Source organism: Afipia massiliensis, from assembly GCF_001006325.2.
GTDB classification, from domain to species: Bacteria; Pseudomonadota; Alphaproteobacteria; order Rhizobiales; family Xanthobacteraceae; genus Afipia; species Afipia massiliensis_A.
On sequence record NZ_LBIA02000001.1, the window covers coordinates 1,034,633 to 1,492,373 of the forward strand.

General features: G+C 61.3%; 438 protein-coding genes, 4 tRNA genes, 2 pseudogenes and 1 riboswitch (2 of these 445 cut by a window edge). Of the genes and pseudogenes, 215 read left to right on the plus strand and 229 right to left on the minus strand.

The window, feature by feature from the left end; all coding sequences use genetic code 11:
* Window positions 1–396, minus strand: partial view of a homoserine kinase gene (locus YH63_RS04835; RefSeq protein ID WP_046828584.1) — the 5' end (the start) only. It extends 585 nt beyond the left edge of the window; 396 of the gene's 981 nt are visible here — the first part of the coding sequence; the start codon lies at window positions 394–396; its stop codon lies beyond the left edge, outside the window.
* An 81-nt stretch (window positions 397–477) separates the two neighbouring features.
* Window positions 478–1,449 carry a 4-hydroxy-3-methylbut-2-enyl diphosphate reductase gene (gene ispH / locus YH63_RS04840; protein ID WP_046829750.1) on the minus strand — a complete coding sequence of 324 codons (972 nt, stop codon included), beginning with the start codon at window positions 1,447–1,449 and terminating at the stop codon, window positions 478–480.
* 197 nt (window positions 1,450–1,646) lie between these two features.
* Between ispH and YH63_RS04845 the strand changes: the two genes are divergently transcribed.
* Together YH63_RS04845 and YH63_RS04850 are read left to right on the plus strand one after the other, a co-directional pair.
* Window positions 1,647–2,348, plus strand: coding sequence for a DUF1013 domain-containing protein (locus YH63_RS04845; RefSeq protein ID WP_046828583.1), 702 nt, complete (start codon window positions 1,647–1,649; stop codon window positions 2,346–2,348).
* Between the two features lie 55 nt (window positions 2,349–2,403).
* The gene (locus YH63_RS04850) at window positions 2,404–2,646 is read left to right on the plus strand and encodes a hypothetical protein (protein WP_046828582.1); all 243 of its coding nucleotides are present in this window, start codon (window positions 2,404–2,406) and stop codon (window positions 2,644–2,646) included.
* Window positions 2,647–3,190: 544 nt separating this feature from the next.
* On the opposite strand, the gene YH63_RS04855 is transcribed toward YH63_RS04850, so the two are convergent.
* The 6 genes from YH63_RS04855 to YH63_RS04880 form a co-directional block, all read right to left on the minus strand.
* A complete protein-coding gene (locus tag YH63_RS04855; RefSeq protein WP_083992636.1) occupies window positions 3,191–3,862 on the minus strand; it encodes a DsbA family protein in 672 nt (223 codons plus the stop codon).
* Window positions 3,863–3,896: 34 nt separating this feature from the next.
* Complete coding sequence (locus YH63_RS04860) at window positions 3,897–4,109, minus strand: alkylphosphonate utilization protein (RefSeq protein ID WP_046828580.1); 213 nt, start codon at window positions 4,107–4,109, stop codon at window positions 3,897–3,899.
* A gap of 167 nt (window positions 4,110–4,276) precedes the next feature.
* A complete protein-coding gene (locus YH63_RS04865) occupies window positions 4,277–4,546 on the minus strand; it encodes a hypothetical protein (RefSeq protein WP_046828579.1) in 270 nt (89 codons plus the stop codon).
* Between the two features lie 199 nt (window positions 4,547–4,745).
* Entirely contained in the window at window positions 4,746–4,952 is a 207-nt protein-coding gene (locus YH63_RS04870) for a DUF6494 family protein (protein ID WP_046828578.1), read from the minus strand.
* Between the two features lie 135 nt (window positions 4,953–5,087).
* Entirely contained in the window at window positions 5,088–6,998 is a 1,911-nt protein-coding gene (locus YH63_RS04875) for a propionyl-CoA synthetase (protein ID WP_046828577.1), read from the minus strand.
* Between the two features lie 139 nt (window positions 6,999–7,137).
* Window positions 7,138–7,830: a DUF1850 domain-containing protein gene (locus YH63_RS04880; RefSeq protein ID WP_046828576.1), complete on the minus strand. Its 693-nt coding sequence runs from the start codon at window positions 7,828–7,830 to the stop codon at window positions 7,138–7,140.
* Between the two features lie 361 nt (window positions 7,831–8,191).
* On the opposite strand from YH63_RS04880, the gene YH63_RS04885 reads away from it, so the two are divergent.
* The 3 genes from YH63_RS04885 (at window position 8,192) to YH63_RS04895 (ending at window position 11,550) form a co-directional block, all read left to right on the plus strand.
* Window positions 8,192–9,214 carry a Bug family tripartite tricarboxylate transporter substrate binding protein gene (locus YH63_RS04885; protein WP_046828575.1) on the plus strand — a complete coding sequence of 341 codons (1,023 nt, stop codon included), beginning with the start codon at window positions 8,192–8,194 and terminating at the stop codon, window positions 9,212–9,214.
* A gap of 64 nt (window positions 9,215–9,278) precedes the next feature.
* Complete coding sequence (locus YH63_RS04890; protein ID WP_246658117.1) at window positions 9,279–9,752, plus strand: hypothetical protein; 474 nt, start codon at window positions 9,279–9,281, stop codon at window positions 9,750–9,752.
* 97 nt (window positions 9,753–9,849) lie between these two features.
* On the plus strand, window positions 9,850–11,550 hold the full coding sequence (locus YH63_RS04895) for an MFS transporter (RefSeq protein ID WP_137325115.1): 1,701 nt from the start codon (window positions 9,850–9,852) through the stop codon (window positions 11,548–11,550).
* Window positions 11,551–11,653: 103 nt separating this feature from the next.
* On the opposite strand, the gene YH63_RS04900 is transcribed toward YH63_RS04895, so the two are convergent.
* Entirely contained in the window at window positions 11,654–11,875 is a 222-nt protein-coding gene (locus YH63_RS04900; RefSeq protein WP_083992720.1) for a hypothetical protein, read from the minus strand.
* Between the two features lie 315 nt (window positions 11,876–12,190).
* Between YH63_RS04900 and YH63_RS04905 the strand changes: the two genes are divergently transcribed.
* Together YH63_RS04905 and YH63_RS04910 are read left to right on the plus strand one after the other, a co-directional pair.
* Complete coding sequence (locus YH63_RS04905; RefSeq protein ID WP_246658012.1) at window positions 12,191–12,949, plus strand: thioesterase family protein; 759 nt, start codon at window positions 12,191–12,193, stop codon at window positions 12,947–12,949.
* A gap of 26 nt (window positions 12,950–12,975) precedes the next feature.
* On the plus strand, window positions 12,976–14,091 hold the full coding sequence (locus YH63_RS04910) for a hypothetical protein (RefSeq protein ID WP_083992635.1): 1,116 nt from the start codon (window positions 12,976–12,978) through the stop codon (window positions 14,089–14,091).
* A gap of 150 nt (window positions 14,092–14,241) precedes the next feature.
* Here the strand turns inward: YH63_RS04910 and YH63_RS04915 are convergent, their stop codons facing one another.
* Window positions 14,242–15,069: an MBL fold metallo-hydrolase gene (locus tag YH63_RS04915; RefSeq protein WP_046828570.1), complete on the minus strand. Its 828-nt coding sequence runs from the start codon at window positions 15,067–15,069 to the stop codon at window positions 14,242–14,244.
* A gap of 412 nt (window positions 15,070–15,481) precedes the next feature.
* Between YH63_RS04915 and YH63_RS04920 the strand changes: the two genes are divergently transcribed.
* The 9 genes from YH63_RS04920 (at window position 15,482) to YH63_RS04960 (ending at window position 22,240) form a co-directional block, all read left to right on the plus strand.
* Window positions 15,482–15,844 (plus strand): SPW repeat domain-containing protein, encoded by a 363-nt coding sequence (locus YH63_RS04920; RefSeq protein WP_046828568.1) that lies wholly within the window; start codon window positions 15,482–15,484, stop codon window positions 15,842–15,844.
* Between the two features lie 277 nt (window positions 15,845–16,121).
* Window positions 16,122–16,595, plus strand: coding sequence for an aminoacyl-tRNA deacylase (locus YH63_RS04925; RefSeq protein ID WP_046828567.1), 474 nt, complete (start codon window positions 16,122–16,124; stop codon window positions 16,593–16,595).
* Window positions 16,596–16,898: 303 nt separating this feature from the next.
* Window positions 16,899–17,648, plus strand: coding sequence for a F0F1 ATP synthase subunit A (locus YH63_RS04930; RefSeq protein ID WP_046828566.1), 750 nt, complete (start codon window positions 16,899–16,901; stop codon window positions 17,646–17,648).
* A gap of 97 nt (window positions 17,649–17,745) precedes the next feature.
* On the plus strand, window positions 17,746–18,066 hold the full coding sequence (locus tag YH63_RS04935) for a DMT family transporter (RefSeq protein ID WP_046828565.1): 321 nt from the start codon (window positions 17,746–17,748) through the stop codon (window positions 18,064–18,066).
* 202 nt (window positions 18,067–18,268) lie between these two features.
* Window positions 18,269–19,543, plus strand: coding sequence for an acyl-CoA dehydrogenase family protein (locus tag YH63_RS04940; protein ID WP_046828564.1), 1,275 nt, complete (start codon window positions 18,269–18,271; stop codon window positions 19,541–19,543).
* Window positions 19,544–19,771: 228 nt separating this feature from the next.
* A complete protein-coding gene (locus YH63_RS04945) occupies window positions 19,772–20,065 on the plus strand; it encodes a BufA1 family periplasmic bufferin-type metallophore (protein WP_046828563.1) in 294 nt (97 codons plus the stop codon).
* Between the two features lie 57 nt (window positions 20,066–20,122).
* On the plus strand, window positions 20,123–20,980 hold the full coding sequence (gene bufB, locus YH63_RS04950) for an MNIO family bufferin maturase (protein ID WP_046828562.1): 858 nt from the start codon (window positions 20,123–20,125) through the stop codon (window positions 20,978–20,980).
* Between the two features lie 8 nt (window positions 20,981–20,988).
* Entirely contained in the window at window positions 20,989–21,780 is a 792-nt protein-coding gene (locus tag YH63_RS04955) for an HvfC/BufC N-terminal domain-containing protein (RefSeq protein WP_046828561.1), read from the plus strand.
* Complete coding sequence (locus tag YH63_RS04960; RefSeq protein WP_046828560.1) at window positions 21,764–22,240, plus strand: DoxX family protein; 477 nt, start codon at window positions 21,764–21,766, stop codon at window positions 22,238–22,240. Before YH63_RS04955 ends, YH63_RS04960 begins: the two co-directional genes overlap by 17 nt.
* Before the next feature lie 403 nt (window positions 22,241–22,643).
* On the opposite strand, the gene greA is transcribed toward YH63_RS04960, so the two are convergent.
* Complete coding sequence (gene greA / locus YH63_RS04965) at window positions 22,644–23,126, minus strand: transcription elongation factor GreA (protein ID WP_046828559.1); 483 nt, start codon at window positions 23,124–23,126, stop codon at window positions 22,644–22,646.
* A gap of 251 nt (window positions 23,127–23,377) precedes the next feature.
* Between greA and YH63_RS04970 the strand changes: the two genes are divergently transcribed.
* Window positions 23,378–24,364, plus strand: a complete 987-nt coding sequence (locus tag YH63_RS04970) for a hypothetical protein (protein ID WP_137325116.1) — start codon at window positions 23,378–23,380, stop codon at window positions 24,362–24,364.
* Between the two features lie 272 nt (window positions 24,365–24,636).
* Here YH63_RS04970 and YH63_RS04975 read toward each other — a convergent pair whose 3' ends face one another.
* On the minus strand, window positions 24,637–25,197 hold the full coding sequence (locus YH63_RS04975) for a hypothetical protein (protein ID WP_046828557.1): 561 nt from the start codon (window positions 25,195–25,197) through the stop codon (window positions 24,637–24,639).
* A gap of 933 nt (window positions 25,198–26,130) precedes the next feature.
* On the opposite strand from YH63_RS04975, the gene YH63_RS04985 reads away from it, so the two are divergent.
* Entirely contained in the window at window positions 26,131–27,285 is a 1,155-nt protein-coding gene (locus YH63_RS04985) for a PQQ-dependent sugar dehydrogenase (protein ID WP_083992633.1), read from the plus strand.
* Window positions 27,286–27,494: 209 nt separating this feature from the next.
* On the opposite strand, the gene YH63_RS04990 is transcribed toward YH63_RS04985, so the two are convergent.
* From YH63_RS04990 to YH63_RS05040, 11 genes are all read right to left on the minus strand, one after another.
* Window positions 27,495–28,220: a glutamine amidotransferase gene (locus YH63_RS04990; protein WP_046828554.1), complete on the minus strand. Its 726-nt coding sequence runs from the start codon at window positions 28,218–28,220 to the stop codon at window positions 27,495–27,497.
* Between the two features lie 22 nt (window positions 28,221–28,242).
* Entirely contained in the window at window positions 28,243–29,256 is a 1,014-nt protein-coding gene (locus YH63_RS04995; RefSeq protein ID WP_170978662.1) for a LysR family transcriptional regulator, read from the minus strand.
* Window positions 29,257–29,287: 31 nt separating this feature from the next.
* Complete coding sequence (locus YH63_RS05000; protein ID WP_046828553.1) at window positions 29,288–29,869, minus strand: amino acid synthesis family protein; 582 nt, start codon at window positions 29,867–29,869, stop codon at window positions 29,288–29,290.
* A gap of 33 nt (window positions 29,870–29,902) precedes the next feature.
* Window positions 29,903–30,616: an ABC transporter ATP-binding protein gene (locus YH63_RS05005; RefSeq protein WP_046828552.1), complete on the minus strand. Its 714-nt coding sequence runs from the start codon at window positions 30,614–30,616 to the stop codon at window positions 29,903–29,905.
* Window positions 30,613–31,386 carry an ABC transporter ATP-binding protein gene (locus YH63_RS05010; protein WP_046828551.1) on the minus strand — a complete coding sequence of 258 codons (774 nt, stop codon included), beginning with the start codon at window positions 31,384–31,386 and terminating at the stop codon, window positions 30,613–30,615. Before YH63_RS05010 ends, YH63_RS05005 begins: the two co-directional genes overlap by 4 nt.
* The gene (locus YH63_RS05015) at window positions 31,383–32,390 is read right to left on the minus strand and encodes a branched-chain amino acid ABC transporter permease (RefSeq protein ID WP_046828550.1); all 1,008 of its coding nucleotides are present in this window, start codon (window positions 32,388–32,390) and stop codon (window positions 31,383–31,385) included. Before YH63_RS05015 ends, YH63_RS05010 begins: the two co-directional genes overlap by 4 nt.
* Window positions 32,387–33,277, minus strand: coding sequence for a branched-chain amino acid ABC transporter permease (locus YH63_RS05020; protein WP_046828549.1), 891 nt, complete (start codon window positions 33,275–33,277; stop codon window positions 32,387–32,389). Before YH63_RS05020 ends, YH63_RS05015 begins: the two co-directional genes overlap by 4 nt.
* A 9-nt stretch (window positions 33,278–33,286) precedes the next feature.
* Entirely contained in the window at window positions 33,287–34,522 is a 1,236-nt protein-coding gene (locus YH63_RS05025; protein WP_046828548.1) for an ABC transporter substrate-binding protein, read from the minus strand.
* A 508-nt stretch (window positions 34,523–35,030) separates the two neighbouring features.
* Window positions 35,031–35,801 (minus strand): aquaporin, encoded by a 771-nt coding sequence (locus YH63_RS05030; RefSeq protein WP_349642963.1) that lies wholly within the window; start codon window positions 35,799–35,801, stop codon window positions 35,031–35,033.
* A 90-nt stretch (window positions 35,802–35,891) separates the two neighbouring features.
* A complete protein-coding gene (locus tag YH63_RS05035) occupies window positions 35,892–36,869 on the minus strand; it encodes a pyridoxamine 5'-phosphate oxidase family protein (RefSeq protein WP_046828547.1) in 978 nt (325 codons plus the stop codon).
* 29 nt (window positions 36,870–36,898) lie between these two features.
* Complete coding sequence (locus tag YH63_RS05040; RefSeq protein WP_046828546.1) at window positions 36,899–37,510, minus strand: glutathione S-transferase family protein; 612 nt, start codon at window positions 37,508–37,510, stop codon at window positions 36,899–36,901.
* Between the two features lie 730 nt (window positions 37,511–38,240).
* On the opposite strand from YH63_RS05040, the gene YH63_RS05045 reads away from it, so the two are divergent.
* Window positions 38,241–39,134 (plus strand): LysR family transcriptional regulator, encoded by an 894-nt coding sequence (locus YH63_RS05045; protein WP_046828545.1) that lies wholly within the window; start codon window positions 38,241–38,243, stop codon window positions 39,132–39,134.
* Window positions 39,135–39,169: 35 nt separating this feature from the next.
* Here YH63_RS05045 and YH63_RS05050 read toward each other — a convergent pair whose 3' ends face one another.
* Genes YH63_RS05050 through YH63_RS05070 form a run of 5 tightly spaced genes read right to left on the minus strand, consistent with a single transcriptional unit; the run spans window position 39,170 to window position 43,792 of the window.
* Window positions 39,170–40,450 (minus strand): ABC transporter substrate-binding protein, encoded by a 1,281-nt coding sequence (locus tag YH63_RS05050; protein WP_046829746.1) that lies wholly within the window; start codon window positions 40,448–40,450, stop codon window positions 39,170–39,172.
* Window positions 40,451–40,471: 21 nt separating this feature from the next.
* Entirely contained in the window at window positions 40,472–41,179 is a 708-nt protein-coding gene (locus YH63_RS05055) for an ABC transporter ATP-binding protein (protein WP_046828544.1), read from the minus strand.
* On the minus strand, window positions 41,176–41,928 hold the full coding sequence (locus tag YH63_RS05060) for an ABC transporter ATP-binding protein (RefSeq protein ID WP_046828543.1): 753 nt from the start codon (window positions 41,926–41,928) through the stop codon (window positions 41,176–41,178). The genes YH63_RS05055 and YH63_RS05060 overlap by 4 nt, the downstream gene beginning before the upstream one ends.
* Before the next feature lie 5 nt (window positions 41,929–41,933).
* Entirely contained in the window at window positions 41,934–42,938 is a 1,005-nt protein-coding gene (locus YH63_RS05065) for a branched-chain amino acid ABC transporter permease (protein ID WP_246658013.1), read from the minus strand.
* Window positions 42,938–43,792 carry a branched-chain amino acid ABC transporter permease gene (locus tag YH63_RS05070; RefSeq protein WP_046828541.1) on the minus strand — a complete coding sequence of 285 codons (855 nt, stop codon included), beginning with the start codon at window positions 43,790–43,792 and terminating at the stop codon, window positions 42,938–42,940. Before YH63_RS05070 ends, YH63_RS05065 begins: the two co-directional genes overlap by 1 nt.
* Before the next feature lie 288 nt (window positions 43,793–44,080).
* Between YH63_RS05070 and YH63_RS05075 the strand changes: the two genes are divergently transcribed.
* Genes YH63_RS05075 through YH63_RS05090 form a run of 4 tightly spaced genes read left to right on the plus strand, consistent with a single transcriptional unit; the run spans window position 44,081 to window position 48,292 of the window.
* Window positions 44,081–44,278 (plus strand): hypothetical protein, encoded by a 198-nt coding sequence (locus tag YH63_RS05075; protein WP_046828540.1) that lies wholly within the window; start codon window positions 44,081–44,083, stop codon window positions 44,276–44,278.
* Window positions 44,279–44,320: 42 nt separating this feature from the next.
* Window positions 44,321–45,385 (plus strand): carbon-nitrogen hydrolase family protein, encoded by a 1,065-nt coding sequence (locus YH63_RS05080; protein WP_046828539.1) that lies wholly within the window; start codon window positions 44,321–44,323, stop codon window positions 45,383–45,385.
* The gene (locus tag YH63_RS05085; RefSeq protein WP_046828538.1) at window positions 45,378–46,748 is read left to right on the plus strand and encodes a malonyl-CoA decarboxylase; all 1,371 of its coding nucleotides are present in this window, start codon (window positions 45,378–45,380) and stop codon (window positions 46,746–46,748) included. The genes YH63_RS05080 and YH63_RS05085 overlap by 8 nt, the downstream gene beginning before the upstream one ends.
* 14 nt (window positions 46,749–46,762) lie before the next feature.
* A complete protein-coding gene (locus YH63_RS05090; protein ID WP_046828537.1) occupies window positions 46,763–48,292 on the plus strand; it encodes a malonate--CoA ligase in 1,530 nt (509 codons plus the stop codon).
* Window positions 48,293–48,508: 216 nt separating this feature from the next.
* On the opposite strand, the gene YH63_RS05095 is transcribed toward YH63_RS05090, so the two are convergent.
* The 3 genes from YH63_RS05095 to YH63_RS05105 form a co-directional block, all read right to left on the minus strand.
* On the minus strand, window positions 48,509–49,102 hold the full coding sequence (locus tag YH63_RS05095; RefSeq protein ID WP_046828536.1) for a mobile mystery protein B: 594 nt from the start codon (window positions 49,100–49,102) through the stop codon (window positions 48,509–48,511).
* Window positions 49,099–49,560, minus strand: coding sequence for a mobile mystery protein A (locus YH63_RS05100; RefSeq protein WP_046828535.1), 462 nt, complete (start codon window positions 49,558–49,560; stop codon window positions 49,099–49,101). The genes YH63_RS05095 and YH63_RS05100 overlap by 4 nt, the downstream gene beginning before the upstream one ends.
* 463 nt (window positions 49,561–50,023) lie before the next feature.
* Window positions 50,024–50,911: a LysR family transcriptional regulator gene (locus YH63_RS05105; RefSeq protein ID WP_046828534.1), complete on the minus strand. Its 888-nt coding sequence runs from the start codon at window positions 50,909–50,911 to the stop codon at window positions 50,024–50,026.
* Window positions 50,912–51,015: 104 nt separating this feature from the next.
* On the opposite strand from YH63_RS05105, the gene YH63_RS05110 reads away from it, so the two are divergent.
* The gene (locus YH63_RS05110) at window positions 51,016–52,515 is read left to right on the plus strand and encodes a CoA-acylating methylmalonate-semialdehyde dehydrogenase (RefSeq protein ID WP_137325117.1); all 1,500 of its coding nucleotides are present in this window, start codon (window positions 51,016–51,018) and stop codon (window positions 52,513–52,515) included.
* A 647-nt stretch (window positions 52,516–53,162) separates the two neighbouring features.
* Here the strand turns inward: YH63_RS05110 and YH63_RS05115 are convergent.
* From YH63_RS05115 to YH63_RS05145, 7 genes are all read right to left on the minus strand, one after another.
* The gene (locus YH63_RS05115) at window positions 53,163–53,951 is read right to left on the minus strand and encodes an ABC transporter ATP-binding protein (RefSeq protein WP_046828532.1); all 789 of its coding nucleotides are present in this window, start codon (window positions 53,949–53,951) and stop codon (window positions 53,163–53,165) included.
* Between the two features lie 4 nt (window positions 53,952–53,955).
* A complete protein-coding gene (locus YH63_RS05120) occupies window positions 53,956–54,813 on the minus strand; it encodes an ABC transporter permease (RefSeq protein WP_046829745.1) in 858 nt (285 codons plus the stop codon).
* Between the two features lie 37 nt (window positions 54,814–54,850).
* Complete coding sequence (locus tag YH63_RS05125) at window positions 54,851–56,197, minus strand: CmpA/NrtA family ABC transporter substrate-binding protein (RefSeq protein WP_046828531.1); 1,347 nt, start codon at window positions 56,195–56,197, stop codon at window positions 54,851–54,853.
* Between the two features lie 539 nt (window positions 56,198–56,736).
* Window positions 56,737–58,071 carry an NAD(P)/FAD-dependent oxidoreductase gene (locus YH63_RS05130; protein WP_083992631.1) on the minus strand — a complete coding sequence of 445 codons (1,335 nt, stop codon included), beginning with the start codon at window positions 58,069–58,071 and terminating at the stop codon, window positions 56,737–56,739.
* Window positions 58,072–58,118: 47 nt separating this feature from the next.
* Window positions 58,119–58,442 (minus strand): 2Fe-2S iron-sulfur cluster-binding protein, encoded by a 324-nt coding sequence (locus YH63_RS05135; RefSeq protein ID WP_046828530.1) that lies wholly within the window; start codon window positions 58,440–58,442, stop codon window positions 58,119–58,121.
* Between the two features lie 29 nt (window positions 58,443–58,471).
* The gene (locus YH63_RS05140; RefSeq protein WP_046828529.1) at window positions 58,472–59,785 is read right to left on the minus strand and encodes a (Fe-S)-binding protein; all 1,314 of its coding nucleotides are present in this window, start codon (window positions 59,783–59,785) and stop codon (window positions 58,472–58,474) included.
* 27 nt (window positions 59,786–59,812) lie between these two features.
* Window positions 59,813–60,202, minus strand: coding sequence for a Rid family hydrolase (locus tag YH63_RS05145; RefSeq protein ID WP_046828528.1), 390 nt, complete (start codon window positions 60,200–60,202; stop codon window positions 59,813–59,815).
* A gap of 331 nt (window positions 60,203–60,533) precedes the next feature.
* Between YH63_RS05145 and YH63_RS05150 the strand changes: the two genes are divergently transcribed.
* On the plus strand, window positions 60,534–61,952 hold the full coding sequence (locus YH63_RS05150) for a PLP-dependent aminotransferase family protein (RefSeq protein ID WP_052753853.1): 1,419 nt from the start codon (window positions 60,534–60,536) through the stop codon (window positions 61,950–61,952).
* Window positions 61,953–62,026: 74 nt separating this feature from the next.
* On the opposite strand, the gene YH63_RS05155 is transcribed toward YH63_RS05150, so the two are convergent.
* From YH63_RS05155 to YH63_RS05180, 6 genes are all read right to left on the minus strand, one after another.
* On the minus strand, window positions 62,027–62,992 hold the full coding sequence (locus YH63_RS05155) for a branched-chain amino acid ABC transporter permease (RefSeq protein ID WP_046828526.1): 966 nt from the start codon (window positions 62,990–62,992) through the stop codon (window positions 62,027–62,029).
* Window position 62,993: 1 nt separating this feature from the next.
* The gene (locus YH63_RS05160) at window positions 62,994–63,860 is read right to left on the minus strand and encodes a branched-chain amino acid ABC transporter permease (protein ID WP_433995090.1); all 867 of its coding nucleotides are present in this window, start codon (window positions 63,858–63,860) and stop codon (window positions 62,994–62,996) included.
* Window positions 63,861–63,918: 58 nt separating this feature from the next.
* Window positions 63,919–64,635, minus strand: a complete 717-nt coding sequence (locus YH63_RS05165) for an ABC transporter ATP-binding protein (RefSeq protein ID WP_046828524.1) — start codon at window positions 64,633–64,635, stop codon at window positions 63,919–63,921.
* Window positions 64,628–65,383 carry an ABC transporter ATP-binding protein gene (locus YH63_RS05170; RefSeq protein WP_046828523.1) on the minus strand — a complete coding sequence of 252 codons (756 nt, stop codon included), beginning with the start codon at window positions 65,381–65,383 and terminating at the stop codon, window positions 64,628–64,630. The genes YH63_RS05165 and YH63_RS05170 overlap by 8 nt, the downstream gene beginning before the upstream one ends.
* 297 nt (window positions 65,384–65,680) lie before the next feature.
* Window positions 65,681–66,892: an ABC transporter substrate-binding protein gene (locus YH63_RS05175; protein WP_046828522.1), complete on the minus strand. Its 1,212-nt coding sequence runs from the start codon at window positions 66,890–66,892 to the stop codon at window positions 65,681–65,683.
* A 35-nt stretch (window positions 66,893–66,927) separates the two neighbouring features.
* Window positions 66,928–67,746, minus strand: a complete 819-nt coding sequence (locus tag YH63_RS05180) for an enoyl-CoA hydratase/isomerase family protein (protein ID WP_046828521.1) — start codon at window positions 67,744–67,746, stop codon at window positions 66,928–66,930.
* Between the two features lie 170 nt (window positions 67,747–67,916).
* Here YH63_RS05180 and YH63_RS05185 point away from each other — a divergent pair, with 170 nt between their 5' ends.
* Window positions 67,917–69,548, plus strand: a complete 1,632-nt coding sequence (locus YH63_RS05185) for a long-chain-fatty-acid--CoA ligase (RefSeq protein WP_046828520.1) — start codon at window positions 67,917–67,919, stop codon at window positions 69,546–69,548.
* 57 nt (window positions 69,549–69,605) lie between these two features.
* On the plus strand, window positions 69,606–70,484 hold the full coding sequence (locus tag YH63_RS05190) for a LysR family transcriptional regulator (RefSeq protein WP_046828519.1): 879 nt from the start codon (window positions 69,606–69,608) through the stop codon (window positions 70,482–70,484).
* A gap of 91 nt (window positions 70,485–70,575) precedes the next feature.
* Here the strand turns inward: YH63_RS05190 and acuI are convergent, their stop codons facing one another.
* Window positions 70,576–71,559 (minus strand): acrylyl-CoA reductase (NADPH), encoded by a 984-nt coding sequence (acuI, locus tag YH63_RS05195; RefSeq protein ID WP_046828518.1) that lies wholly within the window; start codon window positions 71,557–71,559, stop codon window positions 70,576–70,578.
* A 123-nt stretch (window positions 71,560–71,682) separates the two neighbouring features.
* Window positions 71,683–72,114 carry a hypothetical protein gene (locus YH63_RS05200; RefSeq protein ID WP_137325119.1) on the minus strand — a complete coding sequence of 144 codons (432 nt, stop codon included), beginning with the start codon at window positions 72,112–72,114 and terminating at the stop codon, window positions 71,683–71,685.
* On the opposite strand from YH63_RS05200, the gene YH63_RS05205 reads away from it, so the two are divergent.
* Window positions 72,104–72,715 carry a hypothetical protein gene (locus tag YH63_RS05205; RefSeq protein ID WP_137325120.1) on the plus strand — a complete coding sequence of 204 codons (612 nt, stop codon included), beginning with the start codon at window positions 72,104–72,106 and terminating at the stop codon, window positions 72,713–72,715. The two genes, YH63_RS05200 and YH63_RS05205, sit on opposite strands and share 11 nt — an antisense overlap.
* A 30-nt stretch (window positions 72,716–72,745) precedes the next feature.
* On the opposite strand, the gene YH63_RS05210 is transcribed toward YH63_RS05205, so the two are convergent.
* Window positions 72,746–74,827 carry an ATP-binding protein gene (locus YH63_RS05210; protein ID WP_046828515.1) on the minus strand — a complete coding sequence of 694 codons (2,082 nt, stop codon included), beginning with the start codon at window positions 74,825–74,827 and terminating at the stop codon, window positions 72,746–72,748.
* Between the two features lie 139 nt (window positions 74,828–74,966).
* On the opposite strand from YH63_RS05210, the gene YH63_RS05215 reads away from it, so the two are divergent.
* The 5 genes from YH63_RS05215 to YH63_RS05235 all read left to right on the plus strand — a co-directional run bounded on the left by YH63_RS05215 (window position 74,967) and on the right by YH63_RS05235 (window position 79,856).
* Window positions 74,967–76,190: a hypothetical protein gene (locus tag YH63_RS05215; protein WP_137325121.1), complete on the plus strand. Its 1,224-nt coding sequence runs from the start codon at window positions 74,967–74,969 to the stop codon at window positions 76,188–76,190.
* A gap of 193 nt (window positions 76,191–76,383) precedes the next feature.
* Window positions 76,384–76,791: a hypothetical protein gene (locus YH63_RS05220; protein WP_046828513.1), complete on the plus strand. Its 408-nt coding sequence runs from the start codon at window positions 76,384–76,386 to the stop codon at window positions 76,789–76,791.
* A 581-nt stretch (window positions 76,792–77,372) separates the two neighbouring features.
* On the plus strand, window positions 77,373–78,485 hold the full coding sequence (locus tag YH63_RS05225; RefSeq protein ID WP_137325122.1) for a PGN_0703 family putative restriction endonuclease: 1,113 nt from the start codon (window positions 77,373–77,375) through the stop codon (window positions 78,483–78,485).
* A 2-nt stretch (window positions 78,486–78,487) separates the two neighbouring features.
* The gene (locus YH63_RS05230) at window positions 78,488–78,829 is read left to right on the plus strand and encodes a DUF2958 domain-containing protein (protein ID WP_046828512.1); all 342 of its coding nucleotides are present in this window, start codon (window positions 78,488–78,490) and stop codon (window positions 78,827–78,829) included.
* Between the two features lie 292 nt (window positions 78,830–79,121).
* Window positions 79,122–79,856 (plus strand): hypothetical protein, encoded by a 735-nt coding sequence (locus tag YH63_RS05235; RefSeq protein ID WP_052753851.1) that lies wholly within the window; start codon window positions 79,122–79,124, stop codon window positions 79,854–79,856.
* 48 nt (window positions 79,857–79,904) lie between these two features.
* On the opposite strand, the gene YH63_RS05240 is transcribed toward YH63_RS05235, so the two are convergent.
* Window positions 79,905–80,141 carry a helix-turn-helix domain-containing protein gene (locus YH63_RS05240; protein WP_046828511.1) on the minus strand — a complete coding sequence of 79 codons (237 nt, stop codon included), beginning with the start codon at window positions 80,139–80,141 and terminating at the stop codon, window positions 79,905–79,907.
* Between the two features lie 236 nt (window positions 80,142–80,377).
* Here YH63_RS05240 and YH63_RS05245 point away from each other — a divergent pair, with 236 nt between their 5' ends.
* The 7 genes from YH63_RS05245 to YH63_RS05275 all read left to right on the plus strand — a co-directional run bounded on the left by YH63_RS05245 (window position 80,378) and on the right by YH63_RS05275 (window position 87,911).
* Complete coding sequence (locus YH63_RS05245) at window positions 80,378–81,403, plus strand: hypothetical protein (RefSeq protein ID WP_137325123.1); 1,026 nt, start codon at window positions 80,378–80,380, stop codon at window positions 81,401–81,403.
* Window positions 81,400–82,221: a hypothetical protein gene (locus YH63_RS05250; RefSeq protein WP_137325124.1), complete on the plus strand. Its 822-nt coding sequence runs from the start codon at window positions 81,400–81,402 to the stop codon at window positions 82,219–82,221. The genes YH63_RS05245 and YH63_RS05250 overlap by 4 nt, the downstream gene beginning before the upstream one ends.
* A 387-nt stretch (window positions 82,222–82,608) precedes the next feature.
* On the plus strand, window positions 82,609–83,292 hold the full coding sequence (locus YH63_RS21990; RefSeq protein ID WP_433995111.1) for a thermonuclease family protein: 684 nt from the start codon (window positions 82,609–82,611) through the stop codon (window positions 83,290–83,292).
* 20 nt (window positions 83,293–83,312) lie between these two features.
* Window positions 83,313–84,776: a hypothetical protein gene (locus YH63_RS05260; protein ID WP_046828508.1), complete on the plus strand. Its 1,464-nt coding sequence runs from the start codon at window positions 83,313–83,315 to the stop codon at window positions 84,774–84,776.
* Window positions 84,757–85,587 carry a hypothetical protein gene (locus tag YH63_RS05265; protein WP_052753850.1) on the plus strand — a complete coding sequence of 277 codons (831 nt, stop codon included), beginning with the start codon at window positions 84,757–84,759 and terminating at the stop codon, window positions 85,585–85,587. The genes YH63_RS05260 and YH63_RS05265 overlap by 20 nt, the downstream gene beginning before the upstream one ends.
* A gap of 2 nt (window positions 85,588–85,589) precedes the next feature.
* Window positions 85,590–86,630 (plus strand): hypothetical protein, encoded by a 1,041-nt coding sequence (locus YH63_RS05270; protein WP_137325125.1) that lies wholly within the window; start codon window positions 85,590–85,592, stop codon window positions 86,628–86,630.
* A gap of 33 nt (window positions 86,631–86,663) precedes the next feature.
* The gene (locus tag YH63_RS05275) at window positions 86,664–87,911 is read left to right on the plus strand and encodes a hypothetical protein (RefSeq protein ID WP_046828506.1); all 1,248 of its coding nucleotides are present in this window, start codon (window positions 86,664–86,666) and stop codon (window positions 87,909–87,911) included.
* Window positions 87,912–88,304: 393 nt separating this feature from the next.
* On the opposite strand, the gene YH63_RS05280 is transcribed toward YH63_RS05275, so the two are convergent.
* Entirely contained in the window at window positions 88,305–90,632 is a 2,328-nt protein-coding gene (locus tag YH63_RS05280; RefSeq protein WP_170978664.1) for a Z1 domain-containing protein, read from the minus strand.
* 116 nt (window positions 90,633–90,748) lie between these two features.
* Here YH63_RS05280 and YH63_RS05285 point away from each other — a divergent pair, with 116 nt between their 5' ends.
* From YH63_RS05285 to YH63_RS05310, 6 genes are read left to right on the plus strand one after another with little or no spacing between them, the layout of a single operon-like run.
* Window positions 90,749–91,009, plus strand: a complete 261-nt coding sequence (locus YH63_RS05285; protein WP_246658014.1) for a hypothetical protein — start codon at window positions 90,749–90,751, stop codon at window positions 91,007–91,009.
* Window positions 91,002–92,144, plus strand: a complete 1,143-nt coding sequence (locus YH63_RS05290) for a DNA cytosine methyltransferase (protein WP_046829739.1) — start codon at window positions 91,002–91,004, stop codon at window positions 92,142–92,144. The genes YH63_RS05285 and YH63_RS05290 overlap by 8 nt, the downstream gene beginning before the upstream one ends.
* Window positions 92,141–93,001: a hypothetical protein gene (locus YH63_RS05295; protein WP_046828505.1), complete on the plus strand. Its 861-nt coding sequence runs from the start codon at window positions 92,141–92,143 to the stop codon at window positions 92,999–93,001. Before YH63_RS05290 ends, YH63_RS05295 begins: the two co-directional genes overlap by 4 nt.
* Window positions 92,998–93,612 carry a GIY-YIG nuclease family protein gene (locus tag YH63_RS05300; RefSeq protein ID WP_205717107.1) on the plus strand — a complete coding sequence of 205 codons (615 nt, stop codon included), beginning with the start codon at window positions 92,998–93,000 and terminating at the stop codon, window positions 93,610–93,612. Before YH63_RS05295 ends, YH63_RS05300 begins: the two co-directional genes overlap by 4 nt.
* Window positions 93,609–94,004, plus strand: coding sequence for a very short patch repair endonuclease (locus YH63_RS05305; RefSeq protein WP_083992627.1), 396 nt, complete (start codon window positions 93,609–93,611; stop codon window positions 94,002–94,004). The genes YH63_RS05300 and YH63_RS05305 overlap by 4 nt, the downstream gene beginning before the upstream one ends.
* Window positions 94,005–94,023: 19 nt before the next feature.
* Window positions 94,024–94,935: an HNH endonuclease gene (locus tag YH63_RS05310; RefSeq protein ID WP_046828504.1), complete on the plus strand. Its 912-nt coding sequence runs from the start codon at window positions 94,024–94,026 to the stop codon at window positions 94,933–94,935.
* Between the two features lie 59 nt (window positions 94,936–94,994).
* Here YH63_RS05310 and YH63_RS05315 read toward each other — a convergent pair whose 3' ends face one another.
* From YH63_RS05315 to YH63_RS05325, 3 genes are all read right to left on the minus strand, one after another.
* Window positions 94,995–95,597, minus strand: a complete 603-nt coding sequence (locus YH63_RS05315; RefSeq protein ID WP_046828503.1) for a hypothetical protein — start codon at window positions 95,595–95,597, stop codon at window positions 94,995–94,997.
* A 61-nt stretch (window positions 95,598–95,658) separates the two neighbouring features.
* The gene (locus YH63_RS05320) at window positions 95,659–97,002 is read right to left on the minus strand and encodes an McrC family protein (RefSeq protein WP_083992626.1); all 1,344 of its coding nucleotides are present in this window, start codon (window positions 97,000–97,002) and stop codon (window positions 95,659–95,661) included.
* Window positions 96,999–99,893 (minus strand): AAA family ATPase, encoded by a 2,895-nt coding sequence (locus YH63_RS05325; RefSeq protein WP_246658015.1) that lies wholly within the window; start codon window positions 99,891–99,893, stop codon window positions 96,999–97,001. Before YH63_RS05325 ends, YH63_RS05320 begins: the two co-directional genes overlap by 4 nt.
* 89 nt (window positions 99,894–99,982) lie before the next feature.
* Between YH63_RS05325 and YH63_RS05330 the strand changes: the two genes are divergently transcribed.
* A complete protein-coding gene (locus YH63_RS05330; protein WP_137325126.1) occupies window positions 99,983–100,330 on the plus strand; it encodes a hypothetical protein in 348 nt (115 codons plus the stop codon).
* Between the two features lie 24 nt (window positions 100,331–100,354).
* Window positions 100,355–100,822 (plus strand): hypothetical protein, encoded by a 468-nt coding sequence (locus YH63_RS05335; protein ID WP_046828502.1) that lies wholly within the window; start codon window positions 100,355–100,357, stop codon window positions 100,820–100,822.
* Between the two features lie 822 nt (window positions 100,823–101,644).
* On the opposite strand, the gene YH63_RS05345 is transcribed toward YH63_RS05335, so the two are convergent.
* From YH63_RS05345 to YH63_RS05415, 16 genes and pseudogenes are all read right to left on the minus strand, one after another.
* On the minus strand, window positions 101,645–102,862 hold the full coding sequence (locus YH63_RS05345; RefSeq protein WP_083992625.1) for a site-specific integrase: 1,218 nt from the start codon (window positions 102,860–102,862) through the stop codon (window positions 101,645–101,647).
* A gap of 139 nt (window positions 102,863–103,001) precedes the next feature.
* Complete coding sequence (locus tag YH63_RS21995) at window positions 103,002–103,178, minus strand: DUF6538 domain-containing protein (protein ID WP_433995091.1); 177 nt, start codon at window positions 103,176–103,178, stop codon at window positions 103,002–103,004.
* Window positions 103,179–103,263: 85 nt separating this feature from the next.
* A tRNA-Phe gene (locus YH63_RS05350) sits at window positions 103,264–103,339 on the minus strand.
* Between the two features lie 164 nt (window positions 103,340–103,503).
* Window positions 103,504–103,698 (minus strand): DNA gyrase inhibitor YacG, encoded by a 195-nt coding sequence (gene yacG, locus YH63_RS05355; protein ID WP_046828501.1) that lies wholly within the window; start codon window positions 103,696–103,698, stop codon window positions 103,504–103,506.
* Complete coding sequence (locus YH63_RS05360) at window positions 103,688–104,311, minus strand: Maf-like protein (RefSeq protein WP_046828500.1); 624 nt, start codon at window positions 104,309–104,311, stop codon at window positions 103,688–103,690. Before YH63_RS05360 ends, yacG begins: the two co-directional genes overlap by 11 nt.
* A gap of 110 nt (window positions 104,312–104,421) precedes the next feature.
* Window positions 104,422–104,874: a low molecular weight phosphatase family protein gene (locus YH63_RS05365; protein ID WP_046828499.1), complete on the minus strand. Its 453-nt coding sequence runs from the start codon at window positions 104,872–104,874 to the stop codon at window positions 104,422–104,424.
* 101 nt (window positions 104,875–104,975) lie between these two features.
* Complete coding sequence (locus YH63_RS05370; RefSeq protein WP_046828498.1) at window positions 104,976–105,485, minus strand: UPF0262 family protein; 510 nt, start codon at window positions 105,483–105,485, stop codon at window positions 104,976–104,978.
* Complete coding sequence (gene hisD / locus YH63_RS05375) at window positions 105,482–106,780, minus strand: histidinol dehydrogenase (RefSeq protein ID WP_046828497.1); 1,299 nt, start codon at window positions 106,778–106,780, stop codon at window positions 105,482–105,484. The genes YH63_RS05370 and hisD overlap by 4 nt, the downstream gene beginning before the upstream one ends.
* A 173-nt stretch (window positions 106,781–106,953) precedes the next feature.
* Window positions 106,954–107,436: a DUF2948 family protein gene (locus YH63_RS05380; protein WP_046828496.1), complete on the minus strand. Its 483-nt coding sequence runs from the start codon at window positions 107,434–107,436 to the stop codon at window positions 106,954–106,956.
* Window positions 107,437–107,512: 76 nt separating this feature from the next.
* A complete protein-coding gene (gene murA / locus YH63_RS05385) occupies window positions 107,513–108,802 on the minus strand; it encodes a UDP-N-acetylglucosamine 1-carboxyvinyltransferase (protein WP_046828495.1) in 1,290 nt (429 codons plus the stop codon).
* A 170-nt stretch (window positions 108,803–108,972) separates the two neighbouring features.
* Entirely contained in the window at window positions 108,973–109,638 is a 666-nt protein-coding gene (locus tag YH63_RS05390; RefSeq protein ID WP_046828494.1) for an NAD-dependent epimerase/dehydratase family protein, read from the minus strand.
* A 185-nt stretch (window positions 109,639–109,823) separates the two neighbouring features.
* Window positions 109,824–110,309: a hypothetical protein gene (locus YH63_RS05395; RefSeq protein WP_046829735.1), complete on the minus strand. Its 486-nt coding sequence runs from the start codon at window positions 110,307–110,309 to the stop codon at window positions 109,824–109,826.
* A 114-nt stretch (window positions 110,310–110,423) separates the two neighbouring features.
* Window positions 110,424–111,353, minus strand: a complete 930-nt coding sequence (locus tag YH63_RS05400; RefSeq protein WP_046828493.1) for an alpha/beta fold hydrolase — start codon at window positions 111,351–111,353, stop codon at window positions 110,424–110,426.
* Window positions 111,354–111,431: 78 nt separating this feature from the next.
* A pseudogene (locus YH63_RS05405) lies at window positions 111,432–111,733 on the minus strand (UBP-type zinc finger domain-containing protein).
* Window positions 111,734–111,786: 53 nt separating this feature from the next.
* On the minus strand, window positions 111,787–113,487 hold the full coding sequence (locus YH63_RS05410) for an FAD-dependent oxidoreductase (protein ID WP_046828492.1): 1,701 nt from the start codon (window positions 113,485–113,487) through the stop codon (window positions 111,787–111,789).
* Between the two features lie 119 nt (window positions 113,488–113,606).
* The gene (locus tag YH63_RS05415; RefSeq protein ID WP_046828491.1) at window positions 113,607–113,807 is read right to left on the minus strand and encodes a hypothetical protein; all 201 of its coding nucleotides are present in this window, start codon (window positions 113,805–113,807) and stop codon (window positions 113,607–113,609) included.
* Window positions 113,808–113,902: 95 nt separating this feature from the next.
* Between YH63_RS05415 and YH63_RS05420 the strand changes: the two genes are divergently transcribed.
* The 6 genes from YH63_RS05420 to hemA all read left to right on the plus strand — a co-directional run bounded on the left by YH63_RS05420 (window position 113,903) and on the right by hemA (window position 120,948).
* Window positions 113,903–114,346 carry a hypothetical protein gene (locus YH63_RS05420; protein WP_046828490.1) on the plus strand — a complete coding sequence of 148 codons (444 nt, stop codon included), beginning with the start codon at window positions 113,903–113,905 and terminating at the stop codon, window positions 114,344–114,346.
* 141 nt (window positions 114,347–114,487) lie between these two features.
* A tRNA-Thr gene (locus YH63_RS05425) sits at window positions 114,488–114,562 on the plus strand.
* A 197-nt stretch (window positions 114,563–114,759) separates the two neighbouring features.
* A complete protein-coding gene (locus YH63_RS05430) occupies window positions 114,760–116,907 on the plus strand; it encodes a methyl-accepting chemotaxis protein (RefSeq protein WP_046828489.1) in 2,148 nt (715 codons plus the stop codon).
* Window positions 116,908–117,234: 327 nt separating this feature from the next.
* Complete coding sequence (gene bioB / locus YH63_RS05435) at window positions 117,235–118,326, plus strand: biotin synthase BioB (RefSeq protein WP_246658016.1); 1,092 nt, start codon at window positions 117,235–117,237, stop codon at window positions 118,324–118,326.
* Between the two features lie 146 nt (window positions 118,327–118,472).
* Window positions 118,473–119,534 carry an MBL fold metallo-hydrolase gene (locus YH63_RS05440; RefSeq protein ID WP_046828487.1) on the plus strand — a complete coding sequence of 354 codons (1,062 nt, stop codon included), beginning with the start codon at window positions 118,473–118,475 and terminating at the stop codon, window positions 119,532–119,534.
* Window positions 119,535–119,721: 187 nt separating this feature from the next.
* Window positions 119,722–120,948, plus strand: coding sequence for a 5-aminolevulinate synthase (gene hemA / locus YH63_RS05445; RefSeq protein WP_046828486.1), 1,227 nt, complete (start codon window positions 119,722–119,724; stop codon window positions 120,946–120,948).
* A 17-nt stretch (window positions 120,949–120,965) separates the two neighbouring features.
* Here hemA and YH63_RS05450 read toward each other — a convergent pair whose 3' ends face one another.
* Window positions 120,966–121,631, minus strand: coding sequence for a response regulator transcription factor (locus YH63_RS05450; protein ID WP_046828485.1), 666 nt, complete (start codon window positions 121,629–121,631; stop codon window positions 120,966–120,968).
* A 236-nt stretch (window positions 121,632–121,867) separates the two neighbouring features.
* On the opposite strand from YH63_RS05450, the gene YH63_RS05455 reads away from it, so the two are divergent.
* Window positions 121,868–125,380 carry a PAS domain-containing hybrid sensor histidine kinase/response regulator gene (locus YH63_RS05455; protein WP_046828484.1) on the plus strand — a complete coding sequence of 1,171 codons (3,513 nt, stop codon included), beginning with the start codon at window positions 121,868–121,870 and terminating at the stop codon, window positions 125,378–125,380.
* A 29-nt stretch (window positions 125,381–125,409) separates the two neighbouring features.
* Here YH63_RS05455 and YH63_RS05460 read toward each other — a convergent pair whose 3' ends face one another.
* From YH63_RS05460 to YH63_RS05475, 4 genes are all read right to left on the minus strand, one after another.
* Window positions 125,410–126,057: an HAD-IA family hydrolase gene (locus YH63_RS05460; protein ID WP_046828483.1), complete on the minus strand. Its 648-nt coding sequence runs from the start codon at window positions 126,055–126,057 to the stop codon at window positions 125,410–125,412.
* Window positions 126,058–126,120: 63 nt separating this feature from the next.
* The gene (locus YH63_RS05465; protein WP_046828482.1) at window positions 126,121–126,795 is read right to left on the minus strand and encodes a response regulator; all 675 of its coding nucleotides are present in this window, start codon (window positions 126,793–126,795) and stop codon (window positions 126,121–126,123) included.
* Between the two features lie 254 nt (window positions 126,796–127,049).
* The gene (locus YH63_RS05470) at window positions 127,050–129,185 is read right to left on the minus strand and encodes a DUF294 nucleotidyltransferase-like domain-containing protein (protein WP_046828481.1); all 2,136 of its coding nucleotides are present in this window, start codon (window positions 129,183–129,185) and stop codon (window positions 127,050–127,052) included.
* 45 nt (window positions 129,186–129,230) lie between these two features.
* A complete protein-coding gene (locus YH63_RS05475; RefSeq protein ID WP_046828480.1) occupies window positions 129,231–129,851 on the minus strand; it encodes a hypothetical protein in 621 nt (206 codons plus the stop codon).
* Window positions 129,852–130,159: 308 nt separating this feature from the next.
* Between YH63_RS05475 and YH63_RS05480 the strand changes: the two genes are divergently transcribed.
* The 6 genes from YH63_RS05480 to YH63_RS05505 all read left to right on the plus strand — a co-directional run bounded on the left by YH63_RS05480 (window position 130,160) and on the right by YH63_RS05505 (window position 135,627).
* Window positions 130,160–130,438, plus strand: coding sequence for a DUF4212 domain-containing protein (locus tag YH63_RS05480; RefSeq protein ID WP_046828479.1), 279 nt, complete (start codon window positions 130,160–130,162; stop codon window positions 130,436–130,438).
* A 12-nt stretch (window positions 130,439–130,450) separates the two neighbouring features.
* Window positions 130,451–132,433 carry a sodium:solute symporter family protein gene (locus YH63_RS05485; protein WP_046828478.1) on the plus strand — a complete coding sequence of 661 codons (1,983 nt, stop codon included), beginning with the start codon at window positions 130,451–130,453 and terminating at the stop codon, window positions 132,431–132,433.
* Between the two features lie 208 nt (window positions 132,434–132,641).
* A complete protein-coding gene (locus YH63_RS05490) occupies window positions 132,642–132,962 on the plus strand; it encodes a hypothetical protein (protein ID WP_046828477.1) in 321 nt (106 codons plus the stop codon).
* Window positions 132,959–133,282, plus strand: coding sequence for a hypothetical protein (locus tag YH63_RS05495; protein WP_046828476.1), 324 nt, complete (start codon window positions 132,959–132,961; stop codon window positions 133,280–133,282). Before YH63_RS05490 ends, YH63_RS05495 begins: the two co-directional genes overlap by 4 nt.
* A 110-nt stretch (window positions 133,283–133,392) precedes the next feature.
* Window positions 133,393–133,761, plus strand: a complete 369-nt coding sequence (locus YH63_RS05500) for a hypothetical protein (RefSeq protein ID WP_046828475.1) — start codon at window positions 133,393–133,395, stop codon at window positions 133,759–133,761.
* Window positions 133,762–133,962: 201 nt separating this feature from the next.
* On the plus strand, window positions 133,963–135,627 hold the full coding sequence (locus YH63_RS05505; protein ID WP_046828474.1) for an MFS transporter: 1,665 nt from the start codon (window positions 133,963–133,965) through the stop codon (window positions 135,625–135,627).
* Between the two features lie 100 nt (window positions 135,628–135,727).
* Here the strand turns inward: YH63_RS05505 and YH63_RS05510 are convergent, their stop codons facing one another.
* On the minus strand, window positions 135,728–136,270 hold the full coding sequence (locus YH63_RS05510) for a hypothetical protein (RefSeq protein ID WP_246658017.1): 543 nt from the start codon (window positions 136,268–136,270) through the stop codon (window positions 135,728–135,730).
* Window positions 136,271–136,308: 38 nt separating this feature from the next.
* Entirely contained in the window at window positions 136,309–136,932 is a 624-nt protein-coding gene (locus YH63_RS05515; RefSeq protein ID WP_046828472.1) for a 2-hydroxychromene-2-carboxylate isomerase, read from the minus strand.
* 278 nt (window positions 136,933–137,210) lie between these two features.
* On the opposite strand from YH63_RS05515, the gene YH63_RS05520 reads away from it, so the two are divergent.
* The 5 genes from YH63_RS05520 to YH63_RS05540 all read left to right on the plus strand — a co-directional run bounded on the left by YH63_RS05520 (window position 137,211) and on the right by YH63_RS05540 (window position 139,848).
* A complete protein-coding gene (locus YH63_RS05520; protein WP_046828471.1) occupies window positions 137,211–137,594 on the plus strand; it encodes an AtpZ/AtpI family protein in 384 nt (127 codons plus the stop codon).
* A gap of 102 nt (window positions 137,595–137,696) precedes the next feature.
* Window positions 137,697–138,446 carry a F0F1 ATP synthase subunit A gene (locus YH63_RS05525; protein WP_046828470.1) on the plus strand — a complete coding sequence of 250 codons (750 nt, stop codon included), beginning with the start codon at window positions 137,697–137,699 and terminating at the stop codon, window positions 138,444–138,446.
* A gap of 63 nt (window positions 138,447–138,509) precedes the next feature.
* The gene (locus tag YH63_RS05530) at window positions 138,510–138,737 is read left to right on the plus strand and encodes a F0F1 ATP synthase subunit C (RefSeq protein ID WP_019195259.1); all 228 of its coding nucleotides are present in this window, start codon (window positions 138,510–138,512) and stop codon (window positions 138,735–138,737) included.
* Window positions 138,738–138,802: 65 nt separating this feature from the next.
* Window positions 138,803–139,360, plus strand: a complete 558-nt coding sequence (locus YH63_RS05535; RefSeq protein WP_046828469.1) for an ATP synthase subunit B — start codon at window positions 138,803–138,805, stop codon at window positions 139,358–139,360.
* A 5-nt stretch (window positions 139,361–139,365) separates the two neighbouring features.
* A complete protein-coding gene (locus tag YH63_RS05540) occupies window positions 139,366–139,848 on the plus strand; it encodes an ATP F0F1 synthase subunit B (RefSeq protein WP_046828468.1) in 483 nt (160 codons plus the stop codon).
* 74 nt (window positions 139,849–139,922) lie between these two features.
* Here YH63_RS05540 and YH63_RS05545 read toward each other — a convergent pair whose 3' ends face one another.
* From YH63_RS05545 to coxB, 13 genes are all read right to left on the minus strand, one after another.
* Entirely contained in the window at window positions 139,923–140,585 is a 663-nt protein-coding gene (locus tag YH63_RS05545; protein WP_083992717.1) for a hypothetical protein, read from the minus strand.
* 261 nt (window positions 140,586–140,846) lie between these two features.
* A complete protein-coding gene (locus tag YH63_RS05550; RefSeq protein ID WP_046828467.1) occupies window positions 140,847–141,434 on the minus strand; it encodes a GNAT family N-acetyltransferase in 588 nt (195 codons plus the stop codon).
* Between the two features lie 103 nt (window positions 141,435–141,537).
* Window positions 141,538–141,936 carry a YbaN family protein gene (locus YH63_RS05555; protein WP_046828466.1) on the minus strand — a complete coding sequence of 133 codons (399 nt, stop codon included), beginning with the start codon at window positions 141,934–141,936 and terminating at the stop codon, window positions 141,538–141,540.
* A 23-nt stretch (window positions 141,937–141,959) separates the two neighbouring features.
* The gene (locus YH63_RS05560; RefSeq protein ID WP_046828465.1) at window positions 141,960–143,249 is read right to left on the minus strand and encodes a M16 family metallopeptidase; all 1,290 of its coding nucleotides are present in this window, start codon (window positions 143,247–143,249) and stop codon (window positions 141,960–141,962) included.
* Entirely contained in the window at window positions 143,246–144,664 is a 1,419-nt protein-coding gene (gene thrC, locus YH63_RS05565) for a threonine synthase (protein WP_046829733.1), read from the minus strand. The genes YH63_RS05560 and thrC overlap by 4 nt, the downstream gene beginning before the upstream one ends.
* Window positions 144,665–144,795: 131 nt before the next feature.
* The gene (locus tag YH63_RS05570) at window positions 144,796–145,563 is read right to left on the minus strand and encodes an SURF1 family protein (RefSeq protein ID WP_046828464.1); all 768 of its coding nucleotides are present in this window, start codon (window positions 145,561–145,563) and stop codon (window positions 144,796–144,798) included.
* Complete coding sequence (locus YH63_RS05575; RefSeq protein WP_046828463.1) at window positions 145,560–145,952, minus strand: DUF983 domain-containing protein; 393 nt, start codon at window positions 145,950–145,952, stop codon at window positions 145,560–145,562. The genes YH63_RS05570 and YH63_RS05575 overlap by 4 nt, the downstream gene beginning before the upstream one ends.
* 113 nt (window positions 145,953–146,065) lie before the next feature.
* Window positions 146,066–146,920, minus strand: coding sequence for a cytochrome c oxidase subunit 3 (locus tag YH63_RS05580; RefSeq protein ID WP_046828462.1), 855 nt, complete (start codon window positions 146,918–146,920; stop codon window positions 146,066–146,068).
* A 57-nt stretch (window positions 146,921–146,977) separates the two neighbouring features.
* Window positions 146,978–147,589: a cytochrome c oxidase assembly protein gene (locus tag YH63_RS05585; protein ID WP_046829732.1), complete on the minus strand. Its 612-nt coding sequence runs from the start codon at window positions 147,587–147,589 to the stop codon at window positions 146,978–146,980.
* A 20-nt stretch (window positions 147,590–147,609) separates the two neighbouring features.
* A complete protein-coding gene (locus tag YH63_RS05590) occupies window positions 147,610–147,792 on the minus strand; it encodes a hypothetical protein (protein ID WP_046828461.1) in 183 nt (60 codons plus the stop codon).
* Entirely contained in the window at window positions 147,789–148,727 is a 939-nt protein-coding gene (locus YH63_RS05595; protein WP_046828460.1) for a heme o synthase, read from the minus strand. Before YH63_RS05595 ends, YH63_RS05590 begins: the two co-directional genes overlap by 4 nt.
* 79 nt (window positions 148,728–148,806) lie before the next feature.
* A complete protein-coding gene (gene ctaD, locus YH63_RS05600) occupies window positions 148,807–150,423 on the minus strand; it encodes a cytochrome c oxidase subunit I (protein WP_046828459.1) in 1,617 nt (538 codons plus the stop codon).
* A gap of 99 nt (window positions 150,424–150,522) precedes the next feature.
* On the minus strand, window positions 150,523–151,371 hold the full coding sequence (gene coxB / locus YH63_RS05605; protein WP_046828458.1) for a cytochrome c oxidase subunit II: 849 nt from the start codon (window positions 151,369–151,371) through the stop codon (window positions 150,523–150,525).
* Between the two features lie 459 nt (window positions 151,372–151,830).
* Here coxB and YH63_RS05610 point away from each other — a divergent pair, with 459 nt between their 5' ends.
* The 3 genes from YH63_RS05610 to YH63_RS05620 all read left to right on the plus strand — a co-directional run bounded on the left by YH63_RS05610 (window position 151,831) and on the right by YH63_RS05620 (window position 154,296).
* Entirely contained in the window at window positions 151,831–152,373 is a 543-nt protein-coding gene (locus tag YH63_RS05610; RefSeq protein WP_046828457.1) for an invasion associated locus B family protein, read from the plus strand.
* 111 nt (window positions 152,374–152,484) lie between these two features.
* Window positions 152,485–153,924 (plus strand): metalloprotease TldD, encoded by a 1,440-nt coding sequence (gene tldD / locus YH63_RS05615; protein ID WP_046828456.1) that lies wholly within the window; start codon window positions 152,485–152,487, stop codon window positions 153,922–153,924.
* 18 nt (window positions 153,925–153,942) lie between these two features.
* Window positions 153,943–154,296 carry an MmcQ/YjbR family DNA-binding protein gene (locus YH63_RS05620; protein WP_046828455.1) on the plus strand — a complete coding sequence of 118 codons (354 nt, stop codon included), beginning with the start codon at window positions 153,943–153,945 and terminating at the stop codon, window positions 154,294–154,296.
* A 69-nt stretch (window positions 154,297–154,365) separates the two neighbouring features.
* Here YH63_RS05620 and YH63_RS05625 read toward each other — a convergent pair whose 3' ends face one another.
* The 7 genes from YH63_RS05625 to YH63_RS05655 all read right to left on the minus strand — a co-directional run bounded on the left by YH63_RS05625 (window position 154,366) and on the right by YH63_RS05655 (window position 159,221).
* Entirely contained in the window at window positions 154,366–155,082 is a 717-nt protein-coding gene (locus YH63_RS05625; protein ID WP_046828454.1) for a cytochrome c biogenesis CcdA family protein, read from the minus strand.
* Between the two features lie 6 nt (window positions 155,083–155,088).
* Window positions 155,089–155,487: a thioredoxin family protein gene (locus YH63_RS05630; protein ID WP_046828453.1), complete on the minus strand. Its 399-nt coding sequence runs from the start codon at window positions 155,485–155,487 to the stop codon at window positions 155,089–155,091.
* A 109-nt stretch (window positions 155,488–155,596) separates the two neighbouring features.
* A complete protein-coding gene (locus YH63_RS05635; protein WP_046828452.1) occupies window positions 155,597–156,088 on the minus strand; it encodes a DUF6644 family protein in 492 nt (163 codons plus the stop codon).
* Window positions 156,088–156,444 carry a DUF6152 family protein gene (locus YH63_RS05640; RefSeq protein ID WP_046828451.1) on the minus strand — a complete coding sequence of 119 codons (357 nt, stop codon included), beginning with the start codon at window positions 156,442–156,444 and terminating at the stop codon, window positions 156,088–156,090. Before YH63_RS05640 ends, YH63_RS05635 begins: the two co-directional genes overlap by 1 nt.
* An 84-nt stretch (window positions 156,445–156,528) precedes the next feature.
* Window positions 156,529–157,101 (minus strand): PAN domain-containing protein, encoded by a 573-nt coding sequence (locus tag YH63_RS05645; protein WP_170978665.1) that lies wholly within the window; start codon window positions 157,099–157,101, stop codon window positions 156,529–156,531.
* 133 nt (window positions 157,102–157,234) lie between these two features.
* Window positions 157,235–158,605, minus strand: coding sequence for a glutamate--cysteine ligase (locus tag YH63_RS05650; RefSeq protein ID WP_046828450.1), 1,371 nt, complete (start codon window positions 158,603–158,605; stop codon window positions 157,235–157,237).
* Window positions 158,606–158,705: 100 nt separating this feature from the next.
* Window positions 158,706–159,221, minus strand: a complete 516-nt coding sequence (locus YH63_RS05655) for a MarR family winged helix-turn-helix transcriptional regulator (protein WP_046828449.1) — start codon at window positions 159,219–159,221, stop codon at window positions 158,706–158,708.
* Window positions 159,222–159,380: 159 nt separating this feature from the next.
* On the opposite strand from YH63_RS05655, the gene gstA reads away from it, so the two are divergent.
* A complete protein-coding gene (gene gstA, locus YH63_RS05660; protein WP_046828448.1) occupies window positions 159,381–159,995 on the plus strand; it encodes a glutathione transferase GstA in 615 nt (204 codons plus the stop codon).
* A gap of 82 nt (window positions 159,996–160,077) precedes the next feature.
* On the opposite strand, the gene YH63_RS05665 is transcribed toward gstA, so the two are convergent.
* The 3 genes from YH63_RS05665 to YH63_RS05675 form a co-directional block, all read right to left on the minus strand.
* The gene (locus tag YH63_RS05665; protein WP_046828447.1) at window positions 160,078–162,291 is read right to left on the minus strand and encodes a 3-hydroxyacyl-CoA dehydrogenase NAD-binding domain-containing protein; all 2,214 of its coding nucleotides are present in this window, start codon (window positions 162,289–162,291) and stop codon (window positions 160,078–160,080) included.
* Between the two features lie 166 nt (window positions 162,292–162,457).
* The gene (locus YH63_RS05670) at window positions 162,458–163,666 is read right to left on the minus strand and encodes an acetyl-CoA C-acetyltransferase (RefSeq protein ID WP_046828446.1); all 1,209 of its coding nucleotides are present in this window, start codon (window positions 163,664–163,666) and stop codon (window positions 162,458–162,460) included.
* Window positions 163,667–163,745: 79 nt separating this feature from the next.
* A complete protein-coding gene (locus YH63_RS05675) occupies window positions 163,746–165,539 on the minus strand; it encodes an acyl-CoA dehydrogenase C-terminal domain-containing protein (RefSeq protein ID WP_046828445.1) in 1,794 nt (597 codons plus the stop codon).
* 353 nt (window positions 165,540–165,892) lie between these two features.
* On the opposite strand from YH63_RS05675, the gene YH63_RS05680 reads away from it, so the two are divergent.
* The 3 genes from YH63_RS05680 (at window position 165,893) to YH63_RS05690 (ending at window position 171,122) form a co-directional block, all read left to right on the plus strand.
* The gene (locus tag YH63_RS05680) at window positions 165,893–169,177 is read left to right on the plus strand and encodes a tetratricopeptide repeat protein (RefSeq protein ID WP_137325128.1); all 3,285 of its coding nucleotides are present in this window, start codon (window positions 165,893–165,895) and stop codon (window positions 169,175–169,177) included.
* A 239-nt stretch (window positions 169,178–169,416) separates the two neighbouring features.
* The gene (locus YH63_RS05685; protein WP_046828443.1) at window positions 169,417–170,343 is read left to right on the plus strand and encodes a sulfite exporter TauE/SafE family protein; all 927 of its coding nucleotides are present in this window, start codon (window positions 169,417–169,419) and stop codon (window positions 170,341–170,343) included.
* Window positions 170,340–171,122, plus strand: a complete 783-nt coding sequence (locus YH63_RS05690) for a TIGR02186 family protein (RefSeq protein WP_046828442.1) — start codon at window positions 170,340–170,342, stop codon at window positions 171,120–171,122. Before YH63_RS05685 ends, YH63_RS05690 begins: the two co-directional genes overlap by 4 nt.
* Before the next feature lie 34 nt (window positions 171,123–171,156).
* On the opposite strand, the gene pdeM is transcribed toward YH63_RS05690, so the two are convergent.
* The 4 genes from pdeM to YH63_RS05710 all read right to left on the minus strand — a co-directional run bounded on the left by pdeM (window position 171,157) and on the right by YH63_RS05710 (window position 176,920).
* Window positions 171,157–171,855 (minus strand): ligase-associated DNA damage response endonuclease PdeM, encoded by a 699-nt coding sequence (pdeM, locus tag YH63_RS05695; RefSeq protein WP_046829730.1) that lies wholly within the window; start codon window positions 171,853–171,855, stop codon window positions 171,157–171,159.
* Between the two features lie 118 nt (window positions 171,856–171,973).
* A complete protein-coding gene (locus YH63_RS05700) occupies window positions 171,974–174,526 on the minus strand; it encodes a ligase-associated DNA damage response DEXH box helicase (protein WP_046828441.1) in 2,553 nt (850 codons plus the stop codon).
* A gap of 71 nt (window positions 174,527–174,597) precedes the next feature.
* Window positions 174,598–175,803 carry an ABC transporter substrate-binding protein gene (locus YH63_RS05705; protein ID WP_433995092.1) on the minus strand — a complete coding sequence of 402 codons (1,206 nt, stop codon included), beginning with the start codon at window positions 175,801–175,803 and terminating at the stop codon, window positions 174,598–174,600.
* Window positions 175,804–175,993: 190 nt separating this feature from the next.
* Complete coding sequence (locus YH63_RS05710; RefSeq protein WP_046828440.1) at window positions 175,994–176,920, minus strand: class I SAM-dependent DNA methyltransferase; 927 nt, start codon at window positions 176,918–176,920, stop codon at window positions 175,994–175,996.
* Window positions 176,921–177,041: 121 nt separating this feature from the next.
* Here YH63_RS05710 and YH63_RS05715 point away from each other — a divergent pair, with 121 nt between their 5' ends.
* From YH63_RS05715 to YH63_RS05730, 4 genes are all read left to right on the plus strand, one after another.
* Entirely contained in the window at window positions 177,042–178,079 is a 1,038-nt protein-coding gene (locus YH63_RS05715) for a ligase-associated DNA damage response exonuclease (protein WP_046829728.1), read from the plus strand.
* Complete coding sequence (locus YH63_RS05720; protein ID WP_046828439.1) at window positions 178,076–179,752, plus strand: cisplatin damage response ATP-dependent DNA ligase; 1,677 nt, start codon at window positions 178,076–178,078, stop codon at window positions 179,750–179,752. The genes YH63_RS05715 and YH63_RS05720 overlap by 4 nt, the downstream gene beginning before the upstream one ends.
* A gap of 66 nt (window positions 179,753–179,818) precedes the next feature.
* Window positions 179,819–180,124: a DUF6460 domain-containing protein gene (locus YH63_RS05725; RefSeq protein ID WP_046828438.1), complete on the plus strand. Its 306-nt coding sequence runs from the start codon at window positions 179,819–179,821 to the stop codon at window positions 180,122–180,124.
* Between the two features lie 57 nt (window positions 180,125–180,181).
* On the plus strand, window positions 180,182–181,471 hold the full coding sequence (locus YH63_RS05730) for an MATE family efflux transporter (RefSeq protein WP_046828437.1): 1,290 nt from the start codon (window positions 180,182–180,184) through the stop codon (window positions 181,469–181,471).
* Here the strand turns inward: YH63_RS05730 and YH63_RS05735 are convergent.
* Window positions 181,446–182,540, minus strand: a complete 1,095-nt coding sequence (locus YH63_RS05735; RefSeq protein WP_046828436.1) for a quinone-dependent dihydroorotate dehydrogenase — start codon at window positions 182,538–182,540, stop codon at window positions 181,446–181,448. The two genes, YH63_RS05730 and YH63_RS05735, sit on opposite strands and share 26 nt — an antisense overlap.
* Window positions 182,537–182,881 carry a DUF952 domain-containing protein gene (locus YH63_RS05740; protein ID WP_137325291.1) on the minus strand — a complete coding sequence of 115 codons (345 nt, stop codon included), beginning with the start codon at window positions 182,879–182,881 and terminating at the stop codon, window positions 182,537–182,539. The genes YH63_RS05735 and YH63_RS05740 overlap by 4 nt, the downstream gene beginning before the upstream one ends.
* Window positions 182,882–183,100: 219 nt before the next feature.
* Between YH63_RS05740 and YH63_RS05745 the strand changes: the two genes are divergently transcribed.
* Window positions 183,101–183,727, plus strand: a complete 627-nt coding sequence (locus YH63_RS05745; RefSeq protein ID WP_046828434.1) for a S24 family peptidase — start codon at window positions 183,101–183,103, stop codon at window positions 183,725–183,727.
* 9 nt (window positions 183,728–183,736) lie between these two features.
* On the opposite strand, the gene ybaK is transcribed toward YH63_RS05745, so the two are convergent.
* The 4 genes from ybaK to YH63_RS05765 are packed head-to-tail and all read right to left on the minus strand — an operon-like array spanning window position 183,737 to window position 187,534.
* The gene (ybaK, locus tag YH63_RS05750) at window positions 183,737–184,210 is read right to left on the minus strand and encodes a Cys-tRNA(Pro) deacylase (protein ID WP_046828433.1); all 474 of its coding nucleotides are present in this window, start codon (window positions 184,208–184,210) and stop codon (window positions 183,737–183,739) included.
* A 25-nt stretch (window positions 184,211–184,235) separates the two neighbouring features.
* Window positions 184,236–185,873: a lysine--tRNA ligase gene (locus tag YH63_RS05755; protein WP_046828432.1), complete on the minus strand. Its 1,638-nt coding sequence runs from the start codon at window positions 185,871–185,873 to the stop codon at window positions 184,236–184,238.
* A 33-nt stretch (window positions 185,874–185,906) separates the two neighbouring features.
* On the minus strand, window positions 185,907–186,560 hold the full coding sequence (locus YH63_RS05760; RefSeq protein WP_046828431.1) for a Pr6Pr family membrane protein: 654 nt from the start codon (window positions 186,558–186,560) through the stop codon (window positions 185,907–185,909).
* Window positions 186,561–186,577: 17 nt separating this feature from the next.
* Complete coding sequence (locus YH63_RS05765) at window positions 186,578–187,534, minus strand: transporter substrate-binding domain-containing protein (protein ID WP_083992623.1); 957 nt, start codon at window positions 187,532–187,534, stop codon at window positions 186,578–186,580.
* A gap of 82 nt (window positions 187,535–187,616) precedes the next feature.
* Here YH63_RS05765 and YH63_RS05770 point away from each other — a divergent pair, with 82 nt between their 5' ends.
* Complete coding sequence (locus YH63_RS05770) at window positions 187,617–189,656, plus strand: glycosyltransferase family 2 protein (protein WP_046828430.1); 2,040 nt, start codon at window positions 187,617–187,619, stop codon at window positions 189,654–189,656.
* Here YH63_RS05770 and YH63_RS05775 read toward each other — a convergent pair.
* Together YH63_RS05775 and YH63_RS05780 are read right to left on the minus strand one after the other, a co-directional pair.
* Window positions 189,640–190,230 carry an SCO family protein gene (locus YH63_RS05775; protein WP_046828429.1) on the minus strand — a complete coding sequence of 197 codons (591 nt, stop codon included), beginning with the start codon at window positions 190,228–190,230 and terminating at the stop codon, window positions 189,640–189,642. The two genes, YH63_RS05770 and YH63_RS05775, sit on opposite strands and share 17 nt — an antisense overlap.
* Window positions 190,231–190,398: 168 nt before the next feature.
* Entirely contained in the window at window positions 190,399–190,860 is a 462-nt protein-coding gene (locus YH63_RS05780; RefSeq protein ID WP_046828428.1) for a hypothetical protein, read from the minus strand.
* 260 nt (window positions 190,861–191,120) lie between these two features.
* Between YH63_RS05780 and YH63_RS05785 the strand changes: the two genes are divergently transcribed.
* Complete coding sequence (locus YH63_RS05785) at window positions 191,121–192,779, plus strand: FAD-binding dehydrogenase (protein WP_046828427.1); 1,659 nt, start codon at window positions 191,121–191,123, stop codon at window positions 192,777–192,779.
* A gap of 27 nt (window positions 192,780–192,806) precedes the next feature.
* On the opposite strand, the gene YH63_RS05790 is transcribed toward YH63_RS05785, so the two are convergent.
* The 5 genes from YH63_RS05790 to YH63_RS21580 all read right to left on the minus strand — a co-directional run bounded on the left by YH63_RS05790 (window position 192,807) and on the right by YH63_RS21580 (window position 196,313).
* Window positions 192,807–193,169 carry a PRC-barrel domain-containing protein gene (locus YH63_RS05790; protein WP_046828426.1) on the minus strand — a complete coding sequence of 121 codons (363 nt, stop codon included), beginning with the start codon at window positions 193,167–193,169 and terminating at the stop codon, window positions 192,807–192,809.
* 209 nt (window positions 193,170–193,378) lie between these two features.
* On the minus strand, window positions 193,379–194,395 hold the full coding sequence (locus tag YH63_RS05795) for a 2-dehydropantoate 2-reductase (protein ID WP_046828425.1): 1,017 nt from the start codon (window positions 194,393–194,395) through the stop codon (window positions 193,379–193,381).
* A 38-nt stretch (window positions 194,396–194,433) separates the two neighbouring features.
* Entirely contained in the window at window positions 194,434–195,612 is a 1,179-nt protein-coding gene (locus YH63_RS05800) for an NADH:flavin oxidoreductase/NADH oxidase (RefSeq protein WP_046828424.1), read from the minus strand.
* 120 nt (window positions 195,613–195,732) lie between these two features.
* The gene (locus YH63_RS05805; protein ID WP_046828423.1) at window positions 195,733–196,146 is read right to left on the minus strand and encodes a group III truncated hemoglobin; all 414 of its coding nucleotides are present in this window, start codon (window positions 196,144–196,146) and stop codon (window positions 195,733–195,735) included.
* Window positions 196,143–196,313 carry a hypothetical protein gene (locus YH63_RS21580; protein ID WP_170978666.1) on the minus strand — a complete coding sequence of 57 codons (171 nt, stop codon included), beginning with the start codon at window positions 196,311–196,313 and terminating at the stop codon, window positions 196,143–196,145. Before YH63_RS21580 ends, YH63_RS05805 begins: the two co-directional genes overlap by 4 nt.
* 96 nt (window positions 196,314–196,409) lie before the next feature.
* Here YH63_RS21580 and YH63_RS05810 point away from each other — a divergent pair, with 96 nt between their 5' ends.
* Window positions 196,410–196,853, plus strand: coding sequence for an RrF2 family transcriptional regulator (locus tag YH63_RS05810; protein WP_046828422.1), 444 nt, complete (start codon window positions 196,410–196,412; stop codon window positions 196,851–196,853).
* 24 nt (window positions 196,854–196,877) lie between these two features.
* Here the strand turns inward: YH63_RS05810 and YH63_RS05815 are convergent.
* A tRNA-Gly gene (locus tag YH63_RS05815) sits at window positions 196,878–196,951 on the minus strand.
* Window positions 196,952–197,088: 137 nt separating this feature from the next.
* Between YH63_RS05815 and YH63_RS05820 the strand changes: the two genes are divergently transcribed.
* The 5 genes from YH63_RS05820 to YH63_RS05840 all read left to right on the plus strand — a co-directional run bounded on the left by YH63_RS05820 (window position 197,089) and on the right by YH63_RS05840 (window position 200,816).
* A complete protein-coding gene (locus YH63_RS05820; protein ID WP_046828421.1) occupies window positions 197,089–197,679 on the plus strand; it encodes a methylated-DNA--[protein]-cysteine S-methyltransferase in 591 nt (196 codons plus the stop codon).
* Between the two features lie 9 nt (window positions 197,680–197,688).
* Window positions 197,689–198,540: a helix-turn-helix domain-containing protein gene (locus YH63_RS05825; protein ID WP_046828420.1), complete on the plus strand. Its 852-nt coding sequence runs from the start codon at window positions 197,689–197,691 to the stop codon at window positions 198,538–198,540.
* A gap of 23 nt (window positions 198,541–198,563) precedes the next feature.
* Window positions 198,564–198,923: a VOC family protein gene (locus YH63_RS05830; RefSeq protein WP_046829726.1), complete on the plus strand. Its 360-nt coding sequence runs from the start codon at window positions 198,564–198,566 to the stop codon at window positions 198,921–198,923.
* 25 nt (window positions 198,924–198,948) lie between these two features.
* Complete coding sequence (locus YH63_RS05835) at window positions 198,949–199,344, plus strand: SRPBCC family protein (protein WP_046828419.1); 396 nt, start codon at window positions 198,949–198,951, stop codon at window positions 199,342–199,344.
* 260 nt (window positions 199,345–199,604) lie between these two features.
* The gene (locus YH63_RS05840) at window positions 199,605–200,816 is read left to right on the plus strand and encodes an EAL domain-containing response regulator (protein WP_046828418.1); all 1,212 of its coding nucleotides are present in this window, start codon (window positions 199,605–199,607) and stop codon (window positions 200,814–200,816) included.
* Between the two features lie 6 nt (window positions 200,817–200,822).
* Here the strand turns inward: YH63_RS05840 and YH63_RS05845 are convergent, their stop codons facing one another.
* The 3 genes from YH63_RS05845 to YH63_RS05855 form a co-directional block, all read right to left on the minus strand.
* Window positions 200,823–202,250: an MATE family efflux transporter gene (locus YH63_RS05845; RefSeq protein WP_046828417.1), complete on the minus strand. Its 1,428-nt coding sequence runs from the start codon at window positions 202,248–202,250 to the stop codon at window positions 200,823–200,825.
* Window positions 202,251–202,348: 98 nt separating this feature from the next.
* A complete protein-coding gene (locus YH63_RS05850) occupies window positions 202,349–204,148 on the minus strand; it encodes an acyl-CoA dehydrogenase family protein (RefSeq protein ID WP_083992622.1) in 1,800 nt (599 codons plus the stop codon).
* 140 nt (window positions 204,149–204,288) lie between these two features.
* Window positions 204,289–205,395: a 2'-deoxycytidine 5'-triphosphate deaminase gene (locus YH63_RS05855; protein WP_046828416.1), complete on the minus strand. Its 1,107-nt coding sequence runs from the start codon at window positions 205,393–205,395 to the stop codon at window positions 204,289–204,291.
* Between the two features lie 98 nt (window positions 205,396–205,493).
* Window positions 205,494–205,573, plus strand: a riboswitch (SAM riboswitch).
* An 84-nt stretch (window positions 205,574–205,657) separates the two neighbouring features.
* Between YH63_RS05855 and YH63_RS05860 the strand changes: the two genes are divergently transcribed.
* A complete protein-coding gene (locus tag YH63_RS05860; RefSeq protein ID WP_046828415.1) occupies window positions 205,658–206,890 on the plus strand; it encodes an O-succinylhomoserine sulfhydrylase in 1,233 nt (410 codons plus the stop codon).
* A gap of 54 nt (window positions 206,891–206,944) precedes the next feature.
* Here YH63_RS05860 and YH63_RS05865 read toward each other — a convergent pair whose 3' ends face one another.
* Genes YH63_RS05865 through YH63_RS05875 form a run of 3 tightly spaced genes read right to left on the minus strand, consistent with a single transcriptional unit; the run spans window position 206,945 to window position 209,849 of the window.
* Window positions 206,945–207,859: an SGNH/GDSL hydrolase family protein gene (locus YH63_RS05865; RefSeq protein ID WP_246658018.1), complete on the minus strand. Its 915-nt coding sequence runs from the start codon at window positions 207,857–207,859 to the stop codon at window positions 206,945–206,947.
* Window positions 207,859–208,629: an SGNH/GDSL hydrolase family protein gene (locus tag YH63_RS05870; RefSeq protein ID WP_046828413.1), complete on the minus strand. Its 771-nt coding sequence runs from the start codon at window positions 208,627–208,629 to the stop codon at window positions 207,859–207,861. The genes YH63_RS05865 and YH63_RS05870 overlap by 1 nt, the downstream gene beginning before the upstream one ends.
* Window positions 208,626–209,849: an OpgC domain-containing protein gene (locus YH63_RS05875; RefSeq protein WP_046828412.1), complete on the minus strand. Its 1,224-nt coding sequence runs from the start codon at window positions 209,847–209,849 to the stop codon at window positions 208,626–208,628. Before YH63_RS05875 ends, YH63_RS05870 begins: the two co-directional genes overlap by 4 nt.
* A 255-nt stretch (window positions 209,850–210,104) precedes the next feature.
* Here YH63_RS05875 and apaG point away from each other — a divergent pair, with 255 nt between their 5' ends.
* Window positions 210,105–210,497, plus strand: coding sequence for a Co2+/Mg2+ efflux protein ApaG (gene apaG, locus YH63_RS05880; RefSeq protein WP_046828411.1), 393 nt, complete (start codon window positions 210,105–210,107; stop codon window positions 210,495–210,497).
* Here the strand turns inward: apaG and YH63_RS05885 are convergent.
* The 3 genes from YH63_RS05885 to YH63_RS05895 form a co-directional block, all read right to left on the minus strand.
* A complete protein-coding gene (locus tag YH63_RS05885; RefSeq protein ID WP_046828410.1) occupies window positions 210,494–211,492 on the minus strand; it encodes an Hsp33 family molecular chaperone in 999 nt (332 codons plus the stop codon). The genes apaG and YH63_RS05885 overlap by 4 nt on opposite strands.
* Window positions 211,493–211,722: 230 nt before the next feature.
* The gene (argF, locus tag YH63_RS05890; RefSeq protein WP_046828409.1) at window positions 211,723–212,649 is read right to left on the minus strand and encodes an ornithine carbamoyltransferase; all 927 of its coding nucleotides are present in this window, start codon (window positions 212,647–212,649) and stop codon (window positions 211,723–211,725) included.
* Complete coding sequence (locus tag YH63_RS05895) at window positions 212,649–213,869, minus strand: aspartate aminotransferase family protein (protein ID WP_046828408.1); 1,221 nt, start codon at window positions 213,867–213,869, stop codon at window positions 212,649–212,651. The genes argF and YH63_RS05895 overlap by 1 nt, the downstream gene beginning before the upstream one ends.
* 553 nt (window positions 213,870–214,422) lie before the next feature.
* Between YH63_RS05895 and YH63_RS05900 the strand changes: the two genes are divergently transcribed.
* Window positions 214,423–214,932, plus strand: a complete 510-nt coding sequence (locus YH63_RS05900) for a GcrA family cell cycle regulator (RefSeq protein WP_046828407.1) — start codon at window positions 214,423–214,425, stop codon at window positions 214,930–214,932.
* A 203-nt stretch (window positions 214,933–215,135) separates the two neighbouring features.
* Here the strand turns inward: YH63_RS05900 and YH63_RS05905 are convergent, their stop codons facing one another.
* The 5 genes from YH63_RS05905 to YH63_RS05925 form a co-directional block, all read right to left on the minus strand.
* On the minus strand, window positions 215,136–216,440 hold the full coding sequence (locus YH63_RS05905; protein ID WP_046828406.1) for an ATP-binding protein: 1,305 nt from the start codon (window positions 216,438–216,440) through the stop codon (window positions 215,136–215,138).
* A gap of 27 nt (window positions 216,441–216,467) precedes the next feature.
* Entirely contained in the window at window positions 216,468–217,523 is a 1,056-nt protein-coding gene (locus YH63_RS05910) for a lysylphosphatidylglycerol synthase domain-containing protein (RefSeq protein ID WP_046828405.1), read from the minus strand.
* Between the two features lie 156 nt (window positions 217,524–217,679).
* Entirely contained in the window at window positions 217,680–218,195 is a 516-nt protein-coding gene (locus tag YH63_RS05915) for a DinB family protein (protein ID WP_170978735.1), read from the minus strand.
* Between the two features lie 12 nt (window positions 218,196–218,207).
* Window positions 218,208–218,507 (minus strand): hypothetical protein, encoded by a 300-nt coding sequence (locus YH63_RS05920; protein WP_046828403.1) that lies wholly within the window; start codon window positions 218,505–218,507, stop codon window positions 218,208–218,210.
* Window positions 218,508–218,714: 207 nt separating this feature from the next.
* Window positions 218,715–220,109 carry an OmpA family protein gene (locus YH63_RS05925; protein ID WP_046828402.1) on the minus strand — a complete coding sequence of 465 codons (1,395 nt, stop codon included), beginning with the start codon at window positions 220,107–220,109 and terminating at the stop codon, window positions 218,715–218,717.
* Between the two features lie 201 nt (window positions 220,110–220,310).
* On the opposite strand from YH63_RS05925, the gene YH63_RS05930 reads away from it, so the two are divergent.
* Window positions 220,311–221,369 (plus strand): polysaccharide deacetylase family protein, encoded by a 1,059-nt coding sequence (locus YH63_RS05930; protein ID WP_046828401.1) that lies wholly within the window; start codon window positions 220,311–220,313, stop codon window positions 221,367–221,369.
* 221 nt (window positions 221,370–221,590) lie between these two features.
* Window positions 221,591–222,394, plus strand: coding sequence for an SDR family oxidoreductase (locus tag YH63_RS05935; protein ID WP_046828400.1), 804 nt, complete (start codon window positions 221,591–221,593; stop codon window positions 222,392–222,394).
* A gap of 170 nt (window positions 222,395–222,564) precedes the next feature.
* On the opposite strand, the gene boxA is transcribed toward YH63_RS05935, so the two are convergent.
* From boxA to YH63_RS05960, 5 genes are all read right to left on the minus strand, one after another.
* Window positions 222,565–223,773 (minus strand): benzoyl-CoA 2,3-epoxidase subunit BoxA, encoded by a 1,209-nt coding sequence (boxA, locus tag YH63_RS05940; RefSeq protein WP_046828399.1) that lies wholly within the window; start codon window positions 223,771–223,773, stop codon window positions 222,565–222,567.
* 12 nt (window positions 223,774–223,785) lie between these two features.
* Window positions 223,786–225,231 carry a benzoyl-CoA 2,3-epoxidase subunit BoxB gene (gene boxB, locus YH63_RS05945; protein ID WP_046828398.1) on the minus strand — a complete coding sequence of 482 codons (1,446 nt, stop codon included), beginning with the start codon at window positions 225,229–225,231 and terminating at the stop codon, window positions 223,786–223,788.
* Window positions 225,232–225,323: 92 nt separating this feature from the next.
* A complete protein-coding gene (gene boxC, locus YH63_RS05950; RefSeq protein WP_046828397.1) occupies window positions 225,324–227,012 on the minus strand; it encodes a 2,3-epoxybenzoyl-CoA dihydrolase in 1,689 nt (562 codons plus the stop codon).
* A 215-nt stretch (window positions 227,013–227,227) separates the two neighbouring features.
* Window positions 227,228–228,046 (minus strand): alpha/beta fold hydrolase, encoded by an 819-nt coding sequence (locus tag YH63_RS05955; protein WP_246658019.1) that lies wholly within the window; start codon window positions 228,044–228,046, stop codon window positions 227,228–227,230.
* Between the two features lie 17 nt (window positions 228,047–228,063).
* Complete coding sequence (locus YH63_RS05960; protein WP_046828395.1) at window positions 228,064–229,605, minus strand: benzoate-CoA ligase family protein; 1,542 nt, start codon at window positions 229,603–229,605, stop codon at window positions 228,064–228,066.
* 159 nt (window positions 229,606–229,764) lie between these two features.
* Between YH63_RS05960 and YH63_RS05965 the strand changes: the two genes are divergently transcribed.
* Together YH63_RS05965 and YH63_RS05970 are read left to right on the plus strand one after the other, a co-directional pair.
* Complete coding sequence (locus tag YH63_RS05965) at window positions 229,765–230,673, plus strand: helix-turn-helix transcriptional regulator (protein WP_046828394.1); 909 nt, start codon at window positions 229,765–229,767, stop codon at window positions 230,671–230,673.
* Complete coding sequence (locus tag YH63_RS05970) at window positions 230,670–231,230, plus strand: hypothetical protein (protein ID WP_046828393.1); 561 nt, start codon at window positions 230,670–230,672, stop codon at window positions 231,228–231,230. Before YH63_RS05965 ends, YH63_RS05970 begins: the two co-directional genes overlap by 4 nt.
* Here the strand turns inward: YH63_RS05970 and YH63_RS05975 are convergent.
* From YH63_RS05975 to YH63_RS06015, 9 genes are all read right to left on the minus strand, one after another.
* Window positions 231,215–232,321 carry a mandelate racemase/muconate lactonizing enzyme family protein gene (locus YH63_RS05975; protein ID WP_046828392.1) on the minus strand — a complete coding sequence of 369 codons (1,107 nt, stop codon included), beginning with the start codon at window positions 232,319–232,321 and terminating at the stop codon, window positions 231,215–231,217. The genes YH63_RS05970 and YH63_RS05975 overlap by 16 nt on opposite strands.
* Window positions 232,322–232,413: 92 nt before the next feature.
* Window positions 232,414–233,124, minus strand: a complete 711-nt coding sequence (locus YH63_RS05980) for an ABC transporter ATP-binding protein (protein ID WP_046828391.1) — start codon at window positions 233,122–233,124, stop codon at window positions 232,414–232,416.
* Window positions 233,121–233,906 carry an ABC transporter ATP-binding protein gene (locus tag YH63_RS05985; protein WP_046829724.1) on the minus strand — a complete coding sequence of 262 codons (786 nt, stop codon included), beginning with the start codon at window positions 233,904–233,906 and terminating at the stop codon, window positions 233,121–233,123. The genes YH63_RS05980 and YH63_RS05985 overlap by 4 nt, the downstream gene beginning before the upstream one ends.
* Complete coding sequence (locus YH63_RS05990; protein ID WP_137325130.1) at window positions 233,899–234,972, minus strand: branched-chain amino acid ABC transporter permease; 1,074 nt, start codon at window positions 234,970–234,972, stop codon at window positions 233,899–233,901. Before YH63_RS05990 ends, YH63_RS05985 begins: the two co-directional genes overlap by 8 nt.
* 105 nt (window positions 234,973–235,077) lie before the next feature.
* Window positions 235,078–235,950: a branched-chain amino acid ABC transporter permease gene (locus tag YH63_RS05995; protein ID WP_046828390.1), complete on the minus strand. Its 873-nt coding sequence runs from the start codon at window positions 235,948–235,950 to the stop codon at window positions 235,078–235,080.
* Between the two features lie 280 nt (window positions 235,951–236,230).
* Window positions 236,231–237,430, minus strand: a complete 1,200-nt coding sequence (locus tag YH63_RS06000) for an ABC transporter substrate-binding protein (RefSeq protein ID WP_046828389.1) — start codon at window positions 237,428–237,430, stop codon at window positions 236,231–236,233.
* A gap of 81 nt (window positions 237,431–237,511) precedes the next feature.
* The gene (locus YH63_RS06005; protein ID WP_046828388.1) at window positions 237,512–239,371 is read right to left on the minus strand and encodes a feruloyl-CoA synthase; all 1,860 of its coding nucleotides are present in this window, start codon (window positions 239,369–239,371) and stop codon (window positions 237,512–237,514) included.
* A 624-nt stretch (window positions 239,372–239,995) separates the two neighbouring features.
* Window positions 239,996–240,676, minus strand: coding sequence for a Fe2+-dependent dioxygenase (locus tag YH63_RS06010; protein ID WP_046829722.1), 681 nt, complete (start codon window positions 240,674–240,676; stop codon window positions 239,996–239,998).
* A gap of 188 nt (window positions 240,677–240,864) precedes the next feature.
* Entirely contained in the window at window positions 240,865–243,132 is a 2,268-nt protein-coding gene (locus YH63_RS06015; RefSeq protein WP_246658020.1) for a TonB-dependent receptor, read from the minus strand.
* 372 nt (window positions 243,133–243,504) lie between these two features.
* Between YH63_RS06015 and YH63_RS06020 the strand changes: the two genes are divergently transcribed.
* The 7 genes from YH63_RS06020 (at window position 243,505) to YH63_RS06050 (ending at window position 250,805) form a co-directional block, all read left to right on the plus strand.
* Window positions 243,505–244,680, plus strand: coding sequence for a PepSY-associated TM helix domain-containing protein (locus tag YH63_RS06020; protein WP_046828386.1), 1,176 nt, complete (start codon window positions 243,505–243,507; stop codon window positions 244,678–244,680).
* A gap of 181 nt (window positions 244,681–244,861) precedes the next feature.
* A complete protein-coding gene (locus tag YH63_RS06025) occupies window positions 244,862–246,973 on the plus strand; it encodes a TonB-dependent receptor (RefSeq protein ID WP_046828385.1) in 2,112 nt (703 codons plus the stop codon).
* Between the two features lie 253 nt (window positions 246,974–247,226).
* On the plus strand, window positions 247,227–248,189 hold the full coding sequence (gene exbB, locus YH63_RS06030; protein WP_046828384.1) for a tonB-system energizer ExbB: 963 nt from the start codon (window positions 247,227–247,229) through the stop codon (window positions 248,187–248,189).
* 4 nt (window positions 248,190–248,193) lie between these two features.
* Entirely contained in the window at window positions 248,194–248,625 is a 432-nt protein-coding gene (gene exbD / locus YH63_RS06035; RefSeq protein WP_046828383.1) for a TonB system transport protein ExbD, read from the plus strand.
* Between the two features lie 19 nt (window positions 248,626–248,644).
* On the plus strand, window positions 248,645–249,376 hold the full coding sequence (locus YH63_RS06040) for an energy transducer TonB family protein (RefSeq protein ID WP_046828382.1): 732 nt from the start codon (window positions 248,645–248,647) through the stop codon (window positions 249,374–249,376).
* Between the two features lie 158 nt (window positions 249,377–249,534).
* Entirely contained in the window at window positions 249,535–250,230 is a 696-nt protein-coding gene (locus tag YH63_RS06045) for a cytochrome c biogenesis CcdA family protein (RefSeq protein WP_046828381.1), read from the plus strand.
* A 17-nt stretch (window positions 250,231–250,247) separates the two neighbouring features.
* On the plus strand, window positions 250,248–250,805 hold the full coding sequence (locus tag YH63_RS06050; protein WP_046829721.1) for a thioredoxin family protein: 558 nt from the start codon (window positions 250,248–250,250) through the stop codon (window positions 250,803–250,805).
* A gap of 50 nt (window positions 250,806–250,855) precedes the next feature.
* On the opposite strand, the gene YH63_RS06055 is transcribed toward YH63_RS06050, so the two are convergent.
* The gene (locus YH63_RS06055) at window positions 250,856–251,392 is read right to left on the minus strand and encodes a methylated-DNA--[protein]-cysteine S-methyltransferase (RefSeq protein WP_046828380.1); all 537 of its coding nucleotides are present in this window, start codon (window positions 251,390–251,392) and stop codon (window positions 250,856–250,858) included.
* Between the two features lie 137 nt (window positions 251,393–251,529).
* On the opposite strand from YH63_RS06055, the gene YH63_RS06060 reads away from it, so the two are divergent.
* Window positions 251,530–251,895 carry a DUF1304 domain-containing protein gene (locus tag YH63_RS06060; RefSeq protein WP_046828379.1) on the plus strand — a complete coding sequence of 122 codons (366 nt, stop codon included), beginning with the start codon at window positions 251,530–251,532 and terminating at the stop codon, window positions 251,893–251,895.
* An 81-nt stretch (window positions 251,896–251,976) separates the two neighbouring features.
* Here YH63_RS06060 and YH63_RS06065 read toward each other — a convergent pair whose 3' ends face one another.
* The gene (locus YH63_RS06065) at window positions 251,977–252,405 is read right to left on the minus strand and encodes a DUF1330 domain-containing protein (protein WP_046828378.1); all 429 of its coding nucleotides are present in this window, start codon (window positions 252,403–252,405) and stop codon (window positions 251,977–251,979) included.
* A gap of 197 nt (window positions 252,406–252,602) precedes the next feature.
* Between YH63_RS06065 and YH63_RS06070 the strand changes: the two genes are divergently transcribed.
* Window positions 252,603–254,885 (plus strand): transglycosylase domain-containing protein, encoded by a 2,283-nt coding sequence (locus YH63_RS06070; RefSeq protein WP_046828377.1) that lies wholly within the window; start codon window positions 252,603–252,605, stop codon window positions 254,883–254,885.
* A gap of 67 nt (window positions 254,886–254,952) precedes the next feature.
* Here the strand turns inward: YH63_RS06070 and YH63_RS06075 are convergent, their stop codons facing one another.
* The 4 genes from YH63_RS06075 to YH63_RS06090 form a co-directional block, all read right to left on the minus strand.
* Window positions 254,953–255,792 carry a M48 family metallopeptidase gene (locus tag YH63_RS06075; RefSeq protein ID WP_046828376.1) on the minus strand — a complete coding sequence of 280 codons (840 nt, stop codon included), beginning with the start codon at window positions 255,790–255,792 and terminating at the stop codon, window positions 254,953–254,955.
* Between the two features lie 251 nt (window positions 255,793–256,043).
* Window positions 256,044–257,369, minus strand: a complete 1,326-nt coding sequence (locus YH63_RS06080; protein ID WP_046828375.1) for a polyhydroxyalkanoate depolymerase — start codon at window positions 257,367–257,369, stop codon at window positions 256,044–256,046.
* Between the two features lie 116 nt (window positions 257,370–257,485).
* The gene (locus tag YH63_RS06085) at window positions 257,486–258,316 is read right to left on the minus strand and encodes an ABC transporter permease (protein WP_046828374.1); all 831 of its coding nucleotides are present in this window, start codon (window positions 258,314–258,316) and stop codon (window positions 257,486–257,488) included.
* On the minus strand, window positions 258,313–259,107 hold the full coding sequence (locus tag YH63_RS06090; RefSeq protein WP_046828373.1) for an ABC transporter ATP-binding protein: 795 nt from the start codon (window positions 259,105–259,107) through the stop codon (window positions 258,313–258,315). Before YH63_RS06090 ends, YH63_RS06085 begins: the two co-directional genes overlap by 4 nt.
* 108 nt (window positions 259,108–259,215) lie before the next feature.
* On the opposite strand from YH63_RS06090, the gene YH63_RS06095 reads away from it, so the two are divergent.
* From YH63_RS06095 to YH63_RS06110, 4 genes are all read left to right on the plus strand, one after another.
* Window positions 259,216–260,538, plus strand: a complete 1,323-nt coding sequence (locus YH63_RS06095) for an ActS/PrrB/RegB family redox-sensitive histidine kinase (protein WP_046828372.1) — start codon at window positions 259,216–259,218, stop codon at window positions 260,536–260,538.
* Window positions 260,539–260,660: 122 nt separating this feature from the next.
* Window positions 260,661–261,215 carry an ActR/PrrA/RegA family redox response regulator transcription factor gene (locus tag YH63_RS06100; RefSeq protein ID WP_046828371.1) on the plus strand — a complete coding sequence of 185 codons (555 nt, stop codon included), beginning with the start codon at window positions 260,661–260,663 and terminating at the stop codon, window positions 261,213–261,215.
* 91 nt (window positions 261,216–261,306) lie between these two features.
* The gene (locus YH63_RS06105; protein ID WP_046828370.1) at window positions 261,307–261,528 is read left to right on the plus strand and encodes a hypothetical protein; all 222 of its coding nucleotides are present in this window, start codon (window positions 261,307–261,309) and stop codon (window positions 261,526–261,528) included.
* Between the two features lie 28 nt (window positions 261,529–261,556).
* Complete coding sequence (locus YH63_RS06110) at window positions 261,557–262,168, plus strand: biliverdin-producing heme oxygenase (RefSeq protein WP_046828369.1); 612 nt, start codon at window positions 261,557–261,559, stop codon at window positions 262,166–262,168.
* Here YH63_RS06110 and YH63_RS06115 read toward each other — a convergent pair.
* Window positions 262,147–262,638, minus strand: a complete 492-nt coding sequence (locus tag YH63_RS06115) for an MmcB family DNA repair protein (RefSeq protein WP_046828368.1) — start codon at window positions 262,636–262,638, stop codon at window positions 262,147–262,149. The two genes, YH63_RS06110 and YH63_RS06115, sit on opposite strands and share 22 nt — an antisense overlap.
* A gap of 147 nt (window positions 262,639–262,785) precedes the next feature.
* Between YH63_RS06115 and YH63_RS06120 the strand changes: the two genes are divergently transcribed.
* The 3 genes from YH63_RS06120 to YH63_RS06130 all read left to right on the plus strand — a co-directional run bounded on the left by YH63_RS06120 (window position 262,786) and on the right by YH63_RS06130 (window position 267,447).
* Window positions 262,786–263,928 carry a vWA domain-containing protein gene (locus YH63_RS06120; RefSeq protein ID WP_046828367.1) on the plus strand — a complete coding sequence of 381 codons (1,143 nt, stop codon included), beginning with the start codon at window positions 262,786–262,788 and terminating at the stop codon, window positions 263,926–263,928.
* 332 nt (window positions 263,929–264,260) lie between these two features.
* Window positions 264,261–266,678, plus strand: coding sequence for an EAL domain-containing protein (locus YH63_RS06125; RefSeq protein WP_046828366.1), 2,418 nt, complete (start codon window positions 264,261–264,263; stop codon window positions 266,676–266,678).
* Window positions 266,679–266,775: 97 nt separating this feature from the next.
* Window positions 266,776–267,447, plus strand: coding sequence for an MBL fold metallo-hydrolase (locus tag YH63_RS06130; protein WP_046828365.1), 672 nt, complete (start codon window positions 266,776–266,778; stop codon window positions 267,445–267,447).
* Window positions 267,448–267,495: 48 nt separating this feature from the next.
* Here YH63_RS06130 and YH63_RS06135 read toward each other — a convergent pair whose 3' ends face one another.
* Together YH63_RS06135 and YH63_RS06140 are read right to left on the minus strand one after the other, a co-directional pair.
* On the minus strand, window positions 267,496–267,672 hold the full coding sequence (locus YH63_RS06135) for a dodecin family protein (RefSeq protein WP_349642964.1): 177 nt from the start codon (window positions 267,670–267,672) through the stop codon (window positions 267,496–267,498).
* A gap of 150 nt (window positions 267,673–267,822) precedes the next feature.
* Window positions 267,823–268,305, minus strand: a complete 483-nt coding sequence (locus YH63_RS06140) for a hypothetical protein (protein ID WP_137325131.1) — start codon at window positions 268,303–268,305, stop codon at window positions 267,823–267,825.
* A gap of 158 nt (window positions 268,306–268,463) precedes the next feature.
* Here YH63_RS06140 and YH63_RS21795 point away from each other — a divergent pair, with 158 nt between their 5' ends.
* Window positions 268,464–268,691, plus strand: coding sequence for a GDCCVxC domain-containing (seleno)protein (locus YH63_RS21795; RefSeq protein ID WP_083992621.1), 228 nt, complete (start codon window positions 268,464–268,466; stop codon window positions 268,689–268,691).
* A 35-nt stretch (window positions 268,692–268,726) separates the two neighbouring features.
* Here the strand turns inward: YH63_RS21795 and YH63_RS06150 are convergent, their stop codons facing one another.
* From YH63_RS06150 to nthA, 3 genes are read right to left on the minus strand one after another with little or no spacing between them, the layout of a single operon-like run.
* The gene (locus tag YH63_RS06150; RefSeq protein ID WP_046828363.1) at window positions 268,727–269,116 is read right to left on the minus strand and encodes a nitrile hydratase accessory protein; all 390 of its coding nucleotides are present in this window, start codon (window positions 269,114–269,116) and stop codon (window positions 268,727–268,729) included.
* The gene (nthB, locus tag YH63_RS06155) at window positions 269,113–269,775 is read right to left on the minus strand and encodes a nitrile hydratase subunit beta (protein WP_046828362.1); all 663 of its coding nucleotides are present in this window, start codon (window positions 269,773–269,775) and stop codon (window positions 269,113–269,115) included. The genes YH63_RS06150 and nthB overlap by 4 nt, the downstream gene beginning before the upstream one ends.
* Entirely contained in the window at window positions 269,772–270,425 is a 654-nt protein-coding gene (gene nthA / locus YH63_RS06160; RefSeq protein ID WP_046829720.1) for a nitrile hydratase subunit alpha, read from the minus strand. Before nthA ends, nthB begins: the two co-directional genes overlap by 4 nt.
* A 136-nt stretch (window positions 270,426–270,561) precedes the next feature.
* Here nthA and YH63_RS06165 point away from each other — a divergent pair, with 136 nt between their 5' ends.
* Entirely contained in the window at window positions 270,562–271,578 is a 1,017-nt protein-coding gene (locus YH63_RS06165; protein WP_046828361.1) for a DUF6925 family protein, read from the plus strand.
* Between the two features lie 51 nt (window positions 271,579–271,629).
* Here the strand turns inward: YH63_RS06165 and YH63_RS06170 are convergent, their stop codons facing one another.
* The 5 genes from YH63_RS06170 to YH63_RS06190 all read right to left on the minus strand — a co-directional run bounded on the left by YH63_RS06170 (window position 271,630) and on the right by YH63_RS06190 (window position 276,726).
* Window positions 271,630–271,833, minus strand: a complete 204-nt coding sequence (locus tag YH63_RS06170; protein WP_019198914.1) for a dodecin family protein — start codon at window positions 271,831–271,833, stop codon at window positions 271,630–271,632.
* 198 nt (window positions 271,834–272,031) lie between these two features.
* Window positions 272,032–273,984: a hybrid sensor histidine kinase/response regulator gene (locus tag YH63_RS06175; protein WP_046828360.1), complete on the minus strand. Its 1,953-nt coding sequence runs from the start codon at window positions 273,982–273,984 to the stop codon at window positions 272,032–272,034.
* 143 nt (window positions 273,985–274,127) lie between these two features.
* Window positions 274,128–275,006: a hypothetical protein gene (locus YH63_RS06180; protein ID WP_046829719.1), complete on the minus strand. Its 879-nt coding sequence runs from the start codon at window positions 275,004–275,006 to the stop codon at window positions 274,128–274,130.
* 87 nt (window positions 275,007–275,093) lie between these two features.
* Entirely contained in the window at window positions 275,094–276,263 is a 1,170-nt protein-coding gene (locus YH63_RS06185) for a DUF3095 domain-containing protein (RefSeq protein ID WP_046829718.1), read from the minus strand.
* Window positions 276,264–276,426: 163 nt separating this feature from the next.
* Window positions 276,427–276,726, minus strand: a complete 300-nt coding sequence (locus YH63_RS06190; protein WP_046828359.1) for a DUF3551 domain-containing protein — start codon at window positions 276,724–276,726, stop codon at window positions 276,427–276,429.
* A 285-nt stretch (window positions 276,727–277,011) separates the two neighbouring features.
* On the opposite strand from YH63_RS06190, the gene YH63_RS06195 reads away from it, so the two are divergent.
* From YH63_RS06195 to YH63_RS06230, 8 genes are all read left to right on the plus strand, one after another.
* The gene (locus tag YH63_RS06195; protein ID WP_046828358.1) at window positions 277,012–277,416 is read left to right on the plus strand and encodes a YccF domain-containing protein; all 405 of its coding nucleotides are present in this window, start codon (window positions 277,012–277,014) and stop codon (window positions 277,414–277,416) included.
* Between the two features lie 106 nt (window positions 277,417–277,522).
* Window positions 277,523–278,437 (plus strand): CHAD domain-containing protein, encoded by a 915-nt coding sequence (locus YH63_RS06200; RefSeq protein ID WP_046828357.1) that lies wholly within the window; start codon window positions 277,523–277,525, stop codon window positions 278,435–278,437.
* Window positions 278,438–278,599: 162 nt separating this feature from the next.
* Window positions 278,600–279,979, plus strand: coding sequence for a cytochrome P450 (locus YH63_RS06205; RefSeq protein ID WP_137325132.1), 1,380 nt, complete (start codon window positions 278,600–278,602; stop codon window positions 279,977–279,979).
* 90 nt (window positions 279,980–280,069) lie between these two features.
* Window positions 280,070–281,671, plus strand: a complete 1,602-nt coding sequence (locus YH63_RS06210; RefSeq protein ID WP_046828355.1) for an AMP-binding protein — start codon at window positions 280,070–280,072, stop codon at window positions 281,669–281,671.
* Window positions 281,672–281,708: 37 nt separating this feature from the next.
* A complete protein-coding gene (locus YH63_RS06215) occupies window positions 281,709–282,890 on the plus strand; it encodes a saccharopine dehydrogenase family protein (RefSeq protein ID WP_046828354.1) in 1,182 nt (393 codons plus the stop codon).
* A 387-nt stretch (window positions 282,891–283,277) separates the two neighbouring features.
* A complete protein-coding gene (locus YH63_RS06220) occupies window positions 283,278–285,425 on the plus strand; it encodes a methyl-accepting chemotaxis protein (protein ID WP_046828353.1) in 2,148 nt (715 codons plus the stop codon).
* A 684-nt stretch (window positions 285,426–286,109) separates the two neighbouring features.
* Entirely contained in the window at window positions 286,110–287,594 is a 1,485-nt protein-coding gene (locus YH63_RS06225) for a sulfatase-like hydrolase/transferase (RefSeq protein WP_170978668.1), read from the plus strand.
* Window positions 287,595–287,758: 164 nt separating this feature from the next.
* Window positions 287,759–287,835, plus strand: a tRNA-Arg gene (locus YH63_RS06230).
* Between the two features lie 20 nt (window positions 287,836–287,855).
* Here the strand turns inward: YH63_RS06230 and YH63_RS06235 are convergent.
* The 5 genes from YH63_RS06235 to YH63_RS06255 form a co-directional block, all read right to left on the minus strand.
* Complete coding sequence (locus tag YH63_RS06235; protein ID WP_046828351.1) at window positions 287,856–288,620, minus strand: slipin family protein; 765 nt, start codon at window positions 288,618–288,620, stop codon at window positions 287,856–287,858.
* Complete coding sequence (locus tag YH63_RS06240; protein WP_046828350.1) at window positions 288,620–290,020, minus strand: NfeD family protein; 1,401 nt, start codon at window positions 290,018–290,020, stop codon at window positions 288,620–288,622. The genes YH63_RS06235 and YH63_RS06240 overlap by 1 nt, the downstream gene beginning before the upstream one ends.
* A 232-nt stretch (window positions 290,021–290,252) precedes the next feature.
* Window positions 290,253–292,103, minus strand: coding sequence for a GGDEF domain-containing protein (locus tag YH63_RS06245; protein ID WP_052753846.1), 1,851 nt, complete (start codon window positions 292,101–292,103; stop codon window positions 290,253–290,255).
* Between the two features lie 280 nt (window positions 292,104–292,383).
* Complete coding sequence (locus YH63_RS06250; RefSeq protein ID WP_046828349.1) at window positions 292,384–292,632, minus strand: DUF3551 domain-containing protein; 249 nt, start codon at window positions 292,630–292,632, stop codon at window positions 292,384–292,386.
* A gap of 98 nt (window positions 292,633–292,730) precedes the next feature.
* The gene (locus tag YH63_RS06255) at window positions 292,731–293,381 is read right to left on the minus strand and encodes a TetR/AcrR family transcriptional regulator (protein WP_046828348.1); all 651 of its coding nucleotides are present in this window, start codon (window positions 293,379–293,381) and stop codon (window positions 292,731–292,733) included.
* A 98-nt stretch (window positions 293,382–293,479) separates the two neighbouring features.
* Here YH63_RS06255 and YH63_RS06260 point away from each other — a divergent pair, with 98 nt between their 5' ends.
* The 4 genes from YH63_RS06260 to YH63_RS06275 all read left to right on the plus strand — a co-directional run bounded on the left by YH63_RS06260 (window position 293,480) and on the right by YH63_RS06275 (window position 295,938).
* On the plus strand, window positions 293,480–294,304 hold the full coding sequence (locus tag YH63_RS06260; protein ID WP_046828347.1) for an NAD(P)H-binding protein: 825 nt from the start codon (window positions 293,480–293,482) through the stop codon (window positions 294,302–294,304).
* 1 nt (window position 294,305) lies between these two features.
* Window positions 294,306–294,791 carry a DUF1772 domain-containing protein gene (locus YH63_RS06265; RefSeq protein WP_046828346.1) on the plus strand — a complete coding sequence of 162 codons (486 nt, stop codon included), beginning with the start codon at window positions 294,306–294,308 and terminating at the stop codon, window positions 294,789–294,791.
* Window positions 294,792–294,862: 71 nt separating this feature from the next.
* Window positions 294,863–295,078 (plus strand): hypothetical protein, encoded by a 216-nt coding sequence (locus YH63_RS06270; protein WP_137325133.1) that lies wholly within the window; start codon window positions 294,863–294,865, stop codon window positions 295,076–295,078.
* The gene (locus YH63_RS06275; RefSeq protein ID WP_046828344.1) at window positions 295,075–295,938 is read left to right on the plus strand and encodes an SDR family NAD(P)-dependent oxidoreductase; all 864 of its coding nucleotides are present in this window, start codon (window positions 295,075–295,077) and stop codon (window positions 295,936–295,938) included. The genes YH63_RS06270 and YH63_RS06275 overlap by 4 nt, the downstream gene beginning before the upstream one ends.
* 203 nt (window positions 295,939–296,141) lie before the next feature.
* Here YH63_RS06275 and YH63_RS06280 read toward each other — a convergent pair whose 3' ends face one another.
* From YH63_RS06280 to YH63_RS06300, 5 genes are all read right to left on the minus strand, one after another.
* Window positions 296,142–298,418, minus strand: coding sequence for a xanthine dehydrogenase family protein molybdopterin-binding subunit (locus YH63_RS06280; protein ID WP_046828343.1), 2,277 nt, complete (start codon window positions 298,416–298,418; stop codon window positions 296,142–296,144).
* Window positions 298,415–298,906, minus strand: coding sequence for a (2Fe-2S)-binding protein (locus YH63_RS06285; RefSeq protein ID WP_046828342.1), 492 nt, complete (start codon window positions 298,904–298,906; stop codon window positions 298,415–298,417). Before YH63_RS06285 ends, YH63_RS06280 begins: the two co-directional genes overlap by 4 nt.
* A 204-nt stretch (window positions 298,907–299,110) precedes the next feature.
* Window positions 299,111–300,028, minus strand: coding sequence for a DMT family transporter (locus YH63_RS06290; protein WP_046828341.1), 918 nt, complete (start codon window positions 300,026–300,028; stop codon window positions 299,111–299,113).
* A gap of 75 nt (window positions 300,029–300,103) precedes the next feature.
* A complete protein-coding gene (locus tag YH63_RS06295) occupies window positions 300,104–300,448 on the minus strand; it encodes an AtuA-related protein (protein WP_046828340.1) in 345 nt (114 codons plus the stop codon).
* A gap of 4 nt (window positions 300,449–300,452) precedes the next feature.
* Window positions 300,453–301,805, minus strand: a complete 1,353-nt coding sequence (locus tag YH63_RS06300) for an acyclic terpene utilization AtuA family protein (RefSeq protein ID WP_046829716.1) — start codon at window positions 301,803–301,805, stop codon at window positions 300,453–300,455.
* 73 nt (window positions 301,806–301,878) lie between these two features.
* On the opposite strand from YH63_RS06300, the gene YH63_RS06305 reads away from it, so the two are divergent.
* Together YH63_RS06305 and YH63_RS06310 are read left to right on the plus strand one after the other, a co-directional pair.
* A complete protein-coding gene (locus YH63_RS06305) occupies window positions 301,879–302,208 on the plus strand; it encodes a hypothetical protein (protein ID WP_046828339.1) in 330 nt (109 codons plus the stop codon).
* Between the two features lie 56 nt (window positions 302,209–302,264).
* On the plus strand, window positions 302,265–302,936 hold the full coding sequence (locus tag YH63_RS06310; RefSeq protein ID WP_046828338.1) for a dienelactone hydrolase family protein: 672 nt from the start codon (window positions 302,265–302,267) through the stop codon (window positions 302,934–302,936).
* A 7-nt stretch (window positions 302,937–302,943) separates the two neighbouring features.
* On the opposite strand, the gene YH63_RS06315 is transcribed toward YH63_RS06310, so the two are convergent.
* From YH63_RS06315 to YH63_RS06325, 3 genes are all read right to left on the minus strand, one after another.
* Window positions 302,944–303,510: a polysaccharide biosynthesis/export family protein gene (locus YH63_RS06315; protein WP_046828337.1), complete on the minus strand. Its 567-nt coding sequence runs from the start codon at window positions 303,508–303,510 to the stop codon at window positions 302,944–302,946.
* A gap of 134 nt (window positions 303,511–303,644) precedes the next feature.
* On the minus strand, window positions 303,645–304,298 hold the full coding sequence (gene msrA, locus YH63_RS06320) for a peptide-methionine (S)-S-oxide reductase MsrA (RefSeq protein ID WP_046828336.1): 654 nt from the start codon (window positions 304,296–304,298) through the stop codon (window positions 303,645–303,647).
* 160 nt (window positions 304,299–304,458) lie between these two features.
* On the minus strand, window positions 304,459–304,776 hold the full coding sequence (locus YH63_RS06325; protein WP_046828335.1) for a hypothetical protein: 318 nt from the start codon (window positions 304,774–304,776) through the stop codon (window positions 304,459–304,461).
* 313 nt (window positions 304,777–305,089) lie between these two features.
* Between YH63_RS06325 and rpsT the strand changes: the two genes are divergently transcribed.
* The 7 genes from rpsT to YH63_RS06360 all read left to right on the plus strand — a co-directional run bounded on the left by rpsT (window position 305,090) and on the right by YH63_RS06360 (window position 315,382).
* Window positions 305,090–305,356 (plus strand): 30S ribosomal protein S20, encoded by a 267-nt coding sequence (gene rpsT, locus YH63_RS06330; RefSeq protein ID WP_046828334.1) that lies wholly within the window; start codon window positions 305,090–305,092, stop codon window positions 305,354–305,356.
* A gap of 1,180 nt (window positions 305,357–306,536) precedes the next feature.
* Complete coding sequence (gene dnaA / locus YH63_RS06335; RefSeq protein WP_046829715.1) at window positions 306,537–308,006, plus strand: chromosomal replication initiator protein DnaA; 1,470 nt, start codon at window positions 306,537–306,539, stop codon at window positions 308,004–308,006.
* Between the two features lie 269 nt (window positions 308,007–308,275).
* Window positions 308,276–309,394: a DNA polymerase III subunit beta gene (gene dnaN / locus YH63_RS06340; protein ID WP_046828333.1), complete on the plus strand. Its 1,119-nt coding sequence runs from the start codon at window positions 308,276–308,278 to the stop codon at window positions 309,392–309,394.
* A 93-nt stretch (window positions 309,395–309,487) separates the two neighbouring features.
* Window positions 309,488–310,627, plus strand: a complete 1,140-nt coding sequence (recF, locus tag YH63_RS06345) for a DNA replication/repair protein RecF (RefSeq protein ID WP_046828332.1) — start codon at window positions 309,488–309,490, stop codon at window positions 310,625–310,627.
* A 251-nt stretch (window positions 310,628–310,878) separates the two neighbouring features.
* Entirely contained in the window at window positions 310,879–313,320 is a 2,442-nt protein-coding gene (gene gyrB / locus YH63_RS06350) for a DNA topoisomerase (ATP-hydrolyzing) subunit B (protein WP_046828331.1), read from the plus strand.
* A 167-nt stretch (window positions 313,321–313,487) separates the two neighbouring features.
* Entirely contained in the window at window positions 313,488–314,897 is a 1,410-nt protein-coding gene (locus tag YH63_RS06355; protein WP_083992620.1) for an MATE family efflux transporter, read from the plus strand.
* Window positions 314,894–315,382 carry a DUF2867 domain-containing protein gene (locus YH63_RS06360; protein WP_046828330.1) on the plus strand — a complete coding sequence of 163 codons (489 nt, stop codon included), beginning with the start codon at window positions 314,894–314,896 and terminating at the stop codon, window positions 315,380–315,382. Before YH63_RS06355 ends, YH63_RS06360 begins: the two co-directional genes overlap by 4 nt.
* Here the strand turns inward: YH63_RS06360 and YH63_RS06365 are convergent.
* Complete coding sequence (locus tag YH63_RS06365) at window positions 315,379–316,134, minus strand: DUF4239 domain-containing protein (RefSeq protein ID WP_046828329.1); 756 nt, start codon at window positions 316,132–316,134, stop codon at window positions 315,379–315,381. The two genes, YH63_RS06360 and YH63_RS06365, sit on opposite strands and share 4 nt — an antisense overlap.
* Window positions 316,135–316,286: 152 nt before the next feature.
* On the opposite strand from YH63_RS06365, the gene YH63_RS06370 reads away from it, so the two are divergent.
* From YH63_RS06370 to YH63_RS06380, 3 genes are all read left to right on the plus strand, one after another.
* Window positions 316,287–317,654 carry an MmgE/PrpD family protein gene (locus YH63_RS06370; protein WP_046828328.1) on the plus strand — a complete coding sequence of 456 codons (1,368 nt, stop codon included), beginning with the start codon at window positions 316,287–316,289 and terminating at the stop codon, window positions 317,652–317,654.
* Between the two features lie 325 nt (window positions 317,655–317,979).
* Window positions 317,980–319,356 (plus strand): malonyl-CoA decarboxylase, encoded by a 1,377-nt coding sequence (locus YH63_RS06375; protein ID WP_046828327.1) that lies wholly within the window; start codon window positions 317,980–317,982, stop codon window positions 319,354–319,356.
* 131 nt (window positions 319,357–319,487) lie between these two features.
* Window positions 319,488–320,405: a pirin family protein gene (locus YH63_RS06380; protein ID WP_046828326.1), complete on the plus strand. Its 918-nt coding sequence runs from the start codon at window positions 319,488–319,490 to the stop codon at window positions 320,403–320,405.
* 165 nt (window positions 320,406–320,570) lie between these two features.
* Here the strand turns inward: YH63_RS06380 and YH63_RS06385 are convergent, their stop codons facing one another.
* Window positions 320,571–321,350: an SDR family NAD(P)-dependent oxidoreductase gene (locus YH63_RS06385; protein ID WP_046829713.1), complete on the minus strand. Its 780-nt coding sequence runs from the start codon at window positions 321,348–321,350 to the stop codon at window positions 320,571–320,573.
* A 260-nt stretch (window positions 321,351–321,610) separates the two neighbouring features.
* Between YH63_RS06385 and YH63_RS06390 the strand changes: the two genes are divergently transcribed.
* Together YH63_RS06390 and YH63_RS06395 are read left to right on the plus strand one after the other, a co-directional pair.
* A complete protein-coding gene (locus tag YH63_RS06390) occupies window positions 321,611–322,402 on the plus strand; it encodes an enoyl-CoA hydratase/isomerase (protein ID WP_046828325.1) in 792 nt (263 codons plus the stop codon).
* A 209-nt stretch (window positions 322,403–322,611) separates the two neighbouring features.
* Window positions 322,612–324,831 (plus strand): SLC26A/SulP transporter family protein, encoded by a 2,220-nt coding sequence (locus tag YH63_RS06395; protein WP_046828324.1) that lies wholly within the window; start codon window positions 322,612–322,614, stop codon window positions 324,829–324,831.
* 13 nt (window positions 324,832–324,844) lie between these two features.
* Here YH63_RS06395 and YH63_RS06400 read toward each other — a convergent pair whose 3' ends face one another.
* Window positions 324,845–325,174 carry a hypothetical protein gene (locus YH63_RS06400; protein ID WP_046829712.1) on the minus strand — a complete coding sequence of 110 codons (330 nt, stop codon included), beginning with the start codon at window positions 325,172–325,174 and terminating at the stop codon, window positions 324,845–324,847.
* A gap of 251 nt (window positions 325,175–325,425) precedes the next feature.
* Window positions 325,426–326,427, minus strand: coding sequence for an adenosine kinase (locus tag YH63_RS06405; RefSeq protein ID WP_046828323.1), 1,002 nt, complete (start codon window positions 326,425–326,427; stop codon window positions 325,426–325,428).
* Between the two features lie 126 nt (window positions 326,428–326,553).
* Here YH63_RS06405 and murJ point away from each other — a divergent pair, with 126 nt between their 5' ends.
* The 15 genes from murJ to YH63_RS06480 all read left to right on the plus strand — a co-directional run bounded on the left by murJ (window position 326,554) and on the right by YH63_RS06480 (window position 340,623).
* The gene (murJ, locus tag YH63_RS06410; protein WP_046828322.1) at window positions 326,554–328,110 is read left to right on the plus strand and encodes a murein biosynthesis integral membrane protein MurJ; all 1,557 of its coding nucleotides are present in this window, start codon (window positions 326,554–326,556) and stop codon (window positions 328,108–328,110) included.
* Window positions 328,111–328,181: 71 nt separating this feature from the next.
* Window positions 328,182–329,219, plus strand: coding sequence for a tryptophan--tRNA ligase (gene trpS / locus YH63_RS06415; protein WP_046828321.1), 1,038 nt, complete (start codon window positions 328,182–328,184; stop codon window positions 329,217–329,219).
* 139 nt (window positions 329,220–329,358) lie between these two features.
* The gene (locus YH63_RS06420) at window positions 329,359–329,853 is read left to right on the plus strand and encodes a universal stress protein (RefSeq protein ID WP_046828320.1); all 495 of its coding nucleotides are present in this window, start codon (window positions 329,359–329,361) and stop codon (window positions 329,851–329,853) included.
* A 174-nt stretch (window positions 329,854–330,027) separates the two neighbouring features.
* Window positions 330,028–330,594 carry a NifU family protein gene (locus YH63_RS06425; protein ID WP_046828319.1) on the plus strand — a complete coding sequence of 189 codons (567 nt, stop codon included), beginning with the start codon at window positions 330,028–330,030 and terminating at the stop codon, window positions 330,592–330,594.
* A 239-nt stretch (window positions 330,595–330,833) separates the two neighbouring features.
* The gene (gene tsaB / locus YH63_RS06430; protein ID WP_046828318.1) at window positions 330,834–331,523 is read left to right on the plus strand and encodes a tRNA (adenosine(37)-N6)-threonylcarbamoyltransferase complex dimerization subunit type 1 TsaB; all 690 of its coding nucleotides are present in this window, start codon (window positions 330,834–330,836) and stop codon (window positions 331,521–331,523) included.
* Window positions 331,524–331,525: 2 nt separating this feature from the next.
* Window positions 331,526–332,032 carry a ribosomal protein S18-alanine N-acetyltransferase gene (rimI, locus tag YH63_RS06435; RefSeq protein WP_046828317.1) on the plus strand — a complete coding sequence of 169 codons (507 nt, stop codon included), beginning with the start codon at window positions 331,526–331,528 and terminating at the stop codon, window positions 332,030–332,032.
* A gap of 48 nt (window positions 332,033–332,080) precedes the next feature.
* Window positions 332,081–332,545: a Fur family transcriptional regulator gene (locus YH63_RS06440; protein WP_046828316.1), complete on the plus strand. Its 465-nt coding sequence runs from the start codon at window positions 332,081–332,083 to the stop codon at window positions 332,543–332,545.
* Entirely contained in the window at window positions 332,542–333,240 is a 699-nt protein-coding gene (locus YH63_RS06445; RefSeq protein ID WP_046828315.1) for an HAD family hydrolase, read from the plus strand. The genes YH63_RS06440 and YH63_RS06445 overlap by 4 nt, the downstream gene beginning before the upstream one ends.
* 173 nt (window positions 333,241–333,413) lie before the next feature.
* Window positions 333,414–334,835 carry a tRNA (N6-isopentenyl adenosine(37)-C2)-methylthiotransferase MiaB gene (miaB, locus tag YH63_RS06450; RefSeq protein WP_046828314.1) on the plus strand — a complete coding sequence of 474 codons (1,422 nt, stop codon included), beginning with the start codon at window positions 333,414–333,416 and terminating at the stop codon, window positions 334,833–334,835.
* A 4-nt stretch (window positions 334,836–334,839) separates the two neighbouring features.
* Complete coding sequence (locus tag YH63_RS06455; protein WP_046828313.1) at window positions 334,840–335,889, plus strand: PhoH family protein; 1,050 nt, start codon at window positions 334,840–334,842, stop codon at window positions 335,887–335,889.
* A gap of 40 nt (window positions 335,890–335,929) precedes the next feature.
* Window positions 335,930–336,436: an rRNA maturation RNase YbeY gene (gene ybeY, locus YH63_RS06460; protein WP_046828312.1), complete on the plus strand. Its 507-nt coding sequence runs from the start codon at window positions 335,930–335,932 to the stop codon at window positions 336,434–336,436.
* A gap of 1 nt (window position 336,437) precedes the next feature.
* Complete coding sequence (locus YH63_RS06465) at window positions 336,438–337,568, plus strand: hemolysin family protein (RefSeq protein ID WP_046828311.1); 1,131 nt, start codon at window positions 336,438–336,440, stop codon at window positions 337,566–337,568.
* On the plus strand, window positions 337,565–339,166 hold the full coding sequence (gene lnt, locus YH63_RS06470; protein ID WP_046828310.1) for an apolipoprotein N-acyltransferase: 1,602 nt from the start codon (window positions 337,565–337,567) through the stop codon (window positions 339,164–339,166). Before YH63_RS06465 ends, lnt begins: the two co-directional genes overlap by 4 nt.
* A gap of 196 nt (window positions 339,167–339,362) precedes the next feature.
* The gene (locus tag YH63_RS06475) at window positions 339,363–339,779 is read left to right on the plus strand and encodes a helix-turn-helix domain-containing protein (RefSeq protein ID WP_024575669.1); all 417 of its coding nucleotides are present in this window, start codon (window positions 339,363–339,365) and stop codon (window positions 339,777–339,779) included.
* Window positions 339,780–339,888: 109 nt separating this feature from the next.
* Complete coding sequence (locus YH63_RS06480) at window positions 339,889–340,623, plus strand: tRNA (guanine(46)-N(7))-methyltransferase TrmB (protein WP_046828309.1); 735 nt, start codon at window positions 339,889–339,891, stop codon at window positions 340,621–340,623.
* A gap of 27 nt (window positions 340,624–340,650) precedes the next feature.
* Here YH63_RS06480 and YH63_RS06485 read toward each other — a convergent pair whose 3' ends face one another.
* Window positions 340,651–341,742, minus strand: coding sequence for a DUF2336 domain-containing protein (locus YH63_RS06485; protein ID WP_046828308.1), 1,092 nt, complete (start codon window positions 341,740–341,742; stop codon window positions 340,651–340,653).
* A gap of 422 nt (window positions 341,743–342,164) precedes the next feature.
* Here YH63_RS06485 and rimP point away from each other — a divergent pair, with 422 nt between their 5' ends.
* The 11 genes from rimP (at window position 342,165) to YH63_RS06540 (ending at window position 356,653) form a co-directional block, all read left to right on the plus strand.
* A complete protein-coding gene (rimP, locus tag YH63_RS06490; RefSeq protein WP_046829711.1) occupies window positions 342,165–342,938 on the plus strand; it encodes a ribosome maturation factor RimP in 774 nt (257 codons plus the stop codon).
* A gap of 3 nt (window positions 342,939–342,941) precedes the next feature.
* Window positions 342,942–344,546 (plus strand): transcription termination factor NusA, encoded by a 1,605-nt coding sequence (gene nusA / locus YH63_RS06495; RefSeq protein WP_046828307.1) that lies wholly within the window; start codon window positions 342,942–342,944, stop codon window positions 344,544–344,546.
* 72 nt (window positions 344,547–344,618) lie between these two features.
* Window positions 344,619–345,302 (plus strand): RNA-binding protein, encoded by a 684-nt coding sequence (locus YH63_RS06500; RefSeq protein WP_046828306.1) that lies wholly within the window; start codon window positions 344,619–344,621, stop codon window positions 345,300–345,302.
* Window positions 345,303–345,355: 53 nt separating this feature from the next.
* Entirely contained in the window at window positions 345,356–347,968 is a 2,613-nt protein-coding gene (gene infB / locus YH63_RS06505; RefSeq protein ID WP_046828305.1) for a translation initiation factor IF-2, read from the plus strand.
* A 179-nt stretch (window positions 347,969–348,147) separates the two neighbouring features.
* Window positions 348,148–348,573: a 30S ribosome-binding factor RbfA gene (gene rbfA / locus YH63_RS06510; RefSeq protein WP_046828304.1), complete on the plus strand. Its 426-nt coding sequence runs from the start codon at window positions 348,148–348,150 to the stop codon at window positions 348,571–348,573.
* On the plus strand, window positions 348,573–349,691 hold the full coding sequence (gene truB / locus YH63_RS06515; RefSeq protein ID WP_046828303.1) for a tRNA pseudouridine(55) synthase TruB: 1,119 nt from the start codon (window positions 348,573–348,575) through the stop codon (window positions 349,689–349,691). Before rbfA ends, truB begins: the two co-directional genes overlap by 1 nt.
* Before the next feature lie 2 nt (window positions 349,692–349,693).
* On the plus strand, window positions 349,694–349,963 hold the full coding sequence (rpsO, locus tag YH63_RS06520; RefSeq protein ID WP_019199072.1) for a 30S ribosomal protein S15: 270 nt from the start codon (window positions 349,694–349,696) through the stop codon (window positions 349,961–349,963).
* A 316-nt stretch (window positions 349,964–350,279) separates the two neighbouring features.
* The gene (gene pnp / locus YH63_RS06525) at window positions 350,280–352,424 is read left to right on the plus strand and encodes a polyribonucleotide nucleotidyltransferase (protein ID WP_046828302.1); all 2,145 of its coding nucleotides are present in this window, start codon (window positions 350,280–350,282) and stop codon (window positions 352,422–352,424) included.
* A 263-nt stretch (window positions 352,425–352,687) separates the two neighbouring features.
* Window positions 352,688–353,446: a superoxide dismutase gene (locus YH63_RS06530; RefSeq protein ID WP_046828301.1), complete on the plus strand. Its 759-nt coding sequence runs from the start codon at window positions 352,688–352,690 to the stop codon at window positions 353,444–353,446.
* A 274-nt stretch (window positions 353,447–353,720) separates the two neighbouring features.
* Complete coding sequence (katG, locus tag YH63_RS06535; RefSeq protein WP_046828300.1) at window positions 353,721–355,925, plus strand: catalase/peroxidase HPI; 2,205 nt, start codon at window positions 353,721–353,723, stop codon at window positions 355,923–355,925.
* A gap of 131 nt (window positions 355,926–356,056) precedes the next feature.
* Window positions 356,057–356,653, plus strand: coding sequence for a glutathione S-transferase family protein (locus YH63_RS06540; protein WP_046829710.1), 597 nt, complete (start codon window positions 356,057–356,059; stop codon window positions 356,651–356,653).
* A 184-nt stretch (window positions 356,654–356,837) separates the two neighbouring features.
* On the opposite strand, the gene fabI is transcribed toward YH63_RS06540, so the two are convergent.
* From fabI to fabA, 3 genes are all read right to left on the minus strand, one after another.
* A complete protein-coding gene (gene fabI, locus YH63_RS06545; protein ID WP_046828299.1) occupies window positions 356,838–357,656 on the minus strand; it encodes an enoyl-ACP reductase FabI in 819 nt (272 codons plus the stop codon).
* A 150-nt stretch (window positions 357,657–357,806) separates the two neighbouring features.
* The gene (fabB, locus tag YH63_RS06550; RefSeq protein WP_046828298.1) at window positions 357,807–359,030 is read right to left on the minus strand and encodes a beta-ketoacyl-ACP synthase I; all 1,224 of its coding nucleotides are present in this window, start codon (window positions 359,028–359,030) and stop codon (window positions 357,807–357,809) included.
* A 111-nt stretch (window positions 359,031–359,141) separates the two neighbouring features.
* Window positions 359,142–359,672, minus strand: a complete 531-nt coding sequence (gene fabA, locus YH63_RS06555) for a 3-hydroxyacyl-[acyl-carrier-protein] dehydratase FabA (RefSeq protein ID WP_046828297.1) — start codon at window positions 359,670–359,672, stop codon at window positions 359,142–359,144.
* A 233-nt stretch (window positions 359,673–359,905) separates the two neighbouring features.
* On the opposite strand from fabA, the gene irrA reads away from it, so the two are divergent.
* The gene (gene irrA, locus YH63_RS06560) at window positions 359,906–360,394 is read left to right on the plus strand and encodes an iron response transcriptional regulator IrrA (protein ID WP_046829709.1); all 489 of its coding nucleotides are present in this window, start codon (window positions 359,906–359,908) and stop codon (window positions 360,392–360,394) included.
* Between the two features lie 175 nt (window positions 360,395–360,569).
* Here irrA and YH63_RS06565 read toward each other — a convergent pair whose 3' ends face one another.
* Window positions 360,570–361,103: an SH3 domain-containing protein gene (locus YH63_RS06565; RefSeq protein ID WP_046828296.1), complete on the minus strand. Its 534-nt coding sequence runs from the start codon at window positions 361,101–361,103 to the stop codon at window positions 360,570–360,572.
* Window positions 361,104–361,407: 304 nt separating this feature from the next.
* On the opposite strand from YH63_RS06565, the gene YH63_RS06570 reads away from it, so the two are divergent.
* Window positions 361,408–362,412: a 2-hydroxyacid dehydrogenase gene (locus tag YH63_RS06570; protein ID WP_046828295.1), complete on the plus strand. Its 1,005-nt coding sequence runs from the start codon at window positions 361,408–361,410 to the stop codon at window positions 362,410–362,412.
* 188 nt (window positions 362,413–362,600) lie between these two features.
* Here the strand turns inward: YH63_RS06570 and YH63_RS06575 are convergent, their stop codons facing one another.
* The gene (locus YH63_RS06575; protein WP_046828294.1) at window positions 362,601–363,401 is read right to left on the minus strand and encodes a HesA/MoeB/ThiF family protein; all 801 of its coding nucleotides are present in this window, start codon (window positions 363,399–363,401) and stop codon (window positions 362,601–362,603) included.
* 172 nt (window positions 363,402–363,573) lie between these two features.
* Between YH63_RS06575 and YH63_RS06580 the strand changes: the two genes are divergently transcribed.
* Window positions 363,574–364,962 (plus strand): peptidoglycan-binding protein, encoded by a 1,389-nt coding sequence (locus YH63_RS06580; protein ID WP_046829708.1) that lies wholly within the window; start codon window positions 363,574–363,576, stop codon window positions 364,960–364,962.
* A gap of 351 nt (window positions 364,963–365,313) precedes the next feature.
* Here the strand turns inward: YH63_RS06580 and mutM are convergent, their stop codons facing one another.
* Window positions 365,314–366,195 carry a bifunctional DNA-formamidopyrimidine glycosylase/DNA-(apurinic or apyrimidinic site) lyase gene (gene mutM / locus YH63_RS06585; RefSeq protein ID WP_137325135.1) on the minus strand — a complete coding sequence of 294 codons (882 nt, stop codon included), beginning with the start codon at window positions 366,193–366,195 and terminating at the stop codon, window positions 365,314–365,316.
* 9 nt (window positions 366,196–366,204) lie between these two features.
* A complete protein-coding gene (locus YH63_RS06590; protein ID WP_046828292.1) occupies window positions 366,205–366,585 on the minus strand; it encodes a glyoxalase superfamily protein in 381 nt (126 codons plus the stop codon).
* Between the two features lie 298 nt (window positions 366,586–366,883).
* On the opposite strand from YH63_RS06590, the gene ubiE reads away from it, so the two are divergent.
* The 11 genes from ubiE (at window position 366,884) to trxA (ending at window position 384,151) form a co-directional block, all read left to right on the plus strand.
* Window positions 366,884–367,645, plus strand: coding sequence for a bifunctional demethylmenaquinone methyltransferase/2-methoxy-6-polyprenyl-1,4-benzoquinol methylase UbiE (gene ubiE / locus YH63_RS06595; protein ID WP_046828291.1), 762 nt, complete (start codon window positions 366,884–366,886; stop codon window positions 367,643–367,645).
* The gene (gene ubiB / locus YH63_RS06600) at window positions 367,642–369,210 is read left to right on the plus strand and encodes a 2-polyprenylphenol 6-hydroxylase (protein ID WP_137325136.1); all 1,569 of its coding nucleotides are present in this window, start codon (window positions 367,642–367,644) and stop codon (window positions 369,208–369,210) included. Before ubiE ends, ubiB begins: the two co-directional genes overlap by 4 nt.
* A gap of 75 nt (window positions 369,211–369,285) precedes the next feature.
* Window positions 369,286–370,704, plus strand: a complete 1,419-nt coding sequence (gene coaBC / locus YH63_RS06605; protein ID WP_137325137.1) for a bifunctional phosphopantothenoylcysteine decarboxylase/phosphopantothenate--cysteine ligase CoaBC — start codon at window positions 369,286–369,288, stop codon at window positions 370,702–370,704.
* Window positions 370,701–371,159: a dUTP diphosphatase gene (dut, locus tag YH63_RS06610; RefSeq protein WP_046828288.1), complete on the plus strand. Its 459-nt coding sequence runs from the start codon at window positions 370,701–370,703 to the stop codon at window positions 371,157–371,159. The genes coaBC and dut overlap by 4 nt, the downstream gene beginning before the upstream one ends.
* A 315-nt stretch (window positions 371,160–371,474) precedes the next feature.
* The gene (locus tag YH63_RS06615; RefSeq protein WP_046828287.1) at window positions 371,475–373,991 is read left to right on the plus strand and encodes a PAS domain-containing sensor histidine kinase; all 2,517 of its coding nucleotides are present in this window, start codon (window positions 371,475–371,477) and stop codon (window positions 373,989–373,991) included.
* The gene (tsaE, locus tag YH63_RS06620; RefSeq protein WP_046828286.1) at window positions 373,988–375,511 is read left to right on the plus strand and encodes a tRNA (adenosine(37)-N6)-threonylcarbamoyltransferase complex ATPase subunit type 1 TsaE; all 1,524 of its coding nucleotides are present in this window, start codon (window positions 373,988–373,990) and stop codon (window positions 375,509–375,511) included. The genes YH63_RS06615 and tsaE overlap by 4 nt, the downstream gene beginning before the upstream one ends.
* Before the next feature lie 138 nt (window positions 375,512–375,649).
* The gene (locus YH63_RS06625; RefSeq protein WP_046828285.1) at window positions 375,650–375,973 is read left to right on the plus strand and encodes a pilus assembly protein PilZ; all 324 of its coding nucleotides are present in this window, start codon (window positions 375,650–375,652) and stop codon (window positions 375,971–375,973) included.
* A gap of 172 nt (window positions 375,974–376,145) precedes the next feature.
* A complete protein-coding gene (locus YH63_RS06630; protein WP_046828284.1) occupies window positions 376,146–376,868 on the plus strand; it encodes a nucleotidyltransferase family protein in 723 nt (240 codons plus the stop codon).
* Window positions 376,869–376,949: 81 nt separating this feature from the next.
* Window positions 376,950–380,108 (plus strand): double-strand break repair protein AddB, encoded by a 3,159-nt coding sequence (gene addB / locus YH63_RS06635; protein WP_046828283.1) that lies wholly within the window; start codon window positions 376,950–376,952, stop codon window positions 380,106–380,108.
* The gene (gene addA, locus YH63_RS06640) at window positions 380,105–383,623 is read left to right on the plus strand and encodes a double-strand break repair helicase AddA (protein WP_046828282.1); all 3,519 of its coding nucleotides are present in this window, start codon (window positions 380,105–380,107) and stop codon (window positions 383,621–383,623) included. Before addB ends, addA begins: the two co-directional genes overlap by 4 nt.
* Before the next feature lie 207 nt (window positions 383,624–383,830).
* Window positions 383,831–384,151: a thioredoxin gene (gene trxA, locus YH63_RS06645; protein WP_046828281.1), complete on the plus strand. Its 321-nt coding sequence runs from the start codon at window positions 383,831–383,833 to the stop codon at window positions 384,149–384,151.
* An 890-nt stretch (window positions 384,152–385,041) separates the two neighbouring features.
* On the opposite strand, the gene YH63_RS06655 is transcribed toward trxA, so the two are convergent.
* From YH63_RS06655 to trpA, 3 genes are all read right to left on the minus strand, one after another.
* Entirely contained in the window at window positions 385,042–386,286 is a 1,245-nt protein-coding gene (locus YH63_RS06655; protein ID WP_349642977.1) for a bifunctional folylpolyglutamate synthase/dihydrofolate synthase, read from the minus strand.
* Window positions 386,287–386,396: 110 nt separating this feature from the next.
* Entirely contained in the window at window positions 386,397–387,311 is a 915-nt protein-coding gene (gene accD, locus YH63_RS06660; RefSeq protein ID WP_046828279.1) for an acetyl-CoA carboxylase, carboxyltransferase subunit beta, read from the minus strand.
* Between the two features lie 362 nt (window positions 387,312–387,673).
* Window positions 387,674–388,510: a tryptophan synthase subunit alpha gene (gene trpA, locus YH63_RS06665; protein WP_046828278.1), complete on the minus strand. Its 837-nt coding sequence runs from the start codon at window positions 388,508–388,510 to the stop codon at window positions 387,674–387,676.
* Between the two features lie 72 nt (window positions 388,511–388,582).
* Here trpA and YH63_RS06670 point away from each other — a divergent pair, with 72 nt between their 5' ends.
* Window positions 388,583–388,927 (plus strand): endonuclease domain-containing protein, encoded by a 345-nt coding sequence (locus YH63_RS06670; RefSeq protein WP_046828277.1) that lies wholly within the window; start codon window positions 388,583–388,585, stop codon window positions 388,925–388,927.
* A gap of 88 nt (window positions 388,928–389,015) precedes the next feature.
* On the opposite strand, the gene trpB is transcribed toward YH63_RS06670, so the two are convergent.
* From trpB to sppA, 5 genes are all read right to left on the minus strand, one after another.
* Window positions 389,016–390,233 (minus strand): tryptophan synthase subunit beta, encoded by a 1,218-nt coding sequence (gene trpB / locus YH63_RS06675; protein WP_046828276.1) that lies wholly within the window; start codon window positions 390,231–390,233, stop codon window positions 389,016–389,018.
* Window positions 390,230–390,910, minus strand: coding sequence for a phosphoribosylanthranilate isomerase (locus YH63_RS06680; protein WP_046828275.1), 681 nt, complete (start codon window positions 390,908–390,910; stop codon window positions 390,230–390,232). The genes trpB and YH63_RS06680 overlap by 4 nt, the downstream gene beginning before the upstream one ends.
* 74 nt (window positions 390,911–390,984) lie before the next feature.
* Window positions 390,985–391,386, minus strand: a complete 402-nt coding sequence (locus YH63_RS06685) for a lipopolysaccharide assembly protein LapA domain-containing protein (protein WP_137325138.1) — start codon at window positions 391,384–391,386, stop codon at window positions 390,985–390,987.
* Window positions 391,387–391,469: 83 nt separating this feature from the next.
* The gene (locus YH63_RS06690) at window positions 391,470–391,778 is read right to left on the minus strand and encodes an integration host factor subunit beta (protein ID WP_046828273.1); all 309 of its coding nucleotides are present in this window, start codon (window positions 391,776–391,778) and stop codon (window positions 391,470–391,472) included.
* Between the two features lie 171 nt (window positions 391,779–391,949).
* Window positions 391,950–392,930, minus strand: a complete 981-nt coding sequence (sppA, locus tag YH63_RS06695) for a signal peptide peptidase SppA (RefSeq protein WP_046828272.1) — start codon at window positions 392,928–392,930, stop codon at window positions 391,950–391,952.
* Here sppA and YH63_RS06700 point away from each other — a divergent pair.
* Window positions 392,929–393,123 carry a hypothetical protein gene (locus YH63_RS06700; RefSeq protein ID WP_137325139.1) on the plus strand — a complete coding sequence of 65 codons (195 nt, stop codon included), beginning with the start codon at window positions 392,929–392,931 and terminating at the stop codon, window positions 393,121–393,123. The two genes, sppA and YH63_RS06700, sit on opposite strands and share 2 nt — an antisense overlap.
* Here the strand turns inward: YH63_RS06700 and mtaB are convergent.
* Both mtaB and dapF read right to left on the minus strand, forming a co-directional pair.
* Window positions 393,096–394,346, minus strand: a complete 1,251-nt coding sequence (mtaB, locus tag YH63_RS06705; RefSeq protein WP_046828271.1) for a tRNA (N(6)-L-threonylcarbamoyladenosine(37)-C(2))-methylthiotransferase MtaB — start codon at window positions 394,344–394,346, stop codon at window positions 393,096–393,098. The two genes, YH63_RS06700 and mtaB, sit on opposite strands and share 28 nt — an antisense overlap.
* 1 nt (window position 394,347) lies before the next feature.
* Complete coding sequence (gene dapF / locus YH63_RS06710; RefSeq protein WP_046828270.1) at window positions 394,348–395,223, minus strand: diaminopimelate epimerase; 876 nt, start codon at window positions 395,221–395,223, stop codon at window positions 394,348–394,350.
* Between the two features lie 165 nt (window positions 395,224–395,388).
* On the opposite strand from dapF, the gene YH63_RS06715 reads away from it, so the two are divergent.
* Both YH63_RS06715 and YH63_RS06720 read left to right on the plus strand, forming a co-directional pair.
* The gene (locus YH63_RS06715) at window positions 395,389–396,228 is read left to right on the plus strand and encodes a GyrI-like domain-containing protein (protein WP_083992619.1); all 840 of its coding nucleotides are present in this window, start codon (window positions 395,389–395,391) and stop codon (window positions 396,226–396,228) included.
* Between the two features lie 48 nt (window positions 396,229–396,276).
* A complete protein-coding gene (locus YH63_RS06720) occupies window positions 396,277–396,981 on the plus strand; it encodes an SIMPL domain-containing protein (RefSeq protein ID WP_046828269.1) in 705 nt (234 codons plus the stop codon).
* A gap of 179 nt (window positions 396,982–397,160) precedes the next feature.
* Here YH63_RS06720 and YH63_RS06725 read toward each other — a convergent pair whose 3' ends face one another.
* Window positions 397,161–398,219 (minus strand): MBL fold metallo-hydrolase, encoded by a 1,059-nt coding sequence (locus YH63_RS06725; RefSeq protein WP_046828268.1) that lies wholly within the window; start codon window positions 398,217–398,219, stop codon window positions 397,161–397,163.
* Window positions 398,220–398,499: 280 nt separating this feature from the next.
* Here YH63_RS06725 and ffh point away from each other — a divergent pair, with 280 nt between their 5' ends.
* From ffh to rplS, 5 genes are all read left to right on the plus strand, one after another.
* The gene (gene ffh / locus YH63_RS06730; protein WP_046828267.1) at window positions 398,500–400,014 is read left to right on the plus strand and encodes a signal recognition particle protein; all 1,515 of its coding nucleotides are present in this window, start codon (window positions 398,500–398,502) and stop codon (window positions 400,012–400,014) included.
* Window positions 400,015–400,059: 45 nt separating this feature from the next.
* The gene (gene rpsP / locus YH63_RS06735; RefSeq protein ID WP_046828266.1) at window positions 400,060–400,392 is read left to right on the plus strand and encodes a 30S ribosomal protein S16; all 333 of its coding nucleotides are present in this window, start codon (window positions 400,060–400,062) and stop codon (window positions 400,390–400,392) included.
* Window positions 400,393–400,401: 9 nt separating this feature from the next.
* On the plus strand, window positions 400,402–400,935 hold the full coding sequence (gene rimM, locus YH63_RS06740) for a ribosome maturation factor RimM (protein ID WP_046828265.1): 534 nt from the start codon (window positions 400,402–400,404) through the stop codon (window positions 400,933–400,935).
* A 16-nt stretch (window positions 400,936–400,951) separates the two neighbouring features.
* Window positions 400,952–401,680 (plus strand): tRNA (guanosine(37)-N1)-methyltransferase TrmD, encoded by a 729-nt coding sequence (trmD, locus tag YH63_RS06745; RefSeq protein WP_046828264.1) that lies wholly within the window; start codon window positions 400,952–400,954, stop codon window positions 401,678–401,680.
* Window positions 401,681–401,782: 102 nt separating this feature from the next.
* Window positions 401,783–402,181: a 50S ribosomal protein L19 gene (rplS, locus tag YH63_RS06750; RefSeq protein WP_046828263.1), complete on the plus strand. Its 399-nt coding sequence runs from the start codon at window positions 401,783–401,785 to the stop codon at window positions 402,179–402,181.
* An 81-nt stretch (window positions 402,182–402,262) separates the two neighbouring features.
* On the opposite strand, the gene YH63_RS06755 is transcribed toward rplS, so the two are convergent.
* The gene (locus tag YH63_RS06755; RefSeq protein WP_046828262.1) at window positions 402,263–402,676 is read right to left on the minus strand and encodes a VOC family protein; all 414 of its coding nucleotides are present in this window, start codon (window positions 402,674–402,676) and stop codon (window positions 402,263–402,265) included.
* A gap of 138 nt (window positions 402,677–402,814) precedes the next feature.
* On the opposite strand from YH63_RS06755, the gene leuC reads away from it, so the two are divergent.
* A complete protein-coding gene (gene leuC / locus YH63_RS06760; protein WP_046828261.1) occupies window positions 402,815–404,227 on the plus strand; it encodes a 3-isopropylmalate dehydratase large subunit in 1,413 nt (470 codons plus the stop codon).
* A gap of 80 nt (window positions 404,228–404,307) precedes the next feature.
* Here leuC and YH63_RS06765 read toward each other — a convergent pair whose 3' ends face one another.
* From YH63_RS06765 to YH63_RS06775, 3 genes are all read right to left on the minus strand, one after another.
* Complete coding sequence (locus YH63_RS06765; RefSeq protein ID WP_046828260.1) at window positions 404,308–404,712, minus strand: hypothetical protein; 405 nt, start codon at window positions 404,710–404,712, stop codon at window positions 404,308–404,310.
* Window positions 404,713–404,927: 215 nt separating this feature from the next.
* Entirely contained in the window at window positions 404,928–405,212 is a 285-nt protein-coding gene (locus YH63_RS06770) for a hypothetical protein (protein WP_052753845.1), read from the minus strand.
* Window positions 405,213–405,575: 363 nt separating this feature from the next.
* Window positions 405,576–405,848 (minus strand): hypothetical protein, encoded by a 273-nt coding sequence (locus YH63_RS06775; RefSeq protein ID WP_433995093.1) that lies wholly within the window; start codon window positions 405,846–405,848, stop codon window positions 405,576–405,578.
* Window positions 405,849–406,068: 220 nt separating this feature from the next.
* On the opposite strand from YH63_RS06775, the gene YH63_RS06780 reads away from it, so the two are divergent.
* Both YH63_RS06780 and leuD read left to right on the plus strand, forming a co-directional pair.
* Entirely contained in the window at window positions 406,069–406,467 is a 399-nt protein-coding gene (locus YH63_RS06780) for a metallopeptidase family protein (protein WP_046828258.1), read from the plus strand.
* Window positions 406,468–406,585: 118 nt separating this feature from the next.
* Window positions 406,586–407,191 (plus strand): 3-isopropylmalate dehydratase small subunit, encoded by a 606-nt coding sequence (gene leuD / locus YH63_RS06785; protein WP_046828257.1) that lies wholly within the window; start codon window positions 406,586–406,588, stop codon window positions 407,189–407,191.
* A 122-nt stretch (window positions 407,192–407,313) separates the two neighbouring features.
* On the opposite strand, the gene YH63_RS06790 is transcribed toward leuD, so the two are convergent.
* Window positions 407,314–408,195 (minus strand): HpcH/HpaI aldolase/citrate lyase family protein, encoded by an 882-nt coding sequence (locus YH63_RS06790; RefSeq protein ID WP_046828256.1) that lies wholly within the window; start codon window positions 408,193–408,195, stop codon window positions 407,314–407,316.
* A gap of 184 nt (window positions 408,196–408,379) precedes the next feature.
* Between YH63_RS06790 and YH63_RS06795 the strand changes: the two genes are divergently transcribed.
* Window positions 408,380–409,039 (plus strand): carbonic anhydrase, encoded by a 660-nt coding sequence (locus YH63_RS06795; RefSeq protein ID WP_046828255.1) that lies wholly within the window; start codon window positions 408,380–408,382, stop codon window positions 409,037–409,039.
* A 45-nt stretch (window positions 409,040–409,084) separates the two neighbouring features.
* Here the strand turns inward: YH63_RS06795 and YH63_RS06800 are convergent, their stop codons facing one another.
* Together YH63_RS06800 and YH63_RS06805 are read right to left on the minus strand one after the other, a co-directional pair.
* Window positions 409,085–409,666 (minus strand): TIGR00645 family protein, encoded by a 582-nt coding sequence (locus tag YH63_RS06800; RefSeq protein ID WP_046828254.1) that lies wholly within the window; start codon window positions 409,664–409,666, stop codon window positions 409,085–409,087.
* A gap of 33 nt (window positions 409,667–409,699) precedes the next feature.
* Window positions 409,700–410,734 (minus strand): aspartate-semialdehyde dehydrogenase, encoded by a 1,035-nt coding sequence (locus YH63_RS06805; RefSeq protein ID WP_046828253.1) that lies wholly within the window; start codon window positions 410,732–410,734, stop codon window positions 409,700–409,702.
* Between the two features lie 209 nt (window positions 410,735–410,943).
* Here YH63_RS06805 and YH63_RS06810 point away from each other — a divergent pair, with 209 nt between their 5' ends.
* The 3 genes from YH63_RS06810 to YH63_RS06815 all read left to right on the plus strand — a co-directional run bounded on the left by YH63_RS06810 (window position 410,944) and on the right by YH63_RS06815 (window position 412,483).
* Complete coding sequence (locus YH63_RS06810; protein WP_046828252.1) at window positions 410,944–411,765, plus strand: hypothetical protein; 822 nt, start codon at window positions 410,944–410,946, stop codon at window positions 411,763–411,765.
* A gap of 25 nt (window positions 411,766–411,790) precedes the next feature.
* Window positions 411,791–411,967 (plus strand): hypothetical protein, encoded by a 177-nt coding sequence (locus YH63_RS21585; RefSeq protein WP_170978637.1) that lies wholly within the window; start codon window positions 411,791–411,793, stop codon window positions 411,965–411,967.
* 138 nt (window positions 411,968–412,105) lie between these two features.
* Complete coding sequence (locus tag YH63_RS06815; protein WP_046828251.1) at window positions 412,106–412,483, plus strand: hypothetical protein; 378 nt, start codon at window positions 412,106–412,108, stop codon at window positions 412,481–412,483.
* Between the two features lie 322 nt (window positions 412,484–412,805).
* Here YH63_RS06815 and leuB read toward each other — a convergent pair whose 3' ends face one another.
* Window positions 412,806–413,918, minus strand: a complete 1,113-nt coding sequence (leuB, locus tag YH63_RS06820) for a 3-isopropylmalate dehydrogenase (protein WP_046828250.1) — start codon at window positions 413,916–413,918, stop codon at window positions 412,806–412,808.
* Window positions 413,919–414,118: 200 nt separating this feature from the next.
* Here leuB and YH63_RS06825 point away from each other — a divergent pair, with 200 nt between their 5' ends.
* Window positions 414,119–415,264, plus strand: coding sequence for a YbfB/YjiJ family MFS transporter (locus YH63_RS06825; protein WP_046828249.1), 1,146 nt, complete (start codon window positions 414,119–414,121; stop codon window positions 415,262–415,264).
* A 156-nt stretch (window positions 415,265–415,420) separates the two neighbouring features.
* Here YH63_RS06825 and YH63_RS06830 read toward each other — a convergent pair whose 3' ends face one another.
* The 7 genes from YH63_RS06830 to YH63_RS06860 form a co-directional block, all read right to left on the minus strand.
* Window positions 415,421–418,609 carry an efflux RND transporter permease subunit gene (locus YH63_RS06830; protein WP_046828248.1) on the minus strand — a complete coding sequence of 1,063 codons (3,189 nt, stop codon included), beginning with the start codon at window positions 418,607–418,609 and terminating at the stop codon, window positions 415,421–415,423.
* A gap of 268 nt (window positions 418,610–418,877) precedes the next feature.
* Window positions 418,878–420,092 (minus strand): efflux RND transporter periplasmic adaptor subunit, encoded by a 1,215-nt coding sequence (locus YH63_RS06835; RefSeq protein WP_046828247.1) that lies wholly within the window; start codon window positions 420,090–420,092, stop codon window positions 418,878–418,880.
* Window positions 420,093–420,613: 521 nt separating this feature from the next.
* Window positions 420,614–421,399, minus strand: coding sequence for a molybdopterin-dependent oxidoreductase (locus tag YH63_RS06840; protein WP_046828246.1), 786 nt, complete (start codon window positions 421,397–421,399; stop codon window positions 420,614–420,616).
* 13 nt (window positions 421,400–421,412) lie between these two features.
* The gene (locus tag YH63_RS06845) at window positions 421,413–422,051 is read right to left on the minus strand and encodes a cytochrome b/b6 domain-containing protein (protein WP_046828245.1); all 639 of its coding nucleotides are present in this window, start codon (window positions 422,049–422,051) and stop codon (window positions 421,413–421,415) included.
* Window positions 422,052–422,342: 291 nt separating this feature from the next.
* Window positions 422,343–422,651, minus strand: coding sequence for a hypothetical protein (locus YH63_RS06850; RefSeq protein ID WP_246658023.1), 309 nt, complete (start codon window positions 422,649–422,651; stop codon window positions 422,343–422,345).
* A gap of 100 nt (window positions 422,652–422,751) precedes the next feature.
* Complete coding sequence (locus tag YH63_RS06855) at window positions 422,752–423,348, minus strand: fasciclin domain-containing protein (RefSeq protein WP_046828244.1); 597 nt, start codon at window positions 423,346–423,348, stop codon at window positions 422,752–422,754.
* A 294-nt stretch (window positions 423,349–423,642) separates the two neighbouring features.
* Window positions 423,643–424,398, minus strand: a complete 756-nt coding sequence (locus YH63_RS06860; protein ID WP_046828243.1) for an SDR family oxidoreductase — start codon at window positions 424,396–424,398, stop codon at window positions 423,643–423,645.
* A 78-nt stretch (window positions 424,399–424,476) separates the two neighbouring features.
* Here YH63_RS06860 and YH63_RS06865 point away from each other — a divergent pair, with 78 nt between their 5' ends.
* On the plus strand, window positions 424,477–426,003 hold the full coding sequence (locus YH63_RS06865; protein WP_046828242.1) for a malonate--CoA ligase: 1,527 nt from the start codon (window positions 424,477–424,479) through the stop codon (window positions 426,001–426,003).
* Window positions 426,004–426,048: 45 nt separating this feature from the next.
* Here YH63_RS06865 and YH63_RS06870 read toward each other — a convergent pair whose 3' ends face one another.
* The gene (locus tag YH63_RS06870) at window positions 426,049–426,318 is read right to left on the minus strand and encodes a PepSY domain-containing protein (protein ID WP_046828241.1); all 270 of its coding nucleotides are present in this window, start codon (window positions 426,316–426,318) and stop codon (window positions 426,049–426,051) included.
* Between the two features lie 85 nt (window positions 426,319–426,403).
* On the minus strand, window positions 426,404–427,264 hold the full coding sequence (locus tag YH63_RS06875; protein WP_046828240.1) for a sulfite exporter TauE/SafE family protein: 861 nt from the start codon (window positions 427,262–427,264) through the stop codon (window positions 426,404–426,406).
* A 277-nt stretch (window positions 427,265–427,541) separates the two neighbouring features.
* Between YH63_RS06875 and sdhC the strand changes: the two genes are divergently transcribed.
* The 7 genes and pseudogenes from sdhC (at window position 427,542) to YH63_RS06910 (ending at window position 432,843) form a co-directional block, all read left to right on the plus strand.
* On the plus strand, window positions 427,542–427,937 hold the full coding sequence (gene sdhC / locus YH63_RS06880) for a succinate dehydrogenase, cytochrome b556 subunit (RefSeq protein ID WP_046828239.1): 396 nt from the start codon (window positions 427,542–427,544) through the stop codon (window positions 427,935–427,937).
* Window positions 427,934–428,341 (plus strand): succinate dehydrogenase, hydrophobic membrane anchor protein, encoded by a 408-nt coding sequence (gene sdhD, locus YH63_RS06885; RefSeq protein WP_046828238.1) that lies wholly within the window; start codon window positions 427,934–427,936, stop codon window positions 428,339–428,341. The genes sdhC and sdhD overlap by 4 nt, the downstream gene beginning before the upstream one ends.
* Before the next feature lie 3 nt (window positions 428,342–428,344).
* On the plus strand, window positions 428,345–430,171 hold the full coding sequence (sdhA, locus tag YH63_RS06890; RefSeq protein ID WP_046828237.1) for a succinate dehydrogenase flavoprotein subunit: 1,827 nt from the start codon (window positions 428,345–428,347) through the stop codon (window positions 430,169–430,171).
* 115 nt (window positions 430,172–430,286) lie between these two features.
* Window positions 430,287–431,069: a succinate dehydrogenase iron-sulfur subunit gene (locus tag YH63_RS06895; RefSeq protein ID WP_046828236.1), complete on the plus strand. Its 783-nt coding sequence runs from the start codon at window positions 430,287–430,289 to the stop codon at window positions 431,067–431,069.
* Window positions 431,070–431,241: 172 nt separating this feature from the next.
* Window positions 431,242–431,498 (plus strand): annotated as a pseudogene (locus tag YH63_RS06900) (adenylate/guanylate cyclase domain-containing protein); the annotation flags it as partial.
* Between the two features lie 28 nt (window positions 431,499–431,526).
* Window positions 431,527–432,342 (plus strand): FkbM family methyltransferase, encoded by an 816-nt coding sequence (locus tag YH63_RS06905; protein ID WP_046829704.1) that lies wholly within the window; start codon window positions 431,527–431,529, stop codon window positions 432,340–432,342.
* A 111-nt stretch (window positions 432,343–432,453) separates the two neighbouring features.
* Window positions 432,454–432,843: a VOC family protein gene (locus YH63_RS06910; protein ID WP_046828235.1), complete on the plus strand. Its 390-nt coding sequence runs from the start codon at window positions 432,454–432,456 to the stop codon at window positions 432,841–432,843.
* Between the two features lie 146 nt (window positions 432,844–432,989).
* Here the strand turns inward: YH63_RS06910 and YH63_RS06915 are convergent, their stop codons facing one another.
* On the minus strand, window positions 432,990–433,367 hold the full coding sequence (locus YH63_RS06915; protein ID WP_046828234.1) for an MAPEG family protein: 378 nt from the start codon (window positions 433,365–433,367) through the stop codon (window positions 432,990–432,992).
* A 209-nt stretch (window positions 433,368–433,576) separates the two neighbouring features.
* On the opposite strand from YH63_RS06915, the gene YH63_RS06920 reads away from it, so the two are divergent.
* Window positions 433,577–433,816 carry a hypothetical protein gene (locus tag YH63_RS06920; RefSeq protein ID WP_246658120.1) on the plus strand — a complete coding sequence of 80 codons (240 nt, stop codon included), beginning with the start codon at window positions 433,577–433,579 and terminating at the stop codon, window positions 433,814–433,816.
* A gap of 148 nt (window positions 433,817–433,964) precedes the next feature.
* Here the strand turns inward: YH63_RS06920 and YH63_RS21945 are convergent, their stop codons facing one another.
* Window positions 433,965–434,915 (minus strand): hypothetical protein, encoded by a 951-nt coding sequence (locus tag YH63_RS21945; RefSeq protein ID WP_349642965.1) that lies wholly within the window; start codon window positions 434,913–434,915, stop codon window positions 433,965–433,967.
* Window positions 434,916–435,031: 116 nt separating this feature from the next.
* Between YH63_RS21945 and YH63_RS21950 the strand changes: the two genes are divergently transcribed.
* Window positions 435,032–436,105, plus strand: a complete 1,074-nt coding sequence (locus tag YH63_RS21950) for an OmpA family protein (protein WP_349642966.1) — start codon at window positions 435,032–435,034, stop codon at window positions 436,103–436,105.
* A 74-nt stretch (window positions 436,106–436,179) separates the two neighbouring features.
* Here YH63_RS21950 and YH63_RS06930 read toward each other — a convergent pair whose 3' ends face one another.
* On the minus strand, window positions 436,180–437,136 hold the full coding sequence (locus YH63_RS06930; protein WP_046828233.1) for a homocysteine S-methyltransferase family protein: 957 nt from the start codon (window positions 437,134–437,136) through the stop codon (window positions 436,180–436,182).
* Between the two features lie 250 nt (window positions 437,137–437,386).
* Here YH63_RS06930 and YH63_RS06935 point away from each other — a divergent pair, with 250 nt between their 5' ends.
* Window positions 437,387–438,004 carry a TetR/AcrR family transcriptional regulator gene (locus YH63_RS06935; RefSeq protein WP_046828232.1) on the plus strand — a complete coding sequence of 206 codons (618 nt, stop codon included), beginning with the start codon at window positions 437,387–437,389 and terminating at the stop codon, window positions 438,002–438,004.
* Between the two features lie 48 nt (window positions 438,005–438,052).
* On the opposite strand, the gene YH63_RS06940 is transcribed toward YH63_RS06935, so the two are convergent.
* The 3 genes from YH63_RS06940 to YH63_RS06950 all read right to left on the minus strand — a co-directional run bounded on the left by YH63_RS06940 (window position 438,053) and on the right by YH63_RS06950 (window position 440,716).
* A complete protein-coding gene (locus YH63_RS06940; RefSeq protein WP_046828231.1) occupies window positions 438,053–438,292 on the minus strand; it encodes a hypothetical protein in 240 nt (79 codons plus the stop codon).
* Window positions 438,293–438,329: 37 nt separating this feature from the next.
* Entirely contained in the window at window positions 438,330–439,667 is a 1,338-nt protein-coding gene (gene argG, locus YH63_RS06945; protein ID WP_046828230.1) for an argininosuccinate synthase, read from the minus strand.
* A gap of 254 nt (window positions 439,668–439,921) precedes the next feature.
* Window positions 439,922–440,716: a phosphatase PAP2 family protein gene (locus YH63_RS06950; RefSeq protein WP_046828229.1), complete on the minus strand. Its 795-nt coding sequence runs from the start codon at window positions 440,714–440,716 to the stop codon at window positions 439,922–439,924.
* A gap of 124 nt (window positions 440,717–440,840) precedes the next feature.
* Between YH63_RS06950 and YH63_RS06955 the strand changes: the two genes are divergently transcribed.
* The gene (locus YH63_RS06955) at window positions 440,841–441,440 is read left to right on the plus strand and encodes a 2-hydroxychromene-2-carboxylate isomerase (protein ID WP_046828228.1); all 600 of its coding nucleotides are present in this window, start codon (window positions 440,841–440,843) and stop codon (window positions 441,438–441,440) included.
* Window positions 441,441–441,444: 4 nt separating this feature from the next.
* Here the strand turns inward: YH63_RS06955 and YH63_RS06960 are convergent, their stop codons facing one another.
* The 3 genes from YH63_RS06960 to YH63_RS06970 form a co-directional block, all read right to left on the minus strand.
* Window positions 441,445–441,918 (minus strand): hypothetical protein, encoded by a 474-nt coding sequence (locus YH63_RS06960; protein WP_046828227.1) that lies wholly within the window; start codon window positions 441,916–441,918, stop codon window positions 441,445–441,447.
* Between the two features lie 4 nt (window positions 441,919–441,922).
* Complete coding sequence (gene rlmN / locus YH63_RS06965; RefSeq protein WP_046828226.1) at window positions 441,923–443,119, minus strand: 23S rRNA (adenine(2503)-C(2))-methyltransferase RlmN; 1,197 nt, start codon at window positions 443,117–443,119, stop codon at window positions 441,923–441,925.
* A gap of 114 nt (window positions 443,120–443,233) precedes the next feature.
* Window positions 443,234–443,887: an invasion associated locus B family protein gene (locus YH63_RS06970; protein ID WP_246658024.1), complete on the minus strand. Its 654-nt coding sequence runs from the start codon at window positions 443,885–443,887 to the stop codon at window positions 443,234–443,236.
* Between the two features lie 335 nt (window positions 443,888–444,222).
* Between YH63_RS06970 and YH63_RS06975 the strand changes: the two genes are divergently transcribed.
* Entirely contained in the window at window positions 444,223–445,197 is a 975-nt protein-coding gene (locus tag YH63_RS06975) for an NADPH:quinone oxidoreductase family protein (RefSeq protein ID WP_046828225.1), read from the plus strand.
* Between the two features lie 97 nt (window positions 445,198–445,294).
* On the opposite strand, the gene YH63_RS06980 is transcribed toward YH63_RS06975, so the two are convergent.
* Window positions 445,295–445,678, minus strand: coding sequence for a YkvA family protein (locus YH63_RS06980; protein ID WP_046828224.1), 384 nt, complete (start codon window positions 445,676–445,678; stop codon window positions 445,295–445,297).
* A 159-nt stretch (window positions 445,679–445,837) separates the two neighbouring features.
* Entirely contained in the window at window positions 445,838–446,131 is a 294-nt protein-coding gene (locus tag YH63_RS06985) for a 4a-hydroxytetrahydrobiopterin dehydratase (RefSeq protein ID WP_046828223.1), read from the minus strand.
* Between the two features lie 253 nt (window positions 446,132–446,384).
* Here YH63_RS06985 and YH63_RS06990 point away from each other — a divergent pair, with 253 nt between their 5' ends.
* The gene (locus tag YH63_RS06990) at window positions 446,385–447,794 is read left to right on the plus strand and encodes a TAXI family TRAP transporter solute-binding subunit (protein ID WP_046828222.1); all 1,410 of its coding nucleotides are present in this window, start codon (window positions 446,385–446,387) and stop codon (window positions 447,792–447,794) included.
* Between the two features lie 8 nt (window positions 447,795–447,802).
* On the opposite strand, the gene YH63_RS06995 is transcribed toward YH63_RS06990, so the two are convergent.
* Window positions 447,803–448,207, minus strand: a complete 405-nt coding sequence (locus YH63_RS06995; protein WP_046828221.1) for a response regulator — start codon at window positions 448,205–448,207, stop codon at window positions 447,803–447,805.
* A 175-nt stretch (window positions 448,208–448,382) separates the two neighbouring features.
* Here YH63_RS06995 and YH63_RS07000 point away from each other — a divergent pair, with 175 nt between their 5' ends.
* The 4 genes from YH63_RS07000 (at window position 448,383) to YH63_RS07015 (ending at window position 452,878) form a co-directional block, all read left to right on the plus strand.
* Window positions 448,383–449,162: a Crp/Fnr family transcriptional regulator gene (locus tag YH63_RS07000; protein WP_046828220.1), complete on the plus strand. Its 780-nt coding sequence runs from the start codon at window positions 448,383–448,385 to the stop codon at window positions 449,160–449,162.
* 172 nt (window positions 449,163–449,334) lie between these two features.
* On the plus strand, window positions 449,335–451,158 hold the full coding sequence (gene typA, locus YH63_RS07005) for a translational GTPase TypA (RefSeq protein WP_046828219.1): 1,824 nt from the start codon (window positions 449,335–449,337) through the stop codon (window positions 451,156–451,158).
* A gap of 237 nt (window positions 451,159–451,395) precedes the next feature.
* Window positions 451,396–452,637, plus strand: coding sequence for a flavin monoamine oxidase family protein (locus tag YH63_RS07010; protein WP_046828218.1), 1,242 nt, complete (start codon window positions 451,396–451,398; stop codon window positions 452,635–452,637).
* A 10-nt stretch (window positions 452,638–452,647) separates the two neighbouring features.
* Window positions 452,648–452,878, plus strand: a complete 231-nt coding sequence (locus YH63_RS07015) for a hypothetical protein (protein ID WP_046828217.1) — start codon at window positions 452,648–452,650, stop codon at window positions 452,876–452,878.
* Between the two features lie 14 nt (window positions 452,879–452,892).
* On the opposite strand, the gene YH63_RS07020 is transcribed toward YH63_RS07015, so the two are convergent.
* Window positions 452,893–453,795, minus strand: coding sequence for an HNH endonuclease (locus tag YH63_RS07020; RefSeq protein WP_083992617.1), 903 nt, complete (start codon window positions 453,793–453,795; stop codon window positions 452,893–452,895).
* Window positions 453,796–453,873: 78 nt separating this feature from the next.
* Complete coding sequence (locus tag YH63_RS07025; protein ID WP_046828216.1) at window positions 453,874–454,800, minus strand: alpha/beta hydrolase family protein; 927 nt, start codon at window positions 454,798–454,800, stop codon at window positions 453,874–453,876.
* 167 nt (window positions 454,801–454,967) lie between these two features.
* Here YH63_RS07025 and YH63_RS07030 point away from each other — a divergent pair, with 167 nt between their 5' ends.
* The 3 genes from YH63_RS07030 to YH63_RS07040 all read left to right on the plus strand — a co-directional run bounded on the left by YH63_RS07030 (window position 454,968) and on the right by YH63_RS07040 (window position 457,632).
* A complete protein-coding gene (locus YH63_RS07030) occupies window positions 454,968–455,477 on the plus strand; it encodes a GNAT family N-acetyltransferase (RefSeq protein ID WP_046828215.1) in 510 nt (169 codons plus the stop codon).
* 108 nt (window positions 455,478–455,585) lie between these two features.
* Window positions 455,586–456,116, plus strand: coding sequence for an inorganic diphosphatase (ppa, locus tag YH63_RS07035; protein ID WP_046828214.1), 531 nt, complete (start codon window positions 455,586–455,588; stop codon window positions 456,114–456,116).
* A gap of 34 nt (window positions 456,117–456,150) precedes the next feature.
* Window positions 456,151–457,632 (plus strand): M20 family peptidase, encoded by a 1,482-nt coding sequence (locus YH63_RS07040; RefSeq protein WP_046828213.1) that lies wholly within the window; start codon window positions 456,151–456,153, stop codon window positions 457,630–457,632.
* An 89-nt stretch (window positions 457,633–457,721) separates the two neighbouring features.
* Here YH63_RS07040 and folD read toward each other — a convergent pair whose 3' ends face one another.
* On the minus strand, window positions 457,722–457,741 hold the end of the coding sequence (gene folD, locus YH63_RS07045) for a bifunctional methylenetetrahydrofolate dehydrogenase/methenyltetrahydrofolate cyclohydrolase FolD (protein WP_046828212.1). 865 nt of this gene lie beyond the right edge of the window; only the last 20 of its 885 coding nucleotides appear in the window; its start codon lies off the right edge, out of view; the stop codon is at window positions 457,722–457,724.

Sequence of the window (457,741 nt, forward strand, 5' to 3'; positions counted from 1 at the left end):
GCCGGCCAGATGCATCTTTGCGAGCGCCGCACCGACACCGGCGCAATGCGCCACGTTCGGACGGCGCGGCCACATTCCCTCGAGAAAGGTAATGATCGCGGCCGGGCGTCCGGCCAGCATGCCCAGCGCCTCGCCCTGCCTGTTCACGACAGGCTGCGGGCAGGTGATGTTGTGGGATGCGAGATGACCCATCAGCCCGAGAAAAAACGGCAGATCGTTCTTGGCGACGCGCTTCTCGTACAGCGTCAGGATGAAAGAGCCCTGGCTGGTGTGCACAAGATAGTTGGAATTCTCCACGCCCTCGGCGATGCCCTTGTAGGACAACAGATCGCCGATCCCGTAAGGGGCGAGAAATTCGGTCAGTTCTTCGGCGGTGACGTCGGTGTAAACCGCCATCTGGGGTCTCGATTCCGCTAGTGGTCTGATTTGAGATTTCTAGACGAATTCGCGACCAAGCGACAGACCCGTTGGCGCGGCTTACTCCGCTGCGTCGTGCCGCAGCGGGCGCGGCAGCGGGAAGAATTCGTTTTCCTGCGCGGCGGATACGGTTTCGACGCTCAGTTTGTAGTGAGCAGCGAACGCATCCATGATCTCCTCGACGATGACTTCCGGCGCGGACGCACCCGCCGTGATGCCGAGGGTCTTGATGCCTTCGAATTTCGACCAGTCGAGTTCGGACGCGCGCTGCACCAGCACCGAGACCTTGCAGCCCTCGCGCTCGGCGACCTCGCGCAGGCGCTGCGAATTCGACGAGTTCGGCGAACCAACGACGATCATGGCTTCGACCTGCGGCGCGACCTTCTTCACCGCAAGCTGGCGGTTGGTGGTGGCGTAGCAGATGTCTTCCTTGTGCGGTCCGTCGATGTCCGGGAAACGCTCCTTCAGCACGGCGACGATTTCCGCGGTGTCGTCGATCGACAGGGTGGTCTGCGTCACGAACGCCAGCTTCGACGCATCCTTCGGCTCGAAGGTCCGCGCCGCGTCCATGGTCTCGATCAGGACGACTGCGCCCTTCGGCAACTGGCCCAGGGTGCCGACCACTTCCGGATGACCGGCGTGGCCGATCAGGATGATTTCGCGGCCGCGCTTGAAATGGATCGCCGCTTCGCGGTGAACCTTGGTGACCAGCGGGCAGGTCGCGTCCAGCGTGAAGAAATTGCGCTTGACGGCCTCGTTGGGGATCGCCTTCGGCACGCCATGGGCGGAAAACACCACCGGAGCGTCGGTCTCGGGAATTTCGTTCAGTTCCGCGACGAAAATGGCCCCTTTTTCGCGCAGGCTCTCCACCACATAGCGGTTATGCACGATTTCGTGACGGACATAGACCGGCGCGCCGTAGAGCTTCAGGGCGCGTTCCACGGTGTCGATAGCCCTCACGACGCCGGCACAGAACCCCCGGGGGGAACAAAGCACGACTGAAAGCTGCGGTTTTTGAGCGTCAGGGGTCATTTTTGAGCCGGAATCAAGCATTTTGGGAGCTAAGGATGGGACTTGGGGCCGCAGTCCCCGTTCTGTCAAGGGCGATCAAAACCATTGAACGGTCTGCCCTCCGCAGACTATATAGGGACGAATTCCCGTCATCACCGATGACCAGACGGCTTTACCCCCCAAAAAATCTGGCGGGCGAAGCGTAAAGGAGATTTGCCATGAGCAACGCACCGCTGATGCCGAAGGCGACTGCCGTATGGCTGGTTGATAACACCGCGCTGACCTTCGACCAGGTCGCCGAGTTCACCAAGATGCACCCGCTGGAAATCCGCGCCATCGCGGACGGCGACGCGGCGCAGGGCATCAAGGGCATGGACCCGATCTCGACCGGCCAGCTCTCCCGCGAAGAAATCGAAAAGGGCGAAGCCGACCCGGACTATCGCCTGAAACTCGGCGAATCCAAGGTGATCCTGCCGTCGCCGGCGAAGAAGAAGGGCCCGCGTTATACCCCGGTGTCGCGCCGCCACGAGCGGCCGAGCGCGATCCTGTGGCTGGTGCGCAGCCATCCCGAATTGAAAGACAGCCAGATCATGCGCCTCGTCGGCACCACCAAGACGACGATCGCCAGCGTGCGCGACCGCACCCACTGGAACGCCTCGACCCTGACGCCGATGGACCCGGTGACGCTCGGCCTGTGCTCGCAGATCGAACTCGATTTCGAAGTGCAGCGCGCGGCCAAGGAAAAGCCCGCGGCCACGCAGTACGGCGGCGCGACCCTGCTGCCGGCGTCCGAGACCACCCGCAAGGAAGCCGAGCACGAGATCGCCACGACCACCGAAAAACAGCGCGACGACATGAATGTCGATGCCGTGTTCGCCAAGCTGAAGACCATCGGCGGCAAGAAGGCCGAAGACGAATAGCTTTCGCCCCAAACGGGGTATGACGTCACCGCTCAAGGAGTGGTACAGGAGTGTGATGCGCCACCGCGTCACGCTCCTTTTTGTTGCTGCGACCCTAACCGGCCTTGCGGCCGCGACCGTCCCGGCGCGCGCCCAAAAGATCGTGGACCCCAAGACGGTCGCGCCCGAATTTCGCGAGGCTGCCGAAAAGCGCCAGGCCGAACAGCTCAAGCTCAACGAATGCAACAACGCCGCGAAGGTCGCAAAAATTCAGAAGCGCGACATGGCGCAGTACGTGGCGGAATGTTTCGATAAGTAGGCTGAGAAACTGCAGTAATCGCTCCCAACAAGCTACATTCACATCGTCGTCCCCGCGAAAGCGGGGACCCATACTCCCTACGCCGTCGATCCTGACGAAGACTTCGTCACTACATCCTACCGACCCAGAACATTCAGAGGTTATGGGTCCCCGCTTTCGCGGGGACGACACTAAGGTTGTATCTGGGGCGTGTGCTCACGCCGAAACCATCTCGCGGCGCGATTGAACGCGTCCGAGTTGTGATGGGCTCCGCGCCGATGCGCGAAGGCGATGGAGCCTCGGGAGGCGCCGGGGTGTTGGCGAGACACCCGTAAGGCGAGCCTTGCGATCGGCCCGCCTGCGCGATCTTGCGAGGACCGCGCGCGCCAAATGACTTTGGCGCTGCACCTCCCGGCGCTCCACCGTCGTCACTTCGCGTGTCATTCCCGCCGTTCATGAGACGGCGGGAGACAACGAAAACGACAATAGGAATATAGTCCAGATCGGATTTTGTCAAGCGACCCGCAAGCCGACGCTCACGGTGGCCGGCGCCAGATGCAGAGAATTACTTCCCCTTCGCGCCACCCTGTTTCGCCGCCTTGCGCGCATCCGCAATCGCCAGCTTGAACTGCTCCGCGGTCAGCCCGCCCGGCACGCGGAAGGTGCCGACCACGAACGCGGGCGTGCCGCGAAAACCGAACTCTTCCGCTTGCGCGTTGTTGCGCTTGAGCAGACCATCGATCGCGGGCTTGTTGGCCGCAAGATCGGCCTTGGCCTTGGCAAGGTCGACACCGGCCGTCGTCAGGGCTTCATCGATGACAGCTTCGGTCAGGCGGCCGACCTTTGCCATCAGCGCACGGTGGGCGGCCTCATACTTGTTCTGATATTTCGCGGCCAGCACCAGCCGCGCAGCATATCCCGACGGTTCGCCGAGGATCGGCCAGTCCTTAAATATCAGCCTGATCTTCTTGTCCTCGTTCACCACCTGATCGAGCACCGGCGAGATCTTCTTGCAGTACGGACACTGGTAATCGAAATACTCGACAATGGTGATGTCGCCCTGCGGGTTGCCCAGCACCGGATTTTCAGGGTCGCGCAGCACCGCGTCCTTGCTCAGCACATCGGAGGCAGCGCCCTGCTCCTGCGCCGGCGCGGTTTGCGCGGACTCGAAAGCCAGCAGCATCACCGCAAGCGCCATGACGGCGAAGCTAAGGGCATGTCGTGCGACAAGTTTCATCAGGATCAGCTTTCAAAGTTCAAAGCGCGGGACGTTACGCCTTCTTGAGGAATTCCGTGCGCAACACGAGGCCCTTGATCTTGTCGGTGCGGCCCTCGATCTCGTCTTCATTGTCCGTGAGGTGAATGTTCTTCACTACCGTGCCGCGCTTGAGACCGCTGGATGAGCCCTTCACCTTCAGATCCTTGATGACCGTGACGGTGTCGCCCTCTTTCAGCTCGGTGCCGTTGCTGTCCCTGACCGCCATGATGTCTCCCTTGATAGGCGCGGCATCAGTGCGGCGCTGGTGTCCCGTATCCGACGTTCGCTTGCCTCCGCAGCGCCTTCCGAGCGAACGTCGGATACGGAAGGACACCAGCAAACTATAATTCCAGTGATCCTTTGCGAATGTCAGAACCGGATCACTAGCCAGCCTTATCGCGGATTGTTGAGCATGTCTTCCGCGAGATTGCGGTGAGCGCGCTCGATCCGCGAACCGCCTCCGGACGCCCGGCTGCTCTGGACATCGCGGTCTTTCCGGCACGCCGCATAGGCGGATGAGCCGGGCTCGCCGCTGTTGGCGCGGCAATACGCATCGTCATCCACGGTTGCCTGTGGCGACGTGTTTCGTTCAAATTGTGCGCAGGCCGAGAGCAGCAGGGCCACGGTGGCGAAAGCCATCATCATACGGAATTTTGTCTGCATCAGGCGACCACGAACAGGTTTTCAGGTTTCGTCATGGCCGGGCTTGTCCCGGCCATCCACGTCTTTGACCGCCACAACCGGCAAAAGCAAGGCGTGGATCACCGGGTCAAGCCCGGTGATGACGATTGTGATTGCCTCACGCTCTGAGGCCCATCTCGCAACAATCGTCCAAAATTCCGAAGAAACTGCGTCCGGTCGCCTACGCGAGTTCAAGGTCACCGTCGACAGTGAACGTCAGATCGACGCCGCCGACCGTGAGCACCATCTTCGCAGGCAGCTTTTCGCTGCCCTTGAGACGGCCGGAAGCGACCGCATCGCGGACCGCCTTCTCGATCTCGCGCTGCGAGGTGACGCCGACCTGCTTGAGAAACTTTCGCACGCTGGTGTTGAAGACATCCTCGTTCATGGTGATCTCCTGGTGTGGTTCATCTCGCGAAACGATTCCATTTCCGCTCGTCCCCGCGAAAGCGGGGACCCATGCTCTAAAATTCTGGATTCCCGCTTTCGCGGGAATGAGCGGAGAGAGCATTGAACCTGATTGCTAGGTTCGGCCCTGCAGCGCCGTTGTGATTTCATCCAGTACCGCGGGGTCTTCGATGGTCGCGGGCATGCTCCACGGTTCGTGGTCGGCGATCTTCTTGATGGTGCCGCGCAGGATCTTGCCCGAGCGCGTCTTCGGCAGCCGCGCCACGGTGATCGCAAGCTTGAACGCGGCCACCGGGCCGATCTTCTCGCGCACCAGCGCGACGATCTCCTTCTCGATTTCCGCCACCGGGCGCGTCACGCCGGCCTTCAGCACGAGCAGGCCGCACGGCACTTCGCCCTTCACCGCGTCTTTAATTCCAAGCACGGCGCATTCGGCGACATCCGGATGCGACGCCAGCACCTCCTCCATGCCGCCGGTGGAGAGCCGGTGCCCCGCGACATTGATGATGTCGTCGGTGCGGCCCATGACGAAGATGTAGCCGTCCTCATCCTTGTATCCGGCGTCGGAGGTTTTGTAGTAGCCGGGGAATTCGTTGAAGTAGGCTTCCTTGCAGCGCTCGTCCTGCTGCCACAGCGTCGGCAGGTTGCCGGGCGGCAGCGGCAGCTTGATGACGATCGAGCCCATGGTGTTCGGTGGCAGCGGCTTCGCCGCTTCATCGACAACGTCGACCTGATAGCCAGGCATCGGCACCGTCGGCGAGCCGTGCTTCACCGGCAAAGCGCCGAGGCCGACAGGATTGCCGGCGATGCACCAGCCGGTTTCGGTCTGCCACCAGTGATCGATCACCGGCACCTTCAATTGTTTCTCGGCCCAGTCCACCGTCGGCGGATCGGCGCGCTCGCCGGCGAGAAACAGCGTGCGGAATTTCGACAGATCGTATTTGCGGATGAACTCGCCGTTCGGATCTTCCTTCTTGATGGCGCGGAAGGCGGTCGGCGCCGTGAAGAACGCGACGGCGTTGTGCTGCGAGATCACGCGCCAGAACGCGCCCGCATCCGGCGTGCCGATCGGTTTGCCCTCGTACATGATCGAGGTCGCGCCATGAAACAGTGGGCCGTAGATGATGTAACTGTGGCCAACCACCCACCCGATGTCGGAGCCGCACCACCACACCTCGCCGGGCTTGACGCCGTAGAGATTGAACATCGACCATTTCAGCGCGACCAGATGACCGCCGTTGTCGCGCACCACGCCCTTGGGCTTTCCGGTCGTGCCAGACGTGTAGAGAATGTACAGCGGATCGGTCGCCAGCACGGGCACGCAGGCGGCGGTTTTCTTCGCCTTGACGGCCGCGTCGCGCAGTTCGTTCCAGTCGTGATCGCGGCCCTTGACCAGATCGCAGGTTTCTTGCGGGCGTTGCAGGATGATGCAGGCCTGCGGCTTCATGCTGGAAAGATTGATCGCCTCATCCAGCAGCGGCTTGTACTTGACGATGCGGCCGGGCTCCAGGCCGCAGCTTGCGGACATAATGAGTTTCGGCTCGGCGTCCTCGATGCGGGTTGCAAGTTCTTTCGCCGCGAACCCGCCGAACACCACGGAGTGAACCGCGCCGATCCGCGCGCAGGCCAGCATCGCCACCATCGCCTGCGGCACCATCGGCATATAAAGAATGACGCGATCGCCCTTCACCACGCCGAAATCCTGCATCACGGCACTGAGCGTCTGCACCTCATGCAAGAGTTCAGCGTAGGTGAACCTGGTGACGGTGTTGGTCAGCGGCGAGTCGTGAATCAGCGCGGTCTGGTTAGCCCGCCCGCCTGCAACGTGACGGTCCAGCGCGTTGTAACAGGTGTTGACCACGGCGCCCGCAAACCAGCGGCCATAGAGACCTTGCGATGGATCAAAAACCTTCTTCGCCGGTTCGATCCAGTCGATCTCGCGCGCCGCTTCAGCCCAAAATCCTTCCGGATCGCGCAGCGAACGCGCATGGGCTTCGGCGTAACGGCTATTGGAAATAGTGGTCATTGAACGGTCTCCGGGCGCGACACCTTCGTCATGGCCGGGCTCGTCCCGGCCATCCACGCCTTGTTTTCGTCAACGTAGAAGACGTGGATGCCCGGAACAAGTCCGGGCATGACGAACTTTGATCGTTCGTTCGCCGCACCTATTTGGCGGCGTCTTTCCCCTTCAGCGGCATCTGTGCACCGGCGCGTTCGATCTCGCTGAAAAGGTTCTTGCGATTGGCGCGCGCGACCTCATAGTCCGGCTTCAGCTTGAGCGCGGCGTCGAAATCCGCCAGCGCCCGGCGGCGGTCGCCCTTGGCGCGCCAGGCCATACCGCGGCCGTTGAGCGCCTCCACCAATGCCGGCTCGACCTTCAACGCCGCATCGTAATCGGCGATGGCGCGGTCGAGTTCGCCCTTGACGTTGAAATCGTCGCCGCGCGCCAGCAGCGTTTTCGCGTCCACCGCCTTCGCGGCCTGGTCCGGCTTGCACACGCTCATCGTCGCGACGCTCACGCCGACAGGCCGTCCGAGAACCGCAGACAACTCCCGGCACGTCCCATCGATACAAAGCCGCCGCTCGCCTGCGAGCCCGGATTTTCCCAGCGCGACCTCCGGCAACATCGGCAATTGCGGCTTCCAGCGAAACCAGCCGTCAACCAGCCGCGCGTCGGGCGGCGGCTCCATGCCCGTGCCTGCCCCGTTGACGCGCACCTCGACGATTTCGAGACCCTGCGGCGTCACGCGCCAGTCCTCCTGCCATTCGATCTTCTCGACCGAATGGGTCCATGTCAGCATGAACGACGCCATCGCCAGCGATTTGACGACGCCCGCGGTGGCGAGACACAGGCTCACATCATCACCTCAGAGCTCACTTTTCCTTTTTGAATTTTGCGGGAAATTGGACGGATGAGCGGGCCCGGTCAATCCGAAGCACGCGAAAGAAAGAACGACGAATGCGTCACCGGGACATAGACGTTCGTCTAGGGGAAGGCCGCTCGGAGAAATGCTTTGCTGCACCGCGATGGGGAACCCCGTCATGCGGCCACAACACCGTACCCCGGGAATAAGGTTGCCATAAGGTTGCGGCCGATCTGTCATCATCGCTCGCATGGTCAAGGTGACCGGCTTGCTCTAGAAAGCAGATAGCGTCGAAACATATGGCGCAACAAGCAAGGCCCGTACGACAGACGGGCGGGATGGAGACTCAAAGAATATGACTAAGCGACCGACTTCCGTACTTTCTCATTCAGCATCGCGTATCACCCGCCGCTCCGTTCTCGCAGGCGGTGCCGCAGCACTCGCCGCGACGCCCTTCCTCAGCAGTACGTCAAAGGCCGCCGCGTGGCCGGAACGCCCGGTGAAATTCGTTGTGCCTTTCGCCGCAGGCGGCACCACCGACATTCTCGGACGGCTTGTGGCACAGAAGCTGTCGGAAGAGTACGGCCAGCAGTTCATCATCGAGAACAAGACCGGCGCGGGCGGCAACATCGCCGCCGACTTCGTGGCGAAGTCCGAACCCGACGGATACACCTTCATCGTGGGCACGCCCGGCACTCATTCGATCAACAAGTTTGTTCAGAAGAACATGCCTTACGATCAGCTCAAAGACATCCAGCCGGTCACCATCATCGCGCGTGTCCCGAACCTGATGTCGGTCAATCCCGAAGTCCCGGCGAAATCGGTTGCCGAATTCATCGCGCTGGCGAAATCGAAGCCCGGCCAGTTGTTCTACGGCACGCCGGGGCTCGGCAGCACCGCGCATCTGTCGACCGAGCTGTTCAAGTCGATGACCGGCATCGACATCGTGCATGTTCCCTACAAGGGCAGTGCGCCGGCGCTCACCGATCTCGTGGCAGGCCGCGTGCATGTCATGATCGACAACCTGCCGGCGGTGCTTCCCTTCGCCGAGAACAACAACGTGCGCCCGCTGGCGGTGAGCACCGCGGAGCGCTGGCCGCTGCTGCCGAACATTCCGCCCATCGGCGAAACCGTGAAGGGCTATGACGCCTCCTCGTGGTTCACCGTCGCGGCGCCAGCCAAGGTGTCGAAGGACATCGTGATGAAGCTCAACGCGAGCATCATCAAGTACATCAAGTCGCCCGAAGGAATCGAGCGCATCCGCAAGCTCGGCGGCGAGCCGATCGGCAACACGCCCGAGGAAATGCAGGCATTTTGCATCTCGGAAATGGAAAAGTGGGGCAAGGTCGCCCAGTTCGCGAAGATCGAGCCTCAGTAACGCCCCGGTTCCGGGCGCCGCGGCGGTCATTGTCCGCCGCGGCGTCGGAACATTCTTGCCGGCAGTGCGTATCACAACCTTCGCAGGCACCCGCGCCGAGTTCATGTCGCAACCGGACCGAGCAGAAGCTGTTACGCTGACCCGGCTTATCTGGCCGGTTCTGAGCAGCGTTGTCCTTGTCGCGCTGATCGCGGCGGCGGCGATCCTGATGTCCTATAAAATCGAAACGCCGCCCGACCATGCGCGCGTCATCGCCGACGAGCAGCGGCTGACCTATGCAAGCACACCGTGCGTGCTGTTCAACAAGCTGGACCGCGAAGTGATCGCCAACCGCACCGAGATCAGCGATCCGTCGAAACCGCTTCAGCTCTTTTCCTACGCCAGCGAGAAAACCATCGCCGACGTCAAGGCCGACAAGAAATGGTCGCGCGACACGGCCTGCGACTACGTTACCGGCTTCGACCAGATCGTCACGGTGTGGATGCGCCTGATCGGTTACCGCTCCCGCTGGGCCGACGACGGACAATGGCGCTGGTAGCAAATCTCTTTCCAACACGCTCCGATTGGAACACATTCGTGTTTCATATCGCGATTCAGCCAGCCCGTTTTCAGATGATGCCCATCAAAGGACCCCTGTGAGCACGACGACCGACAAACACGCCAAGCGATCGCTGCTGTCGGCCGACGGGATCACCGCGCCGCTGCGTCATGCGGTGTTCCGGCGAATCTGGCTGGCAAGTCTGCTCACCAATCTCGGCCTGATGATCAATGGCGTGGGTGCGGCCTGGGCGATGACCCAGATGACGTCGTCAGCCAGCATGGTGGCGCTGGTCCAGACCGCCCTGATGCTGCCGATCATGCTGCTGTCGCTGGCCGCGGGCGCCATCGCGGACATGTACGACCGGCGCCTCGTCGGCCTGATCGCGCTGCTGCTCGGACTCGTCGGCGCAGTGACGCTGGCCGTCCTCGCCTATTTCAACGCCATCACCCCCAACAGCCTGCTGCTGTTCTGTTTCATGATCGGCAGCGGCATGGCGCTGTTCGGCCCGGCATGGCAGGCCTCGGTCAGCGAGCAGGTGCCCGCCGAAACGCTGCCCGCCGCGGTCGCGCTCAACGGCATCAGCTACAACATCGCGCGCAGCTTCGGCCCGGCGCTGGGCGGCATCATCGTGGCGGCGGCCGGCGCGGTGGCGGCCTTCGTCTGCAACGTGCTGCTGTATATTCCGCTGATCGTCGTGCTTTATCTCTGGCAGCGGACGCTGGAGCCCTCGCGGCTGCCGCCGGAGCGATTGCGCCGCGCTGTCGTGTCCGGCGTGCGCTACATCGTCCACTCCCCGCCGATCCGCATCGTGCTGTACCGAACATTGGTGACCGGAATCGCCGGCGGCTCCGTGCTGGCGTTGTTGCCGCTGGTGGCGCGCGACATCCTGCATGGCGGCGCCCAGACCTACGGCATCATGCTCGGCTGTTTCGGCATGGGCGGTGTTCTGGGCGCGCTCAACATTTCCAGTGTGCGCACCCATCTGAGCGGCGAGCATGCCGTCCGGTTGTGCGCGCTGACCATGGGTCTGGCGATCGGCGTTCTTGCGCTCAGCCGCTGGCCGGCGCTGACCGGCGCAGCGCTGGTCGTGGCCGGCGCGTCATGGATGATCGCGGTGACGCTGTTCAACATCGGGGTGCAGCTCTCGACGCCGCGCTGGGTCGCCGGCCGCGCGCTGGCGGCGTATCAGGCGGCGATTGCCGGCGGCGTCGCGATCGGAAGCTGGCTCTGGGGATATGTCGCCAACGGCGTCGGCATCGGCAACGCGCTGCTGATCGCGGGCGCGGTCATGTTCGTTTCGCCCGTGCTGGCGATCTGGCTGCGCATGCCGTCAACCGAAGGCGCCAACAACGACGCGGTCGATGCGCTTGAAGAGCCCGAGGTGAACCTTTCCATCTCGCAGCGAAGCGGGCCGATCGTTGTCGAGATCGAATACCGTGTGAGCCAGCAGAAAGCCCGCGCGTTCTACACGACGATGCTGCAGCTCCAGGCGATCCGTCAGCGCAATGGCGCCTATGACTGGTCGATCGCACGCGACATCGCCGATCCCGAACTGTGGATCGAGCGCTATCACTGCCCGACATGGCTGGACTATCTGCGCCAGCGCAACCGCTCGACCCAGTCCGAGCGCGAGATCCAGCTCAGGGCCATCGGATTTCATCTGGGACCGGAGCCGATCAAGGTTCATCGCATGCTGGAGCGGCCGCTCGGATCGGTGCGCTGGAAAGACGAGACGCCGGACCGCACCAAGACAAGCGACGTTCCGATTGAGACGCCAGCCAGCAGCGGCGTTTGAGCGTCTCCGCGAAGCAATCTAGCTTTTTTTGAAAGCAAGGACTGGGTTGCTTCGTCGCTTCGCTCCTCGCAACGACGAGTTGAACGTCAGTCGTCCGAGAGCGTCAGTCGTTCGACGAAGACGACTGGCTTTCGTGCCAGCGGTTCGCGCGCTCGAACATGCGCCAGTGGATCGCCTCGGTCTCCGCGAACTTCTCCGGGCTCAACCACGGCTTCAGCGCCTTGAGTGTCTTTTCCCATTCGGCGCGGTCCGGCTTCGGAACATCGCCGAACAACTTCGACAACTCACTCGAAACGATACCTTTCGGCGAAACAATTTTGTTCATGATCGTCGCCCCGCACGCGAACGCCACAGTCACGCAAGCTTCACATTTGAAACGATCTCGTAGCGTGAAGCGAGAATGATTCGAAAGTGCCTATCAAACGCCTGTTGATAACTCGATTCGGTCAGCTTTACTGACGGATTGAGTCCGCGGTGAGTCAAAGAAAATCAGCGCGCGGTCCGCAGTGTGATGCGCACGCGAGTCTGGCATCATGGGAGCCATGACTAGGACGCCAGTGACTTGCGCGGGTATACCTCGTCAGCAAATTTCGGGAACGGGTCCAATACGATGATTGATTTCACTGCACTGATGGCAAGCATGAGCGCCGACGGCGAGACCAGCTCCGTCACGGCGACGGAGGACTGGCTTCAAGGCCGCACCATCTACGGCGGCCTCACCGCCGCCTTCTGCCTCGAAAGCGTGGCGCAGCATCTCGGCGACCTGCCGCCGTTGCGCTCTGCACAATTCAGCTTCGTCGGACCGGCCGCCGGCACGGTCATGATCCGCCCGACCGTGCTGCGCAGAGGCAAATCGACGGTGTTCGTTGGCGTCGATCTGTTCGGCGAAGCCGGTCTGGCGACGCGAGCCACGCTTTGCTACGGCACGGCCCGCGCCTCCTCTGTCGGATACGGCAGCCTGGCCGCGCCGACGGTGCCGGAGCCGGAGACCTGTCCGCCATTCTTCCGCAAAATCCCCGGACTGAATTTCATCCAGCACTTCGAAGGCCGGTTCGCCGGCGGCAATCCGCCCTTCAGCCAGGGCCAGCATCCGAACTTTTCGATCTGGCTGCGCCATCAGGATCCCGCGAAACCGGCATCGACCGCGGCACTGGTGGCGCTCACCGATGCGCCGCCACCCGCGGCGCTGGTGCTGTTCGAGCGGCCGGGGCCGATCAGCACCATGACCTGGGCGATCGACCTCCTGACCGACAGGCTGGAAACCAACGACGGCTGGTGGCTTCTGCAGACCAAAGCCGAGAACGTCGTGGGCGGCTATTCCAGTCAGGCGACGACCCTGTGGAATGCCGATAGACAGCCGGTGCTGGTCAGCCGGCAAAACGTCGCGGTGTTCATGTGAGATGTCTGCGCTGGACGATGTCATGCATGACGGCCGCCGCGATCGCGGCAACGCTGTCGTCCGTAGCCCTCGCCCAGACACCGCAGCAGATCGCGGAATATCGCCGCAAACTTGCCGAGTACAATGCCGTCCGCCAGCCGTTCGATGAGGCCGCCTCAAGCTACTGGACCGCGATCGGCGACAAACGACGCGCGCGCAACGCCAAGCGCCGCAACGGCGAGGCCATCATTGCCGAGGACTATGTCCTGACCCAGCCGCCGGTCTATACCGGCCCGCCGAAGCCGGTCGATCCTTCGCCGCCGGAGAAGCCGCCGAAACCCCGCGCGCCGTTGCCGGTGGTGGCGGATTTCCTCAGCCAGGCGCAGGAGCATTTTCACTTCACGCCGCGCAAGCCCGCGACCGAGATCGACTACAAGCGCGCTTACGCGCGCGTTGCATCGAGTTACGGCCTGACCCGGGACCAGGCCGTGCGAATCTACAGCTTCGAATCCGGCGGCAACGGCAAATACGACGTGCAGGCGGGGCTTGAGGGCAACCGGCCCGGCGCCCGCGCGATCTCCACCGCGCTCGGCTACAACCAGCTTCTGACCACCAACACCATCGGTCTTCTCACCGAACATGGCGGCATCATCCTCAAGGCGCTGCACGAGAAGACCCATCAGGCCAGCGGCGCGCAGAAGGCCGAACTGCAGCGCAAGGCCGCCGTCGTCCAGCAGATGGTCGCGTTCTGCAAGACCGTGCCCAATCAGTGGAGCGCGCATGAAAAGCTCGGCGTCACGCCGCGCGGCATCGCGGTTCATGCGCTGAATCTCGACATCGATGTCGGGCCGCTGCTGCAGACGCTGAAACTGATGGACTCGGTGAACTTCGCCAAACGCAAGGGCTACCATGCGCCGCTCACCGCCGCCGAGTTGGAGATGATGAACCTGACCGGCGACGGCAACGGATTCGACATGGTATCGATGCCGCAGGCGATGCGCGCCGTGGTGCCGACGTCGAATTTCTTCCAGCGCAACGGCTATGAGCGCAATCCGGTGGCGATCCGCAACAACACCGTCGCGAAGCTGCTGGCGGCGACGGATGCCCGGATGGACAACCAGATCAATCTTCAAGGCGCGAAGGATCTGGCCGCGGCGTTTTAGGTTTGTCTGCGCTTGAGCAGCGACAAATCCCAATCGTCATTGCGAGCGAAGCGAAGCAATCCAGAGCCACAACAAAGACTGGATTGCTTCGTCGCTTTGCTCCTCGCAATGACGAGATGGACCCCGCCGTCATGAACCTCGCCAGGCGGGTCACACACCATCCAGAACAATCACCGTCGGCTTCTTCGGCAGCGTGTCGCGTGAGATCGTGAAAGATCGTTCGGGACGGATATCCATCTCGAACTGGCCGTTCATGCGCGCGATGAAATCGCTCAGCGGTGTCGCGAACCGATGCATCGGCAGCACGATCGAAGATCGCAGCCGCCGCGTGATTTCCGACATGCCGTCCAGCGACAGCGTGAACGTGCCGTCGATCGGCACCATGACGATATCGAGGCGGCCGATCGCGGCGTAGTGCGTCTCATCCAGCGGATGATGCAGGTGGCCGAGATGTCCGATGCACAGGCCAGCGACTTCGAAAATGAAGATCGAGTTGCCGTCCTTCTGCAGAGCTTCGGAGTCGAAACGGTAAGCGCGGATGTCCGTGGTGACGTTCCGGATCAGCACGTCCCCGATCATCCTTGCGTGCCGGGCCGGCTGACCGCCCTCGCCCCAGCCGTGCAGGACGTGAGCGATGCGCGGATCGGGATTGAGTGTGTAGTGCGTGGAATGCGCCCGGTTCATGGTCACGACATTGGGCGACTTCCCGGCGGTGTAGGCGCCGCTGAAATCGGTGGCGATGGTGACGTTGCGGGGCGTCTCGAGGATGTAGGTCGAGTGGCCGGCATAGGTGATGGTCACCTCGCTCTTTTCCGCCGCCACGCGCGACAGGCTGGCGAACATGACGCGCGGTATCGACTGCGCGATCGCCAGACATTCACTCGGCGGCGGTTTGTCCTGCGCTGCGCCGAAACCGGCCGACAGCATGACGCCGGCGCATGCAACACCCAGCCCGACGACAAGGCGCAACCGAGACATCGAAAGCTCCCGCGAAATGACACGGCGGCGTGCCCGCTGACCGCCGGCTCCGCACCGATTGTCTCAGGGCATGCGCGTCGCGGCAATGACCAACGCGCCCGCGGCGGGATGGCCTTCCGAATGTTGGATTTCGCATACGTCATTGAAACTGCTGCGAATTATTCCGCGCGCGAATGCGCGACCCGTCATGAATGATGGACGCCCCGGCACAGATGCAGCGAGGACGGCCCGCGCGCGAGCGTTTGCGATCAATTCGACTTGACGCGGAGCTGGCGAGCAATCCTTCCTGCGACACAGCGACACGGACTGCGATATAGATGCCGACAGTGAGGGCCGGCGCTAGGGGCGCCGGAAGTGATGACTATCTTTGAATGATGGAAAGGAGTTTGCGCAGCGAGAGGAGGTGAGCATCATGCGTATTCGTCATTGGCAAGATATCGCAAGCCTGACGCTGGGCGTGTGGCTGGTTGTGTCGCCGTTCGTCCTGGGCTTCTCCGGGGCGGCGACATGGATAACCATCGCGCTTGGGTTCTTCGTCATTCTGTTTGCTGTCGAAGGGCTCATCATTCCGTCCTATCTGGAGGAATGGGGAGAGATTCTCCTCGGTCTGGCGCTGCTGGCTGCCCCTTGGACAGTCGGTTACGATTCGGCGCCGGCCACGGTCAGCAGCGTGGCGTCGGGTCTGTTGGTGATCCTGTTTGCGATCTGGGAACTGATGACCGATCGCGATTTCACCACCTGGTGGCACGATCGATGGCATCATCCGGTCACCTGATGACCTGATGGCGAGAGTCGTAAACCGGCCTTGTCAGCGCCGTTGACGGAGGCGGGATGCCGTGTGCCTCGACAGCATGCGGCGTCTCTCTCCCGGCCCATCGTGTTTGGGAGCGCGAGCAGGGTTGTGGCTATCGCGCGATTAAATCGGCTGCGCACGAATTGCAGCGAGCGAACTGAAGACCTATGTCGGCGTTGTAACCACGCGGCCGCCCATCGTGCGGCAAGGCCTACAGGCATCCCTTACGATGGATGGTTGCATATCGGGAGGTCACGTCATGTCCATTGCTCCCACACTCCGGCAATATCTGATTGCTGAAAACATCCAGTACGACGAGATTCCGCACGAACTCACCATGTCGTCCACGCGCACGGCCGAGGCATGCCACGTCTCCGGCGATCGCTTGGCCAAGGGCATCGTGTTGCGGCGCGACGGCGGCTATATGCTGGCTGTCATGCCCGCATCGCATCATCTCCACCTGTTGGAACTGAGAAAAAAACTCGGTGAAGACGTCGATATGGCCGATGAAACCGAGATCGGTCAGCTGTTTCGCGACTGCGCGCACGGTGCGGTTCCGGCCGTTGGCAAATGCTACGGACTGGATCTCATCGTCGATGACAGCATCGAGGCGCAGCCGGAGATCTATATGGAAGCTGGCGATCACGAGACGCTGCTTCATCTCAGTGGTGCACAGTTTGCGCGCCTGACGGCCAACGCCATGCACGGGCGTTTCAGTTCGCATGATGCATGACTGAGGATTTGTCGTTCTGTACCTGCGGGTAAACCCGCCCGCATCCGGAACCGCTCATGGCGTACCCGGCGCCGGAGGCGCCTGCGCGATCGCACGGCTTGAAAATCCCATCATAGACGTTTAAGTACAAACCTGCGTACGGGACGACTCGTATTGCTTCAGCTTTCGTCGGGGACGGCCCCACATCTCTTGGAGAGATGTCGGGACGGCAGCTCCGGGTAGGAAGCCTCCCCCTCATCATGCTCCGTTCAGGATCGCTCCGTGCCATCGGATGCGATTGCTTTGGCATGTGACAGGGGCATCATGGCCGGACCGATTGAACAGTTCGAAATCAAGCCGATTCTGCAGCTCGGCGGGATCGCCGGACAGCAGATAAGCATCACCAATTCGACCGTGTATATGTTCGTGACGGTCGGCATCATCGGCCTTTTCATGCTGCTTTCGACGCGGCGAAGCGCGCTCGTGCCGGGACGATGGCAGTCGGCTTCGGAGCTGCTGTTCGAGTTCGTCGCAAAAACAGTGCGCGAAAACGCGGGCGACGAGGGAATGCGGTTTTTCCCGCTGGTCTTTTCACTGTTCACCTTCATTCTGGTGGCGAACCTGCTCGGCATGCTGCCCTACGCTTTCACCGTCACCAGCCATCTCAGTGTGACCTTTGCGATGGCGATGATGGTGTTTCTAACCGTCACCATCTACGGCGTGATGCGCAACGGCTTCGGCTTCCTGCGGCTGTTCCTGCCGTCGGGCGTTCCGCCGTACATCGCGGTGTTCATCGTCCCGATTGAAGTGATTTCCTACCTGTCGCGACCTGTGAGCCATTCCGTGCGCCTGTTCGCGGTGATGCTCGCGGGGCATATCACGCTGAAGGTTTTCGCGAGTTTCGTCGTCGGTCTCGGCGGTCTCGGGACACTGGGCATTCTCGGGGCGGCGATGCCGTTTCTGATGGTCCTGGCCCTGACCGCGCTGGAACTCCTGATGTCCGTCATTCAGGCCTACGTCTTCACCATGCTGACCTGCATGTACCTCAACGACGCGCTGCACCCGGGACACTAGGCGGACTGCAGGCTCGCACCGTATTCAAGTCCAGAGGAACGACCTCCCCATTTTGGGCGCAATGACCGGGACGGCCCGGCCCAATGGAGAGTTGAAAATGGCCTGGATCTATCTCGCGGCGGCCGGCATTCTTGAAATCGTCTGGGCCTATTCGATGAAGCAGTCGGAAGGCTTCACGAAGCTCGTTCCGAGCACGATCACCATCGTCATGATGATTGGCAGCTTTGCGTTGCTGTCCGTCGCCATGCGGACGCTTCCCCTCGGGACCGCCTATACGATCTGGACAGGCATCGGGGCCGTCGGCGCATTCCTTGTCGGGATCATCGTCCTTGGCGAAGCGGTGACGGTCATGCGTCTCGCGGCGGCGGCCCTGATCGTTTCCGGTCTCGTCATGATGAAGCTCTCGACATCGGCCTGAGTCAGGAGCGCACGCGGGCGATCGAACAGCTTTGTGCAAGACATCGCTCGGCGGCGTGCCGCTGACGCGAGATTGTCTCAGGGTCAGGCGGCCCGATGCAGTTTGATGCCCCTTCGATCGCGCAACTCTGCTCATCCCTATCAAGGGGCGCATTCGTGCTTTAAGAGTTTCGTCGAGGAAACACCCATCGGAGAAACTTTGTATGAAACAGGCTTACGTACCGCGAACGACCAGTTACGGACTCAATCCGGGCGATGAACTGAACGATCTGCGCATGTCGGATCAGGTCCGGCCGCTTTTTGAGCACGTCAAGAAATTCATCCGGGAAACCGTCGATCCCATGCAGCTCGAATACGTTCGGCATGGTGAGGGCAAGAAGGATCGCTGGAGCTTCACGCCGGGCCAGCTCGATGTCCTGGGGAAAGCCAAGGCAAAAGCCAAGGAAGAAGGCCTGTGGAACTTCTTTCTGCCCGACGGTGAAACCGGCGAAGGTCTCAAGAACCTCGACTACGCCTACATCGCGGTCGAGCTCGCGAAAAATCCGCTGGCATCTGAAACCATGAACTGCTCTGCGCCGGACACCGGCAATATGGAAGTGCTGGAGCGCGTCGGCACGAAAGAGCAAAAGGAAAAATGGCTGAAGCCGCTGCTGAACGGTGAAATCCGCTCGGCCTACGCCATGACCGAACCGAACGTTGCGTCCTCGGATGCCAAGAACATTTCGACCACCGCGAAACTCGTCGGCGATGAGTGGGTGATCAACGGCGAAAAGTATTACATCTCCGGTCTTGGCGATCCCCGCTGCAAGATCATGATCGTCATGGTGCAAACCAATCCCGACGCACCGCGGGGCAAGCAGCAGTCCCAGATTCTCGTGCCGGTTGACGCGCCCGGCGTTGAAGTCATCGGCCCGATGCATGTATTCGGGGCCGACCACGCGCCTCGCGGACACATGCATATGCGCTTCAACAATGTCCGTGTGCCGAAGGAGAATATCCTGCTCGGCGAAGGCCGCGGCTTCGAAATCTCGCAGGTCCGCCTTGGACCGGGCCGCATCCATCACTGCATGCGCACGATCGGAAAAGCGGAAAAGGCGCTCGACCTGATGGTGTCACGCGGCCTGACGCGGGAAGCCTTTGGCAAGCAGATCGCGCATCTCGGCGGCAACCTCCAGATCATCGCGCAGGCACGCTGTGAGATCGAGGCGATGCGACTGATGGTGCTGAAGGCTGCCAAGGCCATGGATGTGCTGGGCAACAAGGAAGCTCGCGTCTGGGTCAGCATGGTCAAGGCCATGGTGCCCGAGCGCACCTGCAAGATCATCGACCAGGCGATTCAGATGCACGGCGCGACCGGCATTTCCGAATGGACGCCGCTCGCCGACATGTACGCTGACGTCCGGCATCTGCGCTTCGCCGACGGCCCCGACGAAGTGCACTGGATGGTCGTTGGCCGCCACGAACTGAGCATGGCGTAATTCTGCATTGGAGCGCGATGATGTCTTTATAATCGCGCTCCGATGTCGCCCAGAATCCAAGCGAGCCTTGGGCTGGACGACATTGCCCTCCCCGACGGGCCGACAATAACTTTCCTGTGATGCCGTAACAAACCGCATTCTTGCTCCGAATTGAGTGGATGGCGGGTGCCGTACTCGCTGCCGGCATCAGACGCCAGGAATGCTTCAGTCGGATCAGAGGATCATCCAATGACTAAATCTGCCTTCACTGCCGCAACGCTCGCCGGCTCGCTCGCCACCGCCCTGACATTGATCGCCTCGCAGGCGACAGCGCAACCTGCCCCGGCGCAGGCCAACGCCGAGAAGTGCTATGGTGTATCGCTCGCAGGAAAGAACGACTGCGCCGCCGGCCCAGGCACCACCTGCGCCGGAACGTCCAAGGCCGACTATCAAGGCAATGCCTGGAAGTATGTTCCCAAGGGCACCTGCGTTTCGATGAAGACACCCAAGGGCACGGGCTCGCTCTCGGTGATCAAGTCCTGATTGTCCTGGGGGTGCGCCTTGAAGGCGCATCCCCATTCTCCTTGAGGGGCGTCTGTCATGTCAGTTCTCACCCGGCTTCCCATCTCTTCAGGCATTGCGTTCAAACCGCAACATTTCCCTGCGATCATGGCTTCTGATCAGCCGGTCGGATTCTTTGAGATTCACGCAGAGAACTATATGGGTGACGGCGGCGCTCCGCATGCACAGCTTCACGCGCTGCGCGAGCGATATGCTCTTTCGCTTCATGGCGTCGGCCTCTCGATCGGCTCTATGGGATCACTTGACCGCGATCATCTTGCGCGTCTCAAGCACCTTTGCGAGCATTACCAGCCGCACAGCTTCTCGGAGCATCTCGCATGGTCGTCGCACGGCGACGTTTACCTCAACGACCTGCTGCCCTTGCCCTATACGGAAGAGACGCTTGAGCGCGTCGTGGAGCATGTCGATCTCGTTCAATCCACACTTGGACGGCGAATGCTATTGGAGAATCCATCGGCCTATCTGGTATTTGCCGAAAGCGTTATTCCTGAGACGGAGTTTCTCGACACGGTCGCACGCCGCACCGATTGTGGCCTGCTGCTCGACGTCAACAATGTTTTCGTATCGGCACGTAATCACAGCACGGATCCTCTCGCCTACCTCGCGCAGTTTCCGCTGCATCGCGTCGGCGAGATCCATCTTGGCGGCCACGATGAGCAGGCCGACGAACATGGCGATCCACTACTGATCGATGCGCACGGCACACCAATAGCGGAGCCGGTCTGGCGCTTGTACGAGTATGTGATCGAGAAGATCGGCCCTCTGCCTACGTTGATCGAGTGGGACAACGAAGTGCCGGAATGGCATGTCCTCGCCGCGGAGGCGCAGCGCGTGAATGCAATCCTCACCCGCCAGCGTTTGGCAGTCGCAATCTGAGAGCGGATATGTTTGCGGATATGCAAGCCATTTTTATCCAGGCGCTGCTCGATCCCGACAAGCCGGTCCCCGCTTCGGTTACGTCCTATCGGACTGGCGTGCCCGTGAAGCGCTTTGCGGTTTACCGCAACAACGTCATTGCAGGCCTTGTCGAAGCCATGCGCGCGGGCTTTCCGATCGTAGAGCGCATCGTCGGCGCAGATTTTTTTGCGGCGACGGCACGGCTCTATGCGATCAACCGCCCGCCGCGCTCACCATTGATGCTGCGCTATGGCGACGATTTTCCGGAATTCCTGTCGCACTTTCCGCCGGCAGCGGAACTTCCCTACCTCGCTGACGTGGCGCGGCTGGAACTGGCGCGTCGACTTGCCTATCACGCAGCTGACGCAGAACCGCTGCGCATAGAACTTATAACGACACTTACCCCGGATGCGCTCGCCGAATCCCGGCTAACGATTCACCCCTCCGTATCAATCGTCAGATCACGGCACCCGATTTTCACTATCTGGGCGATGAACAGCGGCGATATAGAACTCACGCCGATCGATGAAGACGCCGCCGAAGACGCGCTCGTCACACGCGCCAATCTCGAAGTCACTGTTCACAGGATGTTTTCTGGCGGCGCTGCGTTTCTTCAATGTCTTATGGCCGGCAATACATTCGGCGCAGCAGCCAGCACGGCTCTCAAGGATAACGCCGACTTCGACTTAACTGCCAATCTCGCAATGCTGATCGGCTCCGGCGCAATCATCGATGTTCAGCGCACGGCGGAAGGAGTTCCGAATGACCAGTGCATTTAATGATCAAACTCTCCGTGCCCGTTCTTCGGATTTAGTGGAAAAGTTCGTCGGATTGCTGGATCAGATTCCCCACTGGCTCATCGCACTGATTGCGCGACTGTCAATCGCCGGCGTGTTCTGGCGGTCAGGGGCGACAAAAATCGAAGGGTTTCGCGTTACGGAAGGCGCGATCGAACTGTTTCGCAGTGAATATCGACTGCCGCTGATTGATCCAACACTTGCGGCTCATCTCGCCGCGATCAGCGAGCACCTTTTTCCGATCTTGCTGGTCATCGGCTTCGCGACGCGACTGTCGGCACTGGCTCTCCTCGGCATGACACTCGTGATTCAGATTTTTGTTTACCCCGACGCTTGGCCAACGCACGGGACATGGGCGGCGTGCCTGCTGATTTTAGTTGCTCGCGGCGCCGGATACCTTTCACTGGATCACCTGATCTCTCGCGGTCAACGGGCGGCGTAGACGACAACCGGAAAGCCGACGCGTCTCGGTCAGGGGCATGGGGTAGAGACTCTGGACACCAACCCCCGAGCATACCCAAGACGGGGGATGCAACGCGTTCCCGCGAGTCTCGGCAGCGCTGCTGCAACCGTCTTTTCAGACTTTAAAACAGTCACTTAGGAGATATCAGGCGATGAGGTGAGTAGGCCTGATGGTGCCCAGGGGCGGGTTGTCAGATTCCCCAAGAAACACAAGCAAAATCAACGGACTACGGCCACCAATTTTCCGTCGTTTGTACCAACAAGATGTACCGGCCCGAAACGCCTTTGGCCACCGAAACCTGCATGACAAGAACGCTTAAACCGTAAACCAGCGTTTATGTTTGACGGACAACCCGTGAAGGGCGAAGGCTCACGCCCGCAAACTAAGAGATGCGAAGAATTTCAATTTCCTTGTCTCCCGTCCCAACAACGTCGCCCACCGATTTGCCCATTAGCATCCTTGCAATAGGAGACACGAACGAAATCGATCCTGCCTTCGGGTCAGCTTCGTCCTCTCCAACAATGCGATAGTCCTGCACGCGGCCGTCACTCCGATTAAACGTAACAGTGCTCCCAAAAGCCACAATGTCCACCCTTGTCGGGTCCGGCATAACTTGGGCGGTCCGAACTCTCTCGGCGAAGTAGCGAACGTCACGTAAGGGGATAGCTCCAAGTCGCCGGCGCTCATTTACGTCTTCAACCCCTTGCGTCGCCTCATATGCGCTTTGTGCTTCTCGCAGTGCGTCCTGTAATTTTCTCAGCCCGTCGCTGGTAACCAAATTGGGGTGGTCGGAAATAGGTCGATCAGGTAGCTGGGTTTCAGATGCGGTTTCCGCACTCTCTTCTTTTGTGAAGGCTACGCTCAACTTTTACTCCATCGGTGTTTTTTCTCGCGAGCGGAGCGTCCAGCCGTATCGCCTGAACGCATATTGGCGGGAAATTGGACCAGTTGCGCCTGAACGCCAACATATCCATTAAATTCTATCAGTTCTGGTGACAAACCAGCAACCTTGGTGGCTGTCGAAGATGACGTTTGCCGACACTTTAACCCTCGAGCAATGGCAAACTGCTCATGCTCAGTGGATATCATGCCTGGTTTTGTTGAGGGGGTTGCGTCATGCAATTGATACGAAATTCTTCGCGCGCGTTCATCCCCGCACTGCTCGTAATTCTCGCCTACCATGGCGTGATGTCTTCCCTAGGGGTCGCGACCTTCACCGCACAACAGCTTCCTCTGCCATCACCAGACCAAGCTTTTAACATCTTCGCACGACGCGTTCTTATTGATGCAAGCATATTGTTTGCCGGTCATCGATTGCTACGCTCGTTCGGCATCTCTACTCGACTAGCTTACGGACTTATGGGCGGAGCCGCGATGATTGTCGGCTACGCTTTCGCATTGTCGAACGGCCTTATGATGTGGCCGCCGCTTCCAGGCGCGCAAATCACCGCAGCAGTCCTCCCCGCTCTGATCGGCATGATTGCTGGTTCGATTTACGCACAGCTTGCTGGCTATGAATTTATTGCTCCGAAGTCCACGCAAGGAGCGGCGCTAGCAACTACGCGGCTTGATGACAACTTCAATGGGCCGGTACGTGTTCGTAGCTCAATGTCTGCAACTATGATTGCAGCGATCATTCCAGCGGCGATATTTGCTGTGTTAGTTTTGCCGCTCTTTGCTCTGAGCATGGATTTCACTGATTCTTTTGCGCGTATCAATTGGTCAGAGGTGGTGCTCAAAGTGGCGACACCGTCTTATCTAACTGTGGTCGTGTTGCTGGTTACAGCTGTTCCAGCAGCAATCGTTACTCAGATCATTCACGCCATAGCGCGCTACTTGAACCGGATGCGGGGAGCCGATTATGCCATGATCGGCGCGGGCATGGGTTGCCTCGTAGCGCTGGCTACTTCTGCATTCTTGTTCCTTGGGTTTTCAATTCCAGCATTTGCGATCGTAGGTGCGACGATGGGCGGCGCTTACCGCCGCTTTGCCGGACTGGAGCCTCTTCCGCTGCCGGAAGCGGTGTTTGCCACTGATCGCGTGCACTTGGTCGCGGCGGACCATGCTTCGCGACAGGGCCACCGAGTCTTTATGAATAGATGAGAAGCGAAGTCCGCCTGCCAGCGACCCGGTTAGATTCGGCCTGTTTTTGCCGATATGGTTCGCCGTATTCTGGAGGTAGCGTTGGCTGATTTGAACTTGATTCAGTGTTGGCAGTTAAGGGCACGTAATTTTGCGCTTGGATGGGCGGGGAAGCTTTATGCCGTCAGGCAGCAATCACATCGCAAACAGATCTTTGCGCTAGACTCCTGATTGCGCTTGGATACGCAAGTGAATCCTCACTCGACGGATTGCTACCGTACAGCAGGGTGCCCTTAGTTAGTTGCAACCTTCAGAGCCGTCACAGTTCGCTTTATCGCTTTACTGAAGGTGCGCGGCGCTTTCTCTTTTAGCTGCGCTATTTGTGCCGGGCTGAGACCTTGTGCGCTTATGCGATAGGATTTCTTGCCAGTCCAACCGTTCTCAAGTTTGTAATCAACGACGAGCTTGCCCGCGTTCACAACTTCGCCTGCTCCGAGGCGTATCTTTGCAAATGGCCCTTCGTAAGCTTCTCCAGACATACCGACCCAGGGGCCGCAGACAGCTCGCAAGACGGTGTAGTCGCCTTCTGGAGCTACGGAAATCCTGCCAGAGTTGGTGATGATGGTTTTTCCCTCGGTCGATTTCAGATAGACATTGAAGCCATTACATCTCAGTTGTTTTCCTTGCATGAGCAAGGTTGCTTCCAAAATCAAAACGCCCGATTTCGGCTTTTCCTTCAGCATTGCAACGACCATCTGGTCGGTATGAGTAAGCTGATCTTGGGAGATCGCTATTTCGACGGCCGAAAGAAAAATTACAGTCGCGCAAAGCGCGGTCGGTCCAAACATGCGCATGACTGGATTCTCGAAATTGCATTAAACGCATTGGCGTCTGTTTTAGAAAAGCCTTCGAATCGCGGTCTAAGAGGTCGGTGCTGGTTTCGGTTTTCTCGGCTTTGCTCCAACGCGCGGTGCGGGTGCAGGTGGTTTGATCGGCTGCATGGTGACGATCACGGGATTAGGCTTATGGTCCAGCGCGGCTCCGCTCGCCGCGTCCACGACTCCTCCGACAACGCCGCCCAAAAGGATGTTACCGGCGAAACCCGCTGCCCCAGTCGGGGCAATTTCCTTAGTCAGATTGACGATCTGCGGCTCATAGCCTTCTTTTGCAAATGCAATGCTGACGTCGTCAGATCGCTTTACTTTGATTGAGCAAGGAGTGACGCACGGTGCCTGTGGTTCACTCGGTCCCGTGATAGTCGCTATCGCTCCCGACGGCGTTGATGAAATTGCTATGTTTTCGTCCCAGCCGCGTGTAACCGACGCACAGCCGCCTAGTGCAGCGCAAAGGACTGCAACGCACAAAATACGCATTTTTTTTGATCTCCCCAGACCAAGATTATCCAAGCGCAACTTAGAGGGGAGAGCAAGTAGACTTTAGCGCCCGACGCGCGGCTGCGATCTATCGGGTCCGATCGGCGATTGGTTGCGGTGGCCAGTTGGTTCTTCGCCGACAGCTTTACGAGACTAGATGCGGTCACGGTTTGGATCGGTCGGGCGCGGGTCATCCGGGCACCATTCAGCGCGAATGATGAGCCACAGCTCATCACGACAAGCTCATTTGCGGGCTAATCGATCGCCTGGGTAGCTTTTATCTTAGACTGGCGATCGCGAAGCTGCCTCGGCACCCACGATCCAGCTCTACAAGAATACGAACGGAGTGCTGCCCTCTTCATCTAAGAGATTGTGCGTTCCCCGTAAGTAAAGCTCGGCAACGTCGGAGGCTTCATGGCTCTACCAAAGACATTTATGGTGTCGGCAGTGTTGGCAGCATTCGTCATCCATCCCGCCGCGCAAGCAGAGAGCATCAACGCTGGCGGTCGCACCGCCAATCCCACACTCCCCTTCACCGCGCAGGCTATCGCCGAGTTCAACACGCCCTGGGCCATTGGATTTCTTCCCGATGGACGGCTGCTCGTCACCGAGAAGCCGGGCCGGATTTTTCTCGTTACCCAGGGCGGCCAGAAGGCAGAGGTCGGGAATGTGCCGGACGTCGCCGCCTCCGGACAGAACGGCCTGCTAGACATCGCCGTCGCACCGGATTTCGCGACCAGCTCGCGCGTCTATTTTACCTATGTAGAGCCCGGCCGAGGCGGCAGTCGTCTCGTGCTGTCCCGCGCGACGCTTTCCGTTTCGGACAGCAGCGTGACGCTCGCGGACCGCGTCGCGATCTGGCGGCAGACGCCTGCGGTTGGGGGTGGCCAACCAGGCGGCATCATCGCCTTCGACCCGCAGGGATCGCATCTCTTCCTGACGGTCGGGGACCGAATGCAACCGGCGAGCGCGCAGGACCCCAGCCAGGCGCGCGGCAAGGTGTTGCGATTGAACCTCGACGGGTCGACACCGGCAGACAATCCGCATGCCGCGAAAGGCGGCGTGCTGGGCCAGACATGGACCACGGGCCACCGCAATCCCTATGGTCTGGCTTTCGCACCCGACGGCCGACTCTGGCTCCACGAGATGGGCCCGCGCGGCGGCGACGAACTGAACCTGATCGAGGCCGGCCGGAACTACGGCTGGCCCCTCGTGTCCAATGGCGACAACTACAGCGGTTCGCCGATCCCCGACCATGATACGCGGCTCGAATTCACGGCTCCTGCCGTCTACTGGACCCCAGTGATCTCCCCGGCAGGTCTCACCTTCTACGCGGGCGCGCTTTTTCCGCAGTGGCGGGGATCCGCACTGGTCGGCGCGCTCTCGGCGCAGTCGTTGGTGCGAGTGAGTTTCAGATCCGACGGGCAGCCCGATGAGGCCGAGCGCTGGAGCATGGGCGGCCGCATCCGCGATGTCGCCGTCGCCCCGGACGGCGCGATCTGGGTGATCGAGGATCGCAATCCCGGCCGCCTGTTGCGGCTAACGCCCGCCAACCGGCGCGCCGGTTGAGCAAAGTTTAGTGGCCATCGGTTTCGGTCCGGCTGCGCCTGCCCCTTGGCCAAATAGTCCTCCCTAGAGCCTGGGCCTGAAGCTGAACGTTTCGCTTACTTTTTTCGGCTGGGGCATTTGCCCTCGCAGATCCATCGTCGGCGCGATCATTGTGACCGGATCAGGTCACAAGCAGACATCTCGACGCATCTCGATACCCGATCGGAAAACTAGCGAAGAACCTGTACCGAACTCACTCCCTCTGGCTGAAGTCCAGCCAGCCATTCGCGAAGGCAGCGTTGCCCACCGACAGCCGCCGCTAGCCGCTTGCTGTCGGCACGCAATGTCTGGGGAGAAATCTTTGCATGAGCAAGTTCCGACGCATGGCCGACAAGCCAGCGTTCAAAACTATCGCCTTCCGCCTCGGGATGAAACTGGAGGGCAAGCACGTTTGCGCCGAGGGCGAACGCCTGATTGCTACACAGTTCCGTGGAAGCAAGCCGTTCCGATCCTGAAGGGAGATCAAACGTATCCCCATGCCAGTGCAGGACCGGCATGCCATCGAGATGAGCCAGGACGCCCTCTTGTCCTGCCTTCGTCAGCGTCACCGGCGCCCAGCCGATTTCTTTCGCCGGGCCAGGATAAACGCGAGCGCCAAGCGCTCGCGCCATTAGTTGTGCGCCGAGGCATATGCCCAATGTCGGCTGTCTGTTACGGAGCCGTTGTTCGAGCAATGCGATCTCTGCTTCGAGAAACGGATACTTGTCCTCCTCATAAGCTCCGATCGGGCCGCCGAGCACCACCAGGAGATCGATGTCTTCGGTCGCGAGCGCATGAAGGTCATTAATGCCCACATCGCAATATCTAATCGCATAGCCCCCAGCTTCGAGGACCGGCCGGAAACTTCCGAGATCCTCGAAGTGGACGTGACGAATGGCTACAGCTGTCTTTGGCATCGATGACGACCTTACTGAATGATCAGCGCCGAAATGAAGGGTCAGTCTGGCAGATGCCCTTGATGAAGTTGAACACCGCCGCCATGCGCGGCACATTTCGCAGATCCTCGTGGATCGCCAGCCATATCTCTCGTTCGGCCTTCACCACCTTTGGCAAGATCGGCTTCACGGAGGCCTCGCCGCGGACGATATAGTCCGGGAACATCCCGATACCGACACCTGCGACAACCGCGCGCAACTGCGAGAGCGGACTCGTGCTGCGGAAGACGACTTTCCTCTGGCCGGTCGTGTCGCGAAGCCATTTCAGGGTCGGAATTTCGATCATGTCTTCGACGTAATCGACAAACACATGCCGATCGATGTCATCGATCCGAAGTAATTCCCCGTGCCGGTCGATGTATTTCTGCGAGGCGTACAAATGCACATCGCACCGCGCGATCCGACGCGCGACCAGGCGTGGGCCAGTCGGCCGCATCAAGCCGATCGAAATATCAGCCTCCCGCTTGGTCAAATTGGCGATCTGCATCGCGGTGACAATTTCGATGGCGACGTCCGGATGCTCTTCGCGAAATGAAGGCAACGCCGGCGTGAGAACCTGCGCGGCGAATCCTTCCACGACGGCTATACGGACCGAGCCCGACAAATCATTACCAGCATGACCGACGCTGGCGATCCCGTCGGCCGCCCGCGCCATTGCCTCGGCATGGGCTAGTAGTCGCCATCCGGTTTCGGTGAGGATGAAACCTTTCTGCGTTCGCTCGAACAGCTTGTGATCGACCTGGCGCTCGAGATTGGCGATCCGGCGAAGCACGGTGGTGTGGGACACACCCAGGCGCCGTGCCGCCTTCAGCAGCGTGTTCTTGCGAACCAGCTCGAGGAAGTACTGAACGTCATCCCACGGGAAAAGCGCAATCTTTGGCTGGACGCGGGCGGGCTTCCGATTGCTCCCGCCCGTCGATTTTGTCCCTGACTTCATGACATCAGCCCAGTTCTCGTCGTCCATTTCCGGCACGCGGCCTGCCGCGGGTGCAAGCACCCGCATATCAGGCCGCGTAACCGGTCTGGATTCAAGAGAATGATTTGAGGAGCGCATCAACGTCCTTCTGATCCGGCCCCTTCGATCGCGCATGCGGCCGCGGTCCGGTCATGTAACCAACCACCAACAGAATTTCGTCGGATCTGGGCGAGTCGGCAACCATGATGGGCATGGTATCCATCGCATCCAAGTCCCAACCCTCGTCGATGGGTCCGAAGATCATGTCGATATGCGCGCCAGGACCAGCGATTTTGGCATTGCCCGGAATGAGCACACGTCCACGCTGAATGGTTCCTCGCATCGCCATTCCGATGCGAGCATGAATCATCGCAGCGCCATGTTCAAGATCGCCGGCAGTCCCGACCAGTGCCGCCTTCGAGTAAGCCCGAAGCTGTTTGGGATCACCCAACAGGGTGAGCGCTTTCTTCGTGAGCAACTCTCCGATCTTGACGGACAGATCGATTAAGGGCGCTAAGTCTGTACCGACGGGTTTGTTGGCAAGAGGGTTCTTCAGGACAGCGCCGACCGCGACCCGCCGCAGCGGCGGCGAAAGACGCGTCCCATTTTCGACCGCGATTTCTTCCTCGAACGTCACTGTTTTCCGAATATCCATTGTAGTTTCCTTCTCCGTTGAGCTTGGTTGGATTCAAATTGAGAGATAGCGATCGCGCAGCGTCTGATCGCTGCGGACGTATGCCGGCGTGCCGTGGAAGACCGTTCGTCCCTTTTCGAGGATGTAGACACGGTCGGAAAGATCGAGGACGAATTCGAGGTTCTGCTCTGCGAGCAGGATGGTGAGACCTTCACGCTTCAGCCGTAGAATTTGCTGATGCAGGTTTTCCACAACGATCGGCGCGAGACCTTCGGAAGGCTCGTCCAGCAGAAGCAATTGCGGATTCCCCATCAGCGTCCGGCCGATGGTCAGCATCTGCTGCTCGCCGCCGGAGAGGTAGCCGCCCTTTCGATCGCGCAACGCTGCGAGCTGCGGAAACAGGTCGAATATCCGCTCCATGGTCCAGGCGGAACGCCCATCCTTGGCGGCGCGCGCGCCGACATCGAGATTCTCGAAGACGGTCAGGTCAGCAAAGACACGGCGGTCTTCCGGGACCAGGCCGATGCCGGATCGCGCAATCCGGTGAGCCGGAAGACGCGTGATATCGGCGCCTTTCCAACTGATGGATCCGGCGCGCGGCGGCGTCAGCCCAATTACCGACCGTATCGTCGTCGTCTTGCCAACACCGTTGCGGCCAAGGAGGCCGATGCATTCGCCGGCCTCGATTTCAATTGAAAGATCAAACAGCACCGTCGACTGCGCGTAACCTGCGTACACACGATCGACCGAAAGAACCGGCGTGCTCATCCTCTTCCTCCAAGGTAGCTGCGCTTGACCTGCTCGTTGGCGCGAATGTCTTCAGGCGTGCCGTCGGCGATCAGCGTTCCCTGCTCCAGCACGAGAATTCTGTCGGAGATCGAGAACACCGCATGGATGTCATGCTCCGTGAACAGAAGCGTGATGCCTCGTTCACGCACGATGCGGCGGATGAGATCGATCGATCGCTCCGTTTCCGCAGTCGACATCCCGGCCGTCGGCTCGTCGAGCAACAAAAGCGTGGGATTGAGCGCAAGGGTCATTCCCAGCTCAAGCTGCTTCTGCTCGCCGTAAGCAAGAAGCCCGGCTGGCACGTCGGCGCCATCGAACAGCCCGACCGAGACAAGGACATCATTGGTCTCGCGCTGGAACATCGCTTCCGACCGCGAGAACATCTGAGAGCCAAGTCCGCGGTGCGCGATCAACGCGGCTTGGATGTTCTCGAACACCGTCAGCTTGGCGAAGACATTCGTCCGCTGGAACGATCGCCCGATTCCAAGCTTGCTCAGACGGTGCGGCGGCACACCGGTGATATCGCGACCGTCATACTGCACCGCTCCAGTCGTCGGCGTGTAGTGGCCGGTGATCAGATTGAAGAGGGTCGACTTTCCGGCCCCATTCGGCCCGATGATCGCATTGATCGTTCCGCGCTGAAGCCCGAAGCCGACATTGTTGATCGCCCTGTAGCCTCCGAAGAGTTTCGTAAGGGCCGTTAGTTCCAAACAGGTACCGTTCGTTTGGGCTGGGGAGACGTGGATCATGGCGTCCCCTCCTGTGCTGCCGTGCGAGCGAATTTGCCGCAACGAAGCTTCGAGACGAGGTAGTTGCGTCCGCGCTCGATGAGGTCGGCAAACCCGCCTGGTAGGAAGAAAATCAGTGCCATCAGCGCCAGTCCGACGATCGCAGACCAGTACTCGGTGATCGCCGTCAGTTCCTGATTGAGCCACAGCAGAAGAAACGCGCCGATGATCGGGCCATAGAAACGTCCCATCCCGCCGAGAACAACCATGATCAGGACTTCCGCGGATTTCGTCCAATACATCAGGTCCGGATACATTCCGCGGTTGAAGATGCCGAACAGCGACCCCGCCACGCCGGCGAACACGCCGGCGATCGCGAAGGCCGCAAGCTGATAGCGGTGCACGTTCACGCCGACAAACTCAGCCCGGCCTGGATTTTCCCGGATCATCGTCAGCACGCGGCCGAACGGCGATTGCAGGATGCGGTGAATGACAGCAAGGCAAATTCCGACGACGACCACGGCCACGATATGGAAGCGCTGACTAAGATCGAGCGTTCCCAGAACCGGAACATCATTGAGATGGTTGAGGAAGGCCGGATAGGGAATCCCGGACAGCCCCTGGTCTCCGCCGGTGATCCAGTTCAGCTTGAAGCAGAGCGCCCACGCAATCTGTGCGAACGCCAGCGTCAACATGCTGAAGTAGACTTTCGTCAGCCGGACGCAGAAGAAGCCGAAGATCACCGCGAGCAAACCCGCGGCCAACCCCGCCAAAGGCAATGCCAGGATGAATGGCACACCGCCGCTCTTCAGCAGGATACCGGCGGTGTAGGCACCGATCCCGAAATAGGCGGCATGGCCAAAGGATACGAGGCCGGTGTAGCCCACGAGAATATTCAGGCTGACCGCGAACAGCGCCCAGATCGCGACATCGGTTGCAAGGAACGTCCCGAGACCGCCGCCGAGAAGGGGATAAAGCGCAACCGCTATGACGGCTGCAATCGAGAAAAGATATCTTTGTGTCATGCGCGCACCGCCTCTCGGCTTCCAAGCAGACCATGCGGCCGGATGATGAGAACAACGGCCATCAACGCAAAGACAGCGAAGAGCGAAAACTCCGGCAGCAGGAATATTCCGAACGCGAGCACCTGGCCGTAGAGCAGCGAACCCAGCAGCGTTCCCCAGAACGAGCCCATGCCACCGACAACAACGGCAATAAAAGCCGCGATGATGATCTCAGCATCCATGCCAAGGCTGATCGCGGTGACCGGCGCCACGAGCGCGCCGCCGAGACCGGCGAGAAACGTTCCGACCGCAAAGACCGACGAGTTGAGCTGGGTGACGTTGATCCCCAGAGCACGCACCATTTCACGGTCTGCGGCCGCCGCGCGAATGATACGGCCGATCCGCGTGCGCTGAATTGTCAGCCAGAGGCCCAGAACAAGCACGACACACACCGCGCTCATGAAGAGGCTGTACTGCGGGATCACGGTGCCCGCGAGGTTCAACCCGCCGGCAAGCGCCGGCGGACGCGACACCGAGACCTGCTCGACGCCCCAGATCGCCTTCACAGCATCGGCGAAGACAAGCACCAATGCGTAGGTGAAAAGAAGCTGCAAGAGCTCTTCCTTGCCGTAGAGACGGCTGAGTAGCAGGCGTTCAACCACGAGACCGATGAGCGCGACGACGCTAGCTGCCAGAAGAGCACTCCCCCAGAAGCCGAGATTTCCGGTCCCGAGATACTGCGAGAACTGATAGGCGAGATAGGCGCCCAGCATGTAGAAGGAGCCGTGCGCGAAATTGAGGATCCGAACGACCCCGAAGATCAGCGAGAGACCGATCGCAGTCATGAAGAGGAATACTGCGGTGGTCAGGCCGCTAAACGCCTGGTTGATGATGATGGCTGCTGTCATGATCAGATCTCAATCCATGAATTTCGCGGGATCGATATTGATGATCGATTTCGGATCGAGGATCGGGAATGCAAAGCGCGGATCCTTGACAGCGATGCCGTAGATCTGTCCGCGGTTAGCCTGATGATCCTTCTCGCGCATGGTCAAAGGGCCGACAGGCGACTGAATTGTCAGCCCCAGCATGGCGGCGGCAACTTTCACCGAGTCGACCGATTGCGCCTTCTTGATTGCCTCGACCAGAAACTGCATGGCGATGTAACCCTGGATCGGCCAGGACGACGGCTCCTTGTCATTGGTGAAGGCTTTCAACTGCTCGGTGTATTCGCGGTGTCCCGCCGGGCCGTCCCAATAGAACGCGTCGTAGGAGTTGCCCCAGATGCCGAGAGGATAGTCGCCGCCGATCGAGCGCATGGTCTCGACCGAGCCGGCCTCGCCGAGCGCGAGCATCCGGAACTTGATGCTCTCGAAGTATCCGAGCGGCTTGCCCTGCTTGACGAGCGTGTCGAAGTTTCCGCAGCAAAGCACCGACACAACGGCGTCAGGCTTGCGGGACAGTTGAGCGGTCAGGAACGGCGTATAGTCCGGCTCGCTCAGCTTTGGCCATTGCTGGTCGACGATCTCGATGTCGGGACGTAATTGCTTGATGCGTTCGACGAACGACTTCACCGTATCCTGGCCATAAGCATAGTCCGGCGCGATGGTGGCGACGCGCTTGACGTCCTTCCACTTCGACAAGATTTCGGCAGCCGCACGTCCTTCCGTGGTGGTATTCTTCGCGACACGGAAAACGAACGGATGGAGTGTATCCGGCGCGGTCAACCGGTCCGTCGCCGGAGCCGGGGCGATAAAGACAACCTTGTTTTCCTTCGCGATCTCGGAAACCGCCGGTCCTTCCGCAGACGTAAACGTTCCGATCAGAAAATTGACCCGTTCACGGGTTATCAGCTCGCGCGCAACGCGCACCGCTTCGTCCGGCCGCAGCTTCGTATCGCGCGGTAGAATTTCGATCTTGCGGCCGAGCACGCCGCCAGACTTATTGATTTGCTCGGCATACATCTGGGCGCCCTTCAGAACCGGAACGCCGAACTGCGCACCCGAACCCGACATCACGATCGGGAATCCGACACGAATGGAATCTTGCGCGTAAGCGCTCCCCGTTAGCGTCATGGCTCCAATAGAAACGGCTCCAATAAGCACGGACGCAATCAATCCGGCCGCGCGGCGGCCTGTCGCGAGCATCGACATCTGTTTCTCCCTCGGTGTGTACGCTTCTGCGAGCGCTCTCTATGTGCAGTAACGCTATCGAAGGAAAAATCTGCTGTGCAGTCGTAAAATATGTAACGCACTGTGCATTTTTGAATCGAGCGTTCGTGACGCGATGCAAAAACGCACCGCGCGTTACGGGAACGCAGCGTTTCTGGAGAAGCCTGTCCGCGACAGCGGTGCTACCGTGATCGCAGTGATAAACGTAGATGGGAGAAAACTCATGTCGCAACCGGCCCGTCAGACAATCCCGGCACGATGGCTGCAACTGTGCATGACACTTGTTCGGTCGATACACCTCGCCCTCCGCCATACTCCCATCCACTAAGCCTGCATCGGACGAGCGCTTCGCTAATAGATCAACGCGCTGCCCGGTGTCGATTTTGCCAGACCATCCACACGCATAAAAAAGGGCTCGGCGAATGACGCCGAGCCCAGTCTGGGATGCTTACCAGTATGGGGGTGGGAAGCTCCCGTCGGAGTCCGCCTCTTACTGTGATGTCCGGAAGCTGAAGCCGACGAGCAGGGCCGCCAATAGAGGAGCGACGAAGAACAGCCAAACCTGAGACAGCGCATGGCTTCCCACGAAGAGCGCCGGACCGAGACTTCGCGCCGGATTTAACGACACGCCCGTTACATTGATGAACGCCACGATGATGACAGTGAGCGCGGCGCCTATCGCCAGACCGGCCGCATGGACGATGGAATTTTTCGACGTTGCGCCAAGAATGATCGCAAGGAAGATGGCCGTCGCGACGAACTCGGTGACGAACGCAGCGAAGACACCATATTGGCCAAGATACCCCGCCCCCCAGCCGTTCTGCCCAAGGCCAGACGCGGCGACATCGAAGTGACTCGCCAGCTTTCCGTTCAGGATCACCAACAGCAGGCCTGCGCCGATAACGCCTCCCGCCAATTGCGCCGCTACGTATCCGGCAACCTCCCTCGATTGAAATCTCTTCGCTGCCCAGAGCGCCAGAGTGACCGCGGGATTGATATGGCATCCCGAGATTGATCCCAATGCGTAGACCAGCGCAGTCACTGTGAGGCCGAAGGCCAGGGCGATGGGCAATGCTCCGAGCGGTGCAGCCGCGCCGTATGAACCTATCGCCACGGATCCACAGCCGACGAAAACCAGAATGGCTGTGCCGAAGCCTTCGGCGAGAAGTCTCTTGATTGGTGTCGACATGATTGCTGCCCCTTCGGAAGATTCCTTCCAGTAAGGCCAGCCTTCCAGCACATCAATCGCGCGAAAACTCAACCCGGTGTGCAAAAGTGTTCAAAGAGCATTCGCAGCCACCGGATCCTGGTGCCAGCGGTCGGGCCGATGCAGAGCTCAATTTTAGGCGACTCACTCGCTCCGGTGCCACGTTCCGGTCGATAGGGCTTTCGGAGAATATTCGACCACTTCCCCGATCAGAGGTATCGCCGCAGATCGAACTTTCCTGCCACGGACGACATGAAGGCGCCAAGCGCGTTCGGCGCCCTTAAACGCGCGGATCGATGGATCATCCCAAAGCAACTCGACTGTCCCCTGCAGCAAAAGAGTATCACCGGTCACAAAGTTCACGAAGATAAGCCCGGCCTTGGGGTTCAGCACAAAGTTGCCGAGAGTATTGAAAAAGGAGTTTCCCGCGAAATCCGGAATCGTGATTTCATTGTCGACCACATCGATAAAGCCTGGCTTCCCGCCACGGTGCGATACATCGCAATCGAACGATGTTCCGTCCTTAGTGGGCGAACATGATGCCACGAAGAACGTCGCGGATCGGCTGACGAGATCTCTCGCTTCCTCGTCCAGAACTTCGAACGATTCCACCTCGGCTGACCCGACGTAATCGGGCATCGCATTTTGTGTTGGATGAACATCACGAGTATGAATGTATTGAGGACAGTTGCCATAGCTTTGAACAACCGCGAGTTCAAACCCGCTCTCGTCGATAGCCACTACCGTTCCGTTTATGCGGTTCCGTCGGCGATTGGTTAAATCTATTCCCAGTACACCAAGGCTGGCTCCAGCAGATAGGTGCGCGCCAAGAGCGTCGAAAAATTTCGGTAGAGATGCAATACGCAAGTGTTCCGGATCGGATGATGAAACAAATCCGCGAGAACCAAACAGAATTGATGGGGTTGGCCAACCCATTTGATCTGACGAACCGACAAGAATATATTCGAGGCCCGCAAAAAACTCGCGATGCTGATCGGGCATACTCGTCCGGATAAAAACTTTCCCGCGATCATTCATTCTCTCGGCGACACCGACGCGACGCTGTGCATCAATCTCGCCTTGATGGAAGGGAGATGAACTCCCGTCGAAACGAGTAATCATGACAACATACTCGATAATTGGTGTGCTGATCAGCCTGCAGGCGGGTTAGGCATCCGTTGGAAATTTGGAAGCGCTTCCAATCTCTCCAGCCAGCCGACGATGTTCGCATAGGAAGATAGCTCAACACCGCCATCGGGCGCCGCGCGCGTGTAGCTATAGCAAGCCAGGTCGGCTAACGTCGGATAGTCTGCTGCCAGCAAATTATGCGCCGCCAAATAGCTGTCCATGACACCAAAAAGTCGACTTGCAATTTCGACCGCTTGCGAACAATCAACAGGCAATTTGAAAACTGTCCCGAGGCGGGCCGTCGCTGGTCCGTATGCAAGTTGCCCTGCGGCTACCGAAAGCCAACGTTGAACAGCCGCTTCACCAACGGGATCCTCTGGAAGCCAAGTTCTCTTTTCATCGTAGCGTTTAGCCAGGTAGACGATGATCGCATTGGAATCGGCAACAATGACGCCGCCATCATCGATGACTGGTATTTGACCAAAAGGATTCATTGCCAGAAACGCCGGTGTCTTCCGATCGGCAGGCGGCGTCGGAATTAGTTCATATGGAAGCGATAGAAGGCCGAGTAGCAGCTCAACTCGGTGGCTGTGTCCCGATAGTTTTCCGCCGTAAAGCTTGATGGAACGCGACATTTATCCCCCTTTGATCTCGAACCTACTCGCAGCCAACCGCTTAGCATTATGTGTTCTGCCGATAATCCAACCCTTCGGAAAATAACTATTGCGGATTCTGCAATAATGCACATTTGGTCATTCCACGAGATGCAGTACACGCGTCATCCTCGACATTTAGATTTTGGTTGCGTGCCAACTGAACTTCGCTTTTGCAAGCGGCGATGGCTCTCGCGCAAAACGAATTAAAGGTCGAAACGCTTTTCGATGAAGACCTTTTGTGGTGGCAGGCAAGAACAGCCCATGGTCAATTTGGAGGATGTCACGCTTCAAGCGCTTGCAACTGCAAGGTGGATACTTGCATCAGCGGACAACATGGCGCGTTCATTGGTGCGGCAAGCCTTCAAGTCACAAAAGATCGCCCTCCCAGAGCCGCATATCGCAACATCTCCATGCAGCTGCGAATGCAGCTACTCTAGGAAGGCGACCAACGTAACCGTCATGAGCGAACGGATTTCGTCACAGCAGCTTGGCGCTTCATAAATTACCGATAGATATGGAGAAGAAATTGGTTGTGGCCATGGCTACGCCGAGACAGCGATCGCTCTCAACGGTCGAAACCTTCATGAAAAGCGCCAGGCCGTTGCATTTCTAAAAGATGAAGGCGCATAAGCGACTAACAACGGTAAAAGCATGTTAGTCTTTGCTCTCGTATCCTATTTGAGCTCATAAATATTGGCGATCCGCTACTATGTTTAACTGGAACGATTTGGTGTTCTTTCTGGAACTGGCGCGTCAGAACCGCCTCGCTCCAGCGGCACGGCGTCTACGCGTTGACCACACTACGGTCAGTCGCCGGATCGCCGAGCTTGAGCGGAGCCTCTCAGTCAAGCTGTTCGACCGTAAACCGGATGGCTTCGTGCTGACCGAACAAGGCCATCGCCTATTCGCGATCGCTGAACGGATCGAGCAGGAGATAGGCAACGTGCCTCAGGCCCTCGGCGCCGAAGACATGGCAGCGACAGGCCGCGTTCGCGTGGTCACCATGGAAGGCATCGGAGCATTCTTCTTCGCCGAACGGATGGCGGAACTGGCGCAAAGACAGCCTGGCATCGTTGTCGAGCTGGTAACGGAGCGCCACATCATTAGCCTCACCAAGCGCGAGGCCGACATTTTCATCAGCTTCGTCCCGCCCGTGGGACAGCGCCTCGTCATAAAAAAGCTGGGCAGCTTCCGCCTCGCTCTCTATGCAAGCGCGACCTACATCAGCCGGAACGGGATGCCAAAGGACCAATCCGAACTCATCCACCACACCTTTGTCGACTATGTTGAAGACTTGATCGCTATCCAGCCAGTGCGCTGGCTGCTCGACGTTATCGACCCGCTTACCGTCTCATTTCGCTCATCAAGCATGCACGCTCAGCAGAACGCAATCGCGGGCGGAGCCGGAATCGGCCTGCTGCCGCTGTTCTCGGCGAAACGAAACCCAAGCCTCCTACCGATACTGCCCGATGCAATACAGGTACACCGTGACGTCTATCTGTCCGTGCATGAAGATCTAGAATTCCTTTCGCGTGTCCGTTCGGTGATCCGATACCTCGGCGAAGTATTCCAGCGCGACAGCACTTACCTGAACGAACTATAGAGATCGCGGGCGCCTGCACGCCCGCGATACTGTGATCAAATCGCGTTCTTGGAGAAATCGAACCGTGGAGGAAGCACCTTCACCAGTTCCTCTTTTGTCACCTTTTTCTTAACTTCAAGCTTGCCAGCTTCGACGCGGGAAATGTAACAATCCACTAGCCCCGAGTGGTCCTCGCGACGCAAAAGCTTCTCGCCCTGCGGGTGACCGATAGAGTTCATCAGCTTCGCACCCTCAAGCGCTTCGATAACTAGCTTGTCGTCCTTCTTCGTCTTCCAGCCCGAAGTCTCGATCGCCTGTTTGAGCGCGAAGACGTTTTCCCACGACTGCCAGGCATGGCTCTTAGCCATCACTCGCTGCGAATTGGTCTCACGCGCGTCGACATCATCAATTCCCATACGCTTGTTGTGTTCGCGATGAAACGCGTCGTCTTTATATTTGAGCATTCGTGGAAAATTCTCGACGAGATAGACGCCCTCGCCCGCACCCTGAAGGTCGCTTGGAGCGATCGCTTCCATGGTCCCGCAGATCGAATACATCCGCATGGTCTTCTCAAGACCCATCGACTTGGCTTGAGTGTAAAATGCCACCGCCTGCGCACCGAAGAACACAGAGAACAAGACCTGTGTCTCCTGGGGGATCTTGGCGAGATAAGGCACCATGTCCTTGGCATCGAGTGGCACGAAGATTGGAGCGTTGACCTTTCCGCCGAGCTTTTCGATGACAGCCTTATGCTCCTGATGATGGCTGTGGCCCCATGCGTAATCCGGGGAGATAATCGTCCAGTTCTTGCCGAGATTCTCGAAGGCCCAGGGCGCGCCCGCCGCGGCCAGCGTATAGGTGTCAGTGCCAGTGCGGAAGGAATAGCGGCTACCCTTGGAGCCGGTTGCTTCCGTCGCCTCCCCCGCTGAGAAATAGACAGTCTTAAGTTCAGTCGCGACCGGAATTGCCGACAACATAACACCAGAATGGACCGAGCCTACGATGAAGTTCGCCCCGCTGCGCTCAATAAGCGAACGAAGTTTGCGGGTGCCGGTGGCCGGATTGGATTCGGTGTCTTCTGTGATCAGCTCAACCTTGCGCCCGGCGATGCCGCCTTGCTCATTGACGAGCGCAACCGCAGCTTTTGCCGCCTTGTCATGCCAGTACCCCCATGAGGCAAAGCCGCCAGTCAGTTCGCAATGATGGCCGAGAATGATCGGACCGCCGTCGCGGGCATAAAGATCACGCGTCAAGCCAAGATAGGCGGTTCCCGCCGCGGCGCCCCCCGACAAGGCATGGGACAGAAAACTTCTCCGGCTTAGTTTGTACTTGCTCATGATATTCTCCATACCTTCGCTTCAGATCGATACGCCAAGATAGCGATGAACAGCCGAAGGATCGGCGGAAAGCTGTTCCGGCGTCGCCTCGTGGACGATGACACCCTTCTCCATCAGGTAAATCCTGCTCGCGAGCTTCAAAGCAGTGCGCAGGTTCTGCTCGACTAGGAGAACCGCAACACCGCGACTCGCGATTGTGGAAATCTCGCGCCGGATTTCATTGACAAGTTTGGGCATGATGCCTTCGGTCGGCTCGTCAAGCAGAATGAGCTTGGGGGAACGCATCAGGGAGCGCCCAAGCGCCAGAATCTGCTGCTCTCCGCCCGAAAGTGTTCCCGCGCTTTGATGCCGCCGCTCGAGCAGACGGGAGAACCTGTCATAGATGTAATCGCGAATGGTTGGATCAGGCCGCTCGCGCAATCCGAGAAACAGATTCTCTTCGACAGTCAGGTTCGGGAAGATACCGCGCCCTTGCGGTACATAGCCAACACCTTCACCGCTCACGCAATGCGGGGGCAAGCGCGCTAAGTCCTCGCCGTTAAAATACACATGTCCACTCTTACGCGGCAGCAATCCCAAAATTGCGCGCAGCGTCGACGTCTTGCCAACGCCGTTGCGACCGAGTAGCGCGACAGTTTCACCCGAATGGACATGAAGCTGGACCCCACGCAGAACCGGAATGCGGCCGATCGAAGCAGTGAGATTGACGACATCCAGAACCGGTTTCATTCCACCTCCTCCGGAGTGCCGAGATAAACTTCCTGAACCTTGTCGTTCTTCATCACCTCATCTGGCGTACCCTGGACCAGAAGCCGACCCTGCGCCATCACCGTAATCAATTCTGCTATTTTGAAAACGACTTCCATGTCGTGCTCGATGAGGATGATATCTACCGTGCGCGCAAGACTTGTGATGCGCTCCACAGTGCGCTCGGTCTCGCTCGGGCTCATGCCGCAGATCGGCTCGTCCAAGAGAAGAAGCCGGGGTCGGTTGGCAAGCGCTAGTGCGATTTCGAGCAGTGCAACATCGCCGTACGACAGCACGCCGGCATTTATGGAGGCGAGACGATCCAACCCTGTCTCCTGCAGAATCTCATCGACACGTCGATTGACGCCGCGATAACCGCGCGCTGGACGAAACGGATTCGACACACCTTCATTGGCGAACACTGCGATGCGTATATTGTCCTTCACCGACATGCCGCCAAACACACTTTTAATCTGTAGCGTGCGTGATAGGCCACGAGCTACGATCTCGTGCGGCGCCTTTCCAATAAGATTTTCATCCTGGAAAAGGACGCGGCCGGATGTCGCCGGGAGCATACCGGTGATGAGATTGAACAAGGTGGTCTTGCCCGCGCCGTTCGGACCAATCACAGCGTTCAGAATACCCTTAGGGAAACGAATGCTTATATCGTCAACCGCAGTGAGACCACCGAAACGCTTGGTCAGACCCTGTATTTCCAGCGCCGTTTCCATGTCGCTTAATCCATCTCTGCCAGGGATTTGATGTCGGCTGCCGCCCGATCATCCTTGCTCTCGCGCCGCTCGATCAGGTCGTTAAAGATTCCGACGATGCCACGCGGCGCGAACATCACGACGAGAATGACCAGCGCTCCGACTGCGATGAGATAGTTCTCCCAGACGCCGGAGACCACCTCGCGAAACAGGATCAGTAGCGCCGTGCCGATGAAAGGCCCCAACAACGTGCCGGCGCCGCCGACTATGCTCCACACCACGGCCTCGCCGGAGACGTGATAGAACATGTAGGAGGCCGATGCGTAACGACCGAACAGCGCGAACAGCGCACCACCGACACCAGCAAGAAATCCAGCGATCACGAAAGCAATCCAGCGCGTCAGATAGACATTGATGCCGATCAGCGAAGCGCGCTTTTCGTTGTCACGCACCGCCGCAAACCGCATTCCAAGCGGACTTGCAACAAGCAGCGCGAACCCGGCAAAGCAAGCAAAGCAGACCACGTAGATGAAATAGAACTGCGTCACGCGGTCGGTCAGCGAGAGCCCCGCGGCCTCCCACAAGACAGGTGTGCTAAAGGACAGGCCATCGTCGCCTCCGGTGATCGATTTCGCCGACATTGCAACGAAGTAGAAGATCAGCGAGAACACCACGGTGATGATCGCAAAATAATGCCATGTCAGACGGACAGCGATGGCTCCCGCGATGGCCGCCATAGCGCTCGCGGCAAAGACGCCGAGAAAGAGCGCCGGCCAAAGCCCAAGGCCGAAATGGCTGACGCCGATCGCCACGCCATACATGCCAAAACCGAAATAGAGCGCTTGCCCGAATGACAGCAAACCGACATAGCCGAGAAGCAGGTTGACGCTGGCGGCTAGCAGAGACCAGATCATGATCTCAGCGATGACGTTGATCCAAAACAAGCTACCCAACTGCTGCAACACCAGCGGCGAGAACGCCAGAGCGATAGCGACAGCGGCGATGCCCGCCCATTTGATCCGGCTCGCCATTATCGGGTCGCTCCTGCGAATAGACCGTTCGGCTTGACAAACAGAACGCCACTCATGACTGCGAGGGACGTAATTCGGGCGAGGGTGGGATCGGCGAAGCTCGATACCAAGCCTTCGAGCACAGCCAGAAGAATAGCCGCCGCGACAGTCCCCTTAAGATTGCCGAGACCACCGATCACTACCGCCATGAAGCTGACCGGCAGGATGTCGATACCGGTACGAAATTCGACCGTGGTGATGGGCGCGGCAATGGCGCCGCCGAGCAACGCCATCGCGGTCCCGAGACCAAAGGTAAAGGCGCACACGCGCGCTACCGGAATACCAAGTGCCGTCGCGGTTTCGCGATCGTGACGCACCGCGCGGATCCAAGTTCCGAGGGTGGTTCGGGACAAAAACAAGAAGAAGGCCGCAATGCACAGCATGGCGAACAACGCCGCAAACAGCCGGTAGATATCGTATTCGAGGCCGAAGAGAGGAACGGTGCCTGGGATGGGCGCGGGCATGCGCTGAGCCTGTGCGCCGAACGTCGCTCGCACAGTTTCCTGCAGGATCATCGAAAGCCCGAATGTCGTGACAATGGTGAGCGAGGCTGCTGTAATAGTCGGCCGAATCACGAGCCGCTCGATAACAAGGCCGAGCGCAAGGCCGAGGAGCGGCACAAGAACAAGCGCAATCCAGAAACCTGTGGTGCCCGCGATAACCAGCGCCAACACAGTGCCGACCATGAAAAAGTCGCCATGCGCCACGTTGATAATGTCGAGCAAGCCGAAAATGATCGAGAGGCCTAGCGCGATCAGGGCAACAATCAGACCCCACACCAAGCCGTTAATTGTCAATGCAATGACAAGGTCCATGCGCTCCGCCCAGATTGGTGTTTCGAGTAGAAAACGATTGTTTCCTTCCCGCTTTTGACAAACATGCAACACTTTCGCGTCAGCGGAAGCAAGAAAACGTGCAAGTGGCTTTGCGCAAATCATCTGTCCTGTTTGCGAGCAGTTGCACAATGAATCGCCACGAAAGCATACAGGCCTTCATTGCACCGGAGCGTCAAGCGCCGCAAACATTGCTTTACCTTGGACATACTTTCCAATCTGATCGGAGATTTATCGCACTGCGAAGTACGCTCCGCGAAGGAAATACCGATGCGCTACAAGACCGTGAGGCAGCAGCATCTTGCGTATTGCAAATGCAACGACCGGAGCGCGGCACTCTCTAGCACGCTGCACAAATTGCGCGTCACGCTCGGCGAAACCGAGAAGTATTGCCCCTTCATCGATGGCGGAATGCTTGCAACAGGCCTTGCAAGATTCGGCATCATTGCCTCGCGGAGCGCGTGCTAATCTTGGCCATCTAAATAAAAGTAGAAAATGAGGTTTTGTGCCATGTCGTCGCTTGTGAAAGTTGCTGCGGTTCATGCAGCGCCGGTCTTTCTCGATCGTACCGCCACCACCGAGAAGGCGATTTCGATTCTGAGAGAAGCTGCTAATGCTGGTGCGGAGCTGATTGCGTTTCCTGAAACCTATATTCCCGCTTTTCCAGTCTGGGCCGCTCTATGGGCGCCTATCGACAACCACGACCTCTTTACGTTAATCGCCGAACAATCAGTGGCACTGCATGGCCCTGAGATTGCAGCAATACGTCGCGAGGCGCGCGCGCTCGGCGTCATCGTTTCGATGGGCATCAGTGAGAGCTCAACCGCCAGCGTTGGTGCGATCTGGAATAGCAACGTCCTGATCGGCAGTGATGGCGAGATCCTCAATCATCATCGCAAGCTCGTGCCTACCTTCTATGAGAAGCTAATATGGGCCGCAGGCGACGGAGCTGGTCTCAAGGTCTCCTCGACCCCAGTCGGGCGGATCGGAAATTTGATCTGCGGCGAAAACACAAATCCACTCGCGCGCTATGCACTGATCGCACAGGCCGAGCAGATTCACATCTCGAGCTGGCCGCCGATGTGGCCAACCCGTCGCCCCAGTGGTGGTGGAAACTTTAACAACGTCGCAGCCAATCGCATCCGCGCGAGCGCACACTCATTCGAAGCCAAAGCCTATGGCATTGTCACGGCCGGCTATATGGACTCTGCGATGCGCGACTTCCTCGTCGCCCGCGATCCGTCCGTGGTTGAGGTGATCGACCGAACACAGCGCGCCGCCAGCTTTTTCGTCGATCCCACTGGAGAGACCGTGGGCGAGATGTTGCAGGATCAGGAAGGCATCGCCTACGCCGAGTTTGATCTGACCCGCTGCATCGAGCCCAAACAGTTCCACGATGTTGTTGGCTATTACAATCGCTTCGACATTTTCGATTTGACCGTCAATCGCAAGCGTCTGAAGCCCGTCACCTTCTTGGACATCGCCGATTCGTCATCCGTTCCCGAACTCGACGAAGTCAGCCCTCAGGACGATGCTCTGTCGCGGAGCTACAACGGAAGGAACTTGGATGCGTGAAACCTTCTTCGCTGATTTGCTCGCCCAGATTGCGGAACGCGGCCGCGCCTTGTTTCCTGGAGGCCGCCGCGTTCCGCTGATTGGGCATCAACCCGACATTCTCGATCTGTGCCACGCCCTTCTGTCACGTCGGGGGGAAGCATCAGGCGTCGCACTTGCGGATCAGATTCTGAACATCTGGAGCCAGAGCGATAGCGAACGCAAGAAGCATTTCTTGCTCGATCTCGTGGCGGATTTCGGTCCCTTGATTGCGCAATTGGAAGCTGCTGTAACGGCATGGACGGCGCAGCAGTCCGAAACAGCGCTCCGCGCAATCCACGCCGCCGCTGAACCTCGCCGGCAGGAACTCATCCGCCGCCTCAATCTCGCACCAGGCGGCACGCGCAGGCTGGTGTCGATGCGGGAGGAGATATTTACCCACCGCAAGGCGCATCCTGAACTCGACATTCTCGACGCCGACTTCGTGCATCTATTCTCGTCGTGGTTCAACCGGGGCTTCCTGGTGCTAAGGCGGATCGACTGGTCCACCTCCGCCAACATTCTTGAAAAAATCATCCGTTACGAAGCCGTTCATGCCATCCACGACTGGACGGAGCTGCGACGGCGGATCGAGCCGGAAGACCGCAGACTGTTCGCGTTCTTCCATCCCCAGATGACCGACGAGCCCCTGATATTCGTCGAAGTCGCGTTGACGCGCGACATTCCCGACAGCATCGCCCCGCTTCTTGCGCCCGACCGCCAGGCGATCAGCTCGACCGAAGCCGACACCGCGGTGTTCTATTCGATTTCAAACTGTCAGGAGGGATTGCGCGGCGTATCGTTCGGCAACTTCCTAATCAAGCAAGTGGTCGAGGATTTGCGCCGAGAACTACCCAATCTGAGGACGTTCGTGACGTTATCCCCGGTACCCGGGTTTGCAAAATGGCTCGACCGGCAGCGAGGCGCTGCCCCGACTTGGCTTACGCCAGCGGATGGGGAGGCGCTTGATACCCTGCGGCAAGCCGGCTGGACCAACAATGACGAGGAACGCGTCCGCCTCACCGCGGCATTGGACGGCGCAGCATCACAATACTTTCTGGCCGAGAAGAATGAGCACCAAAAGCCAGTCGATCCGGTTGCGCGGTTTCATCTGGGCAATGGCGCAAGGCTCGAACGTTTGAACCCTTTCGGCGACACTTCAGCGAACGGACTCCGGCAGTCCTATGGGCTGATGGTCAATTATCTCTATGACCTCAAGAGCATTGAACGGAATCACGAGGCCTTCGCCGAAACCGGTGAAGTGGCCGCATCGAGCGCTGTGCGCAGCAAGCTGCGATCTTCTACAGCTTCCAAAGGCATCAGCACTCAGACTGTTGTCGCCTAAGTCAGGACAGAATAATGACAGCTGAACCGGCCAATCTGTATGCGACCTTTGTCGCGCGTTGTGCAAATCCCGATAAGATTTTTATCGAGACGCAGGACGGCCGCCGTATCCGTTATCGCGATGCCTTTGATCTCGCCGGACGGATCGCTAACGTACTAAAGACAAAGGGTGTGAACCCGCTCGACCGCGTCGCGGTACAAGTGGAAAAATCAGCTGAGGCGCTAATCCTTTATCTAGCGTGCCTGCGGATCGGTGCGATCTATCTGCCGCTAAACACAGCCTACACACTTAACGAGCTTGAATACTTCATCGGCGACGCCGAGCCACGCGTTGTTGTCTGCGCCCCCGCGGCCCACGATGCAATCCAGTCACTCATGACTCGCCTTCCTGGCTCGTCCGTCGTCACTCTTGGAACGAAATCCGACGGATCGTTGATGCAGCTATCTCAGGCCGCATCAGCGCATATTGAGAACGTCCCGTCCAGTCCCGATGACGTCGCAGCAATTCTCTATACTTCTGGCACCACTGGCCGCTCAAAGGGTGCGATGCTAACGCACCATAATCTCAGATCGAACGCCGTGACACTGGCAGAAGCATGGCGGTTCACCGAGGGTGACGTCCTGCTCCACGCTTTGCCGCTGTTTCACACCCATGGGCTGTTCGTCGCCACCAACGTTGTTTTGATGAGCGGCGCACGCATGATCCTGATGCCGAAATTCGATCCTGCAGTCATTCGCGAGAAACTTCCGGGCGCCACAGTGATGATGGGCGTTCCGACATTTTATACTCGCTTGCTTCAGGAGGACTGGCTTGACGCTGCGGCGGTCTCCCACATGCGCCTGTTCGTCTCTGGCTCGGCACCGCTACTGGCGGAGACCCACCGCGAATGGAGCAAACGAACAGACCACGCCATTCTTGAGCGTTACGGCATGACCGAAACCAACATGATCACGTCCAACCCATATTCCGGCACACGCATTCCCGGAACGGTCGGCACGCCGCTTCCAGGCATCGACGTGGTTATCACCGACCCACAGACCGGTGCGCTTCTTGCGCCAGGAGAGGTCGGCATGATCGAAGTTCGTGGCCCAAACGTCTTCCAGGGCTATTGGCGGATGCCGGAAAAAACAAAAGCCGAGCTGCGCAGCAATGGCTTCTTTATCACGGGTGATCTTGGCAAACTCGCGGGAGATGGCGTGCTCTCGATCGTAGGGCGCGGCAAGGATCTCGTGATCACGGGTGGATATAACGTCTACCCCAAGGAGGTGGAGACACAGATTGATGAGATCGAGGGCGTGGTCGAGAGCGCAGTCATCGGCGTCCCCCATCCCGACTTTGGCGAGGGAGTGACCGCAATCATTGTGAAGGATGTGGCGCACGACCTCGACGAGCAGGCAATCGTAAAAGCGCTGGACGGTCGGCTTGCCAAGTTCAAGCTGCCAAAGCGGGTAATCTTCGTCGAAGATCTGCCGCGAAATACTATGGGAAAGGTGCTGAAGGAGGTGCTACGGCGACAGTACGGGTCGATCTACACGCACGGGTAGCCGTTTGCAGGGCAATAAATTAACGACGAGAGCTGCGACAGTATCAACCGTTCGAATAACAGACGTCCATCAGAACTTCTCGGTGGGTTCTGCGAAGGGATTCACCGACGTTGAGGCCGAGGCGATACTCAGCCTTGTTTTAAAGCGGTGCAGGGGTTTTGCAGCTTAGCGCCGCTCCGCGGGCAAAGTCCCCGCCCTGCTCCGGGAAGTTCGCACTTATGCGCGCGCGAATGCCAGCAATTGCCCGAAGTCATGATTATCAGCGGCCTTAAGCGCGCTGATGTAAGTGGTGCGCAGCGTGCCCGTATCATGAATGGTGCCGCTGCCCCAAGTGAACGGCTCGCCTCCAAGCTTCTCAATCAGCAGATCGGCCATCATCCGTGCGTGGCGGCCATTGCCATTCGGAAAGCCGTGGATCTGTGTGAGACGATGATGAAGCCGAACCGCAATTTCGTCGGGCGAGAAGGTCTTGTTCTCGACCCAAAAACGCGCGTTGTCGAACATCACGGGCACCTCGGCCGCAACCAGATGGGGCGCGATGCCGATATTGAGTTCGTTCTGGCGGTAGGCGCCAGCCCATTTCCAGACTTCTCCGAACATCTGCTTGTGCAGCGATTTCGAGAAACCTTCATTGAGCAGCGCCTCCGCGCCGCCTCGGCGGCGACGTGCCCAAGCGGAGCCGTTGACGATGTTTTCTTCTTCGACCTCATTGAGGTCGGCGCGCGTCGTAATCCACGTCTGAAGCAAATCGCCGCGCAATGCGGGATCAAGTGGTGTTGCATCATCCGGCTCCTGAAACAGGTCCGTCATGGCTTGTCCCAGAGATCCCGCTCTTTGACCTTATCGCGGATATACGTTTCGAGACGCTCGTCCGTACTGCCGTCGGGCGTTTCCTGCGCTTCGAGTTTCATTGTATGCGAAACACGTCCGAGATCGCGCAAGGCGATTTTGCGCGCGCGCGCGCGCACCGCGCCTTCGAGCGTGTCGTTTGGCACGAGCGCATAAACAAGCGTGCAATCGAGCGCTTCCGCAGCACGGCGCAAGGTTTTGAGCTGGATCGCCCCGCTTTCTTCCGACGCTTCGAGCGCCGCGACGCTCGGCGGCTGCACGCTGAGACGGCGGGCGAGCTGGACGCCGCTCATGCCAAGTGCATCGCGGACGGCGCGCACCCACCCTTTGGGAGGCGCTCGGAAGCGCTCGGCCGGCTTCAGGGGAGCGAGGCGTTCATCCAGGCGCTCCCGGGCACGTTTGCGAGCTTCTGTTTTCATAGCGCAGCCTAATTTTTTGATCTCGAACTTAGATCATAGACGAATTTTCAATCTATAATATAAGTCTATAGCCTAATTTTTCTATAATAATATTATACCACAGACTAATAAAACTTCAGCTCCTTATTTGCCTAACAATTTCAGTCACTTAAGATCGAGAAGGCGTTAACTGTCACGCCCCTTGGCTTCCCCGGCTGCTACATTGACCCAACACATGCCGCGAGCGTCTCGATACCGGCTGCCGGACGCGGCGCCGCTTGCGAGAAACTGAAGGCGCAGACCACGACCGCGTCTATCCGTCCGGGTCCTTGATGCCGCCGATGCGACGGTGGCCCGATTGCCCATCGCCCGTTCGACCACTGCTGTCGTTTACAAACAATTGCTGTCCGAGGGTTTCGTCGAAACAGGCCAAGGCGCACGCCCTAAATCGTCGTATGTAACCAGCAGATAATGGAATTGCTGATCAATCTTTTACAAATAGATGCTGCGCCGATTTCGCGGCAGCGGTAATGCAGCGATGCACCTCTTGAATTCGGCGCGTCTCGTGTGTGTCGGGGTGAGAAGTCAACCAATACTCGCGCGTGAACCGTACGTCAGGGAGCAAACGCTTTAGCTCTGGATAGCGGCTGGCGGCGTAGTCATGCAAAATTGCTATTCCGTGCCCATTTCGAACAGCCTCCATTTGGGCGACGACGCTCCCGCATTCGTAACGTCGCGACATCAAGCGGCCAAGTACCGCGGCGTAATCCAAAGCCCGGCTATAAACAAAATCCTCTACGTGTGTGACAAACAGGCGTCCAGCGAGGTCCGCTTGACTGACTATGGGCCCCTCCCGTTTGAGATAATCCTGCGCCGCATAAACGCTTAGCGTGTAGTTAGTCAGTCTTGATAGGATCAATCGACCTTGCTGCGGTCGATCTAGCGTGATCGCAATATCAGCCTCGCGCCGGGACAGAGAGAACGTTCGCGGTAGTGGCACAAGCTGAATTACTAGGGCGGGATGCTTAGCAGCCAGAGCTCCTAATCGATCCGCAAGAAAATAGTTGCCAAGTCCATCCGGAGCTCCCACCCGTACCGTCCCTGCGATACGTCCAGTCGCACCGCCGATATTTGTACCGACTTTCAAGAACTCACTTTCGGCGCGCTCCGCCGCAGCCACCAACGCTTCGCCCGCTTGCGTGAGCGCGCATCCCGATGTGCTTCGCTCAAGAAGAATCACCTTGAGACTCTTCTCAAGTGCAGTGATTTGCCGAGCTACCGTTGCGTGATTCAGCCGCAACTGCTTCGACGCTTTGAGTATCTGGCCCGCTCTCGCGACCTCTAAAAAGATCCGAACTCGCTCCCAATCCATGACTACACTTTTTGCACAACGAAGGCGCATCTTTGATGATTGATGCGCAAATTTAGACGTTCCATACGTGGCCATCAAGTCCCATTACTGAAAGGAAATGAGCGATGACCGCGACTATTCTGAACTTCATCAACGGCAAGCTGGTTGCGACCACTAGCTCGCGCACAACTCCCGTCTTCAACCCCGCGACCGGCGAACAATCTGGGACGTTGAGCTTGAGCTCAGGGCTGGACGTCAGAGCTGCGGCCGAAGCCGCTCGGAAAGCTTTCCCCGCATGGGCCAACACCCCGCCACTGCGGCGCGCGCGGATTCTGAATCGTTTCCTTCGAATTCTCGAAGAACGCATCGACGAACTCGCCGCAGTCATCACTGCGGAGCACGGCAAAGTTCTCTCAGATGCCAAGGGAGAAATCCAAAGAGGCATGGAGGTGGTTGAATTCGCAACCGCGGCGCCAGAGCTGCTGAAGGGCGACATCACCGAAAACGTCGGCACGCGCGTCGACAGTCATTCCTTTCGTCAACCTTTGGGTGTTGTTGCAGGCATTACACCATTTAACTTCCCAGCAATGGTTCCGATGTGGATGTTCCCTGTCGCCCTCGCGTGCGGCAATACATTCATCCTCAAACCGTCTGAGCGCGATCCATCTGCCGCTCTCTATCTTGCGCAGTGGCTGAAGGAAGCCGGCTTACCTGACGGCGTCTTCAACGTCGTCCAAGGTGATAAGGAAGCTGTCGACGCAATTCTGACCGATCCAGATATCGTTGCTGTGAGCTTTGTCGGATCGACCCCAATCGCTCGCTATATCTATCAAACCGCGACCCAACTCGGGAAGCGCTGCCAAGCATTGGGCGGCGCCAAGAACCATATGATCGTGATGCCCGACGCCGACATTGATCAGGCCGTTGATGCGTTGATGGGTGCCGCTTACGGTTCCGCAGGAGAGCGTTGCATGGCTATCTCCGTGGCTGTTCCTGTCGGCGAGCAAACCGCGGAAAGGCTGATATCAAAGCTGGCTCCAAAAGTGCGCGCACTTAACATTGGACCCGGCACCGACCCGGAAGCGGAGATGGGACCTCTCGTCACCAAACAGCATCTGGAAAAAGTTCGCGGATATATCGATGACGGCGTGAACGAAGGTGCAAAGCTCGTTGTAGATGGTCGCGACTTCAGGCGCCAAGGCTACGAGAACGGATACTTCATTGGCGGCACACTTTTCGATCAGGTCACCACAGACATGAAGATTTATCGGGAAGAGATCTTTGGACCTGTCTTGGCTGTTACCAGAGCGTCCTCATATGACGAGGCCGCAACGTGGATCAATGACCACGAGTACGGAAACGGTACGGCCATCTTTACGAGAGACGGCGACGCGGCCCGCGAGTTTGCCCATCAGATTCAGGTCGGAATGGTTGGCATCAACGTACCCATTCCGGTTCCGATGGCGTTTCATTCTTTCGGCGGCTGGAAACAGTCGCTGTTTGGCGACCACCACATGCACGGCCACGAAGGCGTCCGCTTTTACACCAAGCTCAAGGCCATTACCTCTCGGTGGCCTACAGGCATTCGGGCTGGCGCGGAGTTTGTGATGCCCACCATGAGCTAATCGGCTCTAGCCGATCTGGAGAGACTCTGGTCCGCCATAGCCTCTCCAGATCGCTCTCTTCTATCGCCAAGCACTAACATCCGAAAGCGCGACGACAGATTGCGTTCGGCACGAATATAGCCATTCAGAAATGTTAGAGAAGCACGCCATCAGCTCAGCAGGAGCCGGTTTGTGCAGAAGCCATTTCTTTCTTGTTTGCTGTGTCGATCCAATTGCCAAAGAATTTGCGTGCCTGGCGACTGGACCAGCGCAATGCCTCGAAACTGGTCATTGCCATCCAGCCTGGCAGCTAAGTACGAGGAGGCCGAAGAAACGTTGGGAAGGCCCCTGACTCGCAGATAAGCTTCGCCGCTTATTGGCACGGTTGTTCCAAGACACATCGCCTTGTCCCAAACAAAAGAAACCCGGGCGTTTTACCGCCCGGGCCAAGGATCGAACGCTTGCAGTTGCGCTCTATTCGGCGGAGGAGCCGAAACCTTGCAACACCGATAAATTTCGCCGGGAGATGCAGCGCTGCTTTGCCACTCCCGCTCTGCGCACTAACCAGTGTCCAAGAGAAAGCAGATCGCCTTTGATCGACGCTGAAGACTCCGCAAGACCGGAAATGTTCCGCTGACTCGGTCGAACCAAGCACCGGCAGTAGAAATTCAGTGCTTCTTTCGAGCTTGCTTGAGGTAGAGAAACTCAAGCAGCCGTCGCCGGCAGTCCGCGTAAGTTGAAAGCTTCGTCATCTCCAGGCGATCACGCGGTCTCGGAATATCAACCGTCAGTATCTCGCCAATCTTTGCAGCCGGACCGTTTGTCATCATCACGATACGATCACTCAGAAGTATAGCTTCGTCGATATCATGAGTGACCATCACCACCGTAGAGTGTGTCTGATCGACAATCTTGATGAGTTCATCCTGCAAGCTTGCGCGCGTCAATGCATCGAGCGCGCCAAACGGCTCGTCGAGTAACAGCATCCGGGGTTCGATCGCAAGCGCTCTAGCAATACCCACACGCTGCTTCATGCCCCCTGAGATTTCGTAAGGATACTTGGCTGCTGCGTGCTCGAGATGGACCAGCCGGAGTGCATCATCCACCTTTTCCCGCATCCCATTCTTATCCAGACGACCTGCAAACACACGCTCTACACCGAGCAGAATATTCTGGTGGCAGGTCATCCACGGCAGCAACGAGTGATTTTGGAAAACGACTCCCCGATCTGGGCCTGGACCGACAATCGGCTGTCCTTCGCAATTGATTCCACCGCCTGTCGGGCGATGAAGCCCCGCAATCACGTTGAGAAGTGTACTCTTGCCGCAACCGGAATGACCAATGAGACTGACGAACTCGCCGCGTTCAATGTCGAGCGAGATACTGTCAAGCGCTTGAAAGCCCCCTCCACCAGCAAAGACCATTGAGATGTCGGACAATGTCAAAAAGTGTTTCATGGGATCACTCCTTGAAGCTTAGCTTGTGGCCAACCCAGGCAAGCGCCTGATCCAGGATGAGGCCAACGACGCCAATCAGCAGAATGGCAACGATCATGCTCGACAGCTGGAGGTTATTCCATTCGTTCCAAATGAAATAACCTATGCCGTTCTGCCCAACGACCATCTCGGCGGCGACAATGACGAACCATGCAATACCGATCGAAATGCGCATGCCGGTCAAAATCATCGGGACAGATGCCGGGAAGACGATGCATCGGATCTTAGTCCAGGTACTCAGTCCCAGAACTCTTGAAACGTTTAGCCAGTCCTGCCGCACGTTTGCCGCGCCCGCGGCAGTGTTGATCAGAAGAGGCCAAAGTGAGCAGATAAATATGATGAAGACCGCCGCCGTTTTACTGTCCATGAAGGCGTAAAGCGCAAGCGGCATCCAAGCGAGGGGCGAGATTGGTTTGAGAACTTGGATGAATGGGTTCAGCGATTGATACAAGCGAGGCATCAACCCGATACTAAAACCGAGCGGAACCGCGACTATAACCGCCAGAAGGTATCCCAGAAAGACGAGACCGAGCGAGTAATATAGATGCCAAGCGATACCTAGATTGTTTGGATTTGATGTGTCGAATGCTCGCCTTCCAAGCTCGACTGCTCGCTCAGCCACCGCCACCGGGCTGGGAATTGACGTACCTGACGGCGCGGCTGCAGCCGCAGACTGGCCCATGAGTTTCGCATACTCCGAGTCGATCGCCGGCCCCTTCCCTTCGCCGATTGTCGTCAGAAACTGCCAGACACCAACGAAAACCACGAAGATGACCAACGACGCAATCCACGGCTGGCCGAGGAACTGAAAGATCCTCGGCATAGAGATTGCGCGCTTGACCGACGCTCGACTCTCTTGTTCAGCGCTTACGGCCATACTTGTCTGGCTCATTCGAATCAAACTCCTTCCCCAGTACGTTCTCTTTTCTGAATGCAGGCTCCGGCAACTTCACACCTTGCTCTGCAAAAATTTTCTGTGCGTCCACGGCCAGCATGACGTTCTGCGCAAGACGCTTATGATCGATATCGCCTTGAAGCATATTCCAGCGCTGCATCTGTACCGATAACCAGACCGCCATGGAGTATTGCGGGAACGGATCGAAGTTGATGCGGTTCGGGTCACTCTTCACCTCTCCAAGACCGTCGGCGTAGCGTCCTGTCATCACTTGCTGAATAACACCTTCAGGAGCGTTGACGTACTCAGGACGCGCGAGGATCGTCGCCAACCCGCTGCGATTTTCTGGGGCCGACGAATAGAGGCCAGCTTCAACGACCGCCCGGAAAACCGCCAGAAACGTATTGGGATACTGTTTGATCCAAGAATCTAACGCTGTCACCGAACAGCACGGGTGACCTGACCATATGTCCTTTGAAAGAAGATGGATGAAGCCTACTCCTTCCACTACAGCCCGCTGACCTCCGGGCTCACCACCAAAGAAGCCGTCGATGCTCCCAACACGAAGATTGGCGACATATTCTGGGGGTGGGACGACACGATAGACCACGTCCTGATCAGGATCGAGACCCGCTTCCGCCAAATAGTAGCGTAGTTGAAGAGCCTGGTGAGATTGTTCGAAAGGAACCGCGAAACGGAATCCCTTCCAGTTGCGTGGGTCGCGATTATTCTTGTGCTTCATCGCCAATACAAGCGAATTGCCATTCTGGTTTAGAATAGTCAGCACCTTCGTTGGCACGACGTTGCCGCCTACGCCCGCCGAAGTCGCGAGGGCCACCGGCATGACCTGTTGCGAAACATCGAGTTCGCCGTTGACCATCTTGTCACGGATGAGACCAATGCCCGGGATCTTTTGCAGCGAAATGTTTAGCCCGTATTTTGCAAACATTCCTCGCTCTTGAGCGATAATGAGCGGGGTAGCGCATGTAATCGCCAGAAAACCAACATTCAGATTCTTCTTTTCGAGCGGAGCACGCTCCTGAGCCAAAGCCCGGATAGTACCCAACGGCAGGATATCCGATATTGCGGCAAGCAGGACGCTCGCCCCAACGCCTCGGAGCAGCGCTCGGCGCGTAGAGCGATCCGGAAACAGGGAAGCAATTAGTGCCTGATCTACCGCAGATGTCACGGTGTCATTCGAGTTGAGGGGCTCTGAGTTGGCGGATTCACCAGCGCATGAAAACCCATCGATATGCTCGCCTCCGCAAGCGCATGCACCTGAAGTACGATCGCCAAAGTGTCTGCTATCCATTTTTAATTCCCTCCCCAGGATGGCATCTAAGTATCGATTATGTCCGGTTGGTATCAACGAGACTGCAGCAGTAGTTCGAGATGAGACCGGCGCTCGGTACGTCAGGTTTGACAAACTCCAGTCCGGGTAGCGCGACCTTCCGGTTACGAACAGTTCTTGCACGATCGAAGCCAAGAGCCTTTCGTAGACGAACAGGCGCGCACACTGGACGGTCGCCGAGCACGTCTCCAACCAGCCGCCAACCCCTCCAGCGGCAGCGTTTGGCACCTATGTCAGCATTGTATCCACGAGCGTCCCTATCAACCGTGTTATTGTTATTTTCCAAAAATTGGCACAGGTGACAGAAGAATGAATGCACCAATAGGATAGAAACATTGGTCTGGAGAGATTGGCCACGTACTTTCCAGGGCCGTTGCGACCTCACAATTTCCCGCCATAACTTCGCGGATACCGCGAAGGTCCGAATGTACTCAAGAACGCTATAACCAGAATGGTCGGCGTTGACGCAATGCACACAGACAAAGAGGCTAACTGAGCCCTTACAACGCTGTCTTCAGATCGAACGACAGGTTCGCAGCCTTATCTGGATCAACCGTGGTACAGGCGGCGAGAAGGCGGCGCGCGGCCATGTGATCTCCGACGCGATTCACGGATTCGACACCGCGTAAGATTCCATCGCCGTAGCAAAACACAGAGAACGAGTTCTGATCAGGATCGCCGCGCACAACGATGTCCTCATAACTATCAATCAAGCCTGCGATCTGCAGCTTGTCATTCCCCTGATCACTCCAAAACCACGGCAAACTGTCAAAGGGCCTGATTTTCCCCGTGAGCCGTGCGGCAAGACATTTTGCTTGATCCACGGCATTAGAAACGGACTGAAGACGGAGCGGCGATTTATACCGATGACTCGAAAATAGCGCACAATCGCCGATTGCAGATATATTAGGGTCCACAGTAGCGAGATGTTGATCCACGACGATCCCATCCTGGGAGGGAAGTCCCGCAGCCATCGCCAATTCGACGTTTGGAACAACGCCGATTCCGACGATCAGAAGGTCAGCGGGCAACTTCCGCCCGTCATCAAGAATGACACACTGTAGCCGTCCGTTCGCCGTTTCAATCGCAGACACCGAACGCGCGCTATGAATGCAGCAACCCGCGCCTTCATGGCGCGCTTGAAAATAGCCAGAAACGACAGGTGAAACCACACGCGCCATGATCCGTGGCGCCAGCTCAACGATATCGACCGCGATCCCTTTCGCTGCGGCGGTAGCAGCAAACTCCAAGCCAACGAACCCGGCTCCGATGACAACTACCTGCTTAGCATTCTCCAATCTCTCACGGATCGCCTCGCTATCTGCGAGGGATCTCAGATAGCGCACGTCATCATGACCTGCGTTTGGCATCCTGAGCAGGCGATTTCGCGCTCCCGTCGCCATTACTAAGTGACGATAGTTCAGCGAGCGCGTAGATTGGAAGCTTGTCTTCCTCGTCATCCGGTCGATCTCGACCACATGGTCTTCAACGAGATCGATCCGATAATCCCTGAAGAAGCTTTCTGGACGAAAGAATACCGCTTGCGGGTCGCCGTTTCCTTCCAAAAAACCTTTTGATAAGGGGGGACGCTGGTAAGGCAGATGCGGCTCATTATTGATTAAAGCTATGCGCTCCTCATACCCGGATTGGCGCAACGATGCTGCCAATTGGAATCCAGCATGTCCGGCACCAACAATGACAACGGGTTCATCAGTTCTCACGGCAACTTCCTCAAACTTACGCTCCGCTTCAGATAAACGGACAAGTGCGGCCCCGGCGCGCCAAGCGATGAATCCGGAAGAGATCTGCAGATACTTCTCGGACGCAAGCAACATCCTGGCGGGCAGCTCATACTGCCGTCCCTCGCCTGCGAAACATCAGATCACGTCTGGGTCTCTGGTATCTCCAACGTCAAGCCGTCGAGCTCATCGGTCAGAACAATCTGACAACTAAGGCGGCTGCCGACCCTTCTTTCCGCAGCGACAAACTCCAACATCCCCTCTTCTTCCTCTGAGGGAGGAGGCAATAGTGACGCGAATTCCGGCGCTACATAGACGTGGCACGTTCCGCAGGACAGCGCGCCCGCGCACTCCGCCTCAATACCACTGACATCGTTTATCCGAGCAGCGGTCATAGCGGATGCCCCGGCGGCTTCGCTCACCTCTCTGCGCGCTCCGTTCGAAGCAACAAAGATAACTCTCGGCAACGCTCTACTCCGTTCCTCATTGTTTCCGTCTATCTTCCCACGAAGCGACCTTGGAGTGGGTTTGCGGCCAGCTGATCGGCGAGAAGCACGTCACGCGCCTCATTGGGATCTAGCCCGTGGCTCTTAATCAGATCCGCACAGTCGGCCATCATGGCCTCGACCTCGTCCATCATCTTTAATCGCTTGTAGATATCCTCGGCCTTCACACCAATGCTCTCTCCGATCAACTCCATGACGTTAATGATCTCGAACGTGACGGTCTTCTCGTAATGGCAAAGCTCGCGATGGCACGCATGATATATCGTTGCGAGCGTCGTCACGCCTGCGTCCGCAGCAGCTCTAAATTCCTTCTCACGAAGCTCATCTTTGAACAGAGGCGTCACGGTGAGATAATTTGACATCAGACCGGCTCGCTGAACGTCGAGTTCAACAAACTCGAGCTCTGGTATTTCCGTCAGAATCCTCTTTACTGCTCGGATAACGTGGGGTTCACCAGGCCGCTCATTGAGCGCAACCCGCTTACGAACCGGATGGATAAAGAGTTTCTTGAGTTGATCGATGTGGCGCTCAAGAAATAGGAAGAATGGCGTTAAAGCGAAGTCACCCTCACCGGTCATTCGCTTTCGGTTGGGAATGATCACGTCTTGGAACTGCGTCTGACAGCTTGGGCACCACGACAGCTTTTCACCCGCACCGATCGCTTCAATTTGGTTCAGCGTGCTTAGCCCCGCCCGTCCCGAAGTCTCCGCATCGCCGGCGTGAAATTGGAAGAGGCCGCAGCAAGCAGACGGGCCGCCCACGACCTCGTAAGTAAGGCCCATTGCCCGGATAACTTCGAGACAAAGAATAAGAATGTGAGGGGTCTTGTGAATATTGCAGCCCGTGTACAAAGACACATCGGGCGGAGCTTCTAATTTCTTTCGTCCAGGCGTGGATTGCAGTTCATCGATCAAGCTGGCGTCGAGTTGCATCCTTGAGACAACCCGCACCGCCTTTGCCATGGCGCGGAACGACTTCATTGCGTTGTTCTTTACAGACTCGCCTTCGCGACGGCGGGTCGACGCGAATTGAGCCAAGCGCACCATCGTCCGAGGGTTGACGCCATAGTCGCAAGCTTCAATGCAATTGCCGCTACTCGAACAGACCGAGGCCCATGTTTCGGCCTCGGCATTACCCTCTTTGCCGCGAAGAATGTCTACAAGCCCAGACAGAACAAATGACGGCTCAGCACCGTGGATGCCCGCAGGGACAGTCATGGGGCAAGCCTGAAAGCACTTCCCGCATTGAGTGCAGGCGGAAGCGATCTCCTCCATGCGAGCATCAAGTGCCTCTGCGAAATCCATGGTGCAAGCCTCAAATCACACTGCGATTTAAGTGGCAGCTACGTGAGCTATTGAAGCAATTTCAACCAACAGATCATCCCGCACCAGCTTCGCGGCAATACAGTAGCGCGCGGGTGGATTCTTCCCGAAATACTCCCGATAAATCTCGTTGACCGCAGCATAGTCTGCCATATCTTTGACAATGACGGTGTTGAACGCCACGTCGCTCAAGCTTACGCCGCCTGCGTGAAGGATTTTTTCGATAGTTTGAATTACGTGCCTCGTCTGCGCACGAGCATCGCCGACACCAACTGTCTTGCCGGCCTCATCGAGCGCCAGGACGCCCGAGACATAGACCGTGTTACCTGCCTTTGTTCCGGACGAATAAGGAGCGATTGGCGCTGGAAGGCCCGGCGGGTTTAGCAACTCGATAGACATAGTGTTTCTCCAAGGCTGTGTTTCGATGTTTCATTCGAAGTACGAGAAGAGCTAGGCGGTCGGCATTGCATTCAGAGAGCATTTCCTTGCGAGATTTGACTCAATGACGACTGCAAAATCCTATGGAGGCGCGATCGCTCAGCTTCCCTGAGGGGAGCTCGCATCTCGCAGTTCGCCACCTGTGCGGGCGCCTTCCATTCCGAGCGACATCGTTTCGACAGTCATGGAATGCTTCCCCGCGCTATTTTTAACGTGCTGCAGAATTGGCATATAATTTGACTGGACACATGGACCAATCCGGGAAAAACATTGGCTTAGGAGGACTACGGGCATGCTTCAGATCACACTGCGGGAAGGCCGCGGCGAGCTGCCCGTCCACCGGCAGATCGCAGATCAAATCCAATTTCAGATTGAGAAGGGGGAGGTTGAGCAAGGTGCCCTACTTCCTTCATCCCGTAACCTTGCCCGCGAGCTGGGTATTGCTCGGGGTACGGTGGTCCTCGCTTATGAAGAATTGTGCGCGACAGGTTTGTGCGAAAGCCGCGTCGGCCGAGGAACCGTCGTTAAGCGCTGCAGCAAACGCGAACGGATCCCTGTCACAACGCGTGCGATAGGCTCGCCGGCACATCGACAGCTAAACACGCCCGACGAGCCCGTAGATATCGATCCACGTGAGCTCTCGTTACTTCCTAGTATCGCCGATACCGAGCATCTCCCCATCACAGCATTGCGACGCGGTTTCGATAGGTTGCTTCGCCGCCCTGCACATTTGAAGTCGTTCTCTGAGAGTGCAGGCGACCCAATGCTGCGACGCCTTATATGCGAGCATGTTTTGCCGGAACGCGGAATTGAAGCACACCCTGGCGAAGTGCTCGTCGTACCGGGCACTCAATATGGCGCCGTGTTGATCGCTCTGACATTGTCGCGTAGTCGAAAATACCTGCACTTTGGGACACCGGGGTATCTCGACATCGCGCGCAACTTCGCTCGTTTTGGATTCAAGTTAAAAGAGCACCCTGTCGACACGGAAGGGATCGCGCTCACTGCGGGTGATCTTGGTAAAGACGATGTGCTTTACATCATGCCAGAGCATCACTTCCCGCAATGTGTAACGTTAAGTGACGCGCGCCGTACGGAAATAACCCGAGCAATCCAACAAAGCGACCTCGTCGTCTTAGAAGACGACTACGATAGCGAGTACTACTACGATCGCCGCCCTCGGCCCGCTATGAAGGCTAATGATACGTCCGCAAACGTGATATACCTCGGAACCTTCTCGAAGGTTCTCTTCAATAACCTACGCCTCGGTTACATCGTCGCGGAAGCTTCTCTAATCCGGGAGCTAGCCACACTGCATTGGAGTCTGTCTCGCGGCACGAGTGGCGTCCTACAACGCTGGGTCGCTGAACTCATTGCCGATGGCACCATCACAAGTCACACTCAACGAATGCGAACCGTGTACCGACGCAAGCGAGATCGAATCACCACACTCCTCCGTCGAGAGTTTCCCGATTGGCGTTTCAATCCACCGGTAGGCGGCTTGCAGTTCTTCTTAGATTTGGGCAGCCCACAGCGCGCTAGCGATGTGATAGCGATCTGCAGGTCGCAACGGCTTCGTCTCGCTCTCCCGTCCAATTACGTGGTGAACAGTGACAACGACCAGCAATTCTTAGTTTTGGGGTTTGGATCATTACCGCTTCAGGAGATTGAAAGCGCTTTGTTGCAGGTGAAACACGCTCTTGCGGGCTAAGTCTCACCACCATCGCACTTGCAGAAACAAATCGACAAGGTAATACGCGGTCTTCAACACGACAGTCGTTGAGACTACAGCGAACGTTTGAAGAAATGGGCGATTTCACCGACGATGCCGCGGCGGAAGGTCAGCACGCAGATCACGAAGATCGCCCCCTGAATCACCGTGACCCACTGCCCGAAGCCAGCCAGATACTGCTGCATGGCGATGATGACGAAAGCGCCGACGACGGGTCCGAACACCGTGCCGAGGCCTCCGACCAGCGTCATCAGCACGACTTCGCCGGACATGGTCCAGTGCACGTCGGTCAGCGAGGCATTCTGCGCCACGAACACCTTCACCGCCCCGGCCAGACCGGCCAGCGTACCGGACAGGATATACGCCAGCAGCTTGTACTGGTCGGTCTTGTAGCCGAGCGAGATCGCGCGCTGCTCGTTTTCGCGGATCGATTTGAGCACTTCGCCGAACGGCGAGTTGATGGCGCGGTAGATCAGCAGGAACCCGAGCAGGAAGATCGCCAGCACGACGTAATAAAGTGTGGTGGGCTTCGACAGGTCGAACACGCCGAACATCATGCCCTGCGGAATGCCCTGGATGCCGTCTTCACCGTGGGTGAACGGGGTCTGCAGGTAGATGAAGAACAGCAACTGCGACAGCGCCAGGGTGATCATCGCAAAGTAGATGCCCTGGCGGCGGATCGCGATCAGGCCGGTGATCACGCTCAGCGCAGCGGAGGCCGCGACGCCCAGGATAATGCCAATCTCGGGCGAGACGCCCCAGACCTTCAAGGCATGCGCCGTGACATAGCCCGCGGTGCCGAGGAACATGGCGTGCCCGAACGACAGCAGGCCGCTATAGCCGATCAGCAGGTTGAACGCGCAGGCGAACAGCGCAAAGCACAGCGCCTGCATCACGAAATAGGGATAGATCCCGGTCAGCGGCACGATGGCCAAAAGGACGGTCATGACCGCGAACGCGATCATCTCGTCGGCGGTGCGGCCCTTCACGGGAACGGCGTTGTCAGTAATCGTGGTCATGTCAGTTCGCCCGCCCCGTCAGTCCTGTCGGCTTTACGAGGAGCACCAGCACCATCAGCACAAAGACCACGGTATTGGACGCCTCGGGATAAAAGTACTTGGTCAGGCCCTCGATCACGCCGAGCGCGAAGCCGGTGATGATCGAGCCCATGATCGAGCCCATGCCGCCGATCACAACCACCGCGAACACCACGATGATCAGATCCGCGCCCATCAGCGGCCGCACCTGATTGATCGGAGCCGAGAGGACGCCGGCCAGCGCCGCCAGACCGACGCCAAGACCGTAGGTCAGCGTGATCATGCGCGGCACGTTGATGCCGAAGGCGCGCACCAGCGTCGGATTTTCGGTGGCGGCGCGCAGGTTGGCGCCGAGGCGCGTACGCTCGATCAGGTACCAGGTAGCGATACAGATTATGAGCGAGAAGATGACGACCCAGCCGCGATAGATCGGCAGGAACATGAAGCCGACATCGACGCCGCCCTTGAGAATGTCAGGAATGGCATAAGGCAATCCGGACGACCCGAAGTAGTTCTGGAACACGCCCTGAATGATCAGCGCCAGACCGAATGTCAGCAGCAACCCGTAGAGATGGTCGAGACCGGTCAGCCACTGCAGCATCGTGCGCTCGAGCAGGATGCCGAAGCCGCCGACGATCACCGGCGCCAGGATCAGCGCCCACCAGTAGTTGATACCGGCAAGGTTCAGCAGGAAGTAGGCAACGAACGCGCCCATCATGTAGAGCGCGCCGTGCGCAAAATTGATGATGTTGAGCATCCCGAAAATCACGGCCAGCCCGAGGCTCAGCAGCGCGTAAAACGAGCCGTTGATCAATCCAACCAATAGCTGGGCGTAGAGAGCTTGATACACGTCAATTCACCGTCGTCATTTTGAACCGGATACGAATGTGCGGAACGGCAATTCCTACTTACACACCGAGATAGGTGTGGAGTTTCTCCATGTTGGCCTGGAGTTCCGAGTTTGCGAATGTGTCGATGATCTTGCCGTGCTCGACGATGTAGAAGCGGTCGGCAACGGTCGAGGCGAAGCGGAAGTTCTGCTCGACCAGCAGGATGGTGAAGCCTTCGGCCTTCAGCCGCGCGATCATCTTGCCGATCTGCTGGATGATGACCGGCGCCAGACCTTCGGTCGGCTCGTCCAGCATCAGGAAGCGCGCGCCGGTGCGCAGGATGCGGGCAATCGCCAGCATCTGCTGCTCGCCGCCGGACAGTTTGGTGCCCTGGCTGCCGAGGCGTTCCTTGAGATTGGGAAACAGCTCGAAGATCTGATCGAGCGTCATGCCGCCGCTGCGGATGATCGGCGGCAGCAGCAGGTTTTCCTTGACGTCGAGGCTGGCGAAAATTCCGCGCTCTTCCGGGCAGAACGCGACGCCGAGGCGCGCAATCTTCTCTGCCGGCAGCCGGATGATCTCGCTGCCTTCAAACGCCACCGAACCGGTGCGCTTGTTGATGATGCCCATGATCGACTTGAGCGTCGAGGTTTTGCCCGCGCCGTTGCGGCCGAGCAGCGTCACCACCTCGCCCGGACGAACCTCGAAGTTCATGCCATGAAGGATGTGGGATTCGCCGTACCACGCTTCGAGATTCTTGACCGAGAGGACCGGCGAGCCAGCAACATTACTCATGGCCTGCTCCCAGATAGGCTTCTTTCACCCGCGGATCCTTGGTGAGCGTCGCGTAGTTGCCTTCCGCAAGCACCTTGCCGCGCGTGAGCACGGTAATGGTGTCGGACAGGTGGGCGACGACGTTGAGATTATGCTCAACCATCAGGATCGTGTACTTCTGCGAAATGCGCTTGATCAGCGCGGCAACCTTGTCGATGTCCTCGTGGCCCATGCCGGCCATCGGCTCGTCGAGCAGCAGCATCTCCGGATCGAGCGCCAGCGTGGTGGCGATTTCCAGCGCGCGCTTGCGGCCGTAAGGCATTTCCACCGCGGGCGTTTTGGCGAAGTCGCTCAGGCCGACGTCTTCAAGCAGTTCCTCCGCGCGTCCATTGAAACGATCGAGAACCGACTTCGATCGCCAGAAATCGAATGAACTGCCGTGCTGGCGCTGCAACGCCACCCGCACGTTCTCCAGCGCGGTGAGATGCGGAAACACCGCCGAAATCTGGAACGACCGCACCAGCCCAAGCCGCGCCACATCGGCGGGTGCCATCGCGGTGATGTCCTGCCCCTTGTAGAGAATCTGCCCGCGGGTCGGCTTCAGGAATTTGGTCAGCAGGTTGAAACACGTCGTCTTGCCGGCCCCGTTCGGGCCGATCAGCGCATGAATTGTCCCACGGCGAACCTTCAGATTGACGTCCTGAACGGCTGCAAATCCTGAAAACTCTTTAGTCAGGCCTCGGACATCTAGGATATGATCCTCTGACATCTATGCGCTCAATGCCGTGGATCGAAACTTGCGATTGCGACGAGACCTACTGCATCCGCAATCAGATTTAGAATTAACGCCTCGCCGCAGCAACATAGTACTCACTTTCCGAAATTCCTCGAAGCGGACGCAACTTCTAGCTACCGGATCATTCCACTTCAAAACTGGGCTGCAATCGCAGAAGCGAACTTCTCAACCACTCAAACGCCGGCGGAAGTTCCGCCAGGCGCTTGAGCGATCTTAACAACTGACCAATTTGATTGCTGCGACGATGAAAGGTCTAATCGACGACCTCCGCTACTGAAGTTTGCAAAGACTCTCTTCGATAGGAAGGGCCGCGTCATTACCGGATACGGTTCCAACCTTCTTGTGGTAATCCCAAGCTTTGCTCGATTCCGCGGGCTTCTTGATCTGGAACAAGTACGTGTCGTGGATAACCCGCCCATCCTTGCGAATGGAGCTGTCTCCAAACAAGCTGTCCGACCAAGACCCTTGCTTCATCTGCTTGATCGCAGCTTTACCATCCTTCGGGTCTTTACGCTCTGATACGAGCTTGTCGAGACTCGCAAGATATCGGGCGACCGCACTGTATGCTCCGGCCTGAACAAAATTCGGCATACGCTTCATTCGCGCGAAATAACGGGACGCAAACTCACGGGTTTTATCGTTCAGATCCCAATAGAATGGCTCTGTGATGATGAGGTCTTGCGCAACTGGCAAGCCTAACGCGTTTATAGTATTAATCGGCGCCAAGAACGCCACTACGCGTTTTCCGCCTCGGGTGATCTGGAATTCATTAACCTGCTTGATCGCAGTAACGACATCACTTCCAGCATTGGCGAGAGCGATCACGTCGGCGTCAGAAGAGCCCGCCGCAAGTAAAAATGAAGAGAAATCCGCAACTCCAAGTGGATGTCGCGCCGAGCCCACGACTTTGCCACCATTTTTCTCGATAAGAGAAGTAGCGATGCGTTGTAAGTCACGTCCGAAAGCGTAGTCGGCCGAGACGAAGAACCACTTCTTGGGACCGTCAGCCCTGGCTCCGAGGCTTATCGCCGACGCCAACATAAAGTTGTCGTACCACTGCACCGTGTTCGGCGAACACATCTCTCCAGTCAGCTGGCTCGTCGCAGGAGCCGTCGCGAGAAACACTTTGTTCTTCTGCTGGGTAATCTCGGAAACCGCAATTGCAACGGACGAATTTGCAACATCGACGATCGCATCTACCCCGCCAATATCGTACCATTCACGCGCTATGTTAGACCCGATATCCGGCTTATTTTGATAATCCGCAACGATGGTTGAGACCGCGATCTTCCCACCTGCGGCCTTGTAGTCTTCTATCGCTAGCTCCGTGGCGGTGACGGATCCTAGCCCACTTGCGTCAGAGAATACACTTTGTAGATCCGTGAGAACTCCGATCTTGATAGCAGGCGATTGAGCGAAAGCCCCGGTCCAGCACAATGCCGAACCAAGAATTACAGAGATCAAGCGAAGAATATTCCACATGGGACGCTCCGTTCTATGATGACAATTGCCGGCAATTACTTAAAGCGCGTCTGACGCCAGCGAAGGGCGTCTTTCATCCCGTCCGACACGATCCGGTCCAGGAATTCATGCTTCTCTGAGGTACCTTCCGCCTCGATCTGCACATCAAGCTCGACGGCTGCGTGGATCGCTCGCTCAATACCCATAGTTTTATAGGCTTCATTGATGGCGGCCTTCGTGAGCCGCATTAGCGTCGGATCCATTTGCGCCAAGCGATGCGCCTTCGATGCAGCGTCTGTTAACAGGCGATCCGGCGACGTCACTTGCCCGACAATCCCCATTCGAAGCGCGTCTTCCGCTGTAATCGTATCTTCGCCAAGCAGGATAATGCGCTTTGCAATTTTGGGCGGAACATACCAGGGCAGCAACATTGCTACGATACCAGCCCCAAACTGAAGTTCAGGTTCGCCGAACGTAGCATTCTCGCTCGCAATGCTAAGATCGCAAGCGAGAGCTAACTCGAACGCGCCCGCCATGCACGGACCATTAACTGCGGCGATGGTCGGCTTTGAAAGATGCCAGAATCGCAGGATCACCCGCGAGTAGAGGCCCAACATCTCCCTCCAGACATCGGCACCTTTGGGCCGACGTTCGGCCTGCTCCTTCAGATCGAACCCAGCACTAAATGCAGCGCCAGCCCCTGTGACGATCAAAGCTCTTACATCGTTATCGGCTTCTACCCCGTCCAATGCGCGATCAAGTTCTTCGACCAACTGCCTGTTCATTGCGTTGGCGCGCGCTGGTCTATTCAACGTGAGCGTTGCAACGCCGTTTCGTTTCGAGAGAATGATCGAGGTGTAGCTGTCGCTGGTCATCGGCGTCCCTGACGTTCTTCAGTTCCAAAGAACTCGAACGATCGTCCACAAAGAGACCCCGAATCTCAATAATAATCGCGGAAAGACCCCTTGCGTATTTGCCGGAAGCCGAAATCCCCCGTCCATGTCATTCTGAGCGGTATCCGCTGACTGCGAGCAAGGAGAACACTATGCGCGGTCTGATGACCGAACGACCTCTGCTTATCATCGACATCCTGCGACATGCAGCTAACGTTCATCGCGATGCCGAGGTGATTTCTGTTACCGGTAACGATGCTCCGGAAAGGAGAAGCTATGCAGAGGTATTGCAGCGGACGTCAAAGCTAGCGAACGCACTCATAAAATTGGGTATGTCGACTGACTCAGTGGTTGGTACTCTTGCTTGGAACAACTTCAAGCACCTTGAAATCTACTATGCGACCGCAGGGATCGGAGCAGTATGCCACACGATCAACCCGCGCCTCTCGGCTACACAAGTCGAAGATCTAATCAAACATGCGTCGGACGATCTCCTGTTTGTCGAAGGGGATCTTTTCGATAGCATCTCTCATCTTGTGACGAAGCCTGGATTCCCGAGGGTCGTCATCCTCGGGGAAGCCGATGCGGACCTTCCACCACACACAATCAGTTATGAGCAGATTGTTGAACAGGAAACCGACAACGTCGCGTGGCCGATACTGGACGAGCGGACAGCATCCTCACTTTGCTACACGAGTGGTACGACGGGAAACCCTAAGGGTATCCTCTACTCGCACCGCTCTAGCGTGCTCCATGCGATGTCCGTCTGCCGGACCGATACTTGGGCTATATCAGGCGATGACGTCATATGTCTGTTCGCGCCAATGTTTCACGTCAACGGATGGGGAATTCCCCACGCAGCCCCCATCTGCGGCGCCGATCTGGTACTGCCAGGGCCACATCTATCTCCACAAGAGATCTATCGAATTATTGAGGATAACCACGTCACATTTGCACTCGCAGTGCCTACGCTCTGGCATGGCCTTCTCAATTATTTAGGCCAAACAGGACAGAGACTTTCCAGACTCAGGCGAATTCTCGTCTCCGGCTCACCGCTACCACCCGATATGTTGTCACGCTTTGAAGCAAATCATGGCGTGGATGTCCTACAGGCTTGGGGCATGACAGAATCCAGCCCCATGGGAATGGTTAGTCGATTAAGTCGTCGGATGAAGAAACGTCCTATCGAGGAACAGCACGCGTTACGTCTTCAGCAGGGCAGACCAGTTTTCGGCATCGAAGCAAAATTGAACAACGTAGACGGCATGACCACGCCATCTGACCAAACGATCGGTGAATGCGCGATCCGCGGTCATTGGGTCGCCTCCTCTTATTTTAAAGGTGACGCTTCAGCCTCGGAAGCCTTTCTTGACGATGGATGGTTCGAGACGGGCGATGTGGCAACGATTGATAGCGATGGATTCTTTCGAATCGTCGACCGGCGCAAGGATGCAATTAAATCGGGCGGTGAATGGATCAGCTCAATCGAGATGGAGACCGCCGCCCGTCAGGATAGCCAGATTATCGACGCTGCAGCGGTGGCGATCCCAGACGAAAAATGGGGTGAACGGCCGGCGCTAGTAATTTCCGTTCGAGACGAGCACACGTTCGATCGGGAACAACTTCTAAACGCCTTACGAGTTCGTCTTCAGAAATGGGCTTTGCCAGATCATATTCTCATCTTGCCAATGCTTCCGCGATCCACCGCTGGCAAACTTCTAAAGAACGAAATTCGCGAGAAAGTGCGGACAATGCTGGCAACATCCGACCAAACTATTAGATAACGGCGCCCTTGACGGCATTTGGATCAGTTGATCAAATTATCTCGGATGAGATACTCAATGTTCAATTGGGCCGACATACGCTTTTTTCTCGAGGTTGCAAGGCAGCAGCACCTCTCAGCAGCCGCCGCGAGGTTGCGTGTTGACATTTCAACGGTGAGCCGACGGGTCGCCGAGCTTGAGCGGTCACTAAAATGTAAATTATTCGAACGATCAGCGGATGGCTTCTCGCTTTCGGACGAGGGTCAACGGCTACTAGCGTACGCCGAGAAAATGGAAGCTGCAGCTACTGAAATCTCATCTGAAGTCGCAGGAGGTTCGAGCAAAGAGAGCGGAGTTGTGAGAGTTGCCACGATGGAGGCGCTAGCCGCGCTGGTGGTAGCTCCAGAATGGTCGATATTCCGCGAACTTCAACCCGACATAGCACTCGAGCTTTTAGTGGTTTCTCAGCCGACAAACCTCGGTCGACGAGAAGCGGATATATCCCTCACGATGATCCAGCTGAGCGCCGCACGACTGATTTCGCAGCGCGTTGGCCGGTTCAAGGTGAACCTCTATGGCTCTCCTGAGTATCTACGGCGCAACGGTACACCTCAATCTATCGATGAACTATCCAAGCATGTCTTTATTGACTATCTGGACGCTTTCGTCGCCGTCTCTGAAGTGAAGTGGCTTCGCGAACTCGCCCCGGATGCTAGGATTGTCGTTCAGAGCACAAGTCTCATTGCTCAACAGCAAGCCGCTATCGCAGGGGCAGGCCTAGTCGCACTTCCCACTTACGCAGCAATCCCCAAAATTTCTTTGCAGAAAATCTTGCCAGACCACTCTATCTGGCGGGATTTATGGATGACCGTTCACGCCGACAACGAGTATCTGTCCAGAATTAGAGCTACCACGCAGTTTCTTCGCTCAAGATTGCCGCTATTTCTGGATTCCTGACTGCTTGCTGATCGCTAGAGAAAATCTTGAATCAGCGAGTTGTGCTAAACTAGAAACATGACTTCACGGTAGCGCATGCATTGCATGCTTACTATTTGTTGACGTCGACTACCACGCGCCCTCGTAACTCTCCGGCCATTAATTTTTCTGCGTAGATTGGCACACTGCTTAAACCGATAGTCGCGGCCATCGGTTCGAGCATGGTCTCTGGTAGAAGCGATGCAAGACGGTCCCAAGCCAAAACCCGCTCGGCCTTCGGTCGCGTTACGCTATTGATGCCGTATAGAGTTACGCCACGAAGGATAAAGGGAGCAACTGAGGCTGGGAAATCTAATCCCTGGGCCATCCCGCATGCTGCGACTGCACCGTCCGACTTAACTCCTGCGCAGATATTCGCGAGCGTGTGACTTCCGACAGAATCGATAGCCGCGCTCCATCTTTCCTTCTGAAGCGGCTTGCCTGGCTTTGAGATTGAATTTCGGTCTAGGATCTCCGACGCACCAATATTCTCGAGATGACGAGACTCCTGCGTACGCCCGGTTGCTGCGACTACTTTATATCCCAACTTGCTAAGAAGCATGATCGCCACACTACCGACGCCGCCATTTGCTCCGGTTACTAGAACGTCTCCATCACCGGGGGAGATCCCATGCTTTTCAAGCGCACTGACACACAGCATAGCTGTATAGCCTGCTGTGCCCAACATCATCGCGCATCGTGCAGACATTTTTGGTGGAAGCGGGATAAGCCAATCACCCTTCACCCTGGCCTTTTGTGCCAACCCACCCCAGTGGCTCTCACCGACACCCCACCCGTTCAGGATCACTTTGTCGCCCGTCCTAAAGTCTGGGTGCTCGCTCCCGCGGACAACCCCTACAAAGTCAATACCGGGCACCATTGGGAATGAGCGGGCGATGGGACCTTTGCCGGTTATGGCGAGTCCATCCTTATAGTTTAGAGTGCTGTACACAACGTCGACCGTGACGTCCCCCGCAGGCAGTCGATCCTCTGCAAGCTCCGTCAGAGCCGCGCGGTATCCTTGGTCATCGTTCTCAATCAAAACTGCTTTGAACAAGTTTTCCTCCAGCGATTATTCGACTGAGCACGCGTCTTCCAAACTTCGGAGAATTCCAGACTGACTTCGTACTTCAGTTCGATGCGATCCGATGACCGCGTCAACGGCATCTTCCAGCACATCTCATCGACTGCTCAATAGGGATTTCAAAAAGGGCTCTTGCGCAAATCCCAACCGCCATGAGCGGCGTTTCACCGCCTCAGCGCTCATGTGGCGCGGGGCGCGGATGTGGTGATCGGCCAGAATTTGTTTCATCGGCCCGAGCGTCACAATAGCTAATTGCACCACAGGTGACAGGGCGATCGTTCGAGCGACGCGGTACAGCAACTTGCGACACCAACCGCTGGCGCTGAATTGCGAGAATCTATAGAAGTGGTCGCGCGCAGGATTAATTGCGATAGCGATCCCTATACCCATACGAACTTTTTGGTGTCCCATGTCTAAGAAGCCGCGAAGCGAAAAGTATAAAATCAACGGCCAAAAGAAGTTTCCGAAAGTCCCGCCGGTCGAAGCCAGTGACGGGTACACCGGCACAGAGGACTTGATGGAAGCCATCGCCATCTTTAATTCTAAGAACAATGCTTTGGCGGCATGGGACGCGCTCCGAATCTGCATTGAACACAATCGACCGCTGCCCGATGGGATCTCAGATTTCTTCAAGGAGATTGCAGCCGCGTTACTAGGGTGGGCTAACGAGAAGCCAAAGGATGCGAGATCACTCATACCGAATCTGATACTCGGCATTCGGTACCAGGATGGTGGCGACTCGATATTCGACAACTACCGCTTAACGCTTCGGGACCGCGCGTTGCTCAAGAGGCTGGACGCCGAAATGATCCAACGCCTGGACCGACCAAATCCCGAGACAATGACTGCCATCTACGATCGAATTTCACGTGAGACCAACATTTCAGCCGCAGAGCTGAAACGGCTCTTCGAGGAAACAGATAGAGAAGACGGGGATTTCAGTATTCGAGCGTTGAAGAAGGCGGTGAAAGATTTTCGATCTCAATCTTCAGGACAAATGCCGGTCGAACTCGGGCGCAATGATGCTCAGAGCCAGGCGAGCGCCGCTAAAACTCATTTTGAAAAACCTAATTTGAAGGAATCTCCGACTGATTTTGAAGGATTTCTGCTGAACATAAAAAAGTCGTGACGGCTATCTATTTGTTTTTATTTGATCTTTTTATTGAATAGTCCGGATTCCACAAAAGCAGTCACTTTTTGACCTCGGCCACCACCCCTGCCACCCACGCAACATCTGTTTCGGATCGTTGGATAGACCAAGCTTGAGGTTGGCCATTTCTTCGGCAAGCCGTTTAACAGCGAGCTTGTCATCGCTCTGGAATTTCGCACGAATAGCCTCACGAAGCCGCGCTCGGCGCTCAGTCTCCTTCTTGCGCGATGTATGCTCGTTCAGTTCCCAACCTATATCGATGTGCGCCCATGCGCGGTCGTTAAGGGCCGAAAGGAAGTCGACAAAATCCGCGGCTGCGTATCTTTTTCTGTTGGGACCTAACGTATGTGATGAACCGCGCGCCTGCTGGCAGAGGATCTGTCCCTGCTCCTTACGCAATCGCCTTGGAATGTTCAGAAGGTCAACAAGCGGCACTAAGTCTCCATCTCGCCCTCGCGCGGTGACCTGAGGATCCAGACTTCGACTAAGGATCCGGATCGAATACCAATGGAACCGAAGGCGCGCTGCGGCGCTTCCGCTCAGTCGATACGAGTACGAGAATCCAATTCCATCAAGAAGGTCTCTGCGCGAGGAGAAGAAACGCTCATTCATCCACGTGATTACATCTTGCGCCAGCAGATCGGGCACCGCGATCAGCAGGCGCGTGACCAGCCTGCCCTCACCATCAGCCTCGTGGCGATATATCCAATGATACTTTCCCTTGGATGCCTCCGGCCATCGGTCCGCGAGGCGCATCCCGATCTGATGCGTCAGGTCAGAGACCATTTGAGAGCCCTGAACGTGATCTCGTTCGCTCGTTCCCGTATGATATATCGACAGTCGGACATTGAAGAGCGCCCCATACTGCTGCGGCAAGAAGCTTCCAGCGTCCCATATAGCCTTTACGGAACGCCACATCGCATAGGAGACCGTTCGAGCTGGCGGCTGAGCAACGCGTAGCCGCGCTTCCAACGTCGGCTTGGGCAATATTCTACCGCGGGAAATTTGAGGTGCCGACAACATGTCATGCACGGAACTGACAATCATCATCAGTTGGTGCGCCGTTTCGGATCCACTCGGACTAAATTGACCGATGACGTCTTGCCAGATCTGATTCTTTTCTATGTCCAATCGATCCTGCGCAGCCTCTACAAACCTAGAAAAATCCTCCATCAGTCCAGGCCGGAACCCGCGCATAATCGCGTCCGGGCGATCTATCCGCCTCACAATATTAAAGTACACGAATGTCATGAACTGATGGATCAGACGGCACTTGTCGCTGGGCAGTAACCGCCAACCGTCGATGATATTGATTTGCCTTTGCAGGTCTCCTTCAACCAGTGCCTGGCTATATGCAGTCAAAGCGTCTGCAACATCGAGCCGCAATTCGTGACGAACATTTTCTTCACTAATCCGGCCCAAGGACCGAACGGCCTCAATGATCCGCAACATCTTTCGAGGGCTGCCCTCCGTTGCGGCATGGATTAACAACAACGCTTCAGGATCGCTTTCTAAACTCTCAGAGTCGCAGATGGTCTTGAGGTAACCAGTTGCGATCTCCGGGGTTAAGGGGTGCACCTGGATTTCGACGAGCCGCTGGAGAATCGGATCTGGAATCTTCTTTGGCTTGTTGGTCAAAAGAATAAAAGTGGACCAGCGCGGTGGAGCCTCGAGAACACTCAGCAAAGCCTCAAAAGCGCGCGTTGAGAGATCATGAACCTCATCTAGCAACGCGACCCGAAGCTTCGCTTCCCATGGAGCCATTTTTGCCTTTTGAATGAGACCCAGCACGTCATCAACGGTGCTGGTCTCGCCGACGGGAAAATAAGTGTAGTCGGTCGCAGTTTTCGACACGAACGAATTGCAGTTCGTGCAGCTGCCGCAAGCTTCAACTCCTGAAGCCTGCGCGCACAGCAGCGCCTTCGCATATATCAGTCCGAGCGTGTTCTTTCCCGAACCAGCGGCACCCGAAATCAGAACCGGCTGCGGTCGTGGGGACCCCAACTGAACTCTTAGCTTCTTTATCGCTTGCTCTTGCCCAACGACGGCGGCGAAGCCATGAGGACGATATTTCTCTGCAAGGTCAGTCATTGGAATTCCGCAGGCTTTTCCTCGCGGCTTACATCTCCGCTTTTCAAAAAGCTAGGGGCCAAGCCTCTGACCCTTGGCGCGTTGTGAACAGCCTGGCGACCCCTCACATTCAGATTGCTCACCCACTATGGAATGACCCATGCCTCATATGTCCCTGCTTGACGGCCCAAATGCCGAAGATCTCGCATCCCAGATCCCCCTGCCCCTCTGGGAAAAATTTGACCCGAATCTCTCCCAGAACGGCGTCTTCGAATTTGAGCTTGATTCGAAGGCACTCGCAAACGCGCTGAATATGCTGATCTTGCCGAGCCGATTGGCCGGCGAACTGCACTTTGAGATCTGCAATGAGCAGCTCACAGTGCGGGCGTCCACGAAAGACGCTACTTTCTGGGCGAAAGGCGCCGTCCCTCTTCTTGCCTGCGCCAACACCCATACGCTGCCAGTGTCCTTCGGCTGCGATCAGTCGATGCTGACTCGTATTAGCAACCTGTGTGAGGGCCCCCTCAAATTCCGGCTCGATTCCGATCAAGAGCGGCTTCATTGGCAGAACCTCGACTATTTCTCCAGCTGCAAGGCCACACTCGTTCCCTGCAAGCCGGAAACGCCTGCCCCCGCGACGACTTCGGTCGTTCGCGTTCAGGCAAAGGTGCTGAAAAAGGCCATCTCGCACGCGGCAACGCTGGCGCAAGCCAAGAAATCGGATGCCTCGTGCTTCCACGGCATCCGCGTTGCAAATGGCGCCGCAATGGGTGGCTATTTCGGCGGCGCATCGCAATTCAGTTCCTCCGAACTGCCTCCGACATTTAACGCGGTTGTGCCCCATCGCGACATTAAGAACGCGATCTCGTTCCTCAATCAAATCCCCGGCTTGGCGGATCTGTCAGTCACCGATAGCAATGTTCATGTCACGTGCGAAAAGAGCGGCTTTGAAGGAAGTTGGTCGACGAATGGCGCCAATATGCCGCTGGAGCTTTCTTCGACATTCCAGGAGGACCTGAAGGTCCGGCTCTCGGTCGTCGCCGAACAGCTCCAGCTCCGCCTGTATTTGTTCGCGGCGTTCCTTACTCATTTCAAACTTAGCCTTCAGCTCACTGATGCTGAGAGCGCCGAGGCAACGATTACGGGGATGTTCAGCGGATATCCCTGGAAATTGAAGTTCTCGACGCTGATCCAAAGCTGGGACGAGCAGATCGTCAAATCGATTGAGGACCTGCAATTTAATATGAAGGACTTCGCTAAAGCCATGTTTGCGCTCAACGGACCTGTGATTGAATTCGGGCTCACCGACCGTAAGCTGTTCATTTCATCGACCGGCAACAATGGCAGCATCCGCAAGACCGTTATTCAGGGCTCTCTCCCGTAAGGGTCACCGCCCCCGAGGACCGGTAATCAAGACTAACTAGGCGGGATTGCCGATCCTGCCGTCACGCCCCTTTATCAAAGTTCACGTCGCAGTTCAGCGATCCGTATGTCCGCTGGGCCCGCGCTTAACGATATGATTTGCAGGTTCATACCGGCCTGCTCCCTGAGGCGGAACCGCCTCCTTTGAGGAACCAATGAACAATCCTGATACTCGCCGTCAGTCCCTCTGGACCATCGAAACCGAGCTGCTCGCACACCGACTGCGGTTGGAGCAGGCCAAAGCGGCGGTGCAGATCCTGCCAACATCAATCGAATGCCTCGCACGATCCATTCGTGCATTTGAACCGGATCCCTGCGCACCCCAGCCACGTAGACTCTTCGAGCGAGACCTGAGCGAGTCATTCGAATATCTTTCTGACACTCTGTTGTCCGCAGAGCGCCTGATCGAAAACATCGACGAGTTGCTGAAAGATGCCGACCATGTGCGAGATCAACTTCAAGAGGTCGACGACACTTCTCCATCAACAATGCAGGTCGATCCTACGAAGTCTGCCAAGATCATTCCCCTTAATCCCGACAAAAACCCTCTGCCCAACCGCTAGGGCGATCCGGCCGCTTCACTGCGACAACAAGGTCCCGCGTTGATCTCATCGCGGGACCTTGCCGTTGCGGCGAACTGGCAGCAGCCAAGCTGCTATCGCCGAATCCGCGCATGAAACGCTATGACAGATACCCCTCAAAGCGCCCGAAACAGCTGTGGAATAGCTGTCGGATCAGCGATATTCGCGTAATCCCCCTCCGATAACGCCGGATGACCTCCGATAACCGACGACAACAACCCTAACCCTAGATGATCTCCCTAACCCCGGATGACCTACCTAACCTTGGATCTCCCCAATCCTGGATCTCCCCTAACCCTGGATAACCTTCCTGACTCCTAATGTCGCCGCCACCCTCACCCCGTACTTTGCGCTTCATCACCCATACCTCCTCTGACCCCTGGCCGTTCTGAACCCAACGGATTTCGCCTTCTCGATTGTCGCGCCCTCTGCCCTACTCCGTTCGCTCAGAGTGACATCGGCCGCCGCGCCAGACCTTCGTAACGAGAATTCAACTTTTTGCTTTTGCCCTCAACATCGCCCTGACTACGCTGAATCTCCCGCGTAACTTCGCAGGAGAATTCATGACTAACACCTCAACATTTGTCTCGTTGCCTCGTGTCCCGCTCGTTTCAGAACAAATCCTGAAAGACCACAACTGTTTCTTCGAGATCGACTCGCGCTTTCGTAAAGCCGCGCGACTGCTCCAAGTTTTGTGGTTGAAGGATCGCAACATTGAACCTGGCGTTCATATTCGTGGCGAAGGTGATCAGGCGGTTGTTATGCCGCTTCACAGCAATCTTTCGCGTGATGCCGCCAATCGAGGCCAGAATTTTATGAACCAGGACATCCACGCCTTTGTGCGACGGACTCTCGTGTTAGCTGAGGAAGGCGCATGTATTGATAAGGAGCGTCTTTTTTCCAACTCGGTCTCTAGCGTTCCAGCGACCTTCAACGTATTTGCGCCGCTCGCACTCGACCTTGGACTGGCGACGTCTGTATTTAAGATTCTGTTTCCGAACTTCGTCGACAAAGTCGAAGACATCACGTTCGAGACGGCGCCTTTGGGAAGAAGGCAAGCACGTGGCCTGAATGATGGTACTGCGTTCGATGTCGCCGTCCAGGCCGTCGATTCCGACGGTCGACCTGTCAGGATCTTTTTTGAAATTAAGTTCACGGAAGAGTTCCCTTCCAACGGAGCCCGTCTACGCCCTGAATATGAGGAGGTTTCGCGGTCGTGTGGCCTCTTCATCAATCCCGATAGCTCGATACTTCGCACAAATGCAATCGAGCAGTACTGGCGGGAAATAATGCTCTCCCAACTCGTCGTCGACGAGGGGCTAACAGAAAGAGCGATTTTTGTTGCCATCGCTCCGCGCCTCAATAGGTCGATGCAAGCTGCTTTTCGCGTCTTCGAGCACGAACTGATCGACGCTGAACATCGCGACGAAGATCGCGTGTCTTTCGTAGCACTCACGCTCGAAAACCTGATCGATACTATTCGAGCTGCTGGTGCTGATGATCTCGCTCGTGATCTTTGGGCGAGATATTGTGACTTCGAACGCGTGTACCATGTTGCGCTAGGGGAATTCGCTGTGGCACCGCCACAGAAAGCCGACGAAGGCACCATTATCTCTCCTCCGCTCCGCCTTTCAACTGGGCGACATAAGGCTGCTCCGCGCGCGAAGCGAGCCTGACGATGACCGAACAATCGTTGCTTTCGGTGGCCGATCGGGTCGAGCTTTTGGTGAATGCGCTTCATCCCGATCGAGACCATCCGCCGGTGGTGAAGCTTTTCACCCCCGACGGGTCGACCACGTGGCTCATCAGCGAAAGCGATCCCGACGATCCGGATCGCCTCTTCGGTTTGTGCGATCTTGGCTTTGGTTTTCCCGAGTTGGGTTACGTCAGCCTTGCTGAGATCACCGAGCTGAGAGGCAAGTTAGGCCTGCCTGTCGAGCGAGACCAGCACTTCGTCGCGGTTAAGCCCCTTTCAGCTTACGCCGATGAAGCCCGAGCCGCCGGGCGGATTACCGCTTAACAACATCGGCGGCCATCAGGCCGCCGATCTATCCCGGCCTTGCTGATTTGCCGGTTTAGAGGTTTGTCCATGCATCAATTCCGCAATCACTATGTTTTATCGTTGCAGTTGCGAATGGAGCGATACCTGGACCGCCGTCTGCGACGATGACTGCCCCGAATGCGGGGCGCGACATGTGTCGCCCGATGACAGCGAGGACGCCGGTCAGGAATCGGCGCAGCACAAGCCTGATTAACGTTCCGCAAGTTCTCAAGTCACTCGCCGAATTTGGCATGAAACGGTGAGGTCACTTATGGATGAAATAAGACGTGTGGTTGTCTATTTCAGGACCCGGCCGCTCGAGCCAAGCTTTTCAGATCAGGCTCTCAAGGAACAGCGTGCCGCTGTTTCTCATTGGCTGGCCGACAATCCGGCGTCAGTCGTAGCGGAATATTCTGAACAGGAAATAGACGGGATGCCTCGCCCGCGCCTGGCTGAGGCAGTCGCCAAATGTAAAACGACCAACGCCAGGTTACTCATCGCGAGATTGGAGTCCATCGGCAGCGGTTCATCGTTCGAGCCACGGATCGCGACAGTCTCCGTAGACATCGCGCCAAAGACTATCCGCGAGATTGGCCACATCATTCCGTGTCCACAGAATGCGTTGTTCGGATTGTCGCTGTATTTTCCTGACTACCGAGGTATGCGCGCCGTGCCAGTATATTTATGCAATAACGCTGATCGTCAGCTAGAGAATTTGCAGGTTACCATTGCCGGGATCACCTCTAAAATCGAGAGCTTGCCTAAAGTCCGGTCACTGACTGCTTCGCAATTAGAAGAATCCGCTCGTGCGCGAGACGCCTCGAACTGCTTTCCTCATCTTCCAGCATTCAGCTCAACGTTGATCGATCACTACGAACCCATGACCGACGGCGACGAGATCATGAGTTATGCAACTACGTTCACCGAGCGAAACGGCCTACGACGGCAGATGTCTGCTCTTATCGGATCAGGGGCCCTAACAGCGCGCTTCATCAAATTGGTCTAATGCTGCGGTCGACAACATCGACTCGATATCTGATCGAAGGAGCAACTCTCAGCGCTTGTTCAGCTTTCTTACGACGTCTGCGGGATCAAAGCCTATGATCCTCCCAAGTTCGATCAACTCCACCACATCCACTCTCCTTTGCCCGGACTCCAAATGGGTCACCCAAGACTGATACACACCTAGCTTTTCCGCCAAATCGATCTGGCGAAGACCGGCCTTCTTCCTCAACTCCACCAACATCGTGGCGAGCTTCTTTTGAAGTGGCGATGTGATCGTTTTTGGCATCTAGCCTCCCAAAGGGGGCTAGAGAAATAAAACGACTTTCCAGATACCGATAAATTCGGTATTTTCGGACATATTGGACGCAAAGGGCAATTTCCCACCGGCTTTGCTGAACATGACCGTAACAACGAACTTTGGGGGTATTTGGGGTGATCGATGCAATGGATAGGGCCCGCGATAACGGGGCAATCTTAACTTGGCGAGGCGCGCGCTTTTTCCGAGTTAGGCTTAGGACAATAATGATGGGCGCGGCGACTTCATTATTGTTGCACGTCCCCGCTGGGGCTCAATCTATTCCTCTTCAAACTGTCCGCAGTATGGCTTGCCAAAGCATGACTTATGGCTCGATCGCGAACGCAGTAGCGTTTAGCCCTTCGCGATCCGAGTATTTAGGTATTCCATTGAAGGATTGGTCGCCGGAGATCTCAAGCGCAATCATCGACCGCATCCGACAATGCACGCCTGAAATTGGCCTGCGGAATGTCAATGACGCCCTTCGTCTGCTTCCGCAGCGCTTGCAAATTATCGTGGACGCCGCAGCACGTAGCCGTGCCCGGACAGCCTCGCCAGCCGCTGAAGCGGATTTCGAGTGCGTACCCTCGAAAGTCAGGGAGTTTGATGCCTCAGATCAGGCCTTTCTTGATGCTGCCATGGGTCCCGGGGTTCGGCGCACTGCCCGCACATCCACTCCAACCATTCTTGAGCCCGGCTCCCGGGATCCAGCAGAGCAAGCTGCACGAGACGCGCGAAAGAGAAGGGAAGCTAAGCAACAGGCTTGCGATGACGCCGCTCAAGCTGAAGCGGATGCAAAGGCCCGGTCGAACCTTGAACAACAAAGACAGGAGCATCTCGCAGCTGCAAACGCCTCGATCGGCGCACGGATAGCTCAGGCTTCGCCGGACGTACAAGCTTACGTCGCTAAGAATCCATCTATCGCTACAAGCGCCGCCGGACAGCCCGATAGTGTCAAACAAAACTTGATTAGCCTCTACAGCGCCGACATCGTTCTCCGCGTTTGTCGCGAGCGATATGGAGAATTTCAGGATTCGATTGCGCGCTTGCAGGAACTCCTACGCTTGACCGAGTCCGTCTATCAGCAGCTCCATCAGGTGCCGGCTTCGGACATCGTTGCAATACGGGCGCGCCTCGGCGTTGATAGTGGCGAAGGGCAACTGATTGACTACGCTAGATCTAGTCGCGACCTTTTGCGGTCCTGCAATGAATTTATCGCGCTCTACAGATTGAGCGCGCCGCTTGCACGTTGACGGACACGCGCTGGCGAGTGCTGCTGCATGAATTTAACGTGCCCCAACAACTAGTGGAACAATCCATGTTGCGCTTAGCTTTAATTCTTGTCGCAATTCTATTTTGCTCTCCTTGTTTAGCGACGAAGGAGAACGCGGCAAAGATCAATCCGATTGAGTTTATCAAGTCAAAAAGCCGGGTAACAGCTTATGTTGGAAGCGATCAAACCGAGTTCGTCGCCTCCACCGAGATGTGGTTTTACAATTTTCCTCTCGACGAGTGCGACGCCTCTATAACACCAGAGAAAGACTTCTTCATCGTAGGCTATTCGTGCCCCGCATCTTACGGAGCACAGCCAATTCTTTTCACACTCACCTCGGCAACCGACCAGGACGAGCTCATCCTAGCGAAGGTCGATATCGCGGGTAAGAAGCTTTCACGAGAGCAGTATTTTCTCTTTATCAAGAAGCCCTTTGATTACGCTGGTTCGTATCAGACGATGCTCACAAAGCCGTTCGACGTAAACATCGTCGATAAAGAAAACGCCATTACACACGTGGGAAGCTTGAAGGATTTCTTAGAATCAAACGAGCGCAAGAGCTATCGATGCTATGTCATCCGTCAAGCGGACCCTGACTATGTCGTTGGCTGCTCCTATAGCACTCCTAAGGGTGGAACCGACCCTACGGCTACGCTCTACTACAAGTTCAAGCTCATTACGAATAGTCAGCTCCTGTGGGTCACCACCTACCGCAATGATCGCACGGAATTCATGGGGCGCGCCGCACTCAAGCAGATCAGCGTTATCTTCGACTTGCCGAACTTTACTTATGAATGATCACGAGCGAAGGGCCGCGCGACCTAAGTCGCCAATATCTCGTCGCGTTGGCCGAGTGTTTAGGGTAAGCCTCACAGCCTCCCGGTCCGGTTCGCGAATGTTTAGGCAAAGGCAGCCGCGCCTTTTTGGCCCGGCAACACTCTACAGAGTTGCTCCGCGAAATGGTTCGTCCGCGGCACTGCGGCTCTTTGATCGATTATCGCAGGCAACGGTTTTGCCTCTTGGCCTGCCTGTGGCAACCGGAGGTATTCAGAATTCTCAATTCCAACGACTCAAACAGCTCTCCGCTCTCCTTCACAATGCTCGCGTGATCGTCCAAGTTCGCGTATAACGTGCACCGACCTGGGAGGGGTGCGCATGGTACGTTTGGTGTTTGCTTGCCTGTTGATGTGTCTCGCTAGAGCAGAACCAGCATTGGCGAGTGGCTCTATCCCAAACGTCGTCGATGCTGACACCATCTATCTCAATGGCGAAAGGGTCCGCCTTCAAGGCATCGATGCCCCCGAAACGGACCAGACGTGCCTAAATGCGACAGGCCAGCCCTTTAAATGCGGTCTTGAAGCCCGAACGGCACTCGAGACCAGGTTTGGAAACCGGCCGTGGACGTGTCGCCCCTTCGGAAAAGACCGCTACGATCGCACCCTAGCCAAATGTTCAGTCGACGGACAGGATGTTGCCCGCTGGCTTGTTCGCGAGGGATGGGCGCTGGCGTTTCGTCGGTACTCTACTGACTATGTGCAGGATGAGACCGCCGCGCGCGATGCTCACAGCGGTCTTTGGAAAGGCTCCTTCATCGCCCCTTGGGACTGGCGACAGCGCTCACCTACCAGCGAGGTTCTAGGGGCAAAATCAGTTTCGATTGACGCTAGCCGCGCCCTAACGGGCGCCTCCGCAGCACCTCCAAGCCCCAGTTGCGTCATCAAGGGCAATTTGCGGGGTAAGACTTGTATCTATCACATTCCGACCGGTCGATATTACGACCGGCTAGATATGGCGAATAAGGCAACCCGTCGTTGGTTTTGCAGCGAAGCCGACGCGCAAGCCGCCGGCTGCCGTCGCTCAAAACTCTAACCGCGTAGACGAGTATTATAATGAACGAAAAGGCCTCTAGGCGGCATGCAGCCATCTCAAGACTGCGCGAATTATTTGGTCAAGCTCCCCACCCTTATCGCCCCTCAACTCAAATCTTCCTCGATCTCGACGTCGAGCAGGCGTCGCGCAATCAGGATCTCGCCCAACGTGGAGCTGAGCGGGGAAGCAGTGAGCGTCCGGACGCCAATGCCACAGTGCTAGATGATATCGAGCACCAGGTCGTTGAAAGTACAGAAAGCCACAAGCAGACTGCTCACGCGATCTATCTCGAGCAGTTGCATACCTACGATGCCAGGCTCACGGCTCTCAACTTCGAAGAAAGATTCGCCATCATCCGCCAAGCCGCACCAGAAGCGGTCGGTGATTTTGCCGCCGAAGCTTCAATGGGGCGCGACGAGCTGTTTGAACTGCGCCGTCGCCTGAACGAATCCGAAGCCGAACGTGAAGACTTTCGCAAACGGCATAAAATCGCGCGACCCGCTCGGCTTTCCACCATCGGCAAGGTGTTACTTAAGCTTGGTCTGCTCGCAGTGCTGTTTGTGATCGAAGTAGCTGTGAACGGCGGGTTCCTATCGAAATCCAACCAAGGTGGCATTCTCGGTGGCCTTTCCGTCGCTTTCGTCTTCGCCGCCTTCAACATCATAGTTAGCTTTCTTTGTGGGCTTACCCCAATTCGCTTGATGTATCGCCGCAACATTATTTACAAGGCGATGGGATTCTTCTCGCTCCTCGCCTATCTCGCGCTTGCGGTGGTGCTAAATTTAGCCCTCGCTCATATCCGCGAAATTCCGCCCGACGTGCTAATCGATGTTGACCGCGAGGCGTTGAAGAGGCTGCTTGAGACACCGTTTGCTCTGCACGAAATCCAGTCTTGGCTCCTCTTCGGCATCGGTCTTGTATTTTCTATCATTGCGATGGCCGATGGCCTTTTATTTTTCGATCCGTACATCGGGTACGCCGGCCTAGAGCGGCGGTGGCAGTCAGCCAGCGCGCGTTATCGGACCGCAAAGGAAGAATTAATCCAACAGCTGCGCGATATTCGCAACGACGCCTCGGATGCAATGAACGGCGCTGAAAGGGATCTTGCCATCCGAAGGTCTGAATACGACGCGCTCATGGTCGCTCGCGGCCGCTTATCTCAAAGATTTATCGAACATCAATCTCAGATTGAGCGCGCGACGAATGCTCTCCTGCAGGTTTATCGCGAAGCCAACCGGAGGGCTCGCTCAACCCCAGCGCCGGCCTATTTCGATCGCCCTTACGTTCTTGAGCGTACGCCTATCGAACCTGCCAATCGCGATCCAGACGAGCGCGAACGTTTGCGCCGCTCGATCGAAGAGGTTCAAGATCTCCTCAAGACGCAGGCAGAGGCGGTCCACGGTTCGTTTGATGCGGCCGTGAAAACCTACCGCGAGATCGACGAACTCTTCCCAGAAAGCAGTTATGCCAAGAACCAGACGTAGACGTGCTCGACAGGACAACAATTTTGGCATTGCCGCGGTTGGCGGCATCGCTTTGTTTTTGTTAGCGGCTGTCGCGCTTGGGGCCTTTGGTTGGTTCTATTTCACGGCGCCGGTCAGACCCGTGCTGAATGCTCAATCTAACTGTCCGACCTCTGGGCCCGATGGCATTTCCGTTGTCCTTGTCGACACATCCGATGATCTCCCTGCCACGACCAAAAGCGAAGTCCAGAAGATCCTTGACGACCTCGTCTCAAGCTTGCCGCAATACTACCTTCTCGAAATACGCGTGCTCGACGTCGCTCAGAGCCGCAGCACCCCTCTGTTCGCTCGCTGCAACCCGGGCGATGGAACAGGGTTGAATAAATGGACCGACAATGAACGGCTGGCGCGATCTCGTTGGCTCGAGACCTTCCGAAAGCCCGCCGAAGAAGCTATCCGCAAGAGTGTCACACCGGCTAAGGCAACAAGTTCGCCAATCATGGCGGCAATCCAAGACATCGCGATAGAGCAGTTCTCACCCGAGCGAGCCCGGAACATTCCAAAGAAGTTGACTGTCATCTCGGATATGATTGAGCATACCCGGGACTACAGCCAATATTCTCGAGGGGGCGATCTAACCTATCAGAGGTTCAAACAATCGCCAGCCTACTTGAAATACCGGACAAATCTCTATGGCGCGAAAGTCACGATAAACTACGTAACGCGCCCTTCTGTAATGGCGGATACAAATCGCCATGCAGAATTTTGGATGACCTGGGTGAAAGACAACAGTGGGACCCTTGATCTGATACATCGCCTACAAGGAACATAGCCGTGTCTGATACATCGCCAGCATCTCAAAGCCTGCCACCCGGCCTTCTCGGGGGTGGAATATTCTTTGGAACCGTGATTATCGGCTGCTTGTATATCGTTCTCTCGAAGGCATGGAATTTGTCGGCCGTAATGGTGACATCCGTGCCCGTCCTGATCATGATTGCTTACGCGGGGCTCATGGCAGCGGCGCGGCTGTTGCGACTTCGCGATGATCAGGCTGGCGATAATCTCTACTACATGGGTTTTCTGTTCACACTGACCAGCCTTGCGGTCTCGCTCTATCAATTCACAGGTGAGGGGTCGGCTGAGGCAATCGTTCAGAACTTCGGCATCGCAATCGCATCAACTATCGCCGGCATTGCTCTGCGCATTTTCTTTCATCAAATGCGCCGAGACCCGGTCGAGGTCGAAGCGACCGCGCGCTTGGAGCTCGCAGACGCGTCGAGACGAGTTAAACGGGAGCTCGAAGGCACAGTATTGGAGTTTGCCTACTTTCGTCGAATGACTCTGCAAACGATGACTGACGGCGTCGACGAGATGAAAGAAATGCTCGGCGAAATGCGGCAAGCCATAGCCGGCGAAATCCAGAAGATGGCCGGGGACATCAGCAGGCCCCTGGAAGAGACATCTCGCAAATCGGGAGATACGGTCGAGGCACTTGCCGAACGTATTTCGGCGATCCTGGACGAAGTCGCCGAGCGGCTGGTCCGAGCGACAGATCACCTCTCCCGCGGTGCCGGTGCCTCCGTTGACGCGATGCGGACGATGGCTACCCAACTCAAAGCAATGCAGACACCTGAACAAATCATCGAGATAAAACTGGCGCCAATGATTCAGGGACTTTCCCGAGCCGTCAATTCTTTCAAGACAAGCGCCGAGATCCACGAGAAAACAGTCGACAAGAGCTTGAAGCGGACCCAAGAACTCGCAAACGCGATTGCACGCCTTGCCGAGGAATTGCGCGCCGTGGACGCGAACTCGCCGGATCGTTCGACCGAAGGCTCATGGGGGCCGTTGGCGGGAGGCAAGGCAGCCGAGTAGTATGGGACGGGGACGCAGGAATCGACGTCGGGCATGAGCGAGCAGATCAACCGCCAAGGATCCTCTTATAGGCAAGGCCTCGTCCTTGGTCTCACCATGGCTGAGATCATGTTGTTGCTGGTGTTCTGTCTTCTTATCGCGATGGCAACTTTTTTGCGACGCGAGCAAGGAAAGCTCGCGGCAGCAGAAAAACGTTTAGAGCAGCAGCAGGCCGCGCGCGAACGCGATTCAAGTTCAATCGCGGCCCTCAAGGAGGAAGCGGCCCTCATTGAGAAATTGGCGGCTTCCGTTGGGTCAGATCCAGTCAAGATCGACGAATACTGGCGAGACCTTGTCGAGAGTAAGGCCGCCATGAATCAAATTATAAAAGAAGGGACTTCGCTCAAAGAGCTGCGCGATAAAGCGGCGAATATGACATCGCTGCAAAAGGCCGGCATTGACACGGAAAAAGCGCTTCGAGACGCCGATATCGTGGCCGCTATAAAGCGGGCTCTGCCGGATGCCGAGCGGGTCGCGTTAACACCGCAATCCGCCGCTGAACTCGCTGCCAAAGGCGCTCGGTCGGCCGCAGGCGGCGGGGGCAACCGCTGGCCTCCAATCATAAGTCTTAGTGAAGAACGAGGATACTTTTTCAGAACAGGAAGTGCTGAGCTCGAGCACAGGTTTAAAGAAGCGCTCACAACAACCACGCTCGATAAAATCCTTGATATCGTCAAGCAGCACGACATCGATGTGATCGAAGTTGTGGGACATACGGACGAGCAAGCTTACGGTCCGAGACGCGCTTCTGCACCAACTTCAGTGCCGACGGATACGTCGACTCCTATCCCCCTAGTCCCCGCTCCGCTCGTTGCGCGCACCTCAAATCTCGATCGCAGCCTCACTAGCGTGCTGAAAAACGAAGGCGATATCGGAAAGCTAATCCCAGCGGACAACGCAGGCCTCGGCTTGGCGCGAGCCGTCTCCGTGGTGAGCATCCTCCGGCAATCCCCGAAACTCGCCGGGTACAAAATGATTCCACTCTCCGGCGGTCAACTCATCGACACCAACGAATCGCTTGCGCTGAGCGGAATGTCAGGCGGTGATGTGGCACAGCGTCGGCGAATCGAAATTAGGCTCCGCAAATCAACCCCGCATGAGGCCGCGGCATCGATCTTACCCCCACAAGCGCCGCCGAAGCGAGCCCCACCGAAGCAAATAGCTCCCCGGCCGGCGGCGGCGCTTCCGCCGGTGCCGGTGCCGCCCCGCCCATCCTCGCCCGTCAGTTTGTTTGGCAATTAGCAGCTCTGGATGATCGCGGGACAGCCGCGCCGAAATCGAAGTCGAGAAAATTTCCTGATCGCGTCGCGATGTGCATTGGCCGCGGAAGGCACTATGCGGTGCTTCTGTGACCAGCATGGAGCTCGCCGCCCGTCCCGCCGTGGAACTTTCTTCGACCGGAACGCTGTGACACAGACTTCTCAAAGAGCTGAAAACAGCTGCAGGATAGCTGTCGGATCACCGATATCTGCGTAATCGCCTCCGATAACGCCGAGTGATCTCCCGGTAACACCGGATGAGATCTCTCTACCCTGGAAGAACTCTTCCTACAGTTTCTACGCCGAATAACCTTCCCAGGCGGGGCATTTCGGTGCAGCCGGGTTCAGTTGATAAAACTGGGTGGCAGCGCGGCAATCATGCCGCCACCTTAGTCGCGAAAACGCAGGGTTCAGCATCGGACGGCACCGCAAAGATCGGCCACCAGAAATGATGAGCCGTCCAGTTGAGATCTCGCCCTCCTTCCTGCTGCAACAAAACAAGCGCCGGCTTGGTCCGCTTCGTATCCAAAATCTTCGCGCGTAACGCTGTACCCAAAATCGAGCGGCCGGATTTGTCGCCCGATTTATTTCGGTCCAGCCTTCTGCCCGTTTCGGCAATTAACAAGATTTTCCCGTCGCCCCCGTTCTGAATGTCGGCGTAATACGCAATGAGCGCCCGCATGGCGTCCCATTCAAACTCCGCGTTGTCGAACTCCATGCTTTCTTCAATAGCATCGACAATAGCCATCGCCGTCTTCGCTTCGACCTCGACGAACTCGCCGCTATCGCGCCAGTTATCAGGAATCAGTTTGTCGATTTTCTTCTGAATGGCGGCCATCGCCGCCCCACCACGCGTCTGAAAGTCGCTCGGCAAAAGCATGCTGCTTTCCGAAACAGTTACGACATCGCTGAGCAGGACCTTGTTGGGGGCACAGGGCCTAACGCGGTTATTAGCATCGGACTGAATGAAAACAACGCCCTGGTCGTGATCCTTGTCAAGAAACGCTTTGCGCAAGGTATTTTCAAACTCATTGATCATGTAAAGCCGATCATAAACCGCGCGAGAAGTATAAAAACGCGTCACAGCGAGATCGCGGCGGCTCCGGTTGCCATACATGCGGGAATGCTGAAGGACCGTGTCGGCCTGCATCGTCTTTGGATTGCGCCCATAATAGAAAGCGATGAGATTCGGAATCGTAATTCCGCGGTCGAGAATGTTGCCTCCTACGTAGACATTGTACGGCGTGCGCAGTTTCAGCTCGGCCTTATGGTCCAGAAGCGCCATCACATCTGCGTCCGAATTCACTCGCTCAACGACAATTTCATCGCTGCGCAAGGCGTCAATGAAGGTATCGAAGGCCTCGTCTCTCGAAGGCATTTGACCGCCATCGGCAATGACAGAGGCATTGAGGTCGTTATAAGCCGCGTCGAACAGCGGGCGAAGAGTTTCGGGGGCATCCGCTGCAGCCTTGATCACTGCCTCGAAAATCCAATTCAATACTTGGTCTTGCCAAGCATGCGCCGCCTTCTGCGTGTCGTTATGGATGATCATCGTGTACTTCTGAGGCCGCTCGCCGACCTCGATCTGCTGCCGACGTCGAATGCCCGCGGCCGCAATGAACGTGACGATCGCTCGACGAATGCCAACCGTGTTCGGACTATCGAGCACGCGGTCGGCGCTGATGCGGCGAAGGTCAGGCTTCCGCAGCGCATCCTGCTCTTGAGGCGTGACTTCGACAACGAGACGAGCGCGCGGGTCGGTCTCTTCGAAAGAGCCGAAGTAGTCGTCACCGCCGACGTATCCATCATGAATGGGCAGAAGTTCCGTAAACGCCGGGCGCTTTGGTTTGAATACAGCACGCGCCCCGGTAGCGTTTTCATAGCCCTCGGGCTGCAGATACAAGGAATACGGAGTGGCTGTGACTTGCAGGAACGCAATGTCTTTTGAAAGACCCCGCAATTCATCGATTTGATTAGCGATTGTACCTTGATCGATTACTCCTTCGTCTCGCTTCGGCACGAAGCGAATTCCCGCCAGATCCGCCTCATCATCCACGATAAGGATTTTGCGGTTTTGCAGAGCCGCATGCTCCCGCATGAACTCAATCAACCGTTCAAGGTTGCGCGCTTGTTTCTTGGCGACAACGACGATTTTGCGGCCGAGCTCGCTACGCGTGAGTTTCCCTGGCAGTTTCATAATATCGAGAACGATGAGCGCATCGTCCTCGATAAATTCCGCGAAATCGGAGCTCAGGCGCGAGACCGTTTGCGCGGAGAGCGTCTTTGTTCCCTTCGTGAGGACCAGCGCAATATCGATGTCATGGTCGAACGCTTGTGCAATAGCGCCCACGAACGCCCGCGTCTTGCCGGACTGAATTTTGCCCAAGAGCATACCGGGCTGATCGCCGGAGGTCGCGTTGCCTTTCAATTTCTGAATCACATTGGTGACGCAGTTCGCCAAGTCGTCAGTATCCTTCCGGAAACTGCGAAGACGGCCATAGAAATTGGGACCATTTTTAAGTTCGGCCAGCTTGCGATTGTTGCGTTTGAGCCAATCACGGACCTGCTCACGGCGGAAGATTGGCCCAGATGCCAGTTCGCTCATCGGAAGGGGGAAGTCAGGAGCGCGGGTTCTCCAGTTTGCCACTGCTTGGCTGGTTACTCCCGCCATCGACGCGATTTCATTGATACCAACCAAATCCATAATTTCCGCCCCCGATCTGTGAGTAATGTACACAGATAATACAGAACACATGTGTGTAACGTCAACATTAAAAATGGAACTTCTTCAAAAAAACTAATCTTTAGGAGGTTTGTTCTATGTTGGTTCTTGTTTTTGGCGCCAAATCGGCGCCTAATCGCGGAATGAGTCGCATCGCCATGCCCAAACGCCTCGATGACCGCGCCCGTCAAAGCTTGCGCTTAGCCCCACATCTGTGGGCGGCTATTGATCTTGTGCGGTCCATTCGCCCCGGCACCGCCTCGCGCAACACGTGGATAACCGAAGCCATTCTCGAAAAGATCACGCGTGAACAAGCAGAACGCGATATCTCCCGTCCTGGGGACAGTCATCGTGCATAATTTCTTTGAGTTCTTCGCTGGTGGTGGAATGGCCCGCGCCGGGTTAGGACTCGGCTGGAATTGCGTTTTTGCCAACGAATTCGATATCAAAAAGACCGCTATCTATAAAAGAAACTGGATAGCGTCCGACGCTCTCAGCGTCGGCGACGTCGGCAAGCTGACAACAAAAGATATTTCGGGCACAGCTGACCTGGTTTGGGCGTCGTTTCCTTGTCAAGATCTGTCATTGGCCGGAGCCGGCGCTGGTCTGAGGGGTGACCGCTCAGGAACATACTGGCCGTTCTGGCGCCTGATGGAGGCGCTGATAAATGATGGCCGCGCTCCAAAACTTATCGTTCTTGAAAACGTATGCGGCACATTGACCTCGCACGATGGCAAAGACTTCACGACCATCTGCTCCAACTATTCGAAGGCCGGCTACCGCTTTGGAGCTCTTATCGTTGACGCTGTGCATTTCGTTCCGCATTCGCGCGCTCGCTTATTCGTCGTAGGCATACGCGAAGATTTGCAGATCCCGGAGAGCCTAATTGCTGAAGGACCGGGACTTTGGCACCCGCGCAATCTGCAAGACGCTTGTGAGCGCCTGTCTGCTAAGGTCCAAGAGAAGTGGATTTGGTGGAACACCGCGCCTCCCGCAAAACGCAATGCCACGTTCGCGGATCTGATCGAAGATGAGCCTGAGAATGTTGCTTGGCACACGCCGGCCGAAACAGCGAAGCTGCTGAACATGATGAGCGACATTAATCGGAAAAAATTGGACGCAGCCAAGCTGGCTGGCCGGCGCATGGTAGGTGCGGTTTATAAGCGCACACGCCGGGACAGTGTTGGCCGAAAAGTCCAGCGCGCCGAAATCAGGTTCGATGATGTCGCCGGATGCCTTCGGACGCCAGCCGGCGGCTCTAGCCGTCAGGTTATCGTCATCGTCGATGGTAAAAAAGTTCGATCGCGATTGATTTCTCCTCGCGAAACTGCGCGTTTGATGGGTTTGCCGGACAGTTACCAGCTTCCTCAGAATTACAACGAGGCGTACCATCTGACCGGTGACGGCGTAGCCGTGCCCGTCGTCAGGTATCTTGCGCAATCCATATTCGAACCGTTGCTGAACTTTAAAGGGAAATCCCGTCGGGCCGCATGAGCGTTATCCCTTGCCAGATTAATGAAGCGCTCCAGACCAAGATTCGGGAATTCGCAGAGATTCTAAAAACTCAGGCCCACACGCTCGGCGCGCACGGCCTAGACGAAATAGAATTTTACAATAGCGGCTTGTTCCGAGGCGCGATTGAGCGGATCCGTGGACAGTTCTCAGCGACAATGCGCGACAAACGCGAGTTTGTTCAGCATATATTGAACCACATGCAGGACCGCGGCTTCATCTCCGAATGGAACGTGTCTGGCAGCGAGAACCGACACGATTACACAGTGCTGATGCCCAGTGGGCGTACAGCGGTGATTGAGCTTAAAGGATGCCTCGACGGCAACAATACCAACATTTTCGAACGACCGCCCCACGCTCATGAATTTATCGTTTGGAGCGTATGCTCCAATCCCGGTGCAGATCCTCGTCTCAACGCATGGTCAGGTATCCACACGAGGCTAAGCGCCGAAATCATTTCGCGTTCGCAACGCGTAGACGGCCTAATCATTTGGGACTGGGTCTGCGGAACGGTTGGCCGCCCTTGCCCAAAACTTTTCGGCGAAGCCGATCCTCGGGTAACAGAACTCGCTCATTATCGCTTACCGCCGCCATGCATCTACATGTTTCCGGCGACCATCCCTAGCCCCAGAAATAACCCAAGTCCTCCACCGCAAACGCTGGGCGATGTAGAAATCCTGAACGCATTTGCAAAATGCTTCAAAGCAAATGAGAACGATCTGAATTATGTGACCGTTGCCGTGGCGCATGCCGAAGCGGACACGGTGAGATCCACAACGATCGTACGAAATGGCGAAGTTACTCGGCAATCGAATATGACTGCTATCAGGCGGTCATGAGCAAGAAGCCGCATAAACGCCTGACGAGTTTGCAATTCCGCAAAGCCGCGATGAGGAAACTCACTACGGAAATTGGCGTCTACGTATTGTGCGATCTCGATGAAGTGCCAATCTATGTCGGACAAAGTATTAAAGGCATCCGAGGACGCGTGAGCAGACACCTCACGTCGGCGCGCTCTGACGTTATCGCCAATCGCCAGATCGACGTCTGGGAAATTGCCTATGTTAAAGCGTGGCCCGTCAAAAGGTTGGCGGACATTCCACATCTTGAAGCGAGGCTGTTCAAAACCTTCGACAAACGTAAGGCGTTGATGAACGGATCGATACCGAATCTGTCACGTAAAGTCCCTCAAAAAATCCCTTCGCCCGCTCAAACCATTCAAGTGATGTCTGATGAAGACATCAAAGTGCGGCGGGACCCGATGTTGCGTCTGCCGCGACAAATCGAGCACATCGGCAGACTCGTCGATCACATTCTGAGCGTTAAAGATTCTGCGCAATTGCGTCGGTCGCTTGCCGCCCATTTCGAAAGATTGGACGCTTATCGTGAAGCATTCCTACGTCAGACCGGTTCAGTCAGACGTGCGCCCGGCGAAACGGACGAAGAATGACCGCCGACCGCAGCCGCATCATGCGCGCGGTCAAAAGCCGCGACACAGCTCCCGAATTGTTAGTTCGGCGCATGATCCACAGGCTTGGGTATCGCTACCGACTACATCGCAAAGATCTTCCGGGTAAGCCGGATTTGGCATTCATTAAAGCGCGCAAAGTCGTCTTTGTTCATGGCTGCTTTTGGCACGGTCATACTTGTGACCGTGGCCGCCGCGTACCGAAGACCAACACTGCTTACTGGCTAAAGAAAATCTCTCGGAACCGAGTCCGCGACAGCAACTCCGTTAAGGCTCTCAGAAAGATGGGCTGGAAAACATTGATTCTATGGGAGTGCAAATTGAAAAAACCCGAGCAATTGGCCGCGCAAATTGCCAAATTTCTGGATTCATGAAAATTCAGGCTAGGTTTCTATGAAGGCTGTATTCGACACAAAACCAACGTCAATTTACGACGACGACATTTCGAGACATTACCAATTTCCTCGTCGATATCTCAGCATCGTCGAAAAATGCATCGATGATTGGATCGTTCTCCGGCGACCGAGAGCGGACGGCGGGAACCTGGCTTATTTTGCAACGGCAAAGGTTATTGCCGTTCAAGCCGATCCTAACACACCAGGAATGAGCTACGCCCGTCTGAGCGACTTTCTGGCATTTGACGAACTCGTCCGATGGAGAACATTTGATCGATACGCGGAAGAGCCGTTGCGAAACATACCCCAACAACAGGTCGGCGTGTATCTTCGAGGCCGTTCTGTTCGTCCATTGAGCGAGGCAGATTTCGCCAACCTAATTGCAGCGGGAATAAAAAGAACTCTTGATCCAGCGAATTCTGAGCGGTTAAGCGTTCCCTCGACGATCGTTGAAGACGCAATTGACGCTGTCCAACCTCCTCCCGCGGGTGAACGAAATTGGCGGATCGAAAAGATGCTTACTAATCGCATCATTCGCGACGCTAGTTTTCGGGGAAAAGTTTACGACGCGTATGACAATAGATGCGCCGTAACGCGTCTGCGAATTTTAGATGCGAAAGGCAATTCTGAGGTGCATGCCGCGCACATTTGGGCTGTCGCCGACGGCGGCCCCGACGTGGTCCAAAACGGTCTCGCCTTATCCGCCACTGTTCACTGGCTGTTTGACCGGCATCTAATTTCCCTGACTGACAACTATGAGTTGCTAGTTGCAGATACGCTGGTGCCGATCGAATATCGCACTTTATTCGCGCAGTTCGGCGATCGAATTCAATTGCCAGTCGATCCTAAGTCCTGGCCCCATCCAAGTTATCTATCAAAGCACAGAGAACTGTTCCTAGCGGCTAAATAACATCCCTGCTGCCGCCACTTGCCGGCGCATTCCAGTTTGGGAGGCCACGAAGTTCAAAGCTACTCATGGAGCCCCCAGCCTCGATCTGAATCATTGCGCCGATTGTTGGCCTCTGACGGGACCGTTTCGGAATGCCGTTTCTGACCGTCAGAGCCGGTCCAGTCAAACCTGACGAACCAACCCGTGCTTTTCCCGCTATTGCTTCGATAGCCAATTACTTGCTTGTGCACTTTGATGCCGGCCAGCACCATTGAGCCCGATCCGGTCCCTATATTTGCGATAAAAACTCTGTCGATGAGACGATGATTGGTAAGGTCGCTTTCCGCGATCAACGATGGATCTTTGACTGCGCGCTCGCGTCGTCGTCGTTCATCAATTTGATCTCTGAACTCGTCGGCGCGCGCAAGATAAGCCTCTGCCTCTGGGGCCCCTGCCGGTTTCCACCCCTTCTTCATCGGCAGGTGTCCATCCTTGTATGCGATCAGGATCGCCGCCGCTGCATCCGGCCCAACCTCTAGGACAACATCGAGCAATGACCTGTCCCGCGAGTGAATGTCGCTGCGCTCGGCGGCGGATAGGAGACCACCTTGGAGAACGAGACGCCGTGTCTTGATCGGCATGATGCCGGGAAGGCCGGCCAGAAAATCAGTAAGTGAGCGCATAAGTTCTACATCTTCTATGCGATGGCGGAATTGCGAAAGAGAGCACGGCGATTATGCGCAATCAAACTGTGGCAGCGAGCTCAACATCTGCAATATCTGCAGCAGACGACATTTGAAAATCAACATCGCACAGCGCCCGAACCCGAGTGAGCATATCTTGGCTCGTCGATACGTCAATTGTCGCCATTACTATCCGACCATCGCTGCCACTTACCAGATGACTTCCTGTCACTCCCTCCGATCGATGAAGTTCAGCATGATGGGGATAGAGAAGCACCAAGCGAGGGCACCGATAGATTTGGCCATAAGCCATCATTTGATAAATGTCAGACTGGTTTACACCTTGCTTGGAGTCGTCGATCTGCGCGCTAAGCCGCTTCCACTTGGTATCAATTACAAATTCGACCGTGGATCCTCGCTTTATGAGGATGTCGGGCTTCGTCATGAACCGCCGCTCGCCGCTCTCGACATCCTCTAAGCAATACAACCGGCCACCTTGCGACGTTACGGACAAGCCGGTTCCAGCTAATGCCCTTTTCAGCATTATAGAAACGTACTCTTCAAAAAGAGTATTCATCTCGAAAAGCAGCGAAAAGCCTTTTCCCTTTCCATCTGAGGTCGTCTGGAACCGACCGCCAAGAAGCAATCGCGCAAGGTTGACGATCTCTCTCCATCGCTCATTAGTTCGATCTAAGATTAGATCGTGCCATCTAAGCGCCGGGATCGGAACGTCTGCAATTTCTGCATATGCGAAAGCAAGTTCAGATAGCCTCCGCTGATTCTCATTGGATCGCGATATGCGAGCGAGCCGCGAGATGGCTGCTTTCATGACCTGGTTAAGCGCAATATCCGGCGACAAGGCATCAAAACGACAGGCCAACTTCTGCGGATGAGCAACCAATGCTGTAAACTGGCGGGTAATGTTGAGCTGGCCTCGTAGAGCCGACAAATCCTCTTCGCAGTCCACATAGCGACGCGGCATACCTTGACGAAGCAAGTCGGCAAGTTTGCGCGCGAACAGGCCGATAAGAATCTCAAGTAGATTCTCCTTTTGCCATCCGAGGTCTGTAACCGCCCCGCTGGCAATTTTCATGTCAAGTACTGCAGCCAGCATGTGGATGAGCTGCTTACGGATGCGCCCGGAAGTTTTCTGGGCGTCGGGCTCGCCAGGGAAGTCAATTTTTGGAAGAATCTCTAAAGAGCAACCTTCCGCTGCGATCACCCCCACGACTTGAGCAACACGAAGGTCTCGTCTGCCGTGGGTCAGGATTCGCGCGCCGCCTTCTCCGCCCAGAGGAGAACTTCTAGCGACAGCAGCGATGCGATCTGCAGCCCATTCGGGTATGCAATCTTCGCTCCCTCCGTAGCGAAGACTCCGCCATTCAAGAACGGTCCGACGGATCATCTGAATTGATCGTAACAGGAATCGCTGAATGGCGTCTTGACGCTCCAGCGATAGCGTTGTTCGCCGCCTTCATCAGCATTGATTCCGATAGGCGCGATGAGCGCAGCGCGCTCCAGAAACTGGCCCTCATTTTCCGTGTCGCCAAGCGCGACTGCGACCTTGCTCCAGTCCTCGTAAAAGTATTCCGCCAGCAAAGGGATAACTTTGTTTCGCATGACAGCGTCCACTTCAGAGCGAGATTTACAGCTCATAAAATAGGCATGTCCAATTTGATGCTCGCGATCAAACAGATACTCGATCCGTTCATTCAAGGTCTTCAGTAACTTCACCAAATTCACTTGCGTCCGCTGACTAGCGTCTACAAGCACCGTCGGATCTGGCATCAGTTCGCGAAACTCGAAACGCCGCCGCAACGCTGTATCGAGCAATGCAATTGAGCGATCGGCAGTATTCATTGTGCCAACAATATGAAGGTTTGCGGGAACGCCAAACATTTCGCGGGAGTACGGAAGACGAATCGTCAACTGGTTTTCCGCGCCAAGGCGCTTGTCCGCCTCAAGCAGCGTGATCAGTTCGCCGAAAACCTTGGAAATATTGGCCCGATTAATCTCGTCAATAATTAGCACAAATGACTCGGGCACCCCGCTCGCATCGAGCTGCTGGCTAGCTATGTAACGTTCGAGAGCCGGCACGTTCAGATCTTCGCGCGTCAATAAATAAATGGACCTCATCGAGAATCCACGTGCATAAATTTCCTCAACCGGGACCCCCGCCCTATCGCTCCATAGCCATCGAACGCCGCGCCGGTGAGAGTAGTTGCCGCTCTCGCGTGGAACGTATTGATACTGGTCGGTCACAACACCGATCGCGCGAAACAGACTGTTGCCTTTCGAAACAACGATGAGGTCGCCCTCTTTCATCCAGTTGCGAAAAATGTATGGGCACTGCACACGCCCACTCATTGCGTTGGGTTCAGGCTCATCTGGATAAGCTTGCTTCCACGCTTCAATGAATGCTTCCCGTTTCTCAAAGCGGCCGTCCGTCCAGTCCATATTGCCGAAACCGAGCAGCGCGTAGCTTCCCTCAAGTGCTTCCTCGAACAGATATGAATCGTCGGGATTGGAGGCTTCGCCGATCGACATCTTGAAAACCTGGCGGTCGCCGATCTTGAATTGTGAATTGCCGGGACCGGTGCTGGTCTGCGCGCGCCGTGTGATGCGCCGAAAAATGCCCGGTTCGGGGACGAGCCTGAAGCCCGCGGACGGCCCCCCTCTAGCTCCCGACGCGCCCTCGTCTAAGTCGACCGAGTCTTCGTTGCCTTGATGGGGACGCAGACCTTCTACAAACTCCTCGTAACTGAATGACTGGTGAAAAGTGACAAACTCGATACGCCCAGACGCAACAAGGCGGTCGTACTCCTCCCGCAGCTCCCTTGGATGCTCCGGGGCCCTGCCGTTACACAAGGCGACGGCCTCTCGCGCCGTGGCATAGGTTTTTCCTGTTCCAGGTGGGCCGTATAATATTCGATTTGTTGGCACGGCTGCTGCACGCGACTCGATGCTCAAAGTTTCCCCCTGAATAGTTTTCTCGAGTTCGTTCTCAGATCCGTTGTAGGTCGCCCAGATGAAGCCTTGAACATCCCAGAGATCTCGAGGGCGCCACCTCCAGTCCTCTCTCATCACTTTCAATATTTCTTCACTCAATGAAAGGATCTCGTCGTACTCCTCTGCCGAGAACGGAGCATTCTTGAGAAGCGAACGGTGAAGAAGGCGCATTCCGACTGCATGGATAGGTTGGTATCGCACGACGATCGCGCGCGCCGGCAACGCAAGCGCGAGAAGCGTGGTCGGAATTGTGCGCATATCCCGATAAGGCATATTTCCGTCTTGCCCATCTGAATAAATGGGCCATACCTTCCGAACGAACTCTTGGACCGCAAGAGAGGCATGAAGCGTGGTCCGAACTAGTACGCCTGCAGCTTCATCAATCAGTGATGAATCTACGGCCCGCACGTCGCGTAACCGATTCGTCATCCTCCAACCCAATAGATTCGATTCCTTTGAGTTCAGGAGATCGAAAAACTCACGCCCAAGCTCGATGTCTGTTTTTCCGTCTGCCCGACTAAGTATCTCACTCGCACGCGAAATGAGGGCTTGCTTGTATCGACGCTCTTCTTCCCAATAACCGCCATGATTGGCGTCAAAGCCGACCGCTTCAAAATCTGGGAATCGAGACGTAAAAGCTTGCTTCAGCCCTTCCAGCGCAACCCGATCCAGCCGATGACTTTGATCGTACCAATTGAGCACGCTTCTAAAGCGCCCTTCGTCGCCTATACGTACGCTCAAAACATCCTTTGGAAAGCCGTGTTGCCGTAGAAACTCTGAAGGATTATGGCTCAGTCGTCCGGGGAGGTTTGAATGTCTGCCGCGCGAGGCAGCATACAGTTCGAATTCCCACTCCTTGGGCGCTGCACGGCCGTCAGTCTCTAACCACAGCTGAACTGTTTTGATATCGCGTTGGAGCGCTATCGTTCGTCCGTCCGCCAGGAGAAACGAGATTATTTTATCGTTTTCCACCTCCGGATTACCGTATCGACCTCGCAATTCCACTTCCGCGGCAGCAACATCGATTGGCGCCGTCTCTCCTAAGGCAAAGGTAAAGACAACTGTCGAACTGTTCGCAGGTCCGTCTCGGTTGATCTCACGCACTCGGGCGTCAGCTAAAAACTTATTGCTCCCAATTGCACTGCAAACAGCTGGGAGAGCGTTTACGAGCTTCATCTCGCGATGCACATCGCCCGCTCTAACCGCTAATTGCTTGTTTCCACGAGATCTTGCTGGCTCTATGTAATTGGCAATCACAAACTGGCGAATATCATCGGCCTGGCTCATAAACCTAGCGTCCTATATTGTTAAAGCGCTTGTGGGGTCCGCAGGATCATAAGAAGACTTGGATCCACACGATTGAAACGAATAAGAGAATGATAAGCTGGACCGAAGTGCCCCTAGATTACGAGCCACTTACTGGCTCAAATGATGTTTTTGTTGTTGCGACTAGCGTATTTCAAGCAAGTTCGCTCGGCAAGAACACACCTGCAAGAAATCGAGAGCGGCAGGCTCACTTCGAACGCCAGCTGAAGAACATAGCTTGGCATCTTGGTTCAAGAAACGTCCCGGTCTTTTTATCTTTTAACGGTGAACGGCGGCGAATGGACAAAGGCTGCATCGGCCTCGCGGTGACGGCGGGAATACTGGAGCATCCAGTGGACGGACCGGAAGACTTTGTAACCCACGTCACTCTAACGGCGGAGCCGCCGACGCCATTCTGATGGTGGTGTTTTCTGGGAGAGTATATGAACGTTCATTACGCTTTGAAAGTTGAGAGCATCCGAGAAGATTCCGATGATGAACTAGAAGAGGCGCTTCTCTACGTAACATGCAACGAAGAAGCGCTTCCCGTTCCGGGGATTATCATCACTGGCGTTGGCGGAAATCTCAATACCCCAGAAGAGCTCTTCCCACTTATCATTACTAACGAAGGAAAAGGAGACTATGGATCATCCTTCAATTGGGTGAAGCGGCCGAAATTTGACCGTTATTTCTACACCGACATAAGACACGTGCGCATTGAAGTAGGAGCCGAGTTTTCGGTCAGATTTACGGAATCGATATCTCAAGACTTGCCTGTAACATCCGATGACACCAACACTCTCGACATAACTAGATTTAAGATTATCGAGCGGATTGTATTGGCAGGCGTAGACAAGAGTAAGCTCGCGCAAGATGTGCTTCTAGGGCGCGTACTCATAGACCGAGCTTGATTGGCACGGGCTTGACCAAATGCATTTGCCGTCTTTAGCGTCGAGCAATTTTATTTCGATGTTCTTCGATCATTTTCGCCGAGACATCTCTAGCGGAGCACAAAGGCTGAGCGCCGCCCGGCCTACTGTATGCGCTTCGACTTCCGCACGCTCTTCCATTCCGCATCCGATCATCCGGACACGCGCACGGCCTGCCCGTTGAATAGTAGGCCTGTCTACTCGCGGCCACGATCAGCGCTGCAATAGCGGCGGCAGTTAGCGCCGTTTCAATTTTCTGTTTGGATGATCGCGTTGTCGTCTTCGGTTGATCGGCGGGCTGATGCGGCACGAGAGATAACGGACGTCTCGATTCCGGAAGCGAAGCCAATTTCGGTTTCGCCGGAGCCTGTGTCTGCACTGGCGCGACTGGAATGGCTTGCGGTGGCGTTTGAACGAGCGCTTGTGACGCGACAGGTTTCGCAACGTCCCGCGCTATGCCGTGCCAATAGGCGCCGACACCCAGCGCACCGATTAGCAGGATTTTTCCCCAACGAACCATCCAAGCGGCCCCGAACTCAATCCCCGGGTGATCCTACTCCATGGAATTCGGGCGAGTCTCGCCCGAAACTTTCGTCGCAACGCATTGGCTGAATCGCCTCCCGGCCCGGCTGGCAGCGCTGGGGCAGAAAAAAGTAAACCGCTACTCGGCGAAAGGCGCACATCGCAGCTTCTTAAGCTAAGTCCGCGAGCGATTGTTGAGTGAAGTCAAGGCCAGGTGCTAGCGGCTCGAAGAGATCCGAACTTCCGACCCCCAGGTTCGTATTCAGCCGCTTCAGGACACCGCTAAAGGGCGATAGTAGGAATTTTTGATAATTCGCGAAGCAACGCCTCGACTGGAAATTCTCCATAGCTGTCGGCAACAGTTCTTCGCCCGTGGCCGGTGATTGCCTCGAGGATGTCCTTCGCAAGGCTGTGTCGACGGCCCTGCGTCTTGATGCGATGTCGCCAGGAGTGGCTCGGCGACAATCGCGTATCGATAATGCCGAGGGAGCGCACGAAACGACCAATGACTTTGGTGCCGTTGCCGCCCCGCTTGCCAAACTTATCAGGCGCCAAGTGCGGAAAGAGCGGTCCCGTCTTGATGCCCTTCACAAATGTCAAGAAGCCGCTGTCAATTAGCGCTGGGTGAAGTGGAATGGTTCGTTCGGAGCTGTTGTTCTTGAGAGGGCCCGCTTCAGGATCAAATTTCATACACCAGATACCATCGACTTCTATCACGTCATTAACGCGCAACTGGCAGAGTTCTGAAACGCGCGCACCGGAGTAAGCGCCTAGCCACGGCACCCACCTCTTCACAGTATCTTTCTCAAGCAACGACGCCGCAAGAATTACCTTGGCTTCTTCATCTGTGAAGCTTCGCTTTCTTTCCGTCGCGATCGACTTCACTTCTATTGTTACGCGGTGGGCCGAGTTTTTGCCCAACTTACGATTGTCGACACCCCACTGCAGAACTGCACGCACCGGCGCCAATTTTGCGTTCTGAATAGTTCTGGATTTCAATCCCGCATCGACCATCGAGCTTTTCCAGCGGATCAAATCTTCACTGGAGATTTTGCCGGCGTCACCATGGCCAAGGAAGGCTTCCAACGTTTGAAGAACTCGCTTCCACTCATAGAGTGTTTTCGCTGCTGGCTTCCGTTCAGTGGACCAACCCTCGAAAAGTTCGGTTAGCGAAATCGACTTCGCCAACTCGGATGATGTGACAACGTCGGTATGCCAGGACGTCGAGCTCTGTGGGCCGATGCCGAATTCGCCCTTAGCATAGCGAGCAAGTGTCAGACTTGCGCGCTGGATCGCAAAGCTCAAAGCCCTTGCGAGGATCAGTTCGCTGTCGGCATTAACGGTCAGACCGCTAGACTTGAGGCACTCTCTCGCTCCCGCCCGGCACCAATTTTCCATATCACGCAGCTTCGATTCATCAGCGTCGACTTCCAATAGGAAGTTCACTGATAAGGTCCCTGCTTTCGAAGGCGCTGCGACGCCCCACAGGCGTTCCGCCAAATCGACACGCCATGTCGTCTGAGCGCTTGGATTGTCTTTGTAGGTTGCGAGCCATCGGTCATGCCAAGGGGCGGCAATTTCATGCGCCTGCCGCTCGCTCAGAGTTTGGGGACCTGCTCTCAGATTTGCCCAGCGGGTTTCAACTTCTGTAAGCGCTTCTGCATGTCGCTTCTTTGCGATCGCAGGGTCTTTCGTTTGAAGGCTGCGCTTCTCTTCGCTTACCGACGAGCGCCCGCAAATCCGCAGGCACACCTCTGCGAAACCAATAAACACCGCTATCAGGATGCTTCCAGGGACGTGACATAGCCAAGGGCATTTGTACCAGCCTTTTGTACCAAGCCGGTAGCCATAAGCCTCTGATTTTGCATTAGTTCTGTGGAAACAATCGCTTAGAAAGGCGATGGTGCCCAGGGGCGGGATCGAACCACCGACACTGCGATTTTCAGTCGCATGCTCTACCAACTGAGCTACCTGGGCGCCGCCCCGAACGCTGCCCGGGGAGAGCGCCGGTTTATAGTGAGACAGGGCCGCGCTGTCCAGCCATTGGCGGAATTTCCCGGTGGGCTGTGAACGGCGGAAGTGCCTCGCAAAATTCCATCGGATTCAAGGGCTTCCGGAGCGGCCGGAAAGCGCCGAACAGCCTATTTCGGCTCGTCCGGCTCGTCCTCGTTGTCGCTCTCCCGCGCCGGAATGGCATAGGAGCCCGACAGCCAGCGATTCAGGTCGACATCGCGGCAGCGCTCCGAACAGAACGGCTTCGAGGCCTCGACCGGCGGCTTGCCGCAGATCGGGCAGGGCTTCGCCGCGGACGCGGATTTCGTGCCGTCAGCTGGCATTCAACCAGCCGAACCGGATCGGAAAGCCCTCGCCGCCAAGCAGCGCCGTGGTCTCGTACAAGGGCAATCCAACGACGTTAGAGTAGGAGCCGACCAGCTTGACCACGAACGAGCCGGCGATGCCCTGCACGGCATAGCCGCCTGCCTTGCTGCGCCATTCGCCGGAGCCGATATAGGCTTGAATGTCGTCCTCGCTCAGCCGCTTGAAGCGCACCCGGGTTTCCACCAGCCGCTGGCGGAAGCTTTCCTTCGGAGTGACCAGGCAAATCGCGGTGTAAACGCGATGGTTGCGGCCCGACAGCAACCGCAGGCACTGCGACGCTTCATCCACCAGTTCCGCCTTCGGCAGGATCCGGCGACCGACCGCGACCACGGTATCGGCGGCAAGAATGTAGGAGCCGCGCAGTTCGTCATCGAGCTGCACCGACTTGAGCGCGGCATCGGCCTTGGCGCGCGCGAGGCGATTGGCGCAGGCGCGGGGCAGCTCACCGCGCTTCGGGGTCTCGTCGACATCGGCCGGGCGCAGCGCGTCGGGCTCGATACCGGCCTGATTGAGCAGGCTGAGACGCCGCGGCGAGCCGGAGGCGAGAACGAATTTGGGGCTGCCTAGCATGCGGGGTTTATCGATTTCGCTCGGGGGTCAATGGGCGCGGAAACTATCCGAAGGGCGCGGCGGCGACAACAGCATGACGGCGCGCCAGAGGTCGATTCTGGAGGATTTGGCTACTCGTTCTTGATGGCGGCCGGCGCGAATCGCTCACGGATCCGCTGGCGCAAACTGTCCCGGACATGCCGGTAGGCATCGAGCTGCAGTTCGCGGCGGCCCTCGACGCCGACCGGGTCGGGCGTCGGCCAGTATTCGACCTCGGTCGCCGAGGTCGTGGTCAACTGCAGCGCCTTGTGATGCGCCTCCGGCGACAGCGTCACGATCAGATCGAAGTTCAGGCCTTCCCAGTCTTCCAGATCGGCGACCGTCCACGGCTTGTGATTTGAAATATCGAGGCCGATCTCCTTCATCACGGCGACGGCGAAGGGATCGAGATCGGCCTTGCTGACACCGGCCGACTGCACATAGAGCCCACGCGGAACCAGATGGCGCAGCAGGCACGCCGCCGTCGGCGAGCGGACGCTGTTCTGTCCGCACATGAACAGGACAGCTTGCGGAGACCGCGCCATCTCTCAGGCTCGCCCGTCAATGATGCGTATGAGACGTTTCGCGATCATGCATTCCCGCTTGCGCATGATCTGATCCGAAAATCGGTTTCCACTTTTCGGGATCATGCGCTGCCACCGTCACCCTTCCAGTGCAGCACCGAGATCAGGGTGAACAGCCGGCGCGAGGTCTCGAAGTCGATCCGCACCTTGCCCTCAAGACGCTCCATCAGCGTGCGCGAGCCTTCGTCGTGCACGCCGCGGCGGCCCATATCGATGGCTTCGATCTTGTCCGGCGTCGCGGTGCGGATTGCCTGATAGTAGCTGTCGCAGATCATGAAGTAGTCCTTCACGATCCGGCGGAACGGCGTCAGCGACAACAGGTGCACCACGCAGGGCGTGCCGTCCTCGCGCTTGATGTCGAACATCAGGCGGTTACCGGTGATGCCGATATGCAGGGTGAACGGCCCGCTATGGCCCCCCTCCGGCACGAACAGGTTTTTCTCGACCAGATCGTAGATCGCAATCGCGCGTTCGTGCTCGATATCCGGCCCCGATCGCCCGATCGATTCCTCATCGAGCGTCACCGTGACGACGCGGTTGTTGGCATCCTCATCTGGCGGCGGCTTGCTCATGACAGATTAAGCCGCAACCCGACCGAGCGCGCGTGGGCATCGAGCCCTTCGGCCTTGCCGAGCGTCATCGCCGCCGGTCCCAAAGCGCGGAGCTGCTCGGGCCCGCATTTCAGGATCGAGGTCCGCTTCATGAAATCGAGTACGCCGAGGCCCGACGAGAACCGCGCCGAGCGCGCCGTCGGCAGCACGTGATTCGAACCGCCGACATAGTCGCCGATCGCTTCCGGCGTATGCGCGCCGAGGAAGATCGCGCCGGCATTACGGATGCGCGCGCTCAGGCCTTCGGGATCGGCGGTGATGATTTCCAGATGCTCGGCAGCAATGGCGTCGGCGAGCGCGATCGATTCATCGAGCGACTTGACGACAATGATCGCGCCGAACTCGTTCCACGAGGCGCGTGCAATGGCCGCGCGCGGCAGCGTCGTCAGTTGCGCTTCGACAGCGCGCTCGACGTCGTTCGCGAGCGACTCGTCATCGGTGATGAGGATCGACTGCGAGTCCGCGCCATGTTCGGCCTGCGCCAGCAGGTCGGCGGCGATCCAGTCCGGATTCGCGGTGCGATCCGCGATCACCAGCACTTCGGACGGACCCGCGATCATGTCGATGCCGACCTTGCCGAACACCAGCCGCTTGGCCGCGGCGACATAGGCGTTGCCCGGGCCGACGATCTTCGCCACCGGCGCGATGGCCGCGGTGCCATAGGCGAGTGCGGCCACGGCCTGCGCGCCGCCGACGCGATAGATTTCCGAGACGCCGCCGAGATGCGCTGCCGCCAGCACCAGCGGATTGAGGATTTTCCCGTCCGGGGTCGGTACGGCCATCACCACGCGCGGAACGCCGGCAACCACGGCCGGCACCACGTTCATGAGCACCGACGACGGATAGGCCGCGGTCCCGCCCGGCACGTAAAGGCCGACAGCCTCGACCGCGCTCCAGCGCCAGCCGAGTTCGACGCCCTGTGCATCCGTGAAACGTTCGTCCTTCGGCATCTGCCGCTGGTGAAACGCCTCGATCCGGTCGCGCGCGAACCTCAGCGCATCGAGCGTTGCAGCATCGCATGCCTTCACGGCGTCTTCGATCTCGGCCGGCGTGAAGCGCAGGCCGCTGGCCTCGACGGAGAAGCGGTCGAACTTTCGGGTCGCCTCGATGACAGCGGCATCGCCGCGCATGCGCACGTCGTCGATGATGGCGCGAACCACGTTCTCGACGTCGGCCGACGCCTCGCGTTTGGTCGCGAGAAAGGCGTTGAAGCGCTCGCTGAAGTCGGCGCTGTGGCTATTGAGGCGGATCGGCATTTCAGGGTCCGGCAGGCTCGCGCATGGCTGTAAAATCATGCGCTCATTCAATCATTTAACGATGTGACCCCGAGCAGTGACGCCAGATCACCGCCAACCCATAACATTCTCAGGATAAAACCGCGAGCGGGACCGCCCGGATTGGTTGCTAAATGTCTGTGCCCGCAGGCAGATTAGGTGGCAGCGGCGCCGTCCACCAGATCAGCGTCCAGACTGTCCGGGCCGAGATCGGCCAGCTCGCATTCGAGGCATTCGACCTCGAGCCGCAACACCCCGCCGCTGGCGAACAGCAGCATCACCTGACCGCCCGGTGTCTTGCCCGGATGGAATTCCAGCCCGAGCAGGGTCAACGGAAGTTCCGGGGCATCCATGTCGATCTCGCGCGATTGGCACGACAGCACGCGGTCGAACCGCAGCGCCGAGATCAGCCGCCGCGGGACGCAATCACCCGCAATGATGTCCTCGCAGTCCAGCCGCCGCATCGCGACCACGAGACGCTTCTCGGCTTGCCGCCACAGAATGTCGCCCGCGACGACCGCCGCGTCCTGAATGTGCGCGGAGATCACCGCCAGATCATCGCCATCCAGCGCGGCGAGTTTGCGTTGAGAAAATTTCTGCTGAGCCGTTGTGTTCTGAGACGCTTTGTTCTGGGACATGGCCCCGCCTGAAAAGACTTTAGTTATCTGGGCATGATCTTTCCCGAAAACCGGTTCCCACTTTTCGGGATCATGCCTAACCGCTAATACGCTCAATGGTCGCACCGCAGGCCGACAGCTTTTCCTCAAGCCGTTCGAAGCCGCGGTCGAGATGATACACGCGATTGACGGTGGTCTCGCCTTCGGCCGCCAGCGCGGCAATCACCAGTGACACGGATGCGCGCAGGTCGGTCGCCATCACCGGCGCACCGCGCAGCTTGGCAATGCCGTCGATGATCGCGGTTTCGCCGTCCAGCGAAATTCGCGCGCCGAAGCGCGCCAGCTCCTGCACGTGCATGAAGCGGTTCTCGAAAATCGTTTCGGTGATGTGCGACGAGCCCTTCGCGCAGGCCATCAGCGCCATGAGTTGCGCCTGCAGGTCGGTCGGGAAGCCGGGGAACGGCGCGGTCGTGACCTTGACCGGGCTGATGCCCGCACCGTTGCGCGTGACGCGGATGCCTTCGTTGTTCGGCGTGATGGTGGCGCCGGCTTCCGTCAGCACGTCGAGCGCCGACTGCAGCAGTTCGGGGCGCGCGCCGGCAAGCTGAACGTCACCGCCCGTCATCGCAACGGCCATGGCATAGGTGCCGGCCTCGATCCGGTCCGGCAACACGGTGTGCCGCGCGCCATGCAGCTTCTTGACACCCTCGATCACGATGCGGGGCGTCCCCGCGCCGGAAATCTTCGCGCCCATCTTGTTGAGACAGTCGGCGACATCGACGATCTCGGGCTCGCAGGCCGCGTTGTTGATGACGGTCGTGCCCTTGGCCAGCGTCGCGGCCATCAGCGCCACATGGGTGCCGCTGACAGTGACCTTGGGGAAATCGATCTCAGCCCCGGTCAGGCCGCCGGGCGCTCTGGCGATCACGTAGCCGCCGTCGATCTGCAATTCCGCGCCGAGTTTCTCCAGCGCCATGATGAGGAGGTCCACGGGACGGGTGCCGATGGCGCAGCCGCCGGGCAGCGAGACCTTGGCCACATGCATCCGCGCCAGCAGCGGCGCGATCACCCAGAAGCTGGCGCGCATCTTCGAAACCAGCTCATAGGGCGCCGTGGTGTCGATGATGTTGGCCGCGGAGATGTGCAGCGTCTGGCCCTGATACTCATGATCGCCGGGACGCTTGCCCTTCGACATGATGTCGAGGCCATGATTGCCGAGAATCCGCTGCAGCTGCGCGACGTCGGCCAGACGCGGCACGTTGTCGAGAATCAGGGTCTCATCGGTCAGCAAGCTGGCGATCATCAGCGGCAAAGCCGCGTTCTTCGCGCCGGAAATCGGAATAATGCCATTGAGCTTGTTGCCGCCGACAATGCGAATGCGATCCATGCCAAACCTGCCCTGTTGCGGATAACCGGCTTTTAGCGTGTTTCATCGGAGGTGGAAACCGCGCGCCGGGACGCCCAAAACCCGGCATTTCAGGTTAATACCTGAAAAATCGCTCGAATTGTGTCGGCCGGGCGAGGGATGGCGCTGACGGCCTCCGGGCCCTGATGCGATCAGGCCCCGGCCTTGTTGATATCGTCCATCTCCAGGATCGGCTTCGGATAGCCGCGCTTGGCCACCGCGAGCATGGCGCGGCCGACCTTTTCGCTGGTGGTGACATATTTCGGCGCGACCCGATGCAGGAATGTCAGCAGCGGCGCGGTCGCGACATAGATCGCCTGAACCCACGCCGTTTTCGACCGCACGCCGTACAGCGGCTGGATCGCGCCGGGACGGAACATGTAGGCGGCCTTGAACGGCAGCTTGAGCAGATCGTTCTCGGTCTTGCCCTTGACGCGGGCCCACATCACGCGGCCCTGCTCGGTGCGGTCGGCGCCCGCGCCGGTGACATAGACGAAAGTCATGCCCGGATTGAGCCGCGCCAGCGGACGCGCCGCCGCGAGCGTGATGTCGTAGGTCAGATGGCGGTAGCGCTCCTCGTCCAGACCCAATGATGTCACGCCGAGACAAAAGAAGCAGGCGTCATAACCCGTCATGTCATTTTCGATGGCCGAGAAGTCGAGAAAGTCCTTGTGCACGAGTTCGCGTAGCTTCGGGTGCGGCTGACCGGTGGCACTGCGGCCAACCGTCAGCACCTGCGTCACATCTGGATCGCGCAAACATTCGCGCAGCACGCCCTGCCCAACCATGCCGGTCGCGCCGAAGACAATGACTTTCATCGACGCTCCAATGGTCTAGTGGAGTGTTGACATTCGCGGCCCGATCGACCGCGAGCTCACAAAGCGAAGGTCAAATCCAAACTCTACTAGAAACCTATATTTCCTAGTGGTCCCTTGATTCTAACATTCGCAAGAATGTCTGCTGAAACGAAATGCGAATGTTAGAATCGGACCACTAGCGCGTATCACGCCGTCTTGAATCGCCTGATGCCGACGACGATCATGCCGATGAAAAAGACCAGCACGATCCCCTGGGTGATCGCAAACGGCGGCTCGGCCCCGGTCGGCGCATAGACGTTCAGCAGCGCTACCTTCTGGAAGCCCTGCGCGATCAGGACAAAGACATTGAACCAGAGCGCGAGCATCGCGGTGACGACATACACCGCACGCCATACGCCGGAGAGACCCTTGCCGTACAACGCGTAAACCGCAACCGCCAGCAGCACCAGCGAGATGATGGCGACGACATGCGAGGGCAGTATCTTGGTGAAGGGAAACAGAAAGCCGGTCGCGCTGGTGAGGATCGTCAGGACGAGAAACCAGAGCGTCCAGCCGGGCATCCTGTTCGATGCGAGCAGTCCGCCCGCCACCACGAAGCCCAAACCGATGGCTATCATGCTGATGATAAGGTGAAGGACCGTAAACGACGCCAAAGACATGCCTAAAATCATGATGCGCCCCCCGCCTTTAGAACGATCCAAGGCTACATCATACGCACGGCCGCGCAACAGAAGTTCCATTTCGCACGCTGCACTCCTGCAAATTTTTCAGGCAATGCTGCGTGATCAGCGATTGAGGAAATCCACCAGCTTCGGGATCACCTGACCCGGCGCTTCCTCGATCAGCCAGTGTCCCGAGCCCTTGATGATGACACCTTCGACGTTGGTGGCGACCAGTTTGCCCTGTTCGATCAGAAAATTGCCGCCCGCCTTTTCGCCGGAGAGAATGAGCATCGGTATCGGCAGCTTGGTTTTTGCGAAACCTGCGAAATCATCGGCGTCCTTTTCGAAGGCGCGAAACACCTCGAACCCTGCCTTCATGCGGCCCGGTTGCGCATAAGCCTTGGCGTAGAACTTCCGGTCCTTCTGAGAGATGGACTTTGCCGGGTTGGCGGCGAAATCATTCCAGAAGTGTTCGAGATAAATCCGCTCGCGGCCAGTGACCAAAGCCAGCGGCGTCTTGCCGTAGAAATGGAAGTGCCACAGGTCGCGCAGCAGCCAGACATTTTTCCAGTCGCCGACGCCGGGCAGAAAGGCATCCATCAGCACGATGCGATCGACTTCGGCCGGGTATTGCGCCGCGTAGGCATAGGCGACCATCAGACCGATGTCGTGGCCGACGATCTTGACCTTCTTGTATCCGAGACTTCTCACCAGCGCGTGGATGTCCTGCGCCATTTCCTTCTTGGTGTAGCCGCCCTCGGGCGCATCGGACTTGCCGAAGCCGCGCAGGTCCGGCGCGATCACGGTGTGGTTGTTCGCAAGTCCGGGAAACAGCGGCCGCCACATGTGGCTGGTCTCCGCATAACCGTGCAGCAGCACGACAGGATCGCCTTCGCCGGCGATCAGATAATTCAGTTTCACGCCGTTGACGACTGCGGACCGGCTTTGCGGCATCGATTGCGCCACCGCAACGCCGGATGACACGATCAGGACGGATGCCACCATCATACCGGCACAGATCGCGCCGCGAATGACCTGTCGAAAATACCGCATGCTGAAATTCCTTTTGAGATCGATACGATCCCGAAAATGAAAGGGGCTTGGCAAGCTCAGACAATCGGCAGGCGCAGTTCAATAATAACGCGGGATCGGACCGTTATGCGGGTCTTGCGTTTCGACAGGTCGAACATGACCTGGTCGATAAAACACCAGCCCCAGCCTTCCGGCGGATCATATCCTTCGATAACGGGATGCTGTGTAGCGTGGAAATGTTTGGTGGCGTGTTTGTTGGGCGAATCGTCGCAGCAGCCGACATGGCCGCAGGTCCGGCAGATCCGCAGATGCAGCCAGACGCTGCCGGTCTTCAGGCACTCCTCGCAGCCGAGCGCGCTTGGGGTGACGTCCTTGATTTCCGCGATGTGCTTGCAAGGCATTGGTCAGGATCTCTCGATGAGAGCGTCGTCCGGCACTTCGCAAGCTAGAGAGGCTATGCCGGTTTGTCGCCAAGAAAACCGTGCAGCGCAGCCACGACCTGCGCGCCTTCGCCGATTGCGCCGCCAACGCGCTTGACCGAACCTGCGCGCACATCGCCGACGGCGAACACACCGGGCACCGAGGTCTCCAGCGCCGACACCGGCCGCCCGCATTGCGCCCCGGTCAGGACAAAGCCGGTGCGATCGAGGGTCACGCCGCAGTCCGCGAGCCATGCGGTGGCGGGGTCGGCCCCGACAAACAGAAACACGTTGCGGATATCGCCGGCAGCCTCGAGCCCTGACTTCCGGTTGCGCCAGCGCACGCGCTCGAGTCCGCCATCGTCAGGGCCTTCCAGCCCGACGATCTCGGTGTGGATCATCAGTTCGATGTTCGGCGTCGCCATGATCCGGTCGATCAGATAGCGCGACATGCTATCGGCGAGACCACCGCTGCGGATCATCATCCGCACCTTGCTGGCGTGGCCCGACAGAAACACCGCGGCCTGACCGGCGGAATTGCCGCCACCAACCAGAATGACTTCCTGCTGGGCACAGAGCCGCCCCTCGATCGGCGACGCCCAGTACCAGACGCCGCGCCCCTCGAACCTGTCGAGGTTCTCGATCGTTGGACGCCGGTAGCGTGCACCGCTGGCAACGACGATGGATTTCGCTTTCAGGAAATGACCGCATTCGGTGGTAAGCCCGAATGCGCCGTCGCTCTTCGAGCAGTCGAGCGATCTGGCTTCGACCGGAATCATCAGATCCGCACCGAACTTCTGCGCCTGATTGTAGGCGCGCCCGGCCAACGCCTGTCCCGAGATGCCGGTCGGAAATCCGAGATAGTTCTCGATCCGCGCACTGGCGCCGGCTTGGCCACCGAAATGCCGTGCATCGAGCACCGCCACCGACAATCCTTCGGACGCTGCATACACAGCGGTCGCAAGTCCGGCGGGACCACCGCCGACAACAGCGACGTCGTAGAGCTTGTCCCGTATCGGACCGCCGATCATTCCCATCGCGTAGGCAAGATCGACTTCGCTGGGATTGCGCAGCACCGTGCCATCCGGGGCCACCACAAGAGGAAGATCGGAAGGCGACGGCGAATAGCGCGCCACCAGATCCGTTGCGTCCGTGTCGGTGGCGGGATCGAGCACATGGTGGGGAACGCCGTTGCGCGCCAGAAAGCCTTGCAGCCGCACGACGCCGCCCAGCGACGGCGAACCAATCAGCACCGGACCGCCGACACCGGCCTGGATCAGCGCAACACGCCGCAAAATCAGCGCGCGCATGATGCGCTCGCCAAGATCAGCTTCGGCGACAAGCAGCGCGCGCAAACTGGCTGGCGGGATCAGGAGCGTCTCGACGTCACCCTCGGCTGTGCCATCGACCAGTGCGTTGCGGCCCGACAGTTGCCCGATCTCAGCAAGAAACTGTCCCGGCCCCTGCTCGATCACCGGCGTGATGTGGCCCATGCCGTCGCGCTGGGTGATGGCGACGTGCCCGGAGAGAATGACGAACATGCCGGGGCCGACCTTGCCGCTTTCGAACAGCAGCTCGCGGTCTTTATGATGATGCACATCGCCGAACCGGCGCATCCGGTCGATCTCGGTATCCGTCAACGTCGGGAATGTTTGCTCGAACCGGGGAAATGCCGCTCGTGAAGCGTCCGATTGCGGGGCGCCCGCCCCAATCGCTGCGGCCTGGTCCGTCGCCATCAGATACTTTCCTTACATTCGCACAGAAGACTCGCGAACTCCCTCGTTGGAGATCGCATTCGTAAAGCTAGATCGTGTCTGCACGCCAAACAATCAAGCGATGGACCAAGGCTGCAAGGTCAACGGTCGTCGTCACGCCGATGCGCGTCCATGCTTGATGCATCGTCCCGCGCCCGCGCATCGTCATCCGGCGTGACAATTGCCATTCCTGCGCGGCCGCGTGCCTGCGACTTGCGCCGTTTCAGATTGTCGCGCAATGCGGATTTCAGCCGCGCCTCGCGCGCGGATTTGGCATCGTTCCTGTCGGGGTCGTTCGCCATTCAGCTCTGCTCGCATCTTGCCTTGACCGCCATCGCCGATGACGGTCAGTTGCAATAATATCGGATACGCCGCGCCGTATGACAGAGGAAATGCCATGACAGAGCACACAGAAGCGCTCGCACCGGCGGTGCAGAATACGCTCCGTGACTGGCACCGCTTCGTCGAAACCAAGAGCGAAGACGTGCTGCGGCCATTGTTCGCGGAAACCACCGTGTTCCGCTCGCCGTTTGTCCACCTGCCAATCCCCGGCCGTCCCGCCAGCGTGCTGATCCTCGGCGCGGTCGTGCAGATTTTCGAGAATTTCCGCTACCACCGGACATTCGTCTCCGGAACCCACGATGTGGCGCTGGAATTCAGCGCCAATATCGATGAGCTGAAACTGAAGGGAATTGATCTGGTGAAGTTCGATTCCGCGGGCAAGATCATCGAATTCGAGGTGATGATCCGGCCTTTCAAGGCCCTTGAGGCCCTGAGCACCCGAATGAACGCCCGGATCGGTCCCGAGCTTGCGAAATACAAGACGGCCGCGCCGGCCTGAGTTCCGGTCCAGGAGCCGAAGAATGAGCTGTTCGGCGCTTGCACCATCGGTGGCCTTATGGCAAAGGAACGCGCGCCTTTAGAGGCTTTTCAGCTGATTCACGTACACGGTACGGTTCTGGCTTTTTCTCGTCTGGCGTTCGCTGCCGTAGCTCAGTGGTAGAGCACTCCATTGGTAATGGAGAGGTCGACAGTTCAATCCTGTCTGGCAGCACCAGCCTACCTCCCTTCAAGATTCCGGACAGGCCGCGGCGTCCCTGCTGTTTCGCAAGGCGCGAAAATCTCTTTGATTTCAATGACAAAAGCCCGTGCCAGAATTTCGCCAAAATCGCTGATTTTTCGCGAAAATTTTAACCAGCCATCCGGATACTGCGCCCGCACGTAAAATTACGGAATCCGGGGGGATTTGGAATTATGGCTTTGCGGTTCAAGGTCGGAAAAAATCTGTTTCGCTTCAAATTGCCGAGCCTGAAGCTCGGCGTTCGGGGAAGTCTCTTCCTGGCATTCGCAGTCATCGCCGGCATGGCGATCGCGATCAGCGCAGGAGCGAGCCTGCTGCTTGGCCAGCTCGGCGGCATGATGACCGAACTCAGCAACCGCGACATTCCCCGCCTGACGGCAAGCTTGCAGCTATCCGCTCTGAGCCAGAGCCTCGCCTCGCGCGGACCAGCGGTGCTCGCATCGGACGATGAAAGCGTCCTTCAAACGCGCGTCAAGGACCTGAAGGACGCCCAGACCGCCGCCATCGACAAGCTGAAAGAGATCAAGAATCTCAACGCCGACCCATCCGTCGTGACGGCGCTGGAAGAAAACGTCAGAATGATCGACGACACCATCACCAGCCTGCAGTCGGCGGCCAAGGAACGGCTCGATCTCGCCGGGCAGCATACCAAGCAGTTCGAGGCCGCCCGCAAGGCCCACGCCGCCGTCGTCAATATGATCAATTCCAGCACCGATCAGGCGAAAATCGTGGTCAACACCGCGCTGACAGGCCTGAGCGGCGATGGCCGCGACGCCCTGAAAGCCATGCAGGGCGTCGATATGCTGGCCAGCCTGCTGGCAGACGTCAACTTTGCCGCAAGCAACATCAGCGCCGCTGCCAGCGCCGGCAACGCCGAGACGCTCAGCGATCAGGAATATGCGTTCTCGGTGACGTCCGACAGCATCGACACTTCTCTCGCTTCGCTGGGCCGCCGCGGCGATGGCGACAAGATGAAGGAAGCCGTCGCGCAGTTGATGGCGTTCGGCAACAAGAAGACCGGTGTCTTCAAGCTCCGCCAGAAGGAACTGGATTCTGCCGATTACGGCCGGCTTATTCTGGAAGAGACCGGCAAGCTCAACCGCGGTCTCGAGATGAGCATCAAGCGGCTGGTCGACGACGTGCAGACGGCGACGGACACCGCAGCGACCAAGGCGCGCAGCACGATTACGCTGGGAACGACAACCATGCTCGTACTCGGCGCGCTCACGCTGATCGGATCCGCGCTGTTCGTCTGGCTCTATGTCGGCCGCAACATCCTGGGCCGCATCAGCAACCTGCAGAACGTGATGCGGCGGCTGTCCGAGGGCGACCTTGACGCCGAGGTGAAACGCAGCCGCCAGCAGGACGAAATCGCCGTCATGGCCGGCTCGCTCGAGGTGTTCCGCGAGAGCATGATCCGCTCGCGTGCACTGAGCAGCGAACAGGACCAGGACCGCGTCGCCAAGGCCGAGCGCGCGTCGCGCATCGAAACCCAGATCGTGCATTTCGAGGACAAGGTGCGGGCCGCGCTTGACGGCCTGATGACCTCGGCCAATGTCATGCAATCGACGGCGGAGAGCATGTCCACATCCGCAGAGCATTCGAGCGCTCTGGTGAGCACCGTCGCGTCCGCCGCCGAGGAAACCTCGGTCAACGTGCAGACGGTTTCGGCCGGCACCGAGGAACTGACCTCGTCGATTCAGGAAATCAGCCGCCAGGTCACGAACTCGACGCAGATCGCCGCCAACGCAGTCAGCGAAGCCGGCAAGACCGACGCCACCATGCAGGGCCTCGCCGACAACGCCAACCGCATCAGCAGCGTGGTCGATCTGATTCAGGAAATCGCATCGCAGACCAACCTGCTGGCGCTCAACGCCACCATCGAAGCCGCGCGTGCCGGCGAAGCCGGCCGTGGCTTCGCCGTCGTCGCATCGGAAGTCAAAAGCCTCGCCGAGCAGACGGCAAAGGCGACCGATGAAATCCGCTCGCAGATTGCCAGTATGCAGACCGTCACCACGTCGGCGGTCGGCGCAATCCGCAACATCGGCGCCACCATCGGCGAGATCAGTGAAGTGACCACCGCCATCGCCGCCGCGGTCGAAGAGCAGGGCGCTGCGACGCGCGAGATTGCCCGCAACATCCAGCACGCCGCCAGCGGCACCTCGGAAGTCTCGAGCAACATCGTCGGCGTGAGCCGCGCCTCGAGCGAGGCCGGAATTGCAGCGGGCGACGTACTGAACGCATCGAACGAACTTCGCCGCGAAGCCGACACGCTTCGCGCAGAAGTCGACGCCTTCCTGCTGAACATCCGCGCGGCATAATTGTGTTTAGTTGCTATGCCGCCTGGCATGGCTGCGTTCTGTTTTGGGGTTCGGCGCCTTGTGCTCCGAACCCCAATTCGTTAATTGCGCGCGCCATATCGAAAATGCAGGCTCTGCGTTCCGTGGAACAGCATGATTCTCCGTTGCTTTTGGCTCCTGTGTCCGCGCACCGAACCACGCCCCAGATTGACTCTTCTGGACCTCCATGGTCCTTGCTAGTCTCGATCCGGGGAAATCGCGCGTGCCGTCAAGACATCGCCTTCTGCCCGAATAACTGAGATAGCGGCGTCTGCAGGGCGACGTCTTTTACATGCAAGGGGACAGCGCATGAGCATAGTGCCGGGTTCGGATGTGAATGGCGGAGTATCGGTCGGCCGGGATGCGCTGATCGAGCCGCGCAACGACTGGACCCGTGCGGAAGCGCAGGCGCTTTACGATCTTCCCTTCGCGGATCTGATCTTTCAGGCGCAAAGCATTCATCGCCGCAACTTCGATCCCAACCACGTCGAGACTGCGAGCCTGCTCAGCATCAAGACCGGCGGCTGCCCCGAGGATTGCGGCTATTGCTCGCAGAGCGCCAAGTACGACACCGGCCTCAAGGCCTCCAAGCTGATGGATCACGACGACGTCGTCGCCACCGCAAAGCGCGCCAAGGAAGCCGGCGCGGAACGTTTCTGCATGGCCGCCGCCTGGCGCAATCCGAAGGACAAGGATCTCGACAAGGTTTGCGAGATGGTCAGCGCAGTGAAAGGTCTCGGCATGGAGACCTGCGTCACGCTCGGTATGCTGACCGACAAGCAGGCGCAGCGGCTGCACGATGCCGGCCTCGACTTCTACAATCATAACGTCGACACCTCGCCGGAATTCTACGACAAGATCATCACCACGCGCACCATGCAGGATCGCATCGACACGCTGGCGCATGCGCGCGAAGCCGGATTGAAGGTCTGTTGCGGCGGCATCATCGGCATGGGCGAGCAGGTCGATGACCGTCTCGGCATGCTGGCGCTGCTGGCGAACCTCCCCGAGCATCCCGAGAGCGTTCCGATCAACATGTGGAACGAGGTCAAGGGCGTGCCGGTCAACGACACCGCCGAGCGGCCCGATCCGATCGCGCTGGTGCGGATGATCGCGGTCGCGCGCATCATGATGCCGCGAAGCGTGGTTCGCCTTTCCGCCGGCCGCCAGTACATGACCGATGAGTTGCAGGCGCTGTGCTTCGTCGCCGGCGCCAACTCGATCTTCATCGGCGACGTGCTGCTGACCACCAAAAATCCGCAGACCGAACGCGACGCCAACCTGCTGGACCGCCTCGGCATCAAGTCAAAGCTCGACGACGGCAAGCACGCTTGCCATACGCATGGTGATGCGCAGCCGGCCGCCGCCACAGTGCCGATCAGCGGCGCAGCGGCGTCCTGAGGTTGTTTCAAACGGCCGATCAGCATGGCTGCCGCATGGCAACCATGCTGACGCAGCCCGTAAAACGCGGCTTTTCGGCCGGCCGGACACTAGCGCCGCGAGGTTTGCCGCGTTAAGCCGGGCCTGAAAACTGCGATTGCGAGACGATGCACACCAAGACCGCCCCATTGCCCGCAGCCTCCGACGGCCTGCGCTATCCAATCGAGACGCCGCCCAAACCGGACGAAGCGATCGAGGTCGCGCCCGGCCTGATATGGGTGCGCATGACTCTGCCGTTCCGTCTCAACCATGTGAACATTTACCTGATCGCTGACGGCGACGGCTGGGCCATGGTCGATACCGGCATCGGCAACGACGCCACCATTGCGGCATGGACGACATTGTTCGAAGGCCCGCTCAAGGGCTTTCACATCACCCGGCTGATCGTGACGCATTCGCACCCGGACCACGTCGGGCTTGCGGGCTGGATCGTCGAACGCTTCGGCTGCCCGCTTCTGATGTCGCAGGTCGAATATCTGCAGGCCGCGTATCACCAGCATCGCGGCTCGCCGGAACGCAAGCTGGCGCAGCGGCTGTTCTTCCGCCGTCACGGCATGGACGAAGAGATCACCGAAGCGCTGCTTGGCAAGGGCCAGGATTACCTCACGCGCGTCTCGATTCTCCCCGCCTCCTATTATCGCCTGTCCAAGGGCGACGAGATCACGATCGGCACGCGGACGTTCAAGGTCCTCACCGGCGGCGGTCACGCACTCGATCAGGTCATGCTCTACTGCGAGGCCGACAACATCTTCCTGTCGGCGGATCAGGTGCTGAGCAAGATTTCGCCGAATGTCAGCGTGTGGGCGGTGGAACCCGATGCCAATTCGCTGGGCGAATACCTGACCTCACTCAAGGAGCTCGCAGGCCTGCTGCCGGACGACGTTCTGGTGCTGCCCGGTCACGGCGTGCCGTTCTACGGCGTGAAGACGCGCATCACGCAACTCGCGGATCACCACGAAGAACGGTGCCAGCTGATCGCAGCTGCATGCCGCACGTCGCCGAAGACCTCCGCGGAGCTGGTGCCGGTGGTGTTCCACAAGCACGTCCTCGACGCCCACCAGACCGGCTTCGCCGCCGGCGAGCTGATCGCGCACGTCAATCACATGCTGGCCGGAGGCCGGCTGACGTCTGGTCTTGGCGCCGATGGCGTGCTGCGCTTCACCGCCTGACTGAACCCGAATACGCTAATTGAGCGGAATTGATCCCGAGATGATCTGGATCAAGTTTTTGCCGCATATGAGCCCGGCGAAAACGGCCTCGACATCAAAGCTGGAAAAGCTCTAAAAAGACCTCGTGCACGGCGGAAGGCCATTGGCCCGGCTGCCGTAATTCAGGTTCCCATCCAGGGTTTTTGTGATGGATTACAACAAGTTCTTCGGCGATGCCCTCGGGCGGCTTCATGACGAGCGGCGCTACCGCGTTTTCGCGGATCTGGAGCGGATCGCCGGGCGGTTTCCGCACGCGATCTGGCACTCCCCGAAGGGCCAGCGCAACATCGTGATGTGGTGCTCCAACGACTATCTCGGCATGGGGCAGCATCCAAAAGTCGTGGGCGCGATGGTCGAAACCGCGACCCGCACCGGCACTGGCGCCGGCGGCACCCGCAACATCGCCGGAAACAACCACTCCCTGATCCAGCTTGAGCGCGAACTCGCCGATCTGCACGGCAAGGAAGCGGCGCTGGTTTTCACGTCGGGCTATGTGTCCAACCAGACCGGCATCGCGACGCTGGCGAAGCTGATTCCAAACTGCCTGATCCTGTCGGACGCGCTGAACCACAACTCGATGATCGAGGGCATTCGCCAGTCCGGCACTCAATACCTCGTGTTCCGCCACAACGACGTCGCGCATCTTGAAGAATTGCTGCGCGCCAATCCGGGCCGTCCGACGCTGATCGTTTGCGAAAGCCTGTACTCGATGGACGGCGACGTCGCACCGCTGGCGAAGATCTGCGATCTCGCCGAGCGTTATGGCGCGATGACCTATGTCGATGAAGTTCATGCGGTCGGCATGTACGGCCCGCGCGGCGGCGGCATTGCCGAGCGTGACGGCGTGATGCACCGGATCGACATTCTCGAAGGCACGCTGGCCAAGGCGTTTGGCTGCCTCGGCGGCTATATCGCCGGCAGCGCCAAGATGGTCGATGCGGTGCGCTCCTATGCGCCGGGCTTCATCTTCACCACGGCCCTTCCGCCCGCGATCTGCTCGGCCGCGACCGCCGCGATCAAGCATCTGAAATCATCGTCATGGGAGCGCGAGCGTCATCAGGACCGCGCCGCGCGGCTCAAGGCCATTCTCATCGCCGCCGGCCTGCCGGTGATGTCGAGCGATACGCACATCGTTCCGCTGTTCGTGGGCGACCCCGAGCGCTGCAAGAAGGCATGCGACCTGCTGCTCGAACAGCACGGCATCTACATCCAGCCGATCAATTATCCGACGGTGCCCAAGGGTACGGAGCGCCTGCGCATTACCCCGTCGCCGTATCACGAGGACGCGCTGATCGACGGCCTCGCCGAGGCGCTGGTCCAGGTCTGGGAACAGCTCGGCCTGCCGCTGCACGCCAAATCCATGGCCGCTGAATAAATGGCTGCTGAATAAAGCTACGGCCTTCCGACACTAACGGCTTTGGCGTGCCGTGCCGGCGTGTGTGACAGCACGATCCGCATCAGGTCGGCGGCGTTGCGCGCACCCAGCTTGTCCATGATACGCGCGCGATGAACCTCGATGGTGCGGGGGCTGATACCGAGCCGCCGTCCCGCTTCCTTGTTCGACGCGCCGTGCGTGACCTGCGCCAGCACATCCCGTTCGCGCCGTGTCAAAAGCGCAAGGCCCGGGAAGTCGGCGAGACCATCTATCCTCCCGACCATCGATCCGCGATAGATCAGGACGGCCTCCCGCACCCGGTCGATCATGGCTCCCGCCGAAAACGGCTTCTCAAGAAAATCCACAGCGCCGAGCTTCATGGCTGCGACGGCCATCGCGATATCCGACTGACCGGAGATGACGAACACTGGCGGCGCAAACCGCGTATCGGCCAGTTGCTTCAGCACCGCCAGCCCGGAACGGCCCGGGAGCTGAAGATCGAGGATCACGCAAGACGGCGTGGAGGACTGCAGCGATTCAAAGAACGACTCGCCATCCGCGAACGCCCGCGCCTCAAACCCGTCAATTCTCAGCAGCAGCAGCAGGGCATCGCGAACGGAAGGGTCGTCATCCACAACGACGACCGGGGCATCCTGCATAACGAAAGGCAGCATCTGACCCATCGGCCGGCTCCTTGGTGCGTTACGTCTGTATTGCAACTTTTACGTGTATATGCTGATTCGGCTAATCCGCCAACATCTTCGTCGCCAGGCAAACCCGGCCTAAGTCCGGATGCGCCTGACGGCGGACCGGGCTAAGGTCGCAGCCGGGCGTTGACCGAAGGCATGATCCCGAAAGGTGGAAACCGGTTTTTCGGGAGGATCATGCCCAAACGACATAGGCGACGGGGACCCTTTCGATGCTGCATGACTGGGGCGTGATCGCAGCCGCGTTCGGCTACATCGGCCTTCTGTTCGTCGTCGCGAGCTACGGCGAGCGGCTGACGCAGGTTCAGCGCGGCCGCCTCGGCACCATCATCTATCCGCTGTCGCTCGCGATCTACTGCACGTCATGGACGTTCTTCGGCTCGGTCGGGCTTGCGACGCGGACCAGCGTCGAATTTCTCGCGATCTATGTCGGCCCGATCCTGATGATCGCGTTCTGCACGCCGCTGTTGATGCGCGTGATTCAACTGGCGAAATCGCAGAACATCACCTCGATCGCCGACTTCATCGCCGCGCGTTACGGCAAGAGCCAGGCGGTCGCCGCCACCGCCGCCGCCATCGCCATCATCGGCTCGGTGCCCTACATCGCGCTTCAATTGAAGGCCGTCGCGTCATCGCTGGAAACCATCCTCAATCAGGACCAGGACGTCTCCAGCATTCCCTACATCGGCGACATCGCCTTCATCGTCACCATCACCCTCGCCGCCTTCGCGGTGCTGTTCGGCACGCGTCAGACCGACGCTACCGAGCACCAGCACGGCCTGATGTTGGCGGTCGCGACCGAATCGCTGGTCAAGCTGGTGGCGTTCATTGCTGCGGGCGTGTTCGTCACGTTTTTCATGTTCGGGCCGACCGAACTGATCGAACGCGCCATGAAAACGCCGGAGGCGGTGCGCGCCATCGAGGCCACGCCGTCGATCGGCAATTTCCTCGCCATGACGCTGCTGTCGTTTCTGGCGATCATGCTGCTGCCGCGACAGTTCCACGTCAGCGTCGTCGAGAATTCGACCGAAGCCGAGGTGCGCCGCGCGCGCTGGCTGTTTCCGCTCTATCTGATTGCGATCAACCTGTTCGTGATCCCGATCGCCATCGCCGGCCTTGTCACCTTTCCGTTCGGCACATCGGACAGCGACATGTACGTGCTGGCACTGCCGATCCAGGCCAAGGCAACGTCGCTCAGCGTGATCGTGTTTATCGGCGGCCTGTCCGCCGCCACCGCCATGGTGATCGTGGAATGCGTGGCGCTCGCCATCATGGTGTCGAACGACATCATTATGCCGCTGGCGCTGAAACGGAAGCGGTCGTCGCAGGACGGCAAGGCGAACTTCGGCGGCTTCCTGCTCAAGGTCCGGCGCGTCGCCATCTTCGTCATCATGGCGATGGCTTATTTGTATTATCATGCGCTGGGAAATGCGCAGCTCGCCGCCATCGGCCTGCTGTCATTCGCCGCCGTCGCCCAGCTCGCGCCGGCATTTTTCGGCGGACTGTTCTGGCGGCGCGCGACCGCGCGCGGCGCGATGGGCGGCATGCTGATCGGCTTTGCGGTGTGGGCCTACACGCTGTTTCTGCCAAGCTTCGCCGAGGTCGATCCGCGCGGCGCGGTCTGGCTGAAGGAAGGGCTGTTCGGCATCGCCGCGCTGCGGCCCCGCGCGCTGCTCGGCACCGAAATGGCGCCGCTGATTCACGGCGTGTTCTGGAGCCTTTCACTCAATCTCTTGACCTACATCGTGCTGTCGCTGCTGCGCCAGCCGACTTCGATCGAACGGGTGCAGGCCGACCTGTTCGTACCAAACGAACTGGCGCCAATCGCGCCGAATTTCCGGCGCTGGCGCACGACGGTGACGGTGCAGGATCTGCTCAGCACCGTCGCACAATATCTCGGCCCCGAGCGCGCGCAGGTGTCGTTCGAAACCTTCGCCGCGACCCATCACATCAATATCGATCGCGCGGCTCCCGCCGATTTCCGCCTGCTGCGCCACGCCGAACACCTGATCGCCTCATCGATCGGCGCGGCTTCCTCCCGCCTCGTGCTGTCGCTGCTGCTGCGCAAGCGCGCGGTGTCCGCCAAGGCCGCGCTGAAACTGCTCGACGATGCGCACACCGCGCTGCATTTCAACCGCGAGATGCTGCAGACCGCGCTCAATCACGTTCGCCAGGGCATCGCGGTGTTCAATCCGGAGCTTCAGCTCATTACCTCGAACCAGCAGTTCGGCGAGATTCTCGACCTGCCGGCGCAATACTCGCAGATCGGCATTCCGCTGGTCGAGATCCTCGAATTCATCGGCAGCAACGGACAGCTGGATACGGCCCCCGATCCTGCCGCCCTGCAGCGGCGGCTTGCCGCCTACACCACCGAGGGCGAGCCCTATCTGGAGCGGTTGGCCGATCGCAACATGGTTGTCGAGGTTCGCGCCAACCGCATGCCGGGCGGCGCGCTGGTCATCACCTTTTCCGACATCACGCCGAGCTTCGAGGCGGCGGAAGCGCTGGAGCGCGCCAACGCCACGCTGGAGAAGCGCGTCCGTGAGCGCACCGAACAGCTGACCCGGCTCAACAGCGAGCTTGCACTGGCGAAGAGCACCGCCGAAGAAGCCAACATTTCCAAGACCCGCTTCCTCGCGGCGGCGAGCCACGACATTCTGCAGCCACTCAACGCGGCACGTCTCTATGTCACCAGCCTGGTGGAACGGCAGAACGGCGGCGAAGATGCCCGCCTGGTCGGCAACATCGACGACTCGCTGGAAGCCATCGAGGAAATTCTCGGCGCGCTGCTCGATATCTCGCGGCTGGATTCCGGCGCGATGACGCCGTCGATCTCCAGCTTCCGCATGAGCGACCTGATGCGCTCGCTGGAAGTGGAGTTCGCCCCGATCGCGAAAGCGCGAAAACTAAAGCTCACCTTCGTGCCGTGCTCGCTGCCGGTATCCTCGGATCGTGTGCTGTTGCGGCGTCTGCTGCAAAACCTGATTTCGAACGCCATCAAGTACACGCCGAAAGGCCGCGTCCTGGTCGGCTGCCGCCGCAAGGGAAAATCCCTCGAGATCGGAATCTACGATACCGGGGTCGGAATTCCGGTCTTGAAACGCACGGAAATCTTCAAGGAGTTTCACCGGCTCGATCAGGGCGCGCGGATCGCGCGCGGGCTTGGGCTCGGACTGTCGATCGTGGAGCGGCTCGCGCGCGTGCTGAACCACGGCATCGTGGTTGGGTCGAACCTTGGTGGCGGTTCACATTTCACTGTGACGATGCCGATCGCCAAGACCGTGACGCATACGGGCGCGCTGACCGGCGCGAACATCTCTTCGAAGGCGCCGATGAGCGGCACTCTCATCGTCTGCATCGAGAACGACCGCGCCATTCTCGACGGCATGAAAACGTTGCTGACCGGCTGGGACGCCAAGGTCATCGCCGCCGTCGATCCGGTCGCCGCTGCCGAAGCGATCGCGGCGACCGACGAGCGCGTGACCGGCCTTCTGGTCGACTATCACCTCGATCGCGGCAACGGCATCGCGGCGATCCGCGACATCCGGCAGCGATTTGGCGAGGGAATTCCCGCGATCCTGATCACCGCCGATCGCAGTCCGCACGTCCGTGACGCCGCGCGCGAGGACGGAATCGTGGTGCTCAACAAGCCGCTCAAGCCGGCGGCGCTGCGCGCACTGCTCGGGCAGTGGCGGGCGCAGCAGATAGTGGCGGCGGCGGAGTAGTTTCCGTTGGGAGCGCGTTCCGGCGGCGCTCAGGCGTGCGCGTGGCCGCTCAGCGTCAGGCCGGTGGCGGCTTCGAGCTCTCCGATGGCCTGAGGTCCGTCGATCACCTTGATGGTGGTCATGCCCATCTCGCGCGCGGGCTTCAGGTTGACGCCGAGATCGTCGAGATAGACGCAGTTCTTCGGATCGACGCCGAGCGCGTCAACCATCATCCGATAGATGCGTGGATCGGGCTTGCGCAGACCGATTTTCGCCGACTCGATGACATGATCGAACAGCGCCATCGTTTCCGCGACGTAAAGCGCACGGCCACCCGAACTGCCGATGGCGTTGGCGGGAAGATTGTTGGTGATGCAGCCGGTCTTGAAACGCTGCTTCACGCGCCGGAGCGCCTCGACCATCTCCGGGCGTGGATCGCCCGACAGCAGCGGCACGACATCGCGTCCCCGCACCTCGGCGCCGAGCGCCAGCGATTCGGCCGCGAACAGCACGTCAAAGGTTTCGAGATCCACTTCGGCGCGTTCGAACTTCGCCCATGCATTCTCGAAGTGGTTCGCGGCGTTGGTGCGCCGGATGATATCGACCGGAAGGCCGCGCTCCTTCTCAAACCGCGCGAAGGCCTCGAACGGCGAGGTCGTGAGCACCCCGCCAAAATCCCAAATCACCGCCTCAACCATGATCGATTGCCTTCAACTGAAATGTTTTGCATGTCGCCGGTACAGGAGCGGCTAGCCGCGCCGCTACTTCGCCGGATCGGATTGTTTCCACTCTCCGCCTGCGATCTTGGCGGCGGCGATCACTGCCTGCGTCCGGCTTTCGACGCCGAGCTTTTGCAGAATGGCGGAGACATGCGCCTTGATGGTGGCTTCGGAGACCCCGAGTTCGTAGGCGATCTGTTTGTTGAGCAGACCTTCGGACAGCATCATCAGCACCCGGACCTGCTGCGGTGTCAGGGTAACCAGGCGATCGCGCAGTCTGGTCATGTCGGGATCGCCCGCCACGGAGAGATCGACGTCGGCCGGCACCCAGACATCGCCGTTCATGACCTTGCCGATAGCCTCGCGCAGGGTCTCGACGCCGAACCGTTTCGGGATGAAACCCGATGCTCCGAAATCCATCGAGCGGCGGATGGTCCCGGCGTCGTCGCTGGCGGACACGATGACCACCGGAATCGCCGGAAACTGTGCGCGCAGGTAGATCAGCCCGGAAAAGCCGCTGATGCCCGGCATCGACAGGTCGAGCAGGATCAGGTCGACGTCGGATTCGCGATCGAGCAGCGCCGTCAGTTCCTCGAACGATCCGGCTTCATCGATCCGGGCCGTCGCGACGACGCTCGCGACCGCTTGTCGCAGAGCATCGCGGAAGAGTGGATGATCGTCGGCGACGACGAGACGTGTGCTGGAGACTGAGGTCATTTATCCGATACGAACGTCGCTGATGGGTCTGAGTGAACTGACGGCGGCGGCAGATCAAGTGTTCACTGGCCCGGAGAGTCTTGCAAGGCAGCTTATTGGCATGCCTCGGATGGTACGTCACCGGCATCGTGCATTGCAATATCCAGATTCACGGCCTTTATCCGGTAATCCCTTTGTCCAGAAAGAGAAACCGCGTCCTTCTCAACTGAATCGCAATACGCGGATCGGTCTCCGGATGGAACGCCCACGTCACATCAGCCGTTGAACAGCAGATCCCGGGTCAGGACATCTATAGCTGTGACTGCTTCGAGCCCCGCGAGCAGCCGGTGATATTCGCGGGCCGTCAGTTGCTTGACCGCGACGGCGTTGGACGGGGGCATTCCGTGGTGCACATCCTCGATCTGCTGAGCAAGGATCAAGTCGAAAAAGACGCCATGAGCTTCTTCAAGTGCATCGATGTCGGATTCGCTGGCGTTGGTGCACGCCTTGATGCCCGCCAGCCGCGCTGGCGTTGATCGAGCCTCGATACCGTATCGGATGGCCAAGGCGCGCGCAGCGGCCACAAGACCAAACAGCCCGGCCCTCTTGAGGTCGATGCGGCCAGCCTCGGTGCGGATTCCGCCCAGGAATTTCAGACTCGCGGGAGTGTCAATGCCTTCGACCAGAAGCTTGGCGAAAGTGACCTGCCCCACGGCGGCATCGAATGCCGCCCGCCGTACGGCAAGAGCAAGACCGCCATCGCCGTGTACCGCGCGCAAATCGAAAAAAATATCGACGGACAAGAGATCGCTGGGATTTGAACGACTGATCCAGTGATCGATGCGATTCCGCCATGTCGCAATTGAGCCGCGCCAAGCTTCATTTCTTGCCATCACGCCACCCTTGCAATAGGGCACGCCGGCCTCATGCAGGAGATCCGCGACATGCGCCCCGAACGCTGCGAACCAGCGATCTTCGCTGCCCCCCGGCTCGCCTCGCTCGAAAATCACGGCATTGTCCTGGTCCATCGCCAGCAGGCTTTCGCCTCGCCCGGCCGATCCAAGCACGACCAGGGCGTAGGGCGATGGCGGGCCACCCTGGCCGCCTTCCCGCATAAGACCCTCGGCGATCACCGCGGCCTGACGGGATAGCGCACAGAGTTCGCTGGAGATCACCTCGGCAACGTCGCGGCCGGACAGCCCCTCCCCCAACAGCGATTCCGCCAAGGGCGGGAGCTTTCCCCATGCGGCAGACAGGGCGCGCGCGTCCGACGCGGCATCGATTTCATCGCCGAGCAAGATCCCCTCCGCGGCCTGCGGGCGCAGCAGATCCCGCGCAGACAAGGCTCCGATCACGCGGCCTGTTTCATCGACAACACCAAGATGGCGGGTATTGAGGCGACTCATTCGCCCAATGGCGCGGTAGACGAATGCGTCGGCCGCGACTGACACAAGCGGCCTGCTCATGATCCGGCTTACCGGCAATTCGAGTGCGCCCGCTCCGAGACCGTCAATCGCGCGCAACACATCACGTTCGGTGATGACTCCGGCCTCGGCCGCCTTGACGCCGTCCATGCCTGTTTCCGGATTGCTGACATAGAGAGACGATACGTTCTCTCGCATCATCCGGGCCAGGGCGTCGCTGACCCTTGCATTTGTCGTAACGAACAGGGGCGGCGTTCGCATGATGTCGCGATTGCGGTGGCGGTAAGGATAACTATCGACACGCTTCACCATCTGCTCCGCGTCGATGCGGGCCGGAGCTTCGACGGCCTCGATCCAGCCAATCCGCGCCTCATGATCGAGTTGCCGGGAGAGCGCGCCGCAGGCCCGCTCGGCTTCAGCGACCGTGCGGATGCCACACTCACGCAGCTTTGGGACCAGCGCCAGGAATATGCGCGCCGTGGCGACGGCGTCGCCCAATGCGGAATGCCGGTCCACCGCATCGACATCGAGCCACGCCGCGAGTTTCTCCAGCGAGTATCCGGCCAGTTCGGGAGCAACAATCTCCGCCAGCAACCTGGTGTCGAGCGTCCGTGGACGGGACCATTGCAATCCCGCCAGATCGCATTCACGCTTCAAGACCGCGAGATCAAAGCCGATCGTGTGCCCAATGACCACTTTCTGATCGAGCAATGCTTTGAACCGTGACCAGACATCCACGAACGGAGGCGATTCAGCGACCGCTGCATCGTCGATACCGTGAATTCGCGTCGCCGTTGCGGGAATTAACTCACTGCCTGGCCGCAACAGTTGCCGGAACGAGCCCTCGATCAGAAGCTTGCCGCCGGAAATGCGCGCCGCGGCAAGTTCGATCACCCGCGCCTTGCGGGGATCCAGCCCGGTGGTTTCGGTGTCGATGACAACAGCATCGAGCGACAACAGCGGAACGCCACCCTTCGTTCTGTCCATCGCTCGCCCCATTTCTTACGCCGGACGCGCACAACCTGTCGGACGTTACTCTGCGGCCCTCGCGACAAATGCCCGTTCCAGCGCCGGCCGGTCGATGCGCGAAATCAATTCATCATGGATGTTGCACAGGCTGACCCGCAGATAATTGCGCGTTGTCGCGAAGTCACGTCCACGCAGCTTCTCGTGGATCGGCATCAATGCGAAATAGGTTTCCGCCAAAGGTTCAGGAATGTCCATCACGCGCTTGGGCGCATGACCAGCAGTGAGCTCGATCCGTCTTGCCAGTTCGTCTCGCGCAACAAGCCACGCGTCTTCTCCGATCGAGGGAGGGACCGGATAACGATCAAGGACCGAGAGCACCATCGCAGTCAGTTCATCAAGCATGGCGCGGCGGCGATCACCGGCATGCGGCCGCAGCACGCCCTCAACCATTTCGCCGACCATCGCGAGACCGAGCGGGTACGCCTGCCATCGGGAATGTTCGACGGATTTTGCGAAACCCTCTTCGGCAAAAAGCACTTTCGCGTAGTGGCCCGCGCGGGCGCGCGAGTATTCGTAGATACCCTTCTGCACAAGGAAGGCCGACTGCGCGTCGATAAAATCTGCAAGCGCCGCCCTGTCGCTGATCGGCGGCTGGCGTCGGAAAAACCTGTCGAACAGATTCATGAGGTGGAATCCTGACGGTGAATATCCTGCCATATCACGGTGTCGCGCGAATGATTCATTCGATTCATCTCGCACTTGCGAAGCAGGTCCGCGTCAAAGAACCGCAGGTAAATAGGGGTCAAAACAGGGCTCTAAGACGAAAGTCTATAAGGCCTCTTCCTGTCCCGTTGTTAGTTTTTTACCGGCTCCCAGACCGGCATCAAGATCGGTTGGGCCGCGGCAGCGGGGGGCGCCGCTTTTGATGGGATTGCATTCCCCTCGACAAAACCCGGCGCTCGCAGAGCCCGGTTTGGGGAGGATTGCAGCCCATGCCTCACTCCGCAGATCTCAAGGAAAGAGAAGTCGCCCACTGGAGAAAGACCTCCCGCCTGATGTTCACGCATCTCGCGGTCTGGTTCTTCTTCGGATTTATCATCCACATGTTCGTGATCCCGCTCAACAAGATCACGGTCCCAATCCTCAACTTCCCGCTCGGCTTCTACATGGCCGCGCAGGGCTCGCTGATCGTGTTCGTGGTCATGCTTTTCCTGTTCGCAAAGCAGCAGGACAAGATCGATCGCGAATTCGGCTTTGCCGAAGACGATTGAGGGGAAACGAACATGTCCACGCAAACCGCTTCCAGCAGCAACTCGGATTTCATCAGGAATCTGGGGAAGATGTATGGCACCTACACCGGTGGCTTTATCGCGTTCATTATCCTTCTCGCGCTTCTCGAGCAGGCCGGCGTTCCGAACAAAATTCTTGGCTACCTGTTCGTGTTCTTCACACTTGCGGTTTACGCCATCATCGGCGTAATGACGCGAACGGCGGAAGTCTCCGAATACTACGTTGCAGGGCGGCGTGTGCCCGCCTTCTACAACGGCATGGCGACCGGCGCCGACTGGATGTCGGCGGCGTCCTTCGTCGGCATGGCCGGCACTCTCTTCCTGCTTGGCTATGACGGCCTTGCCTGGGTGCTCGGCTGGACCGGCGGCTTCGTGCTGGTGTCAATCCTGATCGGACCTTACCTGCGCAAGTTCGGCGCCTATACCGTGCCTGACTTCCTGTCGTTCCGGTTCGGCGGCAACTTCGCGCGTTTCCTCGGGGTGGTCGTGCTCGTTTGCTGCTCCTTCACCTATGTGACGGCACAGATCTACGGCACCGGACTGATCGCATCGCGATTCCTCGGCATGCAGTTTGAGGTTGCGGTGTTCGCCGGCCTCGTCGGCATCCTGCTTTGCGCGATGCTCGGCGGAATGCGCGCGGTCACCTGGACGCAAATCGCACAATACGTCGTGCTGATCATCGCGTATCTGACGCCGATCATAATCCTGTCCACCCAGAAGTACGGGATTCCGATCCCGGAACTCACCTACGGTCAGGCGATCGCAGAAATCACGGCGCGCGAAAACCAGATGCTGCAAACGGGTCTTGCGACGGCCGCAAGCCTCAAGCCGCACATTCAGCCGTTCATCAACTATAGCCCGCTGAACTTCTTTGCGATCATCTTCTGCATGATGGTCGGCACGGCCTCGCTTCCGCACATCCTGATGCGTTATTTCACCACCCCGTCGGTGCGTGAGGCGCGTCAGTCGGTCGCTTGGTCGCTGCTCTTCATCTTCCTGCTCTACTTCTCGGCGCCGGCTTATGCGGCGTTCTCGAAGCTGGAAGTTTATACCAACATCATCGGGCGGGATCTGACCGCGATCCGGCCTTGGCTCTTCCAGTGGGGAGAACTCGGGCTGATCCAGATCTGCGGCAAGAACGCCGCCAACATCGATGCCATCGTGGCCGCGTGCAAGGCCATTGCCGGTCATCCCGGGGTGGTCAGGTTGCAGGACTTCGTGATCAATACGGACGTGATCGTGCTCTCCACACCGGAGATCGCGGGACTTCCTTATGTGATCTCGGGCCTTGTGGCCGCCGGTGGCCTCGCCGCAGCGCTCTCCACCGCTGACGGACTCCTGCTCGCCATCGCCAACGCACTCAGCCACGACGTCTACTACAAGATGCTCGACCCCAACGCGCCGACGATCCGCCGGCTCACGGTGGCCCGAGTGCTCTTGTTCTTCGTCGCCGTGGCTTCTGCGGCGCTGGCTGCGACCAAACCGGGAGACATCCTGGCGATGGTGGGCTGGGCATTCTCGCTCGCGATGGCCGGTAATTTCCCGGCGCTTGTGATGGGGGTGTGGTGGAAACGCGCGACAGCGACAGGTGCGGTCTGCGGCATTATCGCCGGGTTCGGACTCTGCCTGTTCTACCTTGTGACCACCAGGTACTTCCCCGGTGCCGGCGTGGCATATTTCGGTATGTCCTCGCTGCTGAACCCCGTAACAGGTGCGCCAATAGTCGATATCGCAAAGGCCATGGCGCTACCGAATGCCATGGAAAGCTGGCCAACGCTGGCTCATCCCCTGGCCAACAAGGTCGGCTGGTTCAATCTCAACAACATCGCCTGCGGGTTGTTGGGAATGCCGCTCGGCTTCCTGGTCATCTACGTCGTTAGCCTGATGGGCAAGGAACCGTCGAAGGAGATGCAGGCCTTCGTCGATGAAATCCGCAGACCACGCGGTGAGACGGTCCTCAAGGAAAAAACCACCTGACGCACCACTCCTGATCTCTGGAAACGGGGCCCTTTCGGGCCCCGTTTTGTCGAGACGATAGCTTCGGACTTGCCGTCGATCCCGGCGCTTGTCATCCTGTGACAATGCCGCTCCTGAAACCGAAACGACGCAGGCAAAAGTTTCTCTTGTCGACGATTGGGTGCGCAATCTCCGCACGTTGAGACATGTACTCCGGGGGCCCATATCCGTGGACATAGCGACATCCTTTGCCAGCTACTGGTATTTTCACATCCCGAATTTCATTCTGGCGGCATTGATGTACACGATGCTCGGCCGGGTTTTACTCAGCCTGATGGTTGACCCCGACTCGCCGAACTATATTTGGCGGTTTTTCTGCAGAATCACCGATCCGGTGATTGCGGCGGTTGCGATCGTGACCCCCAAGGTCACGGCGCCGGTGGTCCGCTGGCTGTTTGGATTCGTCTGGCTGTTCTGGATTCGCGTCGGTTTCCACTACACATTGCTGGTGCTCAATCTCGCCCCCCGAGCCGCGGGAGCAGCGTCATGAGCCGCAACTTCTATTTTATCGGCATCGCCTTTTTCGGCATGATCAACGGCATCTTTAATCAGCTCTGGCTGATCTTCGCGCTGCTTTACGTGCAGCCCTTCGTGGGACCGCTATTGTTCGGAAGCCTGCCGCTGACGCTGATGTTCGCATCCCTGATGGTTTCGACCGCCACCGTCATTCTTGGCGGCATTCCGGCGGCGGTTTACGAACGCGTCACCGGTGCCGCGGAGTCGAACGATGCGTCGCTCTGGATATGGCTCGCCGGAACCGCGCTGCTGACGCTGCCGGCCGTCGGCAACTTCGTCAAGATCGGCTTGTAGACAGCATCGCGCAGAGTAAGGTGGGCGCGATCTGACTTGACGATACGCTTGAACGCGCGATGCAGGTGCCCAGTTGACTGACGTTGCCGGTCGTTCATGGAGTAACGACAATGGAGGAAATGCGCCGCATCGCCTTTGAAACGGTGCTGCGCGCCTGCGGTTTCGCATCCCTCGCCATTTTCTGCGTCATGATCGGCCTGTCTTTCCTGCCGCGATCCGCATTTCAGGCCGGCGGATTTCTCAGCATGGTGATGACCCTCGTCCTTGTCCTGAAGGCGCACGAAGCCCAGACCAAGGACCATCGCCGGACCGAGATGTGGCTCTATTTATCTGAGGAAAACCGTCCGCCGGCGGCCCACGCGCAGCGGACGATCGCAGCCTTGATGCGCGAGACCTATTTGCTGTTTGCGCGCTGGACTGCACTCGTCAGCATTGCGATGTGGACGATCGCACTGCTCTTTTCGATCTTCGGCCTCTAGCTCCGAGCCCACCCGCCCCGCAGGAATGACATTTGTGCGACGCGAAAAGCCCTTCACCCGCCTTTGGTCGTGAGCCGAAAGTCCAATAGGGCGAGGTTTCACGCCGATGTTACCTTGGTGCGAACTTCTCGCGCTTATGAGCCGGCCAAAGAACGGCGCGCAGAGGCGATTTTATCAGCAACGTTTTTGGGGAGCATCGAAATGGCCACCATCACTACAACCTCGCCGCGGACGGGCGGCATGACGAAGGACGAACGTTTCGTCATCTTCGCGTCATCGCTCGGCACCGTCTTTGAATGGTACGACTTCTACCTTTACGGCTCGCTGGCCGCGATCATCGGCGCGCAGTTCTTCAGCGCCTATCCGCCAGCCACCCGCGACATCTTCGCGCTGCTCGCATTCGCCGCAGGGTTCCTGGTTCGCCCGTTCGGCGCCATCGTGTTCGGGCGCATCGGCGACATCGTCGGCCGCAAGTACACCTTCCTCGTCACCATCCTCATCATGGGCCTGTCGACCTTCATCGTCGGCCTGCTCCCGAACGCAGCCACCATCGGCATCGCAGCTCCGATCATTCTGATCATCCTGCGCCTGCTGCAGGGCCTCGCGCTCGGCGGCGAGTACGGCGGTGCGGCCACCTACGTCGCGGAGCACTCGCCTCCCGGCAAGCGCGGCTACTACACCTCGTTCATTCAGACCACCGCCACACTCGGCCTGTTCCTGTCGCTGCTGGTCATCCTCTTCACTCGCACGATTTTGGGCGAAGCCGCGTTCGCGGATTGGGGCTGGCGCATTCCGTTCCTGCTCTCCGTCGCGCTGCTCGGCGTCTCGGTCGTGATCCGGCTGAAGCTGAATGAATCGCCTGTGTTCCAGAAGATGAAGGACGAGGGCAAGGGCTCGAAGGCCCCGCTGACTGAATCCTTCGCGCGCTGGAGCAACGCCAAGATCGTGCTGATCGCACTGTTCGGCGGCGTGATGGGCCAGGGCGTGGTCTGGTACACCGGCCAGTTCTACGCGCTGTTCTTCCTGCAATCGATTCTGCAGGTCGACGGTTACACGGCGAACCTGCTGATTGCATGGTCGCTGCTGCTGGGCACCGGCTTCTTCATCGTGTTCGGCGCGCTGTCGGACAAGATCGGCCGCAAACCTATCATCCTCGCGGGCTGCCTGATCGCGGCTCTCACCTTCTTCCCGATTTTCCGCATGATCTCGACCAACGCCAACCCGCAGTTGGAAAAGGCCATCGAGACGGTGAAGGTGTCGGTTGTTGCCGATCCGAAGGGCTGCGGTGACTTGTTCAATCCGGTCGGAACCCGCGTGTTCACTGCACCTTGCGACCTTGCCCGCGACTTCCTCGCGAAGTCCTCGGTCAAGTATGACACCGTTGCTGGTCCCGCCGGTTCGCCGGTGAAGATCTCGATCAATGGCACTGAGGTGCCTTACACCAAGCCGGCAGACTCGAATGCCGGCGCGACCGCTGCCCTCCAGGCGGCCGGTTATCCAAAGCGCGGCGCCAACCCGACGCTTGTGAAGATGTCGCATCCATTCGATATCTTCCGGCCGCAGGTTGCCGCCATCATCGGCCTGCTGTTCGTCCTCGTGCTCTTCGTCACGATGGTGTACGGCCCGATCGCCGCGATGCTGGTCGAATTGTTCCCGACCAAGATCCGGTACACGTCGATGTCGCTGCCCTATCATATCGGCAACGGCTGGTTCGGCGGTCTGTTGCCCGCGACATCGTTCGCGATCGTGGCATCGACCGGCGATATCTACTCGGGTCTCTGGTATCCGGTGATCTTCGCATTGATCACCGTGGTGGTCGGCTTCTTCTTCCTGCCGGAAACCAAGGACGTCGACATCACCAAGTAAAGATCGAAGGTCAGGCGGCACGCTCCGCCTGATCCTCCATCCAAACACATCGGCCGCGGATCGCTCCGCGGCCGATTTTTTGTTTTGAGTTGCAGTTCGCTCAGATCTCGGACAACCGCTTCTGCAGACGGACCGCCATCTCGATCAGGCGATCCCAGACGCGATCGATCAGCGCCAGCAGCTTTTCGTGCTCGGGCGGCAGTTGCAGCTCGACCTTCCTGTCGGGCGACGCCTTGCTGTCTGGCGACGCCTGCGCGCTCTTCCTGGAATCTTCCTTGGCAAGCGGCGTATCGGTCTTGCCGGTCACGGTGTCGCGCTGGGCCAGTTGCTCACGCAGGTTCTTGTTGTCGGTCTGAAGCCGGCCGATCTCGGTGTCGAGCGCGGCCCGCTCATCCGGCACCAGCCGGCAGATCCAGCCGTTCTTGTTGGTGCAGATCGACACCACACCGTTGCGGGTATCGAGCCGCAGGAATCCGTCCGTGACCGGCGACAGCGTGTATCGGCCATTCTCAGTGTCGGGGGCAGACTGGGCGCGCGCGCCGTGACCCAGCGTCAGCGACGCCGCCAACGCCATCGCGGCAAAACCGGTTCGGCGGATCGCCGCCCTTACGAAAGCCTCACCGGTTATCTTATCTGAACACATGGGCTCGGCCCTCCCGCGCAATCGCCCCTGTCTTCGTCTCAGACGTTAGAGGTGTAGGCCTTGCGACCGGATTTCAACGCGTCCGCAAGCAATTCGATCCGGTCCTGCCCCCAGAAAACCTCGCCATCGAGAACCCAGGCCGGCGAACCGAACACACCGGCCTCAATCGCATCCTGACGGTTCTGGTCGTAAACCGCGCCGACTTCGTTCGACGCCGCGTGCGCCACGATGCTGGCGCCCGGCAGCCCCGCCTCGTCGGCCAGCCGCGCGACAGTGGCCGCGTCGGCAAGATCGAGCTGCTGCTCCCAGACGCCGATGAAGGCGCGGCGCAGAAACGGTTCGGGGTTCAATCCCGCCGCCATCGCAGCGATCACGGCGCCATCCGCAAGCCGCACATTGAACGGCCAGTGCTTCGGCTGGATGTGGAAATTCAGCCCACGCTTCTCGCGCCAGCGCTGCATTTCCATGAAGCGGTAGCGCTGCCGCGCCGGATGCCGCTTCGCCAGCGGCAAGCCGCCGGTCTCGGAGAACAGATCGACGAGGACGACCGGCTTGTAGTTGACCTTCAACTGATGCGCGGCCGCGAGGTCCTGAAACAAGGCATGGCCGATGTAAGCCCATGGCGACTGGATGGAAAAATAATAGTCAATCTGGCGCGCCATCGGTCCTCCGGCTGCACGATTTCAGGATGTTCCGGTGATATCACAACCCTGCCAAACCGCAGCAGGAGGCGCCACATTGTGTGTCACGATTATCGCAGTGCGGCGAGTGCGCGCAGCGGTTGGATTTTTTCTTCGATTTCATAAATTATTTCAATGTGATACCTGTCAATCAGGCAATCTTGACTTGCTCGTATGCCGTCAGTATGGTCCGCGCGGTTTCCGTGGGTGGCGGGGCGTTTTTCTCTGAAATCGCGCGACGGGGGTGGGTGTCGACAGCAATGGCGAACGGCACGCACAACAACGGTCGCGGCGAGGGGGAACGAGACAAACCGCCTGCCGACGAAGCTGCGCTCTCCGCAAGGCTCGACCGTCTGAATCATCGGCTTTCCGACATCCGGAAAGATCGCAAGAACCAGACAGATCAGTCAGGAAGCGGGGCAGCCTCCGCCAACGCATCAGCGATGGCCCGGGGGTTTCGCCTCTCCTCCGAATTGATTGCAGGTGTCGTTGTCGGAGCGGTCATTGGCTGGGGCATCGACCGTCTCTTGTCGACTTCCCCCTGGGGTCTGATCGTGTTTTTTCTGCTTGGCTTCACCGCCGGCGTGATCAACGTGATGCGGGCAGCCGGCGTCGCAAACCGCGATGCGTCCGATCGCTCCTGACAGGCTCCCGCGACCGGTCCTGGGAAACGCTTGGAATTTCAAGCCAGCTCGCTGGCGGGTGTTACTGTCCGGCACGCCGGCAAAGATGAAAGACGAACGTGGATGGCCGATCCGATCCATCAATTTGAGATCCACAAGATCTTCTCGCTGGGCCACATCGGCGGACAGGAGATCGCGTTCACCAACTCATCGGCCTACATGTTCGGCGCGGTTGCCGTCGTCTCATTGCTGATGATCGGCGGCAGCGCCGGACGCCACCTGGTCCCCACCCGTTTCCAGTCGGTCGCGGAACTGTCCTATGAATTCGTCGGGAACACGCTGAGAGAAAGCGTCGGCGACGAAGGCATGAAGTTCTTCCCCTTCGTGTTCTCGCTGTTCATGTTCATCCTGACCGCGAACATGATCGGCATCATTCCCTACACCTTCACCGTGACCAGCCACCTCATCGTGACGCTGGCGCTGGCGCTGATGGTGTTCCTGACCGTGCTGCTCTACGGCCTCTACAAGAACGGCTTCAAATTCTTCAAGCTGTTCGTGCCCAGTGGCATTCCGCTTTATATCCTGCCGCTCATCATGGTGATCGAGGTGATCTCGTTCCTGTCGCGGCCGGTGTCCCACTCCGTGCGTCTGTTCGCGAACATGCTGGCAGGTCACATCACCCTCAAGGTGTTTGCGGGATTCGTAACGTCGCTGAGCGCGCTCGGCGCTGTGGGCATCTTCGGTTCGATATTGCCGCTGGCGATGACGACCGCGCTCACCGGCCTCGAAATTCTCGTGGCTTTCCTGCAGGCCTACGTCTTCACCATCCTGACCTGCATCTACCTCAACGACGCACTTCATCCCGGACACTGACTTCAGACACTGGCCGGATTTCACTCATCCACTGACACCAACATCCCAAGAAGGAGTTTCACCATGGATCCAGTTGCAGCAAAGTACATCGGCGCCGGCATCGCTTGTCTCGGCATGGGCGGCGCAGGTATCGGCGTCGGCATGATCTTCAGCCAGTTCCTCAACGGCGCGCTTCGCAACCCGTCGGCCTCGCAGGGCCAGTTCGCTAACCTGATTTTCGGCTTCGCCGTGACGGAAGCGCTCGGCATCTTCTCGCTGCTCGTCGCGCTGCTGCTGCTGTTCGCCGTCTGATTTCAGATGATGCGTACGCCGCGGGGCCGTTAACGCACCGCGGCTGACGCCAACAGGAGACGCTCATGGCGACGGGTCAGGGCACTGCAAAGGGCACGACCGCCCACACCGCGGCAGACGGACATGGCAAGGCGGGGTTTCCGCCTTTCCAGAAGGAGACGTTTGCCTCGCAGCTGGTGTCGTTCGCGATCGCCTTTGCGTTGCTTTACTTCATTGTGTCGAAGTTCGCGCTTCCGCGCGTCGGCGGCATTATCACGAACCGCGAAGGCGTGATCGAAAACGATCTCGCCGAGGCGCAGAAGCTGAAAGACGAGTCCGATCAGGCTCTGAAGGCTTATGAAACCGAGCTTGCCGATGCGCGGGCGCGGGCTCAGGCCATCGGATCCGAGACACGCGACAAGCTGAACGCGCAGGCCGAAAGCGACCGCAAGGCGCTGGAGACCAGCCTCGCAGCCAAGCTGGCCGATGCCGAAAAGACCATTGCCTCAACGCGCGCAACCGCGATGGGCAATGTCCGTTCGATCGCATCGGACGCGGCAACGGCTATCGTTCAGCGTCTCACCGGCATTGCGCCCGACAGCAAAGCTGTCGATAGCGCCGTCGATGCGTCCTTGAAGGGATAACGACGATGTTCCAAGCAGAATTCTGGGTCGCCGTCGCCTTCGTCCTCCTGATGGGTGTGTTCGGCTATTTTGGCGTTCACCGCACCATCCTGCAGGCGCTCGATACTCGCCGCGATCGCATCAAGAAAGAACTCGACGACGCCCGTCGCCTCAAGGAAGAGGCTGTGAAACTGGTCGCCGAGTATCGTGCCCGTCGCGCCAGCGCCGAACGTGAAGCGCAGGAGATCATCACCAGCGCCAAGGCCGAGGCCGAGCGCATCGCGGCCGAAGCCAAGACGAAGATGGAAGAGTTCGTCGCCCGCCGCACCAAGACCGCGGAAAGCAAGATCGCCCAGGCCGAAAGCCAGGCGATTGCCGACGTCCGCGCGGCCGCTGCCGAAGCCGCCGTGACCGCCGCGTCCTCGATCATGACGCAGTCGGTCAAGGGCTCGGTCGCCGACGGCCTGATCGCCAAGGGCATCCAGGACGTTCGCAGCAAGCTGAACTGACATCTCACACACGATCTAAAAAGCCGGCCCCGTTGATTCGAGGCCGGCTTTTTGCTGTCAGATCATGTGGCTCGTTATTTCTTCCGCTTGCGCGCAGGCTCCGGCTTCAGCGCCGCCGGATCGAACCCGACATAGAAGATGTACTTGTCGTTCGCGGCTTCGGTCGGCGCCGGATAGACGATATCTTCGGCTACGATGCTGAACTCGGTGTTTTCGCCTTCCATCGCCACCGTCGTCCGGAACGCCTTGGTGACGATGACCTTCTCCGGTGCACCTTCCTGTACGACGGCGACGCGCATCGGCACATCGACCGTCGGCGGCGCGCCCGCGGGCCCGGTGATGATCCGGCCCAGAATGCCGATTCGCACCGTCACCTGACCGTTCTGCAAATTGCAGTCGCGCGCGGTGCGGGTGATCGATCCCTGATAGCGCAGATCGTTGCCGGAGGCAGGCTTGCCGGGCACACCGACCGCGAGCGTGGACGCGCCGAAGCGGATCGCGACGCTGGGGCAGGTGAGATCGCTGTTCTGCGTCGCCTGCGTTGACGGACTGGAGGATGTGCTGGCTTCCTGCGAATTCGAGCCGAACAGCTGGCTGAACTTGCTGCCGATCGACGAACTGGTCGATGGACTGCCGGACGATCCGCCGGACATGCTGCCGCAGCCCGACAGCGCCGTACTCGCTGCCACGGCCAGCGCAGCCATCGCTGCGCGCTTCAAACGCCTGCCATCCGCCATCATTGCTTCCAGTTGGCCAAAAGATCGGAAAGGAACCTAGTGTCCTGAATCCGAAGTTCGCCTCATTTTTCAGCACCTTCGTAGCGAACTTCGGATTCAAAAGGACACTAGAAATTATGATTCTCGTGTGGTTTTGGTTCGCAAGTCCGCAAACGAACGCGCTGTAGAAATGATGCGGACTTGCGAACCACCACACGAGACGGCCTTATAGCAGGGCAATGACGGCGAACCAAAGGCGCAAGGCGGGCTTAGGTGCGCTGGTTAACCGCGGAAATCCTCATCCAGCAGGCCATACAGGCAGTGGTCCTGCCAGACCCCGTTGATGCAGAGGTAACGCCGTGCCAGCCCTTCGCGGGCAAAGCCGCATTTCTCGAGAACCCGGATCGAGGACTGATTGGTCGGGATGCAGGCGGCCTCGACGCGATGCAGGTTGAGCTCGCCGAACAGCGTCGGCAGCAGCACCCGGAGCGCCGCGGTCATATAGCCCTTGCCCGCATGAGGCTGGCCGATCCAGTATCCAAGGGTCCCCGCCTGCACGATCCCGCGCCGCACATTGGCAAGCGTGACCCCGCCCACCAGCGCTCCGTCGTCCTCGCGAATCACCAAGAAGGGATAGGCCCTATCCTCGGCGATATCCTCGGCGTAGCGCCGCAACCGGCGGCGGAATCCCGAGCGGGTCAGGTCATCGGATGGCCAGATCGGCTCCCATGGCGTGAGAAACGTCCGGCTGATCTCGCGCAGTTCGCTCCACTGCGGATAGTCGGGCATTTGCGGTGCGCGCAACAGAAGTCCGTGTCCGCGCGGGGCGAGCGCCGGAGCCGTCGTCGTGGGCAAGCGAAACAGGGCCATGCCGAAACCCTTCTTCCCTATCCGGATGCAGGCGATGCACCCACATACCTATTCTAGCATAATCTGCCGGCCAATCCGATCCGGCAAGCGGTGCGATTGAACACTACGACGGTCTCGAAAATACATAAGCGAGGCCCGTCAGCATCAGCGCAGCGACGGCAAGCGTGAGCGGCAGGCCGGGATCGCTAGCAAGCCGGAACAGGGTGAAGCCGATAATCATGCCAACCAGCGCGGCCAGCTTCGCGTTGCGCGGAATGGCGCCGCGCGAACGCCACGCGCGCAGGGTCGGTCCAAAACGCTCATGCTCCAAAAGCCAGGCCTCGAACCGCGGAGAAGACCGGGCGAAGCATGCCGCCGCCAGGATCAGGAAAGGCGTTGTCGGCAGCACCGGCAGGAACGCGCCGACAAAGCCGAGCGCAACGAAGACAAATCCCAGGACGAGGAAGAGGATGCGCAGAAGACGCGAGGAGCGAGAATCATTGTCGGCGGGATCGCTGCTCACGTCGTCACATGCGGCGTTCTGCGTCAGTGCAGCAGCGCCCTGGCCTTCGGGCGCGCCAGACCTTCCGCTAGGCTTACGGCGGTATCGAGCCCACGCCCCTCGCCCAGCGCCACCACCGCCGGACGGCTGCGGCTCAGCAAGGCGCGCGCGGCATTGCGGGTCGATTCCACGCTGACCGCATCGATCCGCGCCACCAGTTCGTCCACCGTCAGCGGACGTCCGTAGGCCAGGATATGCCGCGCCATCTGCTCGGCGCGAGCGCTGCAGCTTTCCATCCCCATCAGGAGGCCAGCCTTCATCTGCGCCTTGGAGCGGGCGATCTCCTTTTCGGTCAGCGTCTCGACGGCATTGTTCATTTCGTCGACGATGACTTCCACCATCTCCGGCGCATCGGCAGGATCCGTCCCGGTGTAAAGTCCGAAAAATCCGGTGTCGGAATAGGCGGCGTGGAATGTGTAGATCGAATAGCAAAGCCCGCGCTTCTCACGAACCTCCTGGAACAGCCGCGATGACATGCCGCCGCCCAGAATGTTGGAGAAGACCTGCACGCTGAACAGCGACAGATCCGATTGCGGCACACCTTCGAGCGCCAGCGTCAGATGCGCCTGTTCGAGATCGCGGCGAATGACGCGCGAGCCGCCCTTGCCGAACATCGCTGGCACCGGCTTCGGCCCCGGCGTGCCGGCGAAGCTTGCAAAGCGCTGCTCCACCTCGGCGACAACGTGCTTGTGATCGACTGCGCCAGCGGCGGCGACGACCATTTCGGGGCCGCGATAATGCGTGGTCAGATAGTTGTGCAGATTATCGCGATTGAAACTGGCAAGCGTCTGCGGCGTTCCGAGCAGCGAACGGCCCAGCGGCTGGTCCGGATAACACAGCTCGCTGAGATGCTCGAAGATCACGTCATCCGGCGTATCCTGCGCCGCGCCGATTTCCTGCTCGATGACGCCTTTCTCGCGCTCCAGTTCCTCGGCATCAAAGGACGGATTGGCGAGAATGTCCGACAGCACGTCGAGCGCCAGCGGCACATCGGCCTTCAGCACGCGCGCATAGTAAGCAGTGGATTCGTTGCTGGTCGCGGCATTGAGATCGCCGCCGACCGCCTCGATTTCCTCGGCGATCTGCTGCGAGGTCCGCCGTGTGGTGCCCTTGAAGGCCATGTGCTCGAGCAGATGCGACATGCCGTGCTCGTCCGCCTTCTCGTCGCGGCCGCCGACGCCGGTCCATACGCCGAGCGCCGCGGTTTCCAGATGCGCCATCGTATCGGTGACCACCGTCAGTCCGGAAGCCAGCTTGGTGATTTCAACGCTCATCCGGCGACTCCCTGCTTCGCGGCCCTGCTCACCGAGAGAATGAACCGCTCGACCTCGGTCTGGTCGTTCTTCATGACCTGGATGTGTTCGGACTTTGTCATCAGCCCGTCGAGCCAGGCCGGCAGCGGCGGACGAACTCCACACGCCGCCTCGACGGCATCGGGGAACTTCGCAGCATGGGCTGTCGAGAGCACGATGTTGGGAACGGTCGAGACCGGCTTGTCCTGGTCGGCGACGGCAAGCGCCACCGCGGTGTGCGGATCGACCAGTTCGCCCGCCTCGCGCCATGCGGCGCGGATCGCAGCGCTGGTTTCGGTTTCGTCGGCGCGGCCCGCGTCGAAATCTTCGCGGACCTGTTTCAGCACCGCATCGCTCAGCACGAAACGGCCCGACTGCGCCAATGACCCCATCAGCGCGCGGATCACGGCGCCGTCACGGCCGGTGGCCTCGAACAGCAGCCGCTCGAAGTTCGACGAGATCTGGATGTCCATCGACGGCGATGTCGTCGCATGAACCTGCTTCACCTCGTAGATGCCGGTCTTGAGCGTGCGCGCCAGAATGTCGTTGACGTTGGCGGCGATGCGCAACCGCCGGACCGGAAGGCCCATGCGCTTAGCGACATAGCCTGCGAAGATATCGCCGAAGTTTCCGGTCGGCACGGTGAAGTCGACTTCGCGTGCGGGCGCGCCCAAGGCAACCGCAGACGTGAAGTAATAAACCACCTGCGCAACGATGCGCGCCCAGTTGATCGAGTTCACCCCGGACAGCGATACGGAATCGCGGAACTTGTGGTGATTGAACAGGCCCTTCACGATTCCCTGGCAGTCGTCGAAATTGCCTTCGATCGCCAGCGCGTGAACATTGGCCGCGCCGCTGGTGGTCATCATGCGCCGCTGCACGTCGGAAATGCGCCCGTTCGGAAACAGCACGATGAGATCGGCATTGTCGCGGCCGGCAAACGCATCGACCGCGGCGCCGCCGGTGTCGCCGGACGTCGCAACCACAATGGTGGTGCGCTGGCCGCGCTTTGCCAGCACGTGATCCATCAGCCGCGACAGCAGCTGCATCGCCACGTCCTTGAACGCGAGCGTCGGGCCATGAAACAGCTCGAGCACGAACTGGTGCGGCCCGATCTGGCTGAGCGGCACCACTGCCGGATGACGGAACGTGGCATAGGCTTCCACCGCCATGCGGCCGAGATCTGCCTCCGAAATCTCGTCCGCGACGAAGGGGCGGATCACCTCGACGGCGACTTCCCAATACGGCCGGCCGAAAAACCCGGCGATGGTCTCAGCGCTGAACTGTGGCCAGACCTCCGGCACATACAGGCCGCCGTCGCGGGCAAGCCCGGTCAGCATCACGTCGCAGAACCCAAGGCGGGGCGCTTCGCCCCGTGTCGAAATATAGCTCGTCAAGCGATCCTCCAAAGGCTCAAGCCCGACGCAAGCCTTTGATAATGTTGGATTATAAACTTCACCCGAGGTGAAATCGAAACGCACCATATCGGCTGCGAACCGGCTTCACAAGAATCCAAAACCGGGCTGGATCAAGCCCGGCGCTGGCCTGCGACCCAGAAACCGAAGGCCGCCGCCACCACGAGCGCCAGACCGAACCAGGTGACGGCGTATTGCAAGTGGTTGTCCTTGAGCTGCACGTGCAGCGGGCCCGGCTTCGGGGTCCCCGACGACGGCATCGGCGATTCGAGATCGACATAGAACGGCGCGACCTCACCCCAGCCGAGCACCTGTGCCATCGATTGATGATCGCGCACGAACCACAGCCGCTTGCCGGCATCTTCCGTCGGCGTGAATGTGCCGGGCTCTTCCGAGAACCGCAGATAGCCGGTGAGTTCAACCGGCGCGCCGGTGACGAGCCGCGCCACCGCGCGGTCCTGCTGCGCACGATCCTGCATCGTGTTCTGCACGAAGCCTGCATTGATGACGACGCTGCGTCCATCCGCCAGCCGGGCCGGCATGAAGGCCCATGTCCCCGGCCCGGTAATATCGTCGCGCACCGCGGAGCCGGAGCTGTAGACCATGGCATCGGGCTTTGCCTCGAATGTCGCGCTGAATTTGACTCGCGAAAATTCGTCGTGGGCAGGCGTCAGCGTTGGCCAGGCGGCCGCCGACGGCAACGCGCCCGGCGCCTTCGCAAGCCGTTCGGTCAGCGCCGCGATCAGCGCGTGCTTCTCGTCCTTACGGCGAAGCTGCCAGACGCCAAGGCTGGCGAGCACCGACACCATCACCAGCGCGATCACCGCGAGTCCGAAAATCCCTCGCTGGCGCGTGGGGTGGGTTGTGGCGGATTGGTTCATTTCGGTTTGCGCTCGATCAACTGACCCTCGGCCGCTTTGTGGTGATACTGCAAGGCGATCAGCAGCGCCTTCATCGACCGCAGCGGCAGCAAGGTGGTCGCCAGAATCAGCGGTCCCCACAGCGCCGCATGCACCCAGAACGGCGGCTGATACTTGATTTCAACAATCAGCGCCGAGCCGACCACGATAAAGCCTGCGATCATGATGATGAACACGGCCGGCCCATCGCCCGCATCGATGAAGGCGTAGTCGAGGCCGCAGCGATCGCAGCGCGGGCGCAGTGTGAGGAAACCCGCATAGAGTTTGCCTTCGCCGCAGCGCGGGCACTTGCAGCCGAGGCCGCGCAGCGCCGCCTGTGACACGCTCGTGGACACGGGAGTATCGGTCATGGCGTTGTTCTCATCGGCCTTCGCTACGCCCGCTGCCCCGCTCCCGCAAGGACAAACGCTTCACGAAAAAGGGCGGCCCGAAGGCCGCCCTGATCGTTGAAGCCGGCGCGAGATCAGTGCGCTCCCGCCATGGTCGATGCACCATGTCCCCAGACATAGATGGCGATGAACAGGAACAGCCAGACCACGTCGACGAAGTGCCAGTACCAGGCGGCAAACTCGAAGCCGAGATGCTGTTGCGGCGTGAAGTGCCCTGCATAGGCGCGCAGCAGGCACACCAGCAGGAAAATGGTGCCGACCAGCACGTGGAAGCCATGGAAGCCCGTGGCCATGAAGAAGGTCGCGCCGTAGACGTTGCCCGCGAAGCTGAACGCCGCATGCCCGTACTCATAGGCCTGCACGCAGGTGAACAGCGCGCCGAGAACGACGGTGAGGATCAGTCCCCACTTCAGGCCCTTGCGGTCGCCCTCGAGCAGCGCGTGATGCGCCCAGGTCACCGTGGTGCCGGAGGTCAGCAGGATCAGCGTGTTGAGCAGCGGCAGATGCCACGGGTCGAAGGTCTCGATGCCCTTCGGCGGCCACACGCCGCCGAACAGTGCTTCACGGGTGGCGTGAACCGGATCGGCCGGGAACAGCGCGGCGTTGAAATAGGCCCAGAACCACGCGACGAAGAACATCACTTCGGAGGCGATGAACAGGATCATCCCGTAGCGGTGATGCAGCTGCACGACGCGGGTGTGATCGCCCTTGTACTGTGCCTCGCGGATCACGTCGGCCCACCAGCTTGCCATGGTGTAGAGCACGCCGATGGTGCCGACGCCGAACACGATCGGCGCGCCGGCGAACATCTTGTGCATCCATGCGACAGCACCCACCGCCATGATGAAGGCCGAGATGGAGCCGACGACCGGCCACGGGCTCGGATCGACGAGATGATAATCGTGGTGTTTGGCTTGGCCCGTTGCCATGTGGTCTCTCCGTGATGCCGGTGCGATCCGGCGCGTGTCGTCGTTATAGTCGAAAGATCAAAGATTGCCCTTGCGCTTGTCCGGCGCCGTCGCCGCAAGCGGCTTCGGTGCGGGATCTTTCACAGGGTAGAAGGTGTAGGACAGGGTGATGGTGTTGAGGTCGTCGTATTCGCGATCGGCGGCGAGCGCCGGATCGACATAGAACACCACCGCCATTTCGCGCTTCTCGCCGGGACCGAACGATTGCTCGGTAAAGCAGAAGCAATTGATCTTCTGGAAGAATGCGCCGACCGTCAGGGGCGCGACATTGTAGGCGGCGACGCCCGTGGTTGTACGCGCGGCCTGGTTGGTGACGGTGTAATAGACGGTAACGACCTCACCGATCTTAACGTTGATCTCGGTCTGCTCGGCTTCGAATTTCCAGGGCAAGCCGCCGCTGACATTGGAATCGAAGCGCACGGCGATGCGGCGTTCCAGCGACTTTTCCGGTGCGGAGGTCGCGACCTGCGTGGTGCCGTTGAATCCGGTCATGCGGCAGAACCAGTCATAGAACGGCACCGCAGCGTAGGATGCGCCGACCATGAATGCGACGACGAACCCGCAGATCGACGCGACCATGATGTCGCGGTTGCTACGCGGCTTCGCCTTGCTGGTGGACTGCTGCGTCATGTCGCGCGCATCGCCTCCGTTCACAGCGGCCGATGAAGGACGATCGGGCCCTTCACCATGGTCACAGCAAAAAACAGCAGCACCAGCACACCCAGCGCCAGCGCTATGGCGATGGACCGCTCGCGCTGGCGCTTTTTCTGCTCCGGCGTGAGAACGATGCCCTGCGGTGGTTTCTTGCTGTCCATGACGATGCCCGCACTCATGACCACATCCGCACGACTGCGGACACCACGACTTCGGCCAGCAACACGGCGAATAATGCGAACAGATACAGGATCGAGAACTTGAACAGACCGCGCGTGGCGCGCAGCGCGGCACTGCCGGTGCGATAGCGGTAGACGCGAACGGCATACCAGAGCATGCCCGCGCCGAGTGCCAGCGACGTCACGCCGTAGATCGCGGAGAAGTACCCCAGCGGCCAGGGCGACGCCGCGACCGCCACCAGCAGGATCGTATAGAGCAGGATCTGCAGCCGCGTCGCATCGGGACCGGCGACGTTCGGCAGCATCGGCACGTTGGCGCGCTGGTAGTCGTCGGTGCGGAACAGCGCCAGCGCCCAGAAGTGCGGCGGCGTCCACAGGAAGATGATCAGGAACAGCAGGATCGGCTCGGGCGACAGCGAGCCGGTGGCTGCAGCCCAGGCGACAACAGGCGGCAGAGCGCCCGCAGCGCCGCCGATCACGATGTTCTGCGCGGTCCAGCGCTTCAACCACATCGTGTAGATGACCACGTAGAAGAAGATGGTGAAAGCGAGCAGCCCGCCGGCGAGCCAGTTCACCAGAATGCCGAGCGTCATCACCGAGAAGAACGACAGCGTCAGGCCGAAGGCCAGCGCCTCACCGGGCAGGATGCGCCCGCGAGGAACCGGACGGTTCGCGGTGCGCGACATCAACGCATCGATGTCGGCATCGTACCACATGTTCAGCGCACCGGACGCGCCCGCGCCGACTGCGATGCACAGGATCGACGTGACGGCCAGCACCGGATGAAAGTGACCCGGCGCGATCACGAGTCCGACCAGCGCGGTGAACACCACCAGCGACATCACGCGCGGCTTCAGCAGCGCGATGTAGTCGGCGACGCTCGCCTCGGAGATACGAGGCGACACATCGATCGCGTGATGGTCGACAATCGACAAGATCTGAACTCACTTCCTGAACGTTTCATCCGCCGTGGCCGCTGAGCCGCGGCGGATGCACATTGTCTTAGCCGCGGGATTACTGAACGCGCGGCAGAACTTCGAACTGATGGAACGGCGGCGGCGACGACAGCGTCCATTCCAGCGTGGTTGCACCGGCGCCCCAAGGATTGTCCGCGGCCTGTTCCTTGCGGACGAAAGCCTGGATCACGCCGTAGATGAAGATCAGCACGCCGAACGCGGAGATGTAGGAGCCGATCGACGACACAAGATTCCACCCGGCGAAGGCATCCGGATAATCGATGTAGCGGCGCGGCATGCCCGACAGGCCGAGGAAATGCTGCGGGAAGAAGATCAGGTTCACGCCGATGAAGGTGACCCAGAAGTGCAGCTTGGCGATGCCTTCGCTGTACATGTAGCCGAACATCTTCGGGAACCAGTAATACCAGCCCGCGAAGATCGCGAACACGGCGCCGAGCGACAGCACGTAGTGGAAGTGTGCGACCACGTAGTACGTATCCTGGAGAACGCGATCGACGCCGGCATTGGCGAGCACCACGCCGGTCACGCCGCCCAGCGTGAACAGGAAGATGAAGCCCATCGCCCATACCATCGGCGCCTTGAACTCGATAGAGCCGCCCCACATGGTGGCGATCCACGAAAAGATCTTCACGCCGGTCGGCACCGCGATGACCATGGTCGCCGCGACGAAATAGGCCTGCGTCGCCGACGACATGCCCACCGTGTACATGTGGTGCGCCCAGACCACGAAGCCGATGCCGCCGATGGCGACCATCGCGTAGGCCATGCCGAGATAACCGAACACCGGCTTGCGCGAAAAGGTCGAGACGATCTGCGAGATCATGCCGAAGCCCGGCAGGATCAGGATGTACACTTCGGGGTGGCCGAAGAACCAGAACAGATGCTGGAACAGCACCGGATCGCCGCCGCCTTCGGCCGAGAAGAACGTGGTGCCGAAGTTGCGGTCGGTCAGCAGCATGGTGATCGCGCCGGCAAGAACCGGCAGCGACAGCAGCAGCAGAAACACGGTGACGAGGATCGACCACACGAACAGCGGCATCTTGTGCAGGGTCATGCCCGGCGCGCGCATGTTGAAGATCGTGGTGATGAAGTTGATGGCGCCGAGAATCGACGATGCGCCCGCAATGTGCAGCGACAGGATCGCGAAATCGACCGCCGGACCCGGGTGACCCGAGGTCGAGAGCGGCGCGTACATGGTCCAGCCAGCGCCGACGCCGTTGCCGCCCGGCTCACCCTCGACGAAGGTCGAGATCAGGAGCAGCGCAAACGAAGCAGGCAGCAGCCAGAAGGAAACGTTGTTCATCCGTGGGAACGCCATGTCCGGCGCGCCGATCATCAGGGGCACGAACCAGTTGCCGAAGCCGCCGATCATCGCCGGCATCACCATGAAGAAGATCATGATCAGGCCGTGAGAGGTCACGAACACGTTGTAGGTGTGCGCGTGGGTGAACAGCTGGACACCAGGATACATCAACTCGATGCGGATCGCGATCGACATCGCGCCGCCGATGATGCCCGCAACGATCGCGAAGATAAGGTACATCGTGCCGATGTCCTTATGGTTCGTCGAATAGACGTAACGCCGCCACCCGGTCGGGTGATCGTGCGCATGGTCGTCATGAGCGTGATCATGTGTTGCAGCGGAGGTGGCCATTTTCAAATCCTTTAAGCCTCGTAGTGCCGTCAGCTAGTCCCGTCAGCCTTGCGGTGCGGGCGCCGCGCGCCCTTCTCCGCCCTTAGTCCGTCGATGCGCTTACTGCGCAACAGCCCCGATCGACGCGTACGAATTCGCGGGGTTGCTCGCAAACTTCTTCTTCGCCGTCTCGACCCAGGCCGTGAACTCCTGATCGTTCACAACGCGAATCGCGATCGGCATGTAGGCATGGTCCTTGCCGCAAAGCTCGGAGCACTGACCGTAGAACATTCCTTCCTTGGTCGCCTTGAACCAGGTCTCGTTGAGACGGCCCGGGACCGCGTCGATCTTCACGCCAAACGCCGGCATGGCAAAGGAGTGAATGACGTCGGCGCCCGTAACCTGCACCCGGATCACCTTGTTCACCGGCACGACCACCTCGTTATCGACCGCCAGCAGCCGCGGCGCCTTGTCGGCGACCATCAGCGAATCGAACTCGAACTTGCCGTTATCGGGATAGGCGTAGGTCCAGTACCACTGCTTGCCGGTGGCCTTGATCGTGAGATCGGCCTTCGGAATGTCGAGCTGCTGGAACAGCAGGCGGAACGACGGCACGGCGATACCGACCAGGATCAGCACCGGCACGATGGTCCAGACCACTTCGATCAGCGTGTTGTGGGTGGTCTTGGAGGGGACCGGGTTCTTCTTGGCGTTGAACTTGACCGCCACGATGCCGAGCAAAATCGCGACGAAGACCGTGATCGCGGTGATGATCCAGAGCAGGAAATTGTGGAACCAGGTGATGTTGTCCATCACCGGCGATGCGGACGGCTGGAGCGCGTATTCCCAAGGCGACGGCTGACCCAAGGTCCCGCCCGCCGCGAAAGCTGCCCCTGCCGCGGCAAGCACGGTGGCAGCCACCGCAAAGCCCAGTACTCGCCGGCCATTTTGGCCCTTCGACATCTTCATGCCGCACTCGCTCCTGCTCTTGTCACCCCAGCGATCCTGCCGGGCGGCAAGATGCGTGAAAGCCTGCTTTTTCGGTCGCGGTCACGATTTCGGCCAGTTGCCAAAGGTTAGAACGCGTCGAATTTCCAGCTTCTCAAACCATAATTCCATGCCTACCGCAATGCACGTAATAAGGCGGGCACACAGGCGGAATCCCCTTGGCAAATGGCCAAAATCCGAGGCCGGCAGGGGGAGATGCTTGACACTTGGCTTGTCCGTTGTACCCACGGGCGAGATATGCGGCGAAAACCCGATTCGCGGCTGTGCGGTGGTGCATTCCGGCGGTAGGCTTTGCCCAAACAAGGCTTGCCCTCAAGACGCCGTCATTGCCCTGTCAATCCAGCGATCAGGCAGGCGACGCTGCGGGAAACCTCCGGGAATCGTCGTATTGCCGGAATCTATGCCGAGGAATTGAGCCTGATGGGCGTGCGAAACCAACCTTTCTCGATCCGCAGCCTCGCGACGGCGCCGGTCTGGCTCGCGATTGCGCTTTTCGCAGCGGCGCTTTTCGCAGCGTCCGCTCCGGCACGGGCGCAGGGCGCGGTCAAATCGGTCCATGGCGACTGGCAGATTCGCTGCGATACCCCGGCCGGTGCGCAGGCCGAACAATGCGCCCTGATCCAGAGCGTGGTGGCTGAAGACCGCTCCAACGCAGGCCTGACCGTCATTATCCTCAAGACAGCGGACCAGAAGAGCAAGCTGATGCGAGTGGTCGCGCCGCTGGGCGTGCTGCTGCCGTCCGGTCTCGGACTCAAGCTCGACGACAAGGATGTGGGCCGGGCCGGATTCGTGCGCTGCCTGCCCAACGGCTGCGTTGCCGAAGTCGTGATGGAAGACGCGCTGCTCAACCAGCTCAAGACCGCCAAGACCGCGACCTTCATCATTTTCGAGACGCCGGAAGAAGGCATCGGCTTCCCGCTCAGCCTGAAGGGAATCGGCGAGGGCTACGACAAGCTGCCGTAGTCGGCGGGCGAGCCATATTCGGCCCCCTCGTCCTCCGGCGCGATCGTTCCTATCTTGGAGGCCTGATCTTCGCTGCAATCCCGCGATCCCGGAGTTCCCAAGGAGCTTTTTATGAGCCATCCGTCCGACGCCGTGCCTGTGACCACCTCGCTGCTCGACCGCGCGGGGCTCGACCGCGACGCAGTGCGCAAGGAAATCGTGCGTGGGCTGGCCGGCGCCGACGACGGCGAGCTGTTTCTGGAATACCGCCAGTCCGAAGGGCTCGGCTTTGACAACGGCCGCCTCAAGCAGGCGACCTACGACACCGCGCAGGGGTTCGGATTGCGGGCGGTCAAGAATGACGCCGTCGGCTATGCCCATTCCTCCGATGTCTCGCTGCCTGCCCTGATCCGCGCCGCGGACGCCGTCCATGCGGTGCGCGGCGGCTATTCCGGGACATTCGCTGCCGCACCCGGCCATACCAACACGCGCCTTTACGGCGATGAAAATCCACTCGACGGCCAGAGCTTCGAGACCAAGGTGAAGCTGCTTGCCGAAATCGATGCCTATGTCCGCGACAAGGATCCGCGCGTGCGGCAGGTGTCGGTATCGCTCGGCGCGACCTGGCAGGTGGTGGAAATCGTGCGGCCCGACGGCGAAAGCTATCGCGACATCCGCCCGCTGGTGCGCGTGAATATTTCCGTGGTCGCAGGCAACGGCGACCGGCAGGAAAGCGGCAGCCACGGTTACGGCGGCCGCGAAGGCTATGCGCGCTTCATCGAAACCAAGGCGTGGCGTTCGGCCGCCGACGGCGCGATCCGTCAGGCGCTGGTCAATCTGGAATCGGTGCCTGCGCCCGCGGGCGAAATGGACGTGGTGCTCGGCCCCGGCTGGCCCGGTGTGATGCTGCATGAAGCCGTCGGTCATGGACTCGAGGGCGATTTCAACCGCAAGCAGACCTCTGCCTTTTCCGGCCTGATGGGCCAGCAGGTCGCCGCCAAGGGCGTCACCGTGGTGGACGACGGCACCATTTCGTCGAAGCGCGGCTCGCTGTCCATCGACGACGAAGGCACGCCGACCAACCGCACCGTGCTGATCGAGGACGGCATTCTTGTCGGCTATATGCAGGACCGTCAGAACGCGCGGCTGATGAACATGAAGCCTACCGGCAACGGACGCCGCGAGAGCTACGCGCACGTGCCCATGCCGCGCATGACCAACACCTACATGCTGGCGGGCGGGCGCGACCCGGCGGAAATTCTCAGCTCGGTGAAAAACGGAATCTTCGCTGCGAATTTCGGTGGCGGTCAGGTCGACATCGTGTCCGGCAAGTATGTGTTCCAGTGCACCGAGGCCTACAAGATCGAGAACGGCAAGCTCGGCGCGCCGCTGAAAGGCGCGATGCTGATCGGCAACGGCCCCACCGACCTGCATCGCATCTCGATGGTGGGCAACGACCTACAACTCGATGACGGCATCGGCACCTGCGGCAAGCAGGGTCAGGGCGTCCCGGTCGGCGTCGGACAGCCGACGCTGCGCATGGACCGCATCACCGTCGGCGGGACAGGCTAGGAAGCCGGACCCGCAGCGATGACGTTCGATGATGTTCGGGTTGTCGCCTTGAAGTGGCCGGAGGTCACCGACGGAACGTCATACGGCACCCCTGCCCTGAAGGTGCGCGGCAAACTTCTGACGCGGCTGAAGGAAGACGGCGAAAGTCTCGTCGTGCTGGGCGTTGACGCTGATGAGCGCGCCATGCTGATCGAAACGCAGCCGAAAATTTTCTATTTCACCGATCATTATCGCGACTGGCCGATCGTACTGTTGCGGCTGCCAAAAGCACGGCGGCAAGCGGTTGAGGGATTGCTGCTGCGGCATTGGCGCACGCTGGCCTCGAAGAGGGCCATCAAGGCGCTGGAGGCAATCCCCGGTCGCGGGCCCTAAAAATTCTGAACGTCCATGGACCACATCACCGCCGGCGGAACGGGCTATGCGCAATCTGCCGCACAGAATTCAGAATCGCGTCGTCAAGTCGGTCAGCCAGACCGGCGAAGCGTTGACGAGAGCGGTCTCGATCCACTTGTCGGCGCCCGTGACGATGCCGATCCCGATCAGGAGCAGCGCCACGCCCAGCAGCGCTTTACCGAACTGCCCTGCGGACAACATGCGCCCGCGCATCCTCATAAGAGCGGAGCGGGACAGAAGCCCCAGAATGGCGAGCGGCAAGGCAGCTCCGAGACCGAATACCGCCATCGTGACCGTCACCTGAGCAAGATCGCGCCCCTGCGACGCGAGCAATGAAGCCGCGCCCAGTGTCGGGCCAACGCACGGCGACCAGACAGCGCCCAGCAACAGTCCCATCGCAAATTGACCGCTGAGACCGGAGCCGGAGAATCCGCCAAACGTCCGATCGGTCCAGTCGGAAACGGGACCGCCTGCCGTGGCCAGACGGGTCTGCCAGGCCGGCATCAGCAGAACCAGCCCCATCGCAATCATGATGATGGCCGCAACCATGCGAAACACGCTGGCGTCCAGCCCAAGGGAGAAACCGGCGACCGCGATCAGCAATCCCAACCCTGTGAATGAGATGGCAAGACCCGCTGCGAGCGCGAGCGGACCCCAGCGATGCTGTGTCACCGCCGCGCCCAGCACGATGGGCAGCAGCGGCAACACGCACGGCGACAGGATCGACAGCAGTCCTGCGGCGAACGCCAGTGCGATGATGGTCACGGCAGATCAAAGGCCCTTGTCGAGCAGGGCCGCGATCGAGTCCCGCTTGGTGTCGCCAACCGAACGGCCCACTTCCGAATTGCCCTTGTAGACAATCAGCGTCGACTGCATTTTGGCGCCGAATTTCTGCACGTCGGATTTCTGGCTATCGAAATCGACGCGGAATATCTTGAGATTCTTGAATTTCGGCTGAACTGCGAGGGCGTCAATGATCGGCGCCTGCGCCTTGCAGGTCGAACACCAGTTGGCGTGGATTTCCACGAGAATGGGCGCGCCCGTGGCTTGGGCGGATTTGAACGCGCTCTCCGAATAGGGTGTGGACGCCATGGCGGCCTGAACCAGACCGGCAACTGCAAAAGCCGCCGCGAACAGGGCGACGCGAAGTCCTCCGGAAACTTGTCGCATTTTGGTTTTTCCTCCCCGGTTGTGTGAAGGACGCGCGCACACGGCTCGGCGGCCCTTCGCAAGTTACGGGAGCAAACTGCTGGATGTTACGTACCGCCGGAGAAAAAGCTCAAAAATAAGCGATCGAACGCCCACAGATCGCAACCGCGATCCAGATCGAGATCGATGCCACGGCTGCGGCGCGCGCCCCCGACGGCAGCAGCGTCAGCGGCGGCAAATCTTTCACCTTCGGTGCAATCAGGATTTCAAACAGCGCGACGTTGAGAAGACCGAGCGCGATCAAACCGAGCTTGATCTGAAATACACGGTTCACGATGACGTGGCTGGCTTCCGCCGTGAACAGAAACGCGCCGGACACGACGAGACCAGAGAAGCCGGCGATTGCGACACGTCGCGCCGCCTTCAGCACGTATCCCGGCGACGTCGCGGACAGCGCGCCGGCCATGCGCAGGTCCATTACCGCAATGGCGCCTGCGAAGACCATCAGCGATACGATGTGGCCGACATTGGCGATCATGTAGAGCCAGCGCGACTGCCGGATCGCCGCGCCGAATCCCGAGGCCTCCAGCGCGGCGAAGATCGCGGGCGCCGCGTCCGTCATCAGCGCAGCTCGTAAGTCTTGCCGTCCACCGAAATCCGTTCGGCGCGCATCTCATTCATCTCCACGGTCGAGGGATAGCCATAGGCGGACACCTTCTTGCCGACGGCAACGACGTCAGCTGGCGCACCGCGTGCGATCATGCGCGACGTCGGCGCCAGCGTCACGGTCCATATCTTGTCAGGCGCTTTCACCGCGATTGTCGCATGCGGATTTTCGAACGTGCTGGCCAGGATCGATCCTTCGACCGTGATCGGCTTTCCGGCATCGTAACTTCCCCAGCCATGATGCGCGACCGCAGCCATTGTCGTGACAGCGAGAACGGAAAATCCGGCGATTGCAACCTGGGTATACTTCATCGGAATGCTCCTGAACGCTCAATCCAGCTTGAACGATTACCCCTAACGCTCAAATGCGGAAATCGTTTGTTTTTTGCGCGTGGATTACCGCACCACGCCGGATATGAAGCCCGGCTTGCGGCGCGGCGGCTTGATATGATCCTTCAGGAAACAGCGTGCTGATTTTCCGATGTAGCCGGGCCGCGCATAGGTCCACGCCCGGCACTTTTTGTCGTCGTCGCAGACCGCCTTGCAGGTCGCGCCCTTGGGATCGGTCGCCACTTCGACACTGCGGTAGTCGCCGCCGGGCCGGTCGGTCTCGGACTCGAGCGCGCTGTTGCGCGGCTCGACCACGCCCGCACCGCGTACTCCGGAAACGCAGCAACTGCTCGGCACCCGCGGCGGCACCGCGTTCTTGAGCCAGCAGACCGCGCTGTCATCGCTGACGGCGGGATAGTTGAAGCTCCATGCGCGGCAGCGGCGGTCACGCTCGCATTGCAGGGCGCATACGGCGGGATCTCCGGCAGGCAGCAGTATGCGCTGATAATCGTTGCCGGGGCGATCGAAACTGGCCTGCGCGTGAACCGGCTGAACACCGGCAAGCCATGCCAGGGCGAGCGCGACAGCGAACGCCACGCAGAAGCTGATGCATGATCTGAAACTGCAAACTGGAAGCATGCCATCGCTTTCAGCGGAGGACGGGCGTGATGAGTCGGGCGGATGCCACTATTCAATCGCCGGGCTGATGTATGGCAGATGAACGGCAGATAAATGCGGAACAACATTCTCGTGATGACGAGAACCCGTTGAATTAGTAAGCGTATTCGCTGTACGCGGGATCGACGGATTGTCCCCAAGGGCCGTTGAATTTCTCGAGCAGCCGTTCAGCCGGGGTATGTCCCGCATCGATGATGTGATCGAGCGGCTCCAGATACCGCGACTCGTCGCGGCCGAGATGATCTATCCGGCCCCTCCGCGCGAGACCTTTGTGCGCCAGAGCCATGCAGTCCTTGGCAACCTCGAACAGATAGCGGTTGCCGATTTTTGCCTTGAATCCCAGTCGCGGCACATCATCGCGCAGCGCCTGACGCTCATGCGCGGTCCAGCGCTTGGCGATCTCCCACGCGGCGTCGAGGCTTTCGTCGTCGTACAGCAAGCCAACCCAGAACGCCGGCAGCGACGGCAACTGCTGCCACGGCACGCCATCGGAGCCGCGCATTTCGAGATAACGCTTCAGGCGCACCTCGGGGAAAATCGTCGAGAGGTGATTGGCCCAGTCGGACAATGTCGGCTTCTCGCCTGGCATCATCCTGTTCTTGCCGTCGAAGAAATCACGGAACGACGATCCTGAGACGTCGATGTAGTCGTCACCGCGCTTGACGAAATACATCGGAACGTCGAGCGCGTAGTCGACCCAGCGCTCGAATCCCATGCCGTCCTCGAATGCCCATGGAATCATGCCGGCGCGCGCGTTGTCGGTGTCGCGCCAGATCTCGGAGCGAAACGACAGGAACCCGTTCGGTTTGCCTTCGGTGAACGGCGAGTTCGCGAACAGCGCGGTGGCCACCGGCTGCAGCGCCACCGACACGCGCAGCTTCTTGACCATGTCCGCTTCCGAACAGAAGTCGAGATTGGTCTGCACCGTGCAGGTCCGGTACATCATGTCGAGGCCGTACTGGCCGACCTTCGGCATGTAGTTGGTCATGATCCGGTAGCGGCCCTTCGGCATCACCGGCATTTCCTTGCGCGACCATGACGGGGTCATGCCGAGACCGAGAAATCCGATCCCGAGCGGTGTCGCGACTTCGCGCACCTGTGCCAGATGCGCCATCAATTCGGATGAGGTCTGATGCACGGTTTCGACCGGCGCGCCAGACAATTCGAACTGGCCGCCGGGCTCCAGCGAAATCGCGCCGCCACCGGTGACGTCGTGCAACCCGATGATGTTGCCGTTCTCCATGATCGGATCCCAGCCGAGCAGGAGCTTCATCCCTTCCAGCAAAGCGCCGATGCCGCGCGCGCCCTCATAAGGCACGGGCCTGTGGCCCTCCAGCGTAAACGGTGTTTTTTCGTGTTCGGTGCCGATGCGGAAATCGGACTTCGGCTTCACGCCGGCCTCCAGCCACGCAACCAGTTCGTCCCGCGAATCCAGCGGTGTCATATCGATCTGATCACGCGCCATTAGGACATCCAGACAAGAAGTGTTGATTGATGGGTCTGCGCACGATGCAGGCGGATGTCACGGACGCGAGCATCCGTAACCGCGAGAGGTAAAGAAAGGATCATCGGGCCGACGTGATTTCTTTGACGGTTTCTTTGGCGGCTTCTTTCGAGATGGCCACAGCCTGCGGCGCGCCCGCGCAGCAACCGAGACGATCCAGCAGACCGGCGAGCTTCACCGCGTCGGTATCCGACAGCTTCGAGCCGATGTGCCGTTCGATCGCCGCGGAATATGAATTCCACATTTTCTTCTGCAGCTCGCGGCCGGCATCGGTGATCTCCACGAACAGGCCGCGCTTGTCCATCTCGCACTCGCGCCGCGCAGCAAGGCCTTCCTCGACCAGACGATCGATCAGCCGCGACGTCGAGTACTGCGGCAGCAGCATCTGCTTTTCGAGTTCGACGGGGCGCAGCTCTCCGCTTGGCGCGCGCGACAGCTCAAGCAGCGCATCGTACCAGGCCAGCGGCGGAAACCCGGCCTTCTTGAGATCCTGCTCGACCGCGCCGAGCACCTTGCCCTGAACCCGCATCAGGCGGATCCAGACCTCTGTCGCCTCGGTAGATGGTTTGCGTTTCATGGTCTCGTCCGTGCCGGTGGGCTGCCCCAGATCTGCTGGGCTTGCCCAAGTCTATCCCAATAAATGCAGTTGCATCAATCTTGACATACCTGCATTTAGGGGGCGGGCATAGGTCTTGCCAATGCCCCAAACTTCAAATTTTAAAAAGGGATACCTCCCATGAAACTGTATTATTCGCCCGGCGCCTGCTCGCTGTCCCCCCATATCGCCCTGAAAGAGGCCGGACTCCCGTTCGACCTGGTCAGGGTTGACCTGAAGGCGAAGAAACTCGAGGACGGCAGCGACTACACCCAGATCAATCCGAAGGGCCAGGTGCCGGCGCTCGGCCTCGACAGCGGCGATCTGCTGACGGAAGGCGCGGTCATCGTCCAGATGATCGCCGATAGTGCGCCGCAGAAGAACCTCGCGCCCGCCGCCGGCTCCACCGAGCGCTACAAGCTGCAGGAATGGCTGAATTTCGTCGCCAGCGAGTTGCACAAGAATTTCAGCCCGCTGTTCCAGCCGATCCTGTCCGACGACACCAAGGCGTTCTTCAAGGACCGCCTCATGGGCAAGTTCAAGTATATCGATCAGGCCTTGAAGGGCCGGGATTACGTGATGGGCAACCACTTCACCGTGCCGGACGCCTATCTCTTCACGATGCTCGCCTGGGCCGATCGCACGGGCCTGGACATTTCCGGCCTGCCGAATCTCGTCGCCTACAAGGCGCGCGTCGCCGCGCGGCCGAAGGTGCAGGAAGCGCTTACCGCCGAGGGGTTGCTGAAGGCGTCCTAAAACGCGATCACATTCCTGAGAAAGAAAAAGGCGGGATCATGATCCCGCCTTTTGTTTTGTCAGTGCTTGAAGCGCGCCGTCGTTACGCCGCCAGCTTCTTCGGCGGGAAGCGGCCGTAGAACGTCTCGCCCTTGGCCGCCATCTCGATCAGAAGCTTCGGCGGTGTGAAGCGCGAGCCGTATTTCTTCTCGAGCTTGTGGCAGAGTTCGACGAAGGTCTTGGTGCCCATGAAGTCGATGTAGGACAGCGTGCCGCCGGTGAACGGCGCGAACCCGAATCCGAGAATCGAGCCGACGTCGGCCTCGCGAGGATCAGTAATCACGTGATCCTCCACGGTGCGCGCGGCTTCCACCGCCTGCACCACAAGGAAACGCTGCTTCAACTCTTCGACATCCAGCGTATCCGGATCGAGATGCTTCGACTGCAGCGTGCTCAGTTCAGGCCAGAGCTTCTTCTGGCCTTTGCCCTTCTCGGGATAGTCGTAGAAGCCCTTGCCGTTCTTGCGGCCAAAGCGTCCGCGCTTTTCCACCATCTCGACCAGAAGCGCCTTCTGCTCCGGATCGACGGCCTGCGGGCCCATGTCGGCCTCGGTTGCCTTGAGAATCTTCAGCGACAGGTCGATGGCGACCTCGTCGTTGAGCGAAAGCGGGCCGACCGGCATGCCGGCCATCTTGCCGACGTTCTCGATCATCGCAGGCGGCACGCCTTCCTTGAACATCTCGTAGCCTTCCGAGATGTAGCGCAGCACGCAACGGTTGGCGAAGAAGCCGCGCGAGTCGTTCACCACGATAGGCGTCTTGTTGATCTGCCGCACATAATCCAGCGCGGTGGCGAGCGCCACATCGCCGGTGTTCTTGCCGACGATGATCTCCACCAGCATCATCTTCTCGACCGGCGAGAAGAAGTGGATGCCGATGAACTTCGACTGGTCCTTCCATTCTTCGGCCAGCGAATTGATCGGCAGCGTCGAGGTGTTGGAGGCGAAGATCGCGCCGTCGCGCAGCAGCGGCTGCGCCTTGGCATAAGTCTCGGCCTTGACCTTGCGATCCTCGAACACGGCCTCGATCACGAGATCGCATTCCTTGATCGCATTGTAATCCGGCGTGGCCGTGATGCGACCGAGGATGGCGTCGGCCTTGTCCTGTGTCATCCGGCCCTTGGCGATCTGGCCGTCGAGCATGGTCTTGGCGTGGCCCTTGCCCTTGTCAGCGCTTTCCTGGTCGCGGTCGATCAGCACCACATCGATACCGGCCTGCGCCGACACGAAGCCGACGCTCGCGCCCATGAAACCGGCGCCGATGACGGCGAGCTTCTTCACTTTGGTGGGCGGCACGTTCTGCGGACGGCGCGCGCCCTTGTTGAGTTCCTGCATCGACACGAACAGAGAGCGGATCATCGCCGCCGCTTCCTTCGAACGAAGGATCTTCGAGAAGTAACGCGACTCGACGCGCAGCGCTGCGTCCATCGGCAGCTGTAGGCCTTCATAGACGCACTGCATGATGGCGCGCGCGGCCGGGTAGTTGTCGTAAGTCTCGCGGCGCAGGATCGCGTTCGCCGGCGGGAAGAACTGCATGCCGGCCTTGGAGTAGACCGGGCCGCCGGGCAGCTTGAAGCCCTTTTCATCCCACGGCGCCACGGCCTTGCCGCCTGCCTTGATCCAGTCCTTCGCGGTCTTGATCAGATCGGCTGCGGGAACCACTGCGCCGACGATGCCGGACGCCTTGGCCTTTTTCAGATCGATGGCGTCGCCCTTGAGCAGCATCTGCAAGGCGTCCATCGGCTGGATCATGCGCGGAAGCCGCTGGGTGCCGCCGCCGCCGGGGAACAGGCCGACCTTGATTTCGGGCAGGCCGAGGCGGGTCTTGGGATTGTCCGACGCGACACGGTAGTGACAGGCCAGCGCCAGTTCGAACGCGCCGCCGAAGGCGAGGCCATTGATCGCAGCAACCCATGGCTTGCCGCTAGTCTCGATGTTGCGCAGCGCCTGCGACAATTTTCGGACTTCGTCGAAGACGTACTTGTTGGCGACTTCCTCGCCCTTGGCTTTCAGCAATTCGAGATAGGCGCGGTTCATGCCTTCCAGCATGGTCAGGTCCGCGCCGCCGGAGAACGCTTCCTTGCCGGAGGTGATGACGACGCCCTTGATCGCGGCATCCTTGGTGGTCGCCTCCACAATGGCGGCGAGTTCGTTGTTGGTGGTTTCGTCCAGCACGTTCATCGACTTGCCGGGAATGTCCCACGTCACCAGTGCAATGCCGTCGGCGTCGGTCTCAACCTTGAAATTCTTGTAAGTCATGTGTTCGCTCCCTTGATGCCAGCTGCCGTCAGGCGCGGCGGGTTGTCTCTGCTCCCCTCCCCCTTGCGGGGAGGGGTCGGGGGTGGGGTTGCTCTTGTGATCGAAAGCACCCCACCCCGGCTCACTTCGTTCGCCGACCCTCCCCCTCAAGGGGAGGGTGAAGACCTCAAACGCGCTCGATGATGGTCGCAGTGCCCATGCCGCCGCCGATGCACAGCGTGACGAGAGCGGTGGACTTGTTGGTGCGCTCGAGTTCGTCGAGCACGGTGCCGAGGATCATCGCGCCGGTCGCGCCGAGCGGGTGGCCCATCGCGATCGCGCCGCCATTGACGTTGATCTTGTCGTTGTCGATCTCGAAAGCCTGAATGTAGCGCAGAACCACCGAGGCGAAGGCCTCGTTGAGTTCGAACAGGTCGATATCCGACAATTTCATGCCGGAACGCTCTAGGACCTTCTTGGTGACATCGACCGGGCCGGTCAGCATCATCGCGGGCTCGGAACCGATGTTCGCGAACGCGCGAATCTTCGCACGCGGCTTCAGGCCACGCTTCTTGCCGGCTTCCGCGCTGCCAAGCAGCACAGCACCTGCGCCGTCGACAATGCCCGACGAGTTGCCGGCGTGATGCACGTAGTTGACCGCCTCGATTTCCGGATGCGACTGCACAGCAACGGCGTCAAAACCACCCATCGCGCCCATCGCCGCGAATGATGCCTGCAACTGGCCGAGTGACTGCATCGTGGTCGAAGGACGCATATGCTCGTCCTTGTCGAGAATGGTCAGACCGTTGATGTCTTTCACCGGAATCACGGAATTCTTGAAGCGGCCTTCGTCCCACGCCTTGGCGGCGCGCTGCTGGCTTTGCACCGCGTAAGCATCAACGTTGTCGCGGGAGAAACCGTACTTGGTGGCGATCAGATCCGCCGATACACCCTGCGGCATGAAATAGCTCGGCACCGCCATCGACGGGTCCATCGGCCACGATGCGCCCGAAGAGAGAATACCCACGCGGCTCATGGATTCCGCGCCGCCGCCGATGGTCATCTCGTGCTGGCCGGACATCACCTGCGCGGCTGCGAAATTCACCGCATCGAGGCCCGACGCGCAGAAGCGGCTGATCTGGATGCCCGGAACCGATTCACCTAAGCCCGCATTCAGCGCCGCGAAGCGCGCGATATCGCCGCCAGCTTCGCCAATCGGATCGACCACACCGAGGATCACGTCGTCGATGGTGTCGGGCGCGATGTTGTTGCGTTCCTTGAGGGCCTTCAGCGGCGCAGTCGCCAGCGCCAGCGCCGTCACCTCATGCAGCGAACCATCGGATTTGCCTTTGCCGCGTGGCGTGCGCACGTGATCGTAGATAAATGCCTCTGGCATGACGCCCTCCTGGAAAATTTTGATTGAAGAAGTGTGATCGGAAGCTCGCGCCGGACACCGGCGCGAGGAATTTCAACCGTCAGAACGCCTCGGCGGGCAGTTCCATCATCGTATCGGCGCCGGACTGAACGCGCGACAGGCGCAGCGAGGTTTCCGGCAGCATCCGTTCCATGAAGAACTTGCCGGTCACCAGCTTGGCCTTCAGGTAGGGCTGCTCGCCGGATTCCGCCAGCTTGTCCTGCGCAACTTTCGCCATGCGCGCCCACATATAACCGAGCGTCACCAGACCGAAGAGATGCAGGTAGTCGGTGGATGCGGCGCCCGCATTGTCGGGCTTGGCCATCGCGTTCTGCATCAGCCACATGGTGGCCTGCTGCAGATGTTGTACCGACGCGGTGAGCGGCGCGAGATACGGCTTCATCGCCTCGTTCGCACCGTTCTCCTTCGCAAAGGTCGTAACCTCATTGAAGAACGCGGTGATGGCGCGGCCACCGTCGCGACCGAGCTTGCGGCCGACGAGGTCGAGCGCCTGAATACCGTTGGCGCCTTCATAGATCATGGCAATGCGCGCATCGCGCACGAACTGCTCGACGCCGGTTTCGACAATGTAACCGTGACCGCCGAACATCTGCTGCGCGGCGACGGCATTGGCGAAGCCCTGATCGGTCAGCATGGCTTTGATGACTGGAGTCAGCAGACCCATGTGATCGTCGGCGGCCTGGCGCTCCTTCTGATCGTCGGAGCGATGAGCGAGATCGCTCTTCAGCGAGGTCCACACCACCAGCGCACGCGCCGCTTCGTTGAACGCGCGGATCGACATCAATGTCCTGCGAACATCGGGATGCACGATGATCGGATCGGCGGGCTTGTCCTTGGCCTGCGGGCCGGTCAGCGCGCGGCCTTGCAGACGGTCCCGGGCATAGGCAGCAGCATTCTGATAGGCGACCTCGGATTGCGACAATCCCTGCACGCCAACGCCGAGGCGGGCCTCGTTCATCATGACGAACATCGCCGCCATGCCCTTGTTCTCTTCACCGACCAGCGTGCCGATAGCGTTGTCGAAATTCAGCACGCAGGTCGAGTTACCGTGGATGCCCATCTTCTCCTCGATCGAGCCGCACGACACGCCGTTCGGCTCGCCGGTCAGTGAGCCGTCCGCATTGAGCTTGATTTTCGGCACGACGAACAGCGAGACACCCTTGATGCCGGCAGGCGCACCTTCGATGCGCGCCAGCACCAGATGCACGATGTTCTCGGTGAGATCCTGTTCGCCGCCCGAGATGAAAATCTTGGTGCCGCTGATCTTGTAGGTGCCGTCGGCCTGCTTCACCGCCTTGGTGCGCATCAGGCCGAGATCCGTGCCGCATTGCGGCTCGGTGAGATTCATGGTGCCGGCCCACTGGCCCGCGACCATCTTCGGCACGAAGGTCTTTTTCTGTTCGGGCGAGCCGTGCACCAGCAGCGCGGCCATCGCGCCCTGCGTCAGGCCCGGATACATCGAGAAGGCCATGTTGGCCGACATCATGAATTCGTTGACGGTCTGCGACAGCGAGACCGGCAGTCCCTGCCCGCCGAACTCCGCCGGCGCCGACAGGCCGAGCCAGCCGCCGTCGGCAAGCTGCTTGAATGCGTCCTTGAAACCCTTCGGCGTCGAGACCCGGCCATCATCGTGACGGGTGCAGCCTTCGAGATCGCCCGAGTGATTGAGCGGCTGCAGCACCTGCTCGGTGAACTTTGCAGCTTCATCGATGATCGCTGAGCGAACATCGGCCGACGCGTCGCTGAATCCCGGAAGGTTGTTGTACCGGTCGATCTGGAAAACGTCGTTGAGGAGAAAATTCACATCTTCCACGGGCGCACGATAGGTCGGCATCAACGTTCCTCCTGGGTGAAAAGCGCCCTTCCATAGGCATTTTTTTGCAGTGCGGCAATATCGGCCGGAACTCTATCCCAATTCCGGGCGATAAGGAGAACTTGCGGCATCATGACTGATCCGCGCCCGGACGCTGTGGCCTGGTTCACAGAGGAAGTCGGCATTCCAAATTTGCATGCCGCGCGGGTAACTTTTCGGCCCCGGAGGGGGTCTCATTAACGCGGTATTTACCGTAACGCGAAAAAGTCGGGGCTGGACACAGACGTCTCGCGTCGAAATTTGATTGTCTCTTCAAGGGGCGCGAGGGGTCTGAAGCGCTCTGGCACCAGCCAGAGCCGACACCGGACCAAGGCATGACAGCGCGCGTATCGTGGAGTGTTGACGGAATCGAGCCATCGGTCCGCGAAAGGGCCGAAGCTTCCGCGCGCCATGCCGGTATGTCCTTGGGAGATTGGCTGAATTCGGCGATCGGCAGCCCCAGCCCAAGCTCTCGGGAAGCCCAGGATGTCGCGGAAATCCACAAACGCCTCGACTCGATCGCCCGGCAGGTCGAACACATGTCGCACGCGCCGGGAGCCCCCAAGGGCGACCCGGCGGTTGCCCGGCAGCTAAACGACGCCATTTCGCGGCTCGACGCCCGGCTGTCGCAGCTTTCAGACGTCCCGCCGCCTCAAGGTGCGCCGTACCGCGCAGCGCCTGCTCCGCGCATGGCTCCCGCGACCTCGCCCGTCATGTCACCCATGGACTTCTCGATCGCCGAAATCGTCGCGCGACAGGGCGAACTCGATGGCGCGCCGCGCGCGATGCCGCAACCGTCCACGCGGATGCCGCCGCCGTCGTTGAACCATGCGCCGCCGATCCAGCCGCAGGCCGACTTCTCCGGCCTCGAGCGGCAACTGTCCCAGATCACCAGCCAGATCGAGACGCTGCGCCGTCCCGACGGCGTCGAGCAGTCGATTGCCGCGTTCCGCGGCGAACTTGCCGAGATCCGCCTGGCCATCACCGAAGCGCTGCCGCGCCGCGCAATCGAATCCCTCGAAGGCGAAATCCGCTCGCTCGGGCGGCGGATCGACGAGACTCGTTCAACCGGGATCGACAGCAGTGCACTGTCCGGCATCGAGCGGGCATTGTCGGACATCTATAGCGAACTGCGCACACTCAAGCCTGCCGAACAGCTCGCTGGCTTCGACGACGCGATCCGCAATCTCGGCGGCAAGATCGACACGATCGTGCGGTCCAGCACTGATCCTGCGACCGTCCGGCAGCTTGAGGACGCCATTGCGGCGCTCAAGGTCATCGTGTCGAACGTCGCATCGAACGACGCGCTCAACGAACTTGCCGGGCATGTGCAGACCTTGTCGGCCAAGGTCGATCAACTGGCGCGCGCGGGCGGCAGCAGCGACATCCTCTCGGCGCTCGAACAGCGCATCGCGGTGCTGACCACCGCGCTCGAGCAGCGTGACCGTGCGCCGGTCGGCGACACCGTCTATTTCGACAACGCGGTGCGCACGATTTCGGACCGGCTCGATCATCTTCAGGTCGGCAACGACAGCTCCGCGTCCCTGAGCCACGTCGAGCAACGCGTCCATCATCTGCTCGAACGGCTGGAAGTGTCGGAACCGCGCGGGGGAAATCTCGCGAAGGTTGAGGAAGGCCTTTCGGATATTCTGCGGCACCTCGAAACCCAGCGCATGACCAGCGCAGGCGCCGATCAGGGATTGCGCGCGGTCGCGCCGATGGACGGCGATCTGGTCGATACCATCAAGCGCGAGCTTTCCGACATCCGCTTCAGCCAGTCGGAAACCAACCGGCACACGCAGGATTCGCTCGAAGCCGTTCACAACACGCTCGGTCATGTGGTCGATCGCCTGGCGCAGATCGAGGGCGACCTGCGCAACGCGCGCTCGGCGTCCGCGCCACGCGAGATGCCGCGTGAGCCTGCGATGGCCGAGCCTCGAACACGCGACGCTTATGTGCCGGAACCGCCGCGTCCGCCGACATCCTTTGCGCCGGTGCCACGCCCCGAAATGCCGAATCCGGCTGCGGCGCAGGCCCCGATCGCACGCGCTCCCGCCGCGCAGGCACAGGTCTCGCCACCCGTCGTGCGGGCTCCCGAGATCGCGCCGTCCTATGACGCCAACGAACCGGCGACACCGCCGGCCGCATCGGTGCGCCCGCCTCCGTCGCCGCGCAGTCCGATCGATCCCAGCCTGCCGCCGGATCATCCGCTTGAGCCCGGCACCCGCATGCAATCGGCCCGAAGCGGCTCCAGCCCGTCCGAGCGCATTGCCGCGTCGGAAGTGGTGCTGAACGAGATTTCCGCCAGCAAGCAGGAACCCGTCAGCTCGACCAATTTCATCCAGGCCGCGCGCCGCGCCGCGCAGGCCGCCGCTGCCGCGCCTCCTGCATCGTCCGGCCCGAAGCCGAACCGTGTCACCGCACTCAACGACGCGGCGCGCAACGCAGCCAAGGCTGCGGCCGTGGGCGACTCCGGAATTTCATCGAAAATTCGCGCGCTGCTGGTCGGCGCGAGCGTGGTTGTGATCGTGCTCGGCACGGTCAAGATGGGCATGAACCTGCTCAGCGGCCACGACAACGCCAACTCGTCGCTCCCCGCCGAATCCAGCATCACGCCGCCCACGCCACCGCCTGCGCCGGAGAACGGGCCGCGCTCCGATGTGGCGCCAGTGATGCCGTCGATGACGTCACCGACGCTGCTCACGCGCCAGTCGATGAGCGGCCCACAGATCATTTCCGCCCCTGCGATGCCTGCCATTCCCGCTGCGACACCGGCCGTACCTTTCGTTGCGCCTGCAGCCGCTCCGGTTGCCCCAGACGTCACCGGCTCGATCGTCACGCCTCCGGAACGGATATCGGTGACCATTCCGCCGGCTGCGAAGGACGGGGCGAAAATCAAGCTGACGCCCGTGGCGGACAAGCTGCCCGAGACCATCGGCAGCGCGGCACTTCGGACCGCAGCCAACAAGGGCGATCCCGGCGCGGCTTTTGAGATCGGCGTCCGCTACGCCGAAGGCAAGGGCGTCGCACAGGACTACGTGACAGCGGCGACATGGTATGAGCGCGCCGCGCAGAACGGCATCGTTCCGGCAACGTTCCGGCTCGGAACGCTTTATGAAAAGGGGCTCGGCGTCAAAAAGGATATCGACGCCGCGCGCGGATATTACCTGCAGGCCGCCGAGAAGGGCAGCGCCAAGGCCATGCACAATCTCGCCGTGCTGGATGCCGATGGCGGCGGCGCTGGTCCGAACTACAAGAGCGCGTCGCAATGGTTCCGCAAGGCCGCCGAACGCGGTGTCGCCGACAGCCAGTTCAATCTCGGAATTCTTTATGCCCGGGGCATCGGCGTGGAACAGAACCTTACCGAGTCCTTCAAATGGTTCAGCCTCGCGGCCGCCCAGGGCGATGCGGATTCCGGCCGGAAGCGCGACGACATCGCCAAGCGCCTCGATGCGCAGTCGCTCGCTGCGGCGAAACTCGCGACCCAGACCTTCGTGCCTGAAACACAGCCCGCGGAAGCAACCGCCAATGGCGCGCCAGCGAGTGGATGGGACATCGCAGCACCGGCGAAGCCGGCAACGAAGCCCGCCAAGACAGCCGCCAAAAGCACCGCCCATTGACATTCATTCAGCGCTCCTGACCGCTGAATGAACCGCGCCAGCGGCCCAGCACCACAGCGTTAAGATTAACGGACAACGTGACCGGGAAACCGCGTCGCTTTCGCGGCCACTCGCCAAATCTTTAACCCCACCGCAAATGATTTCGGGTAAGCAGAGGCGCGGCGCGTGACCCGCGTCGCGGCAGATTCATTGCTGCGAGGGGCACACTGAGCCTCGCGCCAAAACTCAAGCGAACGCGCGTGCAACTTTTCCTCCCGATCGCCGATATTCCCGTCAATGTGTTTCTCATCCTGGGGATGGGCGCGGCGGTCGGCTTCGTGTCCGGCATGTTCGGCATCGGAGGCGGCTTTCTGATGACGCCGCTGCTGATCTTCATCGGAATTACACCCGCGGTCGCCGTCGCCTCGGTGACCAGCCACATGGCGGCCTCGTCGTTTTCCGGCGCGCTGTCTTACTGGCGCAAGCGGGCGATCGATCCGGCTCTCTCCCTTGTGCTGTTGTGCGGCGGCGTCATGGGCACCGCACTGGGCGTGTGGATCTTCACGCTGCTACGCTCGGTGGGGCAGCTCGATCTCATCATCGCACTGTCCTACGTGGTGCTGCTGACCGCCGTCGGCACGCTGATGTTCCTCGAAGGCGCGCGCGCCATCCTGCGCGCCCGGCGCGGCAACACCACGATCACCCGGCGAGCGCGAGCGCAGGGATGGATCCTCGGTCTGCCGCTGAAGATGCGGTTCAAGCGCTCGAAGATCTATCTGTCCGTGATCCCGGTGCTCGCGGTCGGGCTTTTCGTCGGTTTTCTCGGCGCCATCATGGGAGTCGGCGGCAGCTTTCTGCTGATTCCGATCATGATCTACGTTCTGCGGGTGCCCACCTCCACAGTGATCGGGTCCGCGATGGTGCTGACATTGGCGACGATGGTGGTCGCAACCGTCCTGCATGCCGTGACCAATCACCTCGTCGATGCGGTTCTGGCGCTGGTGCTGATGGTGGGCGGCGTATTCGGTGCACAGTTCGGCGCACGGGCCGGGCAGCGCATCCGCGGTGAACATCTGCGCCTGCTGCTTGGACTTTTGATCCTGTCGGTCGGGGTCCGCTTTGCCGTCGAACTGGTGATCCGGCCGGACGAACTCTATTCCATTCGCGATCTGGGGATCGGCGGATGACAACTCGCGTAACCGCTCTTCTCGCCACATTGCTGCTCACGCTCGCAACAGGTGGAATCGCGCGGGCGGAAAACCTGATCGTCTCGGTCTCCAATCACCGCGTCACAGTGACGCCGAATTACTCCGGCGAAGAGCTTGTCCTGTTCGGGTCTATCGAGCGCGACAGCCAATCGCGGCCGCCGGGCACCGCTTACGACATCGTGGTCACAGTCACCGGACCGCGCGCCGACATGGTGACACGGCGCAAGGAGCGCAAGCTCGGTATCTGGGTCAACGTCGATTCGCGCGAGTTCATTCAGGTCCCGTCCTACCTCGGCATCTTCGCCAACCGCCCGATCGACAATATCGCCTCGCCGGACGTCCAGCGGCGGCAGCAAATCGGGATGACGAATTTCGCGTTGCCGCAGCGCATGGGCCCCGACGTCGCCAATACGGTGGCCAGCGATCCGTTCCGCTCGGCATTCGTGCGGTTGCGCACCGACCACGGCCTCTATCGCGAGCAGACCAGCGCGCTGACCTTCCTCACTCCGACATTGTTTCGCACCGGTATTCCGCTGCCGGCGGAAGTGCCGACCGGCACCTACAACATCGACATCAAGCTGTTTGCTGGTGGAGCCTTCGTGGCCAGGACCGAGACCGCGTTTGAAATCGTCAAGGTCGGCTTCGAGCAGTTCGTCGCCAACTCCGCGCACCACCATGGACTGCTCTACGGCCTCGCCACCGCGATGATGGCGATCATGACCGGATGGCTTGCGTCGGTGATCTTCCGCAGAGATTAAAGGAAAATCCGGGCTCGCTTGCCACTCCGGAAATTCAATAGCAGCGCGACGCCGCAATGGTGTGCACACGGCGGTCGCCCAGCACATGCGCGGTGAAGGCCAGCGTCTGGAAGATCGCCGCGAAGGCCACGTCGCGAATACTGAGGCCGCCGGTGTAAGCACCGAACGCCGGCATCACAGCTCGCTCCCCGTCGCTGGCGAAGCATCGCCGCTCCACGGAGCGCCCGCGCGTCGAGACCCGCGCCTTGGGATGAAGATGTCCCGCGATTTCCCCCGCTGCGCCGGTAGGCTCATGGCGAAATACAATCGGCCCGATCGCGACTTCGTCCGCGACCACACCGCCGAGATCGCGCGGCAGCGCGGGGTCATGATTGCCGGAAATCCAGATCCAGTCGCGCCGCGATTGCAATGCTGACAGTGTCTGGCGATCATCCGGTGACAACCGTTCATGCGCCTTGCGGTCGTGGAAACTGTCGCCGAGCGCAATCACCATGCGCGGGTCGTGTCGCGCAATCACCGCACTTAACCTCGCGAGCGTTGCCGCCGTGTCGAATGGCGGCAACAATACGCCTCGTTGTGCAAAGCTTGATCCTTTTTCGAGATGCAAATCCGAAACGATGAGAAGGCGTTCGTCTTCCCAGAACAGCGCGCCGGCAAGATCGGCGGCAAAGGTAACCCCCGCGACAGTGACCCTCTCGGGCGGAAAGCAAGACGTTGTATTCCTGTTCGTCATGGCCGGGCCCGTCCCGGCCATCCACGTCTTGTTTTCTGTAACAAAAGAAAAGACGTGGATGCCCGGAACAAGTCCGGGCATGACGATGTGGACACATCCGAGTACAACAAGAACATTTCTAGTCCCGCGGCATTGCCTCTTTGACAAGTTCCTCGGCGGCTTCCGCCAGCAACTCGTCGGAAGCTTCGCCATAAACCGCTTCGCGGCCGATTTCCAGCATCACCGGCACCGCGAGCGGCGACACCCGGTCGAGTTCCTTGTGCGTGATTCGGCCCTTGATCCGGATCAGCATATCGCTCAGGCGGCGAATATCCAGCAGTCCCGTGGCAGCATCGGCGCGCGCCGCGCGCAGCAGAACATGATCGGGCTGGTGCTTGCGCAGCACGTCATAGACGAGGTCGGTCGAGAACAGCACCTGACGCCGCGATTTTTCCTCTCCGGTGAAGCGCCGCGCGATCAGGCCTGAGATCACCGCGCAGGTGCGGAACGTGCGCTTCATCAGCGCCGATTCCGCGAGCCATGCTTCCAGATCGTCGCCGAGCATGTCGGCATCGAACAGCGCATCGAGATCGAGGCGGCCATTGCGGATCATCGATGACATGTCCCCGAGCGACCACACCGCCAGCGCATATTCATTGGCAACAAAACCGAGCGGCTTCGCCCGCCCCCGCTCCAGCCGCCGGGTCAGCAGCATGCCCAGCGTCTGATGCGCAAGACGCCCTTCGAACGGATAGCAGACGAGATAATGCTTATCGGCGCGCGGAAATGTCTCAACGACCAGTTCGCGCGGACCCGGCACACGGGAAAACGCCGCCTGCAGCGACAGCCATTCGCGCACCTGGTCAGGCAGGCCTTTCCACGCGCGCTGATCGGCGAGCAAGAGGCGCACCCGCTCGGCGAGGTAGGTCGAGAGCGGAAACTTGCCGCCCGCGTAGGACGGCACCTTGGCATTGGCGTCGTTGCTGCGCGACACGTACACTTCGTCTTCCATCAAGGCTTCGTAGCGCACGACTTCGCCGCCAAACACGAAAGTATCGTTTGGCACCAGTCCTTCGATGAAATACTCCTCGATCTGGCCGAGCATCCGCCCGCCGCGAGCGATCGCGCCGGTCGAACCCGAGCCCTTGCTGCGGCCGCGCACCAGTTTCACCTTCAGCATCGGCTCTTCGACGATGGTGCCGACATTGAGGCGATAGCTCTGGCGCACCTTCGGATTGGTGACTCGCCAGCGTCCGGTCTTGTCCTGCTTGATCCGCGCAAACCGCTCATAGCTTTTCAGCGCGTAGCCGCCGGTGGCGACGAAATCGATCGCGTCGTCGAAATCGGTGCGCGGCAGGTCCGTGTACGGCGCAGCACTGCGCACCTCGTCGTAGAGCGCATCGGCGAGAAACGGCTCACCGCAGGCGCATCCGAGCACATGCTGCGCCAGCACATCGAGCGAGCCGTTGCGCTGCGGCGGCGTGTCCTGCGCATTCTCCGCCACCGCATCGATGGCGGCGCGGCATTCCAGCACCTCGAAGCGATTGGCCGGCACCATCACCGCGCGCGACGGCTCGTCGAGACGGTGATTGGCGCGGCCGATCCGCTGCATCAGCCGCGAGGCGCCTTTCGGCGCGCCGACGTTGATGACGAGATCGATGTCGCCCCAGTCGATGCCCAGGTCGAGCGACGACGTACAGACCACGCCGCGCAGCTTGCCCGCCGCCATCGCGTCCTCGACCTTGCGCCGCTGCGCGACATCGAGCGAGCCGTGATGCAGGGCAATCGCAAGACCGTCGTCGTTGATGCGCCAGAGGTCCTGAAACAGCATCTCGGCCTGCGCGCGGGTATTGACGAACATCAGCGAGGTATTGTTGGCCTTGACCAGATCGTAAATCTCACCGAGCGCATGGCGTGCCATGTGACCGGCCCACGGCAGCCGCTCCCTGGTGTCGAGCATTTCGACGATGGGTGCAGCACCGGCGTCGGCGATGACAAGATCGGCCATGTTCTGCGCGCCGCTCACCTGCGGCATCAGATAACGACGCAGATCATCGGGCTCCGCGACGGTGGCGGACAAACCAACCATCGTCACCTGCGGCGCGAGCCGCCACAGTCGCGCGAGGCCGAGTGATAAAAGATCGCCGCGCTTCGAGGTCACCAACGCGTGCAACTCATCGAGCACGACCCGCTTCAACGACGAAAACAAAAACGGTGCATCGTCGGATGATAACAACAACGCAAGCTGTTCGGGCGTAGTCAGAAGAATGTCCGGTGGGTATTTGCGCTGCCGCTGCCGCCGCGACACCGGCGTATCTCCGGTGCGGGTTTCCACCCGAACCGGCAGCTTCATGTCGGCGATGGGCCGTTCGAGATTGCGCGCGATGTCCACCGCCAGCGCCTTCAGCGGAGAAATGTAAAGCGTGTGCAGGCCACCAGTGCGCGCGACGCTGCGGCCGGTCGAGATCGTTTTCGCCTGCCTTGGTTGCGGTGTGCCGAGTTCCACCAACGTCGGCAGAAAGCCGGCCAGCGTCTTGCCCGCGCCGGTCGGTGCGATCAGCAATGCAGACCGGTTGTTTTGCGCCTTTGCCAACAGATCGAGCTGATGCGCGCGCGGCGACCAGCCCCGCGCCGCGAACCAGCGCTGGAAAATCTCGGGCAGCAGATCGGAAGACGGGGCTCTGGTATCCACGCCCTAGAGTTAAGGCGTGGCAGGCGTCCGGTCGAGAGCGGAGACGGACGATCCGCCTCCGCTCTCGGGCGTTATTCGGTGACCGGCTTATCCGAAATATCCCAGTCCTTGCCGTTGAAGATCGCGATGTGGAGCGTCTTCATCGGGGTGTAGTTGTCCGGCGTAAAGCTGTAGGTGATGCCATCCAGCATGTAGGGCGAGTGGAAACCGGCCAGCAATTGCGCCTGCTTCAGCACGTTGGCGCGGGTCAGATCGTCGCCGCAGCGGCGCAGAATTTCCGCCATGGTCACTGCCTGCCCGTAGCCTGCATAGGCGATGGTGTTGTCGGGATCGACATTCGGCAGATACTTCTTGCGCAACTCCTCGAAGCCCATCACGTCCGCATCCTTCTCCCAGCGCGGCACGCCGACCTCCTTGGCGTAGCGCATGGCGACAATGCCGGTGGCATTCTCGAGGCCCGCGGCATTGAGGATCGAGCGGCCCGTGGAACCAGCCGTCAACAGATGCAGCGGCTTCCAGCCGAGTTCGACCACCTTGCGGACCGACTGCGACGTCGCCTTGCCGGTGGTGATGTTGAAGAAGACATCCGCGCCCGACTTGGACAGGTTGATGAGCTGCGAATCGATCGTCGGATCGGTGAGGTCGTAGGTGGCTTCGGCGACGACGGTGGCCTTGCCGCCGGCCTGCGCCAGCATCTCCTTGAACGGACCGAGGAAGTCACGCCCGAAATCGTCGTTCTGATAAAGTATCGCAACCTTGGCATTCGGCTTCACGCTCAAGACGTGCTTGGCGAGAATGCGCGCTTCGGTCGGATAAAGCGGCAGACCCGCCATGGTCCATTTGAAGTTCTTGGGATCGTTCCACTTGGACGCGCCGGTGTTCAAGAGAAGCTGCGGCACGCCCTTGGAGTTGAGATACTTGTGCACGGCAGTCTGCGGCGCGGTGCCCAGAGAGCCGAACAGCGCCAGCACTTCTTCCTGCTCGACCAGCCGGCGCGTCGCTTCCACCGTCTTCGGGGCGGAATAGGAGTCGTCCAGCGAGAGCATCTTGACCTTGCGGCCGTTGATGCCGCCCTTTTCGTTGATCATTTCGAAATAGGCGGTCGCGACGCGGCCAAGCACGCCATAGAGCGAACCCGGACCCGAATGCGGGACGGTCTGACCGAGCTTGATTTCGGTGTCACTCGCGCCCGGGTCGTATTTCTTCTGCGCGTGCGCAGCTGACGCCGCCATCAGAACTGTGGCTGCAAGCGCAGCACCGGCAGTGAACGATTTCATCGTCGTTTTCATCTTCTTGTTGTCTCCCTGAATTGTTTTCGCGGCATTCTGCGATGCCTTTGATTTTCCGGGCCTATTCATTCCGGATCGGACGCAGATCACGGCATCCTGCCGGGCATCACGCCGCTGTCTTGCGTTTTGACGCTGCGGACCCAATGAGAGACTCGTCTTGAGGCAGGTTCGAAGCCGATTATGCCTTGCTCGCGGTTACCACGAATCCCGGCACGGGCTCGTTCGCCTCGATCCGGGTGGCCGCTGGCATGATCGCACACGCCGTCAATCCGGCATCGGCAACCGCGTCGCGCAGATAGGCCTCGCCATGGGCGTAGCGCAGCCCGCGCCCAAGAATAACGCCCTCACCCGGATGGGTCTCCACTGTGAACGCCAGCAGCCCCTGCGGCTTCAGCACGCGCGCGGCCTCGCGGAGCAACGGCTCCAGTTTTGGCACATAGACAAAAGCGTCAGCCGCGATGACGAGATTCGCGCTGGCCTCGCTCTCCGCGCACAGACCTTGCAACATATCCGTGACGTCGAGCCGTGCATAAAGGCCGGTGGCGCGGGCGCGCTCGATCATGCCGGGCGACAGGTCGATCCCGATCAATTCATCGGACAATGAGGCAAACTCGCGCCCGGCCAGCCCCGTACCGCATCCGAGATCGATCGCCCGCTTGAAACGCGCCGGCAGCCTTGCCGCGTGACGAGCCGCCAGCACCGCCTTCAGCAACACCTGCGGGCCGCAATAGTCCAGGTCCTGCACCAGCGTCTTGTCGAACCTCGGCGCATACTGATCGAACAGCGCACGCACATAGCCGGGCGGCATGGAGGAGACTTCCTCCGCACCTAGCCGCATCAGCCGCAGCTTCGCGCCGTGCCTGTCGTCAGGATCGGACTGGCAGGCATGGGTGTAGGCGACAATGGCCCCATCCCAGGCGCCGAGTTGTTCGCGCAAATCTCCAAGCATGAACCACGCCGATGCAAAGCCCGGCTCCAGCTCAATCGCCTGCTCCATCAGCTCTGCTGCCGCCGCAAGGTCGCCGCGCAGCATCAGATCGCGTCCAAAATCGAAGCGCCGGTCGGCGATCAGATTTCCCGAGGACAGGAACAACGCGGCTGGCATGGACTTGGTCTGAACCTGATTGGCAGAATTAAAGGGCAAATTGATCCTGGGAGTAAGCGGCTGAGCCTGAGCGTTGCAAGCCAAGGCTCGAATGAAGGCCCGCACAACCTATATGAAGTCCATGCGTCCGCAAGACATCCTCATGCCGGTCGCCGCCGGCCTGTGCTGCAAGCCCGGCGGCTTTCATATCGATCCGGTGCGGCCGGTCGAACGGGCGCTGATCACCCACGGCCATTCCGATCATGCCCGCCCTGGTCATGGCGCGGTGCTGGCGACGCAGGAAACCCTCGACATGATGCGGCTGCGCTATGGCGAAAATTTCGCTGGCAGCACGCAGGCGATCTCCTACGGCGAGACCATCAAGCTCGGTGACGTCAGCACGACCTTCCATCCGGCCGGGCACGTGCTGGGCTCGGCGCAGATCGCGGTCACCCACGGCAAGATCAAAATCGTTGCTTCCGGCGATTACAAGGACACCGCCGACCCGACCTGCACGCCGTTCGAGGTGGTGCCGTGCGACGTATTCATTACAGAGGCGACGTTCGGATTGCCGGTATTTCGCCACAGCGATGTTGCGGGCGAGATTGCGAAACTTCTGGCATCGGTCGCGCTGTTTCCCGAACGCGCGCATCTGGTCGGTGCCTATTCGCTCGGCAAGGCGCAGCGGGTCATCGCGCTCATCCGTGCGGCAGGGTACGACGCGCCGATCTATCTGCATGGCGCGATGGAGAAGATCACGCGCTACTACGAGAGCCGCGGAATTGATCTCGGCGACCTGCGGCTGGCGAAGGGCATGAAAAAAACCGAACTCGCCGGCACCATCACCCTCGCGCCGCCCACCGCGATCACCGATATCTGGACGCGGCGATTTCCCGATCCGGTCGCCGCCTTTGCATCAGGCTGGATGCGGGTGCGCGCACGCGCGCGGCAAAAGGGAATCGAACTGCCGCTGGTGATTTCTGACCACGCCGATTGGGACGGCCTCTGCGCCACCATCGACGCAACGGGCGCCGGCGAAGTCTGGGTGACGCACGGACAGGAAGACGCGCTGGTGCACTGGTGCCAGTCGAAAGGCCTGAAGGCGCGACCGCTTGCTCTGGTCGGCTATGGTGACGAGGACGAAGACAGCGCGGCAGCGGACGAGGCGACGTCGCCATGAACTGTTTCGCGCATCTGCTGGATCGCCTTGCCTACGAGCCCGGACGCAACAACAAGCTGCGGCTGATCACAGGCTACTTTCGTGAGACACCTGACCCGGACCGCGGCTGGGCGCTCGCGGCGCTGACCGGCGCGCTGTCGTTTCGGCACGCCAAGCCCGGACTGATCCGCGACCTGATCGCGGAACGCACCGACCCGACGCTGTTTGCGTTGTCCTATGACTATGTCGGCGACCTGTCGGAGACCGTCGCACTGATGTGGCCCACCGACAAGCGCGCCACGAACTCGCCGCCTCCTCCGACGCTGACCGACGTGGTCACCACCTTCAACACGCTGGGCAAGACGGAAATCCCAGCGCAACTGGTGCGCTGGCTCGATGAGCTTGACGAGACCGGTCGATGGGCACTCTTGAAGCTTGTTACAGGCGGCCTGCGCATCGGCGTCTCGGCGCGGCTGGCGAAAACAGCGGCGGCAGCGCTGGGCGACAAGGACGCGCACGATGTTGAACTGCTGTGGCCGGGGCTCGCACCACCGTATCTCGATCTGTTCGCGTGGCTGGAGGACCGCGCCGACAAGCCGGTCAACCGCGATCCCGCGCCGTTCCGTCCGGTCATGCTGGCCCACGCCATCGAGGACACCGACTTCGCAAATCTCGCGCCGGAGGACTTCACCGCCGAATGGAAATGGGACGGCATCCGCGTGCAGGCGGTCAGCGGGCGCGACGAGAAAGGCAACACTGTTACACGTCTCTATTCGCGCACCGGCGAGGACATCACCATGAGTTTTCCGGATCTGATGCCATCCTTGAGAGTGCCCGGCGCGCTCGACGGCGAGCTGCTGGTGCTGCGCGACGGGCGGGTGCAGACGTTCAATGTGTTGCAGCAGCGGCTGAACCGAAAATCCGTGACGCCGAAGCTGATGAAGGATTATCCGATCCATCTGCGCGCCTACGACCTGCTCAACGACGGCGACAACGACCTGCGCATGCAGACGTTCTCCGAGCGGCGCGCGAAGCTTCAAGATTTCGTCGCGCAACTCGCCGATCCGCGCATCGATCTCTCGCCGCAGGTGGCATTCAAGACATGGGACGACCTCGCCGCCGCGCGCGCCGATCCTGGCCGCGCTGGAGCCGGAGAAGATTCGGAGGCTGTCGAGGGCGTCATGCTGAAGCGGCGCGACGCACCCTATCTGCCGGGTCGCCCAAAAGGCCAATGGTGGAAATGGAAACGCGATCCACACATCATCGACGCCGTGTTGATGTACGCGCAGCGCGGCCACGGCAAACGCTCGTCGTATTATTCAGATTACACCTTCGGCGTCTGGACCAGCATCGATGGCGCCGATCAGCTCGTGCCGGTCGGCAAGGCCTATTTCGGCTTCACCGACGAAGAGTTGATTCAAATCGACCGTTTCGTCCGCCGCCACACCACCGAGAAATTCGGTCCAGTGCGCCACGTGGTGCACGAACCCGATCAGGGATTGGTGTTTGAGGTCGCGTTCGAGGGGCTGGCGCGCTCGGCGCGGCACAAGTCCGGCGTTGCCATGCGCTTTCCCCGCATCAGCCGCTTGCGCTGGGATAAACCGCCGCGCGATGCGGATCGGCTGGAAACACTTGAACGGATGTTAGTCTTCGAAAGCAGGATTTCCTCTCCGGCGACCGCTGACGGCCATTGACGGCGGCGAGACAGTTCCCCATGTGGCGTGCTATTGTGCGCTGACGCACCCACTCAGGAGACGACGATGCCGGACGATGTGAAGGAATTGCCAGCCAGGAACGACGACACCCTGTCGCGCTTCCTCGGCGGTTCGCCGCTGGCGGTGCTGCTGCGGCTGGTGCTGCTGTCGCTGCTGGTCGGTGTCGTGCTGGCCGCGATCGGCTTCGATCCGTGGAACATCGTCTACAGCATCCGCCGCCTGATCGACTGGGTCTGGAATCTGGGCTTCGACTTTATAAACGGCGTGTGGCGCTACTTCCTGCTGGGCGCGGTAATCGTGATCCCGGTCTGGCTGATCTCGCGGCTGTTCAGCACCCAGCGGCCGCGCTGATTGAGAGACGCCACTAAAGTTACAACCGGACAGGTTTTCAGCATCGCCGGGCCGGCGATGCTGGCCAATCTGACGACGCCGCTGCTTGGCGTCGTCGCGACGGCCTGTATCGGCAGGCTGGGTGACCCCGCGCTGCTCGGCGGCGTCGCCATCGCGTCGATCGTTTTCGATTGCCTGTTCTGGCTGTTCGGTTTCCTGCGCATGGGCACGGTCGCGTTTACCGCGCAGGCCCTGGGCGCGCGGGATCATGCCGAGATCCGCGCAACCCTGTTTCGTGCCATCATTGTCGCGGCAGCCATCGGCCTTCTCCTGATCGCAGTGAGCAAGCCTCTCGGCACTGTCGTCCTGTCACTGATGGGAGGCAGCGAGCCGGTGACGGCCGCGGCACGCGAATACTTCGCGATCCGTCTGTGGTCGGCGCCGATGGCGCTCGGCAACTATGCTCTTCTCGGCTGGTTCGTCGGTCAGGCACGCGCGAAAACCGCGCTTGCGCTGCAAATCCTGATCAATGCGGCCAACATCGCGCTGACGGTGTGGCTGGTCCTTGTGCTCGACAAGGGCGTTGCCGGTGCAGCGATTGCCGCGGTCCTCGCCGAAACAGCCGGATTCATTGTCGGCGCGATACTGGCCTGGCGCCTGCTGGGCCGCGTGTTCGATATCAGCGCCGATCGGCTGTTCGACCGCGAACGGCTCCTGCATATGTTCTCGGTCAACCGCGACATTCTCATCCGTACCGCCGCGCTCATCGCGGCATTTCTTTTCTTTACGTCGCAGGGCGCACGCGCCGGCGACACCGTGCTGGCGGCCAACGCTGTCCTCAACAATTTCCTTCTGATCAGCGCTTTCTTTCTCGACGGCATCGCGAATGCGGCCGAGCAGATTTGCGGGCGGACCTACGGCCAGCGCGACCGCGAGGGTTTCCTGACTGCCACCAAGCTCGTCATGCTGTGGGGATCGGTGTTTGCACTGGCCGTGACCACCGCCTATTTCTTCTTCGGATCGGGCTTGATTGCGTTGATGACGTCAAACCTCGACATTCAGCGCGTGGCAAACAGTTATCTTGTCTTCGTGATCCTCGCGCCGATCGTGGGCTTTTTCGCATTCGCCTATGATGGGATTTTCATCGGCGCGACCTGGGCGCGCGACATGCGTAATCTCATGCTGCTGTCGCTGGTGATCTTCCTCGCCGCGTGGGCTCTTCTGCGGCCATTCGGCAATGCCGGTCTCTGGACGGCGCTTCTTGTCCATTACGTTGCGCGCGGCGGCCTGCAGGCGCTGCGTTATCCCGCGCTGTTCAAGGCTTCTTTCGGCGACGGCGCGCTTAATCCGGCCAGGGCTCCGCAGTAATCGTCGCGGCATCCGCGCCGACGATTTCAGAGAGACTCTCGCGGCTGGTCCGCCGCAGCGTCGACACGAGATCCGCTTTGATGTCTTCCACCAGCCCGAGGCCTTTGTAGATCAGCGACGAATACAACTGGATCAGGGTCGCGCCGGCGCGGACCTTCATCAGCGCCGCACCGCCGGAATCGATTCCGCCGACGCCGATCAGCGGAAATGCGCCTTCGGCCCGCACATAGGTTTCCGCCACCATGCGCGTCGACAGCCGCAAGAGCGGACGCCCCGACAAACCGCCTTGCTCTTTTGCCTTCGCCTGATCACGCAGCGCCGCGGGCCGCGCCAGCGTGGTATTCGCAACGATCATGCCGTCGACCCGGCGTGAGCGCGCGATATGAACCACATCGTCGAGCTCCTGCAGCGTCAGATCGGGCGCGATCTTCAAAAGCAGCGGGGAATCGCCGGCATTCTTGCGTACGCGCTCGCGCGCATCGATCACGCGCGCCAGAAGATCGTCCAGCGCCGCAGCCTGTTGCAGGTTTCGCAGGCCCGGCGTGTTGGGCGACGACACGTTGACCGTGAAATAACTCGCCACCGGCGCGAACAGTTCGATCAGCCTGACATAGTCCGCCGTGCGATCCACCGAGTCCTTGTTGGCCCCGACATTGACGCCGACGATTCCGCCATGCCGCGCGCGCGTCGCGAGCCGGCGCAACACGGCCTCCGCGCCGTCATTGTTGAAACCCATCCGGTTGATGACGCCGAAATCCTGTTCGAGCCGAAACAATCGCGGGCGCGGATTGCCGTCCTGCGGTTTCGGCGTCACCGAACCGATCTCGACAAAGCCGAAGCCCAATCGCAGCAGCGCGTCCGGCGCTTCGGCGTTCTTGTCGAAGCCCGCTGCCATGCCGACGGGATTGGGGAAATTCAAACCAAAGGCCCGCACCGCAAGTTTCGGATCGCTGGCGCGCGGCTTCCCCGGCGGCAGCAGCCGCAGCCCACCGATCGCCAGCCGGTGCGCATCCTCCGGATCGAGCCGGCGCAGCAGCGGCAATGTGAGGGCATCGAAGGCGCGGATCACGAGGCCAACTCCGGAATATCGTGCGAGCCGTCAGAGCGGGCGCGCAGGTTGCGAATCTCGATCACCACACCGGTATCGAGCTCGCCATAGAGATGCGGAAACAGTTCGCCACCGCGCGAAGGCTCCCATTTCAGCGCTTCGCCCAGTGCATCGGTATCGACGGCGATCAGGAACAGTCCTGTCTGCCCGGCGAAATGTTTGGCGACGGTTCCTGCCAACTGGGACGCCGTTGAAAAATGGATAAACCCGTCGCGCCGGTCGTCGGCGCTGCCGCGAAAGGCGCCCTGGCGCTCGGCCTCTCGCCAGGCCGACGCCGAACAAACTTTATAGATGGTGGACACGGTCGCCGGATTCTCGCTAGTTCTTGAATTCATTCAGAATTTTTCGGAGCGCGGGCGGAAGCCCCGCAGACCCTATCGGCGCACTCCGGCCACTTCAAGGACAGCGTTCACCTGATCGCTATGCATTGCAGAACCATCCGATTCGAGGTAATAATTCCTAGTTCTTGATAAAATTCACTGCCCGGTCCGGTCGGCTGGGCCAGACATCCGGCCACTCCCATGTTGACCCACGATCAAATCTGGAATGCCCTCGACCGGCTTGCCGAACGTGCTGGTCTATCAGCATCCGCGCTGGCCAAACGCTCGGGCCTCGACCCCACCACCTTCAACAAATCGAAACGCATCACGCCGGACGGGCGCGAGCGCTGGCCCTCCACCGAATCGGTGGCGAAGGCATTGGCCGCGACCGGCACCACCGTCGATACCTTTGTGCAGTTCATCGAGGATACTGCGCGCTCGGTGCAGGCGGTGCCGCTTCTCGGGTTCGCCGAAGCCGGTGCTGGCGGCTATTTCGACGACGGCGGTTTTCCCGTCGGCAAGGGCTGGGATGAAGTCGGACTTCCTTCGGTCAACGACGAACACGCCTACGCGCTGGAAATTTCCGGCGACTCGATGAAGCCGGCCTATCGCGACGGCGACGTCATCATCGTCTCGCCCGGCTCACCGATCCGGCGCGGCGACCGTGTGGTTGTTAAAACAAAGGACGGCGAGGTCACTGTCAAGGAATTGAAACGCCGGACCGCGAAAGTCATCGAGCTGCAATCGCTCAATCCGGCGCACAAGGATCGCGTCATCGACGCCAAGAACGTCGAGTGGATCGCGCGCATCGTCTGGGCGAGCCAGTAACGCTCCGCGTCAAGCCATCAGCGGCGCAACGATCGCATTCAAGACCCTGGCTGCGTCGCGCGGATCAAGCCGCACCTGCAATCCGCGCTGTCCACCATTGATGAACACCAGATCGTGCGCCATCACCTGCTCTTCAATGGCGGCGCGAGGCGCGCGCATTTGCCCGAACGGACTGATGCCGCCAACCTTGTATCCCGACAGGCGTTCCGCATCGGCTGGTTTCATCATCTGCGCGGATTTTCCGCCAAACGCAGCCGCGAGCTTTTTCATCGACACGTCGCGATCCGAAGGAACGATCACGCAAACCGGCTTGCCGTCGACCAGCGCCATCAGCGACTTGAGCACGCGTGACGGCTCTTCGCCCAGCGCCTCGGCGGCCTGTAATCCGATGCGGTCAGCGTCGCCGTCATAGTCGTAAGTATGAACGGTGAAGGCGACGCCTGCCTGTTGCAGCATCTTCGTCGCGCGCGTCACCTTGGACATTCGTGTCTCCGAGGTCGCGCGAAGACTATTCCGCCCGCTTCAACGCTGCGTCGATCATCGCGATGGCATTCGCGACGCCATAGACCGCGACGAACGATCCGAAGCGCGGGCCTTTCTCCTGACCGAGCAACACCTGATAGAGCATATTGAACCAGTCGAGCGACACGCCCGGACGGCCATCCTTGCCCTTCTTGACCTGATCCAGAAACGGCTCGCGGCGGCCGATTTCATAGACCACGTTCTGGATATCTTCCGCGGATGCTTCCGGCGGCAGTTGCGCCAGTGCGTTGCGCAGATCGGTCAAGGCTGCGCGCTCGCCCTCGGTCGGCTCGCGGAATTTCTTCGTCGGCGCCACGAAATCGCGATAGTAGTTGATCGCATAGCCGACCATGTCATCGAGCTTCGGGTGGGTCTTCGGCGTCACGCCCGGGCGATAACGTCCGATGAATCCCCACAGCGTTTCGGCATTCTCCGCATTCGATGACGACACCAGTGTCAGCAGCAACTGGAACGTCACCGGCATGTCGGCGAGCGGCGGATTGCCCGCATGAATGTGCCAGACCGGATTGCTCAGGCGCTGCTTGCCATCCTGACGCGGGTAGCCGTCGATGAACTGCTGGTAGTCGTCGACATTGCGCGGGATGACGTCGAAATACAGCCGCTTCGCCGCTTTCGGCTCACGGTACATGAACAGCGACAGCGATTCCGGGGAGGCGTAACGCAGCCACTCGTCGATGGTGAGGCCGTTGCCCTTCGACTTGGAAATCTTCTGGCCCTTGTCGTCGAGGAACAGCTCGTAGTTGAAGCCTTCCGGCGGCGTGCCACCGAGCGCCGAGCAGATTTTCCCGGACAGCTTGACCGAGTCGATCAGGTCCTTGCCCGCCATCTCATAGTCGACACCTAGCGCGACCCAGCGCATCGCCCAGTCCGGCTTCCACTGCAGCTTGCAATGCCCGCCGGTAACCGGAACGGTGACGCGCTCCTTGGTATCGGGATCGTCATAGGACACCGTACCGGCCTTGGCGTCATGCGCCACGATCGGCACCTGCAGCACGACGCCTGTGCGGGGCGAAACAGGTAAGAACGGCGAATAACTCGCGGCACGCTCCTCACGCAGCGACGGCAGCATGATCGCCATCACCTTGTCGATGTTTTCCAGCATCTTCAGCAGCGTCGCGTCGAAGCGGCCCGACTTGTAGTATTGCGTCGAACTGGCGAACTCGTAATCAAACCCGAAGGTGTCGAGGAACGCGCGCAACCGTGCATTGTTGTGCTCGCCGAAACTCGGATGCGTGCCGAACGGATCGCGGACCTGCGTCAGCGGCTTGCCAAGGTCCTGCGTCAGCATCTCCTTGTTCGGCACATTGTCCGGCACCTTGCGCAGGCCGTCCATGTCGTCGGAGAACGCTAAAAGCTTGGTCTTGATCTTGTCGTCGGTCAGCACGCGAAAGGCATGACGCACCATGGTGGTGCGCGCGACCTCGCCGAAGGTGCCGATATGCGGCAGTCCCGACGGACCGTAGCCAGTCTCGAACAGCACCTCGTCCTTCGGCTTTTTCTTCAACCGCGCGACAATCTGTTTCGCCTGTTCGAACGGCCAGGCGTTGGATTGTTCGGCAAGCGCCCGAAGGTCACTCGCGGTTGCGGGCATTTCATTCGACATCAAGTATCTCACAAGCTTAGAAGGATTGCCGATTTAGGCAGGCTGGCGGCGCGACAGCCACCAGCCGGTCATCACCAGACACATGCCGATCGCAGCGCAGACGATGAGCAATCCGGCTGTATTAGCCGCAACGCCTGCATAACCCAAGGTCTTGGCGTCGATAAAGGGATAAGGATAGAAGCCGGACATCTTTCCGCGCACCAGCACGAAGCCGAGATAGAACAGCGGATAGATCAGCCACAGCAGCGGGTCATACCAGCGAAGCCCCGCCTTGCGGACGCAGGTCAGCCAGAACACCAGATAGCCCACTGGCATCACTGTATGCAGCGCCGTGTCCGCGAACCATTGCGCGCCTTTTGGATCCCAGAGATGGCGCAGCAAGGTGTGATAGGTGATCCCGACAAGAACGATATAGACCGCGACGGCGGAGCGCACGAATGGATGCACCAGCCACTCGTCCATGCCTGCCTTGATCGCAAAGGCCGTCAGCACCAGTGCTGCGAGGATATTTGTCTGGATAGTGAAATAGGAGAAGAAACGGATCAACGCTTCCGCAAGCGAGAGACCGAGTCCGCTCGCGACCTGAATATGCAGCACCAGCTGAAGCACCAGCGAAAACCAGCAGAATGCCGCCAGCAACGCTGCACCCGTGCGCTTGATCCTTGCCGATCCGATTGCCATCGTCATCGTGCCTCGTCGCCAGATCAGAACGGACTGACCGAGAAATAGCGCAGCCACAGATCAGTATAGCGGCCCTTCTCCCAGAGCCGGAACATCGCCCAGTTCAGCGCCTGACGCAGCAGATCGTTGCCGCGTTTGACCCCGATGCCGACACCCTCGCCGAAATAGCGGCTCTCGATGAAAGGACCGCCGCTGAACGCGCAGCAATCGCCGGAATCGGTGCCGTTGATCCAGAACGCCAGCGAAATGGCATCACCAAAAACGAAATCGACCTCCCCCCGGCGCAACGCGAGGCGAAGCGCATCGTCGTTGGGAAAGCTCACCAGCTGCGCGTCGGTGAACAGCGTCTTCAGATAGGCCTCATGCGAGGAGCCCGCGATCGCGCCGACCTTCTTGCCCTCGAGATACTCTGGGCGAACCTCCGCCATCACCGCGTCCCGCCGGGATACGAAGCGCGCCGGCGAGCGATAGTACGGATCGCTGAAATCGAGCTTGGCGCGAAGCTGCGGCGTCACCGCCAGCGACGCAATGATGGCATCGCCACGGTTGCCGTTGATCGCATCCACCAGCGTCTCGAACCGGCGCATCTGGATCGTGCACGCCACCTTGATCTCGTCGCAGATCATCCGGGCCAGATCGACATTGAAGCCGGCCGGATTGCCATCGGGACCGGTGAAGTTGAAGGGCGGGTAATCCGTCTCAGTCAGGAAGCGAATGACCGTCAGGCGCGAAAGGTCCGGCCGGTCGGGGCGTCGCCGTGGGTCCCAAAAGCCCGGGACGGCCTGAGGCGCGGCGGGTTGAGCAATGGCGGTTTGCTGCTGCGACGACTGCGGAGCCGCAGATGGCGGCGTGCCCTGAGCGAAAACGGGCGGGACCCCGGCGGCGAAACCTAGCGCAGCCCACCAGACAGCCAACCCGGCAGCTGCACCGGCAATACGGCGCAATCGGACATTGAAGGCAAATACCATCTGTGGTTGCATTGGCTGGGGGTTCCGCGTGCTGGGTCTTATAGACCATCCACGGAACGATTCGAGTGCGTTTGTGGCGTGGGGTAGCGGTCAAATGGCCGTGGCTGGGCGGGCAAGCGAGTTCGGCGAGGCGAGGCCGCAACGTTTTGCGGGCCTGACGGCGTCCGCCCGGAATCTGACGACCTTGCTTGCCGGCTTTCTCGGACGACCACGGTCACAAAACGACAATCAGCCCGGACATCATGAGCCTGGACCTGCTGTGGAGCTTGATTGCCTGCGGCACGTACTAGCCCCTGAGCTCCTCGCCGCGGCAGGGCAACGCAGCGAGGATCTCGGCATCGGTGCCGATCGCGTTCTGATCCAGTGGGGCGTCATCAACGAGGGCGTCTACCTCGACCACCTTGCCGTGCATACCGGACTGGACATCGAAACCCTTGAGTATGTCAGCCGCACCGATTGTCCGCTGCCCGACGGCGGCCTTCATCTTTGCGCCCGGCACGGTCTCTTGCCCATCCGACAACGCGGAGGACTGGTGTATGTGTCGGCGCCGCACGGATACAGCGCCCGCCGCATCGTCAGGCTGATCGCGCGATACCCGTTGCTTCGTCCGCGCATCCGCCTCACGTCGATCGCGCGTTTCAATTCATTCCTCGAATATCACTCCGGCGATGCGTTGGCCGACACCGCGGCCAAAGGTCTGGCGACACGTTTCCCCGACCTGTCAGCGGCACCGGCGCCGGCTTCGCATGGCCGCCTGTTTCGTTTCTTTCGCTATCTGCTGCGGCTTTCCGTTCCCGTCGTGCTCCTCACGCTGGCGCCCATGCTGTTGCTCGACGCGTTCGGCGTGATCCTCGCGATATGGTTTCTGCTGTTCACGAGCCTGCGGTTGGCCGGATGTTTCTCGCCGCCAAAACGGCGGCCTCGGCTGCCGCGGCTGCACGACAGTCAGCTTCCCATCTATACGGTGGTCGCAGCGCTCTACCGTGAAGCATCGTCGGTTGCACCGCTGATGCAGCACATCGATGATCTAGACTATCCCCGCGAAAAACTGGACATCAAGCTCGTCATCGAAACTGACGATCTGCAGACCCGCGCCGCGATCGCAAGACTGGGGCCGATGCCGCACGTTCAGGTCATCATCGCGCCTGACGTGGGACCGCGGACCAAGCCCAAGGCCCTCAACTGCGCGCTCATTTTCGCGCGCGGGACCTTCATCACCGTATTCGACGCGGAGGACCGGCCCGAACCCGGCCAGCTCCGCGAAGCGCTCGACGTGTTCCGGACGCATGGATCGGACGTCGCCTGCGCACAGGCAAGCCTCTGTATCGACAACACCGCCGACGGCTGGATACCGCGGATGTTCACTGCCGAGTATGCCGGGCAGTTCGACGTGTTCCTGCAGGGCTTTTCCAATTTCGAGATGCCGCTGCCGCTCGGCGGATCCTCCAATCACTTCCGCACCTGCGTCCTTCGCGAGGTTGGCGGCTGGGATCCTTACAACGTCACCGAGGACGCCGACCTCGGCTTCCGGCTTGCGCGATTCAGGTATCGCAGCGTGATGTTCCTGTCGACAACCTACGAGGAGGCTCCCGCGCGGTTCGGCTCCTGGCTACGCCAGCGGTCGCGATGGATGAAGGGCTGGATGCAAACATGGAGCGTGCATATGCGCTCGCCGCGCCAACTTTGGCGCGACGCCGGGGCGAGCGGCTTTTTCACCCTCAACATCATTGTCGGCGGAAATGTCCTGACCGCACTCGCGCATCCGCTCCTGATTGGCGAGCTTCTGGTGCGGGGCGCTATGAGTGTCTTTGACGATGACCTTTCGTCGTTCTTCGCAAAACCATACGTCGAGCTCTATCTCGCGACGATCGTGGCGGGCTATCTCACCACCATCGCGATCGGATTGATCGGATTGGTGAAGCGGAATTTGCTTGGAGAGGCGTGGGTTCTGGTCCTCACGCCCGTGTATTGGGTTTGCCTATCCATCGCGGCGTGGCGCGCGCTCTATCAACTTCTGGCCGAGCCTTACCACTGGGAGAAAACAGAGCACGGCCTCGCGCAGCATTCGCGAATCGCTTCGCAGCGTCGAGCCGAAGCCGGTGAGCGTCGCGGGTGGCTCAGAGATAACGCTTGAGATCGGTCGCGGCTTCTTCGGGCGTGCGCTTCAGATTGAACGGACGCACGAAGTTTCCCTTACGATCCATCAGATAGATCAGCGCGGTGTGATCCATTGTGTAGTCGCCATCCTTCAGCGGGATCTTCTTGGCATACACCCGATAGGCCGAGATCACCTTGGCGATTTCGTCCGGGCTGCCGGTCAATCCCTTCAGATTCGGATCGAAACTCGAGATGTAATCCTTCATCACGGCCGACGTGTCCCGCTCCGGATCGACCGACACAAAGTATGCATTCACCTTGGCTGCGTCCGGGCCCATGGCGCGCAGGACTTCGGACATTTCGAACAGCGCCGTCGGGCACACATCGGGGCAATGCGTGAAGCCGAAGAAGATGATCGTCGGACGGCCAATGAGGCTCTTTTCAGTCACCGTTTGTCCGGCCTGATCGGTCAGACGAAACGGGCCACCGATCGCCGCCGGCGCGGCGGCGCCGCGCAGGCCGCCCATCAGCCACAGCGTAACCAACAGCCCGATCGCGAGGCTGGCGGCAAACGCGGCGATAATCACAAGCGGCCGGGTCGTCCTGTTCATCGCAAATCCGTTCCTTCCGCCTTCTCGGGCGGCGCATGGCCGAAGGGCCGGCCGCTTGTTCCGAGTTGGGCATGGGATAGAGCGCGCAGCCCGGACGAGCAAGCGCCGCGCCCGCATGTCTGATCACATGACGGGGAGCAAGAGGCTGTTTGATCGCGGTTTTTGGCGTTAGCGGCCGTGCGCCGAAGCCTGTGCGTCCATATAGCACGGACGATACATGCTCGCGAGTTCGCGGCCGCGGAGAAAGATCATGCGCTGTTTCAGCCCGCCGCGCCGGGAAATCCAGCTACGGATGGAGGTCGGGTACATGTCGTACAGCATCCGGGTCGCTTCGCGGTTCGTGACCGGCCGGCCGCTTGACCCGAAATCCCACGCGGCATGGAATCCGAGACTTGCCCGCGACGTCACGCAGATCTTGTCGTGCGGAACGGCGCCGAGCACGATGGTGCAGGCTGACGCACACAGCCCGTCGATCACCACGGTCTCGCCTGATCCCCTGAGGCTTTGGTATTTATCAACGTAGGTGCCGATCCGGCCGCCGCGATCTTCGGAAATCCGGACCACAGCCTGACTCGCGCCAACTCCGCCCAAGAGAAGGACTGCCGCAAGAAACCCCGTCACAATCTTCATTGCCGGCCCCGTCGCCCCCTGCCTGTATCGATCGGGGCATCGTCAGCGTGTTGCGAGTCCGGATTTTTGTCCAGAACACCTTGCGATGCGAAGATGGATTCTGCCGCAGTGTTGCTGGCTTGCTGCACTTGCACCGGCCGATCCCGAATCGGAACATGGCCGCATGGTCCATTGGACGACCTGAGGTTAATCCTGACCGAATTTCCGTTGACCGGACTTCAAGCGCCGCGTTTCTATCCATCGAGGCTGAGGGAACAAAAATGGCGAACGATGCGGACGTGATTGTCGTCGGTGCGGGGCTCGCAGGTCTTGTGGCGGCGACAGAATTGGCCGACGCCGGCAAGCGCGTGATCGTGGTCGATCAGGAAGGCGAACAGAATCTCGGCGGGCAAGCCTTCTGGTCACTCGGCGGACTGTTTCTCGTCGATACCCCCGAACAGCGACGGCTCGGCATCAAGGATTCCCACGACCTGGCGTTGCAGGACTGGATGGGAACTGCGGGTTTCGACCGCGACGAGGATCATTGGCCAAGGAAATGGGCTGAAGCTTATGTCGCCTTCGCCGCCGGCGAGAAACGCGGCTGGCTGCAGGCGATGGGGCACAGAATCTTTCCCGTGGTCGGCTGGGCGGAACGCGGCGGCTATGACGCCATGGGACACGGTAATTCGGTGCCGCGCTTTCATGTCAGTTGGGGCACCGGTCCCGGCGTCGTGGAACCGTTCGAGCGGCGTGCCCGCGAACATGCCAAGACCGGCCGCATCGCCTTCAAGTTCCGTCACCGCGTCGATGCGCTCGACATGGCAGGCGGTGCCGCGACCGGCGTCAGCGGTAAAATCCTGGAGCCGTCGTCCGAACCGCGCGGCGTCAGTTCGTCGCGCACCGAGACTGGCGACTTCACACTAAAAGCACAGGCCGTGATCGTTGCTTCAGGCGGCATCGGCGGCAACCACGATCTGGTGCGCGAGAACTGGCCGAAGCGTCTTGGCACACCGCCCAAGCACATGGTGACCGGTGTTCCGGCTCACGTCGATGGCCGCATGATCGGCATCACCGAGACCGCCGGCGCGCGCCTGATCAATCGCGACCGCATGTGGCATTACGTCGAAGGGGTCCACAACTGGAACCCGATCTGGCCCGGCCACGGCATCCGCATTCTGCCCGCGCCATCATCGATGTGGTTCGACGCGATCGGCAAGCGCCTCCCCTCGCCGCTCTATCCCGGCTACGACACGCTCGGCCAGCTCGATTACATCATGAAAACCGGTTACGACTATTCATGGTTCATCCTGACGCAAAGCATCATCAAGAAGGAATTCGCGCTGTCGGGTTCGGAACAGAATCCGGATCTGACCGGCAAGAGCTGGCGCATGACCATCCGCCGCGCTTTCAACAAAGGCGCGCCCGATCCCGTCGAAGCCTTCAAGGCGAAGGGTGCCGACTTCATCGTCCGCGACAACCTCGATGATCTTGTCGCCGCCATGAACAAGCTCAGCGGTACGAGCCTGCTCGACACCGCTTCGATCAGGCAGCAGATCGAAGCCCGCGACCGCGAAATCGACAATCCTTACGTCAAGGACACCCAGGTCATGGGCATCCACAACGCGCGGCGCTACATCGGCGACAAGCTGATCCGTACCGCCAAGCCGCACAAGATTCTCGATCCCGCGCATGGACCGTTGATCGCTGTGAAGCTCAATATCCTGACGCGCAAGACGCTCGGCGGCTTCGAGACCGATCTCGATGCCCGCGTGTTCGGCAATGACGGCAACATCATTCCGGGGCTCTATGCGGTCGGTGAAGCCGCCGGCTTCGGCGGCGGCGGCGTACATGGCTATCGCTCGCTCGAAGGAACGTTCCTTGGCGGCTGCCTGTTCTCGGGCCGCAATGCAGGGCGCGCTGCGGCGAAGGCTGTGATCTGACGCCCGCGACCGGCGAGCGTCCCTGCGTCAGAAGCCGATCCAGTAGGCGTCGACTTCGCGCACGCGATTGCCCCAGTCGAACTCCTTGTCCGTGCCGAAGGACGGCGCTTTCGCCAATTCCTCATCGGACATCAGCGTCAGCAATTCATAGGCTTCAATCTCGAGATTGTACCTCATACTTGCCCACGGAAGCGGGCGATAGTCCTCGCCAACCCCGAGAAAGCCGCCGAAGCACAGAACGGCGTATGCAACGTTGCCGCTGGTCTTGTCGATCATCAGCCGCTTGATGCTTCCGATTTTCCTGCCGTCGGCATTGAAAACCCGCGTCCCCTCCACCCTGTCGCTGGCGACAAGGCGGTGTGGTTTGAGACTCATGGTGTCCGCTTGCATGTGACCCTCCAGGCGTTGAGGTCCTCATCCCGCACGTAACCGCGTGCCGGAAACACAGGATTGGTTGGCAATCATGCGGATCGGCCGCCGGGAAAAGGGCCTGTAAGCCGGGCTCGCGGGCAAGACAAAGCGGGCTTTGCCCGGCACTTGCATCAACAGGCATAATCTAATCCCGCGGCTGTTCTCCCGCCAGCCCGTTGCGGGGAAAATTAGCCCGGACGCACAGGCGAGCGAACCTGCTCCGGCGTTAGGCCAGGCGATCCCTTGGCCGCCTGCTCGGCCTCACGGATCAGCGCGACGATACGCGCGGACAACGGCGCCTTCAGCCCATGACGCTGGGCGAGCGCAACGATCAGGCCCTGCAGGTGATCGATCTCGGTGCGGCGGCCGCGCTGCAGATCTTCCCACATCGACGAGCGGGCTTTCGGGTCGATCTTCACCATCGACGCGGCGATCTTCGTAAACAGCGCGTCGGGCAGTTTCAAGATGAACGGCGTGAAAGATGCAGGCAGTGGCGTCGTCGATACCGGCGCAATGCCCTCGGCCTTGATCACCGCCAATGCCTCGCGCATCTGATCTGCAAACAGCACGCGCCAGGATCGCTGTGCAAGCTGATCGCGCAGCGGCAGGCCGGACAGCGCATTGAGCGCGTTGTTCAGATTGACCAGCAGCTTGCCCCATTGCACGCCTTCGATGTCGTCCACACCGCGGAAGACGAGTTCAGGCGTCGAGAGCAGTTTCGCGGTCTCAGCATCGTCCTTCTCCAGTAAAATATCGCCGGAGGTGGCGCGATGAAAATGCCCCTCGCCCATCGACAGCACATTGAACGGCACCATGCCCGCGAGCACGTCATGATCCGGCATTGCCTCGCGCAGTACCGAAACGTTGCCGGTGCCGTTCTGGAGACTGACGATCACGGCATCCTTCCTGGCGCGTTGTGCGATCAGCTCCGCGATCTCGGCGGTGTCGTCGCTCTTGACTGTAACGAGGATGATGTCGGCATCTGCAAAGATGGCCGGGTCACCGGACAGCTTGATCTCCGCCGATGACAGGCGATGCTCGATGCCCTCAAAGCTGGTGACCTTCAGCCCATTCCGGTTGATCTCGTCGATCACGCGCGGCCGTGCCAGCAGCGACACTGCGTGGCCGCCGGATCGCAGCATACCGCCGACGAAGCAGCCGATGCTGCCGGCTCCTGCGACGCAGATGGATTTCGATGACGTCATGGCCAGCCCACCCGATGAGTAACGGGGCGGAGCGTCGCCTAAACCTTGCGGAATGGCAACGCGGGACCGTCGAGCTTGCGCAGGCCCGGCTCGCGGCGTTCCAGCCACCAGCCATATTGCTTGGGCCAGGACGCAAAGGTGCCATCGCCGATTTCGCCCTTTGTCTCACGCAAGGCCAGTTCGGCGTGCAGCGGCCAGTTCGGATCGAACAGCGCCTCGCGTCCGATTGCAACGAGATCGGTCCTGTCTTCCGCGATAACGTCCTCCGCCTGTTGCGGATGCAGAATAAGGCCGACAGCCATGGTGGTGACTTTCGTCTCGCGGCGGATCTGCTCGGCAAACGGCACCTGAAAGCTGTAACCGCGCGGAATGCGGGCCGCGGTGGCCGATCCCATCAACCCGCCGGACGAGCAGTCGATCACGTCCACGCCGCGCGCCTTGGCCTCGTTCACGAAGGCAACCGAGTCGGAGATATCGATGCCGCCGTCGATTCCGTCGACGGACGAAATGCGCACGAACAACGGGCGGCCCAAAGGCCAGACCGCACGCACCGTCTCGATGATCTCGAGCGGATACTTCATGCGCCCGGCACGGTCGCCGCCATAGGCGTCGGTGCGATGATTGGACAGCGGCGACAGGAATTCATGCAGCAGATAGCCGTGCGCGCAATGAATCTCGAGCACATCGAAATCCGCCTCCACCGCGCGCAGCGCGGCGAGACGCCAGTCCTCACGCAACTTTTCCAGATCTGATTCAGTCAGTTCGTGCGGCATCAGCCAGCCGTCGTCCATCGGAATGGCGCTCGGCGCGACGATGGTCCACGGCTTGTCGCCGCGCGCATGATCTTCGGCTGTCAGCGCCGCGTTGCCGTACCACGGCCGCTGCATGCTGGCCTTGCGCCCGGCATGCGCGAGCTGGATCGCAGGCACCGAGCCGTTGTCACGAAGGAACGCCGCGATCCGCTTGAGCGGTCCGATTTGTCCGTCATGCCACAGACCCAGATCGCCATGGGTGATGCGGCCCTCCGCGGTAACGGCGGCCGCCTCCGTCATCACGATGCCGGCTCCGCCTTGCGCAAACTTGCCGAGATGAATCAGATGCCAGTCATTGGCGAGGCCATCGTCAGCCGAATACTGACACATCGGTGAAATCACGATTCTGTTTTTCGCAGTGATGCTGCGCAGTGCAATCGGCGTGAACAAGCGGGGCTGTGACATCAGGCCTCTGTTGGCTGGCTAAGGTTGGCTGGATTGGATTGATCGCCAACTTAGCAGCCTGATGACGAAAGCCAAGCAAGCAGCCATGCGCCTCATCGGGGCGCACATGCGCCGCGCGACTTATTCTGCCGCTTGCGGAGGCCACGGCCGATCCGGCCGATAGAACAGCGCGAGCTTCAGACTTTCGGCGATCCGCTCGGCCTTGTCGCGAAACACCGCACTGCCTGCTTCGTCAAACATTTCAGTGCATGTCTCGTCGAACAGTTTCAGCCACGTGGCGAACAATTCGGGACGCATCCCGGCCACCGCGAAGTGCTTCATGACCGGATTGCCCTTGTAGCGTCCGCTGGTCAGCATGACCGACGACCAGAACGCATACATTTTTTCCAGATGCGGCTGCCAGTCGCCGGGAATGGCCGTCTCGAAAACCGGTCCCAGATCGGGTTCGCGGCGCACCTTGGCATAGAACGTGTCAACGAGTTGCCGGATGGTGTCTTCCGAAACAGAGCTGTGTTTTTCCGCGGCAAGTGTCATGCGACGATCCACACCACCACGACACCCAGAACCGTCCAGACCAGTGAATTGATCAGCATCCGCACCAGATTGCCGTGCTCGTCCGAGCCCAGCGCATTGCAGGCAACATTGCCCGGCAGCAGAAACGGCCAGGCGATCGCATCACTTACAGAGATCGTCTTGCGCATCGGAGCGCTCCTTCGACATTGCACAGGCAACATACGGGAGGCCTTGCCTTAAAGCAATATTTAAAATATATCTTTAAAAGCATACGCGAGGCCACCATGCGACTGACGACATATTCCGACTATGCCCTGCGAATGCTGATGTATCTCGCATTGAAAGAGGATCGGCTGGCGACGATCGCCGAGATCGCAGCCAGCTATGACATTTCGTCAAATCACCTGATGAAGGTGGCTCATCAACTGGGCGTCGCGGGGTATGTCGAAACCGTGCGCGGCCGCGGCGGCGGTTTGCGGCTGGCAAAGCAGCCGGAAACCATCCGTCTGGCCGACGTGGTGCGTTACACCGAGCCCGACATGGCCATCGCGTCGTGCTTCCAGCCGCTCGATGTCCCCTGCGCGATCGGCTCGTGCTGTGTCCTTCGCAGCGCGCTGGCGAAAGCCCGCGACGCGTTTATGAATGTTCTGGAGGGTTACACGCTGACCGATCTGGTGCGGCCCCGCGCGCGGCTGGCGGGCCTTCTGGGCATTCCCGACGCTGCGTGATTGGCGCAGTGGATCGCTGAAAACTGGAGCGGGCGAAGGGAATCGAACCCTCGTATGCAGCTTGGGAAGCTGCCGTTCTACCATTGAACTACGCCCGCGCGGTTCCGACCTTAGCCACACCCTGCGCCGCACCGCAAGATGGCAGCCATCGCAGGATTCGGGTGGCGAACGAGACCAAAAAGCGCAAGATTCTCCAAGTCGTGTGAATCGCGGTCATGACAGACTGGAACGCAGTATGACGATGGGTTTTGCATTGTTCGACACGGCGATCGGGCGCTGCGGCGTCGCTTGGGGCGAGCGCGGCCTCCTGGGCGTGCAACTGCCGGAAGCCGACGACACCAGAACCCGCTCACACCTCCTTCAGAAAGCTCCCGGAGCCCGCGAGATGATGCCACCGGCGGAGGTGCAGAAGGCCTGTGCCGCCATGGCGGAACTGCTGGACGGCGAAGCACGCGATCTGTCGTTCATCGCGCTCGATACGGAGCGGCTGCCCGCCTTCAACCGCTGCGTCTATGACATCGCCCGGACCATTGCACCCGGCGAAACCTTGACCTATGGCGACATCGCAGCCCGCCTCGGCGACAAGCTGCTGTCGCGCTCCGTCGGCCAGGCGCTCGGGCAAAATCCGCTTCCGATCGTGATCCCCTGTCACCGGGTGCTGGCGGCCAACGGCAAGACCGGCGGCTTTTCCGCCAATGGCGGCGTCACCACCAAGTTCCGGATGCTCGCCATCGAGCGCGCCAGGATCGCCGGCGCCACTTCCGACGATGCGCCGATGCTGTTCGACCCCGGCTTGTCGATTGCCCCGCGACGGCGGCGGGGATAAAATCGATCCATGCACGCCCGACCGCTGTTGCAGAGCCCGACCCTGTCCGTGATCAACTACCGGTGCACCATGGGACCGGGCGATGCGTCGTTCCTCGAACAGCACACGCACCACTCGCTCTCCTATGTCCGCAGCGGCAGCTTCAGCTACGACACCCGCGGCCGCAGCCACGAACTGGTCGCCGGATCGGTGATGGTGGGCCATGCCGGCGACGAATATACGTGCTCGCATGACCATCACGCCTGTGGCGATGAGTGCCTTTCGTTTCAACTCTCGCTTTCCCTCGCGGGCGACATGGGCGTTAGCAAAGACGCCTTGCGTATCGCCTGCGTGCCGCCGACGCCGGAACTCATGGTCTATGGCGAACTGGCGCAAGCCGCCGGACGCGGCGACAACGACATCGGGGTCGACGAGGCCGCAATGCTGTTTGTGAGCCGGTTCATCGAAACGACATCGGGAAAAACACCGACGGTAACGCCCGCGACGGCGCGCGATCGCCGCCGCGCCGTCGAAAGCGCGCTGTGGATGGACGCTAACGCCGATCAGACTGTCGATCTGGAGACGACCGCAAAGGCGGCCGGCGTCAGTCCGTTCCATTTCCTGCGGCTGTTCTCGAATGTGCTCGGGGTGACGCCGCATCAGTATCTGGTTCGCGCTCGGCTACGTCACGCAGCAAGGCTTCTCGCCGACGACGCGCGGTCGATTACCTCGATCGCGTTCGACGTCGGGTTCGGCGACCTGTCGAACTTCGTGCGAACCTTCCATCGGGCCGCCGGCGTGTCCCCTCGCCGGTTCCGGGACGCTGCGCGTGGCGACCGCAAGATTTTCCAAGATCGGCTCAAGGCTGCCGCCGTAGGGTGATTTCCATCGCAAGGGAGATCACCATGTACGACCATATCGGACTGAAAGTCAGAAACCTCGACGCCAGCGTCAAATTCTATACCGCCGCGCTCGCGCCGCTCGGTCATGTCCTCTGTTCGCGCGACGACAGCGGCGCGGGATTCGGGCCGAAGGATGCACCGGCACTTTGGCTGCATCTGTCGAAAGAGCCGGAAGGGCCAGGCGCCCATGTCGCGTTCCGTGCCGCCAACCACGACGCCATCAAGGCCTTCCACACCGCGGGACTGAAGGCCGGCGGCCGCGACAATGGCGGCGCAGGCCCGCGTGCGGATTACAGTCCAACGTATTATGCAGCTTTCCTGATCGACCCCGACGGCAACAACGTCGAAGCCGTGTGCACGTGAAGCCGACCAACCCGGAGAATGCAACATGGCTTCCATTCAGAAAGAATTCGACGTCGGCTCCCCTGCACAGGACGTCTGGGACGCGGTACGTGATTTCGGTGCGGTCCATACCCGGCTTGCACCCGGCTTCGTCACCAATGCAGTCATGGATGGCGACTCGCGACTGGTGACATTTTCAAACGGCACGAGCGCGCGCGAGCTTCTCGTCGATTGCGACGACGCCAAACGACGACTCGTCTACGCCGTGATCAGCGAGCGCATCAAGCAACACAGCGCTTCGGTGCAAATTCTTGAGAATGACGATGGCCGTAGTAAATTTATCTGGATCGTCGATGTCCTGCCGAACGAAATTGCGCCCTACATCAGCGGGCAAATGGATCTGTCCGTTGCTGCGATGAAGAAAAAACTTGAAGGCGGCTGACACCAGATCAAAGGCCAGCACTCATCGCACGAGAAACTGCCTGCACGACGATCGCACCGCGCTCCCTGAATGCGGCGCGATTAAATGTTGGCTCGCGCACCAGATGCAGACAAAACTTGGCTAAATGCTGCGCAAATTTGAAACACAGTCTTCCCTTTAACCTTACCCAAAACCTCAAGGGGATGATTCAATAATTCCACATTTGTGACCGCTCCGTAACGCTATCACTTCCGCGTCTGGGGACAGCGGAGGTGATTCTTATGAGGGTTTTCAAGCCTGCGGAAATAGAGGCCGTTGCGACGTTCGGGCAGCGCAAGATGGCACCTCGCGTGTGCATCATCGATCCAAAACGGCACATCCGCACGTTTCTGGCAGACGCCCTCGACGAACTCGGATTCATCGCCAGTGAATGCACGGCAGCGGCGGAACTCCCGACGTTGCTGGAGCAGCAATTACCCGATCTCGTTGTTCTTGGCATGCCGAACGACGGCGTCGAGGCAGGAAACATCCTGAAAATACTGGTCACAAAAATGTTCGACGGCCAGGTACTGCTGATCGGCCCGCGCGATTCTATCATCGTGAGCGCACTTCGCCAGCTCGGGGAAGAGACGGGAATCGCTATGCTGCCGCCGCTCGCCACGCCGTTCAGCGCGGATGGTCTGCGGGCAAGCGTCGCTACATTGCTTCCGCATAAAGCGCCTCCAAGCCCACCTGTCGATGTCGCAGAGGCACTCAAGGCCGGCTGGCTGGAACTGTGGTATCAGCAGAAAATCGACGCCCATACGCTTGCGCCGCGCGGCGCCGAGGCGTTGGTCCGGATGCGCCATCCGGCGTGGGGTGTCGTGCCTCCCGCGTCCTTCATTCCCGACTCGAAGGACCCACAGTTCAAGGGACTTTCGGATTTCGTGGTGAGCCGCGCGCTCGAAGACTGGCACTATTTTATCGGCCAGCACGGCCCGGTGGACATTTCCATCAATCTGCCGCTCGGTTTTCTCGAAGATCCAGCATCGGTCAGCCGGCTGTGCCGCCAGATTCCCGATCATCCGGCATTCGGCGGATTGATCGTCGAGGTCAAGGCAGCCGAGATCATCCGGAATCTCGATCTCGCGATCGATGCAGCCAAGCGCATGCGATTTCACAACATCGCCATCTCGATCGATGACCTTGGAGTCGACTGGCCATCTCTCTCGGAGTTGAAGAATTTTCCGTTCGTCGAGATCAAGGTCGATCGGGAGTTTGTCACTGGCTGTGCGGACAATCGCCTGAAGCAGACGGTGTGCCGCAGTATCCTTGAGTTGGCGGACCGGGTCGGCGCGCGCACCGTCGCCAAGGGCGTGGAGACCAGGTCGGATCTGGTTGCGACCCATGAGATGGGATTCGACCTGGCGCAGGGTTTTCTGTTCGGAAAGCCCGCCAATGCCAAGAAGTTCGCGCGCTCCGCATTGTCGCGCCCGGTCACCGTACTCGAATGAGGATACTCATTCAGCGGCGACGGCTCGCGGGCCCCAGTTGGTCAGCCGAACGGCTGCGGCGGCGAGAACACCAAGCAAAATCATGGACACCGCCGCTAGCCAGAAAAACTGCGTACTGGTTGCACCTTGCGACATCAGCCACCAGCCGCCGGCCATGACGAACGCGAGCCGCGCCGTCTGCGCCAGCACCGGCCCGGCCACACGCGCCGCACCTTGCGCTGAAAAATAGAGCGCGATCGCCAGGCCACCGAAGGAGAGAAACGGCCCAACGATCGAAAGATACTCGCGGCTGGCGGCGCGCACGGCGGCATTGTTCGTGAAGATGTTCACCCATACGTCGGGAAAAATGGCGAAGAAGCCACCGACCAAGCCGACAGCCGCGAACGACACACCGCCTGCGGTCCATGCAATTCGCCGTGCCCGCGCGATACGGCCAGCCCCGATCGCCATTCCGATCATCGGCACCGACGCGATGCCCACGGCAAACGCCAGCGACGTCAGCATGAACTCCAGACGCGCGCCGATACCGTAACCGGCCAGCACCTCGGTTCCAAAATTCGCCAACAAGTGCGTAAAGATCGTGACCGTCAGAACGATCTGCAGCGGCGAAAAACAGGCAATCGCTCCCACCTGCAGGATGTCATAGAACATGGCGCGCTGAAACCGGAAGCCCTTGAAAGACAGCTTTACGCGGCTGCGGCCCGACAACAGATACCACGCCATGATGGCCGCTCCGATCGAGAACGCCACCAGCGTGCCGGCCGCAACTCCGCGCATGCCGAATGCCGGCACTGGTCCGAGACCAAGACCCAGCACGCCGCCGAACAGAATCTGAAAGAATGCCGAATTAAGAATGATCGCCGACGGCAGTTTCATGTTGCCGGTCCCGCGCAGCAACGCCGCCAGCGTGTTCATGATCCAAGGCAGTACCGCGCCGCCAAAGAAGATCTGCGAATAGCCGATAGCCTCGCTCAGAACACGACCGCTGCCGCCGAGCGCGGCAAACAGATACGGCCCGAAGATCAACATCCCGATCATGAAGGTCAGGCCAAAGCAGACGCCAATCATCAGCGCATGCACCGCAAGCGCAGATGCACGCTCGGCATCGTCGGCGCCAAGCGCACGCGCGATTGCGGATGCGACACCGCCGCCCATCGCGCCGCCGGACATGGTCATCATCAGGATAACGAACGGAAACACCAGCGCCATCGCCGCGAGCGGCTCGACGCCGAGACGGCCGATATACGATGTCTCCGCGATGGCGACGCACGTGCCCGCCGTCAAGGCGACGACGTTGGGAGCCGCCAGTTTCAGCAGCGTCGGCAGGATCGGGCCGTCGAGCAGCGGATTCTTTCGCGGGCCTCTGACAGGCGGCAGCGGCGGCTTCTGCTCCGCCTGCACCACAGGAATTTCGGCGGCTCCAAGTTCGGACATGCACTCCCCGGTGCGACGGTCTTTTTAGAATCTCAGCAGCCGTCTTTGCCGCTCACAAATATCAAAATTGCACACCACAATAGGCGCGGCGCAGCGGACTATGTCCCCAACAGAGTGGCGGCATCGGCCATCGCCAGAGGTCTGTCGCCAAGCAACCGGTCGGCAATCACGCCATCGCCTCCGCCGGGCAGGACAGTGAACGGGTCCTGCGCGGTCAGCCGGTGATCGACGACGAGCTTTGAGAGCAGCAACCGGCGCGCATCGCCGCGCATGGCATGAATCCGACTGCCTTCCCAGGCGAACGTCACCGCGCTGGCGACGTGATAGAGCGTGCTGGTGGCGCGTCGGGCTTCGGCTTCGTTCTCGGACCGGCCCGCCACATCGCGAGCAAAACCGATGGCCTTATCACTCAGGTTGCGGAGACGATCGCGCCAGCCTTGCGGAATGCCCGACGCCTCGTTGATCCGTGCATGCAGATCGGCTCCGAGGGCAGCTTCCGCGCCATGGCGGCCGACGGCGCGCTTCAGTGTATCGAGAGCCACGATGTTGCCGGTGCCCTCCCAGATCGAACCGAGATGCGCGTCGCGCAGCAATCGCGGCGTTGCGAATTCTTCGATGTAGCCGATACCCCCGCGCATCTCGAGCGCCTCGCCGCACACCTTGCGGGCATCGCGCGTGGCGCGATACTTCAGCGTCGGCGTCAGCACGCGCAGCAATGCCGCCGCATCCTGACTGCCCGCTTCGGCACGATCCAGCGCGTCTGCCGTGACGAAACTCATCGAGACCGCCTGTTCGGTCGCGAGCATGATTTTCATCAACTGTCGGCGCGCCAGCGGCATATCGACGATGCGGCGGCCGAACACCACGCGGTTGTTCGCCACTGTATTTGCATCGTGATGCGCACGGCGCATCAACGCCGCCGACTTCACGCCGTTGGACAGCCGCGACCAGTTGACCATCTCGGCCATCTGCACGAAGCCGCGATCCAGTCGCCCGACCGCATAGGCGATTGCACCCTCGAGCTTGATCTCGCCCGACGCCATCGAGCGGGTGCCGAGTTTGTCCTTGAGACGGACAATGCGGTAGTGGTTCGGCGACCCATCGTCGAGCCGCCGCGGCATCAGAAACAGTCCGACGCCCTGCGTGCCGCCGACCGCGCCTTCCGGCCGCGCCAGCAGCATCACCACTTCCGCGTCCGCATTCGAGCAGAACCACTTCTCGCCGTGCAGCCGCCAGTGATCGCCTTCCTGCACCGCTGTGGTGGTCAGCTTGCCGACGTCGGAGCCGCCTTCCTTCTCCGTCATAAACTGACCGCCCTGGGTCAGTTTCGCCATGTCGGTTTGCGTCAGGCCGTCGAGATACTTTGCCTTGAGCGCATCGTCGCCGAACCGCGACAGCAGGCGCGCCGCGCCGTCGGTGACGTTGATCGGACATCCAAGCCCGAACTCGGCCTGATTGAACAGGAACGTGAAGGCATGCTTGGCCACGGCGGGGTAGGTGTCGGACCAGCCGAGAATACCCTTGCGATGCGACATCGCGTGGATGCCGAACTCGCCATAGGCCGCGCGTTCAAGCTCGCGATAGGCCGGATGATATTCGATCCATTGCCGGTCGTTGCCGAAGCGATCACGCTGATGCAGTACGGGACCATGCTTGTCGGCAAGACGCGCGCACTCGTCGAGGTGGCCTCCTGCGAGCGCACCAAGACGGTCGAGATGCGGTTCGATATGCTGAAACAGCGCTGCGGGCAGATAGACACGCAGCAGATCGGCGAGGATCGGATCGGCGCGATAGAAATTCATGCCCGACGTGTCAGGCGCGATCAAACCGACTGCGGATTTCGAGCCGGTCGTCGAGGCCGACGTCTCTGCAAGTGGTGTTTTTGCGGTGGCAACCATGGCGTTTCATCCCTGCCGGGATCTCTCCGGTTGTTTTCAGGAATGATCCGGTATTTGGATGCTAACGGCAAGCAGGCCCGGGAGCCGCTGACGACATGGGAGAAATGTGCGGCAAGAGGACTTAATTCGCAGAGCGGAACTTACGTCCGGAAGTGCTTCGACAGCTTGAGGCCCTGCCCCTGATAGTTCGACGCAATGCGCTGACCGTAGAGCGCGTCGGGGCGCGACAGCATTTTCTCGTAAACCAGCCGTCCGACGATCTGACCGTGTTCGAGAATGAACGGCACTTCGCGCGAGCGCACTTCCAGCACCGCGCGCGAGCCCTGCCCGCCTGCCCCCGCATAACCGAAGCCGGGATCGAAGAAGCCTGCGTAGTGCACGCGGAATTCGCCGACCAGCGGATCGAATGGCACCATCTCGGCTGCGAAATCCGGCGGCACCTGCACCGCTTCCTTGGATGCGAGAATGTAGAACTCGCCGGGATCGAGGATCAGGCTGCGATCCGGCCGCGCGCGGATCGGCTCCCAGAATTCACCCACCGTGTATCCGGCGCGGCGATCGACATCGACCACGCCGGTGTGGCGCTTCGCACGGTATCCAACGAAACCATCGGAACCTTCACCGGACAGGTCGACGCTCAGCGCCACGCCGCCGACGAGATCGGCCTCGTCACTGTCGACCAGCCGCTCGGCTGCGTGCAGCGTGTGCAGTTCATCGGCATCGAGCAACGGATGACCGGTGCGGAAACGGATCTGCGACAGCCGCGATCCCTCGCGCAACAACACCGGGAATGTCTTGGGGCTGATCTCCGCATAGAGCGGGCCGTGGTAACCAGCGGCGATCATGTCGAAGCGGCGCGTGCCGTCGGCGATCACGCGGGTGAACACGTCGAGGCGGCCGGTGGAGCTTTTCGGATTTGCCGCGGCCTGAATTGTCGGCGGCAGCGCAAGGCTTTCCAGCAGCGGCACGATATAGACGCAGTTGGTTTCCAGCACCGCGCCATCGGAGAGATCGATCTCGTGCAGCTTGAGTTCATCGATGCGCTGCGCCACCGTCATGTCCGGCCCCGGCAGGAAGCTCGCGCGAACGCGATAGGCAATCGACCCGAGGCGCAGATCGAGACTGGCCGGCTGGATCTGGCTTTCAACGAAGGGATATTCAGGCAGGATCAGGCCGGCATCGGCCATCGCCGCAATCATGCGGTCGGGCAGAATTCCTGTCGCGTCGGGGGCAAGTGTGAAGGCCACGGGCTAGTCCTCGGCTACCAGATGATCCGGCAAAATAAGCATTTTATCGGTTATCCGATGGGGTGCTTGACGGAAAGACCATGCGGGATTAAGCCTAGGACTTATCCCGTGGTCATTTGAGCCGGCCGGCTTGCAGCCACGTTAAATAACTCGCTAAACAGGCCGGGGACAGTGTGATCCCGGCCGGTTATTTCCAGAAATGGAAATTTTTTCCAGGCCGGTTTTTTTGTGTCCATCGTGAGGTGGCCACGATGGAGTGCACATGTCCGAGACCAAAACACCTGCGGCCAATCTTTCCGGAAACAAGCCGCTATCCCCGACCCGCAACTATCGCCCCGAAACCCGCCTCGTGCATTCCGGCACGCTGCGCTCGCAGTACGGCGAAACCTCCGAGGCGTTGTTCCTGACGCAGGGGTTCATCTACGATACCGCCGAGCAATGCGAAGCACGATTCACCGGCGCGGATCCCGGTTTCCTGTATTCGCGATTCTCGAATCCGACGGTCTCGATGTTCGAGCAGCGCATGGTCGAGCTTGAGGGCGCCGAGGCCGCACGCGCCACCGCCACCGGCATGGCCGCGGTCACCACGGCAATTCTCGCTCCGCTGAAATCCGGCGATCACGTGGTCGCGGCGAAGGCGCTGTTCGGTTCCTGCCGTTACGTCGTGGAAGACCTGCTGCCGCGTTACGGCATCGAGTCCACGCTGGTGGATGGCCACGATCTCGATCAGTGGCAGAAGGCGATGCGGCCGAATACCAAGTCGTGCTTCCTCGAAAGCCCGACCAATCCGACCCTGGACGTTGTCGACATCGGCGCTGTCGCCGAGATCGCGCATCGCGGTGGTGCCCGGCTGATCGTGGACAACGTGTTCGCGACACCGATCTGGCAAAGCCCGCTCGCGCTCGGCGCTGACGTCGTGGTTTATTCAGCGACCAAGCATATCGACGGTCAGGGCCGCTGCCTCGGCGGCGTTATCCTGTCGTCGGAAGCATTCATCCAGGAACACATCCATACGTTCCTGCGCCAGACTGGTCCGGCGATGTCGCCATTCAACGCGTGGGTGCTGCTGAAGGGACTCGAAACGCTGAGCATTCGCGTGAAGGCACAGACCGAGACCGCCGGCGCAATCGCCGACGCGCTGGCAAAGCATCCGAAAATCTCGCGGTTGATCTATCCGGGCCGCGCCGATCATCCGCAGGCCGCGATCGTGAAGAAGCAGATGCGTGCGGGCTCGACGCTGATCGGCTTCGAGGTCAAGGGCGGCAAGGCGGCGGCGTTCCGCACGCTGAACGCGCTGAAGCTGGCACGCATTTCCAACAACCTCGGCGACTCGAAAAGCATCGTGACCCATCCGGCGACCACGACCCACCAGCGTCTGACACCGGAAGCGCGCGCCGAACTCGGCATCAGCGAAGGGTTCATCCGCTTCTCCGCAGGATTGGAGCATCAGGACGATCTGATCGAGGATCTGACCGCCGCGCTGGAGAAGGCGTGACGCACGCTTCATCTCATGCGTGGATAACTCCACGCATGAGAGCCAGTTGGGTGCCTACATCGGCCGATATGTCATGACATTGCTCGGAATGTTGACGCCCGCCTTCACCTGTCCGACCGACTTGATGATGGTGTCGCCGAGCAGCTGAGCAAAGCAGGCATAGCCCCAGTCGTTCATGTGCAGGCCGTCGCCGATCACGAACTTGTCGAATGGCATTTTATCAACCTCGTGCCACTGCCGCATGACTTCGAAACGCGGAAACACCGACACGTTCTTGAGCCTGGCGACTTCGCCGATCAGCTTCACCATCCGCCCGGCGTTCTCGGTTTTTGCAGTCACCGCCGGCACATATTGCGGATCGATCAGCACGACATCGATGCCGCGGGCCTGAAGGCGCGCGACGCCGTCTTCCACCAACGCTGCGGTAGCGGCAATGTCGCTGGCGTTGCCCTTGACGACGGTGTTGGTGCCGAGTTGCCAGATCACGAGATCGGGGTCCGCATCGAGAACGGCCGCATCGAACCGCTTCATCATTTCGGGCGCATCCTGTCCGCCCATGCCGCGATTGATGATCGTGATGTCGGACGTCGGAAACTTCCGGCGCAGCTGATCGGCAAGCCGGTTCGGATAGGTATAGGCCGGCGAGGACGTTCCGAACCCGACCGTGGTGGAGGAGCCGAACGCGACGATGGTGACCGGTTCATCTGCAGCGATCCGCCGCGCAACCCGAGGCAGCGATCCCGAAATGTCCTTCAATCCCTTGGCGGGCAGGCACGGCACGCGGGTGAAAATATCTCCCGCAGTGCTGGCCGCGCTCTTCGCCGCTTCGACAGCCTTGGTGGCAAGCCCCTTTTGACTTTTTTGCAGTGAAGCAGCGTCCGGCGGCGTGGCCTGCGCCAAAGCGGAGCGCGCTGCGAGCGAGCCAAACAGCATCGCCGCCACACCCACAGAACGCATACTGAAACGCATCAACGTTGAATCCTGAGCTCCGCCGGATTGATGCGCGACGCTTCCACGACCATGGCCGCCAACGCACGGCCGATACAATCGTGGACACGTTTCGCCATTCCGTATCCGTGGACCGAACCGAACAGGTCGAAATCACCGGCATCGTTCCAGTGCCGCATGATCGAGAACCGGTCGAACATCGGTACCTCGTACTGCTGCGCGACGACCCGCATCGTATCGTTATATGGCCCGACCGAGAGCATCGTTTCCATACGTGGATTGTACTGGAGATTGATCAAGAGCACGTCGGAGCCAGATTTCTGCAATGCCTCGACCCCGGCGTCGAGTGCCGTTCGAAAGTCGTCGGGATCGACCGAGCGTATCGCATCGACAGTGCCGGTCTGCCAGATCACCAGATCCGGTTTCTGATCCGGCGGCAGCTTGTCCATCATCTGGCCGAAACCCTGCGCGGCTTCCGCAGCGGTTTTCTTCGGCCGCAACTCGGTCCTGACATTGACGGTCACGCCCGCAAGAGCTTCGCGCAGCGCAGCCTCCAGACGAGAGGGATACGACATGCTCGCGCCGTCAGATCCAGGCAATGTCGAGGAGCCGCTGCCGGCGACAAGGATGTCCAGCCGCTTCCTTGTCTTGATCGCATCAGCGACTTTCGGAAGCGCGCTCTCGGTCGCCAGGAGATAGGCGGGCACCGCGCAGCCGGGAGCGCCCTCGGCGTGCGACGGAGTCGCCACCAGAAGAGCCGCAAACAGACCTGCAACCAGTAGTGCTTTCATGACCCGCCTCCGGCAAGGTCGGCGTCGCTTTCCGCGGCTTTCGCACGCTTGTCGCTCTTGCTCGTCTCGCTCTTGTACCACGAAAACAACGACGCCGCGGCAGACATGATGACGACCCCCGCGACGCTGACAAGGAAATGCATCCATGCCCCGCCGGAGACTTCAGCAAGGACGAAATGTCCCGCAAATGCGAGAAAGACCCCGAGACAGAATATCTCCAGCGAATGCTGGCCGCACCGGATCACCGGGCGGAGCCATATCGATTTCAGGCCCGGCCAGTCGGCGGGAATGAACCGCACCGTAATCGCCGCCAATGCCAGAAAATGGGCAAAGCGCAGCACATCGAGGTCGGTCTTGTTGATCGGATACATCCAGCTTTCCAGCCAGCGCGGCATGAAGATATTTAACCGCGGCACATGCCAGGTCAGCGTCACACAGAATGCGAACACGAGATAGGCGATGCAAAGCCAGAGCGTGATGTCGGAGGACAGGATACGGCCCATCCGCTTCGCGCCGCCGAGCGCGCACCACGCGCCGAACACGAACAGCAACTGCCAGGCGAACGGATTGAAGAACCATGTCCCGTTCGGATAGGCGGGAAGCGCAAGATCGAACTCCCAAGTGATGGCGTAAAGCAATACCGACAGCGCCAGCGCCAGATCCGCCTTTCGCTGCATCAGCCAGATGATCAGCGGCAGAAAGATCATCAGCACGATGTAGAGCGGCAGCACGTCCATGTTGACGGGCCGGAATTTCAGCAGCAGCGCCTGGACGATCGTCACGTCGGGCTGCTTGAGAAAATCCAGAATTCCCATTTCTTCCGCATAGAGCGGGTTGTCGAACTTTGTCGCGATATAGGAGATTTCAGCAAGGTAGATCGTGAACAGAAAAACATGCGCGACGTAGATCTGCCATACGCGCTTGAAGATGCGCGCGCTCGCCACCACAAAACCGCGATCGAGCATTGCCCGGCTGTACACAAACGCCGCCGTGTAGCCCGAGATGAAAATGAAGATTTCGGTGGCGTCGCTAAAGCCGTAGTTGCGGATGGTGAACCATGTCAGGATATTCGGCGGAAGATGATCGATGAAGATCAGCCACAGCGCCATGCCGCGAAACAGATCGAGACGCAATTCACGTTCGCCGGCCGCAACCGGAAGAGCCGTGATCTTTACGGCAGGTGCTTTCACGACAGCCTGATCGGTCGTCACGAACGTCATACGAGTCCAGTCCGTTTCAGTGCAGTTCCGTCGGGAGGCCGGCACGCACTCTAATTCTATGGAAGATCGAGGCGGCCCGCAAATTGCAGGGATTCCATTGGACAGGCCGCCTCGAGAATGCTGAATGACAACGATGTTGAAACAATGATCGGCCCGGCTTCGTATCCTGTGCAGGCAGCCTGCAAAATGCGATGACCGGTGCCTACGCAAGGAGCGCGAGGTCTGTTATTGTATAACCGAATATGGACGGACCCCATGTACCGCGCCGTGACTCGCCAGATTGAAGTCATCGTCGAACCGAACTTCCTTCCCGAGCGCTCGTCCGCAGAGGATGGCCGGTACTTCTGGGCGTACACGATTGCCATCGTCAATTCCGGAACCGAAACCGTCCAACTCAAGACGCGGCACTGGATCATCACAGACGGCGCAGGCCGCAGCCAGGAGGTTCGCGGCGAAGGAGTGGTGGGGGAGCAGCCGGTGCTCGAACCCGGCGAACGGTTCGAATACACCAGCGGAGTTCCGCTGCAGACGCCGTCCGGCTTCATGACCGGCAGCTATCAGATGGTGACAGAAAGCGGCGAGCCGTTCGAGATCGATATCCCCGCCTTCTCGCTCGACAGTCCGAACTACAAGCGGACGCTGAACTAACCTTCAGCGGCTTTCTGCTCCGGCACCACACCCGCCTCGTCCGGCGTGAATTGGTAGACCGAACTGCAGAACTCACAGGTCACGACCACCTTGCCGTTCTCGACCATGTCGGCGCGGTCCTTCGGCGTGAAGCTGCCCAGCATTCCGGCCACAGCTTCGCGCGAGCATGAGCACTGCGCGCGGATCGCCTGCACCGGAAACACCCGCACACCGCGCTCGTGAAACAGCCTGAACAACAACCGCTCTCCCGACAGGTCGGGATCGATCAGTTCGACGTCCTCGATGGTGCCGAACAGCGCGCGGCTCTCGGCCCAGGCGTCATCCTCAGGCACGTCGTGAGCGACCGCGCCTTCCGGCGCGTCGCCGGGGTGCAGATCGGCTTGCCGCGCACGCTCGGGCGCCTTCGGCAAGAACTGCATCAGCATGCCGCCGCCGCGCCAGCGATGCTTCGGCCCATCGCCCCCGCGAAACTCCTCACCGACCGCGAGCCGCACCCGCGTTGGAATCTGCTCGGAGCGCAGGAAATACTCATGCGCGGCGTCTTCCAGATTGCCGCCCTCCAGCGCCACGAGCCCCTGATAGCGGCTCATGTCAGCGCCCTGATCGATGGTCATGGCAAGATGGCCGTGGCCGAGCAGCGCCGCGGAGTCCTGGCCTGCCTTGAGCTTGCTGGCATCGTAACGGGCATAAGCACGCAGGCGATCGGGCGCCTGAAAATCGACAACGATCAGCGACACCGGGCCGTCGGTCTGAGTTTGCAGGATGAAGCGGCCCTCGAACTTGAGTGTCGAGCCGAGCAGCGTCGTGAGCACGATGGCTTCGCCGAGCAGCTTGCCGACCGGGGCGGGATAATCGTGCTTGGTGAGAATCTCATCGAGCGCCGGGCCCATCTTCGTCAGCCGGCCGCGCACATCAAGCGCACTTACATCGAAGGGCAGCACGGCATCGTCCACCGGCGTTGCGGAGGGGGCACGAATTTGGCTTTCGAGAGTCATGTCAGGCGCATTCTTGTCAGGAGGAACCGGATTGCCGCAGTGAAAAGCTCAAACCATATCGGTCTGACTTTCGGCCCCAGGGCAATGGTGGGTCACGCAGGGTATCCGCCCCATATAGGGTGCTTCGTTCCGCAAAAAAGGGAGCGGATCGGGAACAGTGACTTCCGGCCGAAGCGCGCGGAAAGGCTGCAAATAAGCACCCGGGATGAGGTCACGGAAACCGAAAATACCTAGCCAATCGCGTGCAGGCACCAGGCCAGAATGCCCTTCTGCGCGTGCATGCGATTTTCCGCCTCGTCGAACACCACCGACTGCGGGCCGTCGATCACCTCATCGGTAACTTCGTCGCCGCGATGCGCCGGCAGGCAATGCATGAAAATGGCGCCGGGATTGGCCAGTGACATCAGCTTGGCATTGACCTGATAGGGCTTCAGCAGGTTGTGCCGGTGTTCGCCATCCTTGTCGCCCATCGACACCCAGGTGTCGGTGACGATGCAATCTGCACCGCGCACCATTTCTTCGGCCTTGGTGCCGAGCACGATCGGCGCACCCGTGGTCTTGATCCAGTCTTTCAGCAGCTTGTTCGGCGCCAGTTCCGGCGGCGTCGCGACACGCAGATTGAAACCGAACCGCTCCGCGGCATGCGCCCACGACGCCAGCACGTTGTTGTCGTCGCCGGTCCACGCCACGGTGCGTCCCTTGATCGGGCCGAGATGTTCTTCGAACGTCATGACGTCAGCCATCACCTGACAGGGATGCGAGCGCCGGGTCAGTCCGTTGATCACAGGCACGGTCGCATGAGCCGCAAGCTCGGTCAGCGCCTCGTGGTTGAGAATCCGGATCATGATGGCATCGACGAAACGCGACAGCACCCGCGCGGTATCGGCGATGGTTTCGCCGCGCCCAAGCTGCATTTCAGCGCCGGTCAGCATGATGGCTTCGCCGCCGAGCTGGCGCATGCCGACATCGAACGACACGCGGGTGCGCGTTGACGGCTTGTCGAAGATCATGGCCAGCGTCTTGCCATCAAGCGGCTTGCTGGACATATCGCCGGCCTTGCGCTTGTTCTTCATCGCCACGCTGGCGTCGAGGATCGCACGCAACTCCTTGGTGGGCACGTCAAACAGATCGAGGAAATGTCGGGGGGACGTCGTCATTATACCGCCTCGCGCCGCGCCGACGTCCGCGTGAACTTCGTGCAGACGCGCTCGATGCGCGACACTGCATCATCGATCTCCGCCTCGGAGACAATCAGCGGCGGCAGCAGCCGCACGACGTTTTCACCGGCTCCGACTGTGAGCAGTTTCTCATCGCGCAGCGCGCCGACGAGATCACCCGCCGGGATCACGGCCTTGAGGCCGATCAGCAGGCCTTCGCCACGTACTTCATCGACCACGTCGGGATAGCGATCGACGATCGATGCGAGCTTCTGTTTCAGCACCAGCGACGAGCGCTGAACGCTCTCAAAGAACTTCGGCGCCAGCATCACATCGAGCACGGCGTTACCTGCCGCCACAGCGAGCAGATTGCCGCCGAAGGTCGAGCCGTGCGTGCCCGGCGTCATGCCGGCTGCAGCGTCGACAGTGGCAAGGCATGCGCCCATCGGAAATCCGCCGCCAAGCGCCTTCGCCAGACCCATGATGTCAGGCGTGACGCCGGTCCATTCATGGGCGAACAGTTTACCGGTGCGGCCCATGCCGGTCTGCACTTCGTCGAACACCAGAACGAGCTTGTTGTCGTCGCAGAGCTGTCGCAGCGCGCGGAAGAACGCAGGATTAGCCGCACGCACGCCGCCTTCACCCTGCCAGGGCTCGATCAGGATGCCTGCGGTATGCGGACCGATTGCCTTCTTGGTCGCTTCGAGATCGCCGAGCGGCACCTGGTCGAAGCCTTCAACACGCGGCCCGAAACCTTCGAGATATTTCTGCTGGCCGCCCGCGGCGAGTGTCGCGAGCGTGCGCCCGTGGAACGCACCTTCAAACGTAATGAGCCGGTAACGGTCCGGCCGGCCATTCACCGCCTGAAACTTGCGCGCCATCTTGATGCACGCTTCCATCGCTTCCGCGCCGGAGTTGCAGAAGAACGCCACGTCGGCGAAGCTTGCATCACACAGCCGCGTCGCCAGCCGCTCGCCTTCCGGAATCGTGAAAAGATTCGAGACATGCCACAGCTTCGCGGCCTGCTCCTGCACGGCGGCGACCAGATGCGGATGGGCATGACCAAGGGCATTCACCGCGACACCGCTGGTGAAATCGAGATAGCGGTCGCCATTGGTCGCGATCAGCCAAGGGCCCTCACCGCGCTCGAAAGCGACATCGGCGCGGGCAAAAACCGGCAACATGTGAGAGTCGAGATGCGGTTTGGCTGTGTGGCTCATGGCGACCTGATCGAGGTATGGGCCAACAGCATCGCGATCGCGTCAGCGCTTGTCGCTCAGTTGCCTGCCCCGGAAACGAAACGTGCCGCCCGAAAAGGCGGCACGTGGCGGTTATTCTATTGGTGAGAGGTGTGGTGTCAATCCACGCCCGCTCTTCCGGACCTCAAACGAGCGCTCGTTTGTCGCAGCGATAAGCGAAAAACCAGCATTTTCCGACCTGTTCCAGCGCCTCGGCACCCATCCCGGGCAGGAAAACGCCATTTGCAGGCGACGCACAATGACCGAATTTATTTGCTTTCTAGCCGGAACATGTGGACGCGCAACGGCCGACTCTTGCGCGTGAGTCACGGCATATTGTAGCATTCCTGACGTTGGGTACGACATCTCGTGCGGCAGTTCTGATCCTCGCTTGTCTTCGGTACGGCGTAAACGCCCGGTCGCTTTTCATGCAACCGGCGAGGGCTAAGGGATTCTGCCGACAGGGATTTTGGACGGTTTGCAATCGCGACGCCGCGTCAAAAATGGCCGGCGCGATACCAAAAGGAAGTGTGCGATGACGGTAATGAGCTGGACCGACGATCGCGTTGAGCAGTTGAAGAAGCTTTGGGAAGCCGGACTTTCGGCAAGCCAGATCGCCGCTGAACTCGGAAACATCACCCGCAACGCCGTGATCGGCAAGGTGCACCGGCTGGGCTTGTCCGGCCGCGCCAAGAGTCCGTCCTCGGCGGCGCCACGGCAGCGCAAGGCGGCGCGGCCCGCGCAGCACATGATGCGGATCAGCCGCCCGGTGTCGCGCGGCAACACCGCGCTCGCGCACGCGTTTGACGTCGAGGCCGAACCCGATCCGATCGCGTACGACAACGTGGTGCCGATGAGCCAGCGGTTGAGCCTGCTGGAACTGAATGAAAGCACCTGCCATTGGCCGGTCGGCGATCCGGGCAGCGCGGACTTCTTTTTCTGCGGAGGCAAGGCGCTCAACAGTCTGCCTTACTGCGCGCATCACTCGCGCGTCGCCTATCAGCCTGCGAGCGACCGGCGCCGCACCTCGCGGCCGTCAAAGTAGGCGAAAGCTCAACGCTTCGAGCAACATACAACGCGAAAAAGCCTCATCGAACCGATGAGGCTTTTTTGTTGCGAAGTGGCGGCGAACTTCGATGCAAATGGCGGCTTTGTGAACGTACGGCGAAATGGCGGCTGCGCCATCTGCTCTTCTAGACGGGCATGATCCTGTCCGAAAACCGGTTCCCACTTTTCGGGATCATGCCCCTATTCCTTCGCCGCTGCCGTCGCAGACTTGGTCGCCGGGAAGCATGCGGTGAAGGTCGCACCGTGTCCGAACACGCTCTCGATCAGCAGCCGTCCGCGATGACGAATGAGGATATGCCTGACCAGTGACAGACCGAGGCCGGTGCCGCCCTGCGCACGGCTGTCGCCGGCATCGACGCGATAGAACCGCTCGGTCAACCGGGGCAGATGCTCGGGCGGAATGCCGGGACCGAAATCGCGCACCGCGAAACGGACCTCACCGGCCGCATCATCCGGCACAGGCTCGGTCAGCGACACCATCACGCGACCGCCGGTTGCACCGTACTTGAGGCCATTTTCGATCAGGTTCTCAAACACCCGCAGCAACTCTTCAGTATCGCCCGCGATCAGCACAGGCGCCGGCGGCAGTTCGATCTCGATGGCGACCTGCCGTTCGCTCGCCAGCGGCTCGAGGCCGTCGATCACTTGACGCACTAACGGCACGACATCGACCAGCTTCTCGGGACGCACATGCGCACTCAGTTCGACCCGCGACAGCGACAGGAGATCGTCGATCAGTCGCGCCATGCGCGTCGCCTGTGTGTGCATGATGCCGAGGAAGCGCTCACGCGCTTTCGGGTCCTCGCGCGCCGGGCCTTGCAGGGTGTCGATGAAACCCGACAGCGCCGCCAGCGGGGTGCGCAATTCGTGACTCGCATTGGCGACGAAGTCGGCGCGCATTTCCTCGACCCGGCGCAGCGGGGTCTGGTCGTGGAACGTCATCAGGATGCAATATTCGCTGCCGCCGAACGCGGTCGGCAGCGACAACGGCGTCACGATCAGTTCCATCCAGCGATCGATCGGAACGTGATCGACATAGCTGGCGCGCTGCGGCTGGCGGGTGGCGATGGCCTCGCGAAGTGCGGCGATAATCTCGGGCGAGCGCAGCGCGAACAGCGCCAGCTCGTTCTTGCGCAAGGCCGGCGCCAACTGTCCCGCAGCAGTATTGAAATGCAGCACGCGTCCGGCGCGATCGAGCAGCACCGCCGCGTCCGGCATTCCGCCCACCAGCGCCTGAACTACCGGCGTTTCAGCGGGCCGCGCGCCGATCATGTCTTCGCTGGTGGGGACAGACTGATGCAGATGCCACGGCACCAACGCCGCGCCAGCAATCACAATGAATATCAACCCGGCCTGGGGCAACGTCAGGCCGCCGAACACCACCGACGCGGCGAGGCCAAGTGCGGTCGCGATCAGGATGATCGCCGACCGCCGCAACCGATCCGGCCACGGCGCGAAGCCTGAATTCGGGGATGTCACCGCCATGCGCCGTACCTGTTTCGCGAGCGCGTATTACGCGACCGGAGATCCCGATCCGCGAGCCGATCCCGGGGTGGGCTTCGCGGCTTCGTCGAGCCTTTGCAGCGCTGCGGTGACCCGCTTCGCCCGAACACCGACGATAAGCTCCCGAAGCGAGAGCAAGATGACAGAAAGCATGAACGGAACGAGATAGTACAGCACCCGGAACAGCAGCATGCCGGCCAGCAGCTCTTCCCGGTCGAACTGGAACAGGCCGACCAGCATCGCGGCATCGAACACGCCGAGTCCGCCCGGCGAATGGCTGGCAAAGCCGAGCAGCGTCGCCGACACGAAGATCACCGCGACGACGACGAAACCGACATGGGGCTCGTCGGGAACGAGGATGTACATCGCCAGCGCGCAGAAGCCGAGATCGACGATGCCGATCACGATCTGCAGCAACGTCAGCGGTCCGCCGGGAAGAGTGACGGTCCAGCTGCCGCGGCCGACTTCCCGCGGTTTCATCCAGACCCACGCCACATAGGCCGTCAACCCGATGAGAATGCAGACCGCCGCGGCGCGATTGAGCCAGACCGGCAGCTTGTCGATGGAAGCGGCCGCCTCCGGATGATAGGCGACGCCGAGGCCCAGCACCGCGGCGTTGCCGAGCCAAAACGTCAATCCGGCGAGAAAGCAGACCTTGGCGACATCGACCGCCGAAAGGCCCCAGGCGGAGTAGACGCGGTAGCGCACCACGCCGCCGGTGAAGACGCTGGCGCCGACATTATGGCCGATGGAATAGCTGGTGAAACCGGCGAAGGCGGCAACCCGGTACGGAACATCGTTGCGACCGATCGCGCGCAACGCAAACAGGTCATAGAACGTCAGCGTGAAATAGCCGGCGGCGACGCAAAGCCCGGCCAGCGCAACGGTGCGGATTTCGGTTTCGCGCAATGCTTCATAGAGGTCATCGACGTCGAGACCCTGAAGCATGTGATAGAGGATGTAGCAGGCGGTCGCGATAATCGCGATGCTGATCGCAACACCAAGCTTGTGCAGGATTTGCTTCTCGCGCATGTACGCGATGGCCCCGCGAAGTGTCTCCAGCATCCAGACCTCAAAATTCGATCAATCGCACCAGAAAGATGTCCTAGCAGACCGGCCGTGCAACCGCGAGGCCGGCAACGCGGATTTGAACCCCTTCACGGGTCCGGAATACCATTAACAATACCGTTTCCTTCCGTACCGCAATGCGTCGCGAAGGTGTCAGGCCGATGACGCCGCTTCGGCCTGCTCACGCTGGAAAAACAGCAGGTCCAGTTCGGTGGCCGGCTGCCCGAGCCCTGTCAAAAGCGCATGAGTCTGACCACGGTGGTGGGTCTGGTGATTGAACCAGTGCGCCAGGGCAGGCGCCAGTTGCTGCACGAACTGTTCGGGGCCGGAGACGCGGCGATAGGAAATCGTTCCCGCAATCCGCGCATCGTCAAGACCATCGGCATAGGCCACGATCCGGGCGTCCTCCGCCGCACGGGCGGCACGAAGCGCATCGAAGGCCTCGAACAGGATCGCATCGAGCCGGTCCGGGGCATCGCCTTCGCCGGTAAACCGCTTCATCCATATGCGATCGGTAACCAGCAGATGATTCAGCGTGCCATGGACGGACTTGAAGAAGGCGCCGCGATCCGCCCTGTACTGCGTTTCATCGAGACGCGCCGCGGCATCGTACAGCCGGGCGTTCGCCCACGCATTGTAGTGACCCAGCATCCGGAAATGTGACGCCAGGCCGTTCACGCGTCAGCCGCCGGCCGGCGTATGACGCGAGACCACGAGGTGGCGCAACCACGAGCCGACGGCACAGCCGGCGACGTAGGCCGCCAGCATCACGAGACCGAGGTCCAGCCAGTAGCCGAAGCGGCCCGGCGCCAGATGAAACACCGAGGCCAGAACCAGTCCCGCGATCAGCACCACGACCTTGCGCAGCGTGACCGTCGTCCAGCCTTGTCCGCGATGCACGACGGCGATCCATCCCATCGCGAGACCGGCTACGCCTGATGCCAGCAACCAGCCCCAGTTGAATGTCGCAAGGTAGATCATGCGCGCGATCCTTCAGCGCTCACCGAGAAAGGCATGTGCGCCTCCCCACATGCAGCGTCGTCCCGGCGAAGGCCGGGACCCAGACTCCCTGTGGGCCGATGTCATGCGAGGACGGCGCAACTGCTTTCACCGAGAGCCCGGTGGTTATGGGTCCCGGCCTTCGCCGGGACGACATCGAGAGCTTTGCTTTTGAGGCGATGATCATGCTCATTTCACCACGAAATCGATGCGCCGGTTCTTGGCCTTGCCTTCGTCGGTATCATTGGCGGCGACCGGTTGCGAACTGCCGTAGCCTACCGCTTTCAGCCTGTCCGTCGGCAGACCAGCCTTGATCAGATAGTCCGCCACCGCCTGCGCGCGCTTCTCGGACAGCGCGACGTTGCCATTGGTGTCGCCGTCGCTGTCGGTATGGCCGGCGACTTCGATGTTCGCGGTCGGACAGCGCAGCGCCGTCTCGATGAGCTTGTCGAGAAGCCCCATGGAATCCTTGTCGATGGTCGCACGGCCGGAGTCGAACCTGATTTTGGCCTTGCCCAGCAGTTCGAAAAACAGCTGCTGGCAAACCGTGGGATCGACCGCGCTCGCCACCGGCTTGACGGAGACCTCGGCTTTCGCGGTCCAGCCCTGCGGCAACTCGCCGCCGATGCCGCCGCGGATCTGGTCCGCCGCGACCGCGTAAAGCGCATCTCCCGACAGCTTCACTTCGCGATCCGAGATCACCAGCGAGCCGGTCGAGACCCGCGACAGCGCGCCGAGCCCGGCCACCACCGCGTTCTGGAATCCCTGCGGCGCGCCGACGCTGGCCTTGAGATTGTCCACCAGCTTCTCGGAGAAGAACTTGCGGCCGACCGTTGCGACGATGGCCGCGTGCACGGCGTTGTCCGGCACGTAACCGGCGAGCGTGACCGTATTCGCCACCGGGTCCTTGTTCGCCTGGAAGACGTAAGGCGGCGCCTTGATCGCATTCTCCTTCACCGAAAACCCTTCGGGCAGGTTCTTCAGCGCGGCCAGGATCGCTTCGCGGCTGCCGATTTCGCGCGCCATACCGGTCAGGCTGACGCTGGTGTCGCTGAGCGTGATCTTGCCGTCCTTGAGCTTGCCGACCTGATCGATCAACAGCAGCGCGGCGTTGTCGAACCGCGGCGGCGCGCCCCGCGCCATCGTCATTCTGTCCGAAATCTCGGTACCCTTGAGCGACGCGCGGGCCGCCTCCATCAGTTTGGCCTTGATCGCCGGTAACGGCGTGTTGCCACTGAGCGTCACGCGCACCACGTCGCGCTCGATCGACCAGGCAAACGGTTTGGCTTCGGGGATCAGGCTGGTGTTGTCGTTGACCAGCCGCACGCCGGTGACGGCCTCGACCTGCGACGCCGCGCTGCGCCGGCCCTCCTCCGAAAACGCATCCGCCGACAGTTTGACGTCACGGCCGGACACCGCGATCCGGGTCTTGTCGAGCACCGTATCCTTCAGAGCACGGGTCGAGCGCGCGGCAAGGTCCGCCTCGAGAGGCGCGGTACCGGTCCAGATCGCAGCGATCCACAGAAGCACCAGGGGAATCAACCCTGGCCACCATTTACGTGCCCAACTCGCTAAGCGGCTCATCCCGGACCTTTACCTGACAGAATGCAGACAAAACAAACCCTTGCCGAGGTGTCAAACTGGAAATGAACGCGGCTGCGGTGTCCCGGGCGCAGGCCGGTTTCCAGCCAATGACGGCCGTTTCAGCCATCCGGATAACCGTTTGTTCAACCGTTTCTGCCACATCTCGGAGCCGGATCCTTCGGGATCGCCCGGGCCATCGCCATGAAGCAGCTTCGCAATAACGTCATTCGCGCCGGCCTCGACGCGCTGTACTTCACCGGCGCGCACCATGTGCTGCGGCCGATCCTGGCGGGCGTCGGCACCATCTTCATGCTGCATCACGTCCGCCCGGCCCGCGACGATATGTTCCAGCCCAACCGGCATCTCGAAATCACGCCGGACTTTCTGCGCGAGGTGCTGTCGCATGTGCGCGCGCTCGGCGTGGATATCGTTTCCATGGACGAAGCACACCGCCGAATGAGGGAGCGCGACTTCGCCCGCCGCTTCGCCTGCTTTACGTTCGACGACGGCTATCGCGACAACCGCGACCACGCGCTGCCGGTGATGCGCGACCAGAATGCACCGTTCACGGTCTACGTCGCCAGCGATTTCGCCGAGGGCAACGGCCGGCTGTGGTGGGTGGCGCTGGAGCGCGCCATCGCCAGGGCCGGCATTGTAGAAATAACGCGAGACGGCGCAGTGCAGCGGCTTGACGCAGGCGATACCGCCGCCAAGCAGCAGGCGTTCAACCAGATCCACGACTGGCTGCGCACGCTCCCTGACGATACGCAAGTCCAGCGCGCCGTGAGCGAGCTGTGTGCGCGGCACGGCGTCGACGATACGGCGATCGTACGCGAGTTGTGCATGTCATGGCCCGAACTGCGGTCCTTCGCCGCCGACCCGCTGGTGACCATCGGCGCGCATACCGTCAGCCATTGCAACCTGGCGCGGGACAGCGAGGCTGATGCTTTGCGCGAGATGCGCATCAGCCGCGAACGGATCGAAAGCCAGTTGCAGAAGCCCGCGCAGCACTTTGCATATCCCTACGGCGACAGGACCGCCGCCGCGGCACGCGAATTCGCCATGGCGCGCGAACTTGGATTCGCAACCGCCGTGACCACGCGTCCCGGCATGGTGTTCGCCGAGAACGCCGAACATCTCACCGCGCTGCCGCGCATTTCGCTGAACGGCAACTACCAGAACACGCGTTTCCTGTCGGTGCTGACGTCGGGTGCCGCCACCGCGATGTGGAACGGCTTCCGCCGGGTGGATGCAGCGTAATACGCAGCATCTCGAAATCGTCATCTTGAGGTGCGAGCTTTTGCGAGCCTCGAAGGATGGCGGGTCATGAAACGTCATCGCCCTTCGAGGTCTCTGCTTCGCCACGGCACCTCTGGGTGACGGCGCCTTTTGGACGTTTCAAACAGATTCACATTCCGGCCATTCCTTGACACCGCTCTTGCTGCTGGCGCTATATCGCCGCCAAAGCAACAGGAGGCATCATGTTCAAGGATCTGTTTTCACTGAAAGGCCGCGTCGCGGTCGTCACCGGCGGTTCGCGCGGCATCGGCAAGATGATTGCCTCGGGCTTTCTCGCGCAAGGCGCGGCGAAGGTCTACATCACCGCGCGCAAGGCCGGCCCCTGCGAGGAAACCGCCAAGGAACTCACCGCCGCCTATGACGGCGAGTGCATCGCGCTGCCGATCGACATGTCCACCGTCGCCGGTTGCGAAAAGCTGGCCGCAGAGTTGATGAAGCGCGAGCCGAAGATCGATATTCTCGTCAACAACGCAGGCGCGGCCTGGGGCGCGGCCTTCGACGAATTCCCGGAAGCCGGCTGGGACAAGGTGATGAACCTGAATGTGAAGTCGCTGTTCTTCCTGACCAAGGCGCTGGCCAAGCCACTGCGCGCGGCCGCGACGAAGGACAAGCCCGGCAAGGTCATCAACATCGCGTCGATCGACGGCCTGTCCGTCAATCCGCTCGAGACCTATTCCTATCAGGCGAGCAAGGCGGCGGTGATCCATCTCACGCGCCGCATGGCGGCGAAGCTGATCCACGACAACATCAATGTCACCGCGATCTGCCCCGGCGCATTCGAGTCCGACATGAACACGGCGGCGCGCGACCACGGCGACGCGGTCGCGAAGGCGATCCCGTCAAAGCGCATCGGCACGCCGGAAGACATGGCCGGAATTGCGATTTATCTCGCTTCGCGCGCGGGCGACTATGTCGTCGGCAACTCGATCGCGGTCGACGGCGGCATCGTTTATGCGAATCTCAGCCTGCCGGTGGCGGGGGAGTAATAGAAACACGCGACTATTACGGTATCGTCCCCGCGAAAGCGGGGACCCACCACCGTTGACGGGTGTCGCGGGAAATGTCCGGCGAGACGACCGTCAGCCATGCTAACTTCAAGAGTCTGGGTCCCCGCTTGCGCGGGGACGACGAGTTAGGCATCGTCGCCGCACAGGATTCAATACGTCTCGACGTGATAGCGGCCGCTCTCGCGCATCGCAGGCTTCAGCGCAGCCCAGTCGATCGAGGCTGAGCGGCAGGCGTCCGCAAAGGCTTCATCGACGCCGCTCTCCATGCCCTTCAGCCCGCAGATATAAACGTGGGTCTTGTCGTCGCGCAGCAGCGTGGCGATCTGCGCCATCTCAGAGCGGATGCGATCCTGCACATAGACGCGCGGCTGATCCGGCACGCGCGAGTAACAGAAGTATTTGCCGAGCAGTTTTTCAGGCACCTTTTGCAGCGGCCCGAAATACGGCAGTTCCTCCGGACGACGCGCGCCGAAGAACAGCAGCAGCCGGCCCGCCGCATCGGGCATCGCGCGGCGCCGCCGCTCGGTAAAACCGCGGAATGGCGCCGAGCCCGTGCCGGTACAGATCATGATGATGTTTGCCGCGGGATCGTCCGGCATCAGGAAGGTCGCGCCGAACGGCCCGGTGATTTCCAGCTTCGCGCCGCGCGGCAGATCGCAGAGATAGTTCGAGCAGACGCCCTTGTCTTCGCGCTTCACGGTCAGCGCGAGGTTGTTGGTGTTGGGCTTCTCGCCGCCGCGTGGGCTCGCCACCGAATAGAGCCGTGCAACATGCGGCTTGCCGTTCGCGTCGGTGCCGGGCGTAACGATGCCGATGCTCTGGCCCTCCAGCACCGGAAATTTCTGGTCGCCCAAATCCAGAATGATGTGACGCACGTCGGAATCAGCATTGGCGTCGGTCAGGCGGAAGTTTCCGGTGACCGTCGCGGTCGCTGGCTTCGAACGATTGTAGAGATTGACCGTCGGCTTGCTGGCGGAATGCGGCGCGACCGGCTTGCCGCCGAGGCCCTTGCGGGCCTCTTCGAGCAACCGTGAGACTTCATCCTCCAGCGCCTCGACCGTGCCGCCCTCGCCCGATGCCGCCGCAGCGACCTCTTCCTGTTTCGGCAGTTCTTCCCACGAGAACTGTTCTTCGAGCGAATAGGCTTTCGTCACCACGCGCCAGTTGTCGATCGACCCCGTGGGACACGGCGAAATGCAGTCCATGCAGTGATTGCATATGCTCGCATCGACGACGTAGTTGTTGCCGTCATGCGTCACCGCATCGACCGGACATGTCTCTTCGCAAGTGTTGCAGCGAATGCAGATTTCCGGGTCGATGAGATGTTGCTTCAGCAGTTCCTGCGTCGGCGCGTTCATAGGCTTCGTCCGTTACGCCGCGATCTTCACGTATTCGAAGTCGCCGGGCTTGTTGTCGATGCCCACCTTGGGCGGAGCGATCCAGTTCGCGAACTTGCCCGGCTCCGAGACCGGCTCCATCAGCGACGAAATGAAATCACCGTCCGCCGTCGAGGGCAGATAGTCGTTCTTGATCTTGGCCCATTCGGCGTCGCTGACGATGACGCCTTTCGGCGTGGCATTGACGTCCTTGAATTCGCCGATCTGGCGATGGAACGCGGTGTGCGGCAGTTCGAGCCGGAAGTTGACGCCGGTCTTCTCGATGACCTTGTTCCAGCGCTCGACGCCCTTTTCGCAGTCCAGCGTGTAATCGTCGCGCAGCCGCATGTTGAGCGCGGTCAGCGCCGGCTCGTCCACCAGCGTGATCTTGCCGTCGACCAGCTTGAGCACCTTGTAGATGTCGTTGGTCAGGCGATGATCGTCGTCGATCTTGGTTTCCTGGAAGCGGCCCTTGAGGCCCGAATTGTAGAAATTCGCGGCGTTGGTCGACACTTCCGAGCCGAACAGATCCAGCGACAGCGAGTAATGCAGATTCATCTTCTTCTGCATGGTCGGCAGATCGATGACGCCAAGCGCACGAACCTTCTCGATCTCGTTGGGGTCTTCGATGCCTGCGGCCTTCATGGCGTCGCAGGTGCGCTGAAGAACCCGACTCACTCCGGTCTCGCCGACGAACATGTGATGGGCTTCTTCGGTCAACATGAAGCGGCAGGTGCGTGACAGCGGATCGAAGCCAGACTGTGCCAGGCTCTCAAGCTGCATCTTGCCGTCGCGATCGGTGAAGAAGGTGAACATGAAGAACGACAGCCAGTCGGGCGTTGCTTCATTGAACGCGCCGAGCATACGCGGCGCATCCTCGTCGCCCGAGCGCCGGCGCAGCAAATCGTCGGCTTCCTCGCGACCGTCGCGGCCGAAATACTTTTGCAGCAGGTAGACCATCGCCCAGAGATGACGGCCTTCCTCGACGTTGACCTGAAACAGGTTGCGCATGTCGTAGAGCGACGGCGCGGTCTTGCCGAGATGGCGCTGCTGCTCGACGGAGGCCGGTTCGGTGTCGCCCTGAATGACGACGAGACGGCGGAGCATCGCGCGATATTCGCCCGGCACTTCCTGCCATGCCTTCTCGCCCTTGTGCTGGCCGAAGTTCACCTGACGTTGCTCGTCCTGCGGCGCGAGCAATACGCCCCAGCGATATTCCGGCATGCGCACGTAATCGAATTTGGCCCAGCCCTTCGGATCGACGCTGATGGCGGTGCGCAGATAGACCAGCGATTCCTGGAAACCTTCCGGCCCCATGTCGTTCCACCAGTCGAGATAACCCGGATGCCAGCCTTCCAGCGCTTTCAGCACCTGACGGTCTTCGGCGAGATTGACGTTGTTCGGGATCTTGGTGGTGTAGTCGACGTTCATGATGTTCATTGTGCTCTCCCTTTAGGAGAGGCGAATAGCGAATGGTGAATGGCGAATAGTTTCTCTTTCTATTCGCTACTCCCTATTCGCTATTCGCCTCCTTAAACCCTCGTCATGTCGAACTGCGCGCGTTCGCCGGTGCCGTAGCGTTGCAGCGCGCCGTTCTCGCCCACCGCATTCGGGCGCTGGAAGATCCAGTTCTGCCATGCGGTGAGGCGCGAGAAGATTTTCGACTCTATGGTTTCGGGCCCGGCAAAGCGCAAATTCGCTTCCATGCCGGTGAGGCTGTCGGGCGAAAAGCTGGTGCGCTCCTCGAAGAACACGCGAACCTCGTCGTCCCAATCGATGTCATCGAGCGCGAACGTCACGAGGCCCAATTCCTCGGCGGCCTCGGCGTCGAGCGCCTCGCCGATTTTCGCCTTTGCGGTGTCGACATCGGACGGATCGGCCTGAAAGCGCGATTCCAGTCGGGTCAGGCCGTGGCTCATCGGATAGGGGCCGAAGTTCGCAGGTGAGAGGATGATCTCAGCGGGCGCGCGGTTATCGCCCTGCTTCTCGCCGATCAGCATGTAGGAGCGGTCGGCCGCGAACACGAGTTCGGCCAGCGTGCCGACAAAGCAGGAGCCAGGCTCGACCAATGTGACCAGCGTGCGTGAGGTGACGTCGATACGCTTGAGCACGCGCTTCCAGTAGTGGCTGATCTCGTTGACCAGCCAGTTGGCCTTGTTGGCCTCCAGGAATGCGTCATAGGCCAAGACCCGCGCGCGTTCGCCGTGGGACTTGAACACCAGCATCGCGATTTCAAGTTCGTTGATACGCAAATGCAGAATGGCGTCGTCCAGTTCACGCGCCACCTGCAGCGGCCAGAAATCCGCGCCCTGCGCCGTGAGCCCAGCAACATCGGCGGGCGGATCGTTGTCCGGCGCCTTGATCGAGATGGTGGCGATGCGCCCGGCGCGATTGAGATCGACGCTGACGAAACCATAGCGAATGCCGTCCTCGGTGAAGCTACGCTGCAGCGGCTTGAGCGTAACGCCCTGCCCTTCACCCGCGCGCTTCGACTGGCCGGCGAATTCCTTGGCGCGGTCCGCGACCTTGGCTTCGAGCTTCGAGTTGGACACGATCTCGTCCACCAGCCGCCATTGCACGGCGCGCTTGCCCTTGATGCCTTCCTCGATGGTGCAGAAGAAATCGGCGTGATCGCGGCGCACCTTGCGCTTGTCGACCACGCGCGTCAGCCCGCCGGTGCCGGGCAGCACCGCCAGCAGCGGCACTTCGGGGAGTGCGACAGCAGCAGCGCCGTCGTCCGCCATGATGATGTGATCGGCGGCAAGTGCCAGTTCGTAACCGCCGCCGGCCGCGGTGCCGTTGACGACGCAGATGAAGCGCTGGCCGGAATTCTCCGACGAGTCCTCGATGCCGTTGCGGGTCTCGTTGGTGAATTTGCAGAAATTCACTTTGTGCGCGTGGGTCGAGCCCGCGAGCATGCGGATATTGGCGCCGGCGCAGAACACGCGGTTCTTCCCCGAGCGCAGCAGCACCACCTTCACGTTTGGATGCTCGAAGCGCAGCCGCTGCACGGCGTCCGCCAGTTCGATATCGACGCCGAGGTCATAGGAGTTCAGCTTGAGCAGATAGCCTTCGAACAGGCCGCCGTTCTCGTCGACATCCATGGTCAGCGTGGCGACATCGCCCGTCACATCGAGCTTCCAGTGCCGATACTTCGACGGCTCGGTCTGGAAGTCGATGAAGGTCGCGCTGTTGGCGAGTTTTCTGTCCGCTTGGGCCATAGGCCACCCTCGATCCGGCTGAAATCTGAATTATAATGCACAATAGTGCAGCTTTTAGAGCTTGTCCAGCTTTATAATGCAGTCGTCCTGCACTTTTTTGCATATCCCCGTTCTCGTCATTGCCGGGCTTGTCCCGGCCATCCACGTCTTTGGCCACAGCAAGAAGACGTGGATACCCGGCATAAAGCCGGGCATGACGAACGAGAGATCGGACGTCAGGCGGCGCGCTCCAGAGCACCCTCGCCGTGCAGGGACAACAGGCGATTGGCGAAATCCGCCGCCGCCTTCAGCGTCACATCGGGCGCCTCGCGGTGCGGGGAATGGCCCGCGCCGGGAATGATCGTCGTGTCCACCGGGCAGTAGCATTCGGCCTGCGCGATCTCGATCTGCCGCAGCGTGCCGTACTGGTCGTCTGCGCCCTGGATGATCTCGACCGGCACGCGGACATAAGCGAGCGACTCCGAAATATCCCAGTCGCGGAATTGCGGATCGAGCCAGGCATCGTTCCAGCCGCGAAAGGCGTTGTCGACATCCTTGTGCCAGCGCGCGAGCTTCGCGCGCAGATCGGTGGCCGCATAGGTGTCCTTGATCTTCGCGATCGACTGAATCGAAATATCCTCGACCACGAAATGCGGTGCGATCAGCATCAGACCGCGCACGCGATGATCCTGAATCCCGCCGGCATAGATCGTCGCGATCGACGCGCCGTCGGAATGGCCGAGCAGTAGTCCGCGACGGAAGCCGATAGCGTCGAGCAGTTTCGGCAGCACCTCCAGCGCCTCGACATGCATGTAGTCGGGACGGCGCGGCAGCGCGACCGGCGACGAATTGCCGTAACCCGCGCGCGAATAGACGAACACACCGGCTCCCGTCGCGGCCTGCAGCTTCTCGGGGAAATCACCCCACAGCCCGACCGAGCCGAGGCCTTCATGCAGCATCACGATGGTCGGCGCCTTGTCGGGCGTCGGCCCAATCATGCGATACTCGAGTTCGCTGGAGCCGATGGAAAGCGTGCCGGAAGATTGCAGCGTCATCGTCGTCATCCTTCTTCTTATTGACCGCGCAGCTTGAAACGTTGGATTTTTCCGGTCGCGGTTTTCGGCAGGCTCTCCACCACCTCGATCCAGCGTGGATATTTCCATGGGCCGATCTTCTGCTTGACGTGCTCTTTCAGTGCGCCGTTGAGATCGCTCACCGAGGCGCCCTGCTTCAGCACGACAAATGCTTTTGGTTTCAGCAGGCCTTCGGCATCCTCGGCAGGCACCACGGCGGCTTCCGCCACCGAGGGATGCGTGATCAGCGCGCTTTCCACTTCGAAGGGCGAAACCCAGATCCCCGACACCTTGAACATGTCGTCGGAGCGGCCGCAGTAAGTGTAACGACCCTCCGCGTCGCGGGTGTATTTGTCGCCGGTGCGGGTCCAGCCACCCTCAAACGTTTGCCGGCTCTTGCTGCGCTGGTTCCAGTAGCCTTCGCCGGCCGACGGCGCGTTGACGATCAACTCGCCGACCTCGCCATCCGCCACGTCCGCGCCCGCATCGTTCACAAGACGTACGGCATAGCCCGGCACAGGCTTGCCGGATGTGCCGTACTTGATGTCGCCCGGTGCATTGGACAGGAAGATGTGCAGCAGTTCGGTCGAGCCGACGCCGTCGAGAATGTCGACGCCGAAACGCTGCTGCCAGCTTTGTCCCACGAGTTCCGGCAGCGCTTCGCCCGCCGAGGTGCAAACGCGCAGGCGCTTGGTGCGCGGTTCATTCTTGAAGGTGTCGTCATTGAGCATCGCCGCGAACAGCGTCGGCACGCCGAAGAAGATGCTGGGATCGTGCTTGCGGATCAGTTCGAACATCACCTGCGGCGTTGGGCGCTCGGGATTGAGGATCGTCGTTGCGCCGACCGACATCGGGAACGTCAGCGCGTTGCCGAGGCCATAGGCGAAGAACAGTTTCGCTGCCGAGAGACCGACATCGTCCTCGCGGATGCCGAGCACCTGCTTGGCATAGGTTTCGGCGGTGGCTTCGAGATTGGAATGCAGGTGACGCACGCCCTTCGGCATGCCGGTTGAGCCCGATGAATAGAGCCAGAACGCGGGCTCATCCGGATGGGTCGCGGCGGTCTCGAACTGATCGCTTTCTTGCGCGAGTTCGTCCCTGAGCAGCGAGTACCCGTTCGCATTGGCGCCGGACACCACGACATGCTGCAAGTCCGGCATGCGGCCCAGCACATCCTTCACCACCGGCAGCAGCGCTTCCGAAATGAAAAGAACCCGCGCCCGGCAATCCGCCAGCACATAGGCGTATTGTTCTGAGGTCAGCAGCGTGTTCAGCGGCACCGGCACGATGCCGGCGCGGATGCTGCCCAGAAACACGATCGGGAAATCGATGGTGTCGAGCATCATCATCGCGATGCGCTCTTCCCGCCGCACGCCGAGACGCTGCAGCAGGTTGGCGAGGCGGCGCGTCTGCGTCTCTAACTCGCCATAGGTGATCTCGGAGACCGGATCCTTGAACACGACCTTTTTGCCGCGTCCGGCCGCCACATTGCGGTCGAGCAAATAGGTCACGGCATTGTATCCGCCGGATAAATCGCTCATGACTTCGATTCTGGGCCGGTGCCCAGTCCACCCTCAACCCGCACGACGCTCTCCCGCTGATCTATTTCTTAGAATTATAATTCATATAAAGTCACCCCCTGAGCTTGCTGTCAACCTTTTCCGGCATTATGTTTCAGGTCCATCACGAGTCGAAACGGCATGACCCCGCAGGCAGAACCGGAAACCCAATTCCTTGAGCAGCTTGGGCAGCGCGTCCGCACCATGCGCGCGCTGCGCGGCATGTCGCGGAAAGTGCTGGCGAAGGTGTCGGGAATTTCCGAGCGCTACATCGCGCAGCTCGAAAGCGGCAAGGGCAACGTCTCCATCGTGCTGCTGCGGCGGGTCTCGGCGGCGATGGGCGCGCATGTCGAGGACCTGATCCCGACCACGGACACATCGCCGGACTGGCTGGTGATCCGCGACTTGATGCGCAACGCGACGCCGCCGCAGATCGCACAGGCCAAGGACATTCTCTCCGGCAATGGCGCTTCGCGCCACGGCAACACCTTCGCGGGTATCGCCTTGATCGGGCTGCGCGGCGCGGGCAAATCGACGCTCGGCAAGATGCTGGCGAAAAAGATCGGCTGGACCTTCGTCGAGCTGAACAAGGAAATCGAGCAGCAGAACGGCCTGTCGGTCGCCGAGATAATCGCGCTCTACGGCCAGGAAGGTTTCCGCCGCATGGAGCAGGCGGCGCTGGCGCAATTGCTCGCACGCAAGGAACCGATCGTGCTGGCGACCGGCGGCGGCATCGTCTCCGAGCCGGTGACGTTCGATCTGGTGCTGTCGTCGTTCTATACGATCTGGCTGAAGGCCACGCCCGAAGAACACATGGGACGCGTGCGCAAGCAGGGCGACCTGCGGCCGATGGCCGACGACCGCTCCGCCATGCAGGAACTGCGCACCATCCTCGTGAGTCGCGAGCCGCTCTATGCGCGCGCGGCGGCGCAGGTCGACACCGCGGGTCTCGATATCGATGAAGCCGCGCGACGGCTGGCCGATACCGTCGCGCCGGTGCTGGCGAAACAGTCGCTGACGTTCGCGCCCCGCGCCGTCGCCGCGCAATGAGCGCGGCTCTCGACGCTCGAGAAGCACCACCGAAGACTGCGGCCATCGGCTCTGCACAGACGCTCGCGGAGCTGCTCGCCGCACGCGGGCTCGACGCGGCGAACATCGTCGCCATCCGCAACACCCTGCATACCGAGGATGTTTCAAGCGACTTCCGCACCCTCGCCGACGTCATCGCCGCCAACGCGCTGCCGATGCTCGACCGCATGCAGGATGGGCCGCGTATCGCACACGAGGCTCCGGTGCTGTCGTTCGCCGCGCTCGACAATGGCCACGCAAGACTGACGGGCTTTCGCCGCTTCCTGATGCGGCGCGAAGGCATCGTCCCGACGGACATCGTCTATGACTACGACGCCGCGCATTTGCTGCACGCGTTCATCGCCCGCGCCGCAACGCCGGTATTCTATGATGCGTTCGATGAGGACGGTCTGGACGATTTGATCGGACAGCTTGTGGTGCAGTGGCCGCAGCCGCTGGAGCAGCATATCGTTGATGCGAATGATCCGAGGTTGATCGTTGCCGCAGGTGAGCCGAAGCTGAATCACGCCACGCGGTAGCGCTCCATGATCTCCTTGTCCGGCTCGTAGCCCAGCCCTGGCCCGTCAGGCACCGCGATGGTGCCCGTCGCATCGACGTCGATATGGCCTCGCCAAAGGCAGGCGGCGCGGTTCATGTAGAAGACTTCGACGAACGTGCCGTCATCGCGCAGCGACATGAGTTGCAGGGTCGCCAGAAAGCCCGGCCCAAAATAGGGAGAATGCGGCGCGAGCTTGACGCCGAGTTCATCGGCCAGCGCGACGACCTTCAGGTATTCCGTGATGCCGCCGACCTTGATGACCGAGGGCTGCGCAAAGCTGACCGCGCCCGCCGCCAGCATCTGGCGGAACTGATAAAAGGTGCACGCATTCTCGCCCGCGGCGAGATCGAGCCCACCTTTCTTGCGGACCTCAGCCAAGGTTGTGAAATCCTCCGGCGGCCAGACCGGCTCCTCGAGAAACAGAGGCGCAGCCGCCTGGCATTCATGAGCGAACGCAATTGCGGTAACGCCATCCATCGGGCAATTCATGTCGACCATCAGCGGAATGTTCGCGCCGATCGCCTGCCGCGCCGCAAAGACCGGCGGCACCGTGGTCTCATGGAGCTTGATTGCCGGGTAGCCGCGCCGCAGCGCCGCTTCGCACTCTTGTGCAACGAGATCGGGCTTGCCGATCTTGAGCAGGCTCGCATAGGCGGGAATACGGCCCCTCTTGCGCGCACCGATCAGGCGATGCAGCGGCTCGCCCTGCACGCGCGCGGCAAGATCCCATAATGCGATGTCGAGGCCGGAAATCGCGAACATCGTGATGCCGTACCGGCCGAACAGGTGCAGGTTGCGCTGGATGCGCTCCATGAAAAGGGGAATGCCCACCGCATCAGGGACTTCAAGGCCCCTGGCTTGCGGCGCGATCATCTCGTCGATAGCGGTCGCCGTCGAGCGGGGGCAAACGTAACCCCAGGCATCGCCCCAGCCGGTCAGCCCCGCATCGGTTGAGACTTCGACCAGAACGATATCGACCGCAGCAATGGCCGAGGCGCCTTGCTTGAAACTCGCCACGCCGGCGTCATAAGGGATACGGATGTGGTGTGCGCGAACGTCGGTGATCAACATGTGCGTCAGCCCCCGCTTGCAGCAACGATAGCAGGACAATGCCGACAAGCCAGTCCGATTGCGGCCCGTCGGCCACCTATATGTCGGACCGGCTAAACCCCCAGATGCTGCTCCAGCAGATCCTGCTTCTGCGCCAGATCAGCCGGCGTGCCATCGAACACCACCGTGCCCTTCGACAACATCACCATGCGGTCGGCGATCCGAGAAAGAGACCTGAAATCCTTGTCGACCACGATGGTCGCAACGCCTTCGCTGCGAATGATGCCGAGGGTGCGCCAGATGTCCTTTGCAACGAGAGGCGCGAGGCCTTCGGTCGCTTCGTCGATCAGGATCAGATCGGGGTTGGTCATCAGCGCCCGGCCGATGGTCAACATCTGTTGTTCGCCGCCGGAGAGTTGCTGCCCACCGTTGGCGCGGCGCGCATGAAGGCGTGGAAACAACTCGTAGATCTTCTCCAGCGTCCACGCGCGGCGTCCGTCGATGCCGGGCCGCGCCGCCATCACCAGATTTTCCACCACCGACAGCGAGCCGAACACACCGCGGCCTTCCGGCACTAGCGCCACGCCCGCGCGCGCGATCGCTTCGGGGGCCGCGCGCATGATGTCGCGGCCGTTGAAATTGATCTGGCCGCGCCGATCGGCGACAAGCCCCATCAGCGATCGCAACAGCGTGGTCTTGCCCATGCCGTTGCGGCCAAGCAGCGCCACCTGTTCGCCGCGTGCAACCGAGAGCGCGACGCCGTGCAGCACCTGGCCCGCGCCGTAGAACGCTTCGAGCTTTTGCACTTCAAGGAGCGCGCTCATGCCGCGTCCTCCTCAACGCCGAGATAGGCGAGCCGCACCGCCGGATCGATACGGACATCCTGCGGCAAACCGCTGGCGATGACATGGCCGTCCGCCATCACCGTGAGACGATCCGCCAGCTCGAACACCGCGTCCATGTCGTGCTCGACCACCAGCACCGCGCGGCCTTGCTTCAGCGATGCAATCAGGTCGACCACCTTGCGTGCCTCGGATTGGCCCATGCCCGCGAGCGGCTCGTCGAGCAGGATGATGCGCGGCTGGGTCGCCAGCACCATGGCGATTTCAAGCTGGCGCTGTTCACCGTGAGACAGATGCGTCGCAATCATCTGCGCGCGCGCCAGAAGTCCCGCCTGCTCCAGCGCCTCGCTTGTGCGTCGATTGACGTCGGCATCGGACGTCACATTACCGAACATTTTCAGCGGCGACGCGGCATGGGCCTGCGCCGCCAGCCGCACGTTCTCCTGTGCGCTGAACTGCGGGAAGATGGTGGTCTTCTGATACGAACGGCCGAGCCCGGCGCGTGCACGGCGATCCGGAGCAAGGCGGGTGATGTCATCAAATCCGGAAGAGTTTTGGCCACCAAGCATGATTTCGCCGGCGCTCGGCGAAAGGTCGCCGGATAAAAGATTGATCAGCGTCGATTTGCCGGCGCCGTTCGGCCCGATCACAGCGTGGATTTCGCCGGTGTGTACGTCGAGCGAAACATCGGAAACGGCGGTGAGACCGCCGAAATGTTTTCTCAAGCCCACGGCGCGCAAGGCGACCTGTGCGTTGTCAGCCATGACGCCCTCCCGCCACATCGTCATTGCGAGCGGAGCGAAGCAATCCAGAAGCGTCCGACAAAGAACTGGATTGCTTCGTCGCTGCGCTCCTCGCAATGACGGGAGACGTTTCCTGCGCCGGGAGCACCATCGACAGCAATTGCCGTACGCCATTGGGCAGCATCAGCACGATCAGGATCACGATCAGGCCTTCGGCGAGCTTCCAGTGTTCGGTTGTGGCCTTCAGCACTTCCTCCAGTCCGATCAGCACCAGCGCGCCGACCAGCGGCCCGGCCACCGAACGCTGACCGCCGATCAGCACCATCACCAGCACGGTCGCCGACAGATGCCAGCCGAGCATCTGCGGCGCGACGAAGCCGAACTGGGCGGCGGCGAAATATCCGGCGATGCCCGCAATCGCGCCGGAGATCACGAACGCCGTCAGCCGCACGCGAAACACCGGGAAGCCGAGCGCACGGGCGCGGCGTTCGTTGTCGCGGGCGGCCGCCAGCGCATGACCGAACGGCGAGCGCACGATCATGGTCAGCAGCGCGATCACCGCCACCAGCACGGCCAGCACCACGAAATAGTAAACCAGCGGCTTTTCGAGATCGAGCAGCGTGATGTTGCCCAGCATCATCGACGGCTTGTTGTAGATGAAGGCACCGTCCGAGCCGCCGGCGAACTTGCTGTCATGAAAGAAGAAGAACAGCATCTCGCCAAACGCCAGCGTCACCATGATGAAATAGATACCGCGGGTGCGCAGCGCCAGTGAGCCAATCACCGCGGCGACGGCGGCGGATACGGCCACCGCAAGCGGCAGCGTCCACCACAGCGCCGCCGGATCGTATTTCGGCGACGCCAGCGCCAGCACATAGCCCGCGATGCCGAAGAACGCCGCATGGCACAGGCTCACCAGCCCGCCATAGCCGACCACGAGATTGAGCGACATCGCGAGGATGCCCATGATCAGCGCCTTGCTGATGAACTGCACGTAGTAAGTCGGCGCGACGAATGGCAATGCGATTGCCAGCGCTAACAGCACGGATGGAACAATCCAGGTCGCGTGAGAGCCTCTTGTTGTCATGGCCGGGCACGTCCCGGCCATCCACGTCTTCCGTCTCGCGCAACAGGGAAGGCGTGGATGCCCGCGACAAGCGCGGGCATGACGAATTGAGAGATTCGGCTCATGCTACACCTCCCGCCGGCCGAGAATGCCGTTCGGACGCCACAACAACACCGCCGCCATCAGCACGTAAATCAGCACGCTCGACACACTCGGAAAAAACACCTTGCCGAAGGTGTCGGTGAGGCCGATCAGCAGCGCGCCGATCGCGGCGCCGCCGATCGAGCCGATGCCGCCGAGCACGACCACGACGAAGGAGAGAATAAGCATGCTGTCGCCCATACCGGGATAAACGGTCGAGATGGGCGCGACCACGATGCCGCCGAGCGCCGCCAGCGCAATGCCGACCGCGAACACGTAACGGTTCACCGTGTCGAAGTTGATGCCGAGCGTGCGGGTCATCTCGCGGTTCTCCGCACCCGCGCGCACGATCATCCCTATTTTCGTACGCGTGATAACGAGGAAGATGATCGCCGCCGCCACGAGACAGAACGCACAGATCGCGAGCCGGTACACGGGGTAGGACAGATTGTCGGTGAGCTGGATCGCGCCGCGCAGCCCTTCCGGCGGCAGCACCGAATGCACGTCCTTGCCGAACAGCAGTTGCCGGACTTCATCAATGACAAGGATCAGGCCGAACGAGAGCAGCACCTGCGCTAGATGATCGCGGCCATAGAGCCTGCGGATGAAAACATTTTCCAGCAGCAGTCCGACAACGAAGGAGATGACAACACCTCCGACGACGGCGATCCAGAAGCTGCCGGTATAGGCCGCGATCCAGTAGGCGAGATAGGCGCCCAGCATGTAGAACGCGCCGTGCGCCAGATTGATGACACCGAGAATGCCGAACACCAGCGTCAGTCCGCTGGCGACGAGAAACAGGACCGTCCCGTACTGAATGGCATTCAGAAGCTGAACGCCGAGGGTTACGAAATCCATCAACGTACCCGGCAGGAGAAACAGTGAGCACCACACACGCGACGTCGTCCCCGCGAAGGCGGGGACCCATATTCCCTGCGTTGCGGGTTTCTCACGGCTGGATTGGCGAGCGTTCCGTACAAAGCAACAACCATCGATGGTTATGGGGCCCCGCCTTCGCGGGGACGACGTGAGAGGATAGGTTCTTGGCGAACTCTTTTAGAGATGGATGGCCGGGTCAAGCCCGGCCATGACACATCGTGCGCGGATCGGCGTGCTGCGATCCGCGTCGGAAGCTGTCTTACGTCATCTTGCAGCCGCGCGCCGGATCGTTGACGCTGGCCTGCGCAATCGACACCATTTCGTTGCGGCCGTTGCGCACCTCGCGCAGATAGATGTTCTGGATCGGATTGTGCGCCTTGTTGAAACTCAGCGGCCCGCGCGGGGAGTCGATCTTCGCTGCTCCCATTGCCGCGATCATCTTGTCCTGCGCCTTGGCATCGCCGCCGACCGCCGTAAGACCGATGTCGAACAGCGCAGCCGCGTCGTAACCCTGCACGGCATAGATATCACCGTCGAGACCCGTTTTTGCCTTGAACGCCTTCAGGAAGGCGACGTTGGCCGGGTGATCGAGATTGTCCGCATAGTGCAGCGTGGTCTTGATGCCGTTGGCCGCCTCGCCCTGCGCCGCAAGGGTGCCGTCGGTGAGGAAACCCGCGCCGTACAGCGGAATGGTCTTGTTGAGACCCGCCGCCGCGTAATCCTTGACGAACTTCACGGCACCGCCGCCGGCAAAGAACGAAAACACCGCATCAGGCTTCAATGTGGCGATGCGGGTGATGAGCGCCTGGAATTCCACTTCGGGGAACGGCAGCGTCAGGTCCTCGACGATCTTGCCGCCGGACTTGGTGAAGTTTTCCGAGAACGCGCTGATCATTTCCGCGCCGGCGGTGTAGCGCCAGGTGATGGTGACCACGTTCTTGACGCCGGCATCGACCAGCACCTTGCCGGCGGGATAGGTCGTCTGCCAGTTCGAGAACGAGGTGCGGAACACGTTCGGCGCGCACAGCGCGCCGGTGGCGTCGTTGGCGCCGGCGTTCGGAATGATAAGCATCGTCTTGGTGTCGCGTGCCACCTTCACCATCGCCATGGCGACGCCGGAATGCACCGTGCCGACCACGACATCGACCTTCTCGCGCCCGACCAGGCGGTTCATGTTGTCGGTCGCGGCTTCCGGCTTGGATTCATCGTCCACCTTGACGAACGTCACCTCGCGGCCGCCAAGCTTGAGGCCTTTCTGCTGATAGTAAAGCTCGAAGCCGTTATCGATGAACTGGCCGAGCTTCGCGAACGTGCCGGTATACGGCAGCATCAGACCCACCTTGAGCGGCGCATTCTGCGCGATCGCGGGGCTGAACAGGCGCGGCGTCACGGCAAGTGTCGCGGCGCCGGCCGCGCCGGACAGCAGCGTCCGGCGGCTCACCTTCAAAATCTTGGACATAGACGTCTCCCTCTCGCTTTTATGTTTGAATCCGATTGCAGCACGCATGGCCCGCTGTTTTCAAGATCGACCTTGTGCTCATCAGGCTGGACATCCGATCCAGTCGCCGCATCCGTCGTCGTCGAGCCTTGCGAGGTCTGGGGCGCGCCGCGACAGCACCGCGCGCTGGTTGATGTAACCCTTGTCGGTGATCTCGCCGCCGTCCACCGACGGCAGGTCCGCCAGCAGCAAGGCACGGGTAGCGAAGCTTGAGGAGCCGCCGCCCTTCGCCTTCAGCCGCGCGAGCCCCTGCTCCACCGCCTCGCGCACACTTGGAGCGCGCAGTACGTCGGCAACGCCGACATCGGGCAGTTTGGCCAGCGCGCGACAGGCCGGGATACTCGGAAAAACCAGAAAGCGGACGTCGTCCTTGTCATGGCCGGTGACCACGATGTCCTGCGCCAATGGCGCAAGCGCGGCGATGCCCGCGATGCGCAGCGTGCCGACGCTGACCCAGGTGCCGGACGTCAGCTTGAAATCCTCGGCAACGCGGCCATCGAAAAACAGGCCCAGTTCGGGGCGCGCGGCATCCGCGAAGACCATCGCGTCGCCCATCAGATAGAAGCCATCGCTGTCGAACGCCTTCGCGGTCTGCTCCGGTGCTTTCCAGTATCCCGGCGTCACGTTCGGGCCGCGCACCCGCGCCTCGAGCTTGTCGCCTGTCGGCACCAGCTTGATTTCCGTACCGGGGATCGGCACGCCGATATTGCCCGAGCGCGGCGCCTGAAAGTGGCAGTCCGTCGCGAGCGGCGCGGTTTCGGTCGAACCCCATGACGACACCATCGGCACGGCGTGGCCGACGGTCGCAATCGACAAGGATTCCAGCGCTTCCCAGAGATTCTGCGGCAGCGCGGCGCCCGCATAGAACAAGAGCTTCACCTGCGAAAAGAAGCGCCGGCGCAGTTCGTCGTCTTCGCGCAATGCTGCGATCAGCATGTCGTAGCCACGCGGCACGTTGAAATACACCGTCGGAATCACATCACGCAGATTGGCAAGCGACAGCGCGAACAGACCGGGCGCGGGCTTGCCGCTGTCGATGTAAAGCGTGCCGCCGTTGCGCAGCACGCAGTTGAAGTTGTGATTGGCGCCGAACGTGTGGCTCCACGGCAGCCAGTCGAGCGTGGTGAGATTGGGCTCGCCGAGAAACGGCCAGGTCTGGATTTTCGCGGCCTGGTTGGAGGTCAGCATGCGCTGGGTGTTGATGACGGCCTTCGGCGTGCCGGTCGAACCCGACGTGAACAGAAACTTCGCGATCGTGTCATGACCGACGCCAGAAAACGCGCGCGCGACATCCGGGGTCTCTGCGGCAGCCGTCAGCGACGAAAATGAAATCGCATTGTCGAACCCATCCGGATCTCCGGCGACAACGATGGCCGTGTGCAGCGGCGCGATGGCGTTCAACGCGGGAGCGAACATCTTCGCGCTGGAGACATAGATCGCGCCGGGATCGAGCAGCGCGATCATGCTTTTCAGTTTGTCGAAATCCTTCGAGACCAGCGAATAGGCCGGCGACACCGGCGCCGCCGGCACGCCGACATGCATCGCCGCCAGCATGAACACGGCATGATCGACCGAATTGTCGGAAAGAATCACCAGCGGGCGTTCCGCGCTCATATCCTGCGCCAGAATCCAGGCGCCCACCGCGCGCACGAGCCGCAACGCTTCGCGATAAGTCAGCTTGGTCCACGGCGCGTCAGCGCTGCTGCGCTCCGCGAGGAAAACCGTATCGGGCGTGTCGCGTGCCCATTGCTTGAGCCAGTCGCCGACACAGCGCGCGAACGGCTGCAACGGTGTCGCCGATTTCAGCCAGATGCTTCCGTCAGGTTTGCGCTCGGCGACAATGTCCGGTGCGGCGAACAACGCCTGCGCGCTGGCCTGACGATGAGCGGTGGCCGCCGTCATGGCCGCGCACCGACCAGCATTTCTTCCGCCGCAGGTTCTGCGAACGCAGGCATCGGCTTCCCTCCCCTCGGAGACTGCACGTTTAGAATAATAATGCAGTTATCCCTGCCGCTCTTCGGCGACTAATGCAATATAATGCAGATTGTTTAGAACGTGTCAATTGCCGCGGGACTCTGCGGCTGCGGCAGCATGCCGCCTACTGTTTCATCATCCGGGTCAGCCCGCGCGGCGCTTCCGGAAACGCTGGGAGCCGCCTCAACCCGACTAACGTGCTGTTTTTCCTCGGAAATTGCACGAGCCGAGCGTGGCATCACCTCTTCCATATAATGACACACCGCTTGCTCCGTGAAGCCAACGAAACAACTGACGTCGATGCCGCCAACCAGAAATTACCTGCTGCAAGCCGGCTGCGCGCGATCCCTCATTAGAATGACGGGAAGCGGAATAACGGGAAGTGATATGTGACAGAGTTGCCGAGATCGCCGCCGCGCATAGCGCGCGGGAGAGACTTCCGTTCGTCATTGCGAGGAGCACTTGCGACGAAGCAATCCAGTCCCTTGTCTGATCAAGACTGGATTGCTTCGCTTCGCTCGCAATGACGAATGAATAGCGCAGAGCCGCAAATTATAGCTCGGCCCATTGCCGAAGCATGTTGTGATAGAAGCCCGTCAGCGTGACCACCGAGGGATGATCGGGCACATCCTGGTTCAACCGGATGATCGCCATGTCGAGATCGAACAGCATGGCGCGATGGCTGACGTCGCGGATCATGCTTTGGGTCCAGAAGAACGACGCGATGCGCGAGCCGCGCGTGATCGGCGTCACATGGTGGACGCTGGTCGCGGGATAGATGACGGCATCGCCGGCGGGCAGCTTGACACTGTGACTGCCATAGGTGTCTTCGACAACCAGTTCGCCGCCGTCGTAATCCTCGGGCGACGAGATGAACAGCGTGGTCGATACGTCGGTGCGAATCCGTACCGGCAGTTGCGAATGGGTGCGGATGGCGTTGTCGATATGCGATCCGAACGTCATGCCGGCATCGTAGCGATTGAACAGCGGCGGAAAGATCTGCATCGGCAACACAGCCGACATGAACAGCGGATTGCGCGACAGCGCCCCGCGCACCATGTCGCCCAGCTCGCGCGCCTCGGCGGACTCCTCGGGCAATTGCAGATTGAACTTGACCTTGCCCGACTGATGACCGGCGGTGACGTTGCCGTCGACCCAGGCGGCCTTGGTCATGACGTCCTTGCAGCGCGCGACCTGATCGGGCGTCAGCACATTGGGAATGTGCAGCATCATGGCGTCGGCTCCTTCATTGACACGACTCTGGCTGGGCATGATCTTATCCGAAAAACCGGTGCCCACTTTTCGGGATCATGCCCTAGCGCCGAAACGCCGCCGCTCCAAGCCCCATTCACGAGGGCGCACTCACAAACAAACGACCGCCCCAAAACCGGGCGGCCGCATTGCAGACGTTGATCACGCCGTTACTTGACATACTTCGCCGGCACCACCGCCGGCTCCGGCTCGAACCGGATGCGATAGGTCAGCGACGCATAACGGCCCGATGCAGGCACCGCATGGCCGGAATAGTACTGGGCATAGTACATCGCGTCGCCGATATTGTAGACGTTGAGTTGCAGCGTCGAATTGCGCGTGACCTTGTAGGCCGCCATCGCATCGAACTTCCAGAACGACGGCACGTAGGTCGTGTTGGTGGTATTCGCGAAAGCATCGTCCTGATACTGCACGCCGCCGCCGATCGTGAAATCCGGCGTGATGGCGTAGGACGTCCAGAGGTTGAAGTTGTTGTGCGGGGTGCTCGGCAACGCACGGCCAAGTTCAGCGCGGTTGCTGGTCTTGACGATTTCAGACTGCAGATAGCTGTAACCCGCGAAAATCTGCCACTTGTCGGTCAGCGCACCCGCGATTCCCAGTTCAATGCCGTCAACCCGTGCGAGGCCGTCAAGTACCAGCACTGGCGTGACATTCGGATCGGGATTCTGCGGAATACGCAGATTGGTCTTTTCGATCCGGAAGATCGCGCCGGTGACACTCAGCTTGTTGTTGAGAAAATCAGCCTTGGCGCCAACTTCGATGGTGGTGTTCTTTTCAGGGTCAAGGAGCGCACTTGCGGTGTTGCCCGGTGCGCTACTGAGCACACCCAACTCCGCCGACGGATTGAATGATGTTCCGTAGGCCGCGTAGATGCTCGAGTTCTTGGTCGGATGGAACACACCACCGACACGCCAGCTCGTCATATCGTCGGTGCGGCCCAGATTACGATTTGCAGCGGTCGCGTTACCGGGGTCTCCGAACTCGGCCTTGTAGTGGTCGTGCCGGATCGAACCGAGCACCTCGAAATACTCGTTGATCTTGATCTGATCGAACGCATACGCGGCGACCGTGGTGGCTTCGGTCGAGAGCGATGTATTCCACCCGCCAAAAAATCCGCCGAATGACGTATCGACAGGATAGTAGGCGCTCGTCCGGCATTGAGCGGGATCACACAGGTTCGAGGCGCTTCCGGAGGGCACGACGCCCCGCGCACGTTGCTGATAGCGTGTTTCGCGAGTCGCCTCCAACCCTGCCGAGAACGTGTGCAGCAGCGAGCCGGTATAGAACTTGCCGCCGATGTCGGTCTGGTTCGTCAGCAGCGTGTTGTTGGTCTCGATCTGGAAATGCTGCCGTCCGATCGTCATCTGATCGACAGGATAACCCGGCGTTACCGCCGTTACGTTGTCTGCCTGAAGCAGGCTGCGCGGCGCGGTGTTGATCGCAAAGCGATTGTTGCTCACGTAACGCGTGGCGTTGCTGATCTTGAGATCGGGCGCAAGGTCGCGCTCGAACTTAACTGTGCCGATGTGGGTATCGGTCCGCACCACATCGGCGAGCGGGCCGTTCTTGACGCCGTACCAGTTGCTGCGCGGCACCGGGATCGGCGTGGTCGCCTGACCGTTGCCATAGTATCCCTGATTCGTCAGCGCGCCGGTCATGGGGCTGCGCACCGGAGCCGGAAGATACGGCACACCATAATCGGGAACGCTCTCTTCGCCCTGATAGATGTAGCTGATGATCGCGCGCGTTTCGGGATTCAGGTCGATCTTGATCGACGGCGCGACACCCCAGCGCTTGACGCCGACATTGTCGCGGCCCGGGGTCGGCATGTCCTGATACATCGCGGCGATACGTCCGGAGACGTTGTCCTTCTTGCCGCTGGCGTCGAGCTCGGTGCGGTAACCGCCCGCGGTGGTGCCGGTGACGAAGCCTTCGATATAGGGAATGCCGGTCGGCAGCTTGGTGACAAGGTTGATCGCGCCGCCGGTCGAACCACGCCCGAACGCGAATGCCGACGGACCCTTATAGACTTCAACGCGATCAACGTTGAACAGGTCACGCGTGTACCAGCCCGGATCGCGGATACCGTCGCGGAAGATATCGCCGCGCGCGGCGAAACCGCGGATGATCGGAGTATCGCCCTGATTTCCGCCCTCGCCCGCAGCGAAGGTGATGCCCGGCACGGTGCGCAACGCATCTTCCATGCTGGTGAGACGCTGTTCCTGCAGCACTTGCTGGGTGACGACGTTGACTGTCTGCGGCGTGTTGAGCAGTGGAGTCGGAACGCGCGAGACCTGCGGAGCAGTGGCCTGATAACCGCCGGCGCCGTTACCAGCATTTTCCTGCACGTCGATGGTCGGAAGCGCTTCCTGCGCCATCGCGTTTGTCGCCAGCATCACCGATGCGAGGCCAAGCATCGCGGTTCCGGGCTTTCGCACCGAGGCACGAATATAGGGAGACGATGAAGCTGGAGTCTGCGGCGCGGCGGCAGCAACGTCGGGCTTCTGATTCTTCTTTGACTTTATTTCTTTGTTGAATTTGTTCCGACGCATTGCTTGCCCCACCACTGAAGATGTCGCGCGTTCTTTCGAACGGCGATTTCAAGGCAGCCTTTAGGAAAGTCCGCGGAAGCAGAGCAAGGCTTTGAGATTAGAACTTCTGCAAACTTCAACGGCACGAAGCTTTGTCAATTGCAGCGATATGCCTGTTGTGAATAGAAGATGTGGATCAGCGCAACGCGCAAACGCGCGCTTAGAATTTCTCCAGATGGAACCTCAGAACGAATCCAGATGCCAGTATCAACTTCGACTCACCGGCGTGGAGCGCTGAAGCGGCTCTGGCGCAACATCCATCTCTGGCTCGGCATCGGCCTGTTCATTCTGCTGGTGCCTGTTGCGCTGTCCGGCGCGATTCTCGTCTATCACGACGACATCGGCGAATTCATGAGCACGCCACGCGGCGCGGTTGCGCCGTCGCAACCAACGGACATCGCACTCGCTGTCGATAATGCGCGCAAGGCCGCCGGCGACGGCTTCGTGCCGTTGTTCATCGGCTTTCCGGAAAATGATCGCGTGCCGCTGACGATTGCGCTGCGCGGACCCGCGGCGAAGGGCGAGCGTCCGGTGCGCCTCACCGCGACCATCGATCGTCACGACGCGCATGTGATCAGCATCGCCAACTTCCGCAACACGTTCTTCGGCTTCATGCACGTGTTCCATGAAAATCTCACCATTCCCAATTACGGGCGCAGCATCGTCGGATGGACCGGCGTCGCGATGCTGATTCTGTCGCTCACCGGTCTGTATCTGTGGTGGCCGCGGCACGGCCAATGGTCGCGCGCCTTCGTGTGGCGGCGCAGCCCCGCGACGTCATCGAACCTGCACTACATGACCGGCTTCTGGATCTGCTTTCCGCTGGTGCTGATCTCGCTGACCGGAATTTATCTCGCATGGCCGCAACAGGGACGCGAACTCCTGTCGTCGGTTGCGCCCATGACGGCGCAGCCGCAGCGCGGCGGTGGTCCGGGAGGCCAGGTGATGGCGAACCCGACACGTTCGCCGTCCGAGATTTTCGCAACCGCATCCGCGCGGCCGAACGCGACCGTCGATGCAATCTTCTATCCGAACCAGACCGGCGCCTGGCGCGTGAGGCTTCGTGAAGAGGGCAAGACCGAACCGGTGACGATCATGATCAATGATCGCAGCGGCGGCATCAGCGTTGTTCAGCCGCTGTCGGGCGACCGGACCGCGTCATGGATTCGCTGGCTGCATGAAGGCAGTCATTCGGGTGAGGTCTGGCGTTTCGTCGCATTCCTGAGCGGCATTATGCCGGCGGTGCTCGGCGTGACCGGCATTCTGATCTGGCTGCGCCAACGCCGTCAGCGCGCGCTGATAAAGAACAACAGGCCGCACGCTGCAGCGAACACGGCGCCGCGTCCCGTCGGCGACGCCGCGCCCGCCGAATAACACCATCTGACACGTACTTATTTACCAGTCACCGGGGGCGCGGCATCGCGCCCTCCGGCAGCGCGCGATCGCCTGCTCGCATGCCCCGTCCACGGTTTTGAGAATCAATCGCAAGACTCTTATTGCGAATAGTTCGCATTTGCATTATTAACTTCCCGCGAGTTGTGGCGTTGGGGGCGAAATGCGTTTGAAATCATGGGTTTCCGTAGCAGGCATGACCTGCCTCTCGGTAACTGCAGCAGGTGTCTGCGACGGCCTGGCCCAAGAGCTGCTTCCCGAGATCGCGGTGTCCGCACCGGCTCCCACGGCGAATACCTCCGATGACGGCCTGCAGCGCGGGCCGGTCAACGTCATCGACGACACCTTTCAATCGACCACGGCACTTGCCGGCCGCGAAATCCAGCGCAGCAGCGCGGCGTCGCTCGCCGATGTGCTGTCCGGATTGCCCGGCGTCGCTGCGTCGAACTTCGCGCCGGGCGCGAGCCGTCCCAATATCCGCGGCCTCGACGACTATCGCGTGCGCGTGCAGGAAAACGGCATCGGCACGCAGGACGCATCCGACTTCAGCCAGGATCACGTCGTGCCGATCGATCCGCTCGCCGCCGACAAGGTCGAGGTGATCCGCGGACCGGCGACGCTGCGTTACGGATCGCAGGCGATCGGCGGCGTGGTGAGCGCCACAAACAATCGCATTCCCGAGAAGCTGGTGCAGGATGGATTCAGCGCGCGGTTCAAGGGCGGCCTGTCGTCAGTCGACAACGGTCTCGACGGCGCGGTGAGCCTCGACGCCAGCGGCAACAACGTCGCGATCCATGCCGATGCCTACGGCCGGCGCGCGGGCGACTACCGGATCCCCGGCGGCGTGCAGGCCAACACGCGGCTGCAGGGCGAAGGACAAGCCGTCGGCGGCTCATACATTTTCGACGGCGGCTACATCGGCACCGCGATCCAGCACATCACCAGTCTCTACCACATCCCCGGCGTGATCGATGCGCCGCAGAATTTGCGCATCGACATGGAACAGACGAAATGGACCAGCAAGGGCGAGTTGCGCGCGCCGGTCGAGGGCATCGATGCGGTGCGCTTCACTTTCGGCGCCAGCAACTACAAGCACGACGAACTCGGCCTCAACGGCAACGGCGTCGATGTGGTGAAGAACATCATCAAAAACCGCGAGGTGGAAGGCCGATTCGAACTGGACCATGCGGCGGTTGCGACAGGCATCGGCGCCTTGACCGGAACGTGGGGCGCACAATTCGGCCAGCGCGATCTCGGCACCGACGGCAGCCTCGGCGGCCTGCTGGCGCCAACCAAAACCAACACCGCCGCGGCCTTCGGCTTCGAACAGATTCAGTTTACCGACACACTGCGGCTGCAAGCCGCCGCCCGCATCGAGAACCACATCGTCAAGGGAATGGCGCCAACCTTCCCGGCGGATTTTCTGCCGCCGCCCAACACATTTTCGGAAGAGCCCGCGCGGCGGACGTTCACGCCGAAAAGCGCCAGCCTGGGTGTGCTGAAGAACCTGCCGTGGGACATGGTGGCGACACTCAACGCGCAATATGTGCAGCGCGCCCCTGCCGCACCTGAACTTTTCTCGCGCGGCTCCGACGGCGCGTCAGGAACCTTCGTGATCGGAAATCCGGACCTCAAGATCGAGACCGCGCAGACCGCCGAGATCGGCCTCAAGCGCGCCAAGGGACAGTTGCGGTTCGAGACCAGCCTCTATTACACGCGCTATCAGGATTTCATTTTCAAGCAGGTCACCGGGAACTTCTGCACCGATACGTTCGCCACCTGCGGCGCCGCCGGTCCGCTGACCCAGGTCGCTTATGGTCAGCGCGATGCGATTTTCCGGGGCGCGGAAGTCGCGGCGCAGCTCGACGTTACGCCGCTCGGCGACGGCATGTTCGGCATCGACGGACAGTATGACATTGTGCGTGCGACCTTCACCGATGGAACCAACGTGCCGCGCATCGCGCCGATGCGCGCCGGTGGTGGCCTCTGGTGGCGCAGCGCCGAGTGGTACACGCGGGTGGGCCTGCTGCATGCGTTTGCGCAGAACGACGTATCCCTCAACGAGACACCCACCGCGGGATACAATCTGCTCAAGGCAGAGGTGAGCTACACGCATACGTTCAACAGGACCGACAGCGGGCCGCGCGAAATGACCATCGGCCTTGCCGGCGACAACCTGCTCAACGAGCGGATTCGCAATCACATTTCCTTCAAGAAAGCCGAAGTTCTTCAGCCAGGCCTCGGCGTGCGGCTATTCGCGAATGTGAGGTTCTGACGGGGCAGAAACTCTGGAATCGTTCCAGTTTTGGCTAAATCTAGCCCCCCGGTGGCGACAAGGACACCGCAGTGCATTATTCTGAAAATGAAACTCGCCTCCCGGCAATGGCTATGGCCGCGGTGCCTCGCCGCGGATTTGCCGACGAGAGCTTTGGGCGAAAACTGCAAGACGGCGAAAACTGCGAAACAGCAAGCCATCCGACGTTGACCCGATGTCGGCTGCAAATGCGATTTGAAGAAGCGGAGAGCACATGACCAATACAAAAAAGGCTGCCGGATCATTGGTCTTGCTTGCCGCTGCAACCTCTTTGATGATCGCGCAGGCCTTTGCGCAAACGCCTACTTCGCCAACGCCAACACCAGTTGCGCCAACGCCAGCTTCTCCTGCACTCACGGCGCCCGCCACTCCGGCACCTGCCGCGCAGGCACCCGCGATGCAGCAGCCGGCCGCTCAGGCGCAAACCCCGACCGCGCAAGCCCCCGCCGCTCAAACACCGGTCATTGGACAGACTGCAAAGAACCCTGCACTGCCGCACAACCTGTCGCCCTGGGGCATGTTCATGGGCGCGGACATCGTCGTTAAAATCGTGATGATCGGACTGGCGTTCGCCTCGCTCATCACCTGGACGATCTGCGTCGCGAAATTGCTCGAACTGCGCCACGAGACCAAGCGGGCAAAAAAGCGCATCAAGGTTCTCGCCAATGATATCTCGCTGATGGAAGCCGAGCGTGACGCGCGCAGCGGCAAGGATGCGGTGTCGCGGCTGGTGCAATCCGCCGCAGCGGAAGCCGCGCTGTCGGACACCGTCAACGATGAAGGCTTCAAGGAGCGCGTCGAACTGCGGCTCAGCCGGGTTGAAGCGGCGATGTCGCGACGAATTTCGCGCGGCACCGGCATGCTCGCCACCATCGGCGCGACCGCGCCGTTCGTCGGTCTGTTCGGCACGGTGTGGGGCATCATGAACTCCTTCATCGGCATTTCCGAAGCCCACACCACCAACCTCGCCGTCGTCGCGCCCGGCATCGCCGAAGCACTGCTCGCGACCGCGATGGGCCTGATCGCGGCCATTCCCGCGGTCGTGATCTACAACCATCTCGTTCGCATGATCACCGCCTACCGTGCATTGCTCGGCGACGCGACGGCGCAGGTGATGCTGCTCATCAGCCGTGACCACGGCCGCCGTTCACTGCGCCTCGCGCGCGCGGCGGAGTAACGTCATGGGCGCACGTCTGGGTGGAAAAGTCGGCGGTTCGGATGACGATCTGACCGAGACCCACGAAATCAACGTCACGCCGTTCATCGACGTGATGCTGGTGCTTCTCATCATCTTCATGGTCGCCGCGCCGTTGGCGACAGTCGATATCGGCGTCGAGCTTCCGGCCTCCACGGCGACGCCACCGCCACGGCCCGACAAGCCGGTCTTCATCACCGTGAAGCCGGATCTTTCGGTTGCGGTCGGCGAGAACATCGTTCCGCGCACCACGCTGATCGGCGCGCTCGATACCGCCACCAGTGGCAAGAAAGCCGATCCGGTTTTCCTGCGCGCCGACAAGAGCGTCCCCTACGGGGAACTGATGGACGTGATGAACCTGCTGCGCAACGCGGGCTACCTCAAGGTGGCGCTCGTCGGGCTCGACGCACGAAACTGACGCAGAGAGCCTCGTTGCAATGAACACACTCGTCCTGCACGGACCGCCCGATATATCCGACGTTCGCCGCTGGGGTCTCGCGGCGGCGCTGGTGGTGGCGACGCATGTGGCGCTGGTCGCGGGATTTGTGCTGTACACACCGTCTATGCCGGACGCGATCGGCACGGCATCCGAGCCGATCATGCTCGATCTGGAATCCGCGCCGCAAACCCCGGAGCCGGTGCAGCAGGATATCGCTCCCGGTCCGCAGATGCAGGAAGCCGAGCCTCCCGCCCCCGAACCTGAAAAGCAGCCCGACATTGTCGAGGAACAGATCACGCCGACGCCGCTGCAGGAAAAGGCTGAAATTTTAGCGCCGCCGGAGAAGCCGAAGCCCAAACCGGAACCGGTGAAGCAGAAGCCGAAGAAGCCGACCGAGAATCCCGCGCCGCAGACCACCGCGACGCCGCGCGCCGCGCAGGCCGCGCGCGCGAGCTACAACGGCATGCTCTCGGCGCATCTGCAGCGCTACAAGCAGTACCCGTCGGGCGCGAAGGCCGCCGGTGAACAGGGCGTCGCCATGCTGAGCTTCACCGTCAACCGAAACGGCAGTGTAACGGGTGCGCGGTTGTCCAAATCGTCCGGTTCGTCGGCGCTCGATGGCGAAACCATGGCGATGATCCACCGCGCCCAACCGTTGCCATCGTTCCCAGCGGAAATGACGCAAAGCTCCGCGAGCTTCACCGTGCCGGTGCGCTTCTTCATCCGCTGACGATGTCCGCCGCGTGATCGCATCTCACGCCCGCGTCACGAACACGTGACGCCATGCGCGGTAACATTCTGGCCGCCTCCCCGAAGATTCCCTCGAACCCATCCTGTGGCCGCGCCGTCATGCGCGCGGTGGCTTAAGAGTTTCGGCGGACCTCAATCGTGTTCAATCTTCTTCTCGCGGCGCTGGCCGGCGTCGTCACCATTGCGGCCCCCTGCACGCTCCCGGTGCTGCCGATCCTGCTCGGCGCGTCGATGGGACAGACCAGCCGGCTTCGCCCGGCGTTCATCGCCGCAGGCTTCGTGCTCGCATTCTCGGTTGTCGCGCTGGCGCTCAGCGCGCTGACGCGCATTTTTGATTTCGATCCGAACGTGTTGCGCGACGGCGCGGCCGTTCTGCTCGCGATCTTCGGCCTGCTGATGATCTGGCCCGCGCCGTTCGAGTGGCTGTCGATCCGGCTCGCCGGTCTGACGCAGCAGGACACCACGCCGCGTGACCGTCAGGGCCTGCTCGGCGGATTCATTCTCGGCACTACGCTGGGCCTGGTGTGGACGCCCTGCGCCGGTCCGGTGCTCGGCTCGATCCTGACGGTCATTGCAACATCGAAAGATACTGCATGGGCCTCGCTGCTGCTGGTGGCATACGCCATCGGCGCTGCAATCCCGATGCTCATCATCGCCTATGGCGGACAGGCCGTGACCGCGCGCGTGCGCAGTCTCTCGCGGATCGCGCCGCGGCTGCAGCAGGGCTTCGGCGTGATCGTGATCGCCTTCGCCGCCGCGACCTACTTTCAGTACGACACGCTCGCCGTGGCGTGGCTGACCCAGTTTTATCCCAATGGCCAGACCGGCCTGTAACGTTGAAGGAGATTTCCATGCGCCGATCCATCATGAGCATTCCGGTTATCGCGCTCGCGCTGATCGCTTCCACCCTGCCCGGCCGCAGCGATGACGCGAGCAGCGCGGCCACAACGATCCAGATAGCGGAGACGAAAGCCGCCGCGCCTGAATTCACCGGCCTCAGCAACTGGCAGAATTCCGGCCCGCTGACGATCGCTGGCCTGCGCGGCAAGGTGGTAATGGTGAACTTCTGGACCTATGGCTGCGTCAACTGCGTCAACACGCTGCCGCATGTCACGAAGCTCTATGCCAAGTACAAGGACAAGGGCTTCGTCATCGTCGGCGTGCACACGCCGGAATTTCCGTTTGAGCGTTCGACGAGCAATGTGCAGGCGGCGCTGAAGCGGCACGGCATCACCTATCCGGTCGCACAGGACAACAATTCAGCGACATGGAATGCCTACCGCAACCAGTACTGGCCGGCGCAGTACATCGTCGATCAGTCCGGCCGCATCGTCTACAGCCACGCCGGCGAAGGTGCGTATGACGAAATCGACCGCACCGTCGGCAAGCTGCTGAACGCTCAAAGCTAGGCGCATCCTGATCGGGCATGATCCTTGAATTTCGCAGGATCATGTCCGGATCATTCTTGGGGGCGCTTGAACGCCGCGCCTTCGTGCGCAAGCAGCCATTCTTTCCGCGCAAGACCGCCGCCGTAGCCGGTGAGCGAGCCGTCCGCGCCGATCAGGCGATGACACGGCACCACGACGCTGACCGGATTGGCGCCGTTGGCAAGACCGACCGCGCGAGCCGCATTCGGCACGTTCAGCCGCAATGCGAACGCACCGTAACTCGACGTCTTGCCGACGCGTATCTTGTGCAACTCACTCCACACCTTGCGCTGAAATGGCGTGCCGTTCGTGCGCCATTTGATCGTCTTCAACTGGCCGAGATCGCCGGCGAAGTAGCCGGTCAGCGCCGCGACGATGTCCTTCGGAGCGGACGCTTCCTCCAGAACATAGTCGCCGTAGTGTCGCCGCAGCAGGCGATGCAGCCGCGCCTCGTAATCGCTCCAGTCGAGCGCGCGCAGGAATCCCTGATCGTCGGTCACGAGCAAGGCGGTGCCGATCGGCGTTTCCAGCCGGTCGAGATGAAATCGCTGTGGTTGCTTTGCAGTCATGTTCGGCTTCCGTAACCGTGAATTTCGGCCATCATGGCCGCAGCGATCCGGGAAGTCTTTCCGTTTTCCGATAACATCGAGGTCTCGGCAATCATCGCGCTTGCTGCTAGGTTGCCCACTTTCTGGGGGAGATTGCGATGAGCTTGATTGCCAATGGTCTGGTCGCGCTGGTGGCCGCGCTGCACATCTATTTCCTGGTGCTGGAGATGTTTCTCTGGACCAAGCCGAAGGGTTTGGCGACTTTCGGCAACACCATCGAGAAGGCGCAGGCCTCCGCGGTGCTCGCCGCCAATCAGGGTCTCTATAATGGCTTCCTCGCCGCCGGACTGATCTGGGGCCTGCTCCATCCCAATCCGGTATTCGGCTTCCAGATCAAGGTGTTCTTTCTGCTGTGCGTGATCGTCGCCGGACTGTACGGCGGCTACTCGGTCAGCAAAAAGATCATCATCGTGCAGGCGCTTCCCGCCGCCGTCGCACTGATCCTGCTCTGGCTCGCCGTGTAGCGACCTGAGGTCGCTACATCCTTATTGAGGGCATGAACTGTTCCGAAAACCGGTGTCCACTTTTCGGGATCATGCCCTGACCTAATCGGGAATTTCGCCGAAGGTCGCGCCGACCTGCATCGGCGCGGTGCGGATCAGCCGCGAATCCTCGACGGCGGCCTGACGGTGCTTGACCGCTTCGCGGTAGACAGGATCGCGGATCATCTCCACGAAGGCGGCGACGCTCGGATACTCCGCGATGAAGCAGTGATCCCATCGCTCCGTTGAAGGACCGATCAGCATCAGCTCGAACCTGCCCTGCCAGACGATCCGGCCGCCGAGCCGGGTAAACACCGGCCCGCTTTCGCGCCCGTAGCTGGCATAGGCCTCCGCGCCGGTCACCGCGCGGCCGTCGGGGTATTTCGCCTGCGCGTGCAGCCGCACCAGGTTCAGCATATGGATCGGGCCGGGACGATCGTTGGTGCGGAACGCAGCGAAAACTTCCTTGGTGGGATCGATATGGCCGGTCATCGTCTTACCTTCATGTATGAAATTGGCCGACAGACTCTGTCGATCCGCAAAGCCAGGTCAATAGAGCTCCGGACCGGCATTTCTGGCATGCCGCGACGGAACATCTAATCCCTCGTTAACCTTTGCGTAACGCGCCTTTAAACCGCCACCGCTAGCCTGCACGCCTTGCACAATCAGCATTGCCGGCACGGGTTTGGATGGCGTTGGGGCGTAAAAAGAAGAGCGGTCGCAAGGAGCCGAAATTCGACGGCGCCGCATCGCTCGATGGCGTCCGCCTCAATCCGTGGGACCGCGTCGGTGGGCCAGAGGACGACGAAGACGTCAAGCCGAAGCGTCGCGCGGCAAAAAGCCGTCCTGCCGATGACGACGAAGACGATGCCCCGCGCGAAACCCGTCCGCGCAAGACCCGCGCGGCGGCCCGCAAGGACAGCAAGACCAAGGCGAAGGGACGCTCGCGATCCGGCCTCGGCCGTGTGGTGTATTGGGGTGCCGTGCTCGGCCTGTGGGCGATCATCGCATCCGCAGGCGTGATTGTCTGGGTCAGCGCGCAACTGCCGCCGATCCAGTCGCTGGAAATTCCCAAGCGCCCGCCCACCATCCAGATTACCGGCATGGACGGCACCGTCATCGCCACGCGCGGCGAAATGCCGGGTGCCAACGTCTCGCTGAAGGATCTGCCGCCCCATCTGCCGAAGGCGTTTATCGCCATCGAGGACCGCCGCTTCTATTCGCATTTCGGTCTCGATCCCACCGGCATCGCGCGCGCGGCCTTCGCCAATCTCATGCATCGCGGCGTCTCGCAGGGCGGTTCGACCCTGAGCCAGCAACTCGCCAAGAACCTGTTCCTGACGCAGGAGCGCACGTTCCAGCGCAAGCTGCAGGAAGTCGAACTGGCGCTCTGGCTGGAGCGCAAATACTCCAAGAACGAGATTCTGGAACTGTATCTCAACCGTGTCTATTTCGGTTCCGGCGCTTACGGCGTCGAGGCCGCGGCGCAGAAGTATTTCGGCAAGTCTGCACGCAATGTCTCGCTGTCGGAATCTGCGATGCTGGCCGGCCTCGTCAAGTCACCGTCGCGGCTCGCGCCGAACCGCAATCCGGAAGGCGCGGAGCGGCGTGCGCAGATCGTGCTGAGCGCAATGGCCGACGTGAAGTTCATCACCGACGCGCAGGCCAAGGCCGCGATCGAAAAACCGTCCTATGCCGTCAGGCCGGTCGGCGCCGGCACCATCAACTATGTCGCCGACTGGATCGGCGAAGTGCTCGACGATCTGGTTGGTCAGATTGATCAGAACATCGTGGTGGAAACCTCGATCGACCCGAAACTCCAGAGCGTCGCCGAAGCCGCGATCATTGACGAACTGGCCACCAAGAGCGTGAAATTCAACGTCACGCAGGGTGCGCTGGTGGCGATGACGCCGGACGGCGCGGTGCGCGCCATGGTGGGCGGGCGCAACTATGCGGAAAGCCAGTTCAACCGCGCGGTGACGGCGAAACGCCAGCCGGGCTCGGCGTTCAAGCCGTTCGTCTATCTCACCGCGGTCGAGGCCGGCATGACGCCCGACACGGTGCGGCCCGATGCGCCGCTCGACGTCAAGGGCTGGCGGCCGGAGAACTACAGCCGCGAATATTTCGGCCCGGTGACGCTGACGCAGGCGCTGTCGATGTCGCTGAACACCGTGGCCGTGCGTCTCGGCCTTGAAGTCGGCCCGGCCAATGTGGTGCGTACCGCGCATCGGCTCGGGATTGCCTCGAAGCTCGAGTCCAACGCGACCATCTCGCTCGGCACCTCGGAAGTGTCGCTTAACGAACTGGTAGGTGCCTACGCGCCGTTCGCCAATGGCGGCCTCGCCGTCTCGCCGCATGTGGTGAACCGGATCCGCACCCCCGAGGGCAAGGTGCTGTATGCGCGCCGCAACGATCCACCGGCGCGCGTGATCGCCGCGAATGCTGTTGGCATGATGAATGCGATGATGCGCGAGACGCTTGTGACGGGAACGGCGAAGAAGGCGGACATTCCGGGATGGTCAGCCGCCGGCAAGACCGGCACCAGCCAGGATTTCCGCGATGCCTGGTTCATCGGCTACACCGCGAATCTCGTCACAGGCGTCTGGCTCGGCAACGACGACAACTCTCCGACCAGAAAAGCAACCGGCGGCGGATTGCCGGTTGAGGTGTGGACCCGCTTCATGAAAGTCGCGCACCAGAATGTGCCGGCTTCACCGTTGCCGGGATCGATGCAATCGCCGGGCGGATTCCTGTCCAACCTGTTCCCGGGAACTTCGCGCGCACCTTCACCGCAACAGCAGTCTTATCCTGCTCCGTCGCAGTCCAACAATCAGGACTTCCCGCCGCCGAATGTGCCCGCGCGCACTTCGCAACAAAGTCAGCCGCCGGTTACGCAAACATCCGGTCGTCCTGAAGCGGCAGCAGGTCTCGATGGCTGGCTGATCGATCGGGTTTTCGGCGGACGACGTTGATCGCGCATAACTGAAGTCTGATTCAGCTTTACTGAATCAGACTCGCGGCATGCCACTCGGTCAGGTGTTATTCTTCGATGCCGTAACGATGAAGATCGTTGCCGTGGGTGTCGAGCCATCGCTTGGCACGTTCGGTCGCCGGACAAATTTTGGCGACGACTTTCCAGAATCGCGGCGAGTGGTTCATCTCGACCAGATGCGCAACCTCATGTGCCGCAAGGTAATCCAGCACATAAGGCGGCGCGAGAATAAGCCGCCACGAGAACGACAGCGCGCCTGCGGACGTGCACGATCCCCACCGGCTCGACTGATCGCGGATGGTGATCCGCTTCACCTTGACGCCGAGCACGTCAGCATAGCGATGCGAGGCTTCGGTCAATGCGGCGCGCGCTTCACGCTTGAGGAAGTCGTGGACGCGACGATCGATGAACTCAGAATCACCCGCTACACACAGAATCTTGTCGCCGCTGTCGCGCGTTTCCGGCCACACGGTTCCACGCACGCCAGCACGATGAACGATCCGGTGCAAATTTCCGCGCAACGGCACCGATGTACCAGGTGAAAACGGCGCGGCTTTCGGCAAACCACCGAGACGCGCGGCGATCCAGGCGCCGTGACGCTGCGCGAAGTCCTTGGCTTCAATCAGATTTCCACGCGGAGGCATGGTGAGAATGGCTTCACGCCTGCTTGGATGAATACGCAACGTGTAGCGGCGCGCGCGGCGATGCCGCCGCAACTGAATCGCGTAGATTGATGAGCCAATTTTGACCGCGAGCGTGCGCGGTTCGGTCGGGCGGCGATAAAGGAGAGCACGAAAGGCCATGTCAGCGGGTCCGGACAGCAGGAATTCGCCGGGATTCTGCCATATCCGCCGCCAGTGAAATTCATCGGCGCAAAAACAAATCATTTGCCCAATATATCGTAGTTTTAAAGGCTTAGCCTCTACATCCGGGGGGATGGAACATGAAATTTTGATTCATTTCTAAGCCGGAACCGGCTTGCGAAAGTGCCGCCGGAATTCACTCCTCCGCCGCAATTGCAGAAGACAAAACTGATTGTGAATTCAGTGACTTAGAACACTCGCGGGAGACTCGGGGGCGCGAAGCCCCAGAATCCCCCTAAAACCGGGCTTTTTCGCTTTAAATGCCCGAAAACCGCCTATTCCGCAGCTGCCAGAGCCCGCTTGGTATGGGCCGACGACTGCATGAAATCGGAGATTCGAGGGACGATTTCCGACCTGAAGCGGGAGCCGTTGAACACGCCGTAATGGCCGACGCCCTTCTGCACATAATGCACTCGCCGCGCGTCCAGAATCGAACTGCACAGTCCGTGCGTGGCTTCGGTCTGACCCAAACCCGAAATATCGTCGTTCTCACCTTCGACCGTCATCAGCGCAACGCGCTCGATCTTCGACGGATCGACCAGCTTGCCGCGATGCTTCATCTCGCCCTTCGGCAAAGCGTGCTTCACGAACACCAGATCGACGGTCTGCAGATAGAACTCGGCGGTGAGGTCCATCACCGCCAGGTACTCGTCGTAGAACTCCACATGCTTGTCGACGAGATCGCCGTCACCTTTGACGAGGTTGCTGAACAGGTTCTTGTGCGCATCGACATGGCGGTCGAGGTTCATGCTCATGAAGCCGGTGAGCTGAAGGAAGCCCGGATAGACGTCGCGCATGAATCCCGGATGCGGGAACGGCACCTTGGTGATGACGTTGTTGCGGAACCATTCGATCCCTTTTTGCTCAGCGAGATCGTTCACGCCGGTCGGATTGCGCCGCGTGTCGATCGGGCCGCCCATCAGGGTCATCGAGGTCGGGAAGTAAGGATCCTTGTCGGCTTCCATAATCGACACCGCAGCCAGCACCGGCACGGACGGCTGGCACACAGCCACAACATGCACGTCGCCCTTGAGCGCGTGGATCATCTCGATGACGTAATCGACATAGTCGTCAAGATCGAAACGTCCCTGCGCCACCGGCACCATGCGGGCATCGGCCCAATCGGTGATGTAGACGTCATGCGCCGGCAGGAAAGCTTCGACGGTGCCGCGCAGCAGCGTCGCGTAGTGTCCCGACATCGGCGCGACGATGAGCACGCGCGGATGCGGCGAGCGCAGCGGCTGGGTGAGCTTGCGCTCGAAATGCAGCAGGCGGCAGAACGGCTTTTCCCAGACAGTCTTGATCTCGACGGGAACCCGCATGCCGTTGACTTCGGTGTCATGCAGACCCCATTCCGGCTTGCCGTAGCGGCGCGTGGTGCGCTCGAACAGTTCGCAGCCGGCCGCGATCGATTTTCCAAATTCGGTGCTGGCAAGCGGATTGAAGGGATTCTCGAACCACAGCTTCGTCATGTCCGCCACCGCACGCGCCGGATTGAGCGAGGCCTGGCCCATTTCGTACATCCAGTACATCGGCGTGGTCAGCGCTGGGCTGACCTCGGACGGCAGCTCTGGCGGCCTGCCAAATTCGCCTATCGGCATGGTTAGTCCTCGATCCCGGTTTGCAACGCAGCATACTGTCGGGACTGCGGCAAAGCGTCAATCCGACATCTACCGGACAGGCGGTTAATTAAAGGAACAGCGCGCTTTCCACAGGGCTACTCTCCGCTCTGGACCAGCGATCCGTGCTTTCTGGCGCTCTTCAACAGCAGCAAGAAGGCCACGGTCGAGGCGGCAAACAGAGCCGCATTGATCGCCAGCGCCTGAATCATCAGGTCGGCGCGGAACACCTGGTCGATCAGCAAGGCCCGCATGCCTTCAAAGACATAGGTTGGCGGCAGCATCCACGCCACCACCTGCAGCCACTCTGGCAACACCGAGACCGGGTAATAGACGCAGGTCAGCGGCAGCAGTGCGAACATCAGAGTCCACGCCAGCCCTTCCGCGCCCATGCCGTTGCGAAGCACCAGCCCCGACGAGATCAGCCCGAACGACCAGCTGGTGAAGATCAGGTTGCAGAAGAACGCCACCAGCGCGAAGCCGAACCCGAACAGGTTGAAACCGAAGAAAGCGATGGCGAGTATCGTCATCGGAATGACGCCGACGGCCAGCCGCACCACGCTCATCACCATCAGCGAGATCAGGTATTCGCTGACCTTGAGCGGGCTCATCAGCAGGTTGCCGAGATTCTTCGACCACATTTCCTCAAGAAACGACATCGAGAAGCCGAGCTGTCCGCGGAACAGGATGTCCCACAGGATGACTGCGCCGATGAAGGTGCCGCCGGCCTTGGCGAAGAAGCCCGCGTTCTGCGAGATATAGGCCTGCGAAAAGCCCCATGTGATCAATTGCAGCACCGGCCAGTAGATCAGCTCCAGCAGCCGCGGCCACGACGACGTGAGCAGATACCAGTGGCGCAGAATCATCGCGCCGATGCGGTGCAGCGCGATGGCATTCGGATTGCCGTGGCGAAGCTCGACGCCGCTCATGATGCGGCCTGCTGCACGCGGCCGCGCGCCACATCGAGGAACACTTCTTCCAGCGTGGCGCGGTTGTAGCGCGCGAGAATCGCGGCCGGACTGTCATCGTCCTCGATGCGCCCGCGCTTCATGATGATGACGCGGTCGCACAGCCGTTCGACTTCCAGCATGTTGTGCGACGCCAGCAGGATCGTCGCTCCGCGTTCCTTGCGATAGGTTTCCAGATGACTGCGGATCCAGTCCGCGGTGTCCGGATCGAGCGACGCGGTCGGCTCGTCCAGCAGCAGCAGCTCCGGTTCGTTGATCAGGGCCTTTGCCAACGCGACCCGCGTTTTCTGGCCCGCCGACAGCTTGCCGCTGGGACGGTCGAGGAATTCGTTCAGATCGAGATCGGCGGCGAGCGAAACGATCCGCTCCTTCAGGTTCGTCACGCCATAGAGCCGGCCGAACACATTGAGATTCTGCCGCACGGTGAGCCGGCCCGGCATGTCCACGTAGGGACTTTCGAAATTCATCCGGCCGAGCACCTCGGCGCTTTGTTCGGGCATCGCGCACCCGAGCACGCTGACATGGCCCGAGGTCGGCGACACCAGCCCCATGATCATGGAGATGGTCGTGGTCTTGCCGGCGCCATTGCCGCCGAGCAACCCCGTCACCGAACCGCGCGGAATCGTGAACGAGATATCGTCCACAGCACGCGTGGTCTTGTAGACCTTCACCAGCCGGTCGAGCCGGATCGCGGCGTCAGACAATGCCGGACCGGACTGCGGCGTGACGTTGGCTTGAAGCGGAGCAGTCATGACAGGCGTTCAATGAGCCAACCGCGCTCTGTCTGCAAGGGCCGGATTTGCAATGGTCCGATGTGGACGCCGTTTGTGATCGGCGTGGCCGGACGCTAAGACTAGCTCATGAGCGATCTCAGGTCCGATTTCCGCCACCCCACCCGTTATGTGCGCCTCGACACCATCCTGAGGCTGCGCTGGCTTGCCGCGCTCGGGCAGTTAGCGACGATCTTCATCGTCTCCGAGGGGCTCGATTTCGAAGTCCCGGTGATTCCCTGCGTGATCATCATCGGGCTGTCGTCGCTCCTCAATCTGGTGCTGCAGGTCCGGTTCAACCCGGTCCACCGCTTGGCGCCGCGCTACGCCGCCGCGCTGCTCACCATCAACATCGCGGAACTCGCCGCCCTGCTGTTCCTGACCGGCGGCCTGCAGAATCCATTTTCATTTCTTTTCCTTGCGCCGGTGCTGATCTCGGCAACGGCGCTGCCGACCCGGATCACGATCGCACTCGGAATCTTCGCAGCAGCCTGCGCCACGGCCCTTGGATTTTATCACCTGCCGCTGCCGTGGAATGGCGACGAGCCGCTGGTGCTGCCGCCGACCTACATGGTCGCGGTCTGGCTTTCGATCGTGCTGGCGATCGGCGTCACCAGCCTCTACGCGTTTCAGGTCACCGAAGAGGCGCGCAAGCTTTCCGACGCGCTGGCCGCCACCGAGCTTGTGCTGACGCGCGAACAGCATCTGACCCAGATCGACGGCCTCGCCGCCGCCGCCGCGCATGAGCTCGGAACACCGCTGTCCACCATCTTTCTGATTTCACGCGAACTCGAGCAGGCCGTTCAAAAAAACGGCCTCGACGAACATGCGCGCGGCGATCTGAGGACGTTGCGCGAGCAGGCACAGCGCTGCCGTGAAATTCTTGCAAAGATCACGCAGCTCTCGTCACACGGCGCACCGTTCGACCGGATGCCGCTCTCGACGCTGATCGAAGAGACGGTCGCGCCGCATCGCGATTTCGGCATCGCCATCAAGGTGCGTATCGCGCTGGCCCAGGATCCCGAGCCGGTCGGCATGCGCAATCCGGCGATCCTCTACGGCGTCGGCAACATTCTGGAGAACGCGGTCGATTTCGCGCGCGAGCGTGTCGAGGTGAATGCGTGGTGGGATGCGAGCACGGTTGAGATCGTCATCTCCGACGACGGACCCGGAATCGCGCCGGACATTCTCAAGCGGATTGGCGAACCCTATCTGACGCGGCGGCGCACCGGCGACGCCCAGGGCGGCGGTCTCGGCCTCGGCGTTTTCATCGCGCGCACCTTGCTGGAGCGAACCGGCGCACGGGTGTCGTTCACCAACCGCACATTCCCCGACCACGGCGCGATTGTCACGATTGTCTGGCCACGCAGCAGTTTCGAGACCTCGGAAGTCCCGTCACCGGCATTGCTTTGAGGGCCAGTACGGCCGGGTGCCTTTGTAGGACAGCAGATTAGGACGGCAGATGCATTTCCCGGCCTTGGCATCGCCCGATTGAAACGCCATATCTATAGGACCACATCAGGAGGCGCATCACCGTGACCGCAACTGCCGATTTGACCGAGATTGCCGATCGTTCTCTGCTGATCGTTGAGGATGACAAGGCGTTTCTCGAACGGCTGGCGCGCGCCATGGAGACCCGGGGCTTCGCGGTGACCGCCTGCGACAATGTGTCCGACGGACTTCATCACATCGATCAGACTCCTCCGGCCTTCGCGGTGGTCGATCTGCGGCTCGGCGACGGCAACGGCCTCGACGTGGTGTCGGCGCTGAAGCGCCAGCGGCCGGATGCCCGCGCCATTGTGCTGACCGGCTACGGCAACATCGCAACTGCCGTCACCGCGGTGAAGATGGGCGCGGTCGATTATCTCTCGAAGCCCGCCGACGCGGACGACGTTGTCGCGGCGCTGCTCGCAAGCGGCACCGACAAGTCGCAGCTTCCACAGAATCCGATGTCGGCCGACCGGGTCCGCTGGGAACACATTCAGCGCATCTATGAGATGTGCAATCGCAATGTTTCGGAGACCGCGCGTCGCCTGAACATGCATCGCCGGACCTTGCAGCGTATCCTGGCCAAGCGCGCGCCGCGCTGATCTACGGCTCTTCGGCGGAACTTTTGTGAGCGGCCCTGCGTTATCCACGCAGGACCATTCAGAAAGGGAGCGGCCACGCCGCCGAGAGCAGATGCGAAAAGCGCGACATATCGAAATCTCGTCCCGGCTTGAAGTCACCAAACAGTTCGGTCTGGTCGAGGATTATCGCATCGACTGGCCGCAGGGATCGTCCCTGCGCGCGCCGCGCATTACGGTGCGCAGGCGATCAGCCTATCCCGTTCAGGTGACCCGGAATTACGTGACAACCCTGCTTGAACCGTTCGTACCGTCGCGCGAAATCGTGGTAACATGAGTTAGCGCAGCATTAAGGCGAAACCGTAATGGGCGCCGCAATCTGGGATACGATCCGCGAAGCGACGCGAATGTCGCACAGCCGCCTCGACGTTGCGCTGGCGAAACTCGATCTCGCCATTCCTCTTTATTATGAGGGCTTCCTGCGCAGTCAGGCCGAAGCGCTGTTCCCGATCGAGGCAGCCCTCGAAGCCAACGGAATCGAAAGCCTGATTCCGGACTGGGCGCAGCGCATTCGCACACCAGCCCTCGAACGCGACCTCGCAACATTAAACATCACCTGTCATCCGCTGCCCTTGCCCGCATTCGGATCGGCGGCGGAAATGCTCGGCGCAGTCTATGTGCTTGAAGCCTCGCGCATGGGCGCGCGCGTGATGCTGGCGCGCCTTGCGGAGCATCCCGACTCGGACGCGATGAACGCCACCGCCTATCTTCGCCACGGTTTCGGCAAGCGGTTCTGGCCGAGCTTTCTGACGCTGCTGGAAACTCATCCCGCCGCGCAGAGTGATACAGCGGGCGTGGTGCATGGCGCGGAAATCGCGTTCGCGATGTTCGAGAGTGCGCTGAAGCCGATGGAAAACGTCGTCGTGGATTTCACGCGCGCCGACAAAGGCAGCGGTTACGCGCCGACTCCGGGATAATCCTGCGGATCGGCGAGGCGCCCGATACGCTGCGCCGCCAGCAATCCAAAACTGATCATCATCGATTTGCGCGTCGCTGCCGGCAGCCGATGCTCGGGCGCGTCGCAGTGCAGGTGCGCGCCGTAGGCGTCGGCGACGATCAATCCGGTCTCGGGCGGAAACAGTTCGCAGGGCATATCCTGCGTGAAGGCGAAGAACAGCCGGTCGCAATGCATCCGGTAGTCCTGCCATTTTTGATCGGCGCGCAGATCCTCGACCGACGATTTGATCTCGACAATCCAGATGTCGCCGCGGGCGTTCATCGCCACCAGATCGGCGCGCCGCCCCGACGGCAGGGTCAATTCGCTGACGCAGGAAAAGCCCAGCGATCTCAAAAGCCTGGACGTGCCGCGCGCAATCGCAAGCGCAGTGTCGGACTGGCGGCGATCCGGTGGCAAACCCGGCTCGATATGGCGAAACGGTGAATGCATGATTCCAGCGAGGGTAGCAGAAAAGCAAACACCTCTCAGCCCCAAAAGCGTACGCGGCCCGACACAATTCGGACCCTGCGCCGTCGCGAAGCATGGGAACCATGGGTTCCGCCGGGAGCGAACCTGGTTTCATCCCTTGGAGGGGACATGTATTCACGCATCACCAATGCATTCAAATTCGGCGGCTATGCATTCGCACTTGCCGTTCTCACGTTGCCGATCACATCAACACTCTCGCAAGCCGTTGCGAAGCCGACCGTCGAAGTCGCATTCGTTCTCGATACCACCGGCTCGATGGGCGGCCTGCTCGAAGGCGCCAAACAAAAGATCTGGTCGATCGCAACCAGTGTCGTCGACGCCAATCCCGACGCCGACATCCGCATCGGCCTCGTGGCCTATCGCGATATCGGCGACGAGTATGTGACCAGGACCTTCGATCTCACCACCGACATTCAGGACATCTACGCCAATCTGCTCGAGCTGAAAGCGCGCGGCGGCGGCGACTGGCCGGAGAGCGTCAACGAGGCGCTCGATGTCGCGGTCAACAAGCTGCAATGGACCAAGGGCAGCGACGCGCGGCGCATCGTGTTTCTGGTCGGCGACGCGCCGCCGCACATGGACTACGCGCAGGACACGAAATATCCGAAGACGCTCGCGGTGGCGAAACAGCGCGACATCGTGGTCAACGCGGTGCTGGCCGGCCGCGCCCGCGACACCGAGCGCGTCTGGCAGGACATCGCGCAACTCGGCGACGGCCGCTTCATTCCGATTCCGCAGGACGGCGGCGAGGTCGTGGTGATCGAGACGCCTTACGACGACGACATCATCATCCTGCAAAAGGAAATCAACGGCACCGTGATTCCCTATGGACCGCAGAAGCTCCAAAAACGCGTCGAGGAAAAAACCCGGCAGTTGTCGCAGGTTGCGGCGGCGGCACCCGCGTCGGCCTCCGACATGGCGAGCTATCTCAACAAGCGCTCGAAAGTCTCCTCCGAAGCGGTCACCGGAGACGGCGATCTGGTTAGCGCGGTCGCCTCCGGCCGCGCAACGCTCGGCAGCGTCAAGGAGGAAGAACTTCCCGACGGCTTGCGCAAACTCTCGCCCGAGCAACGCAAGGCCGAACTCGACAAGCAGACGCAGGCGCGCAAAACCCTGAACGAAAAGCTCGCAGGTCTCGTGCAGAAGCGCGACGCTTACGTCGCCGACAAGAAGCGCATCGCCTCGCCCGCCAAGGCCTCGTCCTTCGACCGCGCGGTGGAGGACACGCTGAAGGCCCAGACCAGGCGGTAACCTCGTTCCGCCAAAGACGATGCGGGAACGCTACGACGCCGAACGGCTGGCCAGAAAGCCCTCATTTGACTGGGCTGCATGGCCAGCCGCCCGCCGGGGCCGACGCAGATCAGCGTCATTAAAGAATGCTTCCAGCCGTTTACCCGCGATTCACGCAACTTCCGGGTTCCGCAACCGGAAGGGGCATCATTCGCGCGTTCTTAATCGGTTACCGACAGTGTTCGAACTCGCGCATGACGGACGGGGCCCAAGAGCCGCGCCGCCTGCGCCGGAATGAGAATGACAGTCAGGGAATTCAAGTCAAACGGCAGGCGGGGGGCGTACGGCGTCCGATGAAGTTCAATTTTGTATCCGCGAAAATGCGTCTGCTGCGGCTGGTCTCGCCCTTCATCGCCATTGTCCTGTTGCAAGCCTTTCTGGCAGGGATGAGCCTGAGCATCCTGTCGTCGGTCCGCGCCTATGTCGGCGCCGAAAGCCTGTGGTCGAAAGGCCAGAAGGACGCTGTTCGCTTTCTCCATCTCTACAGCAACACCGGCAAAGAGGAATACTACCGCAACTTCAAAAACGCCGTCGCGATCCCGCTGGGCGATCGCGCTGCGCGCCTCGCGCTGGAGCAAACACCCCCGGACATCCCTGCCGCCCGTGAAGGCTTTTTGCAGGGCGGGAATCATGCCGACGATGTCGACGGGATGATCTGGCTGTTTCGGTATTTCGGTGAACTTCCCTATTTCAAGCAGGCAGTCACTCATTGGAAAGCAACCGACCTCATGCTTTCCGATTTGACCCGGCTTGCGGCGACAATTCGCGCCCACAGCACCAACGGCCATTCGGCACTGGAACAAGGCACCGACTATCGATCCGAGATAGATCGGCTCAACACGCGGCTGATACCTGCGGGCGGGGGATTCTCCCGCAGCCTCGGTAACGGATCGCGGCAGATCAAGGTCGTCCTGACCATCGCCAATCTGCTCGTTGCCGCGCTGCTGGTGGGTCTGCTGCTGACGATGGCGCGCTATTTCCTGGCGCAGCGCCGCAGGTTCATCCATGCGCTGCGCACCGAGAAGGAACGCGCGCAGATCACCCTCGCGGCTATCGGCGACGCAGTCATCAGCACCGACGCAAAGGGCAACGTCGAATACATGAACCCGGCCGCCGAGCGACTAGTGGCCTGCCGCGCGCTGGCCGCAAGAGGGCTGCCGGTCGCCTCGCTGTTCAAAATTCTCGACGAAGAGACCGGACAACCGCGCGAAAGCCAGGTCGAACAGATTCTGGAGGGCGGCGACCTCACTCACCCCGCGCGTCCGCAATTGCTGCAACGGCCGGATTCCACGTCGGTCGCGATCTCCATGATCGGAACGCCGCTCTACAAGGAGGGCGCCGTCGCCGGCGCGGTGCTGGTGCTGCACGACATGACCAGCGAGAAGAAATATATCGCCCGCCTGTCGTGGCAGGCGTCGCACGACAGCCTGACCAAGCTGGCCAACCGCCGCGAATTCGAGCACCGGCTGGAGAAGGCCTTGCAGCAGGACTGCGACCGCCAGGGCCCGCATGCGCTGATGTTCCTCGATCTCGACCAGTTCAAGATCATCAACGACACCTGCGGCCACGCCGCCGGCGACAAGCTGTTGTGCGAGGTCGCCACGGCGCTGCAACTGCATTTGCGGGTCGACGACCTGCTGGCGCGGCTCGGCGGCGACGAATTCGCGATCCTGCTGGAGAACGGCGACCTTGAGCGGGCCGCGATCGTCGCTGAACGGCTGCGTCAGGCAGTGCAGGATCTCAATTTCGTCTGGAACGGGCGGTCGTTCACGATCACGGCGAGCATCGGCCTCGTGCAGATGCGCGGCCGCGCCACCAAGGACGAAACCCTGCGTACGGCCGACCTCGCCTGCTACCTTGCCAAGGAGAAGGGTCGCAACCGGATCCAGATCCATAATCCGAGCGACACGGAATTGCTGCACCGCTTCGGTGAAATGGCGTGGGTGCAACGCATTCACGACGCGCTGGATGAGGAGCGCTTCTGTCTCTACGCACAGAATATCGCCGCCTTGCACGACACTGGGCATGCCGGCGCGCATATCGAACTCCTGCTGCGGCTGCGCGACAAGGACGGCAATCTGATTCCTCCGGGAGATTTCATCCCCGCCGCCGAGCGCTACGGCCTGATGCCGCTGATCGACCGCTGGGTCGTGCATCACGCCTTCGAGATCATCTCCACACGGCTCGCCGCATCCGAAATCATCGCCACCTGCGCGATCAACCTGTCAGGCGCGACCTTCAGCGACGAAGGCTTCGTCGACTACGTTCGCGAACAGCTCGAGCTGTTCAGTATTCCGCCGGCGATGATCTGCTTCGAGATCACCGAAACCAGCGCGATCGCCAATCTCGACAACGCCAACCGTTTCATCGGCGTGCTGCAGAAACTGGGATGCCGGTTCTCGCTGGACGATTTCGGGAGCGGCATGTCGTCGTTCGGTTACCTGAAACATCTTCCGGTGAACTACCTCAAGATCGACGGCGGCTTCGTCAAGGACATGCTCGACGATCCGATCGACCGCGCCATGGTCGAAATGATCTGCCGCATCGGCAAGGTCATGGGCAAGCAGACCATCGCCGAATTCGTGGAAAACGACGCCATCCTCCAGGCGTTGCGCGAGATCGGGGTCGATTACGCGCAAGGTTACGGCGTCGGCCGGCCGGAACCGTTCGACATGGTCTCTACCGTCAAGCCGAACCTGCGCGTGGCCTGACCGCAGAGCGGGTGCACCCGCGACGCGCAACCCTCTCATCAGCAGGATTCGTCGGAATCCACTTGGCGCGGCGCAAAAAATCAGCATTGTGGCCGGCATGACAGATGAATCGAAGACCGCCGCCAAAGCCGGCGCCCTGATCGTTCCGGTATCGCCGTTCCAGCAGAACTGCACGCTGTTGTGGTGCGAAGCGACCCGCCGCGCCACGGTGATCGATCCCGGCGGGGATGTTCCGGATATTCTTGCCGCGATCAAGCAGGCCGACGTGACCGTCGACCAGATCTGGATCACCCATGGCCACATCGATCATGTCGGCGGCGCTGCGCAACTGCGCGACGAACTGAAAGTTCCGATCGAGGGACCTCATCTCGCCGACAAGTATCTGCTCGACAACGTCGTTGCGAGCGGTGCGAATTTCGGCATGACCGGCGTGCGCAACTTCGCGCCCGATCGCTGGCTCAATGAAGGCGACACGGTCAAGATCGGAGAACTCGCGTTCGACGTCTATCACTGCCCCGGACATTCGCCGGGCAGCGTGGTGTTCTTCAACGGCGGGATGCGCTTTGCGATCGTCGGCGATGTGCTGTTCAGCGGCTCGGTCGGACGCACCGACCTGCCCGGCGGCGATCACGCCACGCTGATCAATTCCATCAAGGACAAGCTGCTGCCGCTCGGCGACGATATCGGCTTCATCTGCGGCCACGGCCCCGGCTCGAATTTCGGCCACGAGCGCATGACCAATCCGTTCCTGAACGACGAGATGGGTTAGAGTAGGCGCAAGTGCCGCGCGTTCAGTCTTTGAGGATGAACGTCACCTTCAGATTGATCCGGTATTCGTGATCTTTCCGTTCTTGATGACGCACTTCTGGTTGGCGACCCAGACCCCCTTGACATTCTTCAATGTCTTGACAACGCGTTTGACGCCGGCCTGGATGGCATCTTCAAAACTCTTAGGTGATGCGGCAATCAGCCCGGTGACACGCGCAACGGACATGATTTTCTCCTGACAAGGATCAAGACATAAATCTATTCGGCGCTTGAGCACAGGCAGCTTGTGCGTGTTGCCTTGAGGGCCAAGCAGGTTCGATCCTGCGCCCGCGAAGGGCCGGATTCATGAAGATCAAATCCTGCGTGCCTCAGACGCTCAGCGCTTGCCGAACGTGAAGTTGGCAAAGCCAAGCGCGAGCAAGCCGTTGATGGCGGCCTGAGCCCAACCATACGCGTTCAAGAGGCCGGTCCATGTCGCGTGCAGCAGGATCAGACAGTCGAGGCCGTTGGTGACGAAGCCGGCCACCATCGCGGCCTTCAACGCTTCCGTCCCGTTAGCATTGCGGGCGCCCCAGAAAATGATGGCGAACGCGAGGATCGTCGAGCCGGCGATACGGCCGACCACCTCAGTGGCGGGCGTGTGTCTTACTCCGTAAAACGCCCCCATCTGCGATGGACCGATCAGTAACCCGAGACCGAAAACCGCCGCCACGATCGTGGCGAGCACCAAGAAGCTGTTGAGTTTCATAATTCCCTCCCCTTCCCGTTTGAGAACGGACCAACCTAACACGTCGGCGGACGGACGACGATGGCCATGCGTAAACCCTACATGCCGCCCTGCGACGATGTCGGTTTTCATCTGTAGCCACGAACGGGCGACCAATCCGTCCTGACCGACGAGATGGGTTGACAAAAAGGCAGCCGGCCCATGTCGGTCGGGCGCTGGCTGTCTTCGGCTCACATTTATGTGTGAGCCCTGCGCCGAACAGGCCGTGCTGAAGCGTGTAACATGAATCCATGCAGCTTGAATCGACCATCACATGCCCGGACTGCGGTCATCGCGCACTGGAAACGATGCCCACCGACGCGTGTCAGTTTTTCTACGACTGCAAAGGTTGCAGCACGCGGCTGAAGCCGAAGGCTGGAGACTGCTGCGTGTTTTGCTCCTACGGCTCATTGCCATGTCCGCCTATTCAGGCGCAACGCGCCGGCGACAGGGACGCGAAACCATGCTGCCCCGACTAGAACCATCCCGGTTCTGATCAGGCGCCGGACTGGCCTCACCCGCTCTTGAAATCACCTTGCGTCAGTTCGATCGGCTGGCCGTGCGGCGTGCGGTCGGCGGCATGATCCCAGGCATCGCGATAGCGGTGCAACTCGCTTGCCGGTGCGATGTTCTTCGCCGCCACCAGTTTCTCGAGCGTCGCGAGCCAGTGCCGATAATAGGTCTCGCCGGTGTCGGCGTCGCCTTGGGCCTGCGCAAGCTTGATTTGCTGCGCCAGCGCATCCGCCCATTCCGTCCATGTGAAAAGGCCGCGCACATGCAGCGCCAGCGCCATGGCGAAGGCGCGCGCTTCCCATGGCTCGCGAAACACCGGCCCCTCATCGTCGCGCGGAATGCCGGGAACGCTCGCCGTGGCCTGCATCGCGGCGCGCTGGTCGATGGTCATTCGGCGCGCTCCAGATAGGATTCCCAGGCATCCACCGAAACCGCCGTGCGCGGATCGGCGCGCTCGCCCCACAGTTCAGGTCCCGTGAAGCGCACGGTATAAAGCTGCTGCGGATTTTCGCCGGCGCCGCGCGCATTGCTGTCGGCGAAGACATGCGCGCCGTGGAGCAATTCCACCACGCCGACATGGCCCCGGACATAGCGCGGCAACCGGATGTGACCTGCCGGATGAATATTCCTCGCGCGCACGCGGTCGCCGATGGCGAACAGCGGCGCTGAGGTTGCGGCCCGCTCGGTCGGCGCGCCCCGGCACAACATGGCATCAACATCCTTGGAAGCCAGAACAGCCACACCCGCCTTGGGCGGATGCAACATGCGGCCGGCCTCGATTTCATCCGGCATGACCAGACCGCGTTCCTGCATCAACCGCTCCAGGCCGACGAGCCAGATCTGGTAATATGTCTTGCTGAGATAGTCCGCAGGCGAACGATCCTCGCGGGCGAAGCGCGACATGTCGATGTTCCAGCCGCCGGGCCGCGCCATCGCCAGCGTCATCGCCAGAACCCGCCGCTCCCACTCGCCATGAAACACCGGCTCGTTCGGCTCCGGGATTACCGGGCCGAAACCATCGACGCCGCCCATGTCATGCGCGCCGTTCATGTTGCGGCCTGTGTCGGCGACCTGGCGAAGCCCGTGCCGATCATGCTGTCGCGGGTGACGAGGTCGGCGAGTTGCTCCTCGCTCCAGCCTTCGGTGCCGGCGGGGCGCTGCGGCACCACCAGATAACGAATTTCGGCGGTGGAATCCCAGACGCGGATATCCGTGTCGGACGGAAGCTCGAAACCGAAATCGCGCAGCACGCCGCGCGGATCGATCACCGCGCGCGACCGGTACGGCGCGGCCTTGTACCAGACCGGCGGCAGGCCGAGCACCGACCACGGATAACAGGAGCACAATGTGCAGACGACCATGTTGTGCTGGCGTTCGGTGTTCTCGACCGCGACGATGTGCTCGCCCTGCCGCCCGGCGTAACCGAGCTCGGCAATCGCCGGCGTGGCGTCGGCCAGCAGGCGTGCGCGATAGGCCGGATCGGCCCAGGCCTTTGCGATCACGCGCGCGCCGTTGCGCGGTCCCACCTTGGTCTCGTAGGTCTCTATCAAGAGATCGAGTGCGGCAGGATCGACATAGCCTTTTTCGGTCAGCACGGTTTCCAGCGCGCGCACGCGCAATTCCGTGTCCGACAATTCGGAATGATCATCATGATGATGGTGATGGCCGTGGTGATGATGGTCGTGATCGTGTCCACTCATGCGGTGAGGATAAGCCCGCCCGATGCGGCCTGTCGAGGGCTGCAGCGCAATGCAGCCATCACCCTTGTTCTTGCGGCGCCGGATGGCATAGTGGCCAGCACCTATCGCGAGCCGATCGAATCCGGACACCGCAACAATGGCGCAGATGGCCAACATCGTGGACCTGTTGACGGAGCAGATCGCGAATCCGGACACCCAATGGAGTCTCGGCACCTTCGGCGGGATCGCGGAATTTTCCCGGGATCGCGATGAGCCGGTGACATTGACGACATCGGACAGCTCGGTGTCAGCCGTCACGGCGCGGGGCGGCATTGCGATCAAGCTCCGTGACGATCTTCGCCCATTCGCCTCCGAGAGCATCACCCGGAAGGACTGGAGCCATCGCGTCGCGCTGTGTCTGCCGCAGGATACCTGCGCCATGAACCGTCGCACGGTGCTGACCGAGTTGAGCCATGATGCAGCCGCGCTGCGCGAGGACGATCGCGACGACGTGCTGTTCGATCTCGGACTCGACGCGCTTCAAGCCGATCTTTGCGTCCGGATCAGGGACGCCGATGTCATCGCCCGGCTGCGATCCTGTCTGAACCGTCCCGTGTTCGAGCCGGACAATCCGGCGATGTCGATCATTCTGGCCGCCAATCCCCACCGCGTCTTCATCAGCCGCGCCGGACGCGTCGAGGTGTATCAGCCGATTCCCGCGCCCACCGGGAAGAGCCCGGAAGGCCCGCACACCCACGTGCTTCCGAAACTGTTGAGGAGCCGCCGCACCCATCCGGCGACAGAACCGGTCCCGGACGGCTGGATTCCCTGCGCGCATCTCTATCCGGCGCATCCGGCCAAGGACGCGCGCGGCATGGCGCAAACCTTCGACGTGACGCGGCACGATGCGTTTCAGCATTTGCTCGACAGGCATGGCCATGCCGAAGCCGTCGCCGCCAAGAAACGGACCGTGGCAGCCATCGCGAATGACGTGTCGCCGGATTCGCAGCACACTGCGCAGGACCGTGTGGCCCGCGCCAACGTCCGGATCGCGATCCGGCAACTCATGGCCGCACAGCATCCGTCGCGATCGCTGCCGGCCTGGCGAGCGATGTTCGACCCTGTCGAAGCCACCGGTGAGGACGACGACGATACCCTGCAGATCGGCCATTGACGGATCAACGCTCCGCACACGTCTCGGAGCGGCGATCCGGCCGAGGTATCGCTAGTCCTTGAGGATGAACGTCACCTTCAGGTTGACGCGGTATTCCGCGATCTTGCCATTCTTGATGACGCATTTCTGATTGGCGACCCACACACCTTCGACATTCTTCAATGTCTTGATGGCGCGCTTGACGCCGACCTGGACGGCGTCTTCAAAACTTTTTGGGGATGCGGAAATAAGCTCGGTGACGCGTGCAACTGACATGATTTTCTCCTGACAGGGATCAAGACGTAAATCTTTGGCACTTGAGCAAAGTCAGCTTAGGCGCATCGCCAATGCCGTCAAGCCGCACAGGCCGGGCACACCTGCAGATGCGCAGCACCGCATCCGTCTGGCGCGGCGGCGCACAAACGACGACGGGATCGCAAATTGTCTTGAATCAAATCGCCCTGGATAATGGGGCTAGTTCACCATCGCCGCGGCCACGGCCTGCATCAACTCCTGCTGGCCGAATGGCTTGCCGAGCTTCGGCAGCTCGGCGTCCTCGCCCGCCGGCAGTTCGGCGTAGCCCGTCGCTAGAATGATCGGAAGGCCGGGCCGCTCGGCCTTGATCGCAGCGGCGAGTTGAACGCCGGTCATTTTCGGCATCGCGTGGTCGGTAATCACGAGATCGACCGACTGCTCGCGCCGCAGGATGTCGAGCGCCTGGTTGCCTGATGTCGCCTCGAACACCGTGTGCCCCATGTCCTGCAACATCACCGTGGTGTTCATCAGCACGAGACCGTCGTCATCGACGGCGAGCACCACCAGCGGGCGGGTGTGCGGTGCGCCGTCGCGGATGGTACGCTCTCTCTCCGCGGCTTTGGCCGCTTTGGCGACAGGAAGCCAGATCTCCGCCGTGGTGCCTTCGCCCTTTTGGCTATTCAGAACGAAGCGGCCGCCGGACTGTTCGGTCATGCCGTGAACCATCGATAATCCCAGTCCGGTGCCGCGGCCGACACCCTTCGTGGTGAAGAACGGCTCCATCGCGCGTCTCAGCGTCGCCCGATCCATGCCCTCGCCGGTGTCCTTCACCGAAAGGCAGACATAACGCCCGGCTTTGAGTCTGCCTTGCGAGCGGCCTTTGACGGTTTCCTCGCGCGCCGCGATCACGATGTTGCCGCCACCGGGCATCGCATCGCGCGCATTCACCGCGAGATTCAGCAACGCCATTTCAAGCTGATTGGCGTCGGCATGAACAAAATTAAGCTTGGGCGGAAAATGCGTTTCGATCGACACCGACGGGCCGAGCGATCTCTGCAGCAGATCGGTCATGCCTCCCACGAGGTCCGGCACATCGACAGGCCTGAGATCGAGATCCTGGCGGCGCGCGAAAGCCAGCATGCGCTGGGTCAGCGCGGCGCCGCGCTGTGCCGCCTGGGTCGCGTTGGAGATCAGCGTTGCGATCCGTTCGTCGTCGGGGAGCCGTCTGCCGACAAGCTCAAGGCTTCCGAGAATGACCATCAGCAGATTGTTGAAATCGTGGGCGATGCCGCCGGTCAACTGTCCGATCGCATCCATCTTTTGTGAATGAGCTAGCGCTTCGCGCGTCTGATCGAGAGCTTTTTGTGTCTCCCGGCGCTCGGTGATGTCGCGCGTGATCTTGGCGAAGCCGATGAGAACGCCGGTCTCATCGCGGATCGCGTCGATGATGACACTGGCCCAGAACTGCGTGCCGTCCTTGCGCACGCGCCAGCCTTCCTTTTCGAAGCGGCCCTCGCGGCGCGCGGTGTCCAGCGCGTTCTGCGGGTCGCCCTTCTGCCGGTCGTTCTCGGTATAGAATTTTGAGAAATGCTGACCGATGATCTCATCGGCGCGATACTGCTTGATGCGCTCCGCGCCGAGATTCCAGCTGTTCACGCGTCCCTGCGGGTCGAGCATATAGAGCGCGTAATCGGTCACGCCCTGCACCAGCAGCCGGAACTGTTCTTCATTTTGCTTGAGACGTTGTTCCGCCGCCCTGCGCTCGGTGAGATCGCGCGTAATCTTGGCGAAGCCGACGAGTTGCCCGTCGGGCGAGCGGATCGGGTCGATCACCACGTGAGCCCAGAACCGGCTGCCGTCCTTGCGGATACGCCAGCCCTCGCTCTCGAACTTGCCTTCGCGCGCCGAGGTCGCGAGCGCGCGGGCGGGAAGCCCGGACTTGCGGTCCTCCTCGACATAGAACTCGGAAAAATGACGGCCGATGATTTCAGAGGCGGTGTAGCCCTTGAAACGTTGCGCGCCCGGATTCCAACTCGTCACCCGCCCATCAGGATCGAGCATGTAAATGGCGTAATCGGTTACCGCTTCGATCAATAATCGGTAGCGCCCGTCCTGGGTCAGGGACGCATCGAACCGGTTCGCTGACTTTAATGCGGTGTCCTCAGCAATCATCGGTATTTCCCATGCCAACCAGCCCAAACGCCGGCGCATCGGGAAAGTTCCATCTGACGGGGCGGCTTTATCCTAAAGTCGGAGGCGAAGGCATCAGTGAACACGTTCCGGGTCAGCGCATCTGTTGCCGCTGTTCGCGAAGCTCAATTGCGCACCGCATAGAGCGGCGTCCGCAATGTGAACTGGACAAGCGGCTCCGGCATCCAGGACACCTCGACCGTCGCCCCGAACAGCCGGTTGTCATTGTCGTCCATCCGCTCAAGATCGATCCGCATGGTCGGCTGGGTAAACGCCTTTGCCCTGATCAGACCGCCGAAGATTTGGGCCCCGCCGAAGTTCTGAATGCCGAAGCGACCGGACAGCTTCCAGTTGTTCGGCCACTGATAATAGCCGCCGAGATATCCGACGAACGCCGGCTCGACTTTCGCAAGCGCCGAATCCACCCAAACGGCGGTCACTCGTGTGCCCGCGAGCAAACCCTTCGTTTGATCTTCATTCAGTCCGTAATCGAGTTCGACGACCGTCTGGTTCGATGTCGACCCCAGCCCCGGCGCGCTGTTGATCGACCGCGTCAAAGTCGAAATCACCGTCACCGTCTTACTGTCCTGCTGGATGACGTCGGCGTTGAACCCGATATTCCAGCTGTCGACGATCATCGACGACCATGGCGAGATATCGGACCGCGACGTGATGGCGCTAATGCCGCCATACAGCGAGAATCGCTCGGTGAGATCCACCGTCAACGGCGCGTTCAGCATCACGCTCTGCGACCCCACCGGGATCGGCGAGATAAAATTCCTGAACCCGATCGCGAGCGTATTGGGCGGCACGATCGCATAGGCCGTGTTGTAATCGAGATAGATGTTCGGCTGCTTCGGGCCTGCGCTGGATGACTCATCATCGTCATCGTCGCCGCCATGCGCCGGGCCAAGACAACCGAGGACGGCAAACAGGCCGAGCGCGACACCGCAAAGCGATGCCCGGCCACGCCGGCGCTTATCCCTGGAATCAATCCTGCCCATAATCCGCCTGTAGCGCCCGCGAAGTGGCGCGATGGTGCCGGTTTCCGCCGTGCTTTTCAATGATCGTCGAACTTGCGAACCACCACACTAGTTCAACGTCGCCTTCAACGCGGTGGCGGCGGACGCATAACCGCCGCGTGCGCCATCGACGAAATGAAAGTGGTCGGGCCGGGATGCCGCCAGGGTAAAGCACGTCATCATCGCCGCATCCTGACGGTGCAGGCCGTAACGCGCCGTGCCGGCGGCGGCGGCCGCCGCAAGACGGTTTTCCAGTGCGTCGGCCAGTTCTGGCTTGCAGTCCAGCACCATGCGCAGGCCATCGTCATATTTCCGGAAGTCCGAATTCTCCACCACCTGCTGCATGTAAACCTGCGGCACGAAACCGCCGACCGGAATCCCGAAACGAAACAGCACATAGGCGAACAACGTCATGGCGTGAACGCTGAGGCGGCGGACGAACAGCGGCCCGCCGCGCTGCGCCAGCGCCTCGTACTGCGCGCCGGGCACCGGCCAGCGCAGCGGCGGCCCGGCGACAGGCACCGGCCGGCCCGAACCGGGACTTCGCTCGACCAGCGTCACGACATCCTCGATCAGGCGGCGGAATGCCGCGCTGTCCGTAGACGCTGGCACGATCAGCATCGACAGAATAAGACCCCGCTCCGCCGGCATCTCCGAGAAACGACACGACAATCCGGTGAGATCGGGATGCGCGCCGGAGGGCGCCATCGGCACGGTGAATTCGCCGCGCTTCATCGCAGCTTCCGCCCACGCCAGCCCGCCGCCCGAAAACATCGCGTAGGACACATGTGGCGAGGCCGCATAGCGCGCCACCCGCACGTCGAGACCCCGTGCGCGGATCGCCTCGATCGGCACCAGCGCCACGCGCAAGGAGAGATCGAGATCCTCCTTCACCCAGGTCGCGGTGGCCGCCAACGCCTCGCGCGCCAGCTCGGCATCCTGCGGCGACACCGCGAAGCTCGCGCCATCGCCTCCAAAGGCAAACGGGAAATCGCGGTTGTCCAGCGCATTGGTCACCGACGCGATCACCGATGCGCCCGCCATGTTCACGGCCTTGTAGCGATTGTCCGCAATCGCCTTGGTCGATTGCACGATATCGGCAACGCCGATCAGCCATCCGTCGGGCACCGGCTGGTACAACGATGGGTCCATCAGATTGGCGAAGCCGCGAAACACCGGCATGGCGCTGTAGAACGCATCCCTGCCGCTGCCTGCGCTCTGACTGTCCGACGCGTTCATCACCATTGTCTTGCCGTTCTCTCAGCGCGCGTGTTGCCGGGCCAGCGTTCCAAAAATATGGCCGCCCGGCAATATGGGTTCAACGCGCGTGGCAAACAAATATCGGCGCGGAAACCGCGCCGAGGATTGTGTGACGGCAAAATCGCGTGAACCGGAAACGGCCTCAGCCGTGATGCCGGTGCCGGCGATGCCGGCGCGGGGCGGGCTCATAATACTCGCGATACTCGCGGGGCTGATACCAGGCGTTCGCGCTGCACGAACCGCCGACGCCGCTGGTGGCCGCCCGGCACTGCTCATAGGTGTAATAGGCGCACACCCGGCCCTGCCCGGTGCGACTGTAGTTTTCCGAGCAGAACGGCGCATCGGCCCTGGCCGGCGCTGCGGAGCCAAGCGTGATGGCGAGCGCCGCAACGGCAACCGTTGCCAGAGTCGTCGTGGCTGACGCGAAATTGAGTTTCGGCATTGATGTCTCCTTGATGTCCCACTCTATATGGGCGTCGCATCCGGATTGGCTACCGGAAAATCGGCTTTTGCGACGTCTTTGCCGGAAGGCACCAAAGTATACTCAAGCGAATTGAACCACATTCTCCGCTCATTCCCGCGAAAGCGGGAATCCAGCACTTCAAACCCCTGCTTTAACGCAAAGCGTGGGTCCCCGCTTTCGCGGGGACGAGCGGGGGGAATCCAGTTCATTGCACGCGGATCATGCGCTAGACTGCATCAAGCATTTCATCTCGCGCGAGTTCCGATGTCCCCCGTCTCTCTTCTGCTCAATATTTTGTGGGTCGTGCTCGGCGGCTTCTGGATGGCGCTCGGCTGGGTGGTCGCCGCCGTCATCATGGCCATCACCATCATCGGCTTGCCGTGGGCCAGGGCCGCGTTCAACATCGCGACCTACACGCTGTTTCCGTTCGGCCAGAAAGCCGTGTCGCGCGATGAACATCTCGGCCGCTCCGATGTCGGCACCGGAGTTCTCGGCCTGATCGGCAACATCATCTGGCTGGTGCTGGCGGGCTGGTGGCTGGCGCTCGGCCATGTGGTGACCGCCGTCATCCTCGTCGTCACGATCGTCGGCATCCCCTTCGCATGGGCGCATCTCAAGCTCGCCGGAATCGCGCTGTGGCCGATCGGCAAGACCATCGTTCCAGCCTAGTCCGTTTGCCAAAAGCGGCATCCCACTTCGCGGTACACCTGGAGGGAGACTTTCCACCGGCGCCGAGAAACCATAATCTTGCGCGAATGGCTCTGGACAGACGTCGATGATGGTCGACCCTCAGGCTCCGCCGGTTGCGCATTCGCTGCGGCAGACCGGGGATAACATTCTGGCCACGGCCCGGGCCGCGCACGAACGACTCCAAGACCCGCTTCATGGCGGCGAACCAAGCACCGCCATTCATGATCTTCGCGTCGCGCTGAAGCGCTGGCAGGCCTTGTTGCGGCTGCTGCAAGGTCCGATCGGCGACGAGGCCACGGTTCTGCGTCACGAGGCGCGCCTCCTCGCCCGCGAGTTCGGCCGCAGCCGTGATGCACAAAGCGTTCTCGATGCGCTGGCCGATATCGCGAAACAGCGGGATGCCGGGACGCCCACGATGTCGCAACGAACCGAAGCCACCATCACCCGGCGGCTGCAAGAGACGCGAGAGGCTTCCGAGGCCGCCCAGCTCAACGCAGAGGTTCATCAACGCCTGCGCGACGGCCTTGCGCGGGCGTCGGCTTGCCTTGCGAGTTGGCCGCTCGAACGCATCTCCTTTGAAGACAGCGTGACCGCGCTCGCTCGATCCTACCGCCGCGCCCGCCGCCGTCTTCCGCGCGAATGGGACGACACGAATCCAGAGGCCATCCATGAGTTCCGCAAGGCCATCGTTGCATTTCGCTACCAACTGGATCTTATTGCGCCGTTGTGGCCGAAGGTGTGGCGCGCCTTCATCGATGAGGTACAGAAACTGCGCATGCAACTCGGCAAGAGCAACGATCTCGTCGCCCTCAACCTGTTGACGCAACCGAACCAACCGCTGGCTCACTGGCGCTCGCGCCTGACGCCGCCGATCGAAAGCCGGCGGCGGTTTCACCTCGAACGCGCGCGGTTGTTGTCCGGCCGGATGTTTGCGGAATCGCCGCGATCATTCCGCAAGCGCATCGAGGCGCTGGCGAAAGCGGCCACGACGTCCGGGTAATCCGCCGGCATTTTCCCGGCGCAACATTCGACTGCACCGCACCATCACAACTATCCGAACCAGCCCTGATCGGTGTTGTCGGCCATCGCCAACTCGGCGATAATTCTGATCGGATGCCGCCCGCTCACCGATGTCCTCCGACACCTTTTCCGGGGAATAGTTATGTCGACGCAAAGCCTGACATCACCGGTCTCGGTCAAGCCACCCGTCATGGTGGACCGTGCAAAGCTTGCTCACATTCCCGGCGACGAAGGCTGGCCATTCATTGGGCGAACGCTCAGCGTTCTTGCCGACCCAAGAGGCGAAGTCGATGCGATGGCGCGCAAGTATGGGCTGATCTACCGCTCGCGCGTGCTCGGCGAGACCAGCGTCTCGCTGCTCGGTCCCGAAGCCAATGAGTTCATGCTGCTCGACCAGACCAAGCTGTTTTCGTCGACCAACGGATGGGAGACAATTCTCGGGCGGCTGTTTCCGCGTGGACTGATGCTGCTGGATTTCGAGGAACATCGCCAGCATCGCCGCGCCATGTCGGTCGCGTTCAAATCGGGACCGATGAAGAATTATCTCGCGCAGCTCGATACGGGTATCGCGGCGCGCGTGGATCAATGGCGCGAGGCGCCCGGCCCGATGCTGTTCTACCCGGCGATGAAACAGCTCACGCTCGATCTCGCCGCGACGTCGTTCCTCGGCACCGGGATCGGTCCTGACGTCGACGAGGTCACGCGCGCCTTCGTCGACATGATCGCCGCCTCCGTCGCCGTCGTCCGCCAGCCCTGGCCCGGCACACAAATGGCCCGCGGCGTGAAGGGTCGCCAGCGTATCGTCGCCTATTTCTCGCAACAGATTCCCCTGCGGCGCGAGAACGGCGGTGACGACCTGTTCTCGCAACTGTGCCACGCGACTCATGAAGACGGCGCGCTGCTCACGACGCAGGATATCGTCGACCACATGAGTTTTCTGATCATGGCGGCGCACGACACGCTCACATCATCGCTGACGTCGTTCGTGGCGCTGCTAGCCGCGCATCCGGAGTGGCAGACCAGATTGCGTGACGAAGTCTCGGCGCTCGGGATCGAACCCGGGGCGCCGCTGCCATTCGAGAAGCTCGACGCCATGCCGCTCACCGAAATGGCGTTCAAGGAAGCGATGCGGATGAAACCGCCGGTGCCGTCGATCCCGCGCCGCGCGACGCGTGACTTCAGTTTCAAGGGTTTTGACATTCCGGCCGGCACACTGGTCAGCATGAATCCGCTGTTTACCCACCACATGAGCGAACACTGGCCCGATCCCGAGGCGTTCGATCCGCTGCGCTTCACCGACGAGGCGCAACGCGCGCGTCACCGCTTTGCTTTTGTTCCGTTCAGCGGCGGCGCGCATATGTGCATCGGGCTGCACTTCGCCTACATGCAGGCCAAGTGCTTCGCGTTTCATTTCCTGCAAAGTCTCAACGTCACCATGGCGCCGGGCTATGTGCCGGCATGGCAGATGTGGCCGATCCCCAAACCCAAAGACGGATTGCGCGTGATTTTGACGGCCGCCTGAAGCGCCGGCGCCCGTCCAACCGTTGACTCCGCGCCTCCCGTCAGACAAGCAATTGGCAACCCGCAACGGACAAGCGGGACGGGAGAAAACATGCCAAAGATCGATCTCGTGTCGGGACAATTCTTGCCGGGTCATGTCGGCCCCTTCGCCGGACTGGACGTGCCGTGGCTGTTGCGGCTGCGCGCCGAGACGCGGCGGGACCATCCGTTTCTGATCTGGGCGCCGTTCGACGCGCCGTCGCGCCCCTGGACCTATGGCGAATTTCATGAGCGCGTCGGTGCGCTGGCCGCGGGTCTCGCCAAACGCGGGATCAAGCCCGGCGACTGCGTGCTGATCCATCTCGACAACTGCATCGAGATGCTGCTGGCGTGGTTCGCCTGCGTCGAACTCGGCGCCATTGCGGTGACCACCAACACCCGCTCGGCACCCGCCGAGATGGAATACTTCGCCGGCCACTGCGGCGCGGTCGCCGCGATCACGCAGCCGGCCTATGCCGAGTTGATCGCAACAAACTGCCGCAACCTGCGCTGGCTCGCGGTGATTTCCCATGATGCAGGCGCACCGCCCGCGCAGGGTTACAAGCCGCCGAAGTCTGAATCATTCGAGGCGTTGTTTGCCAACAGCGCCGACCGGCCACACCGTCCCGCCGATCCTTACGCATCGTGCAGCGTTCAATATACGTCGGGCACCACATCGCGGCCGAAGGCAGTGTTGTGGACGCACGCCAACGCATTGTGGGGCGCGAAGGTCAACGCCGTGCATCAGGACCTGCGACCAGAGGACACCCATCTTATCTATCTGCCGCTGTTCCACACCAACGCGCTGGCCTACTCCATGCTGTCGACGCTGTGGGTGGGCGGCACCGCCGTGATCCAGCCGCGGTTCTCGGGCAGCCGCTTCTGGAGCACGGCGCTGGAGCACCGCTGCACCTGGACGTCGCTGGTGCCGTTCTGCGTCAAGGCGCTGATGGAGCGCGAAGTCCCGAAGGCGCATCACTTCCGGCTGTGGGGCAGCGCGATCTGCGAGCCGCCGACCGACGCCATCTTCGGTGTGAAGACCATCGGCTGGTGGGGCATGACGGAAACCATCACCCACGGCATTGTCGGCGAACCCCATCAGCCCAACATTCCGCTCGCCATCGGCCGCGCCGCGCCGGAATACGAGATCCGCGTGGTCGATGAGAACGGCGCAGCGACGAAAGTTGGCGGCACCGGCGACCTTCTGATCCGCGGTATTCCCGGCCTGTCGCTGTTCAAGGAGTATCTGCATAACGAGCAGGCCACCCGCGACAGCTTCGACGCGCACGGCTACTTCATCACCGGCGACCGTGTAAAATTGCTGGAGAACGGCTTCCTGCGGTTCGGCGATCGCGCCAAGGACATGCTGAAGGTCGGCGGCGAGAACGTCGCCGCCTCCGAGATCGAGCAGGTTGTGATCACCGTGGCCGGCGTGCGCGAGGCAGCGGTGGTCGCGAAGAAGCATCCGATGCTGGACGAAGTGCCGGTGGTGTTCGTCATTCCAACCAGCGGCCTCGACGGCGCGCCACCCACGCTTCAGGATGATATTCTGCGCGCCTGCAAGAACGCGCTGGCCGATTTCAAGGTGCCGCGCGAGGTCCGCCTGGTTGAAGAGATGCCGCGCTCGACGTTGGAGAAAGTGGCGAAGGCCGAACTGCGGAAACTGCTGGCATAAGCGGGCCGTGCCCGACGGATGAGAAGAGGATACCGCGATGACCCAACCGAAATTCGATGTCGTTGTTTATGGCGCAAGCGGCTTCACCGGCAGGCTCGTCGCCGAATATCTCGCCGCGAATTACGGCCCCGGCAGCAATCTCAGATGGGCGATGGCGGGCCGCAGCCGTGACAAGCTCGCGGCGGTCCGCGACGAGATCCGCGCGCCGCAAGACACGCCGCTGATCGAAGCCGACGCCAGCGACCCCGCCTCGCTCAAGGCGCTTGTCGGCCAGACCAAGGCGGTTCTCACCACCGTCGGCCCCTACCAGCTTTACGGGTCTGAACTGGTCGCGGCCTGCGCGGCCTCCGGCACCGACTATCTCGATCTCTGCGGTGAACCCGCATGGATGCGCCAGATGATCGACGCCCATCATGCGACGGCGCAATCCACCGGCGCCCGCATCCTGTTTTCCTGCGGATTCGACTCGATCCCGTTCGAACTCGGGGTGTTCTTCCTGCAGAATGCCGCGAAGAAACAGTTCGGCGCGACCGTGCACCGCGTGAAGGGCCGCGTGCGCAAGATGAAGGGCACGTTCTCCGGCGGCACGGCAGCGAGCCTGAAAGCGACCTACGCAGCGGCTGCGAAGGATCTCAGCATCGTCCCGCTGCTCAAGAATCCGTTCGCGCTGACGCCGGGCTTCGAGGGCCCGAAACAGCCGCCCGGCAACAAGCCGCTCCACGACGACGATCTCGGCATGTGGGTCGCGCCGTTCGTGATGGCGACGATCAACACCCGCAACGTGCATCGCTCGAATCTGCTGATGGGATTCCCTTACGGCAGGGAGTTCATCTACGACGAAATGATGCTGGCCGGTCCCGGCGAGAAGGGCGAAGCCACCGCCAAGGCCATCGTCGCTGCCAATGCCGCGATGGGCGGACCCGGCGGACCGAAGCCCGGCGAAGGTCCCTCGAAGGAAGAGCGCGAGACGGGTCTCTACGATATCCTGTTCGTCGGCGTGTCGCTGGACGGCCGGCAGATCCACGCCTCGGTCAAGGGCGACCGTGATCCGGGCTACGGCTCGACATCGAAGATGATTGCGGAGTGCGCGGTCTGCCTCGTGCGGGATGCATCGAACGTTGCCGGCGGCATCTGGACTCCGGGCGCGGCATTGGGCGATCGGCTGATCAAGCGGCTCGTCGATCATGCCGGGCTGCAGTTCGCCGTCGAGACCGCCTGACGAACAACGCCTCCGTACAATTCCTTAGGTGTGCGTGAGTTTTTGCGCGCGATCCAATTTGCGCGTGTGACTTTTTGTTCGGAGCGCGCTCAACGTGTCAGAGCGCAACCAATTCTTAGGTCTTGAATCATAAAAATCGAATCAAGAACGTGGCCAAGACCCTGCAGGCAATTTTGCCTTGCCGTCGAAGCAGGGCAGATCGATGAGACGCCGGGAATTGAGTCTTCAGCAGCGTATCGTGCGACCCTCGCTGATTCCCGCACGGCCTGTAACGGCCGCAAGGACGCATCCAGCCTGCACGCCGCCTCGCCGCCATCTGTCACGCGCATTGTTTTTCGCGCATGAGCAGCATGCTTCCCCCTCCTACATGATCCGGAGTTTCTGATCGTGAAAATGAATCTGCCCGTTGTTAACGTCGAATATCCGCTTGGCGATGAGACGATGATCGTCTCCAAGACCGACACCAAGGGAAAGCTGACCTACGTCAACGACCAGTTCATTGAAGTCAGCGGCTTTACCGAAGCAGAGCTTCTCAATCAGCCCCACAACATTGTTCGCCACCCGGACATGCCGGTCGAGGCTTTCGGCGATCTGTGGGCGACGCTGAAGAGCGGGAAACCATGGACCGGCGCGGTGAAGAACCGGCGCAAGAACGGCGAGTATTACTGGGTGCTGGCGAGCGCCTCTCCGATCTGGGAGAACGGCGCGGTGATCGGCTACATGTCGGTGCGCACCAGGCTGCAGCCCGACCAGCGGCGCGAAGCCGAAACCGTCTACGCCCAGATCCGCGCGAAGAAGGCCGATGACTACCGGCTGGATGCGGGCATTCTGCGCAAGCGCTCGTTCGCCGACCATTTCTCGTTGTTTACCGGCTCGCTGCGGGCACGGCTGGTCACGCTTGTCGCGACGCTGACGATGTTCATGCTGGCGATCGGGCTGGTGGGCCTCGTCACCGCGCAACAGGCCAACACCCATCTGAAGCAGGTCTATAACGACCGGACCGTGCCGCTCGCCCATCTGTTCGCGATCAACGACCGGATGCAGACCAATATTCTGTCCCTTTACGGCGCGGCCACCAACGGGCTCGCAAAAAAGGCGGCCGGAGGTGTGGAGACGGCCGTCAGCAACAACATCGCCCAGATCGGCAAGAGCTGGGACAAGTTCATGGCGAGCTCCCACACCGCTGAAGAGCAGGCCATTGCCAACAGCTACAGCCAGAAGCGGCGAAGCTATGTCGAGGACGGCCTGAAGCCCGGCCTCGCTCTGCTTTCGGCCGGCAAGTTCAGCGAACTGTCACAGCATCTCACCGAGAAAGTGAACCCGCTGTTTGAGGCCGCCAAGGTGGACGCTGAGAAGCTCGTCGCGCTGCAGATCGATATCGCAAAGCACGAATATGAAAACGCCCAGAGCAACTTCACGACCTCGATCATGGTCGCATCCGGCGCCTTGATTGCGGCGCTCGCTCTCGGCATTCTGCTCGGCCTGATGACGATCCGCGCGATCGGCCGCCCGACGGGCCGGCTGATCGAACTGATGACGCGTATCGCCCAGGGGCAATTCAACAACCGGGTTTTCATCGAGCGCGACGACGAGATCGGCGTTGCCCTGCGCAACCTTCAGGCGATGCAGGCCAAACTCGGTTTCGACCGGGAAATGCAGAAGCAGGATGAGAAGAACCGCCTGATCCGCACCCACCGGATCGAGGAACTGGTATCGGCCTTCGAAACAGACGTTTCCAGCATGCTCGGCTCGGTCTCGTCGCAGGCCGCCGAACTGCAGGCGACGGCGGCATCGATGTCGTCCATTTCGGAAGAAACGTCGCAGCAGTCCACCACCGTCGCCGCGGCGTCGGAACAGGCCACCGCGAATGTTCAATCCGTGGCGGCCTCCACCGAGGAAATGGCCGCCTCGGTCAACGACATCGCCCGGCAACTGCACGAGTCCAGCACGGTCGCGGCGGAAGCGGTCCGGCAAGCCGAAGTGACGAACACAAGGATCATGGCACTGTCTCAGGCCGCCGACAGCATCGGCGACGTCGTGCAGCTCATCAACACCATCGCCGGGCAAACCAACCTCCTTGCCCTCAACGCCACGATCGAGGCCGCGCGCGCGGGCGAATCCGGCAAGGGCTTTGCCGTCGTTGCGCAGGAAGTGAAAATGCTCGCCGCACAGACCGCGAAAGCGACCGGTGAGATCAGCGGGCAGATCAGCGGCATGCAGACTGCGACGCAGGAGTCGGTCACCGCTGTCAAAGGCATCAGCGAAACCATCGACCGCATCTCGTCGATTGCAGCCGCCATCGCAGCCGCAGTCGAGCAGCAGGGCGCCGCGACCAACGAGATCGCCAACAACGTGCAGCAGGCGGCGCGCGGAACGGCGCAGGTCTCCAGCAACATTGCAAGCGTCAGCGCCGCTGCGCAGGAAACCGGCGCGGCCTCGACGCAGATGCTGGCCTCGGCCGACGAACTCAGCCGGCGCGGCGAGGAGCTGAAGAAGCAGGTCGACAACTTCCTCGATCAGGTGCGCGCGGCGTAAGCCGCCGCACACCGGCCCTCTCCTTTGGAGCCTGGAAAATCCAGTCAGAGACTCCAGCCTCGCGGCAACACCATTTTCGCGCATGCGCTGTTGATCTTTGCCGCCGAGCTCAAGGAGTTATCGAGAGCGCCGAGCCGCCGCTGACCGCTTCCGCGCTCTACGAATTCATGCACACCACGACGACCGCGCCGTTCCTCGTGTCGAGGTGCTTCATTACCGATGACGCTTGATCGTGGGACCTCTCTACGCGCGACGCCATGGGTACTTAATTACCTGTCGCCACGATGAATACCGGTCTCGCTGCATTCAATTATTTAAAGCTTTAACCCTAGAAGTATCTCCAGCTTGAACTGCGCGAACTCGCGATCCAGACATCTGCGACGCACGAGCAGATCAGTTTGTTTTACGCTCTGCCAACCCTGAGAACAGAGAGCAGCGCCTATGCGTTTGGATCGCGCGAGCCACACGTCGAGAGTCGCGAAAGCGATCATCGCGCTCAAGCTCTGCAGCGTTCTCGCGTTTGTCGCTGTGACCAATCCAAATGCCTTGACGTGGCCCAGCCAGTACATCGAGCAGGGGCGATGGCTCACGCTTGCCGTCTATCTCGGGCTCTGGGCCTGCGCCCTCATCGCCATCCTGATCGCGGCTTTCCAGGTTAATCCCTGGGTCAGATCGTTTTGGGCGGTGATCATCGCACTTTCGAGCGCCGCAGGTTTTGCCTTCTATCTTGTTTCCGGCGTGGAAATATCGATGTTCGATATCGCATCGTTATGGGCTGCGCGTCATGAAGTCGGCCGTGCCCTTGAGTTCTACGGCTCGGCTATGGCCTGGAGCGCCCTGGTTTTCCTCTTCGGATTTATCGTCATTGCGGCGCCATCGGTTAATCCCGGCGCTCACCTGCGACGGCTGTGGCGATATCTTGCGTGGGCGCCGGCGTTTCCGATCGTACTTTTCGCCGCGGTCATTTATGCAAAGGACGGCGGCGGACATTACGGCATGTCGATGCAATTCGCCCCGCTGTCCGTCGCAGCCATATCTGGTGCAAGGCTCGCAACCAAAGCGATGCCTACCCGCGAGCGCGTGACATGGAGCGCGGACGGTCGAAAAATCCGGCACGTGGTTTTGCTGGTCGATGAAAGCGTTCGCGGCGACTACATCGATTGGCGTCCCGGAAATCCTTACACCCCGGACATCGCCAGCCTGAAAGATCGTATCGTCAATTTCGGACATGCGGTCTCTGGAGGCAATTGCAGCTCTTATTCCAATGCAATGCTGCGGTTTGGAGCGACACGTCGCGACCTTATGAATTCGGCCGCGCGTAATCCGACCGTCTGGGACTATGCAAAGACCGCCGGCTTTCGGACCGTCATGATCGATTCTCAGGCGGCCTTCCTGCGGGGACCGGCCAAACTCCAGAACTTCATGACGCCCGAAGAGAAGAGAGAGATCGACTCTTTCAATGCCATCGAAGAGACCATAGCGCCGCCCGACCTTGACGACAGGCTTGTCGACATCCTCGCGGAAAAGCTGAAATCCGAACAGCCGACGTTTGTCTATGCCATCAAGAACGGCGCGCATTTCCCCTACGACCGCGGATATCCGTCGACACAACGAATTTTCCAGCCGACGATGAGCGAGAGTGCACGCGACAACGATCCGGCCTTGATCAACTCGTATCGTAACGCCGTACGATGGTCGGTGGACCGCGTTCTAAAGCGTCTCGCCAACAGCGTCCCGCTTGATAACACACTGATCATCTATACCTCTGACCACGGACAAAATCTGTCCAGCACGGCATTGTCGCATTGCTCCGTTAAAAACGCTGACCCGCGCGAAGCTCTGGTCCCTCTTTTTGCAATGACCGACGAGCCTCGGCTGCGCGAAAGGCTTTCGGCCGGCGCCATGACGAATTGGGGCTATGCCAGCCATTTTTCCATTGCGCCGACACTTCTCGACGTTTTCGGTTTCAAGCCGCAGGACATCGCGTCGAAATACGGACCGTCATTGTTTGAAAAGCCGGACCCAGAGACCGAGTTCACATCGGGCGATATCTTCGGACTGATCTCCGAGAAAATTCATTGGAATAAGATCGATCTCTCCAAGCGCTATCTGGAACAGGCCGCCGAAACGACAGTTTCTGATAGTTCTGCATTGCCAAAGAACCGGTAACGGCGTCGATCGCAAACAGGCCCAGCCGCGCCACAACCGGCCACACGAGCTACGCCTCACCGATTCGAACGTGGGACCGCGACCTGAAACAGGACAACGCGGGCTCCAAATCGGGCTTTCAGGCCGTTGCCCGCGCCGGGCCAATCGGCTAAATGGACATCACTGCACCCGTAGCTCAGCTGGATAGAGCGTTGCCCTCCGAAGGCAAAGGTCACACGTTCGAATCGTGTCGGGTGCGCCATTTTCACGCAATCGCCAAAGTTACGATGGCCCCGCCGGCCGCGGGCTCAGATGGCTGAGCAGATCCATCGGTAGCGGAAACACCACTGTCGATGATCGCTCACCCGCGATGTCGTGCAGCGCCGCGAAATAGCGCAACTGCATCGCCTGCGGCTCCTGTGCGAGGATTCGGCCGGCCTCGACAAGCTTCTCTGCGGCTTGTTGTTCGCCCAGTGCGTTGATCACCTTCGCGCGCCGGAGCCGCTCCGCTTCGGCCTGCTTTGCGATGGCGCGAACCATGTTTTCATTGAGATCGACATCCTTGATTTCAATGTTGGTCACCTTGATGCCCCAGGCGTCGGTTTGCTGATCGAGAATCTCCTGAATGTCGGCGTTGAGTTTGTCCCGCTCGGCGAGCATCTCGTCCAGTTCGTGTTTGCCGAGCACTGAACGCAGCGTGGTCTGCGCTAGCTGGCTGGTCGCGGCCATGAAATTTCCGACCTTGATGATCGCGCGTTCGGGGTCGACGATGCGGAAATAGAGAACGGCGTTCACCTTGACGGAAACGTTGTCACGGGAAATCACGTCCTGTGGCGGCACGTCCTGCACCACCACCCTGAGATCGGCCTTCACCATCTGCTGCACGAACGGAATCAGGATAATGAGGCCCGGACCTTTCACGCCGGTGAAGCGGCCGAGCGTGAAGACGACGCCGCGCTCGTATTCCCGCAGGATGCGAATGGCCGAGGAGAGAAATACGATCACGATGATCGCGAGCAGGATATAAGTTGCGTAATCGAGCATCATCATCGCACACCTCCTTCACCGGCGCTGAGTGCCGGCCGGCGACGCACCGTCAGCGTCAGATCCGTGATGCTGGCCACCTCGACCATCTCTCCAGGCTTGAATGCTTCCGTGCCGCGGGCTTGCCAGCGCTCACCTTGTGTGAGGACGTGGCCCTCAATATCGCTCCAGTCGAGAACCTCGGCGGGCAGTCCGCGCATGGCCTGCCCGCCGACTTGTGCCGGAGCCTTGCGGGCGCGCCGAAGCGAGCCGAACACAATGAGAGTCAGTCCGATGAACATCGCCGCCACGATGCCGACGAACGTCCATGACAGCCGGTATCCGGGCGCTTCGATCGTGAACAGCATCAGCGCACCGAGGACGAAGGCGATGGCTCCGCCGAGGCCAAGAACCACGGTCGGGTTGAAGGCCTCGATGATCAGAAGCGCGATCCCCACCACCATCAGCCCAAGGCCGGCATAGTTGATCGGCAGCAGGTTGAGGGCATAGAGGCCCAGCAGCAGACAGATCGTGCCGACCACGCCGGGAGCGACGGCGCCAGGAGACATGAATTCAAAAATCAGACCGTAGATGCCAACCAGCAGAAGAAGGAAGGCGACGTTGGGGTTGGTGATAATCGACAGAAATCGCGAGATCCATCCGGGATCGATCGTCTCGATCGTCGCATCCTTCGTCGCCAGATGCCGCCTGTCGCCACCGGGCAGTTCCACGACGCGACCATCGATTTGCCTGAGCAGTTCGGCCGGGTCGCGCGCGATGAGATCGATAACACCCGCTTGCAGCGCGGCGCTGGCGGAAAGACTGGCTGCTTCGCGGACGGCTTTCTCAGCCCAATCGGCGTTACGTCCTCGCAACTCGGCGAGGCTGCGGATAAAGGCGGCGGCGTCGTTTGTCGCCTTCGCCGTCATTGCGTCCTTCGGCTCCGTTTGCCGGGCGCTGTCTTTTTTGTCCTTGCCGTCCTTGTCGGGGGTGATGCCCGGCAAGCCCGGCACCGGACTGCCGATTTGTACCGGCGTCGCTGCGCCGAGATTGGTGCCCGGCGCCATTGCGGCGATATGCGTTGCATAGAGGAGATAAGTGCCGGCGCTGGCGGCATGGGCTCCGGAAGGGGCCACATAACCTACGACGGGAACGGGCGAGGCCAGCACATCGGCGATGATCTCACGCATGCTGCTGGCGAGGCCGCCTGGCGTATTCAGACGCAGAATGACGGCGTCTGCGTGTCGTTCACGTGCCTTGGCCAGGGCATCCTTCACGTAACCAGTGGTCGCCGGTCCGATCGCTCCCTCGATCACGATTGTCAGCACAAGCTTGCGACTCCCCTCCGCCGAGGCGGGAAGGGGAGAGACAATCAGAGCGGCGGCAGCAATTGCCGCAACAAGAGCCGCCTGTACGGTCTGCACAGCCAGGACTCCCTTATCGAAATGATATGGGGATATCCTCGTCGAGCCTCAACATCAGTGGGATTGGCGAGCCATCGCTCACCCGCCGAAACGGACGTGAGGGTCGCATAAGATGAGAAGAATTTTAGAAATTATATAGCAATTTCAATGATATAAGAGTTCGCAGTTTTATCTGAATGGCGCGCCACTTCAGTGACGTCCAGCACTCTCTTCGAAGGCCGCCTCCAACCCGCTAGCGCGCGGCGGCGGGTTTCCTCGCCGGTGCGTCCGCATCACGACCTTTCGGAAGATCGGGCACCAGCGTCGGATGCAACTGCTGCGAATGGCACACGCAGTTGCGGCCGTCGGATTTGGCGCGGTACAGCGCCGCGTCGGCGGCCTCGACCAGCTGCCGCCAGGCCAGTTGCCCGAGATTGCCCTTGGCAACGCCGAAACTCGCCGTCACGGTCAGCGTCGTGCCATCCGATAGAACGAATTCATGCGCTTCCAGCGCGGCGCGGATTCTCTTCGCCAGTGCATTTGCACCGGCGAGATCGTCACCCGACATCAGGATCACGAACTCCTCCCCGCCGAAGCGGGCAAAGATATCGCCCGGTCGCAACATCGGACGCACCATACGCACGCATTCTTTCAGAACATGATCGCCTTCGAGATGCCCGTAGCGGTCGTTGATCGCCTTAAAATGATCGATGTCCATCAGGATGAGACAGGCAGCATTCTCCCCGGCCCGGTTGCCGGCGTGACGCTCACCAATCATATCGAGGGCGCCGCGATTCATCAGCCCGGTGAGCCCGTCGGTCTCCGCCTGCTGCTTCAGCTCCTTCGTCAGCGACGCACGCTCGGCCAGGCTGCGGCGAAGAATGACGATGGCATCGAACAGGCGGCGCATCTCGGTGGCGTGATGCGGCTCGGGATAGGGCACAGTGGGACGATCCTCAGCCAGCACGATCACGGCTTCCCGCGCCCGCATCAACGGCCCGAACACAAACCGCTGGGCCGCGACCAGCAGACCGGCCAGAATTCCGAGAATGATCGTGGTGATGGTGACCGTGACCGCAAGGGTCACCAGCGCCCCGTTCCGAAGCACGGTGAAGCGCTCGATGGTGATATCGAGAAAATCTCCGCGCAGGCGTTCCAGCGGCTTCAGGGTCTTGACGAAGCGGACGGTGAACTCGTCCGCCGTCATCGAGTAGTTGCCCGACTTGCGGCCTTCCGCCACCAGCCCGTCGAGAATGCCGAGGCCTTCGCCAAAGAACATCATTTCGACATCGTGAAGATCGGCCGACAGCCGCCGATCGTCGTGGCCGACCACCTGCCGGCCTCCGGCCAGGTGCCACAACTGGAGAATGCGGCCACGGGTCCGGTTGCTGTCGACGAGATTTTTCAGTGGCAGCGGCTGACTGACGGCGATCGGCGCCATGATCTGCGACGCGATCCTGCCGCCATACTCGCGCAGTTCTCCGAACATCCGCCCGGTCATCACCGGCGCTGCGAGCTCGGGATTTTGCGTCGTCAAAGCACTCGCCTTCCAGGCCACCACGGACTGGAAGATATCGACCACGTCGAACATGCTTTCGATCACGGACTGTACGTCGTCGAGACGCCGCAGATCGCGCGGAATGGCCGCGACCCGGTCCACTTCCTGCCGGCCCTTTTGAAGCTGCGCCCTGGTCGGCGCGAGCAGGTCCCGGGGAACGCCCGCGCTCGCCGGTAGCTGATCGAGAATGGCGTCGGATTTCGCGCGAAACGCGGTCAGACGTTCGCGCAGCGCGCCGTGCGTCACGCCGACGTCGCCGAGCACACTGTTGGACGGCCCACGTTCAGCCGACAGAAGATTGGCGGTTTCGAGGATCAGCCGGTAGCTCTCCAGCCCACTGAGATTCTGGCGCGCGCGGCGGTAATCGTCGAGTGCACTGCCGATCACGCTGGTGGCGAGAATCCCGGTGCAGACGAGTGCGATTCCGGTCCCGATCAACAACTTGCGGCGAAGGCTGTGATCGTCGCCGCACGGCATGCTGCGCAAGAGCCGAAATTTGAGCCGTTGCAGGAATGCCCCGAAATATCCGGCGGACCTTGAGGTCATGATTCTGCTGGTCCTTATTGGCGCGTTCTGCGTCCGCGGCCATAGGCACATGCAGGACTTTCATTTGAGTAAAACCACACGGTTAAGATCGTGTCAGAAACCGGTTGCAGCCGCGCCACGCGCGGAGACACGGCGAAATGCCGGATAACCGGCGCATCTGCATTTCTGCGGCGCGTGTGTTAGCGGAAAATTGAGCTTAACGCGCCGCGTCGTGCATGGCGGGGCGGCGGATCATCATGCAAGCGCGCGGCTCGCGCCGCGAAACGGTACTTCCGCTGCTTCAGTTGCGAGGAGCGCGCCGCGGCGGAATGTCCCGGCCGGACGGTTGAAGCCAGAAATTCTGCTGGCAATAACTTGCGGTGCCGGAGACCGCAGCCAAACACTGCTCGTAAGTATCGTATCGGCAATCGCCCGGACCGGCCTCGGCCTTCCGGCAGAACGGATAGTCGCGCGACAAGGACGGACTGGCACCAAGCGCCGAGAAGACGGCGATTCCGATCGCACCCAGCATGATTTTCTGCTTGTTCATCGCGCGTCATCTCCGGTCAGGCGCAATACCTGGCCAAGCGTTCCTCCGGCGCATGCGACCGTCAACCAACGAATCTGTGACCGGAATTCAGCGGGGTGTCAGGCCAGCGCGGCCGTGTCCTCCGGCAGCATCCGCTTGAACAGGGTGATCATGCGCTCTGCTTCTTTCGGCTTAAGCGTAATGGCGTGCCGGACTGCCGCCGCAATCAGCGTCATCGTCAATCGCGCGACCGCCGCCAATGCCGCGGGATCCCGGCGCGGCGCAATGCGCCTCAGCGTATCGAGCAGAAGGCCGGCGAGGAATTCGCCGTCGGCCTCATCCAGTTGCTGGAGCGCACGGTCGGCCTGGGTCGCCTGCCAGATGTCGCGCATCACCGGCTCGTCCATGAACATCCGATAATATCCGTCGACGATCCGCCACAGCGCCGGGCGCAGATCCGCCCTGTTCTCGACGGCCGCCAGTTCCTGCTGCACGCAGACGCGCCCGACGGCGTTGTAGCGTTCCGCCAGCGTGCCGATGATCGCGGTCTTGTCAGGAAAATACTGATAGAGCGAGCCGAACGGCACGCCGCTGCGCTCGACCACGTCGCTCATGCGAAAGGCTTCGCTGCCGTTCTCGGCGATCATCGCAGCGGCGCATTCAAGAATCCTCTCATAACGCTCGCGGCTGCGCTTTTGCGTCGGCACCAGACGCGCCAACCCTGCCGGCTCGGCTTCCATGCTCGCCGGTTTCATTTTCTTCGTCGCCATCGCATCCACCAAAAATCGCTTGACGATCCTAATACGAGAGTTTATCGCTTTTTGCAAATACGATAAATACTCGTATTTATCGAACGGAGGATGCCCTCATGTCTCAACGCGACCCCATCCTGATCATCGGCGGCGGCGGCAAGACCGGCGGCCGCGTCAATACCCTCTTGAAAGCGAGAGGTTTTTCGACCCGACCGGTCTCACGCAGCACCACTCCCGCGTTCGACTGGACCCGCCCGGAAGGCTGGGCGAGAGCGCTCGACGGCGTGTCCGCCGCCTATGTCACCTATCAGCTTGATCTCGCGGTCGAGGGCGCCACCGAAGCCATCGCAGAACTGTGCCGCCTGGCCCGCGACAAGGGGCTGCAGCGGATCGTGCTGCTGTCGGGACGCGGCGAGCCCGGCGCGCAGCGCGCCGAAGCCGTGCTGCAAGCCTCCGGCGTTGAGTGGACCATCGTGCGCGCAAGCTGGTTCGATCAGAATTTCAGCGAAGGCTATCTCATCGACGGCGTGCTGGCCGGTGAGGTCGCGCTCCCGGCCGGACCTGTACGTGAGCCGTTCATTGACATCGACGATATCGCGGATGTCGTGACCGCCGCCTTGAGCGAAGACGGCCATGCCAACCGCCTCTATGAGGTGACCGGCCCGCGGCTACTGACATTCGCCGACGCCGTCGCGGAGATCGCGCAAGTGACCGGCCGCCCGATCCGCTATCACCAGATCACGCCGGACGAATTCACCGCCAGGATGCGCGGCGCCGCGCCGGATGACGTGATCGATCTGCTGCACGAGCTGTTCACCGTGGTTCTCGACGGGCGCAACTCAAGTGTAGCGTATGGCGTCCAGGAAGCACTGGGCCGCCCCGCGCGCGATTTCTCCGACTATGTCCGCAAGACCGTGGCAACCGGCGTATGGAGTGCCTGACATGACTCAGTTTGTGATCAACGCACTGCTGTGGTTCTGCGCCATCGGTTGCGGGATGATGGCGGGACTGTACTTCGCGTTCTCGACCTTCATTATGACCGCGCTTGGCCGGATCCCGCAGGCTCACGGCATCTCGGCGATGCAATCGATCAATGTCGTGATCCAGCAATCGCTGTTCATGCCGCTGTTCTTCGGAACGACACTTGCGGCATTGCTGCTTGCGGGCCTGGCGCTGTTTCGCCTTAACGAAACCGCCGGCATCGCGATGCTGGCCGCAGGCATCCTCTACGTCGTCGGCATGTTCGTCTCGACCATCGTGTTCAATGTACCGTTCAACAACGCCCTCGACGCCGTCGATCCATCCAGCGCTGATGCCGCTGCGGTATGGACGCGCTACCTGAAGGACTGGACCTTCTGGAACCATCTGCGGACGGTTGCCTCTGCTGTCGCCAGCGCATTGTTCGTGGTCGCCATTGTCGCAGGATGAAGGCGTTGACCGCGACCAGTGGAACCCTTGTATGATGACAGCTTGAATCCTCCGTCATACAAGGGGTTGGCATGCGCAAGGTCATCGAATTCGACGAGGGGACCTATCAGGCCATGGTGCAACTCGGACGAGACCGGATGGCGACGCTGCAGGAACTTGCCGATGAATCCTTCGCCGACCTGCTGAAGAAGCACGGCGTGCCGAAAGACCTGCGGGAGGCGCTGCGCAGAAGCGCAAAGGCTTCCACCCCCGCGAAGCGCAAAACGAAATCCACCCGCCGCAAATGACGCACGCCTCCGATGCACATCCTGCTGCCGGCCCGGTGCTGATCACCGGATGCTCCAGCGGCCTCGGCCGGGCAGCCGCAATAATTTTCCGCGCTGCGGGCTATGAGACGTTCGCCACGGCGCGCGATCCGTCAACGCTCGACGATCTGCGCGCGCTCGGCTGCCGCACACTGGCGCTCGACATCACCAGCGAAGGCGCGCGCCGCGCCGCCGCCGAAACCGTTGAGCGGGAATTCGGCGCGGTTAGAATTCTTGTGAACAATGCCGGCTACGGCCAGTACGGCCCGCTGGAAGAAATCTCGCTCGACCTGCTGCGGCTGCAGTTCGAGACCAACGTGTTCGGCGCATTGCGGCTGTCGCAACTGGTGCTGCCCGCCATGCGCCGCGCCGGGCGCGGGCGCATCGTCAATATCAGCTCAGTCGCAGGCCGCGTCAGTTCGATCGGCGGCGGCGCGTATCATGCCACCAAGTTCGCCATCGAAGCACTGACCGACGCGCTGCGTCCGGAGGTCGAACCGTTCGGCATCGATGTCGTGAATGTCCTGCCCGGACCAATCGCCACGCAGTTCGAGGCGACGCTGCTGAAGCATATTCCCGATACCGGGCCGCAAAGTCCGTACACATATTTCAAGCATCGCCTTGCCGAGCGCATGCACAATTTTCTGAACCCGCAGAAATTCGGCGTGATGTCAGCGGAGACCGTCGCCCGCGTCGTTTTTAAGGCCGCAACGGCAAGACGTCCCAAGACCCGCTACAGCGTGGGCTTCATCGCGCATCTCGGTCCGATCGGCCGCGCCCTGACGCCCGACCGCGTGGTGGATGTCATGACACGGCGGAAGGTGCCGGTCGTGAAAAAGTAGACCTCTCGACGCTAGCAAACTGGCAAAATCGACAGACGAAAACCGGAGGCACCCGATTTAAGGATACCTCCGGTTGTTAGAACTGCTCTCAGATCCACTGCTGTCATTGCCGGGCTTGACCCGGCAATCCATCTTCAAACTTTCAGATGGGTGCGCGGGTCAAGCCCGCGCATGACGAGTCTTGATGTTGAGCGTTCATGAAGTTACGCCTTCTTCATGCCGGCCTTCACTGCATCCGCCGTGATCGGCAACGAACGCACGCGTGCACCGACCGCATTGTAGATAGCGTTGGCCAACGCAGGAGCCACCACCGTCACCGCGGGCTCGCCCACGCCGGTGGCGGGTTCGCCATTGGCGATGATGGCGAGCGCCACCTCCGGGACCTGACTCATTCGCATCGGAGTATAGGTGTCGAAGTTGGTCTGCTCGATCGCGCCATCCTTCATGGTGGCCTTCTCGAACAGCGCCAGCGACATGCCCCACAGCGCCGCGCCCTCGACCTGGGCACGGATGCCGTCCGGGTTCACCTGCGTGCCGACATCGGTGGCGACGGTGAGTTTCTTCACCTTGACCTCGCCGCTGTCGTTCACCGCAACATGGGCGACACAGGCCGTCCAGCTCGCGGTGGCGCGTTCCTGCGACGACACGCAGGCAACGCCCATGCCTTCACCCTTGGGCAGCTTCTTGGTGCCGTAACCGGCAAGGCCCATCGCGGCGAGCAGCGTGTTGCGCAACCGCTGCGCGCCGCCGGCATTGGCGCCGGCGCCGTCGAGCAGGTCGATGCGGAATTGCGCCGGGTCTTTCCCCGAAGCTACCGCCAGTTCGTCGAGCATGCTTTCCACCGCCCAGAAGGTCCAGCCGGGCGCGACCGAGCGCAACTGGCCCGACGGCGTGGCCGACTGCGCCATCTCGTTGATGATGGCACGGACGTTGTGGTTGGGCACGGTGTAGAAGAAGTCCGCGCCGTTCACCGTGAAAGCATCGAGCGCGCCCTTCTTCTCGACATCCGGCGAGAGAAACGCCGGAATGCCCCAGCGCTTGGTCGGCCAGGCGCTGACCACGTCATGGTTGAACGCAATCAACTTGCCGCTGTCGTCGAGACCGGCCTTGATCTTCTGGAAGGTCAAGGGACGCGAGAAGTCCATGATGGTGTCGTCCTCGCGCGAGTAGATGACCTTCACCGGCTTGCCGACGGCTTTCGCTGCAAGCACCGCCGGAATCATCATGTCGCCGTCGAGACGCCGGCCGAAGCCGCCGCCCAGCCAGGCCTGATGCATGACGATGAATTTGGGATCGATGCCCAGCGCCCCGGCCGCGATCGCTCCCGAACGGGTGGCGAACTGATTGCCGGAGTACAGATGCCAGATGTCACCCTTTTGCTCTGCCGTGGCGTTCATCGGCTCCATCGGCGCGTGGATGTTGATGTTGGTGGTGTATTCCGCCTCCATCACCTTGGACGCCTTGCCGAGCGCCTCCGCCGTATCGCCGTTCTTGACGAAGAACAGCCCGGAGGCGTTGTCGGCCTGCAGCCGCTTCGCTTCCGCCAGCAGGGATTCGCTGGAGACTTTGGCGTTCGGCCCGTTGTCGTAGGTGACCTTGAGCGCGTCCGCCGCCTTTTTTGCGTTGGCGTAGGTGTTGGCCACCGCCACCACCCAGCCGGTGGTGGTGCCGGTCTTGTCCTCAAGCGTCACGGCCTTGATGAAGCCCGGCACCTTCTTTGCCGCTGACTCATCGACCGACTTCACCGTCGCGCCATAGCGCACCGGCGGCATCACGATCTTGCCGTAGACCATGCCGGGCAGGAACGTATCGATGCCGTACTTCGCGGTGCCGTTGGTCTTCGACGGAATGTCGAGCTGCGGGATCGACTGGCCGACCAGCGTGTATTGGTCGGGCGTCTTGAGCTTGAGCGCCTTGAGCTCGTCCGCCGTGAACGTCTTGGTCGCCTTGCCGCCTTTCACGATTTCCGCGAACGTCAGCGACTTCTTCGACTTCGGATGCGAGATTCGAGAGTCGCGCACCACGAGTTCGCCGGCCGGCACACCCATCATCGCGGCGGCGGCTTCCGTCAACGCGATGCGGCCGGCGGCGCCTGCACGGCTCATGGCGTCGAAGTTCATCATGGTGCTCCAGGAGCCGCCCGTGATCTGCGCGCCGAGAACCGGATCGTTGTACTTCGGATCGTTGGACGCGAGCTTGACCCGCATGTCCTTCCAGGACGCGCCGAGTTCTTCGGCCACAAGCTGCGCCATGGTGGACGCAATGTGCTGGCCCATGTCGGCCTTGCCGCAAGTCACAGTGACAAGCCCGTCCGGCGCGATCGAATACCACACGCTCGGATCGAAGCTTGCGGGCGCGGCCAGCGCGCTGCTTCCGGGCACGGATGCGAAGCCGAGCGCAAGCCCCGCTGCGGATGTGCCGACGATGAACGAGCGGCGGCTGAGATCCGTCGATGAATTGACCTTGATGTGCTTGTTCATGTTGCTCTCCGATCGCTCGGCGCGTTCGACGCGGTGCGCATGTCGGCGGCAGCCCGCATGATCGCCTTCTGAATCCGCGAATAGGTCATGCAGCGGCACAGATTGCCGTCCATATGCGCGACCACCTCGTCCCTGGTCGGATTGGTGTTCTTGGCGAGCAGCGACGCCGCCTGCATGATCTGGCCGGACTGGCAGTACCCGCATTGCGGCACCTGCTCGAGAATCCAGGCCTTCTGCAGCGGATGATCGCCCTTGGCGCTCAAGCCTTCGATGGTGGTGATCTTCTTGCCGGCGACCTCGCTGAGCACGGTCTGGCACGAACGCACCGCTTCACCGTTGACGTGGACCGTGCACGCGCCGCAAAGCCCTGCGCCGCAGCCGAATTTCGTCCCGGTCATCTGGAGTTGTTCGCGGATAACCCATAGCAGCGGCGTATCGCCCGCCGCTTCGACGGACATATTGCGTCCGTTAATGCTGAGAGTGGGCATCGTTTCTTCCCCTGCCGGCGCACGACATCGCTTACGGCGATGACTCACTTCGAGGTCGATGCCCGCCACGCACCGGGTCGATGACGGGCGCCGCGGAGAATGATCGGCTTTTTTGGCGCAGGCAACGCAAATTAGAATCGGTCAAAATAAAATAAATTATCGCGCAATGCAGCGACGTCCTTGTGCGACGCAGAAACAGGAAACTTAGCTACGCGGCGGAGCCTTACGCTGCGGGACTGTCATCGCCGCAATCCCGGCAACGACGCACACCAGACCGATCCAGACTGTGGGCGACAGCGTTTCGCCCAGAAATACAACGCCGAGGCCGACACCGAGCGGCACGCGTAGGTAAGCCTGCGCGGTCGTGCCGACCGATCCCAATGTCTGGATCAGCCGGAAATAGATCACGAAGGCGAGCGCGGTGGAGAACACCGCGAGCGCGATCAGGGCCGCGACGGACGCCGCCGATGGTGTGAGCGCCCATGGCCGGTCGACGATGAGGCTGAGCGGCGTCAGCATGATCGCGCCGCAGATCATCGACCCCGCCGCCGGCACCATCGGATCGAGCCCGTTGAAGTTGCGCCCGAACAGCGCGGCGGCGCCGAACAGGACCGCGGAGAGCACCAGTGCAAGCTGTGCGATGACATCCTGTCCCAATCCGTTCAATGCATCGACGCCTACGACAAGACAGATTCCGGCGAGACCCACCGCAACGCCAAACGACTGGCGCAGCGTGGGACGTTCATGGCGGACAAACAGCAGCGCCAGCAGGAACGCGAAAATCGGCGCGTTCGAGCCCAGGATGGTGGCAAGACCCGCGCCGACATGCTGTTCCGCGTATGCGATCAGCGTGAAGGGAATCACGCTGTTGAGACAGGCCTGAATCATGAACCGCCGCCACACCGCAGGATCGCGCGGCATGGCGATACCACGCAGCCACATGATCGTCAGCAGGATGGCCCCTGCAATGAACGTACGCGCGGCGATCAGGGTCAGCGGCGGAATAGTCTCTACACCGATCTTGACCAGCGTGTAGGCCGCGCCCCACAGCGTCGCCAGCAGCACCAGCAATGCAAGATTGGTCGCGTTATGCTGCCGTGGCGTCTCGATTGCGATGGTCATGTCGTGCCGCCGGCTTCCTGTTCGCGGCGACGTTGCCACGCCGGCGCAGTGCTTTGTTTCGATGCGGGTCGAAGTTTATCCGCCGCGCAGCAGATTGGAGTACTGCTCCGGCACTTCGATCTCGAGACCGAGAATCGCCGCCGACAGCGCCTTGCCATAGTTGTCGAGGCTGAGGCTGCGCGACACCCCGCCGCCGAGTGCGCCTTCCGCCACGAAATTCAGCGCCGCCAGATTATCGGCCTCATACCGCGTGACCTCGCCCTTGATCGCGCCGCGATAGAACGCCTTGAACCGCGCGGCGGTCAGTTGCGCTTTCAGCAAGGGATAGAATTCGTCGCAATAGGCGATCACCGCGATGTTCGAGGTGTTGCCCTTGTCGCCGGACCGGACGTGGGCCACGCGTTCCAACTTGACCTGCATAGCTTCAGCTCTCGTACCAGGTGATGACGGGGGCGACCTTCTCGCGCGGCACCAGCGTCGACCAGACGCCAATGATCTCGCGGGCGCGATCCTGATGCGGCACCCGTTTGCCGGTCATGGCCACGCCGGACACCGCCATGCCGTCGATCTCGCGCCCGACTTTCAGGGCTTCCTCGCGGGTTTTGGTCCGCGCCGCAACCCGCACCGCGACCTCATAAGGCTCCGGCGCATCCGGCGGACTGGCTTCGCCGTGGATCGCATTGAGGCCGAGAAAATCGATACGCAGGTCGTCCGCCTTGAGACCGACGATGCGAAAGCGTTCTTGCAGAATCTGCTTCGCGAGTTGCGCACGGCGCAGCGCACCGGGACCAGCGTAGAAGAACATATCCTCGCCGATGAAGCCTTCCATGCAGCCCATCGACACTTTCAGCGTCGGCGTGCGCGGCTTGCCACCGATATTTGTCACGCGCATGCGGTCGGAGCCCACCTGCTCAAGTGCCGCGGTGGTGAAATCGACCACGACATCCGGCGTGATGTAGTTCGCCGGATCGTGCACCTCGTACAGCATCTGCTCCTTGACCGTCATGGCGTTGATCGCGCCGCCGGTGCCCGCGACTTTTGCAATCACAGCGCTGCCGTCAGATTCGACCTCGGCAATCGGAAAGGCCAGATCCCACGGCGTCGGCACATCCTTGAAGCCGGGATCGGCGAAATAGCCGCCGGTGACCTGCGCACCGCATTCCAAAAGATGCCCGAGGCCGCTGCCCGCGCCGAGCTTGGCGAAATCATCCGCGCACCAGCCGAATTCATGCATCATCGGCGCCAGAAACAGCGATGGATCCGCAACGCGGCCGGTAATGACAATGTCCGCGCCCTGTCGCAGGGCCTCGACGATCGGCTCAGCTCCCAGATACGCCTCCGCCGAAATGATCTCCGATGCAATGGAGGCGACCGGCGCGCCATTTTCCAGAATGGTGCCACCAAGCGCAGCAATACGATCGGTGATCAGGCTGCCGGAAACCGCGGCGACCTTCTTGCCCTTTGCGCCATGCTCGCGCAGCAGTTCAACGATGCGCTGCGCCGCGCCGTCCGGATTGATCCAGCCCTGATTGCTGATGACTTTCGTGCCGCGTTTCAGACAACCCGGCAGCACCGCCTTCATGCGGTCGTCGAGATAGGTGTCATATCCGGGGAACGACGGATCGCGCCGCTTGCGCACCTGCGCGGCTGAGATGGTCGCTTCCGCCATGGTCTCGAAACAGAGATAATCGAGGTCGCCTTGCTCGGCGTTGAGTTTCGCCGGCTCGATGCGGTCACCCCACCACGCCGATCCCGCACCTATCCGCAAACTCGACAAAAGTTGATCCTTCCCCGGCGTTTCATTGGTCTTTCGGCTTGCCTTGCTCGGCAAATCGAAGAACACTTTGATCATGAAACTAGTGGTCTTCGCTTCGCTTGTCGCCCTCACTCTGGCGCATACGCCTGTGCGTGCAGGGCAGTTGCCGCCCTCCCCGTTCACCACCACGCTGTCCAATCACACGCCACTGGTGTTCGGCATGAGCGCCGAGGACGCGGCCGACGCGCTCGGACAGCCGCTCAGCTATGTGAGCGGGCGGCCGGGTGACGAAATCTTTCTGGTGATCCGCAATGTCGGCGGCAGCCGCTGGTCGTTCCGCGACGATCCGCTCTATCTGCAGTTCCGCGGCGGCCGCCTCACCGGCTGGAAAGCCGACTGGAGCCGCAACTGGATGTGGCGCTAAGCCCGCAACCTCATCGCACCCGTAGCATTTCCGATACCTGAAGGAAGGACGTCCGCATGGGACACAGCATCACGTTGACCGCCTCGGATGGATTCAAGCTCGGCGGCTATCGCGCCGATCCTGCTTCCGCGCCGAAAGCCGCGATTGTCGTGATTCAGGAAATCTTCGGGGTCAATTCGCACATCCGCAACATCTGCGACCGGCTGGCGAACGAGGGCTATGTCGCCATCGCGCCGGCGATCTTCGATCGCATCGAGCCGGATTTTCAGTCCGGATATTCGCCGGATGAAGTGGCGGTGGCGCGCAAATTCGTCGCCAATCCCGACTGGCCGGCGATGCTGCGCGACACGCAAGCCGCCATCGACGCCGTGACATCCATCGGCCCGGTCGGCATCATCGGCTTCTGCCTCGGCGGCAGCATCGCCTATGCCGCAGCGACCAAGCTGAAGGGACTAACCGCCGCGGTCGGCTACTACGGCGGCGCGGTCGTGCGGTTTGCCGACGACAAACCCACCGTGCCGACGCTGCTGCATTTCGGGGAGAAGGACACCGGCATTCCGCTCGCCGATGTCGAGACGATCAAGGCGAAGCGGCCGGAGGTCGAGGTGTTCGTTTATCCGGGCGCGCAGCACGGTTTCGGCTGCGACGAGCGCGCCAGCTACGACAAGGCGAGCTCAGATCTCGCCTGGCAGCGCAGCCTCGCGTTCTTCAGCAAGAATTTGAAATAGAGGCGTCTCAGAACCACCGTTCGCCGACAACGACGGTATCACCGGGCCTGAGGAATGTGCCGGGCGGCACAACCGCCTGCGCGGCCCCGCCTTCGCCGACACGGGTCAGCCGGATGGCATTGCGTTGCGCGCGCGGCGTGAAACCGCCGGCAATGGCCACCGCGCTCTCCGCGGTCATGTTCGGCACATAAGGGTATTGTCCGGGAGCAGCGACTTCACCAAGGATGAAGAACGGGCGATAGCTCTCGACCTCCGCGGCCACGAAAGGCTCGCGCAGATAGCCCTTCTTCAGCCGCGCCGTGACCGCCGCGGCGAGTTCAGCCGGCGTCAGGCCGCGCGCGGGCACCGAACCGATCAGCGGCATGGTGATCGATCCACTCGCGCCGACAGCATAAGTGTTGGTGAGGCCTTCCTGGCCGTAAACGACAATGCGCAGCCTGTCGCCGGCATCAAGCCGATACGGCTCATCGACCGGTGCGTAGCCGGTCGTCACCGACGCGGACGTCTGCATGCAGCCCGACAGCGCGAGCGCAGTGACAACGACAGCGATCAGCGACCATCGCGACGCACGCATAAAACGCTCCGGACCTGTCCTCTGAATGAGAGACAGGCCCGGTTTGCGGCATGTATGGTTAACAAAGGGTAAGCGCGGGGTTAGTTGCGCATGATCTGATCGGAAAACCGGTTCCCACTTTTCCGGATCATGCGTTACGCGCTGACACCCACTCCAATCGGGCAGGACACGCCGGTTCCACCGAGACCGCAGTAGCCGCCGGGATTCTTCGCCAGATATTGCTGGTGGTAGTCCTCGGCAAAATAGAACTCACCAGCCGGTTTGATCTCGGTGGTGATCGAGCCGTACCGCTTGGCGTTGAGCGCCTTGTTGTAGGCGTCCTTCGAGGCCAGCACCGCCTTCAACTGCGCGTCGCTGGTGGTGTAGATCGCCGAGCGATACTGCGTGCCGATGTCGTTGCCCTGACGCATGCCCTGGGTCGGATCGTGACTTTCCCAGAACGTCTTCAGCAGGGCCTCGTAAGACACCTTCTTTGGATCGAACACCACCAGCACCGCTTCGGTGTGGCCGGTACAGCCCGAACAGGTCTCTTCATAAGTGGGGTTCGGCGTCGAGCCGCCGGCATAGCCGACCGCGGTGACATAGACGCCGTCCATTTCCCAGAACTTGCGCTCGGCGCCCCAGAAACAGCCAAGGCCGAACACAGCGGTCTCCAAGCCTTCCGGATAAGGGCCTTTCAGCGGATGACCGTTGACGAAATGCGTTCTGGCGGTCGGCAGCGGGGCCGTACGGCCCGGCAGGGCTTCGGCGGCGCTCGGCAGATCGAGAGGTTTGCGGGAGAAGAACATGGCTTGCTCCTTTAAGGGTTCGCTTCACACTATATAGCTCGCTGTACGCCGCCCGCGTCAGGACGTTACGCACCGATCGCTCATCATATGTCCGGCATCGGCTCTTGAAATTCCGGTGATCGCGTTCGCGAGTTTCATTCGCTGGACGAACCTCCGCCGGTCAATTCCGCGAATAGCCGATCAACGGCTTGCTGGGCCGGAACAGCAGCATCAGCAGGATGCCCAGAATGCCCATCACGGCCCAGGCCGGCTGGTTGAGCAGCAGCTTCATCACGCTGTTCCAGAGCAGCGGCGAGACGCCCTCGACCATGGCCTGAAACGACTGCTGGCTGGCCTGATTGATGTCGTTCCACAGTTCACCAAGCCGCGTGATCCGCAGCGTCTGGTCGGCAATGGTCCGGGCCCCATCGTAAACCAGCGACAGGAAGCCGATAACCAACAGAAACAGCCCGATCAGACGAAAAAACCCACGGATCATCGTTCACCCCCTATATTCCAGTCACTTCGCCGAGACCCGGCAGGGCCCCCTAAACGGTCCCGATTGGGCCAAAATAGGCCCGGAAATCGTTGACGGTGCAGGCCAGTATCCCTATAAGAGCCCCGACTGGCGGCGGGCGCAATCCTGCCGCCGATGTTCTTTAAGAGCGTGTCGTTTTAAGCAAGCTCTTTGGAAAGAACATTTTCAGGAACACCCGATTTTCACCCAGCATCGGCCGAACGGTCGATATCGATCGCTCTGCTGGCTCGATATGACAGCCGCTGACTGACCGACCGAGAGAAACCGAGAGACCATGGCCAACACCACCTCTGCCAAAAAAGCGACGCGCAAGATTGCCCGCCGTACCCTCGTCAACAAGTCGCGCCGCACCCAGATGCGCGGCTCGGTTCGCAACGTCGAGGACGCCATCAAGAAGGGCGACCGCGCCGCAGCACTCGAAGCGATGAAGCAGGCCGAGCCGGACCTGATGCAGGCCGCACAGCGCAACATCATTCACAAGAACAACGCGAGCCGGAAGGTGTCGCGCCTGACGCATCAGATCGCCAAGCTCGCGAAGTAAGTTCCGCAGCGCAATCTGAAAAAGCTGACTGACAAAAAAGCCCGGCCGACGCCGGGCTTTTTCTTTTGCGTTGGCTTGATCGTTCGCAAACATTCTTCATCGCGATCCAACCGGCGGCACGCAGGCACCGCAGAGAGTGCATGTGCGAACAGCGCGCGCTGCGCCTTCGATCTTTTGAAAATGCAAGTACGCGAGCACACCGACTCCAAAATCCTGACAGGGGTTACCCTGCTCTGCCGATCACAAAAAAACCCGTTTGACGAAGACCTTATCGGCATAGCGCTCAGCAGCACTTCGAAAACGCAGGCGCCGCCTGATGAATCTTAAATTATTTATGAAGGAAGTTTTGGCGATCGGTGGATTTGTGACAGTTGTCCGACTTCTCGAATCTACGCACAGATTCAAAACCTTGCCGTTTCGTCATGAAGACGCGCCCGTTTCACATCGGTTGCAAGTCGCGCTTTGAGCGCGCGATGCGAAATCAATTCCGTTGCGAGTAGACGCGCCTCGTGTATTTCTTATTACGTCACGTCGTCCATGGCTCTTCTGATCAGAGCGGTTTGAGAACCTTGGGCGGGCATGCAAGTCAGGACAGTCTGCAAGCTAGCGACTCTTTCCAAGCGATGGTCGGATCCGAACTCATATGATTTGTGAGGCCGGTCCCCTGTGCGAAAATTCTCCACCGCGGCCGGATCACCCCGGACCCCGGATCAAAAGTGAGAAGCCGCACAGAGGAAAACATCCACCGGCTTCGAAAGACAGGGGACAGGGTTGGACGGGCAAGACGAAGCGGGTTGAAGTCTGATCGATCAGCGGATCGGACGAACAAAAGATTTGAACAGATCAAGGCGACAACAACTTGCCGTGAATTTCTCGCGGCAGGAGGGGGAATTTCTATGTCCAGCAGCCAGAGCCGGCAGAACAACTTTGCAGCATTTATTTCCAGCGATGTTGTTTCAGTGAACGCGCCAGCTGCCCCCTGCGGTCCGCCAGTCCAGCACAGTACGCGCTAACGCCACACGCGCCTTCCCTCCCGACCCAGCCATGCCACGCGGCGATCAGCGCCGAACGGCGGAGCGTCTGAGGACGACGGAGGAAGCGCATGTCGGCGGGCGGCCCCACCCATTTTCACGGCGACCACAGCGCCGGATCACACATCAACCAGAAGATCAGAACGCAAATGACAATCTCGGCAGAAACAATCTCAACGAACCTCGGACTGGCAGACGTCGAACGCGATCAGTGGGCCCGGTTCAAGGGACGGCTCCGGACCAACGTCGGCGAGGACTTCTACACCAGCTGGTTCGCGCGCATGGACCTGGAGCGGATCCATGACGACTGCGTCCACATGACGGTGCCGACCAAGTTCCTCAAGAGCTGGATTCAGGCCCACTATGCCGACCGCGTTTTGACTTGCTGGCAGTCGGAAGCGCCGAGCGTCAAGCGCGTCGAGATCACGGTGCGCACCGCGATGCGCTGCGCCGCGCCTGTCAAGGACGCGAAGGCGCCGCAAGACGAACGTCGCGCCGACAGCAACCAGAGCCGGCCCGCGCCCGAGTTGCGCAATACCGCCACCGCGCCGGTCTCGGCCAGCCACGAGGCGCTCGGCGGTTCGCCGCTCGATCCGCGTCTGACATTTGCGACCTTTGTGATGGGCCGTTCCAACACGCTGGCGCATGCCGCCGCCCGTCAGGTCGCCGAAGGCCGCCGCGGCGACAGCGTGATGTTCAACCCGCTCTATATTCATGCGGGTGTGGGCCTCGGCAAAACCCATCTGCTGCAGGCGGTGACATGGGCCGGGAATTCCAATCCCGAGCGCAAGGTGCTGTATCTCACCGCCGAGAAGTTCATGTACGGCTTCGTCGCCGCGCTGAAGTCGCAGACCGCGCTTGCCTTCAAGGAAGCGCTGCGCGGCATCGACGTGCTGGTGATCGACGACCTGCAGTTCCTGCAGGGCAAATCGACCCAGTCGGAATTCTGCCATACGCTGAATGCGCTGATCGACGCCGGCCGTCAGGTCGTGATCGCCGCCGACCGGCCGCCGTCCGATCTGGAGAGCCTCGACGACCGGGTGCGCTCGCGCCTCGCTGGTGGCCTCGTGGTCGAAATGGGATCGCTCGGCGAAGAGTTGCGGCTCGAAATCCTGAAGTCGCGCGTCTCCGCGGCGAAGGCGCATCACGCCACCTTCGACGTGCCGATGCCGGTGCTGGAATATCTCGCCAAGACCATCACCCATAACGGCCGCGACCTTGAAGGCGCGATCAACCGCCTGCTGGCGCACTCGAAGCTCAACGCCACCGCGGTGACGCTGGAAATGGCCGAGCGCGAAGTGCGCGATCTGGTCCGGCCGATAGAGCCGAAGCGGGTCAAGATCGAGGACATCCAGCGCGTGGTGGCCCGGCAGTACAATGTCAGCCGCTCGGATCTGTTGTCGTCGCGCCGGACCGCCAATGTGGTTCGCCCGCGTCAGGTCGCGATGTATCTCGCCAAGACGCTGACGCTGCGCTCGCTGCCCGAAATCGGACGCCGGTTCGGCGGCCGCGACCACACCACGGTTCTGCATGCCGTCCGCAAGATCGAGGCGCTGGTCTCCAAGGACCTCACCCTGTCCGACGAGGTCGAACTGCTGAAGCGCCAGTTGCAGGAGTGATCCAGTCCACAGGGCTTGGAATAGCTGAGATAACAAAGGGGGAAAGCCGCTTCTAAGCGGCCCCTACCCTTGCGCTTCGCGTCCAACCGCGTCACCTTACGGTCCCCCGAGACCCCGGCGAAACCTCCGTTTCGTCAGGGCCGCGGGTTTCAGTCGCCGGCGCGTGCTGTCCAGCCGACCGGCACCTCCAATAACGATGTGGACTCGTCCGGATCTACGGACTTGCTCCGGGACTTGAAAGTCCAGACTTGGGATCGGGCGGAATTGTCATGAAGGTTACCGTCGAGCGCGCGCTACTCCTGAAATCGCTGAGCCACGTTCATCGCGTGGTCGAACGCCGCAACACCATTCCGATCCTCGGCAACGTGCTGATCCGCGCCGGCAAGTCGCGCCTCAGCCTGAAGGCCACCGACCTCGACCTCGAAGTGACCGAAACGCTGGCCGCCGAAACCGGCACCGGTGGGGCGATCACCGTTCCTGCGCACATGTTCTACGACATCGTCCGCAAGCTGCCCGACGGGTCGCAGATCGTTCTCGAAGGCGACGGCGACAGATCGGTCCTCGCGATCCGCGCCGGACGCTCGCGCTTCACGCTGCAGACGCTGCCGGAAAGCGACTTCCCGGATCTCGCCGCCGGCGACATGACCCACTCATTCACGCTGGCCGCCGCCGATATGAAGCGGCTGATCGATCGCACCCAGTTCGCGATCTCGACGGAAGAGACCCGCTATTATCTCAACGGCATCTATCTGCACGCCGCCGGCAGCGCCAAGGAAGCGACACTGCGCGCAGTAGCGACCGACGGCCACAGGCTGGCGCAGGTCGATCTGCCGCTGCCGAAAAGCGCCGAGGGCATGCCGGGCGTCATCGTGCCGCGCAAGACCGTCGGCGAAGTTCAGCGCCTGATCGAGGACAACGAGGCAGAACTCAAGATCGAGCTGTCGCAGGGCAAGATCCGCTTCACCATCGGCGACGTCGTGCTGACCTCGAAACTGATCGACGGCACCTTCCCGGACTACGGCCGCGTCATTCCGCAGAACAACGACAAGGAACTGATCGTCGACAAAAAGGATTTCGAGGCAGCGGTCGACCGTGTCTCGACGATTTCCAGCGAGCGCGGCCGCGCCGTGAAGCTCGCCCTGTCCGCCGGCAAGCTGGTGCTGTCCGTGACCAATCCGGACTCCGGAAGCGCGACGGAAGAACTCGAAGTCGAGTATGCGTCCGACCCGCTCGATATCGGCTTCAACTCGCGCTATCTGCTCGACATCGCGGCGCAGATCGAAGGCGAAGTCGCCGTGCTGCGGCTGGCCGATCCCGGTTCGCCAACGCTGGTGCAGGACAAGGATTCCAAGGGTGCGCTTTACGTCCTGATGCCGATGCGGGTGTGAGGCTCTTTCTGCTCACTCACATGCTGACTAGATCGCGTCATGGCCGGGCTTGTCCCGGCCATCCACGTCTTTAGGGATCGCTTTGAGCCACTAATGACCGTCTCCCGCATCCTGCGCCTCAGCCTCACGCATTTCCGCAACTACCGCGCGGCGAGCGTGGAGACGCGGGGCGATGTCGTGGTGCTGGTCGGCCCCAACGGCGCCGGAAAAACCAACTGCCTCGAAGCGATTTCGTTTCTGTCGCCGGGACGCGGCCTGCGCCGCGCCACGCTGGACGATGTCGCGGATATCCAAGGCGACGGATCATGGGCGGTATCGGCAGAAGTCGAAGGCGAACTCGGCCTCGCCACCCTCGGCACCGGCATCGATGCGCCGCGCGCGGACGGCACAACCTCGCCACGCCGTGTGCGCATCGATCGTGAGCCGGTCACCTCCGCGAGTGCCTTCGGTGATCATTTGCGCATGGTCTGGCTGACGCCGGCGATGGACAGCCTGTTCATGGGCGCGGCCTCAGAACGCCGACGCTTCTTCGACAGGCTGGTGCTCGCCATCGACAGCGAGCATTCGAGCCGTGTCTCGGCGCTGGATCGCTCATTGCGTTCGAGAAACCGCCTGCTGGAAGACCGCAACTTCGACCCGCACTGGTGCGACGCCATCGAGCGCGAAACCGCTGAACTCGCCGTCGCGGTGGCCGCGCAACGCGGACAGACGTTGCAGCGCCTCGCGGGAATGCTTGCCGCGCGCGGGTCGGCGTCGGCGTTTCCCTCCGCGCTGATTGCGCTCGACGGCTGGATGGAGAATGCCCTGCTCACCGACACGGCCACCGCCGTGGAGGACCGCTACCGCGAGATGTTGCGCGAGAGCCGCGCCAAAGACGCCGCCGCCGGGCGCACGCTGAACGGACCGCACCTGACAGACCTGATGGTGATCTACGCGCCGAAGAACATGCCGGCGCGCGATGCATCCACCGGCGAACAGAAAGCGCTGCTGATCGGCCTCGTGCTGGCCCATGCCAGTCTGGTTGCTGAGATGACCGGCATCACACCATTGCTATTACTCGATGAAGTCGTCGCACACCTCGATCCCGGACGCCGCGCTGCGCTGTTCGAGGAACTTACAAAGCTCGGCGCGCAGGTCTGGATGACCGGGGCGGACCCTGCGGCCTTCATCGACGTCGGTGCAGGCGCGGACGTTTTCGATGTCGAGGGCGGCCAGGTTTCGCGCCGCGCGTGAGCCGGAATCGCAAGCCAAAATCGTCGCCAACGGAGCCTGCGCAGACGGTCCGAATCAGGCTTTTCCACAGCCCCGAAAATGCCGTTTCAGAGTCTTGAAAAACAGCCAAATATTCCCATCTATTCAATGGCTTGCACGACGACACTTTGTCCTAGGAGCTTAACTGTTTTCATGGCACAAATTGACAATCGAAGGCGCGTTTTTCGCGATCCGATTCGATCTCTCTGCCGAACCAATTTCGAAGGCAACTCATGACCGAACCAGCCCGGCAAACCAGCGCCGAACCTATGGACAATCCAGGGGCGGAATACGGCGCTGAATCGATCCGCGTGCTGAAGGGTCTCGACGCCGTCCGCAAGCGTCCGGGCATGTATATCGGCGACACCGATGACGGCTCCGGCCTGCATCACATGGTCTACGAAGTCGTCGACAACGCCATCGACGAAGCGCTCGCCGGCCACGCTACCCGCGTCGAAGTCGTGCTCAATCCCGACAACTCGGTGACCGTACGCGACGATGGCCGCGGCATCCCGACTGACATTCACAAGGGCGAAGGCATTTCGGCGGCCGAGGTCATCATGACCCAGCTCCACGCCGGCGGAAAATTCGACCAGAATTCCTACAAGGTGTCCGGCGGACTGCACGGCGTCGGCGTCTCCGTGGTCAACGCGCTGTCGAGCAAGCTGGAATTGCGGGTCTGGCGCAACGGCAAGGAACACTACATCCAGTTCAAGCACGGCGACGCGGTCGCTCCGCTCGAAGTGGTCGGCGACGCCAACGGCAAGCGCGGCACCGAAGTCACTTTCCTCGCATCGACCGAAACTTTCACCAACGTCGAATACGATTTCGCGACGCTCGAGCATCGCCTGCGCGAGCTCGCGTTCCTGAATTCCGGCGTCAACATCCTGCTGTCCGACATGCGCCATGCGGTCGAGAAGCGCGAGGAGCTGTTCTACGAGGGCGGCGTCGAGGAATTCGTCAAGTATCTCGACCGCAACAAGAAGCCCGTGGTGCCGATCCCCATCGTGATGCGTTCGGAGCAGAACGGCATCAGCGTCGAAGTCGCGATGTGGTGGAACGACAGCTATCATGAGAACGTACTCTGCTTCACCAACAACATCCCCCAGCGCGACGGCGGCACCCATCTGGCGGGCTTCCGTGGCGCGCTGACGCGTCAGGTCACCGGTTATGCCGACGCCATGGCGAAGAAGGAAAAGATCGCGCTGACCGGCGACGACTGCCGCGAAGGCCTCACCGCTGTGCTTTCGGTGAAGGTACCCGATCCGAAGTTCTCATCGCAGACCAAGGACAAGCTGGTATCCTCGGAAGTGCGGCCCGTGGTCGAGAACGTGCTGAATGCTGCACTCTCCGCGTGGTTCGAGGAACATCCCGGCGAAGCCAAGACCATCGTCGGCAAGGTGATGGAAGCCGCTGCCGCGCGCGAAGCCGCGCGCAAGGCGCGCGATCTCACCCGCCGCAAGGGCGCGCTGGACATCGCCTCGCTGCCCGGCAAGCTTGCCGACTGTCAGGAACGCGATCCGGCGAAATCCGAACTGTTCATCGTCGAGGGTGATTCCGCAGGCGGCTCCGCCAAGCAGGGCCGCAACCGCGAATTCCAGGCCGTGCTGCCGCTGCGTGGTAAAATTCTGAACGTCGAGCGTGCGCGCTTCGACAAGATGCTTTCGTCTGAGCAGATCGGCACGCTGATCACCGCGCTCGGCACCGGCATCGGCCGCGACGACTTCGATATCAGCAAGCTGCGCTATCACAAGATCATCGTGATGACCGACGCCGACGTCGACGGCGCACATATCCGCACGCTGCTGCTGACGTTCTTCTTCCGGCAAATGCCGCAGCTGATCGACGGCGGTTACCTCTATATCGCGCAGCCGCCGCTCTTCAAGGTGACCCGCGGCAAGTCCGAGCAGTACCTCAAGGACGAGCGCGCGATGGAAGATTACCTGATCGAGACCGGGCTCGACGACTGTGTTCTGAAGCTGGCGTCAGGCGAGGACCGCAAGGGCCGCGACCTTCAGGCGCTGCTGGAGGACGCGCGCGTCATCCGCGGCATCCTGAACAGCCTGCACAGCCGCTACAACCGCACGGTCGTCGAACAGGCTGCGATCGCAGGCGTGCTCAGCCCTCATGTGGTCGGCAACGTCGAGACCGCCAACCAGGCCGCCGACTACATCGCCAAGCGCCTCGATGCGCTGGCCGACGAGGTCGAGCGCGGCTGGATCGGCACTTTCAGGGAAGGCGAAGGCTATTTCTTCGAGCGCACCGTGCGCGGCGTCAAGGACGTCGCCATGATCGACGATGCGCTGCTCGGCTCCGCCGAGGCGCGCAAGCTCGATGAATATGCCGCGGCGCTGCAGGAAGCCTATCCGCGCAGCAGCGTACTCCGCCGCAAGGACACCGAAACGCCGATCCACGGCCCGGTCAGCCTGTTCGAGGCGGTGACCGATGCAGGCCGCAAGGGCGTCGCCTACCAGCGTTACAAAGGCCTCGGCGAAATGAACCCGCAGCAGTTGTGGGAAACGACGCTCGACGTCAACGCCCGCTCGCTGCTGCAGGTGAAGGTCAAGGAAGTCGACGCCGCCGACGACATCTTCACCAAGTTGATGGGCGACGTGGTCGAACCGCGCCGCGAGTTCATCCAGGATAACTCGCTCGACGCCAACGTGGACGTGTGAGGTCTCTTCGCACGCCGAGTGAGACGAGGACCAGCTCGTCATTGCGAGGAGCATTTGCGACGAAGCAATCCAGTTCTTGCTTTCTGCGCTGGATTGCTTCGCTTCGCTCGCAATGACGCCCCGGAACCGGCCATGATTTGGCCGACCGCTGTGCTAAGGCATGCTCCATGACATCCCTCGACAAAGCCGAGTCCGGCTCCGCGACCGGTGTGGCCAGCTTCGCCAGAAGCGCCACTGCGACCGAATTCATCGAAACGATCAAGCTGGCAATGCCCATTGCGCTGACGCAACTTGGGCAGATCGCCATGATGACCACCGATCTCGCGCTGATCGGGCGGCTCGGCGACACCGCGGTCGCCGCAGCGTCGCTGGCGCATACGGTGTTCTTCGTTGCCTTCGTGATCGGCATGGGACTGGTGTCCGCTGTCGCGCCGCTGGCCGCGCAGGCATTGGGCGCGCGTCAACCGCGCATCGTCCGCCGCGCGTTGCGTGTCGGCCTGTGGGCCGCGCTGCTGCTCTGCGTACCGATGATGATGCTGCCGCTGTTCGGTGAGCAGATCCTGATCCTGCTCGGTCAGGCGCCGGAGAATGCACGCCTTGCGCAACGCTATCTGCTCGGCCTCGCGCCCGGCATGGCGCCCGCATTGTGCTTCATGGCGATCCGCAATTTCATGGGCGCGGTCAATCGCCCGGAGCCAGGCCTGTGGATCACACTGGCCGCGATCCCGGCCAATGCCGTGCTCGGTTACGCACTGATCCACGGCCACTGGGGCATGCCGAAACTCGAATTGCTGGGCGCGGGCGTCGCCACCACCACAGTGAACTTCGGCATGTGTGCGGCAGCGCTGTGGTTCACCTACAGCCAGCGGCCGTTCAAAAAATTTCACGTGCTCGGCCGGTTCTGGCGGTTCGACTGGCCGCTGATGCGGCAGCTTGTGGTGATCGGCGCACCGATCGCGCTGTCGTTCCTGCTGGAATACGGATTGTTCTCCGGCGCGGGTCTTCTGATGGGCCTGATCAGCACGAGCGCCCTGGCGGCGCATCAGATCGCGCTGCAGATCGCGGCCATCCTGTTCATGGTGCCGTTCGGCATCGGCATGGCCGCCACCGTGCGCGTCGGACAGGCGTTCGGGCGCGGTGACACGGCTGCCATCCGGCGCGCTGGAGCCGTTGCGACGATTCTCGGCATTGTATTCATGACGACCATGACGCTCGCTGTCATTGTCGTGCGGTTTGATCTCGCGCGACTTTTTTTCGGCGATACGCATCAGGGCATGGCTGCCGTCGAACTCGCCGCGACGCTGATGCTGGTCGGCGCGACCTTCTTTATCGCCGACGGCATCCAGACCGTGGCCGCCGGCGCGCTTCGCGGTCTCAGCGACACGCGCATCCCGCTGCTGCTCGCCGCCATCAGTTACTGGGCCATCGGCTTCACCGCCTCTTACGGCCTCGCGTTCTGGACTGATCTGGGCGCAATCGGCGTCTGGATCGGCCTGTCGATCGGCACCGGCATCTATGCCATCCTGCTGGTGCTGCGTTTCCACGCCCTGACGCAGCGGCTGAGGCTTGCAGCATGAGCGTTCAGGCGTTTCACGTTCAGGACTTTGAACCAGACACCGGAATGAAAGGACTGCTGCCCGGCGCGCAGTTCGGCGATTCGTTTCGTGTCGCGGTGAACGACGACACCCTCGACGCACGGCAGGCGGCAGAACGGATGTTTCTGCGCGGACCTAGCTGGATCACCGCCCTGATGAAGCTGCGCAATCTTGTCGTGGCGCCGCTCGGCCTCAAGACACCGACGCACAGGAAAACCATTGTCGCGGATTCCATCGGACCGTTTCCGGTCATCAGCGAGACGCCGCAGCGACTGGTGGCGGGATTCGACGACAAGCATCTCGACTTCCGCGTGATCGTGGACGTGACCGGCAATGGTCCCAATCGTCAGGTCACCGCCACCACGCTGGTGATGACGCACAACCTGCCCGGCCGGGTCTATCTCGCGACCATCATGCCGTTTCACCGGATCATCGTTCCGGCCATGCTGCGGCAGGTCCCAAACTAAGACTTCATCCAGTCCAGCGCCTGTTGCATCGGCACAGGCGACACCTTGATGAAGCCTGTGAACGGCCGGTCCATATCGAAGATCAGATTGATCGCCACCGACACCGACAGTGCGGCGAGAAAGAATGCGGCGATCACGGTGCCGTGGAACGGAGCGAATATCGCACGGCACAGGAACAGCACGCTGAGCCAGAAAATGCCGACGATCAGAAACGGACGCGGCGTCGCGTTGATTTGCTGGACTGACAAAAGGCGACTGGTGCGCTTCAAGTCGCGGATGATGTCGAGTGCATTCTTGCGGCCTTCGATATGAACTTCGTTCTTCGGTGCGAACAGGCGAAGGTTGCTCTCGATCTCGTCGAGAAGCCGCACCGATTCGGCGGCATCCTTCGCTGACTCGGCGTCGCGATCGGTCCACAACTGTGCGATCTTGTGTGCCGTGAATGCACGCAGCATTTCGCGCATCTTTGCAGCATCCTGGCCGAAATGCACCAGCTCACGGTCGAGCAGCGTCAGATTGGCGCTGAATTGCTGGATTTCCTGGCTTCGTAAATCAAAACTCGATTTCGTGTTGGCAACCAGAAGGCCGAGCACAAGCGCCGCAAGCAGCGCGACAACGCCCATGACGTTGTGCACCGTCTTGCCTGTTTCATCCGTCCGGTGGTGTTCGGGCAAAAACCTGCGAAGCGCGAAGCCCAATAGCCCCGCGCCAAAAATACAGATGAACGCGATCAAACCGACGCCAGTAAACATGGCCTTATCAACTGATGAAATGGAAGCCGACCGCTGCCTCACAGGTCATCCTGCCACCTCCCCGATGTCAAGAAGGCAGGCATGACACGCGGCGGGTTGAACAAGCACCACGGGATGCCTAGTGTGCCGTCCGACGAACAGGAAGAACAACAATGGCGAATGAAACCGCAACGCTGGCCGCTTACGTCGCGAATCTCAAATATGAGGACATTCCCGCGGATGTGCTGGAGCGCGCCAAGGCGCTGACGCTCGATTTTCTGGGCAGCGCCGTGCGTGCGCGCAGCGAGGCGGAATCGACGCCGTCACTGCTGGCCATGCTCGCCACCCTTGGTCTCGACGGCAAGGGCGACGCGACGGTATGCGGCGATGCCAGAACCTACACCCCGGCGATTGCGGCGCTGCTGAACGGCGCGCTTGGCCATTCGCTCGACTTCGACGACACCCATGCGGATTCCTCGCTGCATCCCAGCGCTCCCGTCGTGCCTGCCGCCTTCGCGGTCGGCGAAATCGTGAAAGCCAGCGGCCGCGAGGTGCTGACCGCCATCGTCGCCGGCTATGAAGTGTGCTGCCGGCTCGGCAACGCGCTCGACCCGACATCGCATTATGCCAAGGGCTTTCACCCCACTGCCACCGCCGGCACCTATGGCGCGGCGGCCGCGGCGGCGAAGCTTTACAAACTCAGCGCGGAGCAGATTGTCGCCGCATTCGGCGTCTCCGGCAGTCAGGCCGCGGGCTCGCTGCAGTTTCTTGTCAACGGCGCCTGGAACAAGCGCTATCAGGTCGGCGCCGCCGCGATGAACGGCGTCGTCGCCGCGTCACTGGCGCGCGAGGGATTCATCGGCGCGACGGAATCGGTCGAAGGCAAGCATGGCCTCTTGGTCGGCTACAGCGACGACGCGCATCCCGACAAGGCCATCGCCGGCCTCGGCAGCGTCTACGAGACCATGAAGATCGGCGTGAAACCGTATCCGAGCTGCCGCTATACCCATGCCGCTATCGATGCGCTGATTGCCATGCGCCGCGAACACAATCTCACGCCGGAAAACATCAAAAGTGTCGAGATCGGCCTGCACCGTAACGGCATCACCTTGACCGGCGACGCCGCCACCAAGCGCCATGCCCGCAGCGTGGTCGGCGGACAGTTCTCGATGTTCTTCACCGGCGCGCTGGCGCTCGATCAGGGCTCTTTCGGCTGGGACGACTACAAGCGGCTCGGCGATCCGGCAATCGAAGCGCTCGCCGACAGGATCGAGGTCGTGCAGGACGCCCGGCTCGAAGGAAAGACTCATCCGTTTGGCGCGCGCGTCAGCATCGAAAGCGGTGAAGGCACGCTGGAGCGCCTGATCCCCGATCCGTCAGGCGAGCCGTCGTCGTTCCCCGACGCGGCGGCAATGCAGCAGAAATTCCTGCAACTTGCCCGGCCGGTGCTCAAGGAGCGCGCCGACCGTTTCGCCGATGCCATTTTGTCGCTCGACACGTTCGATCGCATCGACCGCGTCACGTCGCTCGCGCGGCTCTAAGCCGCACTGCCTCCAGAATTATCCCGGCGTTGAGATCGCGACGACATGGCACCCTTCTTCCCTCTCCCCTTGTGGGAGAGGGTGGCGAGATCGAGTGAAACGAGATCGAGCCGGGTGAGGGGTTACGGTTCTACGTTGGCGTCCACACCCCTCACCCGGTTTCTCGCTACGCTCGAAACCACCCTCTCCCACAAGGGGAGAGGGAAAGAGGATTACCGCCACGTACAGGCGCAAACCAAAGTTGCAAGCAAACCGTCTGGAATCGGTCGCATTCGCTGTCTATCATCGGCGAATGACGCCCGACTGCGCAGGAGCAAGCTGACGAATGGCGACCCTCGGACTGGACCGCGCCTCCCTGAGCAATCTTCTGACCACGCTGACCGCGCGGGGCCGCAGCCTGCTTGGCCTGTCGAACGGCGCACGCGCGATGTCGCAAGCCGAACTGATCGGGCTCAGCGAAACCCTGCTGTCGCGGCGCGGCGAAGCCACCGGCGTCGCGCTCGCCAATACCTTGCTGGCCGGCTATTCCGCTGCGAGCGAAGCCGACCAGCTTGCCTTCCTCAATGCCCTCGCCGACCTGTTCGGCCCGGACATGGAGGAGTTGAACGCGGCGCTGGCCGCGGTGCGCGACAATGGCACCTCACCTGACGCCGTCAGCAAGCTTTTGAAGGCGGCAGAGCCGCGCAGGCAGGAACTGATCCGACGGCTCAATCTTGCGCCGGGCGGCACCGCCTCACTGGTGCGGATGCGCGAGGCCTTGCTGGCGCATATCAAGGATCATCCGGCGCTCAAACATGTCGACAGCGATTTCGTGCATCTGTTTGCGTCGTGGTTCAACAGGGGTTTTCTCGTGCTGCAACGGATCGACTGGACCACGCCCGCGAACATTCTGGAAAAGATCATTCGCTACGAGCAGGTGCATGCCATCTCGAACTGGGACGATCTGCGAAGCCGCCTCGCACCGTCTGACCGCCGCTGCTATGGCTTCTTCCATCCGCAGCTTGTCGATGAGCCGCTGATCTTCGTCGAGGTCGCGCTGACGCGCGAGAGCCCGGCGGCGATCGCGCCGCTGCTCGATCTGACGCGTGCGCCGATTGCAGCCAGCGACGCCACAACGGCGGTGTTCTATTCGATTTCAAATACCCAGAAGGGCCTCGGCGGCATTTCTTTCGGCAACTTCCTGATCAAGCAGGTGGTCGAGGACATCAAGCGCGAACTGCCGAACGTTCAAACCTTCGTGACGCTTTCGCCGGTTCCGGGATTCGCTGCCTGGCTGAAGCGCGAACGCGCCGCCGAGAACTCGCCGCTGCTCGATGCGCCGACGCGCGCCGCACTCGCAGCGCTGGATACGCCGGGCTGGGCCGACGATCCTGACATCGCCGAACAGGTCAAGGCCGAGCTGCTGCCGCTGGCGTCGTACTACTTCATCGAAGCCAAGGGTTCGCGCGGCCATCCGCTCGATCCGGTCGCACGTTTTCATCTCGGCAACGGTGCGCAACTGGAACGGCTGAATTTCCTTGGCGACCGTTCCGAAAAGGGCATGCAGCAATCGCACGGGCTGATGGTCAACTATCTCTACGCGCTCGACAAGATCGAGGCGAACCACGAAGCCTATGCCGAAAAGGGTCAGATTGCATCGTCGTCCGCTGTTCGTAAGATACTTCCCGTCCACGCGCTCATGGAAGCATCGGCGAGCGTGTAGCGCAACCGAAGGCGCAACGATCTCAACTGTCATACGCGGGCTTGACCCGCGTATCCATCAAGACTGAATTTTCTTGAAAGCTGGATTGCCGGGTCAAGCCCGGCAATGACAATCTAAAAGGGAGCGACACCATGAGCTGGATGCCCTCAAACGATCCGATCCTCGGCGACCCGCAGACCTGCGACGCGCTCGAACTCATCATCGTGCCGCGCACCCGCGACCTAGGCGACGGCTTTGCGGTGCGCCGCGCACTGCCACACGGCAAGCGGCAGATGGTTGGCCCTTTCATTTTCTTCGATCACTTCGGCCCCGTGCAATTCGTCGCCGGCAAGGGCATGGACGTGCGCCCGCATCCCCATATCGGCCTCGCCACTGTCACGTATCTGTTCGACGGCAGCATCATGCATCGCGACAGCGAGGGCAATATTCAGGAAATTCAGCCCGGCGCGATGAACCTGATGACCGCCGGTCGCGGCATCGCCCATTCCGAGCGCACGCCCGACGTGCAGCGCGCCAACGGCCAGAGCATGCTCGGGCTGCAAAGCTGGATCGCACTGCCGGTCGGCAGGGAGGAGATCGCCCCGTCGTTTCAGCATTTCGGCGCAGAGGTATTGCCCACGGTGCAGGATGCCGGCTTCAAGGCGCGCATCATTGCGGGATCATCGTTCGGAGCGAAATCGCCGGTCGATATGGTCTCGGAGTGGTTCTATGTGGAAGTCGCGTTGGACGAAGGCATGCGCGTCCCGCTCGACGCCGACCACGAAGAACGCGCGATCTATGTCGTCGACGGCGAGATCGAAATCACCGGCGAGAAATTCGAAGGCCCGCGGCTGCTGATTTTCCGCCCCGGCGACCGCATCACCGTGAAGGCGACGCGCCGCGCGCGGATGATGTTCTTAGGGGGAGCCGCACTGGAAGGCCCGCGTCACATCTGGTGGAATTTCGTCTCCTCGAGCAAGGAACGCATCGAGGAGGCCAAGGCCGACTGGAAGGCGGGACGCTTCGCCCATGTGCCGAACGAGCATGAGTTCATTCCGCTGCCGGAATAAGAACCTGCTTGTCCGTTTTGAGCGTGACCTGATCCATGTTTATTGAATCGGAGTCCATCCCCGTTCGTCCCCGCGAAAGCGGGGACCCACGTTCTTGAAGCTCTGGATTCCCGCTTTCGCGGGAATGAGCGGAGAGAATGCGTTTCAATTTCGGTGGATCACACTCTAGAACACCGTGTAGCCGCCATCGATCAGGATGCTATCCGCGGTGTGATACGATGAGGCCTTGCTCATGAGGTAAACCGCGATGCCGCCGAAGTCCGACGGCTCGCCGAACCGCCGCACCGGAATGCGCGGCATCACGTTGCCGACAAACTTATCATTTGCCATCAGGCCTTCGGTCATCTCGCTCTTGATCCAGCCCGGCAGGATCGCGTTGGCAGTGATGCCGTAACGCGCCTGTTCGACCGCGAGCGCGCGGATCAGCGCATTGATAGCAGCCTTTGTCGCCGCGTAGTGTTCGTTACGTGCCGTGCCGAACAGCGACGCCATACTGGATGTCGCCACCAGCCGCCCGAAAGCATCACCTTTTGCCGCGCGCTCGGTCATGTGCCGCGCCGCAGCCTGAAACACGTGAAACACGCCGTCGAGATTGGTGGCGAACATCTTGCGCCAGTCTTCTTCCGTGCGATCGATGAAGGCGTGCCGTCCACCGCCGCCGATCCCGGCATTGGCGAAACAGCCATCGACGCGGCCGAGCGTGTCGAGCGTGGCTTTCATCGCAGCCTTCACCGACGCAGCGTCGGTGACATCGCAAACGCGCGCCTCGGCCTTGCCGCCCTTGCTGGTGATCGAAGCAACAGCCTGCGCATTCCTGTCGGCATTGCGACCCCAGATCGACACCGTGCCACCCGCCTCCGCCAATGCCTGTGCGATGCCAAGACCAATGCCGCCATTGCCGCCGGTCACCACCGCCACACGGCCGCTCAGATCGAAAATGCCCATGCCCGTTTCATCTCCTGTTGCGTTTTTCTTGGCCGCGACATTGGCCAATCGGCCTCGCAAAATCAAACGCTCAGCCGCGGCTCACCTGACTCTTTCGCCATGCGGAATAAATGTTCGCAGCGCATGGCAGCCCCGAAATTGTGACGGCGTCATCGCGCGCCGTTTACAGCCCATTCGGTTTCCGGAATAGTCGCCGTGAAACGCACGCGGCAGAATCTGCCGGACGCGGCGGTCAATCAACCCCATCAAGTGAGGAACGCATGCAGTTCAAACATTGCCGGCTGGAATTCGACGGCCCCGTCGCAACCCTTGTGCTCGACCATCAGGAAGTCATGAACGCGGTGTCGATGGACATGCTCGCGGGCCTCACTGAGGCAATGGATACAATCGACGAGAAACGCGACGAGGTCCGCTGCCTCGTCATCACCGGTGCCGGCAAGGCATTCTGCACCGGCGCCAACCTGCAGGGCCGCAACGATACCAGCGGCAAGCGACAGAGTGCCGGCACCTCGCTGGAAACCGGATTCCATCCGTTCCTGCGCCGCCTGCGCAATCTGCATTGTCCGATCGTCAGTTCGGTGAACGGCCCCGCGGCCGGCGCGGGCATGAGCTTCGCGCTGATGGGCGACCTTATCGTGTGTGCGCGGTCATCGTATTTTCTGCAAGCGTTCCGGCGCATCGGCCTGGTGCCGGACTGCGGATCGACCTGGATCCTGCCGCGTCTGATCGGCAAGGCCCGCTCGGTCGAATTGTCATTGATGGGCGAACGGCTTCCCGCCGAGAAGGCGCTGGAATGGGGATTGGTCAACCGCGTGGTGGACGATGCGGCGCTGGCCGAGGAAACCAGGAAGCTTGCGCATGATCTGGCCAACGGTCCCACAGTGGCGCTGTCGCTGATCCGCCGCCTGTACTGGGAGAGCGAGAACAACTCGTTCGAGGAGCAACTCGATCTCGAGCAGCAATTCCAGCGCGTCGCAGGCCGCAGCGAAGACTTCAAGGAAGGTGTCGGCGCGTTCCTCGAAAAGCGCCCGGCCAAGTTCAAGGGGCGCTGAGAGCCCTCGCAGCTCTGCTGTCTGCAAGATGAAAGCCGCGCCGGAAACGACGCGGCTTTTTCTTTTCAACGATTGACCTGCGAACGACCCTACCAAGCGGCACCGCGATTCTCATTCCGCGCAGACGCCTTCCACCCGAACGACTGTCATAAAAATCTCTTTTACGTCTGCATTGCCGTCGTCTAGGACAATCGGGCCTCCATCGATGGATGTCCCGCGTGGCCTTCCCCTCCGCTAACTCCGTTTCCAGCCCCAACGTGAAGCTGCGCCAGTGGCTGAACGATATCTTCGCCAGCGCAGCACCTGCAGTTCTGACGGTGTCCTTCGGACTGTCCTATTCGGTGCTGATCTTCAGCGGTCCGCTGGTGCCGTACCTGCCCTACGGTATCGCAGCGACATTCACGGCGACTGCGATCATCGCCGTGGTGGTCGCGCTGGGCAGCACGTTTCCCTTCGCCGTCGGCGCCCCTGAAACCTCCACGGCAGCAGTAACAGGCATCCTGGCGGCATCGCTGATCGAACACATCGCGGCGGCCGATCCCTCGGCGCAGCTCCTCGGCCCGGTACTTCTGACGCTTTCCGCTGCCACGATCATCACGGGGATCGTGCTGTGCAGCATGGGCCTCACCCGGATCGGCCGCGCGATCCGGTACGTGCCTTATCCGGTGATCGGCGGATTCCTCGGCGCGACCGCGCTCCTGATCGCACTCGGCGGCGTCCGGGTCATTGCCGATCGTCCTCTGCGATTCGACACGCTCACCTCGCTCGCAGATCCCATGACGATGTACCAGCTTCTCGCAGGAGCCGCGCTGGCGTTCATGATCTATCTGATGTGGCACCGCTCCCGTAATCCCCTCGCGCTTCCGGCCATCCTGATCGGCGGCATTGTGATGGCTCACATCGCCTTCCATGTCGCTGGTACTTCGCTGGAGCAGGCTCAGGTACTCGGCTGGACGTTTCAGTCGCCGCCGCGCGCCAGCCTGACAACACCATGGCATCTGAGCGACATTCAGAATTTTCCCTGGCAGGCGCTGCCGGGGCTGGTCGGCAATCTCATTGCGGTCATTTTCGTCACCGCGATCAGCACGCTGTTCAACACCACGGGCCTGGAGGTCGCGACCGGCCGCGAGGCGAATCTCGAGCGTGAGCTAACCGTGGCGGGAACAGCCAATATCCTGTCCGGACTTTTCGGCGGCTATGCGGGATGCCTCTCCCTCAGCCGGTCGCTGCTCAATGTCAGCGGCGGCGCGACGGGCCGCATCTCGGGGCTCGCTGTCGCCGCCGTCGCGGTGATCATGCTTGTGGCCGACCCTGCGCTGCTGAGCTACATGCCCAAATTCATCCTCGGCGGCCTGCTGATCTATCTCGGCGTGGATCAGCTCAATCGCTGGATTGTCGAATCGCGGCGCCGGCTTTCCACTCTGGAATACCTGTCGCTGCTCGCGATCATTGTCATCATCATGACGTGGGGATTCATCGCCGGCGTTCTGATCGGAATCGTGATCGGTTGCGCGACATTCGCCCTGAGTGCGTCGCGCATCAGCTCCATCAAGTTCGGCTTCAACGGAGCGGAGTATCGCAGCTCGCTCGATCGCTCGCGGCATGACCTCGCGCTGCTGAGCGCTCACGGCAAGGAAATTCACGGACTCAACCTGCAAAGCTATTTGTTCTTCGGTTCGGCCAACCGGCTTTACCAGCACGTCCGGACGCTGCTGCTGCACCATCCCGAGTGCCGATATCTGGTGTTCGATTTCAAGCTCGTGACCGGGATCGATTCATCTGCCGCCTACAGTTTCGCCCAGATCCGGCGCTCGGCACTCGAAAGCAGCGTCAAACTGGTTCTCGTCAATCTGCCGCGGACAACCGAGAAAATGCTGCGCTCGGGAGAGTTTCTGTCCGGCGACATCCTGGTGATGCCGGAGCTCGACCATGCGCTGGAGTGGTGTGAGAACGAAATCATCGCCCGGCACAGCGGCCTGGAGCAGGAAGAAGGCGATCTGCAAAGCTGGTTCACAAGAATTCTCGGCAGCGAACACGACGCGGCTGAACTTGCACGGCGTTGCGAACGTATCGAGGTCGGCGCGTTTGAAGTCATCGCCCGCGCGGGTGACCCGGCCGACTCGATGTTGTTTATTCTGAACGGCCGGATTGGCGTGACCGTCGAGGCCGGTGACGGCCGCACCACGCGGGTGCGAAGCCTGGGACGGCGAACCACAGTCGGGGAAATGGGGTTGGTTTCACGTCAACCGCGAAGCGCCACGATCCAGGCGGAAATCGACAGCGTTCTTTATGTGCTGCGCGCCGACGCCTTCAACGCATTGACGGCCGGCAACCCGCAACTCGGCCAAAAACTTCTGACCTACTTCATGTCGGTAATGGCCGAGCGGCTTGCTTTCGCGAGCCGCATGATCGGCGCGCTACGCCGCTAACGTCGCAGCTCAATCAGGCCACGTGGCTCAAATAGGCTTCGCGGCGGCCGAGCATGCGCTCAGCGGCAACCTTGGCCTCCTCGCGGGTCGACGTTGCGAAGGTGCGGTACTCCAGATCGAGCGACGTCACCGGATCGCGCTTGCCAAACCACGAGGTGAATGATTTGGGTCCCGAGGTAATGGACGACAGCGCGTGCGCGATGTTGTCGGCAGCCTCGAATGCGAACAGCGCGCCGGACGATGCGTGCCTGACCTCGAAGATCCCCGGTCCGATCGGCGCTTCCAGCCTCTCGCCCCGCACGGCCTTCGGATAACGTTTCCATTCGCTCCAGGTCGTAATCATGGTGTCCTTCCGCCGCGCAGCGCGCGGTACTCTGCACATAACTAATCGTTGCCCGCACAGCGCGGAAAATTCCAACGACCGTGGCGGGCAAATGGTTCCAGCCCAAAAGTGTCATCCCCATATGGATGCGGGGACAGGGGCTTCAAGAACCATCGCGGTTAACAGAAGCTCACCCAATCGTGAACGATTGGCGCATCGTTGCGGTCCCGGCCATGGTGATCAACCGACGAGGAGGCCGTTAGCCGGCCGGTCTAGATCGGCAGGCCCGCTGTCTGCGCCAACGCCTTCAGCGACGCCTGCGGCCGCGCGCCGATATGCTGGATCACCTCGGCGGCGGCCAGCGCGCCAAGCCGCCCGCACTGCTCATGACTGAGACCGCGTACGATGCCGAACAGGAATCCGGCGGCGAACAGGTCGCCCGCGCCGGTGGTGTCCACCACCTGCTTCACCGGAAATGCCGGGACCGGCGTTACCTTGTCCTTCGCAACAACCACGCAGCCCTTTTCGCTGCGGGTGACGACAGCGAGCTCCGCATCGTTGCGCAATTGCGCCAGCGCCTTGTCGAAATCGTCGGTCTGATAGAGCGAAGTCAGTTCAGCCTCGTTGGCGAACACCAGATCGACCGTTTTGGTCCGGATCAGGTCGAGGAATTCGTCGCGGTAACGGCCGACACAAAAAGCGTCCGACAGCGTCAGCGCCACGCTGCGCTTGTTGTCGTGAGCGATTTTGGAGGCTTTGAGAAATGCCTCTTTCGCATTGGCCGGGTCCCACAGATAGCCTTCGAGATAGACGATCGAGGACGCCGCGATCTGCGCCGGATCGATATCGGCAGGCGACAGGTCCTGCGCCGCGCCGAGATAGGTGTTCATGGTGCGCTCGCCGTCCGGCGTCACCAGAATATAAGAACATCCGGTGGCCGGGCCGTCCGTCGCAGCCGCCGTCGTGAACGCGACGTTCGCCGCGCGAATGTCGTGGCTGTACATGCGGCCGATCTGGTCGTCCTTGACCTTGCCGACATACGCAGCCTTCGCGCCAAAACCGGCCACGCCGAAAATCGTGTTCGCGGCCGAGCCGCCCGACATCTCGATGGCCGGACCCATGGCCGCGTAGATCGCAGTGGCACGCGCCTCGTCGATCAGCGCCATCGAGCCCTTGGCCATGCCGTGCTGGCCGAGAAAAGCATCGTCGGTCTGCACCAGAATATCGAAGATGGCGTTGCCGATCCCGAGAACGTCGTATGTCGCTGCGGTCATTAATGATAATCCTGCTGGGCGGGGGCCGGAACCGGCAAAAGCTGGTAATTCATGGGGCCATGAAGGTCCGGCGACCTATCACGACAATGCGCCCGCCAGCAAGCATGTGATCCGCAGAATAGTTCGATGATCCGTCACATCCTCACCGTATCGACCGGAACGCTGGCGTCGCGAACGCTGGGGTTCATCCGCGATGCCCTGATCGCGGCGCTGCTCGGCGCCGGCCCGATCGCAGACGCATTTCTGGTCGCCTTCCAGTTCATCAACGTGACGCGCCGCTCCTTCACCGAGGGCGCGCTGAACGCGGCGCTGGTGCCGCATTATCTGCGCGTGCGGGAATCCGAAGGCGCGGTCGCGGCAGCGGCCTTCGCGGGACGCGTGCTCGGCAGCGTCAGTCTCATTCTGATCGGCATCGCGCTGGTGCTGACCTTGCTGATGCCGCTCGTCATCACGGTGCTTGCGCCGGGGTTCGTCGGCCGTGAAACGCTGCAGTTCGCCATCGACGACGCACGGCTGATGATGCCCTATTTCGCGTTTGTCGGTCCCTCCATCGTGATGATCGGTGTCCTGAACGCCGAACACCGTTTCATGCTCACCGCGTTTTCGCCGGTGCTGTTCAACATCACCATGATCGTCGTGCTGATCGTGCTGCTGGTCTGGCGGCACGATCCGCTGTTCTCGGCCACCGTGATCGCGGGCGCGGTCGGCGTCGCCGGCTGTCTGCAAATGCTGATTCTGATTCAGCGCAGGCCATGGCGCGACGGCATCGCCACACCGATACGGATTTCATTTGACCCGCAAATTCGCGGATTTCTGCGCAAGGGCATCCCCGGCATGGTGGCCAATGCCGGCCCGCAATTCCTGATCGTAGCCGGCGCCATCATCGCTTCAAGCACGCCCGCCGCGGTGTCGTGGCTCTATTTCGCCAACCGCCTGATCGAACTGCCGCTCGGCATGGTCGGTGTGGCGATGGGCACGGTGCTGGTGCCGGAACTTACCCGCGCCATCCGCAGCGGTGATCGGAAAGCCTTGATGCAGGCCGAATCCCGCGGGGCTGAACTCGCGACCGCGCTGGTCTTGCCGGCGACGCTCGGCCTGACCTTGCTCAGCGAACCGATCATCCGCGTGCTGTTCGAGCGTGGCGCATTCACACCGGCGGACACCGTTGCCACCGCACAGGCACTCTCGATTCTCGCCCTTGGCCTGCCGGCCCACGTTCTGGTCAAGGTGCTGGCTCCGGCGTTCTTCGCGCGCGAGGACACCAAGACTCCGCTGGCTGCAACGCTGCTCGGCATCGCAACGGCGGTGGTGTGCGGATTGTTCTTCGGGCACGCCTATGGCGCGAGCGGCGTCGCCGCCAGTATCTCGCTCGGTGCATGGTGCTGCGCAGCCGTGCTGGCCTGGCGCGGCGCGGCAACCTTCGGCTTTTCCATCGACGCCACCGCGCGGCGGCGGCTGCCGCGCATCGCGATATGCGCGGGGGCGATGGGCGCGATGCTTTTCCTCGCCGAATCCTTCGTTTCCCCGGTAACGGCCACGGCAGGCTTTGCGGCCCAGATCACCATTCTCGGCGGGCTGGTGGCGGCCGGCGTGTCGTTTTACGGCCTGCTGCTGGACCTGTTCGGCGTGGTGAGCTGGGGTGAAGCCATCAGTAATTTGCGCGATGGCGGCTTGCGCGAGTAGCACCCGCGTGGCTAAAGACGACGCGCATTCAGGGGACGGCTGCCGGGCGGGCGGCACAGGAACGAGTAAAAATGGTTGCAAAAGAACTGGTTTTTTCGGGCGTCCAGCCGACGGGCAATCTGCACCTCGGCAACTATCTCGGCGCCATCGTCAACTTCGTCAAACTCCAGGACACCCACAACTGCATCTACTGCGTGGTGGATCTGCATGCCATTACCGTCTGGCAGGACCCGGCCGAACTGACGCGCACGATCCGCGAGGTCACCGCGGCCTTCATCGCCAGTGGCATCGATCCGAAAAAGCACATTGTGTTCAACCAGAGCCAGGTTTCCGAACACGCTGAACTCGCCTGGGTGTTCAACTGCGTGGCGCGGCTGGGCTGGCTGAACCGCATGACCCAGTTCAAGGAGAAGGCCGGCAAGGACCGCGAAAACGCATCGGTCGGCCTCTACGCCTATCCGAACCTGATGGCCGCCGACATTCTCGTCTATCGCGCGACCCATGTGCCGGTCGGCGAAGACCAGAAGCAGCACCTGGAACTGGCGCGCGACATTGCGCAAAAATTCAACAACGACTTTTCTGACTCGATCCGCGCGCACAATTTCGGCGAGAAGTTCTTCCCGATGCCGGAGCCGCTGATCACCGGCCCCGCCACGCGGGTGATGTCGCTGCGCGACGGCACCAAGAAGATGTCGAAGTCGGATCCATCCGATTACTCGCGCATCAACCTCACCGACGATGCCGACAGCATCGCGCAAAAAGTCCGCAAGGCGAAAACCGATCCGGAGCCGTTGCCGAGCGAGGAAGAGGGCCTGAAGAACCGTCCCGAGGCCGACAATCTGGTCGGCATCTATGCTGCGTTGTCGGGACAGCCCCGGCCGGATGTGCTGCGAGAATTCGGCGGCGGACAATTCTCGGGCTTCAAGTCAACGCTGGTTGATCTTGCGGTTTCCAAGCTCGGGCCGATTGGCGCCGAGATGAAGAAACTGACACAGGACACCGCCTATGTGGACGCTGTGCTGGCTGACGGCGCGGACCGGGCCCGCGTCATCGCAGCCGAAACCATGAATGCGGTGAAGGACATCGTTGGCTTGATCCGCAAGAAGTAACCTCGCTCACCATCGATGTGAGGTCATCGCGGGACGCATGCCGCGAAGGCGCGAATCAAGTTCCGTCAAGTCTCTTCTCGCCTTGTCGGCGCGCCCTCGCGCGTGGCAGCATGACGCCGGTTCATCATCCGGGACATGCATGAGCAGCCAGCGACGAAGCTACGAGCAGGGCCACAAGCCGAAATGTCTGGTCGTCGTTGACGACACCGCGGAGGGCGACCGCGCGGTGTATTACGCAAGCCGCTGGGCAGTCCGTGTCGGCGGCGGCGTCGTGATGCTGCGTGTCATCGACACTGGCGACCGTAATCAGCAATGGCTTGGCGTGGCCGACATCATGCGCGCGGAGGCCGAGGAGATCGCCAATGCGGCGCTCGACCGCGCCTCAGGCCGCGCCAACGGCATCGCGGCCATCACGCCGGAGCGTGTGATCCGCGAAGGCGACCCCGGCGAGCAGATTCTCGACGTCATCGACAAGGACGTCGACATTGCGATGCTTGTCCTGGCGGCCAGCGCAGGCGCAGAGGGGCCGGGCCCGATTATCACCCTGCTGGCGAAAAGCGCCGGGACATTTCCGATTCCGATCACCGTGGTCCCGGGCAGCCTCAGCGATATCGACCTCGACTCGCTGTCATAACCTATCCCCTCGTCGTCCCCGGGAAGGCGGGGACGACCCATAATTGAGTTCACGTCCCCGGAACACCCGCCATGCGGTCTTGATCGGGCTGTTTCAGCCGCTATCTGTGCTATAGGGACCCCTCACTTAACCCGTTCGCGCCGGCCTTGAACCGGCGATGCGCCGGAGATTTCGATGTTTATCCAGACCGAAGCGACGCCTAATCCCGCCACCCTGAAGTTCATTCCCGGCCGTGCCGTGCTCGACAGCGGCACCATGGAATTCACCGACCGCGACTCCGCCACCCGCTCGCCGTTGGCCGAACGGCTGTTCGCCGTGCCGGGCGTCACCGGGGTGTTTTACGGCTCCGATTTCGTGACCGTCACCAAGGACGACAGCGACTGGCAGCACCTCAAGCCTGCGATCCTTGGCGTCATCATGGAACACTATATGTCCGGCGCGCCGCTGCTCGCCGACGGCCAGGTCGCGGACGGCGACGCGCCGCACGCCGAGGAATTCTTCAGCGAGGCCGACACCGAGACGGTCGCAGTTATCAAGGACCTGCTTGAGACGCGCATCCGTCCGGCGGTCGCCAGCGACGGCGGCGACATCACCTTCCGCGGCTTCAAGGACGGTATCGTCTATCTCGACATGAAGGGCTCCTGCGCCGGCTGTCCGTCATCGACCGCGACGCTGAAGCACGGCATCCAGAACCTGTTGAAGCACTTCATTCCGGACGTGGTCGAAGTCCGGCCGATGTGATCGGCTGAGTTTCTCTCAAGTCAATTCACGCACAGATTTGTCATGGCCGGGCTTGTCCCGGCCATTTCGATTTTGGGGCACCGCGCTCGTTCCATCCAGATCGATCACCGGGACATAGGCGAGCGGAAGCGACGCCGTTCTTCGAACGGCTATCCCCGGTGATGACCCGTGTTTGCATCATCGCCAGTTGGCATTCTTTGGCATTCCTCGGAAGCCTCCAACGGTGCTAGATCACTCCCATGATCGTTCTTGCCATAGATACCGCGCTGGACTACTGCGCCGCTGCCGTCCTGGATGCGGGTGCACGAACCATGATCGCGCACGAAACGCTGGAGATGAAGCGCGGCCACGCCGAGGCGCTGATGCCGCTGATCGCGCGCGTCATGAAAGCCTCCGGCCTGCGTTACCTTGACCTCAACCGCGTCGCCGTCACCACCGGGCCCGGCAGCTTTACGGGATTACGTGTCGGCATCTCGGCGGCGCGCGGCATTGGCCTTGCCGCCGACAAGCCGGTGATCGGTCTCACCACCCTGTCGGCCTATGTCGCGCCGCTGGTCGCCGAACAAGGCGAGCAGCCGATCATCGCCGCGATCGACGCACGGCACGACCACGTTTATTTTCAGGTCGTCGCCGGCAACGGTTCAGCCTTGATGCGGCCAGCCGTCGTTCCAATCGAGGACACCTTCGCGGCGTCACGTTTCGGTGCGCTGCGCATGGTCGGGAATGCCGCGCGCATCCTTGCGGATCGCTGGCCGCGCAACGTGCCCGCGCCCTCCCTGGTTGATCCCAAACCTGGCCCCGACATTGCGTGGGTCGCATGGATCGGAGCCGCCACCGAGCCGGACGCCGCACCGCCCAAGCCGTTCTACCTGCGCCTCCCCGACGCCAAGCCGAAGGCCGGCTTTTCTTTGCCGGATGCGCGGTCTTAAGCATGCCGCGCCTTCCTGCATTTCTCACCGGACTTCTGCCACAACTCTTCAAACGGCCCGATGCCACGGTCGAGCCCGCGAACCTGCGCGATGCGCCGCGACTGTCGCAACTGCACCGCGCCTCATTTCATCGCGGCTGGGGTACGGAAGAATTCGAGCAGATTCTGATCGAGCGCAATGCGCTTGCACATCGGCTGCGGCTTGGTGGAACGACCATCGGCTTTATCGTGTCGCGCACTGCGGCAGACGAAGCGGAAATCCTCTCTGTCGCAGTTGCAGAGAAGCATCGCGGCCACGGCTTTTCACGTGACCTGCTGCGCACGCATCTCGGACATCTCGCTGGACTCGGCCTGAAAACCGTGTTTCTCGAAGTCGAGGAAAACAACCGCCCTGCCCGCGCGCTTTATGAACGCGCCGGATTTCGTGTCGTTGGCCGCCGCGAACGGTACTACAAGGACGCCAGCGGCGAACAATTGAACGCCGTGGTGATGCAACGAGACTTGTCGTAAGCTCCCTGTGGTGGCAAAACACGTGCACCTCCTTAGGAAACTGGCGTCATGACGTCCCTCAAATCCATGCCCACAGGCAAGCATACGGATATCGAAAAGCGCTGCGCTGCGGCCGGCATGCGCATGACCGAGCAGCGCCGCGTCATCGCGCGCGTGCTGGCGGAAGCCGTGGACCATCCCGACGTCGAGGAACTTTACCGTCGCTGCGTCGCGGTCGATGACAAAATCTCGATCTCGACGGTCTACCGCACCGTGAAGCTGTTCGAAGACGCCGGCATTATCGAGCGTCACGATTTCCGCGAGGGCCGCGCCCGCTATGAGCAGGTGCCCGAAAGCCATCATGATCATCTCATCAATCTGCGCGACGGCAAGGTGATCGAATTCACCTCCGAGGAGATCGAGAAACTCCAGACCGAGATCGCGCGCAAGCTCGGCTACAAGCTGGTCGATCACCGGCTTGAGCTGTATTGCGTGCCATTGGACGAAAAAACTCGGGACGACGACAAGACTTGAGCCCTTCCTCCACTTGCGATCTTATCATCTTCGATTGCGACGGCGTGCTCGTCGACAGCGAGGCGCTGGCCTGCGTGGTTCATGCCGATGTGCTGACGCAGCACGGCTATGCAATCTCCGCCGAGCAGGTGCACGATCGTTTCCTCGGGCGTTCCGCGCGTGAGGCAAGGCTGGAAGTCGAGACCGAACTCGGCCGCGCCTTTCCCGACGCCTATACCGCGCAATTGAGAGCTACGATTGACCGCGTGTTCGGCGAGCAGCTCCAGCCTGTTCCATACATCGCCGACACGCTCGGCAGATTGTCCCAGCGCATCTGCGTGGCGTCGTCCGGCACACCGACGCGAATTCGCAGCAGCCTCGGCACCACCGGGCTGCTCGACCGCTTCGACCCGCATCTGTTCTCCGCGATGCAGGTCGAGCGCGGCAAGCCTGCGCCGGATCTGTTTTTGTTTGCCGCCGCACAGATGAATACGCCGCCGGCGCGATGCGTCGTGGTCGAGGACAGCGTGCCCGGCGTCACCGCTGCCCGCGCCGCGACAATGACCGTGATCGGATTTACCGGCGGCAGCCACTGCCGGCCCGGCGACGCGGATCGGTTGCGTGCCGCCGGCGCCGCAATCGTCATCGACGACATGCGGACATTGCCCGCTCTGATCGCGCCAAGCCTCAATCGCGATGAAATAGCCGTCGTTTAAGGGCGCGCGCCGCCAACCCGTGAATACACCACTTTCGGAAAAATCGCGGCAAAACAACGAGATAGGCGGTTTTTCGAGCGATCCGGGAGTGACCCCATCGCTGGATTTCGTGGCCCTTTATCTATATTTGAAGCGCCAGAGAGCGGCCCGGAGCGCCGCCATTCAGGATTTCGATGACCACGCCGCGCAAGGTGCACATCAAGTCATACGGCTGTCAGATGAATGTCTACGATGCACAACGCATGGTGGACACGCTGGCGCCTGAGGGATTCGTCGAAACGGCCAGCGTCGATGACGCCGATCTCGTGATCCTCAACACCTGCCACATCCGAGAGAAGGCGTCCGAGAAGGTCTATTCGGAACTCGGACGCCTGCGCACCGTCAAGGACGAGGCCGCACGCAACGGCCGCGAGATGCGGATCGCGGTCGCGGGCTGCGTCGCACAGGCGGAGGGCAGCGAGATCATTCGACGCGAACGTGCTGTCGACATCGTGGTCGGCCCGCAGAGCTATCATCATCTGCCGCAGTTGCTGGCGAAGGCGAAGACCGATGGACGCGCCATCGAGACCGAATTCCCGGTCGAAGACAAATTCGCATCATTGCCCGATCCCAGGCCCGCGGTGATCCGCGCGCGTGGCATCTCCTCTTTCGTCACCGTGCAGGAGGGATGCGACAAGTTCTGCACCTTCTGCGTGGTGCCTTATACGCGCGGCATGGAAGTGTCGCGCCCGGTCGCGCGCATCATCGATGACGTGCAGCGGCTCGCCGACAACGGCGTGCGCGAGATCACCCTGATCGGCCAGAACGTCAACGCGTTTCACGGCGACGGTGACGACGGCAAGTCATGGTCGCTCGGCCGGCTGCTGTATCGTCTCGCCGACATTCCCGGCATCGCTCGGCTGCGTTACTCGACCAGCCATCCCCGCGACGTCGATGACGCGCTGATCGAGGCCCACCGCGACATTCCCGCCGTGATGCCGTTCGTGCATCTGCCGGTGCAATCCGGCTCCGACCGCATTCTGGAGGCGATGAACCGCAAACATACCGCCGCCGATTATGCCCGCACCGTCGAGCGGTTCCGCAAGGCGCGCGAAGACATTGCATTTTCATCAGATTTTATCGTCGGATTTCCCGGTGAAACCGAGGAAGACTTTTCGGCAACACTCGCGCTGGTCCGCCAAATCAGCTACGCTGGCGCCTATTCGTTCAAGTATTCGCCCCGGCCGGGAACACCGGCCGCGGACATGCAGGAGACGGTGACGACCACCCTAATGGACGAGCGATTGGCGCGGCTCCAGGAGTTGATCGACAGCCAGCAGGCCGCTTTCAATGCGGCGGCGATCGGCAAGACGGTCGATGTGCTGTTCGAACGCGCTGCGCGCAATCCGGGTCAGATCGTCGGACGCACTGCTTATCTTCAGCCCGCTCATGTCATGGCCTCGCCCGACATCATCGGCCAGATACTGCCTGTCACTATCGACAGCCTCGAGCGCTACAGCCTGATCGGCGCGCTTGCCGATCCCGCGCCGTCGCGCAGCGCGTCCATTTCCCAACCCACCAAAACTTCCCCGCCCGCTATGACCACCGGAGCCTGAACCCTTGCCAAAAAGCGCATCGGATTCGCCGACACTCGCCCCCAGCCGCAAGCACGACGTTCAGACCCCGCACGAAGCCCAGATCGTCGTTGCCTTTGACGACAATGGCGCGGCCTCCGCCCTGGTCGGTCCCTACGGACAAAATCTCGCTTTGATCGAACGCCGGCTCGGCGTGGTCGCGGACTCGCGCGGCAATCACATCACCATCGCCGGATCGCGCGACGGCTGCGACGCTGCACGGCGGGTGCTCGAAATGCTCTACGAGCAGGCGGTGCGCAGCCAGGATATCGCGCAGGGCGATGTCGAAGGCGCGATCCGCGCGGTCATTGCCCAGGGCTCGCTGTTCGAGTTCGATCCGAAGACCGCGAAGTCACAGTTCGAGGAAATCAATCTGCGCAAGCGCCCCGTGCGCGCACGAACCGCAGCGCAGGATGCCTACATCCGCGCGCTGAAGCGCCATGAACTGGTGTTCGGCATCGGCCCCGCCGGCACCGGCAAGACATGGCTCGCCGTGGCGCAGGCCTGCCAGTTGTTCGAGCGCAAGGAAGTCGATCGCATCATCCTGTCGCGCCCTGCGGTTGAGGCCGGAGAACGCCTCGGGTTTTTGCCGGGCGACATGCGCGAAAAGGTCGATCCGTATCTGCGGCCGATCTACGACGCGCTATACGACCTGATGGATTCGCGCATCGTCGAGCGCGGTCTGCAAAGCGGTGAAATCGAAATCGCACCGCTGGCGTTCATGCGCGGCCGCACCCTGACCAACGCGGCGATCATTCTCGACGAGGCGCAGAACACCACATCGATGCAGATGAAAATGTTCCTGACGCGGCTTGGCGAGAACAGCCGCATGATCATCACCGGCGATCCGAGCCAGGTCGACCTGCCTAACGGCCAGCCGTCGGGGCTCGCGGAAGCGGCCAAACTGCTCGACGGAGTTGAAGGCATCACACAGGTGAAATTCACCGCTCAGGACGTGATCCGCCATGAACTCGTGGCGCGGATTGTCGCCGCCTACGAAGGCGCGCCGAAGCAGCCCGGCACCGGCAAGTCGTGATGCATTGATGTGACCGACAACTGTAACCAAGATTATTGACATGACGTCCGCCGACATTCCCGCGACCGAAGTGCTTGTGACGGCTGACTGCTGGGTCCGTGAGAGCGGCGCGGAAACCATCATCCATCGCGCCATCGAAACGGCGGCTTCCATGGTCGATGCCGACACCGGTGACGCCGAGATCGCAGTCATGCTGACCGACGATGCCGGCATTCGTACCCTCAACAAGAACTGGCGGGGCATCGACAAGCCCACGAACGTCCTGTCGTTTCCGGCGTTGCAGCCGGAGCGCGCGCCCGACGGAGATGCGCCGCGGATGCTCGGCGACATCGCCATTGCCTACGAGACCACGCGCAGCGAGGCCGACACCGAGCACAAGCCGTTCGATCACCACCTCAGCCATCTGGCGGTGCACGGCTTCCTGCATCTGATAGGCTACGATCACGAGAACGACGACGATGCCGAGATCATGGAAGGTCTCGAGCGGGACATTCTTGCGCAGCTCGGGATTCCCGATCCTTACGCGCATGACGACCAGGTGAACTGAAGTGCCCGACTCTCTTGCCGAGAAATCCGACGATAATCCCGATCAGCAACGATCGGGCAATCTGCCGGTCCCTGTGCAACATGGCGAGGTGCTGCGCCCGTCGTCCGAACTATGGCTGATGCGCGCGCTGCGTACGCTGTTTGGATGGAAGGCAGGCTCCGCGCGCGCCGACCTTCAGGTGGTGCTCGACGCCACCACTCCTGACGAAACCAGCTTCACCACGGTCGAGCGCACCATGCTGCGCAACATCCTGGGGCTGCATGAGCGGCGCATCGCCGACGTCATGGTGCCGCGCGGCGACATCGTCGCGGTCAAACGGGATATCTCGCTCGGCGAGTTGATGAGCCTGTTCGAAAGCGCCGCCCATTCGCGACTCGTGGTCTATAACGACACGCTCGACGACCCCGAAGGCTTCGTCCATATCCGCGACCTGCTTGCGTTCATGACGTCGAAGGCGAAGGTCGCGGACGAGGTCAACGCCAAGCGCAAGAAGCCCTTCCCCGCCGGCCTCGATCTGCGCTCGGTCGATCTGCGCATGCAGTTGTCCAGCGCCGACATCATGCGCAAGCTGATCTATGTTCCACCCTCGATGCCCGCCATCGATCTACTGGCGCAGATGCAGGCAACCCGCATCCACCTCGCGCTGGTGGTCGATGAATACGGCGGCACCGACGGTCTGGTCTCGATCGAGGACATTGTCGAACTGGTGGTCGGTGAAATCGATGACGAGCACGACAGCGATGAGCCGGCGTCCGTGGTGCGGCAATCCGACGGATCGTTCATCGCCGACGCGCGCGCCAGCCTAGAGGATGTGCAATCCGTGGTCGGCGAAGAATTCGACACCGGTGAAGCGGGTGAAGAGGTCGATACCCTCGGCGGCTATCTGGTGACGCAGGTCGGCCGCCTGCCGGTGCGTGGTGAAATCATTTCCGGACCGGGCGAGTTCGAGATCGAAGTGCTCGACGCCGATCCGCGCCGCGTCAAGCGCGTGCGCATCGGGACGCACAAGGACCGCTCCAACCTGCGCCACCGGGAATTGCGCCGCCGCGAGGCGGCGAACGATGCCGCGCAGGCTCAGTCCGGCGATCCGGCCAATCCGCCGCCATCCAGCGACGGCGCCGGCAGCCGATGACATCCTTCCGCGCTCTTATCACCGGCATCATCCTGTCGTGGGGATGGAAGCGCGCGATGATCGCGCTGGTCGCGGGCGCGCTGTCGGCGCTGGCGATGGCGCCGTTCAACGCATGGCCGATCCTGTTTCTGACGATACCGGTGGCGGTCTGGCTGATCGACGGCTCGGGCGCCGGACGGCTCGGCGGCATTCCGGCGGCGGCGCTCAGCGGATGGTGGTTCGGCTTCGGCTACTTCCTCGCGGGACTCTACTGGGTGGGCTACGCATTTCTCGTCGATGCCGAGACGTTTGCGTGGCTGCTCCCGTTCGCGGTCATGGGTCTGCCCGCGGGACTCGCGCTGTTCATGGCCTTCGGCTTTGCGCTGGCGCGCCTGATCTGGACTCCGGACGCATTTCGTATTCTCAGCCTCGCCAGCGCGCTCACGGCCAGCGAGTGGTTGCGCGGACATGTCCTGACCGGCTTTCCCTGGAATGCTTTCGGCTACGCACTGACCGAACCGCTCGCGCTGGCGCAGAGCGCCTCGCTGGTCGGGCTGTGGGGCTTGACGTTCATCGCGATCGCAGTGTTCGCAAGTCCCGCCGTGCTGGCTGACGACCGTATCGTCACGCGAAGGCCATGGATCGCGCTCACCGCCTCCCTTCTCCTTCTCTCTGCAATGGGTATCTTCGGCGCGCTACGTCTTGCCAACCACCCGACGCAGTTTGTCGATAAGGTCAAGCTGCGCCTGATGCAGCCGAACCTGCAGCAGGACGTGAAGTTCAATTACTCAGCCCGGCAGATGGTGATGGACAAGTATCTGTCGCTGTCGGACCGCGCGACCGGACCGCAGTCGAGCGGTGTCCGCGACGCCACCATTCTGATCTGGCCCGAGTCCGCGTTTCCGTTTTTCCTGACGCGCGAAGCCGAGGCGATGGCGCAGATCGCCAACCTGTTGCCCCAAGGGACAGTGCTGGTCACCGGCGCGATCCGCCCGCCCGACCAGCCCGCCGGAACGCAGATCACACGCGCCTATAATTCGATCTATGTCATCGATCACGACGGAACGATCCTGTCGATGTACGACAAGCTGCATCTCGTGCCGTTCGGCGAGTACCTTCCATTCCAGTCGGCGATGGAAAAACTTGGCTTCGTCCAGATTACCAAGGTGCGCGGCGGATTCATTCCGGGCGACCGGCGGCGGACCATGACGGTGCCGAATGCGCCCCGCATGCTGCCGCTGATTTGCTACGAAGCGATCTTTCCGGGCGACATCGTGTCGGGCGACGACCGTCCCGGCTGGATCGTCAACCTGACCAACGACGGCTGGTTCGGTATCTCGACCGGCCCCTACCAACATCTGCAGCAGGCGCGATTGCGGGCGGTCGAAGAGGGGCTTCCCCTAGTCCGCTCCGCGAACACCGGCATCTCTGCCGTGATTGATCCGCTCGGTCGCATCATCGCGCAGCTGGAACTTGGCGCCGAGGGCGTGCTCGATTCAGCCTTGCCAAAACCCGTACCTGCGCCGCTTTTCTCGCGGGTTCGGGATATTCCCGCAGCACTGGCGGTAGCATTGTCGACCGTTATCGTTATTCGCCGGCGCGTGAAACAAAAGTCCTGAAGCGAACGTACCTTTACCGGGCGACAGCACGTATCTGCATGAAGGAACCGGCGACAGAGCGCCGCCGTAACCTAAATTCTTCAGCAATTGCATGACTAATGTTTGACGATCCCGCGGTCGGCAGCGTATGCCGGTTAAAACGCCGCATTTCGGTTCGGTTGGTTGTATTCAGTATGCCGGTGGCGTGGAGCTTGAGATGACGACCAAGGCCCCAAATCCCGTTGACAAGTATGTCGGCAGCCGCGTCCGCATGCGCCGCATCATGCTCGGCATGAGCCAGGAAAAACTCGGCGAAGCGCTCGGCCTGACATTCCAGCAGGTTCAGAAATACGAGAAGGGCACCAACCGCATCGGTGCGAGCCGCCTGCAGCAGATTTCCGATATTCTTCAAGTGCCGGTTTCGTTTCTGTTCGAAGGCGGACCGGCCGGCCCGAATGCACTCGCGGGATTGAGCGAGGCACAGTCGCCTGCCTACGTTTCGGATTTTCTCGCCACCTCCGAAGGGCTGGCGCTCACCCGCGCATTCACGCGGATCACTGACGCCAAGCTCCGGCGCAGCATCGTCGAACTCGTCGAACAGATGGCGGCACGCGAGCAATCCGACCCCAGTTAAGTTCGCAGGCACAGCCGCTCACTGGAACAGCGCAGACGTCGCGGTGCGCGGCTTAGATTGATTCCAGATTTCACACAGACACCATCCGATGGATCGTCAGGGCCTGTAGATGACCAAGTCAGCGGACGACATCGCCTCATCAGGCCCGCACGGAAGCGACCACGGCCACGGCTCGTTTTTCGGACGGCGCAAGGGACACAAGCTCCGCCATCATCAGGCCGACCTGATCGAACATCTGCTGCCGCGACTGACACTGGATCTCGACAGCGCAGACGCATCCGATCCAGGCTCGCTGTTTGACACGCCCGTCAACGAGCTGCGGCTTGAAATCGGATTCGGCGGCGGCGAGCATCTGATCGCGGAAGCGCTCGCGTTTCCGCAGATCGGCTTCATCGGCTGCGAACCTTACGTCAACGGCATGGCCAAAATCCTGTCGCAGATCGAAGCGCACAACATCCCGAACATCCGGCTGTTTGCGGGCGATGCCGCCGAGCTTCTTGCATGGGCGCCAACGTCGAGCTTCAAGCGTATCGATCTCATTCATCCCGATCCGTGGCCGAAGCGGCGACACTGGAAGCGCCGCTTCGTGCAGGATGCAACGATCGGCCAGATGTCACGCATCATCGATCCCACCGGCGAGTTTCGCTTTGTCAGCGACATCGACGACTACTGCTCGTGGACGCTGATGCATATGCAGCGATCGAAAGACTTCGCATGGATAGCCGAGCGGGCTGACGACTGGCGCATGCCGTGGCCGCATTACACGATGACGCGTTACGGCCGGAAGGCCGACCGCGAAGGGCGCAAGGCCGCCTATCTGATCTTCAAGCGAACGAACTCGTAGCGCGATTCAGCTTTTTGGGACCATGCCCTAAGCCGGCTTGCCCTTGTCGCGGAGCCGCCAGAACGTCAGCACGCGCTGCGCGGTCGCCGGCGACAGCCGATCGTAATTGATCCGCGCTTCCTCGATGTCGGGACCGGACGGCACCCGGCCGGGGCCAAGACGCAACACCACGAGCGCGCGCACCGTGGCCCATTCCAGGCCGATTGATTTCCCAAGCAGCAGGACGGGATCGTAGCGATCACCCAGCACCAGCTGGTGGACCACCGAGATCCGCATGCCGGTCAGCGCGGCGAGCGCGGCGACCGATTCCTCGTACTTGTGCTGTTTTGCAAACCCGAGCAGCACGGCTTCATCCAGTTCCCCTGCCTGATGCAGCGCCAGGATGGCGCGCTGGGCCGGCTCGAAATCTCGTGTCTGCGGCTGCGACTTCGGCGCACCGGACAGCTCGATCATCGCCTGATTGATCGCCGCCCTCTGTTTCGGCTTCGCCATGTCGAACAAGCGGCGGCGGACGAGATCGACCGACTTCGCCAGCAGTTGCTTGAGCGTCGCAGCCGGAAGATCCTCGCGTTGCCCGACAGTCAGCGCCAGCATTCCGTCGTCGGTCGCGCGCTTGACCAATCCGGAATAGCCAAACTCGGAAAACTGCGCGCCGGCATTGGCCGCCACGCTGCGCACCACTTCGCGGTCGCCGCGGCGCACGATCACGTCGGTCACGGAAGGTGAAAGCGTCGGCCGGCCGGAAATCGCCGCCAGATGTTCCTGGCCCTTTCCGCGCGCGATATCGACCAGGGTGGGATCGTCGAGCAGCGGCGAGCGGCTCAGGATCGGACCGGCGATGCTGATTTCGCTTTCGCGCGCCAGTTGCTTCACCAGTGTCGGGGGCGCGTTGTCCAGTTTGGACAACCGCTCCGCGAGTTCCACGCGCGTCTCGATTTCGGTTGCCGGCACCAGTCCGACCAGAATGTCGTCGAACAGCGCGACATGCTGGGTTTCGAAATGCGCTGCGCCTTGCAAAAACAGGCCGGAAATGCGCTCGATCGCCTCCGCCCGCTTCTCAGCGGTGCCGTTCTTGACGATCTCATCGAGTTCCGGAATCAGCGAAAAGGCAGCGGCCATGCGTATCTCTGTCACCGCTGGCGCGGCGGTTCACCGGCAGGCGGCGCGCTCCGCCCAGGAGCTTCCGGGACATTAGGTAGGACGGGTGAATCAACTGTTAGCCGCGAATGCCTGTTCTGTCCGCGGCAGGGACAAGGTTACGCAGAGGTGTCCGAAATACCGCAATTTGGCTGCAAGACCCTGCGCCCTTTCAACAAATTGGCGCTATAGCGGCCGCCAAGCCAGTTCCATCCCACTCGCCGACCTGCGGGAAGCCCTTGCCGCACAGGCCGAAAACGTCTATATCCGCCGCAACTGATAAATTCTCATACGCACACGTAGGAGAGTGGGCCCCCCGGGACCCGCTCTTTTTTATTACCTGATGGCCCGCACTGCATGCCGCGGCGGGCGTTAAACGATTAAGAGCACTCTTGATCCTCGACATGACCGACCCAACCGACGTTGCCGTAGACGCCGAACTGCTCGCCGAACCGCGCCTCGTGGTCGAGCCCGGCGTGGCCGCGCGCGTTTCCGCGGTCGCCACACCGGTGCTGCAGGGCATGGGCTACCGGCTGGTGCGGATCAAAGTGTCGGGCGACGCCGGCTGCACGGTGCAGATCATGGCCGAACGGCCCGACGGCACCATGCTGATCGAGGATTGCGAAGCGATCTCGAAGGCGCTGTCGCCGGTGATGGACATCGCCGATCCGATCCAGCGCGCCTATCGGCTGGAAATTTCATCGCCCGGCATCGACCGGCCGCTGGTGCGGCGCACCGATTTCGAGCGCTACGCCGGTCATCTGGTGAAGATCGAGATGGCTGTGGCGCACGAGGGCCGCAAGCGGTTTCGCGGCAAACTCAATGGCGTCGAGGGCGACGGCATCAGAATTATTCGCGACGACGTTCGGGCCGATCAGGACCCAGACGTGCTGCTGACGATGGAAGACATCGCCAGTGCAAATCTTGTTCTGACCGACGCGTTGATCGCGGAATCCATGCGCCGGGGCAAATCGGCGGCCCGCGAGATCCGTGAAGACCTTGGCATCGAGCCGCCTCCGCCCGAGCACGCGAAGAAGGCACGCGCCGAACTTCCTATTTCAAAAAGTTTCAAGCCCAAACCAAAGCCGAAAGCCGCGCCTAAGAACACCAAGGAACATCGCCTCGCCGCCGAGAAGAAAAAGCGCGCAGGCATATCCGATCCCCACGAAGGAGACTGAGCCATGGCCGCTGTCAGCGCCAATAAACTCGAACTGCTGCAGATCGCCGACGCCGTCGCGCGAGAAAAGTCGATCGACCGCTCAATCGTGATCGCAGCGATGGAGGACGCCATCGCCAAGGCGGCCCGCGCCCGCTACGGCTCCGAGACCGACGTTCACGCCGAAATCGACGCCAAGAAGGGCGAATTGCGGCTGTCGCGCCACATGCTGGTGGTCGAGCAGGTCGAGAACTCCTCGAACCAGATTTCGCTGAAGGACGCGCAGCGCGCCAACCCCGGTGCGCAGATCGGCGACACCATCGCCGACACGCTGCCGCCGCTGGAATATGGCCGCATCGCCGCGCAGTCCGCCAAACAGGTCATCGTGCAGAAGGTGCGCGAGGCCGAGCGCGACCGGCAGTATCAGGAGTTCAAGGATCGCATCGGCGAGATCGTCAACGGCGTGGTCAAGCGCGTCGAATACGGCAGCGTCATCGTTGATCTGGGCCGTGGCGAAGCCATTGTCCGCCGCGACGAAATGCTGCCGCGCGAAGTGTTCCGCAACGGCGACCGCGTGCGCTCCTATATCTTCGATGTCCGCCGCGAAACCCGCGGACCGCAGATTTTCCTGTCGCGCACTCATCCGCAGTTCATGGCGAAGCTGTTCGCGCAGGAAGTTCCTGAAATCTATGACGGCATCGTCGAGATCAAGGCCGTGGCCCGCGATCCGGGCTCGCGCGCGAAAATCGGCGTGATTTCCCGCGATTCCTCGGTCGATCCGGTCGGCGCCTGCGTCGGTATGCGTGGCTCGCGCGTGCAGGCCGTGGTGAACGAACTGCAGGGCGAAAAGATCGACATCATTCCGTGGTCGCCGGACATCGCGACCTTCGTCGTCAACGCACTGGCGCCCGCGGAAGTCGCGAAAGTCGTCATCGATGAAGACCGCGAACGCATTGAAGTTGTGGTTCCGGATACCCAATTGTCCCTTGCAATCGGACGGCGCGGGCAGAACGTGCGTCTCGCTTCGCAGCTGACCGGCTGGGACATCGACATTCTCACCGAACAGGAAGAATCGGAGCGCCGTCAGGCTGACTTCGAGAATTCCACCCGCGTCTTCATGGAAGCCCTCAACGTCGACGAAGTTGTCGGCCAGTTGCTGGCCTCCGAGGGCTTCGGTTCGGTCGAAGATCTGGCGCTGGTGGATCCACGGGAACTCACCAGCATTGAAGGTTTCGACGAGGAAACCGCCAACGAGCTGCAAAGCCGTGCCCGCGAATATCTTGAACAGCTCGAGGCAGAACTCGAAGCGAAGCGAAAGGAATTGGGCGTGGAAGACGCTTTGACGACCGTACCGGGTGTGACCGCCAAGATGCTGGTGAAGTTCGGCGAGAACGACATCAAGACCGTTGAGGATCTGGCTGGCTGCGCCACGGACGATCTGGTCGGCTGGGTCGAGCGCAAGGACGGCGAAACCACCAAGCATCCGGGCATCCTCGACCCGAATGAAATTTCGCGTGAAGACGCCGAAGCCCTGATCATGCAGGCACGCGTTGTCGCCGGCTGGATCAGCGAAGCCGATCTTGCCAAGCCGTCGGAAGAGGCTGCGGCCTCTGAAGAAAACCCGGCTTAAGCAGGCCTAAACCCATGAAGCGACTTTCGGACAACACCATGCTCCGCAAGAGTTGAAGGAAATGACCCGCGCATGCTTGCCATCGCTGATCACGCAGATCTCGACAACGGACCCCGGACAAAATCCGGGACCGAGCGGATGTGCGCCGTCACGCGGCAAGTCGCGCCGATCGACGACCTGATCCGCTTCGTCCTCTCCCCCTCCGGTGAAACCGTTCCCGACCTGAAGCGCAAGCTGCCGGGGCGCGGGCTATGGGTGTCGCTGTCTCATGCCGCCGTGGCGGAAGCCGCCCGGCGCAACGTGTTTGCGCGCAGCTTCAAGCGTGACGTCCAGGTGTCGAAAACCCTGGCCGACGACGTCGAGCGCATGATGGTCCGGGGGGTGTCCGAAGCCCTCGCCATGACCGCGAAGGCCGGTCAGGTGATTTCGGGATTTTCCAAGGTCGAGGGCGCGATCGAGGGGCGGCAGGCAGTCGCCCTGATCCACGCCACGGACGGCGCTCCGGACGGAATCCGCAAGCTGAATGCCAAACTGGCCGCCGCAAGGCGGGAAAACAGCACGGAATCGGGGAATTTCCCCGTTATCAGTGTCCTGACCACCGATGAATTGGATTTGGCACTCGGGCGGGCAAATGTGGTACATGCTGCCCTGCTCGCGGGCCCGGCAAGCAAGACTTTCCTCGCACGTTGCCAGACGCTCACCCGATTTCGGGGAACGGGTGGCGGTCACGATGGCGGGATCGACCAGAACAATTAGGGCATTGCCGTCAGATGCGGCATGCGAGCAACGAACGAGATTGGGACTGTTGAATGGCTGATACGAAGAATCCTGGCGATAAGACGCTGAGCGTCGGTTCGAAAACTCTGTCGCTCAAGCCGCGCACAGAGACCGGCGTCGTGCGCCAGAGTTTCAGTCACGGCCGCACCAAGCAGGTGGTGGTCGAAAAGAAAACCAAGCGCCGTCTGGCCGGCGATCCCGCGCCTGCGCCCGAAGCGGCGCCCGCCACGCCTGCGCCTGCCGCAGCACCTGCGAAGGTTGCGCCGCGCACGCCTGAGCCCGTGCGCCCGCCAGCCCGCAAGTCGGGCGTTGTCCTCCAGACTCTGACTGAAGACGAGCAGAGCGCCCGCGCCAGCGCGCTCGCCGATGCGCGCGTGCGCGAAGAAGAAGAGCGCCGCGCCGCGGAAGCCGAAGCCGCGCGCCGCAACACCAAGGAATTCAAGGAACAGCAGGAGCGCGAAGCCGCCGAAGCCCGGAAAAAGGCCGAGGAAGAACGCCATCGCGCCGAGGAAGAAGCCAAGGCGCGCGCCGAACGTGAAGCCACCAAGCGCAGCACCGAGGCCGCTGCCAAGGCGGCTGCGCCTGCCACCACGGCACGCACGGCTGCAACGACCCCGGCCCGTCCCGCTGCCGTCGCTGCCGACGGATCCGATGACGATGAAGCGCCGCGTCTGGTGCGCCGCCCCGGCGGCGGTCCCGCTCGCCCGGTCATCGCACCGAAGCCGACCGCAAAGCCCGCGCCCGCGAAGCAGCGCGGCCGCCTGACCCTTTCCACCGCGCTCAATGCCGACGACGTACGCGAGCGTTCGATCGCCTCGTTCCGCCGCCGCACCCAGCGTCTCAAGGGCCATGCGTCCAACGAGCCGAAGGAAAAGCTGATCCGCGAAGTGACGATCCCTGAAGCGATCACGATTCAGGAACTCGCCAACCGCATGGCCGAGCGCGCGGTGGACGTCATCCGTCTGCTGATGAAGCAGGGCCAGATGGTAAAGATCACCGACGTGATCGACGCCGACACCGCGCAACTCATCGCCGAGGAAATGGGCCACACCGTCAAGCGTGTTGCTGCGTCTGACGTGGAAGAAGGCCTGTTCGACGTCGCCGACGATCATGCCTCGGACACCACGCCGCGTCCGCCGGTCGTGACCGTCATGGGCCACGTCGACCACGGCAAGACCTCGCTTCTCGACGCGCTGCGTCACGCCAATGTTGTCAGCGGCGAAGCCGGTGGCATTACCCAGCATATCGGCGCCTATCAGGTCACCTCGCCGGAAAGCGGCAAGAAGATCACCTTCATCGACACGCCGGGCCACGCCGCGTTTACCGCGATGCGCGCCCGCGGCGCCAAGGTCACCGACATCGTCATCCTGGTCGTGGCTGCCGACGACGGCGTCATGCCGCAGACGATCGAGGCGATCAACCACGCCAAGGCTGCGAATGTTCCGATGATCGTGGCGATCAACAAGATCGACAAGCCGGACGCCAAGGCTGAGCGCGTGCGCACCGAACTGCTGCAGTATGAAGTGCAGGTCGAATCCTTCGGCGGCGACGTCGTCGACGTTGAAGTGTCCGCAAAGAACAAGACCAACCTCGACAAGCTGCTCGAAATGATTGCGCTGCAGGCCGATCTGCTCGACCTGAAGACCAATCCGGACCGCCCGGCCGAAGGCACCGTGATCGAAGCCAAGCTCGATCGCGGCCGCGGTCCCGTGGCCACCGTGCTGGTTCAGCGCGGCACGCTGAAGGTCGGCGACATCATCGTGGCCGGCGCTGAAATGGGCCGCGTCCGCGCGCTGATCAACGATCAGGGCGAGACCGTGCAGGAAGCGGGCCCGTCGGTTCCGGTCGAGGTGCTCGGCTTCAACGGTCCGCCGGAGGCCGGCGACCGCCTCGCCGTGGTCGAGAACGAAGCCCGCGCCCGCGAAGTCACGAGCTATCGCGCCCATCAGAAGCGCGAGAAATCCGCCGCCAGCAATGCCGGCATGCGCGGTTCGCTCGAGCAGATGATGTCGCAGCTCAAGACCACCGGCCGCAAGGACTTCCCGCTGGTCATCAAGGCCGACGTGCAGGGTTCGCTGGAAGCGATTCTCGGCTCGCTCGAAAAGCTCGGCACCGATGAAGTCGCAGCCCGCATTCTGCATGCAGGCGTCGGCGGCATCTCGGAATCCGACGTGACGCTGGCGGAAGGCTTCAACGCCGCGATCATCGGCTTCAGCGTCCGCGCCAACAAGGAAGCGGCGGCGCTCGCCAAGCGCAACGGCATCGAAATCCGCTACTACAACATCATCTACGATCTCGTGGATGATGTGAAGAAAGCGATGTCCGGCCTGCTCGCGCCGACGCTGCGCGAAACCATGCTGGGCAATGCGCAGATCCTCGAAGTGTTCAACATCTCGAAGGTCGGCAAGATCGCGGGTTGCCGCGTGACCGACGGCACCGTGGAACGCGGCGCGAACGTCCGCCTGATCCGCGACAACGTCGTCGTCCACGAAGGCAAGCTGTCGACGCTGAAGCGCTTCAAGGACGAAGTGAAGGAAGTGCAGTCCGGCCAGGAATGCGGCATGGCATTCGAGAACTATCAGGACATGCGCGTCGGCGACGTTATCGAGTGTTATCGCGTGGAGACCATTCAGCGCTCCTTGTAAGTCCAAGTCTTACAGGCTCGCTTAATCCTCCTCGTCATTGCCGGGCATAGCCGTTTGAAGAACGGCGTCGTTTCACTCGCCTATGCCCCGGCAATCCATCTGTCGAAGACGGAATTTTTCAAAGTACGATGGATGCCCGGGTCAAGCCCGGGCATGACAATCTTTTCTGAGGGATAGTTATGGCCACACGCAAAAAGGACAGCGACCCTCGCGGCGGCACGACCGGCGCCTCGCAGCGACAGTTGCGCGTCGGCGAAATCATCCGCCACGCGATTGCGGACATTCTTGCTCAGGGCGGCGTGCACGATCCGGCGCTCGAAGGGCACATCATCACTGTGCCCGAAGTGCGGATGTCACCGGACCTCAAGCTCGCCACCGTCTACGTGATGCCACTCGGCGGCCGCGGCCTCAAAGAGGTCGTTGCAGCACTCGACCGCAACAAGAAGTTTCTGCGCGGCGAAGTCGCGCATCGCGTTAATCTAAAATTCGCACCTGATCTCAGATTCCGCGTTGACGAACGATTCGACGAAGCAGAACGGATCGAGAAATTACTGAGAACACCTGCGGTTCAAAAAGACCTCAAGACAGATTCGGACCAAGACTGATGAATGTGACTAGCCCAGACAGCGCGATCGACCCGCAAACAACCGATTCGAACGCGCCTGCTGAAAATAAATCTTCCGATGCTGCGGCGAGCGGCACGCGGCACAACGATCCGCGCCAACAGCAAGGCGGCAAGCAACAGCGTCAGCAGGGCGGTCAGCAAAAACGCGATCGCCGCGACGTCCACGGCTGGGTGATTCTCGACAAGCCTATCGGCATGACGTCGACGCACGCTGTCGCTGTTCTCAAGCGGCTATTCAATGCCAAGCGCGCCGGCCATGCCGGCACTCTCGATCCGCTGGCCTCCGGCGGATTGCCGATTGCGCTGGGCGAGGCCACCAAGACCGTTCCCTTCGTGATGGACGGCCGCAAGCGCTACCGCTTCACGGTCGCCTGGGGCGAGGAACGCGACACCGACGACACCGAGGGCAAGGTCACCCAGACCAGCCCTGACCGGCCGTCTGTGGAGGCGATCCGGGCCCTGCTGCCGCAATTTACCGGAACCATCGAGCAGACCCCGCCGCAATACTCCGCGATCAAGATCCAGGGCGAGCGGGCCTATGACCTCGCCCGCGACGGCGAAGTCGTGCCGCTGGCCCCCCGGCCGGTGGAAATCCACGAATTAACCCTTGTCGAACAGATAGATAACGACAAATCGGTGTTCGAGGCGGAATGCGGCAAGGGCACCTATGTGCGGGCGCTGGCCCGCGATATGGGCCGGATTCTGGGGTCATATGGCCATATTTGCGCGCTTCGGCGCACGATTTGCGGGCCTTTCACTGAAGCGGACATGATTCCGCTGGCAGATCTGGAGGCTTTGTGCGATAGAGCCGCGTCTGGCGAGGGCAGCCTCGCCGACGCGCTTTTGCCCGTTGAGACCGCGCTGGACGACATCCCGGCACTGGCCGTCACACGGGCGGATGCCGCGAGGCTCCACAGGGGCCAAGCGGTTTTGTTGCGCGGACGGGATGCGCCAATTTCAAACGGCACAGTCTATGTCACCGTCGGAGGCCGCCTTCTGGCCCTCGCCGAACTTGGCAATGGCGAACTCATCCCCAAGCGCGTGTTCAACCTGACCGGACTGACTGCCAGTCCGGCTCGCAACAATGAAAGTGTTTGACGATGTCGATTGCCGCAGAACGCAAAGCGGAAGTCATCAAGAAGAACGCAACCAAGACCGGCGACACCGGTTCGCCTGAGGTTCAGGTCGCGATCCTGTCGGAACGCATCGCCAACCTCACCGAGCACTTCAAGACCCACGGCAAGGATAACCATTCCCGCCGCGGCCTGTTGAAGCTGGTGTCCACGCGCCGTTCGCTTCTCGACTATGTGAAGCGGAAGGACGAGGCGCGCTACAAGTCGCTTCTCGAGAAGCACAACATTCGCCGCTAAGAAATTCACGCGCGCAATCTTTGCGCGCGTTTTTGCGTGGCGTGGGTGCTTCCCAAGAAAATACGTCACGCAGTTCCAACGCGCGGACCTAATGAAATGTCCGCGCGGCGTGTCCAGCAGCAATCCGGCAGCTGGGCGATAACGGGTAACATGCCCGTACCATCGAAAGGATGGACGCCATTCGAAATTCAAGAACCATGGCAGGATCGCCGGACGCTGACGCCGCATTCGCGCACGCTCAGCGTCCCGCAATCTTGCGCATGGTTTTTGTGTTTCAGGCGTCCGTTCTTTCGTGAACCCATGAAAGACGAAGACAATGTTTAAAGCTCATTCAGTCGAGATCGACTGGGGTGGACGTCCACTCAAACTCGAAACCGGCAAGATCGCGCGTCAGGCCGACGGTGCGGTGGTTGCCACCTACGGCGAGACCATCGTGCTCGCCACCGTCGTCGCGGCGAAGACACCGCGCGAAGGCGTCGATTTCCTGCCGCTCACCGTCGACTATCAGGAAAAGACCTACGCAGCCGGCCGCATTCCCGGCGGCTACTTCAAGCGCGAAGGCCGCCCGACGGAAAAGGAAACGCTGGTTTCCCGCCTGATCGATCGCCCGATCCGTCCGCTGTTCGTCGATGGCTGGCGCAACGAAACCCAGGTCATCGTGACGGTGCTGTCGCATGACATGGAGAACGATCCGGACATTCTCGCGCTGGTGGCATCATCCGCCGCGCTGACCATCTCCGGAGCGCCGTTCCAGGGTCCGATCGGCGCAGCCCGCGTCGGCTTCATCAACGACGAATACGTTCTCAATCCGACGCTCGACGAGATGGCCGACACCAATCTCGATCTCGTGGTTGCCGGCACCGCCGATGCCGTTCTGATGGTGGAATCGGAAGCCAAGGAACTGAACGAAGACATTATGCTCGGCGCGGTGATGTTCGGTCACCGGCATTTCCAGCCGGTGATCCAGGCGATCATCGAACTGGCCGAGAAGGCCGCGAAGGAGCCGCGCGAGGTTTCTTCCGTGGACAACGGCGCCATCGACACCGAAATGCGCAGCGTCGGCGAAGCCGAATTGCGCACGGCCTACGCTATTCCGATCAAGCAGGATCGCTACGCAGCGGTCGGCGCGGTGAAGAAGAAGGTCATGGACCATTTCTTCCCGGAAGGTCAGGAGCCGAAGTTCGACAAGCTGCGCGTTGCGGGCGTGTTCAAGGAACTTGAGGCGAACGTGGTTCGCAACAACATCCTCGACACCGGCAAGCGCATCGACGGACGTGATGCGAGCACGGTTCGCCCGATCGTCGCCGAAGTCGGCGTGCTGCCCCGCGCCCACGGCTCGGCGCTGTTCACCCGCGGTGAAACCCAGGCGCTGGTGGTCACCACCCTCGGCACCGGCGAAGACGAGCAGTACATCGACTCGCTGTCGGGAACGTACAAGGAGCGCTTCCTGCTCCATTACAACTTCCCTCCCTACTCGGTCGGCGAAACCGGTCGTCTCGGCGGCACCAAGCGTCGTGAAATCGGCCACGGCAAGCTCGCCTGGCGCGCGCTGCATCCGGTTCTCCCGGCGGCGCACGAATTCCCGTACACGCTGCGCGTCGTCTCCGAGATCACCGAGTCGAACGGCTCAAGCTCGATGGCTTCGGTCTGCGGCGCATCGCTCGCGCTGATGGATGCTGGCGTGCCGTTGAAGCGTCCGACGGCAGGTATCGCGATGGGCCTCATTCTCGAGGGCAAGAAGTTCGCGGTTCTTTCCGACATTCTCGGCGACGAGGATCATCTCGGCGACATGGACTTCAAGGTGGCAGGTACCGAGACCGGTATCACGTCGCTGCAGATGGACATCAAGATCGCCGGCATCACCGAAGAGATCATGAAGATCGCCCTCGCCCAGGCGAAGGACGGACGCATTCATATCCTCGGCGAAATGGCGAAGGCATTGACCAATGCCCGCGCCGAGCTCGGCGAACATGCACCACGCATCGAAGTGCTGCAGATCCCGACCGACAAGATCCGTGACGTGATCGGCACCGGTGGCAAGATCATCCGCGAAATCGTCGAAAAGACCGGCGCCAAGATCAACATCGAGGACGACGGCACCGTGAAGGTGGCGTCCGCCAACGGTGAATCGATCCGCGCGGCGATCAAGTGGATCAAGTCGATCACCTCCGATCCGGAAGTCGGCCAGATCTATGACGGCACCATCGTCAAGGTCATGGAGTTCGGCGCGTTCGTGAACTTCTTCGGACCGAAGGATGGTCTGGTTCACATCAGCCAGCTCGCCGCCAGCCGCGTGCAGAAGACCTCCGACGTCGTCAAGGAAGGCGACAAGGTCAAGGTCAAGCTGCTCGGTCTCGACGATCGCGGCAAGGTTCGCCTGTCGATGAAGGTGGTCGATCAGGAAACCGGCGAAGACCTCGAGGCCAAGCAGAAGGCCGAAGGCGTTTCCGCAGCCGAGTAAATACCAAGACAGAATGCTACAAAGGGCGGCTTCACAGCCGCCCTTTTTTATTGCGCGAAGACGCTCCGGTCTTGGTTTCCCGGCACCAGTTGCAACTAAATCGCAACAACGCCGCGTCAAGTTGCTGCGCTAAACAATCTCATGAAACAACATGGCCCGGGTGGCGTAGTTTAAGGGCTAGGTCCACTTATAGATTCGCTTCTGCCTGTTGCCGACCAACCGGATTTCTTGAGCACCGCCACATTGAACCGAGGAGAAATCTCATGTCATCGATCTCTCGCCGTCATCTCTTGACCACAGCCGCGGGTATGGCGGCGGTTGCCGCCGCGCCCCGTATCCTTTTCGCCCAGGCTGCCCCCGCGCCTGCAGCAGCCCCCGCTGCCGCTCCGGCGGCTGGCCCGTTCGTTCTGCCGCCGCTGACTTATGCAACGAATGCGTTCGAACCGCATATCGATGCCAAGACCATGGAGATCCACCACGGCAAACATCACGCGGCCTATGTCGCCAACATGAACACCGTCGCCAAGGCCAATCCGCAACTCGGCACGACGCCAATCGAGAACATTCTCGGCAACATCAACGCGCTGAACGACGACATCAAGTTCACCGTGCGCAACAACCTCGGCGGCCACGCCAATCACACCATGTTCTGGGAGATCATGGGCCCGAACGGCGGCAAGCCGGAAGGCGAAGTGCTGGCGGCGATCACCAGCGATCTTGGCGGCCTTGAGAAGTTCCAGAACGACTTCAACGCCGCCGGCGGCCGCCAGTTCGGCTCCGGCTGGGTGTTCGTCACCGTGACCAAGGCCGGCAAGCTCGCCATCGAGACCCGCCCCAATCAGGATTCGCCGATCATGGACGGCAAGCGTGTGCTGATGGGCAACGACGTGTGGGAGCACGCCTACTATCTCAACTATCAAAATCGCCGCGCCGACTATCTCAAGGCATGGTGGAACACAGTGAACTGGGCGAAGATTTCCGAGCGCTATGCAGCCGCGAAGGCCGGCACGCTCACGATCTGAAAATCTCGAAACAAGGGCGGCTTTTCAGCCGCCCTTTTATCTGGTCGCCGCGCGGATTTGATCCGATTTGGGAATCGACAGATTGATCAGAAAAACTTATTAGATGGCAAAGAAAATCCGACTGGACCTGATGTTGGAATTCTTCCAAAGTTTAGCCGGATCGGCGCGCCAGATTGCGCCGCCTGAGCAAACTGCGGCAGCGATAGCGCGCCCAAATCAACGCTGAATCCCAGCGCCAACAATCCAACAATCACTGAACAATCGGAGAAAAAACATGGACGCGAAAACCGATGACAAGGGCGCCGGCAAATGCCCCGTTGCGCACACAACAGCTGCCAGAACCAACCGCGACTGGTGGCCGCACCAATTGGACCTTTCGGTTCTCCACCAGCACTCCACCCTTTCCGATCCGCTGGGCGGGGCGTTCGACTACGCCAAGGAATTCAAGAAACTCGACTATCAGGCGCTGAAGAGCGACCTGCGCAAGCTGATGACCGACTCGCAGGAATGGTGGCCTGCCGACTTCGGCAATTACGGCCCGCAGTTTGTCCGCATGTCCTGGCACGCCGCCGGTACCTACCGCCTGAGCGATGGCCGCGGCGGCGGCGGTCGCGGTCAGCAGCGTTTCGCTCCGCTCAACTCCTGGCCGGACAACGTCAACATCGACAAATCGCGCCGCCTGCTGTGGCCGATCAAGCAAAAGTACGGCCAGAAGATTTCCTGGGCCGATCTGCTGATCCTCGCCGGCAACGTCGCGTTGGAAACCATGGGCTTCCGCACCTTCGGCTTCGCGGCCGGCCGTGCGGATGTCTGGGAGCCGGATCAGGACGTGAACTGGGGCTCCGAAAGCGAGTGGCTGACCCACCGGACCCTTGAGAAATTCGAAAATCCGCTCGGCGCCACCGAGATGGGCCTGATCTACGTCAATCCCGAAGGTCCAGGGGCCAACGGCGACCCGGTTTCCGCGGCCAGATTCATCCGCGAAACCTTCAAGCGCATGGCGATGAACGACGAGGAAACCGTTGCGCTGATCGGCGGCGGCCACACCTTCGGCAAGACCCACGGCGCCGCGCCCGAGTCTCACAAGGGGCCGGCTCCTGAGGCTGCCGGTTTGGAGGAGCAGGGCCTGGGTTGGACGAGCAACTACGGCACCGGGTTTGGTGCAGACGCCGTCGGCAGCGGCATCGAAGTCACCTGGACGCAGACGCCTACGCAGTGGAGCAACCACTTCTTCGAGAACCTGTTCAAGTACGAATGGGTGCAGACCCGCAGCCCTGGCGGTGCCATCCAGTGGGAGGCCAAGGACGCCGAGGAAGTCATTCCCGATGCGCACGATCCGTCGAAGAAGCACAAGCCGACCATGCTGACCACCGATCTGTCGCTGCGTTTGGATCCGGTCTACGAGAAAATCTCCCGCCGCTTCCTGGAGAATCCGCAGGCATTCGCCGAGGCCTTCGCACGCGCCTGGTTCAAGCTGACCCATCGCGACCTGGGGCCGCGCTCGCGTTATCTGGGCCCCGAAGCACCCAAGGAAGAATTGATCTGGCAGGACCCCGTTCCCGCGGTCGATCACAAACTGATCAATGAGCAGGACATCGCGGCTCTGAAGGCGAAGATTCTTGCTTCCGGCCTGACCGTGTCTGAGTTGGTCAGCACAGCATGGGCTTCGGCCTCCACCTTCCGTGGCGGCGACAAGCGCGGCGGCGCCAACGGTGCGCGCATCCGTCTCACGCCTCAGAAGGATTGGGAGGTCAACCAGCCGGCTCAACTTGCCAAGGTGCTGCAGACGCTCGAAGGAATCCGGAAGGAGTTCAATGCATCGCAGTCGGACGACAAGGAAGTGTCGCTTGCCGACCTGATCGTTCTTGGCGGTGGCGCAGCAATCGAAAAAGCCGCGAAGGATGCCGGCGTCAATGTGACCGTTCCCTTCTCTGCGGGACGTTCGGACGCCGCGCAGAAGCAAACCGACGCGGACGCCTTCGCCGTGATGGAGCCGGTCGCGGATGGCTTCCGCAACTATCTCAAGGGCAAGTATGCCGTGCCGGCCGAGGTGCTTCTGGTGGATCGGGCGCAGTTACTGACGTTGACCGCACCCGAAATGACGGTTCTCGTCGGCGGACTGCGCGTCCTTGGTGCCAATGCCGGCAATTCCAAGCATGGCGTCTTCACTGAGCAACCTGAGGTGTTGACCAACGACTTCTTCATCAACCTGCTCGACATGAGGACAAAGTGGAAGGCGGTCGAGGGCGATGAGGTGTACGAAGGACGTGATCGCAAGAGCGGCGACCTCAAGTGGACCGGCACCCGTGCCGATCTGGTTTTCGGTTCACACGCGCAGCTTCGCGCCTATGCCGAAGTGTACGCAACCTCGGACTCGAAGGGGAAGTTCGTCAAGGACTTCGTGAAGGCGTGGACCAAGGTGATGAACGCCGACCGCTTCGACCTTGCCGCGCACCCAATGCAGCAGGCAGCGGAATGATCCGTTCCGCTTGACGACAGGACGAACAAAGCCCCCGCGATCGCATCGCGGGGGTTTTTCATTTCAATCGTCGCTGAGAGACAATCTTGCTGCGAATGAGCTATAACGTGGAAAAATCATGGAGGACGCCGATGATGAAGCTTTACTGGTCGCCGCGCTCGCGCTCGTTCTCGGGTCTCTGGCTGATGGAAGAGACCGGACAGCCCTATGAGCGCGTGCTGACGGACATTTCAACCGGCGCGCAGAGGACTCCGGAATTTCTCGCAATCAATCCCATGGGAAAAGTGCCCGCGCTGAAGGACGGCGATGTGTCCATCGCGGAAGCTTCTGCGATCTGCGCCTATGTTGCGGATCGCTATCCAGAAGCGAAGCTGGCGCCGCCCATCGGCGATCCGCGCCGCGCAAAGTATCTGCAATGGCTGTTTTTCGGACCCAGTTGCATCGAGCCGGCGATCATCCAGATCTTCACCAAGATCGAGGTGCCGACCTCGACCGCAGCCTGGGGCAGCGCCACGCAGGTATTCGACGTGCTCGACGCTGCGCTGGAAAGGGGCCCGTTCCTGCTGGGCGACATGTTCTCCGCCGCCGACATCACCATCGGCTCCGGGCTCAATTTCGCGATCAGACTGTTCAAGATGGTGCCGACGCGGCCGTCATTCGACCGCTACCTCGACGCCTGTTCGGCGCGGCCGGCATTTCAGCGGGCAGAGATGATCGCGGCGGGGTGAGAGACAGATACTGATCTTCTTCCCCTCTCCCCTTGTGGGAGAGGGTGCCTGAGCGAAGCGAAGGCGGGTGAGGGGTCACTTCGCGACATCAATCACCCCTCACCCGGCGCGATGCTCACTGCGTTCGCATCTTGCCACCCTCTCCCACAAGGGGAGAGGGAAAGAGAAGCGCTTCAGCAGCGTTCTAACTTCCATTCTCTGAGCCGTCGGACGCCTTCAGCGCATCGGGATGCGGCATCGAGATGATGTTGTAGCCGGAATCGACGAAGTGGATTTCGCCGGTCACGCCGCCGGACAGATCCGACAGCAGATAGAGGGCCGTGCCGCCCAGTTCATCAAGCGTAACGCCCCGTCCCAGCGGCGAATGCTTCTGCTGGAACGCAAACATCGCGCGCGAATCGCCAATACCCGAGCCGGCAAGCGTGCGCACCGGACCCGCGGAGATCGCATTGACGCGAATGCCGTTGCGTCCGAAATCGGCCGCGAGATAGCGCGTCGAGGCCTCGAGCGCCGCCTTGGCCACGCCCATCACATTGTAGTTCGGCATGACGCGGGTCGATCCGCCGAAGGTGAGCGTCACGATCGAGCCGCCGTTCGGCATCATTTCCGAGGCGCGCTTGGCCACTTCGGTGAACGAGAAACATGAGATCACCATGGTGCGCGAGAAATTCGCGCGGGTGGTGTCGGCGTAGCGGCCCTTCAGTTCATTCTTGTCGGAGAAGCCGATGGCATGAACCAGGAAATCGATCGATCCCCACTTCTCCTTCATCGCGGCGAAGGTCGCGTCGACGCTGGCGATGTCCTCGACGTCGCACGGGAGAATCAGCGGCGCGTTCAGAGATTCCGCCAGCGGCCTGACCCGCTTGCCGAGTGCGTCACCCTGATAGGTGAAGGCAAGCTCTGCGCCTTGGGCATGAAGCGCTTTCGCGATGCCCCATGCGATCGAGTGATCGTTGGCGACACCCATGATGAGCCCGCGCTTGCCTTGCATCAGTCCTTGCATTGATCCCCCACGATGTCGTCCCCGCGCAGGCGGGGACCCAGTCTTTTCTTCGTTGTCAATATAGCCGACACCATCGTTTGTTGCACGATGGGTCCCCGCCTGCGCGGGGACGACACGGAGTTTTCAGCGCGGCTCACAAAACGGCAGAACTCACGCCTCGAGCCGCTTGAACACCAGCGTCGCGTTGGTGCCGCCGAAGCCGAAGGAGTTTGACAGCACCGCCCCGATCTTGGCGCCGTCGATGCGCTTGCGCACGATCGGCATGTCGGCGAACACCGGATCGAGCTCCGTGATGTTCGCGCTTTCGCAGATGAAACCGTTGTTCATCATCAGCAGCGAATAGATCGCCTCCTGCACGCCGGTCGCGCCCAGCGAATGGCCGGTCAGCGACTTGGTCGCCGAGATCGGCGGGCATTTGTCGCCGGCGCCGAACACGTTGCGGATGGCGTTGATTTCCGGCGGATCGCCCGCCGGCGTCGATGTCGCGTGCGGATTGATGTAGTCGATCTTGGTGTTGACGGTGGCGAGCGCCATCTTCATGCAGCGTTCGGCGCCTTCGCCCGATGGCGCAACCATGTCGTAGCCATCGGAGGTCGCGCCGTAGCCGACGATCTCGCCGTAAATGCGCGCGCCGCGCGCCTTGGCATGTTCAAGCTCCTCGAGCACGACGACGCCCGCGCCGCCGGCGATCACGAAACCGTCGCGGCTGACGTCATAGGCGCGCGAAGCCGTGGCAGGCGTGTCGTTGTACTTCGACGACATCGCGCCCATCGCGTCGAACAGCACCGAAAGCGACCAGTCGAGCTCCTCGCAGCCGCCGGCGAAGATGACATCCTGTTTGCCGATCTGGATGGTCTCGTAGGCATTGCCGATGCAGTGGTTCGACGTGGCGCAAGCCGACGAGATCGAATAGTTCACGCCCTTGATCTTGAACCAGGTCGCCAGCGTCGCCGATGCGGTCGACGACATCGCCTTGGGGACGGCGAACGGGCCAACGCGCTTGGGTCCCTTGCTGCGGGTGATGTCAGCGGCCTCGACGATGGTGCGGGCGGACGGACCGCCGGAGCCCATGATGATGCCGGTGCGCTCATTGGACACGTCGGAGGCCTCAAGGCCCGAGTCCTGGATCGCCTGCTCCATCGCGATGTGATTCCACGCGGCACCCTCGCCTAGAAATCGCATGGCGCGGCGGTCGATAACATCGGCAGGATTGAGCGTCGGCGCGCCATGAACCTGCGACCGGAATCCGAGTTTTGCGTACTCTTCAGCGCGCGTGATGCCTGGTTTCGCCTCGTAGAGGCTCGCAAGCACTTCCTGAGTGTTGTTTCCGATGGAAGAGACAATGCCCATCCCCGTGACCACAACCCGCCTCATGATCCCTCGCCTTTAGTTGCTGCGCTTTGATGTCCGCGCCTTCGACTGCCCGCGCCGGTTCTGTGTCCGGCAAATGTGAAGCTCTATCCTCGTGAGCCTATCAACCTTGCATCACGTTCCCGGCTGCATTGGGGCGTCCTGCTGGAATAGTCCGACCTTCAAATCCTTGGCGCGATAGATGATCTCGCCGTCGGCCGACAGCGTCCCATCCGCCACGCCCAACACCAGCTTCGAACGCATCACGCGCTTGATGTCGATGTTGTACACGACCTTGGTGACATGCGGCAGAACCTGCCCCGAAAACTTCAGTTCGCTCAGGCCCAGTGCCCGACCGCGACCAAGACCACCAGACCAGCCAAGAAAAAAGCCGACCATTTGCCATAGCGCATCAAGCCCGAGGCAGCCCGGCATCACCGGATCGCCTTTAAAATGGCACCCGAAAAACCACAAATCCGGTTTGACCTCGAGTTCGGCGCGGATCAGACCCTTGCCGTACTCGCCGCCGGTGTCGTTGATCTCGGTGATCCGGTCGAACATCAGCATGGGCGGCAGGGGCAATTGGGCATTGCCTGCTCCGAACAGCTCGCCCCGGCCACAGGCCAGGAGCTCTTCATAGGCATAGCTGTTCCGGCGGTCTTTCATCTGGATCCCTTGTTTTGGCATGCCGGTCCTGCGGCAACCCTTGCGGACCTCTAACATAGGCCCACCGAGGGTCAAAGTGGCCGGAACAGCCTGATTCGGGGCCGTTTTTAACCTAGAATGATGCCAGCCAGTTGCGAAAAACTTGCATGTAACTGCATCCTTTCCTATAGTCCGGGCAACAGTCCCTTTTCAGCGGACGGACCTGTGCCGCCCCTATGCGTATGAGTGACCTGATGGATGACGTTGTAACCACTGAGAGCAAGCGCGACGAACTGCATGCCCGCCCCCATGGGCACGCACCGGCGCTGACCGGATGTCCGTGGCATGACGTCAACGAAATGTTGCAGTCAGTCGGCCTGCGTCCGACCCGTCAGCGCATGGCGCTGGGCTGGCTGCTGTTCGGCAAGGGCGGGCGCCACCTGACCGCCGAAATGCTCTACGAAGAGGCGACCCACGCCAAGGTGCCGGTCTCGCTCGCGACCGTCTACAACACACTGAACCAGCTCACCGAAGCCGGCTTGCTGCGTCAGGTCAGCGTCGACGGCACCAAGACCTATTTCGATACCAACACCAGCGCGCATCACCACTTCTACATGGAAGGCAATCACGAGCTGGTCGATATTCCCGACCCAAATCTCGTACTGCAGAAGATGCCCGACGTGCCGGAAGGCTACGAGATCAGCCGCATCGACATGGTCGTGCGCCTGCGCAAGAAGCGCTGAGATCGCGCTCCATCGTCATTGCCGGGCATAGCTCGTCGAAGACGGGCGTAAACGCCCTGATGACCCGGCAATCCATCTTCTAAAATTTTTCTGGATGGATGCGCGGGTCATAGGCGAGCGGAAGCGACACCGTTCTTTGAACGGCTATGCCCGCGCATGACAGACGTTATATAACCTAGTTCACCTTCTCGTCGGCATAGACGCCCCAGAGCCGCTGCTGCTCGATCCAGCCATCGAAGCCGTTGCCGGTGATGCGGCACCAGCCCTCATTGCAGCGCCTCACTGTGGCGACGACGCCGGCCTGGAGCCTGGCCGAAATTGCGCTGCTGGGGTCGGCACGGTCACGAACCGGCGCAAGGTCGTCCTTGTTCTTCATGGTGACGACCGCCGTACGTCTGCCCGACAGCAGCGAATGGTAGACCCAGCCTTCTGCCCCTTCCGAATCGCGCACGCGCCGCCAGTTCTCGAACTCGGCGGTGATTTCCACCGGCAGGCCGGAACGCGTGTAGATCCAGGTGACGTCCTGATCCTTGGTGGGACCGGCACGGACATTGACGTGGTCGGACTTCAGACTGACATACCGCGGCACCGGCAGGCCGCTCGCCGTCGCCACCGCATCCTTGTCCTTGGCGGCAAGACCCGTCGCGCATGATGCGACCCAGAGCGCACATCCCACCGCAAGCGACGCGAAATTTCGAGCAAATCCCATAACAACGTTCCTTCGTGCGGTCCCCAGTGCCGCTCCCTGCCATCCGTGATGCCCTCTCGCATCCTGACCACCGCTGACCGCGCTTTCAGGAACCTTGGAGGGCCTTGGAAACCCTTGGGTTCTTGTCTTGGCGTGGCCTTCTGCTAGAGAGGGACCACGGGCCAAGCGCCTGAAAAGCTGCGAAAAGCTCACCGGACCGGCAACGAATTCCTACCTTCGAGCAAGTCGGTTAATGTGAATTGAACGGCCGGGCCCTAGCGTCCGGGAACGGCAAACCCGCTTACGATCGAAGGGCTTCTGGAGAATGGTTTCGGGTAAGAAAAAGCCGCTGGTGGTGGTCACGCGAAAGCTGCCTGACAGCACTGAAACGCGCATGCGCGAGCTTTTCGATACCCGGCTCAACCTCGATGACACTCCCATGACCCCTGCGCAGCTCGCCGAAGCTGTTCGCACCGCAGACATTCTGGTGCCGACCGTCTCCGACGAGATCACTGCCGAGATTCTCGACCAGCCCGATCTCCGCCTCAAGCTGATCGCGAATTTCGGCAACGGCGTCGACAACATCGATGTGGCTGCGGCGATTGCGCGCGGCATCACGGTCACCAACACACCGAAGGTCCTGACCGAAGACACCGCCGACATGACCATGGCGCTGCTTCTCGCCGTGCCGCGCCGCCTGATCGAGGGTGCGTCGATCCTGACCGAGGGCAAGGACTGGCCGGGCTGGTCGCCAACCTGGATGCTGGGCCATCGTATCGGCGGCAAGCGCCTCGGCATCATCGGGATGGGCCGCATCGGACAGGCGCTGGCGCGCCGCGCCCACGCCTTCGGGCTGCAGATTCACTACCATAACCGCCGCCCGGTCGCCCCGCAGATCGAGGAAGAGTTGGGCGCGACCTATTGGGACAGCCTCGACCAGATGCTGGCGCGGATGGATTTTATCTCGGTGAACTGCCCGCACACGCCGGCGACGTTCCATCTGTTGTCGGCACGGCGGCTGAAGCTGATCCGGAAAGACGCCTACGTCATCAACACCGCGCGCGGCGAGGTGATCGACGAGGCGACGCTGACCAAGCTGATCGAGGACGGCGAGATCGCCGGTGCCGCGCTCGACGTGTTCGAGAACGAGCCTGCGGTCAATCCGAAGCTGGTGCGGCTCGCCAAAGCGGGCAAGGTCGTGCTGCTGCCGCATATGGGCTCGGCGACACTCGAAGGCCGCGTCGAGATGGGCGAGAAGGTGATGATCAACATCCGCACCTTCCTCGACGGTCACAAGCCGCCGGATCGTGTGCTGCCGGGCGTGGCGTAGACTGCCTGTTTCGGTCTGCGACTATTTCTCGTCGTCCCCGCGAAGGCGGGGACCCATAACCCCTACACTCGCTGTTAAAAGAACGAACGCTCCCACACACCATTCCCTCCAGGGAGTATGGGTCCCCGCCTTCGCGGGGACGACATCGTGGTTGAAAGCGCGGACATCGTGACTGAAATGCCGACGTACTACTTGTGCCCGCTCAGATCCGTGATCGTCGGCGTGTCGCCGTTGAGCGGATTTGACGGATCGCGGGCGTAGCGCAGCGTCTCGAAGCGCATGGCCCGGGCGTCGATCATCACCAGACGCCCCACAAGGCTTTCGCCGAAACCGACGATCTCGCGGATCGCCTCCAGCGCCATCATCGAACCAAGCACGCCGGCCAGTGCGCCGAGCACGCCCGCTTCCTCGCAGGTCGGCGTGGTGCCTGGCGGCGGCGCTTCCGGAAACAGGCAGCGATAGGTGGGGTTCATGTTGCCATTCGCATCGGCCCCGTGTGCGCGGATCGTGGTCAGCGACGCGTCGAACACGCCGAGCGCACCTGCGACCAGCGTTTTCTTCGCCAGATAACACGCGTCCGACACCAGATAGCGGGTGGCGAAATTGTCGGAGCCGTCGACGACCACATCGTAACCGCCGATCAGATCCAGCGCATTTTTAGCGTTCAGCCGTACCGCATGGGTGCGCAGCGTGACGTGCGGGTTAAGCGCAAGAATTCTGTCGCCCGCGCTGTCCACCTTCGGGCGGCCGACATCCGGCGTGGCGTGAATGATCTGCCGCTGCAGATTGGACAGCGACACTGTATCGTCATCGACCACCCCAAGGGTTCCGATGCCCGCTGCGGCGAGATACATCAGCGCCGGCGCGCCGAGGCCGCCCGCTCCGATCACCAGCACGCGCGACGCCTTCAGCGCGGCCTGACCGGGGCCGCCGACCTCGCGCAACACGATATGGCGCGCATAGCGCTCCAGTTCTTCAGATGTCAGCATCCCGGTTTCATCACTCTCGCGTCAGCTATTTTTCCGCATCGGTCGAACCGCCGCGCCGCTGCCGCGGACAAACGATTGCTGCTCCAGAGCCTGATGCCCCGAAAACCGGTACCCGTTCTTCGGCATCATGCTCTATGCTCGCATGCGCTTATTACCAGCAATGAGACCGTTCATGAAACTGCCGTTCGCCCTCGCGCTGATGATGGCTGCCACGCTCGGCACCGCCGTGGCGCAGACCCCGGCTGCCAAGCAAGCGCCGCAGGCCAAGCAGGCGCCGGCGGAGATCAAGCCCAAGCCGGTGACAACGGTGCCGACCCGCCCGGCGGTGCAAACCCCGGTCGATACCGCCAAGGCGATGGAGCAGGCCGAGCGCCTTGCGATCCAGTCGGACCTCGCCTGGGTCAGCCTCTACAACGGCGTGATCAGCGGCGAGGCCAGCGACCGGATGGTGTCCGCCATCAAGGCGTTCCAGAAAGATCATGGCGCGAAGGAAACCGGCGTACTGAACGCGCAGGAACGCGGCGTGCTGAGCGCGGAGGCGAAGAAGCGGCAGGACAATGTCGGCTGGAAGATCGTCAGCGACGCCACCAGCGGCGCGCGCATCGGCCTGCCGTCGAAACTGGTGCCGCTGATCGTCAGCGACGTCAACGGCACCAAATGGTCCTCCACCACCGGCACCATCCAGATCGAATTTCTGCGCCGCAAGGAAGCTGGCGCCACCACCGCAACAGTCGCCGCCGGCGAGAAGAAGCTGAACGCGCGCAAGGCCGACTACAGCGTGGTGAAACCGGATTTCTTTGTGCTGTCTGGATCGCAGGGCCTGAAGAAATTCTACATCCGCGGGCAGACGCGCAACGATGAGGTTCGTGTTCTCACCATCCTTTACGATCAGGCCACCGAAGGCACCATGATCCCGGTCACGGTGGCGATGTCGAGTGCATACAATCCGTTCCCCGGCAACGTGGCGCAGGCCGGCCCGCCGCCGCGCAAGAAGGTGGAGTACTCCACCGGCATCGTCGCCAGCACCGACGGCGCGATCGTTGCCGATCGTCAGGCCACCGATGGCTGCATGACCATCGCCGTGCCGGGTTACGGCAACGCCACCCGCATTGCCGACGACGAGACGCGCGAGCTGGCGCTGCTGCGTATCTATGGCGCGACCGGACTAAAGCCGCTGGCGATGTCCGGCAACGGTGCAACCAAACCAAATCTCAACCTGACCGGCATTGCCGATCCACAAAATCAGGGCGGCCGCAATTCCGTGACGGTTGTCGCGGCGACAGCAACGCCCGCGGGCGCCGACGACACAACACTGTCACCTGAGCCCGCGCTGGGCTTCTCCGGCGCTGCGGCACTCGATGCTGACGGCAAGTTCGCAGGCGCTGTGCGGCTGAAACCTGCCGTGGTGGCGGGACCGGCAGGAACGCCGCTGCCGTCACAGGCGTTACTCGTGCCCGCCGATGCCGTGCGCGAATTTTTGAAAGCGAAGGGTGTTGCGGTCGCGACAGGCCCGTCAGATGCAAAGGCTTCGGTGCTTCGGCTGGTCTGCGTGCGGAAGTAAACCGGCACCGGCGGCGGAGAGAGTGTGATTGCACTGCAATCACCGTGCGCCCCGGGCGGGAAAATAGCATGCACCGTTTCGTCACCGTGCCGCCTTATGCGCCGGAGTCTGTCACCATTCTGCCATTTCGTCCGCGCGGGGATTTCGGCCAGCGTGAGGTAATAGCCCTGAAGTCAATTCATCATCGTCCCCGCGAAGGCGGGGACCCATACTCCCTGAACTTTAATCTAGAGCGAGATGTTCGACCACCTCACCAAACGAAAAGTTGGTGGTTATGGGTCCCCGCCTTCGCGGGGACGACGTGTTGAAACATTACGCAAGACTCAAGCGGGTAAAAAACAGATCGGAATTCTACTTCTGACAGGTCGAACACCAAAACGTTGACCGCCCATTCTGCGTGAATCGCTTCACAATCCCTCGGCATTTCGCTGTCTTGCAAGGCTCGCCCTCGCGGTCATAGACCAGAAACGAGTGCTGGAAATAGCCAAGCTCACCGTCGGTCTGACGGTGATCGCGCAGCGATGAGCCGCCCGCCTTGATCGCCGCGTTCAGCACGGTGTGGATTGAACCGACCAGACGCCTGGCATGATCGGTCGGCGCGCCTTTACGATCGGCCAACGTCGAAGCCAGTCGCTTTGGCGAGAGGCGCGAGCGGAACAGCGCCTCGCAGACATAGATGTTTCCAAGACCCGCGACCACGCGCTGATCCAGCAGCGCGGCCTTGAGACTGGTCTTCTTGGCCACGCAGGACTGCGCCAGCATCGCCGCATCGAATTCATTGCCGAGCGGTTCGGGTCCAAGGCCGCGCAGCAACGGTTCAGCATCCATCTCCGCGCGCGGAACGATTTTCATGTAACCGAAGCGGCGCGGATCGTTGAACGAGATCATGGCGCCGGACGTCATGTGGAACACCACGTGATCGTGGGTCCGGTTTTCACTGCGCGGATAGTGGAAGTCGCCCGGCGTGCTCTCGCCTTCGGGGAGCGTGACGCGAAACGAGCCCGACATCCCGAGATGCATCAGCAGCACGTCGCCGCTCTCCATGTCGGCCATCAGGTATTTCGCACGACGCCCGAGGCCGCTGACCGTCTTGCCCTCGAGGCGCGCGATAAAATCCGTCTGAAACGGAAATCGCAAGCCATCGCGGCGCGTCTCGACACGCACAATCCGCTGCCCCTCCATCACCGGCTGCAAGCCCCGGCGGACAGTTTCGACCTCGGGTAATTCAGGCATCGGTTGCTCTCATGCCGAGGCCCTGTCGGCTTCACTGAAGGTGATGTGATTTGAGAATGGATCGTACACGGTCATCGTCGTCGCGCCCCACGGCTGCTTCTCGAGGCCGGGGCGCATGTAGTTGTAGCCCTTCGCCGCGAGTTCGGCGTGGTAATCGGCAAGTCCGACCGTGTCGATGGTGATATGAACACCGGGCGAACCGTCGCCGTGATGCTCACTGAGGTAAAGCTGGATCCCGCCCCGCGATATTCCCATGAACAGCGGCAACGCTGGTTCGAAACGGTGCTCGAAATCGACCTTGAACCCGAGATAATCGAAATAAAACTCGCGCGCCTTGGCGGGATCGAACATCCGCAGGGTGGGAATGACTCGGCTGAACTCGATGGGCATGGGCGACCCCGCGTCAATTTGCGCATTAACCTTGACGCCACCAGCCTCAAGGCGCTGGTGTGGTGGTTCGCAAGTCCGCAGTGCTTCCACAGCAGGCCCTTTTGCGGACTTGCGAACCAAAACCACACCAGAATTAATATTCCCAATGTCCTTTCGAATCCGAAGTTCGCTATGAAGCGCGCCGCCAAATAAGGGCGAACTTCGGATTCGGGACATTGGCGTTCCGACAGGGTATGTAGCGCGCCCCGGCGCGACAGGCTATGGTCCCGCCGCAACAAGCCGCTTGGATTGACAGAGTATGGAACGGCCTGACGGAACGACGCATTTCGGCTTCCGGGACGTGGAGCTTGGCGAGAAACAGACGCTGGTGAACGAGGTGTTTCACAGCGTGGCCAGGCGCTACGACCTGATGAACGACCTGATGTCGGGTGGCATGCACCGGCTCTGGAAAGAGGCGATGATCACCGCGCTCAACCCGCCGCGCACCGACGCGCCATTTGCGCTGCTCGACGTCGCCGGCGGCACCGGAGATATTTCCTTCCGCGCGGCCAAGGCCGCAGGCCACGGATTTCAGGCCACCGTCTGCGACATCAACGGCGAAATGCTCAGTGTCGGCCGCGAGCGCGCAGTGGCGCAGCATCTCGATCATCAGGTATCGCTCGTCGAAGGCAACGCGGAGGCCCTCGCCTTCCCGGACAACAGCTTCGACGCTTACACCATCGCCTTCGGCATCCGGAACGTGCCGCGCATCCCGCTGGCGCTCAGCGAAGCTTATCGCGTGCTGAAACCCGGCTCGCGGTTTCTGTGTCTGGAATTCTCGTCCGTCGATGTGCCCGGCCTCGATCGGATCTACGACCTGTTTTCGTTCAATGTGATCCCGCAGCTTGGCCGCGCCGTCACCGGCGATGCCGAATCCTATCGCTATCTGGTCGAATCGATCCGGCAATTTCCGAAGCCCAACGCCTTCGCCGACATGATCAGCGCCGCGGGCTTTTCGCGCGTCAAATACGACATCATGTCCGGCGGCATTGTCGCGCTCCATTCAGGCTGGCGTTTGTGATTTCTGCTCTCACTCATACCCTGAGACTGGCGCGCGCGGGCTACGTGTTCGCGCGTGAAGGCGTGTTCGGCTTCGCCGACCCCTCCACCATGCCGCCGCAGGCGCAGTTCGCGGTTCGCATGGCGCGGCTGATCGAACGGCGCGGCGCCGCCACCAGCGGACGACTGTCCCGCGCGCTGACGCGTCTTGGTCCGACTTACGTCAAGCTCGGCCAGTTTCTCGCCACCCGGCCTGACGTCGTTGGCATCACGATGGCCCGTGATCTGGAGAATCTTCAGGACCGCCTGCCGCCGTTTCCGCAGGCGCAGGCGGAGGCTGTGGTTGTCACTGCGTTTGATAAGCCTGTGTCTGAGGTGTTTGCGAGCTTCGGCGAGTCGGTCGCCGCCGCCTCCATCGCGCAGGTGCATCGCGCCGAAGTGGAAAAGGACGGCGTCCGCACGACCGTTGCCGTGAAAGTGCTGCGACCGAATGTCGGCGGCCGGTTTCGCCACGATCTTAGCGATTTCATGTTCGTGGCGCGTAAAATGGAAGCCGTATCCGCCGAAGCCCGGCGGCTGCGTCCGGTCGAGATCGTCGATACATTGTCGCGGTCGGTTGCGATGGAAATGGACCTGCGGCTGGAAGCCGCCGCGCTGTCCGAGATGGCGGAGAACACCCGCGACGATCATGATTTCCGCGTGCCGTCGGTGGATTGGGACCGCACCAGCCATCACGTGCTGACCATGGAATGGATCGACGGCATCGCGCTGAACGATCGCACCAAACTTGAAGCCGCGCAGATTGATCTGCCGGATCTCGGCCGCAAGGTGATCCAGAACTTCCTGCGCCATGCGTTGCGCGACGGCTTCTTCCACGCCGACATGCATCCCGGCAACCTGTTCGTCGACGACACCGGGCGGCTGGTCGCGGTCGATTTCGGCATCATGGGGCGGCTCGGCCTGAAGGAGCGCCGTTTCCTCGCCGAAATTCTTCTGGGCTTCATCACCCGCGACTATCACCGCGTCGCCGAGGTGCATTTCGAGGCGGGCTACGTGCCCGCGCATCATTCGGTGGAGAATTTCGCACAGGCCATCCGCGCCATCGGCGAGCCGATCCACAACCGCGCTGCCGACGAAATCTCGATGGCGAAATTGCTGTCGCTGCTGCTCGAAGTCACGGGCCTGTTCGACATGCGCACGCGGCCTGAGCTGATCATGCTGCAGAAGACCATGGTGGTGGTCGAAGGCGTGGCGCGCGGCTTCGACCCCAAGCTCGACATCTGGACCACCGCCGATCCCGTGGTGCGCGAATGGATCGCGCGCAACCTCGGCCCGCTCGGCCAGATCGAAGGCGTGGTGCACGGCGCGGGTGACCTCGGCAAGGTGCTGGCCGGCCTGCCGGCGATCGCCGCGCGATCGGTCGCCGTGCTGAACCAGTTCGACCAGATGACCCGCGACGGGCTGGTGCTGGCGCCTGAAACCGTCGCCGCCATCGGCAAGGCCGAGGCGAAACGCACCCGCTGGCAGACGGCGGCGCTGTGGGTGATCGCGTTGACCTTCCTCGGCATTCTCTGGAGCATCCGATAAGTTGATGGCATTGCTGTCATGATTTGATTGCAATGAAATCATTTGCTATGGATTATGCTCGTTTAGGAGCATGTCATGGCCAGCCTGACCGTCCGCAAACTCGATGAAGCCCTCAAAGCCAGTCTCCGGCTGCGCGCCGCCAAGGCCGGCCGCTCGGTGGAGGATGAGGTCCGGATGATCTTGCGCGAGGCTGCCGAGCCTCAGGCCGTCAAACCTCCATCAGGCCCCGCGCGAAACCAGCCGCACCGGACCCGGGCCTCGTTCCCGATCGATCTCCCGCGGGTCACGCTGATCATCGGCGGCGGCATCGCTGCCTACAAGGCGCTCGATCTGATCCGCCGCCTGAAAGAGCGCGGCATCCATGTCCGCTGCGTGATGACCCGCGCCGCGCAGCAATTCGTCACCCCGCTCACCGCCGGGGCGCTGGCCGACGAGCGCTGCTACACGGATCTGTTCGATGCCCAGAGCGAGTTCGACGCCGGGCATATCCGCCTCGCCCGCGATACCGACCTGATCATCGTCGCACCCGCCACCGCCGACCTGATGGCCAAGATGGCGCAGGGCCAGGCCGATGACCTTGCCACCGCGATCCTGCTCGCGACCAACCGTCCGGTGCTGGTGGCGCCTGCGATGAACCCGCTGATGTGGGCCAACGTCGCGACCAAGCGCAACGTCGCGCAACTCGTGCGCGACGGCGTCAGCTTCATTGGTCCGAATTCCGGCGAGATGGCCGAAGCCAACGAGGCGGGCGTCGGCCGCATGTCGGAACCAACCGAAATTGCCATCGCAGCAGAGGCGATGCTGCGCCCGCCGCACACAGGGCCGCTTGCAGGAAAGAAGATCCTCATCACCGCCGGCCCGACCCACGAGCCGATCGATCCGGTGCGCTACATCGCCAACCGCTCCTCCGGCAAGCAGGGTTATGCCATCGCAGCATCCGCAGCCGAGGCCGGTGCGGACGTGACGCTGATTTCTGGTCCGGTCGATCTGGACGATCCTGTCGGCGTCCGCGTCATCCGCGTGGAATCAGCGCGTGACATGCTTGCGCAAGTGGACGCCGCATTGCCGGTGGATATCGCGATCTTCGCCGCCGCCGTCGCCGACTGGCGCGTTGCCAATGCGGGCGAGCAGAAGATCAAGAAGACCGCGAGCGGCATGCCGCCGCTGCAACTGGTGGAGAACCCGGACATTCTCGCCACAATCTCCAAACACCAGCAAAACCGACCGCAACTCGTGATCGGCTTCGCCGCCGAAACCCAGAATCTGATCGAGAACGCGACATCGAAGCTGAAGCGCAAGGGCTGCGACTGGATCGTCGCCAACGATGTGTCGCCTGCATCCGGCGTGATGGGCGGCGACCGCAACACCGTCCACATTCTCACGCGGGATAAAGCCGATATCGCGGTTGATTCCTGGCCGGTGATGACCAAAGAGGAAGTCGCGGACGCGCTCGTCGCAAAAATCGCCAGCACGATAGGACAACAGAATTCATGACGACTGCCATCGCCGTCGAGATCCAGCGCCTGCCACATGCCGAAGGCCTCGCGCTGCCGGCTTATCAGACCGCGCATGCCGCAGGCCTCGATCTCCTTGCCGCGGTTCCCGAGGACAAACCGCTCACGCTGAAGCCGGGACAACGCGCGCTGGTGCCGACCGGACTGATGATCGCGGTGCCGCCGGGTCATGAAGCGCAGGTGCGCCCGCGATCAGGGCTGGCGTTCAAGCACGGTGTCACCGTTCTCAATTCGCCGGGCACGGTGGATGCCGACTATCGCGGCGAAGTTTCAGTGCTTTTGATCAATCATGGCGACGAGCCATTCACGATCCGGCGCGGGGAACGCATCGCCCAGCTTGTCATCGCCGCCGTGACACAGGCAAATCTTGTGGCCGTTGCATCGCTGTCGCCCACCGATCGTGGCAGCGGCGGGTTTGGTTCCACCGGGCGGTAGATCGATCCTCACTAGTGGAGTGGATTTGACATTCGCGACCCTGCTGGCAGCAATTTCGCAAAGCGAATGTCAAACCAAAACTCCACTAGAAACCTGTATCTGCTAGTGGTCCATCGATTCTAACATTCGCTAGAATGCCTGCTGAAAAGGGATGCGAATGTTAGAATCGGACCACTAGGTGTCGAATCGCACCGCACAATCGCTCACGCAGCCATTATTTTGCAGCGCGATTCACGTTCACGGTCTGGACTCTTACCCGGCGACTCCTGTTGAGGATATTGTCGTTCGATTCGTGTGCGGCAGTTGGGATAGATCATGTCAGGCGTGATCGAGGGGATGCGGCGGACCTTGCTGTCGTGCACTTCGATTGTGCGCGGAGGCGCGGTTGGCCTTGGTGCGGCGGCCCTGTTCGGCATCGCGCCCGCTTTTGCACGCGACGATGTCTTCCAGAACGCGCTGACGCTCCTCGCAGCCATCGACCGGCAGGAAATTGCCGCGCTGAGCGTCGCGGCTGCAGTCCTCGGATTCTCCGTGGTCGCGGCGATCCTGCTGATGCGCACCCGGCTGCGCGCCGCACACATCGAATCGCGTTTGCTGTCGGATAATCAGGCGCTGCAGCTCGAGGCGGATCGCTTTCGCGCGCTGCTGTTCGCCGAGCCGCAGGTGCTGATCTCTTGGGCCGCGGGCGAAGACCGCCCCGACATCAGCGGCGATGTGGCCATGTTGATGCCGCAAGGCGCTGACCCGTTCAACCCGCAGCGGCTCCTCGCCTTCGGAAGCTGGCTGCTTCCGGAACAGGCGCTTGCAATGGATCACGCCATCGACAACCTGCGCGAAGCCGGCGAAGGCTTTCAGCTCAATCTGTCGACAGCCGCCGGGCGCACCATCGAGGCGATGGGCCGCGCCATCGGCGGGCAGGCTATCGTCCGGATCCGCGAACTCTCCGGGGTGCGGATGGAACTCGCCGAACTCAACATCCGGCACAGTCATTTGCTGGAAGAAACCGGCGCACTGCGCGCATTCGCCGAGGCTGTTCCGCTGCCGGTCTGGGCCCGCCGCAGCAACGGTGCCCTCAGCTTCGCCAACGCCGCCTACGCGCAGGCGACCGATGCAGCCTCGGTCTCCGACGCCATCGAGCGCAATCTCGAACTGCTCGACCACGACGATCGTGCCAACATGGCGCGGGCGCTCGCGGACAGAAACGGGTTCGCAGCACGGGTTCCGATTGTGACCGGCGGTCAGCGCCGCATCTTCGACATTCACGCACTCAACGTGGCGGGCGGCAGCGCCGGGATCGCCGTTGATGCGACCGAGGCCGCAAGCCTGCGCGCTGCGCTGGAACGAATGGCGGAAGCCCATCGCCGCATGCTCGATCAGCTCTCGTCGGGCGTCGCGGTGTTCGACGCATCCCGGCGGCTGACATTCTACAACGATTCCTACCGTCGGCTTTGGGACTTCGACCGCGCATTCCTCGACGACAATCCTGACGATTCCAGCGTGCTCGACAAGCTCCGTGTCGCCCGCAAGATTCCCGAGCAGCCCGATTTCCGCGCGTGGAAGAACAAGCTGTTCGAGGCCTACCGCGCCATCGAGCCTGCCAAGGACACCTGGTACCTGCCGGACGGCCGCGCGCTCAGCGTCGTCACCGCGCCCAACCCCGAAGGCGGCGTCACCTATCTGTTTGACGACGTCACCGAAAGCCTGAAGCTCGCGCGGCAGAACGACGGCCTGATCCGCGTCCAGCGCGAAACGCTGGACAATCTGGCGGAAGCGGTCGCCGTGTTCGGCAGCAACGGCCGCGCACAGCTGTTCAATCCGCCCTTCGCGCGGATGTGGAAACTGTCCCCGGAAGCGCTGGCGCAGCAGCCGCATATCGAAGCCATCGAGCAGTGGTGCCGGCCGTTGTTCGACGACGACACAACCTGGCAGACCCTGCGCGCCGCCATCACCGGCATCGACGACCGGATTTCGGTTCCGCTCAAGCTCGAGCGCAAGGACGGCAGCGTCATCGACTGCACCACCATGCCGCTGCCCGACGGCGCGACCATGCTGACCTTCCAGGACGTCACCGACACCGTGAACGTCGAGCGCGCGCTGCGCGAACGCAACGAGGCGTTGGAAGCCGCCGACCAGATGAAAATCGACTTCGTTCATCACATGTCCTACGAGCTGCGCGCGCCGCTGACGTCGATCATCGGCTTCGCGCATTTCCTCGGCGATCCATCCACCGGACCGATGACGCCGAAGCAGAGCGAGTATCTGAGCTACATCACCACCTCGACCGATGCGCTGCTCGCCATCAGCAACAACATTCTCGACCTCGCCACCATCGATGCCGGCGCGATGAAGCTCAATCTCGGGCCGGTGGATTTGCGCAAGACCGTCGATGAGGCGACCGCCGGCATCCAGGATCGCCTCGCCCGCGAGAACATCCGACTCGATGTTCACATCGATCCTGCCATCGGCGATTTCGTCGCCGACGAACGCCGCATCGTCCAGGTGCTCTATAACCTGCTAGCCAACGCCGTCGGCTTCTCGCCGCCGAACAGCGCGGTGGCTCTGCGCGCGCGGCGCAGCAACGCCAGCGTGGTGTTTTCGGTGTCCGATTCCGGGCCCGGCATTCCGGAAGAGGTCAAGGACAAGGTGTTCGACTGGTTCGAGAGCCATGCCAACGGATCGCGCCATCGCGGCGCAGGCCTTGGCCTGTCGCTGGTGCGATCCTTTGTCGAACTGCACGGCGGCAAGGTCCATGTCGACTCGGTGGTCGGCAAGGGCACGACGGTGACCTGCGAGTTCCCCGTCGACCAGTCCTTTCGCAATGCTGCTGAATGAGCGACCTCTCGACATTCCATGCCGCACTGGCGAATGAGACCGCCACCGGCCAGTTGATGGCCGACCTCGCGCTGCTCCTGAGCGCGGGCGACGTCATCACCCTGTCGGGCGATCTCGGCGCCGGCAAAACCGCGGCCGCACGCGCGCTGATCCGTTATCTCGCGCAAGACGACGATCTGGAAGTGCCGAGCCCGACGTTCACGCTGGCGCAGACTTACGATCTGCCGTCCTTCCCGCTGCTGCATGCCGATCTCTATCGCGTCAACGATCCGGACGAACTGGAAGAAATCGGATTGTCGCCGCTGCCGGACGGCACCGTGGCGCTGATCGAATGGCCGGAACGCGCACCACAGATGCTGCCGCCGGACCGGATCGATATCGCGTTCAGCCATCGGCCGTCACTCGGCACCGGTGCGCGCGCCGCCGAGATCACGGGCTACGGCAAGCTGACCGCGAAAGTCGAACGGCTGGCATCGCTGCGGCGCTTTCTCGAAATTGCAGGCAGCCTGGAGGCCAAACGCCAGCGCATGCCGGGTGATGCTTCGACGCGGTCCTATGCGCGGCTGGTCAAAGGCGATCAATCGACCATCCTGATGAACTCGCCGCGCCGCCCCGACGGACCCGCCTTGTACGACGGCAAATCCTACAGCGAGGCGGTCCATCTCGCCGAGGACGTCAGGCCGTTCGTCGCCATCGCCAACGGACTGCGCGAGCGCGGCTATTCCGCACCGGCGATCCATCATGCCGATCTGGATGACGGCTTCCTTATCACGGAGGATTTCGGCGGCGATCTTTTCATCGAAGGCGATCCACCGAAGCCTATCGCCGAACGCTACCAGGCCGCGGTGGATATGCTGGCAGCTTTCCATCAGGAACAACTGCCCGACGTGCTGCCGCTCGCGCCGCACCTCGACTACATCGTACCGCCGTTTGACGACGCCGCGATGATGACCGAAGTCGGACTGATGCCGGAATGGTATCTTCCAGACAAAGGCGTGACGCTGACCAGCAACATGCATGCGGATTTTCTGCTGATCTGGGGCGATCTGTTTGCGAAGCTCGCGGACACGCCGAAGACCTGGATGTTGCGCGACTTCCACTCGCCCAATCTGATCTGGCTCGCGCACCGCAGGGACATCGGGCGCGTCGGCCTGCTTGATTTTCAGGACGCGGTGATGGGCCCGCCTGCCTACGATCTGGTCTCGCTGTTGCAGGATGCGCGGATCGACGTGCCCGAAAGCATCGAGATCGCGATGCTGACCCGCTACGCCAAGGAACGGCGGGCCGCAGATCCGACTTTCGATCCCGCAGCCTTCGTCCAGCAGTATGCGATCATGTCCGCGCAGCGGAATACGCGGCTGCTCGGCACCTTTGCCCGCCTCAACCGGCGTGACGGCAAGCCGCAATACCTGCAGCATCAGCCGCGGGTGTGGACATATCTCAATCGTGCGCTCGCCCATCCGTCGCTGGAAATATTCCGCGAGTGGTGTACCGCCCACGTCCCCCCGCCCGCGACCTGACCAAAACGGCTGTTTTGACGGCGTTGCCTTTACCGGTTGTTAGCCAGCCAGCCGGTAATTTGGGTTCCGACGACTGTGCAGCGCAGCCCCGGCGATGCAACGCGGACGATCGATAAATTGCGAGCGGAGTGACATTTTATGGCAGCTGAACGACGTGTGGGCGACCGCGTGGTTTTCGAGCGCGGTTTTGCAGCTCACCTGATGGGCATTGACGGGACCTGGCGGCGCAATTGTCTGGTTGAGGACATTTCCGAGACCGGCGCGAAGCTGACTGTCGAAGGCTCCGTCGAAGGCCTGAATCTCAAGGAATTCTTCCTGCTGCTGTCCTCGACGGGACTGGCCTACCGCCGCTGCGAGCTGGCCTGGGTCAATGGCGAGCAGATCGGCGCGGGATTCCTGAAACCCGACGCCAAGAAGAAGCCTGCCCGCCGCGCCTCAGGCTCGCAGGTTGTGGAAATTTGACGCTGCGGCCGGCGAAAATCCTCTTCGCCACCCAGTCGCACCGCTGTCACAAAGTGCCATTACAGCCTGAGCCGCCGGCGCGCGGCGCCGATTCGGATGCTATGCTCGGCATCCGCCAGTTTTCGCGAGCGGCCCCAAGGGTCGGCGCGGGCCAGTTGAGATGCACACCAATATGCCTACCAAACCCGTTTCAGCTATGGTCCTCGCAGCCGGTCTCGGCACCCGCATGCGGCCGCTGACGGACAAGATGCCGAAACCGCTGGTGCCGGTTGCCGGCAAGCCGCTGCTCGATCATGTGCTCGACCGGCTCGCGGAAGCGGGCGTGACCACGGCCGTGGTCAATGTGCACTACCTTCCCGACCAGATCGTCCAGCATGTCCAAACCCGCCAGTCGCCGCACGTTGTGATCTCCGACGAACGCGACGTGGTCCTCGGCACCGGCGGCGGCGTGGTGAAAGCATTGCCGCTGCTCGGCGATGCGCCGTTTTATCATCTGAACGCGGATACGATGTGGATCGACGGCGTGCATCCCAATCTGCTTCGTCTTGCAGACGCCTTCGATCCGGCGCGGATGGACATCCTGCTGCTGATGGCGCCGACAGCAAACAGCATCGGCTATGCAGGTTCGGGCGACTACGCGATGCTGACCGACGGCGCCCTGCGCAAACGCAAGGAGCATCAGGTGGTGCCGTTCGTCTATGCCGGCGCCGCCATCATGTCGCCCGCGATTTTCAAGAACGCGCCTTCCGGCGAATTCTCCCTGACAAAGATGTTCGACGCCGCCAACGAACAGGAGCGGCTGTTCGGATTGCGGCTCGATGGTCTCTGGATGCATGTCGGCACGCCTGAAGCCGTCGAGGCCGCAGAAGAAGCCCTGCTCGCCAGCGTGGCATAAACGCGCCCAAATCGCTCCCGCGCAAGACTCCCCTCGCCCACCCTTCGCATGCCATGATGCCGATCCCGAATCGGAACTTTCATGCGCGTTTTCAACGTCCCTCCATCTGCGCCGTTTCTTCACACGGTGATCTCGGCGCTTGTCGATGGCCGGCTCGTCGCGGGATTTGACGCGCGCGCGAATCCCGAACGGCTGGCGGACGCGACGCTCTATCTGCCGACACGGCGCGCCGGGCGCATGGCGCGCGAGGTGTTTCTCGATGTGCTGCAAACCGACGCGGTCGTGCTGCCGCGCATTGTGGCCCTCGGCAGCGTCGACGAGGATGAGCTGGAATTCTCCGACGACGGGCAGCTTGGCGGCCCTGAAGCGTCCGTTCTTCCGCCGAAGCTGGACGATCTCGAGCGCAGGCTGACGCTGGCGCGGCTTGTCGCCGCCTGGGCCAACCTGCAGCCGGCATCGCTCGTCGTCGGCAGCCCCGCATCGACGCTCTCGCTGGCTAGCGATCTGGCGCGGCTGATGGACGACATGGTGACGCGCGGCGTCGGCTGGGACGCCCTCGACGGCATCGTGCCTGACGAACTCGACATCTACTGGCAGCACACGCTGAAGTTCCTGAAAATCGCCAAGGAAACCTGGCCCGCCTACCTCGCGCAGCTCGAACGTATCGAACCTGCGGCGCGGCGCGATATGTTGATCGCCGCGGAAGCAAAGCGACTCGCGGCGAACCAAAGGGGTCCGGTGATCGCCGCAGGCTCCACCGGATCGATGCCGGCCACAGCGAAATTCTTGCAAGCCATCGCGCAACTGCCGCAAGGCGCGGTGGTGCTGCCCGGCCTCGACACCGATCTCGACGCCGCTGCGTGGGACTCGATCGGCGGCGCCGTGAACGCTGGCGATATCCTTGCGACACCGGCGGCGTGGAGCCACCCGCAGTTCGCGCTGCACGGACTGCTCGCGCGGTTCGGCATCAAGCGCAGGGACGTCGAGCCGCTCGCGGCTCCCTCAGCTCACGGCCGCGAGGTGCTGACATCGGAGACGATGCGTCCCGCGACATCGAGCGAAAAGTGGCACACGCAACTGGCCGACAAAGCGATCGCGCAGCGTATCGCGACCGGCACCGAGGGTCTGGCTTTGATCGAAGCCGCCAATCCCGAGATGGAGGCTCTGGCCATCGCAGTGGCGATGCGCGAGGCGCGCGAACACAATCTCACCGCGGCGCTCGTCACGCCCGACCGCGCGCTGGCGCGCCGCGTGATGGCGTCGCTCGGCCGATGGAATCTCGCCTTCGACGATTCCGGCGGCGATTCCCTGATGGATACGTCGGCCGGCATCTTCGCGCGGCTCGCGGCGCAAACCATCGCGGAGGAACTTGCACCTCCCTCCTTGCTGGCGCTGCTGAAACATCCGCTGTTCCGGCTCGGGCAGACGCAAGGCGCTTTCACCAAAGCCATCGGCGATCTCGAACTGGCGCTGTTGCGCGGTACGCGGCCGGCCGCGGGCAGCGAAGGACTGGCGCGGGATTTCGCGCGGTTCCGCACTGAGCTTGGGAAACTACGGCGCAAGGAACCATCCGCGATCCACCGCTCCGAACCGCGCGCGCAACTCGATGCAGCATCACTCGATGCCGTGCAGGCGCTGATCACCGATCTTGCAGCGGCCTTCAAGCCGCTGGAAGATCTGCGCCCGGGCAAGCCGCATGACCTGATCGACTATGCGGCACATCACTACGAAGTCCTCAAGCGCCTGTCGGGCGATGACAAGGGCGTTGCTCTCGCCTTCGAGGACTCCGATGGCAGCGCATTGTCGAAGGCTTTCGATGACCTGTTTCAGGCCTGCGGCGTATCCGCCGACGACAAACCCGCGCCAAGCGGCCTGACGCTCGCTCCCCGCGACTATCCGGATGTGTTCCAGACGGCGTTCGGCGACCGCATCGTGCGCCGGCCGCAGTCGGTGGCGTCGCTTCGCATCTATGGCCCGCTCGAAGCGCGTCTGACGGAGTGCGACCGCGTAATTCTCGGCGGTCTCGTCGAAGGCGTGTGGCCACCCGCGCCGCGCGTCGATCCGTGGCTGAGCCGCCCGATGCGGCATCAGCTCGGTCTCGATCTGCCCGAGCGGCGCATCGGACTGTCGGCCCACGACTTCGCGCAACTGCTCGGCACCCGCGACGTCATCCTGTCGCGCGCGGCGAAAGTCGGCGGCGCTCCTGCCGTAGCCTCACGCTTCCTGCACCGGATGGAAGCCGTGGCCGGAAAAGACCTCTGGGCACGCGTCAAGGACAAGGGCGACACTTATGTCCGCTACGCCAACGAACTCGATCGGCCGGACAATGTCGCACCAATGCCGCGTCCGGAGCCGAAGCCGGATGTCGCGCTTCGTCCGCTCAGCATGTCGGTCACCGAAATCGAGGACTGGCTGCGCGATCCCTACACGATCTACGCCAAGCGCATTCTTAAGTTGACGCCGCTCGATCCGGTGGACATGCCGCTGACCGCAGCGGATCGCGGATCGGCCATCCACGAGGCGCTGGGAGAATTCACCGCCCGGTTCGCGAACGCGTTGCCGGATGATGTCGCCGCAGCGCTGCGCGAGATCGGCAGCACGCACTTTGCGCCATTGATGGAGCGTCCCGAGGCGCGAGCATTGTGGTGGCCGCGATTCCTGCGCATCGCCGACTGGTTCGCCGGCTGGGAAGCCCGGCGGCGGTCAGACGTGATCCGCGTCGATGCCGAAATCCGCGGCGAGATTCCAATCCGTCTGGACAATGGTCGCACGTTCAGACTCTCCGCACGCGCCGATCGTATCGAGCATCGCACCGGCAACAGCTACGCGATCCTCGACTACAAGACCGGCCAGCCGCCGAGCGCGAAGCAGGTGCGTCTTGGCCTGTCGCCCCAGCTCACACTGGAAGCGGCAATCCTGCGCCGCGGCGGATTCGACAACATCCCCGCCAGCGCGTCGGTTGGCGAGCTGGTTTACGTCCGGCTCAGCGGCAACAACCCGCCGGGCAAGGCAACCGTGCTGGAACTGAAGCTCAACAAAAGTGACACACCGCAGCCGCCAGATGAAGCGGCGGATGAGGCCCTGCAGAAGCTCGAAGGCCTGATCCGCGAATTCGAGAATCAGGACACGCCCTATCGCTCCGTCGTCCTGCCGATGTGGGAGAACCGCTACGGCAATTACGACAACCTCGCGCGCATCAAGGAATGGTCCGCCGGCGGCATGGGGGACGACGAGGAATGAGTTCTCCGCGCAAGAATATCCCCGATGCCGTGCGCGATGCGCAGGTGCGCGCATCGAATCCCGACGCATCCGCCTTCGTCGCGGCCAATGCCGGATCGGGCAAGACCCATGTGCTGGTCAACCGCGTCATCCGGTTGCTGCTCACCGGCGTCCCGCCGGAGAAAATTCTCTGCATTACTTTCACCAAGGCGGCTGCCGCCAACATGGCGCAGCGTGTGTTCGAGACGCTGGGCCGCTGGGTCACGCTGCCCGACCGCGAACTCGACGAGGCGATCCGTGCCATCGGCGCGCCCGCGGCCACTGCAGATGCTCGTTTGCGCGCACGTAAACTGTTTGCCGGCGCGCTCGAGACTCCCGGCGGGCTGAAAGTGCAGACCATTCACGCGCTCTGCACCCGGCTGCTCCAGCAGTTTCCGTTCGAGGCCAACGTGCCCGCACGCTTCGCGGTGCTCGATGATCGCGACCAGAACGAGATGATGGAGCGCGCCAATCTTGCGGTGCTGCTGGAAGCCGCCCGCGCGCCCGACAGCGCGGCCGGACGGGCGCTCAACATTGCAATGTCCGCCGCCGCCGATGTGACCTTCAAGGACGTGGTGCGCGAGGCTTGTCTGAGCCGCGATCATTTCATCAAATGGTCGGACAGCGCCGGAAGCTTTGACGCTGCGTTGAAGCAAGTCACGCAGGCCCTCGGGGTCGGCGCCGATGTGCGCATCGAGGATGTCGAGCGGGAGATTGTCGATGGACCGAACCTGCCTTGCAGCGAGTGGCAGGCGGTCGCCGCGGCGCTCGATGGCGGCAGCCCGGCCGATGTCACGCAGGCCGAGCGCTTCCGGATTGCCGACGGTCTTACCGACCGCACTCAAGTCGAAGCCTATCTCGATATCTTTCTGACGGAAGTGAAGGGCGTCACGGGGCCTCGCAAAACCCTGATGACCAAGGCGCTCGCGAAGCTGCAGTCCTCGCTGGCGGCGCGGATGGATGCGGAGCAGGCACGCGTCCTTCAACTGGACGAGAAACGACGCGCGGTCATGCAGCGCGACCGTGCTCTGGCGCTTTTTGTGATCGCCACTGTCGCTGCCGCAAACTACCGGCGCGAAAAGCAGGAGCGCGGCCTGCTCGATTACGATGATCTGATCGACAAGACCTACGACATGCTGACCAACGTGTCGTCCGGCTGGGTGCACTTCAAGCTCGACCGCGGCATCGATCACGTCCTGATCGACGAGGCGCAGGACACCAGCCCGCGGCAATGGGACATCATCGAACGGCTCACGTCCGAATTCACCTCGGGCGCAGGCGCGCGCGACGGCGTCAAGCGCACGATCTTCGCGGTCGGCGACGAGAAGCAGTCGATCTTCTCGTTCCAGGGGGCCGCGCCGCGCGAGTTCGATCATCGCCGCCGCGAGATGAAAGAACGGTTTGAAGCCGCCGGACTGCGGTTCGATCCGGTGTCGTTCACCTATTCATTCCGCTCAGGCGAAGGCGTGCTGCAGGCGGTCGCGAGCACGTTCAAGACATCCGAGATCTACAAGAGCATCACCACCGACCTCGACGGAATGCCGCCGCATATGGCGCTGCAGGACGCCGCGCCTGCGCTGGTCGATCTGTGGGAAATCGAGGTTCCCGATGCGCGCGACGACGTTGAGGGCTGGCGCGCGGCGTTCGACGCCATCGCCGAGACCAGTCCCGAGGTACGGCTGGCGCGGCGGGTTCAGAACGAGATCAAATCGCTGATCGGCGCGCGCACCATGACTGGCCCGCGCGACAAACGACGCCCGCTGCGTTACGGCGACATGCTGGTGCTGGTGCGGCGGCGCGGCCGCGCCTTCGACGCCATCATTCAGGCGCTCAAGCATGCCGGCATTCCCGTCGCCGGCGCCGACCGGCTGAAGCTGACCGAGCACATCGCAGTCATCGACCTGATGAATCTCGCCGATGCGCTCTTGTTGCCGCGCGACGATCTGGCGCTGGCGGTGGCGCTGAAAAGCCCCCTGTTCGGTCTCGACGACGACGATCTTCAAATCCTTGCACCGCATCGCAAGGGCACATTGCGCGACGCGCTTACTGAACACGCCGTGGACAACAGCAAGATCGCAGCAGCTCTAAAGCGATTAGAAAGTTACGAAGATCGATTTGCAGAGACCACACCGTTTTCGTTCTACGCCTGGCTGCTCGGCGGCGATCGCGGCCGCGCGCGCATTCTCAAGCGGCTGGGGCCCGAGGCCGACGACGCCATCGATGAATTTCTCGAACTGGCGCTGACCTATGAGCGGAAAGCGCCCGCCTCGTTGCAGGGATTCATGGCATGGCTGCGCGCCGCCGACACCGAAGTGAAGCGCGACATGGAAATCGCGCGCGACGAAGTGCGCGTCATGACGGTGCATGGCTCAAAAGGCCTTGAAGCGCCCGTGGTGTTCCTTGTCGACACCACCACTTCGCCGGCGGACACCCAGCGGATGAACCTCATTCGCATGCCGCAGGGCAACGCAGCACCGAACGCACCGGCGGTCGTGCTGTGGGCCGGCAAGAAGGCCTACGATCTTCCTGTGGTGGCGGCGGCGCGCGACACCATGAAAGCCGACACCGAAGACGAGTACCGGCGGCTGTTGTATGTCGCGATGACGCGCGCGGCGGATCGCCTGATCGTCGGCGGCGTGCTCCCCGGCAACATGCGGTCCGTGCGGCAGCTGTCGTGGTACGATCTCATCCAGAAGGGTCTCGCAGACCCAGAGTCCGGCCTGCAATGCGAGATCATTGAAACCGGATTCGGGCCGGTGAAACGCTATGCGCGTCTCGCGGATGCCCAACCGCCGGCAGAGACCGCTGCACCGGTTCAGGAAATGCTCGCGCTCGCGCAATTTCCGGGCTGGCTGAAAACTCCCGCGCCCAGGGAAACGCCCGCAGACATTCTGCTGCGTCCCTCCGATCCATCCGAGGCCGATGCGGAAGGCCGCGCGATCGTCACTGACGAATCCCGCACCGCGCGCGAACGTGCCTTGAGGCGCGGAACACTGATCCATCGGCTGCTGCAATCGCTCCCCGATGTTGTCATCGAGCGGCGCGAAACCGCCGCGCGCGACTTCCTTCAGCGCAACGCGAAGCAGCTTTTCACAGAAGACGAACGCGCCGCACTCGCCGAGCAAGTGATCGCGCTGATCGAGACGCCCGCCTTCGCGCCCCTGTTTGCGCAAGGCAGCCGCGCCGAAGTCTCGATCGCGGGCCGTGTGGCGCGGCGCGGCCGCCCGCCCGCGCTGGTGTCCGGCCAGATCGACCGGCTGGTGGTGACAGCGAGCGATGTCCTGATCGTCGACTACAAGACCAATCATGCCCCGCCCCGCTCGGCTGCCGAGGCCCCGCAGGCCTATGTGCGGCAGCTCGCGCTTTATCGTGATGTGCTGCAGCGGCTTTATCCCGGCCGGAAGGTGCGCTGTGCACTGCTGTGGACAGAAACCGCCGCCATGATGGAAATTCCGGCCTCCGCGCTGGACGCAGAGCTGCAATCGCTGGTTTCCTGAGGCTCTGCCTGCCGTCCATGGCCCGAATGGCGGGGTTAACCCCTTGAATCGGAGCCCATTCCGGGCGCTGAGCCGGCGGCGGCCGATGGAACACGTCGCGGTGACCAGCCTTGACCCCGCAGGGGCGCATTCATAGGTTGGTCCTACGTTTCTTGCGCGCGATTCTTCAAACAGACCCCGCGCCTTTCATCCAATGAGGCAGATCACATGAGTGTGGGTAAGGTTTCGGACAACGATTTTGATGCGGAAGTTCTCAAGGCGGACGGCCCGGTCGTGGTCGACTTCTGGGCGGAATGGTGCGGCCCGTGCCGCATGATCGCGCCAGCGCTCGACGAGATCGCCGGTGTCATGGGCGACAAGGTCAAGATCGTGAAGCTCAACGTCGACGAGAGCCCGAAGACCGCGTCGAAGTACGGCGTGATGTCGATCCCCACCCTGATGATCTTCAAGGGCGGCGAGATGGCCTCGCGTCAGGTCGGCGCAGCTCCGAAGGCCAAGCTGCAGCAGTGGATCACCGCTGCGGTCTGATCGCGCGTTCAGATGAATCTGAGAACGGCCGGCGCAAGCTGGCCGTTTTTGTTTGGGCGTCTTGCTGAGGTCTTGAGAGATCTCTCACGGTCGTCCCCGCGCAGGCGGGGACCCATACGCCCTGAGTTTCCGATTTGAGGGAGATGCTAGAGCAGTCTTCGTATCATCATCACCTCGTTCGGTGGTTATGGGTCCCCGCCTGCGCGGGGACGACGATTGAGTGTGACGCGACAGCGTGCGACTTTCCAGATTCAATTTTCAAACAGCCACTTTCGTTTGCGCACGCAAGTTCGTTCTCGCGCATTGCGCGAGTTGGTTTTCAGTTTTGCCCCTTTAAAAGGGAGGGGCATGGAGCGCCGCGAGGCGCAAATGTGTTGTCTCGCTTCCTTTGCGAAGGAAGCGCATCGCCTTGCGGCGCTCCATTGCGGGATTTTGGGCGAGGGGAGCGTTCTTCCGGGACAGGACAAGCGCTTTCACGCCCCGATCCGGCGGCTTTCGCCGCCTTCATCCTGTCCGCGTCCAGCCACTCAAGGCAGAGCCACGTAGTTGGCCCGGACGCTGACCCCAGCCTCCCGGACGACGTGTGTGCGAGACACGTGCGCAGGCGCCGCATCCTGCTCCGCTTCAAAAGCGCCCTCGAGAAGCGCCCCTCATGAACAGGACGTGTCGAACATAAGAGAGGTCCGGAGCGCGGGGATTGGTATGCCCATCACGAAATGTTTCGAAGGCTGTTCCAAACCTCTCCGGGTCGTCCCCGCGAAAGCGGGGACCCATACTCCCAGAGTCATCGACTTGAGAAAGATGCTGGAGCAATCGTCTGGCCATCACCACGACGTTCGGTGGTTATGGGTCCCCGCTTTCGCGGGGACGACGTTGGCAAAGCACTACAACTACGCCGGCAGCGTTCCGTTCTCGGTCAGCACATGTCCCGCCAGATACAGCGACCCGGTGATGAGAATGCGCGGCGGCACCTCATAGGCAAGCTTCGCGACCGATCGCAGCGCCGCCTCGACGCTCGAAGCCGTCTCGACCCGCATGCCGAGCTGCCGCGCGGCATCGGCCAGCACCTCGGGCGCCATCGTATTGTCCTGATCGGGAATTTTCACCGCGATGATATGCCGTGTCAGTCCGGCGAAATTCGCGAGAAATCCGCCGGCATCCTTGTTGCCCATCATGCCCACGATCACGACCAGCGGGCGCGACACCCGCTCCTCGAGATCGCCGAGCGCTGCCGCGATCACGCGGCCGCCGTCGGGATTGTGCCCGCCGTCGAGCCACACCTCGGCGTCCTTCGGCGCGGCATCGACCAGCGCGCCCGACGTCAGCCGCTGCATCCGTGCCGGCCATTCGGCGCGCGCGATGCCTTGCTCGAACGCGGACGGCTCGATCTTCAGGGAATCGATGGCGCGCAGCGTGGCAATCGCGAGCCCGGCATTGTCGAACTGATGCCGCCCGAACAGCCGCGGCGCGGACAGATCCAGCAGGCCGCGCTCGTCCGAATAAACCAGCCGCCCATGCTCGACATTGACATGCCAGCCTTCGGTCGCCGCATGCAGCGGCGCGCGGGCGCGCTTGGCGGTCTGCTCGATCACCGCAATCGCCTCGCCCGGCTGCTCGGCGCAGATCACCGGCACGCCCTTCTTGATGATGCCGGCCTTTTCAGTCGCGATCTTGGTCAGCGTGTCGCCGAGGAATTCGATGTGGTCCATGCCGATCGGCGTGATGACGCTGGCCAGCGGCGCATCGATCACGTTGGTGGCATCGAGCCGCCCGCCGAGGCCGACCTCCAGCACCACCACATCCGCCGGATGTTCGGCGAACAGATGAAACGCCGCGGCGGTTTCGATCTCGAAGATCGTGATCGTCTCGCCGCCATTGACGCGCTCGCAGTGATCGAGCGCCGCGCGCAACTGGTCGTCGGTGACCAGCACACCGCCGCCCACTCGGCCCAGACGAAAGCGCTCGTTGAAGCGCACCAGATGCGGCGATGTATAGACATGCACGCGCAGGCCGGCCGCTTCGAGAATGGCGCGCAGGAACGCCACCGTCGATCCCTTGCCGTTGGTGCCGGCGACATGGATGACGGGCGGAATGCGCCGCTCGGGATGATCGAGACGGTCGAGAATCCGCCACATCCGGTCGAGCGTGAGATCGATGCGCTTGGGATGCAGCGATGCGAGGCGCGCAAGAATGTCGTCGTAGGACGGCGACGAGTTCTTGGACGGATCTTTGGCCGCAGGCGAGGTCACGCCGGGGACGCGACCGCGGGCACGTCAGGCGGCAACGGCGCAGCGGTGGTGAAGCTCTCGGCGGCCGGCGCCTTGGTCAGCAGGCGGCAGAGACGCCCCAATGTCGCACGCAGGTCGTGGCGATGCACCACCATGTCCACCATGCCGTGTTCCTTGAGGTACTCAGCGCGCTGGAAACCTTCGGGGAGCTTTTCGCGGATGGTCTGCTCGATCACGCGCGCACCGGCAAAGCCGATCAGCGCGCCCGGTTCGGCGATCTGCACGTCGCCCAGCATGGCGTAGGAGGCGGTGACGCCGCCCGTGGTCGGATTGGTCAGCACCACAATGTAAGGCTGGCCAATCTCGCGCAGCATCTGGATCGCCACGGTGGTGCGCGGCATTTGCATCAGCGAGAGGATGCCTTCCTGCATCCGCGCGCCGCCCGAGGCCGCGAAAATGATGAAGGGCGATTTCTTCTCGACGGCAAGTTCAAGACCCTTCACGACCGCCTCACCGGCCGCCATGCCGAGCGAACCACCCATGAAATCGAAATCCTGCACGGCGACCACGACGGCGTTGCCTTCCAGCTTGCCGTAGCCGACCTTCACCGCGTCGTTCATGCCGGTCTTGGTGCGCGCATCCTTGATGCGATCGGCATACTTGCGCTCGTCGCGAAACTTCAGCGGATCCGGCGTCACTTCGGGAAGCGCGACATCGAACCACGTCTCGTTGTCGAAAATCGACTTCAGCCGCGCCACCGCACCCATGCGCATGTGATAGTTCGAGCCGGGAATGACGAACTGGTTCTGTTCGACATCCTTGTAGAATACGAGCTGCCCGGAATCCGGACACTTGATCCAGAGATTCTCCGGCGTTTCGCGCTTGAGGATGCTGCGAATCTTCGGCCGGACAACATTGGTCAACCAGTTCATCGTTGGACTCCATGCACATCGCTCAGTCGGCGCGATGGTCAAACCCTCTCCCCTTGTGGGAGAGGGTGGCAAGCACCGCGCGTAGCAAGGTGCGAGCCGGGTGAGGGGTTTTAACCGAGATGAGTGGCCGGAACGACCCCTCACCCGCCTCCAGCGTGGCAGTTCAGAAGTTCTCTCATACCTGCTGCGAATGCAGAAGAGAACTTCTGAACTAAAGCCACGCTGATATTTAGTCAGCCAGCGTCCCTTTGAATTCGAAGTTCGCTCAGAATTAGCCTCAATCTCAGGCGAACTTCGAATTCGGGACGCTGCATAAATGCGGTTCGGCACCCTCTCCCACAAGGGGAGAGGGGAAGAAAGAGCTATTCCGCCGCCTGTTTTGCGCCGCGCACGCCCTGCGCCAGCGCTGCTGCGAGATCGGCGACCGCAGGAACCGTTTTCGCCGTGGCGCGGCCCTCCGAATCAAGCGTCGCGCGCAAGGCATCGATCAATGCCGAGCCGACCACCGCACCATTCGCCGCCTGCGCGATTTCCGCAGCAGCCTCCGGTGTCCGGATGCCGAAGCCGACGCAGACCGGCAACCGGGTGTGGCGCTTGATGCGTGCGACCGCTGACGACACCTGCGCGGTATCGGCGCTGGCGGAGCCGGTGATGCCGGTGATCGAGACGTAATAGACAAAGCCCGAGGTGTTCGCGAGCACGGCGGGCAACCGCTTGTCGTCCGTGGTCGGCGTGGCGAGACGAATGAAATTCAGTCCCGCCTTCATCGCCGGAATACAAAGCTCGGTATCTTCCTCCGGCGGAAGATCGACGATGATGAGGCCGTCGACGCCGGCGGATTTCGCGTCGGCGAGAAATTTATCGACGCCGTAAATGTAGATCGGATTGTAGTAACCCATCAGCACGATCGGCGTCGTGGCGTCGTCCTTGCGGAAATCACGCACCACACCGAGCGTCTTTTTCAGCGTGGTGCCAGCCTTCAGTGCGCGCAGGCCCGCGGCCTGAATCGCGGGACCGTCGGCCATCGGATCGGTGAATGGCATACCGAGTTCGATGATGTCAGCGCCGGCCTTCGGCAGCGCCTTGATGATTTCCAGCGAGGTCGCCAGATCCGGGTCGCCGCACATCAAGAAGGTGACGAACGCGGCGCGGCCTTCCTTCTTCAGTTCGGCGAAACGTGTGTCGATGCGCGTGGTCATGATACGATACGAGCCGTGCTGTACCTCTCCCCGCCGGGGAGAGGTCGGCCACGAAGTGGCCGGGTGAGGGGGATGGAGAAGTTCAAAGCAAGAGCACGAAGCCTTCGCGCCTCGCAAACAAGCGCGGAAGGTAAATTATGGCAGGCATTGCGAGATCGACGACTGGCCCGCTGGAAATTTCGCCGCCAGCATCCCATCGAGCGATACATCGTGGATTTTGTAACGCTCGACGGAAAGCTCATCGTCGAAGTTGACGGCGTGACCCACGGTGAACCGTCGGAAGTCCTGGCCGACCAAGAGCGCACGCAGGTCCTGAATACTTGCGGCTTCCACGTCGTACGCGTGTCGAACCAGGACATATACGACAACGTAAATGGCGTGCTGGATATGATTGAACTTACATTGAACAATGATTGAGCACCCCTCACCCGGCTGCTGCGCAGCCGACCTCTCCCCGCCGGGGAGAGGTGAAGGGAAGGCATTCCGCCCATAGCGAACGGCGTGGTCACTTCTTTTTACCTTTGAGAATGTCGCCGACCTGCGGCACGTCCTTGTCGCCGCGACCGGACAGGTTGACCACCATCAGGTGATCCTTCGGCCGCTTCGGCGCGAGCTCCATCACTTTCGCAATGGCATGCGCAGGCTCCAGCGCGGGAATGATCCCTTCAAGCCGCGACAGCATCTGGAAAGCAGCGAGCGCTTCCTCGTCAGTGGCCGACAGATAGGTGACGCGGCCGGTTTCGTGCAGCCATGAATGCTCGGGGCCGATGCCGGGATAGTCGAGGCCTGCGGAGATCGAGTGACCTTCCTGAATCTGGCCGTCGTCATCCATCAGCAAGTAAGTGCGATTGCCGTGCAGCACGCCGGGACGGCCCCCCGCGATCGACGCCGCATGAAGATTGGTGAGGCCATGCCCCGCCGCCTCGACGCCGAAAATCTCGATGCCGGGGTCATCAAGGAACGGATGAAACAGCCCCATCGCATTGGAGCCGCCGCCGATGCAGGCGACCAGCGAATCCGGCAGGCGGCCCTCGGCCTCCTGCATCTGCGCGCGAGTCTCGGTGCCGATGATCGACTGAAAATCGCGCACCATCATCGGATAGGGATGCGGACCAGCCACCGTGCCGATGCAATAAAACGTGTCGGCGACATTGGTTACCCAGTCGCGCATCGCTTCGTTCATCGCATCCTTCAGCGTGCGCGCACCGACCTGCACCGGCACGACCTTCGCGCCCAGCATTTCCATGCGGATCACGTTCGGCTGCTGCCGCTCGACGTCGACCGCGCCCATGTAGACGATGCATTCGAGCCCGAAGCGCGCGCACAGCGTGGCGGTTGCGACGCCGTGCTGACCCGCGCCGGTTTCCGCGATGATGCGCTTCTTGCCCATGCGCCGCGCGACCATGATCTGGCCGAGCACGTTGTTGACCTTGTGCGAGCCGGTGTGATTCAGCTCTTCGCGCTTGAAGTAGATCTTCGCGCCGCCGAGATGTTCCGTCAGGCGTTCTGCGAAATACAACGGCGACGGCCGGCCGACGTAATCCTTCAGGTAGCCGTTCATTTCCTTCTGAAACGACGGATCGGCCTTGGCATCCGCATAGGCTTTTTCCAGATCGAGGATCAGCGGCATCAGCGTTTCGGCGACGTAGCGTCCGCCGAAAATACCGAAGTGCCCGCGCTCATCAGGGCCGGTACGGAAGGAGTTGGGGAGAGGCAAGTTCATACGCTGCTCGCAATCTTCGAAGAGGCCGTCGCACCCGCCGCTTCGCGCGCGGCGCGAATGAAGGTGCGGATCATCTCGGGATCTTTCACGCCCGGCGCGCTTTCCACGCCGGACGACACATCGACACCGCCGGCACGGGTCACGCGGATGGCCTCGGCGATGTTGCCGGCATTGAGACCGCCGCCGACCATGAACGGGATCGTCAGCTTGATGTTTTCAAGCAAGTGCCAGTCGAACGGCACACCCAGACCGCCAGGACGGGTGGCGTCCTTCGGCGCGCGCGCATCGAACAGGATGCGGTCGGCCACCGCCGCGTAGCCGGGAAGGCCGGCCAGATCGGCGGCTGTCGCCACCGACAGCACCTTCATCACCGGCAATCCGAATTTCTGCTTGATGTCGCGCACCCGCGCGACACTTTCCGAGCCATGAAGCTGCAGCAATCCCGGCTGCACGGCGTCGATGCAGTTCTCAAGCGTGGCGTCGTCGGCATCGACCGTCAACACCACCTTGATGGCGCGACCTTTCACCAGCCCGCCAAGTTCGCGGGCGGTGCCGAGCGTGACGTGGCGGGGCGAGGCCTCGAAAAACACGAAGCCCACCATGTCGGCACCAGCATCCAGCGCGACCTCAAGGGTCTCGCGCGTGGACAGGCCGCAAATTTTTACCGCAAGTGCCATGGTCTCAGGGCTGGTTCCGCCACAGGCCGGAGTTCGAAGCGTCAGGCCGCAGGCTTTGGGGTGATCGGCGGGTTCTACAACGCCGCGCCGTGCTTGTCTCGCCCGACGGCCAGATATTGCGGGGCCAGACCGGGGCTCAGCGCCGGAACCTGCCCCTCGCGGGCCGCCGCAGCCAGCGCCCGCTCCCGCTGGGCCGCCAGTTCGGCGCGGGCATGACGCGCATCCGCCTCATGCAGCCGGGCCGCGCGGCGCCAGTGGCGCTGGCCGAACCAGGTCGCGACACCTCCGGCGATGACCCCGAACATGGCGACGACGATGATGACAACGAACAGCGGCAGCGAGACGCCGAGCGCCGGGTCGCTGGAGTTGAACGGATCGAACGACAGCGTGACGATGTGGCGGTTCGCAACCGCGAACACAACGAACAGGATCGCAAGCGGCAGGATCACCAGGACGTTGAAAATTTTCCGGAGCATGGCGTCCTCGCGACAGATTCTCACTCAAGGCAGCGCGACGAAATGTGAGCGACCGCTCTTTGGAATCGTTACAGCCCGCCGGATCAGGTCGCCGCGGCTGGGTCCCCCGCCTCGTCGCGGTTGAGCCGCTCGCGCATTTCCTTGCCGGTCTTGAAGAACGGCACGCTCTTCTGCTCGACAGGAACATGCGCGCCAGTGCGCGGATTGCGGCCTGCGCGCGCAGGACGGTGCTTTACCGAAAAAGCCCCGAAACCACGCAGTTCTACGCGATCGCCACGTGCGAGCGCTGCAACGATTTCGTCGAGAATTGCGTTCACGATGTTCTCGACATCCCGCTGATAGAGGTGCGGGTTATGCTCGGCGATGCGCTGAACGAGTTCGGATTTGATCATTGAGTACTGGGCCCGTGACGTGCGGTTAGACATTTCCTTGAAAAAGCCTTGAACTGTCAAGTCGCTAATTCAAAGTGTGACAAGGCTAAATCGCGTGACAAACGCCGGAATTCGTTGTTGGTCCCGCCACCGCAATGCGGTGAAGAACGACTGAAACCGGATTCATCACGGTCAATTCGCCGGAGATGGATGCCACAGCGCAAGCATGCCATCGAGACCGAAGCGGTCGACGGCCTGACTGACGCCGGACTGCTCGAACTGCCGCGAAAGCGCCCCCAGCCCCATCGCATCGAGAGCGACGGATGCGGTCGCCCGCAGGAAAGTCATGTCGCCGAAGCGCGGAGAGAGCTTGAAATCCTTCACCGGCACGCCCGCGCCAACTTTCTTTTGCGCGACCAGCCACGCCACGGCGGTTTTCTCGTCGCCAAGCTGATCGACCAGCTTGAGACCCACCGCCTGACGGCCGGTGAACACGCGGCCATCCGCCACGGTCTGTAACGTTGCGTCATCCATGCCGCGGCGATCCTTCACAAGACCGCGAAACCAAGCGTAGGAATCCTTCACCAGCGCATCGAGCGCGGCGCGCGCCTCGGGGCTGGTGGGCTCGTAACCGTTCGGCGCCGCCTTGAGCGGCGACGACTTCACTTCCTCGACCTTGACGCCGACGGTCTTGAGCAGGTCCGTCACATTCGGAATCTGGAACAGGACGCCGATCGAACCGACCAGCGAGGTTTGCTGGGCGATGATCTGGTCCGATGCCAGTGCGGCGATATATCCGCCCGACGCGGCGAGACCTTCCACCACCACGACCAGCGGCTTCTTCGCCTTGAGGCGGGTCAGCGCGTCAAAGAGCTGTTCTGAACCGGCCGTCGTGCCGCCGGGTGAGTTGATGTGGACGATGACCGCCACCGCGGATGAATTCTCCAGCCGCTCCAGCGCTTCGACGCGTGTCTGATCGCTGCGGATCAAGCCGTCGATCTTCACCCGCGCGATCGCATTCGATCCGGTGACTGCGGTGCGCGCCGACGGCGACATGAATGCCGCAATCGCAACCACCGCGGCAATGACGCCCAGTGCCGCCACCACCCGCCAGAACGTCAGCTTGCGGCGAATACGGCGGCGATCAACGATCACATCGGAATCGAGCGACATGGATTTTCTCCTCAAGCATCAGATACTTTGCAACGACCATGAAGATCGTTGCTCTGAAAAGTTATCCCGCGCTTTTGCGGGTGCAGCCTTGATGCATGGTAAACTCAATACATCAATTGCAACGCAATTTGAAGATAACAAGGCGGCTGCATTTGCGCCCAATACTTACGCAATCAGACGCGCGCCGTCGTGACCCGAGATCCTGAGCGCATGCACAGCGCCTTGCACACCATCCGCCACCGCGACGGGGATAAAATGCTCTGTCCGTCCCTGAGTGGCGCTTTCGATCAGGACGTCGCGCGTCATTCCGACTTCCGATGCAAGTCGCCGTCGCAACGCGGCCTCGCCGTTTGCGCGCAGCCGCCGCGCGCGATCCTTGATCACGCGGCCATCGACCTGCGGCATCCGCGCCGCCGGCGTGCCGGGACGCGGTGAATAAGGAAATACATGGAGGAATGTCAGATCGCATTCGTCCACGAGGTCCTGCGAGCGCGCGAACATCTCTTCGGTTTCGGTCGGGAAACCCGCAATGATGTCGGCGCCGAATGCAATGTCCGGGCGCAACCGGCGGACCTGCCGGCAGAAATCGATGGCGTCGGCGCGTGAATGTCGCCGCTTCATGCGCTTGAGGATGAGATCGTCGCCGGCCTGCAGCGACAGATGCAGATGCGGCATCAGCCGCTCGTCCGTCGCGATGGTATCGAGCAGATCGCGGTCCGCCTCGATGGAATCGATCGATGAAATGCGCAGCCGCTTCAGGTCCGGGACATGCTTGAGGATCTGCTTCGTCAGCGTCCCGAGTCTAGGCGCACCCGGCAAATCCGCGCCGTAACTGGTCAGATCCACACCGGTCAGCACGATCTCGGCGTGACCCGCTTCGGCCAGCGCCCGCACTTGATCGACCACGGCGCCCATCGCAACGGAGCGCGAATTGCCGCGGCCATAGGGGATAATGCAGAACGTACAGCGGTGATCGCAGCCGTTCTGCACCTGCACGAAAACACGCGGCAGACCGCGCTGGAACCCGGCGGCGAGATGCGGCGCCATCTCGGTGACCGCCATGATGTCGGAGACGGCGATCTTGTCCCCCGGCACCTCGAACGCGGCGCGGGTGTCGCGCCACGCGGCGCTGCGCATCTTGTCGTCGTTGCCCAGCACGCGGTCGACCTCAACCATCTGCGCGAACATCTGCGTCTGGGTTTGCGCCGCGCAGCCGGTCACGACGATGCGCGCATCGGGCCGATCGCGCCGGAGTTTTCGGATGGTCTGGCGCGCTTGGGCGACCGCCTCGTTGGTGACCGCGCAGGTGTTGACGACGATGGCGTCCTGAAGGCCCGCGCTTTCCGCTTCGCGCCGGATCACCTCCGACTCGAAGGTATTCAAACGGCAGCCGAAGGTGACGACATCGACGGTCATCTCAGGCGACGCTGGTAGCGAACAGCGCCGGATCGAAACGCCCTGCGAACTCGAACGCTGCCGGACCAGTCATCAGGACGTGATCGTCCTGCGCGCGCCATTCGATGGTGAGTTCCCCACCAGGAAGCGTCATGTGAACGGTGCGCCCGGTGCGCTTCAGGCGAGCCGCGGCCACCGCGGTCGCGCAGGCAGCCGAACCGCAGGCCTTGGTCAAACCGGCGCCACGCTCCCATGTGCGCATGACGATGTGCTCGCGGTCCACGACATGGGCGAGCGTGATGTTGGCGCGATCCGGGAAAATCGGATGATTTTCGAGCAGCGGCCCAAAGCGTTCGAGATCGTAGGCTTCGATGTCATCGACCCAGAAGATCGCGTGCGGGTTGCCCATGCTGACGACCGACGGCGAATGCAGGATCGGCGCGTCGATCGGCCCAATCTGTAATTCGATGTAGCGCGTGTCGCGAAATTCCTCCGCCAGCGGAATGTCCTGCCAGCCGAACTTCGGCATGCCCATGTCGACCGTATAAAGACCGGGAGACGGTCCCGCCCAGCAGTTCAGAAGACCCGCGCGGGTCTCGAACGTCAGTGCATTCGCGCCGGTTTCCTCGAACACCTGCCGCGCGACGCAGCGCATGCCGTTGCCGCAGGCCGCGGCTTCCGAGCCGTCATTATTGTAAATCCGGATGAAGGCGCTGGTGCCCTGAACGCGCGGCGGATGCAGCACCATCAACTGGTCATAGGGCACGCCTGCGGGCGACGCGACCGCGCGGGCCTCATCGGGGGTGACAGTCGCGGCAGAATCGCGCAGGTCGACAACAACGATCTCGTTGCCGATGCCGTTCATCTTGGCGAAGCTATGGTTGGCGAGCGTGCTCATGATCCCAGCCTATATGGCGAATGCCGAACGACTTGGCCAGAGTAGACGCCTGCCTCGCGATTGCCCAGTTTCGAACGCATGCCAGTTCCGAGCGGTTCGTGATAACCTGTGTCCGCTTCGCCGCCGGACAAATTTATCCCCCGCTGACGCCTCGGAGACCATCGAATGAGTAATACCCGTGTTGCCATCCTGGTCGCCTTGGCGCTGGTCGTCGCGGCTGCGGTCTGGACCAAAATGCCCATCGGGTCGAATCCGGGATCGGTGACGGGGCCGGTCCAGTCGCCGCCGTCCAGTCCGACCGCCGCGGCCCAACCGGCGGCTCCAACGCCAGCACCTGCCCCCTCCGCCCCGCCAACGGCAACCGCTGACGCGCCTCCTGCCGCACCGGCAACACCCACACCGTCAGTTTCAACGGCGGCTCCGTCAGCGCCCGCCGCCCAAGCTCCGGCAGCCGCGCAAACCCCTGCGACCCCACCGGCCAATCAATCAACTCCTGCGGCCGAGGCGCCGCCGTCCGCGCCCGCGGTGCCGAGTGTGCAAACCTCCGATTCATTCGGCGAGCAACAGACTCTGACCGCGCGAAAAGTCGTGATCCTGAAAGGCAGCGCGACCTGGGACAACGCTTTCGAGACGCTGGTGGGGTCGCTGAAAACGCTGTCGGGGTTTCTCGACAAGCAGGGCATCAAGCCCGCAGGCTCATCCCTGATCGTCTACACCTCGACCGACGATTCGGGCTTCACCTATCAGGCCGAAATTCCGGTCGACCAGGACCCGAAAAATCTCGCCCGGGGCATGAGCATCGGCACGTCGCCCGAAGGCCCGACGCTGAAATTCGTCCATCGCGGCTCCTACGACAACATGGACAATACCTATGAAGCGATCACCAACCACCTCGATGAAAAGAAACAGGAGGCCAAGGATACGTTCATCGAGGAATACGTCACCGATCCGCTGACGACGACCGAAGACAAGCTCGTCATCAACGTGTTCGTTCCGCTCAAGTAGAGTTGCCGCTCAAGCACTGCCTCTCAATTGGAATCTGGAGTTTCATAAATGCGCGCCCGTACCGTCATCGCCGCGATAGCTCTTGCCGCCATGGCTTCGTCTGCGTCTGGACAAACATTGCCGCCAACGGTTTCGGTCACCGGCGAAGCCTCGATCTCGGTGCCGCCGGATCTGGCGCAGATCGACAGCGGCGTCACCACCGAGGCAAAGACCGCGCGCGAGGCCTCCGAGGCCAACAACAAGGCAATGGGCGGCGTCCTGCAGGCGCTGAAGAACGCAGGCCTTGCCGAGAAGGACATTCAGACCTCGCGCCTGTCGCTGTCGCCGCAAAGCGCGCCGAGCCGCAACGCCAACGCGCCGTTCCTGATTGTCGGTTACCGCGCGAGTAACCGCGTCACCGTCACCATTCGCGACATCACCAAGGTCGCCGACACCATCGATGTGCTGGTCGGCGCCGGCGCCAACGAGATCAGCGGCATCGGCTTCATGGTGTCGAAAGCCTCGAAGCTATTGGACGACGCACGTTCCGAGGCCATCGCGGATGCACGGCGCAAGGCGGAGATCTACGCCAAGGCTGCGAACATCTCGATCGGCGCGCCGATCAGCATCTCGGAAGAAACCACGCCGGGTCCGATACCTTATCGCAAGATGGCCACGCGGATGGATGCAGCCGCCGCGCCGGTGGCGCAGGGCGAGGAAACCCTGCGCGTGAGCGTGAGCGTGTCCTACGAGATCAAGCAGAAAGCGCAGTAGTGCTTTTGCATTGATTCGAGGTGCATCTCGAATTGCGATCGTCATGCCCGGGCATAGCCGTTCGAAGAACGGCGTTCTAAAGAACGCCTATGTCCCGGGCATCCACGTCTTCGGACTCCGCATAAGCAAGACGTGGATGGCCGGGACAAGCCCGGCCATGACGAGTTAGTGGAGTCGAACTAAATCTCGAACACCTGACCCGGCTTCAGCGCGACGAACTTGTCGCGCTGAACGCCCGCTGCATCGAGCGCCGTCGCCAGATCGTTGACCGGCGCGTCGATGGCCTCGTCGGTCAACTGAAACGTGCCGTGATGATGCGCCAACGCCATCTCGGCTCCGCAGTCGGCCAGCGCCTTCACGGCATCCTCGGGGTTCATGTGCATTTCGCGCATGAACCAGCGCGGCTCGTAGGCGCCGATCGGCAGGATCGCCGCGCGCAGCGGGCCGTGCGTTTCGCGGACACGCCGGAAATGCGCGCCGGTACCATAGCCGGAATCGGCGACGAGGTAGAGTTTTCCGGCCGGCGTCTCCAGCACGAAGCTCGCCCACAGCGCCTTGTTGCGATCGAACAGCCCGCGCGCGGTCCAGTGACGCGTCGCCACCAGCGTGACGGCCATGCCGTTACCGATCTCGACCCGCGCATTCCAGTCAAACGCTTCCGCGCGGATCGCCGCGTCGTTCGACGCCATCGTCACGTCGTTGCCGAGCGGTGTGATCACGCGCGGCGAAAACTTTGCGGCAAGCTTCGACAAAGTTCGTGCGTCGAGATGGTCGTAGTGTCCATGCGATACCAGCACCACATCGATCGGCGGCAGCTTGTCGAAGGCGATACCGGGATCGTTGACGCGCTTCGGCCCGGCAAAGCTCACCGGCGACGCGCGCTCCGACCACACCGGATCGACCAGAATGTTGAGGCCCGCGGTCTGGATCAGCCAGCTTGCGTGGCCGACATAGGAAAACCGCACCTTCTCTCCGGTGACCTGCGGCGGCGGCGTATCGGCATAGGGCGACGGCGCGCGCTCGGGCCATCTGGCGGCCTGTTTGGTGATCTGCCAGCGCAGCACCTCCCAGAGCTTCTTCGGCGGCGATCCATCGGGGTCGAAAAAATAGGTTCCGTCGAAGTGATCGGACAGCGGACCGGCGTAGGTTTTCATGCGGGAGATCCAGACAGACGGCAGCCCGACGGCGACCGCGGCGCCGGCAAGCAGACCAAAAACACGGCGGCGGGTGACGTTCATGGGGTCCAAAAGGCCCGAAACGGCCCATCGTGGCAACAGTTAGGTTCCCGGACGGTACATCGCAACCTGCCCCAGAATCAGCCTTTTTCGGTCCTTTCTTGACTTTTCGGGCTGTGGAGGCTTTAACCCCGGCACTTCTCGAAAAGACGTTCTTTTCGACCCGCCGCCCGGCACTGGATGCCGGAGGCCAACGCCCGACAGCGCTGTGCGCCCTCGGGCGTAAAAGTGTTTGGAATTTCACGTCCCCACCGGGACATGAGCAACGGGATACAGCGCGGCCATGTTCGACAATCTGTCGGAAAAGCTTGGAGGCATTCTCGATCGGCTGACGCGGCGCGGTGCGCTGTCGGAAGCCGATGTCGATGCCGCCATGCGCGAGGTGCGCCGCGCCCTGCTAGAGGCCGACGTCGCGCTCGACGTGGTGCGCTCGTTCATCGACAGGGTCCGCGAGCAGGCGATCGGCGCCACCGTGGTCAAGTCGGTGACGCCGGGCCAGATGGTCGTCAAGATCGTCCACGACGAACTGGTCGCAACGCTGGGCTCCGACGGCCAGCAAATCGACCTCAATGCGCCGGCCCCGGTCGCGATCATGATGGTCGGTCTGCAGGGCTCCGGCAAAACCACCACCACCGCGAAGCTCGCGCGCCGGCTGACCCAGCGCGACAAGAAAAAAGTTCTGATGGCGTCGCTCGACGTCTATCGCCCGGCCGCGCAGGAGCAGCTCGCCGTGCTCGGCCGCGACCTCTCCATCGAAACACTGCCCGTCGTTGCGGGACAGAAGCCTGTGCAGATCGCGCAGCGCGCGCTGCAGGCCGGCAAGCTCGGCGGCTACGACATCGTGCTGCTCGATACCGCAGGCCGCACCACCCTCGACGAAGAGATGATGAGCGAAGCCGCGGAGGTGAAAACCGCCGCGAAGCCGCATGAAGTGCTGCTGGTCGCGGACTCGCTGACCGGTCAGGACGCGGTCAATCTGGCGCGCGCCTTCGATCAGCGCGTCGGCCTCACCGGCATTGTGCTGACGCGCGTGGACGGTGACGGACGCGGCGGCGCGGCCCTGTCGATGCGCGCCGTCACCGGCAAGCCGATCAAGCTGATCGGCACCGGCGAAAAGACCGATGCGCTGGAAGATTTCCATCCCTCGCGGATCGCGGGCCGCATCCTCGGCATGGGCGACGTCGTCTCCCTCGTCGAGAAGGCGGCGGCGCATATCGACGCCGAGAAGGCCGCGCGCGTCGCCGAGAAAATGCGCAAGGGCAAGTTCGACCTTGCTGACCTGCGCGATCAGCTTGCGCAGATGCAGACCATGGGCGGCCTCGGCGGGCTGATGGGCATGATGCCCGGCATCGCCAAGATGAAAAATCAGATCGCGGCCGCGAATCTCGACGACAAGGTCGTGAAGCGTCAGATGGCGGTGATCGATTCCATGACGCGCGATGAGCGCAAGAATCCTGACATCCTCAAGGCCAGCCGCAAAAAGCGCATCGCCGCCGGCGCGGGCCTCAAGGTCGAGGAAGTCAACAAGCTGCTCAAGATGCACCGGAACATGGCCGACATGATGAAGGCCATGGGTCAGGGCAAGCGCGGCCCGCTGGCGGGCATGGCGCAGGCGATGGGCTTTGGCGGAGGCGGCATGCCGTCGGCCGACGCAATGAAAGAATTGGCGGCGAAGATGCCCGGCGGAATTCCGCAAGGCGCGCCGACGCTGCCGAAGGATTTTCCGGGCCTTCCAGGTCTTGGAAAACCGACACTGCCGGGCCTCGGCGGATTTCCGGGGATCGGCAAGAAGAAATAGCCGAAACAGTTTTCACGAAATTCAAACACACCAACGGAGAAGAGCATGTCAGTCGTTATCCGCCTCGCGCGCGCGGGCACCAAGAAGCGTCCGGTCTATCACGTCGTCGTCGCCGACTCGCGCTTTCCGCGCGATGGCCGCTTCATCGAGCGTCTCGGTTACTTCAACCCGCTGCTGCCGAAGGACAACGAGCTGCGCCTCAAGCTCGATATGGAGAAGGTCAAGGCCTGGCTCGCCAAGGGCGCGCAGCCGTCGGACCGCGTGATGCGCTTCCTCGATGCCGCCGGCGTTGCCAAGCGCACCGTGCGCAACAATCCGGAGAAGGCCGTTCCGCGCAAGGAGCGCAAGGCTGCCGCCGAAGCCGCCGCCAAGGCATAACGCCGCTAAATGAAAAGAGCGGCGCCGATCTGTGTTGCAAGAATCGGCGCCGCGCACGGTGTGCGCGGCGAAGTGAGGCTGTGGCCGTTCACCGAAGACCCGATGGCGGTGATCGATTACGGCCCGCTCTCGACCAAGGATGGCACGCGCCAGTTCGAAGTGGTGCGCGCCCGTATCGCCAAGGATCATCTGGTTGCCGTGCTCAAGGGCATCGCGACCCGCGAAGACGCCGAACGCATCAACGGCCTTGAGCTTTACATCGATCGCGGCAAACTTCCCGAAACGGACGAAGGCGAATACTACCACACCGACCTGATCGGACTGCGCGCGCTCGATCCGGCGGGCACCGAGATCGGCAAGGTGTTCGCCATCCATAATTTCGGCGCGGGCGACATCATCGAAATCGCGCCGCCGCTAGGCTCGACATTGCTGCTGCCGTTTACCGACGCGGTGGTGCCGACGGTCGATCTCGCCGACGGCCATGTGGTGATCGTGATGCCGCAAGAAATCGAAGGCGATTCTCCGCGCGACGCGGATATCTGAACGGGATACCCGAACCATGTGGCGCGCCACCGTGCTCACGCTGTTTCCGGAGATGTTTCCTGGCCCGCTCGGCATCAGCCTCGCGGGCAAGGCTCTGGCATCGAACCTGTGGGCGCTTGATGCGCGCGACATCCGCGACGCCGCCACCGACAAACATCGCAGCGTGGACGACACCCCGGCCGGCGGCGGACCCGGCATGGTGCTGCGCGCCGACGTGCTGGCAGCGGCCATCGACGCCGCCGACATTGCTCCGGACCGCCCGCGCCTCCTGATGAGCCCGCGCGGCGCTCCGCTGACCCAGAAAAAGGTGACGGAACTCGCGGCCGGCCCCGGACCGCTGATCGTCTGCGGGCGATTCGAAGGGATCGATCAGCGGGTCATCGAGGCCCGTGGGCTCGAGGAAGTGTCCATCGGGGACTATGTCCTCTCCGGGGGTGAAATCGCAGCGCTGGCCCTCCTGGACGCCTGCGTCCGGCTTCTGCCGGGCGTTATGGGCAAGCTAAGTTCCGGAACCGACGAGAGTTTCTCGGATGGACTACTGGAATACCCCCAGTATACCCGCCCGCAGGAGTTCGAGGGCCGGACCATCCCGGACGTGCTGGTGTCGGGCGACCATGCCCGAATCGCAGCCTGGCGGCAGGCGGAGGCCGAAGCCCTGACCAAAGCCCGACGGCCGGACCTCTGGACGACCAAAATCGCCCAGAACGTCGCTCCAAGGTCACGAAAAGACACGACCAAAGGGTGACAACGGGGCGGCTATGGCGTATACGACCGGCCAATCCGTGCACGTGCTGGATACGAATTTCCGCGCAGCCCCTTCCGGGCGCGCCGCTGATGGAGTTTTGTGATGAACATCATTCAAGAGCTCGACAAAGAGCAGCTGGAAAAGCTTTCCGCCGGAAAGACGATTCCCGATTTCGGTCCGGGCGACACCGTCATCGTCAACGTCAAGGTTGTCGAAGGCGAGCGTTCGCGCGTGCAGGCCTATGAAGGCGTTTGCATCGGCCGCAACGGCGGCGGCATCCACGAGAGCTTCACCGTCCGCAAGATTTCCTACGGCGAAGGCGTGGAGCGCGTGTTCCCGATCTACTCGCCGATGATCGACTCGATCAAGCTCGTGCGTCGCGGCAAGGTGCGTCGCGCCAAGCTGTATTACCTGCGCGGTCTGCGCGGCAAGTCGGCGCGCATCGTCGAAAAGCAGGACAACCGCGAAAAAGAAGCGCTCAAGGTCGCTTCGGGCAAGTAATCGCGCAGCGCTTGATGAATTACGTAAAAAGCGCGGCTCATGGCCGCGCTTTTTTGTTGTCTGAATCGGGTTCGGCCGCGCCTATTTCTGCTTCAGCGGCCCGTTCATGATCCAGCGATGACCGAACGGGTCGCGCACGATTGCAGTCCGCGTGCCCCAGAACGAATAGGTCGGCGTCACTTCGCCTTTCGCCCCCAATTTGGTCGCGCGGGTGAACACCTCGTCCACCTGTTCGCCTGTTTCGAATTCGAGGCTGATCGACATCGTGACCGGTTCCCCCGGCAGCGGCGTGCGCGCGGTGCCGAATTCAGGAAACGCGTCGGACAGAAACAGCGCGCCGCCGTTGATCTCGAGTTCGCAGTGCAGGATGCGCATGCCGTCCATCGCCGGCATCAGCGCCTTCTGTTTGGCGTCGAAAGCGGCGGTGTAGAAGGCAATCGCGCCGGCGGCTGGCGAAACGGTGAGATACGGTGCAACCGGCGGGCGTGGAGACATTGTGCCATCCTGCGTAAGCTATTATCTCGTCAGGATACTTTCCCCTTGAAAGTTAAGCGAGTAAAAAGGCCGCCTGTGCTACCGGCGGCCTAAAGGCCCCCTAAACACCCATCCGGGCAGTTAAATCGGACGACGAAAATGGCCAAAGCGACGACTCTCTACGACAAGATCTGGAACGACCATCTGGTTGATGAGCAGCCCGACGGCACCTGCCTGCTCTACATCGACCGCCATCTTGTTCACGAGGTCACCTCGCCACAGGCGTTCGAGGGATTGCGCAACACCGGCCGCAAGGTTCGCGCGCCGCAGAAGACGCTCGCCGTCGTGGACCACAACGTCCCGACCACCGATCGCTCCAAGCCCAATCCCGATCCGGAAAGCGCCGAGCAGATCGCCACGCTCGCCGAGAACGCGCGTGAATTCGGCGTCGAATATTTCAACGAGCACGACAAGCGTCAGGGCATCGTGCACGTGATTGGTCCGGAGCAGGGCTTCACGCTGCCCGGCAGCACGATCGTCTGCGGCGACAGCCACACCTCAACGCATGGCGCATTCGGCGCACTGGCGCACGGCATCGGTACGTCGGAGGTCGAGCACGTGCTCGCCACCCAGACGCTGATCCAGAAGAAGGCCAAGAACATGCGCGCGACCGTCGACGGCACGTTGCCCGACGGCGTCACCGCGAAGGACATCATTCTCGCGATCATCGGCGAGATCGGCACCGCCGGCGGCACCGGCTATGTGCTCGAATACGCCGGCGACGCGATCCGCGCGCTGTCGATGGAAGGCCGCATGACGGTCTGCAACATGTCGATCGAAGGCGGCGCACGCGCGGGCCTCATCGCGCCCGACGAGAAGGCCTATGAATTCCTGAAGGGCCGCCCGATGGCGCCGACGGGTGCCGCATGGGACGCCGCGATGCGTTACTGGCAGACGCTGCGCACCGACGACGGGGCGCATTTCGACGCCGAGATCCGGCTGGACGCCGCGAAGCTGCCGCCGATCGTGACCTGGGGCACATCGCCCGAGGACGTCGTGTCGATCTCGGGCTTCGTGCCGGACCCCGAGAAGATCGCGGATGAAGCCAAGCGGCTCTCGAAGCAGCGTGCGCTCGACTACATGGGCCTCAAGGCCGGCACGAAGATCACCGACATCAAGCTCGACCGCGTTTTCATCGGCTCCTGCACCAACGGGCGCATCGAGGATTTGCGCGCCGCCGCCAAAGTCGTCGCCGGTCACACCGTCAACGGCAACCTCAATGCGATGATCGTGCCGGGCTCGGGCCTCGTGAAGGAGCAGGCCGAAGCCGAAGGGCTCGACAAGATCTTCATCAAGGCCGGCTTCGAATGGCGCGAGCCGGGCTGCTCGATGTGCCTTGCGATGAATCCCGACAAGCTGTCGCCGGAAGAACGCTGCGCCTCGACCTCGAACCGCAACTTCGAAGGCCGTCAGGGCTTCAAGGGCCGCACCCATCTGGTGTCGCCCGCCATGGCGGCCGCGGCTGCCATCGCCGGGCATTTCGTCGACATCCGCGAGTGGCACGCGACCTGAGCCAGCCGCAGCGATCAAGATCGATCAAACAAAAACAGGCGTCCTTTCGGGCGCCTGTTTCTTTTTGCGTCTTGTCCGGATTACCAGCCGAAGCCGATGCTGAAGCCGGGTCCATAGTAACGGGGGCCGCCGTAGCCGTAGCCATATCCTCCGTACGGATAGCCGCCGAAACCATAAGGCCGGTAATAGGCCGGCCGATAATAGGAACGGTAGTACGGCCGATAGCCATACCCGTAGCCATAATACGGCCTGTAGTAGGGACGGTAATACGGCCGGTAATACGGTCTGTAGTAACGCGGGCCATAGTAGCCATAGCGCCGGTAATAGCGGCGGCGTGAGCTGACATCCGTCGGCTTGGCTTCATCCGCCAGTCGCGCGTCATGGCCAGGCGAGACCGGCGGCGCGGCGCTCGCGGGCACGAGCGTCATCCAGCCGGCCAATGAAAGAGCGGCAGCGACGGCCGCGGCTCCCACAAGCTTTCTCATTGCAGTTCTCCTCCGATCGTTGCTCGACACGTTGAAGATAACGCGCATTGCCGATTTCCGTTTCATTTCGTCTCAACGGCGTCGGCTGACGCGCGACCCGGACGAAGCCGCCGACGCGGCCTCGCCTGGACCAAGATTGACGTCGGGTTTGCAGCAAGATCATGACATCAATCTTCACCGTGCCTGATCATGCTGCTGCTCCGACCGAAGCGCAATCAGGACCAGTGGCGGCGATACCAGTGGCGATGCCCGTGCCAGCCATGATGCCGCCGGTGCCAGCCGTGGTGTCCGTGCCAGCCGTGATGACGATGCATGCGATGATGATGGTGGTGCCGGCGCCAGTGCACATCCGTCGTCATGGTCTCGGAGGCCTGTTTCGCCGCCGAACTGCTGCCCGGATTGATCAGTGACATGGCGTCCGCGCGGTCGGCCGGCGCGGTCACCGCCAGCAGGCCGGCGACGGCTGCAAGTCCAAAAATCGTTCTGACATTCATCTTCATGAACACTCTCCTTGATGTGCAGGTCTCAAACGAATTCCGGCGCATCGCATTACCTTCACCCGAATACGTTGAGGTCAGGCTAGGAAGAGCGACGTGAATGCGTCCTGAATGTCCGTGCCGCATTGATGAACGCATTGGCAGGCACGCGGCGTGCGCGGGAAAACCGGCCGGCGCACCGTTTCACAATGTCGTCAACACAGGGGTGTCGCGTTGGTCACGCAGGTGGCCGCCGCTTGCGGACATTGAACGCAATGTCATTGCCGCGGATCGTCGCTATGAATGATGCGCTGTGGTCATCGCTGTCGGCAGGAGCCGCACGCAGAAAACGAATCGCAAATCTGCTGCCTGCTTTTGCGGACTACGCTAGCCGCTCCAGTAGCAGTTCATGCGCGGCACGATCACCGTTCCGCTCGGGCGGTATTCCTGCTCGTAGTAGGCGTTGCAGACGCGCTTGGAATTCGGACCGGGATAGGTCGAACCGCGATAGATCCGAACGCGGCGCGGTGGACGGCGAACGACCTCGCGGCTCTGGGCAGAAAATTCGTCTGCCGTGAGCCCGTGACCACCTGTCTTGTGACCACCCGTCTTGACGTGAGTCGCCGTCGATTGCGCCTGCGCGCTCGCTGGAAGAGCCATAACAACCAGACCTGCGAAAAGGCCCAAGAGACCGGAGAGAATGGCCGAAGTCCCTGCCCGCATCATGAAGCGCCGTCCCGTACTCTTTCCAATCGACGGGCGGCAAAGTCCCCGATCAGGGCGCGCGCGTCAACAGGCGTGTCTCGGCACGGCGGCGTCCCGTCGCTCCTTGATCCCCCGCCCCCTTGGCCCCGACGGCCAAGCCTTCTAAACAGGACCGATGTGGCCGACCGCGAAATCCCCCAGCCTTGCCGAAATGGAAGCCATCGCGCATGACGCCTTCGCGCGGCTGCCGAAACATTTCCGCGCGCTGTGCGAGGGCGTCATCATCCAGATCGACGATTTTCCTTCGGACGAAGTCCTCGAGGAGATGAAGGCCGAGAGCGAGTTCGATCTGCTCGGGCTGTTTCAGGGCGTCGGCCTGCCGTTCCGCTCCAGCGGCGACGTGGCGCCCATGCCGAACATGGTCTGGCTCTATCGCCGCCCGATCCTCGATTACTGGGCGGAGCACGACGAGACGCTGGGCAACATCATCACCCATGTTCTGGTGCACGAGATCGGGCACCATTTCGGGTTGTCCGACGACGACATGGAAACGATCGAGGCGAGCGTCGCCTGAGGAAATGCGGACCGAATTTGCGCCAATTTGGCCCTTTGCGGACCCTTCTAATCGCGATAAGAACCTCTCTAATCCGGGTTCAGACCCGTGACCGGCCCACTCTCATCCGGAAGCTCTGATGGACAAGTTTACGACCCTCGAAGGCGTCGCGGCGCCGCTGAAGATCATCAATGTCGATACCGACATGATCATCCCGAAGCAGTATCTCAAGACCATCAAGCGCACCGGCCTCGGCAAGGGACTGTTTTCCGAACAGCGCTACAAGGACGATGGCAGCGAGAACCCGGATTTCGTCCTCAACAAGCCGTCCTATCGCAACGCCAAGATTCTCGTGGCCGGCGACAACTTCGGCTGCGGCTCGAGCCGCGAGCACGCCCCATGGGCGCTGGGAGATTTCGGCATCCGCTGCATCATCTCGACCTCGTTCGGCGACATTTTCTACAACAACTGCTTCAAGAACGGCATCCTGCCGATCCGCGTCTCGCAGGACGAACTCGACAAGCTGTTCGACGATGCGGATCGCGGCGCCAACGCCACGCTGACCATCGACCTTGAAAAGCAGGAAATCCGCGGTCCCGACGGCGGCACGATCAAGTTCGAGCTCGATCCGTTCCGCAAGCACTGCATGCTGAACGGTCTCGACGACATCGGCCTGACGATGGAGAAGGGCAAGTCGATCGACGTGTTCGAGGCAAAGGAAAAAACCGAACGTCCGTGGCTGTGATTCAAACCGAATTGATAAACTACGTCATGGCCGGGCTTGTCCCGGCCATCTACGTCTTGGGCTTCTAAAACAGATAGACGTGGATGCCCGGGACAAGCCCGGGCATGACGAGCAGAGTTATCTCAACTCGCCTTCAACGCCGCGATCGCGTCGGCGATCGCGATGGTCCGCTTGGCCATTTCGACATGCAGCCGCTCGACCATCTGGCCGTCGAGCTGAACCACGCCCTTGTTCGCGTTCTCCGGCAGATCGAACACGCCCATGATCTTGCGCGCACGGCCGATCTCCTCGGCAGGCGGCGTGTAGGCGGCGTTGGCCGCATCGATCTGGCCCGGGTGAATCAGCGTCTTGCCGTCAAAACCCATGTCGCGGCCCTGCGCGCACTCCTTCGCGAAACCTGCGACGTCGCTGATGTCGTTATAGGGACCGTCGAGAATCTCGATACCCGCGGCCCGCGCGGCCACGATGCAATGGGTAAACAGCGGCAGCATCGCTGTGCGGCCCGGCAGCATTCGCATCCGGGTTTCGCGCGCAATGTCGTTCGGCCCCATGATGAAGCCGGCCAGCCGCTTGTCGCCTTCGCGCGCCGTGGCCGCGATCTGCTGTGCGGACAGAACCGCGATCGGGCTCTCGATCATGGCCCAGAGGGAAATTGCAGGAGCAGCCTTGAGCGCGCGCAGCCGCTCCTCCAGCTTTTTCACGTCCTCGGGGCTCGAGATTTTCGGCACCAGAATTCCGTCCGGCTGCGCGGCGGCGGCCATCGCCAGATCGTCCTGCCACCACGGCGACTCCAGGTTGTTGATCCGGATGATGATCTCCCGCTTGCCGAATCCCTTGGCGGCGACGGCATCCGCGATCTGGCCGCGAGCCATCGGCTTGGCGTCGGGCGCGACGGAATCCTCAAGGTCCAGGATAACGCCGTCGGAGGGCAGGTTCCGCGCCTTGTCGAGCGCCCGTGCATTCGAACCCGGCATGAACAAGACACTGCGGCGCGGACGGATCATGGTCGGGTTTCCATTGGGGAAGCAGCCTGAGTAGCACTTCGGCCCTGCCGCCGAAAGGCTTGTTCCGGCGGCGCTCCTAGGTTAGCCAACCGGTGTCCTGAATCCGAAGCTCGCCTCGTTTTTGCGGCACGTCCGTCGCGTGCTTCGAATTCAAAGGACACTGGAAAGATTTTGCGAGGCCCCCATGTCACCCTTTCCCGAACACCTGCTCGCCGGCTACCAGACCTTTGTCACCCAGCGCCTGCCTACCGAACAGTCGCGCTACCGCGAACTGTCGCAAATCGGCCAATCCCCCGAAGTCATGGTGATCGGCTGCTGCGATTCCCGCGTATCGCCGGAAGTGATCTTTGACGCCGGACCGGGCGAACTGTTCGTCGTGCGCAACGTCGCCAACCTGGTGCCCGTCTTCCAGCCCGACGGGAACGCGCACGGCGTCTCGGCCGCGCTGGAATATGCGATTCAGGTCCTGAAAATAAAACACATCGTCGTGCTCGGGCACGCGCAATGCGGCGGCATTCGCGCCTTCGTCGACGACAGCGCGCCGCTGTCGCCAGGCGACTTCATCGGCAAATGGATGTCGATGTTCGTCAAGCCGGGCGAGAAGGTCGCGCAGCGCGATCACGAAACCATGCAGCAGTTCGTGACGCGGATCGAGAAGGCCGCGATTCTGCGCAGCCTCGAAAACCTGATGACGTTTCCGTTCGTGAAGAATCGCGTCGGAAGCGGCGAACTGCAGTTGCACGGCGCCTATTTCGGCGTCGCCGAAGGCTCACTGTCCATCGTCGATCAGTCGACCAACGAATTCAGCCGCGTCTATCAAAGCGCCCTGGCGTCCCAGACATAGAGTTGGGCGCGCATTCGGGCGGCAGTCCGTTCGGCGGAAGAAGCGCTAGTGGGCCTTGTCCGCGGCGCCGTGACCGCCGAGCTTGTCCGACCATACGATCAGCAGCGTCGAGACGACGAATACAAGATGGATGCCGGCAAGCCAGCCGAGCTTCTGGGCGTCGAACGCCACATCGATGTTCATGAAGGCCTTCAGCACCTGTATTGCTGAAATCGCGACGATCGACGCCAGCAGCTTCTGCTTCAGCCCGGCGAAATCAACCTTGGTCATCCATTCCGGCCAGTCGGGATGGCCGCGCGGATCGATCCGCGAAACGAAGTTCTCGTACCCCGAGAACACCACGATCAGGATGAGATTGCCGGTGAGCGACACGTCGATCAGCGACAGCACGCCGAGAATGATGTCGGATTCCTTCGCCGCCGGCGCGTGCAGCACGAACTCGATCAGCAGCAGGACGAACTTGAACAGCAGCACGACGAGGCTGACGACGAGCCCGAGATAGAACGGCGCCATCAGCCAGCGGCTGTTGAACAGCACGGTTTCAAACGCCTTCTCGCCGCGCTTGAGCGTGGGATTCGGCGCATACTCGGCAGTGGCGGGCCGGTGCTCAGATGGCTCGTTCGTCATCCTGGTCCCGGCCCCCGTGTCCTGAAGTGCTGCTCAGGCTGCTTTCTTTTTCGGCTGCAACAGCTTGCGGTTGACGAGGCATTCCGCGATCTGGATCGCGTTCAGCGCGGCGCCCTTGCGCAGATTGTCCGATACGCACCACAGCACGAGGCCGTTCTCCACCGTCGCGTCCTCGCGGATGCGGCTGATGTAGGTCGCGTCCTCGCCCGCGGCTTCATACGGCGTGACGTAACCGCCGGGCTCGCGCTTGTCGATCACGAGACAGCCCGGCGCGGTGCGCAGGATGTCGCGGGCTTCGTCCGCCGAGATCGGATTTTCGAACTCGATGTTGACGGCTTCGGAATGCCCGACGAACACCGGCACGCGCACGCAGGTCGCGGACATCTTGATTTTGGGATCAAGAATCTTCTTGGTCTCCATCATCATCTTCCACTCTTCCTTGGTGTAGCCATCCTCCATGAACACGTCGATCTGCGGGATGACGTTGAAGGCGATACGCTTCGGGAATTTGTTGTTGATCAGTTCGCTGTTGGTGTAGACGGCCTTGGTCTGCGAGAACAACTCGTCCATCGCATCCTTGCCGGCACCGGACACCGACTGATAGGTCGAGACCACCACGCGCTTGATCACTGCCTTGTCGTGCAGCGGCTTCAGTGCCACCACGAGCTGCGCGGTCGAGCAGTTCGGGTTGGCGATGATGCCCTTCTTGGTGAAGCCGGCAACAGCGTCCGCATTCACTTCGGGCACGATCAGCGGCACGTCAGGGTCCATCCGCCATGTCGACGAATTGTCGATCACCACAGCGCCTGCGGCCGCGATCTTCGGCGACCATTCCTTGGACACGGCGCCGCCGGCCGACATCAGGCAGATATCGACATCGCTGAAATCGTAGTGCTCCAGCGCTTTGCATTTCAGGGTGCGGTCGCCATAGGACACTTCGACGCCCATGCTGCGGCGGGAGGCCAATGCGACCACCTCGTCAGCCGGAAAACTGCGTTCGTCCAGGATGTTGAGCATTTCCCGGCCCACGTTGCCGGTCGCTCCAACTAGCGCAACCTTGTAACCCATCGTTGACTCTCCGAAGAAAAATGCTTCGCCACCGCCGCCTGCGGAAGGGAAGAGCGAGCGCTTCTATGCGAAAAACGGCCCAAATACAACGCAGAAGCAACTGCGGGGGCAGGTTGGACGTCAAGTGGCAGCAGGTCTTGCGACCATCGCCACGGCGGAAGCTCGTTCCCGTTTTATGACCGGAACAGAACGTCCGCCGCGAGTCATATATGAACCCGATCCTGCTCGATCAGCCCCTCCAGGATGCCTCCGGCATTCATCCGGCCTTGCGCAGCTTCGCCGACGAATGCAGCGCGCTCGCCGTCCGTGTTCTGGCTTATGTCTGCGGCCTCGCCGTGCTCGCCGTCATCGCGGTGGATCTGGTGTCCGTTGTGCCGGTCGCGGCCAATACCGGACTTCCGGCGCTCCCCTCGGCCCCCGGCTGGACGCCGGCCAGCCGCCCGCATCCGGCCTTCGCCATCAGCAAGCTGGATTTATACGACAGAACAGATGCTTACGAAATCCTCCGGCACCCGGAAGGCGGCCGCAAGGATATCCTGCGCTGGGCCGCAACCGCCGGCCACGCCCCGACCGCGGAAGTCGAGATTTACCGCCCCGGCGGTGAGCTCGATGCATTCGCCGCCGTTGACGCCGATGTTGCAGCCCGGATGGCCGGACAAGTCACGGAGGCGACCGAGCCGGCCGGTTTCATCGACACCAAATTCGGCCACGTCCCGCTGAGCCGTTTCAGCGGGGCTGCCCCGCACGGCAAGCAGGCCTGCCTGGGCTTTGCCAAGACCTTCACGACCCCGAGCGTTCGGATCAGCGGATGGGCCTGTCAGGCCGATACGCTGGCCGGCCAGCGGGCCTTCATCGGCTGCACCCTGAACCGGCTGATCCTGTTGTCCGCGGGCAACGATCCGAAAATGGCCGAGCTGTTCGCGCGCGCCGAACTCAGGCGCCACAGCTGCAACCCGACGACCATCACATCAACGAACTGGATCGCATCCAGCGAGGCTCCGCAATTGCGCGGCGGACTCACACAGAATTGAGACGACCAATTACAGAAATTTGAAAATGTCCTTCGGTCAAAATCCCTGCATGATAGACCGCATCAGCGTGAAGGGCGTGCTGCCCACCGCCGCCGCGCAGACCTTCTTTGAGGAACGAATGAAGCGGTCGCCGCGTTGCACTGCCGAGCCGGTGGCGCAAACCACCGATACCCGGCCGCCGCGCCCGCCCCGCCGGCTCTAAAACGGACGATTCGCGCGTGGCCGGCCCCCTTGGGACAGACCCGCGCAATATGCCGAACAAGTGTGGCCCTTTAGTCCTTGTGGCACCCCGTTCCGAGCGGGTATGGTGCGACGCAATTGGAATTCCCGTGAGGATATAATGGCTTTGAAGTCTTCTGGCGCGAAGGTTCTGGCGCTCCTGCTGGCGAGCGCTGCGGTTGCAGTGGTCGCGCTTGGCGCAACCGCCGCCGATGCCCAGTCCCGGAAGCGCACCATCGAGAACGACCCGACCTACGACGGTCCGCCGCGCAAGGCGGTCAACTCGTCCTACCAGCGCGGCCGGACCCGCGTTTACGTGACGCGCCGCTCGTGGCTCGATGCCGGCACCGAGGTCGTCCCCGGCGAGCGCAAGTTCACCGACTACGCCTTCCCGCCCGGCTATTCCTACGGCCAGCAGATCGACCGGCTGTACACCAGCCGCCGTCCGCTCGGCGACCAGTGGGACACCGGCACGCCGTTCCCGTTCCCGCTCTACTGATTTTTCAGCGATCGCTTTTCAATCGGGTATGACCCGATCCGAAAACCGGTTTCCACTTTTCGGGGTCATACCCCAACGAAAATGCCCGGCTCAAGCCGGGCATTTTTTATGGCGAATTGCATAGGGCGGAACGGTGACGAACTTCGCTGCAAAGGGCGAAACGGTGTCGCAACATTTTTCCGGTTCTGATCGCTGACTTGAACCACGCTTTCTCCGCTCATTCCCGCGTAAGCGGGAATCCAGCTCTGGAAAATATGGGTCCCCGCTTTCGCGGGGACGAGCGGGGATAGTATCCCGGCTCAATAGACATGGATCTCAGGCCTCAGCCCGCCAGCGCATCCAGCTCCGCGACAATCGCCTCGCCCATCTGCGACGTCGAGATGATTTTTGCGCCATCCGACTTGATGTCGGCGGTGCGAAGGCCCTTGGCCAGCGTCGCGGCGATCGCCGCGTCGATCATGTCGGCTTCCTTCTGAAGATCGAAGGAATAACGCAGCGCCATCACGAAAGATGCGATCATCGCGATCGGATTGGCCATGCCCTTGCCGGCGATGTCCGGCGCCGAACCGTGCACCGGCTCGTACAGCGCCTTGCGCTTCTTGGTCTTCGGATCGGTCTCGCCCAGTGAAGCCGACGGCAGCATGCCGAGCGAACCGGTCAGCATCGCAGCAATATCCGAGAGCATGTCGCCGAACAGGTTGTCGGTGACGATGACGTCGAACTGCTTCGGCCAGCGCACGAGCTGCATGCCGCCGGCGTCGGCGAGCTGATGCTCTAGCTCGACGTCCTTGTATTCGCGCGCATGCACCTGCGTGACGACTTCCTTCCAGAGCACGCCGCTCTTCATGACGTTGTGCTTTTCCATCGACGTCATCTTGTTGCGGCGCTTGCGTGCGAGGTCGAAAGCGACGCGCGAGATGCGCTCGATCTCGTAGGTGTCGTAGACCTGCGTGTCGACAGCGCGCTTCTGGCCGTTGCCGAGGTCGGTGATGGTCTTCGGTTCGCCGAAGTACACGCCGCCGGTCAGCTCGCGCACGATCATGATGTCGAGGCCTTCGACAACTTCCTTCCGGAGGCTGGAAGCTTCCGCCAGCGCCGGATAGCAGATCGCCGGGCGAAGATTTGCGAACAGCGCCATGTCCTTGCGCAACCGCAACAGGCCCGCTTCAGGCCGCGCTTCGTAAGGAACGTCCGCCCACTTCGGTCCGCCGACCGCGCCGAAGATCACGGCGTCCGCAGCCTGCGCCCGCGCCATGGTGGCGTCGGTGATCGCGACCTTGTCGGCGTCGTAGCTCGATCCGCCGACCAGACCCGTTTCGGTCTCGAATTTGGCAATGCCGCGCTTGCCGAGCCAGTCGATGACGCGCGTCACCTCCGCCATCACTTCGGTGCCGATACCGTCGCCGGGAAGAAGCAGGAGCTTGTGCGATGCCATGATCGATATGCCTTGAATTGTTGACTATCTGCGCGTGGTGCGCGGACTTGCTAAAACGCCCTTGCAGAATTGGCAAGACACCATTGCCGCATCGCGATTGGTCAAATACCGCCGAAACTGCCAAGGTGGCGCCCCTGCCGGAGCTGCCCGTGACATCCCCCGAGACATTCCCCACGTCTGCCCCACCGTTCGCGCATCCGATGCGCATGATCCTGATCATCTCGCTGGCCGCCGCCATCGGGCTCGGCATCGGCCGCTTCGCCTATTCGCTGGTATTGCCCGATATGCGCGACTCGCTCGGCTGGTCGTATTCGACCGCGGGCTTCATGAACACGGTCAACGCCATCGGCTATCTCGCGGGCGCGCTCGGCGCAGCATCCTTCATTCGCCGCGTCGGCCTGTTCCGCGCGACATGGATCGGCGCACTCGCCTGCGTCATCTCTCTCGGAATCTGCGCGCTGTCGGGCAACGTGATTCTTTTCAGTTTCGGCCGCCTGCTCTCGGGCCTCGGGGCTGCGGCAACATTCGTCGGCGGCGGCACGCTGGCGGCGACCATCGCGCAATCGCGGCCTGAGAAATCGGCGCTGCTGCTCAGCCTGTTCTACACCGGCCCAGGCACCGGCCTTATCGTCTCGGGACTGGCCGCGCCGTTCCTGCTGCAGTATTTCGGCCCCGGCTCGTGGTGGATCGTGTGGACGGTGCTGACAGTGCTGACGGCCCTGATGATGATTCCGCTGCTGCTGAATCCCGTCGACGTTCCCGCAACCGAAACATCAACCGCAACATCATCGGTCCCGCTGCGCCCGATCGCGTTTTATCTCGCCGGCTATTTCCTGTTCGGCGCGGGTTACATCGCCTACATGACCTTCATGATCGCCTATGTGCGCGACGGCGGCGGAGACGCCGTGGCGCAGAGCGGTTTCTGGTGCCTGATCGGACTGATGTCGTTCGTGGGACCATGGCTGTGGCGCGGGCTGATGGCGCGCGGCGAAAGCGGCATGACGACGGCGATCATGATCGCCGTCACGTGCGTGGGCACGTTCATCGCGCTGCTCGGTACGTCGCCGATGCTGCTGGCAGCGTCGGCGTTTGTGTTCGGCCTGTCGTTCTTTCCGGTGGTGGCCGCCACCACCGTGTTTGCGCGCCTCAACTATCCGCCGGAGGCGTGGCCGAAAGCGATCGGCGTCCTGACCATCACCTTCGGCATCGGCCAGACGCTCGGCCCGTTCGTCACCGGCGCGATCACCGACGCGATGGGGAGCCTGTCCTACGCGCTGACGATCTCGACGGCCGCGCTGGCGCTGGGCGCGGTGTTGTGCGCGTTTCAAAGGCCGCTGAAGGGGTAGCGCCCGTCATTGCGAGGAGCGATTGCGACGAAGCAATCCACATGCGCTGGATTAAGTTTCCGTTCGTCCCCGCGCAAGCGGGGACCCAGAGCAAAGAACTGGATCCCCGCTTTCGCGGGGATGAGCGGGGAGAGTGCACTTCCCTTTAGTAGCGCGTTACGACGCCGACGACTGAGCCGGGCGCGAGCGGCGGAACATGCCGCGCAGCCGGTCCAGCTTCGATCCCTTCTCGGGCGTGACCTCGCCGTCGCGCTCGTTCTCCGAGAAGAACTTGGTCACCGCGACGAAGAACACCGGCACGAACAGCAGCGCCAGAACGACGACCGCAATCATGCCGCCCATCACCGTGGTGCCGAGCGCCTGCTGGCTTCTGGCGCCGGCGCCGGAGGCGATCACCATCGGCAGCACGCCGCAGACGAACGCCAGACCCGTCATCAGAATCGGCCGGAAGCGCAGGTGGCAAGCCTCCATCGTCGCCTGCATCAGCGGTGTGCCTTTCGCGCGCAGATCCTTGGCGAACTCGATGATCAGAATCGCGTCCTTTGCCGCGAGGCCAATGATCGTGATCAGCGCGACGGTGAAATAGACGTCGTTCGACAGGCTGCGCGACATCGCCGCAACCATCGCGCCCAGAATGCCGAGCGGCACCGTCATCAGCACCGCGAGCGGAATGGTCCAGCTTTCATAGAGCGCGGCGAGACACAGGAACACGATTAGCGCCGAGAGCGCGAGCAGGAACGGCGCCTGCGAGCCCGACAGCTTTTCCTGCAACGATTGTCCGGTCCACTCGAAGCCGAAGCCGCGCGGCAGCTGCGCGGTCAAGCGCTCCATTTCCGCAATCGCGTCGCCGGAGGTGAAGCCGGGCTTCGCCTCGCCGGAGATACGCACCGACGGATAGTAGTTGAAGCCGACGATCTGGGTCGGGCCGACGGTCCACTTGATGGCCGCGAACGACGACAGCGGCACCAGATTGCCGCGGCTGTTCTTGACGTTGTAGGACAGGATGTCCTGCGCGTTCATACGGCCGATGCTGTCGGCCTGCACGATCACGCGCTGCATGCGGCCCCGGTTCGGGAAGTCGTTGACATAGGCCGAGCCGAGATTGGTCGAGATCGTGCTGTTGATGTCGGCGAAGGTGACGCCCTGCGCGGCCGCCTGTTCGCGGTCGATGATGAGCTGCACCTGCGGCGCTTCGGGCAGACCTTCCGCGTAGACATTCTGCAGCACGCGGCTTTGCCTGGCCTGCGCCAGCAGATCGTCCTTCGCCTTCATCAGCGCGGCGTAACCCTTCTGGCCGCGATCCTGAAGCCGGAAGGAGAAGCCCGACGAGTTGCCGAGGTTGTCGATCGGCGGCGGCTGCAACGCCGAGACCTTGGCGTCCTTGATCGACTTCAGCGAGTTGTTGATGTCCGCGACGATGGCCGCGGCGGAATCGTTCGGTCCACGCTCGGACCAGTCCTTCAGCGTCACGAAGGCCTGCGCCGTGTTCTGGCCCTGCCCTAAGAAGCTGAAGCCGGTGAGGAACGTCACTTCATCGACGCCCGAACGGTTTTTCAGGAACTGCTCGACCTTCTCCACCGCGGCCTGGGTGCGGTTGAACGACGATTCCGGCGGCGTCTGCACGTCCACCGTGATGAAGCCCTGATCGTCCACCGGCAGGAAGCCGCCGGGCAATTTTGAGAAGCCGAGCACAAGACCGCCGAGCAACACCGCGTAAAGAATCAGCAACCGTCCGGTGCGCTGGATCGACCAGCCGACGACACGGCCGTAGCCGTCCTTCGCCCCGTCGAGCCGGTTGTTGAACCAGCCGAACACACCGGTCTTGGCATGGGCATGTCCCGCCTTCACCGGCTTGAGCAATGTCGCGCACAAAGCCGGGGTCAGCGACAGCGCCATCAGCGCCGAGAAGGAAATCGCGGCGACGATGGTCACCGAGAACTGGCGATAGATGATGCCGACCGAGCCCGGGAAGAACGCCATCGGCACGAACACCGCGATCAGCACCAGGGTGATGCCGATAATGGCGCTGGTGATCTGCGTCATCGCCTTGCGGGTGGCTTCCTTTGGAGAGAGTCCCTCCTCCGACATGATACGTTCGACGTTCTCGACCACCACGATGGCGTCGTCGACCAGAATGCCGATCGCCAGCACCATGCCGAACATGGTCAGCATGTTGATCGAATAGCCGAACAGATAGAGCGTCGCGCAGGTGCCGAGCAGCGCGATCGGCACAACAATGGTCGGGATCAGCGTGTAGCGGAAATTCTGCAGGAACAGGAACATCACGATGAAGACGAGGACGACCGCCTCGATCAGCGTCGTCACCACCTTCGAGATCGACGCTTCGACCACCGGCGTGATGTTGTAGGGAATATCGTAGCTGATGTTGGCCGGGAAATACTTCGACAGGTCCTTCATCTTGGCTTCGACCGCGCTTGCGGTCGCGAGCGCGTTGCCGGTCGGCGACAGCAGCACCGACAGGCCGGCGCTCGGCTTGCCGTTCAGGCGCGTGGTGAACTGATAGCCCATGCCGCCGATTTCGATGCGCGCGACGTCGCGCAGACGTACCGTCGAGCCGTCCGGATTGGCGCGCAGCACGATGGCGCCGAACTCATCGGCCGAGCCGAGCTGTCCCTTGACCAGGATCAGCGCCGAGATTGACTGGTCCTTGCGGCTCGGTTCCGAGCCGACGCTGCCGGACGCGACCTGCGCGTTCTGCGCTTGAATAGCCTTGGTGACGTCATCGGCGGTGAGGTTGTAGCCGACCAGCTTGACCGGATCGACCCAGATGCGCAGCGAGCGCTCGGTCGAATACAGCGTGGCGCGGCCGACGCCGGGAATGCGGCGGACTTCGCCTAGCACGTTGCGGATCATGAAGTCGCCGAGGCCGACTTCATCGAGGCTGCCGTCGGTAGATTGCAGGGTGATGATCTGCAGCACCGCGCTGGAGGCTTCCTCCACCAGAATGCCCTGCTGGATCACGGCGCGCGGCAAACGCGCCTCGACGCGCTTGATTCGGTTCTGCACTTCGACGGAAGCGAGATTGGAATCGGTGCCCGGAACGAAGTTGGCGATGATTTCCACCTGTCCGAGCGAATCGCTGGTGGATTCGAAATTGAGAATGCCGGAGGCGCCGTTCAGCTCTTCCTCGATCAGCCGCGTGGTCGAGTTGTACAGCTCTTCCGGTGACGAACCCGGATAGCTGGTCGAGATCGAGATCGAGGGCGGCGCGATGATCGGGTATTGCGCGATCGCCAGGTACGGAATCGAGATCAGACCGATCAGACAAATGAAGAGCGCAACCACCCAAGCGAAAATCGGGCGGTCGATAAAAAAGGCGGGCATGGGTGGTCCTCTAGAGTCCGAAGCAGTTCAAAAAGGGCGTCACACCCGCCCATCAGTTTTTTCGGCGGGAAATTTCATTTCCGTTCGTCCCCGCGAAGGCGGGGACCCAGGACAAAGAAAGAAACTGGATCCCCGCTTGCGCGGGGATGAGCGGAAGATGCATTCCCACAAGCAGGCCGCGCTGCGACCAAACTGTCATCCAGCAAAGCTGGACCCGCTGCGCTCGCAATGACGCGTGCGAGCGCAGCTATCTTTTCTCAAATCGCGATCAGCGCACCTGCGACGGAGCAGGAACGCTTGCGGCCGCCGACTTGTCGAGCGGCTGGCCGGTCTGTTCGGACACACGCCAGTTGCTGGCCTTGACGGCATCGCCGACGGCGAACTTCTGGAAGCCTTCGACCACCACGCGCTGGCCGGGCTTCAGTCCTTCGGTGATCAGCCACTGCCCGTCGACAAGGCCACCGGTGCGAACCGGCTGCGCGACGACGCGGTTGTCGTCCTTCACCAGAAAGACTTCGCTGGCGCCGGACGAATTGCGCTGGATCGCCTGCGGCGGCACCACGATGGCGTCGGGGTCACGGCCCTGCTCGATCATGACCCGGACGAACATGCCGGGCAGAAGTTCGCGGCTCGGATTCTTGAACTCGCCGCGCAGCGTGACCTGTCCGGTGCCGGCATCGACCTTGGTGTCGGAGAACAGCAGCTTGCCCGCCAGCGGGAACGGCGTGTTGTCGTCGAGCACGAGGCGCACCTTGACGGCGTCTTCCGAAACGCGGTCGAGATCGCCGCGCTCGAAATCGCGGCGCAGCCGGTTGAGGTCGTTCACCGACTGGGTGAAGTCGGCGTAAACCGAATTGAGCTGCTGGATTGTCGCCAGCGCATTGGCTTCGTTCTGCACGACCAGAACGCCCTCGCTGAGCAGGGCTGCACCGATGATGCCGCTGATCGGCGCGCGGATCGTGGCGTAGCCGAGGTTGAGCCGCGCGCGCGACACGTCGGCGGTGCGGGCGGCGACTTCAGCCTTGGCCTGCGCCAGCGTCGCTATCGCGACCTCGTTGGAGGCCTGCGAGGCCGTATGGCTCTTGGTCAGGGTTTCGATGCGGCTGGCATGCTGCGCGGCCTGCTGCATCGCGGCTTCGGCCTTGGCGAGCGCGGCTTCCGCCGCCTGCAATTCGACTTCAAAAGGTTTCGGATCGATCTGGTACAGCGGATCGCCAGCCTTCACTTCACTGCCCTGCTCGAACAGGCGCTCGACAATGATGCCCGACACCCGCGGGCGGACGTCGGCAACCCGCAGCGGCGCGATGCGCCCGGGAAGTTCCCGGAAGATGGCCTGCGGCGCGGACTTGACGGTGACGATGCTGACTTCGGGCGGCTCGGGAGGCTGGGAGGACGCGACGCTTTGGTCGTTACAGCCGGAGAGGAGGACTGCAGCCCCAAAAAGCAGGGCGAGTGACGTAATCCCGTTGGGACGCGCTGGCATTTCGTATCCTTCTTATTTTCGCATGGCCGAAACCCGGAACGGCCGGGAACAACCCCTGCACGCGACCTGATTCACGATCCTTGCTGATAGGTCTCAGCATGAATCGTGCCGGTGTGCATTGCAACAACATCACACGGCGACCCGATGTCGCGGTTCACTTAACTGATTGTTTTTTAAGGAGTTAATTCGCATTAAGATTGCTCACAATTACGTCAGCAACATGTGAAGGTGCGACTGCTTTTGAGGCAATAGTATGCAGGTACGGCAAATGCCTGTTTTGGCGGCAACATCGAATCACGCCCGCGTTTTGCGCATGGGTCAGGATGCGCTTGGGCTAGCGGATCGCGAAAAGCCTATCGCAGAGGGGCTTTAAGGGGCCGGGACGGCCCTTTGCTCCCTCTCCCGCTTGCGGGGAGAGGGTTGGGCGAGGGGCAAACTTCCATACGACGATCGACGCCCCTCACCCGGATTGCTGCGCAATCCGACCTCTCCCCGTAAACGGGGAGAGGTGAAGGGAACTCCTAGCTGCCGCTGAACGAATTGTAGCCCTGGTCTTCCCAGTAGCCGCCCTTGTAGTCGTTGGTGACCTCCAGCGAGACCACGTATTTCGGGTTCTTGAACCCGAGCTTGGTCGGCACCCGGATCTTCATCGGGTAGCCGTAGGCACGCGGCAGAATTTGGTTGTCGAACCTGAACGTCATCTGGGTCTGCGGATGCAGCGCGCTCGGCATATCCAGAGGTGAATTGTAGCCGTCCACGTCGGCGCAATTGAACCAGACGTACTTTGCCTTCGTGTCCGCGCCGACCAGTTGCAGGAAGTGACTGAGCCGCACCCCTGTCCAACTTCCGATCGCGCTCCAGCCCTCGACGCAGATGTGGCGGGTGATCTGGTTTTCCTGCGGCAGCTTGTAAAGCTCATCGAGCGTCCAGGACTTCTTGTTCTCGACCAGACCGCGCACCTCGAGCTTCCAGTCCTTGCCGTCGATATCGGGCGCGTCCTCCAGCGCGTAGTAGCCGTTGAACGGAAACGGCCGCGTGATCGCGCTTTCCGGAAAGGTCGGCGCCAGCGTGTTCGGATTGAACATCGCGGCCTGCACCGCGTCGTTGAATTTCGAGATCTGCGTCAGCATCGATTCAGCCGAGAAGCTGTCGGTGACGTCGCAGCCGGTGAGCAGTGTCAGCGCGCCGAGGCTGGCGCCGCCGGCGATGAAGCGGCGGCGCGACAGCTCGGGCATCAGCTTTGTCGCGTCCCTGACCAGCAACTGCTTGTCGACGCCGGGAATGAAAAGTCTGCGAATGCGGCCCATGATGAGTTCTCCCTCAACGGCCAATAATCATGGCGCGCAGGCTTTTCGGCACCAGCAGCGCCAACACGACGTGGATCACCGTGAATCCGACAATCGCCGCCATGCAGAAGAAGTGAACGTAACGCGCTGCCTCGTAGCCGCCGAACACCGCGGTCAGCCATTGCAACTGCACCGGCTTCCAGATCGCCAGCCCCGACAGCACGATCAGGATGCCGACCACGATGATGCCGGCGTACAGCAGCTTCTGCACATAGTTGTAAGTGGAAAGATCGGCGTGCGACAGCTTGCCGGTCAGCGCGGCCTTGGTGTCGCCGACAACGCCATCGACCGTGATCGGCAGCAGCTTCTTGCGGAAGCGCCCGGTGACCAGGCCCAGCGTCAGATAGACCAGGCCGTTGACCATCAGCAGCCACATCGCCGCGAAATGCCACATCAGCGCGCCGCCGAGCCAGCCGCCCAGCGTGATCGAGCGCGAGAAGGTGAAACTGAACAGCGGCGAGGCGTTGTAGATCTGCCAGCCGGACATGATCATCAGGATCATCGCCACCGCGTTGATCCAGTGCACGATCCGAACCCAGGCAGGCTGGATGATCCTGTTTGTTGTTGCGGCCGGAGCCGTTGCCGACGAATGATCGGCGGAGATGCTGGACATGAGCGTTTCCGGTTTCACGATGTCACAAACACCATACGGATGCAGTTTAGTCCCGTTACACCGTACTGCCATAACATAACCGTGAAGAGTACGAACTGGCCCATTGGTGTTGCGCGAGAAATTGCCCCATCGTCATTGCGAGCGAAGCGAAGCAATCCAGTCTTGGCATATCCAGCAAAAACTGGATTGCTTCGTCGCTGCGCTCCTCGCAATGACGAGCGGGAAACTGTCGCCTCCTCGCCTTCGATGATCTTCAGCTTCCTGCCATCGATCATTCCAGCGGCGTTCAGTCTATTCGATGATGCGGAACCAGGTAGCCAGTTGGGGTTCACTGTCGGACGCAGCCTCGAGTTCAGCTGCCGTCACTTTTTCAATTTGACGATTCACATCGCCGATCAGCAACTCGGTCCCGGCGAGCGCCTGACGGGCGCACTCGTCCGAATGAGCATCAACCGGATTCTCCAGTAGCTTCTCAAATTTTTCCTTGTCCCGGATCAATCGCGCGAGGATCTCACCAAGAACCTCAAGCTGTTCGCTCATGTACGTCAACGCGACGGCGATGACGCCTGTTCCATAGCTCAAAAGAACTACGGTTGCCACGCGGAGCTTGCTGCGATGCGCTCCCTCTCCCCGCATAGCACGTCGAAGACGGGCGTGAACGCCCTTTCGCTGGGGAGAGGGCAGAAGCGTATCGTCAGCCTTACGACGCCGGCATCAGCACGGTGTCGACAACATGGATCACGCCGTTCGACTGGTTGACGTCGGCGATGGTGACGGCCGATTTGCCGCCCTTGGCATCGATCAGCCAGACCTTCTTGCCGTCGAGCTTCACGGTGAGGGCTTCGCCTTCCACTGTGGTCAGCTTCTTGCCGTCGGTCAGATCGGCGGCGCTCAGTTTGCCGGGCACCACGTGGTAGGTGAGGATCTTGGTCAGCGTCGCCTTACTCTCGGGCTTCACCAGCGTGTCGACGGTGCCGGCCGGCAGCTTGCCGAATGCGGCGTTGGTCGGCGCGAACACGGTGAACGGGCCCTTGCTCGACAGCGTATCGACCAGACCCGCAGCCTTCACCGCGGCGACCAGTGTGGTGTGATCCTTGGAGTTGACCGCGTTCTGAACGATGTTCTTCGAGGGGAACATGGCGGCGCCGCCGACCATCACGGTCTTCTCGCCGGACATTTCGCTTTTGCCCATCTTGTCCTGCGCCTGAACCGGCACGGTGATGGAGGCCGTCAGAGCCAGCGCGCCGATCGCAGCGGCGGACAACAGAGCGATACGCGTTGAAGTGGTATTCGACATGGTTACGTCTCCCGATGAATTGACAGGCCCGGCGGACATTCGCCGGGCGTTGGCGGCAGCGCTGGTCTCATGGAGGATCGACTGCGCCGTCGTTGTCCGAGTTACGGGAGCGATTGCGGGGCGTTTCAGGAAATAAATTTTCGGGATTTTGAAACTTTATCGGGTTCCACCCGTGGCGCGACCTTGGCATCGGGAACTCATCGCGTCATTGCGAGGAGCATTTGCGACGAAGCAATCCAGTTCTTTTCTGTAGCACTGGATTGCTTCGCTTCGCTCGCAATGACGGCAAGAAAGTTACAACAGCGTCGGATTCACAAAGCTGCGGTTGTGCGTCGGCGAGATCAGGATCTCGTTGATACACGCATGCGGCGGCATGCTGGCGACGAACGCGATGGTGCGGCCGAGATCTTCCGGCTGCAGCATCTTCGCCATGTCTTCTTTCGAAGGCGGCACCGGACGCAGCTTCAGGATCGGCGTCGCGACCTCGCCCGGAGACAGACAGCACGCGCGCAGGCCGTTCTTGAATTCATCCATGTTGAACGAATGGGTCAGCGCCAGCACCGCGTGCTTGGTGGTGGTGTAGGCAGGCCCGGTCATTTTCGAGACGTGACGCCCCGCCCATGAGGCAACATTGATGATCACGCCGTCCTTCTGCGCACGCATCGCGGGCAGCACCGCGCGCATGCAGTACATCACGCCGCTGAGATTGATATCGACCAGCTTGTCCCAGCCTTCGGTGGTGATGTCGTCCCAGCTCCGCTTCGGCACGTTGACGCCGGCGCTGTTGACCAGAAGATCGATGCGGCCGTGTTTGGCGACGATCTCCTTCGCCACCTTCTCGGCATCCGCAGCGCTGCTGACATCGAGCGCGATCGCCTCGACCTTGCCGCCGGATTTGGCGATGCTCGCCACCGCCTCATCGAGCACATCCTTGCGGCGCCCGGAGATCACCACGGTCCATCCCTCTTTGGCCAGCTCCTGCGCCCCGGCAAGGCCGATGCCGCTTCCCCCGCCTGTGATCCAGGCCACACGTTTCTTGTTATTGCTCATGCCGGTTGTCTCCGTTGCTGCGAGTAATAGTTTTGGTGTACTCAAAATCGGAAAAATCCGATCTCGATGGAATGTTGCATGAACGTCGCCGCGAACGCCAACCTGTTTTCTCGCCTGTTCGACGGGCTTGCCGACACAAGCCGGCTTGCCATCGAGACCGCCGATGGCGCGCGCATCAGCTATGCTGATTTGATCGCGCAGTCGGGACGCGTGGCGAATTTCATCGTATCGCGCGGGGTCAAGCCGGGCGACCGTGTTGCAGCGCAAACGGAAAAATCGGTTGAGGCGCTGGTGCTGTATCTGGCAACGGTCCGCGCGGGCGCGGTGTACCTGCCGCTCAACACCGCCTACACGCTGAACGAACTGGAATATTTCATCGGCGACGCCGAGCCGTCGCTGATCGTGTGCGATCCGGCGAAGGTCGACGGCATTCGCACACTCGCCGCCACATCCAGCGCGAAGGTCGACACGCTCGATGCCGACGGCAGCGGATCGCTAAGCGACGGCGCGGCGAAGGCTTCGTCCGATTTTGCCACGGTCGCGCGCGCAAACGACGATCTCGCCGCCATTCTCTACACCTCGGGCACCACCGGCCGCTCCAAGGGCGCGATGCTGACCCACGACAATCTGGCATCGAACTCACACAGCCTCGTCGATTACTGGCGCTTCACAAAAGACGACGTGCTGATCCACGCGCTGCCGATCTATCATACGCATGGGCTGTTCGTGGCGAGCAACGTCACGCTGTTCGCGCGCGCGTCGATGATCTTCCTGCCGAAGCTCGATCCCGAACTGATTATCAAGCTCATGGCGCGCGCCACCGTGCTGATGGGCGTGCCGACATTCTACACGCGTCTGCTGCAAAGCCCGAACCTGACCAAAGCGTCCACGTCGCACATGCGGCTGTTCATTTCAGGGTCCGCGCCGCTCTTGGCCGAAACCCACCGCGAATGGTCGGCGCGCACGGGGCATGCGGTGCTCGAGCGCTATGGCATGACCGAAACCAACATGAACACCTCGAATCCTTACGACGGCGACCGCGTGCCGGGCGCTGTGGGCTTTCCGCTGCCGGGCGTCTCTGTGCGCGTCACCGATCCCGACACCGGAAAGGAATTCGCGCGCGACGAGATCGGCATGATCGAGGTCAAGGGGCCGAACGTGTTCAAGGGCTATTGGCGGATGCCCGAGAAGACCGCCGCCGAATTCCGCGCCGACGGATTCTTCATCACCGGCGACCTCGGCAAGATCGATGATCGCGGCTACGTCCACATCATCGGTCGCGGCAAGGATCTGGTGATCTCCGGCGGCTTCAACGTCTATCCGAAGGAAGTGGAAAACGAGATCGACGCCATTCCCGGCGTCACCGAGTCGGCGGTGATCGGCGTACCGCATGCGGACTTCGGCGAAGGCGTCACGGCGGTTGTGGTCGGCGACAAGAAGATCGCGCTCGATGAAGCCGCCGTGCTCAACGCGCTCGACGGGCGGCTGGCGAAATTCAAGATGCCCAAGCGCGTGATCTTCGTCGACGATCTGCCGCGCAACACCATGGGCAAGGTGCAGAAGAATGTGCTGCGCGACACCTATGCGGCGCTCTACAAAAAATAGCGGCGTCGCTTCGCTCGTAACAACGGTTGAAGCGGCGGCGCACCTCTAGTCGTCGATCTTTTCCTTGAGCACCGCGCCGGTGCGGGGATCGAGATGAAACTCCATGATCTTCCCGTTCTTGACGCCCTTGCCTTCCCAGCGCCCGTCATCCGCCTTGAGGCCGGTGACATTGGTGTAGCCGGCGGCCGTCAGCTTCTGCATGGCCTGGTCCTTGGTGATCCAGTCGGGTCCGGGCTGATCCCTCGCCACCGCCACGCTGGCGCCGAGAACGGTAAGCGCCGCGGCAAATGCGGCATGTGCAAGCTTGATTGCCATGACGATTGCTCCCTGTTCCGTCGATAACATCCAAACGGTCGCAGCCGCCGTCCGTTCCACATCCCGCGGGATTTGCGTGCTGGCCTCAGTATCCCGTCGCAAGGCTCACGACGAAACGCGACGATACGATCACGAGATAAATCCCGAACGCGATTTCGAGTTTCCGCTTGGTGAGCAAATGCGCGACGCGCACGCCGAGCGGCGCGACCAGCATGCTCGTGGGCATCACCAGCGCCGCGCCGATCAGCGAGATATACCCGACCGCGAACGGCAATTGTAATGCCGCGACTTCGGGGAAGCGCGGCGCCGCGGGCCAGCCCGCATAGATGTAGCCGAGCGCGCCGGGGATCGAGATCAGCACCGCGAGGCCCGCCGACGTGCCGATCGCCTGATGGATCGGGCGGCCGTAGAACGTCATCAGCAGATTCGAGAACAGCCCGCCGCCGATCCCCATCAGCGTCGAGAGCAAGCCGATGCAGAAGCCGTAGGCCTTCATGAAAATGCCCTTCGGCATCTCGTCGCCGAGCCGCCAGTTCTCCTTGCCGAGCAGCAGCCGCGCTGCGGCCGACCACGCCACGCCGACGAACACGACCTTGAACAGTTTCTCCGGCGCGTAGCGCGCGATCACGCTGCCCAGAATCACGCCGCCGAGCACCGGCAGCGCCCACTTCTTGAGGATGTCCATGTCGACACTGCCGCGCTTGTGGTGGGCCTGCCATGAGCGGATCGAGGTCGGGATGATGATGGCCAGCGACGTGCCGATGCAGAGCGGCATCCGTGCGTCCAGCGGGACGCCTGCGATGCGGAAACATTCGTACAGCACCGGCACCAGCACGGCGCCGCCGCCGATGCCGAAAATCCCGGCCAGAAACCCTGCCAGCGCGCCGGTCGCCAGCAGCAGCAGAACAAGTTCAAGCAGTTGCGGGGTGGTCAGACCGGCGATCATGCGACGGCCTTGTTGCCGGGATGCCCAAGCATTTCAATCCATTTTCAGAGCCTGCGGTGAATCCCGCTTCATATGTGTTGTGCGGGTTCCGTGGTATACGAAAAACAGGTATGCCAGAAGGACTAAACAGCGGATAAAGAAGCGGTTTTGGATTCAATCCTTGGTCAATTCTGCGTTGCGCTCGTTCCGCCTTCTCCGTAAATAGAAGCCCTCTAAGAACCCGATCCCGCATAAAAAGTCGGCAGCTTCGGTCTGCCGCAAACCGTTAAAGTCGCGCATGGCACCCAGGATCGACCGTCCGCTTTCACCTTTCATGACCTACCGCTGGACGCTGACGATGGCGATGTCCATCGTTCACCGCATCACCGGTATCGCCCTTTATGTCGGAACGCTGCTGATGGCGTGGTGGCTGATCGCCACCGCCTCCGGCCCCGGCGCCTACGCCAACATCCAGGGCTTCACCTCGAGCTGGATCGGACGCGTCATCGTGTTCGGCTACACGTGGGCGCTGCTGCACCACATGCTCGGCGGCATCCGGCATTTCATCTGGGATCTCGGCTACGGCTTCGGCCCCTCCGAGCGCGAATGGCTCACCCGCGCCGCCCTGATCGGCTCCGTCACCCTGACGATCGTGGTGTGGGTCGTCGCTTTCGCTGTGGGAGGCGGACGATGAGCGCCAACAACGCCAAGCCATCGACCTCGATCCGCACGCCGCTGTCCCGCGTCCGCGGACTTGGTTCCGCGAAAGCAGGCACCTCGGACTTCTTCCGCCAACGCGTCACTGCGGTCGCGATGGTGCTGCTGTTCGTGCCGGTGATCGTGATCATCATGTCGCTGCTCGGCCGCAACCAGGCCGGCGCCGCGCAGATCCTCGGCTCGCCGCTGGTCGCCGTCATCATGATCCTCTTCATCATCGCCAGCGTCTGGCACATGAAGATCGGCATGCAGGTCGTGCTGGAAGATTACGTCACCGACGAGAAAACCAAGCTCGCGGCGATCATCGCGAACAACTTCTTTTCGGCGGCGGTCGGTCTCGCATCGATCTACGCCATTATCAAACTGTCGTCGGGAGTTTAATTGATGGCATCGAATGGCCAGAGCGCGCCGGCCGCGAACGGCAGTGCTGCCTACGCAATTGAAGACCACACCTATGACGTGATCGTCGTCGGCGCCGGCGGCGCGGGTCTGCGCGCGGTGGTCGGCTGCTCGGAAGCGGGCCTGCGCACGGCCTGCATCACCAAGGTTTTCCCGACACGTTCGCACACGGTCGCGGCGCAGGGCGGCATCTCCGCCTCGCTCGGCAACATGCACAAGGACGACTGGCGCTGGCACATGTACGACACCGTGAAGGGGTCGGACTGGCTCGGCGATCAGGACTCGATCGAATACATGGTGCGCAACGCACCGGAGGCGGTCTACGAACTCGAACATTGGGGCGTGCCGTTCTCGCGCACGGAAGACGGCAAGATCTACCAGCGCCCGTTCGGCGGCATGACCATGGACTACGGCAAGGGCCAGGCGCAGCGCACCTGCGCCGCCGCCGACCGTACCGGCCACGCCATGCTGCACACCATGTACGGCCAGGCGCTGCGCCATCAGGCTGAGTTCTTCATCGAATTCTTCGCCATCGACCTGATCATGGACGATCAGGGCGTCTGCCGCGGCGTGATCGCGCTCAAGCTCGACGACGGCACGATCCATCGCTTCCGTGCCCAGACCACAATTTTGGCCACCGGCGGCTACGGCCGCGCCTATGCTTCGTGCACCTCGGCGCACACCTGCACCGGCGACGGCGGCGCCATGGCGCTGCGCGCCGGCCTGCCGTTGCAGGACATGGAGTTCGTCCAGTTCCATCCGACCGGCATTTACGGCTCGGGCTGCCTTGTCACCGAAGGCGCGCGCGGCGAAGGCGGCTATCTCGTCAATTCGGAAGGCGAGCGCTTCATGGAGCGCTATGCGCCGTCGGCGAAGGATCTCGCATCACGCGACGTGGTTTCGCGCGCGATGACCATCGAAATCCGCGAGGGCCGCGGCGTCGGCAAGAAGAAGGATCACATCTACCTTCATCTCGATCACCTCGATCCGAAGATCCTGCACGAACGCCTGCCGGGCATTTCGGAATCGGCGCGGATTTTCGCCGGCGTCGACGTGACCCGCGAACCGATCCCGATGATCCCGACCGTGCACTACAACATGGGCGGCATCCCGACCAATTTCCACGGCGAAGTCGTCACCAAGAAGGACGGCGATGACAACGCGGTGGTGCCAGGCCTGATGGCGGTCGGCGAAGCCGCCTGCGTGTCGGTGCACGGCGCCAACCGTCTCGGCTCGAACTCGCTGATCGATCTCGTGGTGTTCGGCCGCGCCGCGGCGCTGCGCTGCGCCGAGAAGCTCACCCCCAATGCCACACAGCCGGACCTGCCCGCCGGTTCCTCGGATCTCGCGCTCGGACGCCTCGATCATTTCCGCCATGCCTCGGGCGGCACGCCGACCGCGAAGCTGCGCGAGAACATGCAGCAGGTGATGCAGAACAACTGCGCGGTGTTCCGCACCGGCGACGTTCTGAAGGAGGGCCAGGAGCTGATCCACAAGGTTTATGGCGGCATCGGCGACATCGGCGTGTCCGACCGTTCGCTGGTGTGGAATTCGGATCTCGTCGAGACCCTCGAATACGACAACCTGATTTCTCAGGCCGTGGTGACGATGGACTCGGCGGCGAACCGCACCGAGAGCCGCGGCGCCCATGCCCGCGAGGATTTCGCGGATCGCGACGACAAGAACTGGATGAAGCACACGCTGTCGTGGATCGACGACAAGGGCAACTCGACCATCGATTACCGCCCGGTGCACGACTACACGATGACCAACGACGTTCAGTACATTCCGCCGAAAGCGCGCGTTTACTGAGTCATTGAATCGTCATGCGCGGGCTCGACCCGCGCATCCATCCTTAAATGATGGATTGCCGGGTCAAGCCCGGCAATGACAGAATGAAAATGGATGACGGACAAAGGCAAAGCCGATGGTTCAATTCACACTGCCGAAGAACTCCACCATTTCTGGCGGCAAGGAATGGCCGAAGCCGGCCGGCGCGACCGAACTGCGCGAGTTCAAGGTTTATCGCTGGAATCCGGACGACGGCAAAAACCCCGGCATCGACACCTATTATGTGAACACCCACGATTGCGGGCCGATGATTCTCGACGCCCTGATCTGGATCAAGAACAACGTCGATCCGACGCTGACCTTTCGCCGCTCCTGCCGCGAAGGCGTCTGCGGCTCCTGCGCCATGAACATCGACGGCGAAAACACGCTGGCCTGCACCCGCGCGATGGACGAGGTCGAGGCCGGCCCGATCAAGGTCAATCCGCTGCCGCATCAGCCGGTGGTGAAGGATCTCGTGCCAGATCTCACAAATTTCTATGCGCAGTACGCCTCGATCGAGCCGTGGCTGCACACCACCAGCCCCACGCCGCAGAAGGAATGGAAGCAGTCTCCGGAAGACCGCGCCAAGCTCGACGGTCTCTATGAGTGCATCCTGTGCGCCTGCTGCTCGACCTCGTGCCCGAGCTACTGGTGGAATTCTGACCGCTTCCTCGGCCCGGCCGCACTTCTGGCCGCCGACCGCTGGGTGAAAGACTCGCGCGACGAGGCCACCGGCGAACGGCTCGACAATCTGGAAGATCCGTTCCGGCTCTATCGCTGCCACACCATCATGAACTGCGCCAAAGCCTGCCCGAAGGGTCTCAACCCGTCGGAAGCCATCGCCGACCTCAAGCTGAAGATGGTCGAACGGCAGGTTTAAGGTTGCTTCCGTTAAGTGCCATTCGATTTGCTCTTCGTCATGGCCGGGCTTGTCCCGGCCATCCACGTTTTTGACGGGCTTCCGAAGGCAAGACGTAGATGCCCGGGACAAGCCCGGGCATGACGACTGTAGGTTCGCCGGTCGCTCAGATCAAAATCCGTCGACGTCGATCGTGGTGGGTCCGGCGGTCAACGAAGTCAGCCGCATCGCCTCGATGTGCCGCTCCGTCGAGCGCGAGCTTCTGGTGTCCTCGGCGTTTCTCGCCGGGATCAATGCGCCCGGAAGCGCACATTTCGTCTCAACCGGGCGTTACGCGCTGCGCGGGATCGGGCGGGCGGAGGAACTGTACACGCTCGATCCTGAAATCAGGGCCGATGGGCAGGCCCCGCCAACCGGTTCGAGCAGTATCTGCAAGCTCGCAACCGCTGAGCCCTTGAAACATCGCGGCTGCTGCGCGATGACTTGCGCCATGAACGACAATCAAAAGCCATTCGGCAGCTACGCTCCCAATGCCTTGCAGCGTGTGGTGATCGCCGCCGCGCACGGCTCCGGCCTCAAGCGCGGAGCGTTCCGGCCATGGCTGTCGCGGTTGGTTCATCTGTTTGGCTCCGGCCCGATCGACGCCACCTACCAGGGCGCGTCGTTCCGCCTGCACCACCTCGCCAGCGGGACCGAGCGCGGCGCGCTGTTCAACCCCGATTACAATCTGCCCGAGCTGGATTTTTTGCGCGAGCACGCGCCGCGCGGCGGCACCTTTGTCGATGTCGGCGCCAACGTCGGCACCTATGCGGTGTCACTGGCAAAGCATGTGGGCGAGAGAGGCCGCGTCATCGCCATCGAGCCGCATCCGGTGTCGAGCGCGCGGCTCGCCTTCAACGCCCGCGCCTCGCAACTGGGAAATCTTTCGCTGGTGGTCGCCGCGGCAGGCGACACTGAAGGCGAACTGATGATCGAGACCGACGGTGGCAATCTGGGCGCCAGCCACATTTCAGAGACCGGCGGCACCAAGGTGGCCGCGCACCGGCTGCTGACGATCCTGCGCGATGCCGGAATAACGCGCGTCGATGCGCTCAAGATCGACGTCGAGGGTTATGAAGACCGCGTGCTGACGCCGTTCTTCCGTGAAGCGCCGGAGTCATTATGGCCGCGCGCTATCGCCATCGAGCATCTGGAACGAAAGGCATGGCTGCACGACTGCATCAAGGACATGGTCGGCCTCGGCTACGGCATCGCGGGAAAGACCCGCAGCAACACGCTGCTGGTGCGAAGGTAAGCGATTATCCATCGTCATTGCGAGGAGCTCTTGCGACGAAGCAATCCAGTTCTTTCTTGCCGCTCTGGATTGCTTCGCTCCGCTCGCAATGACGGAGCCAAGGAGTCTTGCATGATCGATCACATGGGTTTTGCGGTCTCCGACTACGAACGCGCGAAGACTTTTTACGCCAAAGTGCTTGCACCGCTCGGCTACGAGCTGATCATGGAAGTCCCCGCCGCCGTTAATCCCAGCGGCGCGCCCGCGGCCGGCTTCGGCGAGAACGGCAAGCCGGATTTCTGGATCGGCGGGGAAGGCAAGCTCGCGTATCCGCTGCATGTTGCGGTCGTTGCAAAAACCCGCGAAGCAGTCGACGCATTCTACAAAGCCGCGATGGCGGCAGGCGCGCGCGACAACGGCGCGCCGGGGATACGTCCGCACTATCACGCGAATTATTACGGCGCGTTTGTGCTCGATCACGACGGCCACAACATCGAGGCCGTCTGTCACGCGCCGGGGTAATTGGGCGCGTTTCACGATATCAATTGAACAAGATTTCCACTCCCGTTCGCCCCCGCGAAGGCGGGGATCCACAGTCTTTTTGAAAACTGGATTCCCGCTTGCGCGGGAATGAGCGGAGAGACGAATCTTGATCCGATTGGCCCGCTCTACTTGAACGCCGGCAATACGAAGATCGCGACACCGACCGCCATGGCCGCGGCAAACACCAGCGAGCGCGCGGTCGGCTGGTTGAAGATGTACAGCAGCGCGTGAGCGATCCTCAGCACGATGTAGAGCACCGCGAGCAGGTTCACCGTGTAAAGCGGCGCGCCCATGGTGAGCGCGATCACCACCGCGACCGCGAAGAACGGAAACGTTTCGAGCGCATTCTGGTGCGCGGCATAGGCCCGCCGGTTTTTCGGCGGCAGGTTGTCGTAATCCTCGCGCGGATACCGGTTGTCGCTGGCGACACCGAGCTTGGCGTATTTGCCCAGCACATAAGGCAACAGCGCGGCGATCAGGACGCACCAGTAGGCGAGCGGCATCGGATATTCCCCCTCATGATCTGCTGTTGCTATCTCCGTGGCTTGCCGCCTCGCTGTCAATATCGGGAAATCGGCGATATCCGCGCCGCTCGCAGCGGAACATAGTTTTCCTCCGTTCGTTGCCTCTGCTGGAGACCGATGACCGACCGATTCTTGGAGATCAGGATGGCGGGAAACCGAAAGGCCGCGATGTGACAGCGAATCTCGATGTGACGAAGCGCGCGCAAATTCCCGATGAGCCGCAGGAGATCCCACCGCCGGCGACGCCCGGGAATCCCACCGAGCCGCCGCAGGAAAGTCCGCCGGGCAATCCGCGGCCCGAAGTGCCGCCGCCGATGCACGATCCGGTGGAGCCGGACTCGCCGCGCGAGCTTCCCCCGAACGCGCCCGATGAATTGCCGGGACGCGGCCCGCGCACGCCGCCCGTCGAGACCCCTGATCGAAAATGAGTTCTGGTGCAACGCAACTATGCTTGGCACGATGAGAGTATTGCGACGCTTCTGCGCGTCGTATCTTAACGTACATTCATTCTGGACGCGGCGATTCGCCGTGTTGCGCGAAATAGTTGATCCCGTTTTGGCTTCGCCACATTACCGCCTAATCACTATCCACTGATCGCAGTTCACTTCGTTGCGACGGGCGACAGCTTTCCGGCTGCTTCACTTTCTTCTCACCCCAGAGGCCCCATGAAGAACATTCGACTCCTTCTGTTGACGACGACTGCGATCGCTGCCGTTCAGCTCGCGCAGCTTCCGGCTCACGCCGAGACATCGTCGATCGTCGTCGCACAGGCCGCAGCACCTGCGGACCCGAACGCACCGAAGGCTCCGCCGAAGGCAGCTCCACCGGCGCCTCCGAAGGCCGCCCCTGCGCCACCGCCTGCACCGCCGAGGGCTGCGCCGCCGCCACCCGCACCGCCGAAGGCTGCTCCTCCTCCACCGCCTCCGCCGCGCGCTGCACCTCCGCCGCCACCGGCACCTCCAAAGGCTGCCCCTCCGCCTCCGCCGGCAGCACCGAAGGCCGCGCCGCCGCCTGCGCCTCCAAGGGCCGCACCACCTCCGCCACCCGCGCCACCGAAGGCTGCTCCGCCGCCACCGCCAGCGCCTCCGAAGGCTGCGCCTCCACCGCCACCAGCAGCGGCACCCAAGGCTGCCCCTCCGCCACCTGCGGCAGCTCCGAAGGCTGCACCCGCGCCGACGACTGCACCTCCACCGCCTCCGGCTGCACGCCCGGCACCGCCGACTCCGGCAGCACCAGGCGCAGCACCCGCGCCATCGGGCGCGACACCGCCTGCCGCACCATCGACGGCGCCTGCACCTCAGCGTCCACCGGGCGCGCCTCCGGTTGCGCCCGGCGTGCGTGACGTGACGCCGCAGCGTCCTGACGGCGCGCGCCCGCCAGCACCCAACGGCGCTGCGCCGACGCCGGCACCCACGACGCCACCCGCTGCAACGACGCCTGCAACACCTCCGGCGACTCCCGGCGCGACACCTCCCGCAACACCGGGTGCAACGCCGCCAGCAACTCCGGGGGCAACTCCACCTGCAACGCCGGGAGCCACACCGGGCCAGCCGCCCGCTCCGGGACAACCGGGATCAGGCGACCGCCGCGGTCAGCGTCAGGGTCCGCCGCCGGGTCTTCCCGCCGGTACGCCGGTCTCGCCCGTGACGGCTCCGGTGGCCACGCCGCTGCCGCCCGCGCCTGCTGCGGTTCAGGCAACTCCGGGCGCACTCAAGCCGATCGCGCCGACGGCCGCTCCGGGCAGCGGACGGCGGATGGACGATTTCCGCTCGGAGCGCCGCCAGACTCAGGAGGGCGGACGAACGGTCTTCCGTGAACCCGGCCGCGTGATCATTCAGGATCCGAACGGCCAATCGTTCGTCCGTCACAACGAAGTCGATCGCTTCCGTTACGGCGCACGCGACGTTCGCGTGACCCGCGACGGCAACGACACCCGAACCGTCGTGGTGCGGCCCGACGGCACGCAGATCATCACGGTCAACGACCGCGACGGCCGGTTGCTCCGGCGCATCCGCCGTGACGACCGCGGCCGCGAGGTGATCATCATCGACAACAGACCTCGCGGAGGACCCGGCTTCGGTGCCGGCCTGGCCGCCGGTGTGGTCGCCGGCGCCATCGGCGGCTACTTCGTCTCGCTGCCGCCGCCGGTGCTGCGCATTCCGCAAGACCGTTACATCGTCGAGGCGGAAGATGCGCCGCCTGAACTGCTCTATGAGACCATGATGGCGCCACCGGTCGAGCGCATCGAGCGGCGTTATTCGCTCGATGAAATCCGCTACAGCCCGTCGGTGCGTCAGCGCATGCCGAGCATCGATCTCGACACCATCAACTTCGAGACCGGGTCGTGGGAAGTCCCGCCGGATCAGGCCGCGAAGCTTCAGGCGATCGCCGACGGACTCAATCGGGTGATCACTGCCAACCCGCGCACGGTGTTCCTGATCGAGGGCCACACCGACGCGGTCGGCAACGAGGTCGACAACCTGTCGCTATCGGATCGCCGCGCCGAATCCGCCGCCACGCTGCTGACCCAGCAGTTCAACGTGCCTGCGGAAAATCTGACGTCGCAGGGCTACGGCGAGCAGTACCTGAAGGTGCCGACGGATGGAGCGGAGCGGCGCAACCGCCGCGTCACCATCCGCAACATCACGCCGCTGCTGAACGGCGGTCAGGCCTCGCTGCCACCGCCGCCTCCGGGCACGGCGCCGCCGCGCCGCTGAGGCAGAACGTACCCATCACGCGAAAACGGCCGGGAGATTTTCCCGGCCGTTTTTTCGTTTTCGATGTTCGCGGACTAAGCGCTGAGTGCGTGCGGCGGCAGGCAGGCTTCGCAGATCGCCGCGACATGGCGGTGATCGGTGCCGCAGCAGCCGCCGAGAATGCGCATCGCCGGGAACGCGCGCCGCAGCCTCTGGTAACGCTGCCCGAGATCGAATGGATCGCCCGCATCAAGCGTCGTGGATTCGTCAAGCTCCGCATGACTCTTGGCCGAGGCATTGGCGCGCACACCATGGATGCGCGTCATCCAGGATTCGCCCGCCTGCAGCGCCTGCTCGAAATGCGCCGGATGCGCGCAGTTGATCATGAAGTAAACCGGCGCGTTCTGTGTCTCGCGGTCCACGGTCTCGATGGCGTCGCGCAGCGTCTCGCCCTTGACGAGACGTCCGTCGGTTTCCACCGTGAACGAAATCGCACACGGAATCGCATGTGTCCGCGCCGCCCGCGCGATGCCGATGGCCTCGTTGATGGTGTTGAGCGTGAACGCCGTCACCATGTCGGCGCCGGCTTCGGCGAAGGCCGCGATCTGCGCGCCGTGATAGGCTTCCGCTTCATCGGCATCCATGTTGCCCGCCTTGTAGCCGTCGCCGCGCGGACCGATCGCGCCGCTGATGACGCAGGGCATTTCTGCGCTCTCCCACTTCGCGCGCAGGCCTTTGAGAAATGCGACGGCGCGGGTGTTGATCGATTTCAGCGACGCAGCATCGTAGCCGAGCTTCGCACCCCAGTCAGAATTGGCGCGCCAGGTCGGTGTGTCGAGCACGAAGCCGAGGCCATTGTCGCGCGCGATCGCAAGATAGCTCTCGTAATATTTCGTCAGCAGCGCCCGGCCCTCCACCGTGTCCAGAAGCACGAACGACGCGAAGTGCGGCAGGTCCACGCCGTCATTGAAAATGAGCGACGTTTCCATGCCGCCGTCGGTCAGAAAAATGCCGCCACGCTGCTGCGGCAGGTCGTGTCGATATTTGGCCATTGTGTCTGCTCCGAAAAATCCGTGCGGTCGTCGTGGACACGACGGCTCAGGCATGGTCGCAGTGGTGCCGCAAGATGTCACGGGAGGCTAGAATCCTCGTGGTACGGCTGAAGCAACTGCTGGGAAGTGCTATAAAATCAACCGCTTGATTGATCCGCCGGACCGCGCGCAGCGGCGCGCGCGCCGAAAACCAGACCGGCGGTGCAGTAATATTTCTTGCTACGACCACGACCGATTGCTGGAGGCGCACATGGGAAAAGGCGAAATCACGCGAGAGCGGATTCTCGGAATTGCGGAAGCCGCCGTGCTTGCCAAGGGTTTCGGCGCGACGTCGATCGACGAGGTCATCGCAGAGGCCGGGCTGACCAAGAGCGGCTTCTTCTACCACTTCAAGGACAAAAACGCGCTGGCGCGCGAAATGGTGCGCCGTTACGTCGAGACCAACGACAAACTGTTCGATGACATCTTCGCGCGCGGCGCGGAGTTGTCCGACGATCCTTTGCAGGCGTTTCTGATTTCGCTGAAATTGCTCGCGGAGATCATGGCCGATCTGCCAAACGGCCATCCCGGCTGTCTGATCGCGAGCATCTGCTATCAGGAAAGGCTGTTCGACCGCGAAGTGCGCGATCTCACGGCGCAATCGGTGCGAGGCTGGAACGCGCGCTTCCGCGCCATCTTCGAAGGTATCGCAGCGGTTCATCCGCCGCGGGAGCCGATCGATCTCGACGATCTCGCCGAGATGATGTCGTGCATCGTTGACGGCGGCATCATCATGTCGAAAACGCTGAACGACCCGCGCCGGCTCGAGCGGCAGATTCTCGCCTTCCGCACCTGCGTAAAACTGATCTTTTCGCCGGCGCATTCCTGACGCGGGGCGAAAGCACAACGCGCCGCCATCGCAGCCGGCAAAGCGGATTCAGATTCGCTTGATCTCGGACGGAGAGATCAAAACCACCTTGCCCCCAACGTCGCCTTTCATGCGCAGCCAGAAGCCCTGCTGCAAATAGGCTTCGATCTGGTCCTCACGGGCCGAGAGCTGATTCTTGGCATGATGCTTCACGTCGCCCAGGGCAGGATCCGCCACGCGGTAAAGTCCGTTGGGATAGCGATGCGGCGTAAAGATTTCGCCATCCGGCCCGATGCGTTCCCAGCCCATATTCAAGTCCGCTTCAGTTGAGACGCCCCGGCACGTTTCAGCTTTTGTCGCTGTCGAGCTTGGGGATATGAGAGCCCTCGCCAGCCGACAGCAATCCGGTCTTGGTGTAGAGATCCAGTTTGCGGCGCGTATCGGAAATATCGAGGTTGCGCATGGTCAACTGACCGATGCGATCGCCCGGCGTGAACGCCGCATCCTCAACCTTCTCCATGCTCAGCCGTTCCGGCGCGTAGGTCAGATTGGGGCTCTCGGTGTTCAGGATCGAGTAGTCATTGCCGCGGCGCAGTTCGAGCGTCACCTCGCCAGTGATCGCGCGCGCCACCCAACGCTGCGCAGTTTCGCGCAGCATCAAGGCCTGAGAATCGAACCACCGTCCCTGATAGAGCAATCGGCCAAGCCGCATGCCGCTGATCCGGTATTGCTCGATGGTGTCTTCGTTGTGGATGCCGGTGACGAGACGTTCATAGGCGATGTGGAGCAGCGCCATACCCGGCGCCTCGTAGATGCCGCGACTCTTCGCCTCGATGATCCGGTTCTCGATCTGGTCGCTCATGCCAAGGCCATGCCGGCCGCCGATGACGTTGGCCTCGAGGAACAGCGCGACAGGATCTGTGAAGGTCTGACCGTTCAGCGCAACGGGCTGACCTTCCACAAATCGGATGGAGACCTTCTCGGCCTTGACCACGCAGTCGTCACGCCAGAACGGAACGCCCATGATCGGATTGACGATCTTGATGCCGCTGTCGAGGTGTTCGAGATCCTTCGCCTCATGCGTGGCGCCGAGGATATTGCTGTCGGTCGAATACGCCTTTTCGGCGCTCATCTTGTAGGCGAAACCGTGGGCGGTCATGAACGCCGACATTTCCGCGCGGCCGCCCAGTTCGTCGATGAATTGATCGTCGAGCCACGGCTTGTAGATCTTCAGGTCCGGATTGGTCAGCAGTCCGTAGCGGTAGAACCGCTCGATATCGTTGCCTTTGTAGGTCGAGCCGTCGCCCCAGATGTTGACGCCGTCTTCCTTCATGGCCGAGACCAGCATCGTGCCGGTCACGGCGCGGCCGAGGGGCGTGGTGTTGAAATATGCGATGCCGCCGGTCGAGACGTGGAAGGCGCCCGATTGAATGGCGGCGATCCCTTCGTGAACCAGTTGCGTGCGGCAATCCACAAGGCGGGCTTTCTCGGCGCCGAACTCCATGGCCTTGCGCGGAATCTCGTCGTAGTCGGCCTCGTCAGGTTGGCCGAGATTCGCCGTATAGGCAAAGACGCGCGCGCCTTTTTGCTTCATCCAAAGCAGCGCCGCGCTGGTGTCGAGCCCGCCCGAGAAAGCGATACCGACATTTTCTCCTTTGGGAAGGCTCTTCAGAATCGTACTCATAGAACTTCCATTCGGCAATTTCGTTTGGCGGCTTAGATGCGTGACTAACAGACCTCGCGCGGACGGGAACGCGTTTATTGGCGGCTGACGTGTTGGGTCACGCCGGGCAACGGCCCGACCTCCTGGCCGAGATCAGATCGGCTTCTATAGAAAGATTGGCGGGCAATGGGAAGGCCCGGCCCAACTGCCACTGGCGTCGTCCCGGCCATCGGGCCGGCGAAGCCGGACCCGCTGGCCGGGACGACGCGAGTATTTTACTCGGCCGTCCCAGGACGTAATCTTGGCAAGGCCCCGACATCTTTGCCCAGCCGTTTCTGCATCCAGCGATAACCCGGCCACGCGAAACGCGTCAGCGCGACGTCGATGCCGTAATCGGTCAATCGCGTCGACGGCCAGCGATAGATGAAGGCGTAAGCCAGCCAGATCACGAGGAAGGACGCGATCCCGGAAAACAGCACGTCGGTGAAAAAGTGTCCACCGAACGCCATCCGCAAGCCGCCGGTCACAAGACCGAACGCGGTCGCCGCGACATACGCGGCAGGCCGCCATGCCGGGGGCGTCAGCGCCGCGGGCGCATAGGTCCAGAACGCGGTGGCGCCTTCGCCGGAGAAGAACGAGCAGTTCTTCGGGCATGCGCCGCGCGGATCCCACCACGGCATGAAGTCCAGCTTGCCGTTGAACTCCGTCACCACCACGGGGCGCGGACGCCCCCAATAGCCCTTGAAGATCACGTTGGAGATGATGATCGCCGACAACAGCATGGTCACGATCAGAAACACCATCGCGCGGCCGGAGATCATCAGCGGCTTCACCGGCCGAACCAGCTTGACGACAAGTGTCACCAGCGCCGGCATCACGAGCGCCCACGCGATCCACATCGCGCCGTCGCGCGCGATCATCGCCCACGTCACGGTCTTCAGCGGAAACGTCTTGGCCGTCGCGTCATAGAACAGCGCGGCGACTTTCAGATCGAGTTCGGGATAGAGGCCGAACAGCAGCCCGAAAACCACCGAAAGCGTGAGTGCGATGAAAAGTCCGGTCCGGTTCATGGGGGGTGTGTAGCCGAGGCGGCAGGGGAATAAAAGTGGTCCCGGACAGCCCTCCGGCAAGCCGCCCGACCTGTGCTAAGGTATTATAAACAAGCTCGGAAACTCCGGGAGCGCCGCAAACCTCATGCCCAAACCCGTGCTGGATTTCTGGTTCGATTTTGCCTCGGTGTATTCGTTTCTCGCCTCCATGCGGATCGCGCCGCTGGCCGACGCCGCCGGTGTCTCGGTGCGGTGGCGGCCGTTTCTGCTGGGACCGATTTTCGCATCCCAGGGCATGAAGGATTCGCCGTTCAACCTGTTTCCGGTAAAGGGCCAGCACATGATCCGCGACGTGCAGCGGACCGCCGACGAGATCGGCGTCGGCTTCCGGTGGCCGGATGCGTTTCCGCAATCGAGCGTGCTGGCGAGCCGCGTCGCGCTGGTCGGATTGAAGGACACTTGGGGCGAGGATTTCAGCCGCGCCGTGTTTCACGCCGAGTATGCCGAGAACCGGGTGATCTCAGAGTCACACGTGATCGCGGACATTCTGACCAAGCTGAAGGTGCCGGTGGACGCAACCTTCGCGAGCGCGCAGGCCGACGACATCAAGACGGAACTGCGCGACCTGACGGCGGATGCCGCGAAGCGCGGATTCTTCGGCGCGCCGACCTTCACCACTGCGGACGGCGAGCTGTTCTGGGGCAACGATCGCCTTGAACAAGCGCTGCGCTGGGCGAAGAAATAACTTCTTAGCGCGGCATCGGCGGCGGCGCCGACGATGCGTTCGGCGACGACGAACGCCACGCGCCGGCATTGCGGCCCGCGATCATCCAGTAGATCACGCCGCCGAGAATCCCCGCGCCGACCATCACTTCGAGATGCCGCCGCACGATGCCGTTGAAGGTCATGTTCACGGTGTCGAACGGAATGAAGCCGAGATAGCAGCACAGCCCCGCGATGCCGCCGCCGACGGCATAGGCGAGAATGTGGCGGATCGAAAAGGCTTCGGTGACGAGCGCGATGACCAGCGCCGGCATCAGCGCGAAGCCGCTGATCAGGATGAAGCCGAATCCGAGGATGAGGTTGATCGCGCTCTGATCGACATCGATCGAGACGTCGCTCATCTCCGGAAAGAAAATCGCGTACAGCACGACCACGCTCGCGACGATACACGCAACGAGAAATCCGAAGAAAATCGCGAACAGACGTCCGATCACGGCCATGGGATTAATCCGTCATCGCCATGGCGCGCAGCGCCTGACGTTCGCGCGCGGACAGTTTCTCGGTTTCCGATTTCAACTGGCCGCAGGCGGCAAGAATGTCGCGGCCGCGCGGGGTGCGCACCGGCGACGAATAGCCCGCGTTGAAGACGTACTCGGAAAACTTCTCGATCTGATCCCAGTCCGAGCACTCGTATTTGGTGCCGGGCCATGGATTGAACGGAATGAGATTGATCTTGGCGGGAATGCCCTTAAGCAGCTTCACCAGCAGCTTGGCGTCGTCCAGCGAATCGTTGACACCCTTCAGCATCACATATTCGAACGTGATGCGGCGCGAGTTGGACGAGCCGGGATAGGCGCGGCAGGCGTCGAGCAATTCCTTGATCGGATATTTCTTGTTGAGCGGCACCAGTTCATTGCGCAGCTCGTCACGCACCGCATGCAGCGAGATCGCCAGCATGACGCCGATTTCGTCGCCGGTGCGCGCAATGTTCGGCACCACGCCCGAGGTCGAGAGCGTGATGCGGCGGCGGGAAATGCCGATGCCTTCATTGTCCGACACGATCAGCAGCGCGTCGCGCACCGCCTCGAAATTGTACAGCGGCTCGCCCATGCCCATCATCACGACGTTGGTAATGAGGCGGTTGCCGTTCGGCGTTTCGCGGTCGATCCAGTCGCCCAAACGATCGCGCGCCACCATCACCTGGCCTGCGATTTCTCCGGCGGTGAGATTGCGCACCAGACGCTGGGTGCCGGTGTGGCAGAACGAACAGTTGAGCGTGCAGCCAACCTGCGATGACACGCACAACGTGCCGCGATCGGTTTCGGGAATGTAGACGCACTCGACCTCGTGGGCGCGACCGGCGGAATCGCCCGGCAGCCGCAGCAGCCACTTGCGGGTGCCGTCGTTGGAAATCTGCTCGGCGACAACTTCCGGCCGGTCCACGGTGAAATGTTTCTCGAGCTCAGCCCGCATGTCCTTCGACACGTTGGTCATGTCGGCGAAGGTCTGCGCGCCGCGCACATACGTCCAGTGCCAGAGCTGCTGCACGCGCATCTTGCGCTGCCTCTCCGTCACGCCGATCTCGCCAAGGCGCTCGGCGAGTTCCTCGCGCGACAGCCCAACCAGCGAGGGTTTCGCCGGCGGCACGTAGGTTTCAAGGGCCGTCTTTTCGAGGACGCCGGACGCTTCGGTCATAGTCATATCGATATGTGTCTCGGGAGGGTTGCGACGGCACAAAGCCGAGCGTGACGGAACCCTTAAGTCCCGTAACCCGCTATATAGAGCCAATACCGGGCAATTGCGACCGTCTTTCGGCTAACGCCGGCACTCCTGGGCCAGCTTGTCCAGCGCCTGGGCCAGACCCTTGAGCGGGAACGTATCGGTGGTTTCGGTGCCCTTGGCGGAAACGCCCTTCACGGTTGCATCCGCGCCCTTGCGCAGCGCGTCCACCAGCCGATCTTCCTCGGCGGCGTTCTTGATCCAGAGCCCGTCGCCCTGCGAGTACATCGCAAAGCGTGTGCCGCCGACTTCGAGCGAGCCTTCGGAGCCCGGCTTCAGCGTGTAGCCGATCATGATCGAGACTTCGTTCGACACCTTCTCGGCAGGCCGCGTCGAAATGAATGCGTAGGACGGATCGCGCGGGCGGTTCGGCGGATTGGTTTTCGACGAGGCGGGCTTGGCGAGCGCGAAGCAGACCTTCTTGCCGTTCGGCGTCGCCGTGTAGGCGCCCCAGGTGCCGAACTGGCCGACCAGCGACGGCTCGGCATTTCCCGCGGCCGCTGGCGCTGCGGGTTTCGCAGGCGCGGCGCTCTTCGGTGCAGGTTTGGTCGGTGCATCCTTGGCAGGCGCCGCCGCTTTCGGCGCAGGTTTGGCCGCCTTGGATTGAGGGGTTTGGGCGGAGGCAGAATTCGCAAAGCCGCAAACCGGCAATGCCGCCACCAGAATTACCATCGCTCGCTGCAAGGACATCACCAAAACTGGTTCCTTCAATATTGTGACTGCAAGATGGCTCGCACTTTCGCGGGGACGTGCAATAGACCCCAAACCGCTTGTTGGAAAGTTAACCCGGGACACCTTCACGGCCGCTGCGCTTTGCCGCATCCGTTCGAAAAAATCTGACCTGTCGCAGAACACAGCCAGACGCGGCGGCGGACCGCGCAGGCTGTTTCCGCGTGCGCAGTGTTTCAAACATAGTTACATCCCGCAAGCGTCATCGCCATCTCGCAATTGAGATTGTAGGGCTCCAACAAATCCGGCAAGAAGTCCGCCTGTGCTCATAACTCTTCAACTCCTCAGGTGTCTCGATGAAAGCCATTCTCTGCTCGGAATATTGCGGCCCCGACGACCTCGCGCTGAGCGATATTCCCGATCCGGTCGCGGGACCCGGCGAAGCCGTGATCGCGATCAAGGCTGCCGCACTGAATTTCTTCGACCTCTTGATGATCCAGGGCAAGTACCAGATCAAGCCGCCGTTTCCGTTTTCTCCCGCTGCTGAAATCGCAGGCGTGGTCGAGAGCGTCGGCGAAGGCGTCACCGATCTCAAGCCGGGCGATCGTGTCGCGGCATCGTGCGGCTACAACGGCGCACGGCAGAAGATCGCAATCCCTGCATCGCAGGCCGTGAAGATCCCGGACAATCTCGATTTCGATCGCGCTGCCGGCGTCATCGTGATTTACGGCACGGCGCTGCATGCGCTGGAGGATCGCGCCGATCCGAAGCCCGGCGAAACCCTCGCGGTGTTCGGCGCGGCCGGCGGCGTCGGCCTTGCGGCCTGCGAACTCGGCAAGGTGCTGGGCCTGAAGGTGATCGCCTGCGCCTCGTCGGACGAGAAGCTTGAATTCGCCAAGAAGCACGGCGCGGATCTCACCATCAACTACGCCAAGGAAGACCTGAAGGAAGCGCTGAAGAAGGCCGGCGGCGAAAAGGGCATCGACATCGTGTTCGATCCGGTCGGCGGCGCTTATGCTGAAATCGGAGTGCGCTCGCTCGGATGGAAGGGCCGTTTCCTCGTGATCGGTTTTGCCGCCGGTGACATTCCGAAAATTCCGCTCAATCTCGCGCTGCTCAAGGGTTGCGACATTCGCGGCGTGTTCTGGGGTGCGCACATGAAGCGCGAACCGAAGCTGGGCCGCGCCGCGCTGGAGAAGCTGATGAAGTGGGCCGCCGAGGGAAAGATTTCATCCCACGTCGACCGCACCTTCCCGCTGGAGAAGACCGCCGACGCGCTCAAGGTGCTCGCCGCGCGCCAGGCCATGGGCAAGGTGATCTTGCATCCGTGATCTGACGATACGCCGTCATTGCGAGCGAAGCGAAGCAATCCACTCTTGGATAGCAAGAACTGGATTGCTTCGTCGCTACGCTCCTCGCAATGACGAATTAGGCTTTGCTATCCGCCTCATCCAGCCCGCGCGTCATCGCCGCATGCGCGGCCGCGCGATGCTCCGGCGTGATGTGGCTCGCCACCATCCTGATCGCGGTCGCCAGCACCGCCGCATCGTCAGTGAAGCCAAGCACCGGCAGCATGTCCGGCATGAAGTCGAACGGCAGCACGAAATACGCCAGCGCACCGAGCAGCGCCGCCTGCACATGGCGCGGCGTCTCGCGGTCGAACGCGCAATAGTAGGCGGCGAGCAGTTCTTCCGCGAACGGCAAACTGATCGCGAGACGCTTGAACTTCAGCCAGAAATTCCGGCGCACGCGCTCGGGATCCTTCGCGAGCTTTTCCGCCCGCTCGAAATGCGCCGTGTGGTCGGAGGCCATGTTCAAATTCCCTCGAAGGCTGCCGATTGCAACCCGCTTCCCTCACATAGGGATCGCACACCCCGCCACAAGACGTGAATGCGAGGAACGCCCCGTCATCCTGAGTGCGCGCACTTTCTTGCGCGCCTCGAAGGATAACCAACAAGGGCATGACGACGATCATCCCCCCGCGATCTTGTTCATCGCTTCCGCCAGCGCGATGTCGCGCGCGGTCACTCCGTCCGCGTCGTGGGTGGCGAGCACCACCTCCACGGTCTTGTAGACGTTGCGCCATTCCGGATGATGATCGCTCTTCTCGGCCACCAGCGCGGCGCGGGTCATGAAGCCGAACGCCTCGTTGAAATCCCGGAAGGTGAAGGTCCGCGTGATGGCATCGCGGCCGGACACCTCCGACCAGCCCTTGAGCTTCGCCAGCGCCGTGCGCCGCGCTTCCGCCGGTAGCCGTTCCACCATACGCCTCTCCTCTATCACCCGAACTTTACAGCCCTGGTGTCCCGAATCCGAAGTTCTTCATTTCGCGGCAAACACAATTCCTCGCGTCCCAAACGAATACCCAGTCCTTGCGTCCCAAACGAATACCCAGCGTAATGGGTCCCCCGGTCACGGAAAAGCCGCTCTCGGGCCGCTAACCATGGCGAGCATGGAACAAGCGAGCAGCCCAATGATCTGGTATGATACCGACGAACGCCGGGAGGCGCGGTAACCCATGGGCATTCGCGACATGTTTACCAGATCGATGGCGTCGGATGCCCCGCGTCCGCCGGGTGCGCCCAAGCCGCACCGGATGAAGGCGGTGCTGGTCGTGGTCGCCGCCGTGCTGGCGACCGTGGCTGCCGTCGGCGGCGCGACCTACTGGATGAACCGTCCGGTTCACCTGCGGATCGCGGTCGGCCCTCCCTACAGTGACGACGTCAAGGTCGTTCAGTCGATCGCACAGATCTTCTCGCGGGACCGGAAGTACATCCGGCTGCGGCCGATCATCACCGATGGAACCTCCTCAAGCGCGGCGAGCCTCAACGCGGGCACCACCGATCTCGCCGTGATCCGCGGCGATATCGAGTTGCCGAAGGACGCGCAGGCGATCGCCAGCATCCGCAAGAACTATGCAGTGCTGTGGGCGCTCAACGGAAGCAGCAAGAAGGGCGCCATCAAGAAGATCGAACAGCTCGCAGGCAAGCGCATCGGCGTGATTGGCCGCACGCAGGCCAACGTCAATCTGTTGAAAGTGATTCTCACACAGTCCGGCGTGAAGCCTGAAAGTGTCCAGGTGGTTCAGTTCACCACGACGGGCTTCGCCGATGCGATCAAGAATGAAAAGCTCGATGCGTTCCTCGCCGTCGGCCCGCTCAACAGCAAGATCACGGCAGACGCCGTCGCAGCAACCACGCGCGGCGGCAAGGAAGCGACGTTCCTGTCGCTGGATACGGCTGACGCGATTGCGCAAAAGCATCCCGTTTATGAATCGGGAGAAATTCCCGCGGGATCGTTCGGCGCCAAGCCCGCCCGGCCCGACGACAAGATCGACACCATCACGTTCGCGCACCACATTGTCGCGCGTAAATCGCTGTCGGAAGCCACGGCGGGGGCGCTGACCCGGCAACTGTTCTCGATCCGCCAGACCATCCAGAGCGAATTCCCGCTCACGGCGAAACTGGAAACACCCGACACCGACAAGGATGCCGCGATCCCGGCGCATCCCGGCGCGGCCGCCTATGTCGATGGCGAGGAAAAGAGTTTTCTCGACAGATACAGCGATTACATCTGGGGCAGCCTGATGGCGCTGTCAGCCCTCGGTTCAGCGGGCGCTTGGTTCGCCAGCTACTGGCGCAGGGACGAGCGCGTCACCAATTCCAATTTGCGCGAGCGCCTGCTGGAAATGCTGACTGCCTCGCGGAAATCCGACTCGATCGACGAACTGGACGCCATGCAGGCGGAGGCCGACGAGATCATGCGCGAGACGCTGCATTGTTTCGAGGACGGAGCGATCGAGGAAGGATCGCTCACCGCCTTCAGTATCGCGCTCGAGCAGTTCCATAACGCGGTGGCGGATCGCAAGGCGTTCCTGCTCGACATGTCGTCGAACGCCGCGCGGCCGGCACGCAGCCACGTGGCCTGAGCGCGCGCTCAGTCCTGGCTGCGCCACTTCCGCAAAGTCTCCAACAGTTCGTCGCGCAAATATGGTTTGCGCAGTACCGGATAATGCGCAAACGCAGCGGGAACTCCCACCGATCCGGAATATCCCGTGACGAATACAAACGGAATTTTCTGGCGCTCGAGTTGCTCGGCGACAGCGAAGCTTTTCTCCCTGACCAATCCGACGTCGAGCAGCACGAAGTCCGGCGCGCGTTCAGCGATCAGTTGAAGGGCACTGGCGACATCGCGGGCGGTTCGCACCGACCCCACGCCGAAACCGCCGATCGCCTCAGTGGCATCCATGGCGATCAGCGTATCGTCCTCGACCACAAGAACGTCGCTGGGCAGGTCAGCAGGGTTGTGAGCCGCCGGCCCGTTGGGGTCGATGGGTTGCATTGTTGATGTTCCGAAACTGTGTCGAGAAAAGCTGCTGAGACGCCGGCGTCGCGCTGAAAGCCGCAACACCGGTTCCCGGATGGAACCCAACACAAAAGAGCTGGCCGCGTCTGTGCACTTTTGAACACAGGAACGCGGGAACCTGCGCTACGTTGACCGTGTGACGAGGGGATCCATGACACGACAACAGGCCAAGGCGGCCAATGAGGACCGCCCCTTCAACAATCTGCTGCGCCACCTCAGCGATGCGGATTTTGGCCTGCTCGAACCGTTTCTGGAGTCCGCAGACGCGAGGGCGGACGACCTGCTCTACAATCCCGGCGATGACGTCGAGACCGTCCATTTTCCCTGCGGGCCAAGCCTCGTCTCGTTTCTTGTCGCAAACGAAGACGGCCGCGACGTCGAGACCATCCTCGTAGGCCGCGAAGGTGCGGTGGGCGGGATCGTCAGCCAGGGATTTCTGCCGGCCTATACCCGCATCACGGTGAAGGTCGCCGGCCCGTTCATGCGGCTGCGCGTCGCGAAGCTCAATGCGGCAAAAGCTCGGTCGCCGACGCTTCGCTATCTGTTCGCGCGCTACGCCGATTGCATGCTGGCTCAGGTTTTTCAGTCGACCGCCTGCAATGCGATCCATTCGATCGAACAGCGCACGGCGAAATGGATCCTGTCGGCGCGGGAGCGGACCGGCGACGACCTTGTTGCCCTCACCCACGAGCAGCTCTCGACCATGCTGGGGGTGGGCCGAAGCTATGCCAGCCGCGTGATCCAGACCTTCAAGGCCGAGGGCATTCTGGAGACCCGCCGCGGGGCCATCCTGGTCCGCAACCCGGACGCGTTGGCGGCTCGGGCGTGCCTCTGCAACGAGGCCGTCAAAGCCCATTTCGACGAGGTGTTGCGCGGGGTGTACCCAACGCCGGAAAGTGACGCGAAATCGGCCTCCGGAAGGCCGAAATAGGCCCTTCTGACCCCCCAGAATCGCATTGTTTTTCGCGAAATCCCGACTATATTGCGCCGCAAGAAGTCAAGTGTGCCCGGTTCATTGTGGACCGGGCCGGATTTTTTTGGGCTGGTCTCTGACAGACCCCCTTTTGCGGACCGCGCTAACAGCGGCCAGAACGAAAACGAACATGAATTTGCGAAACATCGCCATCATCGCTCACGTCGACCATGGCAAGACCACGCTCGTCGACAAGCTGCTCCAGCAATCCGGCACCTACCGCGACAACCAGCGGCAGGTCGAGCGCGCGATGGACTCCAACGATATCGAGCGCGAGCGCGGCATCACCATTCTGGCCAAGTGCACCTCGGTCGAATGGGACGACACCCGCATCAACATCGTCGACACGCCGGGCCACGCCGATTTCGGCGGTGAGGTCGAGCGCATCCTGTCGATGGTCGACGGCGTGATCGTTCTCGTCGACGCCGCCGAAGGCCCGATGCCGCAGACCAAATTCGTGGTCGGCAAGGCGCTCAAGCTCGGCCTCAAGCCGATCGTCGCGATCAACAAGGTCGACCGCCCCGACGCGCGCGTCACCGAAGTCGTCAACGAAGTGTTCGACCTGTTCGCTGCGCTCGACGCCACCGACGACCAGCTCGATTTCCCGATTCTCTACGGCTCCGGCAAGAACGGCTGGATGGGTACGTCGCCTGAGGACAACGGCAACGGCATGAAGCCGCTGTTCGATCTCGTCATCAAGCATGTCGCGCCGCCGGTGGTGGAAGAAGGTCCGTTCCGTCTGCTCGGCACCATCCTCGAAGCCAACCCCTATCTCGGCCGCATCATCACCGGCCGCATCTCGTCCGGTTCGGTGAAGCCGAACCAGTCGGTGAAGGTGCTGTCGCGCGACGGCAAGACAGTTGAGACCGGGCGCATCACCAAGATTCTCGCGTTCCGCGGCCTCGAGCGCCAGCCGGTCGAGCTGGCCGAAGCCGGCGACATCGTCGCCATCGCGGGCCTCACCAAGGGCACTGTCGCCGACACCTTCTGCGATCCCACGGTTGAAACGCCGATCCAGGCGCAGCCGATCGATCCGCCGACCGTGTCGATGTCCTTCATCGTCAACAACTCGCCGCTGGCCGGCACCGAAGGCGACAAGGTCACCAGCCGTCTGATCCGCGACCGCCTGCTGCGCGAAGCTGAAGGCAACGTCGCGCTGCGCGTGATCGAGGCCGCCGACAAGGACGCGATGGAAGTGTCGGGCCGCGGCGAATTGCAGCTCGCGATCCTGATCGAAAACATGCGCCGCGAAGGTTTCGAACTCTCCGTGTCGCGTCCGCGCGTCGTTCTGACCAAGGATGACGACGGCAAGATTCTGGAGCCGGTCGAGGAAGTCGTGATCGACGTCGACGAGGAATTCTCCGGCGTGGTCGTGCAGAAGATGAGCGAGCGCAAGGCCGAGATGATCGAGATGCGCCCGTCCGGCGGCAACCGCCTGCGGCTGGTGTTCTACGCGCCGACCCGCGGCCTGATCGGCTATCAGGGTGAACTGATGACCGACACGCGCGGCACCGCGATCATGAACCGCCTGTTCCACGACTACCTGCCGTACAAGGGTGAAATCCAGGGCCGCCGCAATGGCGTTCTGATCTCGAACGAACAGGGCGAAGCGGTTGCCTACGCCATGTTCAAGCTGGAGGACCGCGGCCCGATGATGATCGAGCCGGGCTGGAAGGTCTACAAGGGCATGATCGTCGGCGAGCACACCCGCGAGAACGATCTCGAGATCAACGTGCTCAAGGGCAAGCAGCTCACCAACATCCGCACCACCTCGAAGGACGAAGCGGTGCGCCTGACCCCGCCGATCCGCATGACGCTGGAAAAGGCGCTGGCCTATATCGAGGACGACGAGCTGGTGGAAATCACCCCGAAGTCGATCCGCCTGCGCAAGCGGCATCTCGATGCCAACGAACGCAAGCGCGCCGAGAAGAGCAAGGTCGCGCTGGTCGGCTGATCCGGTTGCTGCTCCTCTCGTCATTGCGAGCGGAGCGAAGCAATCCAGACAAGCTGCAGTGGGGAGCTGGATTGCTTCGTCGCAAGAGCTCCTCGCAATGACGGAAAACTGACATGCCCGGCCTTGTGCCGGGCATTGTCGTCTTATAGTTCGGTTAGAAAGCGTGAGTGATACAGGTGACACCAACTCTCCGAACAGCGACGCCATCATGACGTCTCAGAGAATCGATCATCACTCATGACTCTCCCTTCAGAAATCGATGTCGCAATCATCGGCGCGGGCGCGGCCGGCCTCGCCGCCGCACGGACGCTCGAAAGCACAAAGCTCTCCGTTCTCGTCCTCGAGGCGCGCGACCGCATCGGCGGCCGCGGTCACACCCTGCTTCTTCCCAACGATGTCGTGTTCGATGTCGGCTGCGAATGGCTGCATTCGGCGGACCGAAATTCTTTCGTGCCGATCGCGCGTGAGCTGGGATTGGAAATCAACGAGACCCGCCCGCGCTGGCGCGAGCAAAGCCTCAACATCGGTTTCCCGCCGGAGCAGCGCGACGCATTCCTGATCGCGATGGATGCGTTCGACACGCGCGTGACCGACGCCGCCGAACTCGCCGACGACACGCCGGCACGGCAATGGCTCGAACCCGACAACCGCTGGAACGCCGCGATCGAGACCATCAGCACTTACATCAACGGCGTCGAGCTGGATCGTGTGTCGACCTGGGACATGGACGCCTATGAAGACACTGGCGTGAACTGGCGCGTGCGGCGCGGTTACGGCGCGCTGATTGCGGCCTATGGCGCACCATGTCCGGTGGCGCTTAACACCAAGGTCACGCTGATCGATCATTCCGGCGCGCGCATCCGGATCGAAACCTCGCGCGGCACAGTGTCCGCGCGCCAGGTCATCGTCACCGCGCCGACCAACCTGATCGCCAACCAATCGATCCGTTTTCATCCCGCATTGCCGGACAAGGTCGCGGCCGCAGCCGGGCTGCCGCTCGGGCTCGCCGACAAGGTGATGCTGGCGCTGGACGAGCCGGAGTCGCTGCCGAGCGACGGGCATTTTTACGGCACGACCGATCGCATCGGCACCGGCAGCTATCACCTGCGACCGATGGGCCAGCCGTGTATTTCGGGATTCTTCGGCGGCGCGTTCGCGCGCCAACTCGAGGATGCGGGCGAAGGCGCGCTGGCGGCGCAGGCCATCGATGAACTGGTGGCGCTGCTCGGCTCGGAGTATCGCAGGAAACTCAAGCCCATCGGCGAATCGCGCTGGGCGCACGATCCGTTCGCGCTGGGATCGTATTCGCACGCGCTGCCCGGCCATGCCGATGATCGCGCAATTCTCGCCGCGCCGGTCGATGACCGGCTGTTCTTTGCCGGTGAAGCAACCTCACCGAATTTCTTCTCCACCGCCCACGGCGCGCAGGAGACCGGCGTGCGGGCGGCGGGAGAAGTGGTGGGTGTTAGGATTACTTGATAGACTTACGATGAGCGTCGACCGCCAACCGTTCGAGGTCGCCATGAATCTGAATGAAACGCCCTCATCGTTTGAGGATTGGTGCAGCGCTGTCGATCACCGTCTTCAAGATACCTACTGCATATCGATTATCGACGCTGGCATCGACGATGAGCAATTAGCTAACCACTGGACAACTTACGACACGCCCAGCGAGTTCGTAGAATGGTTCGGAACTAAGTACGATCTCGACGCAAAATGAAATGCGGTTGAAGTTTACGCCCCTTTGAAGACGTTATCTCGGTGAAATTTCAAAAAATGCATATTCGGATGCAGTGTTTGATCGTTCGGAAGATTCAGCGTGCGATCCCGATTTATCAGGCGCAGCGCATCGTCTGGAACATGGTTTTTGGCGATGAGAATGCGATAGTCGTCACCAATCGATACTAGTCCTCGGTCAAACATCCAATGAACCGTGCCGGACAGAGCCAATCCGTTTCTTACAGAGTCTGGTCCATTTGATGCGACAGGCTGGATATGAGCGGCCTGAACTTCAGGCCGACCGCCCCCGTTTATCAATCGCAGGCCCGTGATCGCACACCGATTTGCATAAGCCGCGCGGACATTGTGCATAAATGACCTCTCTCGAAATGGACGAGAGACAGTCATTTCAACAATCGGCCTAACAAATGGCTCAGGTGGTTCGGAAAAACCTTGTGCGGGATTTTCTGAAGCGACTGTTTGTTCTGCCAAGATTGGCGCGAAACCCGCTTTCAGGATGCGATCAAACTCTTCGTCGGGGACCAAGCGTACCGCGCGTCCAAATGCCCCTCTATTGGTACTGCCATCTGCCTTCTGCAAGGCACTTTCATAATAGACGGAGCTTTCGGAAAACGGCACCGGCCTGTCGAAGTCTAAGTAATCGCCGACAAGCGCATAGTAGTGATCTGGCTGCTTTTCGTCCTCAACAATTGATTTTACGCGTGCGACGCCGAAGTACGACTGGCGTCCGCCAACACTCGACAGATCTGCGCTTGATCGACGCGGCTCGTAGTAAACAACATGATCGCCGACTGCTTGTGTGGCGTAGTTGAGGTATGTCTTCGGAAAATGATACTGGACCTCCGGTAGATCGTCGTAGCTTGGCGTCACCTTGGTGGTAAAAACTGCTTTTGCCATGAACTATCGACCAGATCGGCCCCAACGGATTGAATGCAGAAAGTAATACTCAGTACGCGAGTTGATTTGTCCAGTCGATCATTGCTTCTTCTTCGCAGCGCCCTGCGCGACCGGCGCCTGCACATTCAATCCCGCTGCGTTCGCGATGATCTGCTCCATCGCACTCGCATCCCCCGCCTCCGCCAGCCAGTGCCCCTCGTTGCCGAACGCGGGCAGCACCTTGAAATCGACCTTGTCGTCACCAGCCTCAATGAAGGCGTCGGCCATGCGCTTTGAGAACTCCGGCGGAAAATACGAATCGTTCTCCGCTACCAGCCACGTCACCGGCACGCGCGCGTCCTCGCCGAATTCGGTCGCTGCGGCGATGAGCTTTTCCGGCGCGCAGATATTGCCCGCGCGATCGTCGGCGCGGCCGCCGCGTCCCGGCGCGAACACGATGATCGCGGAAATGTCTTTCGGGCTGCGGTCGGTGAGCGCTAGCGCGCCCCATCCGCCTGCCGAATGTCCGACGATGACCGACGCATCCTTGCGCACGAAGGGCTGCGTGCGCATGAACGTCAGCGCCGTGGTGATCGCCTCTGCCGTGCTTCGCGCCGACATCGCATACTCCGCGTTGTCACAGCCTTCCTGATCCTCAAGGTAAGGTCCGCCGGTTTTGCCGTGGCCGAGCCGTTGCGGCACCAGCACGGCGAACCCGCGCGACACCAGCACCGAGGCCAAAGCTGCGTATTCCGGCTGTGGCATCTGCGCCCGCGCCAGCCGGTTCTGCGTCGAGGCATGCGCAATCACGGCGAGGCGGAACGGGCCCTTGCCCGGCGGGCGAAACAGCACCGCTCGCGAAGGTGTGATCTGGTCCTGCGTCGGCACCAGCCAGTCCTGCCGCCGATTCGGCGATCCCTCAGGACCCTGTGAGCCGAACCGATTCTCGCCCCACGCGGGTGTCTGAGACGAAAGACCAACCGCAAGCAGCAGGGCGGCCACCTTGAACAATACGTTTTTTGTCATCTGCGGCGATCATTGCCTGCCGCTCGCAGCCAAGCCAAGCACTATACCGCGCACGCCTGTCCTCTTTCGGTACAGATCGCCATTCACCTGATGCAAAAAACCCACATATTAACTGATAATTAACGATGGACCTTGAAGGCGGGGCTGCGAGTTGCTTTGATTGCACCATGAGCACGATCCTTATCGAGGTCCGGCCAGCCAAGGCCTCCGATGCGTCAGCAGTCGCTGCGACGCACGACGAAGCGTGGCGCTCCGCCTACCAGGGAATCATCCCGGGCGCCGAACTCGAAAAGCTGATCAACCGCCGCGGCCCGCAGTGGTGGGATAGCGCGATCCGAAAAGGCAGCCGCGTCAGCGTCTTGTGCTTCGGCGACAAGGTCGCCGGCTATGCCAATTACGGCCGCAACCGCGCCCGTAGCCTGCATTTCGAAGGCGAAATCTACGAACTTTACTTGCGTCCGGAGTTTCAGGGCCTCGGCTTCGGCCGCCGCCTGTTCACCGCCGCCAAGCGCGACCTGATCCAGAGCGGGCTGAAGAGCATGGTGATCTGGGCGCTGTCGGACAACGAGCCTGCGGTCGAGTTCTACCGCACCCTCGGCGGCCGGATGGTCGCGCGGTCCTCGGAGCGATTCGGCGGCAAGTCGCTCGACAAGGTCGCCTTCGCCTGGACGGCCTGAGCCTGTTCCTCAGTCTCCTGATACCTTTGGACCGCTTTTTCGGCTTTCGGCACCCGTCCGGATTCGCTAACCAGTCCGCGCATTTGCTCGAACAGACACAGGCCCGTTATGCGTATCGACGCGATTTCCATCGGAAAAAATCCGCCCCATGAAGTGAACGTCATCATCGAAGTGCCGGTCGGCGGCGAGCCGATCAAGTACGAGATGGACAAGGAGGCCGGCACGCTGGTGGTCGACCGCTTCCTCTATACGGCGATGCGCTATCCGGGAAATTACGGCTTCATTCCGCACACCCTCTCCGACGACGGCGATCCGTGCGACGTGCTGGTCGCCAACACCCGCGCCATCGTGCCAGGTGCGGTGATCGCCGTGCGCCCGGTCGGCGTGCTGTTCATGGAAGACGAAGCCGGCGGCGACGAGAAGATCATCGCGGTGCCGACCTCGAAGCTGACGCAGCGCTACGACAAGGTGAACAACTACAGCGATCTCCCCGAGATCACGCTGCAGCAGATCCAGCACTTCTTCGAGCACTACAAGGATCTCGAGCCCAAAAAGTGGGTGAAGGTGCTGCGCTGGGGCGATGCGGAGGATGCGCGCAAGCTGATCCTCGAAGGCATCGAGCGCGCTAAGAAAAAGTAGGCGCCATTTTTGAGGCTGCGGAAGGATTCAAACGATGCGCCGTGCAATCAGAATCCTCCGCAACCTCGTCCTGCTCCTGATCGCTGCGGTCGTCGTTCTCGCCGGTGTGCTCGGCGTCAATGCGCTGATGCGCACATCCCGCCAGATCGACGTCGCGGCCGCGCCGCGCGTCGGGGTCGATACCGACGCGGCATCGAAGCGGCTCGCGGAAGCCATTCGCTTCCGGACCATTTCGAATTTCCTCGATCCCGAACAGAACGCCGATGCCTTCCGCGGCATGCAGGCCTTCATGCAGGCGAGCTATCCGGCCTTCCATGCCGCAACGAAGCGCGAGGTCGTCGGCAACCTCGGCCTGCTCTATGCGTGGGAAGGCTCCGAACCGAACGCTGCGCCGATTGCGCTGCTGGCGCATCAGGACGTGGTGCCCATCGCGCCCGGCACCGAAGGCAACTGGCAGGTGCCGCCGTTCGACGGCGTGGTCCGCGACGGCTTCATCTGGGGCCGCGGCTCGTGGGACGACAAGGGCAATCTGTTCGCGATTCTCGAAGCCGCCGAACAGCTCATCAAGGAAGGTTTCCGTCCCAAGCGCACGATCTACTTCGCCTTCGGACAGGATGAAGAAGTTTCGGGCCAGCGCGGCGCGAAACAGATCGCGGCGCTGCTCGCGTCGCGCGGCATCAAGCTCGATTTCGTGCTCGACGAAGGACTGCTGATCACCGACGGCATCATGAAAGGCATCGACAAGCCGATCGCGCTGATCGGCGTCGCCGAGAAGGGCTATGTCACGCTGACGCTGAATCTGACGGCGACGCCCGGCCATTCGTCGATGCCGCCGCGCCAGTCGGCTATCGGCATGATGAGCGCGGCGCTGGCGCGGCTTGAGGATCAGCGGTTTCCGGCGAAGATTCGCGGCACCGTACGCGAGATGTTCGACACGCTCGCGCCCGAGATGAACATACCCAACCGCATCGTGCTGTCGAACCTGTGGCTGCTCAAGCCGGTGCTGAAGCGTGAGCTGGAGAAAGGCGCGACCACCAACGCGATGATCCGCACCACCACGGCGCTGACGATCTTCAATGCCGGCAATCAGGATAACGTGCTGCCGGGCAAGGTCGACGCCACGGTGAACTTCCGGCTGCTGCCCGGCGAGACCGAGACCAGCATCATCGATCACGTCAAGCGCGCTGCCGCCAACGACAAGATCGCGGTCGCGCCGCGCGCCGGCAACACCGAGCCGCCGCCTGTCACCTCGACGGCGAGCGCCTCCTATCGTGCGCTGAACCGCACCATTCGCGAGATTTTTCCTGACGTCGTCGTGGCGCCCGGCCTGATGGTCGCGGCCACCGATTCACGGCATTTCGCCGGCGTCACCGACAACATCTTCCGCTTCTCGCCGGTGCGCGCCAATGCCGAAGACCTCACGCGCTTTCACGGCACCAACGAACGACTCAGCGTCGACAACTACGCCGACATGATCCGGTTCTACCGGCGGCTGGTTCAGAATACGGCGGGGTAGCTTCCGTCATTGCGAGCGAAGCGAAGCAATCCAGAGCCACAAGTGAAGACTGGATTGCTTCGTCGCAAGCGCTCCTCGCAATGACGCGATTACACAGCCGGCGCCTTGA

Coding starts and splice junctions, on each gene's coding strand:
- ispH (WP_046829750.1), bottom strand. CDS start 1,449: ATGACCCCTGACGCTCAAAAACCGCAGCTTTCAGTCGTGCTTTGTTCC.
- YH63_RS04845 (WP_046828583.1), top strand. CDS start 1,647: ATGAGCAACGCACCGCTGATGCCGAAGGCGACTGCCGTATGGCTGGTT.
- YH63_RS04850 (WP_046828582.1), top strand. CDS start 2,404: ATGCGCCACCGCGTCACGCTCCTTTTTGTTGCTGCGACCCTAACCGGC.
- YH63_RS04855 (WP_083992636.1), bottom strand. CDS start 3,862: ATGAAACTTGTCGCACGACATGCCCTTAGCTTCGCCGTCATGGCGCTT.
- YH63_RS04860 (WP_046828580.1), bottom strand. CDS start 4,109: ATGGCGGTCAGGGACAGCAACGGCACCGAGCTGAAAGAGGGCGACACC.
- YH63_RS04865 (WP_046828579.1), bottom strand. CDS start 4,546: ATGCAGACAAAATTCCGTATGATGATGGCTTTCGCCACCGTGGCCCTG.
- YH63_RS04870 (WP_046828578.1), bottom strand. CDS start 4,952: ATGAACGAGGATGTCTTCAACACCAGCGTGCGAAAGTTTCTCAAGCAG.
- YH63_RS04875 (WP_046828577.1), bottom strand. CDS start 6,998: ATGACCACTATTTCCAATAGCCGTTACGCCGAAGCCCATGCGCGTTCG.
- YH63_RS04885 (WP_046828575.1), top strand. CDS start 8,192: ATGACTAAGCGACCGACTTCCGTACTTTCTCATTCAGCATCGCGTATC.
- YH63_RS04900 (WP_083992720.1), bottom strand. CDS start 11,875: ATGAACAAAATTGTTTCGCCGAAAGGTATCGTTTCGAGTGAGTTGTCG.
- YH63_RS04905 (WP_246658012.1), top strand. CDS start 12,191: ATGAGCGCCGACGGCGAGACCAGCTCCGTCACGGCGACGGAGGACTGG.
- YH63_RS04910 (WP_083992635.1), top strand. CDS start 12,976: ATGACGGCCGCCGCGATCGCGGCAACGCTGTCGTCCGTAGCCCTCGCC.
- YH63_RS04915 (WP_046828570.1), bottom strand. CDS start 15,069: ATGTCTCGGTTGCGCCTTGTCGTCGGGCTGGGTGTTGCATGCGCCGGC.
- YH63_RS04920 (WP_046828568.1), top strand. CDS start 15,482: ATGCGTATTCGTCATTGGCAAGATATCGCAAGCCTGACGCTGGGCGTG.
- YH63_RS04925 (WP_046828567.1), top strand. CDS start 16,122: ATGTCCATTGCTCCCACACTCCGGCAATATCTGATTGCTGAAAACATC.
- YH63_RS04930 (WP_046828566.1), top strand. CDS start 16,899: ATGGCCGGACCGATTGAACAGTTCGAAATCAAGCCGATTCTGCAGCTC.
- YH63_RS04935 (WP_046828565.1), top strand. CDS start 17,746: ATGGCCTGGATCTATCTCGCGGCGGCCGGCATTCTTGAAATCGTCTGG.
- YH63_RS04940 (WP_046828564.1), top strand. CDS start 18,269: ATGAAACAGGCTTACGTACCGCGAACGACCAGTTACGGACTCAATCCG.
- YH63_RS04945 (WP_046828563.1), top strand. CDS start 19,772: ATGACTAAATCTGCCTTCACTGCCGCAACGCTCGCCGGCTCGCTCGCC.
- bufB (WP_046828562.1), top strand. CDS start 20,123: ATGTCAGTTCTCACCCGGCTTCCCATCTCTTCAGGCATTGCGTTCAAA.
- YH63_RS04955 (WP_046828561.1), top strand. CDS start 20,989: ATGTTTGCGGATATGCAAGCCATTTTTATCCAGGCGCTGCTCGATCCC.
- YH63_RS04960 (WP_046828560.1), top strand. CDS start 21,764: ATGACCAGTGCATTTAATGATCAAACTCTCCGTGCCCGTTCTTCGGAT.
- YH63_RS04970 (WP_137325116.1), top strand. CDS start 23,378: ATGCAATTGATACGAAATTCTTCGCGCGCGTTCATCCCCGCACTGCTC.
- YH63_RS04975 (WP_046828557.1), bottom strand. CDS start 25,197: ATGCGCATGTTTGGACCGACCGCGCTTTGCGCGACTGTAATTTTTCTT.
- YH63_RS04985 (WP_083992633.1), top strand. CDS start 26,131: ATGGCTCTACCAAAGACATTTATGGTGTCGGCAGTGTTGGCAGCATTC.
- YH63_RS04990 (WP_046828554.1), bottom strand. CDS start 28,220: ATGCCAAAGACAGCTGTAGCCATTCGTCACGTCCACTTCGAGGATCTC.
- YH63_RS05000 (WP_046828553.1), bottom strand. CDS start 29,869: ATGGATATTCGGAAAACAGTGACGTTCGAGGAAGAAATCGCGGTCGAA.
- YH63_RS05005 (WP_046828552.1), bottom strand. CDS start 30,616: ATGAGCACGCCGGTTCTTTCGGTCGATCGTGTGTACGCAGGTTACGCG.
- YH63_RS05010 (WP_046828551.1), bottom strand. CDS start 31,386: ATGATCCACGTCTCCCCAGCCCAAACGAACGGTACCTGTTTGGAACTA.
- YH63_RS05015 (WP_046828550.1), bottom strand. CDS start 32,390: ATGACACAAAGATATCTTTTCTCGATTGCAGCCGTCATAGCGGTTGCG.
- YH63_RS05020 (WP_046828549.1), bottom strand. CDS start 33,277: ATGACAGCAGCCATCATCATCAACCAGGCGTTTAGCGGCCTGACCACC.
- YH63_RS05025 (WP_046828548.1), bottom strand. CDS start 34,522: ATGTCGATGCTCGCGACAGGCCGCCGCGCGGCCGGATTGATTGCGTCC.
- YH63_RS05035 (WP_046828547.1), bottom strand. CDS start 36,869: ATGATTACTCGTTTCGACGGGAGTTCATCTCCCTTCCATCAAGGCGAG.
- YH63_RS05040 (WP_046828546.1), bottom strand. CDS start 37,510: ATGTCGCGTTCCATCAAGCTTTACGGCGGAAAACTATCGGGACACAGC.
- YH63_RS05045 (WP_046828545.1), top strand. CDS start 38,241: ATGTTTAACTGGAACGATTTGGTGTTCTTTCTGGAACTGGCGCGTCAG.
- YH63_RS05050 (WP_046829746.1), bottom strand. CDS start 40,450: ATGAGCAAGTACAAACTAAGCCGGAGAAGTTTTCTGTCCCATGCCTTG.
- YH63_RS05055 (WP_046828544.1), bottom strand. CDS start 41,179: ATGAAACCGGTTCTGGATGTCGTCAATCTCACTGCTTCGATCGGCCGC.
- YH63_RS05060 (WP_046828543.1), bottom strand. CDS start 41,928: ATGGAAACGGCGCTGGAAATACAGGGTCTGACCAAGCGTTTCGGTGGT.
- YH63_RS05065 (WP_246658013.1), bottom strand. CDS start 42,938: ATGGCGAGCCGGATCAAATGGGCGGGCATCGCCGCTGTCGCTATCGCT.
- YH63_RS05070 (WP_046828541.1), bottom strand. CDS start 43,792: ATGGACCTTGTCATTGCATTGACAATTAACGGCTTGGTGTGGGGTCTG.
- YH63_RS05075 (WP_046828540.1), top strand. CDS start 44,081: ATGCGCTACAAGACCGTGAGGCAGCAGCATCTTGCGTATTGCAAATGC.
- YH63_RS05080 (WP_046828539.1), top strand. CDS start 44,321: ATGTCGTCGCTTGTGAAAGTTGCTGCGGTTCATGCAGCGCCGGTCTTT.
- YH63_RS05085 (WP_046828538.1), top strand. CDS start 45,378: ATGCGTGAAACCTTCTTCGCTGATTTGCTCGCCCAGATTGCGGAACGC.
- YH63_RS05090 (WP_046828537.1), top strand. CDS start 46,763: ATGACAGCTGAACCGGCCAATCTGTATGCGACCTTTGTCGCGCGTTGT.
- YH63_RS05095 (WP_046828536.1), bottom strand. CDS start 49,102: ATGACGGACCTGTTTCAGGAGCCGGATGATGCAACACCACTTGATCCC.
- YH63_RS05100 (WP_046828535.1), bottom strand. CDS start 49,560: ATGAAAACAGAAGCTCGCAAACGTGCCCGGGAGCGCCTGGATGAACGC.
- YH63_RS05105 (WP_046828534.1), bottom strand. CDS start 50,911: ATGGATTGGGAGCGAGTTCGGATCTTTTTAGAGGTCGCGAGAGCGGGC.
- YH63_RS05110 (WP_137325117.1), top strand. CDS start 51,016: ATGACCGCGACTATTCTGAACTTCATCAACGGCAAGCTGGTTGCGACC.
- YH63_RS05115 (WP_046828532.1), bottom strand. CDS start 53,951: ATGAAACACTTTTTGACATTGTCCGACATCTCAATGGTCTTTGCTGGT.
- YH63_RS05120 (WP_046829745.1), bottom strand. CDS start 54,813: ATGCCGAGGATCTTTCAGTTCCTCGGCCAGCCGTGGATTGCGTCGTTG.
- YH63_RS05125 (WP_046828531.1), bottom strand. CDS start 56,197: ATGGATAGCAGACACTTTGGCGATCGTACTTCAGGTGCATGCGCTTGC.
- YH63_RS05130 (WP_083992631.1), bottom strand. CDS start 58,071: ATGTTGCTTGCGTCCGAGAAGTATCTGCAGATCTCTTCCGGATTCATC.
- YH63_RS05140 (WP_046828529.1), bottom strand. CDS start 59,785: ATGGATTTCGCAGAGGCACTTGATGCTCGCATGGAGGAGATCGCTTCC.
- YH63_RS05145 (WP_046828528.1), bottom strand. CDS start 60,202: ATGTCTATCGAGTTGCTAAACCCGCCGGGCCTTCCAGCGCCAATCGCT.
- YH63_RS05150 (WP_052753853.1), top strand. CDS start 60,534: ATGCTTCAGATCACACTGCGGGAAGGCCGCGGCGAGCTGCCCGTCCAC.
- YH63_RS05155 (WP_046828526.1), bottom strand. CDS start 62,992: ATGACCACGATTACTGACAACGCCGTTCCCGTGAAGGGCCGCACCGCC.
- YH63_RS05165 (WP_046828524.1), bottom strand. CDS start 64,635: ATGAGTAATGTTGCTGGCTCGCCGGTCCTCTCGGTCAAGAATCTCGAA.
- YH63_RS05170 (WP_046828523.1), bottom strand. CDS start 65,383: ATGTCAGAGGATCATATCCTAGATGTCCGAGGCCTGACTAAAGAGTTT.
- YH63_RS05175 (WP_046828522.1), bottom strand. CDS start 66,892: ATGTGGAATATTCTTCGCTTGATCTCTGTAATTCTTGGTTCGGCATTG.
- YH63_RS05180 (WP_046828521.1), bottom strand. CDS start 67,746: ATGACCAGCGACAGCTACACCTCGATCATTCTCTCGAAACGAAACGGC.
- YH63_RS05185 (WP_046828520.1), top strand. CDS start 67,917: ATGCGCGGTCTGATGACCGAACGACCTCTGCTTATCATCGACATCCTG.
- YH63_RS05190 (WP_046828519.1), top strand. CDS start 69,606: ATGTTCAATTGGGCCGACATACGCTTTTTTCTCGAGGTTGCAAGGCAG.
- YH63_RS05205 (WP_137325120.1), top strand. CDS start 72,104: ATGGAAGCCATCGCCATCTTTAATTCTAAGAACAATGCTTTGGCGGCA.
- YH63_RS05200 (WP_137325119.1), bottom strand. CDS start 72,114: ATGGCTTCCATCAAGTCCTCTGTGCCGGTGTACCCGTCACTGGCTTCG.
- YH63_RS05210 (WP_046828515.1), bottom strand. CDS start 74,827: ATGACTGACCTTGCAGAGAAATATCGTCCTCATGGCTTCGCCGCCGTC.
- YH63_RS05215 (WP_137325121.1), top strand. CDS start 74,967: ATGCCTCATATGTCCCTGCTTGACGGCCCAAATGCCGAAGATCTCGCA.
- YH63_RS05220 (WP_046828513.1), top strand. CDS start 76,384: ATGAACAATCCTGATACTCGCCGTCAGTCCCTCTGGACCATCGAAACC.
- YH63_RS05225 (WP_137325122.1), top strand. CDS start 77,373: ATGACTAACACCTCAACATTTGTCTCGTTGCCTCGTGTCCCGCTCGTT.
- YH63_RS05230 (WP_046828512.1), top strand. CDS start 78,488: ATGACCGAACAATCGTTGCTTTCGGTGGCCGATCGGGTCGAGCTTTTG.
- YH63_RS05235 (WP_052753851.1), top strand. CDS start 79,122: ATGGATGAAATAAGACGTGTGGTTGTCTATTTCAGGACCCGGCCGCTC.
- YH63_RS05240 (WP_046828511.1), bottom strand. CDS start 80,141: ATGCCAAAAACGATCACATCGCCACTTCAAAAGAAGCTCGCCACGATG.
- YH63_RS05245 (WP_137325123.1), top strand. CDS start 80,378: ATGATGGGCGCGGCGACTTCATTATTGTTGCACGTCCCCGCTGGGGCT.
- YH63_RS21990 (WP_433995111.1), top strand. CDS start 82,609: ATGTGTCTCGCTAGAGCAGAACCAGCATTGGCGAGTGGCTCTATCCCA.
- YH63_RS05260 (WP_046828508.1), top strand. CDS start 83,313: ATGAACGAAAAGGCCTCTAGGCGGCATGCAGCCATCTCAAGACTGCGC.
- YH63_RS05265 (WP_052753850.1), top strand. CDS start 84,757: ATGCCAAGAACCAGACGTAGACGTGCTCGACAGGACAACAATTTTGGC.
- YH63_RS05275 (WP_046828506.1), top strand. CDS start 86,664: ATGAGCGAGCAGATCAACCGCCAAGGATCCTCTTATAGGCAAGGCCTC.
- YH63_RS05280 (WP_170978664.1), bottom strand. CDS start 90,632: ATGGATTTGGTTGGTATCAATGAAATCGCGTCGATGGCGGGAGTAACC.
- YH63_RS05285 (WP_246658014.1), top strand. CDS start 90,749: ATGTTGGTTCTTGTTTTTGGCGCCAAATCGGCGCCTAATCGCGGAATG.
- YH63_RS05295 (WP_046828505.1), top strand. CDS start 92,141: ATGAGCGTTATCCCTTGCCAGATTAATGAAGCGCTCCAGACCAAGATT.
- YH63_RS05300 (WP_205717107.1), top strand. CDS start 92,998: ATGAGCAAGAAGCCGCATAAACGCCTGACGAGTTTGCAATTCCGCAAA.
- YH63_RS05305 (WP_083992627.1), top strand. CDS start 93,609: ATGACCGCCGACCGCAGCCGCATCATGCGCGCGGTCAAAAGCCGCGAC.
- YH63_RS05310 (WP_046828504.1), top strand. CDS start 94,024: ATGAAGGCTGTATTCGACACAAAACCAACGTCAATTTACGACGACGAC.
- YH63_RS05315 (WP_046828503.1), bottom strand. CDS start 95,597: ATGCGCTCACTTACTGATTTTCTGGCCGGCCTTCCCGGCATCATGCCG.
- YH63_RS05320 (WP_083992626.1), bottom strand. CDS start 97,002: ATGATCCGTCGGACCGTTCTTGAATGGCGGAGTCTTCGCTACGGAGGG.
- YH63_RS05325 (WP_246658015.1), bottom strand. CDS start 99,893: ATGAGCCAGGCCGATGATATTCGCCAGTTTGTGATTGCCAATTACATA.
- YH63_RS05330 (WP_137325126.1), top strand. CDS start 99,983: ATGATAAGCTGGACCGAAGTGCCCCTAGATTACGAGCCACTTACTGGC.
- YH63_RS05335 (WP_046828502.1), top strand. CDS start 100,355: ATGAACGTTCATTACGCTTTGAAAGTTGAGAGCATCCGAGAAGATTCC.
- YH63_RS21995 (WP_433995091.1), bottom strand. CDS start 103,178: ATGCCCTTGGCTATGTCACGTCCCTGGAAGCATCCTGATAGCGGTGTT.
- yacG (WP_046828501.1), bottom strand. CDS start 103,698: ATGCCAGCTGACGGCACGAAATCCGCGTCCGCGGCGAAGCCCTGCCCG.
- YH63_RS05360 (WP_046828500.1), bottom strand. CDS start 104,311: ATGCTAGGCAGCCCCAAATTCGTTCTCGCCTCCGGCTCGCCGCGGCGT.
- YH63_RS05365 (WP_046828499.1), bottom strand. CDS start 104,874: ATGGCGCGGTCTCCGCAAGCTGTCCTGTTCATGTGCGGACAGAACAGC.
- YH63_RS05370 (WP_046828498.1), bottom strand. CDS start 105,485: ATGAGCAAGCCGCCGCCAGATGAGGATGCCAACAACCGCGTCGTCACG.
- hisD (WP_046828497.1), bottom strand. CDS start 106,780: ATGCCGATCCGCCTCAATAGCCACAGCGCCGACTTCAGCGAGCGCTTC.
- YH63_RS05380 (WP_046828496.1), bottom strand. CDS start 107,436: ATGTCCCAGAACAAAGCGTCTCAGAACACAACGGCTCAGCAGAAATTT.
- murA (WP_046828495.1), bottom strand. CDS start 108,802: ATGGATCGCATTCGCATTGTCGGCGGCAACAAGCTCAATGGCATTATT.
- YH63_RS05390 (WP_046828494.1), bottom strand. CDS start 109,638: ATGAAAGTCATTGTCTTCGGCGCGACCGGCATGGTTGGGCAGGGCGTG.
- YH63_RS05395 (WP_046829735.1), bottom strand. CDS start 110,309: ATGATTTTAGGCATGTCTTTGGCGTCGTTTACGGTCCTTCACCTTATC.
- YH63_RS05400 (WP_046828493.1), bottom strand. CDS start 111,353: ATGCGGTATTTTCGACAGGTCATTCGCGGCGCGATCTGTGCCGGTATG.
- YH63_RS05410 (WP_046828492.1), bottom strand. CDS start 113,487: ATGGCGACGGACCAGGCCGCAGCGATTGGGGCGGGCGCCCCGCAATCG.
- YH63_RS05415 (WP_046828491.1), bottom strand. CDS start 113,807: ATGGCGAACGACCCCGACAGGAACGATGCCAAATCCGCGCGCGAGGCG.
- YH63_RS05420 (WP_046828490.1), top strand. CDS start 113,903: ATGACAGAGCACACAGAAGCGCTCGCACCGGCGGTGCAGAATACGCTC.
- YH63_RS05430 (WP_046828489.1), top strand. CDS start 114,760: ATGGCTTTGCGGTTCAAGGTCGGAAAAAATCTGTTTCGCTTCAAATTG.
- bioB (WP_246658016.1), top strand. CDS start 117,235: ATGAGCATAGTGCCGGGTTCGGATGTGAATGGCGGAGTATCGGTCGGC.
- YH63_RS05440 (WP_046828487.1), top strand. CDS start 118,473: ATGCACACCAAGACCGCCCCATTGCCCGCAGCCTCCGACGGCCTGCGC.
- hemA (WP_046828486.1), top strand. CDS start 119,722: ATGGATTACAACAAGTTCTTCGGCGATGCCCTCGGGCGGCTTCATGAC.
- YH63_RS05450 (WP_046828485.1), bottom strand. CDS start 121,631: ATGGGTCAGATGCTGCCTTTCGTTATGCAGGATGCCCCGGTCGTCGTT.
- YH63_RS05455 (WP_046828484.1), top strand. CDS start 121,868: ATGCTGCATGACTGGGGCGTGATCGCAGCCGCGTTCGGCTACATCGGC.
- YH63_RS05460 (WP_046828483.1), bottom strand. CDS start 126,057: ATGGTTGAGGCGGTGATTTGGGATTTTGGCGGGGTGCTCACGACCTCG.
- YH63_RS05465 (WP_046828482.1), bottom strand. CDS start 126,795: ATGACCTCAGTCTCCAGCACACGTCTCGTCGTCGCCGACGATCATCCA.
- YH63_RS05470 (WP_046828481.1), bottom strand. CDS start 129,185: ATGGACAGAACGAAGGGTGGCGTTCCGCTGTTGTCGCTCGATGCTGTT.
- YH63_RS05475 (WP_046828480.1), bottom strand. CDS start 129,851: ATGAATCTGTTCGACAGGTTTTTCCGACGCCAGCCGCCGATCAGCGAC.
- YH63_RS05480 (WP_046828479.1), top strand. CDS start 130,160: ATGCCTCACTCCGCAGATCTCAAGGAAAGAGAAGTCGCCCACTGGAGA.
- YH63_RS05485 (WP_046828478.1), top strand. CDS start 130,451: ATGTCCACGCAAACCGCTTCCAGCAGCAACTCGGATTTCATCAGGAAT.
- YH63_RS05495 (WP_046828476.1), top strand. CDS start 132,959: ATGAGCCGCAACTTCTATTTTATCGGCATCGCCTTTTTCGGCATGATC.
- YH63_RS05500 (WP_046828475.1), top strand. CDS start 133,393: ATGGAGGAAATGCGCCGCATCGCCTTTGAAACGGTGCTGCGCGCCTGC.
- YH63_RS05505 (WP_046828474.1), top strand. CDS start 133,963: ATGGCCACCATCACTACAACCTCGCCGCGGACGGGCGGCATGACGAAG.
- YH63_RS05510 (WP_246658017.1), bottom strand. CDS start 136,270: ATGTGTTCAGATAAGATAACCGGTGAGGCTTTCGTAAGGGCGGCGATC.
- YH63_RS05515 (WP_046828472.1), bottom strand. CDS start 136,932: ATGGCGCGCCAGATTGACTATTATTTTTCCATCCAGTCGCCATGGGCT.
- YH63_RS05520 (WP_046828471.1), top strand. CDS start 137,211: ATGGCGAACGGCACGCACAACAACGGTCGCGGCGAGGGGGAACGAGAC.
- YH63_RS05525 (WP_046828470.1), top strand. CDS start 137,697: ATGGCCGATCCGATCCATCAATTTGAGATCCACAAGATCTTCTCGCTG.
- YH63_RS05530 (WP_019195259.1), top strand. CDS start 138,510: ATGGATCCAGTTGCAGCAAAGTACATCGGCGCCGGCATCGCTTGTCTC.
- YH63_RS05535 (WP_046828469.1), top strand. CDS start 138,803: ATGGCGACGGGTCAGGGCACTGCAAAGGGCACGACCGCCCACACCGCG.
- YH63_RS05540 (WP_046828468.1), top strand. CDS start 139,366: ATGTTCCAAGCAGAATTCTGGGTCGCCGTCGCCTTCGTCCTCCTGATG.
- YH63_RS05545 (WP_083992717.1), bottom strand. CDS start 140,585: ATGGCGGATGGCAGGCGTTTGAAGCGCGCAGCGATGGCTGCGCTGGCC.
- YH63_RS05550 (WP_046828467.1), bottom strand. CDS start 141,434: ATGGCCCTGTTTCGCTTGCCCACGACGACGGCTCCGGCGCTCGCCCCG.
- YH63_RS05560 (WP_046828465.1), bottom strand. CDS start 143,249: ATGAGCGTTGAAATCACCAAGCTGGCTTCCGGACTGACGGTGGTCACC.
- YH63_RS05570 (WP_046828464.1), bottom strand. CDS start 145,563: ATGAACCAATCCGCCACAACCCACCCCACGCGCCAGCGAGGGATTTTC.
- YH63_RS05575 (WP_046828463.1), bottom strand. CDS start 145,952: ATGACCGATACTCCCGTGTCCACGAGCGTGTCACAGGCGGCGCTGCGC.
- YH63_RS05580 (WP_046828462.1), bottom strand. CDS start 146,920: ATGGCAACGGGCCAAGCCAAACACCACGATTATCATCTCGTCGATCCG.
- YH63_RS05585 (WP_046829732.1), bottom strand. CDS start 147,589: ATGACGCAGCAGTCCACCAGCAAGGCGAAGCCGCGTAGCAACCGCGAC.
- YH63_RS05590 (WP_046828461.1), bottom strand. CDS start 147,792: ATGAGTGCGGGCATCGTCATGGACAGCAAGAAACCACCGCAGGGCATC.
- ctaD (WP_046828459.1), bottom strand. CDS start 150,423: ATGGCCACCTCCGCTGCAACACATGATCACGCTCATGACGACCATGCG.
- coxB (WP_046828458.1), bottom strand. CDS start 151,371: ATGAAGATGTCGAAGGGCCAAAATGGCCGGCGAGTACTGGGCTTTGCG.
- YH63_RS05610 (WP_046828457.1), top strand. CDS start 151,831: ATGGGCGTGCGAAACCAACCTTTCTCGATCCGCAGCCTCGCGACGGCG.
- tldD (WP_046828456.1), top strand. CDS start 152,485: ATGAGCCATCCGTCCGACGCCGTGCCTGTGACCACCTCGCTGCTCGAC.
- YH63_RS05620 (WP_046828455.1), top strand. CDS start 153,943: ATGACGTTCGATGATGTTCGGGTTGTCGCCTTGAAGTGGCCGGAGGTC.
- YH63_RS05630 (WP_046828453.1), bottom strand. CDS start 155,487: ATGCGACAAGTTTCCGGAGGACTTCGCGTCGCCCTGTTCGCGGCGGCT.
- YH63_RS05635 (WP_046828452.1), bottom strand. CDS start 156,088: ATGACGGACGCGGCGCCCGCGATCTTCGCCGCGCTGGAGGCCTCGGGA.
- YH63_RS05640 (WP_046828451.1), bottom strand. CDS start 156,444: ATGAAGTATACCCAGGTTGCAATCGCCGGATTTTCCGTTCTCGCTGTC.
- YH63_RS05645 (WP_170978665.1), bottom strand. CDS start 157,101: ATGCTTCCAGTTTGCAGTTTCAGATCATGCATCAGCTTCTGCGTGGCG.
- YH63_RS05650 (WP_046828450.1), bottom strand. CDS start 158,605: ATGGCGCGTGATCAGATCGATATGACACCGCTGGATTCGCGGGACGAA.
- YH63_RS05655 (WP_046828449.1), bottom strand. CDS start 159,221: ATGAAACGCAAACCATCTACCGAGGCGACAGAGGTCTGGATCCGCCTG.
- gstA (WP_046828448.1), top strand. CDS start 159,381: ATGAAACTGTATTATTCGCCCGGCGCCTGCTCGCTGTCCCCCCATATC.
- YH63_RS05665 (WP_046828447.1), bottom strand. CDS start 162,291: ATGACTTACAAGAATTTCAAGGTTGAGACCGACGCCGACGGCATTGCA.
- YH63_RS05670 (WP_046828446.1), bottom strand. CDS start 163,666: ATGCCAGAGGCATTTATCTACGATCACGTGCGCACGCCACGCGGCAAA.
- YH63_RS05675 (WP_046828445.1), bottom strand. CDS start 165,539: ATGCCGACCTATCGTGCGCCCGTGGAAGATGTGAATTTTCTCCTCAAC.
- YH63_RS05680 (WP_137325128.1), top strand. CDS start 165,893: ATGACAGCGCGCGTATCGTGGAGTGTTGACGGAATCGAGCCATCGGTC.
- YH63_RS05690 (WP_046828442.1), top strand. CDS start 170,340: ATGACAACTCGCGTAACCGCTCTTCTCGCCACATTGCTGCTCACGCTC.
- pdeM (WP_046829730.1), bottom strand. CDS start 171,855: ATGACGAACAGGAATACAACGTCTTGCTTTCCGCCCGAGAGGGTCACT.
- YH63_RS05705 (WP_433995092.1), bottom strand. CDS start 175,803: ATGAAATCGTTCACTGCCGGTGCTGCGCTTGCAGCCACAGTTCTGATG.
- YH63_RS05710 (WP_046828440.1), bottom strand. CDS start 176,920: ATGCCAGCCGCGTTGTTCCTGTCCTCGGGAAATCTGATCGCCGACCGG.
- YH63_RS05715 (WP_046829728.1), top strand. CDS start 177,042: ATGCGTCCGCAAGACATCCTCATGCCGGTCGCCGCCGGCCTGTGCTGC.
- YH63_RS05720 (WP_046828439.1), top strand. CDS start 178,076: ATGAACTGTTTCGCGCATCTGCTGGATCGCCTTGCCTACGAGCCCGGA.
- YH63_RS05725 (WP_046828438.1), top strand. CDS start 179,819: ATGCCGGACGATGTGAAGGAATTGCCAGCCAGGAACGACGACACCCTG.
- YH63_RS05730 (WP_046828437.1), top strand. CDS start 180,182: ATGCTGGCCAATCTGACGACGCCGCTGCTTGGCGTCGTCGCGACGGCC.
- YH63_RS05745 (WP_046828434.1), top strand. CDS start 183,101: ATGTTGACCCACGATCAAATCTGGAATGCCCTCGACCGGCTTGCCGAA.
- ybaK (WP_046828433.1), bottom strand. CDS start 184,210: ATGTCCAAGGTGACGCGCGCGACGAAGATGCTGCAACAGGCAGGCGTC.
- YH63_RS05755 (WP_046828432.1), bottom strand. CDS start 185,873: ATGTCGAATGAAATGCCCGCAACCGCGAGTGACCTTCGGGCGCTTGCC.
- YH63_RS05760 (WP_046828431.1), bottom strand. CDS start 186,560: ATGACGATGGCAATCGGATCGGCAAGGATCAAGCGCACGGGTGCAGCG.
- YH63_RS05765 (WP_083992623.1), bottom strand. CDS start 187,534: ATGCAACCACAGATGGTATTTGCCTTCAATGTCCGATTGCGCCGTATT.
- YH63_RS05770 (WP_046828430.1), top strand. CDS start 187,617: ATGGCCGTGGCTGGGCGGGCAAGCGAGTTCGGCGAGGCGAGGCCGCAA.
- YH63_RS05775 (WP_046828429.1), bottom strand. CDS start 190,230: ATGAACAGGACGACCCGGCCGCTTGTGATTATCGCCGCGTTTGCCGCC.
- YH63_RS05780 (WP_046828428.1), bottom strand. CDS start 190,860: ATGAAGATTGTGACGGGGTTTCTTGCGGCAGTCCTTCTCTTGGGCGGA.
- YH63_RS05785 (WP_046828427.1), top strand. CDS start 191,121: ATGGCGAACGATGCGGACGTGATTGTCGTCGGTGCGGGGCTCGCAGGT.
- YH63_RS05790 (WP_046828426.1), bottom strand. CDS start 193,169: ATGCAAGCGGACACCATGAGTCTCAAACCACACCGCCTTGTCGCCAGC.
- YH63_RS05795 (WP_046828425.1), bottom strand. CDS start 194,395: ATGACGTCATCGAAATCCATCTGCGTCGCAGGAGCCGGCAGCATCGGC.
- YH63_RS05800 (WP_046828424.1), bottom strand. CDS start 195,612: ATGTCACAGCCCCGCTTGTTCACGCCGATTGCACTGCGCAGCATCACT.
- YH63_RS05805 (WP_046828423.1), bottom strand. CDS start 196,146: ATGACACTTGCCGCGGAAAAACACAGCTCTGTTTCGGAAGACACCATC.
- YH63_RS21580 (WP_170978666.1), bottom strand. CDS start 196,313: ATGCGCAAGACGATCTCTGTAAGTGATGCGATCGCCTGGCCGTTTCTG.
- YH63_RS05810 (WP_046828422.1), top strand. CDS start 196,410: ATGCGACTGACGACATATTCCGACTATGCCCTGCGAATGCTGATGTAT.
- YH63_RS05820 (WP_046828421.1), top strand. CDS start 197,089: ATGACGATGGGTTTTGCATTGTTCGACACGGCGATCGGGCGCTGCGGC.
- YH63_RS05825 (WP_046828420.1), top strand. CDS start 197,689: ATGCACGCCCGACCGCTGTTGCAGAGCCCGACCCTGTCCGTGATCAAC.
- YH63_RS05830 (WP_046829726.1), top strand. CDS start 198,564: ATGTACGACCATATCGGACTGAAAGTCAGAAACCTCGACGCCAGCGTC.
- YH63_RS05835 (WP_046828419.1), top strand. CDS start 198,949: ATGGCTTCCATTCAGAAAGAATTCGACGTCGGCTCCCCTGCACAGGAC.
- YH63_RS05840 (WP_046828418.1), top strand. CDS start 199,605: ATGAGGGTTTTCAAGCCTGCGGAAATAGAGGCCGTTGCGACGTTCGGG.
- YH63_RS05845 (WP_046828417.1), bottom strand. CDS start 202,250: ATGTCCGAACTTGGAGCCGCCGAAATTCCTGTGGTGCAGGCGGAGCAG.
- YH63_RS05850 (WP_083992622.1), bottom strand. CDS start 204,148: ATGGTTGCCACCGCAAAAACACCACTTGCAGAGACGTCGGCCTCGACG.
- YH63_RS05860 (WP_046828415.1), top strand. CDS start 205,658: ATGTCCGAGACCAAAACACCTGCGGCCAATCTTTCCGGAAACAAGCCG.
- YH63_RS05865 (WP_246658018.1), bottom strand. CDS start 207,859: ATGCGTTTCAGTATGCGTTCTGTGGGTGTGGCGGCGATGCTGTTTGGC.
- YH63_RS05870 (WP_046828413.1), bottom strand. CDS start 208,629: ATGAAAGCACTACTGGTTGCAGGTCTGTTTGCGGCTCTTCTGGTGGCG.
- YH63_RS05875 (WP_046828412.1), bottom strand. CDS start 209,849: ATGACGTTCGTGACGACCGATCAGGCTGTCGTGAAAGCACCTGCCGTA.
- apaG (WP_046828411.1), top strand. CDS start 210,105: ATGTACCGCGCCGTGACTCGCCAGATTGAAGTCATCGTCGAACCGAAC.
- YH63_RS05885 (WP_046828410.1), bottom strand. CDS start 211,492: ATGACTCTCGAAAGCCAAATTCGTGCCCCCTCCGCAACGCCGGTGGAC.
- argF (WP_046828409.1), bottom strand. CDS start 212,649: ATGACGACGTCCCCCCGACATTTCCTCGATCTGTTTGACGTGCCCACC.
- YH63_RS05895 (WP_046828408.1), bottom strand. CDS start 213,869: ATGAGCCACACAGCCAAACCGCATCTCGACTCTCACATGTTGCCGGTT.
- YH63_RS05900 (WP_046828407.1), top strand. CDS start 214,423: ATGACGGTAATGAGCTGGACCGACGATCGCGTTGAGCAGTTGAAGAAG.
- YH63_RS05905 (WP_046828406.1), bottom strand. CDS start 216,440: ATGGCGGTGACATCCCCGAATTCAGGCTTCGCGCCGTGGCCGGATCGG.
- YH63_RS05910 (WP_046828405.1), bottom strand. CDS start 217,523: ATGCTGGAGACACTTCGCGGGGCCATCGCGTACATGCGCGAGAAGCAA.
- YH63_RS05920 (WP_046828403.1), bottom strand. CDS start 218,507: ATGATCTACCTTGCGACATTCAACTGGGGCTGGTTGCTGGCATCAGGC.
- YH63_RS05925 (WP_046828402.1), bottom strand. CDS start 220,109: ATGAGCCGCTTAGCGAGTTGGGCACGTAAATGGTGGCCAGGGTTGATT.
- YH63_RS05930 (WP_046828401.1), top strand. CDS start 220,311: ATGAAGCAGCTTCGCAATAACGTCATTCGCGCCGGCCTCGACGCGCTG.
- YH63_RS05935 (WP_046828400.1), top strand. CDS start 221,591: ATGTTCAAGGATCTGTTTTCACTGAAAGGCCGCGTCGCGGTCGTCACC.
- boxA (WP_046828399.1), bottom strand. CDS start 223,773: ATGAACGCGCCGACGCAGGAACTGCTGAAGCAACATCTCATCGACCCG.
- boxB (WP_046828398.1), bottom strand. CDS start 225,231: ATGAACATCATGAACGTCGACTACACCACCAAGATCCCGAACAACGTC.
- boxC (WP_046828397.1), bottom strand. CDS start 227,012: ATGGCCCAAGCGGACAGAAAACTCGCCAACAGCGCGACCTTCATCGAC.
- YH63_RS05955 (WP_246658019.1), bottom strand. CDS start 228,046: ATGACGCTGCAATCTTCCGGCACGCTTTCCATCGGCTCCAGCGAACTC.
- YH63_RS05960 (WP_046828395.1), bottom strand. CDS start 229,605: ATGAGCGATTTATCCGGCGGATACAATGCCGTGACCTATTTGCTCGAC.
- YH63_RS05965 (WP_046828394.1), top strand. CDS start 229,765: ATGACCCCGCAGGCAGAACCGGAAACCCAATTCCTTGAGCAGCTTGGG.
- YH63_RS05970 (WP_046828393.1), top strand. CDS start 230,670: ATGAGCGCGGCTCTCGACGCTCGAGAAGCACCACCGAAGACTGCGGCC.
- YH63_RS05975 (WP_046828392.1), bottom strand. CDS start 232,321: ATGTTGATCACCGACGTTCGCGCACACCACATCCGTATCCCTTATGAC.
- YH63_RS05980 (WP_046828391.1), bottom strand. CDS start 233,124: ATGAGCGCGCTCCTTGAAGTGCAAAAGCTCGAAGCGTTCTACGGCGCG.
- YH63_RS05985 (WP_046829724.1), bottom strand. CDS start 233,906: ATGGCTGACAACGCACAGGTCGCCTTGCGCGCCGTGGGCTTGAGAAAA.
- YH63_RS05990 (WP_137325130.1), bottom strand. CDS start 234,972: ATGACAACAAGAGGCTCTCACGCGACCTGGATTGTTCCATCCGTGCTG.
- YH63_RS05995 (WP_046828390.1), bottom strand. CDS start 235,950: ATGGATTTCGTAACCCTCGGCGTTCAGCTTCTGAATGCCATTCAGTAC.
- YH63_RS06000 (WP_046828389.1), bottom strand. CDS start 237,430: ATGTCCAAGATTTTGAAGGTGAGCCGCCGGACGCTGCTGTCCGGCGCG.
- YH63_RS06005 (WP_046828388.1), bottom strand. CDS start 239,371: ATGACGGCGGCCACCGCTCATCGTCAGGCCAGCGCGCAGGCGTTGTTC.
- YH63_RS06010 (WP_046829722.1), bottom strand. CDS start 240,676: ATGATGCTGCACATTCCCAATGTGCTGACGCCCGATCAGGTCGCGCGC.
- YH63_RS06015 (WP_246658020.1), bottom strand. CDS start 243,132: ATGCTTGGCCTCGCATCGGTGATGCTGGCGACAAACGCGATGGCGCAG.
- YH63_RS06020 (WP_046828386.1), top strand. CDS start 243,505: ATGCCAGTATCAACTTCGACTCACCGGCGTGGAGCGCTGAAGCGGCTC.
- YH63_RS06025 (WP_046828385.1), top strand. CDS start 244,862: ATGCGTTTGAAATCATGGGTTTCCGTAGCAGGCATGACCTGCCTCTCG.
- exbB (WP_046828384.1), top strand. CDS start 247,227: ATGACCAATACAAAAAAGGCTGCCGGATCATTGGTCTTGCTTGCCGCT.
- exbD (WP_046828383.1), top strand. CDS start 248,194: ATGGGCGCACGTCTGGGTGGAAAAGTCGGCGGTTCGGATGACGATCTG.
- YH63_RS06040 (WP_046828382.1), top strand. CDS start 248,645: ATGAACACACTCGTCCTGCACGGACCGCCCGATATATCCGACGTTCGC.
- YH63_RS06050 (WP_046829721.1), top strand. CDS start 250,248: ATGCGCCGATCCATCATGAGCATTCCGGTTATCGCGCTCGCGCTGATC.
- YH63_RS06055 (WP_046828380.1), bottom strand. CDS start 251,392: ATGACTGCAAAGCAACCACAGCGATTTCATCTCGACCGGCTGGAAACG.
- YH63_RS06060 (WP_046828379.1), top strand. CDS start 251,530: ATGAGCTTGATTGCCAATGGTCTGGTCGCGCTGGTGGCCGCGCTGCAC.
- YH63_RS06065 (WP_046828378.1), bottom strand. CDS start 252,405: ATGACCGGCCATATCGATCCCACCAAGGAAGTTTTCGCTGCGTTCCGC.
- YH63_RS06070 (WP_046828377.1), top strand. CDS start 252,603: ATGGCGTTGGGGCGTAAAAAGAAGAGCGGTCGCAAGGAGCCGAAATTC.
- YH63_RS06075 (WP_046828376.1), bottom strand. CDS start 255,792: ATGATTTGTTTTTGCGCCGATGAATTTCACTGGCGGCGGATATGGCAG.
- YH63_RS06080 (WP_046828375.1), bottom strand. CDS start 257,369: ATGCCGATAGGCGAATTTGGCAGGCCGCCAGAGCTGCCGTCCGAGGTC.
- YH63_RS06085 (WP_046828374.1), bottom strand. CDS start 258,316: ATGAGCGGCGTCGAGCTTCGCCACGGCAATCCGAATGCCATCGCGCTG.
- YH63_RS06090 (WP_046828373.1), bottom strand. CDS start 259,107: ATGACTGCTCCGCTTCAAGCCAACGTCACGCCGCAGTCCGGTCCGGCA.
- YH63_RS06095 (WP_046828372.1), top strand. CDS start 259,216: ATGAGCGATCTCAGGTCCGATTTCCGCCACCCCACCCGTTATGTGCGC.
- YH63_RS06105 (WP_046828370.1), top strand. CDS start 261,307: ATGCGAAAAGCGCGACATATCGAAATCTCGTCCCGGCTTGAAGTCACC.
- YH63_RS06110 (WP_046828369.1), top strand. CDS start 261,557: ATGGGCGCCGCAATCTGGGATACGATCCGCGAAGCGACGCGAATGTCG.
- YH63_RS06115 (WP_046828368.1), bottom strand. CDS start 262,638: ATGCATTCACCGTTTCGCCATATCGAGCCGGGTTTGCCACCGGATCGC.
- YH63_RS06120 (WP_046828367.1), top strand. CDS start 262,786: ATGTATTCACGCATCACCAATGCATTCAAATTCGGCGGCTATGCATTC.
- YH63_RS06125 (WP_046828366.1), top strand. CDS start 264,261: ATGAAGTTCAATTTTGTATCCGCGAAAATGCGTCTGCTGCGGCTGGTC.
- YH63_RS06130 (WP_046828365.1), top strand. CDS start 266,776: ATGACAGATGAATCGAAGACCGCCGCCAAAGCCGGCGCCCTGATCGTT.
- YH63_RS06135 (WP_349642964.1), bottom strand. CDS start 267,672: ATGTCCGTTGCGCGTGTCACCGGGCTGATTGCCGCATCACCTAAGAGT.
- YH63_RS06140 (WP_137325131.1), bottom strand. CDS start 268,305: ATGAAAACCGACATCGTCGCAGGGCGGCATGTAGGGTTTACGCATGGC.
- YH63_RS21795 (WP_083992621.1), top strand. CDS start 268,464: ATGCAGCTTGAATCGACCATCACATGCCCGGACTGCGGTCATCGCGCA.
- YH63_RS06150 (WP_046828363.1), bottom strand. CDS start 269,116: ATGACCATCGACCAGCGCGCCGCGATGCAGGCCACGGCGAGCGTTCCC.
- nthB (WP_046828362.1), bottom strand. CDS start 269,775: ATGAACGGCGCGCATGACATGGGCGGCGTCGATGGTTTCGGCCCGGTA.
- nthA (WP_046829720.1), bottom strand. CDS start 270,425: ATGAGTGGACACGATCACGACCATCATCACCACGGCCATCACCATCAT.
- YH63_RS06165 (WP_046828361.1), top strand. CDS start 270,562: ATGGCGCAGATGGCCAACATCGTGGACCTGTTGACGGAGCAGATCGCG.
- YH63_RS06170 (WP_019198914.1), bottom strand. CDS start 271,833: ATGTCAGTTGCACGCGTCACCGAGCTTATTTCCGCATCCCCAAAAAGT.
- YH63_RS06175 (WP_046828360.1), bottom strand. CDS start 273,984: ATGATTGCTGAGGACACCGCATTAAAGTCAGCGAACCGGTTCGATGCG.
- YH63_RS06180 (WP_046829719.1), bottom strand. CDS start 275,006: ATGGGCAGGATTGATTCCAGGGATAAGCGCCGGCGTGGCCGGGCATCG.
- YH63_RS06185 (WP_046829718.1), bottom strand. CDS start 276,263: ATGAACGCGTCGGACAGTCAGAGCGCAGGCAGCGGCAGGGATGCGTTC.
- YH63_RS06190 (WP_046828359.1), bottom strand. CDS start 276,726: ATGCCGAAACTCAATTTCGCGTCAGCCACGACGACTCTGGCAACGGTT.
- YH63_RS06195 (WP_046828358.1), top strand. CDS start 277,012: ATGTCCCCCGTCTCTCTTCTGCTCAATATTTTGTGGGTCGTGCTCGGC.
- YH63_RS06200 (WP_046828357.1), top strand. CDS start 277,523: ATGATGGTCGACCCTCAGGCTCCGCCGGTTGCGCATTCGCTGCGGCAG.
- YH63_RS06205 (WP_137325132.1), top strand. CDS start 278,600: ATGTCGACGCAAAGCCTGACATCACCGGTCTCGGTCAAGCCACCCGTC.
- YH63_RS06210 (WP_046828355.1), top strand. CDS start 280,070: ATGCCAAAGATCGATCTCGTGTCGGGACAATTCTTGCCGGGTCATGTC.
- YH63_RS06215 (WP_046828354.1), top strand. CDS start 281,709: ATGACCCAACCGAAATTCGATGTCGTTGTTTATGGCGCAAGCGGCTTC.
- YH63_RS06235 (WP_046828351.1), bottom strand. CDS start 288,620: ATGATGCTCGATTACGCAACTTATATCCTGCTCGCGATCATCGTGATC.
- YH63_RS06245 (WP_052753846.1), bottom strand. CDS start 292,103: ATGACCTCAAGGTCCGCCGGATATTTCGGGGCATTCCTGCAACGGCTC.
- YH63_RS06250 (WP_046828349.1), bottom strand. CDS start 292,632: ATGAACAAGCAGAAAATCATGCTGGGTGCGATCGGAATCGCCGTCTTC.
- YH63_RS06255 (WP_046828348.1), bottom strand. CDS start 293,381: ATGGCGACGAAGAAAATGAAACCGGCGAGCATGGAAGCCGAGCCGGCA.
- YH63_RS06260 (WP_046828347.1), top strand. CDS start 293,480: ATGTCTCAACGCGACCCCATCCTGATCATCGGCGGCGGCGGCAAGACC.
- YH63_RS06265 (WP_046828346.1), top strand. CDS start 294,306: ATGACTCAGTTTGTGATCAACGCACTGCTGTGGTTCTGCGCCATCGGT.
- YH63_RS06270 (WP_137325133.1), top strand. CDS start 294,863: ATGCGCAAGGTCATCGAATTCGACGAGGGGACCTATCAGGCCATGGTG.
- YH63_RS06275 (WP_046828344.1), top strand. CDS start 295,075: ATGACGCACGCCTCCGATGCACATCCTGCTGCCGGCCCGGTGCTGATC.
- YH63_RS06280 (WP_046828343.1), bottom strand. CDS start 298,418: ATGAACAAGCACATCAAGGTCAATTCATCGACGGATCTCAGCCGCCGC.
- YH63_RS06285 (WP_046828342.1), bottom strand. CDS start 298,906: ATGCCCACTCTCAGCATTAACGGACGCAATATGTCCGTCGAAGCGGCG.
- YH63_RS06290 (WP_046828341.1), bottom strand. CDS start 300,028: ATGACCATCGCAATCGAGACGCCACGGCAGCATAACGCGACCAATCTT.
- YH63_RS06295 (WP_046828340.1), bottom strand. CDS start 300,448: ATGCAGGTCAAGTTGGAACGCGTGGCCCACGTCCGGTCCGGCGACAAG.
- YH63_RS06305 (WP_046828339.1), top strand. CDS start 301,879: ATGAAACTAGTGGTCTTCGCTTCGCTTGTCGCCCTCACTCTGGCGCAT.
- YH63_RS06310 (WP_046828338.1), top strand. CDS start 302,265: ATGGGACACAGCATCACGTTGACCGCCTCGGATGGATTCAAGCTCGGC.
- YH63_RS06315 (WP_046828337.1), bottom strand. CDS start 303,510: ATGCGTGCGTCGCGATGGTCGCTGATCGCTGTCGTTGTCACTGCGCTC.
- msrA (WP_046828336.1), bottom strand. CDS start 304,298: ATGTTCTTCTCCCGCAAACCTCTCGATCTGCCGAGCGCCGCCGAAGCC.
- YH63_RS06325 (WP_046828335.1), bottom strand. CDS start 304,776: ATGATCCGTGGGTTTTTTCGTCTGATCGGGCTGTTTCTGTTGGTTATC.
- rpsT (WP_046828334.1), top strand. CDS start 305,090: ATGGCCAACACCACCTCTGCCAAAAAAGCGACGCGCAAGATTGCCCGC.
- dnaA (WP_046829715.1), top strand. CDS start 306,537: ATGACAATCTCGGCAGAAACAATCTCAACGAACCTCGGACTGGCAGAC.
- dnaN (WP_046828333.1), top strand. CDS start 308,276: ATGAAGGTTACCGTCGAGCGCGCGCTACTCCTGAAATCGCTGAGCCAC.
- recF (WP_046828332.1), top strand. CDS start 309,488: ATGACCGTCTCCCGCATCCTGCGCCTCAGCCTCACGCATTTCCGCAAC.
- gyrB (WP_046828331.1), top strand. CDS start 310,879: ATGACCGAACCAGCCCGGCAAACCAGCGCCGAACCTATGGACAATCCA.
- YH63_RS06355 (WP_083992620.1), top strand. CDS start 313,488: ATGACATCCCTCGACAAAGCCGAGTCCGGCTCCGCGACCGGTGTGGCC.
- YH63_RS06360 (WP_046828330.1), top strand. CDS start 314,894: ATGAGCGTTCAGGCGTTTCACGTTCAGGACTTTGAACCAGACACCGGA.
- YH63_RS06365 (WP_046828329.1), bottom strand. CDS start 316,134: ATGTTTACTGGCGTCGGTTTGATCGCGTTCATCTGTATTTTTGGCGCG.
- YH63_RS06370 (WP_046828328.1), top strand. CDS start 316,287: ATGGCGAATGAAACCGCAACGCTGGCCGCTTACGTCGCGAATCTCAAA.
- YH63_RS06375 (WP_046828327.1), top strand. CDS start 317,980: ATGGCGACCCTCGGACTGGACCGCGCCTCCCTGAGCAATCTTCTGACC.
- YH63_RS06380 (WP_046828326.1), top strand. CDS start 319,488: ATGAGCTGGATGCCCTCAAACGATCCGATCCTCGGCGACCCGCAGACC.
- YH63_RS06385 (WP_046829713.1), bottom strand. CDS start 321,350: ATGGGCATTTTCGATCTGAGCGGCCGTGTGGCGGTGGTGACCGGCGGC.
- YH63_RS06390 (WP_046828325.1), top strand. CDS start 321,611: ATGCAGTTCAAACATTGCCGGCTGGAATTCGACGGCCCCGTCGCAACC.
- YH63_RS06395 (WP_046828324.1), top strand. CDS start 322,612: ATGTCCCGCGTGGCCTTCCCCTCCGCTAACTCCGTTTCCAGCCCCAAC.
- YH63_RS06400 (WP_046829712.1), bottom strand. CDS start 325,174: ATGATTACGACCTGGAGCGAATGGAAACGTTATCCGAAGGCCGTGCGG.
- YH63_RS06405 (WP_046828323.1), bottom strand. CDS start 326,427: ATGACCGCAGCGACATACGACGTTCTCGGGATCGGCAACGCCATCTTC.
- murJ (WP_046828322.1), top strand. CDS start 326,554: ATGATCCGTCACATCCTCACCGTATCGACCGGAACGCTGGCGTCGCGA.
- trpS (WP_046828321.1), top strand. CDS start 328,182: ATGGTTGCAAAAGAACTGGTTTTTTCGGGCGTCCAGCCGACGGGCAAT.
- YH63_RS06420 (WP_046828320.1), top strand. CDS start 329,359: ATGAGCAGCCAGCGACGAAGCTACGAGCAGGGCCACAAGCCGAAATGT.
- YH63_RS06425 (WP_046828319.1), top strand. CDS start 330,028: ATGTTTATCCAGACCGAAGCGACGCCTAATCCCGCCACCCTGAAGTTC.
- tsaB (WP_046828318.1), top strand. CDS start 330,834: ATGATCGTTCTTGCCATAGATACCGCGCTGGACTACTGCGCCGCTGCC.
- rimI (WP_046828317.1), top strand. CDS start 331,526: ATGCCGCGCCTTCCTGCATTTCTCACCGGACTTCTGCCACAACTCTTC.
- YH63_RS06440 (WP_046828316.1), top strand. CDS start 332,081: ATGACGTCCCTCAAATCCATGCCCACAGGCAAGCATACGGATATCGAA.
- miaB (WP_046828314.1), top strand. CDS start 333,414: ATGACCACGCCGCGCAAGGTGCACATCAAGTCATACGGCTGTCAGATG.
- ybeY (WP_046828312.1), top strand. CDS start 335,930: ATGACGTCCGCCGACATTCCCGCGACCGAAGTGCTTGTGACGGCTGAC.
- lnt (WP_046828310.1), top strand. CDS start 337,565: ATGACATCCTTCCGCGCTCTTATCACCGGCATCATCCTGTCGTGGGGA.
- YH63_RS06475 (WP_024575669.1), top strand. CDS start 339,363: ATGACGACCAAGGCCCCAAATCCCGTTGACAAGTATGTCGGCAGCCGC.
- YH63_RS06480 (WP_046828309.1), top strand. CDS start 339,889: ATGACCAAGTCAGCGGACGACATCGCCTCATCAGGCCCGCACGGAAGC.
- YH63_RS06485 (WP_046828308.1), bottom strand. CDS start 341,742: ATGGCCGCTGCCTTTTCGCTGATTCCGGAACTCGATGAGATCGTCAAG.
- rimP (WP_046829711.1), top strand. CDS start 342,165: ATGACCGACCCAACCGACGTTGCCGTAGACGCCGAACTGCTCGCCGAA.
- nusA (WP_046828307.1), top strand. CDS start 342,942: ATGGCCGCTGTCAGCGCCAATAAACTCGAACTGCTGCAGATCGCCGAC.
- YH63_RS06500 (WP_046828306.1), top strand. CDS start 344,619: ATGCTTGCCATCGCTGATCACGCAGATCTCGACAACGGACCCCGGACA.
- infB (WP_046828305.1), top strand. CDS start 345,356: ATGGCTGATACGAAGAATCCTGGCGATAAGACGCTGAGCGTCGGTTCG.
- rbfA (WP_046828304.1), top strand. CDS start 348,148: ATGGCCACACGCAAAAAGGACAGCGACCCTCGCGGCGGCACGACCGGC.
- truB (WP_046828303.1), top strand. CDS start 348,573: ATGAATGTGACTAGCCCAGACAGCGCGATCGACCCGCAAACAACCGAT.
- rpsO (WP_019199072.1), top strand. CDS start 349,694: ATGTCGATTGCCGCAGAACGCAAAGCGGAAGTCATCAAGAAGAACGCA.
- pnp (WP_046828302.1), top strand. CDS start 350,280: ATGTTTAAAGCTCATTCAGTCGAGATCGACTGGGGTGGACGTCCACTC.
- YH63_RS06530 (WP_046828301.1), top strand. CDS start 352,688: ATGTCATCGATCTCTCGCCGTCATCTCTTGACCACAGCCGCGGGTATG.
- katG (WP_046828300.1), top strand. CDS start 353,721: ATGGACGCGAAAACCGATGACAAGGGCGCCGGCAAATGCCCCGTTGCG.
- YH63_RS06540 (WP_046829710.1), top strand. CDS start 356,057: ATGATGAAGCTTTACTGGTCGCCGCGCTCGCGCTCGTTCTCGGGTCTC.
- fabI (WP_046828299.1), bottom strand. CDS start 357,656: ATGCAAGGACTGATGCAAGGCAAGCGCGGGCTCATCATGGGTGTCGCC.
- fabB (WP_046828298.1), bottom strand. CDS start 359,030: ATGAGGCGGGTTGTGGTCACGGGGATGGGCATTGTCTCTTCCATCGGA.
- fabA (WP_046828297.1), bottom strand. CDS start 359,672: ATGAAAGACCGCCGGAACAGCTATGCCTATGAAGAGCTCCTGGCCTGT.
- irrA (WP_046829709.1), top strand. CDS start 359,906: ATGGATGACGTTGTAACCACTGAGAGCAAGCGCGACGAACTGCATGCC.
- YH63_RS06565 (WP_046828296.1), bottom strand. CDS start 361,103: ATGGGATTTGCTCGAAATTTCGCGTCGCTTGCGGTGGGATGTGCGCTC.
- YH63_RS06570 (WP_046828295.1), top strand. CDS start 361,408: ATGGTTTCGGGTAAGAAAAAGCCGCTGGTGGTGGTCACGCGAAAGCTG.
- YH63_RS06575 (WP_046828294.1), bottom strand. CDS start 363,401: ATGCTGACATCTGAAGAACTGGAGCGCTATGCGCGCCATATCGTGTTG.
- YH63_RS06580 (WP_046829708.1), top strand. CDS start 363,574: ATGAAACTGCCGTTCGCCCTCGCGCTGATGATGGCTGCCACGCTCGGC.
- mutM (WP_137325135.1), bottom strand. CDS start 366,195: ATGCCTGAATTACCCGAGGTCGAAACTGTCCGCCGGGGCTTGCAGCCG.
- YH63_RS06590 (WP_046828292.1), bottom strand. CDS start 366,585: ATGCCCATCGAGTTCAGCCGAGTCATTCCCACCCTGCGGATGTTCGAT.
- ubiE (WP_046828291.1), top strand. CDS start 366,884: ATGGAACGGCCTGACGGAACGACGCATTTCGGCTTCCGGGACGTGGAG.
- coaBC (WP_137325137.1), top strand. CDS start 369,286: ATGGCCAGCCTGACCGTCCGCAAACTCGATGAAGCCCTCAAAGCCAGT.
- dut (WP_046828288.1), top strand. CDS start 370,701: ATGACGACTGCCATCGCCGTCGAGATCCAGCGCCTGCCACATGCCGAA.
- YH63_RS06615 (WP_046828287.1), top strand. CDS start 371,475: ATGTCAGGCGTGATCGAGGGGATGCGGCGGACCTTGCTGTCGTGCACT.
- tsaE (WP_046828286.1), top strand. CDS start 373,988: ATGAGCGACCTCTCGACATTCCATGCCGCACTGGCGAATGAGACCGCC.
- YH63_RS06625 (WP_046828285.1), top strand. CDS start 375,650: ATGGCAGCTGAACGACGTGTGGGCGACCGCGTGGTTTTCGAGCGCGGT.
- YH63_RS06630 (WP_046828284.1), top strand. CDS start 376,146: ATGCCTACCAAACCCGTTTCAGCTATGGTCCTCGCAGCCGGTCTCGGC.
- addB (WP_046828283.1), top strand. CDS start 376,950: ATGCGCGTTTTCAACGTCCCTCCATCTGCGCCGTTTCTTCACACGGTG.
- addA (WP_046828282.1), top strand. CDS start 380,105: ATGAGTTCTCCGCGCAAGAATATCCCCGATGCCGTGCGCGATGCGCAG.
- trxA (WP_046828281.1), top strand. CDS start 383,831: ATGAGTGTGGGTAAGGTTTCGGACAACGATTTTGATGCGGAAGTTCTC.
- YH63_RS06655 (WP_349642977.1), bottom strand. CDS start 386,286: ATGTGGCGGATTCTCGACCGTCTCGATCATCCCGAGCGGCGCATTCCG.
- accD (WP_046828279.1), bottom strand. CDS start 387,311: ATGAACTGGTTGACCAATGTTGTCCGGCCGAAGATTCGCAGCATCCTC.
- trpA (WP_046828278.1), bottom strand. CDS start 388,510: ATGACCACGCGCATCGACACACGTTTCGCCGAACTGAAGAAGGAAGGC.
- YH63_RS06670 (WP_046828277.1), top strand. CDS start 388,583: ATGGAGAAGTTCAAAGCAAGAGCACGAAGCCTTCGCGCCTCGCAAACA.
- trpB (WP_046828276.1), bottom strand. CDS start 390,233: ATGAACTTGCCTCTCCCCAACTCCTTCCGTACCGGCCCTGATGAGCGC.
- YH63_RS06680 (WP_046828275.1), bottom strand. CDS start 390,910: ATGGCACTTGCGGTAAAAATTTGCGGCCTGTCCACGCGCGAGACCCTT.
- YH63_RS06685 (WP_137325138.1), bottom strand. CDS start 391,386: ATGCTCCGGAAAATTTTCAACGTCCTGGTGATCCTGCCGCTTGCGATC.
- YH63_RS06690 (WP_046828273.1), bottom strand. CDS start 391,778: ATGATCAAATCCGAACTCGTTCAGCGCATCGCCGAGCATAACCCGCAC.
- YH63_RS06700 (WP_137325139.1), top strand. CDS start 392,929: ATGGATTTTCTCCTCAAGCATCAGATACTTTGCAACGACCATGAAGAT.
- sppA (WP_046828272.1), bottom strand. CDS start 392,930: ATGTCGCTCGATTCCGATGTGATCGTTGATCGCCGCCGTATTCGCCGC.
- mtaB (WP_046828271.1), bottom strand. CDS start 394,346: ATGACCGTCGATGTCGTCACCTTCGGCTGCCGTTTGAATACCTTCGAG.
- dapF (WP_046828270.1), bottom strand. CDS start 395,223: ATGAGCACGCTCGCCAACCATAGCTTCGCCAAGATGAACGGCATCGGC.
- YH63_RS06715 (WP_083992619.1), top strand. CDS start 395,389: ATGAGTAATACCCGTGTTGCCATCCTGGTCGCCTTGGCGCTGGTCGTC.
- YH63_RS06720 (WP_046828269.1), top strand. CDS start 396,277: ATGCGCGCCCGTACCGTCATCGCCGCGATAGCTCTTGCCGCCATGGCT.
- YH63_RS06725 (WP_046828268.1), bottom strand. CDS start 398,219: ATGAACGTCACCCGCCGCCGTGTTTTTGGTCTGCTTGCCGGCGCCGCG.
- ffh (WP_046828267.1), top strand. CDS start 398,500: ATGTTCGACAATCTGTCGGAAAAGCTTGGAGGCATTCTCGATCGGCTG.
- rpsP (WP_046828266.1), top strand. CDS start 400,060: ATGTCAGTCGTTATCCGCCTCGCGCGCGCGGGCACCAAGAAGCGTCCG.
- rimM (WP_046828265.1), top strand. CDS start 400,402: ATGAAAAGAGCGGCGCCGATCTGTGTTGCAAGAATCGGCGCCGCGCAC.
- trmD (WP_046828264.1), top strand. CDS start 400,952: ATGTGGCGCGCCACCGTGCTCACGCTGTTTCCGGAGATGTTTCCTGGC.
- rplS (WP_046828263.1), top strand. CDS start 401,783: ATGAACATCATTCAAGAGCTCGACAAAGAGCAGCTGGAAAAGCTTTCC.
- YH63_RS06755 (WP_046828262.1), bottom strand. CDS start 402,676: ATGTCTCCACGCCCGCCGGTTGCACCGTATCTCACCGTTTCGCCAGCC.
- leuC (WP_046828261.1), top strand. CDS start 402,815: ATGGCCAAAGCGACGACTCTCTACGACAAGATCTGGAACGACCATCTG.
- YH63_RS06765 (WP_046828260.1), bottom strand. CDS start 404,712: ATGAGAAAGCTTGTGGGAGCCGCGGCCGTCGCTGCCGCTCTTTCATTG.
- YH63_RS06770 (WP_052753845.1), bottom strand. CDS start 405,212: ATGAAGATGAATGTCAGAACGATTTTTGGACTTGCAGCCGTCGCCGGC.
- YH63_RS06775 (WP_433995093.1), bottom strand. CDS start 405,848: ATGGCTCTTCCAGCGAGCGCGCAGGCGCAATCGACGGCGACTCACGTC.
- YH63_RS06780 (WP_046828258.1), top strand. CDS start 406,069: ATGTGGCCGACCGCGAAATCCCCCAGCCTTGCCGAAATGGAAGCCATC.
- leuD (WP_046828257.1), top strand. CDS start 406,586: ATGGACAAGTTTACGACCCTCGAAGGCGTCGCGGCGCCGCTGAAGATC.
- YH63_RS06790 (WP_046828256.1), bottom strand. CDS start 408,195: ATGATCCGTCCGCGCCGCAGTGTCTTGTTCATGCCGGGTTCGAATGCA.
- YH63_RS06795 (WP_046828255.1), top strand. CDS start 408,380: ATGTCACCCTTTCCCGAACACCTGCTCGCCGGCTACCAGACCTTTGTC.
- YH63_RS06800 (WP_046828254.1), bottom strand. CDS start 409,666: ATGACGAACGAGCCATCTGAGCACCGGCCCGCCACTGCCGAGTATGCG.
- YH63_RS06805 (WP_046828253.1), bottom strand. CDS start 410,734: ATGGGTTACAAGGTTGCGCTAGTTGGAGCGACCGGCAACGTGGGCCGG.
- YH63_RS06810 (WP_046828252.1), top strand. CDS start 410,944: ATGAACCCGATCCTGCTCGATCAGCCCCTCCAGGATGCCTCCGGCATT.
- YH63_RS21585 (WP_170978637.1), top strand. CDS start 411,791: ATGTCCTTCGGTCAAAATCCCTGCATGATAGACCGCATCAGCGTGAAG.
- YH63_RS06815 (WP_046828251.1), top strand. CDS start 412,106: ATGGCTTTGAAGTCTTCTGGCGCGAAGGTTCTGGCGCTCCTGCTGGCG.
- leuB (WP_046828250.1), bottom strand. CDS start 413,918: ATGGCATCGCACAAGCTCCTGCTTCTTCCCGGCGACGGTATCGGCACC.
- YH63_RS06825 (WP_046828249.1), top strand. CDS start 414,119: ATGCGCATGATCCTGATCATCTCGCTGGCCGCCGCCATCGGGCTCGGC.
- YH63_RS06830 (WP_046828248.1), bottom strand. CDS start 418,609: ATGCCCGCCTTTTTTATCGACCGCCCGATTTTCGCTTGGGTGGTTGCG.
- YH63_RS06835 (WP_046828247.1), bottom strand. CDS start 420,092: ATGCCAGCGCGTCCCAACGGGATTACGTCACTCGCCCTGCTTTTTGGG.
- YH63_RS06840 (WP_046828246.1), bottom strand. CDS start 421,399: ATGGGCCGCATTCGCAGACTTTTCATTCCCGGCGTCGACAAGCAGTTG.
- YH63_RS06845 (WP_046828245.1), bottom strand. CDS start 422,051: ATGTCCAGCATCTCCGCCGATCATTCGTCGGCAACGGCTCCGGCCGCA.
- YH63_RS06855 (WP_046828244.1), bottom strand. CDS start 423,348: ATGTCGAATACCACTTCAACGCGTATCGCTCTGTTGTCCGCCGCTGCG.
- YH63_RS06860 (WP_046828243.1), bottom strand. CDS start 424,398: ATGAGCAATAACAAGAAACGTGTGGCCTGGATCACAGGCGGGGGAAGC.
- YH63_RS06865 (WP_046828242.1), top strand. CDS start 424,477: ATGAACGTCGCCGCGAACGCCAACCTGTTTTCTCGCCTGTTCGACGGG.
- YH63_RS06870 (WP_046828241.1), bottom strand. CDS start 426,318: ATGGCAATCAAGCTTGCACATGCCGCATTTGCCGCGGCGCTTACCGTT.
- YH63_RS06875 (WP_046828240.1), bottom strand. CDS start 427,264: ATGATCGCCGGTCTGACCACCCCGCAACTGCTTGAACTTGTTCTGCTG.
- sdhC (WP_046828239.1), top strand. CDS start 427,542: ATGGCACCCAGGATCGACCGTCCGCTTTCACCTTTCATGACCTACCGC.
- sdhD (WP_046828238.1), top strand. CDS start 427,934: ATGAGCGCCAACAACGCCAAGCCATCGACCTCGATCCGCACGCCGCTG.
- sdhA (WP_046828237.1), top strand. CDS start 428,345: ATGGCATCGAATGGCCAGAGCGCGCCGGCCGCGAACGGCAGTGCTGCC.
- YH63_RS06895 (WP_046828236.1), top strand. CDS start 430,287: ATGGTTCAATTCACACTGCCGAAGAACTCCACCATTTCTGGCGGCAAG.
- YH63_RS06905 (WP_046829704.1), top strand. CDS start 431,527: ATGACTTGCGCCATGAACGACAATCAAAAGCCATTCGGCAGCTACGCT.
- YH63_RS06910 (WP_046828235.1), top strand. CDS start 432,454: ATGATCGATCACATGGGTTTTGCGGTCTCCGACTACGAACGCGCGAAG.
- YH63_RS06915 (WP_046828234.1), bottom strand. CDS start 433,367: ATGCCGCTCGCCTACTGGTGCGTCCTGATCGCCGCGCTGTTGCCTTAT.
- YH63_RS06930 (WP_046828233.1), bottom strand. CDS start 437,136: ATGGCCAAATATCGACACGACCTGCCGCAGCAGCGTGGCGGCATTTTT.
- YH63_RS06935 (WP_046828232.1), top strand. CDS start 437,387: ATGGGAAAAGGCGAAATCACGCGAGAGCGGATTCTCGGAATTGCGGAA.
- YH63_RS06940 (WP_046828231.1), bottom strand. CDS start 438,292: ATGGGCTGGGAACGCATCGGGCCGGATGGCGAAATCTTTACGCCGCAT.
- argG (WP_046828230.1), bottom strand. CDS start 439,667: ATGAGTACGATTCTGAAGAGCCTTCCCAAAGGAGAAAATGTCGGTATC.
- YH63_RS06950 (WP_046828229.1), bottom strand. CDS start 440,716: ATGAACCGGACCGGACTTTTCATCGCACTCACGCTTTCGGTGGTTTTC.
- YH63_RS06955 (WP_046828228.1), top strand. CDS start 440,841: ATGCCCAAACCCGTGCTGGATTTCTGGTTCGATTTTGCCTCGGTGTAT.
- YH63_RS06960 (WP_046828227.1), bottom strand. CDS start 441,918: ATGGCCGTGATCGGACGTCTGTTCGCGATTTTCTTCGGATTTCTCGTT.
- rlmN (WP_046828226.1), bottom strand. CDS start 443,119: ATGACTATGACCGAAGCGTCCGGCGTCCTCGAAAAGACGGCCCTTGAA.
- YH63_RS06970 (WP_246658024.1), bottom strand. CDS start 443,887: ATGTCCTTGCAGCGAGCGATGGTAATTCTGGTGGCGGCATTGCCGGTT.
- YH63_RS06975 (WP_046828225.1), top strand. CDS start 444,223: ATGAAAGCCATTCTCTGCTCGGAATATTGCGGCCCCGACGACCTCGCG.
- YH63_RS06980 (WP_046828224.1), bottom strand. CDS start 445,678: ATGGCCTCCGACCACACGGCGCATTTCGAGCGGGCGGAAAAGCTCGCG.
- YH63_RS06985 (WP_046828223.1), bottom strand. CDS start 446,131: ATGGTGGAACGGCTACCGGCGGAAGCGCGGCGCACGGCGCTGGCGAAG.
- YH63_RS06990 (WP_046828222.1), top strand. CDS start 446,385: ATGGGCATTCGCGACATGTTTACCAGATCGATGGCGTCGGATGCCCCG.
- YH63_RS06995 (WP_046828221.1), bottom strand. CDS start 448,207: ATGCAACCCATCGACCCCAACGGGCCGGCGGCTCACAACCCTGCTGAC.
- YH63_RS07000 (WP_046828220.1), top strand. CDS start 448,383: ATGACACGACAACAGGCCAAGGCGGCCAATGAGGACCGCCCCTTCAAC.
- typA (WP_046828219.1), top strand. CDS start 449,335: ATGAATTTGCGAAACATCGCCATCATCGCTCACGTCGACCATGGCAAG.
- YH63_RS07010 (WP_046828218.1), top strand. CDS start 451,396: ATGACTCTCCCTTCAGAAATCGATGTCGCAATCATCGGCGCGGGCGCG.
- YH63_RS07015 (WP_046828217.1), top strand. CDS start 452,648: ATGAGCGTCGACCGCCAACCGTTCGAGGTCGCCATGAATCTGAATGAA.
- YH63_RS07020 (WP_083992617.1), bottom strand. CDS start 453,795: ATGGCAAAAGCAGTTTTTACCACCAAGGTGACGCCAAGCTACGACGAT.
- YH63_RS07025 (WP_046828216.1), bottom strand. CDS start 454,800: ATGACAAAAAACGTATTGTTCAAGGTGGCCGCCCTGCTGCTTGCGGTT.
- YH63_RS07030 (WP_046828215.1), top strand. CDS start 454,968: ATGAGCACGATCCTTATCGAGGTCCGGCCAGCCAAGGCCTCCGATGCG.
- ppa (WP_046828214.1), top strand. CDS start 455,586: ATGCGTATCGACGCGATTTCCATCGGAAAAAATCCGCCCCATGAAGTG.
- YH63_RS07040 (WP_046828213.1), top strand. CDS start 456,151: ATGCGCCGTGCAATCAGAATCCTCCGCAACCTCGTCCTGCTCCTGATC.